This window comes from Prevotella sp. E9-3 (genome assembly GCF_022024015.1).
In the GTDB taxonomy this organism is placed as follows: Bacteria; Bacteroidota; Bacteroidia; order Bacteroidales; family Bacteroidaceae; genus Prevotella.
On record NZ_CP091786.1, the window covers coordinates 2,249,183 to 2,710,555 of the forward strand.

The following is a 461,373-nucleotide window of genomic DNA, read 5'->3' on the forward strand; positions in this document are numbered from 1 at the left end:
CTATCTTGAACGCCAACTGAACGAAGCAGGAAAGGGGTTGAGCATTCTGATGAACGAAGACCTACGTGTGGCACTGGTCACCAACAATCTGGCTGTGAAGGATGTATCAGAGTCTATCACCAAACAGAAGATTGTTGAGAAAGGACTGCTTTTTGCCCAGACACTGAAGCGCGATCTGCGAGTGTCAAGCCCCCGTATTGCCGTTCTGTCACTCAATCCACGCTGTGGAGAGGATGGCGCTTTGGGTGATGAAGAACAAGAAATCATTCTCCCTGCCATCAACGAGCTTGAAGAGAAAGGTGTACAGGCCTTCGGTCCTTATGCTGCCGACAATTTCTTTGGAGAGGGACAATACTATCGCTTCGATGGCGTACTTGCCATGTATCACGATCAGGGAATGACCCCCTTCAAGACGCTCAGCCCCAACAATGGCGTTCGCTTCACGGGCGGACTGAGCATTGTGCGTACAGCACCTGCCTACCCCACCACACTGCGCCACGCCATATGGGCTGCTACCGACGTGTTGAACAACCGAAAAGAATTTGATGCGCCGATGGGCAACCCACTTCCCAAACTCTATCACGAGCGTCGCGATGAGAGCGAGAAAGTGCGCTTCCGTGCTCCCGTTGCAAATAGTCAGCCTACTGAACAAGAGTAAAAAAACGGCGTTACAGAATATTATTTTAGCGATTTTATGCCAAAGTTGCATATTTTACAAAAAAAATATGTAATTTTGTCAGCCGTATGAAGAGTAACGAACTGCAAAACATCAAGCAAAGATACAACATCGTGGGCAACTGCGATGCTCTCAATCATGTCATCGACGTTGCCTTGCAGGTAGCGCCTACCGACCTCAGCGTACTCATCATAGGCGAAAGCGGTGTGGGAAAGGAAATCATTCCACGTGTCATCCACGACAACTCCCCCCGCCGCCGCGAAAAGTATTTCGCCATCAACTGCGGATCCATTCCCGAAGGCACCATCGACAGCGAACTGTTCGGACATGTCAAGGGCTCCTACACAGGTGCCATCAACGACTCGCCTGGATATTTCGGCGTTGCCGACAAGGGCACGCTCTTTCTCGACGAAGTAGGCGAACTGCCATTAGCCACACAGGCGCGACTGCTCCGTGTGCTGGAAAACGGAGAGTACATACCCGTGGGCGCAACCGAAGTGAGAAAAACCAATGTGCGCATTGTGGCTGCCACCAACGTGAACATCCAGAAAGCCATCAGCGAAGGGCGATTCCGTGAAGACCTCTACTACCGCTTAAATGAAGTGGCAGTACAAATGCCTCCACTGCGCGAACGTGGCGAGGATATCGTGCTCCTTTTCCGTCTCTTTGCCATGCAGATGGCCGAGAAATACAAAATGGATCGCATCCAGCTCACCGACGAGGCCAAACAGATGCTGATGCGATATAAGTGGCCGGGAAACGTTCGACAACTGAAGAACATCACCCAGCAGATTTCAGTACTCAGTCCTGAACGCATCATCACCCCACAGGTGTTGGCACAATTCATTCCACAAGACCGCGAGAGCACCCAACTGGCCGTTATCAATCAAGGTAGCGACCATTCATTCGAGAACGAACGGGAAATCCTCTATAAGATACTCTTCGAACTGCGCGGCAACGTAAACGACATGCGCCGTGAAATGAGCCAGCTGAAAAAGCGTATTGAAGAAGTGCAGACGGCTCCGCAGCCCACTATCATCGGCACATCAGGTGCTTCGGCGCCAGCTCCAATACAGGCCATCACCCCATCTACAATCACCTCTGCCCCCATCACCCCACTTCAGCCAGAAGCCGAAGATGCAGTAGCCGAGGAATACGTAGAGCCAGCACCAGAGCAAGAGAATCTGAACCTGAACGACCTGAGCCGACAGATGCTGGAAAAAGCCTTAGAGCGAAACAATGGCAACCGCAAAAAGGCAGCCCAAGAACTGGGCATCAGCGACCGCACCCTCTACCGCCGACTCAAACAGTATGGACTCACATTGCTCCTACCCCTCATCATGCTCACCAGTATGATGTTCACGTCGTGCACTGTCAGCTATAAATTCAATGGCGCCAGCATCGACTATACAAAGACAAAGACCATACAAATCAGCGACTTCCCCATTCGCTCCAACTACGTATGGGGCCCCATGGCCAACATATTCAACAACCAGTTGAAAGACCAGTTTGCCAACCACACCAAACTGATTCAGGTACGCCGCAATGGCGACCTCCGTCTCGATGGCGAGATAACCCGCTACGAGCAACGCAACAAATCAGTCTCTGCCGAAGGATATTCTGCACAGACAGAACTCTCCATCACGGTCAACGTGCGTTTCACCAACACCGTGAACCATTCCGAAGACTTTGAGCGCCAGTTCACCGCCTCAACCACTTACGAGACCACTCAGTCACTGAATTCTGTGCAGGAAGAACTCGTCACCCAAATGGTGAAAGACATCTGCGACCAGATATTCAATGCAACCGTTGCAAACTGGTAGAAGTGAAGAATGAAGAATGAAGAGTGAAGAGTGAAGAATCATTAGAGTGAAAACCGGTTCAGCCGGTTTTAAACAAATAATTTACTTCTGCAAGAAAAATGGAAATAGCCGAACTGATAAAGCAACCAGAACAGATGGACCGCGACACACTCTATGAGTTGCGTTCCACACTGGCCATGTATCCCTATTTCCAGACCGTCCGCCTGCTCATGTTGCAGAACCTTTACCTGCTGCACGATCCCACCTTCGATGAAGAACTGCGCCGCGCCGCTATCTACATCACCGACCGCAAAGTACTCTTCCAACTGGTTGAAGCCGGACACTATCAGCTGCAGCCCAAAAAATCCAAGAGCCAGCAGGCAGACGCTGCCGACTCCAAGGACGGAAGCCGCACCATTTCACTCATCAACGACTTCCTCGACTCTATACCCAAAGAGGGCGACGAAAAAGCCGACGAAGCCACCACAGGCCAGCGACGCAAGCGCAAGCCCACCCCTGCCGATGCAGCCGTTGACTATGTTGCCTACCTGCTGGAAAGTGAAAGCGAAGAAGAACGCGAGCACGATGCCGAACAACCGCAACTGCGAGGCATCAGCCTCATCGACTCGTTCATAGAAAACGACAAGGGCAAGATAGTGCTCAACGAAAATCCTACCCTCAAGCCCGAGATAGACGAACAGCCACTCACGGCCGAAGAAGAAGAGAAAAACGGATATTACACCGAAACACTGGCCCGAATTTACATCAAACAAGGCAGATATTCCAAAGCTTTAGAAATAATTAGCCGATTAAGTTTGCAATATCCAAAAAAAAATGCTTACTTTGCAGACCAAATTCGATTTTTACAAAAATTGATTATAAATAATAACAAAAAATAAAACAAAACAATGTACACACTATTAGTAATTTTCATCGTTATTGCAGCGTTGCTCATGATTGGCATTGTGCTGATTCAGGAGTCGAAGGGTGGCGGTCTTGCCTCTAACTTCGCTTCTTACAACCAGATTGGCGGTGTGCGTAAGACTACCGACTTCATTGAAAAGGCCACCTTCTTCCTGGCAGGCTTCATGGTAGTTGTCAGCATCCTTTGCACCTATGTTGCTCCCACTGGCACTCACACAGAATCAGTAATGGAAGGTATCGAAAATCCCGTTACCAATCCTAACAATCTGCCCGGTTTTGGTGCCAGTCAGACACAGGAAGAAGCTCCTGCTGCTGCTGAAACACCTGCAGAACCTGCAAAATAAAGAAAAAAAGCGCAAAAAGTACGGGAAATATTTTGCAGTTCCAATTTTTTCCCGTACCTTTGCACTCGCTTTTAAGGAACAACATTTCCTTAGTAAGTAAAAAGACATTGATGGTGCCCGTAGTTCAGTTGGTTAGAGCGTCAGATTGTGGTTCTGAATGTCGACGGTTCGAGTCCGTCCGGGCACCCCTCAAACAAAATCCCTGTAAGTCAAGTACTTGCAGGGATTTTCAATTCCAACGCCTTCCAATTTTGATGGAACATTGATGGAACATTTTTAAGTTGTTCTGAGAAAAATATGTGCCAAATAGTCATAAAGGCGTATATGGATTCTAATAAATCCAACACTCACGATTGCATCTATTTAATAAGGTTCGCATATATCGCGCCTCAACCCTGCTATTTTTCTTCATCTACGAATGTATTTCATCGTCTGATGCAGATAAATATCATTTTTGCTTTGTTCTTTCAATAAATCTTCGTACCTTTGCACCCGAAGCATCAAGAGCAGACACTCGCAAGAGTGGACTCGCCAACCGAGCAATAGCATTGAGCCACGGTGGTCAAGGTACGATGCGGAAGCAACATTATTCACTTCAAAAACAAAAACGTTATGCAACAAAGCATTTATTACATCAAGTTCGCTCTGCAATTCGCAGACATGCAAATCACCGAGTTAGTTAACATCTTCAACCGCCAGGTTGGTAATCGTGGCTGGACAAGTATGCGAGCCTATCACGACCAGGCTCTCATTGGTGAGTTTCAACGGCGGGGAATAGACACCACAAATATATATGACGGGCATGTTGTCTGCTTCGCTCACCCCGTCACGTATGATTTGACCATAAACAAATTGGTTCTCGTAAACCAAACCTTATAATATAATAAGGTAATCCCTTGCATCTGCTTTTGCAGGGGATTTTCTTCTGAATTCTTCCAAAACCAATTGATTTTAATACATAAAATGAACGAAATTCATTAAAATCGTCGAATTTTGCAACATTTTTAGGACTTTTGTCTTTGTTCTGCATGGAATTTTGTAATTTTGTGCCATTAATCTAAAATGGCAATATGGCAGCTAACAAAGATCTCAACCGCCTGAAGGTGGTACTCGTAGAAAAGAAAAAGTCCAGTCTCTGGTTATCAAAGCAACTGGGATGTGCGCCAACGACGGTGTCGAAATGGTGTACTAATTCGTCGCAACCTCCATTGGAGATGCTGATGAAGACGGCAAAATTATTAGGTGTTGAGATAATGGACTTAATCAATAAGGAGTCTTTCGAATCCATATAACGTGATAATCATGACGAATAAATATATATTCTCTGGTCACGAGTCTTTTCCCTGTAAAACATTATGGTTGAAGAAGGGTTATGATTTCGTTATTCAGGGAAAGGATTTTAACAGTTCCGAAGCTGTGATTGATTTAGGTGTCGGCAAGAATATGGTTGCTGCCATTCGTTTCTGGCTTCGAGTATTTGGCATTTGTGAAAACGACCAACTTACCTGGCTTGGCAACTATCTATTTAATGACGAGAACGGCAAAGATAAATATTTGGAAGACCTGGCAACGCTTTGGCTTTTGCATTTTCATCTTATATATAGAAATGACGCAACGCTTTACAACTGGTTTTTTACTGATTTTCAGAGAGGCAGAAAGCCGTTCACTCGGGAAAGTCTGATTACTTACGTTAAGCGCAGAATGATTGGCGAAGGAAAAGAAAAGCAATTTAATGCCAATACCGTTAAGAGAGATGTGGGCGTATTATTACAAAATTATTGTATGCCACGCAAGATTCAGTCGCATGAGGACTTCTCTTCTTTGTTATTGGATTTGCATTTGCTTCTCTATAGGGAAGACACAAAGGAATACGTTTTTAATAATGAAGGAAAGGCAACGGTCATTCCAGAAATATTTCTCTATGGGTTATTGATTATTAAAGGAAAAGACAATTCTATATCATTTGATACGCTTCAAGAATTAGGTCTTATCTTCTGTATGACAGATCTTGAGATGCTAGATATGTTGAGACTTCTAACGGAACGTTACCCTGATTTGCTTCATTATAGTGATGTTGCTGGCATACGCCAAGTTCAGATGATCAAACAAGTTGAACCACGTAATATTTTGAGTCATTATTATGAAACAGTTTAGCTTATCAGCCAATATTGAGAATGGTTTCCCTGACGGGATGCAATATATCGTTACGCCTAATGCACGAACGGCTGTTAGTACAATGGTCAACGATTATCATGTAGGAATACATTCTTTTACCATTATTGGCTCATACGGAACGGGAAAGTCAAGTTTCCTATTGGCTTTAGAGGAAGATTTACGTGCAACGACTCGTTTAAAGCATCTGATTAATCCGAAAACACTCTCTGATGCTAAGGATTACGAAGTTCTGAACATTATTGGTGATTATGCAGATTTGTCAAAACTCTTGCGTAATGCTTTGCGGGTGGAAGGTGAGGACAACAGCGTTATAGATGAATTAAAAGCCTATTATCAATATTTGCATACTCACGGCAAATCCCTGGTAATTGTAATTGACGAGTTTGGGAAAGTATTGGAACATGCATCCAAAAACAATCCTGAGCAGGAGCTATACTTCATGCAGAAATTGGCTGAGTTTGTGAATGTCCCCTCTCGCCAGATTCTGCTGCTCACAACCTTGCATCAGAATTTCAGTTCGTATGCCAAAGGGCTTACGGAGTCCCAACGTAACGAATGGACTAAAGTAAAAGGCCGTTTTAAGGAAATCACATTCGTAGAACCCATAGAGCAAATCCTGTATTTGGCCTCTTCACAGTATAAGTCTCAAGGAGAACAAGCCAATACCAAACAGCTCTATCAGCTTGCACTCGAAACTAAGTTTGTCTCCTCAGCTTTCGCATACGAAACGGCTCAGAATTTGTCTCCGCTTGATCCTTTTTCGGCTTTTGCCATAACTTCGGCAATCCAACGATATGGGCAGAACGAACGTTCACTTTTTACTTTCCTTGCTGCAAGAGGGAAGAACTCGCTTCATGACTTTGAGTCAAAGCCTGATTTGACTTTCAACTTAGGATACGTCTATGATTACATCATTTATAACTTCTATTCTTATTTAAAGGATGCCAATGCCGACTCAATGGCATGGAGTTCCATACAACTGTCAATAGAAAGAGCTGAAGGACAAGAATGGGATTCAGAAGAAACACTGATGAGCGCAATCTGGCTTATCAAAGCTATTGGGCTGCTTAATTTGTTCTCTATTGCCACCTTTAAGTTGACAGCAGAGCAAATGGCAAAATATGCAAGCCTTGCTATGGCTATCCCTGATGCGGAATCCATTCTCCACAAATTAGAACAATTCAAGATTATCAGATATGCCGCCTACAAGCAACGGCTCTTACTATTTGAAGGTACGGATGTAGACTTAGAAGCCGAGATTAAGAAAGCGACAGGGATTGTTCCCAAACCGATTTCTTACATCGTAGACTTGGAGAAATACTTCGTGAATAGAATTTCTCCAGTCAAAGCTCACTTTTATCAGCATGGTACTCCCCGCTACTTTGAATATATGATTCGTGAAGAACCAGTAGATATTGTGCCAACAGGTGACACAGATGGCATCATTGAACTGATATTCTCGGACAAGGATTCACTAAAAGATGTAACTGCGTTTAGCACAGATAACGATCACGCTCTCATTTTTGCCTACTTCAACAATGCAGATGATATTATCGAACATCTTCATCGTATCAAAATTTACGAGTATATTACTGAGAAAGTGTTGATTGACAAAAGCGACCGTGTGGCGAATCAGGAAATAGCACGGCTAAAGGCTTACGAAGAGACTCTTTTAGTCAAGGCCATCAGCACGAATTTGTTTGAATACACCGAGAATGTAACTTGGCTTTTCAAAGGGCAACATAAAGACGTACATTCCCTGCTCGACTTCAACAAATTGCTGTCTGAGGTATGTGATGATGTATATTCATTGACACCTGTGATGAACAATGAATTATTTAATCGCCACAAACTGCCTGGTACTATATCTTCGGCCCGTGTAAAATACCTTACGGCACTGTTGAATCATTATAACGAGGCAGAGCTTGGTTTTGAACCAGATAAGTTTCCTCCTGAAAAGACTATATACTACTCACTACTAAAGAATACGGGACTTCATCGAAACGGACAACTAAATGATGCACCAAACAATCCGGATTTCATGTCTGTATGGACGGCTTGTGAGGATTTCTTACATAGTACAATTAGTAAGCCGCGAAAAGTGTCTGCACTCATTAAGTTGCTCTCATCACAGCCATACAAACTCAAACAGGGATTTCTTGATTTTTGGATTCCTACCTATCTATTCTTGCGCCGTCAGGACTTTGCCTTGTATAATGTGTCAAAAGGGGCTTTTATGCCAGAGGTGAATATGGAGTTTTTTGACTTGCTTCCCAAGCACCCTGCTGATTTTGAACTCAAAGCGTATGCCATAGATGGGGTTAAGTTGAGTTTCTTCAACCAATATCGTCAATTTGTACGGTTAGGCGAAGAGGGCAGTATCACTACTGATAAGTTCGTAGAAACGATTAAGCCATTCTTCTTCTTCTATCGCCAGTTGAATGATTACGCTAAGCATACTCACAAGTTTGACCACTCCTCAACACTCCGCTTCCGTGAAGTTTTGGCTATGGCAAAGGACCCGGAGAAGGCTTTTTTTGAAGACTTACCAGAAGCATTGGGCTATAATAGGGATTCTTTGCAACAAGAACAGTTTGTCAATGAATATGGTAACATCATTCAGCGTGCTATTCGTGAACTTCGTTCGTGTTATACAAGACTTATCAATCGTATAGAAGAGCGTTTGATTGATGGACTCAATCTGGAGTCATCGGAATATGAAGAGTATGTTAAAGAGATACGGATGAGATTGAGTAATGTAAGAACATATCTGATGACAGACAAACAACGTGAATTTTATACTCACGCCATCACTGAATACGATAACCGTGCAGAATGGTACCAATCTGTGTGTTATACCGTTTTGGACCAACAGCTTGATTCGCTACGTGACGAACAAGAGGAGAAGTTGCTTGATGATCTCATATATATGTTCCGTACTTGCGAAAAATATGCTGATATTTCTAAGAAAACAGTTAAAGGAAGTGGAGAAGATGCTTATTCCTTTGATATGGTGACGAATCATGGAACAAACATAAGAACCCAGACATACGTTCTGTCAGAGAAAGATAAACAGAAAGCAACTTGTCTTGAAGAACAACTAAGCAAAGTACTTTCTGGAAATTCCAATTTAGATGTTTGTGCTTTGTTGTCTCTGCTAAATAAGAAAGTGACAAAATGAAGATACGACATATATTAGGCATATCAGGTGGTAAGGATAGTGCGGCACTCGCCATCTATTTGAAGCAGAAGTACCCGAATTTGAAAATCGAGTATTACAATTCTGATACCCGTTGTGAATTGGATGAAACAGAAGAATTGATAAAGCGTTTAGGGGCATATCTTGGCAAGATTGTCAGGCTGAAAGCCGCAGAAAATTCTGTCATTGAGAACCCATTTGAACACTACCTAAAAGCAATGGGTGGATTCCTGCCTTCGCCACAAGCTCGATGGTGTACAAAAAAAATGAAGTTGGAGAGGTTTGAAGAATATGTAGGTGATGACTTCGCCGTGTCATATGTGGGTATTCGTGGTGATGAGGACAGAGATGGATATATATCATCTAAGCCTAATATCCAAGCAATTTTCCCGTTCCGCAAGAACATCTGGAGTATTGATGTCATCAACAAGTTCCTGCACAATGAGAACTTGGATCAGATAGTGGAAATCTACGAGCGGCTTTGTCCTGAGGGATTTCTTCATGAAGAGATACTGGAAACGGTGAGGAAGCCCATCACGAAGCAGTTCTACTACTCGAAGAAAATGAATGCGCTGCTGGACTACGACATTAAGCTGTTCAATCATGCTGTGTTCGAGTTCCTGAAAACGACAGACTATCCAGTGGGTAAGCTCGATGACTTCCCGCTGCTTGACAATACAGACATATTGGTTAAGGACGACGTATTCCGTCTGCTGAGGGAAAGTGGCGTGGGTGTGCCAGCCTACTACGAGGAGATTCCTTTCGAGGTGGATGGCGAGACGGGCACCTATTGCCGCAGTCGTTCCGGCTGTTACTTCTGTTTCTTCCAGCAGAAGATAGAATGGATTTGGCTCTACGAGCAGCATCCAGACCTCTTTAAGAAAGCGATGGAGTTTGAAAAAGACGGCTATACGTGGAATCAGAATGAGAGTCTTGCTGACCTCATCAAACCAGAGCGCATACGCCAGATTAAGCTCGACATCATCCGTCGCCAGAAAGAAAGCAAAGCCAATAACAAGGGAACCACCCTTGCGGAGATTCTTGGCGATGATATTATGTGTACGAACTGCTTTATATAATTATGTGTATGAAAGACGTTCTGAGATATCTAATAGATAACTGCATAGAGAATGAATCATGCTTGAAAACTTGTAAAGGAGAAATTTTCCTTTCAATGGATTATTGCCATATCATATTTGCACTAAAAGATGATGATCCATTACTGTTTGAAACCGACGATTCCTTTATTCGCATCGAAGATGTTGATGTAACGCTTATTGGCATTTCTTCTATAAAAAACATCTATATTCAATATGGATCTTATTTATATAGGGAAGATGGCAAAGATAAAATAAGTGAAATGATGCCATACACTTTTGTTGCTTATAAATTAATGGCTGTCATCGAATCAAAATTCCCCCAATCTGTAAATGACTATCATATAGGGGCATATTGCGTTGACGATTCTTGTAGCATGTGCGATGATGTTTGGGAATATGGCTTTACGCTCACCATCAATAAGGATTACTGGTCGAATATTGATTATTTCCAGCATTTAACTCGTGAAATAAAAAAGCTTTCTGGTATCAATTTACCTTCGTATTATTCATCAGATAATTGCATATCTGATGACTATGAAATAGGCATATTACCTTCAAATACTAAATGTAGACGACTTGGATACCTGAAATTGTTGCTTCAGATGCTTGAAGAACGTCCAAAGTCACCTGTTATCTCATTCTATACTACTTTTGAGAAATACGTGCAACCATATGCACGCCTTCTATTATCATACAAGAACAAAAAAGGAATTGTTGTTGAGACAAAAACAGGTAATTCTGCAAAACCATATATAGAATTAGCAGAGAACCTTGGGTTGATACACAAGACGTCTGCTTATTATGAATTGGGGAAAATGGGCAAAGCATATTTAGCCATAAATAAAGCAATTTGCATAAGTAATGAAAACCCATTCCTCTTGTCTAAGTTTGACAAGTCGTTCTTCCTTGAACAAATATTGAAGAATGATTTTCTATATATATATATTATTATGGAACTAATCTGCAGGGAAAGTTCGTCTTCATATAAAATGCTCAAACAGACTTTCCAGGAACATCTGCTACGTCGTATCACTGGATTACTTGACCAAAATGAGATTGTAGACTCATCAAAATTACTAAAACTAAAAGTAATAGAACGAAGAGTAAAAACATGGGATAAGCCAATGACTTATTTAGAGCATATTCTTATGCCTCGTATTAATTGGCTATATGACTTAGGCTTAATTGAGTATGCCAATAATAGTGCATTCTCTTTTACTCATAATGGGTTAAGATGTTTCTTAAATCTTTCCGTTTGGAATGATTTAGATATGCGATTGGTTGTAAATCCTATTAATTACCTTAATTCGTATTATATCAAGATTTTTGACTGTATAGATGATTGTGATGCAAAGCAATATACTTCTGTAATAGAGAAAACTCTTATTGACTATATAAATGACAGTTTTACCTTGTTTGAAACTATTGCTCCAAATAGGACTACCTTTTCATTAGCTTCAAATTATTGCAAGTATATGCTTATATTTCACAATCGAATATTATTAGACATTAGAGATCTCGAATTACTTTTGAATTATCAGTTAAGTAAGTATTATATTTTTAAATATCAAGCACAATATAAAGATGGTTACATCCAAAAGCGTTAACGACATGAATACATTAAAAAGTTACAAGCTAAAGTTAAATCCATTTCGTACTACACCAGCATCTAATCCCGAAGAGATAATTTGGGCAGGTTTTAATGATGTAAGGCAGAAGATGGAAAAACGCATTAAGCGAGCTATTCGAATTCCAAATTCAAGTTTGGTTCTTAACTGGGGCGAATATGGAAGTGGGAAGACTCATGCAGCAAAGTTTTTCCAAAAAACGGAAGTTCTTAATAATCTATCCGATGGGGCTCCGTTGCCATTCTCTTTCTTGTTGAATTTCCCTCAGGGGAAAGACCCTGTTAAAGAATTGTATGTTCAAGTCATAGATAAATTAGATATTGAGGAAATAAGAAGTAAGTTTCAAGATAGAGATTCTTTAGAGATTCTTCAGAATTGCACAGATAATATTTTGATTCGAAACATTCTTCGGCTTTTAGTTGATAATAGTGTTTCAACTACTCAAATGAAAGCATATTTATACGGAAATATCTCTATCAAATCTGATTTCATAAAAGAAAATGTGCAGCGAAAACTTGAATCGGATAATGACTATACAGAATTTCTCGCTGCCTTGTTCTCCTTTATGACCTATAAAAAGGAAGAATACTCTTGTGTCATTTTATGGATTGATGAGTTTGAAAGCATTGCAACATTAAACATTGCCAATGTGACAAAAATGAATAATTGTATTCGTACATTGATGGATAAAGCTCCCAATAATTTGCTCATTTTCCTAAATCTAACACAATCTGCAATGATGGATGTAGATGATTTAAGTGTCTTTCTACAAGAAGCTGTTAGGAGTAGAATTAAGGAAAAAATAGAATTACCGATTCCTGGGAAGTCCGAGGTTAAGAATTATCTTGAAGATTTGCTGAATAATTCTGTTTACAGAATAGGAGAGCCTAAGGGGTTTACACCATTTTCAGAGGAAGTAATTAATAGGATTATTGAAGATTTAGGTGAATCTGTTTCTTTAAGAAAATATAACGAGATTTTTTCCGCCTTACTCGAATATGCCATGTCTGATGGGAAAAGTATGATAGATAACGATTATTATCAGAGTATTAAAAGCGAAATTTTAGGTTAATAATGAATACGCCCATTGTCATAGATGCATGTACCTTGATAAATCTTCTTCGAATAGATGAAGATGACAATTTTCTATATAAACATCTTAAATCATTAGATGTTCATATTTCAGAGACAGTGTATAATGAAACCAAAACAAATATTTTTAAGAATGCCATAAGTGAAGCAGACGCAAAGAGGATAAAAACCATATTGCCGTTCTTCCCTATTGTGTTCAAATTGCATCAAGATGAAGAGATAAAGAAAGACATTGGAATTGAGTTTTATGAGCAAATACTCTCATATTCCGGACATACGAAGAAATTTAACGGTGAATTGATTTCGTCAGTTTTGGCATTGGTTTTAAGTCGTAGTGAGGATTCAAAAGTTAGTTTTATAACTGATGATTTCCCTGCAAAAAAAAGAGTTCTGTCAGTTCTTTGCAATTCAGCAAATAGGATTGATAGAAGATTCTATCGATTTACTTTTAATGCTACATTGGTCAAAGAGCGATTTTTCAAGCAAGAAACTGGAAAATGCATTGATAGATATAAGTGCAGAATATAACAGAATCCAAAATACGTTTGTAAAGAATATAGTAGAACTAAAAGAAAACTTCAAAAAAGGCAATGCAATTAGAAGAATTATTGAAGACATTGAGGATTCTTTCTATTATAGCAAAGATATAGTAAAATATGAAAAAAGTCTGAATGCTATTGAAGGTGTGAACGATAAAGCAATTAAAAAGTGTATATCAACCTTCCCTAATTTGTCAAAACAACCAGAATTAGCAAAAAAAGCGATGCATGTGCTACAAGAATTGAAAAGATTGGATATATATAAACTTGCCTAATATGCTTAAGGATGCTACATTTCCTCCTCATCGCCGATATAGGTCGCGAACAGAATGGGAGCCTATTGGCTTCTTCTCTGAAGCATTGTGTAATGCTACACAATTTGACATCAAGCTGGGATTCTTTTCTTCTTCTGCAATAAATATACTTTCGGATGGCTTTGCAACTTTCTTGTATAATGGCGGTAGAATGCGTATGGTCATTAACGATATTCTTTCCATGGATGACAAGCTGGCAATAATGGCGGGAGAGTCCGATGTGACTATACCTAATTTCGACTTGCAGAATCTTCAGGAAGTAAAGAATACACTGTCAGAGAGGGACAAGCATTTTTTTGAATGCCTTGCTTGGCTAATTAGGAATGAACGATTAGGATTAAGGATAGTCGTACCTAAAGACGGTGAAGGTATAGCTCATTCAAAATGTGGACTATTTGCGGATGGACTTAACCGAATTGCCTTTGATGGTTCATGCAATTTTTCTCGAACAGCATTAATATCGAATATCGAGAGTATTACGGCTTTTTGTGATTGGGACGGAAAGAGTGATGTCTTTAGAATTGATGATATAAGTGAAGATTTTGAACGAACTTTTTCTGGTCAAGACAACTCAGTGAATTATCTTAAAGCGGAAGAGGTAAAAGATTGTATAGTACGCAATTTTGAAGTAAAAGAAATTGGAGACCTATTAAATGAAGAAATAGAACTTATTTCAAAATGCCAAATAGACAATTTACCCCAAAGTGTACAAATTATTTTGGATAGAGCGAAGATAAAAGTAACCAGTCTTATAAAAAAGATAAATGAGCATCCTATCGTCTTGTCAAAAGATGAAGCAGAACCACGGTTCCCGTTTGATGAGCCTCGTGAGTATCAGAAGCAGGCTTATGAGAATTGGAAAGCAAATGGGCAGAAAGGCCTTTTTGCGATGGCAACGGGAACTGGAAAAACGCTTACGTCCCTAAATTGTCTATTGAATATATATAAGAAATTTCATTTCTATAAAGCATTGATATTGGTTCCAACAATTACTTTAGTTGACCAATGGGAGGAAGAATGTAATAGGTTTCATTTTAAGCATATTATTAAAGTTAGCTCCAAGAATCCAAATTGGAAATCAGAAGTTGATGCTATAAAATTGAAAGAAGATTTCAATGTAACAGATGAAGAGCCGTCATTTATAATCATTGCTACTTACGCTTCTTTTGCTCGTGAATCCATCTTCCATGAGTTGGTAAGTTTTAGCAAAAAGACTTGTAGGCAATTGTTGTTGATTGCCGACGAAGCTCATAATATGGGGGCAGGTAGAATATTGGATAGACTGGGAGGGGTGAAGTTCCTTCGCAGAATTGGACTTTCAGCTACTCCAAATCGACAATTTGATGACACTGGAAATCATGCAATCATGGATTTCTTTGGCTGCCATGATGGATATACCTTCGAGTATGACATGCAAGAGGCGATTGATAATGGATTCTTATGTCGTTATCGCTATTATCCTCATCTTGTTAGGCTCGATGATTTTGAAATGGCTGAGTATATGCAAATATCACTTCAATTGGCAAAATTCTTCAATACTGACAGTGAGAGTTTCCCAATGTCTGATGATATTTTGATGAGGCTACTTTTAAAAAGAAAACGCATTATCCATAAGGCAAAAAACAAAGAAGTCATCTTCCGTGAGATTATTCATAATCGTTATGCGGAAAAGGGCAATCTGAAATATACTTTGGTATATGTACCAGAAGGAGCCAAGCCTGATGACAACACATCGGATATGTTCGATACTACGGAAACGATAGTCGATGATGATTATTCAGACAGCCTCATCGATGTTTATACCCAGATTGTTCAAGATGTGAGCAAAACCACAACGGTCAAAAAGTTTACTTCTGCTGTGAAAGGAAGAAATGAAATACTTGACAAATATGCTAATGGAGAAATTGAAGTGCTTACCTCTATGAAATGTTTGGATGAAGGCGTTGATGTACCACGTAGTGAAATGGCTATCTTCTGCGCAAGTACAGGAAATCCACGCCAATTTATTCAAAGGAGAGGTCGTATCTTACGAAAACATCCAGATAAACATTTGGCAGTGATACACGATTTGGTTGTTGCTCCAGAAATCGGATCAGGGCTAGAGAACTATAATATGGAACGGAGTTTATTGAAGGGTGAGTTAAAAAGGGTTCGCGATTTTGCTGTAATGTCTGAAAACGCGGATTATGCATATACTGAATTAGAAGAGATTTTGTCATACTATAATTTACCTTTATTCTAAAAATATGGCTTATATTACAAATAACGAAAAGATGCTTCAAGCGGTGCTGCTTGATGAAAGACTAATGAAGTTTGGCGGGTATTCGCCAGCCGACATAGGTAATATCTATCAGGCATTAGATTCTGACAATTATGTCATAAATGCTGTCGCTCAAATTATAAAGCGCACAAATGAAGGTGCGACGATGCAAGAGTTATGGAAAGAAATAAACACCTATTTATATAATAACGTATGATTATCAAGGAAATAAGAATAAAGAATTTCCGTAGTTATTATGGAGATAACAACCATTTCGAGTTTTCGGATGGTTTGACTTTGATACTGGGTGATAACGGGGATGGCAAAACGACCTTCTTTGAAGCCCTGCAATGGCTGTTTAATACAACCATTGACAGAGGGAGCATAGATAATGTCTCGGAAATGAGGAAATCGAAACTCGAAATCGGAGAATCGGACGAAGTCTCTGTTTACATGTCTTTTGAGCATGATGGCGAGAAAAGCGTGGAGAAGTCTTTCTCTGTTGAAAAAACGGGTAATGATGCTTACAAAGTTGGCAACATCAGTTATAGAGGATATGAAGCGAACGGGACAGAGCGCGAGGCTGTTAACGGGAAAGCCTTAATAGACCGCTGTTATGATGCTTTCATCCAACGATTCAGTATGTTCAAAGGTGAGTCGGAATTGGATGTGTTTGATAATTCTGCGGCACTAAAAGAGTTGGTCGACAAGTTTTCTGACATTCGTAAGTTTGATGTCCTTGTAGAGAATACAGCGAGGTTTGAAGAGAAGTCGAATGCTGCTTATACCAAAGAAATGAAGTCTGATGCAAAAGTTTCCAAAGAGGCCAATGAGTTAGATTTCAAGATAAAACGTGTTGGCGAAGATATTTCCAATATAAAGAGTGACATCAAAGACAAACAAACTTCATACGATGTGTTTTCAAATCGCTTAACTCAATTGGAGCAGAACCAAGAAACTTCTCAGCGTTACCGTGATATTCAGAACAGGTTAAAGACTCAAGAAGAGAAAGCTATACGGTTAAGAGGTCAGATAGGTAGTGTGGATTATAGCCACGCCCTGCTTGACAAAATGTGGATACTCTGTGCCTTTCCTTCTATCTTAAATGAGTTTCAGCAGAAATGTTCTGCACTTAGCAGAGAGAAAAGAAAGCAAGAACGCGATTTTGACAAGCAGCAGGCGGCGGCACTTGCGAAATTGGAGACCATCAAGGAGGTGCAGGGGGCGCTCATCAACGGTGCTACGGAACTTCCTTGGTATTTGCCTGACCAAGAGACGATGGAGGAAATGCTGCGCGACCATATATGTAAGGTATGTGGACGAACGGTGGAAGACAATTCAGAGGCTTATCATTTCATGGTGCATAAGATAGAGGAGTACAAGGCTCATGTGGAGGCAAAGCTAAAGCGGGAACAGGAAAAGCAGTCATTGGAGGAGCAGAGCCTGTTTAAGCATGACTACATTGAGGAATTGCATAGTTTCAGCATATCACTCAGTGGTAGTCAGGAGGCAAAAGTTTCTTCTATTGCCCGCGAGATAAAGGACCGTCTGGAATTGGTTGATCGCTTGAAGGAGGATTTAAAGGTAGTGGAAGGAAAAATTCAGGACATTGTAGATGAAAAGGCACGCCTGCTGATACAAGCCGGAAACGTTTCTGAGTCGCTGCTTGAAAGTCAGTATAACGACATCAAAGGATTGTTTGAACAGAAAAACCGTGCAGAGGTGAGGCTGACGGAACTGAACGGGGAACTGAAACTGAAGACGGAACAGTTGAAAGAATTGCAAGAAAGGCTTGACGCTCTGACCCCTGCCAGTTCGAAGGTGAAGACGCTGCGCGACGTACATCGTGCATTGGAGGAAATAGCTCGTGCTTTCCAGAATGCCAAGAAAGAAAATTTACGGAGATTCCTTGCTGAAATGGAGGAAAGGGCCAACCATTATGTGGCTGCTCTGAGTGCCAACGACTTCCACGGTGAGATAAGGCTGATACAGACGGCAGATGATTCAACGGAGATTCATCTGTTTAGCTCGAATGGCACAGAGATCAAGAAACCTTCTGGGTCTCAACGAACAGTGATGTATATATCGGTGCTCTTCGCCATCTCCGACTTTACGCAGCAGAAACGTGAAGAGGATTATCCGTTGATATTCGATGCGGCCACTTCATCGTTTGGCGACTCAAAGGAAGGCGAGTTCTATAACGTGATTAGCAATGTGAAGAAGCAGTGCATCATCGTGACCAAGGATTTTATCACTAAGGGAGAAGTGCGTAAGAATGATATTCAAAGACTGGAGTGTCCTGTATATCGTATAAAGAAAGCCAAAGGCTTCGACGTAAACAATATGGCAACCATTCGTACAATCGTAGAAAAACTGAAGTAGAGTATGGAATCATTATTTGACTTGTGGGGTAAGAGAGACCCTGAATGGGAAAAGAAATATCAGGACACAGTCCTCATTCCCTTTACTGATTACGGCAAAGGCGTTAACCAGTATCAAGATGTGCGCGGTAAGATTTTCGGACCAGGATATGAGATGTTCATCCTGGCTTTTTTCATCGGTCTGTACTATGACCAAACAAAGCCTTTGGTCGAGGACAAAGCTAAAAGGAAACATTTTGGCTGGCCAATATGCGAATGGGGCAGCAGAGAGGCACGACTTGGGCGTACTAAATATTCCGACCTCCAGCGGTATATCTTCGCTGCCCTTGTTGCAAGAACAGACATAGACTTCATAGCATTTGACAAAGGCGACATCACACCTCGCAAGGCCGTGGATATGCTTGTTGACAAGATGGAGCAATATGCCAACTTCGGTTTCGACTATATGCAAGAGAAACTTGAGGATAATCCTAATTACTTCTTCAAAGAGACCGCATTCCTGAGAGTTTTTCTTGGATTCTTGAATAAAGAGAACGAGGAAGAAGATATTGATGATGTGCCAGAATCGTTGGACTAAGCGGATAACAAAAGCGGTATGCGTGGCATTTATTTCCGCCAAGCCTACCAGATTCATATGGCCGATGACCTGTTGCGCTACACCTCCCTGTCCGTGGCTGATGTTGCCCACCGCAGCGGCCTCGGCTCGCGCACCAACCTCTATTTCGCCTACAAGCGCGACTTCAAGTGTTCCCCAACGGAACTGCGCGAGCAATTGCAAAGGCAGGGGGATGAGGATACGTATAAAATTGAATAATAAATATAGCGATGAGAATATACCAATATACCAATATAGAGGCATTGGCCTATATCTTAAAGAATAGGACAATAAGATTTAACCGTTTGGATAGAGTTGATGATGTTGAAGAAGGTAACGCGGAATCTAAGGGCGTACAATTTTGTAAATATGTTTTCGTGTCCTGCTGGACGGAGAGCGAAGAAGAAAACATTCCTTTATGGAAAATGTATGGCGGTGATGAAGGTGGTGTGAGGATTGGGTTAGAGAAAAAAATGTTTAAAGAATATCCTATATCTAATATGGAACTTGGTTGGGGTAAGGCACAGGGATATATAGTATCAAAAATTCCGCCACAAGACCTAAACAAACCAAATTACTTCTTTTTACCAATTATGGATTACGATAACGATTTGTTTTATCGCCATATAAGGTATGTCGAAGATGTTTATTCTTACACGAAAGATGCATTTAAAATCACTAATGTTAAGGGGGATAGAGGAAACGTACAAATAGATTATAAACCATTTGGATATTACAAGCATAAAAGGTGGGAATTTCAAAATGAGTCAAGATTTGTTTTATATGCCTTTCCATACAATCCTTTAATTGAAGGGGCAAACCCAGAAATCTCGACAATTGCGACACATAGTTATTTGCAAAACAAACCACTTCCTTTCGATGACTATTATATGCATTTGAAAGATGAAGTCATCCATGATATAGAAATAACATTGAGCCCATCGGCTACAGATGCTCAACGAATCATTGTGGAATGTCTGGCAGAGAAGTATGCCACCAAAGCCCATATAAAAGAAAGCAGTTTGGGGAAATTGATAAGGCTTAAGTAAAATAACGGAAATAGGGATGGGCATCACAAGTTTAACGGGGTATGTAATCATGCACAGCGGTTCTCTTTCTATAACAGGGAGGAGAAGAGCATTGGATTTATGAACTATGAGATGATGGATATTGGATATGAATATTAACAGGTCATCAACAGGAAACACAAAGGTGTTAGAAGAGATTACCCTGAAGACAAGGGAACTTCGGGAAATGCTATCTACTATTGACAAGAGAACAGCAATTCCGGCATTCCTCATGTTACAGTATTGCTCACTAATGACTTCTGAATACAAGTTTGACACATTGCTGTCAACAGTGATGCAGACAGGGTATGTTATCCGACTGCTTTTATCCTCAAAAGGAAATTGCGAAATATCTACAAGCGAAATAGAGGATATTAGTTCCCTGTTGAATGAGATTCAGCGTTTATATGGAAAAATTCACGATGGCAATGACCTATTAACAAAGGATATTCTAACGGAGAATCAGAAGAAAGCATTGATAGCACAAGCTTGCTTTGCCAGCAAATTCTATAACACAGAGTTACTCTATCAAGAACAAGAGCTTGACCGCATAGAAAGAGTCTTTGGCCCATTTGAAAAACAAATTATTGAACATGAGGGATTTTCAATAGAACAAGTTATCAACTTTTACATTGACACGAATAGGATTGCATTTGCAAAAGCAGAGATGGGATTCAAACGGATAGTAAATGGGGAGCCTCCATCTGCTCATTCAATTAGTCTTGTAACAGAAAACTATGACGAACAGTTCTTTATGCCACTTTCTCTGCATGAAACTTATCAGTTTTCGAGCTCAGATTACACCTTGATAGACTCGGCATTGGCAGAAGAATTGCTTAACAAGTTCTCTGTTTCCATCAACTCTGACTTTCAAGACCAAGAATTGGTGTATTATTGCCAGTATGATAATCCGTTGATGAAAAAGCCTCTTATTATGTTCCCTAATGGGAAATTCATGTTGTTTTATAATATACAATTGGCTGTCGCTATCTATCACTATTTGGAAGAGTTGACTTACATTAAGGGGGAATCCCTGTCACGTTCTAAATCCAAAGCTATTGAGAGCAAAACTTGTGAATTAGTAAGCATGTTAGACAAAGACGGACTGTTATTTTGCAATTATGCCATTTCTCCACATGGAGATGAAAAAGATGTTTTGTTTATTTCCAAGGACAAGGTTTTCATTATAGAATGTAAATCGAATAAACTACGGAAATACTCACGAGATAAGGAGAAATCTTATCATATCATTAAACAGCAATTTGAGAAATCTATTTTAGAAGGTTATGAGCAAGCAACCGAAGTGCTTAATGTTTTAAAGTCTCAGCATACAGTTTTAATTTACGAAAAAGACTCAGACACGGTAATGTGGAAGGTGGATACCACTCAGTTTAAAGAACTTCACATTGTAATTGTAACCCAAGAGAGATATTCGCTTATACAAAACAATCCTTCACTGCTTTTAGCTCAGGATATTGAAGTTGTTCCCTCCTGTTTCTGCATTGATGACTTAGAAACGATATTGTTGACTTTCAGTAGGATGTGTAATCCCATAAAAGATTTCTGTGAATATCTTTCAGTCAAAGAAAAGTTATCGTCGCGATTAATCTACGAAGATGAACTTGATTTAGCAGGGAAGTTCCTTTTGGAACGGTCTAGTGTGATACAATGTTTACAAGATAACCACCTGTATACAATTGACAATTCGTATAGTAATTTCTTTGATATTATGTACAATCAATTTAGTCTTGGGTTTGAAAAAGAACTAAATATACTTGGGAAACTACATGTTTCGGAACAAGGTATAGAAATGTATAAAGAATGTAAACGTATAGGCTTGAAGTTTTGGCCTGAGATGGAAAAATTCTGCGAAAGCATTTTGAATGAACAGTCTAAGACTAAAGTCGAAGAATTTGATTAATTTTGCAAACGAGATAAGAGATGATGAACATAAAGGAAACATTCAATAATCTGCGCTACCATCACGAGAATGAGGTGGTGGAGTTCAAAAAGGCGGAGAACAGCTTCAGTTTCGACGAACTGGGTAAGTATTTCTCAGCACTGAGCAATGAGGCTAATCTGAGGAATAAGGACTTTGCTTGGTTGGTGTTTGGTGTGCATGACAAGACGCGCGAGATACTGGGTACGTCGTACAAGAACGGCATGAAGAGCCTGCAGAAGTTGAAGTATGACTTGTCGCAGCATACCACAGACGGTAACACCTTCAGGGACATTTTCGAACTGGAGATTGAAGGGAAGCGGGTGCTGATGTTCCAGATACCTGCTGCGCCTCGCGGTATTCCGATGGCTTGGCAGGGACACTTCTATGCCCGACGGGGTGAGAGTTTGGTGGCTCTTGACATGAGCAAGTATGAGGAGATACGCAGGCAGACGGTGAATGAAGATTGGACTGCCGAGGTTGTTGTAGATGCCACAATAGATGACCTTGACAAAGAGGCTATAGCTAAGGCTCGCGAAGGTTACAAACAGCGTTATCCAACGCTTGCAAAAGAATGTGATGGCTGGGAAGACAAGGTGTTTCTTGACAAGGCAGGACTGACAATCGACGGAAAAGTGACACGTACAACACTGTTACTGGTGGGCAAGGAAACGTCTGCTCACAAACTGCATCACATAGCTCAGATTGTATGGAAGTGTTTTCAAGATGGACAGGTGTTTGGCGACATTTATACCATCCCGTTTGTCCTCACGACAACTGAATTGCTCGGCAGAATACGCAACTATCGCTTCAAAATTTATCCTAAAGATTCGCTGATACCAGCAGAGGTGTGGAAGTATGATACGCAGAGTATACTCGAAGGTATGCACAACTCGATAGCCCACCAACAATATGAGAAGAATGCCAGAATTATTGTGACTGAGAATATGGATTCATTGAAGTTTCAGAATGATGGAAACTTCTATGAAGGGGACTACAAAGAGTATATCACTGGTGAGAAGACTCCTAAGAGCTATCGCAATCCTGCACTCGTGAAGGCCATGGTGAACATCAGAATGATAGATACGCAGGGTTATGGTATCCATAAGATGTACCAGAGTCAGAAAGACCGCTATCTGCCAATGCCAGACTATGACCTGTCAACTGCGGATGAGGTCATTCTCAATCTGCCTGGCACCATCATCGATGAGAACTACAGTCTAATGCTGCTTGCCAATCAGGACATGTCGCTGATGGATGCGGTGTTACTGGACCAGGTTCAGAAAGGAAAGCCTATAAATGACAATGCCATAAAGAAACTGAGGAAGGAGGGACTGATAGAAGGTAGGAAACCTCACTTGTATGTTTCAAAGCAGGTCGCAAAGGCGACTAATACCCAGGTGGAATATACTTTGAAAAAGGGGTTCAACGACGCAGAATGTCAGGAATGGATTATGAAAGCCTTGAACGACCACAAGGTTTTAAGCAGGAAACAGATTAACGAATTGCTTTGGAACAAGCTGCCTGTAGATTTCACCGAAGAGCAAAAGATGGCGAAGATAAAGAACCTGCTTTACAAGATGCATAAGAACGATGAAATCTGGCTTGACGAAGACAGAATGTGGCATCGAAAAGAATCTTAGACGAATTTAGACGAATTTAGACGAGCTTAGACGAAAATTTAGACGAGTTTAGACGGGGAATTAAAGCGAGATTTACGTGACTTTTAAGCAAGATTTTAAGCGAGAATCTTCTGAATCCCCTTTATTTAGGGAATTCCTCGATTAGAAAATTTACGTGGCGTTAAGCAAGATTTAGACGAGCATAGACGAGAATTTAGACGGGATTAGACGAAATCTAAGACGAAAAAGAAGTGGAGAAGGAACCTTAGCCTACTCCACCTCTTACGAATCAGGGGGGGGACAGGAACTTTGATTCACGCTAAGGAGTTGTATCAGTTGAGCTGTCCCTGAGATTCATTGGCTGCGTCCAACTATTGTATTTAGCAGATTTCTGAAGATTACGCCTTAAAATACGTGTCACCGTCACGCCTAATGACCAGTCTTACAGAACGTTAAGAGTGACGGTGACACTAAATTTTCTATAATTGCATTTCGAAAGGGAATACGAAGAGCTCTGACTCTTTTCTTTCCGCGATTTTATACAATAATCCCTGGCCTGCAAAGCAAGTCAGGGATTTACTATTTAACAAGATGAACTGTTTACGAGACCTCAATAGCCTTGGTGACTTTCTTCTTCGGTTCGGTCTTCGGTATGGTGATGGTCAGGATGCCGTCCTCCACCTTGGCAGAAATCTGGTCTTTCACCACATCGTCTGGCAGCACGTAGTTCTGTTCGTAGTTTGAGTAGCTGAACTCACGGCGCAGATAGTGATGGTGCTTGTCCTCATGCTTGTGTTCCTGTTTGTCCTCAATGGCGATGGTGAGGTTGCCCTCGTCATTGATGCCTACGCGGCAATATTCTTTCTTGATGCCTGGAGCTGCAAGTTCCATCGTGTAGGCCTTCTCACTCTCCTTGACATTGACTGCGGGTGCTGTACTATTGGCACGAGGCATGAAATCAGTGTTAAAGAAATCATCAAACATTGTTGGGAACCAACCATTGCTTTTCATTAATCCGTTCAACATAATCAATACCTCCTAATTATACTTTTAGTTTAACTTGTTTGTTCTTGACCTTTCGGTCGAGTCTGCTTTCGCTCGGAAGATTCAAAGCGAGCTTTGATCTTCTCTCGCTTAATCGCAGCCTTGATCGCCTCTGCTCATTCCCGAGCAAGCTCGCCTACCCGTGGCCTTTTGCTTCGGCTTTCACTAACAGATAAGCAAAGTACATGCCTATAGAAAGAATCCGTGCAAGAATGACAATCGCTGAAGTCAAACTGGCACGGAATTTAAACTCGCTTAAACTATACTGACAATTTATTAAACTCGTTTAAACATTCTTCCTTACTTTCCTATACTTCGCCTTGACAATTTCGTAGGAGTTTCGTGTAAGCTCCTTCAGCAGTTCATCAGGAGCCGTAGCGGGATTGATGCCTATCCAGTGTTTGGGTGATTCGTTGTACGGGTTCCCGATACACTCATACTGTGCCTTAAGATCTTCAATGCGTTCTGGCTGGCATTTCAGCGAGATAACGGAGAAATCATTGCAATCGAAGAATGAGAACATGTGGCCTGAGACGTAAAACACCAATACGCCCTCTCCGCTCTTAAACTTCTGGAATGGTAGCTTCTCTTCTATGTCATTGCCTAATGACAGGCAATACTCGCGATAGGACGATTGGTGCTCACCATCGTCTTCTATGTTCATTTCGGCTTAGCATTTCGATAATCGGCAATGGGGGCTATCTGTAGCGGATGACGGTCAGTAATCTCGTAAGTCAGCCCCTGCTGATGCAGCTCGTCGAGGAATGTATCAAGATAGACATCGGTCGTAAACCGCTGCATGAAACTGATGCAGAAAACGCCTGCGGCGGCACTGACTTCTACCACTATCATAAAGGCGGAGTCAGTCTCTGTTCGCATCTCCTTGACATATCGTTCGGCAGCCCCTAGATGTGCCTTCCCTACATAGCTGAACACGCACGAAGCGTACTGCAGACACAGTTGGTTGATTGGAGCGGAGGCCTGATAGCGGGCTTGAAGCGTGGGCAGCTGTTCCACCCTTTCCATCCGGTCTTGGGTCTGCCAGAAATAGTCTTGCAGATTGTCTGGATAAGTCTGATCGGCTATTAATCTGCGGAAAGCTGCTACCTGAGTTTCAAAGTCCGCCTGCTGCATATCTTGTCCCAGTGGCAGGAATAGTCCGCCAACTTGTGAATGGTGTGCCGCAGTGGTCCCGAGCGCCTTTCTTAAATCAACTGCTACGATAACGGTTGGCGTCAGAGGCGCACTCTCTGGATGCAGACGGGCGATGGCTCTTGCCAAAAGCAGGGTTAGGAAAGAAGTTGGTGTGGCACCGCAAGCGCGCACACGTTTCATTATCTGCTCCTCAGAGATACGTATCTGAATCACTTCCTTCTTATCAGCAAGGGGTACGATGGCATCGGTAGCCAGATTGATAACCTTAGGAAATTCTGGTAGCTGCTGCGGATGGATGCTCGCAGGTCTTGGCAGCGTGGCAGGATCAGTCCATTCTGCCTCGTCGATGATGTCACCTGTCTTCCAGACTCCTGTAGGGTCTAATTCACTATCGTAGCGTCGCAGGCAGTATTCATAGAGCAATGTCCGGAGGATGCGATAGGCGGCAGTCCCGTCGATGAGCGCATGAAAGAAATCTAATGCCACGCAATCGTCCCACCATGAAAAAGCCATCAGATGTTCGTTGGCTTCTTCACTGCACAAGCATACCGGCTGGCGGCTACCAGTGACTTTCCAAGGCCGTGGATTGTCATGATAGACATAGTGCTCGCTGCCGTCAGCATCGCGTTCGACACCAAGTTTGACACACAAGTAGGGGTATCTCGTCTGTGCTGCAGCAACTGCTTCTTCGAGCAGAAGTCCATCCACATGATCCTTCATCTGAAGAACGATGCGCACTGTCATAGGGTACTCGTCATCAGCCTTATTCAAGTCGACACGCTCAATATATAATCTTTTCATCTGTCGGTTTAGATTTGTCAAAGTCTATTTACTCTGTTTGAACAGCCAGTCGCGAACTGCGGCAATCTTATATCCATAGTCGAAGGATGCCATGTGCTCCATACCCTTGCCCGATTCGGGGAGTACGCTTCCTGCCTCCCAACGGATGAAGTTGATATTGCCGTCACGGGCAATCAGTTTTTCTGCCAACTTCTCTTGTTCCGCAGACGGCAATTTTGCACTCCAAGATGCAGAGTCAACCCTTGCATTATTCTCCTTCAGCACCTTCGCCAGGTCTCTCATGCCGTCGGAAGCCTTTTGGTCGCCACCAGCCACGATGTAGAAGAAATGCTTCTTGCCAAAGTCCTGCATTTTCGAGGTGTCCCACTGACTGCTAACAAACAATGAGGCCGCAAAAAGATCGGGATATGTGATGTTGAAGTAGAACGACATCATGCCACCCATTGACTGTCCTGTGGTGTATAGACGGTTGGTATCTACATTGTATTCCTTGCAGAGGGTCTGAAGCAGTCGAATGGTCATTTCTACCTCGTCAGTGGTGCTCCAATCATCCTGCACAGCCCAGTCCGTGTATTGGGGAACCAATACGAACGATGGATGCTCTTTCTGATCCCTGTCTGAGGCGAACTCCAACGCTCCATAGCCCTGAGTGAGCGGAGCCGTCACCTCCTTACCGGCAGTGCTGGCATCGGCCATGAAGAGTAACAAAGGGAGTTTCTGACCTGCCTCTGCACCTTCGGGAATCAGCAGATTATACTCCATCGTCTTGCCTGTCTTGGCATCCTCGAAGGTGAGCTGTCTGAACTTCTTCAGTGTCTCGTTCTTCAAGGCAACAAACGTGCTGTCAGAATCCTTGTTAACACTCATACCGCCACCCATGTGCGGCCCTCTTTCTCCGCCTTTCTTCTGGGCACAGGCAGTCAGGCACATGAGTCCTACTGCCAGCATAAACATTACTTTCTTCATATTCTTAATCCCTGCATTATAGCCGTCCCTTATCAAGGGACTCTAAACTGCCAAGACCTTGTTACTTAAACAATTTTGCAAAATTAGTCATTTCTGATAAATTTCGGAGATAAATCCGTAACTTTATGCCTGAATTAGGATGATCTATGAATAAACGGGAGCACGAATGGGCAATTGGCATGATCAGCGACAAGGACACCCTGCACACTCACATTGCCAACTATGCTGCCCGCTGGGCAAACGTAATCAAGCTCCACTAAGAAATTTGTCACATAACTATTTGCTCCACGCCTTCGGAGAAAGCCACGTATCGGCTGATGCCTTGTGTAGTCAGCTGGGGATAATCGCGGTTGAAGCGGACAAGCGTGGTGTCTGGAAACTGTGCGGCCATCTGCTCGAAGGGGAAGCGGATGATGACGGGCGTGTTGAAGCCCACGCCAAATTCTAAGAGCAGGAGCCGCCGGTCGGATGCCGTGCGCACGAAATCGCTGTAACGTTGGGCTTGCTGGTGCCAGTGGCTATCCTCCACGAAAGTGTCGTCACAGCGGAGATTCATGCTGACGGGCTGGCCGTCGGGGGTATGGGGAATCAGTTCCGTGGGTATGCGGCAGTCATGGATGGCTGGCAGCGCACGTTCCACCCACTCCTGATTATTATACAGTTCCTTGGGCGCACCTGATGCTGGCTGGAAATAGCAGTAGTCGCCCTGCGTGGCAAAGATGCGATCAGTGTCAAATCCAGCCATTTCGAACTGACCGTCAACATTGGTGGTGATAACGAAATAATCTTTACCGTCCACCATCTTCAGTAGTTTCTTGTATAGCGGCAATGCCCCTGTCCGATAGCGGCTGAACCAGATGTGCTTTGCCCACATGGCCCAGCGTTCTTCTTCTGTTTCAAAAGGAAAGAATGACGAAGAATAGAGGTCGGCTATGCCATAGCGGTCAATCCACTCGCGGAACTCCCTGCGGAAGTCCTCACCAGCATAGTCAAGTCCGGCAGCGGCAGACAAGCCGGAGCCTGCCCCAATCAGGATATAGTCAGCATTGGCAATCTGCTCTTTAAGCCATTGGGCACGCTCCGAGAAGCTGCTCATAGATGTCACGGTCTTTGTCGAGGAAAACATTGAATACAATCGTTTTAAGTGAATGTCGGGGGTATGACTTGATAGTCTCAATGGCAATTTCTGCTGCTCGCTGGTTGGGGAAGTGGAATACGCCCGTGGAGATGCAGCAGAAGGCGATGCTCTCCAGTCCATTTTTCTCTGCAAGGTCAAGACTGCTGCGATAGCAAGCTGCCAACTGATCTTCCTGTTCCTTGGTGGGAATGCCGTCGGGAATAATCGGGCCAACGGTATGGATTACATGCTTGGCAGGCAAGTTGTACCCTTTGGTGATGAAGGCATTGCCAGTAGCCAGAAGCCGCCCCTGCATGGTGTCGTTACATTCCTTGCGAAGTTGAATTCCTGCAGCAGAGTGGATGCAGTTATCTATGCAGTTGTGGAGCGGTGCCCAGCACCCTAAAGCCTGTGCATTGGCCGCATTGACGATGGCATCCACCTTCAGACGAGTGATGTCACCCTGCCAGAGAAGGATGTCTGAGGTCTGAGGTGTGATGTCTGAGATTTCCACAACGCCTTTGTCCTCGCACTGCATCTGAAGTTCGGCATCCTGCATTTTCAGAAAGTCTTCGCTGATAGGTCTTGGCTCCCACACGTTGACTTCGTCTTCGTTTGTCGCGACTCGGCCTTCCAAGCAAGCTTGAATGCTCTCGCTGCTCCAAACGTTGACTTCGTCTTCGTTTGTCGCGACTCGGCCTTCCAAGCAAGCTTGAATGCTCTCGCTGCTCCAAACGTTCATCAATGCCCGCATCATCCTTTGCCGCTCTTCGAGTGTAGAAGGAATCCGATGGCTGACATGCTCGTCAGCCATCAGATACATAATGATGTTCTTTAGATTCTCCAGCCTGTCCATTGCCATTACCTTTTTTGAATATATACTAAGTTATTTGTTTTTGAATCGCTCACCGACAAAGCCGTTACTGACTTCACCCGTCATCAGGTCGAAATGCTTGAATACAGGCGGTGTTGGAGACAGGTCGTAATAGTCCATCTCTGCTATTGGCAAACAGAAATATTCCATCTGGTCATAGCTCGTATAAAGACGGGGCAATACAGGGTTGTTGTCGTATATCCATCGTTTCACATCATCCTCTACATTGAAGTTTACCATGCCAGAGCATCTGACGGATATATTATCTGCGTATGCCAGTATCTCAACATTGGGATTCTGGCGTAACTCCCGATAGACAGCCTTCTGTGCAGAAGTGGCAAAGTAGAGCACATGCCCTTCCTGCTTCATAATCTGGAAGATGCGCAACTTAGGAAGATTGCCCTCGCTGGTGGCAAGGGCGATCTCTTTGTGGTCTTTCAGGAACTGAATTGCTTTGTCGAACATCTCGCTTACCATTTCAGTTCTTCCTGCAGGATTACACCATCAGTCATGGGACTGTCAGCCTCGGTGAAGGCATTGGCTTTGTACTGGATGCAGAGCATCGTCAGGTTCTCGCTGCCGGTGTTCTTCAGTGCACGCTTGCCATCGGGAGCAACGCGGATAATGGTGCCTTCGCTGACTGGAAAAATCTCACCGTCCACTTGATACTGACCTTCACCCTTCAGGATAATGTAAAGTTCCTCGTGAGTCTTGTGAGTGTGCAGGAAACCGCTGTCCTGACCAGGCACCAGCGTCTGGAAACTCAGTTCGCTGCCCGTAGCACCCACGGCCTGCCCGGCAAACACCTTGCCTTGAATCGTCACACCAGGACCCATCGGCAGCACATGCTCGATAATCTCGTCCATCTTACCTACGCTTACTGCGCTGAAATTCTTACCACTCTTAATTGTTTCAATCTGTTTCATAATGCTTATCTGTTTAAATTGTTACTTGTTTCTTGTTTGCGAGTGCAAAGGTACGGTAAGTTTTTCATTCCCACAAGAAGGCACTTTTTGGTGAGATAGTTACCAAAAAGTAGGAATTGTGATGTTATCGGACTTCTGCGAAAGTGAAATTAACTCAGATTAACTAAGTGTAATTTGGTAATTCGGTAACTATTGGTTACCTTTGCGCTCTAATAAGTATATTATGGCAGATATCAAAGCAGAGTATTTAGCCTGTCCTATCAGGCAAGTAGTGAGTCGTTTTGGTGATAAGTGGTCCATGCTGGTGCTCTATATGCTTCACACTAGCGAGACGGGTGTATTGCGCTTCAATGAGATCCGCCGTCTGATGACGGATTGTTCTCAGAAGATGCTCTCGCAGACGCTGAAGAACCTGGAGCAGAGTCACCTTGTTCATCGTGAGGTCTATCCGGAGGTTCCACCCCGAGTGGAGTATTCCCTGACAGACACAGGCAAATCGCTGATGCCTGCACTTACGGCTCTGATAGCCTGGGGAAAGGAGCATTTCTCTGAAGTGGTAACAGATTAACATTGGAACCATTAATGACTTTTGTCATCGATATGGAGATATCTGATTTCAAAAGATTCAAATAAAGATTTTAATGAGATAAATAAATTCGTTTAAATGAAATATGGAAATCCTTCATGATTTTGGATGGACAGACACTTTCGACATGGGCGATATTTCCATGTCTCGCTACACGGAAATGTTAGGCGCATTCTGGGTTCCTGTGTTTGGACAGCTGAATACGATGCACTGGGGATTCAGGCTTGTCAGATAATGTTCATGTCTAAAGGGGATTTCAATCAAGTAAATTCCAATTTTCAGAGTATTACATAACTTAAATAAAGCATGAGGCAATAATAGAAATGAAAATAGAGAAATTCACGAATGATGACTTTGCTAAAGCAGCACCACTGGCTGCTGGTGCATGGGGCGATTTTTATGCCGACGAACGGCAGTGGTTTATCGATGCAGTGGCAGAGTATATCCTTCGCTATAACTATAGCAATCCCTCGCTTGCCTTGAAGGCCGTGGGCGATGATGGCGTGATTCATGGGGTGCTGTTTGCCAACTTCCATGACGACAAGGCAGATGTCAGCCAATGGCGCGAGAACATTGAGTCACAGATGACCGACCATGAGCTTGAACGTTTCCGTCTATTGGCCGACTATATGCTGGAGGTTGACGGAAAAACGGTGCAGTGCATGAGTGACGGCGAAGTGAAACTATCGCTCTTCATCAGCAATCAGAAAGGCTGTGGGAAACTGTTGCTGCAGGAAATGATGGATGAGTTCCTACACAGAGACCTGAGGCATCTATACCTTTGGACCGACACCAGTTGCACCCACGAATACTACCCACAACATGGTTTCACACTGGTAGGTCAGTTCCTCAGCGAGGTCTATGACTCCTACGCTCCTGGCTATACCACGTATATCTATAAGAAGGGCATATCATCAGAGAGCAAATGGAAGAATGGCTGGCGTTATAATAATCAACCTGTTCTCAAAAATGGAGACGCATTAGATAAATCCGAATTTACGGTAAGAATTGATGAAGCACCTGACTAACATAATAGATATAGAGCAGACCATAACGGATAACGGCATATGTCTGTTCTACATCAAGGCTCCAGATTGTGGAGTCTGCAATGTCATGCTTGATAAAGTGATGAGGTTGGCAGACCTGTTCCCGTCCCTGACTTCTTTCTATACAGATATCACCGAAGAACCTTTGATTGCAGGTAGATTCCTAGTCTATTCAGGCCCTACGGTATTGCTTCTGATGGATGGCAAGGAAGTATATCGTGGATCTCAGTTCATTGACTTGGAAGAACTTGAATACAACATTAACCGATTGCTTAAGCTTTCAGAACAATGACTGACTTCGATACTATCTGGCGCACTCAGGACGAAGAAACAGAATCGGTTCTTGCATAAATAGCCGCAAAATAGCCGCAAACAAAAAATCGAAAATGTTTCCGAAGTTCTTTTATATATACTTAAAAAGATTTGTAGCGCACTAAAACAACAGGGCCTTCCTCCACCGAAGAAAGCCCTGTCTGAAATAACCAAAATTTATTTCAGCTTGTTATACACTTCGTCTGTTACTGGTTCCAGCCACTCGTTAGATTCCTCCCCGCCTGTTTTGACGTGGGTGGTGTAGTGCTGGAACCATGAGTCCTTCTGTGCACCATGCCAATGCTTCACACCCTCTGGGATGTCGATAACTACACCAGGATGGAGAGCGATAGGAGCTTTGCCCCATTCCTGATACCAGCCCTTACCTGAAACACAGATCAGGACCTGATGAGCCCCATGATGGATGTGCCAATTGTTGCGGCAACCAGGCTCAAAGGTAACGTTGACAATGGGCATTACGGTTGTCTCTTTTTCGCCAAGGTTTGCGGGGTTTATTGGAGCAACAAAGCTATCGCCAATAAAATACTGAGCGTAGTTCACGTTGGCCACGCCCTTGGGGAATTTGCTATGTAGGGTATACCCCTCATTATCTAACCATGCACAGAGCTCATCTACGAGTTCCTGACTATTTCCCATGTTGACGGCTCCCTGCTTATGGGCAGCCAACTGCGGAGCAACGCCTTCGAGCCCACTCAAAGCGGCAACGGTCACTATCTCGCGGTCGGCATGCGAGAGCTGGTCGCTGGCAAAGATATCACCAAAGAGATGCGACTTCAGATAGTAGTCATCCTGTGGGCAGAAGTCGTAATTGAATGGACGGCCTGAAAGCTGCGTCTGGTTCTTTGTACCCAGTTCGTATGCCTTCTTGGCATCGTCCCACTCGGCAGGGCGCGTCCAAGGCTTGCCTTCCTGCCATGAGGACTGTCTGGAGGCTTTGCCTTCCAACACCTTATTCAGAACGCCTAATGCATTCAGCGAGCGTGGAAAGCCCGTGTAGGCATAGAGCTGCGAGAAGGCCTCTTTCAGTTCGTTGATGGTTACACCATTGTCAAGAGCCATACATACGGCAGGCTCCAAACGTTCCATATTCCCCTGTGCCATTAGGCAGGCACATGCTGCCAATCCCTTTTGACGCTCGGTCAGCCTCTGCGCTTCTAATGTATTCATCATCAGTAATGCAAATAAAAATGTTACTATTCTTTTCATTGTTATTATTTAACTATTTCCTTACCATCTGCAACAAACATCCTGCGTATCGGAGCCTGAATTTACTGAAGTCTCTTGAAAATCTTGGTCATCGTCTCGCGATTGAGCGGTGTGAGGTCTTGTAGCTTCAGCGATTTCACCATGTGGAGCGTTCCCTGCTTGTATTTCTGGAAGTGAGCGGTCTGAATGTGGTGCTGATAAGCCTGCTGAGATGCGTAGATTTCGAGAATTCTTATTTTAGTATTGTCCTCTTTCAGCTTATTGGGGAAGAGACAGAGTACACTAGGCTCTTCAGTCAGGCTCTTCTGCTGAATCTCTGTTGCAGCAGCCAAATAGGCTTCGAGGTGCTCAGGATAGATCTCGATTTCGGCAATGCGAACGAGAAGGTCCCCACTCCCTTGCCCATCCCTGTGATGAAGGGGAGCGGATTGTGGCTGGAGGAGGCTTCTTGCATTCTTCCACAATATCATCTCCTTGTATGGTGCAAGGTCGGGCTCTTCAGTCAGATACTGCTGCATGCGCTTTAGGCTCTGCGTGAGCACCTGCGGGGCGACGTAGGGATAGTCGGAACCGTAAAGCAGATGGTCGGGTGTGGTGATGGTGAGCAGCGTGCGGATAACCTCTGGGCTATGGGCACCAGAGAGGTCGTAATAGAGGGCTGCAAGGTTTGCCTCCCAGTCGATGTTGCCCACAAGACGATTCGCCTGCATCACTGGGGTGAGCGATTTCATGCGTGGAACCATCAGCGGCAAATAGGCTCCGCAATGCGGCACTACCACTTTTATATGATTATAGCGAGCCAGCACATTGCGACTTATCATATTGCTGACGGCACGAGTGGTCTCAGAGAGATATTCCTGCATGGCGAGTGGCGTCTGCTGCATCACCTGACGGTTGACGGGCTCAGGACGATGGGGATGCAGGATGACGACGGCCTTGCGTTCATTGAGGAACGAGAAAAGCGTGTCGAGCTCTGGGTCACCAAGATACTGACCGCCTACATTTGTTGCCAGTTTGATGCCGTCGGCCTTCAGCACATCGAGTGCATATTTCGCCTCTTCAACGGCTTTCTTGACATCAGGCAGTGGCAGGGCTGCACAGAAAAGGAACCGTCCAGGGTGTTCGCGCTTAATACGGGCGGCAGCTTCATTAGTTTGTCTTACCACATCTGCCGATGTTGGCTGCGGGGCTGCCAAAGTCAGAACCGAAGTCTGCACACCAGTCTCGTCCATCCACTTCAGATGATTCTCCACGTTGTATCTAGGCAAGGGGAATCCCTCATCCATCTGTCGCCCCTCACTTTCGAGTGCAGACACAAAATCAGGAGTGATGATGTGCGAGTGCACATCGATCACGCCCTGAGCCATTGTTGCTGTAGCAATCATCGTTGCAAGTATAATTGTTCTAATCCTTTTCATCATAAGTCTATTCGCTCCCCTCTCCAATCGGAGAGGGGCTGGATTCTCTTTTTAGTGAAGGCGGAGCCTTGGCAAAGTGCATCTCTTCGGCAAGCAGAAGGGCCTGCCCCACGAGGGAGGCTCACAAAATGTATAATGCTATGGCGGCACAGGCTTCGGCATCGGCCAGCGCGTGGTGATGGTTCTGCAGGTCGTAGCCACAGGCGGCTGCAACGGTGTGGAGCTGATGGTTGGGCAGCGAACGGCCAAACTGTCGGCGTGAGGCAGCAAGGGTGTCGTAGAAGCGATAATCGGGATAGTCCATCTGATACACCTTGAAAGCCGCCTTCAGGCATCCTTCGTCAAAGCGGGCATTATGGGCCACAAAAGGCAGGGTGGCTATCTGGAATCTTATATCATCGCAAGCCTGTTCAGAGAAAAAAGCATCGGCAATGCGTTGCTCCAGTTGTTCCCAAACCTTTGAAAACACAGGTGCATTATCAGTATCGCATTGGCTCAGTCCGTGCACCTGCTGGCACCAGTAATTGTAGTAGTTCGGCTCAGGCTGAATCAAGCTGTAGAACCTGTCAACCACCTGACCATTACGCACCATGACGACGCCTACAGAGCAGACACTGGAGGGCTGCTGATTGGCCGTCTCAAAATCTATGGCAATGAAGTCGCGGATCATTTCTTCTTTAGAATATCACTCCATTTCAATACGTTATAGCATCTCTTCCAACATCTCGACAGCCTGAGCAATGTCCTCTCCAAACCGGTTGTGGTCAAGGAGGAAATCAGTTCTGCCGCCTGCTATCGATTCATACAATTCAGGACTCATATCATCCACGTACATACCAATGGCATACTCGATATCATCCTTCTGCCAGTCGAGCGAAGAATGGATATATACATTCCGCTTCTGATGCAGAAAACTGTATGCGGTCTCTATGCTGTCTTTCGTTATCATTCGTCGTAGCCAATAGGTCTGAACTGTTTTTGATGCTCGCTCCAAACAAAGCCATATTCAATGAGATAGTTCTTAATATCCTTAGGCTCTCTGCTGAAGGCATAGCATAGCGATTCGAGACTGTCAAACTCTTCGTCTCTCAGAAGCATGTTGATACTCGATACCAGAATAGCAGGGTCTTTGGGCAGGTAATCCATTTCACAAATTCGATATAATCAAAGGCAAAGTTACTTATTTTACCACGAACTCACTCTTTTCGCATTAATAATTAAAATAGTTTAGGAATTTTGACTACACCTTCCTTAATCATATATTTTCTTCACCTCCTCTACCCCATCAATGGCAGAAACGTGCTCAATAATCGTCTGCAACTCATTGAAAGAGTGTACTGAGAATGTGATGGTGCAGTTCACAATACAGTCAACAGTATTCGTGTTGAGTGAAACAATGGAGAGGTTTAGCTCATTCGTAATACTATTGATCATATCACTCAACAGATGGCATCGGTCAACGGCCAGAATCTGTATGGCAACAGGATAGAGTACGGTAGGACTCTCATGGTAGTCAACCGAGACGATGGAGTCACCTTGCTGAGAAGCCAATCCTATGGCTACCGGACAGTTACGTTTGTGAACCGTAATGCTACCATCATTTTCCTTGAAACCAACAACTTCTTCACCAGGTATGGGACGACAGTGATTGCAGAAATGATAGGCAGGCTTTTCCTGTTTGGCAAAGTAGCGTTTCAGAAAACCCTTAGCCTTGTAAGTCAGCACATGTTCCATCCACACCTGCTGAGGATGAATATCAGGATTGGTGGCAATCTCCACTATATCGCCACGATGCAGTACAGTCTTTACGGATGCCAACTGCCCATTGATGCGCGCATAGTGGGCATGTTCGCCAATATCACTATGAATTTCGAAGGCGAAGTCCAAGGCCGTTGCCCGCTTAGGCAGATTGACCGACATGCCATGGGGAGTGAACACCATGATGTCGTCGTTGTAGAACGTTGTCACCACATTTTCTATAAAGCCCCCTTCCTTCTGATGAATCTCCAAGTCCTTCAGCACAGTTCTGAACTTTTCTATCCATCGGCGCACATTGTCCTCACTACGCTCTGCAACCACCCCCAGTTGTGAGGCACGCACCATACGCTCACTACTGATGTGCACCTCCTCCCAACAACCAAAGTCAGAAAGCAGTTGCACGTGGAAGGACTGATATCCGTTCTCCTTCGGAGAGTCAATATAGTTGAGAATCCCACAAGGTTTCTCCTTAAAGGCATTCGTCAGACTAGCGTAGATGCGCAGTGCCATATCCTTTTCCATTTTCATATCTTCACAGAAGAACATAACCTCCACAAAGTGACGGAACGGTATATGGTTAAAGTCATCGCCCGATTTGCGCATTTTTCTCCAGATGCTATAAGGAGCGCGATAGATAGCCGTAACCTTTACCCTGATGCCGTCGGCATCCAGCACCTTACGTATTTTCTCTATAAACGCATCCAGACGCTCCTGCCTAGTCTCCCGATCCTTATCAATTAGCGCTGAAATATATTCATACTCATGCGGACAACGATAGCGGAAGCTCAGATTCTCCAGTTCAATCTTCACATTGTACAACCCGAGACGATTGGCCAACGGAGCATAGAAAAAGTCCGTCTCTCCAGCAATCTTCATCTGCTTATCAGGACGCATACTACTCAGTGTGCGCATATTATGCATACGGTCGGCCAGCTTCACCAGCAGCGCACGAATGTCGTAGTGAATGGAGTTGAGCATCTGCTTGTAGTTGTCCACCTGCTTTGAAATCTCATACTGCCCTGTACTCTTTTTCGTCACCACACTCACCAGGAAGGCCACATCGTCACCGAAACGCTGACGGATATCATCCATTGTATAGGCAGTATCCTCCACCACATCGTGCAGAAAAGCAGCAATCACGGGATTGGCCCCCAACTTCAGTTCCTCTGCCACGATATTAGCCACAGCAATCGGATGAATGATGTAAGGCTCACCCGACTTACGTTTCTGGTCAGCATGAGCTATACGCGCCAACTCGTATGCCTCACGGATTCTCACCATGTCCTCAGCGGACACTCTCTTTTCCATCTCGGAGAACACCTTCAGTACCTTCTCCTCAATCATCTTGTCGTAATTATTCATCATAACCTTACATCTTAAAATCATTAAAACCTTAACCTTTTCTTATATATGCTTACAGAGTGTCCAAAGTAACCATTTTCTATCAGCAAAAATGAAAAATGCCTGACACACATTAAATATACATACAAATAGAAAGAGCCACCGTAGCGACTCTTTCTATCAATACGTCATAAAAAAACATCGGTTGATCTTGAAGCCCAATTTCAAAATCAGCTTTAGGGATTACACTTACTCATATCCTCTCGCAAACCACAATCTATATATCGGGTCAACGAACACCAATTTTCCGCTTTTCATCTCCACAATATCCTTGTTCTGCAATATCTTTTTGTTAGAACTCTACCTCAAAACCAATGCTAAAAGCATCTATATATTACTCGGCAAATATACTTAAAGTTACCCAAAGGTAATTTACCAAAGGGTAACTTTTGTAATAATATAACGCATCGGCTATACCTTTGTTCTTTATTTCTTTCTCCGTGGATTATTCTCACTTTCATCTGCTTCTGCCCATGGCGTATCGTCTACACAGTTTGGCACATGTACCCATTCTTCATTAATCAGATAGGTCCGTCTATCCTGCTCTGTTTGCACGAAACTTTTCTCAGACAGTTTATTCCTTTTCTTAAACCACTTAAATATACCCATAACGTCTCAAATGATAATACGTTCAAGCTATTATATTCTTCCCTTCTCTATCTAGATAGAACCTAATGTCCTCGTACCTGACTCACACCTCTCCACAAAACCGTGAAGAACACTCTTGCTGAAATCTGTTTCATAATCTTACATTTGTTTAGTTGTTATTATTTTACTTTTTGTAATGCATCCTCTGCACGTATTAGATAAGACTTAGCCCTATCTCTGGCATTGCCTGCCTTTTGTTTGCTATCATCAGCCTTCTCTATAGCATTTCTGGCTTTACGTAGTGAACTACGTGCTTGTTCAAATTGTTTTTGACGCTGGTAATACTCCGCATCTCTTAGGTAACTGGCAGCCTCACGCATATTGTTTTCAGTATCCCTGTCATATCCTTGAGCTTGCTTCATATAGTACGCAGCTTCACTTTGATGCGACTTTGCAAGCCGCTCATAATAGTCACTCTGTGCACTCAACTCCATGCAACTCAGTGAAAAAGATAATATCAATACAATCAACTTCATTTTGTTTTCAGTTTTAACACAAGATACTCTGAAGCTATGTAAAGAGTCTTGATGATGTGTTCCACTATTTCATTTACATTCTCACCATTACTTATCCGATGGTCATAGTTTAGTGATATACTGCCATTGTTTAGTACCATGGCCTTTATGAATTTCACCTCTCTGTTGGTTTCATTGACCGCTGCATCAACCATATCTTTATTGTACTCTCTACTGTCTACCACATGTGGGATGGATATTCGAATCATCCCATTCGAGTCATCTGGCATATACAGATAATGCATATGGTGATATACAAAATGGCACCATCCTTTGTTCAACACTCTCACTTTTCCACAATGTCGTTTGATTTCTTCGATTACAAACTCTTTCATACTCTGTTTTCTGTTCGTTTAACTATTAATGAGAACAAAAGACAAAAAGTAACCAAAAGTACAAAAAAAAACCGCGCCAGCTAAATTAGCTAGCGCAGCGATAGCACAGAAGTGTATATTGTCTAATCCAGCATCACAAAACAAGCCCAGTAGAAAGGTTCTGGGTATTTATCACGGATAGTTGATTTCGCCATCTCAAAGGCTTTCCGCTTATCAAAGTGGTTGTCTTTATCGAGCAAGTTCTCATAGAATTGATTCATAAACTCGGAACCGACAACATCACTGACATTCCATAGAGACATAATCATTGTCTTTACACCAGCCTTTTTGAAAGCTCGCTGCAAACCATACAAACCTTCAGGCGTTGCCTGGCCTTTTCCCGATTGACATGCAGACAACACCGTTAGTTCTGTGTTGCTCAAATCCAAGCGGGCGATATTCGAGGCTGTCAAGATACCGCCAAGTACCCCCTGCGGCAGTTCTTTACCGCGCCATGCAACATTGGCACCTGACATAATCAGACCTGTTAACGACATGGCATCCTCATAACCACGTAAATAGTCAATCTTCTTCGCTTCATCAGGTGTATAGAAGAAACCGTGTGTAGCCACATGAAGAATCTGTGGAGATTTTCCACTCATGTTCAGGAAAGATTCTTCCGTGCCTCGTTTTCCTGTGTAGGATTCCACTTTCAGTTGATGAGATTTCATAATCTTCTCTATGGCATCCACCTCTTTCTTTGAACCGGGCAACAGGGGTATGGAATCACCTTGAAGAATATCCCCACGGAATGCAAGCAATGACGACACATCATATTTCTTGGCTTCAACCTCCCAATCATTTGCCTCCAAGTCATACAACAAACCGCCATACAACACTGCATTGGTATTGGCCAATGCCATGTCTATATCAAGTTTTTTGTCTATATTTACTAACTCGCGTGCAGATGACAGTCTTACGAAATGATAATGCTCACCAAGTAGTGTGCCGTCTTCCATCGGCAGCGATTCCAGTGCAAATTGGAAAAGCAGTTGCGATGGAACGTAATAGACTGTTGCTCCTACCGTCACTTTGTCCTTAAATGGCATCCACAAAAGCTGGTACAATGATTCTGCGTATGGACTTTCATAGTATTGGTCCGGATAGGCTACCTGCATAGAGTCTATCTTACTTTCTGTAAACAGTTTCTGAAGCAGAGGATTCTCTTGCTTGTTGTCCACAAGATAAGCTGCATATACCCTTCCTCGGGTTTCTGAAACATAATCAGTAAAGTCAATTAGGACATCATTATCGTTAAGCTTTTCCTTGATTTCCTTATAACCAATGTTCATAAAAGTGGTCATGTCTCCATAACTGCGGCAATGGTCTGACAGTTTTTCTTCCAACTGACGGACTTTTGATGTCAATTCTAGTATGCTATCAGTACGAGAACTACCCTCCTTCTCCCATTCTCTTATTTTCAATTGCATAGCTGCTATCATGGTGAAGTCACGGAGGTTTTCATCAGTGCCTTTATTCTTTATCATGTCAAAGGTTGAGCGCTCCGTCTCTAATAAGAATGCCTTCGACAATACAAGGCCATCATAACAAGCACTCGTAAAAGCAGTCTGGTATTCTTTGGCTTCTAAGGCAAACGGTGTCATATTCTGAAGGAGCTGTGACACTAAGCTCCAATAGCCTTCACGTTCTGCCGTGGTTAGATAAGGTAGTCGATCCTGTATCTGACGTTTCAATTTATTTACCGCAATCACATAGTCATTACAAGCTGACTCAATGTGACCAGCAAATCCCTCTGCATTAGCCAAATAACCTAATGCGTCTATATATTCAGCATGATTGTCTCCATATAGTTGCTTTATGTTTTCAGCATATATCTTATACAGTCTTTCCGTTTCTTCATGATGGTTTAACTTATGTTCAATTCCCCCCATTAGAGGTAATAGTCTGATACGATCACCATCCGTTTCTTCATACTTTGTAGCCAAAATATCATCCGCTTTTCGATAGTCAGCCAATGCCTCATCGTACTTTCTAAAGCTAGACAGACATCTTGCTCTTAAGATAAATAAGTATTCTATTTCCCTTGGCTCATCGAGACGTGGCATAGATAAGAATAAGGTATCAAGACATTGGAAACATCGTATACTATCACCTTTCAATCTATATATGTCGGCAATGGACATATAAGGCATATAATAGTTTTTATCTGATACTTCCGTATTTCCCTGAAACTCATCTTTGCTAAGAATAGCATATCTCAAAGCCTCATCAAAATTTTCGGTCTTTACAAAGAGATTTCGCAGATTAGAGTAATATAGATACTTGTCTGCTCCCTTATAATCATTGCCCAACAGGCTTATATAAGCACTGTTCTTCCGATACCATTTTTCAGACAACTTGTAGTTTCCTTGTTCTTTAGCTATATCACCCAAGTTGTTATAATAGACAAAGCGTACTTGATTATCATTGCTTATAGTTGCTAAAGAGTCCATTCTCTGCTCTATAGCCAATGTTTGTTTGCTGTCACCAAGTTGTTCACTCAACTTACGTTGCTCCCTTAATATTCCCATCAACTTTCTATCATAATGAATAGAAGCAGCAAGGCTACTTGCTTTTTGGTAGGCAGCCATCGCATCTTTGGGGAGATAACAAAAAATCTTAATGTTTCCTATCTGGTACCACGCATCTATCTCATTCTTCGTTTCGCCTATTTCATGGAAGCCATCACGAGCTTTCTCCATACAAACAAGTGCCCTATCATATTTCTGTTCCAGTTGGAACTGAGAGCCTTCAAAATACCACGCCAACGGAATCTTGGGCAAGATACGTTGGCGCATATCTTCATCTGAGTATGATAAAATCCTCCCAAGTATTTCTCGAGCTTCCGCATATCGATGATTCCCCTTAGTCATATACGACAATGCCGTCGAATATTCTTTTATTACAGCGTTTCTCGACATATTTTGTGCATAAGCACTTATGCTGAACAAAAGTATAAACACATAGCTTACAATTCTATCCATTATCACCTTCTAATTAGTTGAAGTAAAGAGTCTGCAGCCATTTGGTAATAACCTTCATCATTGCGCAATTCATCCAAAATACGAAGTGCGGTTTCTTGTTGACTCAGGCCAAGCAAAGCGTGAGCTTTCAACCATTTCAGTTCATCTTGCTTGTCCTTGACAATCTGCATATCATACTCTTTTCGCTCTGCATCTATCGTAGCGTCTTGCACAATATCCAAGGAATCATCCTGCACAGCCAAATACTTTTCTTCAATCAGGTTCAAAGCGTCTTCATATTTCTTTTGACCGAGTAATTTTTCAATCTCAGAATTATCTGTACCAGCACGCAATGTAACATCGTTTATCATTAACGAAGGCGAATACTCACTGGAATTATCAGCCATATAGAGATTCTGAATTACGAAGAATCCTGCTATGAAGATAGCTGCTAAACCTGAAATCCAATAGAATATCCGTCGATTTGCAACTTTCTCATTCTTCCACACATAGTCATCTTTCCATTCCTCCATAGAAGTCAGTTTCTCATTCCTGCTCTTTGCAGCCTGCTGTAAGGTTTCTGTGAACTGTAATTGCTCTTTGAGTTCTGCATCTACGGCTGCATCTAACTCAAAACTTTTACGTTCTTCGTCAGACATTCTGTTCAGCAGATAATCGTCTATTCTATCTTGAAATTCTATCTTCATATCTTCTATATTTCTTAAGTCCTTAAACTCTTGAACCTTAAAACTCTCACCCCTAAACTCTCAACTCTAAACTATGTATTTAGGTATTTATGATAAATTTCCTTGGCAGACTTCCTCAAGTTTTCCATACACTTATATTTCTCTGTTTTCAGTGCATTCTTACTTCTGAATGTTGTCAACTCCGACATAATATTTTCCAGGCTTTTCTCCTCGTAATAGAACATGGTGAGAATTTGGTTGCATCGCGTCGACATGTGACTAATACAATCCGAGATAATCTCAAACATAGTGTTATCATCCTCGTCATAAAGCACCTCCTTGTATATCTCGGCATCTTTAGCTTTCCGTATTTTTTCTTCATCATCTGAGTCTTGACCAATATGATGATCCCTCCCCCACTCCATGAACTTCAATTTGGCAATGCTCATAAAATATGTTGTCAATTTGCCATTGAATGGCGCACCATCTTTACCTTTCAGCACCCCATTCTCAACATAAATCTTCCGTTTTTCAATCTTTTCCCAAAGTGTAACAAATGACTCATGGAAAATCTCCCTCTTATGTTCATCGCCCACGAAGAACACTCCACGGTATTTCTCATCGAAGTATTGCTTACAGTGGTAGTGCAAGGCCCGCTCCATCACAGGATCTCGCCTATACATTCCTTCCACGTATGCTACATCGGAATAGGTCTTTGCATAAAGTCGTACGTCAGCCATTATTTTAGAAAATCTGAAATATTATACTTGCTTGTATCACCTGTCAACATTGGTGTTTGCGGCAATTGAGACCTGTGCCTATTCATTATTGTTTCAATGGAGGTAAAATCCACAGTTCCTTTCTTTGCCGATATATAGAGCGCATATGTCAGTTTACCAACTTTTGGACTCTTGATTTCCTGATTCAGTTGATAGTCCTTGCAAGCACTTAGCGTTATCCACTGTTCAGATGCTTTTACGGTCTTTCCATGTTTCTTAACTGGTATCACAAACTCATCTTTTACCCCTCTAACTGTTTCATCGATGTCATCACCTCGTGAGGAATCCCCACTATGACAAGCATCCACTACCACGAGCAATTTGCCGCTATCACCAATCTTGTTTCGGATTGCGGTCAGTAATTTATTGATTTCGTCATCAATAAGGTGTTTTTCTCCTTTATCCTCCTTACAATACTTCCTATAGGCGTCATACGGAACCCAAGCTTCATCCCATCCATCTTTTTCGTCTCCATTAACGTCCGTCACCAATTGTCCATGTCCAGAAAAGTGTATGTATACCACATCGCCAACCGAGCATTGACTAGTAAGTTTCTTGAATGCCGCAACTATCCCCTTTTTCGTGGCTTTTTGATTAACAAGAGCTTTAACATCTATATAATCAGCATTTTTCAACATCAGTTGAACGTATGGGATATCCTTATCACCATTTATCTTAGCCCAGCTTTCATCCTTTTGTATTCCAATACCTATTATAAGTGCTCTTCTTGTCTGTGCTGTTATTGGCACTGACAAGAAAAGCAATATTGCTGTTATTATTAATGCTACATTATAATAGTCATTCATAATTCGCCAATAATCTTAATTATGCCACTTATGATCGGTCTTGTAATGGTCACATTCACATATTCCATCAGCAGAACGGTCATAGGCTGGGCAATCACAGATCTTGCATTCTCCTGTATAGCCAGTCTGTGCGCCTTGAAATGACACATTATAGTCACTCTCGACATCAGTATTATTCCTATACCTACAATCACAATCGTAATAGGTATAAAATATTAAGAGATCTGTTTTTTTAAAATATCCATCTCCATGACAATAAGAACAATCCGGATCTCAAGGAAGTCCTGTTCTGTCATCCTGAACTGTACATGATGCGAAAAAGAAAAGCGTTGACACCGCAATTGACAATAGTTTCTTCATATTTATTCCCTTAATCCGTGTCGGGCGCAACTTCAGTTTATAAAAAAATTGTTTATGAGATTAGTCTATCTAAAGAAACTTGCCTATGAAAGACTTTAACAATTTCCATTCACATTCTTCACAACAATGACTACTGTTAATTTCCTAAAATCAAATAATCAAAGTAAATAATTTATGTTAAATCACATTCTATTCTAGCATAAGCCAAGAGTGTTATTGTGCATTCCTCAGTTCCGCTTCCAGTTGGCGTATGCGTTCTTTTTGGTCTGCAATCATCCGTGGGTATTGGGCACGAATCACAACACTGGTACAGTTTTCATAATCTTGTTCCATTCCTTCAAGAAGCTCGTATGCCTTATTCAGTTCGTATTCTATCTGATACGCATCACGTCCACTTCCTCCAGAGTTATAACCATCGGCACTTCCTCCACCGCTCATCATCGCATCAATCTGTGCTTGTGCCTGTCTCACTTGTTGAGCGGTATTCGCATCGCACATGCCACTGCCATTACATGCGCCACAGGTCTGTTTCGGTGCCATCATGTCACCAGGCATAAAGTCGAAGATTCCCGTTCCGTTACACATCGGACAAGTTACCATTTGAGCCTCTTGTTCTTCATAACCAGCGTCTTCCGATTCAGAAGAAGAGTATTCTCCAAAGGAATTGTTCTCATAAGAGCCGCTCTTTGAAGAGTTACCACAAGAGATGAGGAATACACTTCCTAACAGAAAAACATAGCTTATAGTTTTCATATTCACCAGTTGTTTATATCATCCATATCATACACTAAACTCTTAATAGAATCCTCCAGATTGGGAAAGAACCGATAGCCAGTAACTCTTTCCACCTGCCGTATAGAATTTACATAGAAGTCCTTCTTCCTATTCCCGTCGGTATTCCTGCAAATGAATCCGATTCCTTTCGGCTTCGAGGAATCTGTGCACAGCACAACCTTAAAGAATGCTTCTGGCACAGGGATTTGATTCAGTCCAATTCTTTCATGTTGTTGACTTTTCAAGAAGATAGGACCACAAACGATATAGATATTACCGTATTGTTTTGCCCACTTTCGACAAGCCATCTCTATTTCTTTCCAATCACCCCTGTTCAGCTTTGGGTGCTGGGGACACATATTTGAAAGCACAAAAGTCTCATCTCTTCCTTCATCATCCCAGTTACAATCACCGCCAGGACACATGTGACCTCTGTCATATCCAGATGAAGCATAGTCTTCCAATGTCGAGCGAATCTCTGAAGGTAGTTCTGTATCTTCTCTGTATTCGTTCCACACACCTTCTTTTCGCTTTATCACGTGCTCTCCCGTAAGCTGCCACATCACCCAATTAGGCTGGCGAGTAAACTTGTTATATGATACAGAGTAACAGTATCTCTCTAACAGCTTTTCATGAATTGTGTCAGGGATGACAGGATAGCCCACTTCAGGCAATGTACTCCATACCTCACGGTTCACGTTAGCCTGTGTTTCCTCTAAAGAATCAGTCACAACAGATGTGTTCACATTTTGTTGTGAACACATAGTGCATGACTGAAGGAAAGTAATAAGCAGTGAACTGAGACAATTCCCCAAGGAACTTTTCATCCATTTTAGACTTCCTTTTTCAAGACGGAAGCAGCCCTACAAGTTGTAGCATTAGGCTTATAGCCCCATATAGCACTACTATTATGCCAACAATATTACAACACAGTTTAATAAACTCGCATACCTTTTTGTCACCATACTCTATCCACCCAGGAACTATTTTCCAAATAAGTAGACCAATAATTATTTGAATAATTGGACCAATAGCCATATTTTTTTACTAATTGTTAATATCACTAATTGTATGAATGTTGTCAAGAAGATTCTTATAATTACGATGTAAACTGATATTTGACACACCTGCATTATCGTTATTCTTATCAACAGAGCTATCTTTTGAGTATTTTACCTGAAGATTGTAGCCCCCGCCTTTTTCAAACACAAAGACTCGTGAATTGTGAGAGTCTCCAGATACTTTCACCAATTCGTTTGTGGAAATACTATCGCCACTTAATGTTATTGTCAGATAATCATAATTTGCCTCAGACGACACATAATAATTAAATGAGAGTTTGTCGCCTTTTGATGCAGTAAAACTGTAATTATTATGCGATTCAGAACTTTTCTCGTGATTTGAAGAATGCCAATTACTAAAAGACGAGTCATCGGAAAGATTACTTGTCATATCAGAAATAGTTGTAAGCGTATTGCTCAGTTCTGTACTCCTGTTAATTGATTCATCTAATCTTCTACTATACCACTTTTTATCTTCATTAATATTATATATATAAACAGCTTCTGCTATACAACACCCTATTACAAATAATATAAGCAACCATACTGTCTTACTGGTTTTTCTTTCTACTTTTGTTACTACCTGTATTTCTTTTGGAGTGTTTTCATCTTTCTTTTCTTGTTTGGACTTAGAAGGAACAAAAAAAGAAAAGTCCACATCCTCATGGTTATTATCATTATTGCTATAGCCTTCTTTCGCTCTAACGATGATGGTGTTCAGAATATAGGAAGATATCCCTAAATCTCGACAACTTTTCAAGAAATCGGGATAATCCTTTTTTATTTTCCCAGACTTGACAGAAGCATCTATTAGTTCTATCAATTCACGGAATGTTAATACTGTCTTACTCATAAATAAACTTAATTTGAGGTTGACTTATAAGTTCCCATTCTTTATAACCTAAATCCGATACGACTCTCTTGGCAACGCCTGCCTTAACAGACTTTATATATTTCAAATTGTCAACACCATTAAAGGCATTCTTCCATTTGCAGCAATCAAAAAGGATTTCCATCAATGTACTTAACATTTTTTCGTCAGTTGGCAATTGAAAAGCTTTATTGATGGCTATTTTTGCTTCAGTCGCATCCTCATTATCTGTTATGATAAAAGCACTTACTTCATCTTGGGCATCTCCTTCTCTCCAACTGAATGTTATTGGTTTCCATTTGTTTGGAATCCAGAAAAAATATTGCTTATCTTTACTTTTATCTACAGCTTTCTTCATTCCTTGACTGGTCTTAATACTTTCATAAGTAAAAGATGACTCAGAATCAAGAATCTCATGCACAACAGAAGGGCTATATTCTTCAATGCTTTGCAACTTTCCCAATCTCAGTATATTTCTTCCATTGGGTTGTTTGTTGTTTCCACGAGTAACTGTAAAATCTACATAATAGCCATTATTCCATGTGGTATCCAAAGCATGCAATTCGTCTCCATATCGAACACCTACTATATCTGATGAGAGAACATAAAAATGGTACTTGTTCGTAACAAGTAATTCAATATAGTGTATCCCTTTTTCTGGATGCAATATATTGATTCTGAAATGTTTCCCAATTTTTAAAGAGGGAACGTCAATGCTATCATATCTCAACTTAATTGCAGGTTTCGTTCTAATGTTTTCTGCAACCTGGGAAATGATATGGCCTATTTGGTTTCTTTTCAATCCATACCTGACCCCTTCATCTTCTATAACAGCGATTATTTCGTCAGAAATGTGAATACGGTTTATTTTATATTCATCCGTTTCTGGATTATAATCAACCGTATTCACTATCTGCTTAACAATAAACTTCTCAAAAAAATCGAAGTTAACGTCCATATTGAATATTGTTTTCGTCAAGTACTTGTCGAATTAATACAGCATCTACTCCGTATGCTATACCTTTAGCCTGTTCCCTAATAACATCATTAAAATCTATAGACTGGTTTACGCCTATCACTTCTCCCTTAAAATTGACAATCGGTCCTCCACTATCACCATGATTAGTTGGTATATTATGTGTAAAATACCCCTCATTGTAGTGGCTCAACGTGCCTGGTTGGAAATCGCACAGAGAAGTTCCTAAAGGACAGCCTATTTTCGCAATTTTCTCACCATCTCTCGCATGCTGCTTAATAAGTGGCATATAGCGAACCTTCTCTCCATTATCAAGTTGTACTTGAAAAACTGTAAAATCTATGCGTTCTTTTTCTCCGGTTCGTACGGTATAAAGGACACGGTTAATCTTACGATAATTGGTCGCATCAAGTTTTCCATCATCTCCAAAGAAACATATTACTGCATTTTGGCTTCCATCATAAACATGGTTATTAGTTAAAGCTAATCCATTGTCATTAATAAAGAATCCTGTTCCAAGTCCTTCATTTTGACAATAAACCATAAATGTTGCTGGCTTCATATAGGTCAGTAATTCCGTCTGAGACATAGGAGGTCGCCCCCCCCCAATATTGGGATAAGCCTTGAAGTGTTCCAATGAATCATGAACAGCAGTCTGCCTTAAATCCGCTGTTCCATTTAGCAGTAGTTTCCCTGAAATACAATATTTCTCGCCTTTTAACTTCACATAAGTCTTTACTTTTGTCTTATACGATTTTATAAATTGCTTCTGCCTTGAATCAGCAATAACGATTACGGTCTCCCCCTTAACTTGTTTTTCAAGATAATCTTTGGTATGCTCCGTTGGCTTGATTCCAAGGATTTGAACTTTCAGACCATTTTTTAGTTCAATTTCATTTCCAGAAAGAACCTTTTGAACTTTACTCTGGATTCCATCGACTTTGATGTTGCCAGTCTTTCCATTACCGCCACAACCGTTGAAAGCAATCAATACGGTTAAGAGATATAATGCTTTTGTTATAGTTTTCATTGTCAACTGATTTCTATTTTTTGTTTGTTTACAATTCGGAGTACATTGTTGTCTTTCACGACTGTTCCTGGTAGAACAACGGAAACACCCGTTGGATTTTGAGGGACAAAGTCGTAAATTGAAGAATCAGAAATAAGAGGATTGAAGGCGGACAGCATCTCCTGTTGGATTTCTCTATCCGCAACAATTTCGTAGGTGCCTTCCAAATCATCCGTAAGTATTATTTTGAATGCACACCCATCTTCTGCACTTTTCAAATTTTCTATCTTAAAGCCCAGAGGATTCATTGAATCCACCATTTTTGCATAGCAGATTGTTATTACGGGGTTGAGCGGTTCAGATTGCACTGCGCTTTCTGATATTGGCAAATCTGACTGGCGTTCTTGTAACAAATCTATAGATTCTTGTATGGCATCTAATCTTCTCAATAAGTTTTCTACACCTTGATTCAGCGAGAATACTGTCTGCTGCATATTTGCCATGTCACGTTCATTTGTTTGCACTTGCTGGCTCACGAACGTCTTCAGGTCTGACACGGCAGAGAGTACTTCCTTATGGATAATAAGACTAAGGTCTTCTTTTTGGCGCACAAAAAGAGACTGTATAGATTCATTGATAAATTGTTTTATCCTGTCAAATATATCCATATCCATTGCCATTTATACAAATCTTACGACCAGTTTATTATTAACATCAACATAGAACTTATTTCCGTCTTTTCTGAGTTTTCCTTCAGTGACAGGTTCTACTCTTTTTGCTACGCCATCTGTGGTCTGATATGTTATACACCCCTCAAACATCTGTAACATTCCTATTAGTTCTTCGCGAACGGCAGAATCGTCTACGATAGTATAATAGTATTCTCCTTTCTTGGAATATATTCTAAAGATTTTTATATCGGTCTGTTCCAAAGAAAAAGAGTTGTCCTCTTGATGATACTTCACATTATCAGTATCAGTTGTCTGCTCCACTTTCTTTACAGAATTTGCGACAGAATCCAAATTAGAATTGGTGGCGATAGTGGGTTGAAGTGTCGATGGAGAAAAATGTGCCTGCGAACTCTTTATCTGTTCTACAATGAACCTCTTGATTTCATCATCTGTCATAGAACTTTTTCCCTTGCTCTTTTGCTGCGTATTCTGATGAGAAACAGCTTGAGTGTTATTTCTCTTTTCCCAGTTGTCCACAACTTTTCTCAAATCAGAGCATTCCTTAGAGAGTTCTTTCAATACTTTTCTATTCTGTCTGTATAAAAAGTAGCCTATTAATAACCCTATCAATAAAGCTGCAAATAAAGGTATAACATTTAATAATTCTTTTTCAGGATTGCTCATATTTCTAAGTTTATCAACATCCTTGTTCAAAGTTTCCAGTGATCCTTTTATTTCATTTATGTCAAGAGTATTATTGACAGTTTGCCCTGATGGTAAAGAGGTTACAGCTCCTGTCACTGCAGCCTCCTCGCCTTTTCCTTCCATTCCACTTTTTTTTATCAAAATTTTGAATGAATCACCAGGAAAGTATCCTGGTTCCTCAGGTTTAGCATGTAACGAGTCCTTATATAGGGCAGAAACTATTACTATTTCTGTTCCTGTTTTTTCTAATTTCTCATATTCTATTTTTAAAACAACCCTATTATTCTCTCGAAGTATATCAATACCTTTTTTATTCATATTAGGGTTTACTTGATGTTTATTGAATAAAGTATTACTAATCCCCCCATAAATTTGAGCTCCAACCTTATCGCCATAAATTTTTTCTTTCCCTTCTGGGGCGATGTTAGCCACTTTTATATTACAATCACCTGAAACTTCTATTTCTGTTCTATCCTTTTCCTGCTGTAGCACCCTAAAGTTATTATTAGGTATCTCAACCGCATAGATAGTATGCAAGCTACAAAGCAGAGCTATTACTGCTAAAACTTTTGTTTTCATATTTACACCAATTTATGGGATGCGCATTTTTTTTCATGCGCACCCCCATTATTAAAACAAACTAGTTATACTTAGCATAATTCTTTGAGAGTTCAACCAAAGAGTTCTTCAACGGCCAGAAGAACAATGTCTCTGCTACATTGAGGTCACGGTATTGAGCTGGTATATTAGCAGACATTGTGACGAAACTCTGCTTGGCAAACTTCCGAAGATCAGCAATTAGCTCCTTAGAGATTGTAAGCTTCTTGAAGTTGGTAAAGATGAAGTTTGAGAAGTCCGGATCTTGCAATGAGTCAATAAACTTATCAAAACTTTGTAGAGCTGCTTCACGTACTTCATCAGTAGCTACTCCAGCATAAGTTAACTCCCCTTCTCTATCAAATCCATAATCTATGATTGGATTTAAAATATCAGCAGGAATTTGGAAATTTTGGTTCAAGCTCAATCCTTCTAAGACTCCTTTTGCGGTAATCTCTTTCACATCAATATTCTCATTTTGGGCATCTTTGGCACTAATAATAGTAAACGCTGGATCAACCTTCTTGCCTGTGTATTTTTCTAAAAGAAGAACTGTGAGACTCTTGATGGTCTTAGGATTGGTGGAAATCAAGTTGATGTATTTACTACCCATACCTGTGAACGACAAATTTAGAGGAATGTCTATGTTCATCTTCTTGATAAGGCGCGACACATTATACATTAATGCAGCATAGTGTATAAAAATAATACTGTATAGGTTACGTTGTCCCTTTATTTTTGCAGACGTTTGGAATACGCTGTCGTATTTGAACAGATACCCCATCACATCTGACGATGACGTTGTCACACCACCTTTAAGCGACTTTAGCGGCGAGAGGATTTCCTGTTTATACGTCTGCTCAGCTTGCTCAATCTGTCCCATCACATAGTCTACAAAGCCATTGTTTAGTTGGGCATTGGAGGAAATTTGTATACCATCACCCCACAGATCATCACCTGCAAACATTGAAGAAGAATAGTGGGCACTGGCAATATGACCATTTGCGTCTTTGTTGACAAAGAGAAGGTCGTTCGTACCTCCACCAATATCAATATTCAAAAAACTGGAGCCACCAATTTGAGTTGCCATGCAATTGTAGGGAGCTATTGATTCACTATATTCTGTTCCATAGAAGAAATTGCAATTGATGTTAAGCTCACTCTTTGCCCAATTCCAAAGACCCATCAGAGTTTCCTGGTCTTTCATTGCCTCTGGGAAGGTGATATAAACATCAAAAGTGTCATCACCATCGTTCATCAGTGATTCATTCTTCAACATCCATAGCGTCTGAAGGAAGTAATACTTTACACGGTTAGTATGATGCTGGTCACCAGGGTGTTCCTCCAAAAGCCACTTCAACCCCGTCTTATATTTAAAGATGTTTAAGGCCTGTGGCTCATGCATCATATTGAAGCCTATGGATATGGTACCAAACAAATCTGGAGTGTTACTTTCAAAATTGTTTGTTTCACAAGTAGCTGTACGGGCAGGATATGATATTTCGAAATCCTTGCCAAGGTGAACTGGTGCAAACTCACGAGCCATGAATGGGCGCATCATTGTTAAGTCACCAAAGTCGTTGGCCTTATTCAAATAAACTGTCTGCTGATCATGGTCATCAATTTCAAGTGTCTCTGGCCTTGGCTGAGCAGTCGTTGTATGTGCTATGTATGTATTTGATGTTCCAAAGTCTACAGCAAACTTATAGTGGTTTGTTACCTGCCCCACCTTTTGCATCTGTGGAACAATTAGGCCCTTTACGCCACCGATGGAAACTTCAACTAAATCGAAAGATGATTTCACAAGATAATACTCTGTCTGACTGACAAGTTTTTGTTGCGGTGTGCGGATTGTTGATGATGCATCCACATTCCGATCAAGATTATCAACACTAACAAAATTAAGCCTTGCTCCAGAACCACAATTCATAATGCTATAACGGTTCAGTCGATTGTCCTCACAACGATAGAATGGGAAGAACCCAAGCAGGAAGTTCCCATTTACAATGTCTGTTCCAGAGTATTCTTTCTTGAACTCTATTACACGATATGTAGTGTCGCGGATAGGCACATTAATAGTTACGACCACAGCATCACCATTAACCTTAATTTCGACCAGTTTCTTGTCTATATTTTGACAGGCATTCTGATCAATGTCATCAATGTTGAAGTACTTGAAGAAAGTACGTTTCAAAGGAAGAATATACTGAGTCTCTCCATCAAATGCTGTGTTGAATGATTTGCTATTCACCTTAAAGGGCAATTTTATGATCTTATCCTCTAAGAAATCGCTCCAAATGAGGAAAGGATATTCCACCCCCATGGAACCTGGTGCCACACGCTTATGCATTTCCGTATTCCTAATGGTCGCTTCGTTAATCTTGCAAGTTTGGGAATCCCACACAGAAGTACCGACATAAGGAACATCAGTCAAGCCATTTTCGTTCAATGCAAGAGGGACATCTAAAGTCACCACACTGCCATCTTTAGCAGTATAGTTCGCATAACGGTTAGATTTCGGAATGATTTCATATCCGCTCGCCGTTGGCTGAACTTGTTTATAGCACAGAGGGAGTGAAGCAGAATGAATATTTGCCCCATTCTTATCTACAATATGCGTAAACGACGCCATAAAACCAGCTTTATTAATAGCTGTAGTCTGCGGACGCCCATTTGCATTCCAAGTAGTTGTAATATACTGATTGAATGAAGGTGCTTGTGAGTTGAGCTCCTGTTGGTAAGCCATTCGCAAAGAATAGAGCATATCCTTAAACGCACTGTCTCTTGTCTCTAAGGGCTCTATATCGTTTGGATTGAACAGAGGACGACCATTTATGCGGTTGAAGGAGAAATTCTCTTTTACACATCGTAGCCAATTTGGAGATGTGAACGCGAGTGTATACGGTGATGTACCACCAATCAAAAATTCTTGTGGCTGCAAATTGGCTGGTGTTGCGTCATTCCAGAAAAAAAGGAAAATATCTTGTAATTGTGGGTAAAGCAATATTTCGTCTTCTATGACTTTTGCCAACTTAGCATGTTCAGGGAAACCATCATTTCTAAGGTTGCGAATCTGCTCTGTGGCATTCCAATGCTTTATAACAAGCTTTGGATCATTGCCATGTTGATAAACAAACTCAATAAGGTCCAGACACTCTGATACGAGTGCCGTGTCTGAGTCTACTTGACGCAATCTATTTATGTCACAGCCTCTTAAAGTCTGAAACGCTCCTTCAAACAAAAAGATACGAGCAAAGAGGGAAGGGATGGATGTTCCCATCTTATTGCTATTCATTCCCAGAGGAATATTCCCCAGAAGATTACCTGCTATATGACCAGTCTCAGTCCATCCTGTCATTGTGTTAGCCGATGCGGGAGCAGGATCACCCACTTTCTTTGGCTCGTGTATTCTAAATGCGTATGCCATATTATGCTATTTTTTTACTTGTTCATATTTTGCTTTCATCACATCTCGCAGTACTTTAAAGAAAGTCTGGTCTGAATAGTTTTGAAGATTCTGAGTATTTTGATTAAGTTCACTTGCCAAAGTAGTGTCACGAATAGGGTTGGTTTGCCAAGCATGTGGTGCTTCAATAGTCTTATGAGCAAGCACTTTTTTCATTTCTTCACTCTTATCCAACACATACGGGATGAGTTTATGAGTATGTTTTTCTAATTCCTTCCACCATGAATAGAACCCCCAATCTTTCGCGGACTCGTAATTTGCATTAAGAAAATCATCTATCAAACTATACACACCTTTCCCTAACCTGTTTGAAAGAGTAAAGCGACTGTAAAATGCGGTGTTGGTTGCAATCTGATTTCTATCACCACATATGACTTCTCGATAATACTTCATAGCGATGACGAATGCTGATAGGTTATTGAGGAAGAGGTTATGTGTACTTTCTTCAAAATCGGGTAATTGAATACTTTGCTCTACTTTTGCGTCCTTAATGCTAAATTCGTAAGAGCGATGTTGATTATTATTCGCTGGTCTCAATAGGAAGTCTATAATGGCACTGGCTGCAACGAATTCTACGACGTGGGCATCGTTCTTCTGGCGGTTCTCTCCCTCGTTGTAGTCATATGCGTCATGATTCTCGTCACCTATATAGTAAAGGGCATTAACGTTGTCGTTGATACCACCATTTGCAGCATAGAAACTAAGAGCTGCACGAGTCTTGGCATTGAAAGAAGAGGCGTCTATAGCACCTGTATCTCCTCTCTCTGGATGGAATTGCTGAAGGTCAAAATAGGGCAAAACTAATGCAGAACCTATTGTGGCAGGACGAAGTGTTGCCAGATTACTTGTGCGAATAGCATTTACGATCTCAGGAAAACCAGATGCACCAGTTCCACCAAATATAGAACTTACGATAAAAACTTTGTCTGTGGCTGCATTGAATGTACTCTGAAACTGTCTGAACTCGGGACTTTCGCGCAAATCATGGAATACCACAGAGCCAATATTGGGATTCCCTTTGAATCCTTTAGCCATATCAAGTTCCAGTTCTGCATTTTTGCTCGTTCCGTCAGAATTGTCATACAGCGCATACAGTAAATCTTCAGTAAGTTTAACATCTTGTCTGGTGTTCAAAGCTTGCATATTCAGATAGTCTGAAAACTTGATAGCACTGCCTGTTGGTCCAAAGTTAAATTCAAAATTCTTAAGATTGGCATTGGCATTAGCCACTCCAGCATGACTTAACGGCGTAAGTGTTGTCATAAAGAAATGGTCTGTATACTGTTTCCCTTGTGCTGTGTCAGGATATAAACTCTGGTGTATTGCCGAATAGTTTTCAAGAGCCTTGATTGCTCTCGTCTTATCACCATTAGACAAATCATAGTCAATGATAATGGGAACGATTTCGGTAGAACTGTCCAAACCATCAATGCCTGAGGCCAACATCATAGTAAGAGAACGAACGACGCGTGCTCCTGTGCCTCCGATTGCAAAAAGAAATAGTCTCATATTTCAATACGGTATTTAGTTTATTTAAAATGGTACTGCTGCGCCATGGGTTGTGTGACGCTTGAAAAGGAATGACAGAACGATAAATAGCAAGATAGCATAAACAGCATTGGTTAATGCCATTTCCAAAGGCAGCGATTCGCGCATCATAACACTATCCTCCTTGGCAAGGAACTGTTCACGAAAATCTGAGGCCGTCTGCTGTAGTTCTTCACGCATGCTGTCATCCTCCGTCCCGTCAAGCTTATCGCTTTCTATGTTATAGGCTACAAAGAAAATGCCCGTTGCATCCTCTGGATTGTCTGCATCGTGACCAACAATCTGAGGAATAGTAGTAAATAGTGTGATTACAAACACCAATGCAAGAACACATAACCATACCCACCGCTTTGCCAATTTAAATACAAAATTGCAAATACCAAAGTAGTAAAGTGCAGCAATGACTGCTGCGATACCCATACCAGTCCAGAAGATTGTGCTACATACCGAAGTGTCGGCAAAGTAGCCTGTGTAATAATCCACGAATTCTTCATTCTCACCACCATTCAGGAACTTTTCTCCCAAAGAGGTACACCAACTGTAGAAGTCTGTAAACATAATTGTATTTTTTAGTTAATATTTTATTTGAAATCAAGACTTTGCTCCTTTATATACTTTCCATTGTGAAGAGTGGTGAAACCAGATATAAAATACTTCAGATTGAAAGTCTTGCCCAGTTTTGCAGGATTTGTTGCAATATCGAGGTCGTTGTCATCCGACTTCGCCTCAATCCATTCTGGAAGTGTATATTTGAGCCTAAATGTTAACTTTGAGTCTCTCAATTGACTGGACTTTACATTTAGACGAAGTATCTTTTTCCCATTAACACTGTTTACTGATACTTCATAATAATCCTTGTCAAGAACTTTCTCGGCTTTCTGACCATGCTGAACGTACAATTCAATGTTAGAGTTCATATAATCGTCAGTCTGCATATAAGCAGGCAGCACTCCTAAATCTGCACTAAGTGCAACATTTTCATTTCTAAAATCTTTTTTAATGATCAACTTACCACCTTTTGGATTGAGTCCTTCTGCTGCTGATAATTTGATTTTCTGATACGAATACGCATCGCCAATCATTACTATATCTTCGTATGGAGTAGTTATTCCATTAGCAGTTTTTGCTTCATTCAGTTTTCCCTCTATATATTTGATACAACCCCATTTTCCAATGGCGATAACAAAGAACGGGCGGTCTTTGTTTACCAGTTTTTTCCCATCATTATTGTAGCAACTATACTTGCCATTAAACTTTGCGTTGTACCTAGCAATCAAAGCACATAATTTACCTTTTTTTTCACTCAGCAAAGAGGATAGGTCTTCAGACATTTTTTGACGCATACGTATATTAAAACTCTTGTCAGGTGAATCGTTGATGTCTGCATCTGACCCGCTCAATATACCATCAGTAAGCAAGAAACAAATATCGTCTCCACCGTCAATATGACCTATCATTGAACGCACCATTGCTTTCAAGTCGGACTCGTTGCTCCATTCAATCTTTCTGTTATTCAGCATACGGTCAAAGTCTGTTCTTTCAATAGGATTCCCCTCTTCTTTGCCGTAGAGTCGAACAACGGTATTGCCAGACATATTCTCGAAATGTGAAATAACACCTATAAAACGTGGATCGCCACTACTATTAAGATAACCATGCATACTTCCTGACGCATCGAATAATAGGGTTGAGGTAGATGGTTTTCTAACAATGGTGTCGACAACAACTGTACGTTGGGGAGTTGTATCAATTGTGTCATTACCTGGCCCAGGTTTTGGGTCAGGTTTAGTTTCTCCTCCGCACGCAATATTAACAAGTGCGGCACCAAATAGCATTGGAATGATAAAATGTTTTGTTTTCATATTTGTATTTTTTTAGTTTATGCAAGCAACCTTAAAAAAGTAACCATCTTATCTGTAAAAAAAGAAAAACGCAGAAAGCCCTACAACGTCAGCCTGTAGACTGAACGTTGAGGACTTTTTTGCATATTCCCTTTAATCCTTTTAGGATTCCTCTGAAATTTTGGTGTAAATAGTAAATCCATATTTATTCTTTGTCTTAGGTTAGTAACTAGTACACATTGGCAATCAAGCACTTACTCGACCTTTCGTCGCTTGCCAAAGAAGAAAACTTTGGACAAAGAAAAGCGCAGACAACTGCCATATCTCCTGACAGGTCCGCTACGACCCCCTATACATTTATGGATGAAGTCTGCGCTTATGCGCAACTCCAACAATGTATAGGTATTGCTCGTAAAATCTCATTCGAGGTAGCGGTTCGTCAGGAGAGTTTGAGCAAATATGTCTTTGTAACTTGCAGAGATATCAACTCCAAGGTTGACATATCACGCAAATCACATCGGCAAAAATACAATATTTTTATTAATCAGCACAATTTTTAGCAAAAAAAATACAAAAACAAACAAAAAAAATCTATTTTCAGAACAGAAAATCTTTCGTTGTTGGCTGCTATACAACTTTCTTGGGATACAAATAAATGATTATATAAGTAGATTTATCTACTACCCTATCCAGTCGAAAAGGTGTCTTGTTTTGCAAGCGTCCTTCGGCCGAACGGGTGAATGTTTCTTTTTAATCCACCTTTATATTCTTACCTTTTACCTTTTTTTTCGTTTTTCAAGACAAAAAAAAGCTCTCAATCTAGAACAAAAACTAGCTATTTTTGTCTCTTCCTTATGTGTTCTCATCAGGCTGTTTTGAGTAAAAACAACCCAATGTTGCAACTTTTATTCTACTATTTCCTAATAGAATGAATGTTATGGCGCAATTCTTTTAATGTTATGGCACAATTACTCTAATGTTATGGTGCAATTGAACGGTGGTTGCGTTACAACTGAATGGTGGTTGAGTTACAACTGAATGGTGGTTGAGTTGCAATTGAATGGTGGTTGATGTATAATAGAACGTCTATTGCAGAGCGATTTCTGAAGGGTTGCCAAGCGTTCCTTATAACACACTAATATTCAGACGGTTAAGTAAAAGCACAAAACTCGCATATTTCCGACCGAGTTTACGTTTGGTGAATTTGGTGCGAGTTTTAGGCCCTTAAATATGAAAAATCACGACAAAACCATATTTACATACAAAGAGAGAGGGAATAAAGCGGGTGAACGAAAATTTTTTTCAATAATAGCAGAGAAAGTTTGGTGGTATGAAAAGTATCGTGTACTTTTGCAGCAGAATTGATTGAATCTACAAGATGACGTAGCAAAGAATCTGCTCTCTGAAGCATAGTGTAACAATCGGGGTGAACGCCCCGCAAACATCAGTCTGAAAAGGCTGATGAATGAGCGTTCTTTATATTTATTGTTACACTAAATTCATTCTAATTATGAGAAGAAGTAATCGACAAGGTAGCTTGGCTCGTCCAAGAATTCCTTATCGTGTATGCCGATGTCTGCCCAATGGTGTTGTATCTCATCTTGAAGCCCGACTGCTCAGGAATCTGGTCAACCGCGAGATTCATCCTATCAGATGCGCAGAGAGTTGTAAAAGGAAATTTCAGAAAGCGATGTATCTTGGTGATCTTTGCGCAGAAACTGGTCATTTCTGGTGGGCTCGGAAAATCTGGACATTTGCCTCAAAACTTATTGAAGACAAGGACTATGACGATTGGCGTTATGTTTGTTTTGATAACGAACGAGTGAGGCTCAGGGATGTTATTTCGGAAACGGAATGCGAATTGTTAGACCGCAGATGCAGTCAACTCTGGCGAGCTCTCGGACACCCTGAATACGACTGGTGGGATGACAGGGTTGAGTACCTTACCAGTACTTACTTTGGGACTACTTACTACGACTTGTTTGCCGACAAATATGATGGTTACTACGACGAACCGATTGGTGAGTGGGAGGCAAAGATAGAAGAAGCGGAGAAAGAGCAGGAAACTCAACAAATATTCCAGGACGGTCAGGGCAATAACCTTCCCCCTTGCTCTCAAAACTTCATGGATTACTGGCACGATGGCCCTCATACAGAGGACTTTTCGTGGCTCACTTACAAGCATGGTCAACAGCAGAAATACTGTTGATCATGTTTGTTTTCAAAGATGCGGATTGGTTCAGATCGTTTTGGGCCAAACTGAAGAAAAACCGTAAAAAACTTTTCTTATTTGAATTCTTTGGCTACTTTTGCACAAAATTTGAGTAAAGATGAAAGTAAAGATTCAAACAATGCTTGGCGACATCGTTGTTCGCCTGTATGACGAGACTCCTATACACCGTGACAACTTTGTGAAACTGGCAAAGGAGGGCTATTATGATGGTACGCTGTTCCATCGTGTGATTAAGGACTTTATGATTCAGGGCGGCGATCCTGACTCAAAGGGCGCACCTGCCGGAAAGATGCTGGGTGTGGGCGGACCTGATTACACACTTGAAGCTGAGATTAAGGACGGTCTGTTCCATAAGCGTGGTACGCTGGCCGCTGCAAGACAGGGCGACGAGGTGAATCCTGAACGCCGCAGTAGTGGCTCTCAGTTCTATATAGTCTGGGGACAGGTGTATAATGAGGGACAGCTCAAACAGTTCTCTAAACAGTTGAGGATGCAGAAAGTTCAGGATGTTTTCAATAACCTTGCTGCAGAACACCGTGCAGAAATTATGCAGATGCGCCGTGATAGGAACCGTGCCGGACTACAGGAACTGCAAGACAAGCTGGTTGCGGAAGCCGAGCAAAAGGTAGGAAAGGACGGATTGACTGACGACCAGTTGAAGATTTATTCTACCATTGGCGGAACTCCTCATCTTGACGGACAATATACCGTATTTGGCGAGGTAGAGGAAGGTCTTGATGTGGTTGAAATGATACAGAACACTGCTACTGGACGCGCCGACAGACCTATTGATGACATTGAAATGAGAATGACGGTCATTGAATAGGGATACTTTATTACACCATTCGCCGAAAGAATTTGACTGTTCGATGAAAAAGTTTTAAGGGATACCACTTTTCTCCTACTTTTGCTGCATCATTTTATTGTTACACTAAATAAAGGCTTGCAAAAGGATATGAGAAAAGTGACTCTTTTTATGATGCTTGTTGTAACCATGACGGTGATGACGTGCTGCTCGGCAGATAGTCCTTATGGTGATTACTTCGGCATGAGGAATGGTGATGGCATGATGAATGCTGGAGGCAACTCATCAACTACGGGTGAACTGACCAGTTTTGATATAACCTTGGACCAATCGGCTACAGAACCTTCGGGAGTGGCTACGGCCTACTTCCCCGATGAGGAAGACAAACTGGAAAACAATGAGTTCTCAACCTTGGTGAATATCGATATGGCTCACCCTGAAACAAAGACAGAGAACGGCGTGGAGGTGACGGTGAACAACGGACACATTACTGCCAATCATAACGACACGAAAGGGGTGTGCTATGTGGTGAGCGGAAATACTGCCAACGGCTCGTTTACCGTATTGGGTGAGAAAAAGTATGCCGTAAAACTGAATGGAGTGAACATTACGAACCCCGACTCGGCAGCGTTAAACCTACTAAGCAGTAAGCGTGCCTTCATCCTACTGGCCGACGGCACTTCCAACTCGCTGACCGATGGCACAGGGGGCAGTCAGAAAGGGGCTCTCTACTGCAAAGGAAAGCTGCTGTTCAATGGCACCGGTAGTCTCAGCATTATTGGGAATACGTACAATGGCATACATTCGGCCGACTATATCGTGTTCAACAAGGGTAATAATATTTATGTGAAATCGACCGCCAATCATGGCGTGAAAGCCAACGACGGGGTGTTTATCAACGGAGGCTTGCTGAACATCGAGGTTTCGGCAGCTGCCGCAAAGGGCATCAACAGCGAAAGTCATATTATGGTGAATGGTGGTCGGACGGCTATTCTTACTACAGGAAATGGCATTTACGACAGCGAAGAGCGAGAAGCGAAAGGGGCTGCATGCATAAAGACTGACTCTATGCTGACCGTCAACGGTGGTGAACTATGGCTGAAGAGCACCGGATCTGGTGGAAAGGGTATAAACAGTGATGCTTCAGCTACGTTCAATGGGGGCAACGTGTATGTGGTAACCACGGGCTCGCAATATAAAAGCAACAGCGACACCTCATCTCCCAAAGGTATCAAGGCCGATGGCAACATCAGTATAACTGGTGGCAGAATATGGGTGCGCACCGAGGGTACAAACGGCGAGGGTATTGAAACAAAGAAAGAACTGACGGTAACTGGCGGAGAGGTGGCAAGCTATGCCTACGATGATGCCATCAACTCGAAAAGCACAATGACCATCAATGGCGGAATGGTCTTTGCTCAAGGAAAGAAAAACGACGGGCTTGATGCCAATGGCAACTGCTACATCAATGGTGGTACTGTCTATGCTGTAAGTGCCGGCACGCCCGAGGTAGCTATTGACGCAAATACTGAAGGAGGATACAAACTCTATATCAATGGCGGCACCATCGTGGCCATAGGTGGAGTAGAGAGGGGTGCCAGCATTGCGCAGCCTTACGATTCGGAGAATTCGTGGAGTAGTAACACCTGGTATGCACTGAGTTGGGGAGGCACCACGTTCACATTCAAGACTCCAACGAGCGGTGGTTCGGGTATAGTGGTTTCGGCCAGCGAACAGCCAAGCCTACAGTCGGGTGTTGATGTGTCGGGAGGCACAACTTATTTCGGCGGACTCGGCGTTTATTAAAGTGTAGAGTGTAGAGTTTAGAGTGTAGAGTTTGCTACCGCTCCGCAGTACTTTCAATTATGCATTATGCATTATGAATTATGAATTGTCCTGCGGAGCGGTAGCCGCTCGACCTTTGGTCGCTTGCATGGCAAGAAACTCTACACTCTAAACTCTACACTTAAAGATTCTTCACTTAAAAAGTTCTCCTTCTACCATTTTGTCTTCGTTCGAAAAGCGGATGGTGGGAACGAATTGGGGAGAAGCGGTTACAGGCTGAACTTTTACAGCGGTGGGCTGGATGGAAATTGGAGCTGTTTCGACAGTAATTACCTGACTAACTGGTGCAGCAGAAGAAGATAAATAAAAAGAAGTCTTGTCCAACACATACTCGGCCAATTGGAACAAACGGGTCATACCGAGATCTACCAACACTTCCATCGAGAAAAGGTTCTTTGCATTCATAATGGTAATAATTTAAGTTTTCGTTATTAATTTGATTGCAAAGTAAAATAAGGGGTGTACCATAAGTCGGTACACCCCTTTTAAATTTAATATCTTTTAAGATTATCGGCTATTATTTTCCTCATTTTTTGCCGCAGACTATCAGGGTGCAGTACTTCGATGCCATCGCCATGCGAGAGAAGTTCGCCTATGAAATCGGCAGTAGGACGAATATCGAACGAGAAATCGGTATAGGAAGGAGTTGACTCCAGTTCACACTGCGAATGGTGCAGCGGCAGCGTACGCAGATAGTCGGACTTGTTGCCATAGGCGCGCACCACCACATGAGCCATCGGCTCGTTGACGGTGAGCACACCATAGTATTCAGAGAAATAGGCCTGGGGCGAGAAATCGGCAGGCATTGAAAATCGCTCGTCGATCATCACCACGCTGTACATACGGTCGAGGGCATAGAGGCGCATCTGATTTTCGGTCGTACAGGCCAACAGATACCATCGACGGCGAAAGAGCTTCAGGGCATAGGGACACACCGTCTTTTTATAGCTCTCGGCTCCAAACTTCTGATAGCCTATGCGCAATTGGCGGTTGCCCTTGATGGCTTCGATGATGGTGGAAAGAAAAGCCTCGCCAGCCGGCACACTCTCCAGTACCAGCCTGTCGTTGATGGCAGTACTATCGGCCAAGACGCCATGAACGGCGAGTGTGGAATACAACCAGCGGCCTACTGAACCATCGCCAAGATTCTCGGGATTGCTGATATAATAGCAATAGGTTTTCGGTTCGCACTCTATGATGATGCCAAACATAGACAGGATGGCATCGCGATGGCGATTGAAGGATGTACGAGACAACGGATTGCCATCGGCCACTTCATCGTGCACCCATTGTCGTTTCAGTTCTTCAAAGGTCATTCGTCCGTGAAGGCTGAGGGTGTTGATAATCCAGATATAGTGCTGAAAAATCTGTGCAGGTTTCATATCTTTCTTTTACAAAGACTTAACAAAAAGGAAACGGGAGGTAACCTCTCCCCCACTACACCATGTTCTGCGGATGCTGCCGGACAAAGGCACGGACATTCTCGATGGCTACTGCAAGCAGGCGCTTGCGTGCCTCGCCAGTGGCCCATGCTATATGGGGAGTAAGGTAGGCGTTAGACTGAGTGAGCAGTGGATTGTCAGCCAATGGAGGCTCGTTGGTCAGTACATCGGCACAATAGGCTGCTAGACGACCTTCAGCAAGGGCTTGAGCCACATCGGCATCATTGATCAGCGGGCCACGGCCGGTATTGATGAGAATGGCCGATGATTTCATCTGAGAAAGGGTCTGAGCATTGATGAGACAGCGGGTGTCGGGCGTGAGCGGACAGTGGAGTGAAAGCACATCGGAGGTGGCAAGGAGTTCGGCAAGTTCTACCTTCTTAACACCCTCGGGCAACGCATTGGCCTGCTTGCTGGTCAGAGCCTGCACCTTCATACCGAAAGCAAGAGCTATCTGAGCCACCCTACGCCCTATATTGCCCAGGCCTACAATACCGAAGGTTTTGCCGTACAGCTCTGGAAGCGGCGTGTCCCAATAACAGAAATCGGGATTGTTGGTCCATCGGCCTTCCCTGTTCTGCCGGGCATAGTGCTCGATACGATTGGTAACGGTGAGCAGATGGGCAAACACCATTTGAGCCACGCTCTCAGTACTGTAGGCTGGCACATTGGTAACGACGATACCACGCTGGTGGGCAGCATCAACATCTACCACATTATAGCCTGTTCCCAGTACACCTATATATTTAAGGTGGGGCAATTGCTCCATCTCCTTCAGGCCAAGAATCACCTTGTTGGTCAGCACTATTTCGGCCTCGGCAGCACGTGCCACAGTTTCCTCTGGCATGGTACGGTCAAAAACTGTGAGTTCGCCTATTTCCTTCAGCGGTTCCCACGACAAATCGCCAGGATTGGCTGTATATGCATCAAGAATAACTATTTTCATGTTAGCTCAAAAAATTAAATGATTCCTATTATAGCAAAAATGTTTCCCAGAAAAGGGGGAAACAACATTTTTAAGAATGCAAAGGTATTTGATTTTAACGAGAAAACGATGGCTATAGGCATAAAAATCGTTAATTAACCATCAAATAATTAGGAACTTATGCAATATTTTTGTAACTTTGCGCACTTTTTAAAAAGAACAGGATAAGAATATATATATTATTTAGGCATGAGACAACTGAAAATTCAAAAGAGTATCACGAACCGCTCGAGTGAAGCACTTGACAAGTACTTGGTTGAAATAGGCCGTGCTCCCTTGATTTCCATCGACGAGGAGATTGAGCTGGCACAGACCATCCGCCGTGGTGGCCCAGAGGCTCAACGCGCCAAGGAGAAACTGGTGAGTGCCAACCTTCGTTTCGTGGTGAGTGTGGCCAAGCAGTATCAGCATCAGGGCCTTACCCTTACCGACCTTATCGACGAGGGTAACATAGGACTTATTAAGGCTGCTGAGAAATTTGATGAGACGCGCGGCTTCAAATTCATCTCTTATGCCGTATGGTGGATTCGCCAGAGCATTCTGCAGGCCATTGCCGAACAGAGCCGTATTGTGCGTCTGCCTCTGAACCAGACTGGTGCGCTGAGCAAAATCAATCAGACCATCAGCACATTCGAACAGGAACACGGACGCCGCCCTTCTAACTTTGAGATTGAGGAACTGACGGGCGTGGAGAGCGAGAAAATTGAACAGGCCATCAAGGCTGATGCCCACCACATGAGTATCGATGCTCCTTTCGGTGACGACGACGACAACGCAATGGTGGATATGCTGTCATCAGGCGAGGATAGCCGTACCGACAAGCATGTTGACTATGAGTCGCTCACTTCTGATTTGGATCACGTACTGGGACGCGTGCTGAAAGAGCGCGAACTGCGTATCGTAAAAGAATGTTTCGGCATTGGCTGTCACGAGAAAGGCCTGGAAGAAATAGGAACCGAAATGGGTCTTACACGTGAACGTGTACGCCAGATTCGCGAAAAGAGTATCACCAAACTGCGTGAAAGCGGCTATGCTAAAGTACTGATGAAGTATCTTGGATAATCGAACTAAGAACGATTGCTATACAACAGTATAAAAAGATGAGGGGCTTGACTGTTTTGTCAAGCCCCTCATCATTTATACCTGGATTCAATTTTATTTCACAATCTTCTTACCATTCACAATGTAAAGGCCACTTGGCAGAGAGTTCAGACTGGAACCTACATAACGGCCATCGATAGTATAGACGCGAACAGGCTTCTCCTGATGCAGGGTTTTGATGCCTGTAGTATTATCATTCTTCACCATTACCTCGTCAAGGAAGAACCTGCCCTTATCGGCAACAAACGTCAGTTGTACATCGCCAGTTGCGGTCAGTTCGGCTGTAAAGTCCGTGAACCCACCCTTCACCATGGTGAATGAGGATTTGCTTGTGGTTCCACCATCTATATAAAGACTTAAATTAGTGCCGTCGGCAGTTGCATTCCATGCGCCAGCCTTAAAGGTGAGCACAGCCTTTCCATTCAGCTGGAAAGAAGGTAACTGGGCGGAACCCGATACAGAAGATTTGCCGAACCTTGCACACTTATCGGCTCCATAAGCATGGGGGGACTCCCACCCTACGTTGTCAGCAAGGAATGTTGTTGAAGCAACACTTCCACTCCACTTTCCATCGTTACCGCCAGTTCCTTTACACTTATCGAACGACTCATAAAACAATACGCCCTCTGGTGTAGGTGTAGGAGTTGGAGTGCCACCAAAAGTAAGTGTGACAGTACCGTCGTTGTTCTTCTTCACATCGGTAATGCCTATTGTCTTACTTGTTCCGCTAAAGGTGGGCAGCGTTGAAATCGTTTTATAGGTACCTCCATAAAGATTGGCAGAACTTGCCGAATAGTACAATTTAGCGCCATTGGCTGTCAGTACACGAGCACGTCTCTTCGCTTTCACATTGTTCAGAATGTCAGATTCCCAATCATGCTTGTTATAGGCAATACGAGTGACCAGCACACCACTACCATAAGCGGTGGGATACCAAGTGCCTGGCTGACGATTTTCAAAAATAAAGGTTTCGGTACCGCTATGGCGAATAATATAGGCAGAATTCTCAGCCTTTCCAAAGGGCGACTGCAGGACAACTTCTTCGGCATCTCCCACCTCTTTCAGATCGAGCCATCCCAGAAAACTCTTCTCATAGGCATTATAGCCAATAGGCTTGCGACAGTATTCGTCAACATAGGAACCGGTGTCCATAATCGACCAGTTGCCAAAGGAATCATCCTGAGAATAGCTATAGTCTGTACAATAGAAATCGGGCAGACCAAGCGCATGTCCGAACTCATGACAGAACACGCCCAAACCCATGAGTGTAGAGCCACCTGTGTTCAGCTCATTGCCTACGAAGAAACTATTGAATTGAAGATTCTGATATTTACCCTGATGAGGATCTTCTTCAGCACCCCATTCGCAAGGCCAGATTAACTTGCTGTTTGCTGTTGACTCAGATTCAGTAGCCTCGCCTTTTCCGGCGTAAAGCATACAAAGCAAGGGTATGCCTTTAGCATGCTTTTCATCGGCAGCATCGACTACATACTGCGAGAAATCGGCCCCCAACTGTTCTATAGCTGCATTAATAGCATCGCTAGGAAGGTCGTCAAGATGCTGATCGATGCCATCATCGTCGTTCTGACCGTAATAGGAGGCGTTTTTCGATAGGGTAACGATACCTACCACATCGAAAGTAGGAATGAACTGTCCTCCACTCTGCGACTTAAAGTAATCGCGAACAGAACCGATACAACCGCCATCGCTATATCCTTCTTCATTGTAATAGCGTTTCATCAGTTCAACAGTGGTAGTAGTCTTGAACTTAGTATCTGCAAACTGTACCATCACCACAGGAATGGTATATTCGCCAATGCTGGGTACAGAGCCGCAACTCATCGTGCCATAAGCTCCAAGACCATCGGCGGTTGATGCATAGATGGCACGACGTTTTCCTTCATTAGCCGCTCTGCGTGCTGCACGAACAGCGATGCGAGCCTCTCTCTTTTCGATAAGTGATTGTTCGTCAACAGGTTCAAAGAAACCATCTTTTTCCACATAGCAGGTTCCATCGGCAGCTTGCAACCAATGGCCATACTCGTCGCCTACTCTTTGAACACGAAGCTCGGTACCGTTTTTCAGTTTCACCGTCTGCCACATTCCTGGCTTCACGGGTACAGCCAAAGCAGTCATAGCAAAGGCAAAAAAAGATAGAGCCAATAAATAAACTCTTTTCATTCTGTAGTCAATAGTTTTAATATTAAATTATTTAAAGTGAATAGTCTTTATGGATTTATTTGTGATAACTCCATTGCCCTTATAATATTTCATGGCTTCGGGCAACCATCCCTGAATATCTTTCATACGCTTGGCGTCAGAAGGGTGATCGGCAAAAAGACTGCTGCTGCCACCTCCAGTCATCTGGGCCATACGCTGCCAGAAGGTTACTGCCACATGTGGGTCATAGCCGGCCATAGCGGCAAAGACAAGTCCCATACGGTCGGCCTCACTCTCCTGTTTGCGAGAAAAACCGGAAGTCCACAATTGAGTGCCTAACGAAGAGCCAATGGCCAGGAGTTGCTGCATGCCCGGTTTGGCACCAGCCGCTTTGGCTGCAACACCCAGAATGGCATTGCCATACTGACTTTTATACTCGTTGCTGATACGTTCGGCAGAGTGTTTGGCAACGGCATGTGCTATCTCATGTCCCAGCACAATAGCCAGAGAGGCTTCATCCTTGGTCACCGGCAACAAGCCTTCAAACACCACGATTTTTCCGCCTGGCATACAGAATGCATTCACCTGTTTATCCTGTACAAGGTTAAACTCCCACGCATACGAACGGGCATCTGCCCCCATACCATTCTGAGTAAGATATTGTACCACAGCATTGGCCAGTTTCTGCCCCACTCGCTTTACCATAGCAGTATTGGCAGTATTGGTAGAAGCCTTTGCCTGTCTGATGTACTGCTGATATTGCTGATTGGAAAGGCTTAGCACCTGTTCGTCGCTCACCAGCAGATTCTGCTTTCTTCCAGTAATGGGAACGGTCGATGAAGTACCACAGCCAACCAGTAGGATGGCTACCACCGACAACAGAAAAACACGAATAGTTTTCATACAAATCATATCGATTAGTTCTTCACAAATATGTTGCAAAGATAACAACATTTTTTCAAACAGCAAATAAATGCATAAAAATAGAATGTTTTTTGACACGAAAAGAGAATGGTTCTGATAAAAAAGCAGATCGATTAAAGACAAGAAGTAGAATGTTTAAAGGCACAAAAAAAAGAGAGGATACTTCACAGCAGCCTCTCCCGATACTATATCAATAGTAAGTAATAATGATCAAAACTTATTTCAATCCGCGGTTCTGCAGAGTTGTGTTCAGAAGCATCAGATACTTGTGGTACTGCTTCTGGTCGAGCACATAACGCATGTAGCGCAGATCCTTCTTGATAGCTTTGTCCATGAGTACGGTACGCTCGTCTTTATTTGCATGAGCAGCCATCATCATTTCAGCACAGAACATACGGTGAATATCACCAACGCTCTCCATCTGATCAGAAGTCATATCGAGTGCAACAGCCAGTTTGCGCAGGTTCACTGTCATGTCATAAACCTCAGTGTTCAGCGTCAGGTCGGCATTCTCGTTCTCAGCAAACGAAGTCATCGTCATACTCAGCATGGCTACAACCATCATAATCATCTTTTTCATCTTTTTACCCTTTCTTTTCTTTACTCGGAACCTTCGCAGCAGTTTATTGTGTTGTTGTTATCCTTTTTAAATTACTAATCTTTTTTCCTTAATGTCTGCTCAGGTCCCTACCTTAATAATTGTTTGTTATCCTTGTCGCGAGGATTTTCACTCACTTTGCAGTGGTTTTTATTTCCTTTTGACGATGCAAAGATAAGGCAATATTTCAAAGTTGCAATACTTTTTAGGCTCTTGTGTGCGCAAACAGTCTCTTTTGTTGACCAAAATCAAAGATATTGCACTTTTATTTGCTTTTTCACTCGCTTATTCATGCCTTTGAGATACTCTCGAAAGTACTACCACTCGGAAAAATGCAAAATTATTTGCTATTTCACTCGCTTATTCGTACCTTTGCAGCGTTAATACATATTTATATAATGGATAATAAACAGAACAATTACATTTCTGTCAGCTATCAGCTTTATTCTATTAGTGCTGACGGACAGAAAAATTTAGAAGAAGAGACTCAACAGGGACGTCCTTTCCAGTTTATCAGCGGATTTGGTGTATCACTCGATGCTTTCGAACAGAAGATTGTAGCCCTCGAACAGGGTGCCAAATTCGATTTTACACTCCAACCTTCAGAAGCTTTCGGCGAATATGATGCAGAAGCTGTACACAAGGTTAATCGCGACATTTTTTCTATTAACGGCCATTTCGATCACGAAAACATCTTTGAAGGTGCAGTGATTACAATGATGGATGCCGACGAGAAACGCTTTATGGCCCGTGTTGCCAAGATTGAAGAAGACGGCGTGACCATCGACACCAATCATCCCTTGGCTGGCAGCACCCTGCAGTTCGTAGGCGAAGTGCTCGAAAACCGTCCTGCTACCAACGAAGAGATTCAGCACATGTTGAACCACCTGAGCGGTGAAGGCTGCGGATGTGGTTGCGATGACTGCGAAGGCGGTTGCGGACACGATCATAAGCATGAGGATGGATGTGGCTGCGGACATGACCACAAGCATGAAGGTGGTTGCGGTTGCGGACATTGCCATTAATAGTGCACCCACCTCTCACCTCTCACCTCTCAACTCTAAACTCCCCCCTCTCCCCCAATGCGCAACACATTCGGAAACATTTTCACCCTGACTACTTTTGGAGAAAGCCACGGTCCAGCCGTAGGTGGCGTGGTTGACGGCATGCCTGCCGGCATCAAAATCGACATGGATTTTATCCAGCACGAACTCGATCGTCGTCGACCCGGCCAAAGCAGTATCACCACAGCACGAAAAGAGTCAGACCGTGTGGAACTGCTTAGTGGTGTATTTGAAGGATATACCACTGGCACCCCAATCGGTTTCATCGTTAGAAACGAGAATCAGCATTCGCACGACTACGAGAATCTGCGCGAACTATTCCGTCCATCACATGCCGACTACACCTATTATAATAAATATGGTGTACGCGACCATCGCGGTGGAGGACGCACATCGGCTCGTATCACCATCAGCCGATGCGTAGCTGGAGCATTGGCTAAACTTGTGCTGCAACAGATGGGCATCAGTATTCAGGCATACACCTCGCAGGTGGGGCCTATTGCATTGGATTTTGACTATAAGAAGTACGATCTTTCAAAAACTGAAGAAAATGCCGTGCGTTGTCCAGATGCTGAGAAAGCCAAGCAGATGGAGCAGCTCATCACCGAGGTGAAAGGTGAAGGCGACACGATAGGCGGGGTGATCTCCTGTGTAGTAAAAGGCTGTCCTGTGGGCATTGGCGAACCGGAATTCGGCAAACTTCACGCACAACTGGGAGCTGCCATGCTCAGCATCAATGCCGTGAAGGGATTCGAATATGGAGAAGGGTTTGAAGGTGCCTCTTGGCGCGGTTCACAGCAGAACGATGTATTCCTGAGCAAAGGAGATTCTGTGACCACTCGCACCAATCACAGCGGTGGCATTCAAGGCGGACTTTCCAACGGTCAAGACATCTATTTCCGTGTGGCCTTTAAGCCTGTGGCAACCTTGCTGCGAGAACAGGAAACTATTGATATTGAGGGCAATGCCACTACTTTTAAGGCACAGGGACGTCACGACCCTTGTGTTTTGCCAAGAGCAGTTCCTGTGGTAGAAGCAATGGCAGCAATGGTCATTTTAGACAATGTTTTGTTAAACAAAACTGTAAAAATAAGCTCTACAGAATCAAAAAAAAAACTAAGCCAGAATGTCTAAAAAAGTGTAACAATTAGACAAAAATAAGATAATTGAATGATTATTTAAAAAAAATCACATTTTTGTTTGGAGAATTCAACAATATTACTTACCTTTGCAATTGCTATAAGGGGTTTGTGATAAATCCTGATAAGCTTTAGTTAAGTCTAGTTTAGTTTTTGTGTTGGTTGAGGGCTGCCTTTTTGCAGCCCTCAAATTTTTATGGTTCGTTCGTCAGAACGGCTGCCTTCTTGCAGCCCTCAAATTTTTTATGGTTCGTTCATCAGAACGGCTGCCTTCTTGCAGCCCTCACCACCAACTTATTCCACCACTCCAATGATTTCCTGTACCGAATTACAGCCATGACGGTCCAACCATTCATTGATACCATCGCGCACCTTAATCGTAACCGTTGGGTCAATGAAGTTAGCTGTTCCTATCTCAATAGCTGTAGCTCCCGCCATCATGAACTCAATAGCATCCTCAGCTGTCATGATGCCTCCCAAGCCCACAACAGGAATCTTCACAGCCTTAGCCACCTGATTCACCATTCGTACAGCCACAGGCTTCACACAAGGGCCGCTCAATCCGCCTGTTCCAATGCTAAGACGCTTTTTCCTCTTCTCAATATCAATAGACATGCCCATCAGCGTGTTAATCAGCGACACAGAGTCGGCACCAGCAGCCTCAACGGCACGTGCTATCTCGGCAATACTCGTCACATTGGGCGACAGCTTCACGATGAGGGTTTTATGATAGCGCTGGCGCACAGCCTTCACCACACTCTCGGCACCGGCACAAGTCACACCAAAGGCCATTCCGCCATCCTTCACGTTCGGACAAGAGATATTCAGTTCAATGGCAGGAATCTTGTCGAGTGCATCAACACGTGCAGCACACTCAGCATAATCTTCAGGAGAAGAGCCGCTCACATTGACAATCATATTGGTGTCGATATCCTTAATCTGCGGATAGATATGCTCACAGAAGTAGTCTACGCCCTTGTTCTGCAGACCAACGCAGTTCAGCATGCCCATGGGAGTTTCTACCATACGCGGATAGTCATTTCCCTGACGAGGATTGAGCGTTGTACCCTTTACTATGATGCCTCCAATACCGTCGAGCGGAATAAAGTCCTGGAACTCGAGGCCATATCCAAAAGTTCCTGAGGCAGTCATCACCGGATTCTTCAACTTCAAGCCTTTTATTTGTACATCTAACTTTGCCATTTTTCTTTTCTTTACAATTTACGATTGTCGTTCAATACCGCTTTGGAATAGTTTTGTGCAATACTGATTTACAAGTCCCACTGCAGACGGTCGATATTGAACACTGGACCATCCTTGCAAACGCAGAGGTTGCCCTCGGTAGTCTTCTCCACACAGCACAGACAGGCACCCAGTCCGCAAGCCATCAAATTCTCGAGCGACACCTCACACCGTGTTTCACTCTTACGGGCATAACGGGCCACAGCCTTCATCATCGGGGTGGGACCGCACACTTGTATCAAACTGAACTGTTCGCTCTGGAGAACAGAGTGATTGGTGACAAATCCATGCTCACCCATCGAACCGTCTTCGGTAGTTACCAGCACACGTCCATATTTTTCAAACTCGTTGAGCATCAGCAGGTCGTTCTTCGTGCGGGCACCCAGAAGAAATGTAGGCTCTACCCCACTCTCCTTCAGTTTTTTGCCCAGATAAAGCAACGGAGCCACACCAACACCGCCACCAACAAGGAGAGGAGCACCGTTCTCCGAGGCATTGGTAAGCGTGAACCCATTACCCAGCGGCAGCATACAGTTCAGCGTGTCGCCAGCCTGCAATCCAGCCATCCAGCGGGTACCATCACCCACGGTAGCCACCAGGAGCCACAACTCGTTCTTATCGTAATCAACAAAATTAATGGAAATAGGACGGCGTAAAAACGTTGAGGGCGAGCCATCCACACGCACCTCTACAAACTGGCCTGGCAGCATTTCTGGCAGTTGTTCGTTGTGAGTCAGTTTAATGAGTACATACCGTTCATGCAAACGCTCCACCGACTGTACTGTCAGGTCAAGAACATACTTTTTCATCTTGGAAAATCCCTTTTTTACAAATTTCCCTGCAAAGGTACGATTAAGCGAGTGAAAAAGCAAATAATTTTGCATTTTTCCGCGCTCGGCGACGAAGGAGACGCTTCGCTTGCGAAAAACGTGAGTACCTTGGAGCGACAGCTCAGAGGTACGATTAAGCGAGGAGAAAATGCAAAATTATTTGCTAATTTCCGAGCGTGTTTAGAGGAACCAATATGATCATAGAGATCAGAACAAGACAATAAACTGCAAACATACCATAAATAATCTTAAATTCTAACCTAAACAGACGTAAATCTGCATTTAATATTGTATATTTGTGAAAATTTTCATTGCAGTTGCAACTGCATGGAATAAGTAAATAAAAACACTTTGAAAAAAGGGCTGAAAAGCCAATTAAAATATATGACAAAACGATTCATAATGACAGTCATCTGCTTCCTGTTCATGATGTTGACCATCATGGCAAAGGGCGTATGCGAGGTGGACTGTGGTTCGCGAATCGCTTCCACCAACGAAATCGGCTTTGAACAGGTTTGCCAAAAGATTGAAGCCGAGATTGCCAAATCGATCAACGACAAGGCCAATCAGCAATATAATAAATGTGGATTCGGCTTTGAAATAACGACAATTTGTGGCTGTAATGCCCCGCCAACACTGGGAAATCACGTATTTTCGCCTACTTCTTTTCACATGGGTCTGTTCTCTTTCAAACGATTCATGCGCAATACGCTATGCGCTGAACCAAACAAAGAAAAACACGCAAAAACAGAGAATGGAAAAGTAGACACCTGGGAGTTATTTCAACTAAAAGCATCCAGAGAGCCTCTACAAGCCTCTGAATTAATTCCGATAGACATATAACTAAACTAAGAGACAAGACAAATTGGAGCGCTTAAAAGCCTCAAACGAGCCAAGAGGAAAGCTTACAGATCTTCATCTTTCCAGCGACAATCTAAATCAACAAAAACTGTAAGCAACTTCTCACTACTACAAACACATCAATCAACAAAAAAACAGAACATTTTCTACACCGCAATAGAACGTCTATTGCATCACAACTGAACTTCTATTACACTACAATAGAATATCTATTGCAATGAAACTGACGTTCTATTGTAATGAAACTGACGTTCTATTGTAATGAAACTGACGTTCTATTGCAATGAAACTGACGTTCTATTGCAATGAAACTGACGTTCTATTGCGATATGATAGAACATCAGTTTCATCTATTTATAAAATAAGGAGTATTCCAATCAAAAAAAAACAGAAAATAGACACTATTTTTTTACTTTTTTGCCGGAATAAAACTTTCCCAGGTCTGATCATCGTAAAAAACACGTATCTCGGTAACTTTTCTGGGTTGTTTGTCAAAATTATTCATATCCGAGAAGCCCATTTCCAATCGTGTCGGTTTCACACCAGTGGAATTTTGTACCGGACGAGCACTTCCCTGTGGGGTAGAGGGAGGTGTAGAAAAGTCAAATAGAGAGCCCTGGAGGGCCGAATCCGACTGAGAAGCATTTGAAGCCGAATTCTCATCGATCTGAGCTGTATGGTCGAGATACATAGGTTCCTTGCCAAACATCAACCAGTCGGTACTCAACGATGGCAATTTTTTCTTAATGGCCTCGACGGTGTTTAAGGTAGGCTTAGTACGCTCAGTGAAAATTCCACTGAGGGTAGCAGGGGCAATTCCAAGGAATTCAGCGAACACCTGTTGAGTCATATGTTGCGACTCCATAATTTGCTTAATTCTGTCCTTCATTTTTTCAATTAAGTGCATTTTAGGGGCAATTTGCCCATTTTTCTTAGATTTTACAAAGGTAAATCATTTTTTCAAAACAAACAAGTTTTGTATATAAAAATTTCGATTTACGAATACGTATTTATAAATTCGTATGTACAAAACAATTGTAATGAAATTTACATTCTGATTACAACATTTGTAAATTTGAATTTACAGACGCTAATACACACTATGCTTTTATGTAACGATTTTGTATAACTTACTGACTATTAAATAGGTATTTACAGAAAGTGCGTTTACTATACAGCGCGATTCGCGGTTTGCTAGTATAAACAGATATTTAAATTAAAGCAAACACATAGATTTGTGACATATATGACTGATTTTCAGTAAAATATGAAGCAAATTAGTGGTATGTATATTTATAAATCTGAATATTTAAACCGTTTTGAATGGGTTTCAATATTCGTATTTCACAATTTAAAATAATACAAATAGTTAAACATTACAATTTTAAATATTCAAATACACGCCGTTTTTATGGTGATATAACTTTACGAATTACACATTGTTAAACGCTAAAAAGTTTTAACGCCGAATTGTTTAAGGAAAAAACAGCTCAAAATCGCCAAAACTTCGATATTCTGAACCGTCGTTCAAATAGCCAAAAATTTGCGAGTTTTGAGGGTACTTATTTTCACCTAACTACCCTATTCTACAATAATTTAGATAAAAAAAAGGCATCCGTCTGGATGCCATTTTTTAGAAATTCTAGAAAAATAAAAGGCCGTTTTTTAGTGAAGAGTGAAGAAAATTAGCTCTTTCATCAGCTCCCCATCAGGGGTACTCGGGTTGTCAAGCCCCTTACTTTTGGCATCAATTTCTCTAATTTTAGAAATTATCTGCATCACTTTCATTCCTGAATAATTTCGCATGCCAGTCAAATAATCTTTAGCTCCCCATGGTGATTTCAATTCCAACCACCCTGCTATCCCCTCTTGAGTTTTTTGAGGTGCATAATAAGCAAGCATCAAATTCTGGAAATAATTAAACATCATTGGAAGGAATGAGTAAACATTTCCAGCCTTCGGATTTTTGTCAAAATAATTCATAATCTGATTTGCCTTGAGAATATTCCTGTTTATGATGGCATCTCTTAGCTCGAAAGTATTGAAGTCTTTACTCACTCCTATCTGATCTTCCACCACCTGGGGTGTCACTCTCCTATCGTTTTCAGGCAATGAAATAAGCACTTTTTCCAGTTCACTGGTCAGTCGGCTCAAATCTGCGCCAATAGCATCGGCAATAATCTGCGTAGATTTGGGGTCTATACTTGCATTTTTCTGTTTTAAATAGTTTTCAATGAAGGCAGGAAGGTCACGATCGCGCAATTTAGCGCTCTCAAAAAGTATTCCGGCCTGCTGTATAGCCTTTACATAACCGCGTTTTTTACCGTCTATCTTGCCGTTTTTATGACACATCACCAGCACGGTAGTCGGCATGGGCTGCTGCATATATTTCTCCAGCGCCTCCGTATTTTTCAGGTTTTGAGCCTCTTTTACAATAACCACCTGGCGTTCGGCCATCATTGGATACCTGCGGCAGGTATCGGCTATCTGCGACGCCGATACATCGCTACCAAACATAATGGTTTGATTGAAGTCACGCTCTTCCGGCTGTAGTGCATTTTCGGCTATATAGTCGGCTATTTTGTCTATGTAGTAGGACTCATCACCATGCAGGTAGTAAACGGGCTTGTATTGCCCTTCTTTCAACTGTCGCATGATGCTTTCAAAAGTCACGGTTTTTGCTTCTGCCATACCTTTATTTATAGTTTACAGTATGCAAAAGTACACAAAATATTTCGTATTATTTTGAAATATCACGGAATTTCAATAATTTTGCAGTGTTTTGAGGGAGGAAAATGCCCCCTCTCAAAACTCGCAAAAAATGGAGCGAGTAGGTATCTGGTCGAAAATTTTAAAATTATGGAGCAGTTAAATCTCCCACCCTATGACATACGACTGAAGGACGTTAACGGCCGTCAACAGATTTTTGACGTGCTACGCCGCCGATATGTGGCCCTCACGCCAGAGGAGTGGGTACGCCAGCACTTCGTTCATTTTCTGATGGAACAGAAAGGCTATCCCAAGGGTCTGCTCTGCAATGAGATTGAATTGAAAATCGGAGAAAAGAAACTGCGTTGCGACACCGTATTATATAATAAGGAGATGCGCCCGCGTATGATCATCGAGTATAAAGCGCCCCACATAGCTTTGACGCAGAAAGTGTTCGACCAAATATCAGTATATAACATGCTGCTGCATGTCGATTATCTTGTGGTGTCGAACGGTCTTCAGCACTATTGCTGTGAAATGAATTACGCGCAGAACCGATATACGTTCCTGCGCGCAATTCCTGATTACTATTCAATTGTATAGTACTTTCTGACGCTACCGTCTCTTAGTCCATATCGTTGGCGTCAGAGGCCTTCTTAGAAGTTGAAGTCTTGCGAACGGTAGAAGTACGCTTGCGAGTTTTCTTTTCCTCAGCAGCAACAGGCTTTTCAACCTTTACGCCAGCCAATTCAGGGTCAATGAGAATACGACCACAGTACTCGCATACAATCACCTTCTTATGCATCTTGATGTCGAGCTGACGCTGGGGTGGAATCTTGTTGAAGCAACCACCGCAGGCATCGCGCTGCACATAAACGATACCCAGACCGTTGCGTGCATTCTTGCGGATACGCTTGAAAGCAGTGAGCAAACGAGGTTCAATCTTTGCTTCCAGTTCCTTGGTCTTCTCCTTCAGTTTCTCTTCTTCAGCACGAGTCTCGTCCATAATTTCATCCAGCTCGTTGCGCTTCACCTCAAGGTCGGCCTGCTTCTCTTTCAGCAATTCCTGAGCTCCGCCAAGGTCCTGACTACGCTCGCTGATACGCTTCTGGGCATCAACAATCTTCTTGTTGCAGAGTTCAATTTCCAACTCCTGGAACTCAATCTCCTTGCTCAGGGTGTCGTACTCACGATTGTTGCGCACCTCTTCAAGCTGCTGCTTGTAGCGGTCAACACTATTCTGAGCCTCAATGATCTCGGCCTTCTTCTGTGAAATGGCACGATTAAACTCGTCCACTTCAGCCTGAATGCGTTCAATACGTGTGTTAAGGCCTTCAATTTCAGCGTCCAGGTCATCTACCTCAAGGGGCAGCTCACCACGCAGAGCCTTTTTCTCATCAATAGCCGAAAGGGCTGTCTGAAGCTGGAAAAGAGTTTTCAGCTTCTCCTCTACTGAGAGGTCTGTAGATTCTTTTTTTGCCATTTTATAAATATATTATTGGATTTGTATTTGTTTCTGCAATTTCCGTTCTCACCTCTGGACAAGCCTTCTGAATAATATCGCGGAATATCTCGGTAGTGAAATGCTCGCTCTCGTAATGACCTATCACACAGATTTGAATTTTCTGCTCATAGCCAAAGTACTGATGATAGTGCATTTCGCCCGTAAGGAAGGCATCTGCACCGGCCTTTACTGCCTCATCGAGCACAAAGTCTCCTGCTCCGCCACAGATAGCCACACGTCGGATTGGGCGCCTCAGCAACTCGTTGCACATAGCACTTTCAGCCTCCATCTGTCGCTTCACGTGCAGCACAAAATCATCGGCAGCCATCGGTTCGGTCAGCTCACCCATCACCCATGCTCCTGAAAGCGGTTCTCCTTCAGCAGAGAAAGTGGTAGGGGCACCAAAAACAATGTTTGAAAGGCCCAAACGTTCAGCTATTTTGAAGTTTACGCCGCCCAAAGTACTGTCTAAATTAGTATGCATGGAGATGACACAGACAGCGTTCTGAATAGCTTTCCATACAGTGCGCTGAACATCGTTCTGGTCGCTAATCTGCTTAAGACCGCGGAACAGCAAGGGATGGTGACTAATCACCAGATTGCACCCTTTCTGCAGCGCCTCGTCGATAACCTTTTCAGTCACGTCCAGACACAATAATGCCCCTGAAACCTCCGCCTCTGTCAATCCGATCTGTAGGCCAGCATTATCCCAGCTTTCCTGCAGCGGCAGGGGCGCGAACTGTTCAAGGGCGCACAAAACTTCCTTAATTTTCACGCTTCTATGTCTATTTAGAACTGCAAAATTACTATTTTTTTCCTAATAGCATGATACCCCCCATTGTTTATTAAGCGTTTTTAACTTATTCTCATCATTGAACAATTGCACTTCTCAGATATTTTCATTACTTTTGCATCCGCTTACAAGCCAATGGTCCCGTAGCTTAGCTGAATAGAGCGTCAGATTCCGGTTCTGAAGGTCTTGGGTTTGAATCCCAACGGGATCACAAAGGGAAAAGGAGAATTAAATATGAAAGCCCGCTTTCAGATATTTAATTCTCCTTTTTCATTTGTAGGATGGCTGGCGCCAGCCTACAGGGATCGACAAAGTCAATTCCAACAGAACCAGCCTACTGGGATAGATAAAATCAATCCCAACGGTCCCCCCTCACACCCTCTGGTAGGCCAGTCTTTCATCGCCTGAGAGCAGGTAGATGATACCGCAATAGGTAAAGCCGTGCTTCAAGAGATTGTGCTGCATGATGGTGTTGTCACGATGGGTATCTATGCGGATATTTCTGTCTAAAGAAGAACAAAAGTCAAGGATACTGCTGAACACGCCGTGAACCTCCGGATAACTGGCAATGCGGTGCACCACATGATAGGCCTGCTCATCGTCAATCCATTTTCCATCATATATTCTATTGTAAGTAGGATCTGGCGATGGCAGAAAAGCGAAATAGCCTACCACCTTGTCTTCTTCCTCCACCACAAAGGCGCCTTTCTTTTCCATATCCGCCTTCACTACATCCTCCGACGGATAGCCTTCTCCCCATTGATGCATATTACCCGACTTGCGCATAATTCCTTTTGCGGCTGAAAACACTTGCATGATAGCATCCATATCCGCCAGTCTTGCTTCTCTAATAATTCTTTTCATCACTTTAAGTTAAGTCATTCATTCGTGATTATTACCAGTTTGGCGGCAACACGATATTCTTCACTCCATGCATAGCCTCGAAGAGATATAGATTCTTTCTTCTCAAGCAATAATCGACATTTCGATATATTTTTTGCGAAAATACAAAAAAAGATTCTTATCTGCTTCATTTTTCCTGAAAAACTTCTTTATAGAGAAACGAGTCTGATAAGTTTTTCGTGCCAATTCTTGTACATATTATAATAATATTGTATTTTTGCTCCAGTTTTTTATCAACAACGTAATCTACATTATTAAGACATGACAATCCTTAAACTTTCTAAGTTCCTTGCAGCGATTCTTTTCCTTAGTCAAATGTGTGTCTTCACCTCATGCTCTACCGCTGGGGAGGACGAGAAGGATGAAGTGATTTCAGCTACCGACCCGTTAAACTTTCCCTATGATGTCAACAAGAATCTGAATGTGAGTCCTGGTGACAGCTTCTATGACTATTGCAATGGCACTTGGCTCAATCAGAACCCCATACCATCCGATCCTGTACAGTCTATTGGCGGACTCTACGATGCCACTGCTTCAATGAACGAGAAGGTTGAGAAACTGAAGACAGACGTACCCGATCTGCGCAACTTCTTCACACTCGTTGATAATATGCACGACCACTCAGAAGCTTCACGCGCCTATATCAATGCTCAGCGCGCTAAGATGCAAAAGCCACAAACCAAAGAAGAAGCCTTCAAAATGATTGGCGAGATGTTTGTCAATGGCCTCAATCCGCTAAACATTTCAGTCTTTGCGGTATGGGACAGAGACAAACTGAAAGTTTACTTTGAGCCTCACCTGAATGAATCTGCCAACCGTGTCACTTTCAATCAGATACAGGAGTTCAACAGTAACTATCTGTCTCTGCCGTCAACGAGGAGCACCTCCTCCACCACTCCTATCAGCCAGTTGGCTCAGGGGTTGGGCATCGATGAGTCGCTGATTATACCAAACACTCTTTTTGACTATATCTGGAGTTCTTATTCTGTTGACGAACTCTATCAGATGATGCAGGACGCATGGCTCGACTACGAAGCCTATGCTGATGCCGAAGGACTTGCCGACTATAACAAAAAATGGCTCCGCAAACCGACAGTGACCCTCAACGATCTGCGCGACGATGCCAGAGCCGAACTCAATTACACCCTCTCCTACCACATCCAGCAGCATTTTCTGCCACAAAGTTTGAAAGACAAATACCTTAACATTACCAAGGAAATCCAAGCATCTCTGCGCCAGCGCATTCAGAAACTTGATTGGATGAGCGAGACCACCAAGCAGAATGCTATCGACAAGTTGGACAACTGCGCACTCAACGTGGCTTTTCCCGACACCTGGCATAAAGACTGCGTCGCTCCCCTTTCCGACTGTCAGACCATGGTTGAAGTCATGCACCGCCTCCGTTCGGCCAATGCCCGTCTGCTCACCAAAATCATCGGCACAAACGATGCGTTCTCTTATCTCCTCACTATTTCCAGTTCCGACAGCAACGGCAATCTCATACCCATGGATCTCACACTTGTCAATGCCGCTTACCAACCCAACTACAACGCCATTTTCATCTATCCGTCAATGCTCCTGTCGCCAGTGATGCCCCAAGAAGGTACAAGCGAAGCATGCTCTTATGCCGTGTTCACCATTATCGGCCACGAGTTCACCCACGGTTTCGATAGTTCGGGAGCCAAGTACGACAAGTATGGTGTGCCCAACAACTGGTGGACTGTCAGCGACAAGATGAACTTCGAGGATCGCAGTCAGAATCTTATTCGCACCTACAACAGTCAGGAACTCGACCCCAAGCGTGCACCACTAACATTCGGCAATGGCAGTCGCACCATCAATGAGAACATTGCCGACTTAGGTGGCTTCCTCGCTGCTCGCGATGCCTACATCGCCCATATCACCGAGCAAGGATTCGCTGGTGAGCAATTCAACAATCAACTCCGCAAGTTCTATGAGTCATACGCCCACTTGTGGTGTGTAGAGTATGGCGATCAAAAATTCGAAATACTGAAAAACAGCGATGTACACTCCCACGCCCGTCTCCGTGTCAATGGAGTTGTGATGAACACCGACCTGTGGTACGATCTCTACCAGGTCAATCTCAATCACAAGCTCTATCTCCCCACCGAGCGCCGCACCTATATCTGGTAGTCATCTCATTGCTCCTTCAGCTTTCTTCATCCACAAGAAATAGAAAATCAGAATATTATGAATTGCGAATCCCAAACACTAAAGGCTATCAAGGATGCCGCCATCAAAATGGCGCTGCATTGCGGTAGAATACAACTCAATGCCTTCCGTTCCAACAACATCGGCATCAACACCAAGAGCAATGTCTATGATGTCGTCACAAAGGTTGACAAAGCTTGCGAGGACTATCTGCTCACAGAAATATCACGCCTCTATCCTACTCATTCCATCATAGGCGAAGAGACTGGCCAGCACCTCCATGCCGACAGCGAATGGGCCTGGATAGTCGATCCGCTCGACGGCACAAACAGCTATTCGCAAGGTCTGCCAGTCTTCTGCGTCAGCATTGGCATAACCTATAAGGGCGAAGGTGTTGTGGGCGTTGTCTTTGCTCCATATCTTGACGAGCTATATACAGCCATTAAGGGCGAAGGTGCATGGTTCGGGAAAGCCAACAGTACAGATGCTGTCCAACTGCACGTCTCCGCCAAACAATCCCTTCAGGAGTGCGTTGTAGCATCCGGTTTCCCTTACGACAAAGCCACCCATCCCGTCAACAACATCCGCGAAGTAAGCAAGATTATCCCCCAAGTGCGCGGTTTCCGCCGAATGGGCAGTGCAGCATACGATCTCTGTTGCACTGCTATGGGAACCATTGATGCCTACTGGGAGTACAATCTCAACCCCTGGGATGTTTGTGCAGGTCAGCTTATTGTCCGTGAGGCAGGAGGCATAGTCATTCCCCTATGCGACAATCGCAAAATCAGCATCATTGCAGGCCCCGAAAAGTTGGTCAAAATATTGCAGGAGGAATTAGCAGTTTGACAAATCAGCTGCGTAGTCATTCATATTGAGGCACTGCGTTCTTGTGATACGGACAGCTCTTGTTTCTTCACTATAATCGGCATAAGGGGCCAACACTAACATAAAGCCTTCCGAGCATCCAGTCAAATCTCTCCCTGAAGGATAAACAAACTGTCCATCCAATCCACGATTCACAATATGTATCATCGGTAGTTTCTCCTCATAACAAGCATCATATACAGCTTTCTCTGCAGGCGATATAAAGGGCGATACCAACACGGTTCCTCGCCGCGCCTCTTTCATGTATTTATTCACCTCCGCTTGTATCTCTTCCTGTGTCAGATTGCGATGACATCTCACTTGAATACGCTCAGGAAAAGTTACCAAGAATGTATTGCCAACAGCAGTATATCTATGTCCCTTTTTTCCTGCCTGAAAATCATACGTCTTGCGCAATCTATTAGGGAAATGCGTCTTCAGCCAGAGCCTGCGCGGATTGTCATTCAGATATGCAATCCAAGTCTGTAATTGTCCTTTCCTAAACAAAATGCGATCATTAAATCCTCGGGAAAAAAGAGGAGTTTTCTCAACACTAAAGTTCTGAGCACTTGACGAAGAGGCATCCCATAAAGCGTGAGAGCAAGAACTTTTCCATGCAGCAATTATTTTTCCCAAAGGGTAATCATTTGGCAAAGTGTCTCGGATATATAATATACCATGGAAATGGTCGGGCATAATTTTGTAATGTAACACTTGAACACGGCATCCTGTCTTCTTCGTTGTCTCTGATGCAGTTTTTCGAAAAGCCTCAGCCACATAAGCGCCTAATTCCGTTGGAACAATCGCTGCCTCACTGGCATTGCCTCCGACAAGTGAACCTAAAATACGTTTGCGTTCAACCGTCGTTACAGTAATAAGATAAATGCACGTCGAAGTATAATCATGATTATCCATGCGGCGCAGTCTATTATGTTTAATAGGCGCTTTTATCTTCTTTTCTTCCATTATTATCTTAGTCTCGTTTATGGTCCTTTGTTTCGTTCAAACTTTTTCGTTCCCTTCGTCGCACTTCAGTGCAGTCATCTCTCCGTCACGTTCATCGCACTTCAGTGCAGTCATCTCTCCGTCACCTTCGTCGCACTTCAGTGCAGTCATCTCTCCGTCACGTTCGTTGCACTTCAGTGCAGCGCAAAAGGCTTAGTCTTTTTCTCCGATATCCGTTATCTCAGAACATTCATATTGCAAAGATACAGACTTATAGCGAAACGGACAAGTTTTCAATATAAATTCCAACGCAATGATGGCATTATGTCTCATGCATTTCCTCTGCTGCCATTGGCAATTGAGGCTCTTCTTCAATCTCTGGATAGGGAGCACTCTTCGCTCCATGGTCCTGCAACCAGATGCGGTTCAATGTGAAGGCTATCGACTCCAATGTCTCTTCCCGCCTACTAGGCTTCAGTTCGCACTCCCACACCGTGATGCAGTGCCAGCCCATTTCGGCAAGTTTCCGTTGTTCCTCCTTGTCTCGCTCCTTGTTTCTGTGAATCTTGTTCACCCAGAACTCACGGTTCGTCTTCGGAATTTTGCAGCACTCCGAACTCTCCAAGCCTATTCTCCCCTCGTCCTTTGGAGAGGGGTCGGGGGTGAGGCTACACTTATGTCCATGCCAGAAGCATCCATTCACAAAGATGCACGTTCTGTATTTCCTCAACACCAAGTCCGGATGTCCAGGCAATCGTTTGTGGTTCAGTCTGAATCGGAATCCTCTACGCCACAGTCCACGACGCACTATCATCTCCGGCTTCGTATCCTTCGACTTGATAGCCGCCATGTTTTTGTGGCGCTGTTGTGGTGAGAGTTTGTCCATGCTGCTTCAAGAACTTACAGTTGACGCAAAGGTACGAGAAAAACACGAATAAGAGTTCTATTCAGCGTAATTTTTTTCTAATTCGCCAAAAGTCGTGTCAAGGAAAGAGTAATCAATTAATACGTGAGGTCTTAATGCTGGATAATCTTTAGATAATTTGTGATGGGGTTTCAGATGGAAAGCCAATCTCAAGTCATCCTTTCTTTCTTCTATAGTTTTTGTTTGCTGTTCGATTGTGGAAGTTTTGAACAGCCAAAAACAAAACGTCAGTAACGCCTTTTCAATATGTAGTGCTCTACCCTATGGCTCAGCACACCTCAATGTGCATCATTGCCGCTGTGGGCAGATAGCATTTGCAAAGGTAGTGCAAAGCAATTGAAAAACCAAAGAAAACAAATCTTTTTTGATTCTAATTGACCAACAGTTCTTATCATTTTGGATGATAAGAGGCATAACGCTGAAATAAATTATAGCTATAATTGCGAAAATTATAGCTAAAATTCAAACGATTATAGCTATAATTTGTTTCAGCTATTCAACTATTGAAGTCAAGAAGCTATTCCGTTTCTTGCCAATAGTTCTCTTTTTGAGAAAAAATACAATAAAGGCTAAAATAGATTTTGGCCATTATTATTTGAATTTTGGCCAAAATTTTGAAAATAATGGCCAAAATTCAAAATACGGGATTACTTACTTTCTTACAATAACGCTTCCGCTGGCCTGATGGGTAGCAAGAATTAGCACTTCAGCTATCTGTACGTGGGCTGGAGCATTGGCAGCATAGACAGCTACATCGGCTATGTCGTCGCCAGTGAGTGGCTTGATACCTTTATATACATTGGCGGCACGGTCAGTATCGCCATGGAAACGGATGTTGCTGAAGTTGGTTTCTACCAGACCTGGTTTCAGATTGGTGACACGGATGCCTGTGTTGGCCACATCAATACGCAGACCGTCGGAAAGGGCTTTTACGGCAGCTTTGGTGGCGCAATATACATTTCCACCGGCATAGGCAGCATCGCCAGCCACAGAACCTATATTAATAATGTGGCCCTGGCCACGCTCTACCATTGCCGGCACCACGAGGCGCGTCATGGTGAGCAGACCTTTGATATTGGTGTCGATCATGGCATCCCAATCGTTCATATCGCCCTCGTACTCCGGTTCCAGGCCGAGTGCCAGTCCGGCATTGTTCACCAGCACATCAATCTGCTTCCACTGTTCTGGCAGTCCCTCAAGAAACTCACGGGCCTTTTCACGGTCTCTGACGTCGAAAGCCACGGTCAGCACTTCAGTTCCATGTGCTTTAAGCTCATCACGGATTTCAGCCAGTCGGCTCTCGTTTCTTCCCGTAAGAATGAGTTTGTCGCCATTCTCTGCAAACTTCCTGGCGCATGCAAGGCCTATTCCGCTTGTGGCGCCTGTTATCAATACTACTTTGTTCATTGTTTTATGTTTACTTATTTTCTATTCGTCAAGCATTGCCGCTCCTCATTCAGGAGGATATGGCTTTGCAAAGGTATAAAAAAATAGATGAAAAGAAAAGTTTTTCTTTTGCATTTCTCTCGACTTTTCGTACCTTTGCAAACGAAAAACGTAAACAGACATTCATGGACAAGCACAATTTTGTAACTATTGCCGACCTTACCCGTGAGAAGATTCTCTACATGATAGAGATGGCACAGGAGTTCGAACGTCACCCCAACCGCGAACTACTGAAAGGTAAGGTCGTTGCCACCCTGTTTTTTGAACCCTCTACACGCACCCGCCTGTCGTTTGAAACGGCAGCCAACCGCCTTGGTGCCCGTGTTATTGGCTTTGCCGACCCGAAGGTGACCAGCGGAACAAAGGGAGAGACGCTGAAAGATACCATATCGATGGTAGCCAACTATGCCGATGTGATTGTGATGCGCCACTTCATTGAGGGTGCCGCTCAGTATGCTTCCGAGGTGAGCCCAGTGCCCATCGTCAACGCCGGCGACGGTGCCCACCAGCATCCCTCACAGTGCATGCTCGACCTGTACAGCATCTACAAGACACAGGGCACGTTGGACAATCTGAATATCTATCTGGTGGGCGACCTGAAATATGGCCGCACCGTTCACTCGCTGCTTATGGCCATGCGCCACTTCAACCCCACGTTCCATTTCGTGGCACCGAAGGAACTGCAGATGCCAAAGGAGTACAAGTTGTACTGCGACGAGCACGGAATCAAGTATCAGGAGCATACGGCCTTCAACGAGAAAATTATTCAGGATGCTGACATCTTATATATGACGCGCGTACAGAAGGAGCGTTTCTCAGACCTGATGGAGTATGAGCGTGTGAAGAATGTGTATGTGCTGAACAACGACCTGCTTCGTCTGGCCAAGCCGAACATGAAGATTCTGCACCCCCTACCCCGTGTCAACGAGATTGCCTACGAAGTAGATGACAATCCACATGCCTACTACATTCAGCAGGCCGGCAACGGTCTCTTTGCCCGCGAAGCCATCTTCTGCGACGTGCTGGGCATCAGTCTCGACGAAGTAAGAAACGACAAAACCATCATTCTATGAACAAGAAAGAACGTCTGGTAGCCGCCATTGAACACGGCACCGTAATAGACCATATACCCTCAGAGAAAACTTATCAGGTGGCCCAGTTGCTGGGACTGTTCACACTGGACACGCCTGTGACCATCGGATTCAACTACCCTTCAAAGAAAGTGGGCAGCAAGGGCATCATCAAGGTGAGCAACAAATTCTTTACCGATCAGGAAATCTCACGTCTGTCGGTAGTGGCCCCCAACGTGATTCTGAGCATCATCCGCGACTATGAGGTGGTAGAAAAGAAAGCGGTGACCACACCCGAAGAGATACGCGGCATAGTGCGCTGTAACAATCCGAAGTGCATCACCAACAATGAACCGATGAAAACCCATTTCCACGTGAATGGCAATATCCTGACCTGCCACTACTGCGAAAAGGAACAGGATATCAATAAAGTGGAACTGGTGTAAGTTCGAGTTCTACCGGACAGTGATCGCTGCCAAGAATATCGGTATGAATCTTGGCATCGCTCACTTGTGGCATCAGACGGTCACTGACCACAAAATAGTCGATGCGCCATCCCACATTCTTCTCACGCGCATGGAAGCGGTAAGACCACCAGGAATAGGTCTGTGCCTCCGGATAGAGGGTTCGGAACGTATCCTTAAAGCCCCGTGAGAGCCACTGCGAGAACTTTGCTCGCTCCTCGTCAGTAAAACCTGGATTCTGATGATTCGTCTTAGGATTCTTCAAGTCTATCTCTTCATGAGCCACGTTCAGGTCGCCACACACGATGACGGGTTTCTTTTTATCCAGCTCTGAGAGATAGGCTTGAAAATCATCCTCCCATCGCATACGATAGTCAAGACGCTTCAAACCGTCCTGGGCATTGGGCACATAGACGGTGACCAGATAGAAATGATCCATCTCGAGGGTGATGACACGCCCCTCATGGTCGTGCTCGTCAATACCAATGCCTCGCGTCACACTGATTGGTTTCAGACGTGTAAAAATGGCTGTGCCCGAATAGCCTTTCTTGTCGGCATAGTTCCAATAACTCTCATAGCCCTCGAAAGCCAGGTCCAACTGTCCCTCCTGCATCTTGGTTTCCTGCAGACAGAAGAAGTCGGCATCAAGACTGCGGAACACATCGCTAAATCCTTTCCCGGCACAAGCACGAAGCCCGTTTACATTCCAACTAATCAGTTTCATATCAATAATTCTTTTCTTTACAGGAGTTAAAAACTCCTGCAAAGATACAAAAAAGTAACTGTAGGAAAGCCAAAGTTATCAAATAAATTTGTAATATCGGGATTTTTGAGTAATTTTGCACATTCTAAACAGTATATACTTTTTTGAAAATGGATAAAGAGACGAACGAACTTTCACAGTGGAAGCTGAGAAGTGTAGGTGCCTGCATTCGCGACGGCTACCGCCTCTACGTAGGTAAGTTCCGTAAGATTTTCCGCACTACATGGCTTGCGGCCGTTGTATATGCCTTATTTTCAGGTATCACCACTTGTCTGGCCACAAGTCTTTCATCATTTTCCTCTCACACATCGCTCATCAGCCAATACCTGCCACTCATCATGGTGGTAATCAACACGTTGGCAATACTAACACTGATGGCAGTGGGAGGATATTTGCTGAAGAAACGGGCTGGCGTCAGCATGAAGCCTTTCGCTTTTCCCATTCGCTATTGGGGTGGAGCCATTCTGGTGCTGCTGATGGTTGCATTCGTAACAATGTCACTGATTCTGATTACTGAGTTGCCAGCCATTGTGCTGCTGGCCGCAGGAATGGTGTCGCAGGCTGGTGCCTTCCAGGGCGATCCTACTGGCATGCCCGACTACATGGTGTGGACAAATCTAGTGGTATTCACACTCGCAGGCTTCATACAGGCCTTTATATTGCTCTCCACACTGTTCCCATTCTACTACCTCTACGGGTCGGCAAGAATACAGGAAAAGGAGCGCACTCAGATCTCGTTCTGACCACCTCTCATCTCTCAACTCTCAACTTTCACCTCCCAATGCAAAAGATTCTCTTTATAGACCGCGATGGAACCATCGTAGATGAACCACAGGACGAGCAGGTTGATGCACTCGAAAAAATACATTTCACTCAGGGCGTGTTCCGCAACCTGTCGTTGCTGCGCCAAAAAACGGACTACCGTTTCGTCATGGTGTCGAATCAAGACGGACTGGGTACTGAATCGTTTCCGGAAGATACATTCTGGCCCGCTCACAACTTTATCCTCGAGGCCCTGAAAGGGGAAGGTGTCACTTTTGACGAAGTGCTCATCGACCCGCATTTTCCTGAAGACAATGCCCACACACGCAAACCACAGACGGGACTGGTAGAGAAGTACATGAACAACCCCGAGGAGTACGACATTGAGAATTCCTACGTGATAGGCGATCGCGACACCGACGCACAGTTTGCCAAGAACATTGGCTGCAAGAGCCTGATTCTGGGCCGTGACGGCATGACATGGGACAAGATAGCCGAAATTATCTATGCTGGCGAACGCACGGCAGAGGTGAAGCGTACCACTAAAGAGACCGACATCGACGTAAGACTGAACTTGGACGGTTCTGGCAAGTGCGATATTCAGACAGGACTGGGATTCTTTGACCACATGCTGGAACAGATAGGAAAGCATGGCGGCATGGACCTGTACATTCGCTGCAACGGCGACTTGAACGTTGACGAGCATCACACCATCGAGGACACGGCCCTTGCACTGGGCGAATGCCTGCAGAAGGCATTGGGATCGAAGCGTGGCATTGAGCGCTATGGCTACTCACTGCCCATGGACGACTGCATGGTTCACACCTGTCTGGACTTTGGCGGACGCCCCTGGCTGGTATGGCAGGCAGAATTTCACCGCGAACATGTGGGCGATATGCCTACGGAGATGTTCCTCCATTTCTTCAAGAGTTTGAGCGATTCCGCTCGCATGAACCTCTATATCCACGCTGAAGGGCAGAACGAACACCACAAGATTGAGGGCATCTTCAAAGCCCTGGCCCGCTCACTGAAAATGGCCGTGAAGCGCGATATCTATCACTACGAGCTGCCCTCAACGAAGGGAATGCTATAAACAAGCAAACAGAAACAATTCACTTTACGCTATACGCTATTCAACAGAATACATGCAAGGAAGACCCAAAGTAGCAATTATAGATCCTAACACGCTGGCCACACTCGGCCTGAAGCAGCTGCTCCAGAATGTTTTGCCCATTCTGACCATCGACACTTACGGTTCGATGGCCGAACTGGAAGCTAATCATCCCGATGAGTATTTCCATTATTTTGTGGCCATGAACATTGTACTGGAGAACCGCGCTTTCTTCACTGCCCGCAGAATGAAGACGATTGTACTGACGCTCTCGCTCGACGGCGGCTCGCAACTGGGCGAGTTCCACAGCATCTGTATCAACGTGCCCGAGCAGGAACTGGTGCGCTCGCTGCTCATGCTGGAACAGCATGCCCACCCTCACGGCAAGAACTTGCCGCCCATGCCAAAGGTGCTACAGCAAAAGGTGCTCTCTGACCGCGAAATAGAAGTGATGTCGCTGATTGTTCAGGGATTCATCAATAAAGAGATTGCCGACCGCCTGAACATCGGTCTGGCCACTGTTATCACCCATCGTAAGAATATCATGGAGAAGTTGGGCATGAAGAGTGTTTCGGCCCTTACCATCTATGCGGTGATGCACGGCTACGTGGACATCAACAAGATATAGAAGTAATCTATTAGATTCCCTAAAGGAATCCATACAATTCCTACTGGCAATCTACCTAAAAGCCACAAGGAATCCATCCGAAAGCCATAGGAAATTCATTCAATACCCACTGGAAATCTACCAGCATTCAATAAGCATTAAAAAAAGCCCAACCTCGAATGAGATTGGGCTTTACTATTGTTTGAACTCTGTCTCTTAGAAGAAGAGGTAGCGGTTGTCAACAACGTTGGCCTGCTCGTACAGCTCGTTCATGAAACGGCCTGCTGCCTGCATGGCCTGCTGCTTCAGCATACGCTCCTGCGACTTAGCATCGAACTGAGCGCCCTCACGCTGCTTCTGTTCAAGAACCTGGAACATGTAAGCACCACCATTACCCTTAACTACCTTCTTAGATACCTCGCCCTGCTTGGTAGCAGCCACAGCACCGCTCAGAGCGGGCTCGCTGGCACCAGTAGCCTGTACGAATACAGGTGCTGAGAAAGTGATCTGAGGAACGGTATCAACACGAGCGCCAGCATTCTTAGCGTCGGCGATGGTCTTAGCATTCTCCAACTTCTTAGCGAGCACGTCAAACTTCTTGTCGCGGATAACCTCCTGCTGGAGAGTTTCCTTCTCGCTCTCCCAGTCGCGATAACCAGCCTTGTGGGTCTTGGTCAGTGCTACAACCAGCAGACGGTCGTTGTTGCCACACTCATAGAGAGGAGAAACCTCACCATCCTCAGCATTGAAGATCCACTTCATGGTCTCACGGGTAGAACGGATGCCGGCTACGTTGTGCTCGTAGTTGGCTACATCCTGACGAACCTGAACATTGTAGCCAAACTTAGGAGCGTTCTCCTCAAGAGCCTCAATGGTCTTGTTCTCGCTCACATACTGGCTGAAGTTATTGTAAGCATCAGAGTAGGTCTGCTTAGAGAAATCGATAGTGTGCTTAACAATAGCTACGTCATACTTCTCGACCATAGCCTTGCGAGCGGTAACCTGCAGAATCATGTTGCCCTGAGCAAACTCAAGATTCTTCAGTTCGTTTACGCCCAGACTGTTCAGGGCATCCAGATAATTCTTAGTATCAACATCCAGCACAGGAGCATTCTGATACATAGCAGAAGTGAGCCACTGTTTTGCACCTGTCTGACCATACTTCACAGCCAGTGAGTCAAACACTGCACCAGCCTTCAGAGCCTGCATTATGCTGTCGGCAGTAGCACGAGCAGCCTCTACAGTAGCACCGCCAACCTGGATAGCGCGATACTCAATTGAGTCGGGCATAGTGGTTTTGGCAATCAGTTTCACTACGTTGAGAGTATTGTCGAAACGGGTCTCGAAAGGAGCAGAGGTCTGTCCAACGCTCATAGAGTCGATACGAGAAGCAATATCGTTGGGCAGTGCAGCACGAGTAACAGCCATGCCTGTATAGGCAACCTGTGACTGAGCCTTACGAACTACATCGGCCACATTAGCGCCTTCCTGCAATTTCTGCTGAGCCTCTGTCATGGTCTCCATCAGAGCCTTACGATCGGCCTCAGAAGCAACTACCTGATAGGTTACGTACTTGATATCGCGAGTCTCAACGCTCTGCTTGAACATTTCTTTCTCCTCGTTGTACTTTGCTTTCAGATCGGCATCGCTTACCTGAACATCATTGTCGTTCACACCTGAGTAAGGCAGTGAAGCCAACAGGATGCTGCTCTCAGTGGTCTGATCCTTGAATGAAGCCTCAGCGGCAACGGGGTTAGAAAGCAGACAGCCAACAAGCAGGTTCTGATACTTCATGGCCAGAGTCTGCTGACGGAGTGACTTCTCAATATACTGCCAGTACTTGTAGAGTGACTGATACTGCTCGGCCACCTGAGTGTTCTGCATCACCTGGGGATCTTTCATATCGGCCAGGAACTTGGTGAGCTGAGTAACATCAAAACGACCGGTCTGCTGATTCACGAAAGGAGTCTGCATCAGCATGGGGTTGGTACCCTCACGCAGAATGTTCTGCATCTCCTCGGTGGTAACAGTAAGACCAAGCTTCTCGCACTCGTCCTCAATCAGTGTGTTCTGAACGAAAGTGTTCCACACCTGATCCTTCAGACGGTTCATTTCGTCCTCTGACAAGTTGTCGCGGCCCTGAGTCATCTTCATGACCTCCTGGAACTCGTCAACGAGAGCCTGAAACTCCTGTACTGAAATTTTCTTACCTAACACTTGGCCTACCTGCTGGCGCTGCTCATTGCTCGTAGCCTGGCACGAGCGGAACAACTCTTCAGCAATGAAGGCAAAAAGGGCCAAGCCAATCACTACTACAAGTGTGGGGCCCCAGCTTCTGATTTTTCCAATTGCTGCCATTTTGTTTTTAGCTTTTAATATTTTAATTTATGTTTTTGCTTGAAAATTTTCGTAATTCAGCCGACAAAATTACTAATTTCAATCGAATTATCGGCATATTTTAATAAAAAAATGCCTTATTCATTGACTTTAAGCCGTACTAATTCTATTTTTGTTGCCGTATTCTTCAGTATTTTGAACTCCCAGTGTCCTATTTTTACAACTTCGTTGAGTTTAGGGAAACTCTGGAATTCATGAAGAATGAGACCGCCAACGGTCATATATTCATCGCTCTCAGGAAGTTCAAGGTTGAACATTTCATTGACTTTCTCAATCTCCAGTCGGGCTGAAAGCAGATACTCACCATTCTCCAATTCCTTCGCCACATAATTGGTTGAATCGTGCTCGTCTTCTATATCGCCAAAGATTTCCTCAACGATATCTTCCAAAGCCACAAGACCACTGGTGCCGCCAAACTCATCGACCACAACACCCAACGATTTCTTTTGAGCAAGGAAAGTCTGCATCATCTTGCTGGCTGCCATCGTTTCGGGCACAAAGGTCATCTTCTGCAAATGCTGGGTCCAGTCCTTTGGATTGCGGAACATCTCGGAAGAGTGGATATAGCCCACAATATGGTCGATATCCTCATGGTAAACGACAATCTTAGAATGGCCACTTTCTATGAATTTCTGCTTCAGTTGCTCAATGCTACAGGTATCCTCAACGGCATCAATCTCTGTACGAGGTACCATACAGTCGCGCACTTTTGTATCGGAAAAGTCAAGAGCATTCTGGAATATCTTCACTTCCTCCTCAATATCGTCATCGTTCTCGGCACTGTCGATGCTGCTCTGAACCAGATAGTCGAGGTCAACTTTCGTAAATTCCTTATCGTCCAGGTTCTTATGAAACTTTATACCAACAAGCCGCAACAGCCCCTTCGACAACAAAGTGGCAAAGCGAGAGATGGGATAGAGCACCACATAACAAATAAAAGCTGGGATGGAGAAGATGGTGAGCATCGTATTGGGATTGCTCTTGAAGATGGTCTTAGGCAGGAACTCACCCGTAAAGAGTACTACTACAGTAGAGAGCAACGTATCGGCCGTCACCCTGGCACCATCAGGAAGACTATAAAAAAGGGTGGCATCGAATATCTGAGCAAACAGGATGCCGTAGATGACAAGTGCAATATTATTGCCTACCAGCATCGTGGAAACGAAATTATTGGGATGCTGATAGAACAGCGCCAAAGCGCGCTGAGCAAGTCCGTTCTTCTCACGATCCATCTCGGCACGAAGGCGGTTGCTCGACACGAAAGCTATTTCCATGCCTGAAAAAAAGGCAGAGAAGAGCATCGACACCAGAAGTCCTATAATTTGTATGGTCATGTAGTTCGTTTAGGTAAAGTTCTTATGGTCAATTCTTTTTATGCTTCTGAGATGCAGGGCGCACAGGAGGTTGCTCGACAACAGTAGTTGTATCTAATCCTTCGCCTTCTGAAGCCTGTTCATCCTTCTGCGAACCGTCCATATCATCTTTGATGAACGAGCCTTTAGAATTGGTCACGGTATAGCGTGTCATTGTTTCATCGCTACGGAAACAGGTGCCCTCAATGGTTCGCTCGGGAGTTACCAGACGAGAGTAAACATTTGAATAGAGCTCATGGGTTACACCGTCCCAATAGAGTTCCTCGCTGGTATAGATCAATCCATCCATATTGCGCACATAGACCCTACCACGGAGCTTCCAAAGACGCTGCTGGTCGAAATACCATGCAGTGTCGGCCTGAATATAGCCCTGTACCTGGAATTTCTCGTCGAACTGTTCAAAGAAAATACCCTTCATAAACTCCCAACGAGTGGGCTGGCGGAGGGTATTCACTTCCCACTGTTCAGAAACAATGCGGTATTTGATAACGCCGGAATCGCTGATCAGGGTGTTCACGCCGTAAGATATCATCATACTCACGGAATCGCGCGGATCAATGGCTGGCGCTGTATGCTCGTGGGCTTCGCTACAGCCCCACGAATGGAGTAAAAGGATGAACAGAAAGCTCACCCCTAACAGCTGTTTTATGTAGTTATGTATCACCAATTGTCCGCTTGAATCTATGTGCTTTGCCCGAGAAGGCGATTAATCAATCTTCCACTTGGCAAACCAACGTTCGTTGAAAGTGAGACCAATATTCAAACGGAACGTATTCTCCGTAATCATATCCTTGGCTGAAGTGCGTACATACTGAGCACTCACGTTCAGGAACGAACGGTTGTTGTAACCATTCTGCAGAGGAATACCGAAGCCTGCACTAACGCTATACTCCTTCGGGCCATTCTTTCCATTAATATTATAATAAGGTGTAGTATAGCCAACACCACAACGATAGTGTACACGGTTCAGGAAGTGACGATCCATTACATTGGGAACGAAGTCGGCACCCAATCGCACCTGATAGCGATTCTTCAGGATATCGCTCTGCAGCGCATACTTTCCATCGTTGCCTATTTCAGGGAAATCAACGTTTGCCCAATTCTCCATGCTTAAATCAGCATCAACCGTCCATTTCTTGTCATGTGTCCATGCTGCGCCCAATGAATAGGTCATTGGAATGGACAGACCGTTGCTCACTACATACGATGTTGTATCGGAATTGCTTACATTGATAATCTGACAAGTGGGATCGGCACCCAATTTATGGCCAATTCCTACAGTAGCACCAATGGTCAATGCATCTTTAGCGTTCAGTTTCTGCTGCCACTGAGCACCGAAATCAAGAGCATAGCTATTAACTTCGACTGTATAGGAACGCTGCAATGTATTGATATACGTTGTACTGCTGGTTGTCATGCCATGATCAAGCTTGCCCCAAAGATAAGAAAGATTGAAGCCCACCGACAATGGTTTCGAAACTTGCCAACCTGCACCCACAACCAGTTTATGAATACCGCCATCACCACTATAAGTCTCGGTGAGCGTACCGTTGTTGCTATCCAGGTATTTAGAGACGGTATATTTATAGCCCATGTTCGAATATGGCAGCAAACCAATGGTCATACCCACCTTTGGAACCAGGCGGAAACTGGCTACTGCATAGTCGAGATTAGCATTCTGGGCATTCACTTTTACTGTGCCTTCTTTAAAATTGGTTACTTGTCCTGAGATTCCCATATCAAAAATCATCGTCAGGGAATCAACAGCAGAATAGGAAGCTGGATTGAGCGTATTGATCACATTACCCATTCTCAGGCCCAAGCCGGCACCATTCATGCCACGACTGAAACCTTGAGATTGATCGGCCAATAGGCCTATTCCATATTGGCTATAAGGGGAATTGGTTCCACTTTGAGCCATCGTTACTGCAGCGAAAGCTATTGCTGCTACGCCACACAAAAGTCTGTTCTTCATTATTTCGTGATATATCAGCGTGCAAAATTACGAAAAACTTAGGAGTTTATATTGAAGCATTAGGAGTTTTTTTGAAACAATGGCAAAAAAAAAGTTAAACACACGGAAAATACATAGGTACTCATTTTAAAACTCCCAACTTTTAAGTACTTTTGCATCGTGAAACAATTCAAGATTTACTATAGGATATTTCTTTTCCTAACGAGCATCATATTTCTTTCTACCACTGTCAGTGCAGCAGAAATTATGGACAGTGTAGAAATTGGACTCATCACCTGTACACCGCACGAGGAAGTTTATAGCCTTTATGGACATACGGCTATTCACTACAAAAATCAGCAAACAGACGAGGATTTGGTGTTCAACTATGGTGTGTTCAATTTCAAGGCTCCTCATTTTGTGGCCCGTTTTGTACTGGGAAAGACTGACTACGAATTGGGAATCATTCCTATTGAACCCTTTTGTAAATACTATAAAGACTGGGGAAGTGAGGTCGTAGAACAGGTGCTCAACCTGACTAATGAGGAGAAAGCACGCATCGTTCATGCTCTTGCCATCAACTATCGCCCCGAGAATCGTGTTTATCGCTATAATTTCTTCTATGATAACTGCTCAACTCGTCCACGCGATATCATTGTACACAATCTTGTAGGCGAAGTAGTCTATGCCCCACGCGAGGACTATGCCCCATCCTACCGCGAGATGATTCACGAACTAGTGGGCCACCATCCATGGGCCTCAATGGGCAACGACCTGCTGCTGGGAGCCAAGGCCGACATGAAAACTGACAGAAAACAGCAGGAGTTTCTTCCCATGAACCTCATGCACGACTTTGAGCATGCCAGAATCTATGCCAACGGCGAGTATCGTCCACTGGTAAAGGAACGTAGAGTATTAGTGAAAGCTGGCATTCAGGTGGTGGAAGAAGAATTTCCGCTTTCACCTACTGCTTGTGCATGGCTGCTGTTTGCGTTGCTGATGGCGGTATTGATAATTGAAAAGAAAAAACATCAGCACTACCTCTGGATAGACCTCATACTGATGCTGACCACTGGTGCGGCCGGTTTGCTGCTATTTGTGATGTTCTTCTCCGAGCATCCTACCACAAGTACCAATCTGCAGATTCTTCTGCTGAATCCTCTCTCTTTACTATTCATTCCCTCCGTATGGCGAGGCAAAGCTTCGTACTACTGGATATTCATGCTCAGCTGTCTCATTTTATTTGCTGTGGGATGGTTTATTCAGGACTATGCTGAAGGAATGGAAATTTTGGCATTGTGTTTGCTGTCACGCTATTGTAGCTATAAAATATGACCAATAAGTATTTCTACCTCACCCTTTTGGCAGTATTAGGCTTCAACATCGAAGCCGAAAGCCAGGAAGTTCGTAACGCTCCACGCATGGTGGTCAGCATTGCTATCGACCAGTTGCGAAGTGACTATCTGGAGGCCTTTATGCCTCTTTACTCCCAAAACGGTTTCAGACTTCTCTTGGGTGAAGGATTGGTTTATCAGAATGCCTCCTACCCTTTTGCGCCTATTGACCGTGCATCGGCCATAGCCGCTATCAGCTCTGGCGTAACACCATATTATAATAAAATTACGGGAGAACGCTGGCTCAACAGAGAAACGCTCCGTCCGGTTTATTGTGTCGATGATACCAATTTCCCCGGCATTCTGACTCAAGAGACAGCTTCACCCAATCAGCTTTGCACATCAACCTTAGGCGACGAACTGAAAGTGGCCACCAACGGAAGAGCCATTGTCTATGCCATTGCGCCCTATCGAGATGCTGCCGTACTGTCAGCCGGTCATGCTGCTGATGGTGCATTCTGGATTGACGACCGAAATGGTGAATGGTGCTCGTCACGCTACTATTTCACTGCATACCCATCGTGGGCAAGAGCTTACAACGACCTTCAGGCACCACGTAAAAAGATACAGTCTGTCACATGGGAGCCCGTAAACGATTTAGTTGGCAACTTCAGCTATTTCATGCAGACGGGACTTCAGAAACCGTTCAAACACACCTTCAAGGGTGAACAATGCTATCGTGAATACAAGGCCAGCGCTATGGTCAACGAGGATGTCACCAATATGGCCATGCAGTGCTCGGCAAGCACAGGTATGGGCACTGACAAGGTGACTGACATGATAGCGATTACTTATTATGCCGGAAGCTACAATCACCACGCAATAGCCGACCATCAGGTAGAACTTCAAGACACCTACGTAAGACTTGACCTGGAGATTGCGCGACTCATCAAGTTCTACGAAGAGCGCTGCGGCAAGGACAATGTACTCTTCGTACTGACCAGTACGGGGTATTGCGATGAAGAGCAGGCCGACTATAAGAAATACCGTATTCCATCAGGCACGTTCTACTTGAGCCGTACGGCCAACCTCTTGAACATGTATCTTGGTGCCATTTGGGGACAGGGACAATACGTGGAGGCTTATTTCCGCAACCAGATATACTTGAACCACAAACTGTTGGAGACCAAGAAAATCAGCATTTCCGAGGCATCAAGCAGAGGCCAGGAACTACTGGCCATGATGTCGGGCGTACGTAATGTATATACATCGCTCCAACTCATCACAGACAACAACGAACATCTTAGAAAGATACGCAATGGTTTTAATGCCGAACACTGCGGCGACTTGGTCATTGAGACTGCTCCCGGTTGGAATCTGCTCAATGAGGATACCCAAGAACAGGAACTGGTGCGAGCATCTTTCACTCCATTCCCAATTATCATCTTTGGTGCCGGTACCAAGGGCGAACGTGTTCAGGCTCCTGTCACCACAGACCGTATAGCACCCACTGTTGCACGTGCCATACGCATCAGGGCTCCGAATGCATGTTCGGCTGCTCCACTTTTTTAAGTTCCAAATAATGAGCGTTTTATGCTTGATTGTGCAAAAAAAATATTAACTTTGCACCCAATTTTATCGTTTTAGCAGAAAATAAAAAAGAAAATATAACAATGAATTTCAACAAAATTCTAAAATCACTGTTCGGCGATAAGTCATCGCGCGACATGAAACTTATACAGCCACTGGTAGAAAAAGTTAAGGCTGTATATCCTGAAATCACAAAGCTTAGTAACGACGAACTGCGCGCCCGTGCTGCTGCTATCAAACAGCAGGTACAGTCGGCTGCCAGTGCTGAGAAAGCTGAGATTGAAAAGTTGAAGGCTACTATCGAGAACACGCCTCTAGACGAACGTGCCGATATCTTTGCCAAAATAGACAAGATTGAGAAGGACGCACTCGAGGTCTATGAGAAAGCCCTGAACGAAGTGATGCCTGAGGTATTTGCTATCGTAAAGGATACAGCCCGTCGTTTTGCTGAAAACGAAGAGACAATTGTCACAGCCAACGATTTCGACCGCGAACTGGCCGGGGATCCACGTAAGGATTTCATTACCATTGATGGCGACAAGGCTATTTACCACAACCACTGGACTGCTGGCGGCAACGACCTGAAATGGGAAATGGTACACTATGATGTACAGTTGTTTGGCGGTACTGTTCTTCACCAAGGCAAGATTGCTGAGATGGCAACGGGTGAAGGTAAGACATTGGTAGCCACACTGCCCGTATTCCTGAATGCGCTGACTGGTAACGGTGTTCACGTAGTTACCGTAAACGACTACTTGGCCAAACGTGACTCAGAATGGATGGGACCGCTCTACATGTTCCACGGTCTGTCTGTTGACTGTATCGACAAGCATCAGCCTAACTCTGAAGCTCGTCGTCGTGCCTATATGGCAGACATCACCTTCGGAACAAACAACGAGTTCGGTTTCGACTACCTACGCGACAATATGGCCATCTCACCAGCCGACTTGGTTCAGCGTGCTCACAACTATGCTATCGTTGATGAGGTTGACTCGGTATTGATTGACGATGCCCGTACACCTCTTATCATTAGTGGTCCAGTACCCAAAGGCGATGTGCAGATGTTTGAGGAATACCAGCCACTGGTAGAACGTCTCGTTGCTGTACAGCGCCAACTGGCCACACAATATTTAGCTGACGCAAAGCAGAAAATTACTGAAGGACAGCGTTTGTTTGACGCAGGTCAGAAGAAAGAAGGTCAGGATCTGCTTGACGAAGGCTTCCTCGCACTCTATCGTTCACATAAAGCTCTGCCTAAGAACAAGCCCCTTATCAAATACCTCTCCGAAGATGGTATCAAGTCGGGCATGTTGAAGACAGAGGAAATTTACATGGAGAACAACAACCGCCGCATGCCAGAGGCTGTAGAGCCACTGTTCTTTGTGGTTGACGAGAAGCTGAATTCATGCGACCTGACCGACAAGGGTACTGCATGGTTGGCTAAACAGGTGAACGATGCCCAGCTGTTCGTATTGCCTGACATCACTTCTCAACTCTCAGCTCTTGAAGGCGAGAAAGGTCTCAGCGATGAAGAGCGTGTAGAGAAGAAGGATGAACTGATGAACCATTACGCCCTGCAGTCAGAGCGTGTTCACACACTCCAGCAATTGTTAAAGGCCTACTGCATGTTCAACAAGGATGATGAATATGTGGTTATCGACGGAGAAGTAAAGATTGTTGACGAGCAGACCGGCCGTATCATGGAAGGTCGTCGTTGGAGTGATGGACTACATCAGGCCGTTGAAGCTAAAGAGCACGTAAAAGTCGAGGCTGCTACTCAGACCTTTGCTACAATTACCCTCCAGAACTATTTCCGCATGTACCACAAATTGGCTGGTATGACAGGTACGGCTTCTACAGAGGCTGGTGAGTTCTGGGATATCTACAAACTCGACGTGGTGGAGATTCCTACCAACAAGCCCATTGCACGTAACGACATGGACGACCGCGTTTACAAAACAGCTCGCGAAAAATACAAGGCTGTTATCGATGAGGTTGTGAAGATGCGTAACTCTGGACGTCCTACTCTGATTGGTACTACATCGGTTGAAATATCTGAGTTACTGAGCCGTATGCTTGATATGTATGTGAACCCTGAAACGGGCAAGCGTGAAGGTATTCCCCATCAGGTATTGAATGCAAAGTTGCACCAGAAGGAAGCCGACATCGTGGCATTGGCAGGTCAGCAGGATTCTAATGGTAAGGGTGCTGTTACCATCGCCACCAACATGGCGGGTCGTGGTACTGATATCAAGCTGTCGCCCGAAGTGAAAGCTGCCGGCGGTTTGGCAATCATTGGTACCGAGCGTCATGAAAGCCGCCGTGTGGACCGTCAGTTGCGTGGTCGTGCCGGACGTCAGGGTGACCCAGGTTCATCTGTATTCTACGTATCACTCGAAGACAAGCTGATGCGTCTGTTCGCTTCTGAACGCATTGCATCCGTAATGGACCGTCTTGGTTTCCAGGAAGGCGAGATGATTGAGCACCCCATGATTTCAAAGAGCATTGAGCGAGCTCAGAAGAAGGTAGAAGAAAATCACTTCGGCATTCGTAAGCGCCTGTTGGAATACGATGATGTAATGAACAAACAGCGCAAAGTGGTGTACGAGAAGCGCCGTCACGCCCTGATGGGTGAGCGCATCGGCATGGACATCGCCAACGTCTTCTGGGATCGTGTATCAAGAATCATTGAGGACAACGACTACGAAGGTTGCAAGGAAGAGTTCATCCGTCTGTTTGCTATGGAGGTGCCCTTCACGGAAGATCAGTTCATAAACACTCGCGACCGCGAAGAGCTTATGGAGAACGCTTTCCAAGCAGCATTGGCTAACTTCAATCGCAAAACGGAGCGTATTCAAGAAGTGGCATGGCCTGTTATCAAACAGGTATATGAAACCCAAGGTCAGATGTTCGAACGTATCATGGTTCCCATCACCGATGGTCGCCACATGTACAATATTGCCTGCAACCTGAAGGAAGCATACGAAACTGAGTGTAAGTCGGTTGTCAAGCAGTTTGAGAAGCAGACTCTTCTACACATTATCGACGAGGCATGGAAAGAAAACCTCCGCGAACTCGACGAACTGCGCCACTCTGTACAGAATGCCAGCTACGAACAGAAAGACCCACTTCTTATCTTCAAACTGGAGAGTGTAAAACTGTTCGACAACATGGTGAACACAATGAACAACCGCACGGTGAGCATTCTGACTCGCGCTGCTATTCCTGAGCTGCAACAGCAACAGGTTCAGGAAGCCGCTCCAGAAGAGCATACTGACCGCCGTCAATATACCGAAAACCGTCAGGAGGGAGAAGTAAGCGAAGAACGGTTGGTTGATGAGAATCAGCGTTCTGCAGCTCAGCACGACACCCGTGCACAGCAACCACATGCACCAATCGTGCGTGACAAGCTGCCCGGCCGTAACGATCCCTGTCCTTGTGGAAGTGGCAAGAAGTTCAAGAACTGCCACGGTAAAGGCTTAGTGTAAGTTAAGAGTTGATAGCTAATCGATGCAATTAAGCTCGACACAAAACATCTTAGTTATGATTACCATCAACAATCTTAAGAAGCAATTTGGTGAAACAATTGCCTGCGACATACCATCCTATGAGGTACGTGAGGGCGAAATACTTGGTCTTGTCGGCAACAACGGAGCCGGCAAGACCACTCTTTTCCGTATGATTCTTGACCTGCTGAAGCCCGATACAGGCACAATAACCATCAAGAACATCAACCCCGCTGAGAGTGAAGAATGGAAAGACATGACAGGAGCCCATATTGATGAGGGATTCCTGATTGACTACCTTACCCCTGAGGAATATTTTGCCTTTATTGGTAAAATCAGTGGCATGACTCCCGATGAGGTAGAAAACCGACAAAAAGAGTTTGAGCGCTTTGCTGGCGGTGAGGTATTCGGACAGAAAAAGCTTATCCGTAATCTCTCGGCAGGAAACAAGCAGAAAGTGGGCATCATTGCAGCCCTGTTACGCCAGCCCCAACTGCTCATACTTGACGAGCCGTTCAACTTTCTGGACCCTTCGAGTCAGAATATCCTTAAACATATAATAAAGGAATATAACCAAAAGACAGGAGCTACCATTATTATTAGCTCTCACAATCTTCAGCACACCATTGAAATTTCCACTCGTATTGCCCTACTGGAAAAAGGTAAGATCATCAAAGATTTGACCAACGAAGCTGAAAGTGCAAAAGCAGAATTAGAAGCATATTTTAAGGAAGATGGGAACGAAAGTTTTTAATTTTTCAAAAAAAACAAACAAAAATTTCCGTATCCCACTGAAAAGCAGTAACTTTGCAATCCAAATTTGAAAACATCACATTAATTTAGCATAGAAATATGACGAAAGCAGAAATAGTGAACAACATTGCCGAGCAAACTGGACTCAACAAAAAGGAAGTTGCTATCACCGTTGAGGCATTTATGGAAGAGATCCGTAACAGCCTTGCCGACAACAAAGAAAATGTATATTTGCGCGGATTCGGTAGCTTTATCGTAAAGCATCGCGCTCAGAAAACAGCTCGTAACATTTCAAAGAACACTACTTTGGTCATTGAGGCACACGATTTGCCAGCATTTAAGCCTGCAAAGAGTTTTATCGAGCGTATGGACGGCGTTGAAGTTGTAAGCGAAGATTAAAAAATATTCAAGAATAATTTACAATAAACATTAAGAATTATGCCTAACGGAAAGAAAAAGAAGGGCCACAAGATGGCTACGCACAAGCGCAAGAAGCGTCTGCGTAAGAACAGACATAAGAGCAAGTAAGCATTTTTGCTCGTCTGGAAAAGAATGAAAGGAGTGTACCACGGCATGGCACGTCTATGCAGGTGCACCCTTTTTTGTACAAGAATACCAATTCAAGAATCCTAAAAAAGAATGACAAGCGAAGTAATTATCGATGTTCAGCCGAAGGAGATATCCATTGCACTGCTTGAAGACAAGCAGTTGGTGGAATATCAGAGCGAGCCTCGCTCAGCCTCTTATTCTGTAGGCAACATCTACATTGGAAAAGTCCGCAAGTTGATGCCTGGACTTAACGCCTGCTTCGTAGATGTCGGCTCTGAGCGCGACGCATTCCTACACTATCTTGACTTGGGACTTCAATATAGCTCTTTTGAGAAATACTTAAAACAAGTAGCAAGCGACCGCAAGAAACTCTACCCTATTCAAAAAGCCACTAAACAGCCCGATCTGCCAAAGGATGGTAGCATCCAGAACACGCTGAAGGTGGGGCAAGAGGTATTGGTGCAAGTAGTAAAAGAACCTATTAACACAAAAGGTCCACGACTCACTTGCGATTTGAGTTTTGCCGGTCGCTACATGGTACTCATCCCCTTTGGCGATAAGGTATCCGTCAGTTCAAAAATTAAGAAAGGAGAAGAGCGCAGTCGTCTGAAACAACTGGTACAAAGCATGAAACCGAAAAACTTCGGCGTCATTGTTCGTACTGTAGCTGAAGGCAAGCGTGCTGCTGAACTCGATCAGGAACTGAAGGTTCTCTTAAAGCGATGGGAAGATGCCATTACGCGCGTTCAGAAAACCACCGAGCGCCCACAACTTGTGTTCGAGGAACAGAGTCGCAGTGTAGCTCTTATTCGCGACCTTTTCAACCCCACTTACGACGGTATTCATATTAACGATTCCGAAATCTACAGTCAGATTCACGATTACGTATCACTCATTGCCCCTGAAAAGGCCGATATCGTGAAACTGTACAATGGTAACGTACCCATTTTTGACAATTTCAATGTTACCAAACAGATTAAATCAGGTTTCGGGCGCACCGTCAACTACAAGCGTGGGGCCTACCTCATCATTGAACACACAGAGGCCATGCATGTGGTTGATGTTAATAGTGGAACGCGCATTAAGAAAGAAAACGGACAGGAAGCTAATGCACTGGAGACCAACCTTGGTGCTGCCGATGAGCTGGCACGCCAGTTGCGTCTGCGCGACATGGGCGGCATTATTGTTGTTGACTTTATCGACATGAATCTTGCCGAGGATCGTCAGTTGTTGTACGAACGCATGTGCGAGAACATGAAAAAAGACCGTGCTCGTCACAATATCCTGCCATTGAGCAAGTTTGGATTAATGCAGATTACCCGTCAGCGTGTTCGTCCTGCTATGGACGTAGCTGTTGAGGAAAGTTGTCCCACCTGCCTTGGCACTGGCAAAATTAAGTCCAGCATCCTGTTTACCGACCAGTTAGAGAGCAAGATTGACCGTCTCGTCAACAAGATAGGCATTCGCCGATTCTCATTGCACGTACACCCCTACGTAGCAGCATTCATCAATCAAGGCGTATTCTCACTGAAACGCCGCTGGCAGTTGAAGTACGGACTGGGTATCCGTATCATCAGTAGTCAGAAACTTGCATTCCTGCAGTATGAGTTCTACGATCAGAACCGTCAGTTCATCGATATGCAAGAAGAGAACGAAGTTAGCAAATAAGAGATTCAATAATCACAAAAACAAAAGCTACAATGAAAAGAGACAACACTGTTTTCGAGTTGATTGAGAAAGAGCATCAGCGCCAGCTGAAAGGCATTGAGCTGATTGCCAGTGAAAACTTTGTAAGCGACCAGGTGATGGAAGCCATGGGCAGCTATCTCACCAACAAGTATGCTGAGGGTTATCCCGGCAAGCGTTACTATGGTGGTTGCCAGGTTGTTGACGAAGTTGAGAAACTGGCTATTGAGCGTGTCTGCAAGCTTTTCGATGCTGAGTATGCCAATGTGCAGCCTCACTCTGGTGCACAGGCCAATGCAGCCGTTCTGCTGGCTGTACTGAAACCTGGCGACACTTTCATGGGTCTGAACCTGGACCACGGAGGCCACCTTTCTCATGGTTCTCATGTCAACACGAGCGGCATTCTCTACAACCCCATTGGTTACAACCTGAACAAGGAAACGGGTCGTGTAGATTATGACGAGATGGAGCGCCTTGCTCTGGAACACAAGCCTAAGCTGATTATCGGTGGCGGTTCAGCCTATAGCCGCGAATGGGACTACAAGCGCATGCGCGAGATTGCCGACAAAGTTGGTGCCCTGCTGATGATTGATATGGCCCACCCCGCTGGACTCATCGCTGCAGGCCTGCTCGAAAACCCTGTAAAATATGCTCACATCGTGACTTCTACCACCCACAAGACCCTTCGCGGTCCTCGTGGCGGTATCATCTTGCTGGGTAAGGATTTCGACAATCCTTGTGGCTATACCACTCCAAAGGGTGAAATCAAGAAGATGTCCGCCCTCCTCAACTCTGCCGTATTCCCCGGTCAGCAGGGCGGTCCTCTGGAGCACGTTATCGCAGCCAAGGCAGTTGCATTCGGTGAGGCACTTCAGCCCGAGTTCAAAGAGTGGGCTAAGCAGGTTCAGAAGAATGCCAAGGTACTGGCCGATGAACTTATCAAGCGTGGCTTTAGCATTGTGAGCGGTGGTACCGACAACCACTCTATGCTGGTTGACCTTCGTTCTAAGTATCCCGATCTGACTGGCAAGGTAGCCGAGAACGCTCTTGTAGCTGCCGACATCACTGTCAACAAGAACATGGTACCCTTTGATAGCCGCAGTGCTTTCCAGACCTCTGGTATCCGTCTGGGTACACCAGCCATCACCACCCGTGGTGCCAAGGAAGACCTGATGATTCAGATTGCCGCTTGGATTGAGGAAGTACTCAACGATCCCACCAACGAAGAGGTTATCGCCAGTGTTCGTGCCCGTGTGAACGAAAAGATGAAGGAGTATCCTCTCTTCGCTTACTAAGCGACTAAGGCCCCTGAGTCATCACAGAGACAATAATAATCAGAGTATTCAGATTATTCAGAGTATTCAGAATATTCAGAGTATTCAGATTATTCAGATTACTCAGATTACTCAGATTACTCAGATTACTCAGAAATACCCCCAAAAAAGAAGCGACCTGCATTTTGCAGGTCGCTTCTTTTCTTATTTATACTCAAGTAGTTTAATCCTCTTCCTTCATCTCGGCCTCGTGCTCCTTGATCAGCTGCTGCTGAATATCGTTGGGCACCAGTTCGTAAGAAGCAAACTTCGTTGTGAACGATGCACGGCCTCCAGTGAGTGATGACAATGCGATTGAATAGTTCGACAGTTCCTTCAAAGGAATCTTTGCAGAAAGCTTCTGATAACCGGCCTCAGAATCCATACCCATAATGATGGCACGACGTCCCTGCAGGTCGCTCATCACGTCGCCCATATAGTCGGCCGGAACATAAACTTCCAGGTCGTAGATAGGCTCCAGCACCTTTGGTCCAGCCTCACGGAAGGCAGCCGAGAAGGCATTACGTGCAGCCAGCATAAACGACAGTTCGTTAGAGTCAACGGGGTGCATCTTACCATCATAAACAATAACACGCACATCACGAGCATACGAACCTGTCAGCGGACCCTGTTCCATACGTTCCATAATACCCTTCAGGATGGCAGGCATAAAGCGCATATCGATGGCACCGCCCACCACAGAGTTGATAAATACCAGTTTACCGCCCCATTCCAAGTCTTTTTCTTCCTTAGACTTGATGTTCATCTTGAACTCCTGTCCGTTGATGGTGAAGCTTGTAGGATCGGGCATTCCGTCAGCGTATGGCTCAACAATCAGGTGTACTTCACCAAACTGGCCTGCACCACCCGACTGCTTCTTATGGCGATAGTCAGCACGGGCCATCTTTGTGATCGTCTCACGATAAGGAATCTTCGGCTCGATATATTCAATATTGATTTTCTCGTTGTTCTCCATGCGCCATTTCAGTGTACGCAGGTGGAACTCACCCTGTCCGTGAACAATAATCTGACGCAACTCCTTCGACTGCTCTACTACCCATGTAGGATCCTCTTGGCGCATCTTAGTCAGTGCAGCCATCATCTTTTCTGTCTCAGCCTCGTTCACAGCCTTAATAGCACGTGAATACTTCGAGTTAGGATACTTAATGAAGTCATAGCGCCACTCGCAGTCTTTGCCGTTCAGGGCATTGCCAGTTTTCACATCCTTCAGTTTCACGGTACAGCCAATATCGCCAGCATTCAACTGATCAACAGGAATACGGTTAGCGCCTGCACAGGCATAGATCGTTCCGATACGCTCTTTAGAGCCACGATCAGCATTGGTCAGGTCGTCACCACTCTTCACCGATCCGCTCATCACCTTGAAGTAGCTCACCTCACCGATATGAGGCTCTACGCCCGTCTTGAAGAAATACAACGATGCAGGACCGTTTGTATCGGGAGTTACCTCTTCACCACGTGTATTGCGAACTTTTGGCATCTCGCTAACGAAAGGAACCACATTGCCCAAGAATTCCATCAGTCGGCGAACGCCCATATCCTTACCGGCACATACACAGAACACGGGGAAGATAGAGCGTGTTACCAAACCTTTACGGATACCCTCACGCATCTCGTCTTCAGTCAGGCTCTCGCTTTCAAAGAATTTCTCCATCAGCGTATCGTCGTTGGCAGCCGCAGCCTCAACCAAAGCAGCATGCAACTCCTTTGCCTTGTCCATTTCCTCTGCAGGGATAGCCTCGATGATAGGAGCACCACCTTCAGGCTTCCATGAGTATTTCTTCATCAGCAGCACGTCGATCACGGCATTAAAGCCAGGACCAGTAGCAATAGGATACTGTACAGGAACGCACTTGTCGCCATAAATCTCCTTCATGTTCGTCAACAATGCGTCAAAGTCACAGTTCTCTTTATCCAGCTGATTCACCAGGAAAATCACAGGTTTCTGCAGTTTGTCAGTATAGCGGAAAGCATTCTGCGTGCCCACTTCCGGTCCGTACTGTCCATTAATCAGGATTACGGCCTGGTCGGTAACGTTCAGTGCCGTAATAGCACCGCCCACGAAGTCATCTGATCCCGGGCAGTCAATAATATTCAGTTTCTTATTGTTCCATTCCACGTGGAAAACAGTTGAGAACACACTGTATCCATATTCCTGTTCCACAGGGAAATAGTCACTCATTGTGTTTTTACCTTCTACGGTACCGCGGCGCTTGATGATGCCTGCTTCGTAGACCATTGCTTCGGCAAGAGTAGTCTTGCCGCTACCCGCACTGCCAAGCAATGCAATGTTTTTAATCTCGTTTGTCTGGTAAACTTTCATTGTTTTATGGTTTTAAGTTAATAGGTTTTCGTTAACGGGCTCTAAAGTACTCATTTTATACTAAAACACCAAAGATAAAATGAAATAATTAAAAAAAATTTGCAATTTCGCTCAATCTCCCCTGTTAAACACGTTTTTCACTTCATTTATTTTGTGTTACACCTATTATTTATTACTTTTGCAACTACTAACTACCTAACTTCTTACATGAACGAAAGCACATATTCTTTCAACCATTGCCGACTGCTGCTTACTGCTGGCAGTCTTTTGGCTGGCCATATAGCAACCGCCCAGGATGCTACTGCTCAGGCCACACCCGAACGTCCTAACATCATTTTCATCCTGGCCGATGATATGGGCTATGGCGATTTGGCTTGCTATGGCAATCAGTATATCCAAACGCCCAATATCGACCGTCTGGCTCAAACGGGTACCACTTTCACGCAGGCTTATGCCGGAAGCGGCATCAGTTCGCCCTCACGTTGTGCCTTGATGACAGGAATGAATACAGGCAAGAGTCGCATTCGCGACAATCAGTGCTATGCAGGCGGCCTTACCGGATTGAAAATCAGTCCTAAGGGCGATACAACCATTGTACGCCGGGCCAACCTTTTGCCCGAAGACGTTACCTTAGGTACCGTTATGCGTGCTGCCGGCTATCGCACCTGCCTTGTCAACAAGTGGCACCTTGACGGTTACGATCCACAGGCAGCCCCCAACCATCGCGGTTTCGACGAGTTCTACGGATGGACCATTGCCACCGTTCATTCCAACGCTCCATACTACTATCCTTACTATCGTTTCTGTGGCGACAGTCTTATAAACATTCACGAGAATGCCAACGATGCCCACGTACGCCACAACACCGAAATCTCCACCGACGATGCCATTGCTTTCATTCATCGCAACAAAGAGAACCCCTTCTTCCTATTCCTTGCCTACGACGCGCCTCACGAGCCTTATACCATTGACGACACCTCTTGGTACGATGAGCATGGTGAATGGTCTATGAACACTAAGCGCTATGCCGCTCTTGTCACCCACATGGACTATAACATAGGCCGTCTCTTGGGTACCCTCGACAACTTAAACCTGCGAAAGAACACCCTCATCATCTTTGCTTCCGACAATGGCGCCGCCGTGATGGCTCCACTAAAAGAACTCAACTGCGGGGCCGGACTGAAAGGTCGCAAGGGGCAGCTATACGAAGGAGGTATCCGTGTACCTCTCATTGTCAACCAACCCGACCGTGTACCCGTTCGTCAGGTCCACGACCTTGTCTATTTCCCCGACTTCATGCCCACGTTGGCCCGCCTCGCAGGCTCTTCCGATGCTGTACCCTCCAATACAGATGGTGTCGATGTTTCGCCCCTTTTCTTTGGAAAAAACATCGACACCAGTCATCGTTATCTCTATTGGGAATTTCCTGGCAAGCAGCGCGCTCTCCGCTATGGGCCATGGAAGTGTGTCACGGTAAAGAGAGAGGCTCCGCTCGAACTCTATCATATCTCCGATGACCCTTACGAGCAGCACAACCTGGCCGATTCCCTTCCCGAGAAGGTCAAGGAGTTCGACCTCATCATGCGCCGCATGCACCATCCGTCACCCCTCTATCCTACTCAGTTCTGACCACCAGTTTGTCACCGCTCAGGTCAACGGGAAAAAGATGGGGGATGCGAACGGTACGTCCGTGAGCGTCAATACCATTTTATTTTCATTGCCGAGACATAGTAAACGCCATCACTCATTCAGCGAATCGGTGATGGCGTTTACTATGCGAAGTCCCCCTCCATGATTGCTCACTCCGTTACGCTCATCATCATGTTGTTCAGCCAATTCTTCAGTTTGTTTATGGATGTGGGCTCATGAGACTCGTTGGCTTCTATTGCCGGTTCATCCATAGCAGGCTCTGATTTAACCATGACAGGCTCTGGCTCTGTTTTGGCAGGTTCTGGTGCAGGTGCAGGCTTCACGTCAAAGTCTATCTCCGTCTGTACGATGGCCTGAGCCATTGTGAGCGTATTTTTTGCCGGCTTATATAGTTTCGGAATCAGTTCCTCGTAGTAGTCATCCTCATTATTATGCACATTCGACGCTACCTCAACTTTCAGGTTATCCTCCATCCCCGTTGCCAGAATGGTCACCTTGGCATCCTCGCCCAGTGAGTTGTCGGTTGCGGTACCCCAAATCACGTCGATGTTTGGATCCAATTGGTCGAAGAAATCATCAATTTCCTGCAGTTCACGAACATATATGGGATATTCGTCGCTCGAGTAGATATTAAAGAGAATTCGCTTAGCTTTGCCGATATCGTTGCCATAGAGCAAGGGCGAATCCAGTGCATCGAGTATAGCCCGTTCCACACGGTGTTCACCACTAGCTCTTCCCATTGCCATGATGGCACCACCGCCATTGCGCATCGTTGTCTCCACATCGCGGAAGTCACTCTTGATACCTCCATCACTGGGCATGGTAATCAGTTCCGAAATGCCCTTCACTGCATCCATCAGGATATTGTCTGCCCTGAAGAACGCTTCTTTCAGGGGGATGTCGGCATTAGCATAGACGTCGCAGAGCCGTTCGTTGTTCACTATCAGCAGAGCATCGACATTCTTGCGTAGTTCGTCCACGCCCTTCAGTGCTTTGATAATCTTCTTTTTCTTCTCAAAGTTAAACGGAATGGTCACCACGCCAATAGTCAGCAGTCCCATTTCCTTGGCCACACTTGCCACCACAGGAGCCGCACCGGTACCAGTACCGCCACCCATACATGCAGTCACAAAAACCATCTTCGTCCCATCGTCAAACAGCCGTCTGATGCTATCGATAGTATTCTCTGCCTCAAAGCGCCCCTTTTCAGGATTACCGCCCGCCCCAAGTCCTTCGCCCAGCTGAATCTTCACCGGCACCGGCAAGCGCGACAATGACTGACTGTCGGTGTTACATACTGCATACGTCACACCCTCTACTCGATCCTTAAACATATTGTTCACGGCATTGCAGCCGCCACCACCAACGCCCACAACCTTGATGATGCCCTGCATCTTGTCCTCTACAAGTCCGAAGTCCAACAGCTCGTCCATATCCTTATTTCCCTTCTATGATGATTAGTTCCCTTGGCAGCGTGATAACCTTCAACCGCTCATACCACACGCGTCCACCAATATGTTTCTGCGTATGTCCACTGATAATATAATAGCTCGCGCGATACTCGTCCATCAAGTCCAAGAACACCTTCTTGATTCTCGAACACTTCTCGTTGATGGCATTATCCAGTGGATCTACCAGTTTCTCTACGCTGTCCTCTATCTTCTCACGGTCCATCCACCGGGCTGTCTTAGCATACAGTTCCATCAGTTCCTGCTTATAATCCCTCAGGCGCTTAAATTCAATCCCCTCTGGATGTCTCAAAAACAGCAGATACACCGCCTTGTGCACCGGTTGCAGTTCCACCTCGGTGTTATTATAGTCAGACAGAATAAATCGGTAGTCGGCCGTAATAACCAGTCTTGACAGTCGTCCTCGGGCAGCCTCGATGCGCAGCTCCTCCACCAGCTGCACCCCAATAGCCTTCAGCAGCAAGTCCTTTCTCCCTGCCGCCACCAGTTGCTCCGTCAGTCGTTTCACCTCCAGCGCCACCTTCTCTATTGTCTGCTGTTCACGTGCCATCAAATCCATTTCGGCAACAAAGGTACAAAAGATAATCTATATACAAAAATCCTCGCAAGCCTTGCGGAATACAAAGCCAGTTCTTGGTTTTGTTGGTCTTACATGAGAATTTTGGTGTCACAATCATAAAAATGGCAGTGCATATTCATCTGTTCCAAGCTCAAAACTGTTGATTAACTTGCCAATTGAAGGGTTGTTTTCCAACATTCCTAACAAAACATACGGATCAAAGACATCTTTAGGAGTATCTTCGACCTTTTCTTTGGGCTCATTTGCAGAATAGTACCATTCCTTTGGCTTAATCATCTCCTCAATCGAAGGATCTGACGGTTTCTTGTATTTTGCATCGAGAGCCAGATAGGCATATTTCCTAGCGATATTTATCATCTGATGAATATACGAAACCTCTTCTATTTCACGAAACGGTATAGCCTTAAACTCTGGACTTCCAAACACTGATTCCATTACCGTTTTGTCCCACTGCTCAAATTTCGATGCTAATGACGAGAACCCCAGTTTCTTTATATAATAAAGTGCCAGGCTCACCTCTTTGAAACTAACAGGACTGATAATGGAGCCTTTACTAACATTCGCATATTCGTCAAGAGAAAAATAATGGCCACAATCCAGACAGACACTATGGACGGTTTCATATAATAGCCTCTCTGCCTCCATTTTCTCAATACTTCTTCCTGTATGATAAAGCACTGCCAGATAATCTGTATTTGACAGTTTACTCTTATCAATTTCAAATGCCATATTCTTTGCCAGTCTTAGGCAAACAAAATAGTAATCCCTTTCCTCAGTAAACTTCTCGATATTCTCAGAAAGGTATTCGACAGGGAAATAACGTATGACCGTCCATGAACATTTTCCTTCGTGAAGACTCTCCCACAGATCTCGTATCTTAGGTTCAAATGACTTATCCCAATAATCAAGTGTCTTTGAATACGCCCATTGTCTATCTTTCTTTCCTGAGTCTAAAAAGGCTAAGATGATTTTCTTCTGGTCTTTCCAGTCCAGATAGTCAAATCGCCTCTGAATCTCTTCTCGTGACTCAGCAACTTTCCCACTCCTTTTGTTGACATAGTTCTTAATCAACGTTGCGATGGGAGTATTTCGTTTCTTAGAATTACATATCATGTCATTATCTGTTTTCAGCGCAAAGACTCGAATTACCTCTCACACTCCTGCATTTTTATTTTCTCTATTTCCAACTCCAACTTCCTTACAGTTATAAAGAAGTTCTCAAGCATCATCCGCAGATAGTCCTCGATGTTAGGAATCTGCTCAATAAACAAGAAGTTCTTCTTGATATGTACAGCCACATCGTCAGAATCTGTATTACCATAAAACACAGATACGATGCCATACGCATTGATACCATTTATAACCTGACGAACCCTTGCGAACTCGTCAATATCGAACTTGGAGAAGCTATAGCACCAAGGCCATATCAGATTAACAAAATCACAGTCGTTGGCAGTTTCCATCAGAAATATCACTCCCTGATACTCAAACTGAATACGCCCCTCCTCATTATATTGGGGTTCGCTACCAATATTCTCAATCGCCTTCAGGGCCAGTTGCCTTGTGCTAATTTTCTCTTCCATAGCCTTTTCACATACTTGATTGGTGCTTGATGTCGTTGTATCCACTGGACAATCTGCATAGTTATCATCCTCATGGTAGTAGCGCCAGATGTTGTATATTACAACAAACGCTAGAATTCCTAAAACATGCCACGTCATATCTCAGATAAATTTAAAATGGACATTCATCTGTCTTCACTAAATCAAAACTATGAATTAGATTTATAAGAGAAGGGGTAAACATCCCTTTTTCTTCCAGCTCATCCTTGGTTCTTCCTAAAGAGTCTATTACCTCCAGCTTTTCCAACAATTCATCCAATTGCCGCGTATCAACGGATACTCCCTTTATCCTAAACGACACTTCCAGATGCTCATAGCAGTATTTTCTCATCAGTATAAGTCCCATTTTTTCAGGAATCATATATGGCAAGTCATAATTCTTTATCAGAAACCATTCGCGAGACTTCATCACAGCCTTTGAAACCCTATCAATCCATTCATTCAACTGCTTATAGATTTCGAACATGTGCAAATCATGTTCAATAGTCCGTAATATAGATTTTACAATCGAGCAATTGAAAATAGAAATCAGAGTTGTTCCACGCTCTGAGTAAAAGGTCAAATCACTGATATGTGTCTTATACTCACCCAGGCATATCTTTCTCAGTTGAGTGAAGAATAATTCCCAAGCCACAAATGGCGATATGTCGTATTTCTTCAGTATGAGCCAACTAAGATAGTCCGACTCATACAAACGCTCTTTGTCTACACGGAACTCGCTATCATTAATCAGTCTCTTGCAGATAAAGAAGTAGTTCCTTCCTGCACTCAGTACATCCATATTGGCCTTTATATATTCTATCGGCAGATAACGGATAACGACCCAAGACAAAGGGATCTCATGGTATTGCTCCCAGACATCCCTAACGACAGGGATAAACGAATCGTCCCAGTGCGTAAACATCTGCCTGCTGGCCCAATTCCTATCCCCCTTGCCCGAGCACAAGAAGTCAGGCAATATCTGTTTCTGATGCCTCCAGTCCAATGCGCTGAATCGCCATTGTATCTCATTCCGCGCAGCAGAAACCTTACCACTCTTCTTGTTCCGATAGTTCTTTATCAGCTGAGCAATCGGTGTGTTACGTCTCGGTTTTACCTCTTCCATCGTCAACTACTTTTTCTCGCCATTCATCTTTTTCCTTTTCCCCTCAGCCCACCGCTGGTTCGCCTTAGTCGTAGCAGACAAGGTCTCGATAATCTTCTTCTTGTCGCTATCATCCAGAGCGTCGAAACGCTCCTTCATCTCAAGGACGATAAACTTCCCATAGCCATTTTCATCCTTCAGATTCTCAATGAGTTCCTCCACACTCATCGCCTTAATTTTTCTGTCCCTCTCCCCTATCCGTTCCTTGAACAGCAGGTTGAAGATAGCATCCTTCATCGTCTTCTCATGCGCCACCCACTTGCTCCGATAGATACTCAGCTGCTGCTCTCTGGTCAGCCCAGGCAACATATCTACACATTTCCTTAACACCTCATCATCCCATTCCGAATAATGAGCCTTCTTCACTTGTTGAACAATGTACTCGTAGTCTGTCATAATCTTACAAAATTATAAATCAGCGCAAAGATACGAACTTGCATCTCTTTAGCCAAACAATTATGCTCCACAAGCCTTGTGAATTTTGATTTGACAGTAGTCACCCATAACACCAAGCACTTTAGCCGTATAGAGGGAATAAAGCTTGAAGATTGGACACATTAAAATCTTACATCTTACTTCTTCCATCATCCATCAGACCTCTTCCATCTTACATCATCCATCAAACATCTCCCTTCTCCCAAACCACCAAGTCGCGAGGCAGGGAGATTTTCTTTGGTTCACCTCCCTTTCCGGTTACAATATACTGTTCCAACAAAGAAAAGTCCACTTCTGATAAAAAAGCAGCCCTGATACGTGAGCACTTCTCATTGATGGAATTGAGGAGTGGGTTCGTCACATCCTCAATGCTTCTAATTGCTCTTTCAGTCAAACCAAATGGCTTTATCTTCTGATACAAGTCTGTCAGTTCTTTCCTGTAGTCTGGTAGATACTTGAACGCAATACCCTCCGGATGTTTCAAGAAAAGCAAATAAACAGCCTTGACAATGGGTTCCATTTTTACCTCTTTCTGGTAGTCAGCAAGAAGAATGGTACCATCTTTGGCTATAGTCAGTCTACTTAGCTTAATGGCATTTTTCGACTTCTCTTCGCGTGTTCCTAAACGCCACATAGTTTTGTCACATGGTTTGCCATCATAATATTTATCCAATATCTGCTTGAAGATGTCATTGGGTGATACCATATCAAATAATGTCATACATGACCTAACTTTCAATACATCAGGGAATCCCAGGATGTCATCTGCAGAAGGGTTGCCACAATCGAGCAAAGCCTGAGATATTTCTCTGAGTCTTGCTCCTAATATTGGGTGATCTAAATAGGCTTTGGCCTCTATTGTCCCACTAATTCCGTAGTACTCGGAGTTATAGCTATGCCCTAAGCCTTTTATTTGCGGGAAAACAAACCATATCCAATGACCACGTTTATGACCATTCTTTATTTCTTGAAGCGCTATGTCATAAACCATATTTTGTGCTTCAACAAATCGTTCCAGGTCATATTCAATCTTTCCATTGCCGAGTGCATCAACAAAACTCTTTGGAAGACAGATGTTTTTCAATTCCAAAGCCCCTTTGAAAAACTGAGCCATCTCCTCATCTCTATATCCACCCATACCGCACCCTATTCGAGTTACAAAGAAAAAGAGTTCTGGGTGTTCTTTTGTGAATGTCAAGAACCTACTTACAGATTCCTTCACCTCATTGTCCTTCCTTACACCTTTGCCAAAATCGACAGGAATGGCATAGCTTTGTCCTTGCAATCCCTCTGGCAGTCCCCAGACAGCACCAAACTTCTTCCTTGCAGTACCTGATGCGCCACCTGTATGATAACCAAGCGAGTTGCTGCCAAACACGAAAATTTGATTTGGCAACAGACTGTCTATATAGTCAGGAGTAAATCCCATATAATCTTTTCCTTCCATATCTTTACATGATTACAAGTGAATAATCGTCGTGACCTATAAATCCCCATCTTTTCAGACTTTCAATATGTAATTTCAATTGTTTGGGATATTTGCAATTCTCCAGTTTCTGTATCACATCCTTTTCAAAGTTTATCTTCCTTTTTCTAATAGCGGACTTTAGGAAATTGCTATTTTTCGTTTGAGCATCTATCGCTCCTATAATTTCTTCGTTATTCAAATCCCTATGCGATACTTTATACATCATTAGAATATAATGAGCCAAAGTATCACTGGCAGCAAACACCATACAATCATCATCAACAATGAACTTTCCTGTCCTGAATCCTTTTTCGTCCAACGTATCTTTACAATTAATCAGATACGGAGGATTGTTGAAATCTACAAGTTGCGTGAATGAATGTTGTAGATTCTTAGTCTTACGATTATAGCAGAATGCTACACTATCCCCATAACTAATCCAAATACCATTTTTCCAGACTGCCACCAAAGTAGCGAACGAACCTTCATCATAGAACTTATTCAGGAATAGGCCACCAATCTTCTTAGCTTCTTCCTCACAATCGTTGTAGAATGGTTCCCATATTCCATCAATCCATTTGTCAAATGCCTTGTAATCCTTGATGGGATTATCTGGCAAGTGATTCACCAAATATTGAGACCAGCGTTCTGCAAAAACGCCTCCACCGCCAGCGCCATCAGATACTGCTATTACACTTTCTGTTGCAATTGCTGCATCCTCATTGACGATGTCCTCTTCAAACTTTGCTAATGATATTGCTCTCATTGATTCTGACTTATATTTGTTGTTGGTGTACCAATATCCATTAACTGTATCAACGTCGACATATCTGTATTTGTGGCCATTGCAACGTGTCGAGTATTCTCAGCGTCTCCACGCAAATCACCTATGGGCACATTGTATCTTGATGGGAGCAGACTCGACATATCAAACATCCACTCAGAGTATTTGTCGTTATTAAGTTCTGTTTTGCTAATGGGGAAGACCAATTGCTCCTTACTGTCTGGCGTAATATGAATATTCCATAGGAGCACATTCCCATCGTTAGTGTATAATGCCTTCAATTCATTGGCCAATTGCGTGTTTACCTCTCTAGGATTCACGATTCCGTTCATTGCTCCATCTGTAATATTGATAATCGTAGGTGGATAACAATCTTTATCATGGTGCTCCTTCATCCACCTATCCAATAAATTCTTTGCCATCATGAAAGCCTTATCCCCTCTCGTATATTTGCCCGCAGCAACGGGATCAATCCATTGCACCTTTTCAATCTCTTTTAATTCTACTCCCTTTCGAGTCCTTTTTTCCTCTTTGACTGTTATCTTCTTAAACGGGTTGTTCTTCAATTCTTCTGGAGATACGAAATCTCTTCCTGCTAATTTGCCCTTCCATGCATAACTTGCATCATCACCATATCCAATAACTGCAATATCGTAATAATGTCGCACTTCGGTAGTCTTAATACAGCGAAGAACAAGTTCGTTGATCTGATTGTTAACAATTCTAGCAACAGCATCGGCAAGAGTAATAAACTCACCATGATAGTTTAATTTTCTACTCATAGAAATAGACTGGTCTATCATAAAGATAAATGCCGTAGGTGTATTTCTTGTAATCTGAGCAGTATATGGATTCTTGATTTGCAGAGCCTTCGGTTTTGAAGGAATGGGTATTCCGAAGTTTCCAATGTTCTTGATGTACTCCAATGGAATGAAGTTCTTCACTAATATCTCTGCTTGGAAATAAGGTTGCTCTTCTTCTGGTAGGTCAAAATGCTTATGCACCTTTACGGATTGGAAATGTATCTGTTTAAAATCAGACAAAGAGCCGCCTATATTTGGTCTTATTCTATGAATGGTGGCATTCATATTTGAATAGCATGTATCCTTCCAGTATATAATCTCTGGATCTATTTCTAAAATAACAGGATTAGATATTCTTCCGTCTCTCATGGCAACATACATCATTGGATGCTGTGTCGTGAAACTAACTCTCACATAATCCTCAAGTTTTCTACTGCTATCCAATTGTCTCGATTCGAGACTGCCACCAGGCTTGTTAATCTTGATACCTTTCCGGTCACAATCCATCCAAGAATACAATCCACCATTCTTAATAATTGATTCTAGGTTATCTCTGTCTGTGAAGTGATACAGTTTGGTTATTCTGTGCTCATCCATCACCACCTTGAACTCTTGCCAATTACTCTTCTTATCCATAGTCGTCATCTTTTAATCATTAAACAAATCCAGTTGCTTATTATTGCCTTTTTTCGTGGACTTTTTCTTTTTTATTGGTGTGGATATCTCCTCTTCACAAGCAGGTTTCTTTTCACCATATGGATAGACACCTTCCACATAAGCCTTTATCAACGAGGCATGTGACAATGGTTTCTTTGCATTCTCCACATCAGCATTGGTGTCGTAATCAAGAAGGACGATAGTCTTTCCATCATTGCTCGCATTCCTCAGCCGTTCAATTATACTTGCGACCTTGTTTTCTAACACCCACTTGTAGGTGGGAATATAAATTTGTTTTCTTGCTTCAATATATCCTAGCAGTTCTGTTCCATGAACTCCTTTCCGATGACCAAGAGGCTTTCCAAAACGTCGAACTGTTCGCTTGATATTCCTCATGGTATCATTCTTGAACATCTCAGTATCGACATCGCAACTTTCAAACACCTTTAGCCCTTGCCATATAGCTTCTACACAAGTGGCTGTAAAGCCTTCACTAAATGGAACAGGAATACCACCATGAGGATAGAAAGGACTCAGTTTAACCAATCCATCCTTGGCACTGCTTGTTACATCTGCCAGTATTGCATCCGGATATTTCTTTAATATCGTAGCAGTTTTTTTTCGTTTAGATTCTATTATAATCATATTACATTCTATCTAAATGGCAAATTATCATTACTCAAAATATCTTTTGTTCTTCAGATTGTTATTCTTGACCATATGTAAATTATGTTTATAATCTCTTTATTATGGTGTTCTATACATCAGAAAGGCAAGTCATCAAAATTGCTATACCTCCTTTGTTTTTCTTTCATTTCTTTTAATTCTTTTTCTCGTCGTTCATCTTCTTTTCGTATTTCACTTCGAATAATTTCTTTCTCTCTTTCTTCCTGTTGAATATTCTTTTCACTTGAAGTCATAAAGATTTTATTTCGTAATTCAAAAGCACCACTTATAATCGCACCTACTATATTAAAAAAACATATCCAAATTGCAATTATAAGTAAGGTATAATACCAAGGTCCTTCATAATATGAAGACATAAGTCCTCTCATTGGTATCAGAAAATCGAAAAGAGTAAATATACATCCCCAACTTGTATAGTCTTCATCTACATAGAGGTGATGCTTTTTATATGGACGAAAAATGTCAAAAATAGCAATTATCAAAAATAATAAAATTGCAGAGATAAGGACAACAATAGAAACACCCATAAGATTCCAATTATTCTCTCGTTCAAAACGTGAATAAAAAAATACGGAAAGAGGAACTAGGAGATTATAGATAACAATTGTAGCATTAATCCTATTTTCTATCCTCTCATTCGCTTTTTTGTTCCTATCTCTTTTTTCTTTTTCTTGTAGAAATGATATGAGATTCTTATCGCAGTTACAGTGAAGTTGAGACTTGAGCATCAATGCTAATTCAGAAACATCTTCATTGCATGTAGAATAAGCTCTCTTATATAACATACTCTTATCAATATTTCTATAATCTTCCTCTGAGAACAATAGTCTGTCCTCTGCACCATACTGAGACAAATAATCCTTGTTTTCAACCAGCAATTCCAGTGACAATAAGATAGACACAATTGGGAAGCTATCAATGTCTTTGTTGAAATCATCCTCTGTCCTTGACGGATTCCTAAAATCAGGACTGCCAATCTCTCTTGCTCTTTGGCCTTGCATAGCTGGTACAAACATTCCATCGTAATCTACCAAGACGAGTGAACCATCATCTTTTACAAGTATATTGTCTGGTTTTAAGTCACCATGTGCAAATGGCTGATTTAATAACCATATGGCAAGTTTTCTAAAATTATCTGCCAATTGGCGCAAGGTCTTTTTGTCATCTATTATCTTGCGAATATACTTATCTAGGGTCATACCATCTACCCAATCCATAAGAAGAACGGGATATTCGTCAGACTCGACAAATAGTTCCTTGTCACAATATCTTATAGGTGACAAATAAGGCGAAGATACCTTTGCTAATTCATCACATATCAATTTATAATTCTTTTCCCTTTCTTGTTGTGCCCTGTGGAAGCACCTTACTGCATATTGTTTTCCATACTCGTCTTTCATTTTAAAGACAACAGCAAAGTTTCCACTACTCATTATTGGCTCACCATTACTATCAAGTACTGGGCGCAGATGCTTTAACTTGTCAAAATATTCATCAGGCGATTTTGTAGATGCCTTGATAACCTCAGCATATTGTCCAACCGTTGGCCATGACAGAATCTCATTTGATTCATTTTCATTAGTATTGCTTAGGACACCATCAGCCGCTTCATCACTCACTGGTCCCTTTTGCAAAGTCAAAACATCAGGATTTTCAACTTTTGAAGACCTGTTGGATGCAAATCTCCATGAAACAGCGATAGTGACTATCAAAGCAACAACTGCTCCAATAATCAAGTATATAAGATACTTTTTGATAGGATTATATTCGTATGTCCATTTTCCCCAATCTTTACTATCCGTTTTCGAATAGCGATTATCTATCTTTTCAGATTTATAAATAGGACTTTCCCATACAAGGCTGTCATTCCTGTTGATGTAAGCTTTCTTCTTTATATCCCCTTGAATATTATATTCAAAGACTTCCTCTAAATATGGATATACGGCACCGCATGAGTCATACTTACATGGTATCTGTTCTTTGATTTTTCTATTGATGAACCCCCATTTTCCGTTCTTCTTTACGGCAGCCAATCCATTGTTGAATGCACGGAAACCATCAAAGATGGATTCTTTTCCATATCCATGGATGAGAAGGTGTTTGTCTATTACAAACCAATGTTCACCATCAGGCGAGATTCCAGCAAAACCATTGCTGAAATAGGTAGCATCAACTATATCTGCATCTTCGGGGAGTACTTGCATGATGTCATCGCACCTTCCTAATGAATCTAATTGATAATCAGATAGTCCTTTTAATGGCTTTAAATAGTTCCCTTTTTCATCTATGAAACTATAAGATTCTTGCATTCCATCATAAACTTGAAGACGCATAACCTGCCTGGTAACACTGATTCCATCTCGGCTAAACCCATAAAACTCGTCCCAAAACCCTAAATCTTTACCAAGGTTACCTTCTTTATCAATAATATAATTATGCTCAGTAAAACTGCCATTATCATCAGATGAAGTCTTAAAAACCTCTTTATAAGAGCCAATGCCACATCTTCCATTAAATGTTGATAATTTTTCAAATTTAAAATCCGTTATAGCATTACCTATTGTATCGATATATGCACAACGAAGTTTACTCGCGGTGACACACCATTCTTTTAAATATAACCGTTCGCCAACATTATCCCTTACAACAGCCTTTCCTTGGCTAAATGGTTCAGAATAATAATATTTAGGCTTTATTACAATATCGCCTTTCGTGTCAATATATCCATTCTTCCAAGTCGCCGTATCGCAGAACATAGCACGTTTATTATGAAAAGAATGTCGATAAAGTGCATTACTGCAAGCGTCCATGTCTTTTACAACAAACCCAATATCAGGCATGTTGACATAACTAACGAACTTGGGCTCTATAACAAAATTCCCAGACTTGTCAATATACCCATACTTGGTATACATTCGATACACATTTAATATTGTATCTCTTTCTCCGACCTCATAAGCCATTGAATCTGGAACAACACGATACAGGGTGTCAACAACAGCCATCGCTAACCCATTATGGAATGTTGACACCCACAGGAATTCTGGTTCAATAATTCTATTGCCTACAGAATCTATATATCCATATAATCCATTCTCCCGAATTGGATACAAGTATCCATCAAATTGCTTCTTCTCATTGCATGATACCATCATTAATGTGGAACACACAATGAAAAACAATCTGAATATATAAAGCCTTAATTCTTTCATAAACGAGAATGTCTTTTCTTAAAGTCCCATTTGTTGCTTAAGCATATTCATCAAAAACTCTTTGCGACGTATCTCGATATCCTTTTCCTGCCGAGTCGCGTTAGGATAACTTCCTATATTCCATTTCGTCGAAGCAAGAAGGAAGTCCATTGCTTCACGAGCTTGTTCTTTCGTTACATATTGCCCACCAATAAGTGAACTCATAAACAGGGCCGCACCATTTGCATGCACAGCCATCTCTGCGTTATGTTTTAATATTTATCTTTCGTCAATCATTGCTCTATAATCTTGATTTACTTATTTTTTCTTTTGAAAGGGCAGAGTATTGAGGGCTCTGCCCCAAAGCTAGTCATCAGAGTAAGGCGAATACCCCGAATGCAACTGTTGCTATTAAAGTTGCAATACCGATAATTGTCTATTTACGTGACTCTGCAAGTTGTAGCTTGCTAATCAGTATAGACTCTTTCTCGTACTCCGTCAGACCTCGCATTTCTGCATTGTCAGATTGACTTGGCTTTGTATTACCAACTACAATCTAAACAGTCAAATTGATGTTGAATAACATAATAATCTTGTTTTATTATACAATGGTGTGCCTGTACCATTTTTCGTCCACACAAGCACTTTGCAGACGCCTTTGGCAGCGACCTACTCTCCCACATTACAATGCAGTACCATTGGCTCTGAGGAATTTAACTTCTCTGTTCGGAATGGGAAGAGGTTATTGTCCTCGATATAACCACCGTGCGGATTATCTGTTTCATTCATACTTCTCAATTTTGTATTCTGGGTGAACATCTGTAAGTTCATCTTCATTTAGCATACTTATTATATGCCTTTTGCATGAAGCAATTTGTTCAGTTTCTTCACCCTTGATGATTTGACCAACTTCGCTTTTGTAAATGATTCCATTTACTTCAGCAGTAACTATAATACGCTTTTCCATTTCAAATCTCCTCCATATATATGATTTTTCTCTTTCCTTCTTTTATTTTCGTTATTCGAAAATCAGTTCCTCTTTTGAATGTTACCTGATTCTCACCACCATGATTTATTAATTTGTGTATAGAACAGGCATTGGTCCCTTTCTCTTTGGGAGTTATAATATATACATTAGTTTTGTATTTCCAATTATCTTTGGTAGTTGTCATATAATGAGGAACGTGGTAAATATCACCTTCTTTGAAATCAGACTTGTCATCTATTGTACAGAAGCGATATAACACATTCCCTTCGTCATAAACAGGACTTTTATCCAAAACACTATCTAGGCCATTACACATTTCAGGAATAGGACTATTACGATTGTCATATGAGTCCCATTTAAATGCATGAGAAACCCCTCCTAAGAAACATTTTAGCATTAATACCTCAAAATCATCTAATCCTTGCTTCTTCAAAGCAGACGTAGTATTCCCGTTTGGATTATAATGTTTTGCAATATAGCCATCGTTCAAGAACCTAATATCCTCATCCATATTATCAGGAATTGATTCACCAACTTGATTAGGTACAAGATGGACAATCTTATGACTTTCTTTATATTGCTTCTCTATCTTCAATAATTCTTCTACTGTCATATTTGTCAGATTTGATTAATCATACAATCCTTTGCCCAATAACACATGTTTTCATCCGCATAACCGATTACAACAGTCCCACAATGCCCTTCATCGTCACCTGCATTCCAGTTATAGCTAACGAAGGCAAGACTTCCTAATACCTGAATATTGAAAGAATTCCACTCGTCTTCTATAAAACTGTCAAAATTAGCAATATAAATTGAATTTAAAAATTTTTCCTTGACTATTTTAATTAGTCGAGTATTCTCTTCTGTAGTTTTCTTACTTATTGCGCTAACCTCTGTTTTAAGACTAGAAACATGTTCCCCTTTCAAATTAATCCGCGTTCCAAATTTCCCGTATTTCCCCCAATGCCATACCCAAATTACATCCTCACTAACCAAATCAAATGTTTCATGATAAACAGAACTCTCTTTGTGGGTAAATTTGGACAACAGAATGTTTTTCCTGAAAACTGATACATCATAATTAGTCCGTGTACATTCAAATCCATATTGCCCTATGTATTTCTCTTCAATTGGAGTCACACCTATCACAGTTTCACCATATTGACTAAGATTGCCTTCAAACTTTATGGGATATTCCGTTCCGTCTATTGACACTAATATGTTTGTGTTATTTCTTCTACATAGAACAAAGGACTTATTTATAATTATCTCTTCATCTTCGGAGACCTTTTGATATATATAAGAATTAATGTAGCATTTCTTCTCAAGATTGAAGAACCTATATTGTTCCTCAGCTATTTCAAAAGTGAGAATTCCTTCTTTATAATCATCTATCCTATTAAAATTATCGGGTAATTTACATTCATTTAAGGTAGTCAAATCCATTGCAAAAGAAGAGCCTTGTTCATTCTTGTATGTAATTAATTTGAGCCTAGAATAATCTTCCAACTCCAATAAAAAGCATGGAACAATAACCTTCAGTTCTTTATTGAGAATTCCATAATACTTCCCTTCTTTGCATATTATATATACTTCTTCTCCTACTTCAAGAGGCTTTATCTCTTGATAGACAAAATTCAATAGAATGTTGTTATGATCATCTATAATTCCATACCTATCAAACGAGTCCTTTGCTATTATATGTGTTCTTGATTTTCCGATGCTCAATAATTGTTTGTACCAATGAAGGTCTAATACATCACGAGGCTGTGAGACAATTGCCGCATTCTTGTATCCAAACATCCCCCATGAACCGTATTCGTTACTTATAATACATGAAGTACTGGTTTTCAATGAGGAATCTACAAAATCAATGTACTTATTCTGTAAAGACAAAAGTTTCTGGTTAACCTTGTCATACAAAGAATAACAATTATTACTAATTCTATAGGGCACCAATAGTAATGGTCTATCTGTTTGAATAAGATCGTACAATAGGGAGGGTAATTGCTCGTCGTAACAAACAGCACTAAAGAGATAAGCATATCTGTCAAGAACTTTATTACCACTTGGAATCTGTCTCCGTAAGAATCCACATTCTTTTATATTACTAAAGTTTCCCACTTGCCATTTTATAGGCTTTTTCAAATGATTGTATCTTGTAATTTACAGATAAACAATTCATTAACATTTTGCAAACGTAAGTTAATGCTCTATATCAATAGTCTGCTACAGCATCTAATGGTGACAAAGCAAGTAGGATTGCTTCAAGCTCATCAACAGTCTGTGTACCTTCCATCAAATTCTCCATGGTATCAGCCACATTGATGCAGAGTTTTACTGCCAACACGTTAAGCAGATTCTTGATGATCTCCAGTGTACGGCGCCATTGAGTGAGCTCAAACAATTCTCGTCTTGTCTCACGGAACAACTCTCCAAGTGCTTCATACTGGTTGAACCGCTGGCCCAATGTCAGCACCATGTGCGTCATAAGACAGAGCGTGCAGTCGGCAATTTGCTCGTCGAAATCTGTACCCTGGTATGAGCCAAGTCCAAGATATTGCCGGCACTCCTTTATCAGCACTTCTATATTCCAGCGTATTTGGTATATCTCAAAGGCTTCCACAAACTTCATGTGGGTGTCCGTCGTGACAATAGCGTCCCAATTCTTATTCCGTCCGACTCTGATGAAGAATATCTTCACACATGTATCCCCCATCATCACCCGTTGCTCGAAATACATGCACTTATACTTGCGGCACACAACAGCCTCACGCTCGTGCAAGGATATAAGCTCATGAACATTGTATCTGCGTGAGCCGACTGCATACTTGTCCTTTCCCATGGCAAGACGGCCTACGACATGTATCGCTCCACCTGCTATCTTCCTTATAGCGCAAACCAATGGAGGCTTCACAAACCACGTGTCCATCAGTGCATAAGCAGCACAAATGCCAAACTTATAAGCCCTCTCTATCATTTTGGCTACGTTGTCATTCTTCTTGGCATCCAGTTCCTTAAAACGCTCATAGTCAGGATTGCTTTCGCTACGCTCTTTGTGGAACTGCATGGAACGTTCTTTCTTTGAGAGGCTGAAGTCTTCTTTCTTTCCTGCTTCCCGATGCATAGATAAGTCTACTGTATATGTACTGCGTCCATCGAAGAACGCGAGCAGGAGCAGCTTGTAACCGAGTACACACTTGCCAAGGACATGGTCAAACACTCGACTAAGCCCCTCGAAGTGTAGCCCGGTTTTGGTCACAGTTGTGTCATCAACAATATAGCATTTTGGCGCTTCGGTCTCCTCTGCATTTTCTTTGCGTACTATGCTTTGAAAACGCCGTGCCATAGATAGCTGCAGAATCTGCCAGTTCATTTCCGAACGAGCCAACAGACGGTAGAAGCAATTTTTGCCGACCTCAAGAACACCATGGAACTTTGTTAGTGACAAGGAGCCTATTGTCTCACCAAGAATACGGAAAACCATCATGGCCAGAATCTGCTCTGCCATATCTCGCCCGCGCATTTTGTCCAAAGAGTGTTTGGAGAGGATTCTGCCTATGCCAAAACACCTCATGAAGTGCATTATTGCGTCACTAGTCTCACTTTTAACACTCAATATCTTGGTCAACTCACCGATTTTGTTTAATTTTGCAAACATATAAGGAATGTTTAATTGTTTATGTATCAATGATTTATTTGCACTACAAAGATACAAAAACTTTTGGACATTCCTTCTTTTTTCCTTGTGTTTTAAGGCCTTAAGTACGATTTATATGCAAGTGGGAAACTTTAGTTATATTATAGTAATCATTAGAAGAAAACAACAATCTATCTTTAGCACCGTATTCTTCTAATAAGAAGGGATTGACAGAGACAGCCTTCAATGACAAGAGTATCACCATCAACGGGAAGTCATCAATATGCTCATCGAAATCATTCTCCGTCCTTAATGGATGACGGAAATCGGAAGAGCCAAGTTCACGAGCTTTCTGTCCTTTCATCGCTGGCACATACATTCCATCATAATCAACCAACACAAGAGTTCCATCCTCACGGACTAAAATATTATCAGGCTTCAAGTCGCCATGAGCAAAGGGCTGAGGAATAAGCCATTGAGCCAACTGGCTGAAACGATATGCCAGCATCTCCAAAGCATATTTGTCATTCAGGTTCTCGCGAAGATACTTATCGAGAGTCTTGCCTTCTACCCAATCCATTAACAATACAGAGAACTCCGTCTCCGATGTCTGCTCTGTATCTACGAACAACTCTTTCTCCAGAAAACGGATAGATGCGAAATAAGGTGAATCCACATCCTTCAGAGCATCAGCGATCTGATGGTAAGCCTCCGTTCTCCCTTCCTGTTCTTTCGTAAAGCATTTTATTGCATAGAGTTTCCCATTTCGCACATCCTTCATTTTGAATACCTGTGCAAAATTTCCACCTGTCATAACAGGAAGGCCGTCATTACCTAAAATCGGTCTCAGATAACTAAGTTTCTCAAAGTTATCTTCTGCCGATTTTATGGCTTCTATATATTCTGATAATAATGGATAGTTCATCTTGCTATTTTATTTACCATATCATCAAACCGCTCACTTACCTCAACCATCCAGTCAGGAAGTTTTTTCAACGCTTGATAAACAAGAGCATCTGGCATCTTTTTATAATATGCATATGCCATCGGTCCAGCAATAGCAGCAAGTGTATCTGCATCACCACCAAGTGAAATGGCAAGTTTGATACAGTCAACATAGTCTTTTGACTCCAGGAAACAGATAATGGCAGGGCCAACAGAGCCAGCACATGTGGAATTAAAGGTATAGGAGTCATGGAAATCTGCGTAATTCTTGTTCGACCAATCCGGATAGTATTTATCAAGGATTTGCTCACGAATAAATTCCTTATCTTTACCATTCTTTAGATGGAAAATTGTAAGGGCCGTGACTTCTGCGCCTTTGAAACCTTCTGGGTGATTATGCGTTGGTGCAGCTGTTTCATGTGCCATACGAATGCACTCTTCTTCCGTCTGTGCTAACCATCCAGCTGAAGAGCATCGCATAGCGGAACCATTACCAAGACTGCGATACGGCTTAGGAGTATGACTAGCCATCCAAAGTTTGAACTTACTACCAAAACCAGCATGGCGGTGTTCGTTTGCACATTTCCAAAGGTTCATTGTCATATCGAGATGATCGATAAAGGCTTCTGCACAAGCAAAGGTAAGCACGGTGTCATCTGTGAAGTGTGCTCTTGAACTGAACAACTTCACTTTGTCATAATCTTTAATGCGGTGTGCCCTACCCTCGTATGCACTCCCAGCAATATCGCCTATAGCCTCACTGATCAGGTAATTCTTCATAAGTCTTCTAGTTATTGTCATTGCAAATATACAACAATAATCAAATATACAAGCAAAACATAGAAAAGAATCTTTTCCACAAGCCTTGTGAACGCCTTATTCTTGCTTTTCAAACGAAGACATCATAAAAGCAGAAAACATTGCTGCTTACAGAAAAAAAAGGATTTTGAAACATTGATATCTCATCAATGTTCATCGTAAGCATTCGGTGAAATATCACGCCAGATGGACAACAGTTTTTTCACCGTCCCTCTCACGTCTGTCCTCACTTTTGCCTAAATTCCATTAAGACATTGTCAACAATATATTGATCGCTCATGAGTTGCAAACCGTATTTGGGGTCAGACAATTGCTGATAGGTTTTAGTGGAATAGAAAAGGTCTAATGCTTGCTCGGCATCAACCTTGAGCGCTTCGGCAAGCATCATGATGATATGGCTCTGTTTTCTCCAAAGTACTGCATCTCTCATGGTTCATCCTCCTCAAATTCTAAAACCGTGCTTTCAGTAAACGTCAGATATTTGTCAATTACATCCTGATTAAGAATGCAAAGCTGATGATTTACTTTCTTATATTTGAGTTGTCCCAAAGCTTGCTCTGCGGTAATAATTCCCTTTTCGTAGTCTTCAACAGTGTCAATTACATTGTCATTGGCAACGCCTCCTTCAACAATGTCATATTCGCTGGAATAATCTTTACCTCGACGACAAGCAACAACATAGTTTAACCACTCTAAATCATAAGTAGGAAACGACTTTATGCGAATGCCATCAATTACAGCCTGAGTTACATTAAACTGAAAGGTGTTTAACACAGCCTCTGCATTTCGTCCCTTTCGACCAGCCATCACGACAGCCCAATCTTCTGCCTGTTTTTTATTTTAGTAAGGTAGAAACCAGGACCGAAGTCCAAGTTCTTTCTTCCTGCCTTCGCATTTGGCTGAGGAACAGATACCTGTGAACCATGGTACAACGTCAACATACTCCATCCTCCTTTTCTTCATGTTCCCAATTATGCAACGTTTCAATGGTATCGTCAACTACCCAATCGAGGCTTTGAGTATGTAATTGCTCATAGTGGCGGAACAGGCGTTTATGGATTAGGTTTTGACGTTTCAGACGGTCGTGCATCTCCTTTCCGGAAAGATTAGCCTTCCGTGCACTAGCTTCAATAGCCATTACCGCAAAATGTATCTTTCGGTAGGTATCTGTCTGAATATTCTCCATAACACCTTAATATTTGTTTACTCTTTTGGTGGCAAAATTAGGAAGAAATCTCGAATAATCCAAATCATTCATGAAGTTTTTATTACCATACCACCAAGTCGCGAGGCAGGGTAATTTTCTTAGGTTCGCCTCTCCATCCAGGAATTTACATCCTTGGCTATAGTGAAATAATCCTTCTGATGAATCATCTCCAGCATGGCATTGATTGAACTTTTTGCTTGCTCCTTCGCTGCCTGGCTATAACGTGGCATTCCATTTTCCAAAATATCATCAAGATATTGCTTCTCATAGGCTTTCATATCGAAAGATATATTCGACGGAAGTGCCTTTATAAGCGTCATCTTGTACAATGTGGGTTGAGCAAATCTGTAGAATCACTTAAAAGTTACCGACAGGTCTTTCTCTATAGCTTGCTTAGGTACTACTCTTTTCACAAAAAACAACTGGAATATTTTGCGTGTTCCAACTCTCTTATATAACTTTGCAGGCCGAAATAATAATAAACGTATGAGAAAAGTTATTCTTGCACTATCTATGTTCTTCGCTGTGCTGACTACTGAGGCACAGGGACTGAAGAAAGTATATAATGAGAGCATCAACCCCATCGAGCAGATGGACCAGGCTATTAGCAAGGCGAAAGCCGAAGGGAAGTTTGTTGTCTGCCAAGTGGGAGGCAACTGGTGCCCTTGGTGCTTGCGCTTTGCCGACTTTATTTCGAACGACAGTACCATCAGCCAAGTCATAAAAGACAACTTTGAGTATATCCATGTGAACTACAATCCCAGGAAGTCGGGAGGAGAGGCTCAACAGCAACAGGCTGCCGAACTGATGAAGCGCTTGAACAATTGCGGTCGTTTCGGATTCCCCGTATTCGTTGTGCTGGACGAGAATGGCAAGGTGCTTCACATTCAGGACTCGAGCTTCCTTGAGGAAGGAAAAGGCTACAATCAGGAAAAGGTATTGCGTTTCTTCAACAATTGGACTCCTAAAGTAGTTAAACAATAGAAGTATTGTTATTCTATTATCAATCAAGAGAAACAACTCAGAAATAAATTATAGCTATAATTGCGATAATTATAGCTAAAATTGAAAGAATTATAGCTATAATTTATTTTACCCTAATAGCAATTGAAGCGGTAGAGTTATTCCGTTACTAAGTACTTGTTAGTCTTTTAAGAGTCAACGGAATGAAAGCTAAAATAAATTTTGGCCATTATTTTTCAAATTTTGGCCAAAATTCAGAAAATAATGGCCAAAATTTAAAATGGAAGAATGAATAATGCTTGGCCAAAGAATGACAATATCTGAAGAATAAAACGACAACTCTAAATCTATTACGCTAAAAAAACTTTCAGATGACAGATGCCCTCTACCAACAAAAAAATCCTGTCAATTTTCTAAGCATCAAGCTGAGACAATTGACAGGAGAGAGATGATTGTATATAGATTAAGAATTGAGCAGATCTATGTAGGCTGCTTTTATTTCTGCAGCTCTTTTCTTCATTCTTCCAGATGAGTTTCCTTCAATTTTAGCAACTATTGACCTTAAAATCACGCCCTCATATCCAGATGATGCTTCGAGTTGCAATAATTTTTCAGAATATGAAAGTGCTTTAAACCAAGACTCCTGGTCAGAGATTTTTTGTGTATTATAGAAATATGCAATTGCAAGATTATAATAAGCCTGGCACAAACGCAATTTAAAAGCATTTGTAAGTTCAAATCCACTATTTTGAAGACTCTCAATATAATTTGCCTGCAATGAAGCTGCTTCAAAAACAGCATCGCCCCATTTTGACTCACCGAACTCAACCTTTTCTAAATTAATAATCATTTGCATATGGCGTGCGTAGGCCAACGACACATTATTCTCAGTACTGTCAACCGTAAGAATCATCATATAAAGCGAGTCTGCTTTATGAAGCATATCTATTTTTTCATTTGCCATCAACTCATCGGAATATATTCGGCACTTTTCAGCAAGATTCCAATAGTCAGAGGCTTCTACGGCTTTCCCGTGTTTCTTCTTATAATCTATATATTCCTCATAAACAAGGATGGCAGAATCTGGATAAATAGCATCGTAACAGCTACTAATATTCTTGATAGCAATTTCATAGTCTTTATCCGACTCGCCCTTCGTAGCCATTTCCTGACGATACATTGAAATAGCTTTGGTGAATTGATTCATACCCTGATATGCGTTGCCACTATAACGATAATCAGCAGGCTCGTATTTCATTGTATCAACGACGCCAAACAACTTTTCAGAGGCAGCAATTGCATCTCCGTAATACAATTTTGCCATATCACTATTTTTTTTCTGTTTCTCTCTTTTACCCAATTCTACATTAAAGCGCAAAGCATATCGGTGTAATTCTCTTGAATTAGGAAACTTCTCTAAACCATAATTAACGAGATCAAGTCCTGGCTCATAGTCGTGAACAAGGTTCAAGATAATCGTATAAAGAACAATATTTCTCAATGTCATTGAGTTCTTGTCCTGTTTTCGCAAATAGGAAAGAGAGCGGTTCAGAACTGTTGTATCGTTTGTTTCAAGGTCATACTGCTGGAAATAGTAGGTTGCAACCTGACTATATACAGGGAAGTTTGGAAATTTCTTATACACAGTTTCAGCTTCATTATCAACCTCTTTGAAATCACGTTTCAGGAACATGCGCACCCACTTCATATACGGCTCTATGCTATCTGGGAGCACCGTCTTGCAGGAGTCAACCACCTGTCGGGCACGGGAGACAGAGGCAAGACTATCATTATGCTGCATTCGTACACTACGCTCTACTAACAACTGCGCATACGTAAGATAGCCATCCATGAACTTAGGATATTTCTTGATGAGCTTCTCCATGCGTGAATAGGCTATATCGTGGCTTTGCAGTTTGCTGCGCGAGAACTGTTCGGCAATATGCATCTCAAGTCGAGGCTCTTTGTCAAATTTCTTAATGACTTTATCACAAAAATCCTCTATGGGCTCATTCAAATCATGACCATCCATGATAGAATCGATTGCTACCATTGTGGCTGCCAACTGGGCCTCATACTCAGGAGTGTTTTTTTTCTTCTTGTCGGCAAAACTTGAAGCGATGCCCACAAACGCTAAGAAAACTATGATAAGGAAACGACGGATATTCATCATAATATACGGGATAATGGAGTCTGAACGTGAAACGAAAAACTTAGAACTTATACTGCACACCCAGGTCGAGTGTTTCAATTACTTGAACACGCGTGGGTAAGATAGCGCTCATATTGAACTTACTGAGATAGAAGATTTGAGGGGTGAGCGTGATACCTATTTTGGGGGTGATGTTGGCCACCAGTTTTGCACCGCCATGAGCAGCGGGCCGGAAGGCTCTGCTCTTATCCTTGGGCAAACTTAGAATATGGCCGTCTCGCAACATCTCCAGTTCGCTCAGCTTTGCCTCCTCGCTCAATCGCCAGAAAAGAGCAGGACCTACAAACAAATCCAGTTCGAAGAGTCGCCCAGGGCGATACCCACGCAGCAGATTGCCCATATTGGCACTATAGGCAAGGGTTGCTATACCCATATTGTAAGTATGGTTCCATTGGCCTTTACGCTTCGTAACATAGTTGGCATAACCGTTTTCATCCAGTATGCCATCGTAGTAAGAGGCAATGTTCGACTTAGAGTGTACAACGAACTCAAAACCTGCACGTACCGATGAGACGTGATCAAAGCTGTACTGGGCAAAAGAGTTCAGGTTGAAGCACTTTCCTTTGTCGCCCAAATATTGCTCGCAAATGTGAATGAGGTTGTAGCCACCGCCCACACCGATACTGACGCGACGGAATTTATCAGCCTCGCTGTCATTGACAGGTAGGCGATATTTCCTGCTTTGACTGGTGGCCGTGAGACCAATGTTCAGTCCGTAACCATTGTCTGAATATCGAGCATTCCAATGTACGTTGCGGTAGGGAATCTTATAAACATTGTGCACGAAACGCGGTTCTACAAACAGATGCAGACCATCGGCAAGCCTCATCCACAGATGCAGACCAGCCACATAGCCCTCGCTACTGCAACTCAGCATCTCGCGCGTCTGGTATTTAAGGTACTTACCATATTCCAGTCCGCCCACGAGGTAGAAACCGAACGAACGATCCCATACATAGTTGTTGGTGAATCCAAGCGGATTGAGCATGGCTTCAACCCTTGCTCCGTAGGAATGAGTGTACATAGCCCGCTCATAGGAAATTCCATCAGTACTCTCATAAACTTTCTGCCACATAGCAGAGCGCACCAAACCAGACACACGCATACCTACAACGGGAGAGAACCATTTGCCTACCGATAGTGCCTCCTCATGGCCCATTGTTTCGGTGAGCGACAACACTGGTGCTTTCATCATAAACGGTCCTGCAGCCAGTTCCACTATCCATGGTGCCTGCCACGACTGCAAGGTAATGCTATCGGCCATAAGTCGATTGTGAGTATTGCGTGCTTTTTCACGCTGTCGCAGACGAGCAGCACGGGTCAGGTGATTGGTGAAATAATGCACAAAGTTGGCATTGACACCATAAAAGACATCCACCTTCCTCCAGTTCTTGTCATGGCTCAGATCATAGTTGTTACCGCCCAGTCCGAAATAGGGTTCAATGTTGAATGATCCGTGTGGACCTGTATTGAAGTGCAACTGCAGTCCGGCATGGCCCTCAAAAGCATCGCCCTTCAATCCGGCAGCGTTGTTGAGCATAGCGTGCTGAAAGCCAGTTCCGATCACAGTCTGTACGCTCAACAGTCGCATGGGGTTATAGCCGCTGAAATAGGATGAAAGGTCAAAGAGATGGTCAACTTTCAATCCATATCGTGCAAACATGCGGTCATAGTCTTTCTGATAGCCAAGAGCAGCATGTCCTACCAATCGCAGTGAGTGATACTTACCCAACTGATATCCTACGCCGACATGGACGGTTGTCAAAGGGTCAAAGTGGTAATTGTTTTTCCCGGGGGGTGGAACCATCTGTTCAGCGCCGGCGCCAGACTGGACGGACAGGTTATCATACCAATGATAGGTAAGTGTATCGCCTTCGGCAATGTATCGGCGGTCCATGATAAAGGTATCTGGATTCACCACTCCTTTCAGCCTCATGCTGTCCACAGGAACGTAGCTGGCATCCATCTTCACAGCAAAAGGATTGTCCTCCACCTCGGCAGTGTCCTTCTTGGCAGAAGTCATTGAACTATCACCAGGTTTTGGCAGCAGCAGTTTTTTCTGTTCCTCCTGTTTTTTCCTCTTTCTCTCAGCTTTAATCTGTTTTTTCTGTTCCTCTTTCGTTAATGTCTTTGACGAAAGAGGTTTCTGGGCATAGGCCGGAGCCCACGCCATCACCAGCAATGCCAGCAAGAAGGTTATCAGTCTATGTTTTTGCATGTCAATTTCCTGTTTGAACTGGTCGGCCTGATTTCTCAGCTTCTACTTCTTTCAGATATTTTGCCCGTTCTATGTCGTCGGCAGCTTTTCTCAGCCGATATATCTTCCGATATGCAGGTATGCGATCATTCTTAAAGGCATGATTCTTTTTCTTGCGCATATCCTCAGTGATATGCCCCTCTGTGAAATAGCTCTTCATCATAGTTCGCTTCTCGTCGTCCATATCGAAGCTCTTCTGAAAGTAGGCCATATAGTAAGGTATGCCTTCAACATCGACATTTGCGTCGGGGTCGGGCTCGGCTTTCTTCTTCGGTTTCGGTTTAGCATCAGGATTCTGGGCAAGAAACTCAGCTTCCCACTTTTTATACTCCATCCACTTTTGGGGATTGTCAACGTTCAAGTCCATTGCTTCATCTTCAGTTAACAGTTCGAACTCATCCTCCTGAGGCGTATTTACATTAACATTGAGAGGATAGTTGTTTTCCTGACCATCGCGTGAAGCCCATAACAGAGCCATCAGATACCATTTGCGGGGATTATCATCATTCATCAAGTGTACCCATTTCCATGCCTGTGCACGCTTGTTGAGCATAGTGAATTCTGTATAGATAACAGCTCTATTGTCGGGACTTGAATTTTCCACGAACGAAAGAGCATTATTAAACAAAATCTGCTCGTTGGGTGTGAGGTCGCCATTCAGCATTTTACGATAGTATTTCTTGAATCGTATGAACGCCAACAACTTTTCACGTTCTGGACTTTTATGCCGTTCCAGATAGTCAAGATATTCCAGTGCACGGTCTTCATTGCCAAGCGTATAGAACATTACCGCCTGATTGAGCACCAGCTCGGGGCGATTATATTTGATACGCAATTCACTGACCCTTTTATCGACCGTTTCCAGATCAAAGCGGAAAGGCTGGAATTTTTCAGTAATCATAGGGGCAAGCGTCAATGTATCAGGCTTTCCACGCTTCATATTGAGCAAGGCCATTCTATTGATGATGTATGGCGCTATGCGCTTGTCATAGTCCATACGACGCTTAATGATGGCATTATACGCAATCTCGGTTAGTGTGTCGAGTTCAACGCTATCTTTAATAAGGCGGAACATATTGTAATAGTCACCATTTGAAAAACCTGTATAGTGCTTATTGGCATAATAATTCTCTACTGCCTCTTTGGGTTCGAGCACTCTCTTTGCAATGAACTTGTATGAGAAACTGATGCGACATTGTTTTACCAGCATAGGTTTTACCACTTGCTCATAGTTAGGACAGTTCTTAGAAATTACCTTCCAAGCCTCTTCGGTTGAAGGCGTTTTTTCGGCCTGTTCACGTATAAAGGCCGCTTCATTGGTATATCCTTCCTGCTCCAGCAAAGCAGCTGTGTTTTCCCATGAATCGATTTTGTGTGAAGCACTGATGGCCTTTCGAGGAAGAATATTACGAATTACACCCAGTGCAGCCTGTGCACGCTGCTGTGTCAAGCGATTGTTGGTTTCCTCTCGACCGTCAGGGGATGCATAAGCAATGAGCGAGGCTTCAATTACCTCTCCACTACTTTCTATATCCTGAATATCATTTCTCAACTTATCGATATCGGCATAGTAGGTGGAATCAACGATAATATTCGCCGTACCAATGTCAAATTGTATTCCGAGGTTTCGTTTATCTTCGATTGTAGAAATTTTTGCCTGGTCGCGAAACTCGTCAGTGAGTTCAAGTTCCTTCATGGCAGTTTTCATTTCCAAGAACTTAAACGGTTTCTCGTGCAGGCACGTTCCCGGGTCGTGATATTCATAGTACTTCCTATGAAGGTCCTCCATAGCTATGAGTGCCCTACAACGATAACTCCGGTTCTTGTCTCTTTTTTTCCATATAATAAGTGTGTCAATAATAATACACTCATTGAGGCTATCGTGTTCCAGTTCACTGATGAAATTCTTAAAACTTACTATCGTGTCTGATTTACTGCCTGAGGAGATATAAAGAGAGTCATTATTTTCTTCAATAGTCTCCATAACAATTTCACCATTTTCGTCCTCAACAGTTTTGCCGTTCACCATTTTAGCCACTTTCCTTACAACAGGTGGCCGGTGAATGGTGTCCACCCTTTGCCAAGTGGTGGTAAGAATAGTTGTTTTTCCGAACGGATCTTTCTGTTCATAGTCAAAATCCTTGCGGCGGTCTTGTAACGTATGATAATTATAGCCTTCGTAAACAGCAGGAACGAGGTAGTCCACGGTATCCTCTGTGTTACAGTCAACAGCATAAGGAATGATAATGACACGTGAGTCGTCCTCATGGTATTTCCATGGAAGCATTACAGTTATTTTCCATCCTTCCTTGTCATCGCCCAAGTCGATTGAGGCACGACGGTTTCGGTCTCGTTTGGCATTACCCAACACATCATCGATAATCAGTTTTTCAGTACCCTGAAAACTAATATTGTAAACATAGGTATCGCCATCTTTGTCACAGTCATAATAGATAGCCTGATCATCGCCCAAATCAATTTTCTTATTCTTTACCAACTGATTATCGAGTCGAAACAAGAATGCAAAAGGTTCGTCAGTAGAAGTTTCAAGCGAATAAATCACGACTCCTGTTCCTTGAGCATTACTGAATTCAGCCACTCTCTGATTCGCATCGATACCATACTTGTCACGATTCTCTGTATTATCGATAGTTCCATTTTCTATCTTTTTTAGAATCTCAGGATATTTGCTCTTAGCCTCTTCGTATTTGAGAAATTGGTTAGCGATATTAAACATTACCGGTTTCTTCTCGCCCCCCGATCTCAAGTTCATCGAGATACGATAGTTAACCAATTGTGCGTTAACATGAGTTGTTGACATTATGAAACAGGATGTCAGCAATACAAGATATATGCAAGAGAGGAATTTCTTCATGAGTTCGGAAGTGGGATTATAAATAGAATGAACGGGCTAACTATTTTAATATATAGGTAAGTGACACGCCGATGCGGGTAGGTAAGAGCGTATATCCGTGAGCATTGGTAGAGATGACTCCATCGGTGGGATATTCAGTATCGTAGTGGTCGCCGACAAAGTATTCTTTCTGCCGATAGAAGATTGCAGCGAAACCAGCATGGAAATCAAGATTGATTCGTTTGGAAAGCGCAAGAACGTATCCGAAAATGAGACCGCCACCTATGGAGGAACCTTCATATATTTTTCCGGCCCAAGTAATGTCGTAATTGGAAGCAAGGGCTCCAAAGCCTATAAACTCATGGTTCATCGGGCGCCCAGAGAAGTAGTATCTCAATTCTGGCTGTAGGGCAATTGCCTTGACATCTTTCCCCCAAGGCTTGTTGGTTCCTAAAACACTAATACCCAGTGTGGTGCGTTCGCCCGTAACCATTTCAAAGCCAAACGATGGCATCATAAGCAGGTCGCTGGACAATTCAGTACTTGCGGCCAGCATCTGTGCTCTTACATCTGTCAGAGTGAGCAGGGTGATGAGTATTGCGAGAAATACTTTTTTCAGCATAGTGTTGTGCATTAGGTTGAGCCTGTATTATTTATGACTATTCTTTTTCCTCCACAATGTCAATAACAGTGGGTTCAGGAATTATATAATCCAGTCCAGGCACCAAGATTTTTACATTGTATCCGTGACCAGCAACAAAGCCTGTTTTGTCGAGCGTGACGTTTACCTCATAAATGGTGCTGTCGTTTCCTTCACTGCTAAACTGCATACCCAATTTGAACCTATCTTCTCCATTGGGTATTGGCAGCATGATGGGCTGTCCAATGGACTGTGGTGTGGTACTTTCTATTTTTATCGGTGTAAATGGCTGGTCGTCAGCATCACACAGGTAGATGTTATTCAGTATGGATGTGTCACCCCAATCAGCCTCAAAATGTCCAGAAACAATGTCCAGTTGTGCCTCAGTAGGAACATTTTTAATCCAAAGTTTCAGGAGTGTCAGTTTCTCAAAGTCGTTGTAAGCAGGATCTCCTGTAGGATTCAAGCCTCCCAACGAGAACCTTAAACGCATCAGTTTGTGCTCGAAGTGAATAACTGGGATGAGTGGATTTTCTCTATTTATCAGATAGTAACGTGCACTATAAGCGTAGTTGGCATATGCATCTGTGGGCATTGTTGAACGTCCCCAAATGATATCCTTAGTGCCGTAAAGGTCTTTAAAGACGACAGTACAATCATTGTCATCTTTTATGATGTCCTCGCTGAAGGGTTGATAAGCGAAGAAGTTATATTTATAGTAGCTATCCAAAGGATAGTAACAGGTAGAATCGGCCGTAAAGTCATGGTTGTAGAAGCAAATATTGCCTACTGCATCTATCTTTGCCCTTTGATTGTCCATCCAAGCGCCATTTGGCTCGAGCCACGAAGGGGATGGGGCGAGCATATTATGCGGCTGTTTGTCGATAGCCAGCATGAAAACTCCCAGGCTGTCGGTCTGGGGAATGGTTCCCTCCAAGCCAGCCTTTGTTTCAAGGGTGGTGTTCCTCCACCCCAGCCGGATGGCTACAGGAGTATTGTCATTGATTTCGACTTGGGATGCAAGCATCTCATCAGCATCCTGTGTACAGGAAGCCAAGACGACAGATCCCAGAAGTAGAAATGCTAACTGTTTGTTCATTTCTTTTGTTTGTTGTTCTTTTATTATATAGTCAGGAGATTTGTGAGAAGTCGGGATACGGGATAATGTTCCCGGCTTCCCACAAGTTTCCTTCTATGAGAGGGTCTCAGCACATTTTCAGGCTGAGATTAGTTCAGTATCAACTCACCTTCTCCATCGTCTTCCCATCCTGCAAGAGTAGCAGTAACCGACACTTTCTGTGGGCTGCCTACCTTAATTTTAATCTTGTAGGTCTTGCCTGACTGGTAAGGATTGTTTGGACGCAGGTCGATACGGTGTACAGTAAACTTATCGCCAGTACTTTGACTCTCGAACTTCATGGCCACCTGATATACTCCAACTTTATCGTATGGAAGCATGATGGGCATTCCTACAGGGAGTTTCTCAGTGTTGTCGGCACCTATGATGACACCACCCTCACGGATTGTCTCAGTGAGCTCACCGTTTACTGCAACCGGACTTAAGCGAGGTTCTTCCTCACCAGGCTGCACAACGGCATTACGGTCGCGAAGATACAAATCGGCCTTAGGTCCACTCCAATCGTAAACGAGTGAAGGTTCGCTGTCATCAAGATTGGCCACTGTCAAATCAGCCTTTGTTGGTACGCTGAGTACACACAGTTCTGTAAGAACCATATCATTGCAGTCGTTGTAGCTGATGGTATAATCCTCTGGATGGTTAACTGGGTCGGTCCATGTGGTATCGCCTTCACCCACGAGATAGAACTGGAGTCGCATCTGCATGTGTTTGAATGCGATGTTAGGCACTTCCTCAGTATGTCCATTCATGTGGAAATACTTTGAGCAGTAAGCCAAATCTGTCAAAGGCTGTGCGTTCAACGTCAACGGTGTTGAACCGCAGATAATGTCCTGTGTACCATCCAAATCGGTATAATGGACAATACGCTGGTCATCATCGCTTACCGTCACCTTGTCGTCGGTGCGGAATGGCTGATAAGCATAGAAACGATAGGCATACCAGTTGTCGATGGGATAGTAATGGTAAGTTATCTCACCATAGTCTTGTCCCTCCTTGTTGCGGAAGAATATTCTTCCGTTGGCCTTGTTGACCAATGCCCATTCGTTGTCCAGTTTTGCCACATCAGCCTGATAAACATCACCTGGTGTCCAAGTCAAGGGATCGGTCTCGGGATTGATTGCTGTCTTTAGTCGAGCCAGCATAAAAACGCCGAGGCTGTCTGACGAGAAGCGACCGTCGTTCTCACTCTCGATAGTGGCTCGGCTAATGCCTACATTATATCCTGAGCCTAGCTGAATGAGTACGGGGCTGTTGTCATCAGGCTCTGCCTGGACGTTGATGGTATCGTCATCCTGCACAGAGCAGGATGACAGTACCAACAGTCCAAGTGAGAGCATCAAAATATTTTTTCTCATTACTATTTCGATTTTCTTGTTAATAAAGAATCACCGTTCAGAATGAGAAGCCTTTAATAATCGAAACCTTCGTCTTCAGGAATAATTGTAAAGCCTTCTCCATCTACCCATGGAACGAGTGTGGTAGTAACGTCAATCTCGCTAAGACCATAGACAGTGATAAGAATGTTGTAAGACTTGCCAGCTTCCAACTCACGGCTGATAGCCTTTGAAACATTGCTATAGGTTTCCTTCTTCACATTCTCGTCGTCTGTGTAAGGAGAACCGGTTTCAGGATTGATATGATCACTTGGATTATAGTACTTTCTTACGTTCTGACTCATGAAGATAGTGATGTTGTACTTGTCGTCCAGAGGATTCTGAGAATCACGGATACCAGGAGCTACGAGAATGGCTTCACCCACTTCAACAGTGTCAACCTCAGTGGTATTCCAATCGTTCTTGTTGGCAACTTTAACAGTGGGCTTTACAGGAACGAGGTCAATCAGATTGGCGTTCTTTGGATTTGAATCAGACAGGTCACGCTGCATCAGTGTCAGCGAATCGGTTGTATCTTCCCATACAATACGTTTTACTTCGTTCTCATCGCCCAGATGAGCTACGATCAACTTACCGGAAACGGGTGAGATAACCTTGATAGAGTCGATGTTAATGTCTTTTGCCTCGAACTGACCAGCCTTTACGTAGAACTTCAGGCGAGAGAGCAAGTGGCGGAACTTCAACTCAGGCTGTACACCAGCACGTGCTGCATAAGCAGAATAGATACGCTTTCCTGCTTCGGTTGCGTCAATGGCACTATTATTTGCTACGCTATAGGTTATAACATCAGTTGTGTCCTGAGAGCTAGGAATAGCTTTAGCTACCATAATGTCTTGAGTACCGTCAATAGTAAAGTCTATTGATGTGGTGTCATTAGTAGCATTGGTAACAGGAGCACTCTGAATAGCATCATCAAGACGATAGCCCCAGAAGTCGAAAGCTCCAGATGCAGGATAGTATCTCACACTGTCGTTAGCAGGAAGTGCAATACCGGTCTCCACGTCCAGAGATGCATCGGGAGCAATGAACTCTTCATGGTTGAAAATCTTTATGCCATTGAATTCAGAAGGCTTGAGGGTGTTTTTGTCTGTCATAAAAATAGTAACACTCTGACCAGCCCAGAAGTTATCTTCAGTGACATTCTTGATATCCTTGAATCCACCACCTACGGTACCGGTACCGCGAGTTACTTTCTGGCCAAAAGAGAGTTTGATGGGCATACGCGCATCATCAGAAATCACATTACCACCTACAGAATCGTTTGTGGCAAAATCATCGTCATGAGACGAACAAGCGCTGAACAGTCCTACTGCTGCGATTGCGATGAAAAAATACTTATTCATACTGCTTAAAAAATTAAGTTAATAAAAAAAATATAGGTAAAAAAAAATAATAATCTAGTGTATCTGTATTCACCATTGGTCGTCAGTAGAGAAGGTATCACCCAGGTCTATGTTTCCTGCCTGTTGCCATCCATCAATACTGGTCCACACTTCTATGGGTTTCAGTCCGAAAACTGCCACACGCACTTTATAGGTTTTACCAGGCATGAATATGAATGTACCATCAGGCCGTTTGTTGCCTTCGTCTTCCTGGTGTGGGGCTTTGATTTCATAATGCGCGGTGAGAACTGTATCCTTCTCAGCCACAACACTCGACCCTGTATATACTTTACGAATGGTTTGCTGGTACTTTATCTCCATTCTATAAGACTCTTGTGGATTCAACATCAAACTGCCACCCAGTTTCGTTGGCTCCTGTTTCGTCCATTCTTTAATAGACTCATCGTACTGTTCTGTTTTTACAGGAGTCATTTCCTTTGGTGTGGTAAGACCATCATGTGGATCGCGCAAAGGAAGGAAGGCTTTTGAATCGTAAGCGGTAAAGCCCACATCTTCTAAATTGCGCGAAGCAACCACCAAGCGTCCTGAAGTGTTGCTCTCTACGCGAATGCCTAAAATAGTGATTTTGTTGGCGGTAGAGTCACCTGGATAAGCCTCAAATTCCAGTTGTGTGAGTTGGTGTCCAACATTGACGTAGGGATGAATGCCCAACTGTGCACTATAGGTACAGTAGCCTCCATAATTGCAGATATTGTTGATTTCAGCACGCGTAAGTTCCTTATATCTGTTTGCATAACGGGATTTCAGCACATCTTCGTTGATTCGGGGAGCATAACCGCAAAGCAGGTCCTGGGTTCCGTTAAGGGTGATGTCGTACCAGATACGGTCGGCATCGCGATGGTGCTGAGCAAGACTGATGTCATCAACGTAGTAGGCAAAGAAGTCGTATGGAACAGTTTGATAATCGCCACTGTAATAGAACACATCCTGATTGTGCAGTTCGTCATCTATGAAGTCGGTACTGGTGCCTTCTTCAAAGTGCATTTCGCCAGTTCCTCCATAAGTAAGTCCTGTGGGTTGTCCCAAATAGTAGTTCTTACCATCAAGCAGACAATGAACGAATTCTTGATCTTGTGTACGCCCTTCGGCATAACGTGTCTGGGTAAAGTCTGTCTCGTTCTGAAATCCAGAGGGTCCGCTATTGTATCGGCCAAAGCGGAAAGCAAAGACATAGAACGTGGCATTGGCAAGCTTATTTTCGAGGGTTGTCGAAGTAAACGGACCAGTACCCTTGGTTGACACAGTAAAGAAGTTCTGCTGGTTGGCAAAAAGCATAATGGGCGTGCGAGTACGCGTTTCGTCTTCATTATGAATGCCTAGTTCTCCATGTGTCATATCGTAGTCAATGCCCGGATATGATTCATTACAGGCAGTGGTCACCGCAGCAACAACCGCTATAATAACGAGTGATTTGATTTTATATAATTGATTCATATTGAATTTGAAAATTCACCTCTTATTTATATATGCACAAGAATAGTGTCAGCCAGGGTGCTCTTCCATATATCCACACCACCATTGTCGTCACTATTTTCAAGTACCATTTTTCCATCAACGTCCATCACTTTTTCGATGTGCAATTCTTTCTTTGCGGCATTTCTCGTCACGTGCTGGCCGTCGTCGCTATATTTATAGAGTTTTGCCTTCTCTAAAGTGTTGTATAGGTTAATGATGCCTTGGAATTTCTTTTCACGCCGTTCCTTCGTAGAGAGAATCGGATAGTCGGGGTTGGCCGTACTACAACAGATGACAACTTGCATAATACCCGGTCCGGTATAGACATTGGAGTTATCGCTCTGCACGATAGTGGGCACTGCGATAGTACCATGACAACGAAGGCTGGTATTGGGATCGGTGTCTTTCTCGAGCGGGACTCCACTGGTATTCTGTAGTTCGCATCTAAACATCATTTTGCAGGTACGCCGTATGTCGATGTAACCGTTAAAGAGATCGATGGTGAAAGGTATTCCACTTATCTCACCAAAAACAGAATCGACCGTAAACTTGGTGTTTTTGGTAATTTTGTTGATATCAAAATAAATATCGATTTGTTGCGTGATAGGATGTAGTTGGAAATTGATGGTACGATGCACGTTGGGCTTCATCTCGGTAGTAGAAATAGTATCGAGACAGATAGCATTGGTGCTGGGTTGCATGAAATACGAATAGGCATTATAGTCGGTCCATTCGCTAATTGGTTTTGCAAGGAGAGTATCGTTCCTACGATAGGTACGATACAACACCTGAAGGTCGCTCAATGCCATGTCGTCCGACTCAGAGAACTGTTCAATGATATCGTAATTGAGTTCGAGATTTGACTGATTGAAAGCCATGAATCGGTATTCTCCTCCAGGAATAGGGAAACTTGACAATCCAGAATAATCAGCCAACTGAGCAGTAGGCGCATTGTAATGGTATATGCCAGTCTGCGTCTGACGGTCAACTATCATGGAAGTCTTCCACATGTTAATGACACGATAAGCAATAACGTAGAGTGAGTCAGGCTGTTGCCCAACAAAATTGTCCCAATTAAAGGTGTAGCTTACTGTTGAGAAGTGAGGATGTTGTTCATCAGTGCACACATCAACCTCAGTACAGGAAGGCGTCAGCAGCAGTATGACGACTGACAATAGCAGCAATATTCTGTTTAGTGTAGTCATTTAGCTTCCTCCTTTCCTTGTTCTTCGGCTTGGGGCTGCTGCTCCTCTGCCTGTGGTTGTTGTTCATCGGTTTTGGGAAGTTGTTCCTCAGAAGGCTTTTCCTCTTTGGCCTGTTTCTTCAGTTTCTTATTATCCTCTTTGATTCGAGCGGCTTCTTGCTTACGCTGCTCTTCAGCCATTTTCTTTGCAGCAGCCTGCTGAGCCTGCTGCTTCTCCTCATTGGCCATACGCTGACGTATCGTAACGAGTGTGTCGGCATAAACCTTATTATATATACGTTCGAAATGAGCATCCATTCCTTCCAGATACTTACGATTAGTTCGCTCGGTTTCAATGCGTTTCAACTCATCATCCATTATACTGTCCATACGTTCACGATAGCGCTGCTCCACATCATAGCGCCAACGGTATTTGTGCATCATAGAACGTGTGCCCAAACGGTAAACAAAAGCAATGCGTGCCTCGTTGAGTACGGGGAAAGGAACGACAGACCAGTCATTGTGCTTTACAAGGGGGTAGCAGTCGCTCTCTCGATCATGAAAATATTCATCATTCTCAGTAAAGCAGACTCCCAAGTTGAGTCCCATGTCAAGATCGATGCTATTTCCGCCAGCAAACTGGTAAAGCGGTTTTACCATGCCAATGGTCAATCCAGCAGTAATAGCATTTCCTTGGTAACCCTTGTTACCGAAAAGAAGAAAAGAGTATTTGCTATACGCAAGGAATGCTCCACGATAATAAGTAGCATTGGGATGGAGAACAGAGTCACGCAGTGTTGATGTCAGCCGCTTAAAAATGTTACGTTTTTTAGTATTTGCAGAATACAACTGACGTTCACTCTTGCTATAATAGGAACGAGTTCGCCAATAATAGCGGACATCTGCTTTTGCCTCAGCTATATTATAAACCTGTGCGGGCTGGTAAGTGTGATTTGTCTGCCAATTATAGCGAAAGTTCATACCAATCGCCCAATGATTCCACTCTACCCCTCTCAGTTCGTATTCAACGCCGATATTGGGAGTGAGTAGTAGCCAATCAACAGTATTGGTCCGAACAGAAAAACGGTCGGCCAATGCTAGCGTATCGGGAACTAATTTAGTACGCTTATCTATTGTTTGTGCCTCTAACATAGCAACTATAAAAAGTTGGAGTACAGTGAAAAGCACAAATGAGAACAGCTTATCAACTTTCACAAAAATTTTAATTTAATTTAATCTACATCGCAAATCGTGTACAAAAATATAGACTATTTTAAACAATAAAAAAAAAATAAACATACATTAACATATTTAACTATCAAACTTGGAGAAGTTATTAATATCAAAAACAATAATATTAGTAATTTTAAAGAGACACTTTACCTAATTGATACAATTTCATCATCTTTCCCAGATTGTATGCAAGATATCATATTGACTGAAATATTATGCAGAAAGCATAAATTTGTAACTAATATATGGTATTTTGATAACAAAAACAAGCTATTTATCATTTTTTAACCACCGTTTATTAACAACGTAAGACACAAAAGCATACCTTTGCACCACGAAAAGACTTAACTCTTTTTCAGGATAGAAGAAAAAAATAATAAAAATTCATTTCATAACCCAAACCTCAAAAAATTAATCACCGTTTATGAGAAAAGCATTACTCATTGGGATGGCGTTGTTGATGCTGACACAAATGACCAACGCTAATGAAATTCCTTACAGTATTGGATCCGGTTTCTACGACTATGGTACAGGCCAAAGTCGAAACGAGACGTATGATGTGGCCCTTCGAATAGCCGACCCTACCCTCGTGGGCAGCAAGGTAAAAGGAGTACGCATCTATTTTACTTCGGCCCAGGGCATCACTAATGCCAAGGCATGGTTGTCAACAGCCCTTGAGGTGAAATCACAGAAGTTTACGGGTGCCGACATCGAGACCGTAGATTTCACTGCGGTCCAGGGATTCAACGAAGTGGCCTTTGCCCAGCCTTATACCATCACGGCTGACGGACTGTATGTGGGCTACTCGCTGACGGCAGAAAAGGATGTGGCCACCGAACCTATCAACGTGTCGTCAGTATTCAACGCCGACGGTTTTTACATTCACTCTTCTGGCAGCTATCGTACTGCGTGGCATTCTTTAGGCGAACAGATGGGCAGTCTGTCGATGGAAGTGATACTGGAGGGCGATTTCAGTGCTGATGCTGCCACAGCCATCAACATTCCGGAAGTAAATTCAAAGACGAATGCAACGAACAAGATTTCGTTCGATGTGCAGAACCAAGGCTTGAACGGTGTTCAGAACATAGACTACACCGTTGAAGTGAACGGTCAGAAGGTTGATTACCATGCCGACCTGAGCTATGCTCTTCCTGGTATCTACGGGCATAAGCAGAGTATTTCGGCCGAACTGCCCGTGATAACGGAGAAAGGAGCCTATGCCATCAACGTGACCATCCAGAAAGTGAACGGTCAGCCCAACGGAAGCAGCAATGCAACAGGAACAGGCAAGGCCAACTTCTACAACGTGCTGCCAGTGAAGCGCCCCGTATGCGAAGAGTACACCGGTCTGTGGTGCCAGTGGTGTCCACGCGGCTTTGTGGGTATGGAACTGATGGGCGAGAAATATGAGGACTTTGTAGGCATCTGCTTTCATAACGGCGACCCGATGGAGATTATACCTTCCAGCCAATATCCTATTGGTATCAGCGGATACCCATCGGCCGATGTGGACCGTATAGAGGTGATTGATCCAAACTTCGAGAGCCTGCAAACCTATTGGCTGTCACAGCGTGAGCAGTTTGCTCCACTGGCCGTTGACGTGGAGACCAGTCTTGAGGGTGACAACTTCAAAGTGAAGGCATTGGTGACTTCGCCATTGGATATAGACAACAACAAATATCTGCTGCAGTTTTTCCTCACTCAGGATGGCATGCAGCACAGCAACTGGCAGCAAACCAACGCCTATGCCGGCCGTAATGACTATAAAGACGGCTATATGGACTGGTTCTGCGAACAGGGTACTTATGTGAAAGGACTGGTGTTCAATGATGTAGCCATTTCATGGTCGGGCAGAACACCTATTGAGGGTTCACTGCCTGCTCACTTCAATGCAGATGTGGCTGAAAGCTATACTTATACCTTCGATTTGAACCAAGCCGTAACCACCTACTCTGCTGCTCCTGGTCAGTCGCTGGTTCAGGACAGAGAGAAACTGAAAGGCGTAGTACTGATTATCGACACCACCACGGGTCAGATCGTGAATGCCAACCAAGCCTTTGCCAACACCAGCACAGCTATTGAGCAACTGACCACGAGTAAGGAAGACGTGGTGGCCCACACTACCTACTATGACCTGCAGGGCCGCCGTGTAGAAAGTCCTCGCAGCGGCATGTTCGTCAAGGTTGAAACCCTTCGCAACGGCAAGCAGAAAGCTCGCAAAGTTGTATTCTAAAGAATACTATAGAGCATATTGATTTTCAACACAAATAAAAAACTTACAAAAAATCATTTCAATCATGAAGAAATTTACCTTATTATCAGTAGCATTACTGTGGGTAGCCAGCCACGCAGCTGGACAGTTTAAATCAACCTCGCTGGTACCACTTTTGCAGAAAGATGCTCTTGGACTGAACATCGCAGCCAAGACACCCGCAAAGGCTAAGGCCAAGGTGCCCAATGCGCCTATTCTCAACCGTCCGGAAGGAACGTATTACGAAGTTTTTGGTAAAATGAATTTGGTACAGAGTAATGGTGGTACGCCAGCTGTTTCCAGCTATTCAAATCTCTCAAGCGAGATCGTGGAAGGAAACGACGGGTTTGTCTATATCAAGAACCTGCCCAACCTACTTGGTGCTCAAAGCTATATCCAGGCTGAACGGGGAGAGAATGACACCATCACTATTAAAAAGCAGATAGCTTATCAGCAAAACGGAGTCGATTATTATACCACTTTGGCTAAGTGGGACAATGCAACAGGCACTGTGGTAGAGAAGCCCGACACAATCCTTAAAATGATTTACAAGGATGGTGTACTGAGGTCTATCGATGACGACCAGAAATATACTGGCGTGCTCATTGCCTACATCTACGGCAATGCCGATATGGGATGGACATTCGGTGGTGGCGAATACAATTTCGACTATCAGCGCAACACCGATACAAAGATTACCCTTCCTGAAGGTCTGACAACAGAGAGCTTTGTGATCAAAACTATTGATGGCAATACAATGGGTGATGCCTACGGACGCATAGACGTAGCCTTTACCGACAAAGAGGTGTACCTGAACGGATATGATGACGGCTATGCCGTGGGAACCATCGAAGGTGACAAGGTGACCTTTGAAAGTGGACAGTTCTTGGGCACCTACTACGGCTATCAGTTGTATTTCGTAGCAGCATACGTGGACAGTATCTATGACGAAAGCGGCAACTTTGTAAAACTGCAGGCTAAAAAATCTGACAAGATTGTGTTCGATTACGACAAAGAGGCACGCACCCTGAAGAGCGACAGCATTTTCCTGGTCAATGCAAGCAAAGAAGAGCTTATTGCTCTATCTCTGTACTGGGCTCCTCAAATCTATCCCTTCGTAGAAGTGGCTGCCGTTCCTGCCGATCCTAGTATCAGCACCTATGGTGAATACCTGGAGACTCCAGGCTACAACTACAACTACGCCATGTTCAGCCTCTATCCTACCGATGTCGATGGCAACTATATTGATGAAAACAAGTTGGCCTATAAGGCATTCATAGATGACGAGCTGTTCGTCTTCTCTCCCGAAGAGTACAGCGGACTGACAGAAGAGCTGGAGGAAGTTCCTGCCGGTTTTCGAAACGAAGGTGGACAGATTACTCCCTCATACTTCATGTTCTATTTCTATCCTGAAAAGAATGTAGGTATTCAGAGTATCTACTATGGTGGTGGCGAGCGCCATGCATCAAACATTGTGTTCAAGGATATCAAGACTGGTGAAGTGACGGTTGTTCCCGACACTGAGGATCCTGCCGGCATTCACTCTTCGATGACCGATCAGACTGTGACAGGCATCAGCTATGCAGACCTCTCAGGTAGAAAGGTCAATGCCAACAGCCGCGGCATGGTACTGATGACTTTGAAGCGTGCCGACGGAACCCAGAAGACTGTAAAAGTGATTAAGAAATAAAGAAAAAGATTCAACCATTTCATTCAGGAGTGCCCCCACAAGGGGCACTTTTTCTTTGCTACTCACTTGCGGAAAATAGTAAACAAATTTGCATTTTCACTCGCTTAATCGTACCTCTGAGCTGTCGCTCGAAGGTACTCACGCTTGGAAAACCGCAAATATTTTTGCATTTTCACTCGCTTAATCGTACCTTTGCAGCAAAATAATATGAGATTATGGCTGGACTGTACATACATATTCCTTTCTGCAAAAGCCGCTGCATATACTGCGGTTTCTATTCTACCACTCACGAAGAGTTGAAACAAAGATATGTAGAGGCAGTATGCAAGGAAATGGAATCTTTCACACCAACCTTCTCTACGCCCAAAGATAACAGGATAGAAACAATCTATCTGGGGGGCGGTACACCCAGTCAGCTGTCTGCCGAACAGTTGAATCAGCTCTTTATATATATTAATAAGGTATATGGACTGGAACATGCGAAAGAGATCACCATGGAGTGCAATCCCGATGACCTTACAGAAGAGTATGTTGAGCGTTTGGTTCAACTCCCCATCAACCGCATTTCCATGGGCGTGCAGACATTCAGCAACGAACGACTCCAATTTCTGCATCGCCGGCATACTGCCGAACAAATACCCGTAGCCGTGGAACGACTGAGAAAAGCAGGTATCAACAATATTAGTATAGACCTGATGTATGGTTTCCCTGGCGAGAGCCTCAACGACTGGCACTACGACATACAGCAGGCATTGGCGCTCGACGTTGAACACCTGTCGGCCTACTGCCTCATGATAGAAGAAGGCACCCCACTCTACAAACAGTATCTGAAGAATACGGAAAAGTTTACTGTTGACGAGGAACTGGAGCGTCAGATGTACAACGACCTCATAGACCGACTGGAAGCCGCCGGCTATGAGCACTACGAAATAAGCAACTTTGCAAAACCGGGCTATCGTTCACGCCACAACAGCAGCTATTGGAACCAGACGCCCTACATAGGACTCGGTGCTGCAGCCCATAGTTACAACGGAAAGGACTGCAGACGGTGGAACATTGATCACATCAAGACTTACATAGAAGGCATAGAAAAAGGAGAACAGGTCTATGAGCAAGAACCCATTGACGATGATACTCGCTACAACGACATCGTGATGACTGCCTTGCGCACCCGTGACGGTATCTGTCTTTCCCAACTTACAACAGCACAACAGTCCTATTGCATGAAAGAAGCCAAGCGATTTCTGGATGACGGCTTGCTGGAACTTGTTGCCGGACATCTGCGGATAACAAGAAAAGGGCTATTTGTGAGCAATATGATCATGAGCGAACTGATGATAGTAAATGAATAACCAAAAAACAGGAAAATCAATAAAAAAGCAATGGCCAGAGTCTTCAGGACTCTGGCCATTGCATATTCTTTAAAGATATTAGCGAATATCGAGTTTGGTTCGGAAATAATCAATAATTTGATCAAGACCCTCGTCGAGTTTTACTTTCGGTTCCCAACCTAACTCTGTCTTTGCCTTCGTAATGTCGGGACGACGCATCTTAGGATCATCACTGGGAAGAGGCTTGAACACCAGCTTACTCTTTCCGCCAACCTTCTTCAGTACCAGTTCTGCCAGTTCGAGCATGGTGAACTCACCTGGATTGCCAAGATTGACAGGACCAGTGAAATCATCGCCAGTAGCCATCACGCGTGTCATACCATCAATAAGGTCGCTGACATACTGGAATGAACGAGTCTGCTGTCCATCACCATAAATGGTAATATCCTCACCCTTCAAGGCCTGAACCACAAAATTGGAAACCACACGACCATCGTTGATAGCCATACGCGGACCATAGGTATTGAAAATACGGATAATCTTGATGCGAACATGATGCAAACGGTGGTAGTCGAAGAACAATGCCTCGGCACAACGCTTACCCTCGTCATAGCAAGAACGCTCACCATGAGGATTCACATTGCCCCAATAGGTTTCGGGCTGTGGATGAACATTGGGATCGCCATATACCTCGCTGGTAGATGCCTGAAGAATCTTACAATGAGTGCGACGAGCCAGACCCAGCATGTGGAAAGCACCGAAGACAGAAGTCTTGGTGGTCTGAATGGGATCGTGCTGATAGTAGATGGGAGATGCCGGACATGCCAGATTATAAATCTCATCAACCTCAGCCCAGTAAGGATTAACTACATCGTGGCGCACCAATTCGAAATTAGGCTTGCCAATGAGATGCCATACGTTCTCTTTAGAGCCACTATAGAAATTGTCCAAACAAATGACATCATGCCCCTCATTGACCAATCTCTCACAAAGATGGGAGCCAATGAAGCCTGCTCCACCCGTAACCAATATTCGTTTCATTGTTTTATGCTTTAGTTTTTTTTTGATTTTGCAAAAGTAAAACATTTTTTCATATTTCACAAAACAAATACTAATAAATCTATTATTGAAATAAAAAAAAAGACTCTCCTAAAACACACTAATATTATTCTATATTCCTATATTTTGTCAAAAATAAAAAAATATGGCATGTTAATACAAAAAATGTGCACAAAAAATTTGCGGATGTGCAGGAAAGAAATTACCTTTGCACAAATTTTTGATTTCTGTGCAATGGAAACCGGTTCAAGTTTTAACGAATATATCAAAACAGCCATCCTTAAGAATTGGGATGCTGACGCATTAACCGACTATCAAGGGCAGACTCTTCAATACCACGATGTGGCAAGAAAGATAGAGAAACTGCACATTCTGTTTGAGAATTGTGGTATGCAGAAAGGCGACAAAATAGCCATCTGCGGACGCAACTCGGCTCATTGGGCTGTAACATTCCTGGCCACACTGACCTATGGTGCTGTGGCAGTACCTATACTTCATGAATTCAACGCTGAGCAGATTCACAATATCGTGAACCACTCGGAGTCTCGATTGTTATTTGTCGGCGATTATGTAGCCAAGGAGATAACGCCCAGCGAAATGCCTCATCTTGAGGGAATCGTAAACATTCCCGATTTTTCACTGATGGAATCGAGGTCGGAATCGCTCACGTACGCACGCGAACATTTAAATTATATGTTCGGTCAGAAATATCCCAAGAACTTCCGCAAGGAGCACATTAACTATCATGAGGATTCACCCCATGAGTTAGCACTTATTAATTACACCAGTGGCACTACCGGTTTCTCGAAAGGTGTAATGCTGCCCTATCGCGGACTATGGGGTAATGTAGATTTCTGTCTGAAGCGCCTGGGAGAGTTTATCCCATCAGGTTCACCCGTGCTTGATATTCTGCCGATGGCTCACATGTACGGTCTTTCTATCGAGTTCCTGTTTGGTTTCTGCAACGGAAGCCACCTGTTCTTCTTGAACCGTTTGCCATCGCCCACCCTTATTGCTAAGGCCTTCACTGATATTCAGCCGGCCATTGTGATTTCGGTTCCGTTGATTATCGAGAAGATTATTCGCAAGAAAGTATTCCCAATCATTCAAAGCAACCGCATGAGACTGCTTCTTTCAATGCCTGTCATTTCGAAAAAGGTGAAAGAGAAAATCTGCGAACAGGTGTATGCAGCATTTGGCGGAAAAGCTTATGAGGTGATTGTGGGTGGAGCTCCATTGTCGAAAGAGGTGGAACAGTTCCTCATGTCTATAGGATTCCCCATCACAGTAGGATATGGTGCCACTGAGTGTTCGCCACTGATAAGCTATCGTGACTATCACGAATTTGTGAGCGGATCGTGCGGAAAAGCTATCGACCACATGGAGGTATGCATAGCCAGCAACGACCCACGCAACATACCTGGTGAGATTCTGGCACGAGGCACTAATGTAATGTTGGGCTACTACAAGAATGAAGAAGCCACCAAAGAGGCTCTTGACGAAGACGGATGGTACCACACAGGCGACCTAGGCACAATGGATTCAGATGGAAACATCTTTATCCGTGGCCGCATCAAGAATATGCTACTGGGTGCCAATGGTCAGAACATATACCCCGAGGAAATCGAGGACAAGCTGAACTCAATGCCTATGATTGCTGAGAGCGTGGTGGTTCAGGATGGTGAGAAACTGGTGGCATTGGTGTACCCCGACCAAGATGAGTTGATGAATTTCACCCATGAGGAGCTGGAAAGCATCATGGAGCAGAATCGTCACGACATCAACGAGCAGTTGCCTGCCTATAGTCGTATCACATCAATAAAGTTGCACAACGAGGAGTTTGCGAAGACTCCAAAGAAGAGCATCAAAAGATACCTTTATCAAGCTTAAACTATGGAAAAGATACCAAGTTTTAATGAGTTGATTGAACAGAGCGTCATCAATAACTGGGACGCTAATGCACTGACCGACTATAAAGGCCAAACTTTACAATACCACGATGTAGCCCGCAAGATAGAGAAGTTGCACATTCTGTTTGAGAATTCAGGCATTCAGAAAGGCGACAAAATTGCTTTATGCGGAAGAAACAGCAGTCAGTGGGCTGCCGCTTTCCTGGCTACTCTGACATACGGCGCCGTTGCTGTGCCTATCCTTCATGAGTTTATGGCCGACCAGATTCACAATATTGTGAACCATTCTGACGCTCGCATCCTTTTTGTAGGTGATCACGTTGGCACTATTATTGACCCACAGCAGATGCCACATTTGGAAGGCATCATCAGTAATACCGACTACTCGCTTATAGTGAGTCGCACAGACAAACTGACTTATGCCCGCGAACATCTAAACGAACTGTACGGAAAGAAATACCCCAAATACTTCCGCAAAGAGCACGTGAGCTATTATCACGAGCAAAGTCCTGACGAGCTTGCCCTTATCAACTACACCAGCGGTACAACAGGTTTTTCAAAGGGCGTAATGATTCCTTATCGCGCTCTGTGGTCGAACTATGACTTTGCCTGTGACGTATTGGGCAAGACTGTGGAGAAGGGCGACAACGTCATTTCTATCCTGCCAATGGCTCACATGTATGGCATGGCCTTTGAGTTTATCTACGAGTTCCTGCACGGATGTCATGTGTACTACCTGAACCGTACGCCATCGCCAGCTATCATTGCACAGGCCTTTGCCGATATCAAGCCGAAGATTATCATTGCCGTACCACTGGTGATTGAGAAAATCATCCGCAAGAAGGTATTCCCCAAAATACAGAACAACCGCATGCGACTCCTGTTGGGCATGCCAGTCATATCCAAGAAGGTGCGCGAGATGATTTGTCAGGAGGTGATAAAAGCCTTCGGTGGCAAGATCTACGAAGTAATTATTGGCGGAGCTGCTTTCAATCAGGAAGTGGAACAATTCCTTCATCGCATGAACTTCCCATACACCGTGGGCTATGGTGCTACGGAATGTGCGCCGATTATCTGTTATTCAGACTGGCACACCTTTGCTCCCGGCTCATGTGGACGCGCTGTGCTGCACATGGAGGTAAAAATAGACTCCAACGATCCTGCTAAAGTTCCCGGGGAGATTCTGGCACGTGGACTGAACGTGATGTTAGGCTACTACAAGAACGACGAGGCAACAAAACAGACCATCGACAAGGATGGATGGTACCACACTGGAGACTTGGGCACCATGGATGCCGAAGGCAACGTATTCATCAACGGCCGTTGCAAGAACATGCTTTTGGGTGCTAATGGCCAGAATATCTATCCTGAAGAGATTGAAGACAAGCTCAATTCCATGCCAATGGTAGTAGAAAGCATTGTAGTACAGCGTGAGAACAAGCTGGTGGCACTGGTTCATCCAGACTTAGATGAAGCTCGCAGCATGAACTTCTCGGAAAAAGACATTGAGAACATCATGGAACAGAATCGCAACACGCTGAATCAGCAGCTGCCTGCCTACGAGAAGATATCGGAAGTTGAGATTTTCCAAGAAGAATTCGAAAAAACGCCAAAGAAGAGCATTAAGAGATACATGTATAATTAGGAGTTAAATATAATTAACCATTTAGAAAAAAAATACAACTCCTCACTCTTAACTCCCAACTCTTTTGTACCTTTGCATCGTGTATAACATTGATGCAAAGGTATATTTTTTGAATGAAAATCGTTAAATGGGGTTTTATAGGCTGTGGTGAGGTGACCGAGAAGAAAAGCGGTCCTGCCTTCGCTGAAGTGGAAGGTTCGAGTGTAGTTGCTGTGATGAGCCGTTCAGAAGAAAAGGCACGTCACTATGCAGAACGCCACAATATACCAAGATGGTACACAGATGCCCAGGAACTCATTGACGATCCAGAAGTGAATGCAATTTACGTGGCTACTCCCCCATCCAGTCATGCAACCTTTGCCATCATGGCCATGAAAGCCGGAAAACCTGTATATGTAGAGAAGCCACTGGCTGCCAGCTATGATGAATGTGCACGTGTGAACCGTATCAGCGAGCAAACGGGTGTTCCTTGTTTCGTGGCATATTACCGCAGATATCTACCCTACTTCCAGAAGGTAAAGGAAATTGTGAACCAAGGCATCATTGGTGAGGTGATAAACGTGCAGGTACGTTTTGCCGTTCCTCCACGCGAACTTGACTATGCTCATGCAGAGAATCTGCCCTGGCGACTCCAGCCCGACATTGCCGGAGGCGGATATTTCTACGACTTAGCTCCCCACCAGCTGGACCTGCTACAGGAAATGTTCGGTATCATTCTCGATGCCAGGGGAATCTGCGCCAACCGCGGTCATATCTATACAGCTGAAGACTCTGTGAGCGCTATTTTCCGTTTTGAGAACGGACTCCCAGGCTCTGGGTCGTGGTGCTTTGTGGCTCATGAATCGGCTCGTGAAGACAGTATCCAACTCATCGGTAATCTTGGATCATTGCGCTTTTCAGTATTTGACTACGAGCCCATTATTCTGCACACCAGCGAAGGTACTCAGACAATCAACGTTCCCAATCCGCCCTATGTGCAGTATCCTCTCATCAAAAACGTTATCGAACATATTCAGGGATTGGCTGTATGCTCTTGTACCAGCGTATCGGCAACACCTGTAAACTGGGCTATGGACCGTATTCTTGGTAAATTCTGAACTGAAAGAAATGAAAGTTGTATTACAAGCATTTATTTCACTCAGTCTGATACTGTTGCCACTTTCGGCCAAGTCGCAAGAACCAGCATACGAGTCTATTGAAGACACAACAGCACTTATACAGGAAGAACAACCAAAGAAAATAGGACTGATAAGACGTATCATCAGAGGATTTGACCGTTTGGACACGGCCTATATAGAACCTCAACACTACCTATTCACAGTAATGCTGCAGGGCACCTATACCTACGACTATTACACACTGAGAAGTGGTATCCGCGATGGCCAGTCAATCAGCTTTGCCAACGACGGCATGGTGAAATTAGGACCATACGTAGGATGGAAATGGTTTTTCGGCGGTTATGCCTTCACACTGGGCCATAGTACTTACGACAAGACGAAGACCGAGATAGACCTGAGTCTGTACAGTTCGCAAATAGGCATTGACCTGTTTTACAGACGAACGGGAAGCGACTACAAACTGCGCAATGTGCACATAAAAGACCAAGACCAGCATCAACGTTTTGAAGACCTACCTTTCGACGGACTGAAAGTGGGTGTTGCAGGAGCCGATCTCTACTACATCTTCAACCATGGGCATTTCTCCTACCCTGCCGCCTTTGCTCAAAGCACTTGCCAGAAAATCAGTTGCGGATCATGGTTGGCGGGAATAGGATTCACTCACAACTCGCTTGATTTCGACTACGATAAGTTGCAGAAGTTGCTTGACGAACATATACCTGAGCAGGAAGTGAAGCTTGACTCCGGATTCATGTTTAAGAAGGCAGAATATTATAACATCGGTATCTCTGGCGGATATGCCTACAACTGGGTGTTTGCAAAGAACTGGTTGCTCAGCGGAAGCGGACAGGTGGCTGTGGCCTACAAGCAGAGTAAGGGAAAGACCGAAGAAAAAGGTGAGGAACAACGGTTCTCACTGACTAAGATAAGTCCCTACTTTATCGGCCGATTCGGTTTGGTGTATAACAACACGAAGTGGTATGCAGGACTCAGTGCCATTGTTCATTCCAATTACTACTTGGAATCGCGTTTTGCCACGAATAACACGTTTGGCAGCATGAATCTGTATGTGGGCTACAACTTCGGACTGAAAAAGAAATATAAAGATAAGAAATGAAACTATTACTACTGATACTGACCTCACTTTTCTGTACTGGAGCTTTCGCACAGGAAGCACCTCAGACATCAATATCTTTACAGCAAAGGTTACAGCAGGTAAAGTACAATTCCTCGGACAGTGCGGAAATAGTTTCATTGCTAAAAGACGGAAAGTCATCGACCCTCTATTTTGCCAACTATTTTATCGGGCGCCCTTATGTGGCTCATACCCTTGAGGGGAACGATCCAGAGCAACTGGTGGTGAACACACGTCAGTTGGACTGCACTACGTTTACAGAAACGGTTGTAGCTCTCACCCTATGTGTTATAAACGGGAAACATACTTTTGCCGATTACTGTGAGGTTCTTCAAAAACTGCGTTACCGTCAGGGCATTATAGACGGATATTCCTCGCGTATTCACTATTTTAGTGATTGGATAGAAGACAACACGAAAATGGGATTTGTCAATGAAAAGCAAAAGTATGTTGCGCCTTTTACAGCTATACAGCAATTAAAGCTCAACTACATGAGTCTTCACCCCAACGCCTACGACGCCTTGAAAGCTCACCCCGAATATATAAAGGAGATTGCAAAACAAGAACATGCCATGACAGGAAAGCACTACCGCTACATTCCCAAAAATCAGGTGAAGAATACCGCCGCACTACGTGCTGTTGTGAAAGACGGTGACATCATAGCCATTACCAGCAAAAAAAAGGGATTGGATATTGCCCATCTTGGCTTTGCAGTATGGAAGAACGATGGACTTCATCTGCTGAACGCTTCACAGATACACAAGAAAGTGGTGCTTGAGCCAATGACCATGGGACAATACCTTTCGAAGCACCCCTCACACACAGGAATTAGAATTATCAGAATCAATCAAAACTAAAAAACAAGAAGAATATGGAATTACCCGATTTTATGAGTTATGCCAACAAATTCTCGCAGAACGACTTTGTTGAGAAAATTTCTCGCGTAGCTAAGCGTGCCGGTAGTAAACTGGTCTATGCAGCTCTCATCCTTTATTATACCTTGCAGAGCGACAAGATAAACGTAAAGGACAAAGCTATCATCATCGGTGCATTAGGATACCTGATCAGTCCGCTCGACGTGATCCCTGATGCCATTCCCATTGTAGGTCTGACAGACGATCTGGCTGTACTCATATACGTATTAAAAAAGGTATGGTCGGACATTGATCCTGAGGTACAGGAACGCGCCAAGACAAAACTCGCAGACTGGTTTGACGAGGACGAGATCAGCGAGATTGGACACTTGTTTGAATAGTGCCAAATTCAGGCGCATCCTGCAATACTTTAAAATTGCTTAAATACTTTTGTTTCTCGCAAAAAAAATATTACTTTTGTATGCTGAAACAAAAGCAGGAAAACGCGTCAGCGGGGCTAAAAATGGCCTTAAACGCAATTTCCTTCTCAAAACAACAAACTAAAATTTATAATGGATCAGACGTTCGACAACGACAGAATTCTTAAAATCAACATTGAGGAAGAAATGAAGTCATCATACATCGACTATTCAATGTCGGTGATTGTGGCTCGTGCCCTTCCTGATGTTCGTGATGGATTTAAGCCTGTACATCGCCGTATTCTATATGGCATGATGGGCATTGGAAATACAAGCGACAAGCCGCACAAGAAGTGCGCACGTGTGGTAGGTGAAGTATTAGGTAAGTATCACCCCCACGGCGACTCATCAGTTTATGGTGCCCTGGTTCGCATGGGACAGGAATGGAACATGCGATACACATTGGTAGATGGACAAGGAAACTTTGGTTCTGTCGACGGTGACTCTCCTGCCGCCATGCGTTATACCGAGTGCCGCCTGTCAAAGATGGGTGAACACATCATGGACGACCTGGAGAAGGATACCGTGGATATGGATCCTAACTTCGACAACACTTTGGTGGAGCCCAGCGTGATGCCTACCAAAGTTCCTAACCTCCTGGTGAATGGCGGTAATGGTATTGCCGTAGGTATGGCAACCAACATGCCAACCCACAATCTGGGTGAGGTGATTGACGGTTGCTGTGCATTCATTGACAACCCCGATATAGACACCGAAGGTCTGATGCAGTATATCCCAGGTCCTGACTTCCCCACAGGTGCTTACATCTATGGTTTGCAGGGCGTGAAAGATGCCTATGAGACAGGTCGTGGCCGAATTGTTATGCGGGCGAAAGCTGAGATTGAAAGTGGCGAGCAGCACGACAAGATCGTAGTAACAGAGATTCCTTACGGTGTAAACAAAGCTGATTTGGTGGCTTATATTGCCGATCTTGCCACACAGCACAAGATTGAGGGAATTTCGAATGTAAACGACGAATCCGGCCGTCAGGGTATGCGTATCGTAGTAGATTGCAAACGCGACGCTAATGCGAACGTAATCCTGAACAAGCTGTTCAAGATGACAGCACTGCAAAGTTCGTTCTCTGTGAACAACATTGCCCTGGTGCCCATTAAGACAGGAGACGGTACTCGTCTGCGCCCACGCTTGTTGAGTCTGCGCGACTGTATCCGCTACTTCATTGACCACCGTCACGAGGTGACCATCCGTCGCACACAATACGACCTGAAGAAAGCCCAGGAGCGTGCCCACATTTTGGAAGGCTTGATCATTGCCGTAAACAATATTGACGAGGTTGTTCACATCATCCGCCAGTCGGCTACTCCTACCGATGCCCAGCGCAACCTGGAGAAACGCTTCGAACTGGATGAGCTTCAGTCAAAGGCTATCGTTGACATGCGTCTGAGCCAGTTGACGGGTCTGCGTGTGGACCAGTTGCATCAGGAGTACGACGACTTGATGAAGCTGATTGCTGATTTGGAAGAGATTCTAAACAATCCCGAGCGTTGCAAACAGGTGATGAAAGATGACCTGAACGAAGTTAAAGAGAAATACGGCGATGAGCGCAAGACAGAGATCATTCCATTTGACCATGAGTTCAACGCTGAAGATTTCTATCCAGACGATCCTGTTGTAATCACCATCAGCCACATGGGCTACATCAAGCGCACGCCGCTTTCTGAATTCCATGAGCAGGCTCGTGGCGGTGTAGGTGCTAAGGCTGCACGCCATCGTGATAACGACTTCACAGAATACATCTATCCTGCCACAATGCATAACACGCTATTGTTCTTCACCCAGAAGGGCCGCTGCTACTGGCAGAAGTGTTATGAAATTCCTGAAGGCGACAAGAACTCGAAGGGCCGTGCTATCCAGAACATGCTGAACATTGAGCCAGACGATGCTATCAATGCCGTACTGCGCATCAAGAACTTCAACGACGAGGAATTCCTGAACAGCCATTACGTAGTATTCGCTACCAAACAGGGTATTGTTAAGAAGACTTGTCTGAATCAGTATAAGAATGTGCGTGCTGCCGGTGTGATTGCCATCAATATCAATGAGGGCGACCAGGTGGTAGGCGTACGTCTGACGAATGGCAGCAACGAGATTGTATTGGCTAACCGAAATGGTCGTGCAGTACGCTTCAACGAAGACCAGATCCGTACTATGGGTCGTGTTTCTACAGGTGTTATCGGCATGCGCGTCGATGAAGGTGACGACGAGGTGGTAGGCATGGTTTGCGTGAACGATCCTCAGACAGAAACAATCATGGTAGTATCAGAAAATGGTTACGGAAAACGTACCGATATTGAAGACTACCGTAAGACGAATCGTGGCACTAAGGGCGTGAAGACCTTGGCCATCACCGAGAAGACCGGCCGTCTGGTAGCCATCAAGGTTGTGACCGACGAGAACGACCTCATGATTATCAACAAGAGTGGTATTCTGATTCGTCTGAAGGTTGCTGACGTACGCGTTATGGGACGTGCAACACAGGGTGTTCGCCTCATCAACCTGACAAAGAAGAACGACACAATTGCTTCTGTGTGCAAGGTGATGAGTTCAACCGATGAGGATATCGAGGCTGAAGAAATTGAAACAGAAGTTTCAGAGGATTCAGAAAACACTGTAGCCCCTGAGACACCCGAGAACAACGAACAATAATTGTTTAACCAAAATGAATACAAACATGAAAAAAATGATGATGATGGCCTTAATGGCAGCAGCTGCCACAACGGCCTTCGGACAGGACATTCTGGTAAAGGATGCTAAGAAATTGATGGGCAAGGGAGAATTTGACCAGGCCGCCCAGACCTTGGCTCCCGCATTGACCTCTAACGAGACTACTGACAAGGAAGCCGCATGGAACCTCCAGAGTGAGATTATGCACGGTAAATACTCAGAAATACAGAAAAAAGAAATGGAAAGCGTAGTAAACAAGGCCGCTTTCGATACACTTGGCATGCACACTGCAGCATTGGCTGCTTGGGATGCCGTTCTGAAATGTGATGAGTTCGACCAGTTGCCTGATGCAAAAGGAAAGGTGAAACTGAAGTACCGCTCAGCCGCCCAGACCAAGTATAAGACTTTTGGTGTAGCACTGGTTCAGGCTGGTCAGTATTTTTATCAGAACCGTAAGGACAATGATAATGCCCTTAAAGCATGGAAGAGTTATCTGGAAATGAAGGAATCTTCTATCTTTAAGGATGTGAAAGACTTCCCCAAAGATCCTTTCTACTATGATATTGCCTACTATGCTGCTATTCTGGCATACCAGATGCATAATTATCCAGAGGCTGTGAAGTTTGCTCAGGTAACTGCTGAGGATCCATCAAAGGCAGGCGAGGCTATGGAGATTCTGCTGTTCTCCAAGAAAGAATCAATGAAAACCAAGGAGGACTCAGTAGCCTACGTTAACATGCTGAAAGACCTGCATAAACAGGAACCTTCAGAGGAGCGCTATTTCAACCTGCTGATGGAATACTATACCCGTGCAAACAATATGCCTGCCATGATGGCTTGGGCTGAAGAGGAAATTGCCATGAACGCTCAGAACAAAATGGCTTGGGCCCTCAAAGGTGAGGTAGAAATGAACCAGAGCAAGTGGGATGCAGCTGTAGAGTCATACAAGAAGGCTATTGAAATTGATCCTGAATTTGTTCAGTGCGTGTTCAATGCTGGCGTTTGTCTGAACTCAAAGGCTATCACCTTGAAAGACGAGCTGGCCGACAAGAACACTGGCGGTTTGAAGAAAGCTGATGCCGACAAGGTGAAAGCTGTGCTGGCCGAGGCATTGACATTCATGGAGCGCGCTCGTGAACTCGACCCAACAGCCGAGAAAGTGAAGTGGGCTTATCCTCTCTATCAGATCTACTATGCTCTTGACAACAAGGCCAAGGCAGACGAGATGGAAAAACTCATCAATCAGTAAAAAAGTAGAATTATTATAGACTTTAAATGACAAAGCAACTAACAACTGCTTTGCTACTCATACTACTGATAACACCGTGTCTGACCAACGCTCAGAAGAAAGAGCTCAGTCAGGCACGGTCTATCATTAAGAGTGGCAACGACTATGGAAGAGCCGAAGAACTGATGAAAGGCCTTCTGAAAGATTCAACCAACAAGGATAACGAAAAGATTTATTTGCTTTGGTTTGAGGCCGTACGTGGTCAATACAATCAGGCAAATGAACGGCTGTACTTGAAACAGAATCAGGATACCGCAGCTTTTTTCAATTTGAACCGTCGAATGTTCACCATCTTAGAGACACTTGACTCTATTGATATGCGCCCAGACAAAAAAGGACGTGTAGATATAGAATACCGACAAAAGCATGCAGAAATTCTGAATGTCTATCGGCCAAACCTGTTTAATGCCGGTACATTCCACCTTCGTAAAGGTGAGTATCAAACGGCATACGAATATTTTGAGCAATACATTGATTGTGACAACCAGCCTCTGTTTACAGGTCGTGACTATCTACACAAAGACAATAAAATGAAGGAGGCCGCATATTGGGCTACCTATGCTGCCTACAAGATGAATGATGCCGTACTCACACTGCGCCATCGCCACATGGCTCTCAACGATTCAGCCAAGGCAAACTTCACCCTGCAGTACATTGCTGAAGCCCGGCGTTGGCTTAACGACAAAGAACTATATGTCAAAGCATTAGAAGAAGGATTCAACCGCTATCCCACATTCAGTTATTTCTTTCCAAGACTCATAGATGCGTATAGCCAAGAAGGTGAACTGGAGAAAGCGCTCCAGGTAACAGATAAGGCTATTGAAGCTTGTGATACGTGTAGTTTGTACTACTTTGCAAAATCGACGATCTTGCTCCGCTTAGGACGTTATCAGGACTGCATTGATGTATGTAAACGACTACTCTCATTCTGCCCAGAATTGGCAGAAGTATATTTTAATGCAGGCACGTCTTACATCAACCTTGCTCTTGAGTTGAACGAACGAAAGGATAAGAAAAAGATTCGCCAATTATATCAGGAGGCTCTCCCTTATATGGAACAATACCGCCGATTGGCACCAAAAGAATTGGAAAAATGGGGATCTCCGCTTTATCGTATCTATTTCAACCTGAATATGGGCAAGCAATTTGACGAGATAGACCGATTGTTGAAACAGTAGGCATGCCTGTTAAAAAACAAAAAAACAGGAATTATGACAACAGTTATTCAGCAATAATTCGTATCTTTGTGTACAATATGAACATATAATATCAAAACATATTTAATTCTATAACAATTATGGAAAATAACGAACTTATTGCCAAATGTGAGGCGATTGCCAAACAATGGCTTACTCCTGCTTTCGACGAGGAGACTCGTAAGGAAGTACAGGCCATGTTAGACAATGAGGACAAGACTGCCCTTATTGATGCTTTCTACCAAAATCTGGAGTTTGGCACAGGCGGTCTGCGCGGCATCATGGGTGCTGGAACCAACCGCATGAACAAATACATTGTAGGTATGGCCACCCAAGGTTTTGCAAACTACATCAACAAAGCTTTCCCTAACATTCAGCCAAGTGTTGTAGTGGGACACGATTGCCGTAATAATGGACGTATGTTTGCCGAGACCGTTGCTGACATTTTCTCTGCTAATGGCATCAAGGTGTACCTTTTTGAGAGTCTGCGCCCTACCCCAGAGATTTCGTTTGCTATTCGTCAGTTAGGTTGTCAGGCCGGCGTAAATGTTACCGCTTCTCACAATCCTCGTGAATACAATGGCTACAAAGCATATTGGGACGACGGTGCCCAGGTATTGGCTCCACACGACAAAGGCATCATTGACGAAGTGAATAAGGTCAAGATCGAAGATGTGAAGTTCGAAGGCAACAAGGAACTTATTGACATCATCGGTGGCGAGATGGACTGGGACTACCTACAGGCTGTTAAAGAAGCAATGGTTGACCAGGAGGTTATTCTGCGCCAGAAGGATCTGAACATCGTTTACTCTCCTATGCATGGAACTGGCCGTGTAATTATTCCTGAGGCTCTCCGCTCATGGGGATTCCAGAATATACATGTTGTGCCTGAACAGATGGTTATAGACGGAAACTTCCCCACTGTGGTAAGCCCTAACCCTGAGAATGCAGAGGCTATGACCCTTGGCATGAAACTGGGTACACGCCTGAATGCCGACCTTGTTATAGCATCTGACCCAGATGCCGACCGCCTGGCTATCGTTTGCCGCAATGCAAAGGGTGAATGGGAAATTCTGAATGGTAACCAAACCTGCATGATGTTCTGCTGGTATATCATTGCCAACAAGAAGAAGCTTGGTCAGTTGAAGGGCAACGAGTTCCTTGTAAAGACTATCGTTACTACCGAGGTTATTGCTGAGATTGCAAAGAAAAACGGTGTAGAACTGCGCGACTGCTATACAGGCTTCAAGTGGATTGCCAATGAGATCCGTATCTCTGAAGGTAAGCAGAAATATATTGGTGGCGGTGAGGAGAGCTTTGGATTCCTGCCATTCGACAAGGTTCGTGACAAGGACTCCCCTGCTTCTATCTGCTTGATTTGTGAGATTGCAGCATGGGCTAAGGACAACGGTATGACTCTTTACGATTTGCTGTTGAACATCTACAAGGAGTACGGTTTCAGCTATGAGCATACCATCAATGTTGTTCGTCCTGGCAAGACTGGCGCTGACGAGATCAAACAGATGATGGTTGATTTCCGTGGTAATAAGGCTCCGAAGACCATTGCTGGTAGCAAGATTATTTGCACCAAGGACTTCCAAGCTCTGACAGCTACTGATGGAGAAGGAAACGTGTCTAAACTTGACATGCCTGACACTTCCAACGTACTTCAGTGGTTCTGTGAAGATGGCACGAAGGTAAGCGTACGTCCTAGCGGTACTGAGCCCAAAATTAAGTTCTATACTGAAGTTAAGGGACTGCTGAAAAATGCTGAAGACTATCCCGCTTGTGTAGCTGAAGCCAAGAAGAAAGTGGAAGCTATCAAACAGAGTCTTGGTCTTGAATAAGATTTGTTTATTCAAGAAAAAGAGATATTATCACAAAAAAGATGCCCCCGAAAGCTAGGAAGCTTTCGGGGGTATATTATTATTGACTAGGCCAAAAGAATCAATTAAACTTGATATCGGTAATTACTTGGGCCCCCACGTATTCGTTGAGTTTTTGGACAAATTCCATTCTACGCATGCTAAGGTCCTGACGAAGAGCAGGTACACTGATTCGCACGAAGAGAGTCTGATTATAAATAGTCACTCCTGTAGTATAGCGAGCAATCACTTCACCTGCTACCTTTGGCCACGATTCTACAAGCCGTTTCTGAAGCAAAGGAGTCTCCAGACCTTGCATACGCAGGTTTTTCATAATCAAGTCCTTAATGGACTGCACATCACGTCTAAACATTATTATTAGTTTTTCTACTCAACAAAAAGTGACTCATCACATAAAAACTATACCTGTAAAGGCTCCTAACTCTTAACCTCTCCATCTTCTACATGAAAGAGCCGATAGTCGAAATGTCCCTGTTGCAAGATTTGGTCAAGGTGATCTCGGTTCGTATCAGTAATAAAAATCTGTCCAAAGCCATCACCAGACACAAGTTGAACTATTTTCTCTACACGAGTAGCATCAAGTTTATCGAAAATATCATCGAGAAGCAGTAATGGCATTGTCTTTGTGCCTGTTTGTTTAAGAAATGCGAACTGTGCCAACTTCAAAGCTATTACAAATGTCTTCTGTTGACCTTGCGAGCCCTCACGCCGCATAGGATGACCATCGAGAAGTATCTCGAGATCGTCGCGATGAACCCCATGCAACGAGTAACCTACTACGCGGTCTTTCATACGGTCACGACGAATCACATCAAGAAGAGGGCCACGCTGACAATGGGACTGATAACTGAGAGAAACTTGTTCTTTATTGCCAGAAATAATAGTATAGTACTGCTGGAACAAAGGAACCAACTGCTCTACTAAATCATTTCGCTGACGATAGATTGCTTCACCTTCCACGGCCATCTGCTCTTCCAGAATTCCCAACACCTCTGGGTCTGGTTCTGCATCTTCCATCTTTAGCATCGTATTACGCTGCTGTAAAGCCTTGTTGTAACGATTCAGCGTATCTATATACGAACGATCGAACTGCGAGATAACCACATCCATCAATCGACGACGCTCTTCACTGCCTCCTTCAATCAACAAAGTGTCGGCAGGCGCAATCATTACAATGGGAATCAATCCTATATGCTCTGATAAACGGCGATAAGCCTTCTTGTCACGTTTGAACTGCTTCTTTGTACCACGCTTCATTCCACAATAAATTGAAATTGCTTGGTCATCAGCATTTTCCACGTAGTCTCCCTCCAACACAAAGAATGGTTCCTCATGCTTTATCACCTGTGAGTCCTGTGCCGTATATGCTGAACGACAAAACGACAAGAAATAAATTGCATCGAGCACATTCGTCTTTCCTGCACCATTATGTCCAATAAAACAATTGAACTTGGCCGACAACTGAAGGGTTGCCTCAGCTATATTCTTATAATTCAGTATAGAGAGTCTGTCGAGTATCATCAAGCGCGATAATTTTTCTGCAAAGGTACGATTATGCAAGAACAAAACAAAGATTTTAAATAGGAAAAACAAAAAAAGTAGACAATAAATTTCATTATATGCGATAAATTAAGTAATTTTGCGGCGCAAAAGTGTGTTTTTTCCACTCTGATAAAGCACATTTAAGTAGCATGAAAAGATAAAACTAAAAACATTAATTAATAATGGCAGAAAAAACTAATAATCAGGCTGCTCCTTCTATGGAGGAGTCATTGAACAAGAGCGAGGCATTGTTCCTCCAGTACAAGAACGCTATCATTGGCTGTGTTGCAGCTATCGTAGTAATCGTAGGTGGCATTATTTGTTACAAAACCTACATTTCTGAACCCAACGAACAAAAGGCAAGCATAGCCCTTGCAAAATGCCAAGAGAATTTCCAGAACGGAAGCTATGAATTGGCTTTGAACGGCGACAGCCTGGGCAATGTAGGTTTCCTTCAGATTGCCAGCGAGTACAGTTCAACAGATGCAGGCAACTTGGCAAACCTCTATGCAGGACTTTGCTATGCCAATCTTGACAACTGGCAGGACGCAGCAACCTTCCTTGAGAAGTTTGACGGTGCTGACGACAAGATGATTTCACCTGCTGCTCTTGGTGCTTTAGGCAATGCTTATGCACACCTTGACCAGTTGGATAAAGCAGTAAGCACACTGGTTAAGGCTGCCGAAAAAGCCGATAACAATTCACTCTCTCCAACCTTCCTCATCCAAGCCGGACAGATTTTGGAGAAACAGGATAAGAAGGCCGAGGCTCTGAAATTGTACAAACAAGTAAAAGAGAAGTACTTCCAGTCAATGCAGTATCAGAACATTGACGAATACATTGAGCGTGTTTCTGAGTAATCGATACTCGAACCAATCGATTAAAAGAAATTCTATAAAGAATGGCTACTAAGAATCTCTCAGAATATAATACGGCTACAGTACCTGATGCTTCAAACATGATCTTCGGTATTGTGGTTGCCGAATGGAATCCTGAAATCACAGGTGCACTGCTTGAGGGGTGTGTAAACACTCTTGAAAAGCACGGTGCATTGCCCGAAAACATTCATGTAAAGACTGTACCCGGTTCATTTGAACTCATCTACGGAGCACGCCAGATGACCTTAAACGATGGCTATGACGCCGTGATTGTGTTGGGTAGTGTGATTCGTGGCGAGACTCCTCATTTCGACTATATCTGTCAGGGAGTTACAGAAGGTATAGCACGTCTGAATGCCACCAATAATATTCCTGTGGTTTACGGTCTTCTGACCACCAATGATTTTCAACAGGCCAAAGACCGCGCAGGCGGCCGTTTAGGAAACAAAGGTGATGAATGTGCCGTAGTAGCCATTAAAATGGCAAAGTTCTAATTACAGAACCATCAAAAAGGACAACTATAATGAAAATGGCGAGGTCTCAATTGAGCACCTCGCCATTTTTATTGTAGTTTCTAATAATATACTTTCTGGATTCTATTTTCCCTCCATAATCGATGCAGTACGCACGCGACTCAGCGTTTCTGGCGTCATTTGCAGATAGCTGGCTATGTAAACCAACGGTGCACGAAGAACGAGCTGTGGAGATGATTTTACCAACTTCTGATAACGATCTTGAGCGCTTTCAAAACGCAACATATCAGCACGCTGCTGACTAATAATGAGCGACTCTTCCAGAATTTTACGGAACAGGATCTGAATGTTTACGCTTTTCATAGCTACAGCCTCCAATTCAGCCTTCGGCAAAGCATAGATAAGCGTGGGTTCAAGTGCCTGAATAATCTGCGTAGAGGGTTTTTCCTTGAACAGACTTTCAATACTCATTACTATTGTATTCTCAACGGCCATATACTCCGTCAGGTCTTTGTTGTTCTTATAATAGTATTGGCGAACCAGACCTTTCACAATCCAATAGATATTCTGACAGGTTTCACCTTCGCTAAGAATTTTCTCTCCTTTAGCAAACTTCTTAGGCACCATCACACTCTCCAGCATATCCAACTCGTCATGGGTCATGGTGCTGTATCTTCTGGCCAGTTCGCGGGCCACGTCTCTTCTCGTTAAACTTAGGTTTGGCATAATTCAGCTACTATAATTAAAAAAATGTGGTTAGAGTTCTGTTGTCAGTATTTGTTTTACCACTCTAGGGGGAATTAATCCAGTTTGAGGACAGCGAGGAAAGCTTTCTGAGGCACTTCCACATTACCTATCTGCTTCATGCGCTTTTTGCCTCGTTTCTGTTTCTCCAGCAATTTACGCTTTCGGCTCACGTCACCGCCATAACACTTGGCCAGCACATCCTTTCTCACCTGTTTCACCGTTTCACGGGCAATAATTTTGGCGCCTATGGCAGCCTGAATGGCGATATCAAACTGCTGTCTTGGAATAAGTTCTTTCAGTTTTTCACACATTCGACGACCAAAGGTCACCGCATTGTCCTGATGGGTCAGCGTAGAGAGTGCATCGACGGGTTCACCATTCAAGAGTATATCAAGCTTGATGAGTTTCGATGGACGAAACGAATCAATATGATAGTCAAACGAAGCATATCCTTTCGAAATACTCTTCAGTTTATCATAAAAGTCAATAACAATCTCACCTAAAGGCAACATAAAGTGCAGTTCCACGCGGTTACCGCTTACATATTGTTGATCTATCAACTCGCCACGCTTATCCAAACAGAGTGTCATAATGGGGCCAATATAGTCGGCCGCGGTAATGATGCTAGCACGAATGTATGGTTCTTCAATATGATCGATCATCACCGTATCGGGCATACCCGATGGGTTGTGCACCTCTTTTACCTCGCCTTGTTTGGTGTAACACATATAGGTTACGTTAGGAACGGTGGTAATTACATCCATATTAAATTCACGATCCAATCGTTCCTGAACAATCTCCATGTGCAACAATCCAAGGAATCCGCAACGGAATCCAAAGCCAAGAGCTATTGAAGTCTCTGGCATGAACGTGAGTGAAGCATCATTCAATTGAAGTTTCTCAAGCGAAGCACGCAAGTTTTCATAGTCTGTAGGATCAATAGGATAGACACCGGCAAATACCATTGGCTTCACTTCCTGAAAACCCTCAATAGCCTTTTCGCAAGGCTGAGCCACATGTGTAATAGTATCGCCAACCTTTACTTCCTTGGCATCCTTAATACCGCTGATAATATAACCTACTTCGCCCGTTCCCAATTCTTTGCGAGGAATCATGTCCATCTTCAGGACACCCACCTCATCGGCCTCATATTCCATACCAGTGTTGAAGAACTTCACTTTATCTCCTTTGGCAATTTTGCCGTTCAACACTTTAAAGTAAGCAATAATACCACGGAATGAATTGAACACCGAGTCGAAAATCAAAGCTTGAAGCGGTTCATCGGGATTGCCAACGGGAGCTGGAATACGATCCACTACTGCATCCAAAATATCCTCCACGCCCTCGCCTGTTTTACCACTGGCTCGCAGAATTTCTTCGCGTTTACAACCTATAAGGTCGATGATTTCATCCTCAACCTCATCAGGCATTGCTGAAGGCATGTCGATTTTATTGATAACGGGTATGATTTCCAGATTGTTGTCGATAGCCATATAAAGGTTAGAGATGGTCTGTGCTTGAACGCCCTGTGTGGCATCAACCACAAGAAGAGCGCCCTCACAGGCAGCAATAGAACGACTCACCTCGTAGCTAAAATCCACGTGGCCTGGAGTATCAATAAGATTCAGGATATATTTCTGTCCGTCCTTCTCATATTCCATTTGTATGGCATGGCTTTTGATTGTTATACCACGTTCACGCTCCAAATCCATATCATCAAGCATCTGTCCTTCAGTAACTTGAATGGTCTTTGTACGTTCCAACAAACGGTCGGCCAAGGTCGATTTACCGTGGTCGATATGGGCAATAATACAGAAATTTCTTATATTGTTCATGAACAATTTTGCGCTATTGTAGTGCAAATTTACAAAAAAAGGTGCAACCTCACTCCCTTTTTAGCTTTTTTTATGTACATTTGCAACAAAAATTCATAAACAATGAAGAAGATTATTCTTTTTGCTGCTACTCTATTCGCATTATCAGCATGCCAGGAGTCACTCGAACAGCGTGCTTTACGCACTCTTCAAGACTATTCCGATAAGAATTGTCCTATGATGCTTAGTGAACAAATCACAATGGATAGTTGCGCTTTTGAGCTTTCTACCCACACGTTGCACTACTACTACACCCTCTCAGGGGAAATGGATAATGACAGTACAATGGATTCTGAAGCGATGCGCCAAATGTTAGTCGATGCATTAAAGAACGAGACCTCTACACGTGTTTACAAGGAGGCTGGATACAGTTTCCAGTACACTTACCATTCTCAGTCTAAGCGAGGGCAGGTTCTGTTTGATGCAACAATGACAAAAGAAGACTACCAGTAACGAAATATATAAAAAAGTGAAGCGTCTGGTTGGAAAAAGAACTCAAACGTTTCACTTTATTTTTTTACTCCAAAGGAGCTGTCTTTAATCTCTCAAGTGCACGGCACAATTGATCAGGGCATGAAGTAGAACGGTTTCCACAACGGATTCCGTTGATTTTCTGAATCACGTCATCAATTTTCTGTCCTTGTACCAATTTGCTTACACCTTGCAAATTACCATTACACCCCCCAAGGAAGAACACTTGCTGAATCACATCATTTTCATCAGCCGTTACGTCAATAAGTTTCGAGCACGTGCCCGTTGTCTCGTATTGAATATGTTTTGTTGCCATTTTAGATAATACTTTTTGCGTTTATTTGAATACGATTCTCAGTACCTTTTAACACGATTCGCAGTACCTTTTAATACGATTCGCAGTACCTTTCTGTTTTTATAGCCTTATGCCGATTGAAGCATTTACGAACCAGTCGTTCAGATAGCCACTGGTCTTATTGTGACTGAAGCGACTATTATGAAACTGTCCATATGCACTCATGAAATAGCGTCCAAAATTGTAGGTAAGTGACAGACGACTATTGATATCAAGTGAAGGATTACTATTTATCGTTTTTTCTTCCTGAGGTGCAATCTTAATGTGATCGTAGAACCAGTTGTCCCAATCCTCATTTTCAATATCATTATTCCAGAATGTTGGGTCCGTCATTAGTTGTTCCATATTAGTGGAATAGGAATAGGTTCTTATTCTATTCACAAAGGTAACCATTGGCACAGCCATTATACTGATTAACAGACCATTTTCTCTGTTTGTGCCCGAAGGAGCAATCGACCAATTATAAGCATACCCCACTCCTACGCTTGCCTGCCAAAGTTTTACTCGTCCCAGTCCATGCATCAGATATATCAGATCACCATTCGTATGATCAGCATAGTCAATATGACTATAGTAGTACATTGCTCCCGCTACGACAGAACCTGCAGAACGTTTCTGAATCACCGACTGGTCATAGGCGGCAGCATAAGAGAAGCGTTTCCCATTAAAAAAATAATATCCATCAGCAGTAACTGTACGCACCTTGATTGGGTCACGCAATTGAACTTGACTCCAGTCCTCCTTGTTTTCCTCACCCACCAAATCACTGGACAGGTCGAAATTTGGAGCATCATTATCAAATGAATGAAAACGAATACTGATACCATAAGCACCACCTGTTGCTCCAAGAGTAAAATAGCTACCTTTATCGCCAGCAACATTGACTGTATATCCTAAGCCATAACCTCTATAACCAGCCCAAACGCCTATATATCTGGATGGCTCAGTCTTCATGTAGGGTGAAGCTTCGTAGTAGGCATCCATAATGGTGCCCTCTGTTTTCATTGATACTACACTCTGGTTTGCATTTCCTTTGACTATGAATTGCCAGGCTTTTTCAGGTGCATCAATGTAGCGACGGTCAACACCTCTGACCGACATCGCATCGATTAGCGTGCCCACTTTTCTTACAAATCGTTCTACGCCCGTCTGTGCGAACAAAGATGTACAGGCTAATGAAACCAGAATAACTGCCAAGGACCTTCTCATTGCATATGATTGATTCATAAAGGGGCACCCCATTCGATGAAGTGCCCCTTTATAGAATTATCAAAGAAGCGTGTCAGTCTTATGCTTCTTCCTCTGGTTTCATATTAGTATAAACAGTCTGAACGTCATCGAAATCTTCAAGTTTCTCAACCATCTTATCGATAGTCTCACGCTCTTCAGCGGTAACGTCTTTCAGATCGTTGGGAATACGAGTAAACTCTGCACCGGTAACTTCGAAGCCATTCTCTTCCAGATGCTTCTGTACTGCACTGAAACTTGAAGGATCAGCGTAGATGGTGATGCTGTTCTCTTCCTCATCCTCATCATACTCGTCTTCAACACCGTAGTCAATCAGATCGAGAATCATCTCGTCCATATCCAGACCATCCTTTTTCTTAAAGGTAAATACCGACTTATGGTCGAAAAGGAACGACAGTGATCCCTGAGTACCCAGGTTACCATTGAACTTATTGAACACCGAACGAACATCACCCACGGTACGAGTAGTATTGTCGGTCAGGGTCTCTATGAAGATAGCGATTCCGTGAGGTCCGTATCCCTCGTATGTAACTTCCTTATAATCGCTCTGGTCTTTACCCATTGCATTTTTGATGGCACGCTCGATATTATCCTTCGGCATGTTCTCACGCTTAGCGTTAGCTATAATAGCACGCAGCGCAGGATTGTTCTCTGGCTCTGGACCACCAGCCTTCACGGCAATGGCAATCTGCTTACCAATCTTAGTAAATGTCTTGGCCATGTGGCCCCATCTCTTCAGCTTTGTAGCTTTACGATATTCAAATGCTCTTCCCATTTTATAATAGATAATTTATAATTAACAATTTGGTTATTAACGAAGTTCTGCATTCAGCTGCTTCTTCAGATTCTGGATCAACTTCTGCATGATAGCATCAATCTGCTTATCGTTCATTGTCTTCTCAGCATCCTGAAGAATAAAGTTTACTGCATACGATTTCTTTCCTGCTGGCAGCTTATCGCCTTCATAAACGTCAAACAACACTACCTGTTTCAGCAATTTTTTCTCAGTCTGACGGGCAATCTGTTCAATCTGAGCGAACTCAACATTATTATCAACCAACAGAGCAAGATCTCGGCTGACTGCAGGATGCTTTGAAATCTCTGTAAAGTTAACAACGTTTTTCTTTGTTGCTTTCATCAACTGTGTCCAATTCAACTGGGCAAAGAATACAGGCTGCGCCAAATCGAACTTCTTCAACAATTTCTTCGACAGGATTCCCATCTCAACAAGTTTCTTGCCGCCACGATTCTCTATCACAAGACCTGCAGAGAAATTGGCATCTTCCAACTTCTTGGTAATGGTAGCGCCCATATTCAGTCCGATACGTTGTAGAATATTCTGGACATGTGCTGAGAGCTCATAGTAAGAACTTTCCTCGTTAGGATGCGCCCATGAACCTTCAACTCGCTTACCAGTAATCCACATACCCAAGAAATTCTCTTCCTTGTAAGCTTGAATAGGATTTTCATCATTCGCCTTTTCTGGATCGAAAAAGTAGCAGTTACCGAACTCAAAGAAACGCAGGTTCTGAGCTTTACGCTTCACGTTGTGTTCTATACTCTCCAAACCGCCATAGAGTAATGTCTGGCGCATCACGCCAAGGTCTGAAGACAACGGATTCATAATCTTCACCAGTTGAGGATTAAGAGTAGGTGACTGAGAATTTTGGCCACCATCTTCCTCAGCATAATATGCTACTTTTGTCAAAGAATTGTTCAGAATTTCGTTGAAACCGGCACCTACAAGCTGCTCACTCACTAGATTCTGCAGTTTGTGCTTGCGATCCTCTTCACCTTTAATCACAAGACTCGATTTCAACTGAGTAGGAATCTCTACATTGTTATATCCATATATACGTAGAATATCCTCAACAACGTCACATGGACGCTGAACATCCACACGATATGCAGGTACCTCAATCAGCAACCCATCAGCACCCTCAGAGAGCACCTTCATTTCAAGAGACTCACAGATACCTTTCACAGTCTCTTGTGGGATATTCTTGCCAATGAGTGAGTTCACATAGCCGTACTGCAAAGACACACGGGCATTCTCGATAGGCTCAGGATATACATCACAGATATCCATCGAAATTTTTCCTCCAGCAAGTTCCTTACAGAGCAGAGCAGCCTGTTGTAGCGCATAAATCACACCATTAGGATCGATACCACGCTCAAAACGGAACGAAGCATCGGTTGAAAGGCCATGACGTCTAGCCGACTTACGAATCCATGTGGGATGGAAATAGGCACTTTCCAACACCACATTCTTTGTAGTCTCATAGGTACCACTGCCCTTACCACCAAACACACCGGCTATACACATCGGTTCTTCCTCATTGCAAATAGCCAAATCGCGGTCACTGAGTTTATGTTCTTCGCCATCAAGTGTCACGAAAGGTGTACCTTCAGGCATCGTTTTCACCACAATCTTGTGGCCTTTCACCATATCAGCATCAAAACAGTGCAAAGGCTGTCCGTATGCCATCATAATGTAGTTGGTGATATCTACAATATTATTAATTGGACGCAGGCCGATTGTCTGTAATTTATTTTTCAGCCATTCAGGACTTTCCTTTACTTCACAACCAGTGATGCTCACACAAGCATAACGTTTGCAAGCCTCTGTATTTTCAATTTTCACTTCAATAGGAAGGTCGTGGTTGTCGGCAACAAATTCTCCAACAACTGGACGATGCATCTTTCCTTCGTAATGAAGAGTTCCTTCAGCGTTGCGCTGACAAAGCCATGCATAAAGGTCGCGAGCCACCCCCCAATGACTGAGTCCATCAGCACGATTGGCAGTAATATCAACCTCAATGAGCCAATCGCTCTCCAGATGGTAGTACTCTGCAGCAGGTGTTCCCACCACAGCATCCTCTGGTAATACGATAATACCATCATGAGAGGTACCTACTCCTATCTCATCTTCAGCACAGATCATGCCACACGACTCAACGCCACGCAGTTTCGATTTCTTAATTACAAATTCCTGGTCACCATCGTAAAGTACACAACCCAAATCGGCCACGATCACCTTCTGTCCGGCAGCCACATTAGGGGCACCACACACTATTTGCGAAGGCTCGCCTTTACCAAGATCAACGGTAGTTACATGCAGATGGTCACTATTGGGATGCATTTCGCAAGTAAGCACTTTGCCCACATAAAGCCCCTTCAGACCGCCACGAATTGTCTGAACTTCTTCCAGAGCATCCACTTCGAGTCCCGTTGAGGTCAATGCGTCGCACACCTGTTGGGGAGTCAGGTCGAAGTCAACATACTCCTTCAGCCATTTATAAGAAATATTCATTCCTAGAAAAACAATTAAAATTTACTCAATCGATTGAATCAAGCCACCCTCATCGGTGGCATCATGAAATTTCGGCGCAAAATTACAAAAAAATCGTGAAATACAAGTCAAATCTCACTTTTTTTATGTAAGTTTGCAACCGATTCGATATCTAATCATTTATATGTACACAAACCTTTTACTTATTGGAGGCATCGGTCTCAACGAAATCATCATTATTGCCTTAGTTGTACTACTGTTGTTTGGAGGAAAGAAAATCCCTGAACTCATGAGCGGACTGGGCAAGGGTGTAAAGAGTTTCAAGGACGGCATGAACGGTCAGGAACAGAAAAACGATACTAACAAGCCATCAGAGACTGAGCCCAAAGCCTGACACATGAATAGTGAGCAAGCAACATTCTGGGACCATTTGGATGAATTGCGCAGTGTTATCATACGCTCTCTAGTAGTTGTAATGATTGCTGCAGTAGTGGCTTTCTGCTTAAAAGAATGGCTATTCGGCGTGGTATTAGCTCCTAGGTCAAGCGATTTTATCACTTATAGGCTATTAGGGATTGACAATCATTTCCAGTTAAGTTTGATGAATACAGGACTTACTGAACAGTTTATGGTTCACATGCGAGTTGCTCTTTATGCTGGATTGTTATTGGCTTCTCCTTATATACTCTATCAGTTATTTGGATTCGTTGCTCCTGGTTTATATCAAAATGAAAGAAAGGCCGCAACGTGGATAGCCGTTTCTGCTTATGCCATGTTCATCTTAGGCACTGTAGTTGACTATTTGCTCATTTTTCCACTCACTGTACGGTTTTTGGGTACCTATCAGGTGAGTCCCGATGTTATGAATATGCTAACTCTTCAGAGTTATATCGATACACTCATCAGTATGAGTTTTGTGATGGGAGTTGTCTTTGAGCTACCTGTAGTCTGTGCCATTTTGGGCAAGATGAGCCTCATTAACAGTAACATGATGTCTCGTTATCGTCGTCATGCAGTAGTGGCAATTCTTGTTGTTTCGGCCATTATCACGCCCACGACCGATGCTTTTACGCTTCTTGTCGTTGCCCTCCCTATCTGGTTGCTCTACGAGGTAAGCATCTTATTGGTACGATTAAACAAATAACTAAACAATGCTAAGGAAAATAAGAATTACATTAGCAACAGTGTTCTTTATCGGACTCACATTGCTATTTTTAGATTTTACGGGCACTGCCCATCACTGGTTATCATGGATGGCCAAAGTTCAGGCACTCGAAGCAGTGCTGGCTATCAACATAGTGGTTATAGCACTGCTCGCCGTACTAACACTCGTATTTGGCCGAATATATTGTTCAGTCATCTGCCCGCTGGGTATTCTCCAAGACATTTTTGGATGGATGGGCAAGAAGTCAAAGAAAAACCGCTATACCTTTTCATCTGAAAAGAGATGGTTACGTTATGGCATGCTGGGCATTTTCATCATCGCCATCTTAGTTGGCGTCAGTTCTTTGATGCAGCTACTTGCACCCTATAGTGCATTCGGTCGCATCATGACCATGTTATTCCAGCCACTATGGAAATTCATCAACAATGTGCTGGCTGGTATCGCTACCCATTACGAGAGTTATGCTTTCTACTCAGTCAATGTTTGGATGAAGTCATTGCCAGTGCTATTCATTGCAACCATTACACTCATTATTTTGGCTATTCTGGCATGGCGAAACGGTCGTACTTATTGTAATACCATCTGCCCAGTAGGCACCGTTCTTTCTTTCTTATCTCGTTTCTCACTTTTTAAGATTCAATTTGATGAAGAAAAGTGCCGCAATTGTTCGCTTTGCACTAAGAACTGCAAAGCATCGTGCATAGATTTCAAGAACCATCATGTAGACTATTCACGTTGTGTGGTGTGTGGTGACTGCATTGATAGCTGTAAGTTCGGTGCTCTGAAATATAAGGTACGATCTGGTTCTTTCCATACAAAGAAATTTAAGACAGATGATTTTCAGAAACCCGGTTCTCGCCGCTCTTTTCTTCTTTCTTCAGCCCTATTGGCCACAGCAGCCATTGCACAGGAGAAAGAGAAAGTTTTCGATGGCGGTTATACTGATTTAGAGGATAAGGTTGCACCTGAACGTCAGACTCCCCTAACCCCTCCTGGTTCTCTTTCTGCACAGAACATGGCCCAGCGTTGCACCGGTTGTCAGTTGTGCATTTCTGAATGTCCCAATGAAGTGCTTCGTCCTTCAACCGATCTGATGCATTTGATGCAGCCAGTAATGAGTTATGAGCGAGGCCATTGTCGCCCTGAGTGCACCCGTTGTTCCAATGTATGCCCTGCTGGTGCTATTCGTCCTATCGACGAGGAAGAAAAGACCAGTATTCAGATTGGTCATGCCGTATGGATCAAGAAAAATTGCATACCGCTTACCGATGGTGTAAGTTGTGGCAACTGTGCTCGTCACTGTCCAGCCGGCGCCATCGAGATGGTACTTTCTGATCCCAATGACGAGTCAAGTCCTCGCATCCCCGCTATCAACGAAAACGCATGCATTGGTTGTGGTGCATGCGAATATGTTTGTCCGTCCCGTCCATTCTCTGCCATTTATGTAGAAGGACATGAAGTACACAGAAAGATTTAAGCATTTTTTGAGCTATGGATAGAAGAGATTTTTTGAAATATATGAGTGCAAGCACTGCAACCGCTCTTGTTGCAGCATGCACCGGAAAAAGACCCGAACAGAAAGCTGCCGAGGAATATAAAAAACAAGTAGAGCCGCCCACAGGTCAGATGACCTACCGTAAGAATTTAAAAGGTGAGGATATATCATTGCTGGGCTATGGCATGATGCGTCTTCCTACTAAGGTTGATAATGGCGATGAGTTCGACCAGGATATGATTAACCGCCAGGTTGACTATGCCATCGAACATGGCGTTAATTACTTCGATACATCTCCTGTCTATTGTCAGGGCAAGTCTGAACGTTGCACCGGCATTGCTCTCAGTCGCCATAAGCGTAGCGAATACTACGTTGCAACAAAGCTTTCCAACTTCAACCCCAAATTCTGGAGTCGCGAGGCCAGCATAGAAATGTATCGCAACTCCATGAAAGAGCTGAAGGTTGACTATCTCGACTACTACCTGTTGCATGCAGTAGGCGGAAGCATGGACGAGTTCAACAACCGCTACGTCAACAACGGTATCATGGACTTTCTGCTCAAGGAACGTGAAGCCGGTCGTATTCGCAATCTCGGTTTTTCGTTCCATGGCTACAAGGAAGTGTTCGACGAGGTTCTGGCCATGCACGAACGTTATCATTGGGATTTCGTACAGATAGAACTGAACTATTTGGACTGGGACTTTGCCAACGAAATAAACTCACGTAATGTCGATGCCAGTTATCTCTATTCCGAACTGCAGAGATTAAATATTCCTGCCGTTATTATGGAACCGTTGTTGGGCGGCCGTCTGGCCAATCTCCCTCAATATCTGGCCAACGAATTGAAACAGCGCAATCCTGAACGCAGCATAGCATCATGGGCTTTCCGCTATGCTGGCACACCCGAGGGAGTGCTCACTGTTCTCAGCGGCATGACCTATATGGAGCATCTGAAAGACAATCTACTCAGTTACTGTCCGCTACAGCCTCTCACTCCTCAAGAGATGACTTATCTGCATGATGAAGTAGCCAGAAAGATTGTTGGTTTGGAGAATATTCCCTGCAACGACTGCAAATACTGCATGCCCTGCCCCTATGGTGTGGATATTCCAGGCATCTTTGTCCATTACAACAAGTGCAAGAATGAAGGTATTCTGCCCGGTGACACAGGTGATAAGTCTTATCGCGAGAACCGCCGCAAGTATCTGATCAGCCTGGATCGTTCAGTACCACGTTCCCGTCAGGCCGACCATTGCATTGGCTGTCGTCAGTGTGTATCGCATTGTCCGCAGAACATTCGTATTCCCCACGAACTGCACAAACTCGACCAGATGATTGAAGAACTGAAGCGGAACAGCTAAAGAATTTGCTTATTGTTCAATCAACACAGTATTATACAAAAGAGTGGCTTAACCTAAACCATTAAGCCACTCTTCGCGTTCCATATCATTAATAATCTGTTCAGATATCTTTATTACCAAATCCATTGGAACCCCAAACCGGGGATCGTCGCTATGCGGATTGATGGCAGCCAGGAAATGCGGCACCTCTTTTTTATATACCTCTTTCATGTGCTTGTTTCCTTCATCGGTTGCTGAACAGGAAAAAGTTATGTTTGCCACACGGTCGCACAGTTTAGTAAACGGAGCATACGGAGTGGTCCGAATACCTTCATAGTATTTCTCACCAGCCCTCTCTTCACGGTTGCGCCCTTTGTCGTTGGTCAATGCATAGACAATCTCTGTTGCCATCAGCGCCTGTTTATCATTCATAAACTGTCGGGCCACTTTCATCACATCATTGTAAGTAAGACGGGCATCTTCAATACTGTCATGATAATAGCCGCCAAAAATCATGGGTACCACATCTTCCTCACTGGCACACACCTCATGCCCAAATTCACGCACTTCATCTACCACTTTGTCCAGATGATAACTATATGGCAGATTCTTTCCATACAACTGGTTCACGCTCCTGTGCAGTTCGTGAGCCGATTGTCGGATTTTCTCTATCGTTGCGGCATACTTAACAAGAGCTGCCTGAAATTCTTCCTTTGTCATAACTGCAGGCAAAGATAGAGAAAAAAATATGAATAATTGTTTTTTAACAAAAAAAATCTATCGTTCCTTGATAATTTCTTTGCTGAATACCAGTGTATCGGCATGGCTCACACTACCTGCAGCAAAGTATCCCTGACACCCTCCAGTAAGGTTTGTTCGTGGATTAGCGCCTCCACCCTGTCCTGCTCTGAGCGATGTAAAATACTCGTAAGTATCCCTATCGATAGTCATTAGTTGAAAGGTAATGGTATCGCCTTCATAGAGTATGCCTTTCCAGTTTTCCTCTTCATCTTCTTCAGCAGCTCGCTCACTCATACACATCACATCACGATAGATTTTTCCTGGCGGACATCCACGATCATCGAAAGCATTCCATCTGTAAGCCTCCTTATGGTTTTCTCCCTCGAAATGGGGGTGATGCCATGTGCGATCCATTCTATACCAATAATAGTTACGCTCCTGCGGATTCGGGTCAACGGCCCATACCTCATAAGCCAATAGTTTCTCTTCCAATACGGGTTGCCACAGAAACTCAGCCGATAGCACAGGGGCTACTGAAGGCATAGTCGAAGTTCCTTCGTAGTGATGTCCCTCAAAATCAACCGCTAACTGATAAGTTGTTCCGGGTGTTCCTATGAGATTTGAAGCATAGCATCCTTTTTGTTCATCGTAAGCCACCACCCTCTCTACTCCATCAGCAGTCACGGTTACAACGGCCCCCGTCAGACAACGAGCTTTCACGCTATCATTCATGGAACGGCTCTTACTAACAAATACCTGTGTTCCTTCATTTGTCACACGGCCTTCTACCACTACAACAGGCTCAATTTCATTGTAGTCAAAGAATATTTCTTTTTTGCAGCCCATCATCATCAGCGCAGCAATAAGGGGGTATAGCCTCAGAACATTTACCAACTTATTCAGATGTCTTCTTATCATCCCGTCCAGCATATATTTGTAAATGGTGTAGTTCAACAAATTGCAATTAATATTTCAATGTAAACGATACCGAAGGTACCAGTCCGAACAGCGAAGTCTGTTCTGCTATTGTGCCTGTTTCCTTCTTATCGTCATTCTTGAAACGTATCATAAAGGGATTATAACGCCAGTATGCGTTATAAACGCCAAACGACCAGATGGCTTCACCCTGTTTTCTGCCAGAGGAAGAGAGATCTACTTTTTTTCTATACGTAGCGCTCAAGTCCAGTCGGTGATAGTCAGGAGCACGATAGCCATTGCGTTCAGCATAATAATAATATGTATTACCATTTATATCATATTTTGCCGATGGTGCTGTCAGAGCCTGTCCGGTATTATAGCGCCATGTGGCAGCCAGTTCCCATGCAGGCGACAGTTGATACATGCCCACAACGGCTACATCGTGTCTGCGATCGTTTGATGCCGTGTACCATTCACCTCCATTGATACCTTCAATTTTATTCTCCGACCACGACAGCGTATAACTCACCCATCCTGTCAAAGGTCCGTTATTCTTATGAGCACACAGTTCAAGTCCGTAGGCACGTCCTTTTCCACCTAACAGCAGTCGTTCTATTTCTATTTCTGAGTAGAAGCCTTTACCGTCACGATAGTCATATACATTGCTGATATTCTTGAAATAAGTCTCTGCCGAAAAGTCGTAATCACCTGTTGAAGTGATGCCCGTCCATCCTAACGACACCTGATCTGCCTGTTCCGGCTTCACCAAGTTACTGGTCATTGTATAACGGTCAAAAGGCATTGACAGCGACGAACCGCTAATGGCATGTATATCCTGCGATGTTCTACTGTATCCCATCTTCAGATTGTGGTGTTTGTTGATGCTCCATTTCAGGCTCAAGCGTGGTTCAATGTCGGCAAAGGTTTTCACAAAGCGTCCACTCTCGGGATTCATTGTTTCCAGTATATTTCCTTCATTATCCAATTGATAATAAGGTGCCCCGCCCAAAGCTGAGAACATGTGCAGTCGCAATCCTGCGGCCAATTCCAGTTTTTTGCTTATTTTCCACTCATCGTTTACCCAAAGGGCATTCATCCATGCATTGCGTTTTTCGCGCTGGTGCAAAAGATTAATGTCCCATTCGGCCGATTGCAACTGTAGATAAGTAGTTTCCAGACCATAATTCACTCTGTGTTTCTTCTTATTCCACACCTGACTGTGTCGCATGGTAGCATGACGTATAAACCCCTTCATCGTGTAGTAGATATTGAGCATATCAATACCCACGTCGCTTATAAAGTTGCTGTATATAAGTTGTGTGTTGGCATAGTGATGGTCATTGAATGTGTGCAACCAGTTCACCGCGCCAAGGATGTTTCCCCATTCCATATTCATCAGTTCCTCCAGCCCCATATTATCACGTCCGCGGAAGAACGACAGTGACAACACATCCTGTGGTGAAATCCGGAACTGCAGTCTAAGGTTTGCGTCATAAAAATGCAGGGTGTTGTCTTTATAGTCATCGGTAGCTTTCAGGAACAGGTCCAAATACGAGCGTCTTCCTGCAAATAGAAACGATGATTTGTTTTCCTGAATAGGCCCTTCAGCATACAACTTTGCCGATAGTAGTCCGATAGTTCCTCCAAAATGATAGTCATTCAAGTCTCCCGTACGAGTACTGATGTCAAACACCGAAGATGTGCCACCTCCCAATTGTGCTGGTACCAGTCCTTTATATAGCGAACCTCCCATCAGCGCATCATCGTTGAAGGTTGAGAACAGTCCCATCACGTGTCCGGCATTGTAAACCGTTGCCCCATCAAGCAGTATAAGGTTCTGCGATGCCGTTCCACCGCGCACCTGATAGCCTCCCGAGCCCTCGCTCTCACTCTTTACACCAGGCAACAACTGCAGACTTTTAATGATATCTTTCTCGCCAAACAATGCAGGAACTTTTGCCAGTGTGGCTATCTCTACTTTCTCTACACCTATTTGTACTTCCTGTACACGTTTCTGAACCGAACGCGATGTCACAGTAACTTCCTGCAGTGTGTCGTTCATCACCACATCATCACTCTGTGCAATACAAACATTGCTTGAAAAAGCTAAAAAAAAGAAAAACAATCTTTTCATCGGCTGCAAAGTTATTATTTATTTATATTTTTGCCAAAACATTAAAATCTTTGCAACATGCTTTCGCTTTTTTTATCTATATTTCTCACATTCGTTGAACTCAACTGTGAGAATCTTTTCGATTGCAGGCACGACTCTCTTAAAAACGACACAGAGTTTATGCCTCAGGGTGAACGCCACTGGACTCGCACACGCTACTGGACGAAGCTCAACCTTATTGGTCAGGAGATTCTTTCGTCTGCCGACGAACTGCCCGACATCGTTGCTCTCTGCGAGGTAGAGAACGATACCGTGATGCACAACCTCACGCGACGATCGCTACTACGCAATGCCGGATATGAATACATCATCACAGAGTCGCCCGACACAAGAGGCATCGACGTGGCACTGCTCTATCAGCCGTTAAGGTTTCTGCCATTGTGCTACGACTACATAACGGTAAAACTGATAAAAGGCATGCGCCCAACGCGCGATATACTATATATAAAAGGTATAACACAGAAACTTGACACACTCCACTTGTTTGTTGTTCATGCACCAAGCCGTTACGGAGGCGAGAAAGCATCACGACCGTTTCGCATGCATGTGGCACAAACTCTGGCAAAAGCCATTGAGCCAATAAAAGACGGCAACATCATCATAACTGGCGATTTCAACGACTATTCTGACAGCAAGTCACTTCTGTATCTTGAGAGTTGTGGCCTAACCAATATTACGCGCCATGCAAAGGGCAAGAACGGAAAAGCCAAAGCCACCTATCGGCATAAGGGCGAATGGAACTCTCTCGACCACTTTCTTGTTTCTTCATCATTGTTGCCAAAAGTCAAGGATGTGTATATCAACGACGATGACTATCTGCTTGAAGAAGAAACCATGTATGGTGGTTATCGTCCGCGACGAAGTTTCTCCGGTTATCGCTTTCACCGTGACGGATTCAGCGATCATCTGCCACTCGTTCTAACGTTATTATAATCTTTTTCTTGCCACACTCACCTTTTTTTATTACCTTTGCAAAACCAAAATAGCCGAAGCCATAGGATATAGAAACCTTGATAGAGGCGACTGGGCAGAGAGAGGAATATAGTATAAATAAATTATGATTAAAATTATGAAGAAAACGAATCTACAATTATGTGCAAATGTATTTAGAAGAGCTCTTATTCTAAGTGCTGCATTATTTATTCTCTGTATGCCATCCTTAAGCAAGGTTATTGAGCTGTCTGATTCCACTCTTAATGATATTGAACTCTTTAAGTCTGCCGTTCAGATTAACGAGCAGAATAATGCTATCTTCCCTGTCTTGATGCAATGTGGGTTTGATAAGGAATACAGCCTGCTGAAAGATTCAATTCTTATAGGAATCTCTACTCATGGCATGCCGGCAGACGAAGCTATAGGCCGATATTTCTATTGGTTCTTCAAAAATTTTGATCGTCATACACGGTGCAATACAGAATTTTTTGGTCAGTTAATGCCGATAGGTTTTGTTAATTACCAAGAGGTTATTCCTCAATATGATCCGCAGCCCATTGGGTGCAAAGTAGATGAAGACACCTATCTACTGCGTCTTCCGTCGTGTTCGGGAGATGCTCCAACAATGGACTGGCTGCAAGGGAAAAAGGACGAATTTCTAAAGTCTGGCTGTAAAGATTTGATTCTCGACCTCCGCGGAAACGTTGGTGGAAGCGACGCATACAGCCTGCTATTTACTGAGATGATGTGCGATTGCTGTGCGATGAAAGATGAGCAGGTTATGTATCTTAACAGTTCTGAGAACAACAAGATGCTCAGAAATATGTATGAAGCGAATCCTGATACCACACTTCTTCGTGTCTTGAATGAGGCTGACTCAACTCCTGCAGGTACTCTTATCAATTGGAATACTATTCTTAAGGGTTCTGATGGTTATTCACCTTTAGTACGCAAAGGTGCCATCATCATCGATAATTTCTGCGCCAGTGCAGGCGAATCGCCTATACGAATGGTTCGCAACTACTCCAAAAACCATGCCATAGTATATGGTCGTGAGCATACTATGGGTGCTGACAAGAGTGGCAATTGCAATATGATTCAGCTGCCGGGTAGCAATATTTGTATTACGTATCCCATGTGTGTAGATATGGCAATAAGAGAAACCTGCAGGAATAAAACTCCAGGACATGCCCCCGATGTCATCATCCCTCTTCCCTATCCCCAACAGCTGACCGACAACATTGACGAATGGGTACTTTGGGTTGCCAAAAAGATGAAAGAGTAAAAGTATTATTACTGCCAGCTAAAAGTTTTTATTAATACTTCGCCACTACTTTTTTACAGCGTACTACACTGCACTCTAATGGCGTACTACACTGTACCATAGTAGCGCACTACACTGCACTCTAATACCGCCTATATTGCAGTGCAATACCGCCTATATTACAACCTAATATAGTACGCTACTACAACCTAGTGTAGTGCGCTACTAAGGTGCAGTGTAGTACGGTGTTAAACCGAGAGGCTCTTATTAATGGAGAACTGAGAGTTGAGAACTGAGAGGTATGATTAGTCTGCACGCGCAAGTATTATGCATAAACAAAACTAATCATACCTCTCAGTTCTCAGTTCTCAATTCTCAACTCTACATATATATATTTAAAGTTTAATTTTTGCCATTTTATCTACTCCCATCCTGATACTCAGACGGTTACATACGGAACAGATGGGTGCAGATAGAATTTATCTGCTCCCATCTGGACTAAAACAATTGCGGATGAAACACAAAAAAAGCCAGTCAATTGACTGGCTAACTAGTTGCGGAGGCAGGACTCGAACATGCGACCTCCAGGTTATGAGCCCGTCAGGACCACCAGCTACTGATGCCTTTTGTCAGCATGCGCGACAAATATATCATTTCGCCCTACATGGACTGGCTCAGTTTCTTCTTCAACCGTCAGTGGTACAAACCCATGAATGGTATGATTAGCCTGATGATCAAGTTGGCCGATGTAGAACAGGGCGATGTGCATCATAATCACATGCAGAAACTGTTGACACCCCTTGACCATCAGCGTCTTCAACAAGGTGTTAACGATTGTCGTGAGTTAGGGGGTTGGGGCCTGAACAATTGCACTCTCAGTATTCTTTCTGATTTTCCATCCGATGGCTGCCACAATGATAGTCATCAACGGACTAAGCAGGTTGAAGAAACAATAAGGCAGATAAGCCATCGTGGGCACGCCCAACACCGTCGATTGAGTCATGCCACAGGTGTTCCATGGCACCAGTACTGAAGTTACTGTGGCTGAGTCTTCACAGGTACGACTCAACAAACGGGGCTCGTAGCCCAACTTCTTATACACATGGCGGAACATATCGGCCGTCAGCACAATACTGATAAACTGGTCGCCTGTAGCAATATTCAGGAACAGACCCGTACTGGCAGTAGAGGCCACGAGGCCCAATCGATTGCGAATCCAACTGATTACTTTACGCGTAATACTCTCTATCATACCGCTGGCCACCATCACGGCGCCGAAGCACATGGCACAGATGATGAGCCAGATGGTGTTCAGCATGCCTGCCATTCCCCCCGTAGCCACCAGATCATTCAACGATTCATAGCCTGTATCTACAGCCGTAGCGCCATAGTAGGTTATGGCCAATCCCCTCACAATGGCAGCCGTCTCCCCCACTTGGGAAAGGTCTGATGGGGTACCAATCTCTTGCAGGATATGTGGTTGAAGAATCAGTGCCGTTGCGCCAGCCATCATAGCCGAGAGAAACAACACAATGAGCGATGGCAACCGGCGGGCTATCAGCACACCCGTAAGCACAGGCACCAAGAGAGTCCACAGCGAGATGTTGAATGTCGAGGCCAGTCCCTCGGTATATTGTGCCACCTGTACCTGTACACTATCGTCCATTCCGATACCTGCCACCAGGAAAATCACAATCGTAATCAGAAAAGCCGGAATGGTGGTGAACATCATATAGCGAATATGTTCAAATATATCCACATGCGTGGTCGATGAAGCCAGAATCGTAGTATCACTCAGGGGCGACATCTTATCGCCGAAATAGGCACCAGAGATAATTGCTCCTGCCGTCCAAGCCTCGGAAATACCTAATGCATCACCAATTCCCAACAGTGCTACGCCAATGGTTGCTATCGTTGTCCATGAGCTTCCTGAGAGTAGCGACACCAATGCACAGATGATGCAGGCACCTATCAGGAAGAACTGAGGCGAGAGTATCTGTACACCATAATATATTAATGTAGGTACTATCCCACTCACCATCCACGAGCCCGACAGCATACCCACCGTAAGCAGTATGAGCAAGGTGACAGAGATACCGCCCAGGGTCTTGTTGATCTGCTGTTCAAAGATTTTCCAAGGTGCTCGGTAAAACACCATCGATATAAACACGCAAGTGGCCATTCCCATGAGCAGCGCTATCTGACTGCCCCCACTGAGCGAGTCGCTACCAAAAAGTGAGATAATCAGTGCCAGCAGTGCCACGAGTACCACCAGTGGAAGAACGGAAATAAGTGGAGAGGGTTTGTGTTGAACGGATTTGTTCATCGGAATAAGTCTAATATTAAATCTTTGCTATGATATTATGTTTTTTGTCATGCAAAGGTACTAATAATCCGTATTTCCTCAAACAAATTCAAAAGATTTTCCTTATCCCATCTGAGTCACCTTGTGCACATAGTCCCGAATCAGATGACGCCAGTCAATAGTTTAGACTAGTTTTTACTAGTATCACTAGTTTTTACTAGTCTTACTAGTTTTTACTAGAATCACTAGTTTTTACTAGTCTTACTAGTTTCACTAGCCCCCACTAGCTCAAATAGCTCCCCTACTCCTTGCTTTCATTAGTTCGGCCTGCAGATGCAGTTTCTCGCGCTCGAGTTCCTCAATGCGCTGCTCCAGTATAGGCACCTGCTGACGCAGGCTCTTATTCTCGTCTGTCAGGCGCTGCAGCTCCTCGTCTATACCTTTTCTGTAGCCTGTGCGGGCGGCATACATGCGCTCCTTGATGCCTCCTTGCGTCACAAATTGCTGATCCAAGCCTCCCAGGTAAGTCTTCATCATCTTGTCGGTCATGTGGAGAAGAGTCAGGGCAATGTTGCATATCTCTTCGTCGCCCCAACGACTGAAAAAAGGCTCATAGTCGCTCACCTTATTGTGTTTACGGCAGAAGTCCAGCATATCGTCGTAGCGTGGGTGCGATGCCTCCCATATTGTCAGATGACGGGTACACAGGTAGTCCTGATAGTCGGCACGCAATTCTTTCAGGGATGCGCGAGCTACGTTCAGCAGCTTCAGTTGCATCTCTGTTGACGTCATGCCGTCGGCAAAACCTTCGATGATGTTCTGCTTGCCCGAGCGAGCTGCCTGTATCATCTGATCAACGGTACGGTCGCCCTTATTCGAAAGGAAACGCTTTGCAAAATGGAAGGTTAGTGAATAGAGCACCTCTGTCTTCTGATAGAAGTAGAGGTCCTGATACTGCACCTCATTCAGCAACACCTTCGGCAACGGCTTAGCACCCATTGCGTTATTATTTATTTCTGGCATGTATTTTCTTTTTGGGGTTGATTAGTTATAGCTATTGCAAAGTTACGAAAAGTCGAGTGAAATACAAAAGAAAAACTCGCTTTTGAAAAGAAATGGATAGAGATTCGAAAAAATAAACGTAACTTTGCAGCCATTATCACACAAAATAAATAAACAGAATGAAAAAAGCAACGCTCATCATGCTGACTACCGGTATCGTTCTATCGGCAGCAGCTCAGACAAAAAATGGCGGCATCTCGGAACAGATGTTACGCGACATTCAGAAAGAACAACATATTGATAATGCCGAGAAAGCGCTGATGAATGCCATTGCCGGCAACAGCATCGACGACCTGACTCGCAGTCATGCCAATCAAGGACAGTTGGATACTTACTTCAGCGTGGAAACAAAAAAGCAGTCCATCACCGACCAGAAACAGAGCGGACGCTGCTGGATGTTCAGCGGCATGAACGTGCTGAGAGCTGATTTCCAGAAACGTACTGACTCGCTCACGGTGGAGTTCTCACAGGCCTACCTTTTCTTCTGGGACCAGTTGGAGAAAGCTAACCTGATGCTGCAGGGCGTGATAGACTGTGCCGACAAACCTATGGACGACCAGCGCGTGCAGTTCTTCTTCCACTACCCCATTGGCGATGGCGGCACCTTCTGCGGTGTGGCCGACCTGGCTGAGAAATACGGACTGGTGCCCAGTGAGGTGATGCCCGAGACTTTCAGCAGCGACAACACCAGTCGTGCACGTGCCCTCATATCATCGAAACTGCGTGAGTACGGACTGGAACTGCGCAGTATGGCCCAGAAAGGCAAAAAGCAGGCTGCACTGGAGAAAGCAAAGACACGCATGCTGAGCCAGATTTACCGTATGCTGCAGTTCACCATCGGCAACCCTGTGGAGAAATTCACATATGCCTTCAAGGACAGCAAAGGCAAGACCGTAGGCAAGACAAAGGAATACACTCCGCTGGAATTCTATAAGGAGGTGGTGGGCCAACAACTGAACGGCACATTCATCATGGCCATGAACGACCCTCGCCGCGAATACTACAAGACCTACGAGGTGGAGTACGACCGCCACACCTATGACGGTCACAACTGGAAATACGTGAACCTGCCCATGGAGGATATTGAGCAGATGGCTATCGCTGCCTTGAAGGACGGAAGAAAACTGTACAGCAGTTACGATGTAGCAAAGTTCCTGGACCGCAAACGCGGCTATGCCGACTTGGAGAATTTCGACTACGGCACACTCTTCGGCACCACATTCTCTATGTCGAAAGCCGACCGCATTGCTACTTTCGACAGCGGTTCTACTCATGCCATGACCCTATCGGCTGTTGATCTGGACGAGAAGGGACAGCCAAAGAAATGGAAGGTAGAAAACTCATGGGGTGCTTCGTGGGGACAGCAAGGCAGTCTTATCATGACTGCCCAGTGGTTCCGCGAGTTCATGTTCCGCCTGGTGGTGCCCAACGAGTATGTACCCGCCAAGGTGATGAAGGCCTACAACACCACTCCTGTCATGGTGATGCCTGAGGACCCATTGTTCCAATTGGACGAATAGTATTCACACTCCACAGGAATTCACATTCAATTCCATAGGAAATCTTCGCCTAAAGGACTTCAACAGTTTATCAGGTGAAATAAATTATAGCTATAATTCTCGCAATTGTAGCTATAATTTTTGTAATTATAGCTATAATTTGTTTCAGCCATTCAACTATTGAAACAGAAAACTTATTCTACTTACTGCCAATATTCATCATTTCAAGATGGAATAGAATTAACACTAAAATAAATAATGGCCAAAACTTAAAATACCGGAGACAGGACTCGCGCTCGGCCCGAAGGGACGCTTCGCTTTGCGAAGAACTACGACCCCATTAAACCCATTAGCCCCATCAAAACCCATCAGCCAAAAGGGACGCTTTGCTTGCAAAGAACTGCGACCAGGAGCATGTGAAGAGCCCTGACGAAGAAAAACGAAAATAGCCAGTCAATTGACTGGCTATTGAGTTGCGGAGGCAGGACTCGAACATGCGACCTCCAGGTTATGAGCCTGGCGAGCTACCAACTGCTCCACTCCGCGATATTAATATTTAGCTTATCTTTTAAGCGGGTGCAAAGGTACGACTATTTTTTCAATTACCCAAATTTTTGCAAAACTTTTTTCAAAAACAGTACTTTTTACCCAACAACTCTTGCGCAATTAAAATAAAAAACATAATTTTGCACACGATACAGATAATGTGCAATCATAAACAGAAAGCATAGGAGGACAAATATGTCGATATCGAAAACTAGACAACTTCTTGTAGATGTGGCTCGCCAGTTATTCGCAAAAAACGGTCTGGAGAACACAACGATGAACGACATTGCCCAAGCCTCGGGCAAAGGCCGTCGCACGCTCTACACCTATTTTAAATCAAAAGACGATATCTACTATGCCGTGATTGAGACTGAATTGGAGCGACTGAGCGACCAATTGGACGAAGTGGCAGCACGGAAAATCAGTCCTCACGAAAAGGTGATTGAACTTATCTACACCCACCTGAATATGATTCGCGAAACGGTGGTGCGCAACGGAAACCTGCGCGCCGAGTTTTTCCGCAACATCTGGATGGTCGAAAAAGTGCGCAAGCATTTCGATCTAGCTGAGGTAGAGCTGTTCCGCAAGGTATTTGCCGAAGGAAAGGAAGACGGCGAGTTCGACATTGAGAACGTGAACCTTGTGGCCGACATCTGCCACTACTGTATCAAGGGTCTGGAAGTGCCCTATATCTATGGACGTATAGCCCATGGCATGAAAGAAGAAGACACCAAGCCCCAGGTAGCCAAATTTGTTTATGGTGCACTGGGCAAACATAAATCAGCCCAATAAATGAAGGGCAACGTAAAATAACACATATTTTAAATATAAAAAGAAAAAGAAAATGGGATTATTAACTGGTAAGACTGCACTGATCACTGGTGCAGCACGTGGTATTGGAAAAGCTATCGCACTGAAATTTGCCGCCGAAGGCGCCAACGTTGCATTCACCGACTTGCAGGTGAACGAAGAAACCGAGCAGGAGATTGCTGCCCTGGGCGTAAAGGCTAAGAGCTATGCTTCGAACGCTGCCGACTTTGCTCAGACTGAAGAAGTGGTGAAGGCTGTAAAGGAAGAGTTCGGAGGTATCGATATTCTGGTGAACAATGCAGGTATCACCAAGGACGGACTGATGCTTCGCATGACCGAACAGCAGTGGGATGCCGTGATTGCCGTAAACCTGAAGTCGGCTTTCAACTTCATCCATGCCTGTGTTCCCGTAATGATGCGTCAGCGCGGTGGTTCTATCATCAATATGGCTTCAGTAGTAGGTGTACACGGCAATGCCGGACAGGCCAACTATGCTGCTTCTAAGGCTGGACTTATTGCTCTGGCAAAGAGCATCGGACAGGAGATGGGCCCCAAGGGCATCCGTGCCAACGCCATTGCTCCTGGATTCATTGAGACTGCTATGACTGCTGCCCTTTCCGACGAGGTGCGCGAGGAATGGAAGAAGAAGATTCCTCTCCGTCGCGGCGGACAGGTAGAAGATATTGCCAACACTGCCCTGTATCTGGCCAGCGACCTCAGTTCGTATGTGAACGGTCAGGTGATTCAGGTAGATGGCGGCATGAACATGTAATAAGCCTCATCATAACCCCTCTCCACGAGAGAGGGGCTTTTATATTTTTCTATATGGAAGTAGTCTACGAAGACAACCATATCATCATTGTCAACAAAGAGAGCGGCGAAATTGTTCAGGGCGACAAAACTGGCGATACTCCGCTCTCTGACATCGTGAAGCAATACATCAAAGAGAAGTACCAGAAACCTGGCGAAGTGTTTCTGGGAGTGGTACACCGACTCGACCGGCCTGTTGCAGGACTGGTGGTCTTTGCCCGTACATCAAAGGCACTGACCAGACTGAACAAGATGTTTGCAGAAAGCGATGTGCACAAAACCTACTGGGCCATTACCAAAAACACGCCCAAGGAGCCGGAAGGACGGCTCACCCACTGGCTGGTGCGCAACGAACAGCAGAACAAGAGCTATGCCTACGATACAGAGAAGCCTCACTCAAAGAAAGCTGTTCTGGACTACAAAGTGATAGGCCATAGCGATAACTACTGCCTGATAGAAGTTAAACTGCTGACTGGCCGCCACCATCAGATTCGCTGTCAGCTGGCGGCTATGGGCTGTCCCATCCGCGGTGACCTGAAATACGGAGCCAAGCGTTCGAACCCCGATGGCAGTATATCGCTGCAATCGCACCATGTAGAATTTATACACCCCGTTTCCAAACAACTCATCAGTCTGGAAGCACCCCTACCCCACGACCCGTTATGGAAAAGTTTCAGTAAACAATGAAAAAAGTATTCATCTGGATAGGACTGATTCTGCTGAGTCCAGTACTATTGTTTCTCATACTGACCTTCCTTCTCTATCTACCACCCATTCAGAACTGGGCAGTAGATAAAGTTGCTGAGATGGCCTCCGACGAGAGCGGCATGACGGTAACAGTAGATGAGGTGAGGCTGAGTTTCCCACTCGACCTGAGCATCAACGGCGTGATGGTGACCCAACAGAACGACACTATTGCCGATATTCACAGAATGGTGGCCGACGTGAAACTACTGCCACTGCTGGGCATGGAGGTGGTGGTGAACGAACTGCAGCTGAACCAAGCCAAGATAAACACGCTGAGTCTGATTCCCGATGTTCAGGTGAAAGGAACAGTGGGACTGCTGGCCATGCATTCGAAAGGCATCCAGCTGGACGAGGGAACAGTGGAACTGAACGGTGCCCGACTCACTGATGCCAACCTGACCATTCTTCTGAATGACACTGCGGCCATAGACACTACCACATCGGAACCTCTGCCATGGCTCATCAATGCCGATAGCATCACCATTCTTCGTTCAAGCATCGACCTGCACATGCCAGGCGACTCGATGCAGGTGACGGTGGGCATTGGACGTGCCAGCGCCAAGCAGGGAGTGATAGACTTATACCATAGTCTATATACGGTGAAGAGTTTTGAATGGAGTGATGGTGCAGTGGCCTATCACCTGCCTTTCGAACCGATGGTGAACGAGGGGATGGACTTCAATCACCTCTCATTTACGGATGTCAATCTGGCCATTGACTCCATCTATTTCTGTGCGCCCAACCTGGCCCTGAAAATAAGACAGGCCGCACTGAACGAACAGAGCGGACTGCAACTGACACAACTGGCAGGAACCATACTCATGGACTCAGTAGGACTACGACTGCCGAGTCTGCTGCTCGCTACACCTTATTCTAATATACACACACGCGCAACTGTCGATTTCAACGTGATGGACTCTATCCAGCCCGGACAGATTCAACTGAACCTCAACGCTCAACTGGGCAAGGAAGACCTGATGCTCTTTATGGCAGACATGCCTGAGAAGTTCCGCAACAGATGGCCGGAATGGCCACTCACCATCACAGCCGACATGCACGGAAATATGGAAAAGGCAGAGATTAACGAACTGGAACTGACACTGCCCACTGCCCTGCATGCAAAGGCATGGGGACAGACGGAACAGCTGATGGACATGGACCGACTGTTTGCTCAGCTCAACGTAGAGGCTCAGAGTTATGACCTGTCGTTCACACAACCACTGGCCGACCTTCCCGATGATATCCGTATTCCGCAAGGCATAGGGCTGAACGCCATTCTGCATGCCAACGGTCCTCGCTATCAGGCAAACATTGTGGCCACACAAGGTAAAGGAAGGGTAAAAGCAGAGGGATGGTTCAACCAGCGCAACATGAGCTATGATGCCAGTATGATGATTGCCGCACTCGACCTGCACAAGTTCCTGCCCAAGCAGTCTCTCTACCAGCTCTCAGCAAAGGCGAAGGTGAAGGGAAAAGGTACCGACTTTATGAAACGTACCTGCTGGATGGAGGCCGATGCCAGTATAGACAGTCTGAAATACGGAAACATGAAGGTGGACAGCATTGCTGCCACTGCCAGACTGAATAATGGACACGGGGTGGTAGCCGTAGAGGGACACAACCAGCTGCTGCAAGGAAAACTGAGCATCGATGCACTCCTCGACACAAAGAATATCAGCGCAACAATCGGGGCCGACCTGCAAAAACTAGACTTCCAAGCACTGCAGGTATCGGAAAACCAACTGACTATTGGCATGTGTGGCCATATTGATGTGGAGAGTAATCTGGCTGAACGTCACCGACTGTCGGGACTGATAGGCGACATCTACATACAAGACTCGCTGAACCTGTATCGCCCTGATGATGTAGGCATTACTATTCGCACTCAGGCCGACACTACGCTATTCCGACTGCAGAGTGGCGACATGATTGTGAAGGCTGACGCCAGCGGAGGCTACGAGCTGTTGATGCAGCAGTTTGAACTACTGTCTGACAGTTTGATGGCCCAGTTCAAGAACAGGACCATCAATCTTGAGAACATCAAGCACGTACTGCCCAACGCCCGACTGTTTGTGACCAGCGGACGAAACAATCCCATCGCCAACATGCTCAGCGCATCGGTGAACACTTACTTCAAGGAACTGAACATCGACTTGCGCACACAACAGAATATTGGTATCAACGGCGATGCATACGTGTACTCGCTCAACGCCGACTCGATACGTATTGATACCATCCGACTCAGATTGCGTGAATCTGAACATGGTCTGACCTATCAGGGACAGGTGACCAACGACCGCCGAAACCCGCAGTTTGTGTTCAACGCCCTGCTCGACGGCTCGTTCAAAGAGAACGGCGCCGTGACGGGCATCCGATTCTACGACGAGAAAGGTTTGTTGGGCCTACGACTGGGAGCAAAAGCCACAATCGAGGAACACGGCATGCGCGTTCACCTGTTGCCCGAGCGCCCCACATTGGGCTATCGGGAGTTTAAACTGAATGCCGACAACTTCCTGTTCCTGGGCAACGACCTGAAACTTCAGGCTAAGGTTGACTTGATTGCTGACGATGGAACTGGTGTGAAGATCTATTCTGAAGATCAGGATTCTACTACGTTGCAGGACCTCACTGTCAGCCTCTACCGCTTCGATCTGGAGAAACTGACATCGGCCATTCCTTATCTGCCTCGTATCTCCGGTACGCTCAACGGCGACTATCACCTGATCATGGATCAGGACGAGCATATCTCTGTGGCCAGCGATATGAACATAGCACACCTGACCTATGAGAGTAGTCCGGTGGGCAATGTCAGCACTGAGTTTGTCTATATGCAACGTGAGGACGACACGCACGCCCTCGAGGCAATCATGATGCTGGAAGAACGTGAGGTACTTACCCTGAAAGGTAGCTATAAGAATCAGGACGAGGGTAGTTTCGATGCCACGCTGAAACTGCTGCACACTCCAATGGATATTGTCAACGGTTTCGTGCCCGACCAGTTAATTGGTTTGGAGGGCTATGCCGATGGCGAGATGGCTGTGAAAGGAACGATGAGCAAGCCACAGGTGGACGGTGAGATTATCCTCGACTCTGCCTTCCTGGTGAGTAAGCCTTACGGTATGCAGTTGCGATTCGACAACGACCCCGTGCGTGTCATCAACTCACAACTATTGCTCGAGAACTTCACCATGTATGCCTACAACGACAACCCGCTTAATATCATGGGCAACATTGACTTCCATGATATGAACCGCATCACAACCGACCTGCGCATACGTGCCCGCAATTTCCAGCTCATCAATGCTAAACAGACCAAAGAATCGATAGCCTACGGTAAGGCATACATGAACTTCTTTGCACGCATGAGCGGACGACTGGATCAGTTGCAGATGCGCGGAAGACTGGACTTGCTGGGTACTACCGACCTGACTTACCTGTTGCTGGACTCGCCTCTTTCAGGCGATAACCGCATGGACGAACTGGTGAAGTTCACCGACTTCTCGGACGAGACACAGGCAAAGGTTGAAAAGCCTGTTCCTGACGGACTGAACGTTGACATCACCATCAGTATCGACCCGGGTGTTCACGTGAGGTGCGGACTCGACGTTGACCAGACAAACTATGTGGACTTGTTTGGCGGAGGCGACCTCAGCATGAAATACAATTCCGATGGTATCAACATGACTGGCCGCTATACCATGTCAAGCGGTTCAATGAAGTACTCACTGCCCGTCATCCCACTGAAAACGTTTACGATTCAGGACGGAAGCTACGTAGAGTTTACCGGCGACCCGATGAACCCACGACTGAACCTTACGGCCACCGAACGCACAAAAGCATCTGTAGGACAGGAAGGCGAACAGAGCAGGAGCGTGGCGTTCGACTGTGGTGTGGTCATCACCAAAACACTCAACGATATGGGTCTGGAGTTCATCATCTCGGCACCTGAAGATATGACGGTAGCCAACGAACTGACTGCGATGACACCTGAACAGCGAGGCAAGCTGGCTGTTACGATGCTCACTACAGGCATGTATCTGGCCGACGGAAACACCAGCGGTTTCTCCATGAACTCGGCTCTCAGCTCGTTCCTACAAAGCGAGATCAACAATATTACCGGCAGCGCACTGAAGACACTCGACTTGAGCGTAGGCCTCGACAACACCACCGATGCTACAGGCGAGACACGTACAGACTATTCATTCAAGTTTGCCAAGCGTTTCTGGAACAATCGCCTGAAAGTGCAGATAGGTGGAAAGATATCGTCGGGCAACGAGATAGAAGGCGAGAAACAGTCGTTCTTTGACAATGTGGCAATGGAATACCGACTGACACCTACCTCGAACCAATATGCCAAACTGTTCTACAACCAGAACGTGTATGACTGGCTCGACGGATATACCAGTGAATACGGAGGCGGCTACATGTGGAAACGCAAACTGAACACCTTTATGGAAATATTCCAAATCTGGGGCAAACAGCAGACACCCATGATGCCACGCACCACAGGACAGTCAACGTTACTGCCTCGCACCACTCTTAACAGACCAAAAGATGAGAAGCTACAGATTAAGACAGATAGCATCAAGACAGACAGCATACGATAGAATGAAAAAGGCTCTACAACGTTCTATAGTGTTCATCAGCCTGACAGGACTGTATGCGTGTTCCACCACAAAGACAGTGCCTGACGACGACCAGTTGTTTACTGGCCTTACCAAGATTGAATACAAAGGGTACGACGAGAAACAACAGAAAGAGCATTTCATCAATACACAGGAAGAGATAGAGGCTGCTCTGGCCACTGCCCCCAACGGTGCACTGTTTGGTTCCCCCTACTATCGCACACCCTTCCCTTATCGCCTGTGGATTTACAACTACAGCTACGGCTCTCACGGAAAGTTCAAACAATGGCTGAACAAATCGTTCGGTAAGGCACCTGTTCTGATGAGCCAGATAAACCCTTCACTCCGTGCCTCGGTGGGACGTTCAGTACTGCGCAACAATGGCTATCTGCATGGAGATGTCAGTTTCACTGAAGTGCCACAGAAAAGCAAGAAGAAAATGAAGATTGGCTATACCGTCAATCTCGACTCGCTGTTTCTGGTTGACAGCATGGCCTACGTAGGATTCCCTGCCGACATGCAACAGCTCATCGACTCAACGCTCGACGATGCATATATAAAAAAAGGTGTACCTTTCACGGTGGCAAACCTTGACGCAGAGCGCCAACGTATCTCACGACTGATGCGCAACAACGGCTATTACTACTATCAGCCCAGTTTTGCATCGTTTCTGGCCGACACGTTCGACATTCCCAATCGTGCAAAACTGCGCCTGCAGATGGCTGACTCGCTGCCACAACAAGCGCTACAGAAATGGTATATAGGAAGTCTGAGGATGACTTTGCAACGCACCGCACGCGAACAACTTACCGACAGTGCCGGCCGACACTTTCTGAAACTATATTATAGCGGAAAGAAACCGCCTATCCGTCCAAGCGTGATTCTTCGCGACCTGAAACTGCGCCCACGACAGTTGTATAGCTACGACAAATATATCGCCTCTATGCAGAACATCAACTCAGTGGGACTGTTCAGTTCGACCGACTTCAAGTTCGTGCCCCGTGAAGGTACTGACTCGCTCGATCTGTTCCTTACTTGTACTTTCGACAAACCCTACGATTTCTATTTTGAGACAAGCTATAAGAACCGTACCATCGGACGCATGGGACCTGAAGCCAAAATTGGTTTCACCCGCAGAAATGCATTCCGTGGGGGCGAAAAGATAGATATCAACCTGCATGGTTCGTATGAATGGCAGACCAGCGGCAACGATTCTGGCAACAATTCATACTCCTATGGTGTGGACGGTTCGATAGAGTTCCCACGCATCATCGCTCCTTTCATAGGCAGCGAGGAATTCAAACGCGACAAGAACGGCCGGCTGAAGCGTGATAAAAACGGAAAGATTATCCGTCCGCGTACGTTCTATTCTACCCCATGGACAGTGGCAAAAGCCTCTACCGACATCATTATGCGCCCTGGCTACTACAAGATGCATATCGTTTCGGGTGAATGGAGCTACCGCTGGCAAACATCGGAACAGCGCCTGCACCAGTTCTCACCACTCACTGTAAAATATCAGTACAAGAACAGCTACACAGACAAATTCCAGTCGCTGCTCGAAAAGCATCCCTATCTGTCGGTCACGATGGGCGACTATTTCATTCCTAAGATGCGATATACCTATACCTATTCCAACAGGTCGGGCAGTCGCTACCCCTATCGCTGGGAGACCACTATCGAGGAATCTGGAAATTTCGTGTCACTCTATTTCATGGCCAAAGGCGAAAAATGGAACACAGAGAACAAGGAACTGTTCAAAACACCGTACTCACAATTTCTTAAACTGGAGACCGACTACACCAAAACTTGGACTCTCGACCACCAGTCTCAACTGGTAGGACATATCAACGCCGGCATCATCTGGATGTTTGGCAACTCACTGAACTATCCATTCAGTGAAGGTTTCTGGGTGGGTGGTGCCAACAGCATCCGTGCCTTTTCAGCCCGTTCTATCGGACCTGGCGACTTCCGTGGAATTCCTGGCGACCGACAATCATCCTACCTGATACAGAACGGTAACTCAAAACTGGTAATGAACTTAGAGTATCGCCGCAGACTGTTTGGCAGCCTGTACGGAGCGATGTTCTTTGATGCAGGCAATATCTGGTCGGAGCGTAGTCTGACAATGGACAAAACGGAGGACATGTCGGCATCCGACATTGCTGAGGCAGATGAATGGAACGATCAGTTCACAGGTACGAAGTTTCAATTCAAGAACCTGTTCAACCAACTGGCTACAGGCACGGGACTCGGTCTGCGCTATGACCTCGAATTCCTTGTAATCCGTGTAGATTGGGGCTTTGGTCTCCATGTGCCTTACAAGACTTCAAAGTCGGGCTATTTCAACATAGAACGTTTCAAGGACATGCACTCACTGCACTTAGCAATCGGATATCCATTCTAAGATGAGAGATGAGAGATGAGAGGCAAAATACTGTGTGCTGCGGTTCCGCCGCAGCATCGGAAAAAGCCAAAAAGTAAAAGATGAGAAGGGGCGTTTATTCTTAATTTTTGTAAAGCAGTAACAAATTATTCACGCTTCACTTTTCACTCTTCACTTTTTTTGCTACTTTTGCATGCAAGATTTTTATAACTCAAATAATTCAAAACAAATGAAACCTACACTTTTTCTACTTGCTGCCGGTATGGGCAGCCGCTACGGTGGACTGAAACAGCTTGACGGACTGGGTCCTAATGGCGAAACAATCATGGACTATAGTATCTATGACGCAATCCAGGCAGGATTCGGCAAAATAGTATGGGTAATCCGTAAGGATTTCGAAGAGCAGTTCCGTACTCAGATTCTCTCAAAGTATGAGGGACAGGTACCCTGTGAACTCTGCTTCCAAGCCCTTGATGCTCTGCCCGAAGGTTTCAAGGTACCCGAAGGACGCGTAAAGCCTTGGGGAACTAACCATGCTGTGCTCATGGGTAAGGACGTGATTAAGGAGCCTTTCTGTGTTATCAACTGTGATGACTTCTACGGCCGTGACGCTTTCATGCAGATTGGTAAGTATCTGAGCAACCTGCCAGAGGGTGCAAAGAACCAGTATGCAATGGTAGGCTTCCGCGTAAGCAACACTCTTTCAGAAAATGGTACTGTAGCTCGTGGCGTTTGCGCCTACAACGAGAAGCGCCATCTGACCGACGTAGTAGAGCGCACAGAGATTGTACGTTGTGCTGAAGACGGTTCTAAGGCAGGCGAGGCTGACCAGCCCATCCGCTTCAAGGACGAGAACGGAAAATGGCAGGCTCTCGGCGAGAACGTACCTGTTTCAATGAACATGTGGGGCTTTACTCCTGACTATTTTGAGCACTCTGAGGCTTATTTCAAGGAGTTCCTCAGTGATCCGAAGAACATGGAGAACCTGAAGGCTGAGTTCTTCATTCCCCTGATGGTCAACAAGCTCATCACCGAAGGCACCGCAACCTGCGAAGTCCTCGACACCACCTCAAAGTGGTTCGGCGTAACCTATGCTGCCGACCGCCAGGCCACCGTAGAGCGCATCCAGAAGCTCGTCGACGAGGGTGTCTATCCCAACAAGCTGTTCTAAGCCGACTATTCTTTTAATAACCAAGCCCGAAAACTCATCCAACAAAAGTTTTCGGGCTTTTTCTTTGTTTTATCAGAAATCTTTTTTTACTCGCAGACCACGCATGACAAGGGTAACGGGACTACACTAAATATATGAAAAGACGTTTCTGACGTTTTATCTGTGGCACATTGAACTCGCAGTATAAAACATCGCTGTCGGGCGTAATGTAACTTCGAGAATCTTGTGAAGAATCGTAAGCAAACATAAAGACAAGACGCAATAGCCCTGTTTTTCTAAAAAGACAGGAATTTACTCGCAATACAGTAAGACAAGACAGGAATTTACTCGCAATACAGTAAGAAAAAAAACATCTGCTCCATCTGCTCCCTTGCTGACTAACAGGCGTTTACGGGGAGCAGATAAGGGAGCAGACGGAGCAGATGTCATTGATGATTCTTGAACAAAGATCCAGGCTTTGGGGCTGAAATTTTTTAAAAAAGGCCAGGCTTTAGGGCTGCAAATTTTAAAAAAAGGGGCCAGGCTTTGGGGCTGCAAAAAAGTCCTGCGCTCCCCTCTTGGGGGAATGCAGGACTTGATCGGTAGTGAATACTTGTTTTTTACTTCACGATGACCTTGGTGGCCTTTCCGTTACGAACGATGATGTTCAGTCCGCGCTGCATCTTGCTGACCTTTGCGCCTGTGAGGGTGAAGATGCCCTCCATCTCAGCCTTGGCGTTCCTGACGCTGTCGATGCCGGTAGTGATAGGACCGTTCCAGTCGGAGTTGTCGCCCTTAGCGACGAGCTTCAGGGTCCAGCCGCCTACAGAGTACCAGTTGCCCGTAAATGCCTTCTCGTTCAGTCCGGCAACGCCGGTCTTTGTTCCGATGGTCAGCACGTGGTTGGTCACTACAGCTGTCATGATCTGATGTTTCCAGCCGCGTCCTTCACCGTTGTTGGCGTTGTAGATAGCTGTATAGAAAGCGTACTGAGGATCAGTCTCTTCCAATCCGCCTTCAATGATGGTTTTAGCGTTTTCCCACAGCGCACCGTATTTGTCGGAGGCAATGACCTGCGTCTCGCCGTCCATGTAGTAGTCGAGAGGAATCTCTACGAATGCCGTGTCGGCCTCGGCCACAGATGTGAAGATATAGGCCCCTTCAGCCGGAGTGCGGGTATAGACGCCCACCTCGTAGGTTCCGTTGGGCAGGTCGGTCACTTCCTGCCATCCCATGAAGCCCACCAGACCGATGTGGTCAATCACCTCTTGTGTATCGGGATCCTTCAGGTCCTCAGAGTTATAAGAGTCGATGTAACGTGTGTTGCTGCCGTCGAACCACTGTCCGCTGGTTGTGTTCTTGTCGCCGTTGCCGAGAACGAAGTGCCATCCGCTCTCCTCTTCGAGGTTGGGGTTCAGTATGAAGGTAGTGAAGTCGGTGGCGTTCTCGTCGTCAATGATGTTCTGCCTTTTCACTTTCAGCATGAGTGAGTCCAGGGCAGCCACGTATTCCTTGACGACAGCCTCGGTCTGCATCTCGGTCACGAGCACATCTTTCTGCTCGTCCATCAATGCCTGCAAGGCAGCCTTTCCGGTGGGAAGAGCTTCGCTGGCCACAGTGTTGGCAGTGTTGTAGGCCGGTATGTAGGTGTACAAATAGTTGAAGGTGTGCTTCACGATGCTGTCGATCTTGGTGTAGGTGGCAGCGTCGCTTCCAATCCAGTTGATTGAGAAGTCGTAGGCGAACTCTGCAATTTCCTCGGCAGCCCCGTAGCCCTCACCGCCGTTCTTGGCCAGTGTCTCTGCGATGGTGGGCAAAGTCTTGCCCTCCTGCATGTACTCCTTGTACTTAGCCTCACTCTCCTGAGCCGTCTGGATGGCAGCTTTGAGGGCAACCATTGCAGGAATGTAGTCGGTCGTAGCACTATACTTGGCGATAGTGTCGTTCAGCGCCTTCTTGTCGGCGGCAAAGTGCATCTTGCCAGCCAGTTCATTGGCAACAGCCACCTTTGCGTCGAACGTAGTCTTTAAGTCATCGGGGGTAGCCTCGCCCAGATAGTTCAGTTTGAAGTTAGTGGCGAGGAACCAGCCAGCTGAGCCCGAACCGGTACCTGTACCCTCGGCACCGATGGTGAGGACTCCGTCCACCACGAGCACCTTCTGTTCAGCCGTCATGCTCAGCGTCTCCCAGTTACTATTGTCATATCCTTCCGTGGTCAGGCTTGACGAGATATTCTTCTCGATTGTGCTCTCGGCATAGACGTGCTGATCGGTCAGGCATTCTGTCTGAGTAATTAAGTCGGCACTTACGGTGTAATATCCGTTGGGCAGTCCTTCGATGGTCTGGCCTACGGCGATGGTTCCGCTGATGTTGCTGCCCCATGCGTTCCAGCAGCTGCGTCCCCGCTGCCAGTTCAGTCGCTGGTCGCCGCCGGTATAGGTACCCGTCACCTTCCAGCCCTCGCTGGTCAGGTCGTCGTTCGAGCTGCCTTCAACATAGTCAGCTGCGTTCGGGAAGGTGTATGTTCCTTCGTTGTATGTGGGTTGTGCGGTCTCCTTGATGAACCAGGGGCTCTTCACTAAGAAGGTGTAGTCGGCAGGATTGTCAACAGTAGCCACCTGAGTGAAGTAGTAGGCGCGGATGGCAGCATTGCCTTCCTCTACAGCGCCCAGAATCCATGCAGCGAAGTCTTCGCCTTCGCCGGTGTACGGGCCTTCCTTGTAGTAGAGAAGCTTCACCATTACGGTCTGGAAGTCGGCCTTGCCAGGATAGTCGGTGGCCTGCATGATCTGGTCCATCTTATTCAACATGGCATCCACGTTCGCTGCCTCGGCAATGGCAGCCCTGAACTTTTCCATGACGGCATCGGCTGCGTCGACGGCTACGGAGAAAGCATCGAGATCCTCTGTGTCAATGCCTTCCAATTCGAAGCTGTAGTCACCAATCTGACCAGCCAAACCATCGTATCCTAATGCGGTGGCCTGTCCTGCAAGGTCGTCGCAATCACTCTTCATGGCTTGAAGGATTTCAGTTGGATTGGCCTCGCCAATCTTGTAGAGCTTGATGCCGTCGAGGGCTACGATAGGCATGCCGCCTGAACCGGCGTTGGCAGCCTGATAGCCGAACTGCATGCTGAAACGGGCCGTGGGGGTGAACTCGAATGAGTGCTTTACCCACTGTTGCGACTGAATGAGTGTAGCATCCTCATCCTTGAACACTTCTTTGCGGCACTTCACCTGCGAGAGGTCAGTAACCGAACTGGTGGTGTTTGAGTTGATGTTGATGGTCCAGTACTCCAGACGATACTTGGCGCAGGGCAGTTTCACCTCCTGCTTGTAGATGGCCATACCTCCCCAGCCGGCGCGCAGATAGACGAATCCGTTGCCTGCTTCGAACTCACCGTTAGCTGGGCGGGCAGGCACTACCAGATAGGTGGTGCCGTCGTCGGAGATAGGCACTGCCGTTGCAGACAGATCGTAAGGAACTGAGCCGAAGTAAGTCCACTCACAAGCAGGGAATGTACCAGACGACTCCATCGTCCATCCCTGAATCTGACCCTTGAATCCGTTCACGGCCTCCATCTTGCGACCGTCGGGACGGTTCTTCGAACTGGTGCTCTTCGGGCGAGCATACACGGTGTTGTCGGCTGCGATGTAGGCCCAGCTTCGGTCAGAAAGCGACGTAGTGGTGCTCACAGCTTCCTTCATCGTACCATCGGCTTGGAACGTGAGGTCCTCGTCGAAACCGGCATTCTTGATGAGAAACGTTTTGTCCTCAACCTGTGCGAACGATGGCATGGCCATCATGGCACCCATTGCGAAAAGTAAAAAATGTTTCATTTGAAAAAATATTAGTTAGTAAAAAAAAACGCCTTCTTTTTTTTTCATGTCTTTCTCGTTTAATTCTTGGCACCCAGTATTTCGCCGTTTGTCTGCTTTTCGTATTTCTTCTGGAGGCTGCGCAGTTGCTCGGCAGTCACTCCTCGCTGCATCAGTTGTTTGACAATATAATGACGCGACACGCCGTTGGCGTGCTGCTCTATCACAAAATCCATGATTTGATCGTCGATCATGACCGACTGTGCCCACCCCATACTGAAAATCAACATAAGGCATGTTATCATTGCGGCTGTTCGTTTCATTTACAAGTCTGCGTTATTTACAATTTAAGTTATTATTGCTGTCCGATAAGACGAGAGCTTAACGACTGCTATTTTTTTGACTGTCCATTAATTTTTATTCACTGATTTACAACCACTTGCCGGCTCGTCCCCTGTTGTGTCGGCTCAGCGCAGTATTTTCATCGGGCACTGATAAAAAAATATAATGATGTATAATATTGTACATCATGACTACAGGTCTCGGAAGCACGTTTCCTTTGCACTGTACCCCATTTTTGGCAGCAAAGTTAAGCAAGTTTCACAACATTTCCAAGTATTTCGCCATTTATATACCAAAATCACCACAAAATAATGATAAATGACACCTTATTAATTATATAAGTCGGGTGATATTGTCGATGCGCAGTTTCAGCATTCCTGCTGGAACTTGCACTTCCACAATATCACCCACTTTTTTGTTTAATAATGCTTGAGCGATTGGTGACTTGATAGAGATTTTCCCTTCACGGAGATTGGCCTCGTGCGGACTGGCAATGGTATATGCCATGTGAGCCTGATTGTTCATATTGGTCATATCAACCTTACAAAGCAGACCAACACTGTCAGAACTCAGTTTTGAAGTATCAATCACACGTGCATTCTCCAACACACGCTGCATAAAACGGATACGTCCCAACAAACGGCCTTGCTCGCGCTTGGCAGCATGATATTCAAAATTCTCACTTAAATCGCCTTTATCACGTGCTTCAGCAATAGCATCACGCACCTGAGGAAGTTCTACTTTTTCCAACTGTTGCAACTCGGCTACCAGCTTATCGTAGCCTTCTTGTGACATATATTCCATTTGCTTTTCTTGTTTTTGGGCTACAAAGGTACAAAGAATCTGAGAAAAAACAAGGAGACTTGCTTCATCTTTGTAAAGACGAAGCAAGCCTCAAAGTAATTATTCGAAAAATATCGTTAGGCTTCGACAAATTCTTCTTTACCAACACCACATAGAGGGCATACCCAATCATCGGGAAGGTCTTCGAAAGCCGTTCCTGCGGGAATGCCGTTTTCAGGATCACCTACTGTAGGATCATACTCATAGCCACAAGTGCCACATACATACTTTTTCATTTTCTTTTTTGTTTTAGGGGTTAATAATTTGTTTTCTCACCAAATTGAGTTCACTTCAAAATGGCAAACTTTAGTTAATTCGCAACTTCTGTCGCAAAGATAAGAAAAAAAACTAAACTTATATCGTTTTCACCAAGAAAATTGATTAAATCAACAAAAAAGCACTACCTTTGCAACCAAAACAAGAAAGGGAGAAACAAAAATGAAAAACTTTTTAGAACTTGTACAGAACCGTTACAGCAGCCGCAACTATCAGGCACGCAGCGTGGAGAAAGATAAATTGGATTATATCATGGAATGTGTTCGCCTGGCTCCATCGGCTGTCAACAAGCAGCCCTGGCGTTTTCATATTGTGACCAGCGATGAGGAAAAGGTGAAGGTACAGCAGTGCTACAAGCGCGATTGGATCAACACTGCTCCAATGTATATCATCGCCTCTATTCTGCACGATGAGGAATGGGTGCGTCGCGACGGCAAGCATCACGGTGATATAGACATTGCCATTGCCGTTGAGCACCTTTGTCTGGCAGCAACCGAACAGGAACTGGCCACCTGCTGGGTGTGCAATTTCGATGCAGCCCTTTTGAAGGAGCAGTTTAATCTGCCCGAAAACGAGGAGCCTGCAGTGATTATTCCATTGGGATATGCTGCCGACGAACTGAGAGAAAAGAACCGCAAGTCCATAGAGGAGATAACGGACTAATCCTATCTACATGCTGAAAGAAATTATTTCACAAGTGGAGTGCGAGCAGTTGCAAGCACTGATAAGCCAAAGCGAAACCATTCTTTGTGTGTGCCACCAGAATCCCGATGGGGATGCCTTGGGTGCGTCATTGGGTTGGGCAGAAGTGTTAAGAACCTTTTTTGGAAAAGCCACTCAGGTCATCGTTCCCGACCAGTATCCCGACTACCTGCATTGGATGCCCAATACCGATAAGATTATTCGTTACGACAAGCATAAAGAAGGATGCGACTGGACATTCCAGCATGCCGACCTTATATTCTGTCTTGATTTCAATACATCCAGTCGTGTAGGCGACATGCAGGCTGCACTTGATGCCTCGCCTGCACCAAGAGTGCTCATTGACCATCATCTGGAGCCTGACATTCCCAGTGTTATCACCATCTCGCACCCTGAAGCCTGCTCAACCTGTGAGCTGGTGTTCCGCCTCACTTGGCAAATGGGCGCATTCGAACAGATGACTAAGCACTTTGCTATTCCCGTCTATTGCGGCATGATGACCGACACAGGCGCATTCACCTACAACTCTGACAATTGCGATGTTTATTTTATCATCAGCCAGTTGCTCACCAAACACATCAACAAAGACAAAATCTACCGCAATGTTTATCACAATTTCTCGGAAGACCGTCTACGCCTGATGGGCTATGTGATGTATCAGCGTCTGGTGGTTGACAGTCAGCGTCATGCCTCCTACTTCACTTTGACACGCCAGGATTTGAAGCGTTTCAACTTCATAAAAGGAGATGCCGAAGGACTCGTGAACATGCCGCTGCAGATAAAAGGACACAAGCTGAGTATCTCGCTGCGTGAAGATACTGAGAAAGAGAACACTATTTGGGTGAGTCTTCGCTCGGTAGATCAGTTCCCTTGCAATGAGGTAGCAGCACGTTTCTTCAATGGAGGTGGACACTTGAATGCCTCTGGCGGCCGACTTTACTGCAGCATGGAAGAGGCTGTAAAAATAGCCCAGCAAGCCATTCTTGCATTCGAGAACCAGTTGAAATAGAGACGAATGGAAGAGTCTTAATTTTTGTCAAGCAGAAGAAAATTCTTCACTCTTCACTTTTCACTCTTCACTAAAAGCATTACCTTTGCACGGAAATACGTATTTTTTATTCGATATATGAAGAAATTATCCCATTTGCTCATAATCTTTGCCGGCTTTAGTTTTCTTACTGCCTGCAACGACTATGAGACCTACGCTGACCAAAAAGCCAAAGAGCGCGATGGCATCAGCGATTTCATCAGCTACAGAAATATCAAGGTTATCGAAGAAGCACAGTTTCATGCTCAGGGCGACAGCACTGGTGCAGACGAATATGTATATATGAACAATAGTGGTGTGTATATGCAAATCGTCAACAAAGGCAGTGGATCGGCTGTGAAAGACAAAGAGAATGTCAATCTCTATGTTCGTTTCATGGAACGCAGTATTTTCGACACCACAACTGTTTATACGAATTTCTACGATGCCTATGATCCTGACGTGATGAACGTTTCAAGAACGGGAAACAACTTTACGGCATCGTTTACCTCTGGTCTGATGCTGAACCGCTACAGTGCTTCGGTACCTTCGGCATGGCTTGTTCCATTAAGCTATATTAAAGTGGGAGCTCCTACTGCCACCGAGAACGTGTCACAGGTTCGCCTCATCGTTCCTCACACTCAGGGACATACCGTAGCTTCAAGCAATGTATATCCATATTTTTACGAAATAACATTTCAAAGACAACCTGGTCTATGACATTAATCAAATCAATTTCTGGTATCCGCGGTACTATAGGCGGACCTACGGGCGATACGCTCAATCCTCTCGACATTGTTAAGTTTACAACCGCATATGCTACCTTCATTGGCGGCAAGAAAATTGTGGTAGGCCGTGACGGCCGTATTTCCGGCCCGATGGTACGCGACGTAGTTTGCGGTACCCTCGTTGGTATGGGCTACGAAGTGATTGACATTGGTCTGGCTACCACACCAACCACCGAGTTGGCTGTACGCTGGCATGAGGCCGATGGCGGTATCATCATCACTGCCTCACACAATCCCACACAATGGAACGCCCTGAAACTGTTGAACCGTGAGGGCGAGTTCCTGACTGCTGCCGATGGTGCTGAGGTATTGCGTCTGGCAGAGGCTGAAGCCTTCAACTATGCCCCTGTAGAGAAGTTGGGTCGCGTGATTAAGGATGACACTATGAACCAGCGCCACATCCAGTCGGTGCTCGACCTGCGACTGGTGGATACTGAAGCTATCAAAGCACGCAAATTCCGCGTATGTGCCGACACCATCAACTCAGTAGGCGGTGTTATTCTGCCCGACCTGTTCAAGGCTTTGGGTGTTGACTTCGAGATTCTGAACGGTGAGTGCACAGGTCAGTTTGCACATAATCCTGAGCCCTTGGAGAAAAACCTGCAGGGCATTATGGACAAGATGCGCCAAGGAGGTTTCGACCTGGGTATCGTTGTCGATCCGGATGTGGACCGCCTGGCATTCATCTGCGAAGACGGCAAGATGTTCGGCGAAGAATACACCCTGGTAAGTGTGGCCGACTATGTATTGGCTCATGACAAGGGCAATACCGTCAGCAACCTCTCTTCTACCCGTGCGCTGCGCGATGTCACCGAGAAGCATGGCGGCAAATACACAGCAGCAGCCGTTGGTGAGGTGAACGTTACTACCAAGATGAAGGAAGTAGGTGCCGTGATTGGTGGTGAAGGCAATGGTGGTGTGATCTATCCCGAGAGCCACTACGGTCGCGATGCCCTTGTTGGTATTGGCTTGTTCCTGAGCAGTCTGGCCCAGAAAGGAATGAAGGCAAGCGAACTGCGCAAAACCTTCCCCGACTATCAGATAGCCAAGAATCGTATCGACCTCACTCCTGAAACAGATGTTGATGCCATTCTGGTAAAGGTAAAAGAAATGTTTGCCAAGGATCCCGAGGCTACTGTCAACGACATTGACGGTGTGAAGATTGATTTCCCCAACAAGTGGGTTCACCTGCGCAAATCGAACACCGAACCCATCATTCGCGTGTATAGCGAGGCACAAACCATGGCCGAAGCCGATGAGATAGGCAAGAAACTCATGCAGGTGGTTTACGACATGCAGTAAAGATTCTACATCATGTTTACTTCTTCAGCGCCAAGAGTCCGAAGAACGTAAGCATTCCATTCAACAGCAGCAGTTCATATCCGAAGTGATAATCGAACTGCTGCTTTGCTATTTGGTCAATAGTATAGCAAAGCAGAGGCGATGCCACACAGACATAAGGCACCCACCGGTCGCTCAACTCATGCCGAGTGAATAGTCCGAAAGCGAACAATCCCAACAGAGGACCGTAGGTATAGCTCACCACTGTATAGATGGCATCAATCAGACTTTTAGAGTTTACAGCATCAAACAACAGGATAAAGGCTGCAAACCATACACACATCACCATGTGGACTCTACGACGCAACCGCTCGTCATTCTCTTTCTGGCGAATATCTACACAGTAGCAGGTGGTCAGTGAAGTGAGTGCCGAATCGGCACTAGAGCAAGAGGCCGCAAGTATGCCGACTAGGAATAGAGTGAAGAGTGATGAGTGAAGAGTGAAGAATTTGCTACCGCCCATCATCATCTCTCCATGATTGGCAATGAACATCGTCAGCAAATCGTCCCCTTTCGTGGGTAAAGCCACGCCCTGCGCCTCAAAATACTGTGCAAGCAAAACGCCCAGGGCCAGAAAGAGGAAGTTGGCAGGCAGAAAGGCCAGTCCATAGGTACACATATCCTTTTGGGCATCTTTCAAAGTCTTGCAGGTCAGGTTCTTCTGCATCATATCCTGATCCAAGCCTGTCATCACAACTACAATGAACAGTCCACTGAGCAATTGCTTCCAGAACAGTGTTGGTGACGCCCAGTCGTCAAAAAAGAACACCCTACTGCGTTCATCGGCCACAATAGAGTGAAGAGCGTCTGTCAAACTGAATTCCATCTGTCCCATCACTTTATATATAATAAGGAGAAGAGCAGTAAACAGACAAAGCGTCTGAAAGGTATCTGTAAACACCAATGTACGAATACCTCCCCTTCGAGTATAAAGCCATATCAAGAAAACCATCGTAATGGTAATCAGTACAAACAGAACTTTTGAACCTCCCAGAAACGTTCCCAATATCATGCACACCACATAGAACTTCAGCGAGGCTCCGCACATTTTCGACAACAGGAAGAACCACGCCCCAGTCTTATAGCTACGCTGTCCAAGTCGTTGACCAAGATAGCTATAAATAGAGGTAAGGTTCAGTTTGTAATAAACAGGCAACAACACGAAGGCAACCACTAAATAGCCCAACACGAAACCCATGCATAGCTGCAGATAAGCCATTCCACTACTGAGCACCATGCCAGGCACGCTCACAAAGGTCACGCCCGAGATACTTGCGCCTACCATACCGAAAGCCACTAACCACCACGGTGAACGTCTCTCACCACGAAAGAATGTTGAATTAGAAGCCCGATGCACCATCAGCCGGCTTATTCCGAAAAGCACTAAGAAATAGAGTGCTATAACAACAATAATGAGCATATACTGCTATTTTATTCCTATTCTTGATAATCGTAAAACGGCTGCAAAGGTAAACAAAAAAAATGCTGTACTCTACAAGAGTTGATAAAAAATCTTGTATATTTGCAAAAATGAAAATATATACATTAAAAACTGCAAGAAAAACCATTTTTACCCAAGAAACTACAAAAAAATTCAATCATTCTTCTTTCGTCTGCAAATAATACTGTAAATTTGCATGCATATTCACAAATCATATTATCCTTTTACAATTATGAGCAAACAAAAGAAATTTATTCTACAAGAAAATGAGATTCCCACACAGTGGTACAACATACAGGCCGATATGCCCAACAAGCCTATGCCTCCTATCCATCCGAAGACCAAGCAGCCATTGGGCGTTGATGATTTGGCACACATTTTCCCACGCGAATGCTGCGTACAGGAACTGGATACCGAGCACCGCTGGATAGACATTCCGGAAGATGTGCTCGAAAAATATAAGTACTACCGCTCTACCCCTCTGGTTCGTGCCTATGCACTCGAAGAAGCATTGGGTACCCCTGCTCATATTTACTTTAAGAACGAATCGACCAACCCGTTGGGGTCGCACAAGATCAATTCTGCCCTGCCCCAGTGCTACTATGCCAAACAGGAAGGCACCACCAATGTGACTACTGAAACAGGCGCTGGACAATGGGGAGCCGCTTTGAGCTATGCAGCAAAAATCTACGGACTGGACTGTGCTGTTTATCAGGTAAAAATTACTATGCAGCAGAAGCCCTACCGTTCAAGCATCATGCGTACTTTTGGTGCTGTGGTAGAAGGCTCTCCCTCTATGTCAACACGTGCAGGAAAAGACATTCTGACACGCGACCCATTGCACACGGGGTCACTGGGCACTGCTATCAGTGAGGCTGTTGAACTGGCCACCACTACCCCCAACTGCAAATACACCTTAGGTTCGGTGCTGAACCACGTAGGTCTGCACCAGACCATCATCGGCCTGGAGGCAGAGAAGCAGATGCAGATGGCCGGTGAGTATCCCGATATCGTGATTGGCTGCTTTGGCGGCGGATCAAACTTCGGCGGTATCTCTTTCCCCTTCATGCGCCATAACCTGAGCGGTGAGCGCCATACCGAGTTCATCGCTGCCGAACCCGACAGTTGTCCAAAGCTCACTCGCGGACAGTTCCGCTATGACTTTGGTGACGAGGCCGGCTATACGCCCCTACTGCCCATGTACACACTGGGCCACAATTTCAAGCCCAGCAACATTCACGCCGGCGGACTGCGCTATCATGGTGCTGGTATGATTATCTCACAACTCATCAAGGACGGCTACATGCATGGCGTTGACATTCCCCAGCTTGAAACCTTCGAGGCCGGTATGCTCTTTGCCCGCACAGAGGGTATCATTCCTGCCCCTGAGAGCACACACGCCATTGCCGCCACCATTCGCGAGGCCAATAAATGCAAAGAGACTGGCGAAGCGAAGGTGATACTTTTCAACCTCTCCGGTCACGGACTGATTGACATGCCTTCATACGAGGCCTTCATCAAGGGCGATCTGCAAAACTATTCACTCTCTGATGAAGAAATAGCCAGCAATGTCGCAGAGTTAGACAATCTTTAAAAAAATACAGGTGAGTATTTTCGTAAATACTCACCTATTGATAATTACTCGCTGTAGTTATGATCAGCGATGATAGAGAAATGATAGTCGGGGAACTGCCTGTGCAGGGCCCCTTTTATTTTTTCTATGAAAGTGGCAGCATTTTTCACACTCTCCTCAGGCACCACATCGAGCGTTATCAGATTGCGGTCCTCATAGTGATAGAAAGCATGTACTTGCATCACCCCCTCCTGACTGGCAACAAAGGCCATCACGTCATGCTGCAGCCTGCCACTATCGCCATGATCGGTGCAAACAGCATAGATGCCCACTGTGAGAATAACATGAAACTGTGAATAGATACGTTGGGCAATGCTACGCGTCAGCCTGTGTATCTCATGAGCTGTCATTGTTTCATCCACACTGACATGCAGCGAACCTATGATGGTGTCTGGTCCATAACTGTTCATAATGATATCGAACACACCATGCACCTCTTTAAAACTCATCACCTCCTTTTTCAGCTGAGACACGAACTCGGGCGAGATACGACTGCCCAACAGTTCGTTGATAGGCGACGAAAGCATTTCATAACCGGCTTTTAAGATAACAATCGAGATAAGCGTACCGAAAATGCCATCAAGGTTGACATTCCATAGCAGCATGATACCCGCAGATACCAAAGTGGCCAGGGTTACTGCAGCATCAAACAAGGCATCGGCACCACTGGCTATGAGTGCATCGCTTTTCAGACGCTCGCCTGTTGCTTTCACATATCGTCCCAATACCAATTTCACGCCAATGGCCACGATAATCACGATGAGTGTCACCGTAGTATATTGCGGTTCAGTAGGCTCAATAATTTTCCTTACCGACTCAATCAGCGATCCCACACCTGCCATCAACACAATGATGGCAATGATAATGGCACTGAAATATTCTATTCGTCCATGACCGAAAGGATGGTCATGGTCAGCAGGTTTGCTGGAAAGTTTGGTACCCACAATGGTGATAACAGACGAGAGCACATCGGTCAGATTGTTCACTGCATCCATCACGATAGCCACTGAACTGGCAGCCAAACCTACTGCCGCCTTGAAAGTGGCCAGCAACACATTGGCAGCTACACCAATATAACTGGTGCGGATAATTTGTTGATTTCTATCCATAGTTTGTTTTCTATTTAGTTCTCATACGGTCCATCATCAGTCGTATCTCGTCATAGGTGACATCGGGCTGACAAAGATTTTTAATAGCAGTGGTGCCGTCGGCAGTCCCTATTTTATGGATGACTGCCATTATATTCTGCTGATGTTCAGGCGCCACAAGCGCATTGAGCGAAACCTCGCCAGAATCCAGATATCGGGCCAGGTGTCCCAGAATAGTGCCAACGGTCAGTTCACGTTCCTGTGCAATCTCCTCCGGTTTCTTTCCCTGCAGATAAAGGCCAAGGCTCACCTCCCAAGTTTTGGGTTTCTTCGGGGCTGGCTGCGCACTTACAGAAGCTTTCTTCGTTCTCTGTTTCCGTTTTTGTCCTTTCTCCGGCATATCAGCATCAATGGCATCGAGCATTGACATTTGCTTTTCCTTCAGATAGCCACTAACAGTAAACCCATATTCGGCAATCTTCTTCAGCAGATAAAGGCGCGAGAGCCATGTCTGTCGCTCATCGCTCAAGGCATTACTCAGTCGGCGCGAAGCCTGTTTGTTTCCTGTTTCCACCTTGCCCGTGAGTTCCAGGGGCTTAGCAAAGATATTATTCAGTTCGTCGGCAAAATAGTCGGCACTACGCTTCACTCGCTCCAGAAAGTCGGCATCACGCAACTGCCCAATGGGCATCGCCTGGATTTTCTGCTGCCACTTCGAGGCAACCATCATCACTTTCTGCTGAACATCCTGCAAGGTCTGGTCATGCAACTGCTTCAGTGAAGCATGACTGTGATAAAAGAACTCTGCGAAAATACGTACCATCGTTTCCTGTAAGAACAACAATTGCCGGAAATCGAAAAGTTGTAGCAACAGATAGCGCTCATATTCCTGTTTCAGCAAAGGCAGTTGGGCAATACTTCGTTCAGCCTGATATTCCTGCTGAGCAATATACTGATCCACCCGCTCATCGTTGATGATGGCATGCGCCTGAAGGGGCGAGGCCAATACAAGACCTTCGAGGGTGCGGCAACGACTCAAGGCCACATACACCTGACCGGGAGCAAACGATTGGTTGGCATCAATGATGGCACGGTCGAAGGTCAATCCCTGACTCTTATGAATAGTAATAGCCCATGCCAGTCGCAAGGGCAACTGCTTGAAAGTTCCCTGCACCTCGGCCTCTATCTCACGCGTTTTCTCGTTCAGGGTATAGCGGGTATTCTCCCATTCCAATGGTTCCACTTCGATCGGTTCAGCATCACCCTCACAATAAACAGAGAGACGGGTATCGCCAATCTCTACCACCCTACCGATACGCCCGTTATAGTATCTGTGTTCGGCCGATGCATCGTTCTTTATAAACATCACCTGCGCTCCCTGCTTCAGTTCCAGCGTCTCCGCTGTTGGATAAGAATAATCAGGAAAAGTGCCTTTCACCTCGGCACGGAAATGATAAGAAGGGCCTGGCAGTCGCCTCAACTCAGACTCATTGTATGAATTGGCCAAGTTGTTGTGAGTGGTCAGTCGGATAGCCCCTAAGCCCCCTAAGTTAGGGGGTTGGGAGTCTGAACGACCATACTTGGCATCCAGAACACGAGAGTTTAAGGATTTCAGCGTCTCTGCCGAGGGATGTCCGTTGCGCACTTCATTAAGCAGCGATACGAACGACTCATCCTGCTGACGATAGACTTTCTCCAACTGAATGGTTACATAGTCTATCTGTTGCAGTGCTTTTGAACCGAAGAAATAGGGAGTATCGTAGTAGGGCTTCAACATCCGCTCGTCCTCGGGCGTCACCACTGGGGTCAGCTGAGCCAGATCGCCAATCATCAGCAACTGTACACCGCCAAAGGGAAGGGCATGGTCGCGAAAACGACGAAGCACACTATCAATAGCATCCAGCAGATCGGCACGTACCATCGAAATCTCGTCGATGATCAACAAGTCGATAGAAGAAATGATTTTGCGTTTCTCACGCCCGAAATCAAACTTGCTCTCCACCTTTGCTCCTGGCACGAACGGTGAGAAGGGCAACTGGAAAAACGAATGGATCGTCACACCGCCGGCATTGATGGCTGCCACGCCTGTAGGAGCCACAACGATAGGACGCTTGCGCGACTGTTCTACCACTTTTTTCAGGAAAGTAGTCTTGCCGGTTCCGGCCTTACCCGTGAGGAAAATACTACGTCCTGTGTTCTCCACAAAATCCCATGCTGTCTGTTTTTCGTCGTTACGCTCCATTTCTGTTTTTGCATTTTGCATACAAAAGTACAACTTTTTAGAGAAATACAATACGAAACAACTCATTTTAGAGAAAAAAGATTATCTTTGCACACAAAGAACAACCAATGACCGCCAAAGAGATATTTGAACTTCGCAAAAGCAAACGGGTGAAAGAAGCTTACGAAGCCGCCCGCCAACTATATGCCTCAGACAAGAGTCCTTATGCCTCATCGGCTATGTTCTGGACTGCTGTCGATAAACTCAAGCAATGCATTGAAGAGGAAAACAACGACGAGGCAGCAAAAATCATGAAAGCCTTGGAACGCCTGTTTCCCAATGTGCCCGACCATGACGGATGGGTGAAAAGTGCCTTTGAACGCTGTGAGCGACTCATCACGAATAGCCACAACAAAAAGAACGGCTACAATGAGATAGCCGAACACTCACAGATGGGCATCTGGGGCGAGGAGGTGGCTGCCGACTACTTGCGCGAAAAGGGATTTATCATTTTGGAACGCGACTGGCATTCAGGCCATCGCGATCTCGACATCATTGCCCGAAAGGATGAATTCATTGTTTTCGTTGAAGTGAAGACACGCCGCAACATCAAATTTTCCACACCCGAGCAAGCTGTTGACTGGCAAAAACGACGCAACCTTCGCTTTGCCATCAACCACTATATTAAATTCCGCAGAATAGCTGATCCCATTCGTTTCGACATTGTCACCGTTGTAGGAGAAATGGGACTTCCCCACCCCATCATCACTCATTTTGAGGATGTTGAAATCATGAGATAATTCGGGTAACTAGCAAATTCCAGTGTTTGCCTTACTTCGCATTATACAAAAACCTTCAAAACCGGGAGAAATAAAAACATGTTTTTTAGATGGCTGAGGTGCATCCAGCTTTTGGCTTAGGCAAGAAAAAGTGCATGAATATGAACCTCACCGCGAGAAAAGATTTTTGAATGATTATCTTTTTTTGATTTTTCGTTCGATTTTGAGGAGTGAAACGACGACCAAGAGTTTTTGGACGCTACGCTTAAAATCTGACGAAAAATCTGTTTTTAAAATCTTTTTTTTCTGTTTTTCTTCTATGTTGCATTCCAAATAATTGGAAAATATTTATTGTTTATTAACTGTTTGTTATCAATCGCTTGCGCGAAATGCATTAGTACGATGACTTTTGAAGAAGCCGTAACTATCACCCCAACGCTTACGTTGGGTACAGAATGACTACCGACAACAGACCTACCAGACAAACTTCTATGAGATGAAACGGCAAAGCAAGACCGCCCATCAATTTACTTCTTCAGAATATATAGTAAGACGCAACAATCTTTTTGAAGAGGATGTAGTCAAAGCTACACCTCAAAAAAACGCAGGAGTCGTCTTGTGAAGTTGTCTGATAATCCGTATGTCAATTACCCGTTTGGTATGGTACATATTCCTTTTCATTCTTCAGGACGGAGAAGATGATGTTGGAAAGCTTACGTGCTATCCTCACTATCGCCTCCTGTGGTTCCATCCTCTGTTTGTACTGAAAATATTGCGTTCCAAGTCCCGCATCCTTGCCGATGGTAATCCATGCAGCCTCGATAATCATGGGGCCAAGTTGCTTGTTCCCCCTGAAAGTCTTCTCGCCATGCACGGTCTTCTCACCACTGCTGTGGCTTGTAGGGATCAGTCCAAGGTAGGCGGCAAACTCTTTCTCGTTGTGGAAACGTTTCACGTCACAGACCTCCGTCAGGATGCACATCGTGACTATGATGCCGATTCCGGGGATTGTCCTGAGCAGGTCATGCCTGTGCTTGTATCGTTCTGTCTGGCTCATCTTGCGCAATTGGCGAGTAGCCTCCAGCAATGTTCCTCTAAGGACCTCTACCTGCCTGATGAGCAGGTCAAGCGAAGTTCGTGTATCTGACATCAGCCGCACATCGTTCATCAGCCAGGTGATAAAAGCCCTTGACCAGTGTGTCTGCTTCCTGGAGAATCGTTCAGGGAATTCTACTCCATGACAATGCAGCAGGTGCTTGACTCTCGACTTGTATCCGCTGAGTTGCTTCTGTATTGTCTTGCGTATGCGGACAACAGAGCGATCGTCAATGTACTGCTTCTCTGGAACATAGTTGCCCTTGAGCAGACCTGCCTTCAGAGATCTCGCCAGTTTTACGGCATCCACCCTGTCTGTCTTCATCACCTCTTCATACTGAGTCGTCGGAACATCGGCTGCATGAATCACCATACAGCCAATACCGACTTCCTTCAATGCATAATAAGTGGAGTATCCACTGAAGCCAGACTCATAGACAGCCTGATAATCACCATCCGGGTAATTCTTCTTCAAAAAGTCAAAGAGATCTTTTGCTGAAGGCTTCTGGGAATACCTCTTTACAATTCCGACTTCGGGGGCTATTGCCACCTCCCAATTCTTAGCATGGACATCAATTCCTACGAAAATCTTTTGTCCTTTGAAAGAAATTTTGTTCCTTTGCATACTGGTACGGTATTTAATTGTGAAAGTATCTTGTTTTTTGCACTTACAAATATACAATCCAATTATTATCGTACCAAATCTTCTGCCTCTTTTTTTCCTCGCGAAGCCTCTTTTCACGCAACGTGAGATGTAGAGGTTCTAGAAGCGTAGCGAAGAGGTTCTCTGCACCTCACGGTGCGGAATATTTCACTGCCTAAGGACTATCCCCTATCGGCTTATTGGTGTTTCCGACTGCAAACATAGTAACTTTTTGTCTGGTTTTGGTGAATAATACACATGTTTCTGCAGGTGACCCGATAATTCCCTCTTATCCAAAATTGTCTTTCTCAAGAATTTGATACTTTTTTCGATAATTTTCTATTATAATATGGTATAACTCGTAAAATAGTATTAAATTTGCAGCAAAATGGAACATATTAAAGACAAAAACTAATAATAATGAAAAAATTACTTATTCTTGCAGCAGTCCTTGCCATCGTTTCTTCGTGCAAGGAAAAAGACCTCTATGAGGGGCCACAAGACATGGCGATGACTTCAAATCCGTTTGATTTCTCGACCATAAAGAGTATTGATCTGACTGTTGACTACTCGGCTTATGAACTTAAAAGCCCGGTATTCTTCAGTATCTACACTGAGTATCCTTTCACTGGTGAAGACGAATCATCAACACTGAGAGAAGATTTGCTTCCCATCTATGAAGGTTTTACCGAACCCGACGGCAAGTTTGCTCAGAACATCAATCTGCCTGCGTATGCCGATTACCTCTATGTGGTGACAGGAAACTTCCGCATTCAGAAAACAATGTCAGGTAAGGTGGTTGACGGCAAGGCTATGTTTGTTGCCTCCAAGACTAATAACACCAAACGCGCTGCGCGTCGTGCTGCCGACGTTGGCGGTCCTCTGACCACAAGCATGCAGACACTCTATCAGTTGTCGAACATGGTAAATGTCAGCACGGGCGATGATACTGGTGTACAGATCTACAAGCCTTGGAAGGTTGCCTTGGGCGAATGGGACAGCCAGAGTGGTCGCCCCGCCTATCTGTTAGACAAAGAGACTGCCGATCCCAGACTTCTGTTTACCGACGAAGAGATGGATGGTCTCTACGAAACAGTTTCAAATGCCCTCGTAGCCAGCAAGACCTGTCATGATGTGTATCGTGCCCAGGCCGATCTCACCTTGGAGAAGGCATCAGACGTAACAGTGACCTTCCTTGGAAGTATGACCTGCTGGAACAACTCATTGGGTTACTATTACTACCATGAGGATGAGGTACCCGTAAAGCCTGAAGATTTGAACATCATCATGCTGTTCCCAAATATTCAGGACGGTTTATGGGATCGTGACTGGTTCAAGAAAGTTCCCAACTTCTATGGCAACATCTCTTTGGAACGCGGCGACGTTGTACAACTGATGTACTATCCCAACATTGCAAATGGCGATATGTCTGGTGCTACTACCGTATTCCCCAAAGGAACAAAGATTGGCTTCATTCTGAAATCAAACGGCTGGGGCATGCAGAAGACTGTTGACGGAAAGAAGTATTTCAACAACTACAACGGCTTTGGTTCAGAGATGCCATTGGCTCGCCAATACAACGTATGGGCTACATCTACCGACGGACTTTCATACTGCAACACCAGTGGTTTGAATCCTGCCGACTGCCAGTATCAGAATCCTGACGGTCTGAGCCGTACAGCTAAGTTCGCTTACAAATCGACAGAATCTGGTCAGGAGTATCCTATCGTGGGCTTTGAGGATGCCTGCAACGACCTCGATTACGACGACGTGATCCTGGCCTTGAAGCCTGCTGATGTGTTTGCTCCACTGCCTGTTGTGGAGGACAAGAAGACTACAACCGTAGGTGTATATGCCTTTGAAGACCTTTGGCCTGCAGCCGGCGACTACGACATGAACGATGTCATGGTTGAGATGGCACGCGAAATCACTTACGAAGTTACCAACGGTACCAGCTATAAGGTAAAGAAAGAAACTCTCAAGTTTACTACCGATCAGAACTACGTTACCCGCACATCTGGACTGGCCGTAACACTCGGCATCAACTGGAAGACCACCAGTATCAACATGAAGAAGGTGGCAGCCAACAGCAACGACACCATCGAAACGACTTTCCAGAAGGATGGTTCTGTTTATCTGCTCACCAACGATGTAAAGGGTGAGTTGGGTACTACCTATATCATCGAGATCAACTATGATGGCGGATTCAACGTGATGAGCAAGACTGCTACTGTGAAGCCATTCATCTTCCGTGACGAGGCTGAAGGCCGCTGGGAAGTACACGTTCCCTTCGAGGCTCCCACTAAGAATATGAACACCAGCCTTTTCGGCACTGTTGACGACCGTTCTGTTCCTGCCGAAGGCAAATACTTTGTTCGCGACAGTGATTATCCCTTCGCTTTCTATATGCATGGTGTTCAGTTGGCCAACTTCAAGGAGACTATTTTGAAAAAGGATAATGAAAGAACAAAAATCAGCGATATCTATCCTACTTTCTTGAACTGGTCACAGTCAAAGGGTAATAATAATGCCGACTGGTATTTGCATCCTGCTGAATAGACAAAGGATTCACATTATAAAAACAAAAAAAACTTCGAGGACTTTCTCCCCGAAGTTTTTTTGTTCATTAGCGCTGACAACAATGCATCTTATGCTCCAAGACTTCTTTAAAGGAAATGGCCCTGTTAAACCCCTATTTTAAATTTTGGCCATTATTTTTCAAATTTTGGCCAAAATTTTGAGAATAATGGCCAAAATTTGTTTTAGCTGAAAAATGAATACGAAATAATCTATTACCTTTGCAACTATAATAGAATAGAAAATGAAAAAGTTATTTTTAGCTTTTATGACACTGCTTGGGCTGACAGCCTGCGGTCAGGAGAATTTTGAGAATGTGGATGTTGCCGGTTTTGACTCACTGAGACAGGAACCCAACGTCATAGTACTGGACGTGCGCACGGCCGAGGAATATGCCGAAGGCCACCTTGCAGGCGCACTGAACATAGATCAGGGAGAGGACGACTTTGAGGCAAAGGCAAAAGCTACTTTGGAAAAAGAAAAGACCATCGCCGTTTATTGTCGCAGTGGTCGCCGCTCGGCATCTGCCTCCAACCGTCTGGCTGCTGAAGGCTACAAGTGCGTAAATCTGAAAGGGGGCATCATCGCTTGGAAAGATGCCGGTAAACCCGTCGTCACCGACAACAATTAATCAGTTTCTGACCAGAAGATCATAGCGAATCTGATCGCTGGACACGGGCCTACCTACCACCGGATGCGTACGGCGCACTGCAGGACTGTGGCGAACACCCTTGCTATCAGCAGGTACTGGTACAGGAGCAACCGTTTGAACGGCAGTATCCTTTACCGTTGGTTTTACCGGCACTTCTATATAAACTGTATCAACAAGGGATGTCAGGGCAGCAGTATCTTTCATATTGGATTGTGTCCATAACCCAAAGAAGAAACCGATGAGTGCTGCAGCCGGGATGGCAACGAGCCACGAAGGCACAGAGAAATGACGGTGATGATGCGGCCAAGGACGTACATGCAATGCACTGTTCTCTTCATCACGCAGTTGGCGAGCCATTTGGGCAATATCTTGATTATCTATTTTCATACGCTTTCAGTTGTAGTTTGATGATGTTCATTGTTTTGTGCAGACGCGACTTCACCGTACCTTCAGGCAGGTCTGTGATCTGCGCTATTTGGGGAACCGTCAGTTCTTCTTCATAATGGAGGGAGAAAAGCATCGCATAGGGCTCGGGCAGATTCTTGAGTACGCCACTTAACGCATCGTGCAGGTTCTGCATGTCCAGTTCGACCTCAATATTACAATCGTCAGGAATATCCTTTTCATCGGAAATAACGACAGGTTGCTGACTGCGAAGATGATTCTTGACAAGGTTATAGGCTATTGTATAAAGCCATGCCCGGAAACTACGTCCATCGCAGTAGGTCTCACGGGCAGCATAGAGTCGAAGGAAAGTGTCGTGTACAAAATCAGAAGCTAAATCAGCATCACTGCCCAGTCGGCGAGTGAAGAATCCCTGCAACCGTCGGGCATGACGGTTGTAGAGTTCTTCAAAGGCACGGTCGCTGCCATGAGCAGCCCGCCGCATCAGTTGTTCATCGGTCAGTGCCGAGAGTCTCAAGGGTATCAACATGGGTAACACACGGATTTATGGTACTTACAGATATCACTTTCATCAAGGATTGACCAGCAGATTTCTGATTTCTTGTTTACGTTCTTCATCCATTGAAGTATTGTCGATACTTGACACCAGCAATCTCATCAGCCAGTCGTAGCGTTTCTGGTCGCGCTGGGCATAATAGGGCAACAGATCGGCCAGCAATACTGCATAGTTGGCAGAGAGTCGCTGTCCAGAGGTCCATTCCGGACGGAACGACACCAGCAGATATTCCAACAGATAGCGTTCCTCAACATTACGGCGCTTTACAGCCAAGTTGTCATAAGGCTTTTCAGAATATTTCAGCAGCAAACCTTCATTGTAAAGGTTATTCTTCCAAGGCTGCATTGTGGTTTGAGGCGTTGTAACTGAGAAATAGACCTTACTCCCATACTTGTCAATGATAGCCTGTAGCAATGCCTGCTCATTCGTATCATAGTCTTCCTCACATGTAGGCTCTTTCAAAACAGGCTGCTCAATATCTAACTTTTTGAATAGCCAATCACGATACTCCTTCACCACAAGGAAAGGTACACAGACAATGGTCTTGTCTTTATGCATGCCCATGCCTTCCTGGATGAGCCACTTAGGAATGATGGCCGCATCGCCACTGCTCAGATAGATACCGTTCTGATCCATACCTGCCAATTCATTATAACTGTAGCGCAACACAGCCTCCGAATAGATTCCACTATCAAAATAGCGCTTTGCCAAAGGCTTCATACGAGTCTCATCGCCCTTCATGGCCAGATAGCACACCCAGCGGTCGTAGTCGAAAAACTGCATCTCAGCAGGCAACTTAGCCAGCGCAGCCTCAGCATATTTGTCACCATCCGTCTCGCCGGTTCCATGACCGCTGACAATGGCGCTATAGGCACAATAATTATAGGTATAAGTGTCGGGGATGGCCTCTCCCATCTCGCGAATAACCTGTTGCGCCGTTGTGTCATTTTGGTTAAACCATAGCATATAGCGGGCTGCATGGTAGTAGTTCATCCATGCCTCTTCGTTGGAAGGGTCTTTCTCGATCACGTTTTTCCAAGCCTCTTTCTGTTCCACATACCATACGAAGTCTTTCTCTGTCACGATGGGACTCTCCACGCGCACGGCCCGCTGCTGAGCCGAGATATGAAGACTGAATGCCACAAAGGCGGCCAACAATATATTTTTTCGTTTCATTGTTATTTCTTTTTTTATTCAACGTTTTTGATGTACTGTTATTGCGCAACACATCTATGCATACACCGAAGAATAAAAAACGTTCAAAGAAATAAACTTTTTTTACAAATATCGAGTAGATTGGCTATCGTTTGTTTTCTTTCAGGGCAGAAGTCCTACTGAAGAAAACATCTTCCTATAACACTCCACCTTCTTATCAAAAGCCAGAGGATAGGCACGGGATGAGGACGGAAGACGATATAGGGAAATATTGGTGAGGGGAGTTGATACAAAAGTGTTGACTTTGGGAATTTCAGGAATGCCAAGCGAAGCACAGATGGTTTCGGTGGCTTTTTCGCCTGTGGTGACGATAGCGCGAAGATGGGGCAGTTTTGCAATAAGTACACGGATGTCTGTAGGCTCTACCACTTCCAGAAACTTATCGGAGGCATTGTCCTTCAGACGGCGTACAGCCGTGGCGGTATCAAAGAATGCGAGACCCTTTTCTTGGCAGAAAGCCACTACCTCTTCTATCTTAAAGCGCTTAGCTTCCATATCAACAAAGTGGTTTTTGTCGCCAAAGAATATCTGTCCTTCGATGCGCCAGTGGTCATTGATAAAGTTAGGATAATAAAAGTCCATACACCACCGTTTGCGCTGGGGTGGAAAACTGCCCAAGAACAGCACCCTCGCATTCTCAGGCAGGAAAGGCCGCAATGGATGGTACTCCACACCATCACCGCTCCGCAAAATATTATCCGTATTTAACCACATATCACATCAATTGTCCGCTCGGCTCGTCCAAGAATTCTCCGCTCGGCTTCGCCGCTTGGCTCGTCCAAGAATTCTCAATTATCAATTGTCAATTATCAATTATCAATTATCAATTATCAATTATCAATTGTCAATTCTCCAACCACTTTCTCCGTTCCTTTTCGCTCATCTTCTCGATAGCATAGCGAAGCATCGTGCGGGGCATCTCATGCACATGCTGTTGCAGAAAGTCGCGAAGCAAATCCATCGAGCATCGCTTCCCCATCTCTCTGAGCATCCACCCCACAGCCTTATGCATCAGATCATGCGGATGGTGCAGATGTATCTCCGCATAGCGCAAACACCACGAGGGGTCTCCCATCTGCGAAGTCTTCCACGTACAAACAATACTCATTCGCTGTTTCCACAGATTATCGCTTGCCGCCAACTCATCAAGCATCTGACGTTTCCAGTCTTCCCCCTTTTGGGGGGATAAGAGGGAGGCGCCCAGTATCTTAGGTGCCGACAGATCCACCAAGTCCCAGTTATTCGCTCGCTCCGCATATTGCAGATACATCGCCAGAATCTCATCCCGCTGTTTGATAGCCTCCGCATCATTCGCCAATCGCTTGGTGGCTAACTTCTCAAATTTCGCCACCAGAATCAGCAATCCGCAAAGCCTCACCTCATGCCATTTCGACATTAGCAGTACAGGAATCTCGCTTAAGGGAAAGTCCTTCCAGATGTTCTTCACCACCTCTCTCGTCTGTGGCACTTTCAGTCCTAAGAACTCATCGCCTTCACCATACTCACCTGGTCCCGTCTTAAAGAACCCCATGAGTACCTTCCGCTGCTCCTCATTCCGCAGCGACTCCATATAGCTTATGATTTCCTTAGCCTTCATTATTTTAATTGTCAATTATCAATTGTCAATTCTCAATTATTTTTTTATCGCCTGTCGCTTTGAGTTTTTTTATTATTGAAGTAAGTAACTTAATGAGTTCAGCACAATCCGAATTGACAGACTCATACTGTGTGTCATCCAAATAATTTGTTGCATGAAGGAGGTCAAGCCAATATTCTGTTTCATCAGCCTCTTTCAATGCGATATTCAGTTTATTCAAGAAGTCCATACGCGATTGAGCATTTTTGCTTTCACGAGTATTCGCTCCTATACTTGTACCACATCGAAGTAATTGCTTCGACATGACATATTCGTTTTTTTGCTCTGTCAGGAATTTATAACATCCTACAATACGAATAGCAAAATCCCTACTTTTAATTTGAATCGCATTCGCCATAATTATCAATTGTCAATTCTCAATTATCAATTCTCAATTCTCAATTATCAATTCTCAATTATCAATTGTCAATTCTCAAAATTTGCTCCGCATGCTCTTTGGTTTTCACTTGCTTGCCAGCGAAGATCCGCTCAATGACACCCTCCTCATTGAGGATAAAGGTGGTGCGAATAGTTCCCATGGTCTTCTTGCCGTACATATTCTTCTCGCCCCAGGCACCCATGGCTTCTAACAGCTCGTGATTGATGTCAGCAATCAGTGGAAACGGCAGTTGGTGCTTCTCCTTGAACTTCACATGCGAAGCAGCAGAGTCCTTACTCACACCAACGACCTCATAGCCTTTGCCCTGCAACTCACTATAATGGTCGCGCAGGCTGCAAGCCTCAGCCGTACACCCGCTCGTATTGTCCTTCGGATAGAAATACAACACCAGTTTCCTACCCTTGTAATCACTCAGACGGATATCCCGTCCCTGTTCGTCCTTGCCCAGAATCTCGGGCGCCTTATCACCTATATTCATATCAATAATAATTTTTCAATTATCAATTATCAATTGTCAATTATCAATTATCAATTGTCAATTATCAATTCCCAAAGGAACCTACTCATATCCACATGCCCATTGGCTTTAAATCGAACGCCCTCTTCCTCCAATAACTCCCGTTGCTTACTCCACCCAGGAGCCGTGCGTCCTTCTTTATTCACCACCCGATGACAGGGCAACTTTTCTGCTTCAGGGGAGTACCTCAGCGTCCGCCCTACCATCCTCGAATGACTTGGCCATCCCGCCAGCGCAGCGATATGCCCATACGTGGTCACCTTACCACGAGGAATCTGACTCACGATGTTCAGCACATCCTCACCAAACATCCTAGCCTCTTGCGCCGTCATCTTATCGGGATAGTCCTTCATTCCTTTTTGAATATATGTTGCTGCAAAAATAACAAGAAATTTGCAAAACTTATCAGAAAACCGACTTTTTCTTCATGAACCTCCATAAACGAGACATCCCCCGACTCAGCTCATGAAAAGCCGAATCGGGGGATGCCCATATATTCCTTATTTACTGATACCTAGCAGCGGTGACCTTCCTGTCAATAATCTGCCAAAGTGCTGCAAGATGATTTCCGAGATGCCGCCAGTCATCGAGCTACGCAACTCGGAGGGGAACCCGCGATAGTAGGTCTGACCTGCGTGGGACTTGCCTTCAAAGCCGAGCTCCTTGAGGACAATACCAAGATGGACCTTCGTGCTGTGATCATTTTTGATAGAGGGATACTCCCGCCTTACGAGGTCTAATATCTCGCTACTTTTCATTCGTATTCCCTTCTCATTTTCTTTGGGCTTGCGGATGCACACTTCGAGCACCTCTGCGATGTCTTTCTGATCCATGTAGTTGAGGTTCAACTGCTGGATGCGCTCCACCTGGGCATTATTATACCAATAAGGTGATTTCAATTCACGAATCTCATAGAGCACCTGAGCATAGAGCTGTTCGTAGTCGATGTCGCCAGTATTGTCGATGTACTTACCCTCTGGAATGGAGAGACAGATATAGCGTCGGCTACCCGTGACATCTGAAAGAGGATGGGGATTATTTGTCGTTGCAACGAACGAGGCATAACGGGGACGGTCGTCCTGCGAGGCTCCAAAGATAGTACGTCCGTTCACTTTACTCTTTGAGAGAGTCTGCTTCAGGGAAGCTTGCTGACTGGGACGGATGGCATCGAACTCATCAAGGTTGACGATGAGATTGTTGGTCAGCGCCATCTCCTTGTCGAACTTGTTGGAGAGGTTCAGATGATCCAGGAAATACTCGCGCAGCTCAGTTGGCAAGAGACGGGCCATGAAAGTAGTTTTCCCACATCCCTGCGCACCTATTAAAGTAGGTACACATTCATTTCCATGCATGGTGTCCATCTGAAGCCAATGAGCAACGGCTGAGCGAAGCCAAACCGAAAGGAACTCCATCTGTTCGGAAGTGGTGCCAGGGATTCGTCCAAAAAGCTGGGCAACATGATTCGTACCGTCCCATTTGGGCAGACGATTAAGATAACTGCTGATGGGGTTGAACGTCTCGATCTCATCAGACTGCACATACTCCGTAATGTCCGTTCTGGGACTTCCTTTCTCGCAGATTTGCTCTCGCTTGGCTCGGATAATGATTGAATTGAGCGCCTTGGTTGTAAGGATGCGCCACCCAGGCATCCCTTCAGCAGGCAGGGTCGCAAACTCTACCTTTCCGCTCAGCACATTGAAACGGAAAAGGTAATTGTCTTTCAGAAACTGCTCAACGGCAAGTGTTCCTTCCAGTGAAGCATTCATCGCCTCACCATGAATAGTAAGATTTTTACTCATGATAAATAAAGATTTTAGTGGGTATTTTTCAGGCGAAGATTAACTTATGGGTGTTTCTCATAGTATCAAGCCTTTATCAATTGCAAAGGTACAAGATTTTTTGCTGCGAAACAAAAGTTTCGTTGAATATGGTACGTTTTTTAAGTTATTATAGAAATTGTTGGGAGGAGCCTCAGGGTAAGTGATGAGGGTAAGAGTGCCACGGGGACAGGTCAGCGACATCCATTTTCCGCAGGGTTTCCCGTCGTCATTATACCGCACTCGCATTCTGTCGAGAGTATTAATGAACTGCCAGCAATCCTCTTCGTCCTCAAAGATATTCTGATGATTAATGCCACGCATCATCACATGAAATATCCCAGTACCAGATTCTATCCTTGCCCTACGTGGCATGATATGACAATCTCAATCTTCGTTATTCTCCTCTTCCGGCAGCGCCTGTACATCCCCTGCTGGTGGCAAGTAGTCCGCCGCCTTAGCAGAAGAAATCACCGAGTGACCTACTCGCTGCTCCAGTTGCTTACGAGCATCACCTGCTATCTTGCTGCCTTCACGAGCCACAGCCGCACTTTGACGGAAACCCTTCGGATTCTTTGATTTGCTAATCTCAGTAACCGAAGCCTCTGCAAGCGTATTCAGCGCCAACTCAATGTTGGTCATGTTATCCCGCAGATTCTCCTTTTTCAATCCCTTATAGTGTTTGTACTGTCTGGTAGTCTTACCACTCCAGCCCTGTGTAATAATGTCGGTAAGCGAAGCATACTGCTGACCTTCCTTCACACCAGCTCTGTCCCATTCATCCGTCAATTCCTTACGAACCTCGATGCTACGCAATCGCTGGTTAATCCATTTGTCACTATATCCCAGCCTTCGGTAATCAGCGTATGCCTGTTCAAAGTTCAGTTCCGGGTCTTGCATCTGGTCGATACGCTGTGCAGCAACTTCTGCCATCCACTGCTTGAACGGCTCAGCCTTCTTCGAAGGGATACTCTGGATAATGCGGAACACGCCCTCCATCGTAGCAGCCTGCGTGTTGTAATACTTGCCATCCGTTGCCTGCATTCGAGTGGGGGTACAAATTGTACCCCACCTGGCATCAAGTTCAGGATCTCGCTTTCGCATCTTCTTGATATACTGCTTGACATCTACACTATCCGTCAGAACCTCAACTACATCTGTCACGCTAAAGAACCATTCCTGTAGTTCATCATTCCACACGGTACGAACCTTCTTCTCTTCAAATAACTGTATCTGATGCTTCTGTGTCATTTTTTAATCAAACTTATGCAAATACAACGATTATTCTTCGCAATTATTGTCCTAAGAAGCAATCATCCTGCAAAGCTTATTCCCTCATCTATACACATTTTTTTCAGGCACATAAAAGCGTGTATAGAAGTACCTGTCCCCCTGATTCCGCTTTGATTATAACTATGTAATTAGTTGAGAATTTGAAGAATTACACCATTTTTGATTTCTGATGCCGCAGACCTGTCCCCTGGCATCTTCAGGGTAAGTGACGTGGGTAATGCTAGAGGAGTGTTGGGGGGAGTGTTGGGAACATCAATCTTTAGATTTTATCGGGGGATTGAAAGAATTTGGGGTGAGTGTTGAGCGTTTTATAACACACATCCCCCAACTCAGTCCACGAAGAGGCCGATCATTAATCGCTTGCCTCAACAAGAACTGATCTGGGGGATGCCCATATATCACTTGTGTTATGAAGCCGTCCATCAACGACTCCACATCTTACTTCAGACATCAGGCTTCATACATCATCCCTCATACCTAACTGCGATAACATTCCAATCGATGATTTGCCATAGCGTGGCGAGATGAGCAGCACGGCGGTTCTGATAATCCAGATAATACGCATGTTCCCAGACATCAAAGGTCAGCAAAGGTTTCAATCCCTTCACCACAGGATTAGAAGCCCCCTGCTCCTGAGTGATAACCAAGTTGCCATCAGCATCTGCCGACAACCACACCCAGCCAGAGCCAAACAGTCCCACACCTTTAGCCTCAAACTCAGCCTTGAAAGCCTCAATGCTTCCCCACTGCTTCTCAATCTGCGCAGCGAGTGCCCCCTCAGGCTTCTGCTGAGCCTCACTGGCAGGTTTAAACTGCGTGAAATACAAGTTATGGTTCAGTATCTGTCCTGCATTATTAAAGACAGCTCCTTCACTATGAAGGACAAGTTCTTTAAGTACCTCGAGTTCTCCAAGACTCCCCTCGCTCTTCGGAGATGGGACAGGGGGAGAGGCTAATTTATTAAGATTATCAACGTAAGCCTGCAGATGCTTCCCATGATGGAACGACAACGTCTGCGCACTGATCACAGGCTCCAGTGCCTCCATCGCATAAGGTAATTCAATTAGTGTAAACATAGACTATTGATTTTAAAATTAGTATTAAGTTTTTTGCAATTCCCTTTATATATCAGATCTCTAACATCTTATATCCCCCTTACATCTTACTTCTTCCATCATCCATCATCCTTCTTCCTTCTACTCATACTGATTTTTCCTCCTATATTGTTCCATCAGCCCCAGAAGTTTTCTGAACTTCTCCACCCTCTCAGGCTTCATAGTTCCAGCATTCATCACCTTCCTGTTTGCCTTCAGCCAATTAAGCATATCATGCTCCTCAATCCGATGCTTCGACGGATTCCGATGGTTCTCCTCCAGAAACTCCATAACCTCATTATATCGTACTATCCAACGTTCGTCTTGCGTCATTGCACTTCACTCATTAATACAAGAAAACATTCTTCCCTTGTAGTTGTAGGGCTGTTTCTACAACAAAAATATAGCAAGCTTTGGCCGTTGCTTCGTCATACCTCTCTTTCATCCCTACATAGTAATCATACTTGCCATCAGGACTGCCCCACCATCTATTCACAACAGGCCCCATCGCAATAAAGTCGCTGTATTTGAAGTAGTTTATTCCTAAACTCATTACCGATATGGCTTCGTTTAGCCCTCGAACTGCCTCTTTAAGTGTTTCTAGATACTTGTCTGTATTGTCTTCAAGATGGGGATTCTTAACACTCTCCAATACTGACGCTGGCCCGGATTTCAAATTGAATCCTCTATCATACTTCTTATGATACTCTACCATAAACACTTTGAAAGCAATCTGGCACTGAGCCTGTGCATCCCCATATTTCCCTTCGTCAAGATATTCATGATACTTCTTCAGATAATCCCTAACCAGGGGATAAGTTATCAGCACTTCGAGTGACACATCCTCTAGTTTACATCCAAAAAATAATGGTGTGTTATGCTCAAAGAAATCTATCACATTCACCCTTGTCATTTCCACGTCAAGAGATGATGGCATCTGCCCGTGATGCTTTAAACTGACCCTTCGTGAGTTTAGGCTATCCATCTGGGGCTTATCCTGCAACTGAGGCAACTTTGTATAGTAATCCATGAACATAGTGTTCCTTGGAATCTGCACGCCCTGTTCGTCAGCACATAGTTTCATAAACATCTCTACGCTATCATGAAAAGGCAGAAGGCATAGTCCATTCATGGGTTCTCCTTCAAAAGACAACGCCTTTCCCTTCTCAAACAGATGGCGTATTACCGCTAATCGCTTTGCTGTCAATTCAGTCATAACCGTTCCTTTTTGTCATATTCTGCATGCATCACAAAGTTACACAGATAGATGATTGCACATCTCACCAATTGCGCTAATCTTATAGTGTTTATTTCCAGTTCTCGCTTCGATATTTGCAATTGATAGTTATCATATGTCATTTCACCATCCCTGATGACTATCACCTTATGCTCAATAAAGTTGCGTATCCGCTGCAAATCCTTAGTCTGTTCGTCTATCACATAATCAAAAGACCTACTTCCATAAACATCAAGTTTAATATTATACAAAGCCAACAATGATAAATTTTGAGGATGGGCCAGAAATTCCTGTCTGATACGATTACTCTTTTTTTCCGTCCATATCGTTGCAAAATCCACTTGATGAACCTGCAGCGGCAGTTCCAGATACGCTTGAAGAAAAACAGCTATCTTATCAAGTATAGAATAGAAGTTTTTGTAGGTCATTTTTATCAGCTCCACATTCAATTCTCCGCTACCATATATCGCTAAGAAAGTAAGCCGTCGCGTTTCTATAAAGGTGTTCTTTATTTCTGAAAAAGAAGTCTCGAAAAGCTCTCGTTTCTCTTGTGTGTCACAAATATGCTGAAGTTTTACATTATCTGCAACTGACAACATTGACGCTGGTTCCAAATCGCAGTATCTATTTATACGCAAAAGATTTTGGTTTACCCAGCACTGATAGTCACCATCTTTCATTTTTGAGAAATCAGCCATAGGTGCATCTAACGATGGAACTGGGCACCCACAGACCTTATTCATAAGCGCTGGTGCAGTCCTTACGAATTCTTTGGGGTGTTTCCACATCAGTATCTGAGCTTTTCTTACTATCCATGGTTCCTCTTCTGTCCAAAAAGCGTGCATATTTGCATACGAATAACCTTGGTTTATCTCAACCATTTTTTTATTCTCTTCATCCATAGCAGCCAACCTGTAATACTGTTGCGCCTCGCAGAAGCGCCCCACATGATCGTATGCATTGGCCAAATTCAAATATGCTTTACACCAATGTTTAAATGCAGTCCAATACAATGCTGCCCATTGCTCCTTCTTAACGCGAGAAACCACACAATGCAAATTGTGATAATAGCTTATCTCTTTGTATATGTACTCGTTGTCGTAGTAAGCCTTAGTGGAGTCTAGATTCTTATACTTTAAGTTTCCGTATGCCGCCCCCAATGCATTATATGCCAGCAACTGGTTGAACATATTCTCTTTCGTCCAATCAATACTCTCAAAACGGGATAGTTCTGACATGAATATATCCTTGTCTGCCCTACCATCGTTATACAAATCCACAAGAGCAGAGAACTTCTCCAGTTGTTCTGACATCTCGTTGATTTCTGATTGTTCTGTTGATAAATTCATATAAGTCCCGCCTTAATAAAAGAAACTCCAGCCTGTTTCAACGCTCTCCATTCGCCTTTAAGATTACCAAATGACAATGCTTCATAACAGAACAACCAGTAGCGATCCATATCTACATCTTTCAACCTTAAAGCCTCTTTCTTTAATGGCTTCAATTGTGTTGCTTTAGCATTCCCCTGGCCCCACAAAGCTCATGTTGCCAATGAGCACATCCCACAAACCAGGAAGTTCATCCAGCTTGTAGTGGCGCAATTTAGCGCCAAACGGAGTTATACGGCTATCCCCGCCACAGACACTGTGCTGCCATTATGCTTCACGGTCATAGTCCTAAATTTGTGGCAATTGAACAACTTCCCGTCCTTTCCCACACGTTTCTGCACAAAGAACGCTGGGCCACCTGGCATTTTTATTTTCACCAGTACCGCCACAATCAGCAATACTGGCCACAGTATCAGCAGTCCAAGCAACGAGACTACTCTATCAAATAAACATTTAACTATCATACTCATTCGTTTATTACGCCATCATTGAGTGCAGCTCTGAAAGCTTGTCCAAAATCCATTTCATACACTCTGTAGATGTTATCAAGGCATCAAGATATACAGCCACAAAGTCATTGACATCTTTTCCTGTAATCTCATCTCTCAGCCACGATACTACCTCTTCCTCGCTATAGATTTCGTGACTTGCTAACACCTTTAAATAATAATATGCTTTCCCACTACTTGAACTATTGTAGTGTTCAAGAATATGCATTCGCTCAAAAGTACGCTCAATACGAGAATATACCTGCTTGTCAACACCATTTCTGTTATCAATATAAAAACTTGCCCTAGGCATGTCTTCTATCATAGCAACGTCACAAAACAGAAACTGTCTATTAGGACTTTCATCCAAATAGTTATTCCACAATGCCCTTTCGTTCGTGTCGGTCTTAAGCAATGTCCTCTTGGGGCCATTACAATCATTACATAGTGGTATCAGATTTCTTGGATGTACACAATATTCAGGATAGTCACCTTCTGGCACAAAATGATCAATGGTATTCGCTGGACCTATGCCGCATATGGGGCAAACGTCATCATAGATTCCAATTTCATTCCTTAATACCTGAAATTTCAGTTTTTGTATAGCCTCACAGTCTGCTTTGTACAGTTTCCCGTATCGGTTAAGTTCACCAGAGCTTAAACCTGACTTATTTACATTCTGCAAGTTGTCATGCAGAAACTTATCATCATAGTCATCGTGCAGATTCTTCAGTTTTCCTTGAATCGCTGTATATACTGGCTGAAGCCGCTCTGCTGTATCTGAGATAATTTCCTTTGCAAACTCTTCGCAACTTGTATCAATAGCCTTAAGCTTCCTCATCCCTTTCTCTTCTTTGTTTTATGAGTGCCTCTCGTATATATAGCTTGGCGTTTAAGCTCAGTGGTATACCATTGTTTTCTATTTTTTCTGCAATCGTCTCAAACGTTGCATTTCTTTCTTTCGCCCACTGGTCGATAAAGTTTGCAAATTTCTTCTGTTGGCTGTAGTTATCAAAAATCCTGTCTATCAGTACAGACACATCTTCTCCAAAACTTTCAATGGGGATTTTTGATATGTCCAGAGTCTTGCCGCTTCTGCGCATAACATACACCCTGTCTCCAACCAGTTCCCTTATAACCAGCGGCGAATGAGTTGTTATAATAGCGTATGAATTAAATTTTCTCACCAAAAAGAACAAACTTCTCATAATGGCTGTTATTCCATTGGGATGCATATGTTGCTCTGGCTCGTCTATCAACAGCAGGCTGTGAGGTCCGATATTCGATATAATGGACGACATAGACAGAAGCATGTTTCGTTGCCCCGAACTGAACTTCATCAGAATGTCAACAGTGAAGTCATTTTTTAGAACAACCTTCATATCGTCATCTACTTCTGAAAGAAGGCATAGTTCTTCATTGTCCATCACTTCTTCCATGGTCTCTTTCCAGTCATTCCCTAATGATTGTTCATTGATACGCGCAAACTGTTCTATCAATGCCTTTCTCAACTCCGAAACACCTTTTACCTTGCCCGTCTCGTCCATCAAGCCACAATATACATAGTTGAACCATGGTGAGGGTTTTAGGTCTGCAAAGATGTCAAAAGGAGAAAAAGATACCGCTATAATCTTACTGTATAAGGGCAGTTGTCCCTCAAAGTCCTCTTGATTTCTCCTTGATAACGCTTTAGGTAACTTTCGCAGAAAAGTAGTCTTACCCACTCCATTCTCACCTATTATACCATATATTTTGAGGTAGTCATTCTTGCGGCCTGGGGTAAAATCAAACGTAATAGGGTAACGTTGCTCAGAATACTCTGGCTTGAATCTATACTGAAAACCGAAGCTATCCTGAAGACTTCGCCCCATAGCATAATAGATGCCATATTCCAACATGTCGCGCCCTTCGTCACGCAATAGTGATGTGTAGTAGATCTCATTGTTCTCAAACTGACTTCTCAACAGCGGGTAGCATGCCACATCCCTCATAGCTTTCAGTATGGGCCATTTCTGCTCGCCCAGACAGTTGTGCATGTTTACATAGTAATCTTTGTCAAACCCTAAAGAACAACTGTCTTGACCTAATGTCGTGAAAGTTTTCTCTATTGCATCAAACGTATCTGAATTTTCACCTTTTAATATTCGGACATCACCAATGAAAGCATAGTCGCCTTGAGCCCTGTAATAATACATCACAAAGCGAGTATAATAACCATAGTCATTCCATCCGTCATCATAAACGAGCTGTACACTGGGAAAAACAGATGGTGAAGTTTGAAAACTACCATATTGTGTATGTCCCCTAGCCTTTACTACAAATATTGGAATGTCATTCTCTTTTATATCAGAGTACGCCTCACTAAGGGTAATAAACTCCAGGAATATTCTCTTCCCATTCTCCTCGACAGTAGAAATATCCAATTTCTGCTCATGCAGGTATGCTAACAACTCATTGATTGCATTCTGAATACTCAGTTCAGCATTACCACATTCGTTCAGTATTCCGATTACGAACTGTTCAAATTTAGCATCATCGTCATATATCTTTAAATCCGATACAAATATCCTGTCTGTATTCCAGTCATTATTATTGATAAAATGCTGCTGTACCTCATCTCCATAATGCACATAACGATGATCCTCTTTCCTTGGTATGGAATAAACATCCCAAATTGAAGAAAGTATATCCATAAAGCGGCCATAGCCAACAACATAATCAATGATTTTCAAATCTTTAAGTTGCTGATATACCTTCTGCTTAATTTCTTTTGTAAGAGATATTTGTCCCATAGTGAACGTATGTTATACTCTTTTACTTACGCCTTATACTTATTATTTCATATGTATGTCTTTGTTTGGGAGCCTATTTTTCAGTCTATCACGGAAGTCCCCATAAAGTTGACTTGTGGAATAAAGGCCCGATGAGCCATAGTTTTCAGCAGTAACAACTCCGTCTAAATCTTTTATTGGTTTTAACAACTCAAAAAAGAAATCGTAAGAAAACTTATGCTCTTGTAATCCTATTGGTACAATATCCTTAAATAAACGCATCATAGCATTATATCCTGTCGTCTTATTCAGTATTGATTCGGAATTAAGCCAGTCAATCTCAAAAATATTTTTTAAAGCTGTAAAATAATTCCATAGGATTTTATAAACAGACGCAGAATCTCTATTCTTGTAAAAACCCCAGAATATGTAGCGATGCTCATCATACATAAAATCATCAAATAAAGGGAAACTCTCTTTGCATGATTGCAGCTCATTCTTGATAAGATACCAATCCTTTTCTGCATATGTTAAATCGAATAACGGTCTTGAAAAAGAGGCCAAAGATATCATTCCATCATTCCTGGCACTTAATAGCTTTATTTGTTTGTGCCATGGTGATTCTGTATCATAATTAAAAGATTGAGCTATCTCCACCACCATCTTTCTTGGTGTAAATAACTTATCATTCAAGACAAGGTTTATGTTTAAGGATGGATCAACTTTAGTTTGTTCTGAATTGATCGTGGAAAAAATTTCTGCTTGTAGAGGGATTTCCAAATCCACAAAAATAGTCAAAATAAGCTCAAACTCGTTCCTATCATAATCTTTAAATCCGGCAAGACGATGTTGGCCGTCAATGATAGTAAACGTATCTTCTGAGGCCCTTAGCACCAGTTCTTCATCATTCCGACTTACAATATGCTTACTTGACACATTTACTATAATAGAATTGGGAAATGTGGCGTATTTTGTCGTCAGATATTTCTGAATCTGCTTAACCTTTTCTGTTTTCAGTTCTCGCTGAATACCCAACACCTCATCGTCATTGGTTATGTGACGTCTATCAACTTTCGACATTGACCATAGATCTGCATAACCTATCTTGGCTATATATAGCGAAGAGATCGGCTGCTTAACTTGAATTACTTTCAATTTGATGGTATTCATATATCTATTTTTTGTCCATTAATACTAGTCTCCGATTTTCGCATTCCACTATTAGCCAGTTCTACACTATTTGCCTTCACCTCATCATATTTACTTATCAGACCAAAGACCAAGGCCAAAGAGAATGTTGCAATAGTTCCATATTGATAAACCGCTAGTGAGAAGATGCTCATATTCTTTGTTATCTCAACCATTGCAATGGCAAACAATACTATTGTAAAAATGTAAGTAAGTATAGTTAAAATGTTCACCACCCGCTTATCTTTTCTCTGGTTATTCACTACCATCAATATAGATGTGTACAGTGATGCATTCGTAACAAGCACAATTTTCATAATCTCAAGCGACCACTCAAAATTATCTTGCTTTATTCCCCAAATAATAAAAATTTGAACAAGTGGAAAAGCATAAGTCATTAAAAACCATATAAATGATTCTTTAATTGTCGCCGGAAGATTCTTTAGAAACAATAAGAACCTTATCCAGTACTCTTTCATTTGTATACCTCTTTCATTCGCCATGAATAACTCTTTTTGATTCTTGTTTCAAATTTATGTTCTACATTACATCCCTCTATCTCACTCTCCACCATCTTCGTCAACTTCGGCATCATCAACTCAATCTTCCTACTCTTGACCTCATTGTACCTCTTAATCCAACGTTCCTCCTACCTCATTCAAATTTTTCTCCAAACTGTTTTGCCTTTTTATCCAACAGTTCATGTATCTTTGAACAATACTTTCGGGTTCCTGATGCCTCTATAGATTTATCAGATAGATAATCACTTAATATGCTCCAAAGATTATCAATAAACTCTCTATCTAAATCAAAACAATCCCTACTATCATATCTCTTATCGAAGAAATTCCAGTAGTCACGTTTGCGATAGTTATGGTATGAAATAAACAATCTAAAGAAACGTTCTGCTTCAATGTTCTTAAACAAATACGTAAGTACATGTTCGTAATTATCCAGACTTTCTGAAGAACTTGTGTTCAATACGATTCTCTCAAATTCTGCAGTGAGATTCTTTTGGTTGTTATGTGCATTAATCGCCCTTACTTTGTTGACTAACAACTCAAATTCTGGGGTGCTCACATCATCACTTTGATAGTAATATGCATCAAGCCCTTCAATAAAATGACTATTCTTACTCTTTGAGATAGCAGAATCAAATAACTCTTGCAACTCTGGCACAGACATCTTCAATTCTATAAAACCTAATTTATGAAGGCGTTGCAAGATTAGAAAAAAAAGAGGATAGTCTTGTAGCAAGAAACTCCCTTCTTTAACCTTTTCCAGAGTTTTTTTCACCGCATTCGCCATCACATCATCATCTGTATCCCAAAACTGTGTCAGATTCTGATACAATTGTTTCTCTTCTGATGTCTCATATCGTTTAATCTCAGCAGCTATACTCAGGATATTTGCTCTCATTGAGCCCTCATCGCAATATCCTGTCAATAGAAAATCAATCATCGGCATACTACTGCCGTAAATATAACTGTTAGTAAAATAGCACTTCCTTATGTTTCGTTGATAGTCGAGAATCTTTTCTTTTTCACTTTTATTTTCCTGTGGTTTCTGTTCGTCAGAATATTTTTCTGATTGTTTTCTCAAACTATCCAAGGTATCTAGCTGATAACTCCAGTTCTTACTTATCTCAGCCAAGCTCTTCAGTTTGATTTCATCATTATCCCTTCTATACTCAATCGAATAAACAATACTCAGTAGCAACATGTAATCTGCAATTGCATTCACTTGTTGTTCCTTGTATGGTCGCATTGTTTCCACAATCATACTATAGACTTGCTCATAGATATCAAGGTTGAACTTCAGTGTACGAAGGTTGCTACAGTTACCCTTTTGAAATACATAGGCAATAAAGTCTTTCTTCTCAATCAGGTATTTGGAATAATCATCATTTCTTTCCTTCGCAAATTCCACTACCATCTTCGCAATATCAGATTTAATGGTATGTGTGAAGCGAACTATCTTCTCTTTGTATTTACGATAGTCTATCTGTTCCAATTCGCTATCATTACAGATAAAGACCACCTTCACTTTGTTTTGCTCTACCAATGTGTTGATATACCCTAACAATTCTAAGAGCAATGAAGGCTTAATTCGTTCAAGATCATCAAAGCATAAAACATAATGATCCAGATTTACAGAAAACACCTCCAACAAGTTCGATAGGTCCTTCGCATTTGTTTCACTGACATTAAATATGCCGGCAACTTTATTAACGAATAGTCCCGTAAGTTTAGCACCTGCCTTAACTTTCTTGTTAGCAAAGAAGCTGTTGGTCTCTTCAAATATCTTTATTCGCAAATCGTCAACAGAACTAATTCCAAACAAAGAAATCTTTGCTACTTTATAATATGATGGTTTTTCTGCAGAATTGTCTTTTGTTGGTAGTTTCTTTATTTGCTCAGTTAGCACATTCTCCCAATACCAAGATTTTCCTGCTCCCCATTCTCCATCTATCATAATGGCATAATCGGTATCTTTGGCAGACAAGTAGTCTGTTATGATCTTATCAATTTGCATATCTGGCCACTCCTTTCGTCCCTTATCCAGCGATTCTATAGCGTTTTCTACTTTCGGTCTTCTTTGCGACCGGAAGAAGGAACTACAGTATTGCCAAATCGCCTTCAACACTTTCTTCATTTCTTTGGAAATTCTAAGATTCCATCTTCTTCGTGCTCCACGAACGGCCCCTCCTTGCACTCAAAGATTACAGAATTCTCCTCAAGGCAATCTATCGTATGCCACACGCCTTTCGGAATATTCACGCCATATCGACCTTCTTCTGCACAGAGTATAACATCCTCAATAATCGTCCCATCACCATTAACAGTGAACCATGAACCATCAGTACGTCTCATCCTTCGTTGGATGACGATGTATCTCAACCTTAGTTGCCATGAACCGTTAATCAATCATGAACCATGAACCTTGAACCATTAACCATAATTGTGGCACTTATCCTCAAGGCTCTGATGACGCTCGAGCTCTGCCGCTTATTCGAACATCGCGAGTCTTAAGAAGGTCTTAAGAAGTTATAATTCTTTGCAAGCAAAGCGGTAAACCGAGCGCATCCTCAGCCTTGGTGACTCCTTCGCTTCTGCAGAAACCTTATCTAACAATGTAGTATCAATTATTTTCATTACTTAGTTATCGTTAAGGTCAAGGTTAACGTGCGGCTTGCCGCCTATTCCCCTTTTACGGCAGATATAATTCCATTGAACATAATCCTTGGGAAGAACCTTAGGGAGTCCAGCGGGAAGATCCTTGCATGATTTATCAAGTCACCAATTCGCCTGCCCATGGAGACACACTTTCTTATGAGATATGGATACTTGCTGAAATGACTCATATCTCGATTGTGCCCCATATTGCCAGACTTCAGTATAAACTCCATTATCCGGTCTGCCTTCTTGTCATACCGTGAATCACAAACCATGAAGTCTGCGATTGAGTCATGAGCAGAGCCAAACTTGTTTGAGCTATGTCGTGACGTAGCAGACTCGACGCCAGTCAACCTTACGCTCGACCTCTGGTCGCTCATTCGAGCTTGCGAGTCTTGAGAACCCAAATCTGGCATACCAAGGTATCTGCTTGCCAGATTATAGAATGCTTTCCATTCGCTCATCAGTCCTGCTCGTCTTATTCGTTTCTTCAATAATCCGTAGTTCAATGAGTCCCTATACGTCCACATCAGTCTGCACCAATCACAAATCTGCCTCAGTCCAACGCCCTCTTTATAAAAATGCTGCAGAATATGAGTAAATACATAGAAAGCATCATTTTCTGCTTTCAGTAAGAATATCTGCGTTTGTCCGTTCGTCCACAAACGCACCTGACCATCATAGAAAGTATCCTCTTGTAATCTAACTAATACTTTGTCTACTCTAGACGACAATCCACTTTTTAGAGTTCCATGAAGTTCCACAGCCCAACCTTCGATGTCCATTGCGAAATGTTTTTTCGCAACTTCTTCTGGTTCTGTTATTTTACCTAATGGAAGCAGAAGTTCTTTCGCTTTTTGGTAATTTTCATCACTCAAGAACAAATCAACATCACCAAAAGATCTCCATAATGTTTTCTCATAACATTGTGCTATTCCTTGCCCTTTTACGAGAATAGCATAGATATCATTCCTTCGCAGTTTTTCTATAAGATTAGTCACAAAGGCATTCATCTTCTTATTCCGCTGCTCTATCATCAGCACCTTACGAATCCACTGCAGTAGCAAAACCCGAGGAGGCTTTACGTCAGAACGCTCTAACCCAGCGAGTACAAGTCCTAGAACTGATTGTTCGGTAGCAAGTCGATATACCTCCTGCCAGTCTGTGGTTCCGTCAATCAGCAAGTCCAGATTTCCGTTCCCCCACAGCCCTACTCGTAATAAAGCAAAGAAAGCCTGTATGTTATGATCGTTAATCATTGCACCAAGGTCAACGTCAAGGTATCACTATCTCAAGATACAGTTCGTTATTCTCCATTTCTTTCTCCACCCAGCAGCAGCAGTATTAGTCTTTACTTGGTAGAAGTCTATATATTGCGGATATTCGTCAGAATCTAAAACCAGAATATCATCTTGATAATCGAATATGACAGTATATGGTTTGCCATCCTCCTCTAATTCAAGGAGGCGCTTTAACCCCCAGTCAAGCTGGTAGGCAAATCAGTTGCCTGCCATCGCGCCAGCGTTTTCACGGGGTTTCTTAGCAACTATACTATCAAATGCATTCATAAATCTGAAATATCCGTTTAATCCGTGCCACTCGAAGTGAGCTCTATCGAACTATCCGTGTTCGAAAAAGAACATCTGCGATCTCCGTGATTTCTGTGTGACCTCTCCGTTAAGGTTATCGTTAAGGTTAAGGTTATCGTCAAGGTTATCGTTAGCGTTTTAGTACGCCTTCCTCCTCATGCGGTACACGCTCGACCTTGTCGCTCATTCGAGCTTGCGAGTCTTGAGAACGGCCCCTCCTTGCACTCAAATATCACGCTATTGGGCTCCAAGGCCTCAATCGTATGCCACACCCCTTTCGGAATATTCACGCCATACCGACCTTCATCCGTACATAGCACCACATCCTCGATAATCGAGCCATCATCCCTACGCGTAGTCACCCGCACCTTCCCTCGTAGAATCACGAATGTCTCATCCTTTGTTGGATGCTTGTGGATAGGCACTTCCGTTCCAGGCTCAACAGCATTCAAAAAGCGATGACATTTATCATCAAGGCTCTGATGAAAATTATAGTTCTTTGCAAGCAAAGCGGTAAACCGAGCGCATTCTTAACCTTGGTGAAGCTTGCGCTTCCACAGAAACTTTATCTAACAATGTAGCATCAATTATCTTCATTATTTAGTTATCGTCTAGGTGCAAAGTTTGCTTTTTCTGCTCAGAGAGCAGGTTTTTTCCATAACAGTATTAAAATACTCTGAAAGAGGATTAAGATATAAGATAGGTATTTTTATCTAAAAGCTTGTTTTTAAGAAAAAATAGATAGATTATATCAATAGTGCTGCATAGCACTTTAATCCTGGCATGGGGTTTTCGATGTTTTTGTTCTTTTCGATGTTTACGGAATAGCTAACTGTCAATTATCAATTGTCAATTGTCATAAATTCGTGTTGATTAGTGAGATTCGTGGTCGTTCTTATACTGGTTCAAAGTACGTATCTGGTTTGTTGGGATCAAATACCTCGTTGCAGTACATCACTGTAACCAGATTTTCTGTTTCCGACAGGTTGATGATATTATGCGTATAACCGGGCAGCATGTGTATGCACTGGATATTGTCACCACTTACCTCAAACTCGATTATTTCGTCTGTACCCAACTTACGCTCCTGAATCAAGCCATGACCAGCCACCACAATGAAGAACTCCCACTTGGTGTTATGCCAGTGCTGACCTTTGGTGATACCGGGCTTGGAGATATTGATGCTCACCTGACCAGCATTGAGGGTATGAACCAACTCTGTAAACGAGCCACGGTCATCCACATTCATTTTTAAGGGGAATGCCACCTTTTCCTTGGGCAGATAGCTCAGGTATGTACTGTACAGTTTCTTAGCAAACGAGCCTGAAGGAATCTCAGGAATCATCAGCGTCTTAGGCTGTTCTGTGAACGACTGAAGCAGATCAACGATTTCACCTAATGTTATCTTATGAGTTACTGGACAGTAACAATAACGCCCTATTTTGACCACGGATTGCTCGGATTGAACGGATGTTTTTTTATCCGGGTTATCAGTTGAATCCGTGGTTGTATTATCATTCGGGGTCGGTATAATTTCGAGACCATCGAATTCGCATCTGTGTTCTTCACCTTTCAGGCAGGCAATCATCTCATCCACCAAATCATCAATATACAGCAATTCCAGTTCTACGCTTGGATCGTTGACTGTATAAGGCAGGTCGTTAGCAAATGCATTGCAGAATGTTGCCACAGCACTATTGTAGTTTGGACGACACCACTTACCAAAGAGGTTGGGGAAGCGGTAGATTAAGACCCTTGGTCTCAAACCTTTATTATCAAGATTTTGAGAATTAGAGAAATCCTTATCCGTTCCATCAGTGTTTTCCGTGGTCTGCGAGTTAATTCTTAAATTCTCTAATTCTTGACCCTTAAGAAAATCGCGTTCATAGTCGAGGAACAAGTCTTCCCCAGCCTTCTTCGAACGTCCATACTCACTATTCCCAAAGCGACCAGTAAGAGAAGCCTGTTGAGAGCTTGACAGCATCACTGGGCAGGTATTCTTATGCTTCTTCAGCGTGTCCAGCAATGTACTGGCAAACCCAAAGTTGCCCTGCATAAACTCCTCCTGGTTCTGTGGACGGTTTACACCAGCCAGATTGAACACAAAATCGGCATTCTTGCAGTACTCATCCAACAACACTGGGTCAGTATCAATGTCGTACTCGAAAATCTCTTCAATCTTCAGTTCAGGAAACCTCCTGTCCTTACCTTCTTGTATATTGCGCAGGTTAGCACAGAGATTTCTCCCCACAAAACCTTTCGCGCCAGTTACTAAAATTTTCATATCATGAAAAGTTTAAAGCGTTTAAGATGTTTAAGAGTTTAAGGGTTTAAGCCGCAAAAGCGGTGGTTTAAAGGTTTAAGATGTTCAAAGGGTTTAAGATGTTTAAGGCTCTTTGCGCTAGTCCTCTTGAACTTTTGAACCATTAAACTCTTTAAACTTAGCACCCGTCAAGTCGCTCGTTTTTATCTCCTTAATAAAGTTCATGATAGAGGCTGAGAGTTTTCTACAATCAGAATAGAGTTCTTCGTACTCTTCTGGAGTCAAATAGCCAATATCATTTGCTCTTATCAGCTGAGAGCGTACTTCACCACAAGAACCTTTAGCGATATATAAGAAGTTCAAGAATTCTTTATTGCCAGTTCTTTCGAACCCTTCAGCAATATTATCCATGATGGAACCTGCCGCTGCTCTAATCTGCTGAACAAAGCGATAATCGGACTTGAACCCTTCCCTATTTGTAACAGGATAAATCTTCTTTGAAAGCTCACGTGCTTTCTGGAAGATTGAAAGTTCTTCAAAGTCTCTTACTGCAGCCATCTTAAACTTCTTAAACCTTTAAACTCCTTAAACTATTACAATTCCTTCCTCCAGACCATTTTGTTTACAATACCCACGTAACTCTGGATAATCTTGACTACTTTGGTAGAGACATTCTCCTCGATATAGTCAGGAACGGGGATTCCGTAGTCACCATTCTGGTTCAATGTCACTGCAGTATCTACAGCTTGAAGCAATGACTTTTCATCGATGCCAGCAATGATGAAGCATGCCTTATCGATAGCCTCAGGACGTTCTGTAGAGGTACGGATGCAGATAGCAGGGAATGGATGACCGACAGAAGTGAAGAATGAACTCTCTTCAGGCAGAGTACCAGAGTCAGAAACCACGGCAAACGCGTTCATCTGAAGGCAGTTGTAATCGTGGAAGCCCAGAGGCTCGTGTTGAATGACACGCTTGTCGAGTTTGAAGCCAGACTGTTCCAAACGTTTGCGAGAACGAGGATGACAACTGTAGAGAATAGGCATATCATACTTCTCTGCCATCTTATTGATAGCGGTGAAGAGACTCATAAAATTCTTCTCAGTATCGATATTCTCTTCACGGTGCGCAGAGAGCAGAATGTACTTGCCCTTCTCCAAACCAAGACGCTTGTGGATGTCACTTGCTTCAATCTCTGCAAGGTTCTGATGAAGCACCTCAGCCATAGGACTACCGGTCACGTAAGTACGCTCCTTAGGAAGGCCAGTATCAGCCAAATACCTGCGGGCGTGCTCGCTGTAAGCCATGTTCACATCAGAAATGATATCCACAATGCGGCGGTTTGTTTCCTCAGGCAGACACTCGTCCTTGCAGCGGTTGCCAGCCTCCATGTGGAAGATAGGAATATGCAGACGCTTAGCACCAATTACGCTCAGGCAGCTATTGGTATCGCCCAATACCAGCACTGCATCAGGCTTGGTCTCAACCATCACCTTATATGATTTGTCAATGATGTTACCCATCGTGCTGCCGAGGTCATCACCCACAGCCTCCATGTAGATATCAGGATCAGCCAACTTCAAATCTTTGAAGAACACCCCATTCAGGTTATAGTCATAATTCTGACCAGTATGTGCCAGCAGACAGTCAAAGTACTGACGGCACTTGTTAATCACTGCGGCAAGGCGGATAATCTCCGGTCTTGTACCCACGATTATCAGCAGCTTCAGTTTTCCGTTATTCTTAAATTCAGCCATTATTTTCTGTTTTTTATTCCTATAATTATTATCTTTTTATTCCGAAAATATCCTAAAACAACTAAATTCCCTAAAATGATTCTTTCTGATGACAGACTATGGTCTGCTTTATTCAGAATAAAGGTTGATATTGTTTTGAATCATCTTGAAAGTGAACTTTCAGAGTGATTCTCAATAATAACAACATATCATCAGTAAGAATCTACATATTTATTTTTGTTATTTTCGTCTTTTCGTGCTTTTTCGGGATCCAAACTACTCTCGAATATTACTATTGAGAACTCGCACAGGTTCCATATACAGTTCGTTAAAGTTACACAATATACCCAACTCATAGTTGGTTATCGAAAGATAATTACGAACCTGAGCCTTGTGAACGTCAGTAAGTTCGCTCACAGCCTTCAGCTCGACAATTATCTTGTCATAGCACACAAAGTCTGCTATGTATTGTGCATCGAGTTTTTGGTCTCTGTAGTAAACATCAAACCTCTTTTCGCGTTCGAAAGGAATGTTTCGGTGTTTTAACTCAATGGCCAGAGCCTCTTGATACACCTTTTCGAGCAGCCCTACACCGAGACGTTTATGAACCTCAAATATAGCTCCAATTATCTTTGCAGACTCTTCTTTGTATATTATAGCCATTTTCGTCTCTTATGCTTTAATTCCGAAAGCGTCCATAAATAGCGAAAGCTTCGAAAACTGATTCTAACTGATGACAATCCTGTTAGAGATTGCTTTGCTGTTGGCAAAGGTTGATATGACAAAAGTGTGATGGGAACTCGCTCACAATAGCACTTAGGTTATAGCAACATATCATCAGTAAGAAACTACCGCTTTTAATTTTCGCATTTTTAGAGTTTTTCAATATTTACGGAATCCCAATTAAACAAGATTAGGAATACCATTCAACTCATTCTGAATGTACTGGAGACTCGCAATCTTCTCCTTCGTCTCCTCCAGATTCAGGATCCTCGTATTATTCGAATTGAACTCATCTATCAATGCACGCTTCACGTCACCCTCCTTGAAGTACTTGTCGTAGTTCAAGTCGCGGTTATCAGCAGGCACTGCATAGAAATTACCCATATCAATAGCCTTGGCTGCCTCCTCCTTGGTGAGCAGTGTCTCATACATCTTCTCACCATGACGGATACCAATCACGCGAATCTCCGGTTCATTAGGAGCCTGATGCTTAAAGAGATCCACCACAGCCTCAGCCTGGGTCTGAATAGTGCAAGCAGGCGCTTTCTGCACGAGGATATCACCATTCTTACCATTCTCAAAAGCGAAGAGCACCAAATCCACAGCCTCTTCAAGCGACATAATGAAGCGCGTCATGCTGGGTTCAGTGATGGTGATAGGATTACCCTTACGAATCTGATCAATCCAGAGAGGAATCACAGAACCACGGCTGCACATCACATTACCGTAACGTGTGCAGCAAATCTTCGTGTCACCACTCAGACGGCTCTTAGCCACAGCTATCTTCTCCTCAATGGCCTTGGTAATACCCATTGCGTTGATGGGATATGCAGCCTTATCTGTGCTCAAGCATATCACGCACTTCACACCAGCATCAATAGCTGCATCCAGCGTGTTGTCCGTACCAATCACATTCGTCTTCACAGCCTCCATCGGGAAGAACTCACAGCTGGGCACCTGCTTCAGGGCTGCAGCATGGAATACATAATCCACACCCTTCATGGCGTATTTCAGTGTGCTCTTGTTACGCACGTCACCAATGTAGAACTTAATCTTGTTTGCCACCTCAGGCATACGTGCCTGGAAGTCATGACGCATATCGTCCTGCTTCTTCTCATCACGCGAAAAGATACGTATCTCCCCGATGTCAGTGCGAAGAAAACGGTTCAACACTGCATTACCAAAACTACCTGTGCCTCCAGTAATCAGGAGGACTTTGTCTTTAAATACTGACATAATATTCTTAATGTTTAAATTGTTATATTCGTTATTTTATATTTCGTACTTCAGCCATCATACAACAGCCATCTTACATCTTTAGGACATCGCAGTCCTGAATCGGTTCATACTTCCCATCTTTCATTTCCAGAATGACTGTGCCGGATTCCAGAGACTGTACCGTGTGCCACTGTCCTGCAGGGATATTCAATGCCATGATAGGACCATTGGGCGAGAGTTCTATGCGTTCAGTGCAAGTTCTCTCTAAGTCATCATAGTATTCTTCCACTAATCTACCTCGCAAACAAACAACAGTTTCCGAAGTTTTCTGGTGTCTGTGAATAGGCAATGGTGAGCCAGGTTCTATTGCATTCAACATCCTCTGAGAAGTATCCTCAGCAGAGTCACGCAAGTCAAGATTCATGCGAAGCCTTGGCGATTCCTTTGCCTTAGCCGTAAGATCATCAAGTATTGCTTGTGAAATATTCATCATCAATACACTCTTAGTACCACTTCAAACGCCTCGGCGTAGTTTACGCCCCACTGACTGCCACGCACAGCAGCAAGGCCAGCGATATATTCTGCTGAACGGGGATGCGGATAAGGTCGCATCACACCACGATACATGCCCAAAGCCTTTATCTTGGCATCTACGCCCTCTTTCCCCACTTCAACAAAGCAGTTGGGATTGAACGTCTGCATGGCATTGTTAATCTTCCACTCCGTGCAACTGGGCACCTCCATATACCAGAACTCCTTCACACGCTTCACCTCCGGCCTGCGCTGGAACAGACGTATTGCCTCCTGGCACGCCATCGACGTCTGCAGGTGGTCGTTATTCGTGTCCGCAGGATGATGCGTGATGATGATGTCCGGCTCACTCTCCTTGATGGCACTTTCGATGAACTGCACCAACTGCAGATGCGGCACAGTGTTCATCTCGATGTTCGGGAAAGTCCCCTCATATTCCTTGTTCACACCGATATACTTCAATGCCGCATGCGTGTCATCATCCAGCTCCTTGTCATCCGGACGGAACGCACGCGCCTTCGCCTCTGTGCACATAATGCACACATCCACCTGGTCACCTTTGTGTGCCCATTTCCAAATTGATGCACCTGCACCCAGCACCTCATCATCCGGGTGCGCCACTACGATTAAGTATTTCATATTCTTTAGTTGTATTTTTCTCGTTTTCGTTAGCTCTACAACCCTTAACTCTTAGCCATTAAACTATTCGATTATCGTTATCGTCAGCGTTATCTTTAGCTCTACAGCCCTTAGTTATCGTCAGCGTTATCGTTATCGTTAAATCATGCCATCTTCGAGTACCCCACCAACTTATCATGCATCCATTGTGGATACTTGCCCACGGCTGTGTAAAGGATGGCTAACACCGTCCAAATAATCAGTTTGATGTCACCGAAAAAGCTCGCGTGCTTTACATAATACACATCCAGCTTCAGGCGGATGGGAAGCACCTTCTCGTTGTATTCTTCTTCATCTGGGAATTGGTCGCCATATATGTAATCCCACAGACTTGATTGACTTGTCAATCCACAAGGCACTGTCGCAGCAATAGCATTTTCTCCACCACGAGTTATCTCAACTTGGTCAACAGCTGCAGGTCTTGGTCCAACAACCGACATGGTTCCATTTAGAATGTTTATCAGCTGGGGTAATTCATCTATCTTAAGCCTACGCATAATCTTACCCCACCAGAAGATACGATCTTGGTCAGGGCGTAGCGATGCCTCATTAGCACCTTTTGCTACTCGCATAGAGCGGAATTTCCACATTTTGAACTCTTTATTGTCTTTACCTACACGTTTTGCAAAGTAAAACAACGGCCCGGGATCACTCAGCTCTGTCAGGATGATTGAAAACAGCCAAATAGGCGAGGTGCCAATAATGCCAGTCATGGCACATATAAAGTCAAAAAATCGTTTTATAAATCTATACATTTTTCTATAAAGTTCAAAATATTCGAGTTGCTCAAGGTATATATTTATGCGCTTACCTTTTCGCTCACTTTAATTTCCTTAATAAAAATCATTATTCCAGCTGAAAGTGAACTCTACTTTGTAGTCCTGAACTCCCGCACAGTTTTTCAGATACTTCATATAGTTTTAGGTTTCAGCAAGTGTCCCCATACTCCACTCCAAAAGGCAGACCATCTGCTTTCGCTATAGCATAATTCTTGCTTCCAAGCATTTCCTTGCCAGCGGCGGTATTTATATACCAACCTGGGAATTAAGGAAGAAGGCTCGCTCGACGAATATTGGGGATACAAAATATCATTCAACACCTTTTCTTTCAGATCTGGATTGAACCGAACTGTCGGAAAAATGCATACCTCAAATCCCAAATCCTCCACACAGATTGCATTGATAGTGTTATAGAAATCCATCATATGGAACTTCTTCAAAATACCCATCAGCCATTCCCAATCCACCTCTTTTCCATGTTTCTCCACAAAAAAGCCCCAGTCTATCAACTGTCTCAAAGACATTGAAAAAGAGGTAAAATCATTCATAATATGCTTCAGAAGGAACAGTGCATGCAGATTGGGGGAAGGTAAATACACTTTTTCATTATTCAATACAACAAAATGGCTGTCATCTTTCCCGAGCTCCTTGAAAATCTTCTCCAACTCCACATTGGCCTTATGATGATAAACATTAATAAAGTCGTAGTGGTTTTCCACCATAAAATCATTCCAGTAGAATACAGTATGATGGTGATGACTATTATCTATCTTAAACTCATGAACATTGGTAATCGGCTTTGCCGATTCGCTAGCTGAAGAACTCTTTAACGAAGAATATAGGGCTGCATCTGCCTCTTTTTGTTGCCCAAATTGCCAAATATCGATATCTCCACAAGGCCTATGATTAGACTTTGACCAGTCAAGGCTACAAGCATACCCTTTCAGCACCATCATCTTTAATCCATGCTGATTGTAGAATTCTGCTAACGAACTAATAGCTTTTTCATACTCTGCATACCTCGCCTCATAGTTTTGCATCATCTCACCGATCCAGTTGAGGAGAAACAATTGATGAGGACGATTTTCTTTAGGAAGGCTCTCTATTCCATCTAAAATAATAGCTGTAAGTCCTTGTCTGTCAGATAGGACTTTTACAGTAATCCAATCAATATCATCTGCTTGCAATTTACTGTAATGGCCTAATCCAAGTCTAGTCAATTTTAGAAGTATTTCCTCTGTTTTCATTGTCAAAGATATACGAGCCATCAAATTGTTCTAAATGGCCAAAGAGCCTTGAACACCAAATACGTTTTATTACTTTTTCCAAAAACTAATCTAATTACATAATAGCCACACTGTACCATCCATCTCGGGAACCACAGGACATGAGTAGCTCTACCCTCTGCCTTTTCTGCCTTAATCAAATTATTAATATCGAGCAGTTCTTGGTCTTTTATCACATGAATAGTATTATCCACATCCTTATCCACCCATTCTACCATAGCAGCCACTGCCCCTGTGACGTTTAGCACTTCAAACTTTTCTCCGTTACCAATCCTATATGCCCAATTGGGGTATTTGAGATAATAGCGTTTTTCAATATCTCTCTTTACTTCGGGCGTGTAAACTGGCGAGAATCGATATATATTCCATACTTTGCAGATATCCTTCAGTCGGCCTTCAGCCAATGCCTTACTCTTACCATAATTGGAGATTGGGTTTAACTCAGTATCAGGAGTAACCAGTCCCCTCACCATTCCAATGGCATCTACTGTGCTGATAAATAACACCGGAACATTATGCTTTGCACAAGCTCCAAATACATTTTCTGCACATTCTACATTAATCTTATAATAAACCTCCCATGTAAGGTTCTTCATTCCTGCCGTATGCGCTAAGGCTGCCAGATGAATACAACGGTCTATTTTGTTCTCTTCAAATACTTTGTTCACATCTTCCTTAGAAGCAAGATCCAGAACAACCTGCGTCAAACTGTTATCGTTAGGGTTAACGTTATCGTTTTCCCTCCGGTCAATCCCAATAACCGTATGACCTTTTTCAATCAGGCCTTTTACCACATAGCTGCCTATCATTCCAGCAGACCCAGTCACAAGTATGTTCATTGTATGATACTTTAATTTGTTTTCATTAACGCTAAGGTTATTGCTAGTCCTACAGTTCTTAACTCAAAGTTTTTAAGACTTGAACTGCTTATACAACTTGAGCTCTTAAACCTCTGAATCTCTACGTGGTATTTCCTTTAACACCTTCGCAGGCCTTCCTGCAGCAATAGTCCATGCTGGTATATCTTTCGTAACAAGCGAACCGGCACCAACAATTGCGCCCTCTCCTATGGTTACTCCAGGCATAACAAAACTCTCCATACCTACTAGGCAACCTTTTTTCAGCACAATCGGTTTCACGATATAACCTAATTTATTATAGTCGCTCCCTACAAAATAGTCTTTAAAATCTCTTTGATGACAGAGTAATCTGGTACCACTAGCCACACTTACACCATCTTCAAGCGTAATCATATCCGCATGCCCCTGATCAATACGAACATGGTCACCAATAAAACAACCTTCACCAACATGACATCCCATTTTGCGCATCAGCCTTGGACGCAACTTTCTCGGAGCAAACGGTTCCAAGATGGCCCAATCCATCATGTTCTGACGATGCTTCTGACGTATGTTATGGAAGAACTGCCAGACGACCCGCCCGAGACTTACATCACCGTATTCCTCCTCTGAGTAGTTGAAACCTAAAGCCCTCAGCAGCTTGAACGTTGTACTTAATTTTTTCTTTTCCATTGCAATTAACATCTAGCACCAATAATCTTCTCAAGATTATCAATGCAGTCATTCAATCTATAATGTTTCATATAAAAATCTCTTCCGTTCTCCCCCATCTTCTTGAAAGATTCCCGGTTTGTCAAGACTTTATTCTTAATGATATCTATCAAAGCCTTTGAGTCACCAGCTGGAACAGCATAACCACACTGACTTTCCTCAATAATGTCTGCTCCACCACAACCTATCATAGCCAACACTGGTCTTCCGGCTGACATATAGGACTGTAAACGGGCTGGAACAACGGCTTCCAAATGAGGGAATCCAGCACGTAGTGTCACCAACATCGCATCTGCTTGTTTATAAAATGCAGGCATGGCTTTAAATGGGTACTGGCCTAAACATACCGCCCTATCCTCGAGCCCATTCTCTTTTATGACATTTTCTAGCCATTCCCTGCGAGAACCACCACCGACAAACACCCACTTCACTTCAGGAACATCTTTCAATCCCAGCATCACTTCCGTCACAGCTTCAAGATTCTGCGATTTTCCAAGATTACCCGCAATCATTATCTTGAAGCCATTTGGCAGTTGGGGTATTTCATAGTTGTCATCCATCTCCATAATATCATCGCTCCAATTTGGGAAATAGATAATCTTATCTGCAAAATCACCTTTTGCAGATATCGCATCACGGAATCGTTCACTCGTTATTAGTATTTTATCCGTATGTCTGTATATTCCCATAACCAACTTATCCACAAAGTGGAGTACTTTCTCATTCTTCACTCCACCACCAGACTTCATGGCATCCGGCCATAAGTCCATTATCCAGTAATAGAATGGAGTCTTACGCAGTTTTCTCAATAGCAGAGCAGGATAAGCCTGGAATATAGGTGATGGTTCGTGTCCGATGATACAATCATATTTCTTTTTCCATGCGAACTTAAACAGTACCCACAGACAACCACTAACTACAAAAGAGAAGTAATTCACCGGCAACCGCCATCCACCCCGCCCTCTTGGAGTCTGAAATACACGATACACATTCACCCCATTCACTACTTCGTGACGTTTTTTGAATATCCCATATCCCTTAAAATACTTTCCTTCTGGATAGTTTGGAATACCCACAAGCGCATCCACCTGATGCCCACGCTTCACCAGTTCAAAAGCAAGATCATTACTCTTGAATACCTCTGGGTAAAAATATTGTGTTACTAATAGTATTTTCATTTTCTAAAACCCTTAAACCTTTTAAACTCTTAAACCAAGTCTATGTACGTAGTCTTTCCATCTAGACCTTTTAATGCTCGTCCACTGAAATACAAGCGTTCCAGCTTCTCAATACCATAATATTGTGGAAACTCAAAGGTACCAAACTGGAATAAAGTTGCAGGTAGCCAATCTTTCTTTGCTTTATACCGTTCCTCCCAATTCAAGCCATCCTTTGTTATCCAAAGATGGGCATATCGATCAGTATTGACCTTTGATGGTTCAACAGTAGTGGATATAAACGCCACATCACCCACCTGACCACCTTTAATCACCGACCCTTGTACTTTCTGAAGTTCTTCTATTTCTAGTGTCTTACGGTCAAATTTTTTGATTACATTCTGCTCATATTGGGTATCCGTACCAAATACAATGAAATCTTTATAAAAGAAAAACTGGCATGTACGATATTCTTGGCCTCCTCGAAACACCTCCACAAATGTCTTGAATTCATCCTCCGTATATCCTATGATGCACTCATTCTCTCTATCGCCAGTCGCTACCCAAATTCTATTTGTATATTTGTCGAAGAATAAGCCGTGAATATGATTGATGTTACCTTCTTGAAAAGAATATGCGATATGCCAACTTTGTCCGTTATCCTTAGAGCAGTAGATATTTACAGCCTGCTTTTCCATGTTTTGGAAATACTCTCCGAAGTAGATATTGCCAGATGGAGCAAGGCATAGGTTTAGAGGCTTTGAACCACGAGGAATCTTAAGACTTTTTTCGAAATCACCTTGTCCATGTTTTTGCAGATAAATCCCCTTCTTGGCAATGGCTAAACGGTCACCATTAGGCAAAGTGTAAAGTCCTGTGATTTCTGCACGAAGGAAACGACGAGTTAAGGTAAAGCGAGAAAAGAAGGCATATTTTGAATCAAGTATCTTGTAATGATCAATCGAATCTTTAAGCCAATATCCTTTACAGATTATTGGGGCAAAAATTGATTCTCTTATTACTTTTCCTCTAATCAGATTCATTTTATTTTATCCATCAAATTATGATAAAAATCATCTCGTCGAGCTTCTAATAGTGATGCTTCATATTTTTTACTACGTTCGAAATTGACTCGACTCGTCTTTTCATATAACGAAACATCTTTGGTCAGTTCCTCAATACGGTCAGCTAAAGTATCAGTATCATAATAAGGCACAAGAAAATGTTCTTCAACTAATTCGGGATTACCGCTAACAGGGGTAGTGATACAAGGTAAGCCCTTTGCCATAGCCTCAATAATCACGCGTGGTAAACCCTCAGCCCAGGTGGGCATTACATAAATATCCGATTTCTCTAGATATTCGCTTAGCTGAGTACGACTAACGCCACCTATGAAATGTATTCTGTCTCCTACACCTAATGTCTGAGCTAGATTTGTCAGCTTACTTATTCCATCATGATAATCGGGGCCTGCAAAATTGACCGATACATCCACTCCTCTTTTCTTTAGCTTTGCAATAGCCTCAATAACTTCATTATACCCTTTTCGTCCTTTAAACTGAACTTGTGTGCATACATGAGCGATAGAGATTTCCTTTCCAATAGGAAAATGACGAGCCCCTGTATAGAATGATTTGTCAAGAGCCAATGAAGAATAATGACCAAAGAATGCATCAAGTTTTTGGCTCGAATAGTGTTTTTGCAGATAATGTTCAGTGACGCATGCAACACCATCAGCATGGTTACAGGCATTGACCATCTGTCGGTGAATATTACTCCAAAGCAAACGCTCTATAGGATTTGTTGCATTATCCATGGCATCATTCGCGTCAAACACCAGTTCTGTGGCGTATGGTATGCCTGATTTCATCACCTTTGTACATACCCTCTGTGCTATCGTTGAAGGTAAACGCAGGATAGCGGCATCGCACCCATCTGTTATGCCCTTTAGCTGCTTATATATTTTATAGTATGCCTTTGCGTATTGCAAAGGACCACTAAAGAAAGGCATTGGTACAAACTCAATCCTTGAATCATCTAAGGACACACGACTTTTCCCCAATTGTTTTTCATCCACACATCGGGTAACTAACCGTAACTTATCAAACACACGCAAGTAGCGTTGATAGAAATCGTATTTTTCCTGAGTCCGGGCATAGTATTTCCCATTGCAACGGAACACATAGTCATCGCAAGATAATAAAAGTTTTGCCATAATATCTATTTCAAGTTCGACATAAAGATACGCAAGGGTTCTACGAATGAGTGACAATCTAATTGTTTTGCAATCTCCTTGACATTACTTTTAATTCTTTTTATATCGTTTTTGCTCAGTGAAAGCACTTTTTCTTTTAGAGTTTGATAGATAGCTTCTTCACTTGGCTTGGGTACGACAAACCCTGTTTCACCATCTTTTAGGTAGTTTCCAAGGTCGCTGGTAATATTGGCAATCACAGGCGTACCACTGATAAAGCTCTCTGAAAACTTGGTAGGGAAGCCAGCATTACTTTTGCGATTTGGCTCCCTTAACAATACCATATAATCAGAAAGTGCATAGTACGAAGGGACTTCATCCTGCGAAACCCGCCCCAAGAATTTAATGGCATCATCCAGTTCTATCCCCTTCAGCATTTTTTTATATCTTTCAACATATTGTTCTTTGGTTATACCGACAATCAAGAATCTTATCTTAGCGCCTTCGTTTGCTAAAGTATTGACCGCTTTAATCACATAATGTACAGCATCCTTACGGGCTGGATTGCCGGCATATATCAGAGTAATACCATCAAAAGAGGCAGATAATTCTTCAAACTTATCTTTCCCTTTTTGCCATTTTCCTTCGGATGCATCACATGTTGCTGGAATTACTACATTATGGGAAGATGAATAATACTTGTTTAGATACTGACTTATAACAATCTTATTCTTAACTCTCTTTTGGTAATAACACATATCCCACGCATAACCAGGCCACATAATAGGTTTCAGTTCGTTGTATTCATACCATTCTGTAATATCTGTTACTAATTTAACTCCATTCTTTTTACAAAAAGGAATGAGCCACCTGATTATGCTACAGTTATAAGCTATGATAGCGTCATATTTACCAAGTCTTTCCTTTAATATCTCTTTTGTCCTTGAACCTTGTTTAATCCAACCTTTAAGTTTACCAAACACACCACCATTGAAATCAATTTCATCAGTAATTACATACGGGAAACCATCATATACATATTCTCCGTTTGTGTTTAAATCTTCGGAACGTTGTTTCCCGCCCCAACTGATAAAACTCACACAATGCCCCCCAGCCCTAAGTGCTCTTGCCACATTTAAGACACGAGACGCTGCAGCATCAAAGCATGGTAGGCGAAAACTCCCTATATATAAAATATTCATTGTTATAATTGACCGATTTTTTACAAATCACTGAATATTGACTGATAATGCCAAAATACAAAATATTTACTTCCCATCCATACAAATACTGTATAATATAGCATAACAGCACTTACAAGAAATAAGAAATTATTTTTAAAGGACTTACTAGTCCATCCATCTTGAATCAGATACGTCAAGGTAATAATATAGAATGGAATATAAAAATAGACCATTCTAGTTCGCCCTAAAACGCCCAAGAAAGGACTAATGAGAAAAAGCATTGCCAATCTCCATATAACATTTTGTGCAGGAGTCAGAATACACCTTTGTTTATAAGCCCACTTAAGGATTACGAACATTGAGATTGCATTAGCGGTACAAACCAATAATGAGCTGTGATTATCAGCATTCATATAGTGAATTCGATAACTTTCAAATAACTCACCTGACATTAATGGTAATGCTAAATTAATAATGCTAGTAACAGACATCAATGAGAATACAACAGATGCGCCAAGCCATAACCATATTTCTTTTTTTGTAATAGAAAAATTCTGACCTGCAAGGATAGCAAGAGGTATAAATATTAACGCACTAGTATGCAATAAAGACAATAAAAAGACTATAGGCAATAAAATATGATACCGACGCTTAACAATCAATGGTGTACACAAAAGAAATCCAGCAATAACAAGTCCATTTCTCATTGCCACAAAACTCAAGAAAAAGCATCGGCCGGGGTCAAACATTGTAAAAAATAATGCCAACATGAGCATTCTTGGCTCCACATATTTATAATATAATAAAGCGAAACCACTTATCACCATGGTTGATACCAACATTACAAGTAATCGCCATGATGGAATCATAACATTCAGCCACTGAAAGCCAATTTCCGCATGATCATCTTCATCAATAAACTGAGCATTACCATGTAATAACTCATAATTGTATTTATATTCTGGATAATCAATTCCAAAATTTTCACGCAAAGCTCCATAAATAAATATTGGCAAAAAGCACCAAATTATCTTTTCTAGATATGCTTTTCGGTCTCCATTTTGCACTTTTATTTGAGAACAAAAAATAAAGGTAAAAATAACTACAAAAATATATACATCCATATATTTTATATCAAATTGTAAAAATCATTTAATATCTTATCATTGCTGATGATACACTCCTTTATCTTTAAGGGATGCTTTATCTGTTCTACTATCTTCATTGGCATTTCTTCTAATGATAGAATAAAACCTTCCTGCCCCACATGTACGGATTCAGATGCACTTGGGAAGGTATTGCATAAAAATGGAATCCTAAGTGCAAGCCCTTCGTGAATTGTATATGAAAAAGTTTCTGAAGATGAAGTACAAACATAAAGGTTAGATTTTACCAAATAAGGGTATGGATTAGACTGCATACCCAAAAGTTTTACCTCACCGCAGACTCCATATTTTTCGATTTCATTTTCAATATTTATTTTCACTCTATCATTTCCGCCACCTATTATCAACCATTGAAACTTATGCGTTCCATTAAGAAGGCGTTTTACTTCGAATGCAAGAGCAGGTATCTTTTCAAACTGTTTTACAGGATCCAACCTTCCTATTGAGATTAGCGTAAACTTCTTGTCATCTTCGAACAACTTGTCAACATCCGGGTTAGAAAGCATACTTTTTGCTGTAATGTTCTCAATATTGATAGCATTGTGTATGACTACTGTTTTATTATTGTATTGAGGACAGACTTCAAGGAGCGTATCCTCTGCAAATTTTGAGACACATACTATCTTATCTATTTTATTGAGATATGCTGTTTCATCACCTCCATTTATATGCCTTCTATAATCGCAGTGGAGCCATGTAATACGTTTCTTTGCTGGTATAGAGCTAACAAATCTCGGAAGTGTTTCATCAAATCCTATTACGGCATCGTATTTATCGGAATCAATTATTTTACCACCAACCCAGTTGTAGAGTCTAAATAAATCTATACCTATTATCTGTAGTATTCCTCTGAGAAGATACAATAATTTACAAATACACTTACTTGCTATATTTCCTTCGATGATACGATGACTCAACCAAATGCTTTCAGGCAATAATCTACAATTTTGCATATTATCTTTCAATGGTCCAACATGTTCTCTTGCAAAAACATCGACCTCAACCGTCTTTGGATCTAATACAGAGAGTAAGGAACAAAGACTGGTGCGAGAACCACCAATCTCAAAAGTCCCTGTTATTATGAGTATTCTTTTCATCAAATAACTATGCACTAAATTATATTTTCGATAATATCCATTGAGAGACCACATGTAAGCCCCAGGCCCACAACAAGCCACCAATAATAACTATACTATAACCTAAATAATTGCCATAATTCAAATTGAACGATAACATGCACCATGGTATCATTGCCACATAATGAGGAAGTGCACCATTTGTTAAATAAGACTCTAATGATATTCTTCCTAACCATCTTAATATTTTTGTATTCATATTATTATGTTCTAAACACCATAAAAGAAGTGGCAGTACTATCAAACAACAAGAAAGATAAAAATTAGCAAAATCTCTATTAATTGTAAAAAAGGATATCATAAGAACTATCCCGTAACTCAACAAAATGGGAGCTTTTATTCTGCCCCCCCCAATGGAGTAATAAGCGAAAGCCATTCCGAGAAAAAAAGCTTCAAAATGTGGCATTGCTCTTAGGACATGCTCAAAAAAAGGATTACTACAATGGAAGAAACTTGCTATAGTTAAAACGCAAGATACCATAATTACATTGCGCCCAACCATATCTTGGAAAGTAAGCAACTTTTTAATCCATGGTGATAAAGCATACAGTGGTATCAGAACAGAGAGGAACCATGCACCACCACCATAGAACCAAAATTTAATTAAGGAAAAGCCAAATAAAAACTGAACCCAATCAGTATTAGGAGTATTACATGCCCGTATGAAATGAACTACATACCACAGAATATAAGGAATTAGGATTCTCGCATACCTCCTTTTATACCAAGCCAATATACTTGTTTTATTAGATTCTGCCTTGCTTAAAGAATAATACAATCCGAATCCAGACAATAGCATAAATAACGAGTTCCCAATCTGGCCAATAGAAAAAGCATAACTTACTGGATATGGAAAGGAGACATGGTTTCCTACAGCATGACACATAAGGATACCTATAGTTGCTACACCCATCAGTTCCATACGGTATTTGCTTATCAGAAATGTTTCCATATTCTTAGAATCACTTTTGATACATCTTGAAAAACATCTCCAATTGTTCCCTAGTGTATCTTTCTTCTTCTGGATACAACATGGACTCATGCTCCAAAATCTGATCAATATTCCAATAGAATTTTAAATGTTTAGCGGGAATTCCACCATATACACTATATGGAGCAGTTGGTTTGGTTACCACTGCACCTGCTGCTACAGTTGTTCCTCTACGTACAATAACTCCTGGCAGCAAAGTAACATTAACCCCCAACTGACAATCTTCTTCAACAATCACATCCTGATCTTTAGTTTTTTTCTCAGACTGTTTTATAGTTCTATAGAAACGTCCTATAAATCTATCGTGGTTTCCTGTAAGCACGACAAGTCCCTCTGCCGCACCAGAATAACGTTTCATAATAAACTTAGCTTCAGGTGTCATTATTATAGCTCTCCTAACTATTGTATGATCATAGACATACATGTTTTTGGGGTTTTTGAAAACGATAGGATTCACTATTGATGCAGTCTCATCACAATACCCCATCTCTTTTCTATAATTAAAAGAGATGCTAATATACCACTGTTTAAATCCCGAAAATAAATTTCCCAAATACGATGACCTAATTGTTTTTTTTAAACTCATAACGATATAACTTTAAAAGATTTATATAACTAAAAACACTACATTCTTTTAAAAAAACGAGCAACTTGTGATAAAAGACATCTTAGCTCATACTTATATAGAGCACCTCTATACACAATCGGATTTTCATACCTTAAACTAAGAATTTCTTTCATATAAGTATTTGTATTCCTACTTATACCAGAATTTGTTGCATCGTATCTTGCCACTACTACATGATTGTACTTAAATTTTATACCCTCTTTTCGCATACGAACAAATGATTCACAATCAGCACATACTTTAAAGTCCAAATTAAATGGCGTTTTCTTTAGGACATCAGCCCTGACAAATATTGACTGATGACATGCTGGCATGATTTTATGTTTCCAAAAGTTTGGATTGTAAATACGGATAGATTCTCCATTCGTACAGACAGATATTGTATCTCCAAACAGCACACCAACTCCTTCAAGATCTATATCAAATAGTTTCCGGATGGTATCGCAATCCACGAAAGTATCGCCAGCATTCATATAATTCACCCACTCACCAGTAGCGAGTTTAGCAGCCTTATTCATGGCATCATATACTCCACGGTCTGGTTCGGACACAATCGTTGTAATGCGATCTTTATATTTGTTCACCACATCAAGAGTACCATCCTTGCTGGCACCGTCCACTATAATGTATTCAATATCAGGATAAGTCTGAGAAAGCACACTCTGTATAGTCTTCTCTACCTCTTTCTCACAGTTATATGTTACTGTTACTACGGTTATCTTCATTATTATTCATTTGTTTTATGACTTTACATGGATTGCCACCAGAAAAATCAGAAGGGAATAAATCCTGTCTAATATTTTCATCTATAATTTATTTCCCTATTTCAGAATCTATAGTATCAAAGACATTTTCATCAACACTCATATCAAATTTTCTCGCAATATATTCAGGACGATTCTTCAACCACTTCCAGTCATCTGCAGTTATGATGTAAGGATGCCCACAAAATTTCTTTGTCGGTGTCTCAAAATTAGCATAAGTCAGACAATTCTGTTTACGTTCAGTTATACTGTTTATCTCTACAAGATTGCTAATCCGTGTACGCATAACGTAGGTCTGAAAGAATGTTTCCTCCGGAGTGTAAGTACTAAGTGACAACTCGAAAGCACGCTTATCGTTTTCTATATCTCTTAAAATATCGCCAACTGCCACATCCGGTAAAGCCCACCATGCACTACCACCATATAACTTCATCCCATAGCGTATGCTATGCTTATATAAAGAAAAATAGTGATTCCCAAAATGACGTTTGTGTAACACCCTCTCTACTTTCTTTAGAAAAGGGCATCCTGAATTACTGAAAGAATGAAGTATTTTATTATAAAGAGCACTATTCTTATATTTATAGTACATCCAGTTGCTGACATCATAAGGTGTGCAGTCGATATAAGGCTTCGGGTAGTTTTTGACGAATAGTGACCTTAAATCTGAAATTGGCTTGATTGGATAATCTTGTGCAGACATAAGTATATAATAGCCCTTCTCCCCTTTTGTATAGGCAGCCTTCAGTAAGCTAAGTGACGCTAGCACCAGAGAACAATCATCCAAAAAAGTTGATATACGCTCGTTAATGACATGTAGTCCATCGGTAGCATTGCGAATGATTTCAATATCTGAAGGAGAGATATTCCATTTCTTGTCGAGATGGATATAGACAGACGAATCATCTGACTGCAATGCTTTTACCAGACGCACAATCTGTTGAACATTCTTATGGGCAAGAATCAAATAGTTGATATGCATAATCAAGATAACTTGTGTTTTAATTTTCTTACTATATATATCGCTCTTGCATACAAATACGCTAAGAAAAGTTGATTTGATTCTATGAAACGATAAAAAGTCAAAGTTCTATTATCAAGACAATCAAGCTTTGATGAGTCAACAGTTGAAAACTTCTTGAGTATTTTTATTGCTTCCCACCCTTTTCCTATAGAGCACTGCTTATAATAGTAGTCAAGGTACGTTGCTGCAGGATTAGAAGCCAAAATACTCAAATAATCTTCGAACGAGTATAACGGATGATACCTTCTGAATAGTTGATAGCAATCCTCAAACGTATGGTTTTCTAACAAATCTGGCACCGCCCTTATTCTTCCTACTGCAATATTAGTGGTGTCTATCTGGCATTTAAAAACCTCTTCTAGTTTATGTATGGAAGCAAACATTACATCACACATATATTCCACTTCTTCCCAGGAAAGAACATATTTACCGCCCCCCCCCCAGATTCCATCATATACATAAAGCTGATTAGGAATTTGACGTAAACTCGTACAATACGATAAATATTCAAGATTAAAGATGGTATCCTCTGTAAGTTTAAGTTTTTGATTAAAACGAATATGGAACTTGTCAATTATCTCTTTCTTGAATAGTTTTGCCCAAGGGGCTGGCGCAGAATAGGAATTAAAGAATTTAGGTATATAAACGCCCATAGTCTCACCAGAAACATCAATATCGTCAGGGGTTATTTGCAAGCCCTGTAGACTACGAAAACCACACACCACCAAATCATGACTGAATACCAACATCTTTGACAAGAAGTTGGACTCAAGACAATCGTCAGCATCAACAAAACAAATCCTATCCCCATTAGCTTCATCAAGTCCCTTGTTGCGTGCACTGGATACACCACCATTGGGTGTGTGAAAAACTCTAATACGTGAGTCTTTTTGTGCATACTCGTCACATATCCCCCCAGAGATGTCCGGAGATCCGTCATCTACGAGAACAAGTTCCCAATCCTTATATGTCTGAGCTAGAACAGAATCAATACATCTACGAATAGATTTCTCTGCTTTATATATAGGAATAATAATAGAAACCATGTTTTTAAACTATATTCTTTGTGAGAAAGGTTAAGCTGTGAGATTTCCAGTTTGCTCTAATCTTGTCAATCTTTTTCCAGTCTATCCGCTCTTTAACATTACATTCGCCAACATCAGTTATCATGCGATTCTCTAAACCAAATATTTTCAGCAAAGATGCAATTCTAGACACACCTCTATAACTATTTGCCAACACATAGAAGGGTTTATGAAAGATAATGCAGAAGACACACGCATGAAAACTGTCTGTGATGACAAAGTCTGCATAACATAAGCCAGCTAGCCAAGATTCAACTGGTGGTTGTATACGCTCCTCTATAGTTGCGGTAGCATCCTCCACTTTCGAATTTAAGCGCAAAACCTTTAATTCTAATTCCTTGGACAATTTTTCAATAGCACTCACTTTGTTATCATCATAATCAAGCACATATGTGGCAAGTGTTTTATTAATTGAGTCCGCATTATTTACAGAGAATAACCTGCTATAATCATCTTTGTCCAACAGCATTGTCGGATCTAACACATGACTTGCAGATATTCCAAGATGTTCACGACATAGTTTAACACCACTTTCCTCACGGACAGAAACCGCTTTGAATTTTTTTATAAGTTTGGAGCAGTTATCTGTCTGTGTTACAGAATACTCCCAACTGTCTGTACCAAAGGATGCTGCGTAAGCTAACTTAGGAACATCCCAAGTTGCAGCAAACCCGAAGAACATATCTTCTATATTCCGGGTATAAGCAGGTCTCCATACTTGGTCAGACCCAACAATCAACAAGTCAAAAGAGTCTCTTTTTACATCATTACTCAAAGACCTATAGAGATATTGATGTATGTATCTGTTTATAAAGGTATATGTGTTTTCATTAATTATAGAATAACTTTTCTTAATTTCAATCTCCTCTTTCTGAATATTGAAATATTTAGACATTTTTCTGCGCAAAATAGCCCACACTATTCTTTTTATAAATGATAGACATATCTTCGTTGCAGGATAGTGTATGGGATCTTGATTCTGATTTAGAACAGCTACCTCATGCCCCATGCGCTCCAATACCGTTTGGAGTGCATAAGCTTGAAGGATTCCTCCATAATTGGTATGGAGAGGAAGGGTCAGTATTCCTATGTTCATTATATTCAACTTTGAATAACCACGTTGCTGGGGCTATTTTATTAGATGCCTATTATTTGCTTCAAAAGTTTTTTCAGAAAAAAACATCTCACCTTCCATGGATTACCTCCATATTTCTTGTAGTCAGAAAGATATTTTTCAATATCACTATAGTTCCTTGTTTCAAAGGCCAATACTGCTATTGATTTAGCTCTCAGCTGCAGATAAGAAGTACGATAGTCATCCTTTTCTTTCTGTGGCATTGATTCGATTGAACCTAAAATAGAGTCTATGTATTCAGGGGCTTTTTTATACAGAAGTGCTTTTGTGGAATATTTACTATACTCCCCGTGACTAATTGATGATTTTCTCACTAAATAACATACTAATGGTTCAGGAATTGTCCATGCCTTATATTTATAGTAAAGAGGCAGACAAATCTGTCGCTGTTGCCCTGTGTTGTAAGCATTATATATTTTTAATCCCGTCATCTCACGGAGAGCTGACACCCTTACCATATAGTCTATCGGAGCAAAATTATACCCATTTCTACCATATAAACAATCTTCAAACAATGTGCCCGGGTCGTCCTCCGGAAAATTTTCATATGCCATGCCTATCGGTTGCATGTTCTCTTCATTAATAAAAAGGAGTTGACTCCGGATAATAGCATATTCGTCTGGTAGACTCTCAAACTTGTTAACGAACGTTTCTATAGATGTTGGACCAGAATAATAGTCATCACTATCTGGCATAATCAAATATTTTCCCTTTATGTACTTAAATCCCGTTTGCATTGCAGCAGAAGGACCTAAGTCGTCCTGATGGATATATTTTGTATAATATCCTTTTTTTTCAAGTTTAATAAAATAATCTTTTACGATGTCTGCCGTATTATCTTTGGAGTCATTATCAACAACAATTATTTCCATATTTGTATATGTTTGACTCAACAAAGAATCTATTAGCCTATAAATATATGCTGCAGAATTATGACATGGTATTATGACTGAGACCAGCGGTTTATTATCCATATTTCTTTAACTTTTATATGTTTTGTTAGATTATCTTCTGAATATTTCCTCAATTGTAGAAATTGGCAAATAATCTAGTGCTTTTTTTAACTTTTCTCCATTTAAACAGAGACTTCTAATATCACCATCTCTACGCACTGATTGGCCAAAATATTCCTCTTTACAAGGAACATCGTAAATCTTGAAAAGTCGCTCAATTAGGTTGCGAATGCTCAAAAACTCTCCACCTCCAACACAATACAGACCACTTGGTATATGAGCCATAATAGACTTGTCAACCGTTTGTATCATCTCCTCCAAAGTGATGAACTGACGTGTCTGGGTACCTGCACTAAACTTAGGTGCTTCAGGCTTCTTACCTGCACAATAATCTTGCAAATACTGGAGTGTATAAGGAACAAGTCTTGTTCCAGGTTTCAAATCATCTTCTGAGAACATATTTGGAAGAATGAAATGATAAGTAGTAAAATCTGCCTTAAAATCTCGCATATAGCGACCATACAAGCGCTTCGATAAAGCATAGTCATTGGTCACAGGCAATGTAGAGCATACGACCTCGTCTTCATTAAAGGCTTTTCCTTCCTCTTCATTCACACCAATCTCCATATAAGATCCAAAAGACACATAAATGCCTTTGAATCCTGCTTTTTTCAAGCCCAAAGTAATAGCAATGGGAGCAGAAACATTAAGTTGATACATTAAGAGTGAAGGTGTACTTAATGCAGCTTGTACTCCTGCACCAGAGGAATAGATTACGACATCTGCTATGGCAACATCTTCATAATTCAAGGTCTGAGTTACCAGATTAACCTTTGTAAAACTATCACAAGTGTAACCCTGCGGTTCATCCAACCCATATACAACTACAGTCGTATCAGGTCGACCATAGAAGTACTTTGTAAGTGCAACGGAAAGCATTCCATTAGCACCTATAATTGCTATTTTCATTAACTTAAAAATTTATCTATTTCTTCAATACAGATACTATATACATCCTCTTTCTGGTATCGCTTGTACCAATCAGAAGTCAGAATAGCTGTCTGCTTTGCATCCAATCTTGGTTTCCAACCCAAGCGTGTCTTTGCCTTGGTAATGTCAAGCATCAATAGGTTGGCTTCGTGTAAGGCACCAGGATTTGAAACATCTTTCAGTTCTCCCCTTCCAAAACACTTAACCAGCTTTGCAGCAACTTCCCAAACAGTGGATACTGAATCAGCCTCCGGTCCAAAGTTCCAACCTTCGCAGTATCCGGTGGGATTCTCCCACATCTTCTGGGCAAGAAGCAAATAACCACTCAGCGGTTCCAACACATGCTCCCAAGGGCGTACAGCTTTAGGCGAACGTATCTCGATAGGTTTTCCTGCTTCTAAAGCACGGATGCAGTCAGGAATGATACGGTCTTTAGCCCAATCGCCACCACCTATCACATTACCGGCACGAACGCTGGCCAGGCTCACATGATGTTTCTTTCCATAATCTTCAGGATTGAAGAAACTTCTGCGCCAGCTTTGGATGGCTATTTCACAAGCACCTTTGCTGGAGCTATAGGGGTCGTAACCACCAAACGGATCATCCTCTTTATAGCCTCTCATCTGCTCTTTGTTATCGTAGCACTTGTCGGTGGTAATCATCACGCCTACCTTTACGCTATCAGTCGCTCGAATAGCTTCCATGATGTTAATGGTACCCATCACGTTGGTCTGGTAGGTCTCAACAGGTATCTCATAGCTGAGACGCACCAAGGGCTGAGCGGCAAGGTGGAATACAATCTCCGGTTGGTACTGAGCGAAGATTTCCTTCATCTTCTCCCCATCACGGATGTCAGCACGGATGTCTGCTTTAATCTTCTTACCAATACCGGAGAGAACAAAGTTGTCTTTCTCGCTATAGGGGTCAAGTCCAACGCCAACCACCTCTGCTCCCAGTTCGTGAAGCCAGATGGAGAGCCAAGAGCCTTTGAAACCGGTGTGACCGGTTACAAGGACTTTCTTGCCTTTATAAAATCCGTTATATTTGTCTATCATATACTTATTTGATTGAATATGCAATTGTATCAGCAGGGTCATAAAGTTTGTCCGTATAAGCCAAGAGGATAAAGTTCTTATCACTATTATTTACGACGATATGGGCCACATTATTGGGAATAAAGACTGTGATAGCTTTTTCCAATGACATCTCTATATCACGTCTTTCATGTGTTACCATATCCTCCAGTTTAAGGACGGCACTTCCTTCAATTAGAGTAAACCACTCAACTGCTTTAGGATGATAGTGCCCACCTTTACCCTGTCCAGGCTTTCCCATTGTTAGATACACTTCACCTGTATGGGAAGGGATGCCCTCTTCAGTTCCTGTTATTGCTTTTAAGAACCATCCGCGATCGTCTGCTATTAAACGACGCTGAATTATATGAACTTTATCTATTTGACTCATTAAATTTGTCCGTTACGTTTACGCGCCTCAATACTAGGAACTTGTCTATCCCATCTTTTCCACGGTGCTTTGTCTTGTGCCAGAAGATCCTCTAACATATTCTTTTCACGAATGTTATCCATGCATTGCCAGAAACCTTCATGGATGTAAGACATCAGTTCGCCCTCGCTGGCAAGTTTAACCAATGCTGTTTTTTCAAAAATACATGAGTCACCATCAAGCAAATCAAATACTTTAGGCTCTAAAACCATATAGCCAGCATTAATTGGTGCACCATCACTTGCGTTTTTCTCGCGGAATGAACGAACCGAATTACTCTCGTCAATATCTAGAACGCCTTTATCTTGTGCCATCTTAACTGCTGTCAAAGTAGCTAACTTCCCATGAGACTTATGGAATTCTACGAGTTTATTTATCTCCACATCACAAACTCCATCACCATATGTAAGCATAAATGGTTCGTCTCCGATATACTTTTGAATGCGCTTGATACGTCCACCTGTCATAGTGTTATAGCCAGTATCTACTACTGTCACCTCCCACGGTTCCATATTAGTCTGATGCACAGTCATTTCATTCTTACCATCGCGATAATCGAAGGTGACATCTGAGTTATGGAGGAAGTAGTTAGCAAACCAATCCTTAATATACTCTTGCTTATAACCAGCACAAATGATAAACTCGGTATGACCATAATAGGCATACTCTTTCATGATATGCCACAAAATAGGCATTCCACCTATTTCTATCATTGGTTTTGGCTTAAATTGGCTTTCTTCACTTATACGCGAACCAAAACCACCGGCTAATAATACAACTTTCATATTATTTTTTAGAGTTAAGTAAATATTTTACTTCATCAAGTTCTTCGAACCTAAGCAAATAACTAATTCCACAATAAAATAATATTCCAAACACTCCACCAAAAAGAACCTGTAAATATAAGCTAACAATATAATTGTTTATAATAATAATTAGAACAAACATCAACAGGGACAAGATAAAAAAAGGCAATATGTCTTTCATTTGCATAAAAAAACCAACTTTAATTAACTTTCCCGTATAGTATGTATTCATTGTAAGGGCTATAATTTGCATCAAAATTTCTGCTGCACAAAACCAGATAATTCCCCCAAATATTAAAGTCGGGATTGTAATCATCACACCAATTGGTTTAATAATCATCCTAAGTTTCAAAGCCAAATCTGTTCGTCCTTTAACATATAAAAGATTCACATTCAATATTTGTATAGGTTGCCAAATATAAGTAAAGCATAATAATTGAAGAAGTATGACACAGGCCTCCCATTTCGCTGTAATCATAATTAAAACAAGTGGTCTAGCCAATGCTGCTAAAAGAAGCATGATAGGGAATAGTAGAAATGCAGATACTCTAATCATTTTTCTATAATTAAGTCCCAATTTCTCATCATCATCTTGAATCTTGCTCAATACAGGGAATGTTACTGTACTTAAAACGCTGACTACATTAGAAGAAGGCAATGCTGCATAACCTTTTGCACGATTATAATTACCTAAATCAACCGTCCCTCCTCCAAATTTTCCAATCAAAAATGGTGCAAGATTTGAGACAAAAGTATCTAAGAGTTGTGATGCGACAACTTTATTTCCATACCCCCAAAGATATTTAAAAGAATCTCTGGACCATCTTTCACGAGGAAACCATTTCACAACCAACCATGTTTGTATGAGTCCGAGGATACTTGAAGACAGGTTTGCTATAACTAACGCCCATAGACCATAACCCATATATGCTGCTGAAATACCTAAAATTGCTGATACAATCTTATTGACTATAGAAATTCGAGCAGGTGTTTTAAAATCAAGTTTCCGCTGTAAAATAACATTCTGAGGAGTAATTAGCGGTGCCCATAAGAAGGTTAGTGCAGTTATTCGAATTAACTTCTTAAGTATAGGCGTGTCATAAAAATCTGCAATCCAAGGGGCACAGATGAACAAACATAAATAACAGAAAACACCAACGCCAAAACTATATAAAAAAGAGGTTGTAAGATCTTTCTCTGACAACTCCTGCTTGCGTACTAAAGCTGAACTAAATCCACTTTCAATGAAAACATTAGCAATCGCCATAAATATGACAGGAATAGCAGTTATTCCATAATCAGACGGAGTCAATAATCGTGCCATAACAATGCCAACGATAAACTGCATGGCATAGTTGGCGAACTGATTAAAGAACGACCAGTATAACCCCTTCTTCGTTTTCTGTCTTAAAGAAGTATCTTCCATTACTTTGTCAACGATTCAATGTTCTTTTTACTAGGCGAATCCATTTTACTATCAAACTTTCTTTATAGAATTCTAAATAGTATAGTATCCTATCTTGAAATGTTGCGTTGCCTAAATAATCCACGAAATTAAGGTTGTACTGCTTATATTCTATTTGATTATTCTTACACCATTTCTTGATTATACGATCAGTATCAGCATCAAATCTCCAATCAATACCATGTTGATAACCTTGCTCTTGATAAGCTTTTAAGGTCATGGCTACACCTTCTCTTAACGAGATGGAGTGTTTGAATGAAGGAACTGTATTCTTAATTTTCTGATTACTATTTGTAGCATCAATTGATCTGCCTCCAAGAATTTCTTCACTCTTGTTTGGCATTTCCTTAGCATAAAAATCCGAAGTTACATCAATTATTTTGGCTTTACATTTCAAAGTTATCTCGATAGCTTCGATTACTTCATTGAATGAAGGCATTTCATCACCACAGATATTAAAATCTTCATCGTATGCTTTAGGATTACCTATAAGTCCCACCATTCCCACTGCATAGTCTTCAACACGCATCATATTTGTACGTGTAGTCCCGCCATTCCAACGAATAATCGGCTTATTAGCTAATATACGTGCACATAATGTCCAATGATAGCCGTAATCTGGCATTATTCCATAAGGAATACGAGTATCTCCATAAGTAACACACGGACGAACAATCGTATAATGACAATTACTATCTTTGGCTAATGATTTTAGATGTTCTTCGCTCTTGTATTTGTTGACACTATAACTCCATATTTTAAGCGGTTTTGGTGAGTTTTCTGTCTTAATTCCCGGTTTTGTCTTGTCAAACACCGCACAGGAGGAAACAAAAAAATACTGTTCTGTATATTGAGAGTAAAAATAAAAACTATCGGTAGTCTGCTCATCAGTATAGCAAAGGAAATCCATTACTGAAGTAAAGTGTCTTCCCTTTAAATGCAAAGCTATCGTAGAATAATCATTTTTATCACATTTAATCAATTCTGCCCATGAAGGAAGATTACGTTTTCCACGATTTATCATCGTCACAGCGATACCTTGACGATGAGCTTCTGCAGCAACAGCAGTACTAATAACTCCTGTACCTCCGACAATAAGTATAGTAAGAGATTTTGTTTCTTCCATAACAAATTACAATTTCCAAGCAATATTTTTCATTACCACTTTTGCTGGGTTTCCGCTAACCAATGAATGTGCAGGCACATTCTGAATTACATAAGAATTTGCTCCAACAACTGCTCCTGCTTTAATCTTTACGCCGGGACAAATTGTAGCACCCGAGCATAACCATACGTGATCCTCTATAATTACTGGTCGTAATATCTTATAACCTTCAATGGCTATCAAATGAGCATTTGTGTCACGGATACTGACATCACGACCTAAAGATACTCGTCCCTTCATCTCAATGCGCTTGCCGCAAATAATTGTGCAATTATAGTTTGTACCACAGTGCCCCATGATTAATTCTGCATTAGAGAAAACCTCAACATCACTACCATAGTCAAAATGACTATCTTCATTAACAATCATGCGAGCATCACGCTCTAATAAAAGACGAGTCTCCTCATGCGATCTTTTTATCTTTTTACTACCAACGACCAAGGGACCATGAAGTTCCAAAAGAGAACCCTTCTGTAATTCTATGACAGTATAAGGTGTTGGATAAATGACACCTTCGTTCAGCCAATCAGTTTTTACATTCTTACTAAACACATTCAGACTAATAAACTGAAGAAACACAGATGGCTTATATTGGCTGTGTTTTAAAGCGGTACGCCATACTCTCAAATATAATCTCAACTTATGTTTGAAACCATGTCCAGTCGTCTGACCAAAATAAGTAAGGTGTTTTTCAACAGCTTCCTCTATTGACTTCTCATTAAGATCATTAAAGAAATCCGCTCGATTGGCTGTCGGGTATTTCTCCGAGTGAAGTAATGCAGGATTTCCTGGAATCATATCGTTGATATCGGCAGACACGCAACGTATATGTTTCTCTACCTTCTTAAAGAAGTCAAGTCCTCGACTATTGTTCACAATAACCGCAGAGGTTCCTGCATTATCATCCAGTTCTTTATACTCCGCTTTTTTTTCACATCCCCAAAAATCTGCAATTGTAATGTCAGCTATACGAGGGAATCCCTTAAATTTACAATCATAGCAAGAGGGACGACTGACGATATGACCATGGTAGGCAGTACTATATAGATCGTTGTCTTGAGCACGACTATACATTGTTTTACCATTTTTAAAGTCGAACCTCTTTACAAGATTGCGCCAACCAAGTTCCTTATCCTTGAACTTAAAGGAAATTAATTTACTGCCAGCTTTACGTTCCCAAAAGTCGAGATACTTTTTATAGAATAAAGGTGAAGTGATACTCTTGCAAATGTAATCAACTATTATCAGGGACGGATAATCTTTTCCCAAAAATCTGCGCAAAGCCGCCATTTGACAAGGTGAACCACAAACGAGAACCTTCTCTCCTGTCACCAACAAACGTTTTACTTCTTTATAGAAGCCACGAGTGTCACTCTGTGAATATTTGCTCTGGCGCAGTCGTTTCAAGTCCTCGGGATTATTACTGATAAAATGAGCTACACTCCAATCCTCCTGATATATTGCGCCTCCTACATAGCCGCCTTCACGGTACATTTGTTCTGCTAAAGCAGAAAACATACCACCCGTTGTACTGGCAAAACGTGTTTCTACGTTTTTATGGATGGCGGCGAAACATACAGGTTTCTCAAACTCATTACGTTTGAGCTCGACAAAATGCAGTTGAGGACATACTTTTTCACACAAACCACAATTTATGCATTTGTCTTTATCCACCTCAGGATACCAAAATCCCTCGTTATCGGTATTTAGATGGATTGCATCTTTCGGGCATGCATCATAACAGGCGTTACAGCCGCAGCAATCTTTTTTATCTTTAATATCAATCATGATTTATTGAATTGTGTAACCACCGTCAACAACAATATTCTGGCCGGTAATCCAACGCGATGCATCACTCAATAAATAAATACAAGCGTTTGAAATATCACTAGTTTGACCTAAACCAAGTGGATGTTTAGCTTCGAGTAGGGCCCTTTTGTCTGGATCAGAAATATATGGTTGTCCTGCATTAATAGGAGTTACAACCACACCAGGAGAAATGCAATTGACACGAATCTTTTTCTTTGCATATTCTACGGCCAAAGAATGTGAAGCAGAAATTAGAGCTCCCTTCGTCATACTATAAAGTGACTTAGCATTCTCACCAACCACCCCCATAATAGAAGAAAAGAAAATGACACTAGCACCATCCTTACTTACATTTTTTATGCTAAGTACCTGTCGAGTTAACTCTATGGTAGAAAACACATTGGTACGAAAGAAATGTTCCTGTTGTTCGACACTCATTAATTTTAATGGAAGAATATTAGAGATGCCTGCACAACACACAAGACCATTTATTTGACCTAATTTTGAGACGATATCTGTAACAATAGTTTTTATACTATCAGTACTTGTCAAATCAAAGATTACTTTTAGATGTTTTTCACCTTCCATTTGATTTAATGTCTCATTTAGGCGTTCCTCATTTCTGCCAATAATAGCTACCTTTGCCCCCATTCGACTACAATCGATGGCACACTGCCGTCCTATGCCACTACTGGCACCTGTTACGATAATCGTCTTGCCTTCAAGTGAGAATGGATTAAACATTAGTCTTTCTGTGGTTTTGTTTCTGACTCTTCTGATTCTTTTTCAATAGGAGTATAGTCACGACGGAGAAATTCATCAACAGGCTGACCTTTTTCAACTTCTACGATATCGGATATCTTTGTATCAACAAATGGAACAATTCCTGTAGCCCACGTCATACCTACTCCAAAAGCACTTAACAAAAGTGTTTTCTGACCATTTAGTTTCCCTTTCAACTCACTAACGATAGTCAAAGGAACTGATACAGAGGATGTATTTCCAAACTTCTCAATAGTGTGAGGAATCTTTGTGGTATCAAGTTTCATCTTCTTCGCAATATACGAATTGATGAAATTGTTAGCTTGATGAAAAACAATATAATCTAACTCTTCCGTTTTAGTATTAGCGAACTCAAGAGTTTGCTTGATATCACGAGGGATTTCACGAATTACAAAGTTAAACACATCGCCACCCTTCATATACCCCTGTTCGTCACTACGCATATTTCCATACTCGTCAACTACCTTTTCCTTTAAAGTTTCTGGTGTGGACATATGACGGTAACCACCTGCCTTAATCATTATCAAGTCTGCACGAGAGCCATCAGAATTCATTGAAAGAGTAGTTGTTCCAAATTTAGAATCTCGCTCCACCAAAGCAGCTACACCTCCGTCTCCAAATATAAATGCACTACGACGATCACGAGGGCCATATACCTTACTACGAGTTTCACCATCCAAGATAAGAGCTTTCCTAATATTTCCAGTCTGCATCATACTAAAGACTACAGACATGCCATAGAGAAATGCCGAGCATCCGAGGTTCACATCAAATGCAATACAACTATTTTTTAGTCCAAGACGATGTTGCAATGTGATGCTTGTTGCTGGCATACGATAATCTTGAGTTTGTGAGATAAATACTAGCAGGTCAATCTCTTCCCTATCGATTTCGTTGTCTGCAAATAATTTCTGTGCAGCTGCAAAACATAAGTCAGATGAGCAAGTCTCGCTGTCTGCAAACCTGCGTTCAAATACACCAACTTTGTCTACTACTTCCTTTACTTGGTCAGCAGGGAAGAACTCGGTATATTCGTAATTGTTTATCACCTGTTTTGGAACTGCACCAGCCATTGCTGTTATACCAATTCCCTTAAAACTTAATATTGCCATTTTTAAGCAATTGCAATGTTATACAAATCTTGAAGAGTGTTTGCGCTCTCTATTTGAGCCTGTGTTAGTTCTTTACCGAACTCTTCGTCATAGAATGCAATAAGAAGCATTACAGACAATGACGACCACTCATCTAATTCACGAAACTCGGTTTCTGCTGTTAAAGCCTCTACGTTATCAACTTCAATTGCTTCTGCAAACTTCTCAATAAATTCTTTAATTTCCATAACTAATGATTCTATAAGTTAATAATTATTTTGCTTAAATAAATCGACGTAGGCATTACAGCCACAGCAATCTACTTTATTTTGGATATTTATCATATATGTAACTGTTTAACGGATAGGTCCACTATTTTTGAACTTTTAATTTTTTGAGAGAAATAAACACCTTTCCTCCACATAATGATTTTTTATATACCTGCTTTACGGCAGTATTTCATTTCTTCTTTACAATAGTGGCATTATCTGCAGCCTTTCTCAAAACATCTGCTTCTTGACGCGAAAACACCACTGCCTTAATTACATGATGTTGACCACCATAGGAAATCTTAATAGAACCACCGGACCTAGCCCTGGTGGTAGGTTGTGCCTTAATTACTACTACTTTCATTAGTCATTAATTTACTCATTTCATCAATAATTGGGCATAGTTCAGCAGCCATCCCCCTCAATATATCCTTATCAACAGGAATATTGAAAGTATGTATATTCTTACTGTCTATGCACAAGAATCCCCGTAAGTTTATCTGACTCTGGGAATTACTGTTTAGAGGAATGATTGGTACCACAATCGTAGACTTATATTTTAATGGCCATGAAAACCACCTAACAATGTAATCAGGGATAAGGGGTATCTTCTTTACTTTCCAATTATTGAGTCTGCTATTTCTGTAATCAGATTCCTTAATCAGATTAGCAGAATGGAAAAATGATGTATCTTCTAAATCACTATCTATATTGTTATAAATGAAACTAAAATCTGAATTGGCTTCCATTGTATGCTCAGTTTTATCAGCAGAGCCTGTCTTTCTATTATGAGCATTTGAATACAAATCTCTTGCCTGTGTAATAAGAATGGCATTACCCGAGCCATTGTCGCTTAACAGTTTTACACTTGCGCCAATTCTATGCCCCTTAAGCAGGGTAAATATAGTAGATATTGACTCACAATATGTCACTAAATAATTGGTGCCCATTTGCACATCAGAGATGGTTAAATTTCTAATTTGAGCATTCGCTGTATTTAACTCAGCATAAAGATTTGCGTACTTCTCTTTTATTCTAAACTTGTGAGCATACCACCAATCATGCAATAACGATATAAGCAATAATACGCCTAAGACAATAATGGCCACAATTGCCTCAACAGTCTTCTGATAAAAACAAAGACTAATAATAGAGGCAACGCTTCCTAATATCGATAGTAGAAGTACAACATAATCTGTTATGAACTTAAGTATCCTATTCATAGATAATGGATAAGCAGATTTATAAATTGTTTACTCTTCTATATATTGACTTTGAGATGTCGGTTGTTTTGAAGTTGACTAATAATCCGAGCTTCTTTCCCGTAAGTTTCAAATAGGTCATTAACTGTGAGAAGAATACCTCTGGAATATTCGCAACTGCCTTGAGTTCTACAATTACTTTATCATCAACCAGCATATCGATACGATATGCATTTGGTATTGTCACACCTTCATAAACCAGAGGTAAAGTAACCTGCGTTTTGACATCACATCCCATCTTCTCCAATTCTATTCGCAATGCAATCTCATAAGCTCAGTATAAGAAACCAAAATCAACCTTCTTAAAGACGGTATCCTGTAAAGCCTTCCTAAAAACATCTTTATCAACCTTCTCCAATATATCCCTACTGTAATATGAATCCTTATTAAAAAAACGATTAAAATCGGCATCATCATATGCGTTATTTACTATACAGCCTTCCACTTCAGATGACAAAAGGGAAACTAAACGACGCGTATAATCTTCCTTACGATCCAATAAAGATTCTAAATAATTTGCAATAGGAGTAGTATTATCTATGAAATACCCAATATTTGTTACATATACATTAAAATCGCCATCTTTAGGAAACTCAACTTGTGAATTTCTCTTCTGAATAAACATTCTTGAGCTATAATAGGATCTGGAGTTAGAAATCATTATCATATGCCAATTGTTCACATCTCTCTTCCAATGCATAGAAACACTCTTACCGATACTTGCAAGTTCAATTTTATCTACCTGGTACATGTCAAGAAACAAATCGTCAACATGATTCCTAAAGTGATAGTCTGCATAAATAGTCTTTTTCTCACGAGCAGCTTCTTTATTTAAAGATTCTATCACTTTTTGGGGGGATATATTACTACTTGACAATTCCGCAGCCAAATTAACCGCAGAAGAATATATTTGACTGTTTTCAGTCCAAATTTCATCAGGTAAACTATCCAAATCTGTAATATTACAGTTCTCACCGTTATCCACATAAATACATGGACTCTTCCGTAACATCTCATCAAATAATTCAGTATTCGCTAATTCTACAGAAGAGTTCTTATGCCACAATCTATCAATTGAAAGTGAAGCTCTTCTCAATATAGAGAATGAGGACTCCGTGAATTTAGATTTCTTACCTTCTTCAACACACTCTTTTAAATATGAAGAATATATGAATCTATACATATCACTTAGTTGATGACCTTCTTCAAGTCTGTCTCGTGCGACATTTGTTGAAGGAGAATTCCAACCAACACAGTCAATCATAGCAATAAGACCTCTATTGTCAAAACCTGGGGTTTCATCTATCACCTTAATGCCTTCCACACAACAACCGATTAGCGCATTTTCATCTGAAGAGATATTGGAATCTTCATAGAAACTACTATTCCCCAAATAGGTATTCTTCTTCATCAAAATACGAAAACTCAATCCTTCCTGTTCATATTTTGCAAGATGATACAAATTATCATTGACATTGATTCCCATTTTTTTTAGAGAAGAACTCATTGCTTCGTCAATATCCCTATATCCTATAGAGACCTCTCGTCCATCTATTGATAGGGTAACCTTACATCGAGGGATAATTATCCACTTTCTTAGATATTGTTCTATGTCTTCTTCTTTTACCGAAACATCGTCACGTAGTTTTAAACTGAATGTTGTACCATGTTTTCCATCAACAATATCAGAGGAAGGACCATCATGCCTTAATATATACTCCCCTTCAAGTTGTCTTATCTTGACAAGATGGACTCTATTTTCTTTATGATGGCATGTTGTTATATTAATTTCATCACTTACCATAAAACAAGTGAGGATACCTATGCCAAATCGACTAATGGGATGGAAATCAGGATGCTCTTTCTTGAATTTTTCTGAATGATAATTTGAAACTCCAACACGAAACAAATAATTTCTTATCACCTCCTCATTCATACCAACTCCATTATCGGCAACTATCAACTCACGTTTATTACTATCCCAAGAGATACTAACCTTGGGTTCATAAACTTTACTTGATTCTTTAGTCCCCGTGGTCATTAATCGAACAGCATCTATTGCATTCTGAGTGAGTTCTCTAAATACTACACTTGCATTGCTGTATAATGTATGACCTATAAGCAGTTTTAGGATATTATCCTTATCCAATTCGAACCTGAGTTTTTCCGCACTGAAGTGTATAGTCCGAATCTTATCCCTATCAATCCCATCCCATGGAAAAGTATACTTGTCGTTATTTCTTTTTGACGAATCACGACATATCTTATTCGTTTCTATCAATTCTTTCTGAGCATAATCCAAATACTGGTTGAAATGTAAATATGCGTCATCATCACTAAACTCGGCTCTTACCTCAAACAGATGAGCCTCTTTGTTTGGATCTACGTTATTATCTTTGTCACGTTCTTGTTTAGGTAAAATACAATTGACCGCCCGTTGCTTCACCCACTCCCTTCTACTATACGCATTTTTGGGTGATATTAAAAGAAAGTCAACATTGGGAGTCCGTTCGGATGTAACATGCAAAAGATCTGCTGTTCGTAGAACCGCTGCACAATAGATTAGGTTTACCTTCGTACTCTCATCTTGATTATACTGAATGTCAGCATCCTCTGTATTGAATACATCCAGAATTTTTTCTTGATGTGATTTACATAAACGAGCTAAATCCATTCGAAATTTTGGATCAACTTTTGATAAGATGCCTGATAGTAATTTTCCTATAGGATTATTATCTTCATTAGAATTTTCTACAGAAGATATCCAATTAAAGACTCTGTCACCATGATGTTTTCTAACGTAATCCTGATATATTGCTTTATCACGATTCTCATTTTTAATGGGTATGTAATGGGAAATCTAAATGTGATTTTCTTGTTTTGTCGGGAGATAAATGGCGAGAAAAAAAATTTTTGCTTAGTGACAAATCCGCGTAAAAAGCTGAAAAACAGAATGTTTACGGAAGTCGAATCCTAAAATGATAAATGCAGACGTAAATGTCATCCCGGAGAAAGGGCTCAAATGAAAGTAAAGACATGTGGTTAAAAGTAAACCAAAAAAGTCTGATGAAATTTGAAGGGGTTTTTACCCGGTTTTCTGGTCATTTTGGCATGTTTTACCTCGAAGTTGGGCGTTAAAAAACATTAACGGCAAAAACTCCGACAGGGAATGCTCTGCGCCATAGCGAAAATGGCCGTTTTAGGGGCATTTGGGACAGAAAAAGTAATCTTTCCTTACAGAATTGTGGGATTGGTGCGTTTTTACTTGTTCCCATATATGGTTACTTGTAAAATGGTCGATTTTCGCCAAAATTCGGCTCTCAGGCCCTGAAAAGGTAAATTTGCAGAAAATTAAAAAAATCAGCGGGTAAATCCGCTATAAAATTGACTTATATGGCTACAATAAAGTATGAGGTGCTGAAGCACAACATGAGAAAGGACAAGACGTGGAACGTCGTCATCAGGGTCACGCACAAAAGGGTGATGAAATACATCCCTACTACGGTGTTTGTCACCCGTGACGAACTGACCTCGTCTTTCAAGATCAAGAACTTTCAGAAGAAGGAGAAATGTGAGGACATCCTCCGCATCTACCGTAAACGTATCGAGGAGGAGAACCTGGAGTTCAACGACATGACTGCCGATGAACTTGTAAGGAGAATCACACGCAAAGACATTGTCAAGCCAACCTTTGTTGACTTCGTGGACTATTACCAGAAGTGGATAAAGACTCATGAGGATGAAATCAAGGGTATGGGTAACTACAAGACTGCCCTCAACTCGTTCATCAAGTTCATGGGACGTAAGGTTATCGACTGCAATGAGATTACGGTAAGACTGATGGAGTCCTATGTACGCTGGCTTGGTGACAGGCATCGTGCGGCCAACCTCTACTGTATATGTATCAAGCGCGTATTCAATGAGGCCCGCGAGACCTACAATGACAACCTCGACGGTGAGGAGATCATCAAACGCTCACTAGAGTTCTTCGACCCTCCTGTTCATGTATGTACGGAGAAACGTGCCATTTCCCTGGAGCATCTGAGGGCTTTGGCTGCCATCCCTGATGAGGAGCGCTCGAATTCAAGCCGCAATGTGGCTCGTGACGTATTCCTTATCTCATTCATGATGATGGGGGCCAACAGCATTGATATCTTCTCATGCAAATGGGATGGCGAGGGAAACATTACCTATGACCGTGCCAAGACAAAGGACAGGCGACCTGACCATGCCCGCATCGTCATCAAGCCGCATCCGCTGCTCATGCCTCTTATCAAGAAATATGCGTCTGTATTGGACAAAAAGGAAAGGTATGTGTTCCGTTTCAACCGGATGTACAGAAATCCTGCCGATTTCAGCTATAACCTGAACCGAGGCATGAAGGAGGTTGGAAAGGAGATTGACGAGGAAGGTCTCACTTTTTATGCCGCAAGACATACGATGGCGACCATTGCCTTCAATGAAACCGATATTGACAAGATGACCATACACGACATGCTGAACCATCAGCTGCCTGTGTACAAGATAACGGATATCTATATCAAGAAGGACTTCCGCAAAATTAATGAGGCAAACTTCAAGCTCATTGACTTTGTCTTCAATGACATGGAAAAGGAAAAGTCTGGCACTCATCAGGACAAGCATCAAGGTGGTGCCTTGTTGACTGGCGACTTCCTGACGAATGTTGTTGATACGGTTGTGGACATCACTTGGCAGTTGACTCCACAGGACATCAACACCAGAAAGTCATGGAATGTGGAGATCAAGGTAGCATACAAGGGGCAGAGCAAGCTTATCGGAACATCGATATTCGTTTCGGAGAATGATGTTTCTGAGGATGGCCAGCTCACCAACGAATATCTTGTAAAACGTTGCGAGGCTCTTGTCAATTCCTGTAAGGAGCGTATCAGCAGGCTTGACTTGAAAGCTGCCCAGTATGACATCAATGACTTGGTCAACAAGCTATTGTCATAGACAGTATATAATATATGTACGCGCGAAAGTAATAGTTAATATCATAACAACGATTATGGCTACACTAAAAGTTGAAGTTTCAAAGACTGCCATCAGCAGGAAGGGAACCTGTGAGGTTGGCATACGCCTGTATCACCACCACGAGAAAAGGCTGATAGAGACAGGTATCTATGTTTCCAAGACGGAAATGACCAAGAAGTGGACTATCCGCAATGAACTTGTGAAGCGAAAGGTCAAGGCTCTTCTGAAGGACTTCAATGCCAAGTTGAAGCAGCTGGAGTTGGACCAGTATGACATGAACATCGATGCGGTAGTCAATTACATTGTCGGTGTCGGTGATGTCAGCATTGACATTATCCAGTATGGACGTGAATGGATCAAGGAGCATGAAGACCAGAAATGCAGCCGAAACCATCTTGTTGCCTTGAACGCTTTCATCAAGTTCGTCGGTCGTGACAGCTACATGTGTAATGACATCAGCAAGGTCTTTATGAGAAGCTTCGAGAAGTGGCTTGGTGACAAGAAGACGGCTCGCAGTGTCTATCCGCAGGTCATCAAGCGTATGTTCAACTCGGCAAAGCAGCGTTATAACGAGGGTCGTGAGGAGAACAAGGTTATCAAGAGGACTTTGGAGTTCTATCATCCGCCTCATGTGGAAATCCAGACGGAGAAACGTGCTCTGCCTGTGGATATTATCCGGGCTATAGCAAATCTTCCCGACGATACCGAAGGAAGGGCTGTCGCCGACCTCGCCCGTGACGTGTTCACCATCTCCTTTATGCTGATGGGTACAAACACGATAGACCTGCTTAGTTGTAAGTGGGACGAACGGGGCAACATCACTTATGACCGTGCCAAGACGAAAGACAGACGGCCTGACCATGCCCGCATTGTCATCAGTCCGCATCCTCTGTTATTGCCTCTCATCAAGAAATATCGGTGTACCAGGCACAAAAAGAAGAACTATGTGTTTTGCTTCAACTACATGTACAAGGATCCGACGACTTTCAACCAGACAGTCAACAGGGGATTGAAAATCGTAGGCGAGAAGGTTGGTGTGCCCAACCTGCAGTTCTATGCCGCAAGGCACTCAATGGCCACTATTGCCTATAATGAAGCTGGCATTGACAAGTTCACGATACATGAGATGCTGAACCACAAAGTGCAGGTGTTCACTGTCACGAACATGTATATCCGTCAGGACTTCTCGCGTATCAACGATGCGAACTTCCGTCTGATCAACTATGTGTTCGAGTATCATCTGATGTCGAACAGTCGTCTGAAGGAGCTGGGTGGAACGGAAGGTGACTTCCTTACTTCGGTACATGAGGACACGGTCACGTTCAGATACTATGTCGATCCTCTGCTGAAGCATGAGGACGGCAAGCTGGGCATCTGCTTCAACGTAGCTTTCCGTGGCCAAAGCAGGGATATAGCCACACCGCTTACAGTAGCCAACAATGAGGTAAACTCACGGTATCAGATAGTGTCAAAGAGAGCCGTCGATGAATGCGAAGCCTTAATTGACCGATGTAACAGTAGGCTTAAAAGGACGGACTTGTCTGCTACTAACGTGACCATCCTTGATGTAATGCGTCTGTTGGCATGAGAGTAAGCAAGAGAAATTCAATCAATACAATATCAACATTTAAAATCAAATCGTATGAAGAAGTTAGTTGCATGGCAGGAAGAGCCTGTAATGGAGGCTCCTGTTGAGAAGGAAGAAATGGGTGTTACCATCAACATGGACAATGGTGAGAACAATTTTGTGGGGGAACTGGTCGATGAACCCATTGAGACACTGGTCAGGAAGCCTTCAAAAAAAGAGCTTGACAGGGAAGAGGGACGCAGGGGTAATGAGCGAAAGCCAAGCAACAAGGTGACTTATCACCCTGTTTCTGGACGGTCTGACTCTTCTCCTAGTGTTCCATATAGACCAGGAGTCGCACGTGGCAGTTATCGTCCCACCGGTGTATTAGGCTATGTGAATCCTGAGAAAGAGGATAAATCCAGAAGACGCAGTCGTTCAAGAGACGAATTCCGTCCAAAGGATGGCAGGGAATCATTTCGTCATTTTGAGGATAGGGAGGAAAGCAGACGGCCAAGGAGAAGCAGAGATTTCGAAGAAAGAGACAGCAGAAGACTTGAGGAACATGAGAAAAGGATGTCCATGCTGGAGGCCTCTCTTCATGAGCTGTACCCTACTTCGGCTATCACCGTTCAGAAGAATCAGGAAGAGGATCCTATTCCGTCAATCAAGAAATGGACTAATGATGACATCCCAATGGAGAAATTCCAAACGGATGGTGTCAGCCAGCTCAGCGAGAGTGAGCTTTTGGCCATCATCATTGGCAACGGCCCGAAGGAGTTTCCAACTGTAGATCTCATGAATCAGATGTTGGATGACTGCGGCAATGATCTTTCCAAACTGGGTAAGAAGACAATGGAAGAACTGATGTGCTACCGTGGCATCGGTAAGAACCGGGCCATCGCTATAGTCGCTGCCTGTGAGTTTGGGAAGCGCTTTAGGAAGACTGCTCCAGAAGAGAAGCCCATTCTGAAGAATGCGTTGGCCATAGGTGACTACATGATGCCACAACTTGAAGACCTGGATGTGGAGGAGTTCTGGGCATTGTTCCTCAATCCGAAACATGAATTGCTCAGAAGAGTCAGAATCTGCCGGGGAGAGGTTTCAGAAAACGCTGCCGACCCGAGAAACATCATGCGATTCGGGGTGCTCTACAATGCGACCTACATAGTTACGGTACATAACCATGTCAGTGGGAATCCCTCTCCCACAAAATTCGACAGCACAATTGCAGCTAAACTTACTCAGGCTGCAGAGTCTGTACGGATGACCTTGCGCGACCATATCATCCTCGCGGATGAACAATACTACTCCTTCAAGGACAACAAGAAACTATAGAAACAACCTTTAAAAGAGTTAATTTATAATAGAAATTTTCAAATTTAAGCGTTCATAAACTAATTTTTAATCGAAATATTTGGCTCTTAGGGAAAGTTTATGTACCTTTGCAGCCATATGGAAGAGATAATGGATATAAAATCAATGCCTACAGTGCAAATAATACAGGCATTAGGCAAGAGATTTAGGGAGTATCGGATTGCAGCAAGAATGACGCAAAAAGAAGTCGCTGGACAATCTGGAGTGAGCCTTCTGACTATCAGACGGTTTGAACAGGGTTATTCATATGACATCAAACTTGGCAATCTCATTGCACTTTTGAAGGCTATAGACTTTGCTGATGGAATCGCTGATATTCTCCCTGAATTTCCTGTCTCGCCGTATGCACTGGCCAGACAAGAGGCAAACAAGCCAAAAAGAGTAAGACATGGACAACAACATTAAAGTAACAATATGGGGCAAAGAGGTTGGCCGCCTCACATGGGATGCTAGCAGAAAGCGTTCCATCTTTGAGTATGCTCCGAACTTTCTCAAAGGAGAACTCGACATTGCCCCTTTGACTGCATCAATTTATGACCGCAGAAACAGACTCCCCTTTTACGGTGAAGCAAACAACGGGGTGTTTTACGGTCTTCCTGCTTTCATCAGCGACAGTCTTCCCGGGAAATGGGGAGATACCGTTTTCTCCGCCTGGGCCTCTGCAAACAATCTCGACGAAGATCATCTGACTGCCGTCGACAAGCTATCCTTCATTGGTAAACGAGGGATGGGAGCCTTAGAATTTGAACCCTCTCAGGAAATTGGAACAGGCGAAATGAGTCTTGAACTCGATCAACTGTATCGTAAGGCGCAAGAGATTCTGGAGCAAAGAGAGGAAACTGTTATTGCTGGCAAAGACATCACACTTGAAAGCTTATATGAAGTAGGAACATCAGCAGGAGGCCAGCATACCAAAGCCGTCATTGCGCGGAACAACAAAACCGGCGAAATTCGTTCCGGCCAAATCATGCTGCCTTCTGATTATACCTATTACCTGCTTAAATTCGCCGAGAAAGACTATTACCCTCTCACAAAGGTCGAGATGGTTTATTATAAACTCGCGACAATGGCTGGCATTACTATGATGCCATCCGAACTAATTTCGATTGATGGTGACGAGCATTTCCTTACGCAGCGATATGACAGGAGGAATGGCAAGAAGATTCACACGCAAACACTAGCTGCCATGAATCCTAATGCTAGGAACTATGAGGATCTGATGACCGTCATAGACAAACTCAATATTCCATACAAAGAAAAAGAAGAAACTTTCAGACGCACTGTATTCAACATCCTTGCTACTAATGTTGATGCACACATCCGCAACTTCTCCTTCATGATGGAGGAAGGTGGAACGTGGCATATAACACCGGCATATGACCTGACATTCTCGTGTTTCAATCCTGGAAACAAGTTCGATCCAGCCCACTATCTTAGAATCGGAGGAAAGACTGTTGACATCGGATACGAAGACTTGGTTGAATTTGGACGGAAGTTTAGCATTTCCAATCCGAATGAGATTATCCAGAGTACTGCCGAATGTGTTGCACAATTCCGCCCTGTAGCTCAGGAGGTTGGAGTGGATCGCTATTGGATTGACAAAATTGAAGAGCACTTTGCTAAAATGTCACCAAAGATGCTCCCGATGCTCAATGGCTATAAGCCACTCTCTTTCGACTACATCATCGAAGAAAAGGGCATTACCGTCAAGAACCTTCATTGGACAGAGATGGGAAATGGTGCCATGCGTCTTGAAGCCGAGTTGAACGGAAATCCTTTCAGAGCCACTTTCGCAAAGAAGTCCAAGGAATACCCATCCATTATGGAAAATGGCGGCATCAAGATGCCCTTTGAGAAGCAGAAGGAATATGTTGAGAGATTATTCCTGCCAAGAATGACCTCTTAAAACAAAATGCGAATCCGGACATCTGACAACAAGGAACAACAAATAGAAGAATTGACTTATGGCAAAGAATATAAAGAAAACAACGCCAAGCGAATTTCGCGGCATAACATTGAGAGAGCTAATAACCGAGTTGGAAAACCTTTCCAACAATGGAAAGAATGATACTCTGGAAGTACAGATGTGTCGCATCCAAAAATTTCGTAAGCATGATGGCACGATTGCTTGCTTCGACACAGATGACGAAAGGAATATCACAAGTACAGGTATCTACCATGACGAACTCTTTGATAAAGACTTCATCGGTATCGGATTCAATTAAAACATAAACATTAACGTGGAACACAATTATGGCTCGATACTTCCTAACTAGTACCGAGCCATATTTGTGTTTATTATTTCCCCTGAAGAATTTGAAGCAATTCGTTCTGGCTTTTCGCTATTTCTTCTGGCGTAGGGATAGGTCTATATGCCAACTGCCCTAACTCCTCAACATAATGCTCACTCAAATCTGTCCAAAGCCGTGAGAAGTCCTTAATCAACGGTGCTTCATCAATATGTGTCATACGATTCTGAAATTATTAGTCGATAAAACCTTCTTGGTCAAGCCAACTTTATATATAGTAATTGGATTAAGGGTATCTCTCAGTACCTGTGCTTTCTCTTCTCCATAAAGATCTTCAACGATAGCGCCAGTCACGGCCCTCGTCATTGGATTATACTTCAAGGCAAGCTTGATTATCAATTCCACACTTCTTACATCAAGTGATTGTACGATAGCCCTTATCCTATTGTAAGATTTGTCAGGTGTCGTATCCGGAATTGACTTAATATTTTTGATAGCGTCAAGTACTTGAAGTAGAGGAATGTTATTCCTTGTTATCACATTGGGCTGCTGTACAAAACGTATAGTAAAAGAACCTCTGCGAGTATTATTTTTCTTCCCATTAACCCCAATCTCAATGATATTGGAGATTTGTGTGGTAAGACCCAATTGTCCGAAAATGGAATTACCAGTCAGATAGCCAATTATCTGGCCATCTTTTTCCAATAAATCCTTAACAACCTCTTCCTGACTAGGCTTTAAGCTACCGAACATCGTCTGCTTCGGCTTATAGAAACGTCCTTTAGAAAGACGCTGGATCACACCGCTATCTGCCATACGGTTTAGCTTACGTATAACATTGGCACTGGATTCAGGAGGCAATCCCAAATCCCGATACGTGAAAACATAGTCTGAACGGAATGAATTCACGGTCTGCTCTATAGCCTTTGACTGTAACATAATTGCTATTGCATTACGAGTTTGGTGCAAAGATACATATTTTTGTCTCGTTTTTAAGCCACAAAACAAGACAAAAATTCAAAAAGAAGCTATTTTTTAACAATTCATGTGCTTAAATCATACAAAAAAGACAATTTGTCTCGTTTTTAAGCCACAAAACAAGACAGAACAACTTTAATACAAATTGTATTGCAACTCACTTTTTTGAGGGGTTACCGTAGTGCTATCCGCATATCCGTTGTCTAATATATCTATATAAAGTCGTTTTGCTTATCCCTGTTGCTTCGAGAATCTGCGATATAGAGCAGACCTTGGAATCATACATTTTCAAAGCAAGTTTTATCTTAGATTCATCTTTGGGTGGGCGACCACCATTGCGACCTCTTGCACGGGCTGCCTGTAATCCCTCCATAGTTCTTTGACGGATTAAGTCGCGTTCGAACTGGCTTATTCCTGCAAAAATGGTGAAGAGAAGTTTTCCCTGTGGAGTTGTTGTATCAATCCACGATTCCTTCAAGGACTTAATGTCAGCTCCGATATTATGGATTCTATCCACAATTTCAAACAAGTCCTTAACAGATCTGCTTAATCGGGACAATTCTGTGATAATGACAACATCTCCTTCTCGAAGAGCATCCATCATTCGAACCAGCTCAACTCTGTCACGCTTGGTTCCTGATGCTTTCTCTTCATATATCCTTTCACAACCAAATTCTTTCAGTTGGTCAATTTGCCTAAGCGTCTGCTGATCTTGCGTACTTACACGTGCATAACCAATTATCATAAGTCTGTGCCAAAATTAATATAGTTCCACATTTATGATACTTAGATTAAAGTACCAATTTTGGCACAAAAATACAAATAATTATTTAGATTTTCAAGAGTTTATTGAAAAAGTAACAAAAACGGCGGTTTTTGGCATCAACATAATAACATTTTGTGGTGGGGTTTGTGGTGGGGTTTGTGGATGACTCAACCCCACCACAAACTACTTTGTTCAAACTTTCTGGCATGTTCACGAATTTGTGAACAGCATCGATTTCTTGAACATTTCCTTGTGGTTCCTTGGCAGGGAGTGACTACCCTTTTAGTGGTGCAAGCCCCATGTGCTTGGTCGTCCGAACCGTGAACCTTCGCTGTGTATTTCCATTACGCCCGTTAGATACGTTCCTGTGGCAAAGGTAAACCCGCAGTTTGGAATGTCAAGTTCTGGCCCAAGGGTTTCCGGGAAAATCTCCACACCTCTTCAAGGGTAGTATTTTGCCTGAAAAACTTGCCTTATCCGCACTTGCGACCTTCTTGAAAGCCACAGGAACGAAACAAACGGCGATAGAAATACGCAAAAAAAACGAAGGGTTCACGGAGTTCGGACTTGATTCAATAGGAACTCACTTCACAGCTCCTGAATCCGCATAAAAAAGCAAAATCGCAGAATATGGACAACCAAGGCATTTTCAAATACGCACTGATGAGTTACCTGCCGCAGAAATACCTCAGACACGCATCATTTGAGGCGCAGGAGGCAGACCGACTAATCATAGACTTCAAGAGCGGACGCAAGTATGCCACTGAGAGAGTTTCACGGCTCTTTGCAAAGTCTCTCGCACTCATGGACTTGAAAGACACCATCATCGTGTGCATCCCTGCTAGTTGTCAACAGACCTATACACGTCGTTTCCGTAAGTTCTCAGAGAATGTATGTGCCATGACCGGTGCCATTAACGGCTTCGACCACATCAAGGTTATCGGCAAACGTGAAAAGGTTCATATCTGCGGAGAGTATGCAGCCGAGGATAATGTATGGATTGACACGGACTTCTTCCATGGCAAGCGCATCCTCATCATCGATGACATCTGCACCACGGGCAGAACTTCCGATGATTTCCGTGAGAAGATGGAGCAGGCAGGAGCACACGTCAGAATGGCCATGTTCCTCGCAAAGACCAAGCAGTTCAAGAAGAAACAACTCAATTAAAATTCAAGATTATGAATACAGCAACAGCATTAAAGGCAGACACGGCAAATACCGTGAAGATGACTATCAGACAGTGGGCTATCGAAGACCGCCCAAGTGAAAAACTTCAGATATATGGAGTGGAAGCGCTCTCTGATGCGGAACTCCTTTCCATCCTCATTGGCAGCGGAACAAGCAAACTCACCGCAGTAGATGTCGCTCAGAACATTCTGGACAAGTTCGACCGCAACCTCAACACCCTCGGCAAGGCTCGTTTCGATGAAATCAACGATGTGGAAGGTGTGGGCACCTGCACCACCTGCAAAGTCCTTGCAGCCGTAGAACTCGGCAAGCGCAGACAAAAGGCTATGGCAGCACTTAAACCCGACATGGCCACCGCCACCCGCATCTACAACTACATGCTACCGAAGATGATGGACTTAGAAACAGAGCATTTCTATATCCTGCTGATGAACAACAACTACAGACTCATTAAAGCAGAGTGCATCAGTCAGGGAGGTCTTACGGAAGTCAGTGTTGACATTCGAATCATCATGCGCGAAGCTGTCCTTAATAATGCATGCATCTTGGCTATATGCCACAACCACCCATCAGGAAGCCTTCATCCCAGCAAGTACGATGACATGCTGACCCAAAGCGTGAAGAAGGCCGCTGAAATCAAGCGCATTCACTTTACCGACCATGTGATTGTAACGGACGGATGCTACTATAGCTATGCGGAATGCGGTAAGCTCTGAACTATTACCATATAGGTGGCCAGGTGATGCAAATTCGCCTGGCTTCCTTTTCTTTGGTAATGCACCAAGAAAAGAGAAGCTAAAAGAAAGTGCAGAAGTAAATACTTAAAAGAAAGACTCTTTCATCGTCTTAACACCCAAATGCAATCTTGAACAATTCATACCTATCCCTTAACTCCAGATTCGTATACCTGAATACCGAATCCGATCCAGCTCGATGCAAACCTGCGACATAGTAATTGATCTGTACCTTGCTGAGCATATCAATATGTGTCTTACGGGCTAGTTTCGAACTCGCTACCTCACATAGAGGTTTGTAGATATTGTCACCTGTTTCCTGACAGAAGACACTTACTTTCCGTGTGATACCACAATACGACAAAAGCTTTCGTAGTGCTATATTATACCGTTGTTTGCCGTAGTGAGGATTATAGTCTAACAACTTCAACTGCGTTCTGTTCACAATCTCTAGAGCAGGTTCAATCAACGGTGTGACTACCTCAACATTGGTAGTCTGCAACTTTGAGGTCTTCGAAGGTATGTAATGTACATAGGGAATGCCCTCATCTGACACCGCCACCTTTTCCATGGTCAGGCGAAGAAGGTCGCTGATGCGACAACCGATAGCACAGTTCAGCACAAACAGGTCCTTAGCCCATTGTAATTCTACTGGCACAGAGGTTTCTAATACCGATTTGAACTCCTCTGCTCGTAAACAAACTGGCGTATCATACATCACATGCATGATGACACGGCGCCGCTCACCAGATATGTTATGGAATGGTGAGCGGCGGATTTCGTCAGCATTCTTAAGCTCCTCATAAAAGGCCTGTAGGATCTTCAAATCATGTACAACGGTCGTGTCTTTCATTCGCTTCGTAGGAGGACGATGGCCATTGCCACGAGGATATAACTCTGGGAACTGGGGGACATACATGTACTCATCATATACGAAGTGCCGGAATTTCAGCACCAATTCAGTCGAGAACTCACGTACAGTAATCGCACTTCGACCAATGATGTAAAGAAACCTATGTAGTTTCTTGGCTTTGCCAAGAGCAACAGCATATCGGCCATCGCCCATTATACCGTCACGGTGAGCCTCTTCAATATATCGTATCAGACGTGGATATAACGGTTTGGAACGTGTTTTAGTGGGGAGGTCGTAGTTGTCTGTTAATATACGGGACACTTCCATCTCGAAAACACGACTGGTCATGTCCATCCTACGAACCTGCATGATGGTATAGGCCTTACACATGGCCAAACGATGTCGGTCCAGTTCACTACGCAAGCTTGAATTAGTTCCGGCATCATCAGGATCTGCCTGAATGCCGGTAGAATGATATAAAACTTGCTCTCCATCCTCAAGTTGAAAAAGAATGCCAGGATTTGTTCCTGGCACATAATCGTGACATAATGTTATTTTCTCCATTGCTTTTTTAATTTAAAAACGGAAAAATGAAGCTTTTATTTGATACCCAGTATGGTGTACTACGTCACAAGCCATGCCCGTATAGCCGATGGCACAGGCTAATCCTTGGTTTCTGCCTCCCTGTCATCTTTCAAGAATCTCCATTAGCTCCTAATTGATTTCTGTTGTTTCGCTCCTCACTACCCTCTTCCTTTGTGTCTATGTATAATCGGTGTTGCAGCCAGCCATCCCTTTAGGTCGGCCCATGCTTCTGCTGTTTGGCTTGGTCTTTCTTGTCTCAACATTGGGAGCATGGTTGGTGTCCCATCATTCTTGTTCTCCGGCTTACTCTCTGCAGATACGGTATGCTCTTCTCTTTTTATCCCTATCCGTCACTGTGCTGATGCGCTCTGTAAACTCTACTTTTTCATTTCCATTTTAATCTTGGCGTTATACTCATTTATTCTCCGCGAAGTTACGAAGCGGGAGCCTGTTTTAAATTCCGGCTCTTCCGTGGACTGCCTCCCGGCCTTGGACAATGATTTTTCCATGAATCTTCCTTTTTCTTTAACGACAGGTCTTTGCCTATGGGCAATAAACAAAACGTGTATTCACAGATAAATCCATGTCGCACCACTTTTCCGCGTCGTTTGGTTGCCTCGAATAAATTGAATATAAACCAATTAAAATTTAGAAATTATGAAAAAGTTTAATGAGTTTTCAATCAGCGCATTCGTCGCTACAGTACCTGAAGTTAAGGAATTTGAGAAGAGCTCAGTTGCTCGTTTCTGCCTTTCAGTGAGCCACACAGAGAACAAGGGTGATGAGAAGTCTACCAAGACTGCACTGCTTCCTGTTGAGAAGTGGATCTCCAACGACAAGAAGGATGAGCTGAAGGACCTGAAAGGTAAGTACGTTGGCTGCCACGGATTCTTCAAGCCCGACACATGGGAAGAGGATGGCAAGAAGCGCAGCAAGATCATCTTCGCTGTCACCAAGCTGGAAATTCTAACTATGAAAGATAACGAGGACGGCAAAGAATAGCCGTCTATAAGCTGTGCTACCGGCTATACGGGCATTTTTCTTTTTATGATTAACCTTCAAAGTATCGGTTATGACACAGTACATCATACAGAATGACAACGAGGAATACATGGCTGCTTTCAGTAAAAAGCGTATTACCTGGACTAAAGCCCCTGAGTGCGCAAAGACCTTTGACTCTCGCGAAGCGGCAAATACCATGTTACGGAAGATAAACTTCTTCCATAACGTGCCTTGCTGGTTAGCAAGGGTGGTTCGTGACTGAAATCACAGGATTATGATAGTTCCGGGTTCATAGTTTACTGACTGTGAACCCGTTTTTGATGTGATAGCCGGCCCTTTGGCTCATGTCTGACACCCAGACATGGAAAGCCTTATTGTTTCCCTTCTGCCAGCGTAAGGTACGGCTGTCACTGTGCCTTACTGTTCCGCTTGCCGACAGTCCTCACATAGAACGGATGCAGGATGCCTGGATCTGGTCATACACGTCAGGAGTGCGGGTATCCTGTTCAGACACGCACACTTCTGACAAGTATTCCCCTTGCTGCTCAGACCATATCCTGCTCTCGGGATTCGGTATGTTGGGCAAGCCTAATATACCGAAACGCTCTGCAGGACAAGGTCTGTCATCGACAACGATGAACCGCAGCACCATTCATCCTCTGCATTCATTCCCGTGAGGCCTTTGCCGGCACACGGAACTGGCATGTCGGGAGAGTCGGCATAGCAGGTCTGCTGTGCCATCACTTTCCAAAACTTTGTGGCTTCACGTGCGAGAAGACCTTACGCTTTTCTCCGTCTGTCTCTTCTGGAGTGCTCGCCACTTTTCCCTCATCTTGTTATCCCCGCTTCGCCTTGGTTTCCTGATTTTGCGGTGCAAAGGTAGTGAAAGGAGCTGATGGCCAAATACCACGTTGCTATTTCGCTTGCTTTCTTCCGGCAGGCTTCCCGTTTTGTCTGATACTCGGACAAAGCCGGGTATTCCAGAAGAACGCACGAAATTATCTGGTCATGAGCTCTTGATCTTTCACTCTTAACGGCACCGGAAAAATCGAAAACCCTGACGGCGATGCTTCAGCCGATGAAGGAAATAAAAAAAAGCTTGCACTCCAGGAGACGGAGAAAAAGGAAAAATCTCATCCCCCTCGGGACTCAGGCTTAGTCGATAAAATCAAAATTCACAGTTATGACTCAAACAACAGTTTATCCCAGACACCGCTTTTACTTCAATGTAGAGACTGGAAGCAACGGGCAGCAGATTGCCAATGAACTGCCCTCGTATCGAATCGCCTGCCAGCATATCAAGCATTATGCGAAGGAGACGGGTAATCAGCAGGAGGTCTATTACATCAGACTCTACAGGCGTAAGAACCACCGATGCTGGTCTGTACTCCAGTGCAGGGTCAAGTTCCGGGATGACCAGGTACTCATAACGGGAGCCAAGTACATCGAGCATAAGAAAGCGGCATAATGACCGCCATCATTGATAACAAAGGTAACGGCGGGTCTAACCAGCCCGCCACAATTATTCAAACGACATGCAAGAACTAAGAGTTGCAACAGTTAACAGGGTCAGCTACGAACAGGGCGACCTGCAGCAGTGGATTAGGAACTATGACGATGTGAGCAAGGACTATTTCCTCCGTCTCTTCAACATCGTATTCGAGTGCAACGTGGATTTTCTCACAGACGGACAGGGCGAGGCAATCCCCGACGAGTTCCAGGTTGACAGGGAGGACTTGGAGCGCGTCGTAGAACAGGTAGCCGCCTGGCATTTGGAGGACGGGGATGACATTGACTGCATCTGCACGAACTTCGGCATCAGCCATGATGAGCTGGTATCTCTGCTCCGTGAGGCTCTAAGTAAGTGCGACAAGGAGAGCAAGTGGGTAAGGTTTTGCTGGGCATGGCCATCATACAGGCAGGATGGCAGGACTCTCTTCTGAGTCTTGCCTATCCTGCTACCTTTGCACAAACGTACAACTGCACGAATGTATGCGTGAGTGCAAGCACGAGAGCATACGAGCACAAGAGCACGAAAGAATAACTGCATCATTGTGTGCAGTTGTGCAGGCACAAGGGCACAATCGAACAAGATTGTGCAATCATGCTTGCACAAACGTACAAGGACACGACTGCATGAAATGATGACTGCGTAAGTGTGTGCAGTTGTGCAAGCACAAGGGTACAAGGGTACAACCGCATGAATGCACAAGTGAATAAACTTTTTAAAACGACATCATAGACAAATGAAAATGAGTACTTTTGCAACGACTTCGGCGATGGATTTCCATCGGCTTCAATTTTGGCAGGCCTCCGCCAACGGCTCTGACCGACCTTTATTCCGGGGAGTGTCCAACAGGACAGACGGCTCCATCGTTGATGGGATTGCAAGTTGTGCGTTTGTGACCACAAAACGCCACTTGCCAGACCTTCGGCTGGGAGGACAAGTCTGTTCGCAACTCACAGACTTTTTCAGTGACCATGAAAGATTCCGGAAACAAAGACCAGATAGTAAAGCTCCGAGTAAGCGGTGCGGAAAGGGATATGTTCGAGGCAAAGGCGGCAAACTATGGCTCCATCAGTGCCATGATACGTGATGCTGTAGCCCACTATGATGACACGCTAATGAAGCGTCGCATCGAGTCGATGAACATGCTTTATCCGCTCATATCGAAGCACGAATCTGATCTGAACCGCATCGGGAACAACCTCAATCAGATAGCGCATTACTGCAACCTACTTGCTGCAAACGGTGAGTATAATATGCAGGTAATCACTTCTTCTGTTGAGCCATTACTGCACCAGCTATTCTCTCTGAACAGTGATATTGCAGCTACGGAACATAAGATTTTTACACGTATTTTTAGCGAGAAACCAGTATGATAGCAACGATTCTAAAGTCAAGCAGTTCCTTCTCTGCAGTCCGCTACAACGAGCGGAAGGTGGAGAATGGTGTAGCTGAATTAGTGGCCATTCGTAACTTCGGGTATCTGCAGGATGCTCCCGATATGAGAGGTATCACGTCTCTTCGTAACTATCTCATGGACTATTCTGCCAGGAATGACCGTACACGGATGACTCAGTTTCATGCTGCCATTTCCTGTAAGGGTTCTGAGTATTCCAAGGAAGAGATGATTAGTATAGCATGGAAGTATCTGGACAAGATGGGCTACAACAATGAGGGGCAGCCTGTGCTGATGTACTTTCACCACGACACGGACAACAACCATCTGCATATTGTGACAAGCCGTATCAGTCCTGACGGGAAGAAGATTGCCGACTCTTTGGAGAACATCCGTTCACTGAAGGCCATCGAGTCGATTATGAGCATTGACCAGAAGCACCAGAACTCTGAAATGATGAAACTGGCCAAGTCCTATCACTTCGAGTCTGTCTCTCAGTTCATGGCTGTCTTCGAGACTTCGGGCTACGAGGCTTACATCCAGGACAAGGACATATATATTAAAAGAGGTGGACAGGTACAGGATGAGATTGCTGTCAAGGAAATAGAAAAACTATGCCGTAAGAACGGTGAGGATGAGAAGAAGCGCATCCGTCAGTTACGGGCTATTCTCAAAAAGTACCGTGACCAGAGTACCAGCCGTGAGGAACTGGAATCGATGGTAAAGAAGAAATTCGGCATCAGTATCAAGTTCCTAGGCAACGAGTTTTCGCCTTATGGCTATATGGTAGTGGACAATGCTACTAAGTCTGTATTCAAAGGTGGTGACATACTCGGCATCAAGAATCTGCTCCAATTCCAGAGCCGTGAGGAGAAGCTTCAGAAGGTGGACTTCTTCATCGAGGACAAGCTTCGTGAGAATCCGCTGGCAACGACCTTCGACCTCAATCATGACCTTCATCGTTTCTATGGCTGCTATATCAAACACGGCAATATCATCATGGGAAAGGACAAAGTGGGGCTGGCCGACTATCTCGTACAAAAGATCAAGTATAACGATAAGGTGGCTTGGGTACAGGGCTTTTCGCCAGTCAACGACCAACAGGTTCGTTTGCTCTCCAAAATGTTCAATGTATCTTCTGAGCATCTGCATGTTTCAGAGAATGGCAATAACATTTATTCCACCCTTTACACCATCAACGAGCAGTTGGAGCTGGGAAAGGATAAGGGTTGCAACGAGAGTATCTTTGACCGTCTGAATGACGAGGGTATCTGGACGTACCGCTTTGAAGACAAGTTCTTCTGCGTGAATCCGTCGAAGAGGGAGGTCGTTGACCTTGAAGCCAGTGGCATAGACATGAGCAAGTTCAAAACTTCACGTTCTGCAGACATCGAGGCCTCGGAGTATAAGCATCATGTTACTTCTGGCAAGTCCCGTCCTATATCGAATGAGATTGGCAGCAGTGACCGCATCAACTACAATCCGGATGCAAACCGCAACAGCTATGGTGAGGTGGATGATGAAAGGGCGATGATACGTCGGTCTTAACAGAGTATGATAAGTAGTATCGAATTTGTAATAACTAAATATGTATCGCAATGAAAAAGAACATTACCATTACTTGGGCGAATGAGAAAGGTGGTGTAGGTAAGACCACCCTGTGTACGCTCTTCGCCAACTATCTGTCTGAGAAAAAAGTGTCTGATGTCTGTGTCCTGGACTGTGACCGGCAGCACTCCATCGTTGACAAGCGCAAGTTTGACAGCCAGAGCCTGCAAACGGATAAGGTGCCTTACGAGGTCAAGCAGATTGAGATTGACCGCCTGCAGCAGTCGGCACAGCTCTTAAAGTCTGTAAAGACTGCCAACGGCATCTATCTATTTGACTCTCCCGGCAATATCTATCTGGAGGGTATGGTGCCTTTGCTGGGCTTCAGCGATGTGATTGTCTGTCCGTATCAGTATGAGTTCAACTGTCTGAGTGCAACTCAGAAGTTTCTCAATCTGGTGGGAAAGATCTGGATAACCTACCTCAAAGGACGGCAGAAGCCGAAACTGATATTTGTACCGAACCTCGTCATCCGTACCCGGGGTACGGCAGCGGAGCTTCAGACATGGAAGAAGACGGACGAGGCACTGGCACAGGCAGGTGGCATCGTCACACCGATGGTAGCTGACAGGGCTGACATTGCCCGTTACAACACCTTCGGGAACACGAAGATTCAGGCTGAGTGCGTAGCACCTGCCTTCGACATGATTTACAATGAACTTCAAAAACTGGAATAAGTATGGCAGCAAACAAGTTAATTCAGCAGCCCGACATCCTCAATCTGGATTCTCTGGGCGCATTCATGGATGCACAGAATGATCCGATTCCTACTGTATCGGAAGAGAAGGCGGTTACAAAAGCAGAAGAAACCGCTTCTGATACTGAGGGTGAAGAGATTGTTCAGAATGAAAGTCCTGCGGTTGCACCTGTAGATACGACACCACAAAGACCAAAAGTAGCAAGAGCACGTCGAGGAAAGCAGACGAATGTGCAGCCAGTCATCGAGGCTGGTTCTGGTGAGTGGGATATGATGGTCAGGTATGCGGAGTTCTACAACGACAATCCCGACGAGAACAGGATTACCGTAGTCTTGAACCCAGAAATCAAGCGGGCTCTCGACATCATCCGCATCAACTGCAGGCAGTTCAACTTCGGCAATATTCTCAATGCGGTATGTCGGACTTTCATTGAACGGAACAAGGAACAGATCCAGCGGATGCAGAAAGACAAGGGAGGTATTCTTTGACAGGCAGTTTCTTCCATCGGGTGACAAGCCTGGCACATTACATGCCCAGTCCACGGGAGGCACGCTAATGAGTCTTGGCTGCACCCTGATGGAGATAGATGCTCCACAAAAGGGATATGGCTCAATTCACATTTATCAACTTTAAAGACAGTACGACTATGATGACAACAACAAACACGACAGTATTCAAGAGAATGGGACGGATTCTTTCTTTGGTATTCAGCAACTATAACGAGGCAAGGGCTTTCCGTGAGGCTTTCCTGCGTCTGGTGACTTACGCTGTACTCTTCATCATCGGCTACAGGCTCAACCTCGTATTCGACAATGTCCCTGATGGACGTATCTTTGATGGCTATGCTATGGCAGCTCTTTTCTGTGGCTTTTCAGTGCTATCTGGCTTCATGAACAACATGATTTGCATCGGCGGTTGCCTGACGATGCTAATCTTCATAGCCATCAAACTTGCAATATCTATGGTCATCGGCATCATAGCCCTGCCTATCAGTGTTGCGTACAATTTGTACAACATCGCGAAAGCGGGTGCAGCTCTCGGAAAGAGTAGTTTTTTCTATCAAAATGGGGGGTTATAAATCACTATATATACAGAAAGACGATAAAACAACCCAACTTTTGGAGATAATAATTGAAAAGTATACCATCTATACATAAATAAAGGCAGAGAATCACAATCGACTCCCTGCCTTTTTAATATCAAACGGACTCTTACTCATAACTGAGGTTAACTATAGGTCTCCTCTATTCGCCATTTTTATCCTTCTCATCTCCTGGATGATTTCCTTCTCCATACCATTCGCCCGTCATCACCCAAACCTCATAAAAGTATAGCCATTCAGAAGCCCATGGAACAATTGTTGTCGCAAGTGACATAGTAGGATTCCATTCTTTATTACGCCAATCATATAAGCAAATCTTCTGAGACTCGTTACAATAAACATGTGGCAATTTCGTTTTTCCTTCTGCTAAAGTGAGACGCTTCGGGAACAACACATAGGTGTCCGGCGTCATAACCCCTTTTGAATTTGGATGATACTTTATTTTCACTGTGTAGCAACGACTCATCGCAGTAGGCTGAATATCATAGCACCATACAAGTTTCCGCCTCCCGACTTCCAACTTGCAGCCTGGAAAGTGAGACCTTAGCTGCTGTGCCTGTGCCATTGTGGACATTTCCTTATTCATCGTCCTCACCTCCAAAGAAATTGTGACCAGCTGCTACGGCTGTGCTTCCGACAGAAGATAAAATGCCAGTTGCCCCCATACGCAAGTTGCCTGATTTACGCTCTTCGAGTTTACGCTTGGCTAAGGCAGCAAATGTCTTCTGAGACATATCTTTTCCAAACGAATCACTAAAGTGTCGCTCAAGTAACAAACGATCACTAGAAGATACCATGTTTTGTACATTTGCCTCTAGCTTGTCAAGCCATTCGTAAAAAAGACGCTGTTTTCGAGGAGTCTCAGGCCATTTGTCAGCGAAATTCTCTTGACTATTGACTGGGTTTGGCACCCATTTGACTTCCTTTCCATCCTCTATACGAGTCTCAATATAATTTCTCATTTTTGCAACGACATTGCGGAAAGCTAAAACAAGGTCCTTTTCTCCATCATAAGCTTTTGCTGCAAGAGTCGTTATTATTATAGATATAGGTTTATCATCATCCCCACCATAGTGAATGTCACGGTGTCGTTTAAGTAGCTGCACTACTCTTTGAAGTATTGTCTTACTCTTTCGTTTATCTGGCAATGGATTCACATCATCTCTAGTAAAGAAACGCACATCACCGGTTTCGCCTTTCTGTTGCTGCAATTCAAACCAGCGGGCATATCCAAAAGGGTTGCTCTTCAGCCATGTTAATGGCAAAGGGCTGGTTTTATAATCAGGACTTTCATTGTCCGTGATTCTAATAGCTGCTTTATCATAGTCGGATTCTGACAGTTCTCTGGCAGAAAACATCTCTCGGACAATAGTTTTATAGTTCTTGTCGACTATACTTGGTAATATATCCATATGATACTTCTGGGTAGTCGTTGTGGCATTATCACGATAAAGTAATGTCCAGCATCGACGGCCTTCTTCATCTAGCAGCTCTCTATAGCGCTTACTTTCCTTTAGACGATCTCCTACTTGCTGCTTGACATCGTACTGTGTCCACTCTGGCTTCTTAGACTTTAGTTCACATACTAAATCAATATCCAAATCATCACCTTCAATAATTGGGCGAATAATTGTACCAAGATTGAATGATCCTTGGGGAAAGATTTCCACATCATATTCACTAAGTGAGGAGCCCTCCTGAGCTAGATATTCACCTACAGCCTGATAGCTCAAACGAATAGCAGCGTCTTCAGTATCCGTAATATCAAGATTCTTTGCTAACTCTTCCAGAACCTCATTTAATTCTTTGTCTCTCTCGTTCATTTTATATCTCCTATATTTAAATTGTCATTACTTTTATATCCTGATCATTATTTCTGTCAAATAGGTTGAATGCCCTATCAGCCTTTGTATTGCGAACCATACCCAATGTGACTGCACAAGACACTGACATAGCCATATGAACATCTATACTTTCGCCGGTAGGCGCATGATGATTGATGTCTTCAAGGATGGCTCTAACTTTCACGCGAAAATCACTCAGTTGTTCTTTTGAGCGTAAATAGTCATTGTTGGGTTCTGGTACCGTCATTTCCCAAATGCTTACACCTTTTTCTGGGTATAATTTTTCAACTCTCTCTCGAATAGCTGCAGAACTAAGGGAGAATACCAATACTGGGTGACCACCCTTATCACTCGGTTCATTAACCATGAATGGCTGCTCCTTATCAGCTTGCCACATCCAAGAGCGGGGCTCCTTGTGAAGTTGATAGACCTGTGCATCAAACTTATCTGACATCAGAGTTCCAAGTAACACCAACAGTGGCATGGGAGCTATAGCAAACACGGAAAAACGGCTCATTCTGTTGGCTTGCATATATTGTTCGACCTTCAATTGAAATTGTCGTTCAAGATTTTGCTGCTCTGTTGCCCAATACTCTGGGGATTTATCCTTAACAGAAGAATTTACAAGTCCTAATTCAACAGGTCTTGATTCAGATGGATACCACCCGTCAAGAAGTAGCGTCTCATTAGCTTCGTCAGGACTGATAACACAATTATGACAACCCACATTGGCAGCATAAGTAATCACCGTGGAAAATCTATCCTTACCAATGCTTAGAATGCGACGCACACGCTCTTCATGACGTTTCTTCATCGCAAAGAGATCTTCAGTAGAATACTTCTCCAAGAGTGTATCTATCATTTTGTGATGCTTTGGACATAGCAACATAATATTTTTTCTGTTAGTGCAGTACTCATCTGATAAGACAACATCTCCACGTGGGCCATCCTTCGAATCACCAATAATATGTGCATATTCACCAAAATTGAATTCTTGCTTCGTCAGCATATCCTCATAGATAAATTCTGGACATCCATCTAATTCACATTGACCACCTGCTTCGGCAAGTAATACTCTCTGATCCTGTGGACTTAATGTTCTTTTTGACATAAATATGATTTCCTTTCATTTAAAAAATACTTATCGGCGGCAAAGGTAAAGAGAAAATTTGATTCCTCCAAATATTTTTCCATGTTTTTGCGTATTTTTTCTACGCATATATAATATAAAAGTCCAAACTAATTGTGTGTAAAAACAAAAAGCGTAGCAATGCTACGCTTTTATATATCATTCTGTTCTTATGTCAATTAAGAGCTGACTTAACCTCAGTAATGAATGTGTCAAAATCGAAATCGTCCTCTATGAAAGGAAGACCATCCAATTCGTTATCCATATATACCTTAAACAAATTATTATTCTTGTGAATTTTGGACTGGTTTACTTTGAGAATCTGTGTTTCTCCATCTTCATTTTTTTTGCAGATTCTGATAATATCGCGACGTAGTCTTTTATTCATTAACAGAGCTATGGTCTGGGTCGTTAATATCAATTGACTTCTAGACGTAAGTGCTATATACATCCGTAATAACAGGTTCATTGCTATTTGGTGGATTGAATAACTAAATTCATCAATCAGTGTACAGCGTCTGTTTTTAATCATATCTAGAATAAGTACAACCATTCTAATCATACTTATTGTCCCTCTCGATTCCATCTCAACATCAATAGGATATGTGCCATGGGATGTTTGGTGATAGAAATTCATATCCCATTTATGAATCTTGCCATCAGAACTATTTTTACGAATCTGTTCTATCAGAGATTTTGGCGCATCATCAAGAAATTCTTTGGGAATATCAAATACATGTTCCGTGAGCACATAATCGTTTATCTTAGCGTCAACACCATGCAACAAATCAATGATTACCTTCTTAATTGTCGGCTGATTTAGCGCATCCTTATCTTCCACCAATTCCATGGGATCAAAATCAGAACCTGTAACCATTCGAATTTCTCTACGGAAATAAAGATAGTGTTTCTTCAAAACCTCACTAGCAAGATTTTTTGAGCCAAAAGAAGCCAATACCGTTGTATTATTTAGCGTGCTTACCACAAGTGCTTTTCTGTCCTCACTATTTAAGTCGCAATTATTTCCAAAATTAATCACTGTCCGACCATCGGTATATAACCGCTTATAGACAGAAGCAGTACTACGTCCATTATGGAGAATTAATGATTCCTCTACTATATAATCTGCATTCAGTACAACCCGATACGAAAATCTCTCTTCACCTATATAATAATACATAGTAATCTCTGTGGGTTGATTACGTGAATCTTCATCCAGCAAGAAAGGCTTATAGGTTGGTTTTTCCTCCTTATCACTATAACTGCTAACGGCAAGATGACGTAGATAACTAATAGCACTTAAAGCATTGGTTTTACCTGCACCATTGTTTCCTATAAATATAAGCATCTTTAGTAACCTTGTACCACCTATCTCTGTGAACCAAGACTCTTGTTCGCTTTGGCTCGCACTTATTTCACGAGATGCCACAAAAGATATTTCCTGTTCATCTTTGAACGAGAGAAAATTCTTGATCTTAATACACTCTATCATTTCTTTTCTGCCATAAATTGCTGCAAAAATACAACTTTTATATTAAATCTACAAACAATTTACAATTATTTATGTATTTTGCGTATATTTCCTACGCAAACAATCGATAAGAAAAACAACATTCAATCCTTACTCGGAAACTCCTCATCATATGCCATAATATATAATGTTGTTTATCAACCCTATATTCGTAACATTTCAGCTCTCATTCACTCAAAACATCAAGAATTTGTTATAAAAACGTAAATAATCGATTAAAAATTTGGATTTTATATTTGAAATACCTATTTTTGCAGAAAATTTTCAAAAATTTCATTTTCAGCTTATGATTCTACAGTTCAAAGCTAAGAATATCCTTTCAATAAGGGATGAGCAGATACTGGATTTCACGGCATCTGCCGACAACACATACGAGGATTATGCTGTTGTGAAGATCAAAAATGTAAGGATTTCCAAGTTAGGTGTCATCTATGGTCCAAACGCATCAGGAAAGAGTAACATACTAAAGGCTCTTTTCTGGCTGTTCCAGTTTATGACCAACGAGGAACCGCGCAAACAGTCAATCGGCACTGGTCTGGTTCCCTTCAAGATGGATAAGGACAGTAGAAACGAACATTCCTTCATGTCGATAATCTTCTATATTGAAGATTCGCGCTACGAATATTCCATAGAACTGGATGCTGAAAGAGTGTACCATGAGGAGATGTACTACTATCCAAATTCACGAAAGGCTTTGGTATATGAACGTACATGGAATCCCGAAAAGAAGTCATCGGCAGTTACCTTTGGCCCTCTGCTGAAGCTTACGGCAACTCAGAAACTCTTCATTGAGTCAAACTGTGTGGCCAATGCAACCGTGCTCTCTACCTATCAGAACTCCAATGTGGACAGGAACGATATGCTAGACACTATTCTTCAATATATGAAGTTGCAGATTTTGGCATCCCTTGATTCCAATACAGATATTGTTTCCTTCGCAAACGAGATTGTCAAGGATATAGAGGCAAGTAAGCCTTTTATCCGTGAAATGCTAGTTCAGGCAGATTTCAACATCACAGACTTGTACCTAAAGGAAAAAGAGGAGAGTGAGCGAACTTTCATAATGTCTAATAAGGCGGATAGTGATGACATGGTTCTCGAAGCTGGTCCATTAGACAACTTGTTTTTCACTCACCAGACGCCATTCTATAGGGGTGACATGAAAGATGCAGAGGAATCCGAAGGTACATTGAGAATGTATGGACTGGCAGCAATTTTATTCTTGCTCATCAAACAGAACCAGATTCTTCTCTGTGATGAATTGGAGAACTCTCTCCACTATGATCTGTTCACACATATCATCAAGTCTTTCTTGGTGAACTCAGAACGGGGGCAGCTGATATTCTCCACTCACAACCTGATGCTGCTCGACGAAGATTTCATTCGCCGCGACATGGTTTATTTCACGAACAAGAACGAGGCTGGAGCCACGGAAATTTACCGTGCCAAGGACTTCGGATTACATAAGGACGTCTCTATCCTCAATGCTTATCGCGGAGGTAAACTTGGAGCAAAACCCAATCTCGGCAGTATCTTCACTAATATTCCAGAGTAAGATGGGAAGGCTTGAACTACGATATACAGTAAAGATCTTCAGTGAGGGTATCACTGAATGGCATTACTTCGACACGCTACGCGCCATTAAGCGGTTCAACTTCACAATGGAGCCAGCAATACCACAGAACGGAAAGAGCTCTTACAAGCAGAACCTCAAACTGATCGACTGTGAGTTAAAGAAGAACCCACAGGAAAGAGCCGACGCTATATTCCTGGTCATAGACACGGACACCATCACAAAGGACAACAAGCAATATGCTCAATACCTACAGACCAAGGCTAAGTATGAGAAGATGGGGGTAACCTTTATTGAGAGCCATCCTTGTATTGAGATATGGTTTCTGTACCATCTGATGGAAAAATTCGGTCATACCAGTTATCAGGTGTACGAGGACGTTCTCACTCCACTCAGGAAGGTACTTATAGGGTATGAAAAGACGGAACGATATTATCGTTCAAACAGGACTTTCGCCAAGGAAATCATGTTGAGTCAGGATAATCGTAACCGTGCTATTGCCAACTCTATCAAAGCCTGTAAATATGAGCCCGTTGAGGGAGAGGTACACAACTACACCAAAGTTCATGAGGTAGTACGTTTATTCAGAATGCTCCAGAGTGTAAATAATCTCCGAGTTGCAATCTCAGAGTTTACGCGAATACCGGTCTCATTGAAGCCCACACTGGATGCCAACGGCACAATGCATGTTACCACCAATGTTAATGGGGAGCAACAGCCATTGTGCTTACTTAAATACGATGGCTTGCAGTTAAGGTGCATAGTCACCTCCACAGGAGAGGCCTACGATTTAGACGATTCGACTATGATTGACTATCGTCATCGTCTAATTGAGGTTTTATCAACGACAATAAATAGTACCAACGAATAATGTTAAAAGGCAGATAATCACTTACGACTCCCTGCCTTTTTCTGTCCCGGTTTACCGGCTAACTACAAAAACTCTATGAGACCCTGCTGTTCCTTCTTCTCGATACGACGAGAACGATGGAACGACATCGTAGCATTCAGTATTAATACAATTTCAAGATTCCCTGGTTCCATTATATCCTCATCGAGGAACTGGTCCTCCATGATATAATCGAGAATCGACCCGTCCAACACGTCACTAATGGGAATAACCGTTTCGATTACGAAGAACTCACGATTGTCATCATCGAGATCAAGGAAACTGATATGCATGGTACACATATCAACCCTGCCGTCAACCATCTTTCTCAGATAAACGTTCATTCTGATGTTCTTATAGACATCACAGTCCGACTGACAGTTGAACTGAAGCATGAAAACCGTCTGGTCATTGAGATTATGCCACCACCCTATCAGATGTGACTGCGTCAATTCTGGAATATCCTTTCCTTTCATGAAATGGCCAGACTTTATCACATTGTTTGCAGTGGCTAAGTCGCGTAACGCATGACGCTTTAAGTCCATATCTGAGATAAAACTGCCTTGATCTGTACCTGCATCAACACGATGTTGCTCATGCAGCGACTGGAAAAACTCCTTGTCCAACCAATTCTGTACTTGAATGGTATACTTCTCCTTACTTAGGAAATACAGCAGATAGATTCCGACTTCATCCACATAGTCCGTGTCATACTTTGTCACCTCTGTCTTTTTGGGTGAGACAGTATGCAGGTGGCCATCAAGTTTCTCTATCACTTCTTTTTTGGACAGATTCAGAATGTCACATAGGTCGTCAAGGCAGGCAAATCCTTCACCATCTTCGGTCTTGACGACTTTTACCGTACCGAACTTCTCATTATTGAGCTGTTTGAGTACTACTTTTTTAACCACCATTTTGTTTGCTACTGTCTTTGTTGATTTTGTCTGTTTCATATTATTCTTTATTACTTTGGTTTGATACACTTTTCACTTTAACGATGAAATGATCTGCGAGGGGTTTCCTCCTGTCTGTCGTTCATCTTTACCTTCTTCGCCACCTTATTGTCAGACTTCTGTTTATCCAAGAGTTTTGATGATTCAGGCAGACGATTCCGTGCTGCATCCCTTGTCATTGGCATAGCAAGCAACGGGCTTTCCGTGAGAAGTTCCCGAATAATGTTACGGTCTGCATCGGAATTAACAGGAAGTCCCTGATCACGAAGCTGCCGTCGACGTTCTTTGACGGCATTCACGAAACGCACGGCATCGTCACCATCATTTTGCACAAGGATATGGTTGACAACTGCATGCACATCAGCAATACGGCTGATATTGACAAGGTCATTGAACAGGTCAAGCTTTAACGTATCCGGCAGAATAGCGGCAATTTCACGAAGTTCCTCAGATGAGAAGATACGCCGTTCATTGCTAATCACCTGCTTGACATAATGCTCCCACTCATCATCAGAAGTATGCTGTGGACGTTCGCCTTTCTTATTCTCAGGAACGGAGAAGTCATACTTGCTCACACGTCTAAGGTAGTCCGGATTAAGTCCCTTATTGTCAATAGCCCACTTAAGCGTATTAAAAAGGTCATCCCATGGGTTTGGCATGACAGTCTTGTCACCCATACCGGTAATGGAAAAACGCTCATAGCCAAGCAGCTGGAAGGCAGCTTCCTCCAGAACAGGCTGAGCAATGCCAAAACGTATGTCACAAGTAAAGAACTTGTAATTCCTAAAATTCTTATCAGGATTACCGAAACCAAGCTCATAAACGCGGCGCTCGTCATACTTCACAGAGAGACCGCGCTGTTTTTTCTCAATGTTAGACATCGTTTTTATCATGTTAGTTATTACTTTTCTTCTGACTAAATACGAAAGCTATGCCTCCCTTATCATCTCTCTTCAGCTTTGCCTTGAATGGCTTGCCATCCTTACACTTGAAGCCTGACAGTTCACGGGTCTGACCTTTGATGATGAGGTCTGTCAGCTCACTATTGGTCAGCTTCTTTCCCAAGATTGTACGGAAGATATGGAAGTTACAGCCTTCGTTCCCACAGTTAGCGACCTTATCAAAGAAACGGATATGCCCATGATGGCATAGCGGACATTCTATCTCTGTCTGCTTACCAGTAAGGATAGGCTTCAGGTCTGAATGCAAGAACTCATCAGTCACATGTTTGGTGTACTCCACAATGTCACTGTTGAACTGGTTGACATTCATCTGACCTCGCTCGATGGCAGCAAGTTTTGCCTCCCACAGTCCCGTCAGACTGGCATTGGCAATATCCATGTCCTTAACGATCTTGTAGATTTCCATACCTTTGGGCGTAGGAACCAACGATTTCTTTTCCCTGACTACATAGTTCCTGGCAATAAGGGTTTCGATGATGCCCGCTCTGGTGGCTGGTGTTCCTATACCTCTATCCTTGATGGCTTCTCTTTGCGCTTCGTCATCGATGTCCTTACCACAGGTTTCCATAGCGGCCAGCAGCGTACCCTCTGTATGCAGCGGCTTGGGTTTGGTCTGCCCCTGCTGCAGCTCTGCACCAATAAAACAGATAGTCTCTCCCTGATACCATGAAGGAACAGCTGTACGTTCTTTGTCATCAGCGCCATAGACAGCCCTCCAGCCTTTCTGAAGGATGATGGTGTTCGACACTGTAAAGAGATAGCCTCCGGCATCAACGGTGTAGTTATCAATCTCCTTTTCACAAGGTCTTGAAAAGGCTTCCACCATCCTGCCGAGTATCATATCATAGATAACCTGCTCATCGGGCTTGATGTCCTTGGTCTTAGGATTAACTCCCGTTACAAGAAGAGCATGGTGGTCTTCTATCTTAGAGGCATCGACACTACGCTTGGAAGGCTTTACGATGGTATCAACACTTGCTCTGAACTTATCAAAGACTGGATTCTTCAGTAGTTCAGGAATGGTATCATACACATCATCGGGAATATACGATGAGCCAGTTCTTGGATAGGATATGAGCTGCTTCTCATAGAGACTCTGGGCAATGTTCAGGGTCTTGTCTGCGGAATAGCCATGCTTCGAGTTAGCAGCCTTTTGCAGGTCTGTCAGACTGAACAGCAACGGTGGCTGTTCTGTCTTCATCTTCTTCTCGGCTTTGATAACCTTTCCGTTTCTTGTTTTACTTGCTGTGTTATAGGCTCGCTCTGCTTGGCATTTCTCATCCCATCTGCCTGCACTGGTCAGCTTCACGCCATCAGTGGTATTCAGGGCCACCTGCCAGAAAGGGACAGACTTAAAATCCTTGTTCTGCAGGTATCGCTCGACAATCATCACAAAGGTTGGTGTCTGCACTCTGCCGATGGAATAAAGCGACTTTCCCATGATGCTGCAGGCCTGTGTCGCATTCATGCCAACCAGCCAGTCTGCCTCACTACGCGCCTTAGCAGCAATAAAAAGGTTGTCGTAGTTGCTATCGGGTTGGAGGTTATTAAGTCCATCCTTGATAGCGGCATCGGTCAGACTGTTAATCCACAGACGCATGATGGGCTTCCTAATATTGAGATAGTCCACAATATAACGCAGGATAGCTTCACCCTCCCTGGCACTATCGGTTGCTCCTATGATGGTGTCTGCATCCTCAAAGAGTTTTTTGATGATTCTGAGCTGCTTCATCACGCCTGGATCATTCTTATAGGTCTTACCTTCCTTCTTCTGTCTGGGAATCATCAGAAACTCCTTGGGCAGCATGGGAAGGTTGCCTTTCGACCAACTGTTATAGCCGTAGTTCTCCGGCAAGGCCAACTGTATCAGATGACCAAAGGCGTATGTCACCTGCCAGCCGTTACCCTCGTAGAAGCCATCCTTCTTTTGGGTGGCTCCTACGATTCGAGCAATGCTCTGGGCTACGCTGGGTTTCTCTGCTAATACTACCTTCATGTTATTCAATCAAGTGGGAATACATCAAGGATGGCAGTTTCAGAGATACTGCTGATGGTGGTATTGTTGTCATTCAGGAATGACTTCACATCACTCTCTGCAGACTCCAGCGTATCTGACTGTACCAGATACAGCTCAGAGGTCTTCTTTTCTTTACCAGTGGTTTCATCCAAGGTAATGAATGACACCTTGGCCTTGAAGAACTTGTCTGCATCCTGATTGTCATTGATAATCTGTCCATAACCGGCAATCTTGATGTCCGTGACTTCAAACTCGCCCTCGATATAGGGTTTCAGGCACTCTGCTATACGACGCTCTGCCTCACCGAAGGTAGCAGCTTCGACAACATACTGCTCACTGACCTTCTTTTGCTGGCCATCCTCCATGGTCTTCTGGAGTTTGACCTTCACCTCAAAATACTTGTTAATCGTGTTTTTCATTTCTTTTCGTTTTTATTGATTGATTACTTTATTTCTGACAGGACGATTCTACTGACTCCACCCTGTCCTTTCTTCTTGCTTTTCGGTTTCTGATTGGTTGCCTTTTCTGTCTTACCTGTACTAACAATGGGCAGGTCAAAATGACGGATAACAGTCTGGCAGTCCTTATCGAGGAAATACCAACGCTGTGCCTTGTACATGCAGCCGTACTTGCTCTTGCAAGTATAGGTCACTCTGACTTTCCATCCCGACCAGGCACCTTTCTTTGCTTCACCAAGCATCCCAGAAAAGAGTCCTGATGACATGCGCATTTCCAAGTCGGCTAATGTCATGGTATAGGCATCATCCAGATTGGGATTGGTCATATAATCCGTACGCTCCATCAATACCTTGGTGACATCAGTAATGGTATTCATCATGTAGGCCTGCTCCTGCTTGGTAAAGTAGTTCAGGCCAAAGGCAGAGTCTGGCTGTGCTATCTCCAGCACCTTCAAATTCTGGGGATTCTCCAGCGACTGCTCCAGATGGCTGGTCACCAGCTTTTCGATTTTACTCTCCCTGCTCTGACAGGATGCCAGCAGCATGACTGAGAACATGATTAATGGAATAAACTTCAATTTCTTCATCTTTGTTACTTATTTTCTATTGTTCGTTTGTTATGCTAATATTACCTTACCGTCCTCCAGCTTCAGCTTCTTATCAAACTGGCTGCCATCCTTACGATAGAAGTGTATCACCTCATCGGTCTCGCCCTTATCGCAGAGTTGTTTTACTTCGTCGGGTGTCACCTCATGGCCGTCGATGGTTCGCCAGACTGAGAACTGACATTTTACGTCTTCATTGCTGTAGTTACTGCAGTTGTAGGCTCGTGCGCCTACTCGTATCTCACCACCGCATTGCGGGCACTGGCAGATGGTGGAGTTCAGCATGACCTTTCCCTCTATTGTGGTGGATAGCAGTGAAGAAAAGTGCTTTCCGGCTTTGGAACAAAAGCCGTCCAGTATCTGCTTCTTTCCTGCCAGGAAGTTCTCGGCTTCCTCTTCCGTGATAACCCTGTTACAGATGGTGCTGCCAATAAAGAAGTTGCAGTGACCGTCATCTTTCTTAAAGAAGTTCTCACAGGCATAGCCTTTTCCTGTTACCTTGATACGTCCACCGCATACTGGGCAGCGGCCTTGCAGGTAACGGGGAGGAAATGCCAGCTGTACCTTTCCATCCTTGATAACGAGCTTACCCGTAAACGGCTTACCTTCCTTGTTGCACATCTGAAGTTCGCCAGTCTCACCGGTTTCAAGCAACGTCTTTACATCATCCTCGGTAATCAGTGCTCCGTGATACTGTCGGAACACCACGAACTTACAGTTGTACCATGTCCCATCAGGGTTCTTACTTGAATTGTCACAGGCCCATCCGAAGGGGTGTTCTGTAATGTGGCCCTTTCCGCATATCGGACAGATGCCAATTGATTTAGTGTTTTCCATTCTCTTTTGTTTTTTAAAGTGTTATCCTAATTCTTGTAATCTTGTATTCTTGGCTTCTTGTTTTCTTGAATGTCTTACCTCAGCAGGTCATCCCAGTCACTGATGATACTCTCGGCAATCCACTTTCCCTGCATATAGTTGCACCAGGTATCGGGATCAAGTCCCCGCCAGAGGTCTTCCCATGACAGGTATTGTATCTGCCAGGAGAGGATGTAGAGGGCATTGTTGATATCTTCCAAACTACTCACAATCTTCTCACACAGCCAGTATCTTTCTGCAGCATTCAGGAGGTTCACCTTATTACCGTCAACGGTCTTTGTCTTCACCAGTGAGGTACAGAGGGCTGAGAGACTACCTATCTCAGTATAGACACTCTTCACTTCATCAGAAACGGCCAAGGCGATAGCCGTACCTTTTAGATGTCCCTTGCAGGCACTCGTCGCGGCTCTGATATTCCTCGGGATCTCAATGGTGACAAGCTCCGTTGTACGCTTCACCTGATAGAGGTTCTGCATCAGTCCTGAGACGTTGGCCATATAGTCGAGCACTTTTTCTTCTATGGCATGTAACTGCTGAAGTTGTACTTCCTCGATACCTGTAGCAGCAAGAATCTTTTGCTGCGTGCTATGTCTAGTATCAAAAAGCGACTTCAAAGTAAAAGTCTGACCTGTCACCGCTGCTGTCAGAGCCGGGTCAGTCTGCTGGGCAGAAGTCGTCTGTGTGATAGTCAGTAGCATGATGACTGCTATTGCCCGTACTGTATCTCTTATTCGCATTCCTGTTTTCATGGTTCTCATAGTGTTCCCTTTCTTCTCTTTTCTTTCAGATTCTCATTACGCTGGTACTTGCTCTTCACGGGCAAGTCCTTCATGGGCTTGTTCATCGTCACATCATTCCAGTCCTTATAGGCTTTCGGTGCTTTCCAGACATACACATGTCTGTCCATGCCAAGTTTTTCACGTACCTTAGGAAGAGTGACATCATCTTTCTTCAAACGGAGTTCGTCCGCTCCTTTCTGGAAGATGATGATATCATCAGTGGTGACGATGTTGATGAACTGACCGCAGAGCTGTGACTCCATCCTGATACCGTAGAGGATGCCGGGGGTGTCATTGTCGAAACAGTCCCAATATCTGGCTTGTGAGTAATAATCGGTAATACCCTTAATCTGCTGACCCGAAAAGGTGCCGCCAGTAGAGACAAACACGGAGGTTTCGAGATTGAGTCTGGATCTGTTCACCTGATAGAACGCCATAGCATCATAGCCGCTCTCGAAGAAATAGATATTCCGTGCATTGTCGGGCTGCTCCTTCGTAAAGTCGGCTATCCATGCGGCACTACTACTGTTTGTACCTGGTGCCTTCTGACGGAAGTTGTTATAGCCTCTTAGCTCAAAACCCTCTATCTTCTCTGAACCTGGCTGGGTATAAGGAAAAGCCAAGTCTTTGTACTTATACTGGGCCTCGGTATCTGTCACGCGCATGATAAACGGCAGGAATGTCCTGACTGTCTCTTCATCAATGCTTCGTCCCCTGAAGAACGACATCACAGCCTCGAAATGCTCAGCGGCATTCTCCATCTGGAACCTTCCAATATCAAAGGTCTGTGGCTTCATCTCCTTGTATCTGTCCTCGCTCTTAGTGATAAAGCTGTCGTCACTGGTGAGCTTCGACATGACGGCTCGCAGCAATTCCTGTTCACTGTTCCCCGTCACACCGAAACTGTTAATGTTTTCCTTGATCAGACTGATGGCATCGCCGCCACTGGCTCCGTTTCTATGAAAGTAGGTCTGGCTGGACTTGTCGTTGGGGTGACTGATAACGATAGAGTCTATCTTATGCCCACGACCATCGCGGATATTATACTCGACATACTTTCCAACACCGGCTTTTCTGTCGAGCTTATAGCCGAGATAGGCAGCGACATCATCCACGCCGACCTTTTCCTTAAACGCTTTGTATTCTTCAAACATATCGTTCACTGTTTATTATACGGCTCTGGCCTTGGAACGCTGTTCCTGCTTTGGTTGGGAGAGTTCCTTACCGTAGTACTTCTGTACCAAAGCGGCCTTGGTGGTGGTATGCTCGAAGAAAGCATTCCTGTCTTCCTTATCCAGAGCCTTGACACTCATCTGCTGACCGTCCACCATTGCCCTCACTCCGTAGTTACCACTCTTCATCTTGAACACGGCAAAGTGGTCTATCTTCTTACCATCCTCGGTTTCGAGTTTATTGAACTGCTCCAAGGGAATGGTTTTAGCTTTCTGCTCAGTGGGTTGCTGCAGCTCATTCGCTTTCGTCTGAGTTTCCTTTCTCTCAGAGATACGCTGCTTGGCAATATCCTCCAGACTATCGCAGATAGCCACACGATGTCCGTCACGGACGAGTTTGGGCAGGTACTTATCAAGACTGGTGTTCTTGAAATTGACATACGAGATGCCTTTTTCATCGCCCTTACCTTCCTTGGGCTCAAAACCTTCCTTGATAATATGCTGTTCCTTCAAGCCTGTGGACTTGGCTACTTTCTTAGCATCTTCATCAAAGGCTTCATAGAAGTCACCCTTGCGCATTAGAAGCAGGGCATCAGGATGCTTTTCCTTCAAGTCCTTAAAGACAGCAGCGGTTTCCTTGGCAAGTTCTGCCTTTTCTTCGGTCTTAGTCATGGGCTTGGCAATGGGTTCTGCGGCTATGTCCATCTTGGTTTCAGAAGCAACCTTAGTTTCCGTTGTTTTTCCGTTGTTTGCTTCCTCCTTAGGCTGCAACGTCTTCATACCCATCTCCAGACGCTGGGCATCAACATGGTCGAGGATCATCTTGGATGCCTTGTTGACATCGGCCATCACACTGAGGATGAATCGTGGTTCCTTCTTCAAAGTGTCCATCCATCCGTCCACATACTTGGCATTATTATCGAGGATGCGCTTGTCGAAGCCCATGGTGTTGCCGACCATGGCAGCAGTCAGTTCCGCAACGAGTTCTTCCTTGGCGTACTTCGGATCACCGAAATGGCCTTCCATGTCTCGGCCAAGGCGCTTTTCAACTCCTGTCGAATGAGCCATCTCGTGAGCGATGGAGCTGTAGTATTCCATACCGTCCTTATAGACTTCCTCGGGAGTATCGTGAATCTTAAACTGGGCCTTCATCGGAACGGTAATCTCATCCTTCGAAGGACTATAGGATGCACCAGCGCCCTCAACGTTCTTGATCTTGCAGACCCATGCCTGCTTGTCAATCATCGCATCGAACTCCTTTGACTCATACATGCCCTTAGTATCTGCAACATGTGGTGCCTTGAACTGTCCCGTCAGCTTGGCATACTGCTCTGGCTTCACCTCGGCAAAGTTGGTCTGCTGCAAGTTCCAGACATAGTAGCCCATCATAATAGGAATGGTCTTGACTTTCGCCTGCTCTGCCTTTGTCATGGCATCGAAGGCTTCATCAGATATCTTCTGGCCGTTCTCATCCTTATGGCTGATATTCCAGTAGATGACGGGCATGGCTTTCTCGCCCTTATTGACGGTGGCTCCTGCATCCCGGATCTGCTTATAGGTAGCATAGACAGGTGCATCATAACCGTTGATAGCGGTATGCAGCTGAAGGAAGAAGTCATTATGTCCTGAGTAGCGACGACCGGAGAGGTTCTGGGGCAGGCCCTGCGTCCTGCCGCCTCCGTCAATCCAGCCTTTTTCCCACTGCTGGCCTTTCATCTCCTCCAGACGCGTGACCATCATCTGAGCGAAGCGGTCGATGGCTTTCTCGGCCATCGTTTTCCCGCCAGTCTTGCCCTCAGTCCGTTCCTGGGGCTTCTGCTCAGTCTCTTTTACACTGTTATCCTTGTTGTCTTCCATAGTGTAGTCTTTACTTTGTTGTCTTTAATTTGGGGCTGCTCCTATGCCAGTACGTGTTCCTCGGTAAGGGTGATAAACGCCTCTGCCGTTTCCTCGTTCATGTCGAGGTCGTTATCCACGCACCAGTGATAGTAGCCATCCTCCATTTCCGGCTGTCTGCGTATAAACTCGCGCCAACCGATCTCTCCCGATTCTTTGAGCTGAACAAGCTCTTCATAAGTGTTGTTTGTATTCTCCATTGTTTTACAGTTTAAAAGCGTGTTTTCACAGTATAGATTATAAGGTCTTGTGTTCTCATAGTATTCTTCTGAAATGGCAAGAATTTTTCTCCTTGTTGAAGTGTTATCCTGTTTCCTCTTAACCTTTTGGTTTACCTATGTTTCTTACTACATTCCGAAGTGGATGGTCTGCTTGACCTCTTCCTTGATGGTCTTAGACTTTTCTTCTTTCTTTTCCGTCGTAGCCTCGGGCTGCTTGTACTTCTCCTGTACCTGTTTGTACTCCCAACGGTTCTCGTCGGTCTGCCAGTAGCCCATCGCACCGGGATTGGCCATGTCCCACTTAATCTCCTGCTGACGTTTCCACTCGCCCATGTCACCGTCGATGGCCTTGAAGCCGGAGTTCTGTCGGAGGTCAACACCCACAGTCACTTTGGTATCACCGACCTCCAGTTCTACGGGTTTTCCTTCTCTGATGGCTTGACGCTGATTTTGGCCGAGGGTGATGTTTCTCACATGCTCCAGCTCATCCATACGTTTGTCGATCTCTGCCTGCTTTACGTCTCGCTTCAAGAGCGACTTAGTTTCCTGGTCTGCCTGCAGGTACATAGTACGTGTCTTGTTCCCCTCGCGGACATCCTTTGTGATTACCTCTCCAGCCTGTAACTGTTTCTGCTCCTTGTCGGTCAGCTTCAAGTCACTGACAATATCCTTGCTGACTGGATAGGCTTTCAGCACAGCCTTACCGTCCTCACTACGCTGCAAGCGGAGCTTCACGGGCATGGTAACGATGATACCGTTATCCAGCTGGTCACGGATCTCCACCAAGGGAGTGGCCTCGCCGTTCAGCAGTTTTTCCTTGATTTCCTTGGGCATCGACCTCACATCAATGTCGATACGCTCAAAATCCTTTTTGCTCAGTTCTCTTTCGTTGAATAGCATACTTTTCTTGTTTACTTGTTACACCTTTTTATTATATATGTGGCAGGTTTCACCTTCGAGGATAAAAACTTTTTATTCCTTCGTTTTCCTCATCAGTTTGCCGTACCTTTGCACTCGTATTCAGGAGTGACACGGTTCTTAAAACCGAGTGCAAAATTAAAACAAATAATATCATGAAAAGCAGAAAAAAATTATTCTTATACTTCTTATTCCTGCCGATAATCCCGACATCTTGTCCGGCACAGTTCAACACCATCCAAAAGCAGCCACAGGTGGTTAAAAGTAAGCCAATTTCGGAGGTTCAAGCTGATAGTGAGTCTGATTCTTTGTTATCTGCGAGTAACAAGCAATCAGAGAGTCTGGAGTTCTTTGACTTACCAAATCATCGAGAGATAGCAATCGAGTACGACATTCCCTTGTTTGTCTCTGTCAAGGACAGTATGATGATGGAGTTGCTCAACCGCCGTACATCAGTGGCACTACCATTGGATTTCATCCATGTCACTTCTGACTATGGCTATCGACGTGATCCAATTACTAGAGTGAAGGAAAGATTCCATAATGGCATTGACCTCCGCTGTGCGAAAGGCTCACTGGTTTATGCGATGATGCCAGGAGTAATCGAAAAGGTAGTCTATAGCGAAACGGGGTATGGCCATCACGTCATCATCAACCATGTAGGACTGCGCATCTTATACGGTCATCTGGGAATCATTGCAGTCAAGGAGGGTGATATAGTGTCGCCTGGAACCATCGTTGCACTGTCATCAGATACAGGCCGTTCAACAGGCCCACATCTGCATATCCGTGCAGAGAGACTGGTAAATAATGAATGGAAGTCTGTCGATCCAGAGCCGTTCATCAATCATCTGAACAATTATATTGCAGGGCTGCAGGAGGAGATGGAGAACCTGCGTTTTGCTTCCAGACCGGACAAACCGCTGAACCTCCACAACCTCTTTAAGGTCATGGAAGAGTGTGGTGTGCTTTATCCGAAAATCGTAGCAGCTCAGTATTGTCTGGAAACAGGCTATGGAAGTAGTGACGTTTGCCGAAACTACAACAACCTCTTCGGCCTCTATAACTCAGCACGCCGTGACTACTACCGTTTCCGCTCCTGGGAAGAATCAGTTGCAGGCTATGTCCGTATGATACAACGACGATATAACCCCAAGAAAGATAGAGACTACTATGCATTCTTGAAACGTATCGGTTATGCGGAAAACATGGACTCCTACAACGCCAAAGTCCGGGCCATCGCGATCACACTCTAAAAAAAGCCTGTCACTCATCGTTGGTGGCAGGCTTCTTTCTTATTCTTTCCCAAGCAGACTGGCAGTGAGCTGCGTCACTTCCTCATTGATGCGTCGGAAGTTTCGTGATAGCATCACTTCCTTTTCATGCTCATTCTCGAAGCAGTACTTCTTTGGCAAGGGCGTATAGTGCTTCTTTTCCTCCTCTATATGCCGCATATCGAAGTTGGTTTTACAGAAGAACTTGGTGGTCTTGAACTCGTCGGTCTCTTCGAGGTTCACACGCTGCATAGCGGCAGCTTCCGTTGGTGTGAAGTCTCTGGCTGTCTGACCGCAGATCCAACCAGTAGCCATGTCGGCAATCTTAGCGGCTGGCACCAGACAATCCATCTTTTCGTTATACGAAGTCGAGACTCGCTCATCATTGATGCTGATGCTCTGCGTGGTCTGTTTCACCTTTCCGAAAATGTCGTTCTGCAACCATTCCAGCGTTTCCTTGTTTCTTGCCGAGCCAGCAAAGACATTACCACAAGTAGTAATCACCTTCTGCATACCATTCTTTCCATAGTCGGCTTCCAACTGGGGTAGTTCCTGAAAGGCCATCGTCACACTGACTTTGTTACTACGTGCTGTTCCAATCAGACGGTCAATCTTATGGAAATACAAGGTAGGCAACTCATCGATGATGATGCTCACTGGCACGTTCTTACCCTGGCCGCTGTTGACACGGGTAGTCAGACGGTTAAGAATCAAGGCATTCAGTGAACCAATCACCTGTTCCTTTTCTGGGTCATTGGCGATAATCAAATAACTTGGATTCTTCGGATCTGAGACTTTCAAATCAAAGTCATCACCAGAAAACACCCAATAGGCTTCCTGAGATACGAGTCTGGCAGCGTTTACACGTAGTGTTCCAACCATACCTTCCAACTGATCCATAGCCTTGTTATCATACGCTGACTTAAACGGGGCCATCAATGACATGATAGTTTCGTCCTGCATCAGGATATTAAAGACATCCTCGTAAGACAACTGCAAAAAGCTGAGCACATGGGGCATATCGCTGTACTCGCCTGTAAAGGTATCGGGCTGGGTGATTCGTCCCTCGTCATCCTCATAAAACTCATCCTCGATGAAGACCACTCTTCCCTCCCTATCCACATACGAGAAGCCCTTCAAGGTCACTGGCATACCGTCGGCATCGGTACTGACATTATTGCCGTCATTATCGGTGAAGTCCAATATTACTGTGCCATCTTGATCCACGGCCACATAGTCACTCCACATGCGTATCTTGATTTCGAGCTTCTGACCGTTAGAGATAATCATGTGATGTAACTTTCTGCCATTCTTCCATGCAACGGGCCGAAAAGTAACAAAGAAATAGATGATAGCTGCCAGGAAGTTCTCGGCAGAATTGGTAAAGAACTTGTCGCTTCCACCGCCTCCTGCCTGTCCCGCGCCCTTATTCAAGGCTGCAAGCAAGGTAGCAGCAGTCTCAGAGGCAGCACTCAAATCTGGAATATACTTCCTTTGGATGGGGTTCACGCGGTTCGAGTACTCTACATCGGTAAAGTTGATGATGTTAAACTGCATCTTTTGAGGAATGTTCCCCTGCATCTTATTTTTGTTGAAGTGGTAAAATGTCATCTCTGCTAAGGCAGGAAACTTGTAGTCATAGACAACGAGCGAAAAGCCTTTGGCTGAATGCTGTCTGATAAAAGGCTCTACGACGGAAAAGGACTTACCACTGCCTGGTGTGCCTACGACCCAAGTGCCTCGGAAGGGGTTCACCACATTGCACCAGCCTTTTCTCATTCTGCCCTTATAATAGAAGATCATCGGGATATTGACGCTGTACCTATTCTCAACAAGTTCCTCACACTGCTGGAAGCTCTCGTTCTCGAAGTTGAATCTGTCTTCACCCAGCTTACAGTTAAAGTACTGCGCAATGGCATCAAGGCTTCTGTGAATACACATCACACCCGTTATCGAACAGACGAGATATAGCAGTCTGTTTACGGAATAGCCTGCAATGACCGTTCCCCAATGCCCTTGCTGCAGGAAGATGCAAAGCACGGTCAAAGTGATACCTGCCACACACGGATAGACAACCATCGTCCTGACATCAAACTTCAAGCTCCGTCGGGCCGTGGTTCCTGCACAGGTTATCAGAATCGTGACCAGCTCAATGACCTTACACGAGATAACGGAGTTAAAGAAGCCCAGACGGGCTATCATCTGCAAAAAGGAGTTGGCGATGCTACTCCCTGTATGGACGGGCATGTGCATCACCAGCTCTACAATCAAGAAGATATAGATGAACGAACGAAACAGATTATACATCTGCTGCTGTTCCTTGGATTCCTGAATCATTCTTTCTCCTTATGTTTAATCATCAAAGCAATCGGCATTCAGCACATCATCGTACTTGATGTTCAGCTCAATGGTTCTGCCTGATATCTGGTTCTCACTGACCTCAATCTTCAACACCTTTGCCTCGGGGAAGGTAAGTTTCTTGATGACTATCACATTACGATAATGTTTCTTGAAATGGTTCACGCGGTACAGCATGTACTCTGGTGTCATCTCTATACTCTGGTAGTTGGTGGCCTTCTTCTGCTTCTTATCCTCCAGCTTGACTCGGATATCCGAAATGTCATACGGAATCTTAGTCTTGTTCTCCATCGAGAAGTCAATGAAGAAGTAGTCACCAGCCGAACAGATATGGTTCACCCAGGCCTTCATCTTATCCTTCTTGCTATGGATGTTCGTGACTGTCCGTTTGGCATTGAACATACGGAAGGCATATCTGCTCATCTCTCCCATTGACATCTGCACGTCAGGATTGGTATATTCCTGCAGGCCCCAACCCGGAATGGTATAGCGGGTGTCTGCCAGCAGCATACAGTCTCTATAGACCAAGCGGTACTGGGCAATATGGCGCTCACCGATGACAGTCACGACACCAGCCTGCTCATGGTCATTCATCGCTCCCGTAGGTTTCAGGCGCACGATATTGTCATTAACCTGATTACCGGCAATGGTATCGGTAGAGATATCCACAAGTCTGATGGTCTCAGGCATAATCAGATGGGTGGTGACATGCTCATTGACAAAAATGGTGCCCATGGGCGATTCCTTGGTCTGTGCATCAGCACTACCTGCATGCATTGTTAATACAGCCGTCATAGCGGCAAACAAAAGCTTTTTCATATTCTTCATGGTGTTTTCTTATTTGTTAATCTTTTATTATGTCTTTTTACTGTTCGTTTATCAGATAGACGATGGTGTTATACTTGATCTTCGCCCGATTCTTCTTGATGGCCTGTGAGATGGCACTCGACGTACTCTGATAGGCATTCTGTATGGCCTGTAGTGCCAGTGCCTGTGTTGAGATACCACTACCACCGCCTGAGTCAAAGCTGATGTTACTCTGCATGGCGGCACTACCGGCATCCTTCATCATATCCCTAAAGGCTGACTCTGGCACATAGAATCCCTGCATACCGTCAAGGTCATAGACCGACAGGTGGATCTTCAGGAACTTATCCTTCACCAGAATACTCGTAATGTCGGCCATCACGCGCTGCTGACCAAAGCCGACAACTGTACCATAGAAGTAGGTGCCTTTCTTCAGCTTCACACCCTTGACAATGACATCATCCAACAGCTTAAAGCGGAGTCGTGTTCCCTCATGGGCTTTGGTGGTCTTGTCAATCATGGCCTTGATAAGCGGGTCATCCAGCTTCTCTTCGTCAGCGACGGTATTGAAGTTATCGGCATTCTGGGTGTCTGCCTTGGTGACGACTTCCACAGTGTCTTTCTTCGTCTGCTGGGCAAAAATAGGATTACCGTAGATGTCATAGCCGGTAATCTGGCCTTGTGGATATACCGGTTGCTGTGGCTGGGATGTGCTTCCGTAATCCTCTCCAGTAATATCCTTGGCCATCTTTCTGCTTCGCTCCTGGATCTGGCGCATCTCCTGCTCAAACTGCTCCATCTCTCGCTGCTGACTGCTATTGCCACTACTATGGCCGGTGAAGCGGTCATCATACTGGTTGATGTGCATTCGTGACTCACGAAGCTGCTGCTGGAGGGCGTTCATCTCCTCTTCCTCGCGTTTCTTCTGGGCTTTCTCCTTGTCTATCCTGTCCATCTCACTCTCGGAATAGACGTTTTCATCATCTGCCTCTCCCGTTTCTTCCTCGCCAAGGGCATTGATGGCGGTATAGCCGTCACCTCTCAGGAGGTTATCCTCCATCTCCGCGAACTTACCATGCAGTCCGTCACCAGCAGGCTCTGGCATCATGGTATTAATACTGTCAGTGACCATTCCCTCCTGAACTGTTGGTCCCTTGAACATCTCACAGGAGAAATAGGCGATGGCCACCAAGGGGACAAAAAGTACCAGCGGGAACCAGTACTTTCCCTGGCGCAAATCGATTTTCTTGAAATCTATCTTCATAGCTCTTATTACTATTTGTTATTATGTTATTTTGTCTTTCTCAATTACTCAGTCTTACCCATAATGGTTTGCAGCTCTTCATACTTTGCCAATGCCAGCACGGAATCCGCATGAGTTTTATCGGGCTTGTTCATCAGTGAGTCCACCTCATGTTTCAGGCTTACGACCCTATTGCCGAGCTGGGCAAAGGTATTCTTCTGTACGGTCTTCATGTCCTCAATGCGGTGCAACTGTGTAAACATGGGCTGTATCTGTGCAAAGTCCTGCATCGGGTCGTTGATGCTGTTATTGTCGTTACCTGACATGCACAGCAGGAAACCGATGACATAGATAGTGGCATTCACGCTAAAGAGGATGCCTGCGGTCTTGCGTCTATGAACGTCTGCCCAGGCATTGGCCTTGGCAATTTTTTCGCTTATGCCGTATTTCTTACCCAGCTTATAGCCCCAGATTCGGGCTCTTCTCAGTCGGTAGCGTTCTTTTTCCTTGTATTCGGGTGTCTGTTTATTCTTGAATATCTTCATGGTATTTCATTATTCACTTTTCACTATTCACTCTTCACTTTAGTATGATTTAAGGTCTTTATTCTCCAATGTTCTCCAATTGGTGATTAGCAGTCCGTGTGGATTATTCTGTGTACGTGGTACATTCTGCAGCCTGCCTACGGTGATGATACTACGCTTCACGCTATTGGTACGTCGCTTAATCATCTGCGTGCCATAATACCTGAAGCTTCTCTGTTCCTTGTCCACCTCGATACTGTCACAGACAATGGTCTCTACGGCTGAGCTTGACAACAACTGCGAGTAAAATCCCGTTTCCTCAATGGCCTGTTTCTGTCTCAAAGCACTCTCATCAGCCAGATACATAGCTTTCTCAAACGTCCATTTCAGATACTCGTCATCGGGCGAGAGATTGAAAAAGTACTGATGGAAGAGCTGGATATGGGCCTTGGCCTCTATATCGAAGGTCACCTCGTTCTTACTGCGTTCTGCCATAAACGGGATGCTCCCGTCCAGCACATACACCTGCTGCTGTTGGTCTCTGACCAGCTGCATCGTAAAATAGAAGCATAAGCCGCAGGTCACGGCGCTGGCACTGACTGCCAGCAAGACCGTGAACATAGCCAACTTCGTTTTCTTCTCTAAACTTTCTATCAACATTCTTTTTGCTTTTTATTATTATCAAACTTCTGAATATCACATCAGCTTCTATTTACTTCCTGACATATTGTAGTGCGCAATGCTTCCCATAGCTTCTCTGGTCACGGCGATACTGCTACCGGCAGCACCTCCGACTGCTCCTCCGACAGCAGCGGCAGCTGTGGTGGTCATTCCTGTAACGGCATTGCCGATACTGCTGCTGGCTCCTCCAGGTACGATCCAAGATGCCAATTCTGGCACGAACTTAATGAGCATGGCTCCTACAAGGAGTCCTACGACATACATACAGGTACTTCCGATGCCCTGCATACCCAGACCGCCAATCTCTCCCCACGAGTAGCTGGCACTACCCAACAGTGTGGTATAGGCGGTAGTGTCCTGTAGAATGGTATATTTCAATATCATGTCGGCATAGATACTACACATATAGATCAAAGGTGCCCACAGCGACAGGCTCACATACTTCGATATCCACTGGCTCCACGCACTGGCCCAGGGCGGTACGATACTGAGGGCAAAGGCTACAGGACAGAAGATTTTCAGCACGTTCATCATAAAGGCCTGACCAAGCAACATACCGAAATAGATGACCTGATAGATAATCTCGCCGATATATCTGATAAGCATGTTAAGCATTTCTGCGGTCTTAGTCTCTGTGATGACGGCGGCTTCCTTGGCCCATTCCGACACGGCATTATCCATGTTCTTCACAGCGTAGGCCACCTCCTCCCACCAATGGGAATCTTCTGAGAGTTTGGCTTCTGCCCTACGTTTCCTATCCAGCGAGTCGTTATGCGCCCTGAGTTTATCAAGGTACTGGCTTTGCAACTTCGCCTCGTGTTTCTCCAAGGCATCGATACGCTGATGACTGATCTTAGCCTGGGCTTTCATCACACGTCCCATGCTCTCACCTGGTGCTGCCACGGCATCGGCAATGGCATTGGCAGAGACGATACACAATGAGATACCCACGATACGCAGCAGTTTCATCACGTCAATGCCGCGTCTACCGAGCATCATCATCCAGCACTCATAGCTGGTCACACACATGGCCAACATCAGTCCCAACGACTTGGCAAAGCCTCCCCATGACCCCAAAAACAATGCATGCTGATGGATATAGTCCAGCACACTGGTCATCACAGGATCCAGCGTCGGCAGTCCCATCGTCAGGAACAGTCCACCAATATTACAGTTCAATAACAATTCGTTCATCATCTTATATCTTCTTTTATCTCCTTCTATCTTCCTTTAACTACTTCGAAACCTCGACGTATCTCATTAAGTCGATAGTCGATTGTGTTACCTTCTCCATATCGGCCTTCAGCTTGATATAGCACTCTTCTCGCTTGGCATTCTCCAGTTCATAGCCGTTTCCGCTCCTATGCACATAGCTGACCTGCTCCGTAATAAAGCGGTTCTGGTTCGAGAGACTGTTTACCAACGCTATCACATTGGCATCGCCCTTGCTGTTAGCAAGGCAATAGGTCAGCCCAGAAGAAATCTTGTTCTGCATATGATTAAAGTCATCCTTAAAGAGCAGATAGGCAGCATCCACTCTACGGTCTGCCGCAGCCAGTGTTTCTTGTTCCAGCTGATGTTTAAAACTCTCTTCCTGTGCATCGGTTGATTCCTTCGTCCATACATCAGTAGCTGCTCCAACGGTTCGCTTCGGAACAACAGGCTTCGCATCAGAATCGTTAGGCTTAAAGTTCAGATAGAATCCACTATGAAACAATCCATGCCACTCCCATTCCCACTTATGATGGGCATAGCTGTTATGAAATAGCCAGTAGTATTCCTTCGGTGCGAATCCCAATGGTCCGGTCTCCATCGACCGCCATTGCAGGTACTTCTCATCATCAAACACCTGCGCTGTCATTGTTTGTGTCAGCATCAGGCCCATTGTTATTACAATCAGTGTCTTTCTCATATCGGCCATTCTTTTTTGACTTTTTCACCTATTTCCTGTAGTGTCTCCGATTTCAGTATATCCCAGATATGCTCTTCTTGAACGTAACCGCCTACCATCAGGTCGCACCACATATAGGCTTGTTGGATGACATCACGCATATTACTGATACTCTGGTTCAGCGTCCAGATGATATTCATGCGTTCCTTGTTGGTAGCTCGAAAGAAGCCTGTCTCTGTGGCAGCTACAGCCAGGTACAGCTTATTGATGTTCTTCAACTCCTTATACACCTTGTAATTAGCTTCAAAGGTGTACCAGGCTATCATGGGCTTTCCCTTGGTATGCTTAGCCGCAAAGTTACTGAACTCCCGATATTCTCTGGTCAGCCTGACAGTATTTGTCACGCACTGGCTCATCTCACCAGCCAAGGCAATATACGACAAGGCATCATTGCTTTTCTTGTCAAGGATGGTCTTCACCTCATCATATTTCTTGGCGACCTCCTTCACCATCGCCTTGATACTGGCATTGGCAGCCAACTGCTGATTGCTAGCATCCTCGGCACTCATATTCTTCTTATGCTGGGAGATAAGCGCCTCAATGGTAGGCAAGTCATGTGGTATGATTCCAGCCCGTCCTGTTTGTGGGCATGTCATACCCACCCCTACCACCACTATTATCATTAATACCTTCTTCATTCTTCACTATTCACTTTTCACTTAACTAAAGTCTTCCCATCCTCTGACAATATCATCCACCGACCATTTCATCTGCATGGCAGTACACCAAGCATCCGGGTCGAGTTCCATCAACAGGTCTTCCAGTCCGTTATTGGTCTGACAGAGGACAATGAGCGTGTCGAGGTTATTCCTCACTATCACCAAGTCCTCCAGGATGTCATTGGCCATACCCATTCTGTCTTCCCTGCTCATGAAGTTATAACCGTCACTCTGACCGATATTGGCTGTGCCACCGTTCTGTGGTATCAGACTGTTGGACTTCAACGGTGAACCGACATGGCCGTTATTCACGATATTCACAAAGCCTGCAATACACTGCTCAGTCTTCAACGTCAGGTTACTGATCTCGTTTAAGCACAGAGGTAGGTTAATATGCGGTTTCTTCGTGAGCCAGCTCACAGCAACAGGGATATTGGTCACAATATAGAGGGCATTCTCGCCGATAAGCTTGTAGTACATGCTCTCCTCACCAAAGCCTTTCGTGTTCTGCATCGACTGCTTATACAGCTGTTTGATGACGTTGATAGCGGTGGTATACTCAGCAATGCGCTCCTGCTTTTTCCTCTGTTTGTCAAGGGTGGCATTATGCGTTTCCTCTACTGCTGAAACGGCAGCGGTGTTTTGACCGACCTGTTGTGTCGTCCTCCAATCATAATTCAAGTGCCAGGCATAGGTAGGTGTTGTGACGAGCAACGCCACCAACAACAGAGCTACAACTCTTGTCCCTGTCTCAGCGCGTATCTGCGCACTTGTGTTTTTTACGTTTCCTTCTTCCATAGTTCCATTACGTTTTGTTGTTTGTTAACCTCATTGGCGAACTTCAGGTACTTACCCGTCAGTCCAGCCTTTTCCATATCCTTACAAAAGTGTCGGATGCCCTCAACAGTGTCATCGCCATAGTGCTTGATATATATCTTCAGAGCTTCCTTCTCTGCACGTTCAGTAGTATAGGCCATATAGCACTCCGGCGGTTCTTCCACACCATAGACATCTGAGCTTTGACCACGGCATATCCAGACTTCTTTAAAGTAGTTGCGTCCCTCATGGTTATCGAGCGAATTGATAGTAAAAATCTGCTGTCGCTGTACGTCGGTGATACCGAGGATGGCAGCAATCTCATCATACCTGTCTTTGAACTTACTCTGATCCAGGAGTATCTTGATGTCGGAGTTGTTGATGATGGCCTCTTTGACAATGGGTGAATCAATCACATCACCGAGTTCCTGCGTCACCACGCCTGCGATGCCGTGGAACTTTCGCACGGTCTTATACAGATACTTGATATACTCTGCCATCGTCGGTGAAGAGATGGCTTTCCAAGCTTCTTCGATAATCAGGGCCTTGCGTCCTTTCTTGATACGCATCTTCTGCAGGAACACATCCATGATAATCAGTACCACGATGGGAAAGAGTACTGGGTCATCCTTGATCTTATCTATCTCAAACACGATGAACTTCTCATCGAAGAGGTTCAAATCCATGTCATTATTGAGAATGGTGTCCATCTTACCACCCTTATGGAAGGGTTCCAAGATAGCGGCAAAATCATTGATGGGAAAAGCGATACTTTTTTCCTGCATCATCTGAGGGATGCGCTCACAGGCAAACTCATAGAAGGTATCAAAACTCAGATGAGTCACCTTCAAGTCTCGCTTCTGTCGCTCCATGCGGGCAATCCTCTGGTCTATCTTCATCAGATAGTGTCCCTCTATCAGCTCTGGCATCAGGCGCATCAGCTGGTTATTGGCATGTGCACGCTCGCCTGCGCTGGCTCCTTCGTCATTAGCCAAGTTATGCAGCTTCTCCACGATACGCTCCACCTTGGCATGGTGTGCCTTCTCGTCTTCGGTGTAGGTATCACTATTTCCCTTGCCCTGTGAGAGGTCGGGGGTGAGGTCTGAATCCGCGTCATTCTCGATGGCCTCAATATACTCTCCGTACTTACCGTTACGCTTGTCAGCCAACAGCAGTTGCTTCCTCAGTTCTTCCTTCTCTTCATTGCTATAACCACTAAAGGGATGGAAGTACGCATCATAATACTCGTTCAACACGGTATCAATGATGGTGTCCTCCAACTTCTCTGGTGCCTTGTTACCCTTAAAGATTTGGAAGATAAGTGACTTCAAAAAATTCTTCTTCTCTCCGAAGTTCTGCTGGTACTCCACATCACTGACCTTAAATGGATTCATGGAAATAGGATGCTCCTTGCTGTAGGAGATGTAAGTACCATGGAAATAGCCGCAGATTCCCTCATACGAGTCACCCGTATCAACCATCACGACATCGGTACACTGCTCGATCAACTGGCGCACCACGGTATTGGTCGAAAAGCTCTTACCGCTACCCGATGGCCCAAGACAGAAGAAGTTACTGTTGTTGGTGAGCTTTAGCTCTCCTTCCTTACCGGTAAAGTCAATGGCGATGGGTACGCCCTGCCTGTCGGTATAATAGACCTTCAGAGGTGTCACCTCGTCATGCTTCATCCTCTCCTTATAAAAGAGGCACAAGGCAGAATCCTGCAAAGTCAGAAAGAGATCGTAATCCTTATTGAAACTATAGGCATTACCAGGGAAGGAACAACAAAAGAGCTCCAATTGGTTATAGGCACTCTTCGATGGGGCAATGCCCACCTCAAAGAGCCGCGTTTCCAGATAGGAGGTCACTTTTGTTAAGTGTTCCGGCTTACAGGACACGAGGACGTTGAAGTTTGTCCAGACGAGTGTCTTCTGCTCCGTGGCAATCACCTCCAGTACTTCATCGATGTCTGCCTTGGCAAGTTTGTTGCTGGGGTCAGGCATCGAGGCATGGCGTTTGCTTTTACCAATGAGTCGCTGACGTTCCTTTCTCTGGGCTGGTATTTGGATGACCTGGTTATAGACCACACAGTCCGTCAGGGGTACTGTAGAGAGGAACGACAGCAAATCGGTGCTGACCGGGTAGCCATTGACAGGCTTGGTCTGCACAGGATGGATGACATTCGGCAGGTCTATCACGTCGATGTCAACGAGTGAGAAGTTCTTGACGACTTTATCGCCCATCTTCAGACAGTCATCGGTACACTTCAAATTTGTCATACCGAATGGTCCCTTTTTAAAGTCAAAGGCCATAAAGCGGTGCAGATACTCGTCTATCTCATGTCTGTCTAACAGATGATGTCTCAGTCCCTTCTCCTCAAAAATGTCCTTCACCTTCTGCACCTTGTTAGTAAACTCGGCCCATTTCTTTGGGTCGTAGGCAACAAAGGTGCTCTTTCTGGTCTCTTGGGTGATAATGATAAAGGTACGGATCTCTGTATAGGGTCTGCCCTCGTAATAGCGGAAGTAGCTCTCCGTCAAGAACTCCATACCAGGAGTAATGTCATGATGGAATGCCTGTCTGCAAAAAATGTCCTGCTTCTGCAGGGCATAGCCCTCACCGAGTGTCTGGAGCATATGATCCAGCACGTTCATAAAGGCGTAGTACTGGTCTGCATCGGTACAGTACTGCTGCACTGGGTTCTCTATCTCAAAGATAGATGAGTAGTTGCCTGCCTTGCTATACAGCACGGTATTCACAACTTTTCCCCGTGCATCGGTAATGTCCTCGATGCCCGAAAAGAGTCCGTCCAGTGTGTTTTTCCTAACGCTCATACAGATGGTGATAATGTTGTACGCCTTTGTCCCGTCTCTTGGAGTGCAGGCCCTTCTTCTGTTTCATGTAGATGGTCAGCAGACCGCCTCCGGCACTCACCCCCAGAATCAGCAGGGATATGCCCAGTCCGAAGAGGACATACCCTGCAATGAAACCGAGGAATGAGACGCCAAAGGTGGCTGCGGCAATGAGGATAAACCTTCCCCGAATGCCCATGAACTCCAATGGGAGCTGCAGCCCCTTGTAGACGGGATAGCCGGCATAGTTCGTTTCCATACGCTTAATAGCCGAAGAACTTAGGCAGTGCAACAGCCATAGCTACCAGAGCGGCACAACCACCAATGGTCATCATGATGGTCTTCTTCACATCCTGGTCGCCGTTGTTCATCTTGTAGAAGACGTTGAAGGCTCCGATGATGCTGACCACTGCGGCAATCACATAGAGGAGGTTACGCACAGGCTGGATGTAACCCTTGAAGGTGCCTACGGCTCCAGTGATGGCACTCGATCCGGCATCGGCCAGACAGTAACCGGTGCTCATCACAAACAGCACGGCTAATGCGGTCAGTCTCAGACCTTGGTTAGACATCTTTGGCTTACAACTCTTGACAATAGAACATAGCTTGTTCCAATTCTTTTGCATAATGTGTTTTTCATTTTTTCTTTTGTTTTTGAAATTCTTAAAGTGGGGATTGCGTGTTTTTCAAAGTGTGTTATCCCGTATGGTATAGGTATTATTCGTAAAGTTTCATCACATCTTTCAGTGCGGTACTACCTGAATTCTCCTGCTCCAGACAGAGTGCATCATGCAACTCATCAATGGTATAGCCTCCGCACATCTGGGTCAATCCGTCATCCTCTGCCGTATCTGGCTTGGTGTTAGTTCTGGTCAGAGGGATGTCCTCCCTGCTGACTTTCACAGGCTGGTACTTTTCCACTTCGCCTGTAATGTCCACCTCTTCCTCTATATGCAGCTCATCAGACAGCACACCCTTGGTAAAGAACAGGTCGTGAATGATCTGATAGGCATAGTAGATGACGTAGCCCACAATGATAATCGTTAACAGTGTTGTGAATTTCATAGTATTTTCTTTTTCGTGTTATCCTGTTTTTCGTTTTCGGCTGCGAAGGTACTGCGATTATTTCAATCACAATGCCTTTTTATCTGCTTTATATACTTTTCATTCCTTCCTTAGCATCTGGGCACAAAAAAACGCTGACCCTCACGAGCCAGCGTCCTTTCCTTTTTATTAATAAACAAATCGTATGATTATCACTTCTAATAGTTGCTTCTATCACAACGAGGTCTGACAGAGCAATTCTTGGTGAGCAACGTCCAGATATAGTATTGACCTTTATAAGTCCATTGCTTTTCTGGCATTCCGTCCGTTCCGCTCTTCTCTCTAATCAGCTCCGAATCTTTTAGCGCCTCTGCCAACTCCCAACCTACATCATCCTCGTTCTCTTTAATGATGCCGTTCTGGTTCAAGATACACAGTAGCCCTTCTTCCGGAATACCATAGGATGCGGCGACAGCTGATGTACTCTGCGTAAATCCCGACTCCTGCAGGAATTTGTCAAAGCAGGTCTTGGCGTACAAGTCACCACAGCAGGACATGAATCCATCGTTGCGGGCATCTGGACTCTTGGGTAGATGATCCTTGATGGGAATCTGCACAATTCCCATCTTACCATTTGCCATCTTTTCACATCTGGTTGTAAAGCGCACGGGAATGTCAAAGATAGCCATCTGCTGCCGATAGGTAGTGTCACAGAACAAGGCAAGCAGTTGCAGTGTCTTATCCTGCAACACAACATGCCGGGTGAATCCACACATGCTGAGAAGGTAGTCTTCGGCATCAGGGCTCACCATATAGGAATAACCCTCAACACCATACTCATTAATCTCATTCACTGCCTCGTCCCACGAATCAAACACAAGGTGGTATGTTTCGCGTAAGCTATAGGGAAACATCTCACCATGAAGCATGGTCTTAAAAGTACGAAGACAGTAGTCTTCAAAGCCCTCACCAGAGGACATTACATACATAGTCATAATATTATTGTTGAAATTAAATTGTTTTCGTTAGTACTGCGACCACAATGGTCTGCAGTAGCTTGGTTATTATCTCTCATTTATGCTGCTTCCGAATGAGATAGCGTCAGACCGTTGGCGGTCACATGGATACTCACCATTCTGGCAATCTCATCAAGATACTCTCTTTTTACATGGAAATCATTGGGTATGAAGCCGTCGATATAGCCTTTAGGCCAAGACTTCAGCGACAGTCGCTTACAAGCAAAAGCCTCGTTGAACGGTAACTTACAGCGCTTGCTCTGAATATATCCGATGAGTATGTTTATAAGCACGCCCTCGAAATCCTTGCTTTCTACTCTCACTGGTTTGCGTTCGTTCTCCACTTGGCGGACTATCATCGTCCGTCTGCTGTCGCTCAACTCACCTAACAGAAAGGCAGAATTAAGCATCGTTCCTTTCACCTTTCGTACTCTGTGGGTATTGCCCACTTCAACATCATAGGTTAATAGCTCCAGTTTTTCCAATCGGAGCTTCTTTTCTGGACTAAGTTCTTTCATAATATAGTTTTATTTGTTATTTTCTCTTAGTTGTACACCTTATTCATCATTCATTTTTCATTCGCCGCTTTTTCACACTTAGTTTTTCGCTTCTGGATGGTGACTGTACCACGCCATCTTACGGAAGTCCTCATTCTCGAAATGGATATAGAAAGCCATCTCGTTCATTCTGGACACGATTCTCAGTCCAAGATGCTCTCTCAGCTGGTCACTGTCGAGATTGGTACTCACCACCATGGGAAGGCGTAATTTATAACGCTCTGTGATAAGTTCCCGCACTGGATAGAGGGGATTGCCCCATCTGAGGATTTCTGCAGGCTCACATCCCAGGTCTTCAATACCAAGATATGACGGCCAGCTTAACAGTTCGTTCCAATCTCTGCTGGAGTCCATCAGGGTGCAGATTTTGGTAGCATCAAGAATCCTCAAACCAACATCATCTGATACCAGTCTATGGTCTGTCAGCCAATGCAAGGCTTGTCGCATAGCTGTCATCAGTGTGGTCTTACCTGTAGCAGTACTGCCATCCAGCACGATCATAAAGCGGTTATCACCACCATCTGTCAGGAAATGGGCTAGTTTTTTAATGGCTCCCGTGGTTAGGTTATTGGGAACATAAGCAACTCTGCGCATGGCAACCTGCTTTCGGTATGCCATCTCCAACAGAGCCGTTAGTCCCTGTTCATCTACACCTAACTTAGAGTGGTCTGTCATACCCGGAAGCATAAGAGCTCGTCCTTGACGCTTCAACACCTCTACGAGGGTCTTGATATCCATCGGTTGTCCCATACTGTACTTGTTGTGTTACTGGTTTATTGCGGTAGTTGTTCTCCAACACCTTTTGAAAGTTCTGCGGCATCATCATCCAGTCAAAGCTGGCGACCCATCCCTTTGGTCCTTTGCCATTCAAGAAGTCACTCTCAGCAGCATTCTTGATGGCTTGCTTCAGCGTGTCCTTGTTCACGCCCGTCTGCGACATCAGACGTTCAAAGGCTTGTCTGCGCTCTGACGTGATAATAGCTACTTGCTGAATGCCCTTACCTTTCATCTGCTGATTGAAAAAAGAGATAATCTCATCAAAATCATGATTAGCCACCTCCTCCTCGCGCGCACGCGCTCCTCCACTGGCTATAATATTTTTCTCTTTATTATTAATAATAGGTGGTAAAGGTTGGCGGTAAGTTTGGTGGTCAACATCTTGGTCAACTTTTACCGCTGGTGTTACCTCTGGTTTTACCTCTGAATCAGCCCATCCCAATGGGGTGATGGTGATGATTGTCTTACGGCTATCGGCCTGTCGCTCAATGAGTTTTTCGCTTTCCAATCGCTGCAGGAAGTGTATCACGGTTGGCTTGCTTACATGCCACTGCTTTACCAGCGAATTGACCGTTACGATGACCTGTCTTGCTTGGAGGTAAACCTGTTGGCGGTTATACCAGACGGTTTTGTCCGTCCAAGAGGCTTCACGCCTGAGCTGAGTCCACCATTTCAGGTACTGGGCATTCTGCCCAACCCAGCCATCCAGCACTGCTAATGGCAAAGTGATGTACCCAGCCGTTCGTTGTTCTGTTTCTTCGTTCATAGCAGGTCTTTGCATCTTACGGCAGCAAACGCCGCCTCTATCTGACACTTGGAATAATAAAAAGGTGAGTTTTGGCTGGTTCCTTTCTTGAAGCCCTTGATCATTCCTTTCCTAACCATGGCATCAAACTTCCGACTCATCTTACTGTCGTTTCCCAACCAAGTTCTCACCTCTGACGCTTTCAGCTCATCCTTGACCGGATCGAGCCGCTTCACCGCTGACATCGCACCAAGCGTAGCAGCATTCGTTAGCATCGCTTGCAATGTTGTTACCGGAATCTCCATCTTATTACACTTATTTATCTTTTATATTATGTTAAATTATAAATTCATTATAAAATATCTCTGCGTTTTCTTGCATATTTCGGAGATAATGCTTATCTTTGCACCCGAATAGCAGTTTAAACGGCTGCAAAATTACAGATATTTATAACATTAAGCAAGATATTTATAATTTTCATTCCTGATAAACGTCAGATTTTAGCAAAATTTAAACATTATGACTCAAATCAATGAACAAGAAGTCATGCAAGGTGTAGCAGAGAGATTTGCAAAGGCTGCTGAAGAACTACGCCTCTCAGGAGCACAACTCTACCGTGAAGGTATCGTCACAAACGACCAGGTACTGAGCAAAATCAAGAAAGGCTGGCAGAAGCCTACCCAAAAGGCCATTGATCTCTTTTGTCAGAAATATGACGTGAGTGCTGCATGGCTATATACTGGTGACGGAAATATGTTTCTTGGAAGAAACAAGCCTTTTGGACCTCGCGTAGAGTCAGCTGATGAAAAGCTACTGTACAACACGGATTTTGATTCGTGTCTGGACAGCAAAGGACAACCTATATCTACTGGCAAAGAAACACCTGTATCTTTTCCAATGGCAGGAGATTTCGATTTCATGTGCATCAATACCGACAAGTCCCTTGCACCATTCATCATGCCTGCTGACATCATAGCGCTGAAGCGTCTGAGTTCATGGAAGGAATATATTCCTGGTGATTTCATCTGCGTCGTCGTTACCAGCGAATATAAAGTACTCCGTAAGGTGTCTGTCACTCAGCCAGACGAGCAAAGCATCAACTTCACACAGATGGTCGATGGCACTCCTGTAGAGTCCAGCATCCCCAAGGACATCATCGTAGAGATATACAAAGTCGTCGGCAACTACCGCCGCCAGTGAATAGCCCCGACCAAACGCGACATCCCCCGACCCAGCTCACGAAAAGCCGAATCGGGGGATGCCCATATATATACCGCTAGTGCTCAACGGTTTACCCGTTGAGATATCCACTACTCCCTGCGTTTCTCCGCAGGGCCTATCGTCCTAATAATACCTCATGCTTATATTCAGCTCTTCCATCACCAATCCTACAGGCATACCTTTCCCGTACCCAATGAATCCTCCAAATCCGAAGTCCATCAGGTACCCAGCCATCCCGCTATGATATGTATTGAGCTGCCTCATTCCTTTTTTCACAGTGCTCGATGGTTCTTCCATCGATTTCTACTTGTCCTGTTTGCTGCCATACCATGGCAGCTTATTTAGTCCCGTATGTTGCGATATTATCGCGACCACTATTCATACTGGTTCTTCCTCCTATACTGTTCCGTCATTTCCAGAAGTTTTCTAAACTTCTCTACCCTCTCAGGTTTCATCTTCCCAGCATTCATCGCCTTACGATTCGCCTTCAGCCAATTTAGCATATCATGCTCCTCAATCCGGTACTTCGACGGATTCTGATGATTGGCTTCAATAAATTCAACCACCTCTTCATATCGTTTTAGCCAACGTTCTTCTTGTGTCATCGTCACACATTATCATTTACCATAAACTTCAACTCTGACTGTTGCTTTATAGTTTCTCTCTGATATATAGTTCGAAATATCGTCAGCGTCCTTCTGAGCCCCACCTTTAGTATCTAGCGAACAAACAACCGTAATACCTGTCAAATACTTTTTATCTAGATAATACTCAATATATGGTTTCTTATTACAATAGAGAATTTTAGCCTTATCATTAAGCGGCAAAACTCTTCTCCACTCTCTCTCTTCACTCCATTGCTGTTCTTTCAAACCAAACACCTTTGTCATGATGTCATTTTCCATCATAAAAAAGTCTCCCAAATGAGCAAAAACGAGTGGAGAGTACTTTCCATATTTTTCTTGCAAAGTTGGAATAGAGTTAAACTTGTGGCTAATCATCTCACAGTATTCATCTGCAAACTCCTCCAACTCGCTTTCAGGAACATATTCACAATCTATGAGCCCTCTTGCAAGCAAACCAACTCCAATACCCCTAAGATTGAACTCTAAACGACAGCTACCATATTCTTTAAGCATATGCTGATTAACCTCACCTTCCATAAACGATATGGATGCAGAATCCTCATAGCCACCAAATTGGTTTAGCAAAGAAGCACTCGTTGGCAGTACTTCTCTTACCCGTTTGAGCATATACTCACCCATTCTGATCTCTTGGTCATCATTCTTACACCTATTAGAAAAAGCCCTAAAGCAAATTCCCTTCCCCTCTTGATCAGAAAGAATGCTTTTTAAAGCTGCCAAATCCGTATAATGAGACAACCGCTTTGGTATCGGTCTTTGTATTCTTGATTGAAGCATTTTCTTGTCGTAAACTATCGGCCGTAATATTTATCCTAAAATATCCCTCGTCATCTTCTCGAAGCACCGTCCTTCTTCCTTCATATATTTCAAATGAAAGATGTCCTCTTTCACTATATCTGGCTTATAGTGTAACAACTTTGCAATACTCCTTATCTTCACATCCGGATACCTCTTCTGCAAGCGGTTCAGCCGAAGCGCCTCTACCTTGTGAAACTCGTACCTCTCTTCCAAGTGAAAGAAGTTCACATACTTCTCGTACGGCTTTACAGTCTTAAAATGTATATACCTCCCGTTTACCCCTCCATTGTCCGTCCCGAAGCGCAGTCTGACTGTAATATTCCTATCATAATCCGCTGCTTTCGAAGATGGTGAAAACAAAACATATTCAGAAGAGTCTTGCCCCGGAATTTCCTCTTGCTTAATTCTAGAATTACATACCTGACAAGACGGAACAAAGTTAAAAAGTGAAAGTCCTATACACGGACACTTCCCTTTAGGCAGGAAATGATCCAAATCAAATTGTCTACGTAGGGTTCTTTTTCCTTGATCCCAATATTCATAGTTATTAACGTATGCCATCTCACAATAATAACAGGTTCTAATCCCAAGTTTTTCAGCACGCTCAATAAAAAAATCTGCTATCATACTATCAAAACCATGCGAATATTTAAATATTTCATCAAGTTCACATAGTTCATCACTTCGAATCTGTTTTCCGTTTTGTCCTACCTTTGTTTTTGGAATAGGAAGATTTATAAACTCCTCGTAATATTTGACAAGTTTATTAAATGGTGCTACAATCAGAGTCTTTACATTTTTAGGTAGTATGCTCGCTGGGGCATAATTATTAAGCCACTCCTCCCATCTTGTCTGTAACCCTTTCTTTACTACACTGCCATTTTTATCAGTTTTATCTTCTATTACACCATTGAAGATAGCAAGATAATCCTTTATCAATTGTCCTCTGTCAGCAGGGGATAACTCCCAATATCTAATCTTCTTCATTCCATCAGCCCCTTCTCATAGTAAAATTTATACAACTCACCTATCATATCATTCAGTTCCCTCCGCAGATAATTATCTCCGATAATCTCTCCAAGATAACGATAGAAATATAAACTCTGCCCAAATTCCAGGCATGCCTCTTCATCTACCCTACGTTCAATCCCCAACATATCATCTTTTTTCCACTCCCTTAACTGCTTGTTATAGTTCATCACAAACTGTTCTATCCGCTTTTTGGCAAGTTCTCCGATACTCTCATCCATAAAGAATGTATTATCAAGCAGGTCGTATATGTTTGCACCAAATGTTCTCCTCCGTACATAATCTCTCCCCAAATACATAATATTGGTATCAGGAAGGTCACTGATTACAAATGGCGAATGGGTTACTAATGTAATGTTTAGCCCATATATTTCTGGTAACTCAACAGAACGGATAGCACTCAATACCATATCAATAAATCGTCGCTGTAGGTCTGGATGGAAATACAGCTCAACCTCGTCAAGCATCATGTTTACATAATGATATTTCACATCATGGCTACTTCCCCGATCGTTCCAGGCAGAATTAATATTCACCAAGTGATACATCATATTGCTGATAACGTATGTCGCCTGCCTCTCTCCTGTACTTAATCCCGTAAACGGTACAACCTGGCCTTTATCGTCTTCTATACCAAGATTGAAATCAAAAAATGGTGGTGGCAGTAAGTCATCGTATCTCAGCGTACAGTTTTCCTTTTCATCATCGTGATTATGAATCTTATCGTCCATCCACTCCTGAATATCAGTTACGGATAATCCTACGGCTTTAACATCCTGATATTGATAGTATTTATAACGCAACTGATAGCAGGCTCTGCGAAGTTTTGAGGTGATATGTGTTCGGTCTGCTCCTAATACTTTCAGCCGGTCTTTAATCGTATCACAACTAGCATCCGCTTTCATCATCTCATTTATGATGTCAGTATAGCTAATATAATGGCTGCAAATCTTCAATGTCTTATAGACTATATAGTTCTTGGCATCCTCTTCAATTGGCGAGTAACCTATCTCTCCAATGTAAAAAAACTCACGCCATGTATCAATTATCAACTGGTACAGCCACTCATCAATATTAATCCTAAGCTGGTCATACTTATCATCATCACCAAAAAGCTTATTCACGATAGAATTCTTACCAACAGGAATTTTGCTACGCCTTGGTAATTTTATATACTTGATAGTTAGCTTGTCTAGTATCTTCCTAAACGGATATTGCTGACTCACATAGTCGTCATAAAACAGTAGCGAAATAATTCGTTCCATGGCCAAGCCGTTCTCCTTGTCAACATCAAGATTGCCCTCTTTGCGCCAAGGATTCAACACAATAGGTGTCTGATAACCGTCGTTTTTATGGAACACTCCACTTACCCAATATTTTTCTTCCTCCTTCTCTACACCTACATTATTCGTTATTTTTTTGATGCGCTCATCATTCGTCTGCTCATACACATAGTCACGATAGTTGTATGCATAGAAAGAATAGTTACATACAACTGTATAAAAGAAGTGATTCTTCAGTATTTCCGCTGTTCCCGATGGTCCAAGTGGTTGTATTACGTCTCCCTCTCCTCCATTCAGGATAATAATCGGTCTCTCCTTCTTAAGAAAAATACAATAATCTCCTTCAGAGCTTGCTTCTGTATATCTATGCAATTGGATTTGTCTGTTTCGTATCTCCAAGCGATATACAGTTCCATCCATCAGATATATCAATTCTCCAAACACATAGTCTATAAAATGGAGGTGCTCTGCTGCTGCAAAATGGGGATATTCTCCAAATACCGATGCTGCCACATTATTCATCATTCTAATGGCTAAATCCACTAAAGTACTCTTGCCGGAACCGTTTTTCCCAACAATTGCACCAATATGTACATCCATTTTCTGACCTTTAAAAATCAGTTGATCATCCAAAGAATGATAGTGAATTCCCACTGTTCCCTGCTTTTCGTCAATGATGCAGCCATTACAAAAGTAATGCCAATCTTCCTTTCCCGACATCGATTTCTGCATGCTCTGCACTATCGTTGTCTTGATGGTTTGGTTACACTCCTGCGCAGTCGGTTCCAAAGGCCTGATGGCAATCATCTTAAAGCCCCTGCCTATTCTTTCTGAAAAATATTCTGGCATATTATTTAGTCGTTCTTTATTCATCCTCTTCATGATGCCAGATATTCCGCAATAAGCCGCCTTGCATATGTCTTATTATTCCTGCACCATTGAAAAAACAGGCAAAGCCATAGCACAACGCTAGCAAACCACAGCCATCCAAACTCTGAAAAAGCCAGACTCTTACGAAACACCATTATTACACCATATATCCAGCCGATACTGTATGCAGACAAGATATTTCGAGCCATCACCGACTGATAGTAAAACTCATCCACATCGTGACTTCTCTTTAGTATCTCCTTTACCTTCTTAAAAATGAGCCCAGCCTGTTTCCTACAGATATTATATTCATCCTTATGGTTTATCAGAGCGATCAACCTTTGACGTTGCTCTTTGGTATACATCGACTCTATCTTCAGCAACTTATGTGATGGTCGATCAATAATATTAAACTTATAAGAATACCTCTCACAAAAACTGGCTACCATATTAACCAGATAACCTATGATAAAAGCCACAAATGGCAATACTATAACCAATAAGGCATTGGAGATAGGTTTGACACGTTTTACCAATTTACCAACCTCACCATAAAACTCTACCTCGTAGGCACTGTTAAACACCACAATGATAATAATCAGGAGAAATCCTGGCACAACCATTTTCATTATTTCTTGAAATCTATAGTTCATATCTTCTCAATCGTCATAACCTGGCGGTGGGTTCTTAAATAGTTTCTTAGTATCATTTCCTTTTTGAGCTTCATCAAATGCTGCCACAGGCAGTTTAACCACCTGCGTAGTAAATAGTTCTTTGCCTTCATGCTTATACACATAACGGTCATAGTCGTGCCTATAGGGAGAAAAGCATACAGACCCACCATAATGTCCAGTATTGCATATCACCACATTGCAATATACCAGTCGCGAAATGGCTTCAGCCAAGAAGTAGAATGACTTCACATCTTGGTTATAAGCCAAAATAAACAGATGGTGTATCTTGTGCTTATAGACAGCAAAGCGCTCTATATCGTAAAAGTCGGCACAAATCGAAACTCCAATCTTGCCATAGTCACCTGCATTCAACAAATAAAACTTATCACACGACTGGTGTACCATTCCAGCATTTTTGATAGCTTCTAATTCTCTTCTCGCAAAAAAACGTTTTCCAAAATAGAAACACTTACGCGGCGATCTGCCCTTTCCTAAAGGCCAGTTCTTCGGAATATATACACCAGCATTGTTCTCAATCTTGTTATCGCTATTCATGTAGTAGTCCAAACCAGAAATGATAATCGCTCCAAGCCCGTCAGCTAATCCAGGCAACAGGCTTTGATGAATATCTGCGACACATAATTCCGGTAGCACTATGATATGAGGTTTGCGACTTTCTTCTAGATGGATAAGCTCGCTACATGCTGCGCATATTTCGTTCCACACGCGCTTAGCCTCGGCTTGGTCCATCTTGTAGGCTCCTTTTCGGCCTCCTGTCAGATTCCATGCCAATTCAGAATCAAGCGTAGTTTGTATCAATGCTACTTTAAGAAACTCTTCCATCTTTATTCTAAATCTATAACAATTACTTGCCTCTGCTGGCTATTTGCCACTGACACCAAATTGGTCTTTAATAACTCCAAGTCTTTTTTTAATTGTTCCAACAAATCATCAACATCCCATATTTTGGGGTTATCCACCCAATAAAGGTCATTAAGATCTGCTCCTGTGTCTTGTCTCAATATTCTGTTCTCCCTGTTTCTAACAGAAAGGCACGATGTTACGATTCGGCTTGTTAAAGAAGAAACACTGCCTTTGTGTATCAAATCATCCAACACACTCATCCATTCAAACCCATATTCTGGCCTATTCATAATCCATGGTAAAGATTTCTCTTTCACAAGCAACTGCAGGAAAAACAAGCCCAAAGCATAAACCATATTATAATCAGGGCCATTCATTGTCATCATGGCTGGTAGTTGATAGACTATTGATTTTTCTACGAGATAATCTATTTTTACCGTTATCGAGTTCTCATCATTTATCCAATAATTCCAGTCATTATAACTCTTTTTCCATTCTTTTTGGCTGAACTTGATATTAGCAGGATGAATGGCCTTCAGTTTGAACAACTGTTCTGTATCACTATGGAGATAATTAATCAGTGCTATCATAATTTTCACACTAACAAATTCTGACCACACCGGGAGCAGTCTGTAATTAGGATCATCTCTTTGTATCTGCCTTGCAAAATCTATCCACTGACCAAACCTCCAGTAGGTCGAACCTTTCTTGTTTAAATCCCTATGCAACTTGTCTGCTTGACAGATTCTACCTAAATAGTCGGAATAACCATCCATACTAGCAACAAAGTATTTCAGATCTTCATGATTCAAAACCAAACCTTCAGGGTTATCAAACTCAAAATCGTCTAATTCTAAAGGCTCACTGATAAATACTCCAAGAAAGTATGGGAAATAGGGCGAGTTAACAGATACTTTGTTAAGATCAGAAGGGAATAGCTCCTTGATTACATTTTTCACCTTCATTCTCCTACCATTTAAAGTTTCATGAATTAACAACATCCAGTAAGTGGGATCATACTTACCCACCCTCTCCAAATAGTCAATGCCAGCTGAACCAAACGGAATTATTTTATCCTCTTTATTTACGAGATAACAAAAAGCGATAGCTTTATGCACCTGGAGCAATGAGTCCGCAACAAAATAATGGTTCGATAAAGAATCACTGATTGCACAGGCATTAACTATGAAGTCCATCATCATTGCTTTCTCATGCTCAGTTTTGCCTCTACCCTTCAATGTAAGTTCAGCCATCACCATCAACAGCATCTCAGCCCGATGTATATTGAGTGTTGCCTCAATATAATCACACCCCAATGGGTGCATTTTCTTTTCCTGGGCGAAGGAACGAACAAGACTGTATAGCTCCCTTATCTTCTTTGGACAATGATGAGCGCAGAACTCAAAAGCCCGTAACCACACTCTGGGTTTGTCTGGCACTTCATTAACCGCCCTGATTAACAGGTTGTATATTTCATCAACCATGTTTTTACGATGCTGTTCCGCCCTTGCTAATTCTTTGTTAATCTCTTGAATGTAAGTCCAGTCAGCATCGCCTTCCATTTTCATGATGAGCTGAGCATCATTATATATATAGTCTTTGTAAGTATTCTTCAGATTCTTAAACTTATCTTCAGTCAGACCATCTACATAACCGACCCACAATTTTCTCAAACGATATATCTCATTATAATCCACCATGTCACTTAGCATCATTCTTGTCAACATCGTGGTAGCAAATGATATACGTGTATTATGTTTGATTTCCTGTTCGGGTAGGTCTGATACGAGCAGCATCTGCAAATCTTTAAACATCATGCCCCGCTCGCTTTCTGTCATAAGGCTCAAATCCTGTTTGGCTATCTGCGATACTTTCTTCATAGCCATAGTCAGCAGAGGTGCAGGGTAGTTTGGACTTATTGCGCCAAACTGTTTTATAAGGGCCACTGCTTCATCCTCGCTCTTACTTTCATCATAGACTGAGCCTAATTCCTGGGGTTCAACTTTATCTTCGTTTACTTGAAGTCCAAATGGCGCACTCGTAATCAGTTTTTTATACCACATCACCCATTTATATAGGGTTTCTGGTTCTCGCGCTATAAAGACATGGTCATCCACATACCTAAAATGTATCAGATTCTTAAATTCTTTTGTAGCGAGTTTTCTTTTCACAGCCAAGTCGATATCCAACATATACACATTGGCTATAAAACCAGCAACTTCAAGTCCTGTTGGTAGGCCATGGAAGTTCTCATAGTCTTCCAGTTGCATATCCTTCAGTGCGTCATAATTCTTTTTTTCATCAAAGGTATAGAGGCTTACCTTGAAGTTTGTCACACAGTCAATAAGCCTATGTAACTTTATAGTGGTCTCTTCATCCTCCTCTTTGACTTTATCCTTAATCACAGATGCTACCCTACGCATATCTACCTTTTCGTAGAATTTACTTAGGTCTAACCCAGTCCAAAACAACACCTGTTTAGAATTAGCATTGTTGAAATATTCTTTCGTCAGATAAGGCAACTTAAAATAGTCATCAGAAATCTGGTTATTATCCTCAACTATGCTATTATCATCTTCATTCAGGTTTACCTTGGCCAATTGCTTGATACTTACCGAAATATGTTTTCGCATCAGTGGCCAGCTATTTGACCATTTCTTGTATATACGTGGATTTGAACTACGGTAATATCCTACCTTCAATTGTTTTGTCTCAGGATCTTTCCAAATCGGTACATACAATCTGTTACCATAGCTCCAGGCGGGCATTAATCTCTCAAACACCTCTCCTATTACATTTGTAATAGCCATCCATACCAGTTGATCCCTGATGTCAATTTGGAAACTTTGCCTGATTCGCATTTTTCCAAGTTTCTCTCCATCTTTCGGTTTCTCGTTAGCTTTCGGATATGGTGCAGGGACTATTGCCTCCATCTCGTATGTACCACCCTCTATCTCATTCTTTATCCGAATGAGATTTTCTGTCAACCTGAACTTGAATGCGGTAAGGTCCAATTCATCATACCAAACCTCGCCGTGATGGAAGCTTCTTTCCAGTTTCTTCCACGCCAGCATCAAGTTCTCTATCGAGGTTATTCTATCAAAATAGCTCATAGCTTAGCAATTTTGTCTGCGTAATATTCTGAATAGTCACCATACCCTTTAGGTAGTGACAATTTATGTAAACTACATCCAACTTTATTCAAAGCCTCCTTCATTTTTTCATATAAACCTGCTCCAGCATCGTCTTGGTCGGGATACATAAATAGCAACCTGTTCATCAGATATTTCAAGTCAGAATCCTTGAAGAGCGAGGTACTCGGAATGCCAATAGCCTTTTTTCCAGCCGACAACATCCCGAAACAATCAGTGATTCCTTCTGATATATAAAGAGGCTCATCCATTTCCATATCTTTTAAAATTGGAAGGTTATAGAGTGGCACTGCAAGTCCTGGAACAAAATTAAACCTATAGTTTCGCTCTTTTGTCAATCGTCTGCTTTGAAGATTTACTATCCTTCCATTTATGTCATAATATGGTATAATAAGACAAGGAACTATACAGAATGGCTCTAATCCATATTGTCTTTTCACTATCACACCGCTATCCATACAACGTTCCAACCCAAATTGAGCTGTTAGCTTAGCCACAAGTTTCTGTCCATTATCTACCGATCCTATATGTAGTTCCTCTATTACCTCATGTTTATATTTTCTTTCCTCAAAAAGGAAATCCTCGGCTTTTTTCGTTAATCCGACATTTTCTACTATCCAGTTAAGTATCTCTACATCTGGTTCTTTCTTTGGTTCCTCAGTTCTTACAACCTTTTTCTTCGGCGGTGTCTTTTTTACAAATTTAGGTTTCTCATTGTTGGGCAAAGGAATTGAAAACTCTCTTGCTAATATCTGACAGGCCTCTTGAAAACCGCAATTTTCCACTTGCATTGTCAAGGTAATAGGATTACCACCCTTACCACAAACAAAGCAATGACAAAAATTCTCTTTAGAGTTGGTACTAAATCTCAAGCTGGGATTATGATCACTATGCCACGGACATAAGGCCCAATGCTTCTTAACCGTCAGCCCCAGCTTAACAGCAACTGATTCAATAGAAAGTTCATTTAACTTCTCCAAGAATTGCTTGTCGTAATATGGCATAAAACTATATTATTACTTATCCTTGAGTTTCTCCGCAGAGTTTCACATTTCTTCACCTGCCGATTCTCCGTTGAAAAAAGATTTCACTCCCGCCTATCTTTCATCCTTCCACCTTTATACAAACGCTCAACTGCTGATGCGCGCCCATTTCTTTTAGCACACCCATCAGCAGCTTGGTATTTATTCTCACATCCTTGCTGGCAACATTGGCGAACAACGGTTTGCGTTCCTCATTCTCCGATTCATCCAAAGCCTTACCCTCATCTATCCTGATGAACAAGGTCGCACCATTATTAACCGCAAAATCTATCAGGCTCAATACGCTAGCAACAAACTTCTTCAAAGTTCGTAATGTACTCAGCTTCTTAAAATCCTTTATAGAAAACCAATTGCCAAACTCATTTCTGTCATCAATGTCCATCAATAATTCCAATTCCATCAGCCTGTTTAGCCTTCTATTCAGTCTAACAATCAACCTGACGTCATTCACATCCACCATCACCCTCACATGATAGTTCGCATCATACTTGTATTCTACATTCTCTATCGGCAGTTTCAACACCGCAGGATTGCTAAAAAATTCATCCGTCGACATCATTATCTCTTTTATTTTGAGGAAATAGTTCAGCAATCACCTCAACCCTTGAATGGTAACATTCTGTCACCAGTAAAAGAGTCTTGTTGTTGCGAGTAAAATCACCGATGATACTGCTATCAAACACCGGATGCCAATGCCATGGATTGCAGTTCACAAACCCACACTCATAAAATCCATCCGACCTGTCTGCCATCTTTTTGGGAAAGCACCTGGCGCTACCATGGTGAGGCACCTGCATCATCCAAACCTTAGTTCCCTTCGAATAAATACCAAGTATATCAGTCACCCTTTGCTTCACCACATCATATCCATTACCCTTCAGGTTCGAATCCCCAGTGTAGAAACAAGTAGGTGCAACATTTCCTCTCAAGTTTAGTTGATGCCAGATATTTGTATTGTAAGCGACATTTACAGCAGGAAACGATAGCATAAACAGCGTATTCACATTAATCTTCGTCACACCGCCTTTCGTCTTACCTATGGTCTTGTATATATTCCTAAGTTCTTTCCGCTTCGTCAGTATCTCATTGGGGTCATCCAAATTAACTATACCTTTCACCTTCCCTTCAAACACCTTTTGTAGCGAACTCTGGTCAGGCAGCATAAACGGATAGTAGTACCATAGCACATTATCCAACCTTATCACTTTTTTCCCACCAAGGGTTTTATTTCCGCCAAGCCCGCCTATATCTATCGGTTCGCCAAGCCTGTTATCATCGGCATTTTCATCAATACCTACTACCTGAGCCCCGATATTAAACATCTGCATCACGAAGCTTGCCAACATAGGATAATCCTCATCCATCACCATAAGCAGATAAGGATACCTAAAGGGTATTATCACTTTTGTATCCTTATCTATCTTTGTTTGGCTTTGTAACTTCATCAGCCCGTTCACATGATCATTGTCAAAGTGAGAGATAAATAACAAGTCTATATGAGCATTCTTCTCAAAGGTATTCCTTATCTCATACTCAACGAGGTTGGGCTGGCTGGTAAAGCTCCCGCAGTCATACACTACGTTATTTACCACCTTACCACTCTCATCATAAAACTGTTCCGTAAAGAAAGCCCCTTGCCCTACTGGATGTAATACCCTTTTAAAAACCATAATCTTTTCTTATTGTTTTCGTATGTTGCGACACTGTCGCAACCATACCACCGCTCCCTACGGTTTTCCGTAGTGCCTTTATTTCATCCCCTTCATCTCCCCCTCCACCATCTTCATCAGCTTCGGCAGCATCCCTTCTATCTTCCTACACTTCACCTTATTGTAGTGGAAGTCCATATCGTCCAAAAGTTCATTATACAACTCCTCATCCATGTCACCACCATACCCTGCGGCTACGACGGCGATGGCGGCAAGTTTGCGAGCATCCTTGTCCGCTCTCAATCCTGTACTCATCAATATCGTAGGCAGCGTCTCAAATAGGATATTGCAATAACGTAATAGCTCAGAGAAATAATCGTCCTCTGTGAGAAAGGCATCAAGCATCTCTTCTTCATACTGTCGAAGCAAGAGGAAGAACCTTTCCTTCCTAATCTTACCCTTCAGACACTGAGGCTGTGTCATTACCCAAAACAGCGCATGCGACAAAACTATACGATCCTCAGAGGAATGATAATAAAACAGCCTATCTTCTTCCTTTGGATGCATTTCCTGCAGCCTCTGCTCCATCTGAGCAAACATCTGCTTACGCGCCTCCCTCAACCCTTCTATATTTTCGTTTGGAACCATTGTTTTCTAAATACACTATTCAACAACGCATCGGAATCATATTATACCCAACTCTTTCAATATCGTGTATGAATGCGCCTTGAATCTATCTCTATACGTGTTCGTGGGGTGAGAAAGATTCCATTGCCAACATTCTTGAAGAAGGGGAATGGATTTAGAAATCAGCGAATCGTTGTGATGTAGCTTACCGTCATAGTAATAGGCTGTGCCTAAAAGTTGCAGAGCCTCGTAATAATTCTGTTCTGAATTAATACTCTCCTTGTTCAAGTGCTTCTTGTAAATCGATAGTGCCTCATTGGCAAAATCAACGGGATTGTACTGAGGCCGTGGAAATCTTGTTACCCCCCGTCCGGCCAGTTGACAGGCTATATCTAACAAACTCACCTCCACAGCTCCTAGGTTTACCAATGTCTGGGCGTAGCTACGCTCATGTTTGAAGGATTCGCCTTCGCTCATCAGTTCTATTTTGCAGTTGAGTGAGTCCATATAACAATTCTCTGCCAGTTTCCAGTTATTAATATCTGTATTGTAATAGAAGAACCCCATCTGATGCATAATCTCCCCTCGATGGAACAGGCCATCCTTCCGGCTTACCTGCATTAGTCGTTTAGCATGATACAAGGCTCTTTCAAGATGGTATAAAGCTGTTTGGCCATACTTCTCATGATCTATAAGATAGCCAGCTATCTGGTTGGGCAAGAAGCAATAGATGTCAGCAAACCACTGGTCTGTAGGTTCTAAGACAAGTCTCTTTTCCACCAACTCGAATACTCTGACTGCCTCCTGCAAAACCTTGTCATCGCCATTAAACCTCCCTTCACCGCACAGCAATGCACCCATGTACATCGCCTTATCGGCCAAGAACATCAACTCATTCCTGCTCAGACAATCATCTACATGCGCCTTCATCTTAGGCAGTATGCGGTTCATCCCTTCTATATTACCCATTTCCCGGTACGTATGGAATATCATGGCGTAGATGGTAGTCCTGTATCTCCTCAGTAGCCAGCCATCCCCCTTCATGCGTTCGATGTTCTCTTCTGCTTTCCGGTAGTGCTTCAACGCATCCCCATATTTCTCCTGACGGTTAAAACTGTTGCCATAGTTCATACGCATCATCTCTACGTTGGCATCGTTCAACTCGAAGCGATCGGCATCATTAATGACTCTCAAATACAGTTCGTCCTCTTCTTTTGGTTGCTGATGTCGGTAAATGAACGTATCGTACAACCCCACTAAATAAAGTTGAGTACTCATCAATTGTAGAGGTTCTGCTGCACCAGCTTGAACCAAATTCCTCAGTATGGCCTCTTTCTGTTCCAACAGATTCTTAAGCTGCACTGCATTCTCACCGCCCATTGCCGCTTCTATCTGTGTAATTTGAGCATCCAATATCGAAAGCAATTTCCGCCAGTTGTCGATAGCAGACTTCCTCTGTTCCTCAGCTGCCAAATATTGTTCCTCTATAACTGCTGATGCTCTCTTGATGCCATCCATATCACCCTGCTCCAGTTCGCTCTGCACTTTATCAGTCATCTCGTTGAGAATCCACTTATTCACGCAGTTTGTAACGTGCAGCCAAAGTATAGCCTCCATTTCATGCAGTTCTGCCTGTAATCTTTTTCTTTGTACGTGGTCAAGTCCATGATTTCCAACAAGCTGTCTTGAAATGGCATTTCTTTGCACCGATAAGGCGAAAGCTTTGCCAGTGGAATCCAATGTTTTCATTGAAACAACTGGAGAACCGTTCCATAATAAATAATTATTTTGTAGTGACACTCCCGAAGTAGTCATGTTCAACATAATATTCCTTTCACCCATCAGCCAGGAGAACAGTTTCCATCTGATCGTGTCCGCATCCTTCACCTTACAAGTAAACAATTCCCTTGGTTCTAACAGGCTCTTGATTGCAGCATTGCTTTCATGTATTTTAGAATCCTTTGTGACAAAGAATGTTACGTCTTTCAGTCTTTTCCCCTTGTCATCAAGTAATTCCAAACCCCTGCGAATCTCTTTAAGATCATTTTCAGAGACATCCCTTTTACAGTATGCAACATAGTGGTCGGTATCCTCCAACAGGTGTATTTGATTCATCTCATGCAACTTACAACGAATGCCAAGAAACAATTCACTTTGGTCATCGACATTTCTAACGATAGTTCCGAACTCATCCCGCCTATCTTTGTTGTCATCGGGAATCGTTGTGTATAACCACCTCTCTGTCAAATGGGAAATCGGTGTGTTATTTGCAAGATGAAGATTGTTAATGTAACTTTCTATCTTAGCAATAACATCATCTGCGAAAACCTCAAGTGTACTACAGTCTATAGGAGTGATGCCTTTAGTCTTCAATTTAGAACAAATCTCAGCTCGCCAAGTTCCATCTTTAGCAGGTACACGATAGCAATGGATCGTTTTCTTTGCAGTCAAGCAAGCATCAAGTTCACGTTCTGTAAACTTTCCAATTCTTTCGCCAAAGAAAAAAATACAGATATCACTCGGTAGTACCAATTCGTCAATATACTCTTGCTGCTTCGACTTACCCTTATATTGCACCCTAAAATCTTCCCATTGCTTTAGGTATATCCGCACACCTTTCTGCTCCCACACATCATTCAGTTGACGTATACGGTTACCTATACGTTTTCTATAGGACATCTCTCTGAATGAAGATCCTATAAATACAGAGATTGACATATTGATGTTTCTTGTATCATAATATAAAACCAACAATCGACCATATCCCTATTAGAAGTGCTCTTTCCACCAACAGTTCAATGACTTATTTATTCTTTCACCTTTTCTCTCCCTGGATATAACATAATACCAAAGCCTTCAACTGGTTTCATATGAAAAAACTTCACCATCACATCAAAATCAGCATTAGTTTTCAAAGACTCATCAAAATAAAAATGAGGCCACAAAGGCGACAGACTATTTGCCTTCATCTTTTTCAGTATTTCCCAATTTATTTCATTCTCCAGTGTTCTCAAAAGAGGCTTCATTTCTTCATCACTAACATTTTTAGCGCGAAAAATACTTTCTATCTTAAAACACACTTTTTCTTTAGTTGGTAATTCTATCGGTGTCTCGCTATATCTTACGACACAACCGTTTTCACTCTTTACTTCCATACATTCCATTTTTCTGTAATTCTACATCTAAACCATTCAAATAAGTAACTCCAAAGTTCTACAATTTATTCTTTTTCAAATTTTGTCTATGCTCAGCGGTCTTCCCACTGAATAGGTCATTTTTTGCTACATTTCTTCACCCCCTCGTGCATCTGCATTTTCCAATCGAACTCCTGCCAGAAGTCGAAGGTTCCCATCACTGGTGTCCGATGGGCATCAATCATGTCATATAATTCATCAAGATTGTTTGCGAGACCCACCATGAAGAACATCTGCTCCAAATTGAAGAAGAAAGAATTGAAGAAAGGACTCCATGTCTTTGCTGGATCGTGTTGCTGTTTCTGTTCGGTAAGATAGGCAATCATATCGTCTTGTTTCTCTGACAATGTCTTATACCCTTTAATGATCAGTTCCTGTTTCTTTTCGTCAGTTTCAAATTCTCTGACCTCCTTTTCATCTATAGTGAAACGGTACTTCAACATCTCATCAAGCACATTCCTCAATACAGCCCTGTCTTGCAAAGTTCCGTAGTCTGACAGTGTCAGAGTTACCTTGTCCGATTCTCTATCCTGCCATTCCAAGGTATCTATCACCTTCTTCTTTTTGAGCAAATCGATACGGCCCTTCCTCCTTAACAAAGTATCTGTCCTTATACACTGCTCCTGTGAATAGAGCAGACTGCCAGCAAAGTCAAGCACAATCTGATAGATATGTCCCTGCCTGGCAGCTCTTGTAATGGTTTTCTTCTTCATTTCAACCAGAAGAATCTTATCCGGGGTTTCTATAACCACGTCAGCCTCCCCTTCAATCTTATCCACGACATATCTGCCCGTCTTTGTTGCGATGCCCTTCTGGTGCAGTTTATTGTGCATCAGCTCCTCCAACATCAGTCCTACCTTATTGTCAATCTGACTGTCAGATAGTCTCAGTAGCGACATCAACATCTCATACCATCCCCAAACGCCAATAGTTGTTGGGTATAGTATCACGTCACCGTTCTTCAGCATGATAAATGGCCTGTCGTTATAGTTCACCTTGTTATAGTCAAGCGGCTTCTCATAATTGATATTAACAGTACCCATCTCAAGACATAACATCTTCAGGATCTCAGCCTGACGCTTTTTGTCTTGCAACGCACCGATCTCCGTCTGCTTTAGCCGTATAAACTTTTTGATTTCCGTTTTTCCTGCCAGCACGTTCATCACTTGCCGGTATTCTTCAAATGTGCAGTCAGCACTTAGACTCATTCCTGATTGGATCATTTGGTCTATTAGGAAGTTGCACATCTCCAACACAAAGTCTTTCCCGCTTTGTTGCATATAGTAGAGACAGTCCATCAGTGTTAGCCGTTGAAAATACTCCAGAACCATCTCGTTACGATGGAACACCTTCTCCCAGATGGAATAACTCTGGTACGGATATACTGCCAAACAGAAATCTCGACTGAGATTCATGACATGTCCAAAGTGCTTTTTCAGTGCCTCTTCACTGCCAATGCTACTAGTATGCCGTAATCCAAGATTCAGCAAATATCCAAAAGGATACTCTGGAACAAAAGCACCTGGATTCGGCAGGTTGCCCTGCCTTACCAACATGAGCCGTCCCTTCCTTTGGTCGTATGGCAGCAAACTTAATAAAGTCTCTACAAATCTCACCCCACCAATCTGGGAAATCCAGTTCGATAGTTGAGAGGTAACCATGTACTCCTTGTCGAATTTCAAATCATTGTTCTCAATTTCGACTCTCAATCCAATTTTGGATAGTCTCACAGCAGCCCTCGCCCGGTCAAGTTCTTTCTGACGGAAGTCATCCCTAAATGGATCGTTCTGCGGGTGGAGCTCCATATATCCCTTCAGATAGCTCAATGCCTCCGTCCATTGCTGTTCTTCAGAAAGTGGCACATAGTCCTTTATATTATTACCTCCAAGAGAGAAAATGCAATTTAGTGCAATGTAATACGATTCATACTTATCCGTATGCTCCAATATCTTACAATAGGTAAAGACATCCTTCAACTTCTCTATCTCCTTCCGGGGAACTTTAGGCTCTCCCTTTGCAGTGATAGGATCTAGTATTCTGCCTTTCAAGACATCTTCCACCCTGCTCGAAGTATGCGACATTTTATCCTCGATACCAAGCGCTTGGTATTGTTCAAAAATGTTCATCCCTTTCAGGGAGAAGATTGGTGCTTTATCGTATAATGCTATGAATTGCTTCATCAAATGATTGTGAACGATTTCTTCCAAAACCGACAATCGGCCATATCCCCATTGGTGTTTGCTCTAACCAATAGTTCCATGACCGACTTATCAGTAATACCGTTTATGCGAACATTGGTTCGCCCTTATCGTTCTTACATTTTTCGTCAAACATTGCGACGGTAGTAGTTCTTATACCACTCCGCAAATTTCCTCAGTCCCTCTCTCAACGTGATCTTGGGTGTAAACCCGAAGTCACGTTCAAGGGCGGTGGCATCAGCATAGGTGGTGGGTACATCACCAGGCTGCATGGGAACAAGCTGCTTGTGTGCCTCGAAGTCGAAGTCTGCGTGAAGGACACCAGCACGAACAAGCTCTTCTTGTAGGATATTCACAAAGTCAAGTAAGTTCTCTGGCTGACCACCACCGATATTATATACTGCGTAGGGAGGGATAGGCAGTCCGTCCTCACCCTTCTTACGCTCCGGAGCACCCTGCATCACACGATACACACCCTCTACGATGTCATCGACGTAAGTGAAGTCACGACGGCAGTTGCCGTAGTTAAATATCTGAATGGTCTCGCCTTTCAGCAGTTTGTTGGTAAAACCAAAGTATGCCATATCAGGACGACCAGCAGGGCCATAAACAGTGAAGAAGCGCAAGCCCGTGGTTGGAATGTCGTACAACTTTGAATAACAGTGAGCAAACAGTTCATTGCTCTTCTTTGTAGCTGCATACAGCGACACAGGATTATCTACACGGTCATCTGTAGAGAATGGCACTTTCTTGTTGCCACCATATACAGAGCTGGACGAAGCATATACCAGATGCTCCACAGGATTATGCCTGCATGCCTCCAGTATATTATAGAAGCCAATCATGTTGCTCATGATATACGCATCAGGATTGGTAATGCTGTAGCGTACACCTGCCTGCGCTGCGAGATTCACAACGACTTGGGGCTTATACTCCTCAAAGATTCCGTCAATGGTCTGCTTGTCCGCAATATCATCTTTGACAAACTTCCATGTGATGTCTTCAGAAACGGTAGTGTTAAGCTCATTCAGCCTGTATTCCTTCAGTGCCACATCATAGTAGTCGTTCATATTGTCGATACCGATGATGGTAGCACCTTTCACGTCTTTGAACAGACGCTTCACCAAGTTCGATCCAATGAAACCAGCAGCACCTGTAACAAATATCGTCTTATTATCTAATGTAATCTTTTCCATAGTCTTCTTATTTTCCATATTTCTCTACTGCCTCGTAGTAAGTATCGAGGCTACCTATATCGAATCGTCCAGCACTCATGGGCCAAGCATGCATAGTGGTGTGCTCCACCATATAATGCGCCAAATTACCTGGCGCATCCTTGCCGCAACCATTCTCTACAGAGTGACGTACCAAGTCGAGGTCTTTCTTCAGATAGATATAGAATGGAGGCACAGCCCAATGACTCTTGGGCACCTGAGGTTTCTCTTCCATATTCAGCACCTTCATATTCTCATCTACCACAATCACACCTGTCCTTTGGAGCTTCTCAATTGATGGCTGCTCATGGCACATGATACACGATGTGCCTTTGGCACGAGCGAAGTCCACAAACTCCTGGAACGAGAAGAACAGCAGGTTGTCCGCTGCCACGACCAACAAATCATCATCGATGTGGAGCTTATCCATTGCAAACAACAAATCGCACACAGCTCCAAGACGAGTCTCGTTTGTCTCTGTACCATCATCAACGATGGAAATAGGCTTGCTATAGTGCAAATCCTTCTTCCAGTCTTCGAAGATACCAGCGAACTTATGATTCGTAATAATGATATGTTCATCAACCTCAGGAATCCTGTCGATATCATCCAACATCCTTCCCAAGATAGTATTCTCACCAATCTTCAACAATGGCTTTGGGAAGTTCTTCGTCAACTCTCCAAGCCTTGTCGCATATCCAGCAGCAATAACAATGTCTTTCATACTTCACAATTTTCAATTATCCAAGAATCTTGCCCCATCATTCGGCTTCACCCAGAACACCTGGAATGTCTTTTCGTATTCAGGGAACTGTTCCAGATATTTCTCTGTGAGCACCTTCTGAATTTCCTCCTTATAGGCTGGATCTACGAGGGCAATACAAGCTCCTTTGAAGCCAGCTCCAGAGAAGCGACCACCATACACTCCAGGTAACTGGCGCATTATCTCATAGATGGCTATGAGCTCAGGACTACCACACTCATAGTTGTGGATACTACTTTCACAAGAGTCAAAGCTCAACTTACCAAACAGTTTCAGGTTCCCCGTTTCCCAAGCCGTCACACCCTGACGCACACGGCGGTACTCACTGTAAAAATGCTCCGCTCGACGGGCAAAGCGCTGTGGCATAGCAATCCGCGTTTTCTCAAACGTCGCCTTGGGAATATCTCGCAGAAACGTCTTATCAAACGTCTTCAGCGGCTGATCCGTATAGGCCAGCATATTCCAAGCCGCCGTCTTACACTCATAGACACGCAGGTTATAGTCCGAGTTCACTAACGAACGAGTAAGTCCAGAAAAGAAGATGCCAATCTCAAACTCCGGCATATCCGCATTCCGCTTGATGATACGCCAGTCGTTGCTGTCACAATCTAGGAACAGCAGTCCATCCTTCTTGCCCAAGGCAATACAAGCCTGATCCAGCAAACCATTGTTCAGTCCGATATACTCCCGTTCTGCCTCCGATGCTATCTTCACCACCTCAAACGGCTGTAGCGTAATATCATTCGCCTTGGCAAACGCCATCACATAAGCAATCAGCACGGCAGCACTCGATGACAATCCACCTACAGGCAAAGAACCCTGAATGACTCCCTCGATACCTCGCTTCAGTTCAAATCGCTTCCGCAGCGCATACTTAGCACCCCGAGCATAGTCACCCCAATGGTGCTCACGCACTTGAGACGGCGTGTCGATGTCAAAGTCCACCACCCCTTCAAACGTCTTAGACTCCAGATGCACATGACCAATAGACCTTTGACCTTCGTCCTTTGACCTTTGACCGTCATTGACATTGAACCACAGGTCAACACCCTTGTCAATCGCAAATCCCGTTACCAGACCATGCTGGTGATCAACGTGTGCCCCCAATGGGCAAACCCTATACGGGCTAAAAATATGATATTGATACTTTTCCATAAATATTATTGCCTATGTTTTCCACATTGAGGCACAAAAAGGTATGAACAATACGCCCATACCCCTTTAACAATCTTCTTTATCCAACCATAAATCCTTGATTTCTCAACTCAATCAACCCGTTCTCAATATCTTCCATCGGGATTGCGCCTCCCCACATCCTATAAATGTAAAGAGGCGTTATGCAACCGAAATCCATAGAACCAGACCGTACCTCGTTCTCTATAAATTCTCGCAAACTGGATAAAACATCTTCCTTCATACCTCTCCTTTCTCACATCGAGGCGTACATCTCACTCCCATCCTCACCATACTTACCATCCTTACCTTCGAAGATAACCGATGGTTCAATCACCTCCACCGTATGCCACACACCTTTTGGTACTTGGCAGCCGTAGGCACCAGTCTCAGGGCAAAGATGTATACGCTCAGTCTCTTTCAGCGACACCTTGCCATCCTCAGAAGTCACCTCCTCATACAGCACCTCATCCAATCGGCCCTTAATGAGTATCACGTCCTCATTGCTCATTGGATGCCTGTGTATTGCCACCTCTGTTCCTGGCAACATTGCATTCAGCATACGTTGCGAGCCATCCTCTGCAGATGTTCTCAGGTCAAGGTTCGTCCTTAAACGAGGGTTCCCCTTCGCCTCTTCAAACAGTTTATCCAGTAATTCTTGGGTTATCGTCATATTTCTGTTATTTATTTAGAGATGCCAAATACTCTTCGTGAAGGTGGTAGTACTTCATCTTAAACAATACATACGCCACAGCCAGCACAGCCGCAGCCCCTACCAAATATATCCAGTGCGCCAGCACCGTATTCGGGCATAGATAGATAAATCCAAGCGATACCACCAGCTGCATAGCCATATACAGCAGGCTCACTACCACATGGCTCATCTTCAACTCATTCGCCATCAGCTGATACGCATGCTTACGATGCGCCTGCCCCAGATTTTCATGCAGCATAATGCGATGGAATATCGTCATACTACCATCGATACCATATACCAGGAAGAACACAATCCATGTCACATCCTGCGTAGCCAGCATCAGCTTACCCAATGCAAACAGAATGATAAACGCAATACCTATCGAACCTACATCCCCCGCAAAGCACTTCGCCTTACCCTTCGGTCTGAAATTAAAGATGCTAAACACTATCAAGCCGATGATGGCTACAATAAGGTACGATTCATCTATGAATCCCATATTGTGGTTCAGCAATGCAATTGGCAAAAGCATTGCAAATCCGTATGCGGCAGTAATGCCGTTAATACCATCCATAAAATTGATGATATTGGTCGCCCCCACACAGAAGAACAAAGCCACCAAGACAGCCACAATTGTCCATACCCAACTGTCAAAGGCACCAAACAGCCCGATTGACCAGAACATCAGCAGTATCGAAACAATCTGCACCACCATGCGCAGACTGTCGGGCAACGAGTGAATATCATCCACAAAGCTGATTCCTGCCACCATCAACAAGCCCACAAGGAACGGCAAATACTCAACCGTGCCCCCTGCACCATTAACCATGAACCAGAAGTACCATACGAGCATCGATATTGCGAAGATGATTCCACCGCCACGCAACACGATTGTTGAATGCGACGACCGTTCATTCGGTTTATCGATAATGTTGCATTTATCCGCAATCTTAAAGTATATCAGCTCCGCCACGATCAGCAGAACCGCAATAACCAAATACGTTCCCATCATAGTTTTTATTTTAGGCTAACGACTGCCTGTACCACTCAAAGAGCTTAGCAACTCCATCCTCAATCTCGACTTTATGCGTCCAGCCAAGAGAGTGCAGCTTGCTTACATCAATGAGTTTTCTCATTGTTCCATCAGGCTTCGAAGCATCAAACTCTACTTCACCTTCAAAACCGACTGCCTTAACCACCAGTTCCGAAAGTTCGCGGATGGTCAATTCCTTACCTGTTCCCACATTGATATGACAATTGCGGATTTCACCCAGCGAGGGAATATATCCACCACGGCCTGTAGAATGATTACGGTCAACCACTCCGTCAGCAGCTACGCCATAGTGTACACTTGAGTATTTCTCTATGCCTATGATGTCTTTGAAATCTACATTCAAAAGCACATGAACACTAGCATCAGCCATATCCTCTGACCATAAGAACTCACGAAGCGGCTTTCCCGTACCCCAAAGAGTAACCTTATTATCCTCAATACCATACCAAGCAAGTATCTTGCGAATGAGTGCTTCATCGCTATTACCATCAATCACATAGCGCACCTGCTCACCATTCTCCTTGATGTTTGCACCAACGGGACGGATGGCCAAGTCACGACGAATCTTATCCCACTCACCATCATGTATCAGCTTTGCCAGATACACCTTACGCATCATGGCAGGCATCACATGACTGTTCTCCAAATGGAAATTATCATTCGGGCCATAAAGATTGGTTGGCATCACTGCTATATAATTGGTGCCATACTGCAGATTATAGCTCTCGCACATCTTCAGTCCCGCTATCTTGGCGATAGCATATTCCTCATTCGTATATTCCAATGGTGAAGTCAGCAGGCAATCCTCCTTCATGGGTTGTGGCGCGTTCTTAGGATAAATACACGTCGAACCCAAGAACAGCAGTTTCTTCACACCATGCGCATACGCCTCTGAAATCACATTGCACTGTATCTTCATGTTCATCATGATGAAGTCAGCGCGATACAGCATATTTGCCATAATGCCACCAACAAATGCTGCTGCCAAAACCACTGCATCTGGCTGTTCCTCATCAAAGAACTTCTTCACAGCATTCTGATCTGTCAAATCCAATTCTTTATGAGAACGACCTATAAGGTTATTATAACCTCTTTGCTTCAGATTGTTCCAGATTGCTGAACCAACTAGGCCGTTGTGGCCAGCAACATATATTTTCGATGATTTGTCCAACATATAAATATTAATTTGAAAATAAATGGAAGAAGTCTTTCACTGTTTTTCCAATAGACTTCTTGTTGTTAATAAACGCCTCCATGACCTTTGCAGAGCCATGAACAGGAATAAGTTCATAATCAGCAATTGCAGCAGGTATAAGACAGGATGAATCAGCAGGCACAAGCACTTCATCTCCTGTGGCACGCACCCGGATAGTAAACGGTTCCCCAATATTCATAATGATAATGAAAGAGTCGTATTTTATCATATTCCTATGAAAAGGCTCATTGGTCTCCACTATCTTGATGCTGAAAAATGGGGTGTTCAAAACTTCATTGGCTTCGCCTATATTCTCTGCATGGGGAGTCTTATATTCCGGATAGACAGTGTAGTCGATAGCCTTTGCCGCCTGTTCTGTATGCAACTCACGAGGCTTACCATCCAGCCCTGGGCGATTATAGTCAAAGATGCGATAGGTGACATCCGACGACTGCTGTATCTCAGCAAGTTTGATGCCTCCACAGATGGCATGAACACGACCGGACGGAAGATAGAACACATCACCCTTGTGTACCTCATGTTTTGCGAGCACTTCTGTGATGGTGCCATTGGCTACTCGTTCCTTGTACTGCTCAGGAGTAATCTTTTCCTTAAAGCCTGCATAGAGGTATGCTCCTGGTTCAGCATCAAGAATATACCACATCTCAGATTTTCCAAACTTATTATGCTCACGCTTGGCCATCTCGTCATTGGGATGTACTTGTATGGAGAGATCCTGATGAGCATCAATGATTTTTGCGAGAAGCGGAAGTTGGTTATTGTACTTGAGTGCAGTCTGTCGCCCGAGGATTTCTTCCGGTCTGCGAGCTATGACCTCTGTAAGGTTGTATCGCGCCCACGTACCATTCTCCACCTCTGACTCAGAATTAGGCACACCAGATACCGTCCAATCCTCTGTTCCCCATACCAGTGTCTTGCGGTTCTGCTTGAAGAGCATCGGATAGAGTTTGTTGCGACTGGCTTCGATAACGCATCCGATAGTCATGATACGACTATCCTTAAGCGCATGCATCTCGTGACTAGTGCATTTCTCTACATATACAAAGGTATCCTTAGTGCAAGTGGTCTTCTTTCCATCAAGCTCAACCTCCAACTCACCATCGAGTACATAGAAGCCCTCCTGCATATCGGGATGCACATGGGCAGCCGCAATCTCACCTGCTTTGAGTTCAGTTACTGCTATCTGTGTAAGCGAGCAACCGGACTCATTGCTGGAGAGAAGAACACGCTTCAGCCCTACACCATGCGAAGTAGTGACGGGAGCTATATCTGTTAGTCGACGGAACATAAAGGAAGTGGATATTACTTAACGATTCCCTTTTCGAGGTATTCAGCAAGGTTTGTTCTTACCTTAGCTGCAGCACCCTCAGCAGCTACCTTGGCAATATCGCTCTCAACCATTATCTTAACAAGTTCTTCAAAAGAAGTCTTGTTAGGATTCCAGCCCAGCTTAGCTTTAGCCTTAGTAGGATCACCCCAGAGGTTAACTACATCCGTTGGACGATAGAAGTCCTCTGAAACGGCCACTACAGTCTTTCCTACCAAAGCCTCAGGACCTTTCACTACAACACCCTTCTCGTTGATGCCTTCGCCCTCAAACTTCAGTTCAATACCAGCGTGTTTGAATGCAAGTTCAGTAAACTCACGAACACTATGCTGCACGCCTGTAGCAATAACGAAATCCTCAGGAGTGTCATTCTGGAGGATTAACCACATACATTCCACATAGTCCTTGGCATAACCCCAATCACGGAGACTATCCATATTACCCAGATACAAGCAATCCTGTAAGCCCTGAGATATGCGAGCAGCTGCTAATGTTATCTTACGGGTTACAAAAGTCTCACCTCTACGTTCCGATTCATGATTAAACAGAATACCAGAGCAGCAATACATATCGTAAGCCTCACGATACTCCTTCACAATCCAGAATCCATACTGCTTAGCCACAGCATAAGGGCTATATGGATGGAATGGCGTATTCTCATTCTGAGGCACCTCCTCCACCTTACCGTACAGCTCCGATGTCGAAGCCTGATAGATACGACAAGTATCCTTCATACCCAACTGTCGCACAGCCTCCAGGATACGGAGCACACCCACAGCATCCACATCAGCCGTAAACTCAGGGCTGTCGAACGAAACCTGCACATGGCTCTGTGCAGCCAGGTTATATATCTCGTCGGGACGCACCTTACCTATCACACCCAGCACGCTCATCGAGTCACCAAGGTCTGCATAATGCAGATGGAAATGAGGTGTGCCTTCCAAGTGAGCAATTCTTTCACGAAAATCTACTGAGCTACGACGAATCGTTCCATGTACGTCATAACCCTTTTCCAACAAAAACTCGGCCAGATAACTTCCATCTTGACCAGTAATACCAGTAATAAGCGCTGTTTTCATATTATACTTGTTTTTATAATCAAATTCAATTTCAAATTTATTCGGCTGAAAAATCTCGAATACGTTGCTCTTCGCTTCTTTTACATAGGAGAATCTGGCCGTTTTTTTCACTGAAGATATAGCCATCTAACCCCTGCAGGACTACCTTCTTAGCATCCTCTGCATGAACCACACAATTGCTACATTCATAGAGTTTGATATTGCCTACCGCACCATTGTCATTCTCATCTTTCAGCAACTTGTCATGCAAAGAAGCCCAGTTGCCAAGGTCGCTCCAACCGAAATCCGCAGGATGAGTATAAACCAGATTATCAGCACTTGCAGGTTCCATCACAGCAAAGTCGATGGAAATCTTTTCGCACTGCGGAAAAATTTCTTCAACATTTCCTGTAGCAGCAATTTTATTCATATCAGCAGCAATGTTTGGTTTGTACTTAGTAATGCACTCTGTAATGGTATCTATGTTCCACACAAAGATTCCAGCATTCCAAAGGTAGTTTCCAGCCTTAAGATACTGCTCTGCAGTCTCTAAATTGGGTTTCTCCTTGAATGCCTCAACTCCGCAGATTTCTCCTTCAACAGCACTCTTGGCCTCAACATAGCCATAGCCTGTCTCTGGACGTGAAGGCTTGATGCCAATGGTTACAATGGCATTATTCTTCTTCGTAAATGCAAGCGCATTACCGATAACCCTACGGAACTCCTCAGGGTTCATCACCACGGCATCAGCTGGTGTAACCACCACATTGGCATTAGCATCTTCTTTCTTAATGCTCCAGCAAGCCCATGCAATACATGGTGCTGTATTCCTCGCGGCAGGTTCAGCAAGGATATGTTCTACTGGAATATCAGGTAGCTGCAACTTAACTATATCAACATACTTAGCATTGGTCACTACCCAAAAGTTGCTTATAGGGCAAATGCCCTTAAAGCGATCAACAGTAAGTTGTATCAACGTCCTTCCACATCCCAGAATGTCGATGAACTGCTTAGGATATTCTGGTGTACTTAGCGGCCAGAAACGGCTCCCAACACCACCAGCCATAATAACTATGTGATTATTTCTCATCTTAATTATTTATTTTGATGTTATTACTTGTATTCCATCCCATAGGAAGTAGAAAAAGAACTTAGTGCTATCCAATGGGAATATGCGACCGTGTCTTGCAAAGTCCTTTAGTTTATTCCATGCTGAATTGAACTTACCACTTGCAGCCTTTCGATTATGACCGAAATTGCCTGACTCCAGCACAAACTCCAAGATATGCTCTGCCTTCTTTTTCCATCTTACATCATCCTTCTGACATCTTACATCGTAACAGGGCATCGCTAAAACTGGCATACCCAGATGCTCTACAGCAAATGCAGCAAAAGCCTTCCATTCTGTCATCAACCCCATTTTCTGGATTCGTTTTTCCAATAGACCGCGATCCAAAGAATCTCTGTATGTCCATAGCAGTCGGCACCAGTCGCAGATTTGCCTCAGACCTATTCCGTCTATAAAGAAATGATGCAAAATATGCGTAAACACAAAGATGACATCATCATCTACACCAGGTAAAAACACCGATGTCGAGCCATTCATCCATGAACGGACATTGCCTCCGAAGAATACGTCATTTTGTGCTTCATCAATGCCCCTATCTATACGATTAGACAAGCGACTATGCATCGTTCCATGCAATTCTACGGTAAAATCACCCTTCATGGTCATGCCGATATGCTTGAAGGTCTTATATTCCTGCTCTACATTATCAGCCAAAGGAATCAGCACTTTCTTAGCTTTCTCATAATTTGTGTCACTCAGTAGCAAATCCACATCACCAGATGCTCTCCACAAAGGCCTTTCATAGCATCGGGCTATTCCTTGCCCTTTCACCAAAAGCGTATAGACATCTTTTTTACGTAACGTTTCTATCAACAAAACTATGAAGTCGTTTAAAGCTTTATTCTGCTGTTCTAATTGCAAAGACATACCAATAAACTGCAATACAACATCTTGTGGAATCTTCACATCTTGCACATGCTCGATTCCTGCAGTAACAAGACCTATGACGCTCTGCTCGTCTGCAATGCGAAGAACTTCATCGTAATCAACCTTCTTATACTGATCAAGCAAAGCCTCTTTTTCCCAAAGACCTGCTCTCATCAGTTCGAAGAAAGCCTGCTGATTTATATCCAGTTTCATCAGTTACTTGAACGATTCTAACGTCTTTTGAAGACCTACTCTCGCATCAACAGGCATTTTCTCAACGCCAAGTGCTTTCTTAATCTTGTCGTTAGAAGATATATAGTTTTCCGTAAGTTTACGCAAACGCTCCGAATCCAAAGGCAAATGCAAAGCACCTCCGATCTTTGCTACACCGTTCATCAATCCCTTGGGCAATTTCCAAATATGAGCATTCTTGCCTAATGACTTACATATCTCTTCTATCAACTCATTGGTACTCAACGCCTCGTCATCACCCATGTTATAGATGCCTGTAGGCACATCCTTGGTAAGCAATCCTTCGATAACGAAATTAAGATTCTCTATCGATGTGAATGTTCTGCGATTTTCAAAGGCACCAAGCGGCCAGGGTATCCCCTTCTTCACTACACCATATAGCAGGTTCAAGTTACCCTTATTGCCAGGACCATGTATCATGCAAGGTCTTAGTATGTACACTTGCTTGTCATCTCTAAGATGATCTTGAATATACTTTTCCGCAGCTATCTTCGACTCTCCATAGGGGCCAACTGGGGATGGCGTTACATCTTCAGTCAACACACCATCTACCTTATCTGCTGCAGCCTTAGCAGTACTGAAGAAAATGAACTTCTTTGCCCTATTAGACTTCAAGAAGTAATCATATATCTTCTTCGTCAAATCTGTATTCACTTTGAAATACACATCCGCAGCTGCTTCATTTTTGGTATCGTGAGCCTTGCCGGCAAGATGTATAATAGCATCTACTTCCGGTATTTCGCCAGGCTTATCCAGATAATCCCAAGAGAAAGTAAACCTTACACCTTCTTTAATTGGTGAGATAATATCCATCCCATAGATCAAATGCTCCTTCGAAAGAGCCTTAACAAGATTAGTGCCCACGAACCCATGGACACCAGTTATAAGTATTTTCATAATCGTGTAATTCGAGTAATTCGTGTTCGAAAAAAATTGTTTATTTCGTGTTTTTAGATGTTTGCTTCGCTTTACGTTTTTCTTCGAAGTACATTTTCGGAACCATCATCAGATACCCTCCAACTCGTTTTAATTGCTTTTTGGGTTCCTTAAATATACGCTCTAGCCAAATTAATCGCAAGCCTCCAAACTCCTTTTTGTTATTATGAAGGTCGCCTGTATAGAAGTTAAAAGCAGCACCTATCCCGAAAAACACGCTCTGGTTTACATATGGGAATATATTCGATATAAATGTTTCCTGTTTCGGAGCCCCCAAACTTACCCAAACAATATCAGGTTTTATCTCATTAATCTGTTTTGCTATACCCTCATAGTCAAACTGCTCAACAGGAACAAAAGGCACATCGAGATGCTGCATATCCAATTCTATGCCCTTCTCTTTTACCTTCGCCTTAATTTGATCAACCTTCGATGCCTTATTACCCAAGAGAAGATGCTTGTATGGTCTTTCAATGTAATACTCAAACAACTCTGGGCCATTGTATGCATGATAGTGGGTGCCATAAATCTTATTAACCATCTTTGCGATTGAACTACCATCACATGTATTGATGGTTGCATTCTTCACTATCTCGCGATACTTCAGGTCTTTCTGCGCAATAGTGATTACATTCGCATCCACTACACATACGTATGCTTTTTTCTTCTCTTTAATATATTTCTCTACAGTGTTCTTAAACACTTCTGAGTCAAATTCTATGTTAATATTAAAAACTTCCATTTATAAGAATCCCTCAAAAAAAACATTTATGTTCAAAACACAACCCTCTGACTACACTTTACAAACAAGCAATCTTTTTGGACTCATTAGAACTATAATATATCGAATTATATCTCAATTGTAAAAATACACCAGAAATCAAATATTAGGTTCTATATAGCCTCTTAACTCCTTCGCCTTTCTAAGTGCTTCATAATCATCTTCCGTAAGTTCTGTTTGAACTCCAAAAACCTTCTTACCCTCATAATAATCTGAGAATAATTTCTCAAGTTCATCACGACTCATTCGTTCTGAAGCCGGATAAAGAGCCTTTTCATGTTCCAAAATCTGGTCTATACTAAATTTTACGCCCACTATCTTAGCTGGTGCTCCTGTTACCAGAGCATAAGGAGGCACCGGTTTTGTGACCAAGCTACATGCTCCGACAATACAACCACGTCCAAGGTTGGAGCCTGCTAAAATAGTCACGTTTGCGCCAATCCAAACATCCTCAGCAATATAAATATTTTGCGATTTGTCGTTAATGTGAGATGCACCAAGTAAAACATGGGGTATTCCAACAGTGCTTGTGTGCCCATTGGTAACGATAACACAATTAACACCTACAACGGTATACTTCCCGATGTAAACATGTTCGTCCTTGTTATTAAGTATTTTTGTCCCAAGGCGAATAACTGAGTTCTCCTCCATATGCACAGCTTTAGGATAGGTAATATACACTGGAAAACCTATAATGGAATTATCTCCAGTTGATCCCAAATTACTCCGCCCAGGCATCATGCAGCTCTTGAATAATTTCAATTTTGTTATAAGACCCATATACATTATTATTTAAATATTAATACTTTTAATAAAGATACTATTTTCCCATATATACGGTATGGAATGGAATTATATCTTATTGCATTCTTAATAATTGACATATTGGGTTCCAAATCTAACGGAACGAAAAAATCACCTTCGTGAGCGGGTTCAAAATCTATTTTAAAACGATTGTATCCACTACAGTGAGTTGCATTGGTCCCAAATCCGTCATTTCTCACAAGTGATCTTACGGGTTGAATAGAATACTTTGATTGTTTATGCATGGAATAATCAAAGCGTATATACCATGAATTATTTGTATGATCAAAATATCCTTTTAACATTCCAAACAAATCACTTCCTCCTTTATTAAATTCACATTGTAGTTTTTTTGATTTTTTAATTTGATTATAGTCTTTAACATCCCAATCTACAGTGTCCCATCTATTTTTCCATGTTGCCCAACTCCAACTACGTGCTCTGAGGTTCAAGTAAGCATGATATTTATATGACCCGATATGAGTTAGAAGAGTACCATACCCTGATATTTGCATTACTTTATCCACACATTCAAACTTTTCTAACATCTCATTCATAAATCTAAGAAAACTTTGAGATACGTACAAATCATCCTCAAGAACAATCACTCTTCCATATTTATTAATCACCTCCGTTGTTCCAGAAATAATACTACCAGCTAACCCCTTATTCCTATCGGAGAAATAATAAGTTAAGCTCTTAAAACCAGAAATTGTTTTTACAAAACCTTGTACTGATTGTACCTTATCTTTTTCTCCTTCTTTATTAGGTCTAGGGCCATCAACAAAAATAAAGAGGTCACTTTCCGATGCTTCAGGATTACTTAAGACTGAAGAGACAGTTGCTTTTAAAGGCTCTAACCTATTAAAGGCGAATATTATAATTGGAGCATATTTTGAATCTTTCATAGTGTTTTATTTAATTTCTAATTTCCCAAGTTTCACCCATATCATCGGGAACAAACAACGTAGGTGGATTGTAATATAAGCTATTATTGCAGAACGAAGTCCATAATGTCTCCTATTTAAATGAAAAGTTTCTTTAGGTGGCATTCCATTAGGCCGCCTTAAAGACTTTATACGAGTACTTAATGGGAGTCTTGGATCACACCACTTATCCGTGGTAGGATGGACATCACACCATCCTAGGACAATTCCGCATTGTACAAGCCTAATACCCGCTTTATGTGCTCTTAACCCATAATCAAAGTCACCTTTCGAATGAGTAAAATAATAATCTAAATTCCCAATTACCTTATATACTGAATCTGGAACCAGAACTATATTACCATTAAAGTGATGAACATCGCTGTCTTCTCCTTGACATAGGGGGATTGTGCCATCCTGTAGCCTACCACCGTATGTTAATACTTGATGTGTGGCAGTGTCTGTCGTTGCACCTACAATAATAGACCTATGACTATATTTTTCTGATGTATTTATTAAAGCAAGGAGGGCACCCTTTTCCAAGTTCGTATCATCATTCAGCCATAGGAAAAAAGAATAGTTTCCATCACTAGCCGCTTTATTCCATGCTTTCCACATTCCCCGGTTCCAATAAAGATTCCCATCTCCTTGAATTATACACACAGATTCCCTATACTGCTCTAAAACTGCCTGTGCAGTTCCATCTGTACAACCATCATCTGTTAGATAAACCCTTATAACATAACCATTGGGGAGTTCTTGCTTAAAAAGGTTCTCCAGACACTGTAAAGTTTGTTTCTTTCGATTATGGACTGTTATAAGAACAGCAATATGCTTCATCATAACTCTTTGTTTACACTGAGTTTCTTAATAAATTTTGCAGGATTTCCCGCCCATATCTCATTATCGGGAATATCTTTTGTAACTAAAGAGCCTGCTCCAATTATTGAATTATTGCCTATAGTAACACCTTTTAAAATCAAACATCTTGCGCCAATAAATACATTATCCTTGATTATAACCGGTTTTTTGATAGCATTTGCAGCATCAACACCATTTGCACTTTGAGTTCGTAATTTAGGATCCATAGAATGGTGGTCTGTGTCGTGGATTACACAACCGCTTCCAATCCTCACGTTATTACCGACGTGAATAACACCTTTGCATGCGAAAGAAGTTGCGGATATACCAACATTATCACCAATAATTAATTCACCGCCAGGCCAGACAACCAGCTTGCATGGATCGTTGCTACTAACACAATACTCTCTTCCACTTAATGCTCTAAAATTATTACCAATTTTAACTTTTGCACCTTTGAATATTGTAATTCTAGTATAACCAAAGAATTTGCATGAGCCATGTTCTACATTATAATAATCTAATTTTAAATTTGTGAATATACTCAACCACTTAATGTGCAGAATATGTAAAATAGACTCACCTTTAACTAGAGGATAAGCTAATATTTTTTTAAATTTCATATGGATTATTTTTTATCAATCAACTTCTGTTTTTCAATGACTAGCTCAGCTTGCTTTACAATAGGGGGCCCTATATACGTCCCGTCCATTATTGCCACACCGCTACCATTTTTCTCAGCTTCTTGGTATAAATGAAGTATTCGTTTGGCATCCGATACTTCCTTTTCAGATGGTGAATAATATTTGTGAACTAAAGGCAACTCAATTGGATTCAGAACCAACATACCTTCATATCCCAAATCTTTTCCTATGTTTAATTGTTTCTCTAAATCAACAAGATCATGTACGTCAAAAGGATGAATGGTATCTATTGGCACAACCCCACACGCTCTAGCACCAGCAGCGATCATAGCCCTAGCCATACTTATACTCCGTCCTTCCTTATCATGTCGTCCTCTTAGTTCAGTTACATAATCAAGATGACCAAATGCAATAGCCACTACTCTATTGGGGCAAGCGGTACATATATCAGTTATTTTTAGCAAGGCTCCTGGAGTTTCTATGAGAGGAATAATTTGGAATGTCCCTATAGGAAAGCCCTTCTCACACTCAAAAGTTTCCAGTAGTTTTCCGAAGAAATATATATCCTCGCCGCATGTAGCCTTTGGATACATAAAACCCTTCACACCATCTACAGTAAGAGCTGATATATCTTTCAGCATTTCTCCACTCATTCGTTCGTTTACCCTTGGAAAAAGAATCCTCCCGTTAAATTTCCCTGCATTGATATAACGAACAATATTATCTCGGGCTTTCACTTTATTCTCAGAAGGTTGACAAGAATCTTCCAAGTCTAATAACAACACATCAGCATCTGTGCCAATAGCTTTGTCTAGAAGATGTTCCCTATGTGCAGGAACAAACATTAAACTGCGAGTTAAATAATTGACATTCATATTCTTATACTTATTTATTCTTTAAAATCTCACTATAACAATTCATAATATCCATTAATATTTTATTCTTATCATGCCTTAATAACGCTGCTTTCGAAGCATTTTTCCCAATTATTGAGGTAAATTCTAAATCGGATTGCAACAATATTATTTTTGCAGCAACGGCATAAGGATCATTTACTGCAACTAACATACCATCTTGATTATCTTCTATAAGTGAGGGGATTCCACCCACATAGCTTGCTATAACGGGTAATCCCAACATTTGAGCCTCACAGAGTGAATTTGGACTGTTATCTGTATACGACGGGTGTATATATACGCTAGAATTCATCAATTCAGCCACCAACGATTGAGCATCCAAAACACCTAGATATCTAATATTCAAATCCTTACACTTGACCCCCAACTCCCTTTCAAACAATTTAACAACTTTAGCTTTATCATTCAAGCCAGCCACTACCCATTCAAAATCAAAAGAAGCATGTTTTTTTAGTAACATGGCAGATTTCATTATTACATCAAAACCTTTGTATAATGTATCACTAATAGTTGAAATTATTCGGCATTTGTGCTTTGACGGAATGACCCACCTCCCCGCATTTTCATAAAAAATTGGGCGCAACAACTCATCTACATGAAAATAAACAAGTTTCTCTGAGAACAAGGAAGACATCTCTTTATCCCAAACTGTTCTTCCCATTGCGTACTTTAGCAACTTGTATTGTTTTTCTTCTATAATGGCCTTCTTGCACATGGAATCATACAAATATCCAAACCCATTTTTAATGATAGTTTCAGATTTCGATAAAGGCCACATAAGAGTACGCCTATTTATTTGAGAAGGCCAAAACGAATTAGCGATAGGACCTACAACACCTTGGATATGAACTACAACCGGCACTTCAGTCTTTCCTATTATCTGTGACAAAACATTTTCCATGCCAAAGACATGAATGATATCAGGCTTAAAACTGTAGATAATCTGCTGTATTCTATCCAAATAATCTGGTTGAACATTGCGGGATGGATTATAGTAGTTTAGCCACTTTTGTATAGTATTTTTTGGTGGCTTGTATATAGGATAGTATAATACTCCATCCTCTTCTATGTCAAGTTCATTTTTTGAGGTCAAATATGTTAATGCCAACTTCACGTCAGGAACTTTCATAAAAAGTTCTTGCAAAGAATCAACCCATCCTCCGCCATTATATCTATTTACATTTTTCTTCAAAAGGCCTGGTCGCTTTGTTAGCCACAGAATTTTCATAATTCAAAATAATTTATTAGCACGATTTATACATAATTTCGGATATTTCACAAAAAGCAAGCTCCAGAAAGGAGGATAATTCAGAAAGAATTCTCCAATGAGCATTAAAATGACAACTATAGTAAAAACAACTTTTTCATAATCTGAATGAGTCGGCGCTCTCTTAAATAGTGAAAGTAAATATATAAAAATGATGGGAACACCAAAGATATTAATTGCTCCAGTTAAACCATTACCAGTTCCCCCCATGTATTCAGCCAAAATACCATATCTCTCCTTCATAAGGAAACCATTACCAGTTAATGGATTTTTTTTAATATTATCGATATCAATGATGGTTGCACCAAAACGAGACCACGAAACCTCTCCTTGGCCTAATTCTTGCGCCTCTACATATTGCATTTCTATTTTTTCACCTAAGAAATCAAATGTGTTATATGCAAATATTCCACCAGTAAACATCAATACAATTATTATTGTTCTCACCACAAGATTATTTATTTTTTTTAGGACTATCAAGAACAAAAAAGCCGCAAAAGTTAAATAACCAGTAGTGCTTATAGTACTTAACAATGCCCCCATTAATATTAAACACTCATGCCTATATGTCGCCCAGAACTGCTTAATTTGTCCAATATACAACAAAGGGACAAGCATAATGTATCCTTGAAACGCACCTGGCTCCCAAAACATCCCACAGTTTCGGTAAGTCCCCAAACTTGACATATCAGGATAATAATTAAATACAATTAAAGATCTGCTTCGCTCAAAATCTATACCTGGAATATTTCCATGAGTTAATAATACAAACAAGGACATTAATAAAGATATCAATGCTATCCATGTCATTGTTTTAAAAAAAGTATATCTAAACTTTTCACCGAAAACAGAAACGCCCAAATATGCGCAAATGAACTTTGCTAAAAAATTTATATCTGCAGGGATTGATTTTGTCTCAAGGAAAAAGAACTGAAAAACAAATAACAAAAAAAAGAAGAACAACCATTTATAGCAATCGGAAGAAAAAGCCATTTTCTTCTTACGAAAGAAAATATAAAATACAACAACAAGAATTATCGCATAATAATCCGTTGTTCCTATTAGAATTTTATTTCCTCCCATACATAGAAACAAGAACATTAAAAAGTATTCTTTTTTAGATATGGTTAGAAATGGATAAGATAATGTCATATTCATTTATTACGCAAATATAATAATTAAATTATCATTAATATCTCTCTTATTTTCGATTATCGAAAGGATACATTTTGCTCATAGATAGAAACGACTATATACTATTTGCCCAAGTCTCAACATGATACTTACTCAAAATATTAGATGAAACATTTTTCATATCTAAATTCAAGAATGCAAACACAGACTGCTCAGAAGTATCTTCATTCATAATTAAAATATTTCGTTCGTTATAAAAATCATATTGTTTTATATTCTCATTATTGGTAATGAGCTTCTTTTCCAGAAACATCGCTTCAATAGCCCTTTGAGTTAAACCGCTTTGATTATCCTGTGTTATATCACAAAGCACTTTCGTACTATAAATATGTTCCAAATACTGATTATATGGCAAGGGATCATTAAAACCTTTACCGACAATTATAAAATCACATAACCCAAATTTAGATAATACTCTTTGGAACATATCAATTTTTGCTTTACGCCCTTTTTCAGTACCACAAAAAAAGAAATCAGATGTTAGATCGTTTCCAACAACAGAATTTTTAAGTCGATAAAATTGGGGATAATAACCTATTTTATAATCAATGGAGTCTTGTATATCAAATGTTGAAATACGAAAACCTAAAGATTTGCAAAACTCCAAATATCTTTCACAAGGATCAAGCTTCTGATAATTATACCTTCCAACACTAATATTTGTTTTTGCGATAGGATTCCACAAATACAAGGATTTATTATTCACATGCTTACACAGGCGGCTGACCAAATTCAGCAAGTACGAATATTCTTCTATAACAATAAGTTTGTCTGTTGTCTTTATACTACGAAGTTTCCTAGTAACATCCCCAGGTAAGGGGTTTGTATAGATTTTATTGCAGAAATGATTATAAAAGAATATACCGCCCCTATCAACTACACTATAATTTATTCTTTGGGGATAAAATATAGGCGTTAATCCATCTATATCAGTAAATAGATATTCTGTAAGAGGGGTTTGAGGTGTAAATATATATATCATTTATTGGCCTCCTTAATAGCTTGCTTTGTTGCTTCCAAGTAACCGCGACCCCATTTTTGATCTGGCTCAAGATGATTACCTTCAGCCCATTCATTCCATGCATTAATAAACACTAAATTCTCTTCTTTTGAATAGGGTAAAAATTTATTTAGCACATGTAACAGCCATTTTTTATACAAATCTGGCGTGGAGCCTCTAAAAGCCATAAATGACTTATTCACTCTACGCGGTGCATTATCAAATCCAGGAGATACGCAAGGGTACCATTTGTAATCAGGATAATCTATCTCTGTCATTTTTTTTACATACTCTGCATAATCAAAGAAAAACGGCCATTTCATAACCCATTTTTTTACCAATGGGACGTGAATAAAGAAGCTTTTCAATTGTCTAAAAATATTGACCTGTTTTATAAATTTCGACATATTTACAGGCTGGAAATCAAAAGAAGCATCTAATCCTGTTGATAAGGCATCTAGCCCTATTGGGGAGGATCGACATTCTGCATTGATAAGATATAGTTCCATTCCATATTCTTCTTTTGCAATTTTTCTCCATGTATGTACTGTATGGCTAAAATCTGGAAATTGTTCAATTTTATATATTGCAAAGACGGGTTTTCCATCAATCCGAATATATCTTTTATCAGGAAAAACATTTTTACACAACCAGCGCATGTGTTCAATATCATCTTCATCACAGTAATTTTGTTTTATCAGGACATCTTTAAAACCGCCATCCCAATTTCTTGCCCAATTCTCATTAGCCCAGCAAAGCATAAAAGGGAAATCAGGTTCTCCAGACGATAAGATTTCATTAACAGGCCGTTCCATCAACTGATGACCATTAAACCAATAGTGATAATAACAAAAACCATATATGCCATATTCTCTCGCCAAATCAGCTTGCAACTTCCGAGCTTCTGGCAGTCTTAGGTCGTAAAAACCTGTATCAGAAGGAAGATGTGGCTGATAATGACCGGGATATCTTGGTTTTGCCTTTGTCACATTCGTCCATTCTGTAAACCCTTTACCCCACCATTCATCATTTTCTTTAAAAGGATGAAACTGTGGTAAATTTATTGCTATTATTCGATGAGTTGTATTCATATTATTCAATTGTTTGAAACTCCGATATAACTTTTCTGGTTTCATTCAAATAGGCTCTGCCCCATTTCTGATCAGGTTCCAGATGGTTACCTTCAGCCCATTCATTCCAGGCATTGATAAAAATAAGGTTTTCTTCCCTGCTATATGGTACAAAGGACTTTAATATATGCTTTAGCCATTGACCATATAATTCAGGGGTATTTTCGATTATTGCCCAAAATGGCTTATTAATTCTTCTTGGAGAATTATCCCATGATGGAGTTATACCAGGAAACTCCTTATACGGTTTAGGTTCTCTTGATATCTCAATATCAATGTATTCCTTATATCTTATTAAGTTTGTTTCTATTGGACTTTTTCGACCCAAAATATTCAGTATTTTTGTTCTGATACGATAGAAGAACCAATTAATGGGATTCAAACGGGCTTTAGGGAAGCCAGTGTGAAGTCGTGGTTGAAAATCAATTGCAGAATCAAAACCAGCCTCAATAAACTTTTCGCGATTTGGTTCTGGCCAATTAAGCATAAACGCCAAATATAGATCATAGCCATAGTCTTTTGCAACTGTTCTCCAAGTAAGAATCGTATCCTGTATATCAGGGAAAAGAGCGGGTCGATAAACAACAAAAACTGGCTTACCATCAACTTTAATATACCTTTTGTCTGGAAATACCTTTTCACACAACCATCGCATATGATTAATATCATCTTCCTTGCTATACTTCTGCTCAATAAGAACATTTTTAAATCCACCATCCCAATTTCTTGCCCAATTCTCATTAGCCCAGCAAAGCATAAAAGGGAAATCAGGTTCTCCAGACGATAAGATTTCATTAACAGGTCGTTCCATCAACTGATGACCATTAAACCAATAATGATAGTAACAGAAACCATATATCCCCGCATCTTTGGCCAAATCAGCTTGCATTTGTCTTGCTTCAGGAAGCCGTAGGTCATAAAATCCCGTATCAGCAGGAAGATGCGGCTCATAATGACCCTTAAAACGAGGTCTTGCCTTTGTCACATTCGTCCATTCTGTAAACCCTTTACCCCACCATTCATCATTTTCTTTAAAGGGGTGATATTGAGGAAGATTTATTGCAATTACTCTAAATTTGTCCATTTCTTTTTAAATTAGGATTTATAACAAAATCATATCTATCAACTTGTTAAGATCTTTATCCTGTCTTTCTTGCACCTTTAAATATTGTAATCTAGATTTTAAACAAAAACTATCATAATTTTTATCATTCAATTCCATCAATCCTTTAAATATATTGCTAATATAAAATGGAGAGAAATAAATTGGAGCATCACCAAGTACTTCTGGTATTGAAGTGGTGTTAGACGCAATTACCGGCTTTGAATAATGCATAGCTTCGATAGGAGGGTAACCAAAACCTTCAAAAAAAGATGGATATATTAAAGCATAGCAATGCTTATAAGCATGCAACAAATCTGAATCATTCAAATAGTCAACTCCTATTACATTTGAATTATTATCCCCCTTATGATTTAATGCAAGGAGATATATATTTGGACAATAATGACTATATCTTCTAAAAGCATCTATTGTTTTCTGTGGATTTTTTGTATCGCGATTTGCACTTACAAAAAGGAAATACTTCTGATTACTTTGAATCAGTTTTTTTAATACAGAATTTTCAATTTCTTTCTTCTCTTTGGAATAAAGCCTCTCTGGGCTGTATAATACTTCTACTTTTTCAGATGGAATATCATAGTTGTACATAAGCGAATACTTTGTACTTTCCGACACTGTAATAATCGTACTTTTAGGATTATTTTTGACAAGCGAAATAATATTTACAAAATCTCCAACCTCTTTCTTGTGTATCGGATAATTTATATTTTTATAAAACCACAAACCAAATTTATATGCATATCGTTTAAATTTCAATTTTTCAACGATACTATTTTTAGATTTCTTTGCAGAATCGAAATTAGATTGTAATAAATGCATATAACCATAAATGTGATTTGAAGTTAGTTCTTGGTATAGCAAGTCATGAACCACACATATAACTTCACATTTGATATCCATCAAGGTTTCATAAGACTGCAAATACTGGGCACAAGCAATGAAGAACTTATCAATTTTAAAACTACTAACTATCTCGGATATTCTATTATCTGAAACATCCAAAAATGAAACATTATACAATTTTGTCAAGCATTCCTCTTGCATATCTGAATATGCAATACCTTTTTGGGAGTCATATAACACATACACATTTCTCTCGTGAAGATTCTTTTGTGTTATATGACTAATCATCTCAAAAAAAACTCTCCTATGATATTCACCTGCACCTGTTTTAAGGGACAGTGTAATAAAATCAAACAATATATTCATGATTTCAAAGAATTAATAATAAACTGAAGAGATTTATTTCTCAACTTACAGAGCCTTTCATCTACATCATCCCAATCTATTTCCATAAGAATATATTCTTCAACATTTTGTTCTCCCTTCCATATTAAATTCTCTAATCCAACAAGTTTAATAAGATTAAGAGGTCGTTCATTACTAGCCCCATAAGCCCCCTTCAATGGGGTGTATATAAAACGCTTATGATGGAGTATACAAAACACTATACCATGAAAAGAAGCAGTTATAACCAGTTTGGCTTGAATAATTAAAGAAAGCCATCTGCCGATAGTTGCATATTCGTAATTAACATCATTAAATATTTCTCTACATGGAAAATAACCACTACCTGGGGTCACAACTATATCAATATTCTTCTCTTTCGCAAAACTTTTTAAACCACACCAAGGCAAATTACTAGTCGAACTATAATTCAAACTATAAATAAAAAAGAATGATTTATCATATTCTTTTTCTGTAATATCATTAATCAACTCTTCGTAGCTTGATTTACTTAGCAACAATGTCGGGTCAAGAACTAAATTTGCATCAAAACCTACATTTTTACATATTTCAATGCCTGAAGGTTCTCTTACGGAAATCGCATCAAATAGAGATAAGAACCAACGTAGTTTACCCATCAATCTATCAGGATAAAAATTATGCCCTATACTTGGAGCATAAGAAATTCTCTTAACTTTTTTATCCCCAAATTGTAAAAAGAATGCTGCCAATTCATCTTCTGTCAAGTCATAATTCCAAACTTGATCACTACCTGTTATGTATGCATCAGCATCAGGAGGATTCTTTCTTAGATCATCAAGTGTATAATATTCACAAGACGATGAAACAATTTTTTCGGATCTAAATCTCTCAAAACATCTCATTGGATTTTTGAATTCAATAATCCTTCTGTCACTATCCCGTTGAATGTCATTCGCTTTACGTCTTCTCCTTTCTGATATTTCAGGAACAACCAACAAGATTTTAACAAGGCGTTTTATAAAACCAGACAACTTTTTTTTATATGACCTTCTCTTTTTGACTATAGGAAATTCCGCTCTCCTAAAACGTATAAGAAAAGGGGTATGTCCCATGTTTATAAGGCACCGTTGTAATGCCCAGCATTGTAACAATTGCCCATAATTATCATTTGACTGCCAATATGTGATTATACCTATTTTCATTATATATTTTATTTCTTTCTACTTAGCATATATTTTACATCTTCAATCTCCTTGAATTTTAATATATATGCTACAATAATGTAAAATGAGAAACCAACTATTCCACCGATGACAAGCTGCAAAATCATATTATCAATCATTCTTATAAGTGCTAAGACAACAAAAAACATGACAGCAGACAAAATGTATGAGGCTGCGACATCTTTGGTCTGACGCCAAAAACCAACGCCCAACAATTTATTTGTATAATATGTATTAAAAAGCATTCCAACAAACGTACCTAATATCTGATAATAACAGAAGGCTACTATACCGAAATTCAGAGCGAAACACATCAACATAAAGTTTGTTGTTCTCTTAGCAACTTCCATTTTCAAATAAAGGTCAGTACGCCCTTGTACCTGCAGTGCGCTTCTATTTAATGACTGTAAAGGCCACCACATAATTGCAAAACAAATAATTTGCAACAAATATATGCACGCTTCCCACTTCTCAGTTATAAGCGAAATAATTAAAGGGCGTGCCAAAGCACAAAGAAGAAAAAAAACAGGAAAAGATATAAAACAAGTCATCTTCATCATTCTACGATAAGTTTGTGCAAGATGCTGCGGATCTGACTGTAATCTACTTAGTACAGGGAAAGTTACTCCCTGTATAATTCCTGTTATCTGCGCAGAAGGCAATTTTGCATAACCTTCAGCCCTATTAAATACGCCCAAAGTTTCTGGCGTATAGAATTTACCTATAAAAATAGGCGCAACATTAATATATAAAATCTCCAAAACGTTTGCCCCCATAAGTTTATTACCATAATTCCAGAGATAACTAAAGGAATTCTTACAAAACTTCTCTCTTGGAATCCACTTTACAGCAAACCACGTCTGTACAAGCCCCATGAGACTAGACGTAAGATTTGCTATAATAAGAGACCAAAGGCCCAAACCAGAATATGCAGAAGAAATACCTACAATTGCACCAAATATATGATTCACTATTGCTATTCGCGCTGGGGTTTTGAAATCAAGTTTTCTCTGAAGTATAATTACTTGAGGTGTTCGTAAAGGGCCCCACAAAAAAGCAAGAGCTGTTATGCGAATAAGCGATGTCAATACCGGAGTATCATAAAAAACGGCAATCCAAGGAGCAGCTAAAAACATTATTAGATACATGACCGCACCAACTCCTAAGCTGTAATAAAACGACGTTGACAAATCTTTCTCCGTTACCTCCTGCTTTCTCACTAACGCCTGAGCAAAACCACTATCAATAAAAACGCCAGCAATGGACATAAATACCGCGGGCAATGCTGTGATACCATAGTCTGTTGGTGAAAGTAATCGAGCCATCACCACACCTACTGCGAAATTCATAATATGAACTGCAGCTTGATTTAGGAATGTCCAATACATTCCTATTTTCGTTTTATATTTTAAATTATCCATTATCTTCTATAACCTGTTAACAAAGGAAAATACCTATCACATATTTTCGCTACCACATAACAGCATGATAAAATAAAAGAGGAAATAAATAAAGCTACCCATACACTATTTGTTTCTATATATTCTTTCAAGATTATATAAAATATTTTATGAAATCCCAGAACTATTATAGTTCCATTTGATATTCCCAGAATTACTTTACTCTTATAATTAACGAACAAGGAAGATAATATCATTACAAATATTGTTCCTGATATCCCGCTCATAATAAATAATAATGGATAGTGGCCAAAATACATTGTATTAATTGACAAACCGCGAGAGCTATTAAAGTCTATATTTATATTAGTGCAAAAAAGAAGGACAAGGAAACTTACCCCCCCCAGAATGCAAAGGATAATTTTATTACTATGTTTATACTCTTCAATTCTCAAGAAAAAATTCTTAAAATAAAAACCAATATAAAAAAATAGAAATCCAACCATCGTCGAATCAAACCTAAACGGTAATAAATTGTCCATTAATAAAAATAAAAACGATAAAAACAAGCAAAACTTGGCGAATTTATGGTGCATATATAAATAAGACATTAGAATCTTTATTATTGCCAACGAATAGCAAAACCACATTGCACCAGAAAAAGCAATCGATGTATTACGAAAATCCCCGCCACTCATTATACCGAGTAGATAACTTCTAAAAAAAGAGAACGTAATTCTTTCTTCATGGCCGTAACAAAAACTCAAGAAAACGCCTATAACCAAACATATTAGGCAGATAAAAATATAGGGAAGGACAAGCTGACGACTGACTTTATTTAATGTTTCCTTGAAGTTCGAGTATTTATATAGAATTCCTGAAACCACATAGAATAAAGGCATATGAAATAGAGTAATAATATGCTCACTATTCCACAATACATTATTTTCAAAGGGAATTCCCATATAATATACATAGTGTCCAAAAACAACAAGTAAAATCCCTATGACTTTTGAATAATCTAAAAAATTGGGACGTTTCTTAATTTTTAAATCTGATTCACTCAAATTCATTAAATCTCAATATTTACAGGATTGAAAAATCACAGTTGTCAGGATCATATCTCAAACGACTATTTATATTAAAACCGTCAATTTGCTTCATTTCATCCATACTTAACTCGAAATCAAAAATATTCAAGTTTTCTCGCTGATTATTTTTATTAAAGGATTTTATTATCGGAATCAATCCATTCTGGATATGCCATCTTAATATCACTTGAACCTTATTCTTTTTATGGTTCGCAGCAATCTCATTTAGTTTTGGAAGTCTTATTAATCGATCATCAAATCTGGCAATAGGTGTATAAGCTTGTACCTGTATATCATTTGCCTTACAAAAAGACACCAAAGATTTTTGCGAAAATAGTGGGTGTACTTCAAATTGATCAATCTCCGGCATTACTCCAGTTGCATCAAATAAACATTCTATATGGTGCTGATGACAATTCGCAACTCCAATCACTCGGATATAGCCTTCTTCCTTTAATTTTATCAGCTCCTTCCAAGTATTTACATAATAATCTTTTACAGGCCAATGGAATTGATACAAATCAAGATAATCTGTATCGAGTTTCTTTAACGTACTAAAGAAGTTATCACGAATATTTCCTTTTACCTGTGCTCGATTATCAACTCTAGACGTTATAAAAAGATCCTCTCTACTAACACCAGCTTTTTCCCATGCCTTTTTTATTTGAGGAAAATTATTATATGTATCAGAGCTGTCAATAAGAGTATAACCTAAAGATATTGCATGACTAACACCATCAATATAATGCTTAGTATAAGTCTTTCTACCAAAATAATCACAAAGGCCATTTATACATGGAAATCTATTATTGGTAGACGGAAAACGAAAGCCACCAGGTCCATATCCAAGGCAAGGTATTTTTACCCCCCCCACTAATTCAATTTTAGGTATTATCATATTTAAAAATGTATTAGTACCACTCTATGTTCTCTTTTACTACTTTTGCTGGTGTCCCTGCTACAAGGCTATGCGGAGGTACATCTTTTGTAACTGTTGCATTTGCTGCAACAACACTTCCCTCTCCTATAGTAACGCCATTCAAAATAGTACATCCCGTACAGAGCCAAACATGATTTTCTATCGTAACATCCGCTTGATTTTTGTATCCAGAATCAAGAATTACATGAATGCCGTTCCAGTCTCTGATAGAGACATTTCTACCTATTCGCACACCATTACCTATAGTCATCTTTCCTGCACACATAATAGTTAAACCAACATTCGCTGCACCATCCCCGATAGTCAACGTTCCACCGTTAACTATTTCAATATATGCACCATAGCGAAGGTTGTACCAATGAGATTGATATCTAGTCAAAGGACCATCTTTTATCACTAATTTTGTGTTTGCCTCCATCCTCAGCCCAGAAGGAATATGCATTCCCTTTATCATTTCATATCCATAAGTTAATTTATTACATATAGTGATTGAAGCTGTAGGGTCAATATCAAAAGATGAACTCTTGGTTGGATATATCAGATGACGCTTGCGCCAATCTGATTGAGTATTTTTTCTAAAATTTATAAAGAAGAACTTCTTATAAAGACTGATATTCCATCCATAGAGTGATCTTATTTCCTTTGCAAATCTCCAATATGGGCGTATTGTGCGTAGAATTCTGGCAGCAATTCCTTTTAATCCATTATAACTTGGCGCCGTTGGCGACGGTTGGGGGAAATATTTATCGGCAATATTTTCAAATGGTTCATTATCCAAATCCTCAAAAAAGGATTTACGATCTATGGTTTCTTTGGGTATTGGTTTTATCAATGCAGGGTTCCCCCAAAAAATCGAGTCTAAAAGAGTTTCCCTAACTATCATTTTGGAAGATGCCTCATTAAAATAACTCTCACCTTTTTTTGAGTTGAGAAGTATCATTGAGGTACCCACATTATTATCCATGTTTTTATCTACTTTCTCAATTCCCCAATAATCGGCTATTGTAATATCGGCTATACGGGGAAATTGCTTGAATTTACATGAATAACACGAAGGTCGACAAAAAACATTGGTGTGATAACCTCTTCGGAAATCATCATCCATATAAACGCCATAGTAAGACTCACCATTAGCAAATGTCACCTTGCGCGTTAGATTACGCCATCCCAATTCTTTATTTTTAGCTTTTACATATACTACTTTACTATTATACTTTCGTTCAAGGGAGTCAAGATATGCCCTATATACTTTAGGTGAATTAACACCTCGACAGATAAAATCAACAATGATTAGGTTCTCATACTCTTTCCCTAAAAATGCTCTAAGCCCAGCCATTTGACAAGGAGTTCCACATGCTAAGACTCTATTTCCATTACGCAAAATTTTCTTAATTTCAGCATAAAGACCTGCTGCATTACTTTGAACGTATTTTGAACTTCTTAATTTTTCAAGATCGTCAGGATTGTTACTTATATAATTGCGAACTGAAAAATCATCATTAAATAATGCGCCACTAACATATCCCCCTTTTTCATACATTGTATCAGCTAGTGCAGAAAAAGCCCCCCCAGATGTACTATCCCATCTGATTTTCATATCACTATTATAAGCTGCGAATACATGACTCGGATAGTCATAATCGTTCTTTTTCAATGAGTCAATATTAATAATGGGGCATACTTTCTCACAAAGTCCACACTCAACACATAAGGACTTATCTACTTCAGGATACCAAAACCCTTCTTGATCGATTTTAAAAGATATAGCTTTATGTGGGCAGATATCTCCACAGGCATTACATCCGCAACAATTATCTTTATTAACAATATCTATCATAGAGTCTATATCAAGATTATTTTCTATTTCTGTCAATTATATAATACAACAATCCTCTATCTATTCTTGTACATGTTATCGTAATATTTCTGATAGTCGCCACTGGTCACATTGTCCAGCCACTCCTGATTGTCCAGATACCAGCGCACGGTCTTCTCGATACCCTCCTCAAACTGGAGAGATGGCTCCCAGCCCAATTCACGCTGCAACTTTGAGCTGTCAATAGCATAGCGAAGGTCATGTCCAGCACGGTCTGTCACGAATGTTATCAGGTCCATATCCTCGCCTTCCTTACGACCCAACAGACGGTCAACAGTCTTGATAACCACCTTGATGATGTCGATGTTCTTCCACTCGTTGAATCCACCGATATTATAAGTATCAGCAATCTTACCCTCATGGAAAATCACGTCGATGGCACGAGCGTGATCCTCTACATACAGCCAGTCGCGTACGTTCTCACCCTTACCATATACAGGCAGAGGCTTGCGATGGCGGATATTGTTGATGAACAATGGGATCAGCTTCTCGGGGAACTGATAAGGACCATAGTTGTTTGAGCAGTTTGTTACTACTACTGGCATGCCATATGTATCGTGAAATGCGCGAACAAAGTGGTCGCTCGATGCCTTTGAAGCAGAATATGGTGAGTGAGGATTATACTTTGTTGTCTCCAGGAAGAACTTATCGCCATAAGCCAGATGATGCTCTGAGCTTGAAGCGGTAGTTGTGAATGGAGGCTCGATACCCTCTGGGTGTGTCAGTTCGAGTGCGCCATACACCTCATCGGTACTGATATGATAGAATCGCTTGCCCTCGTATTTCTCGGGAAGACTCTCCCAATACAGCTTTGCAGCCTGCAACAGGCTCAAGGTTCCCATCACGTTGGTCTTTGCGAATGTGAATGGATCCTTGATCGAACGGTCTACGTGGCTCTCAGCAGCCAGATGGATGATACCATCCACCTTCTTGTCCTGCATCAGCTTGTAGAAAGCGTCGAAATCGCAGATGTCCATCTTTACAAACTCATAGTTTGGTTTGTTCTCGATGTCCTTCAGGTTAGCCAGGTTTCCTGCATAGGTCAGCTTGTCCAGGTTAATGATGTGATACTCGGGATACTTGTTCACAAACAGGCGCACTACATGACTTCCAATAAAGCCTGCGCCACCAGTAATGACGATATTGCGTTTCATTATCTTACTTTTTGCTTAGATTATTTATACATTTTTTTAAAGAGTCCGTCCAATAAGGCACATCAATTCCAAATGTTTCTTTAACTTTTGTCTTATCCAACACAGAATAAGCAGGACGCTTTACAGGGCTGGGGAATTCATCACTATGGCATGGCTGAATGTCACAACCTTTGTTACCGGCATACTCAGCAATCATCTTAGTAAAATCATACCAGGAGCATACCCCCTCGTTACTATAGTGATAAACACCCTCCACGGGATTCCTTAATGCGGCAACGATGGCCGTTGCAAGGTCCCAAGCATAGGTAGGAGTCCCCGTTTGGTCAAAGACCACTTTAAGCTGAGATTTTGTTGAAGTAAGATTCAGCATAGTCTTCACAAAATTCTTGCCGAATTCACTATAAAGCCATGCTGTACGCAGAATCATATATTTACAACCTGTAGCAATGATTTTTTGTTCACCTAAAAGCTTAGTTGCACCATATACGCCAGTAGGCGTACCTTGTTGATCTTCTTTGCAGGGAGTATTATAAGGCTCTTTACCAAAGACATAATCCGTAGATATCTGAACAAGCCAGCCATCAACCTCCGTCATTGCCTTTGCAAGGTTCTCGGGTGCTGTAGCGTTCAATTTCTCTACCAGAGCGTACTTCTCTGGATCTTCAGCTCCATCCACATTTGTCCACGCAGCACAATTGACAATTGCATCGACGTCATATTCTGCAACTATCTTGCGAATAGCTTCTATATCGGTTATATCCAAATATGTTGTTTCCAAGCCCTCTACTTGGTTTACGTCCGTGAAAATATACTTATCTGAAGAAGCTTTTGAGATAATTCGCATCTCATTGCCAAGCTGTCCATTGGCACCTGTTACAAGTATTGTCATATATTAATAGAGACTTACGTTAATATCAAATGGGCTATCAAAGTCTTTTAATAATGCGTGTTTAGTGTCCTTATCACTTAAATTTGCCAGGTCTGTTGGTATCTTCCAATCAATTCCAAGGGAATCATCAATGATACTGATACCACCATCTGCTTCTGGATGGTAGAACTCATCGCACTTATACTGGAACACTGCCGTTTCGCTTAATACAGCGAAGCCGTGAGCAAAGCCTCGAGGTACAAAGAACTGGCGGTGGTTATCTTCGGTCAGTTCTACGGCTACATGCTGGCCATAAGTAGGACTACCCTTGCGGATATCAACTGCTACATCCAACACAGCACCTTTCACGCAACGAACCAATTTACTTTGGGTGTATGGTGGGCGCTGGAAATGTAGTCCACGCATCACGCCATAGCTTGACATGCTCTCATTATCCTGAACAAAGTTAATTGTATGACCTAGTATAGGAGCTACCTTCTCGTCAAATTCTCGCTGAGAAAAACTTTCAAAGAAGTAACCTCTTTTATCTCCAAATACTTTTGGTTCAATAATTAAAACGCCATCTATAGCAGTTTTTATAATCTCCATGTTATTTATTCTGTTTTATTATACATGTTCCAGCGTACCGCTGTTGACATCTTCTTTCATTTCATCAATCACCTTCAGCAAGTATTGTCCATACTGGTTCTTGAGCATGGGTTTTGCCAACTCACGCATCTTTTCTTCAGAAATCCAGCCATTACGATAGGCGATACCTTCCAGGCAAGCCACCTTCAAACCTTGACGCTTTTCAATGACCTCAACAAAGGTTGAAGCCTCTGCTAAAGAGTCATGCGTACCCGTATCAAGCCATGCAAATCCTCTTCCAAAGACTTGGACTTTCAGTTCACCATCTTTCAAAAATTCCTGATTCACAGTAGTTATCTCCAGTTCACCTCTTGCAGATGGTTTAATATGTTTGGCAACATCTACGACCTTATTTGGATAGAAGTAGAGTCCAACCACAGCATAGTTGGATTTGGGTTCCTTGGGTTTTTCTTCAATGCTCAAGCAGTTACCCTCTTTATCAAATTCAGCAACGCCATAACGTTCTGGATCTGACACCCAGTAACCAAAGACCGTTGCCTTACCGTTTTGGTCTGCATCGTTTACAGCATTACGCAACAACTTGGTGAAGCCTGCACCATAGAAGATGTTATCGCCCAACACAAGGCAGGCACTATCATCTCCAATGAACTTCTCACCGATAATAAAAGCCTGTGCAAGACCATCAGGGCTGGGTTGCTCTGCATATTCAAAATGTACCCCATAATCAGAACCATCACCCAAGAGGCGCTTGAAGCCAGGCAAATCGTAAGGAGTAGAGATAATCAGAATATCTCTGATGCCTGCCAGCATCAGTGCACTGATAGGATAATAAACCATCGGTTTATCATAAATCGGAAGCAATTGTTTGCTCACACCCTTTGTGATTGGGTAAAGTCTTGTGCCGGAGCCCCCGGCAAGAACGATTCCTTTCATATCGTAAGTATTAAAAATTATTGCAATACTCTATATAATAAAGAGCCTAACGAAATAGTTATACTTGCACCACGAAGCCACAATTGACGCGTTTGGCCTATCTTAGAATTTTGTGCCATAGCTTCATTAGGTTCAACATAAACCACATCTCTTTGCTGAAGATAGTAATATGGCGAATTAAGAATATTAGCATCACGCATATCAAGTTCATGTACTTCATACGTTCCATCTGCTAATTCTCGCAATATCTTCACATTATTTCGTTTACCATAAATCGTCATATCTCCTGCCATTGCCAATGCTTCAAGTACATTAATCTCTGGGCGTGAAATAGTGAATGTATTAGGGTTGTTAACCTCCCCCATCACTGTGATTTCATAGTTATCAATATATGTATTCACAACACAATCAGCATCAGGCTGCAAATATGGCATAATAAGACTCCTTATATGACTATTAATAGAGTCTATTGTCATATAACCAACATTAACCTTCCCTAGTATTGGAAAATCTATATTACCATTATTATCTACCAAGTAATGATGGATTTGACCTATTCTGCTTGAGCTCACCCTAGGGATTCCTTGAGAAAAATCAGCCACTCTAGAATCTAACATATTGAAGGGGGCTACAGCCTTCACATCATTTCCAGAAAATACGTATATAGTTAATATATCTTTAGGTTTAATTTTCAGGTCATACTGCATTGCGCCCTTACTCCCATCAAACTCCGCAGAATTCTGGAAATACGGCACATCCTTATAATGAGCACATGAACAAATGCAAAATATTGGCACGATAAATACACAATATTTCATAAGCGCTTTATTTATCTTCATTATATTGATATTTGTATTTTAAATATTAGGAAAGGGGCAAGATCATCAGGATTATTGAACCTTAATTATTTATGAGAGACCCTGATGAGAGCCTGCCCCATACATAACGATTTTTTATATAGTGTCTCGCGACATTCTATATTGAATACTTTGTAATTAGTCGCGCTTAAAAATATCGCGAGTATAAACCTTATCAATCACATCATTCAAGCAAGCATCATAGCGGTTGGCAATGATGGCCTTGCTTTGGGCCTTGAACTTATCGAGATCGTTGATGACCTGTGAGCCGAAGAAAGACTCGCCATCAGGGATAGTGGGCTCATAGATGATGACCTCGGCACCTTTGGCCTTGATGCGCTTCATAATGCCTTGGATGGCGCTCTGGCGGAAATTATCAGAGTTGCTCTTCATCGTAAGGCGGTAGACACCGATGACACACTTCTGCTCTCGATGAGCATCCCACTGGCTGTTGTCACCGTAATAACCTGCTTTACGTAACACTTCATCAGCAATAAAGTCCTTACGGGTGCGATTACTCTCAACAATGGCTGTCATCATGTTCTGAGGTACGTCCGCATAGTTGGCCAACAACTGCTTGGTGTCCTTAGGCAGACAGTATCCGCCATAGCCGAAGCTTGGATTATTGTAATGAGTACCAATACGTGGGTCAAGACCGACACCAGAAATGATGGCCTGAGAATCGAGGCCTTTGACCTCGGCATAGGTGTCGAGCTCGTTGAAGTAGCTGACACGGAGTGCCAAATATGTATTCGCAAACAACTTCACGGCTTCAGCCTCTGTCATTCCCATAAAGAGGGTGTCAATATCTTCCTTTATTGCTCCCTCTTGCAACAGAGCAGCAAAAGTCTTGGCCTTGCTTTCTGCCTCAGGGTTGCCAATAGCAGTAATAGCAGCATTCTCCTCATCCCACTTCTTGTTGCGGTCAGCAGGCAGTATCTTTGGATAGCCTACAATGATGCGCGAGGGGTAGAGATTATCATAGAGAGCCTTTGACTCGCGCAGGAACTCTGGCGAGAAGAGCAGGTTGAACTTCTTGCCTTTGAGTTCTGGGTCTGTCAAGAACTTCAAGGCGTACTTAACATACAGTGAACGGCAATAACCTACAGGGATGGTAGATTTAATCACCATTACTGCATCAGGATTCACGCTCAGTACCAAGTCGATGACATCCTCGATATGATGTGTATCGAAGAAGTTTTTCTGTGGGTCGTAGTTCGTAGGGGCAGCAATCACGACATAGTCAGCATCTTTATAGGCTGCTGCTCCGTCCAATGTTGCTGACAGTTCCAATTCCTTTTCAGCCAAATATTTCTCGATGTAATCATCCTGAATAGGAGAAATCTTCTTGTTAATCTTCTCCACCTTCTCAGGGATTACATCTACTGCTGTAACATGGTTGTGTTGTGCCAACAAAGTGGCGATACTCATACCGACATAACCGGTTCCTGCTACTGCTATATTCATACCATTTAATATTATTTTCTTATCAACAAATTTATCGTTCTAATTCATATTTGTGCTAAGAGCACAGCTCCTGTCATTAGTATTCTATCATGAAAATGGGGCAGGATGAACAGTACTTGTAGGAACATACTAATCAGTGCCCGCCCACTGCCTCACGGCAGTATATCGTTATTTGCTTTTATAAATGCACTTGGTGAACCTATAAGATTACGATGATGGTACAATCCCATGATAATGACTGGTTCTATATCCTCCTTCGTGACTTCCAGTTGCGGACGAAGAAGTTCTACTATCATATCCATATTGCTCATTTCATCACAAGAGACTTTGCTCATCACGAACTCGCGCAGGATAAAATTGATTGCTGCATCATTGATAGCATCACTATATCCAAAAGACTTCAGCCATGCCCTCATCTCCTCTATCGTATGAACATTACCCTTCAGGATCTCCTCCTTCAACGGCTCCGTCACTTCCTTGATATTCTTGATTGGGGGTGTTATGAGTGGCATAATTTGTATACGTTCGTATATTTCATCAGTTCCACAACTCATTCAATCCGTCTTTCCATGCTGGGAAGGGAGGATTGTGAGACAATTCGTTGCAAATATCTATCATCATATTAACAAAATCCTTGTTGATGTCAAGAACCTCCTTAGTTATGGAAAGCAGAGGTATGACCCCAGTCATTGGTACCAACCGACAGACTGAGTAATCGCTATCGCCATTTTTCTTGGCAAGTATGATATTCTCAATGGAATTTGTCAATAGTCTATATAACGTAGGACATGAGATTTTACAGCGAGGTATTTGCACCTCAGGATTCTGGATCAGGTCGAAGAAGCGTCCCCAATTAGCAATAATCTGCATCTGGCCATTGCCAGCAGATTTCAGGTTTGTGATAGCGTACACACCACTATCAACCTTGCTGATCAACTCAATACAATCCTTGCGGACATTGATGGTTGTGGTGGGCAGATTCTCGTTGAACGTCGCTCCTGGTTTATTCGAAAACAGTCTTCTCATCGACTTGACTTGATATATTTGGTTCTGACTGGCAGTATCGAACTGCATCACTATTGCGACCACCTGTGCAATCAGATATTTGGTTTGAGTCTTTTGTCAAGAGCCGTGCTCCTGTCAATATGTTGCCATTTTGGTTAAACAGTGTTTTCAAATGTTTATTTTCGTTTTCGGCCAAATTCCTACCTCTTTCGCCTCGCCTCAAATTTTATCTTGACACCTTCCGCCCCGATTCTTCCGATTTTCGCTCCGAACAGTGAACCACCATTCTCAAAGTCCCCTTCAAAAACCGTCTCTTTCTTAACACTTGTTTACACTCTCGTATAAAACTTTCTTAAAGCTATTGCCCATTCGGGTAAAAAGTACTACCTTTGTATAGAAATGAGCAGGAAAGGCTTAATTTCCCGGATGTCTGATGAATGTCTGATAACTCTGGAAACGGTATTTTCGTATTGCTATGACTGTCAGGCCGTTATGCGGAAGTTCACATTAGCTGGGAAATCTCTAGTCCATTCAAATACTTTACGAAATCATCATCATTCATTCGATGTTCGTATTCATCATCAGTAATTATCATTCCTAAATCATGGAAATAGACTCCTAAAACTATCATCATCCAATCGGACGGGGTCATAATATCATTAGCCTCTTGAACAATAATAAAATTCAACAACTTAAGCATACCATCAACATGAGAGATATCATGTTTTGTGTATTCACTGAAAAGTCCATTTCTACCGATATGATTCAACATATCAGCTAAGGTGTTTTTGGCATATAAAAGATTAAAGCCTTGAAAAAAAGGTAAAGAAAGAGCTTCCTGCGCTTTCTTTTCTGCTCGGGAATTTAAATTATCAGTATTCATTTTTTAGCAAATCTATAGAATGAGTATCATAGTCACTTACCATTGGTTGAACAATTGAAATTTTTTCAATTATCTTATTAAAATAGAGAATTATCGTCTCTACCATAGCAGAGTGATAAGACGAATATTCTGCTATTGTTAACAATGCATTTTTTCGTCCCAAAATTCCCAAAATAAGACTCCCATTCTCCTTTATATATGGGTGTAACCATGCTTTATTTACAAGTTCTGCATTTGTTAACGTGAAATCACCATCTTCATCATAACTCCAACTTGCTATGACTCCTTCGTCGATTTCTTTTTTAAAAACCTCCAGAAACTCTTTTGGTTGAGAAATGTTTATAATAATAGCCATCAAAAAAAATATATATACATGATGAAAATATCTAAACGGGGGCGACAGGAGAACGGGCTGTGTCACCACAATTCTTATCGCTCAGCACGCATAGGATTATTCAAGAAGTCGTCATACGCCATTCGGATGCCGTCTTCGAGTTCGGTCTTGTAGGTCCAGCCCAACTTAGTGGCTTTGCTCACATCCAGGAGCTTGCGGGGAGTGCCGTTGGGACGGGTGGTGTCCCACAGGATCTCGCCTTCAAAGCCTACCACCTTGGCCACCAGTTCGGTGAGGGCCTTAATGGTGAGTTCCTTACCGGTGCAGACGTTGACCGTTTCGTTACCCGAGTAGTTGTTCATCAGGAAGACACAGAGGTTGGCGAGGTCATCGACATAGAGGAACTCTCTGAGCGGGGAGCCGTCGCCCCAGCAGGTGACGCTCTGGGCACCAGAGACCTTGGCCTTAGGAAATCATGTAACTCATACTTGGGAAATAATATATTACAATATCACTAGTGTCCAAGAGTTGAGAGTATCTAGATTATTATTCACCCAATTTTGCCTGTCAGTATCTCTGTTTCTAAGATACTATATACATAAGGTGTGCTCTGCGAGTACAATCCAACGCGCTCGTCTGACAGCTTGGTATATGTCTCAGAGTTGTATATGGTATCGAGGGCCTGTTTCATTGTCAGTCCACGTTCTTCCATCAAACGGAGAGCCAACTCTTTCACCAGTTCCTCTATCATAAAAGTCACTTCAGCCTGGCTCATAATTTTCTTAAATATTTTAGCGAGCGCTCCGTACCAAAGAAATACTGATACGTCTCTCCACCTTTATGTTCTATTTCCTTCACGAATTGCTCCCAATCAATAAGTTTTGCATCAATACGACGCATTTGGAAACCAATGTCATCATCTGCTATAGGACCATAAACAATGTCATAGGAATGCAGTGATGTGCAAGTCTTGTTATTACGATTCTTATGAACGAACAGTCCCCACTCCAATGAGTATTTCTCATATTGAAGGTAAGCCACACCATCAGCTTCTGCAGCAACCTCATCGAATTCATAGCGAGTTACGATAGGATTGCCTCCCAACAATCGAGCTTTCTTCTCGGCCATCTTAATCGCCTGTTCCTCGTCTGGCGACAGATAGAATCCTACTCCGAAATCCTTGCCTGGTTTCGACTTACTAAAGTCTATTTCCTCGATTTCTATGTTAGAACCATGATATAAGGTAATCATATCAATGCGCCTCCATTCTTATGGCAATATATAGCCAAATCATCTACCACATCCTCAAAAGATTGGGTATGCTCCACGCCATAAAATTCATCGACAAAGTCTATCCCCTTGAAGCGATCCAAATAACGGTATGCTTGTTGTGGGCTTAATGAAAACCGAGTGGAGAATTCATTCACCACAGCAATGATATATGCTATTTTATTCTTAACATCAGGCATAAGCTACACGTACATTTTTTATTGGTTTCAAAAAAGATGCAGAATCGATATATAGCCCTTTGAGAATAGGCTTAAGGTCTATATATTCTTCCTCGGGCTCAGTATTATGGCTATATTTTGCTAAGACTACCAAATAACCGTCATCCCAAGTAACGACACTAATATATCGCTCAAGGCTATATGGAGCCTTGAAACGGATATGATATCCTCCAAAGCTGAAAGCGGTAAAACCGTCTTTGCTGCTAAGGATTGCTTCATGAGCTTTATCTATAAGCGTTTTCTCCATATATTAATATCGTTATTGAGTGATACCCAGCGAGGTTGGTGCGTACTTTTGCAGCGGCATCTTCAGCAGCTACCTTGACAATATCGTGCTGAAGATGGAAGATGTTACTTCACAATTCCTTTTTCAAGATACTCGGCGAGGTTGGTGCGGACTTTGGCGGCAGCGCCTTCGGCAGCTACCTTGGCGATATCGGATTCGACCATAATCTTAACCAATTCCTCAAAAGAGGTCTTTGAGGGGTTCCAACTTAACTTGGCCTTGGCCTTGGTGGGGTCACCCCAGAGGTTGACAACATCCGTGGGACGATAGAAGTCGGGGGAAACGCGAACAACGATGTCACCAATTGACAATTGACAATTCTTGGACGAGCCAAGCGGCGAAGCCGAGCGGACAGTTGACAATTTTTCATTAATGCTCTTGACTACGCCTACTTCGTTAAGACCTTCGCCTTTGAATTCGAGTTCAATGCCGGCATGTTTAAATGCCAAATCAGTAAATTCTCGGACAGAGTGCTGAACACCAGTGGCAATCACAAAGTCTTCGGGCTGTTCCTGCTGAAGAATGAGCCACATGCACTCTACGTAATCTTTAGCATAACCCCAGTCACGAAGGGAATCCATATTGCCAAGGTAAAGGCAGTCCTGAAGGCCCTGACTGATACGGGCGGCGGCAAGTGTTATCTTACGAGTTACGAAGGTCTCACCTCGGCGCTCTGACTCATGATTGAAAAGAATACCTGAGCAAGCATACATATTGTAGGCCTCACGATATTCCTTCACAATCCAGAAGCCATACTGTTTAGCAACAGCGTATGGCGAATACGGATGGAAAGGAGTGTTTTCGTTCTGAGGAACTTCCTCAACTTTACCATACAACTCTGAGGTAGATGCCTGATAAATACGGCAAGTATCTGTCATACCCAACTGGCGCACTGCCTCAAGGATACGGAGCACACCTACGGCATCAACGTCGGCTGTAAACTCTGGTGAGTCGAAGCTGACCTGAACGTGGCTCTGTGCAGCCAGGTTGTATATCTCGTCGGGGCGCACTTTGCCAATAACACCGAGTACGCTCATTGAGTCGCCCAGATCGGCATAGTGTAGGTGGAAATGAGGGGTACCTTCTAGATGAGCGATGCGCTCACGGAAATCAACTGAGGAACGACGAATCGTTCCATGTACTTCGTAACCCTTTTCAAGTAAGAATTCACTGAGGTATGAACCATCTTGTCCGGTCACACCTGTTATCAAAGCTACTTTTGCCATATTCTTATTACTAAATTATTTTCTTGTTTATTGCGAAAACATCTAAAATCGCGAAATACGCGAAAATTTATTCCTTCACATTGCTGTTCAGTACCCTTACGGGTTCCATATACAGTTCATTGAAGTTGACCAGCAATCCCAGCTTATAGCCTGTGATTGTTAGATAATTGCGAACCTGAGCCTTGTGAACGTCTGAAAGTTCGCTCACAGCCTTCAGTTCCACTATTATCTTGTCATAGCATACAAAATCTGCTATGTATTGTGCGTCCAACTTCTGTTCTCTGTAATATACATCAAATCGCTTTTCGCGTTCGAAAGGGATGTTTCGGTGTTTTAGTTCTATTTCAAGAGCCTGTTGGTAAACCTTTTCGAGAAGCCCCACACCAAGGCGCTTGTGCACCTCGAATATAGCCCCAACTATCTTGTGCGACTCCTCGCTATAAATAATCATTTTACTATTTTATTGCGAAAACATCTAAAATCGCGAATACGCGAAAATTTATTCTTACTGATGACAGACCGCCTGTCTGCATTTAATCACGATTAAAGGTTATATTTTGTTTGAAGAACTTCTAAGAGCTAGCTCTTTAGATTCTTTCAATTAAAAATAAACTATCATCAGTTAGAATATACCTTATTAATTATTTTTGCTCTTTTCGTTTTTTCGCATATTTTAGCAATCCAAACTTGACTTATACCAATTGAAGAGCTGCTGTACGCCAGCTTCGATTTCGACCTTATGAGACCAGCCAAGAGAGTGTAGCTTTGATACGTCAATGAGCTTACGCATGGTACCATCGGGCTTGCTGGCATCAAACTCAACTGTTCCTTCAAAGCCTACAGCCTTGACAACGAGCTCAGAGAGCTGACGAATGGTGAGTTCTTTGCCTGTACCGACATTAATATGGCAGTTACGGATTTCACCCAATGAAGGGATAGCACCACCACGACCGGCACTGTGGTTACGGTCAACGGCGCCATCGGTGCTGGCACCGAAGTGCACACTTGAATATTTCTCTATGCCAATGACATCCTTGAAGTCCACATTTAAAAGCACATGTACTGAAGCGTCAGCAATGTCCTCAGACCACAGGAATTCGCGGAGAGGTGTGCCTGTACCCCACAAAACGACTCGGTTATCGTAGATGCCGTACTTGGCGAGAACATCAAGAACCTTCTTTCTATTATCAAGAATTTGAGAATTCTTGGACGAGCCAAGCGGCAAAGCCGAGCGTGAGAATTCTTTTTTAGACGAACACGAATTGCTCGAATCACACAAATTTATTTCATTCGTGTCATTAGTGAGATTTGTGTTCGTTAATCCTTCACCAGTGACGCCTTCTACGGGGCGCTTATTGAGGTCAATGGCTATCTTGTCCCAGTCTCCATCATGAATCAGCTTGGCCAGATACACCTTGCGCATCATGGCTGGCATGACATGACTGTTCTCCAGATGGAAGTTGTCGTTCGGGCCATACAGGTTGGTGGGCATTACGGCGATATAGTTCGTACCATACTGGAGATTATAGCTCTCGCACATCTTCAAGCCCGCAATCTTGGCAATGGCATACTCCTCATTGGTGTACTCCAAAGGCGAGGTGAGCAGGCAATCCTCCTTCATGGGTTGTGGTGCATTCTTGGGGTAGATACAGGTACTGCCCAAGAAGAGGAGTTTCTTCACGCCGTGGGCGTATGCCTCGCTAATTACGTTGCACTGAATCTTCATGTTCATCATAATGAAGTCAGCGCGATACAGCGAGTTGGCCATGATGCCACCCACAAAGGCAGCTGCCAATACCACAGCATCAGGCTGTTCCTCGTCGAAGAACTTCTTCACGGCCACCTGGTCGGTCAGGTCCAACTCCTTGTGGCTACGACCAACAAGATTGGTGTAACCACGCTGAAGCAGGTTGTTCCAAATAGCAGAACCCACAAGGCCGTTGTGGCCTGCTACATATATTTTACTTTGTTTACTTAACATTATTCTTTTGTTTTGAACACGAATTACTCGAATCTCACGAATTATAAAACAATTCTGTCTTTTTCCAAGCCATCCGAACAGCCAAAGTTCAGAAGGATGCCGAGTCTAAAACCTGTGGCATGAAGATAGTTATACACTTGAGCGTGGTGTGCGTCATCTAACGCTGACACCGCCTTGAGTTCAACAATAATCTTATCATAGCAAACAAAGTCTGCTCTGTAAGATTGTGTTAGCTCAATGCCATCGTAAAAAATTTTTATATTTTTTTCGCGCTCATAGGGTATACCTCTTTTCTTAAACTCAATCTCTAAACACTCTTGGTATACTGCTTCCAAAAATCCATGACCTAGCTTGTTGTAAACTTCAAAAGCTGCTCCTACTATGTCATAGCTCTCCTGTTTATAGTAGATCATGATTTATTCTTTTCTTTTGAACACGAATTGCTTGTGCTCAGCTCTGCCGCTTTGCTTGCAAAGAATTTCACGAATACTTTAATGTAGATGTCAGTTCTGCTAGAACTGCTTTACTATATAACAAAGGTGGATACTTCATAAAGCATCTCGAAAACTCGTTTTCAGGAGTGCTTCTTGAAAATATCAACTAATCACCTACATTATTATATTATTCGTGTTATTTGTGAGATTCGTGTTCGTTTAACTACTTATATTCTTTTGATTACAAATTCTTGGTGGTATCAACAGGTTTCTTCGCTTTTATCTTTTTTGCGATGGACAAGAAACGGCGAATAGACAGTGGACAGTCGGGATGACTCTGGCAATAGGCCTTTGCCTTTTGGCGAAGGGTGCAATCGTGAGTGGCAATGAAAAGGGCTATCTGGAGATAACAGATAAGTGAAGAGTGAAGAGTGAAGAGTGAAGAATTTCTTGCCGTGCAAGCGTCCAAAGGCCGAGCGGCTACCGCAGCGGATTCTTCGCTATCATTCTCAAGGGTTTCGAGGATCTGAGTGACTCCTTTGGTGCGGCGAGCAATCTCTTCTTTATCATTCATCAGATAAGAGCAGATAAGCATCAAGGCACTGAACTTCGCTGCCTCGACAGGGTCTTCAAACTGGATATTGGCATAACGATACAGGAAAGAGAGTTTCTTCTGATCGGCCTTATTCTGTTCGATGGTGCCATGCTCACCGTGACGGTGGCAGAGGAGTTCAATCAGTTCGTTCTCGAAATTGGACAGCACCGGGTCCACCAACATCCGTTCAGCCTCCTTGTTGCGCAAGCGCACATCGACTATCTCAATACCCGGAACAGCAATCTTCATCAGATTGCCAAACATATCGAAAGCCACAGTGAGGGAGATATGTCCCTGACGCTCACGGATCTCGGTAATCACACCTTCAGAGCCTACCATCGGGCCACCGATAACTACGACCTTGTCGCCTTCGCGCACTTCATCGCCCACAGGAACGCCCTCGCACACTTGAAAGTCCATCTGTCGGATGGCGTTGCGGAAGGTATTCATCTGCTGCTGAGACACCTGTATGCGGCATCCCCGCTCATTGAGCAATGCCCGAATAGGCACTTTCAGTCCTCGATTCCACGAACGTTTCAACAGTTCATCAACCATTGACTCGTCGCCATAGACGAATATAAAGCTGTGCAGGTCGCTGCGCAGCGCATTGCCGTCAAACTTTGGCTGATACTTCCCATCACGTTCGGTGATAGACTCAGCCTGAGCCATAGAGGGCCGGAACTGTATCTCGCAAAATGGGATGAAATATTCGAAATCGGGTAGTGGATGCGCACGCTCCTCGACTGTGAGCGATACTTGCTTCTTCTTGGAGAAGATATCATCGATCATGGTTGGGTTTGGATGGCGAAGGATGTGCCAACGCTTCTCTATATTTATCATCAGGTCAGAACGATTCATTTATGCACACTATTATTTTTCCCCTACAGTTGTGACTGTTAGGAGTTTATTTGATTTGTTTGGATGCAACTTAATGCATCCTTTTTCCCATTGGTCCATCTATCCATTGCGTTTTCCCTTGTAAACCCTATTTGCACAGGGCCTTCAGAACGGCGGAAGATATTCCTGTTTTTTGTTCATGCTTAAAAAGCCTAAACGTGTGCAAAGATACAATTTATTTTTGATAATAGATGTTTATTTATTATAAAAAAGCTACTAACTCACAAAAAAAAGCAGATTCCTCGTCATTTTAGACAAAGAATCTGCTATTAGCGTGCTTAGATGCTATACGGAAGGAAACGAATGACTATCCGATTTCAATCTGACGGCTTACCTTTACCTTCTCTTCGACCACCTTTGGCAATTCAACGGTCAGCACGCCGTTTTCCACCTTGGCCGAAATAGTATCTTTCTTCACATCGTCGGGCAGAATAAGCGTCTGCTCATACTTAGTATAGCTGAACTCACGACGCAGGTAGCGCACGCTCTTATCTTCCTCCTTTTTCTCGTTTTTCTGTTCCATTTTGATGATGAGGTTGCCTTCATCGTTGATATGCACATTGAAGTCGTCCTTCGTCATACCTGGAGCAGCCAGTTCTACGGTATATCCCTTATCGCTCTCCTTCACATTGATAGCCGGAGCCGTGGCATTAGCACGTGGCATGAAGTCGGTGTCAAAGAAATCATTGAATACACTGGGCAGCCAAGCTGCGTTACGTCTCATCATTGGTGTCATAATTTTGTCCTCCTAATGTTTATTTTAGTTGTTGTTAATGTTCGTTTTGCGCATCCTTGATTGGCTGCGCTCACACTACTTGATGCAACATTGGTGCCAGCGCTGAATGATAAGACAAAATGACATAAATAACAGACAGAATGACAGAAATCCGATAATCATGGGCATGGTTTCAGGTCACTAGCAAATTCCATTGTTTGCCTTACTTCGCATTATACAAAAACCTTCAAAACCCTGAACTGTACTGCTTTGCTCTGCGAGCAATCGTTCTAAGATATCGTTCAAGGACTGCGCAAGCCAGCTTGCCAGTCCTTGCCTGATACCTCAGAACAGCCTGCGGCTTAGCAGTACAGCTCAGAAAAACAGAGAAAAACGAGAGACATTTTTAGATGGCTGAGGTGCATCCAGCTTTCACAGGAACTGTAAAAAAGACAACAACAAATTACACAATAATCCGTACAAAAAATACGTTTCTACGCAAAAAGCTACATCCCTGACAGCAGAGACGTAGTCTCAACCAGACAAAAAGGGTTTTGAAGGTTTTGGTTAATAGTACACAGGGGTCTGCAGGTAACCCAAAATATTATTTATTTCTCAAATCTATCTATGTAATTGAAAACAAGAAACGATTTTTGGAAAAGATTTTCTTATTAGATTTTTCGTTCGATTTTAAGGAGTGAAACGACGACCAAAGATTTTGGGGCATTACACTTAATTTTTAACGAATAATCTGGTTTCAAAAACTTTGCTACTACTCAGCTGCTGTTTTAAATTTTGGCCATTATTTTTTTAATTTTGGCCAAAATTCAGAAAATAATGGCCAAAATTTATTTTAGCTTTCATTCCGTTGACTCTTCAAAAACCAACAATTACCAACTAACGGAACAGCTTTACAATTTCAATCGCTAAACGGATGAAATAAATTATAGCTAAAATTCAAAAAATTATAGCTATAATCGCGAAAATTATAGCTATAATTGTTTTCAATAGCATTGCAACTGCCAGCTAAGACTTTAAGAACTGAGGTGAAACAGAACGGCTGTTGCGTTACAATGGAGGAGAGTTTTCTATTAGATGGAAGCCAAGACGTGGACGGCCTCTTCGACGGTGGGCACGTCGGTGATGACCATGGAGCGTTTGCCTTGTTGCTCACGGAGGTTACAACGACGGACATTGCGACCTACAAATTCAAGGATGCGACCGAAGGCTTCACTCTGATAGAAAGGACTGCGGGGACTGCTCACAAAGAACATGAACATACGGCCTTGCTTCAACAACACTTTCTCACAACCAAGTGCCATGCCCAAACGACGGAGGCGAACCACCTGCAACAGTTCCTCAGCCACAGCAGGTACTGGGCCGAAGCGGTCTTTCAACCGCTCACGATAGGCATCCAGTTCTTTGTCGTCGCGCACATTGTCCAGTTCACGATAGAGCAACATTCGCTCGGAATCACTGGGCACGTACTGATCGGGGAAGTACATCTCAAGATCAGACTCAAGGGTGCAGTCGGAGACGAAAGCGAGGTGAGAGGGAGCTTCTAACTGAGAATTTAGAGATGAGAGATGAGAGGGAGCTTCTAACTGAGAGGTGAGAGGTGAGAGATGAGAGGTGTCGGACATTTCGGGTTCTTCATTTCGCAGTTCTGCCATGGCCTCGTTGAGAATTTTCTGATAGGTTTCATACCCCAGGTCACTGATGAAGCCGCTCTGCTCGGCACCCAAGAGATTGCCGGCGCCACGGATATCAAGGTCCTGCATGGCGATATTAATGCCTGAACCCAGTCCGCTGAAGTTCTCCAAAGCCTCCAGTCGGCGGCGCGAATCCTGAGGCAGTGCAGCCAATGGCGGAGCCAACAGATAACAGAATGCTTTCCTGTTGCCACGCCCTACTCTGCCACGCATCTGGTGCAGGTCAGAGAGTCCGAAGTTATGGGCGCCATTGATGATGATGGTATTGGCATTGGGAATATCGATACCATTCTCAACAATGGTAGTAGAGAGCAGCACATCATAGTCATAATCAGAGAATCCCAGCACTATCTCCTCCAGTTCCTCGGGCTTCATCTGTCCGTGACCAATGGCAATGCGACAGTCGGGAATGTACTTATGAATCATCTCGGCCAAATGAGGCAGGTCGCTGATACGATTGTTCACGATATATACCTGTCCGTTGCGCGACATCTCGAAGTTCACCGCATCGACCACGATTTCAGGCGAGAAGGTATGTATCTCGGTCTGAATGGGATAGCGGTTGGGCGGTGGTGTCTGAATCACGCTCAGGTCACGTGCCCCCAACAGCGAGAACTGTAGCGTACGGGGAATAGGCGTAGCGCTCATAGTGAGCGTATCAACGTTGGTCTTCATCTGGCGTAGTTTCTCTTTTGCCGACACGCCAAACTTCTGTTCCTCATCGATGATCAAAAGTCCCAGATCTTTGAATTTCACTGATTTGCCAATCAGTTTCTGCGTACCGATCAGAATATCGATTTTACCTTCTTCCAGATCTTTCAACAGCGCAGTGGTATGTTTCGTAGTACGGGCCCGAGTCAGGTAGTCAACCCTCACAGGCATGTCTTTCAGTCGTCCGAGGAAAGTACGATAATGCTGATAGGCCAGCACCGTGGTAGGCACCAGTACGGCCACCTGTTTGCCATCAACAGCAGCCTTGAAGGCAGCACGCACAGCCACCTCTGTTTTTCCGAATCCCACATCGCCACACACCAGTCGGTCCATGGGGCGCGCCTTTTCCATATCGGCCTTCACCTCTTGTGTAGCCTTCAACTGGTCGGGCGTATCTTCATAGAGGAACGATGCCTCCAGTTCATGCTGCAGATAGCTGTCGTGACTGAAGGCGAAGCCCCGTTGGGTGCGCCGTTTAGAGTAGAGACGAATCAGGTCGCGTGCTATATCCTTGATATGTTTCTTGGTACGTTCCTTCAGTCGTTCCCACTGTCCGGTGCCCAAGGTTGACATGCGGGGCGGTTGTCCCGTGTCCTGTGCCTTGTATTTCGACACCTTATAGAGTGAGTGAATAGACACATAGATACTGTCGCCATGCTGGTACTGAATCTTGATCATCTCCTGATAGGCAGTGCCGCCTGTGGGGGTGGTGATCGGCATACGAACCAGTCCGCTGAACTTACCTATTCCGTGGTCCACATGCACCACATAGTCGCCTATCTCAAACTGCTGAATCTCCTTCAGTGTCAGGGCCACCTTGCCACTGCGGGCCTTATCGCTCTTCAGGTTGTACTTATGGAAGCGGTCGAATATCTGGTGGTCGGTGAAGAAGCACGCTTTCAGGTCGTCGTCCACAAAGCCCTCGTGGAGAGTCTTATCTACAGGGGTGAACACATTCTCCGAGTGCAGCGCAGCGAGAATCTCCTTCAGTCGGTCCTGCTGCTTTGCGCTGTCGGCAAGTATATAGATGGTATAGCCTCGAAGTTGGTAGTTCTCGAAGGTCTGTGTGAGAAGTTCGAAATTCTTGTGGAACAGCGGCTGGGGCGACACATTGAAACTGACCACAGAGCTTTCAGTGCCCTTTCTACCCTCAAGAGTATCGCTTGAGGGGCGTCCCAACTCTATCCGAGAGAAGGGGGCGGCATCGGATGCAAACTTAGAGGCCGTCATCAGTTGTAGTTCACGCCTCATCTCGCGCTCTATTTCCTGTTGTTCCATCTCCGTAGCAGCCGCCATGCGCTCGGTGAGTGCCTGATGGGAAAAGCCCTCCTGATAGGTACGATCCACCACCTGGCACACATAACTGAAATTGCGGCATACCAACACAGTATCTTTGGGCAGGAAACTCAGCAGCGACTCTTTTTCCTCAACGGTAGATAGTTCAGGCACGATGGTCACCTGCTGACAGCGCTCACGCGACAGCTGGTCATCGACCTCGAACGTGCGAATAGAATCGATATCGTCGCCAAAGAAATCTATACGGAACGGATATTCATGACTATAGGAAAACACGTCGAGGATACTGCCTCTGAGCGCAAACTGTCCGGGTTCATAGACATAGTCAACCTCACGGAACCCCAGTTCGCGCAACTGTTTTACGACGCCATCCACTTCCACCGTCTGGTTCTGCTCGAGCGTGAGCGTACGGGCATCAAGACTCTTTCGTGTCACCACCAGTTCGGCCAGTGCCTCGGGATGAGTCACGATGCATAATTGAGAATTGAGAATTGACAATTGACAATTATCTTCCGAACGAGAGGTGGCTTCTAACTGTAATTGAGAATTGACAATTGACAATTGACAATTATCTTCCGAACGAGAGGCGGCTTCTAACTGTAATTGAGAATTGAGAATTGAGAATTGACAATTATCTTCCGAATGAGAGGCGGCTTCTAACTGTAATTGAGAATTGACAATTGACAATTGACAATTATCTTCCGAACGAGAGGCGGCTTCTAACTGTAATTGAGAATTGAGAATTGACAATTGACAATTATCTTCCGAACGAGAGGGATTCCCTAGCTGAGAGGGGAGAGGGGAGAGATGAGAGGTATGATTACCACTCAATGATGGTCCGCTTTGTTCGGTCAATCGCGTCAGGACCTCAGTGCGGAGTATCTCGCTGGCCGGATCTTTCTGAGCATACTTGATGGCACGGCGGTAACTGGAGGGGAAGAACAGTACCTTCTCCTGCCCCATCACCTGCGTCAGGTCGTGATAGAAATAGCCTGCATCCTCAGCATCGTTCAAGATGAAGAGCATGGTGCGCCCAGTCTTCTTTGCCAAGGCCATCATGGCCATAGGAGCAGAAGAAGCCTGCAGGCCCTCAACATAAAGGGTCTGCAGGCTTTTCTGTTTCAACATCTTAGCCAATGCTGCCACTTGGGGCAACTGCACGTAGAGCGATGCCAGTTCCTGAATCTTCATCTGTTCAGAGTTGTTGCATGCGGGCAATGTACTTGCCTATGATGTCGAACTCGATGTTCACTACCGAACCGAGGCGAATATCGCAGAAGTTGGTATGTTCGAAGGTATAGGGAATGATGGCCACCTGGAATGTATCTCGGGTAGGATTGCACACCGTCAGCGACACGCCGTTGACAGTCACTGAACCCTTGTCAACGGTGAAATAGCCGTGACGAGCCATCTCTTTGTCAAAATCGTATTGGAAAGTGAAATAGGTAGAACCATCGGCATCGTCAATCTTGATGCAGCGTGCCGTCTGGTCAACATGGCCCTGCACAATATGTCCGTCCAAACGGCCGTTCATCAGCATTGAGCGCTCCACATTCACCTTGTCGCCCACTGCGAGAAGTCCGAGGTTTGAGCGGTCGAGCGTTTCCTTCATGGCCGTCACCACATAGGACTTTTTCTCCACGTCGATAGCCACCACCGTGAGGCACACGCCATTGTGGGCCACGCTTTGGTCTATTTTCAGTTGGTCAACAAACGAGCAGGTGAGTGTAAAATCGATATTCTCCCTATCTTTCTTTATGGCCACAACGGTGGCAAACTCTTCAATAATACCGGAAAACATTGTTTACAAGATATTCTTTGGGTGAATAATAGAAAAAACGGGGACGCACAAGTGATGTGATGAAAACTCCTTTATCACAGGTTGTGGGCGCTCTCTACCTTTGTAATCCATCGGCATCAGGATGCTTGGTTAATGGCCCGCCATTAGCAAGAGAAGACTACCCGGTTTTCACAAGTTAATTGATGAGTATCCCTATCGAACCTGTACGCCCCCAATAAGATTATTTTCTGCGTGCAAAGTTAGTCATTTAAATTGAAGCACGCAAGAATTTAAAGATAAAAGAAGTAAAAGGCCCTCCCCCAGCCTACTTAGAACACATAGCCCAGGTTGATGTAGAAATAGGGTTCCTTGGTCTTGTTGGAATAGCCCACCGAACCGCCTACGGGGCCAAACACTGTGTTGTAGTAATAGGACAGTGACGAACCGATGAGTGTGCTACTATCAAGCAGGTGGCGCATCTTCTCTGCCTGTTGGGCGGCAGCACCACGCAACAGCAGATAGCCATTGGCACCCACACGCTGCTGGGCCTGCAACTGGATGGCCACAAAGAAGGGGTCGGCATATTCCAAGTAGCCTACTCCCGCAAAGGGCAACTGCTGAGCAATGCGATGACCGAACCACTCGCCTCCTATCAGGTTGCTGAGCATGGCCGGACGATTCTTGCCGTAGAGCAGTCGGCCGTAGAACATAGGCTGCAGTGCAAACCTACTGCCAAAGAGGAACGACTTACGCCACATGGCCATCACCTCTGTGACGGTCTGCTTCATATCCACCTTGGTTATATTGTCGGTATAGTAGGCATACTGTGCGTTCAGTTTCGAACCGCGCGTAGGGAAGTATCCGTTGTTCTCGGAATTATAGTACACCCGGGCGAAATAACTGTAGTAGTGACTGTCTTCCAGAAGTCCGATGGTGTTCATATTTTCCTGATTGGCCAGCACATGCGGGAAATGATAGTAATCCCAGCGCACACCGCCTGTGAAGTTTAAGTTGCGGAAATTAAAACTGAGCACCGACAATTCCACGGCATGCTGCATGTAGTCAATATTATTGTTTTTCTCGCCCTTTTCATATATGTTCACCTCGTCACGGTGGAAGATATAGGACAGTGTGGGATTCAGCACCTTTCCCGGAGAAAACAGCAGATCGATGCGTCCCATCTGACGTGCACCCAGTCGGAGGGTCAGATCGACATCGGGCAGCAGTGGTTTGCGTATGGGCACATTGGCATTCACCTGCAGGGCCACCATCTCCTCGGTATCGAAACGTACACCCAGATTCACCTGCGTACTCTTCTTCGGTCCGGCCGTGAACACCGCCTTCATGCCATTTTCGGTGGCCATCAGGCGGTAGGATGGTTTCTTGTAGAACAGGTCTATGCGCATGGTGGTCACTATCAGTTCAGCCTTTTTCGTGTCAATGCATTTTCCATCCTTCAGCGTGAACTTTGAGCGCAGGTATTTCTCGTCGGCCGCATCCATATCCACAAATTCCACTTTCGAAATCTGCATAGAGTCCAGCTGTTGCAATGGGCGCGGCTCTCGCCGTATGCCACGGTCATGCTCACCAATAGTTCCTATACGTTTTTTCAGCGCCATCAGCTCGTCCCAATGTCTCATGGCTTCTTCCTCACCCCTTCTCAGCAGGGTATCGATGGCCGAGGGGTTGAAACTGGCTGCCGAGTAGTTCTTGGTGTCCACCTTCATCACCAAGTCGGTGATGTCCAGGTTCTCCTGATATTTATTCTTGGTATTCTGATCAATGATACATCTGATAATATCGCTGGGCGTATTCAATTGAGCAGCCGTCATCGGTTCGTCGGGCACGGTCACGCCGATGATGATGTCGGCGCCCATAGCCTTGGCCAAGTCGGCCGGGTAGTTATTCTTCATACCGCCGTCCACCAGCACCTCATTGCCCATTCTCACTGGAGCGAACACCGCAGGAATGGCCATTGAGGCGCGCATGGCCTGCGCCAGATAACCGCTATGGAAGTCGTGTTCGCTGAAATCCACCACATTCGTGGCCACACAGGCAAAGGGGATAGGCAGGGTGTTGAAGTCGAGCGAGTCGCTATAGCCCACCAGCAGTTTTTCGAACAGGTTGTGCAGGTTATTGCCCGTTATGATGCCTCCGCCGGCCACTATGCGCTTACGGTCCTTGCCCATCTGAAGTCCGGAAGAAATGATATAAGTGTTCTGTTTCTCGCGTTCGCGCACCGACTGCATGCGGAGGTCCTCACGGTCAAAGATAATCGAGTTCCAGTCCTGCTGTCTTACTATAGAATCCAGTTGACTGGCGTTATAGCCCACGGCATAGAATCCGCCCACTATGCTTCCCATCGACGTACCCGTTACGATGTCGATGGGTATGCCAGCACGCTCTATCACTTTCAGAGCGCCCACATGCGCCACGCCCTTAGCACCGCCGCCGCTGAGCACCACGGCCACTTTTTTCCTTGCCGATAACGGCGCAGTGGCACACAGCAGCGACATTGCCACTAATGCCCATCTGACCGTCTGTCGTCTTATAGTTTCTATCATACAAACCTTAGTTTCTTTTGTTTTAGCCGGTGCAAAGATACAACAACTCTTTGCAATTTTTGCAGAATAAGAGAAAAAAGTTAGGATGCGCGGAACGTAAATCCGTTCACGCCGTCCCAGTCGGGATTGGCAGTGAGACGGAAGGTGCCGTCGGAAGTCTGGTCAGTGCCGCCACTACTGAAGAAGTTGCCGGTATAGCGGGTGATCTGATTGCGGGTGACGGGGACGTCCACGAAGTCCATCTCTTTGATGATGTTGTCGTTGGCATCGAGGGCGGTGACAGTGAGTTTCGTCAACACGTCGTCCTCGGTGTGCGGCAAGGTATATATGTCGAAGGTTGTTCCTTCGGAAGATCTGCTGGGCACGGGGAGAAATTCCGTCTGTTTTGAGTTCACACAACCGTAGCCGTTTTTCGGATTGAAGGTAGAAGAGCCGCCGAGGTAGTAGAACTTGAACTTCGCCACGGACGACGGGATTTCCTCGTCGGTAAGCACCAGGCGGAACATGGCAACGGCACGGGTCAGCGTGAGGTCATAACTCTGCTTGGCATCCGTCACCACCAGATCACCATAATAATAGAATGTGTCGGTCACTTTGTTGCTGGGGAACGTCACCTTTTCCGTTGAAGAAATCGTGGCCGAGCCTTCACCGTTGTGGGCGATGACAACCAGCTGGTAAGTGCCGGCAGCGAGAGAAAGGGCGACAGTGCCAAACGAGGCATCACCATCTTTTTGCGCCACGGTCTTTACCTTTGTGCCGTCAGCATCAAAGATGGCAATGTTCAGGCGCGAGCACAGTTCAGTGATGTCGGTAGCAGAACGGGTGACGCTCTCAGTCTCTTTTCTGTATGAGAGAGAGATCACCCTGTCGTCAAACGGGATTTGCTCGTACTGTGTGAAACGCAGGATGACGTTGGCATCAGCATCCATTACAGCATCCTCGCTGTCAAGGATGGGCTTCTCACATGCCGTCAGTCCCAGCAGGATGAGGACTGACGCAATCAATGATAATCGTTTCGTTGGTGTCATTCTTTTTAATGGTTAAATGGGTTTATCTTTTCAAAATGACTACAAAACAGGAACACAACTTGACGTTGCATTCCTGTTCGTTGGTTAAGTATTCCGATAAAAAACGGGATTCTTATTTCACCAGGTTGGCACGTGCAGCGGCAATATCCTTGGCTGCGCTCTCCAGCTGACCCTTCAGCTCGTCAACAGTAACGGCATTGAGCACCTCGAGAGTAGCCAGTGACTCTGCCACAGGTTTGATTTCCTCGTCGTACTCAGACAGGCGGTTCACTGCATCGAGAATCACCACAATACGGAAAGTGATGTTGGAAGCAGCCTCATCGTCAACTACAGAGAGGAACTTCTCGGTGTTCTGGCTCACCACGTAGAGCTGCTCGATCAGCGCAGCAGAAGCCAACTGCCAGAAATAGTTGATACGGCCATTCTCGTTCATAGCCTCGTAGAGAGGTTTGGGAGTTTCGAAGATGGCAGCAGGATCCTCAACAGCCGAGAATGAAGGATCGTTGATATCGGCAGCCAGTTTGGCGATAGCCTTGTCGTAATCCTCGGTGGGCAGACCGTAAAGAGTAGCCACCTTCTTGTCTATATTCAGAGCGCTCAGCACACGATACTTCTCGCTGAGAGTGGCAGCATCGTCGGCCACAGCAGCATCGAGCAGATAGTCGGGCTTCACCTGCTTCTCTTCGTCGGTGAGAACCAGCTTGTCCTGACCCTCTACAAGGAAGGGCAGGGGCTTCAGACGGCTCACCTCAGAGGCGATGCTGTCGAGGTGCATCTTGATGCTGGCCTCAATCTGTTCCTGTTCGAAACTCTTTTCTTCCTGAGCCTCTTCGGCATTCTGCGCATTTTTGTTGCCTCCACAAGCCACAAATGTCATTGCTGCGAAAGCAAGTGCAATCATTGAAAACTTTTTCATTGCTTTTTTGTTGTTTTGATTGTTAATAATGAATATTTGTTATTTAATAATAGAATCGTAAGTACTACAGCCATCATCATCATCACAGCCAGGTTGAACCAGAAGGTTTTTACGTGCCACGAGCCTATAATCTTTTCGCTGCTATAGAAGGGAGCACGCCCCAATTGGCTATGAGGAGTGAGATAAACGGCACCGGCACGGGCCACGATATGACCATCGATGACATCGAGCATGCGCTGTTGGTCGGCACCAATGAGCATATCCTCCAACTTAGCGTTGTGGTTGTTGCGCTTCAGCTGCAGCAGTTGTTCCTTACCCATGGTGCGCACTAGGCTACTCATCAACTTATCGGCCCGAAGAGTGGAACGATTGCAACGCTGGGCCATCACATTCTTTGCCTCGTCCAGATAAGCATTGAGCGAAGCAACGGAATAATCACCTGCATAGGGTTGCATACCACAATAGGCCGACAGTTCGGGCAGATTGATGCGGATGATATTCAGATGGTCTGGATTCTCGTCCTTACCATGCTTTTGTTCATGTTTCAGTGTGGCCAATTGCGAGCTCAACTCATAAAGGAAGCCCTGGTTATAATAGAAATCCTCGTATTTCTGCTTATCAGCCTCAAAGAGCGGAGCCTCATAGGCATTATCTGTATAAGTAGTCACGGCCAGTGCCTCGTAGGCCCAGCGCGAAGGTATCACATCGCCAATGAATGGCACATTGCCCGTAGTACTCTTCGGGGTGAGGTCGGAGAAACTGACCACCAGTCCGCAGAGCAGTATCTGAGGAATGAGCAGTATGGGAATGGTGATATAGATGGCAATGATAGAGCTCAGCCACTTAGACAGCAGCAGACCAGTGAGATTAGCCAACAGAGCCGTCACAAAGAGGATGGGCCACCAAGTGAACAGCATGCCGTGAAGCCCCATGATACTGTTGCCCACCACGATGAACAGGAAGGTCTGTACAAGCGACACAAAGCCCATGAGTACTATCTTAGACCATATATAACTGGCATAGGAAAGATTGAGGAAGTGCTCACGTTTCAACAGCGCACGGTCCTTGATAATTTCCTCGGCGCTGCCACTCATTCCGATAAACGTGGCCACGATAACGGCCATGAACAGATAGCTTACCAAATTCTTATTGGCCATCACGCTATAGCCCTCGGGAGGTGCATAGCGGGTGAGCAGGGCACAGCCAACTGCCAGCAACGGGGCTTCGAGCAGCGTGATGAGCAGGTACTGCAGATTGGTAATCTTCGACTTCACATTACGGCGCAAGAAGATAGAGAACTGCTTGAGCACACCAGGCTTCTTCTGGTCGGACTGCGGAACACTGCTCACTTCAGGAACAGCCAACTGAGGTCTGCGCTCCAAATAAAGCTCGTGCCACTCCTGAGGCGATACTTTACGCTCATCAGTAGGTTCGCCCGAGTTGTTAAGGCGCTTCTCGTCGATGATGTTCAGCACTATCTCCGGGTTCACATTACCACACGTAGGACAGGCACTGGTAGAAGCATCGGCATAATGGGCCTCTTCCTTGAAATAGGTGATGGCATCGATAGGATTGCCGTCAAACACAGGATAGCCGCCACGGTCCAACAGCCACAGGCGGTCGAAGAGTTTATAGACATCGCTGGAAGGCTGGTGAATGTTCACCACAATGAGCTTGCCTTTGAAGGTCTGTTCCTTCAACAGGTTGATGACTTTCTCGGTATCGGCTGACGACAGTCCTGATGTGGGTTCATCGAGGAACAGCACTGCCGGTTCTCGAATCAGTTCGAGGGCAATATTCAGACGCTTACGCTGTCCGCCAGAGATATATTTATTAATGGCCGAGCCCACCTTCAGATTTTTCGCGGCATCAAGGCCTAAATCTTTGAGGGTCTTCATCACACGATTGTCTATCTCGTCGTCGGGCATGCCTTCAAAACAAAGTTTAGCTGTGTACCAAAGGTTCTGATAGACAGTAAGCTCCTCGATGAGCAAATCGTCCTGAGGCACAAAACCGATTAGATTTTTGGCCGATGGTTCGGAGATGTCGTGTCCATTGATAGTGATGGTACCCTGCTGCGGCTGCAACGTACCGTTCAGAAGCGAGAGCAATGTTGTTTTTCCGGTTCCCGATCCGCCCATAATAGCCAACAGTTCACCACTACGAAGGGTGAAACTGAGATTGTGCATACCATTATCACTATTGGGGAAGCGGAAATTGATGTCGCGCCCGCAGAACTCAACCTCATGGTGCTTATCCTCCTCTACCCCATTAGCCTTATTATAGGCATCGATAATAGTAGAATAATAAAGTTGCTTTCCGCTATAGCTGCTTTTCAAAACACTGCTCTGTTGCCATACCTGATAAACGCCTGAAAGAATAGGCACATCGTTCAGCAACACGGTATCTGTACCGGTATAGGTGAAGATGAGCGTTTTAGAAGTAGGATCGAGCAATGTTTTCAACTGTCCCTCAAAACCTTCCGGATGGAATAACTGAATTACATCAGAAGGCTTATTGGAGAGATAGTCAACGAAATACTGGAAATAGACATCAGAGATATTGAACTGTCGGGCAATGACGGTAAAGATATCATGAGGAGCCTCATTGTCTCCCCCCGCAGAGATCGTACTTTCAGTGTTGGCAGGACGGGTAGCAAGGCTTTTCTGATAACCACAGAACTCCATGAGTCGCAACAGGAGCATGGCCTTGGCATCGTGCTTGATACGAGCGTTCAACTGATCGCAGATAGCCTTCACCGTTTGCAGACTATCAAGATGGTCGCTCATCTCATAGGCTGTGCGCATGTCGCTATAAAGATCGACATAGAGCTCAGTGTTTCGAATGCCATAATGGTGATGAAGAAAACTTACGAGCATTTTCTTTGCCCGCACGTCATCAACATTACTCTCCTTACCAAAAAGAGCAAACAAGCTAATAAAACTTGACAGAACAATATCGGTCATACCTTAATTCAAAGGCAATAAAGATCAGTATTTAAATATGGTGCAAAGATAATCATTTTATATTAAACAAACAAGCATTAAGGAAATTTTACTCGTTTTGTATGCAAAAAACAGAAAATAAAAACAAACGAACTGCTGAATAGACACTTTCAACAGTCCGTTTGTTTATCGTAGAGAGGAAGTATTGCTTACTTTACCTCCTCAATGATTTTTCCGCCTTCTTCCAGAGCCTGCATATTCAAAGGAATCAAATTGTGATGACGCTCGGGAAGAGTTTTGTAGAGTGCTTTCTCAACGCCACCAGAGCCTACAACGGGAGCTACTTTCAGCAATCCGCCCAACACAATCATGTTGAACACCTTGCCATTCTTCATCTCGGCCGCCTTGTCCATGGCATCGATTTTGTAAATGGTGATGTCTTTACGCTGTGGAGGGTTAATGATTCCGTAGCTGTCGTAAATAAGAATGCCACCAGGTTTGAGTTTAGGTTCAAACTTCTCCAGCGAGGGCTGGTTCAGTACGATGGCAATATCATACTTACTAAGGATGGGCGAAGAGATGCGGGTATCGCTCACTATCACCGTAACATTGGCTGTACCGCCACGCTGTTCAGGTCCGTAGGCTGGCATCCAAGTTACTTCCTTGTCCTCCATCAATCCTGAGTAGGCCAGAATCTTACCCATAGAGAGCACACCCTGACCACCGAATCCTGCAATTATTATCTCTTTTTTCATAACTATTCACTTTTCACTATTCACTATTCACTTCTCACCTGTAGTGTCTTTGAGGTCGCCTTTAGGATAGAAGGGGAACATGTTCTCCTTCATCCATTCGTTGGCCTTAACAGGTGTCAGTTTCCATCCACTGTTACAGGTTGACACGAACTCGACCAATGAAGAGCCCTTACCGTCCATCGAAGCCTGGAAAGCTTTCTTCAGGGCTTTCTTGGCCTTGAGAATAGAAGCAACCGACTCTACCGACTGACGGGTAACATAGCATGTACCCTCCAACTGGGCAGCGATATCAGCCATTTTCAGAGGATAGCCATGAATCTGTGGATCACGACCGTAAGGACAAGTAGAAGTTTTCTGCCCAATCAGTGTAGTAGGAGCCATCTGTCCGCCCGTCATACCGTAGATGGCATTGTTGACGAAAATGATGACAATATTCTCACCACGGTTCAAGGCATGAATGGTCTCGCAGGTACCGATACAAGCCAAGTCACCATCACCCTGATAGGTGAACACCAGTCGGTCAGGCCACATACGCTTGATACCAGTTGCAATGGCTGGTGCGCGACCATGGGCAGCCTCTTGCCAGTCAATATCAATATAGTTGTAGGCAAACACGGCACAACCTACCGGGCTCACACCAATTGATTTTTCCTCGAGTCCCATTTCCTCAATCACTTCGGCCACGAGCTTGTGTACCACGCCATGGCTACAGCCCGGACAATAGTGCATATTGTTGTCGTTCATCAACGCCGGCTTCTTGCAGACGATGTTCTCTGGACTAATTATTTGATTTTTATCCATCGTTCTTCAACTCTTCAATTCTTCAACTTATTCAACGCATTAACGATTTCTTCCGGTTCAGGAACGATACCGCCCAAACGACCGAACTGCTCAACGGGCACAGCACCATTGACAGAAAGTCGGACATCTTGTACCATCTGACCGGCATTGATCTCGACCACAAGAACGCCCTTCTTGCCCTTTGCCATTTCTGCAATTTCCTTTTCAGGGAAAGGCCACAGAGTGATAGGACGGAAAAGACCAACCTTCAGTCCTTCTTCGCGAGCAATCTCAATGGCTTTCTCAGCAATACGAGCTGCTGAACCGAAGGCAACAATCAGATATTCGGCATCATCACACAGCTGGGTGTCGAAGCGAACCTCGTTTTCCTTGATTTTCCTATATTTTTCCTGCAAAGCCAGATTGCGTTTCTCCATTTCCTCGGGTTTCAGTTCCAATGAAGTGATGACGCGGCGGGTCTGTCCTTTCTTCTTACCAGTAGAAGCCCAAGGGCACTCACGGATAATCTCTTCGTCAGTACGACGGGGCTTATAAGGAGGCAATACCACTTTCTCCATCATCTGACCAATCACGCCATCGCTAAGAATCATAGCCGGGTTGCGATACTTAAAGGCCAGATTGAAAGCCAAATCAACGAAATCGGCCATTTCCTGTACAGAGGCAGGAGCCAGCACAATCACATTGTAGTCGCCATTACCACCGCCACGGGTAGCCTGGAAATAGTCGCCCTGTGAAGGCTGAATGGTACCCAATCCAGGACCACCACGCTGAACATTCACGAACACGCCGGGAATCTCAGCGCCAGCCATATAGGTAATTCCCTCCTGCATCAGGGCAATACCGGGTGATGAAGAAGAGGTCATGGCACGCTTGCCGGCACCGGCAGCACCATAAACCATATAAATAGACGCCAGCTCGCTCTCTGCCTGAACTACCTGCATACCGGTAGTTTCCCAAGGCTTCAGCTCAGCCAACGTCTCAATCACTTCACTCTGCGGAGTGATAGGATAACCAAAGTATCCATCAACGCCACAACGAATAGCAGCACGGGCAATAGCCTCGTTGCCTTTCATCAAAACCACTTCTTGCGTCTCTTTAGCAGCAGACGCATTCGCAATTACTTTCTCTTCTGCCATAGCGTTTACTCCTCCACTCGTTTACGATAAACCGTTATACACCCATCGGGGCAAACAATACCACACGATGCACAGCCGATGCAAGCTTCAGGCTTGACGGCCTCAACATAGGGATAGCCATGTACATTCACTTTACCGGCAAGGGCAATAACTTTCTGCGGACAAGCCTCCACACAAAGTACGCATCCTTTACACCGAGTCGTGTCAATGACGATAGCACCTTTCATTTTTGCCATAAACAGTATTTGTTTAATATCAAATTGTCTTAATTTAAGGCGCAAAGGTAACAATTATTCGGGAACTAACAAAAGAAAAACTGAAAAAACTATAATGACGGAACCGTAAAACGCCCTTCAATATAATCGGCAAGTGGAACATCGAAAAAACTATCCTGGCTACGCACATACTCCATCAGTTGACGGAACACGACATTCTCGTCCAGAATTACCGGATTACCGAATAACAGAAGATGCTTTCTGGCACGGGTCATGGCTACGTTCAGTTTGCGATCGATGACACATCCTTCTTCTTCAAAGACATTGCTGGTGAGAAAAGCCAACTGGTAGTGTTTCTGAACGGTAAAACCGTATAGAATATAGTCGCACTGACTGCCCTGATAGCGTTCAACAGTATCAATGGTGATATCGTGCAGCACCGGAATACCATATGCGTCAATACATCTTCTGATTTCAGATATCTGATTACGGTATGGAACAATGATGCCCACCGTCTGCAGTGTCGAAAAATTCTCTTTACATTGGTGATAAATATGTATAACGGTAGCAGCTATGGCCTGTGCCTCATTGGCATTCACCTTGTCGGAAGTGCGCTGACTGGTGGGAGAAACAGCCACGAACGATAACCTTCTTGTAGTCAGCATATCGTCTATACCATTCTTTCCTTTCCCTCTTTTCGGCAATTGCGTTTGCTGGTGGTGGAGAGGCACTTCCTGCAGTCGGTTCTGATAGAAAACATCATTGGGAAACTGAGCTATATCGTGGTGCATACGCCCTTGACGAGTAAGCATATAGGTGAACTGAGGATTCTTACCGTAACACCTTAGAAGCCGTTCGAAAAGTGAATACCGACAGTTGTCGAGGTGGATTGACTTCAGCAAAGGATTGTCCACCGCCGACTCTTCCTCTTTCTGCTGAACCACAGCTGGCAGTTGTTTATGATCGCCGATGAGCACAATCTTCTTGATGGCACAGGCACCATGACTGTCTGTAGCACTCAACAATCCGACGAGGTGGGGCTCAAGAATCTGTGAAGCCTCATCAATGATAGCCAGTGAGAACTGCTTCAGTCGGAACAGGTTCAGTTGGGCATTGAAAGCCGTAGTGGTGCCAACAAAAACGCGGGTGGAACAGACGATTGCTTTTAAGTCGCTGATGCGCTCGCACTGTTCAGCTTTTGAATCAAGGAGATAGGGTTTGCAGTTCTCTTCGCACGAGAAGCGGCCTCCTATTCTGATAAAATCGATATCACTCTCTATCAGTTTTGAGCATATCTCATCGACGGCTCTGTTGGTATAGGAGAGCAGGAGCACGGAATCCTGAGAAGAGAGCAATGCCTCCTTCAGGGTGTAGAGTAGTCCGTAGGATGTCTTTCCGGTTCCCGGCGGTCCAATAATCAGATAGAGGTCCTGTGCCTGCTTTACCCTGAGCGCCAATTCGTTGAACGAACCATAGTCGCCCACTAACGTCTGAGAATTGTCTATCTCCGGCTCACGTTGCAGTAGGAGCAGATCGCGCCGCTGTTTCGGTGCTGAGAGGAAAGCGTGCATTCCGCGATAGAGCGAACTGAACGAAGAGTCGAAGAAGTCGTGTTCTACCGCCCATTTCCTGTCGCCATTGTACCAGAATACATGGGCATCGGTTTGAGCCGAACGCAAGTTCAGCAGTATTTTCTCAGTGCCGATGTCTTCTATCGTAGCACGAAATACCATCGTTCGGCGTGCATCAGGTTCTTCACCTTCTTTATAAGGATAGAAGATGACAATATCGCCTGTCCGGAAATTAGATACTTCAAGGTCGGGACGTTCCGTAAAGCCCATTTCCACCTGAGCTACCCTACCCGTCTCACCCTTTGCCGGCGATAATAATTGCAGGTCGCAGTAGATATTGCCAGCCAACAGTTTATCCTCCAGCGAGCTGTACCACTTATCGGCAAACCCGGAGTTCTCCTTGCTCTGGTTGCCTACCTTTGCCATTAGATGTTCTGTAGCCAAAAATTGCAAAAAGCGCAGGTAGTAGGCACGTTCCAGTTCCGATGCCTCATGAATAGGCGACAGCAACTGGTTGATTTGAGGCTTCTGATAGCGTTCCCATAAAGGGCTGTGCACATTCTGTTCATTCAGACTATCGGCCGTCAGCATGGAGAGTACATCCAGTGAGCCACGCGTATAGTCATATTCAGCGGCAGCTATCTCATTGCGCAACTTGATGGCAGCAAACACCAGTTCAGGCGCAAAGCCCAAAGGGAGCAGTCCGTTGGGATAACGGGAATAGAGCAGAAAGGCAAAGAGTTTATGATGATTTTCTTCGTATTTCTGTCGATAATTATAGCGCAGAAGAAGCATGTAGAGCAATAGCTGGACATAGTGTTTCTGCTGCATACGAGGCGGATCGCTCTCGGGGTAGCCACCCTTGCCCGATTTCTGTTCAATGACAATTTTCTGATCCAGTTGCAGGAAGTCCATACGTCCCTGCAAGCCCAGCATCTCTGAGAAGAACGAGGGTTCAACCATCACCTCTGTCGAATCAAAGCGACTGTCGGGTAACAGTTCGGGCAATTTTTCCCGGAGAATATGATGGATATTTTTTTTCTGCTGTTGCGCCTGCAGATGGAAATCGGCAGACAGTTCGGTGGTCAGTAATGGGATGGCATTATCCTTAAAGAATCGTTGTACACTCTCCTTGTATGAGCAATCGTTGGGATATAAATAGAGACCTTCATCCAGGAACTGTCCTGCCAGATTACCTAACACGATCGGTTGGGTTGAGGGAGCTGGCTTAAGTTTATTCAGTAGGTGGTTCAAGGGCGAGACGCCATAATCCTCAAAACAGGCGGCAATGGCTGAGATATCTACCAGATAATCGGGTTCCCATATAATGAGTTCCGGATAGAGCACCCCTTCTTTCTCGCGAGGGCGTACAACATTCAACTGGCACCCTTCTTTCAGCAGTGTCTGCAAGTAACTCCAGTCCCAATCCTTATAGACCGCTGTCTCACTTTTTCCACCATAGAAAATTTTCAGTTCGTCGGTTCCTTCCACATCAGCAAAGGCATAGAGAAAGGTGTCGTCCCAACGGTTGACAATGACACGAAGGCTATCGGCCTTTAGTTCACCTCGTTTCTCAGTACGCTCTTTGGGAAATACCGCTTCCAGTACACCAGGGACAGGCGTACTATACACGAGAGCTACGAACTGGCATACAGCCTTCAGATCGTAAAGAAAATTCTCTTGAAGTTCATGGTTCGCCAACGAACTGAGTTGTCGTAAACGAACACGAGCATCATTGACACTTCGCAGCAAATGGCGCGAAGCCTGATGTTCTTTCAGCAGATAGTCGGCCTTTGCAAAGGCGCCTCCAAACCGAATACCCGAGAAATTAGTGTTCTCAGAAAGACACAGTTGGAAGGTACGGTTTAGGGCCGAATATGCTCGCCTATAGTCAGGGAGCATTCTATAAGCCTCTTGCAAGTCGGCATAGAGACCGTTAGCTGTCTCTGGCTGATAGACATTCATGGATTATATACGTCCAGCAATATCAGGGATTATACATATCCTTGCAATAGAAAGCCATGATATCATCCAACATGCGCTTGGCCTCGACAGCCGGACTGTCGGGGTCAAGCGCAATGGCTTCTATATAGCAATTGATTGCTTCAGAGAAATTGCCCGTCTTTCGGAAGGCATTGCCCTTTTCATACCATTCTTGAGCAGAAGCAAAATCTACACTTTTCACTTGTAGTATTCCTTTTTTCCTGCTGCTAACGTATTCTTCATCAGTGAGCAGATGGTCATGGGGCCCACACCACCAGGAACGGGAGTGATAAACGAGCATTTTGGAGCCACCTCGTCAAACTTCACGTCGCCAGAAAGACGGAAGCCGCTTTTGCGGGTTGCATCGGGAACACGGGTAGTACCTACGTCAACGATGACAGCACCTTCCTTCACCATATCGGCAGTAACAAACTCAGGACTACCGATAGCAGCGATGATGATGTCGGCCGCGCGGCACTCTTCCTTCAAGGTTTTTGAGCGTGAGTGGCACACTGTGACGGTTGAATCGCCATACTGTTTCTGCATCATCAACTGGGCCATAGGCTTTCCTACAATATTAGAGCGGCCTAAGATGACACACTTCTTACCAGAGGTTTCAATATTGTAGCGTTTCAGCAGAGTGATAATACCGAGCGGAGTGGCTGAGATAAAGCAAGGCAGACCAATTGCCATGCGGCCTACGTTGATGGGATGAAATCCGTCCACATCCTTGCGATAGTCGATGGCTTCAATAATTTTCTGTTCATCGATATGCTTGGGAAGGGGCAACTGAACAATAAAGCCGTCAACATCGTTGTCCTTGTTCAGTTTGTCCACACATGCCAGCAGTTCTGCTTCCGTCACATCAGCCTCATAACGAATGAGGGTAGATTTGAATCCGCAAGCCTCACAAGCCAACACCTTATTCTTCACATAGGTTTCAGAACCTCCATCGTGGCCTACCAGTACGGCTGCCAAATGAGGCTGTTTGCCACCCTTTGCTATAATCTCTTTTACTTCTTCGGCTATTTCGGCCTTGATGGCCGCAGCCGTAGCTTTTCCGTCAATCAGTTGCATATTTTTGTGTTATCGTTTCATGTTCTTCATTGCGGCAGCCATCTGTGCCATCTTACTTCTGTCCATGCCGCTCACCATCTTCATCATCTTACGAGTCTGGTCGAACTGTTTCAGCAGACGGTTCACATCGTCAATCTTCGTGCCCGAACCCTTGGCGATACGCATACGACGGCTCTGGTTGATGATATCAGGATTCTGACGTTCCTTCGGTGTCATAGACTGAATGATAGCCTCAATACCCTTGAAGGCATTATCGTCAATATCAACATCTTTGATGGCCTTTCCTACTCCAGGAATCATGGCAGCCAGATCTTTGATGTTACCCATCTTCTTAATCTGCTGAATCTGATTCATGAAGTCGTCAAAGTCGAACTTGTTCTTACGGATTTTCTTCTCCAGTCGTTTTGCCTCTTCTTCGTCGAACTGCATCTGAGCACGCTCTACCAAAGAAACGACATCGCCCATGCCAAGAATACGGTCGGCCATACGTTCGGGATGGAACACATCAATGGCTTCCATCTTCTCACCAGTACCCACAAACTTGATAGGCTTAGTAACTACGGTGCGAATAGAAAGGGCTGCACCGCCACGGGTATCGCCATCGAGTTTGGTCAGTACCACACCGTCGAAATCCAGACGGTCATTGAACTCCTTGGCGGTGTTCACGGCATCCTGACCCGTCATCGAGTCAACTACGAACAGGGTCTCATCGGGATTGACAGCATCCTTCAGGTTCTTGATTTCCTGCATCATCTGCTCATCAATAGCCAGACGACCGGCAGTATCGATGATGACCACATTATAGTTTTCCTGTTTTGCCTTACGGATAGCATTCTGGGCTATCTCAACAACATTTTTGTTGCCTTCCTCGGTATATACGTCAACGCCTACGGTCTGCCCTACCACTTTCAACTGGTCGATAGCAGCAGGACGATACACGTCGCAAGCCACCAACAACGGAGTCTTGTGCTGACGGTTTTTCAGCATGTTTGCTAATTTTCCTGAGAAAGTAGTCTTACCAGAACCCTGCAAGCCCGACATCAGAATAATTGCGGGACGGCCTTCCAGTTTGAGTTCGGTAGCCTTACCACCCATCAGCTCTGTCAGTTCATCGTGCACAATCTTCACCATCAACTGACTAGGTTTGATGGCTGTGAGCACGTTCATGCCCATTGCCTTCTGCTTCACCGTATCAGTAAAGTTCTTGGCTACTTTATAGTTCACGTCGGCATCGAGCAGTGCTCTGCGAACGTCTTTCAGCGTCTCGGCTACATTGATTTCGGTGATTTTCCCTTCACCTTTCAGTATTTTGAACGACCGTTCCAGGCGTTCACTTAAATTCTCAAACATACCTATTTAAATTAAAATTGCGTGCAAAGTTACTAATAAGTGAGCGAAAATCAAAAGGAAAAGTCAATTTTCTTGTTATCAGCAATATATCAGCTTACCACTTCGTCCATCATGATGTCATGTTCTTCTGAAGGAACCTCGGCTACTCTTTGGAAAGGAAAACAAACACCAATTTTATGAATACCAGGATGAGCAGCAAGAAAACGATCATAATAGCCTTTTCCGCGTCCCAACCGATGACCGGCAGCATCGAAGGCCATACCAGGAACGAGCGCAACACTTATCTGATCAAAGTCGGCAAATGGTTCTCCCACGGGTTCTTGAATATGAAAAGCACCTTCTGCCATATCATCTCTTGAGGTATAGCGACGCAGTTCCATTGTTCCTTCGCCTGTAACCTTTGGCAAAAGAATTGTATGTCCCTGAGCCACCAGACGGTCTATCAGCGGAGTAATATCCACCTCATCGGGCAAAGGCCAGTAGGCTAAGATAATTGATAATTGACAATTGATAATTGACAATTGACAATTGAGAGATGACAATTGAGAGATGAGAGGTGAGAGGTGTTCTACCACTTGGGTGGACAAGGTGGGGAGTTGAGCATGGTGTTGCTTTTTTGCCTCTCGCATCTGTTCACGCAACAGGGGCTTGGTGGGAGCTGCATGACGGGCCGAGAATTCACAGCCACAGTATTGCTGATTATAGAAATTGTTCTCGCGAAGCAACTGATTGCGACGCTCTTGGAGTCCACCCTTTCGCCAGTTCTGAGCCCAGAAAGAAACGGGAGGAAGTGGGAATTGAGAGGTGTTGACGGTTTGTTCGGCTAAATGGCCAGCACGTTCTATCTGCTCAAGATTCTTCCAACGACTGGAGGCCAGTGTAGTAGCAAAATAGCGGAATCCCAGTTCACGGGCTTTTTCAGCTGTTTTGGTCAGTCGGATGGTGAAGCACTGCTGACAGCGGCTTCCACGTTCGGGTTCACCTTCCAATCCCTGTACATCACAGCGCCACTGCCCGTGGTCATAGTCTCCGTCTATCCATTTGATTCCCAACGACGCGGCGTGTCGTTTACTCTCGTTCTTACGAATTTCATATTCTTCACGCGGCCATATATTCGGATTAAAATAGAAAATGGTGGGGCGCACGCCATTATTCATCAGCCACTCTACGATGGCTGATGAGCAAGGAGCACAGCACGCATGCAGCAACACTTCCGTGCACCCCTCCGGAATTATAATAGACGGCTCTTTCAATTATGAATTATAAATTGTGAATTATAAATTATAAACTATGAATTAAGAACTACCCCATTCCTCTTGCCTTCCAGATACGCTCTTTTGCGGCATTGATTTCCTGGAATTTCTTTTCAGCAGCCTTGCGCACATCATCGCCAAGTGCTGCCACACGGTCGGGATGATGTTCAAGCGCCAGTTTGCGATAGGCTTTCTTCAGCACATCGTCGGTAACATCAGGACTTACTCCCAGGACTTTATAGGCCGATTCCAAATCATCCTGTCCGAGATTCAGCATCGAGTCAACTGCATCAGTAGGCAGGTCTATCCAACGTGCCACATCCTTCAAGGCATTCACCTCGGTAGTGTCCACGTAGCCATCGGCCTGAGCAATCATCAGCAGGAAGTTCAGCAGTTGCAGACGGCCACTATAGTCCACGTTCTGAGCTATTTGCTGACACTCCTCGCGAATGTTCCGACGATACTGTTGTTCACCCTGTCTGTTGGCTTCTTCAAACAGGCGGCGCAATATCTGATCGCCCTGTTGGGCAGCTACCTCGCCAAAATTCTGACGAAGCCACAGGCGAGCCAGTTCCATCTCAGAGTGCATGATGCGTCCATCGGCACGGATAATATATGACATCAACACCAGCATCGACATGAGGAAGCTGTTGCGATTTCCTATATTCTCGCTGCCGTTGTTGCCACCAAAGAGGGTTTGGCCTTCCCCCTCGCTACCATTGAGCATCGAACCAAGAAAGCCACCTATAATAGCGCCGAACGGACCGGCTACGAACCAGCCTAATAAGGCACCTATCCATGTACTTGCTGCCATAAGCTTTCTATTTTCCTTTTCTGTCTATCGTTTAATCTCAATATCTCTGCGCACATTATCACGTATCTTCTTCAGATACTTCTTCATACCGTCAGCATCCTTGTGGTCGATAATTTCAAGGAGTTCTTTGAGTTCGGTACGAATCTGCGACACCTGGTCGTGGGTATAGGGGTTGAACAGGATTTCCTGCAACAGGTAATCGTCTTCGTTCAGCACGCCCTTGGCTATGCGCATGTGGCGCTTGAAGGTGGTGCCTGGTGCATCCTGATGCTTCATCACTGCTGCAAACACGAAAGTAGAAACGAACGGAATACTGAGCGAGTAGGCCACGGTCTTGTCGTGCTCTTCAAACGAATATTCATAGATGTTCAGTCCTAACTTCTGATAGATATCCTTGAAGAACAGCCGGCCGATGAAGTCGCCTTCGTTGATGATGATGGCATTCTCCTCGCTCAGCTGGTTCAGGTTGGCAAAGGTTGGACCAAACATGGGGTGACTGCTGGCATAGTGCATACCAGTGCTCTCGTAGAACTCTTTCAGTCCGGTCTTTACCGACGAGATATCGGTGATGATGCAGTCCTTCGGCAGATAAGGAATAATCTCCTTGAATGCAGGAATGGTATATTTTACTGTCACGGCGTTAACCACCAGTTCGGGGCGGAACTCGCGCACCTCTTCCAACTGGGTGAAGCGCTGACAGTTGTATGTAAAGCGCATGCGCAGCGGATCTTTCTCATATACCGCCACCTCATGGTCAAAACTCAGCAGGTCGATGAAGAAACTTCCCATCTTTCCTGCGCCCATTACTAATATCTTCATATAAAACGGGGAGCCTTCTATTTATTTATAATTTCAATCTGTTGTCTCACACTCTCCTCGTGAATGCTCTCGAACACGCGAGCCACGAACTCAGCTCCCATACCACAGAGAGCGCCCTGGGCTCCACGCTTAGAGAGAATCTCATTGTAGCGGTTGGCCTGCAGAACCGTCATGTTGTGTTCCTTTTTGTACTGGCCTATCTCACGGCAAACGCGCATACGCTTGGCCAACAGGTCCATCAGTTGGTTGTCCAGTTCGTCAATCTGCTTACGCAACTGCTGGATACCCTCGGTAGTAGTGTGCTCGTCACGAATCACGAGCAGTGAGAGGATATAGTCGAGCACATCGGGAGTCACCTGCTGAGCGGCATCACTCCAAGCCTTATCTGGATCACAATGGCTCTCAACAATCAGTCCGTCGAAGCCGAGGTCCATGGCCTGCTGACAGAGTGGTGCAATCAACTCCCTACGGCCACCAATGTGTGAGGGGTCGCTGATGATAGGCAAATCGGGAATACGGCGACGCAGCTCTATGGGAATCTGCCACATAGGAAGGTTGCGGTATATTTTCTTGTCGTACGACGAGAAACCACGATGGATAGCGCCCAGACGTTTCACGCCGGCCTGATTGATACGTTCCAACGCACCAATCCACAGTTCCAAATCGGGGTTTACGGGATTCTTTACAAACACGGGCACGTCAACGCCTTTCAGCGAGTCGGCCAATGCCTGCATGGCAAAGGGATTGGCTGATGTACGTGCTCCAACCCAAAGAATGTCAACATCATATTTCAGAGCCAGTTCAACATGCTCGGGGGTAGCCACCTCGGTAGATACCAGCATACCGGTTTCTTTCTTCACCTGTTGCAGCCATGGCAGAGCTTTCTCGCCATTACCCTCAAAACCTCCTGGTTTGGTGCGAGGTTTCCATACACCGGCACGGAAGTTATGACAGCCTTTCATGGCCAACTGGCGGGCAGTTGTCATTACCTGTTCCTCCGTCTCGGCCGAACAAGGGCCAGCAATCACGAAGGGACGTTCATTGTCACTTGGCAAATTCAGTGGTGCTAATTCTAGTTCCATATCTTCTATTTTTCAATTCTTAAATTCTTCATTATTTCAATTTTTCAATTCTCCTCAGCGCAGCTTCGAGCTTCTCTTCCTTGGCACAGAGCGATATGCGGATATATCGTTCGCCATTCGAACCGAAAATGAATCCGGGGGTGATGAACACACGGGCTTCGTGAAGCACACGTTCCGTCAAATCCTCCACGTTTTGAATCTCAGCAGGGATTCTTCCCCAAAGGAACATTCCCACCTGATTTTTATCATAGGTGCACCCCAGCACATCCATAATTTTCTCTGCCCATTGACGACGACGCGCATAGGTATCAATATTGAACTCTCTATGCCATGCCTCATCGTTCTTATATGCCTCGGCAGCAGCCAACTGGATACCACGGAAGGTTCCGCTCTCAATGTTGGACTGTACTTTCAGAATCCATTGAATGAACTGTGGATTCGAAGCACAGAGACCTATACGCCAGCCTGGCATGTTATGACTCTTCGACATTGAGTTGAACTCAATGCAGCAGTCTTTAGCGCCCGGCACCTGAAGAATGCTGAGATGTTCCTCGCTCAGTATGAACGAATAGGGATTGTCGTTGACCACCACGATATCATGGTCTTTAGCAAAGCGCACCAACCGCTCGTAAGTTTCACGACGGGCACGTCCACCTGTTGGCATATTAGGATAGTTGGTCCACATCAGCTTCACATGGCTCAGGTCCATTTTCTCCAATTCATCGAAATCAGGTTGCCAACCGTTATCTTCTTTCAGATTGTAGTTTACGATTTTCGCACCCAGTATTTTCGAGAGCGAAGTATAGGTAGGATAACCTGGATTGGGCACCAGCACCTCATCGCCGGGGTTCACGAAAGCCAGCGTAACGTGAAGGATTCCTTCTTTCGAACCGATGAGCGGTAGTACTTCACTCTTGGCATCAAGTTCAACATCATACCAACGCTTGTAGAAGGCGGTCATGGCCTCACGAAGTTCAGGTGTTCCCTGAGTGGGTTGATAGCCATGGGCATTAGGCTGATGGGCCACCTCGCACAGTTTTGCGATGGTTTGTTCAGAAGGCGGCATGTCGGGACTGCCGATAGCCAGACTGATAATGTCCTTTCCTTCGGCGTTTAGTTGGGCTACTTCTTTCAGTTTTCTACTGAAATAGTATTCGCTCACGAGCGATAGTCTTTCTGCTGGTTGTATCATATTTCAACTCTCAATTCTCAATTTTCAATTATCAATTATCAATTCTCAGCTTCCCCTGTATTCTCCTAAGATTTTCAGATCACGGGTAAGCGGAATGATGGCATCGACAGCCTGCCGATAGCGAGGCAGATTGTTGTAGGTCACGTCAACATAGAACAGGTACTCCCATTCGCGGCCGATGATGGGAAGCGACTGGATCTTCGTCAGGTTGATCTTATAGAACGACAGAATAGCGAGTACGGCCGACAGGCTTCCCTCTTCGTGAGGCAGGGAGAACACGATGCTCGATTTGTTGACCTCGGTGATTGGGCGCAACAGGTCGGCTTTCTGCTGAGCTGAACAAACAAGGAAACGGGTGAAATTGTGCTTGTTGTCCTCGATACCATCCTCCAACACCTTCAGTCCGTAGAGCCGAGCAGCCTCCGCATGACAGATGGCTGCCCATCCGCGATGTTTTCCTTCGGCTATCATTTTGGCCGATCCGGCAGTATCTTCACCTTCCACGATACGCAGTTCGGGATGTTTTTCCAGGTAATGGCGTGTCTGCATCAAGGCCACGGGGTGTGAATGCACCTCGGTAATTGTGTTCCAATCATCCTCGGGCAAACAGCATATACAATGGGTGATGTGCAGTTTGTGTTCGCCTACCACCGTTGTACCACTGTCGCGCAACAGTTCATAGTTGTGAAGCAAACTTCCGGCTATGGTGTTTTCAATGGCTGCGATGGCGATGACCGTTGGATCTTCGTTCACAGCCTGGAAGGTTTTTTCGAACGTGGGACAGCAGATCAGCTGTATCTGCTCACCCTTGAAATACTCATGGGCAGCAATATCGTGGAACGACCCCACCTGACCTTGTATTGCTATTCGTTTCATATTCTCGTATATTATTAAAAAAACTCCGCTTTCACCTGTTAGTGAAGCGGAGCTGTATTATTTCTTGTTTTACCATACTCGTTTTTACATACGGCCATCCGCTTCACAACTTGTTGCAAAGTAAAAATAAAAGCCGTAATAAAATGAATTATGGTTCAACATACTTCTCATCTTTTTGTTAAATTCGCTGCAAAAGTAACACTTTTCTGCTAACCACACAAATAAAATGAAACTTTTTTCGCCATTTTCCTTACTTTTTTACAATCCGTGAGGGTTCAGACTCGAGAAAATCTTCTTTGCCCGATGCTCTACACCTTCGGCCGTGAAATTGCCGGTCAGGTCGCCCATGTGCTCCATGAGCCAGGTGCAGTCTTCCTGTGCACCTTTCACATTGCCCATCTTCAGCAGTATCTCTGCGCGCAACACGCGAGCCTCGGCCAGCGCCTGATCTTCTACAATGGCCTGGGTCAGTTGGGCCAGTCCGTTTATCAAATCACCATGCTGCAAGGCCTCTTTGGCCTGCTCCAGCCTATTCTTTGCCTGTTCTGTATCCATAAACTTTCCTTATACCTTATTTTTTAAAATAATCGTTATACACCTTTATCGAAAACACAATGATGCTGCACAGGGTTGTCACCAGATTGGTGAGGAATAGCGACCAGATGATTTCCGGTTTGTGCAACAGTCCCTGCAGCATAAAGCAGAAACTGCCTATGCCCATCATCAAAAATGTAGGCAAAGCTATGCCATCTGTGTTTCGTGTACGAATGGTCTGTACTGCCTGAGGCAGATAGCCCAGTACCATTCCGATACTGGCAATGATGCCACACATTTCATAAATCACTCCTTGTTCCATTATGTATTATTTTGTGCAAAAATACACATTTAATTTCATATTCGCCTCATTTCAACAAAAAACAATCACTATTTCATGCATATCTTTGTTGAAAGATAGAAAAAACACTATCTTTGCATCAAAGTATAAAATCACAAAAACAAGACGAATATGAAAGCAATTGTGATAGGTGCATCATCAGGCATTGGTATGGAGGTGGCTCGCCTCATGGTAAAAGAAGGGTGGACGGTAGGTGTTGCTGCCCGAAGGATTGAACTGCTTGGCGAGACAGGTGCTGCTGCAACAGCCCAGATTGACGTGACACAGGAGGATGCCCCTCAGCGCCTTCAGCAACTCATTCAGCAGTTGGGCGGTATGGACTTGTTTTTCTATGCCTCGGGCATTGGCAAGCAGAACCGTGAACTGACGGCCGACATAGAACTGGCTACTGTACAGACCAATGGTTTGGGATTCACCCGTATGATTGGCGAGGCCTATCGTTATTTCGCCCAACAGGGTTATGGCCATATTGCTGCTATCTCTTCGATAGCTGGAACGAAAGGCCTGGGCCCTGCCCCATCCTATTCGGCTTCGAAAGCTTATCAGGCTGTCTATCTGCAGGCATTGGAGCAGCAGATATACAAGCGTGGCCTAGATATCAAGATTACCGATATTCGTCCTGGTTTTGTTGATACCGCCTTGCTCAGCGGCGATGTGCGCTATCCTATGATGCTGAAGCCGGAGACTGTGGCAAAGGAAATTATCTGTGCCATCAAAAAACGCCGCCATATCCGTATTATCGATTGGAAATACCGTATTATGACCGCCATGTGGCGTCGGATTCCAAGATGGATATGGCGACGTCTTCCGCTATAAACGCTTATTTACCAGTGTTCAAGAACTGGATTGCACGTTCTAACTGCGTGTCACGTCCGTCGTCTTCCAACAGATCGGCATCAAGGTCAACATCTATATCGGGTGTCACACCGACTCCCTCCAAGAACTTTCCTTCATGATCGGCAAAGGCCAACGAGGGAAGATAGAGGTAGATAGGAGTGTCGTACTCCACTCCGACAATTCCTGAGTAGTTATAAGGATAGGTTTCGGGATCAGGATTCAGCCCACAAAGTCCGCCATGAGTAGTTTTGCCTATCAGTGTACCATTGGGCATCACCTTTGCAGCCAGCGAAGTTATTTCTGCCATGCTCACTGAGTTACAGTTGGCCAAGACTACCACCGGTTCGGTGATGGTTTCATGTGTCTTTTCAAGTGTAAGGAAGCGGAAAGGAGACAGAGGCGAGTAGTCGTATCGGCCTATTCCACGCTTGTAGCGGGTGGAACCAACATTGAAACCGCCGCTGGGCATCATACTGCCCAACACATACTGGAAGTCATTGAGGAAACCGCCGTCATTGCCTCGTATGTCAACAATAACGCCTTTCAGTTGTCCCTTCTTGTGCAGATCCTGAACGGTGTTGAACCATTTTTCCCAAACAGAGCGCACCTTCTGAATTTTCTTCTCCGTATTGGTATCTGGATTTGGGAACAGATTGGCACACTCTTTTTCGTCTAAGTATGCAGTTAGCGAGAAAGAATCAAATGTCAGATAGACTATGCTGTTGCGGAAAAGGGCATACTCAATTTTGATACCACCATTTATGAAACCGGAATTGATTTCATTAAACCCAGGGACTTCCAATATAGCGTATTTCACAGCAAGCTCATTAAACATCCGTATAGCAGTTTGAATAGTGATACTATTCTGGCTGACAAGACTAAAGAAATCATCTAATTCACTATTTAGCTGCTTTAAGTTTTTCAGTTTGAACTGCTCCAGTTCATTAGGGGTTTCCAAGTCTTCAAGCCTATAAATCTCCTTCGTTATCCACAGTTTTCCTTGGTTATTGGTGAGCAAGAACTCTCTAAACATGCTACCTAATTGTGTGCTGGCAGACAGATGCTCAACAATTTCGCCATTGCCATCCTCATCTTCCGGATAGTAATATTCCAAATCAGGCTGAAATCCCTCGGAGACAGCATAGTCGGGACGTTGTTTGACGCGCAGCGTGCTTGGTGAAGCTGATACGAAAGATCCTGTCTGATGGTTTTGCATTTGAGCCATGAAGTGTCCGTCGTGAAGTGGAGCCACGGTTTTTGAAAGCAAATCTAACAATTCTTTATCAGTAACATCATCGCGCTGGTCGAGTGCTTCATATTGGGGCAGAAACTCATCGTACACATTGTCCCAGTCCAATCCGAAATCCCGTTCATAATCCCAAAGGGCATAGTTCTGGTCAAGTGCTCTCCAGAGCGCTTTGAACTTGACTGCAAAACTACTGTCAGCGCCTACATAGCCCAATCCGTCGTTAGCGGCATAATTCTGTAGCACATCACTCTCTTCACGACAGCTTGTAGCCATAACCATCAGGAGCAAAGTGCTCCAAAGAAATATCTTATGTTTCATATTATCTTGTCTTAATAATCTAAATGATAAAACAAAAAAAATATAACTATACCAATTAGAAGAAATACATCACTCCTGCCTGAATGCCAAAGGTTGAATGGTAGCGTTTGTCATTAAAGTGCGGCATTTCTTTGCGGAAACTGGTAGTGCTGTGGTAGTAGCGTGCTTCAATCTGAGCGCCCCACCGGTTACAGAACCGGTATTCCAGTCCAAGTCCGCCCACAAAACCACAGTCCCATCGCTGGTCCTGATCCTTGTCAAAATCCATGCTCTCCGAGAACGTGAAATAGGTTTGGGAAAAAGAGTTATAGTCTTCACCCTTGCGTGAAGCGTTCAGCCAATAGCCACCGTAAACGCCGACATTGCAGAAACCACGAATTTTTTCACTGCCAAAGCCGAAGGAAGCCATAACGGGCATCAACAGATAGTTGTTCAGATACTTATAGTCCTGTCCTTGGATGACCGTACGTGTTTGACGATAGTTTTTCTGCGTCAGATTGAGTTCGGCACGCACGCCTAACCATTCGTTAAAGTCATACTGTCCCATCAGTCCTGCGGTGACACCCCATCGGTCTTTATACTGCAAGTCAGTCATATACTGCCTGTCAATAGTAGGATGATTAAATGAGGCACCCACATTGGCACCCACACGCCATTGAGCGTTTGCCGCAAACGGAAGCATTAGCATCAATAGAAATAAAAGTTTTTTCATTTTTAGAAAAAGATTAGTTTTACAAATTGTACAAATTTATTTATATGTGATTTGTTTGTTGCAAAGGTAATTCTTTTTTTGAAAAGCGTCATATTCTAGCTAAGCATTTTTTTCTGTCATATAACTCCAATAGCGGCGGGGCATGTCGCTAAGTTGCTTTTTGGGATTCATGCGTTCTTTAATGCAGATGGCTTTAAAATAGGTACGCCAAAGGTCTTGAAACAGGCTGTCGTTGTCGCTCAGCACATCGTCGTTTAGTTTTCCATTGGACAAATCGAAAGGCACCTCGGCCTCATTTTCAAAGGTCACCCGAACTGCTTTTCCTCTTTGCTTATTCTCAATTGGTGGTATTGCTCCATTGTCAGGGGCAGGGGAATCTCCAGTGGAGGTTCCTTTATAGTACCCATAGTGTCGTTTGGCATCATAGATGAGCCACGACTGGTCGCGGAAACGGTCCTCAAAGTGATTGGTGATAAGCGGAAGAACATTATGGTCGGGCGATACAACAGCCAGGTAGGTGCCATCCTTTGCTTTCTGAAAACGGATAAACTGTTTCATTCGCAACTGTTCGTGAAGCACTCTTCTGCAGGTGTTCCTGACAGCCAGCACATCTGGATCGCTGGCATTCTGTTCAAGAGAGAGCTTCTTTGCTCCACCTATTTCGGAGTTTCTGGGGGGCCGGTTTCTGAACACCTTACAGATAAAATTAAACAACGGTTGATTGAGAGCCCGTTCTTCCGACATCCAACTAACGGTTATCATGTGCAGGGCATCGCTCGAGAGATTTTTCTCGAGTCCTTTCCACACCCTACTGGCTTTCTCTTCATCGGTTACTACCACATGAGGCTCGTTGGCAAACAACGGTAGCTGTTCGCCCTCAGCCAGCAACGTCACCTCTTGCTGGTGTAGAAAGAAACTGTCAAATACAGCTGTAAGCAGTCCGTCGAGCGTCTGATCGAAAGTATATACCGTCATCTGTTTTCTACCGAATCATCTATTATATATAGAATTCCGAAAATTACTCCTCTTGGAAATCCAACGACAACTGCTGTTCCTCAGCAGCTCTTTTCTGTTGAGCCTTTGAAAGCAACATGGGGCGCAGGCGTTCGGGATGCAGTTCGTTGATGCCAATGATAGGCTGTGAAAACGACGAGGTGAGCTCGCCACAGGTAATGAAGTACTTGGCTTTCTTCATCACAACTCCCATTTTCTTGAGGTGGAAGGAAGTGATACGGTTGAAACGGCGCGATTTGACTATCAGCACTGCACTCTTCACGCCAATGCCCGGCACTCTGAGAATATGCTCATAGGGGGCACTGTTTATATCAACAGGAAAGAACTCCGGATGGCGCAATGCCCATCCAAGTTTCGGATCCACCTCAAGGTCGAGGTGGGTATGCTGGTCGTCCACGATCTCATCGACATTAAAATGGTAGAAGCGCATCAGCCAATCGGCCTGGTACAGTCGGTTCTCGCGCACCAAAGGCGGTTGTTTAAGCACCGGCAGGCGCGGGTCGTAGGTATTCACGCTCACATAGCCACTGTAATACACACGCCGTATCGTGGGCTGCTGATACATCATGTTCGACATTCTCAGAATATCCAGGTCACTCTCTTTGGTGGCACCAACAATCATCTGTGTGGACTGACCAGCCGGTACAAAACGGGGCGCATGTCGGAACTTCTTCCTGTCTTCCTTATTCTCCAGCACACCCTGCTGGATCTGCTGCATGGGAAGGAATACGCTCTGATGGTCTTTTTCAGGAGCCAGCAGTTTGAGTGATTCCTCCTTGGGAATCTCAATATTGATACTCATACGGTCAGCATAGCGTCCTGCCTCCTGCAACATCTCACGCGAAGCCCCGGGAATTGTCTTCAGATGGATATAGCCGTTGAAGCGGTGCACCGTTCTCAGGTCGCGAACAATGGCCACCAGGCGTTCCATCGTATAGTCGGGATTGCGCACCACCCCACTACTCAAAAACAGTCCTTCGATATAGTTACGCCGATAAAACTCCATCACAATCTCCTCCAGTTCCGACACTGAGAGGGTTGCACGTGGAATATCGTTCGACCTACGGTTGATGCAGTACGCACAGTCGTACTTACAGTAGTTGGTCAGCATCACTTTCAACAATGAGATGCAACGCCCGTCATCGGCAAACGAGTGACAAATGCCCATGCCGCCAACAGTATTGCCCACCATGCCGTCTTTGCCTTTACGCACGGTGCCGCTGGAAGAGCACGACACATCGTATTTCGCTGACTCTGCAAGAATACGTAGTCGTTCCATTGTCTTTTCTGTCAACATGAGCAATATTTTTTTGCCTACAAATTTAAGCATTTTTCGGCGCACGTGCAACACTCTGCGTCCATTTTTTGTAAACCAGAAACTATATAAGAAATTCATTTGTAATAATCCTCGCAAGACTTTTATTACGTTCATGAATCTTATTCAATCAAGTGCAGATTTTCCGTCATACTTTTCTTTTCAGACTTTCGGCAGTTTTTTTTTGAGGAGAGAAATCTTATTATTAAAACGGGTTGTATAACTTGTCCAAACCAATCTATTTAAGATTGAAATGCAAAATGAATGTAATTACATGCGAGTTCTCATCTTTTTACAATTAAGGAGAAACAAGACAAAAAGGAATTATAGCTATAATTGCGAAAATTATAGCTAAAATCAAAAGAATTATAGCTATAATTTATTACCCCCGCTTAACTATTAGAATCAAATAGTTAAACTGCATATTGATAATAGAAATAGGTTCAAAGTGCAATACAAATTAAAAGTCTTGGCCATTATTTATTTAGATAATGGCCAAGACTAAAATAATCATGAAAGCTTCAGGTGTACCTACAAGCGAATTACACGTTTCATCTCGAGATTCTCATACCCCTCAGGACAGTGAGTAGAAAGATAAACGGTAGGATGAGTGCCAACAAACTCACGAACTCGCTCAAGTGTCTCACGAGATGCTTTTATATCCTCAAAAACGATGCTTAACTTGTTGGCTTTTAGAGCAGCATCGGTATAAGTAACATCTCCTTGGAACATATAGAACAATTCGTCTTGCTCAAGAATCACGATACTGTTGCCATGGGTATGTCCCTTTGCCTCGATAATCCGAAGGCCCGGGATAACTAACTGAGACTTTGGGAAGTTATAATAGGCACCATCGGCATAATTGAGACGCACAATATTTTCACCTTCCAATTTCAAAGCATCAGCATCCTCAGGGGCAATATAAATCTTGGCATTGGGAAAATATTCCAAAGCACCAGAATGATCTGGATGCTTATGGGTAACAAGAATCTTTGTCACCTGTTCGGGCTTATAACCTAAAGATGCAAACGAATCCATGTAATCGGCCACTTTCTCGCCCATATACATCGGTGCTCCCAGCTTCTTAGATGGTGCAGGGAAACCGTTCTTGAAGCCTGTATCTATCAGAATGACCTCTGAACCTGTATCAATAAGGAAATTCTGCAAACTGGCACGATAAAGAATCTGTTCGTCACCATCTTCCTTGTTCTCGCCACCAAAAGCGAAGGCCTGGTTCATGAACCCGACATCGAACATCTTAATAACCTTGATTTCCATAACTTTAGTTTAAAGTAAGATAATTACAAACAATCTTTTGCTCGCAGTCTGTGTCGGTATGACAGTGAATTCAGACATTTCACTTTAATGCTGAAACACATCAAATGGTACAACTGGGCTTTTCGCTATTTTACAGAATACTGAAGCGTAGCAATTGATTTGTTTTTATCCATTAGTTTTGTTTAGTATTAAGTTAATAATAGATCACGTCGCAAAAATATAAATAATATTTAATTACACAAAACTTTTTTCAAACAAAGTCAAAGAGAAGCTATCAATTTCTTAAAAAGAAATCCAACAAAACCGTAGTTATCTGCTAATTAAGGAGTGTCGTCAGATTCTTCAAGTATAGGAAGTATTGTTTAATTCTTCTTGTATAGGTCGGCATGAGGCTTTTCCCTTGATACGTACTGGTGCAAACCTTGCTGTCATTACGTTTTTCTGAAGTATTACCATCATTTTAGTGATGTTTTGAACTAAGGGCGACCATTAATGGGGAGTTCTCTGCTGATGACTCCGTTTCTTGATTGTCTGAGTTGTTTCTATACAGCCTTTGCCCATTTTTGTTTTGCCCGCCACTCTGCCAGGAGGACATCGATCGCTGTATGGATACCAAAGAAAAAAATAACAGAAGAAAAACGGTTTAACAACGGAAAGCGTCTTAAAAACTCATTAGAAAAAAAAGGAGCATCCCTACCTAACACCGGAAAGCTCCTTAAAATCTCAGCATAAATATAGAGTATTGGTTACTTAAGAACAACCTTCGTATAACGTATTACTTCTACTTCTTTACGATTTTCTTCTTCATCTATTTCAGTAATTACAAGTATGCCGTTATCAAAATTGAATGAGCCAACCTCTTCCCAATCATCGGTATCAGCTTGATCTTGTTCCAACATGAAAAGTTCATTACCTTCAGTCTTATATTGAAACTTCTCTTCGATTTCATAACTGCCATCTTGATTAATATCAATAATAGCAGCAGTATGATCTTCATTAAACAAATAGCCAGAAACAAATTTCCTATCAGAGTAATTTGATATACGGGGATCTCCTAATTGCTCCCAATTACCATTAACTTTTTCATATTTAGTTTCAATCTTCTCAATTCTTTTCCAGGCACCAACAAGTCCACTACTTTCACCATCTCCATCATCATCTTTACTACAAGATGAAAAATTGAAACTAAACTTTGCAACCATCTTCATGGTGTACATACTCAATAAATACTATTTCATATTCAACAAGTTTTTAAAATAATAATTTGTTTAAAACTATAAGCAATACTAGCAATTTCAATGAACATTTCAAAGGTCACTGCAAATTAAATAAGTATTTATCAAAAAAACAAGAATCAAAACACTAAATTGCCCAAGAAATGATAATAATACTAATTACTAATGACCAAAGTTAAGCAAACACTTATGTAAAATTTAGGAGCAAAGTTAATAAAAGTCGATGAAAGGAACAAATAAAAGGAACAAATAAAATAACCAACAACAGAAAAGCCCTGTCTCATTGCTGAAACAGGGCTTTCCCCAAAAAAGACGGCGGCCTCCTACTCTCCCGCATTGCATTGCAGTACCATCGGCGCAGGCGGGCTTAACTTCTCTGTTCGGAATGGGAAGAGGTGGGACCCCGCTGCAATAACCACCTTAATATAGGTTATGACATATCAACACAAAGACTGAAGATACAGTTGAAAGTAAGCGCCAATCGGTGAAACCATTCGGGCAATTAGTAGTGCTCGGCTTTGACGTCACCGTCTTTACACCTGCACCCTATCAACGTCGTAGTCTGCGACGACCCTATATGGAGCCCTAATCTTGTGGCCGGCTTCGCACTTAGATGCTTTCAGCGCTTATCCGAACCCGACGCGGATACCCGGCGGTGCACCTGGCGGTACAACCGGCAGACCGGAGGTCGGTCAATCACGGTCCTCTCGTACTAGTGACCGGTCCACTCAAGACTCCCACGCCCACGATAGATAGAGACCGAACTGTCTCACGACGTTCTGAACCCAGCTCGCGTGCCACTTTAATGGGCGAACAGCCCAACCCTTGGGACCTTCTCCAGCCCCAGGATGTGACGAGCCGACATCGAGGTGCCAAACCACCCCGTCGATATGAGCTCTTGGGGGGGATCAGCCTGTTATCCCCGGAGTACCTTTTATCCTTTGAGCGACGGACCTTCCATACGGATCCGCCGGATCACTATGCCCCAGTTTCCTGCCTGCTCGGCATGTCTGCCTCCCAGTCAAGCGCCCTTATGCCATTGCACTCTGTAAGGCCGGTTACCAATCGGCCCGAGGGCACCTTTGGAAGCCTCCGTTACGCTTTTGGAGGCGACCACCCCAGTCAAACTACCCACCAAGCAGTGTCCGGATTATCACCCGTTAGACCTCAGGCAGCAGAAGGGCCGTATTTCAAGGATGGCTCCACAACGCCTGGCGACGCCGCTTCATAGCCTCCGGCCTATCCTACACATCCGATGACCAAGGTCAGTGCTAAGCTGTAGTAAAGGTTCACGGGGTCTTTTCGTCCCATCGCGGGTAATCGGCATCTTCACCGATACTACAATTTCACTGAGATCGTGGCCGAGACAGCGTCCGGATCATTACACCATTCGTGCAGGTCGGAACTTACCCGACAAGGAATTTCGCTACCTTAGGACCGTTATAGTTACGGCCGCCGTTTACTGGGGCTTCAATTCAATGCTGCAACTTGCGTATGACATCTCCTCTTAACCTTCCAGCACCGGGCAGGTGTCAGGCTGTATACATCATCTTTCGAGTTTGCACAGCCCTGTGTTTTTGTTAAACAGTTGCCTGGACCTATTCTCTGCGCCTCCCCCGGAGGGGAGGACCCTTTATCCCGAAGTTACAGGGTCAGTTTGCCTAGTTCCTTAGCCACGACTCTCTCAACGCCTTAGTATGTTCTACCCGACTACGTGTGTCCGTTTCCGGTACGGGTTCCCTAACGGTTAAGCTTAGCGGATTTTCTCGGGAGTATGATTACCTGCACTATCGGCTCTCCCCGAAGGGAGTGCCGTACTATGGGGTATCAGCTCGAATGGTGGATTTGCCTGCCATCCTCATAGCCTAGACCCGTCAACGCACACATCCGTCAGTGCGCGGCAGTGTCACTGCTCCGTCTCCACAATCGCCCGTAAGGGAAGTCACGGAATATTAACCGTGTCTGCCATCGCCCTCGCCGTTCGGCTGAGACTTAGGACCCGACTAACCCCGGGCTGAATGACATCGCCCGGGAAACCTTAGTCTTATGGCGGGAGGGAATCTCACCCTCCTTATCGTTACTTATACCTACATTTGCTTTTCCTGAAACTCCACCACAGGTCGTCCCGTGGCTTCGGCGTCGCAGGAATGCTCCCCTACCGATACTTTTATTATTGCTATCCCGCGCCTTCGGTACCTGTCTTATACCCGATTATTATCCATGCACGGCCTCTCGACTAGTGAGCTGTTACGCACTCTTTGAATGAATGGCTGCTTCCAAGCCAACATCCTAGCTGTCATCGAGGCCACACTTCGTTAGACTAACTCAGACAGGATTCCGGGACCTTAGACGGCGGTCTGGATTCTTCTCCTCTCGGGGACGGACCTTAGCACCCGCCCCCTTACTGCCGGACTGCAGACCGTGAGCATTCGGAGTTCGTCAGGTCTCGATAGGCGGTGAAGCCCTCTTGACCTATCGGTCGCTCTACCTCTCACGGTGAATATCCGACGCGGCACCTAAATGCCTTTCGGGGAGTACGAGCTATCTCCGAGTTTGATTGGCCTTTCACTCCTACACACACCTCATCCGGAAGCTTTTCAACGCTTATCGGTGCGGACCTCCATCCCGTGTTACCGGGACTTCATCCTGGACATGTGTAGATCACTCGGTTTCGCGTCTACCCCCACCAACTCAACGCCCTGTTCAGGCTCGCTTTCACTGCGGTTGCGCTCCAAAGAAGCTTAACCTCGCTGGTGATGGTAACTCGTAGGTTCATTATGCAAAAGGCACGCCGTCACTGCAAAATGCAGCTCCGACCGCTTGTAGGCGCCTGGTTTCAGGGACTATTTCACTCCCCTCATCGGGGTGCTTTTCACCTTTCCCTCACGGTACTCGTTCACTATCGGTCTCCCGGGAGTATTTAGCCTTACCGGATGGGCCCGGCAGATTCGCGCAGAATTACTCGTGTTCCGCGTTACTCAGGATACCACTAGGCTGAATCTGTGTTCGTGTACGGGATTATCACCCTCTATGATGCATCTTTCCAGATGCTTCCACTCCACATCAACATGCCACGGCGTGGTCCTACAACCCCGACGGTGCATTGCTACACCGGCGGTTTAGGCTCTTCCCCGTTCGCTCGCCACTACTGGGGGAATCATTGTTATTTTCTCTTCCTCGAGGTACTAAGATGTTTCAGTTCCCTCGGTTAGCCTCCCTACGTAAGCAGGGATAGTCACACTTCATATGACTGGGTTGTCCCATTCGGAAATCCTCGGATCAAGGGTCATTTGCACCTACCCGAGGCTTATCGCAGCTTATCACGTCCTTCATCGCCTCCGGGAGCCAAGGCATCCACCAGACGCCCTAACTCGATTTCGCCTACATTCCAACTCGTGCCGGTAACAGCGCTATCATATAGCGTAATACCTGGCAAAAGCAAGAATTGCTCATACTTTCAGCTGTATTGAGATTATTTCTAATCTTGTGACTTCTAAAAAGTCTTTACTTACAGTCTTGTGTCTCAATATGTCAAAGATCTCTTCCTCGTAAAGAGGATAGTGGAGAATATCGGGGTCGAACCGATGACCTCTTGCATGCCATGCAAGCGCTCTAGCCAACTGAGCTAATCCCCCAAAGGGGTAGAGAAAAAAGTAGTCCCAGGCAGACTTGAACTGCCGACCTCCACATTATCAGTGTGGCGCTCTAACCAACTGAGCTATAGGACTAGGTAGTCAAGCTACTGGATATATAAACAGTTGTGTAGTAAAGAAGCACTGGGCTTGCCAAACCAACTGTCAATCAGAAATTGACAGCTAAGATAGTGTCCTCTCCAGAAAGGAGGTGTTCCAGCCGCACCTTCCGGTACGGCTACCTTGTTACGACTTAGCCCCAATTACCAGTTTCGCTCTAGGCCGATCCTTGCGGTCACGGACTTCAAGCGCCCCCGGCTTTCATGGCTTGACGGGCGGTGTGTACAAGGCCCGGGAACGTATTCACCGCGCCATGGCTGATGCGCGATTACTAGCGAATCCAGCTTCATGGGGTCGGGTTGCAGACCCCAATCCGAACTGAGGATGACTTTAAGGATTGGATCGTCCTTGCGGACGACCGGCTCTCTGTATCACCCATTGTAACACGTGTGTAGCCCCGGACGTAAGGGCCGTGCTGATTTGACGTCATCCCCACCTTCCTCACACCTTACGGTGGCAGTATCACCAGAGTGCCCAGCATCACCTGATGGCAACTAATGAAAAGGGTTGCGCTCGTTATGGCACTTAAGCCGACACCTCACGGCACGAGCTGACGACAACCATGCAGCACCTCCACAGGAGCCCCGAAGGGCCTCATCATCTCTGAATCGTTCTCCTGCAGTTCAAGCCCGGGTAAGGTTCCTCGCGTATCATCGAATTAAACCACATGTTCCTCCGCTTGTGCGGGCCCCCGTCAATTCCTTTGAGTTTCACCGTTGCCGGCGTACTCCCCAGGTGGGATGCTTAACGCTTTCGCTTGGCCGCTTACTGTATATCGCAAACAGCGGGCATCCATCGTTTACCGTGCGGACTACCAGGGTATCTAATCCTGTTCGATACCCGCACTTTCGAGCTTTAGCGTCAGTTAAGGACTCGGAGGCTGCCTTCGCAATCGGGGTTCTTCGTGATATCTAAGCATTTCACCGCTACACCACAAATTCCGCCTCCGTCGTACTCACTCAAGAAAACCAGTTCGCGACGCACTTCCACGGTTGAGCCGCGGCATTTCACGTCACGCTTAATCTCCGGCCTGCGCTCCCTTTAAACCCAATAAATCCGGATAACGCCCGGACCTTCCGTATTACCGCGGCTGCTGGCACGGAATTAGCCGGTCCTTATTCTTCAGGTACATACAAAAAGGCACACGTGCCTCACTTTATTCCCTGACAAAAGCAGTTTACAACCCATAGGGCCGTCATCCTGCACGCTACTTGGCTGGTTCAGACTTCCGTCCATTGACCAATATTCCTCACTGCTGCCTCCCGTAGGAGTTTGGACCGTGTCTCAGTTCCAATGTGGGGGACCTTCCTCTCAGAACCCCTACTGATCGTCGGCTTGGTGGGCCGTTACCCCGCCAACAACCTAATCAGACGCATCCCCATCCCTTAGCGGAAAACCTTTGGTTCAAATCAGATGCCTTCAATGAACAACATAGGGTATTAATCCGACTTTCGCCGGGCTATTCCCTACTAGGGGGAAGGTTGGATACGCGTTACTCACCCGTGCGCCGGTCGCCATCATCGGTTGCAAGCAACCAACATGCTGCCCCTCGACTTGCATGTGTTAAGCCTGTAGCTAGCGTTCATCCTGAGCCAGGATCAAACTCTTCATTGTAAAATCTGTATCTCTAGAACTAGTACCACTAGTGTAACTAGTAGAACTAGTATCTCTTACTCTGTCTCAGAACAACTATCCAGTAATTCATTCAAGAATTTAACGGTTTGACTTTTGTTACCCAAGTACTAATAAAAGTACTCGCTTCTTGTACTACTTCACTGTCTATGTAAATCTTTCAAAGAACTCTTTCTTAGTCGCTTACCACCCGTTTTATGAGCGAAAGCGGATGCAAAGGTACGGATTTTTCTTAAACCTGCAAATATAATGCAAACTTTTTTTGAGAAAAATGCAAAATAAATCATTCAATAGATATTTAAATGTAAAACACACATTATTATATATATAAAAAAACTTCCGCCTTTGAAAAAGCGGAAGCTCATTTGATGTTGTTAACGTCAACAATATACTTTTCTTCTATCGTTACTTAATTTCTTCTATCACCAAGTATAGAAAGAAGGTGAAGGAAGAGATTAATAAAATCCAAATAGAGAGTTAAAGCGCTCATCAATGCCAATTTCTGCATTGACTCACTTGCATCAGGAGCTTGAAGCATCAATAGCTTAATTTTCTGAGAATCGTAAGCAGTAAGCCCAACGAAAACAATAACCCCAGCATAACTAATCAATAGATGCAAGCCAGAGCTTCCCACAAAAATGTTTACAATAGAGGCAATAATTATACCCAAAAGAGCCATAAACAGCATTCTTCCCCAAGAAGTAAGATCTTTATTTGTAAAATATCCATATGCAGCCATCGCTCCAAAGGTTGCAGCAGTTATAAAGAACACAGAACCGATGGACTCAGCAGTGTAAACAAGGAATATACTCGACAGTGTAACACCATTAATGATGGAATACAAGATATACATCAGCGTAGCCGAGACAAGGGACAATCTATTGATTGCTGCTGAAAGCCAAAAAACTAAAGCTAGTTCGGCAATAATGAGTCCCATCAACACTGCACTGTTGGCAAAGATCATTGAAAGAAGTGCTGGCGTAGTGGCAACATAAAAGGCTGAGAGGCCTGTAATAATCAGTGCCAATGCCATCCATACATATACTTTCCTCATCAATATTGGAAATGCTAATGATGAGTTCAACTGTTGCTCACGCGAAAGTGAGCCATAATTCATTTCTTCGTAATCCATAGAAAACTATCGTAATTAATTAATAACAGCGACAAAGATAGTAAGTTTTCTATAGCGAGACAAATAATAAGACTTTTTTTTAGTTAAAATAGCAATGACGATACCATCACCTTTCATGAGGAAAGACCTCATTTGATAGATCTTTGAAAAAATCATAGTCTAAAATAGCAGACAACTGTTTCAACAGATTCACATTGATATCAGAACGTTTAAAGATATCGTAAACATTTGTACGTTCACAAGGAATCTGTTCAGCCAACCATTTTGCTGTATGATTCTGAGCGAATAACACGCTTTTAATCTTTTCTCCTATCTTTTCCATTAATAGTCTTTATTTTTCTGCAAAGATACGAAAAACATATCTATCTTCAAAACGCAGATTTCCACGGATGTGGACAATCGGACTATTACACAGATTAAGAAACTATTTTTGTAAACAAAAAGGATATTTTTTAATGATCGAAACGATTCAAGAGAGTAACAATCTGTTCTACTTCTTTATTTTTCATAGCCTGATAACATGGAATGCTGAGTTCTTGAGCATGAATACGCTCAGTAACAGGAAGAGTCAGATCATTCCACTGACGATAGCATGCCTGACGGTGGGGAGGTATGGGATAATGGATGACCGTCCCTACCCCATTCTGCTGCAGAAAAGTTTGCAGTTTATCACGCTGTTCGCACAATACCGGGAAAATATGATACACACTTTCAGATGGATGTGGAAGGTGTATAATTGAATTATCTACTTGAGAAATATAAATACTTGCTATCTCCTGACGACGCGCATTATCGGCATCCAGATATTTCAACTTTACATCAAGAACAGCAGCCTGCAATTCATCGATACGCGAATTGCGACCAACATAATCAAACACATATTTCCGACTAGAACCATAATTCGCTATAGCACGAATAGTTGCAGCCAAGGCATCATCATTGGTTGTAACTGCTCCAGCATCGCCCAATGCACCAAGATTTTTTCCCGGATAAAAACTATGTGCTGCAGCATCACCAAGAGCCCCGGTTTTCTTCGATGGACTATTATTTACCGATTGATAATTACAACCATGAGCCTGAGCATTATCTTCTATGAGAAGGAGTTGATGTTTTTTGCATATTGTAGCAATTCGCTCTGTATAAGCACAACGGCCATAAAGATGGACTATCATGACGGCACGAGTGCGAGAAGTAATTTGCTTTTCTATAAGGGAATCATCAATAAGGAACGTATCTATACGTGGCTCCACGAGCACTGGCACAAGATTATTTTCAGTGATAGACAGAATTGAGGCCACATAAGTATTGGCTGGTACAATCACCTCATCTCCGTCATATAGAATTCCCAATTCCTTGTAAGCCCGAAGAATTAATGTGAGAGCATCAAGTCCGTTAGCTACTCCTATGCAGTATTGTGTTCCTATATACTGTGCATAATGTTGTTCGAAACGTTCGGTTGCCTCACCTTTCAGATACCATCCACAATCGACTACTTGGTCAATAGCCTCGTGAATCTCTTTGGCATGCATAGCCGTAATACGTTTCAGGTCTAAATAATCAATCATAGAGTCCATTCGTAAGTATCATAGCAAACTGCACGAGCGCCGAAGCCCTCTTTTTGGAATATGAGTTGTTCATTCAGTTCCGCACTGTCGCTGGCAGTCGATTTACCGAAATCGATGTAGGGATAGTCTGCGTACGCCTTATTAATAATGTGGTCAAATAGCAAATCAATGGCACCAATTGTCTTGCCCTCAGGAGTAGCCGAAATATACTGGGTATGCAGCACTTGCGGCGTCAGGAACAGGAGCGTTCCACCCACGGGTGTCTGACCGCGGTATGCCATCCAGAGACGGATACGATCAGGAAAGCGGGAATGCAACAGACACAATTCATCTGCACTATGAACAGGATGTACATCGTACCTCGCTGTAAGATTATCGTTCAGAATCTTCCAGAAAGCATCTATGTCATCAGACTCTGCAATAGTCAGCCCTGTATGCTGGGCTTTACGCAATCCAGAACGGCGCGATTCTGTGAACTTCATACGATGATTAGCTACAATTACCGAGGAAATATCACGAATTTTCAAGCGAGCGCTGCAAACAGAAGTCAAAGCAAAAAGGTCTTCCTCAGCAGGCAACTGATGATATATCCAAGGGATAGCCTTATAAACAACGCGATGGAACCTATGTTGTTGCAGATAGCTGTTCATCGTTGTGAAGACATCGAGCACGCCTTTGGCCGAGCACTGACGACTCATTATCAATCCGCCATATGTCAGTCCTCCATGAGAAACTAGTACGTCATTCTTCTCATTGGCAGGTAACAAGGCATAAAGTCGAGAGTCACGATAGACCATCAGAGAGTGGTCACGAAAACGGTCAGAATGATAGTCCATAAAACGGCGGTCGAAAAGGAACGTGCCGTTCTTCGACTGAGCCACGAACTGATTCCATTCGTCAGCTTTCGCAGCAGAGTATCTCACTATTTCGTACATCCCACGTATTTCAGAAACTCGTCGTAATCATAAATATAGTCATCCTCATCATAATGCTCGGAAGCCAACACCAAACAGACGGCACCCGACGAGAAATCGTCAAGCGTTCGCCAGGTGTTTATGTCGATGAGTAATCCCTGCCAAGGATGGTTCAGTAGTACAGTCTGTTTTTCGAATCCATTGTCGAGCATGACATGAAACGAGCCGCTAAGCGCTATGACCAACTGTTTAAGTCGTTTATGGGCATGACCGCCTCGGCTCTCGCCACCAGGTACATCATATACCCAATATGCTCGTTTGATATCAAAAGGAACAGTATCCAATTCCTCGGCCACTGTCAAGTTTCCACGAGGATCGGTTATTCTTGGAAGGTCGATAAGAGTTGTCTTCATTTATTCATATAAGGATCGGTACCAAGCACAGTTGCTGCCAATCGCTTTGCTTTGTCACGGAGGACCGTAATATCATCGTTAACATCGCCATAGCAAAGAGTTACACCCATGCGACGACCGAAATATGCTTCAGGCTTTCCAAAGATGCGAATACGAGTACATGGTTCTTTCAGGGCATCAAGGAAATTGTACTGCAGGTTCTGTGAAACAGTTCCGAATGGAGCTTCTTTTGGAGAAAGAATTACGGCAGAAGCGCCAGCATGCTCAAGACGGATATCGGCAATAGGAAGTCCCATGACAGCGCGGAAATGAAGTTCAAACTCTGAAAGGTTTGTAGTATGTCCGAGTGTCACCATACCTGTGTCATGGGGACGAGGAGACAACTCACTAAAAATCACCTCGCCTTGTTTGGTGAGGAAGAACTCTACTCCCCAAATACCAGCACCAGTTAGAGACTTTGTCACTTGCTCTGCCATGTACTCTGCCTGTTTCAAAGCCTCATCAGATATCTTATAGGGTTGCCAAGACTCACGATAGTCGCCACCTTTCTGTACATGTCCTATTGGGGGACAGAACAGCGTGGGCCAACCATTCTGCTGAGTAACTGTGAGCAAGGTGAATTCTGAATCGAAGTCGATGAACTCTTCAATGATTACTTCTTTCACATCACCACGCGAGCCTTCCATAGCCTCACGGAATGCCTGCTCAAGTTCATCATCATTGTGAACATAGCTCTGACCATGACCAGAAGATGACATAAGAGGCTTTACCACACATGGGAAGCCTATCTCATCGGCAGCTTTCTTGAACTCATCAAAAGTCTTAGCATAGAAATACTTTGCTGTACGAAGACCGAGTTCTTTAGAAGCGAGGTCTCGAATGGCGCGACGATTCATGGTGTAGTTCACAGCACGGGCACTGGGCACCACCTGAATACCCTCTTCCTCGAACTTAAACAACCGCTCGGTGCGGATGGCCTCAATCTCCGGCACGATGATGTCGGGCTGGTGCTTACGTACTACGGCCTCAAGGGCGTCGCCGTCGAGCATAGAAAAGACCTCGCGCTCGTCGGCCACCTGCATAGCAGGAGCATCGTCATAGCGGTCACATGCAATAACATACTGACCTGCACGCTTGGCAGCAATCACAAACTCTTTGCCCAGTTCGCCTGAGCCTAATAACAATATCTTTTTCATAGCTTTTCGTTAATCATTTGCCACTCTGGAGTGACAGCAAGTTTTCTTATACATTTGTCTATAGCCTCCATGGTCTGTTCAGGCGTTTCCTTTCGCTTTTCGGCAATTTCATCTAGTGAAAGACGTGGCTCACCAAAGATACCATAATAGCTGATGAGCGCCTGCTCGTCCTCCGGGAAAAGAAGGGCAAGCAGGTGCTCCATCTTATGTTCTTGCTCATGAGGGGCTCCCTCATAAGCCATTTTCACCAAATAGGAATGAAGAGTTTTACTTAGCTCATCCATTTTGACTATATTCTACAAATAACGTGAGAACGCCAGCTCTCCAGAAAGAGCTCGCCATACTCTATCGATTCTGATACATATTGTCGTAATACTTCTGATAGTCGCCGGAGGTGACATTGTCAAGCCATTCCTGATTGTCGAGATACCAGCGCACAGTCTTTTCTATGCCTTCTTCAAACTGGAGAGACGGCTCCCAACCAAGCTCACGCTGCAACTTCGACGAATCAATAGCATATCGCAGGTCGTGACCAGCACGATCGGTAACATAAGTAATGAGATCCATATCCTCACCTTCCTTACGTCCAAGGAGACGGTCAACGGTATTGATAACAACCTTGATGATATCAATATTCTTCCATTCATTGAAACCACCAATATTATATGTATCTGCAATCTTTCCTTTATGGAATATCAAATCAATAGCACGGGCATGATCCTCAACAAACAACCAGTCACGCACATTCTCACCCTTACCATAGACAGGCAATGGTTTGCGATGGCGTATATTATTAATAAAAAGAGGTATCAGTTTTTCGGGGAACTGATAAGGTCCGTAGTTATTCGAGCAGTTAGTCACCACAACAGGCATGCCATAAGTATCGTGGAAAGCACGTACAAAATGGTCGCTTGAAGCCTTTGAGGCGCTATAGGGAGAATGAGGATTATACTTTGTTGTTTCCAGGAAGAACTTATCGCCATAGGCCAGATGATGTTCTGCCGAAGAAGCCGTAGTAGTGAAAGGAGGTTCAATTCCCTCGGGATGTGTGAGCTCAAGAGCGCCATACACCTCATCGGTAGATATATGATAGAAACGCTTTCCCTCATATTTCTCAGGCAAAGACTCCCAATAGAGCTTTGCTGCCTGAAGGAGAGACAATGTGCCCATAACATTTGTCTTGGCAAAGGTAAAAGGATCCTTTATAGAACGGTCAACATGGCTCTCTGCTGCAAGATGAATAATACCGTCAACCTTTTTCTCCTGCATAAGTTTATAGAAAGCATCAAAGTCGCATATATCCATCTTAACAAACTCATAATTTGGCTTATTTTCAACATCTTTGAGGTTAGCCAGATTTCCTGCGTAGGTTAGTTTGTCAAGGTTAATAATATGATAGTCTGGATACTTGTTTACAAACAGACGTACCACATGGCTTCCTATAAAGCCAGCACCACCAGTAATTACAATGTTCTTCATACTAAAAACTCTTGATTATATTTTCCCTTATTTATATTTACTAATCAATCTCCTAAAGTAATAACTTCACAATCAGTGAATTTATTGCCTTCAATAGTCAATCTTATTAATGTTCGCTCTTTATGCCATCCCTGCATGCCAGCAGCTCCGGGATTAATGTGAAGCAAGTTCAATGTCTTATCGTATTTCACTTTGAGAATATGGGAATGACCTGCAACAAACAATTGAGGAGGCGAAGAGTAGAGCAATCCCCTTACAGAAGGATCGTAATTGCCTGGATATCCGCCTATATGCTTGATAAGCACATCGACATCCTCACACTTAAAACGGTTCAGCTCACGATACATAAGGCGCAGATCGCCACCATCACAATTACCGCACACAGCCCTGAAAGGCCGGAATTCTGCCAATCGTTCAGCCACTTCAACCGAGCCGATATCTCCTGCATGCCATATCTCATCACAGGGTTCGAAGTAATGCAAATATTTCGGATCCCAGTACGAATGAGTATCACTAATGATGCCAATCCTTTTCATTATCTTTAGACAATTAATCCGTTAATTGAAGTTTCTTTCTTACGAAATCAGCAATGATTCGTTCGGTTGCCTCAAAGCCTAAGAGTGAAGCATCGATACAGAGATCGTAACTAGCGGCATATCCCCATTGCTTTCCCGTATAATAGTTATAATATTCGGCACGATTCTTTTCTTTTTGCTCTATTATCTTTTTAGCCTCATCAGCAGAGATCCCCTTTGTCTCGGCCACAACATGAATACGTGTATCTAGGGATGCAGTGATAAACACATTAACAACGTTTGGATAATCACGCAACACATAGTCGGCACAACGCCCCAAAAACACACAAGAACCTTCATCAGCAGCCTTTCTTATAGCATCGCTCTGAAACTTAAACAGGCTTTCCTGGGAGAAGTTGTTCTGATAGAAATTGGTAGAGCCCACTCCATTGCCATAAGGAAGACTGAGGAAAGAACGGAGGAATCCCTTTCGTTCATCATTGCGCTTAAAGAATTCAGCTGAGAAGCCGCTCTCTTCAGCAGCCAGGTTTAGTAGTTCACGGTCGTAATACTTTGCATGGAACTCTTGAGCCAGCATTCGGCCAATTTCCAGTCCCCCAGCACCAAGCTGTCGACCAATGTTAATGATTATCTTTCTGTCCATAGACTTTAAATTTATTCAGATGCCACATCAAAACAGGTATGGTGATGACAAATGCTGCGAAATCGCTTGAAGGCATGGCGTACCACACTCCGTCAAGGCCCCATATTAATGGGAAGGAATAGGCCATCGGCAGTAGCATAAACAACTGACGCGAAAGCGACAGAAATATACTGATGCGTACTTTTCCGATACATTGAAAGAAATTAGTGATTACCGCCTGAGAGCCTACAACAAAGAACACCAACATATCAAGTTTGATGCCACGTGCGGCCAAGGCTATGAGAGTCTGATCGGTGGTAAAGATGCGAGCTATCTGCCAAGAGCAGAATACAGAGAGTGCCCATCCTACAAGAAGAATACTCGTAGCAACGGCAATAGCTATCCACAGACAGCGCAACATACGGTCGAACTTTTTGGCTCCATAGTTATAACCTACGATAGGCTGCATGCCTTGGGTCACACCAATCACGAACATAAAGAACATCATGACCACCGAATTAGCTATGGAATAAGCGCCAACCGCCATATCACCTCCGTAATGAACGAACTGATTGTTCATAAAGATAACAATCACACACGATGTGGCATTCATCAAAAAAGGAGAAACACCAATAGAGATAATATTACGTACTAAATCGGCTTTCAATTTATAGATACCCTTACGCAGATGAAGCAGTTCATTCTTATTGCTCAGAATAAACATCTGCCAGCACAAAGCCAATGTCTGCGAAAGTACAGTTGCTAATGCTGCACCACGAATCCCCCATCTGAACCACCACACGAAAGTGCATACCAGAATGACGTTGCACCCAACGGTAAACAGCGTGGCATACATAGCATGACGAGGTTTGCCAGCAGCTCGCAACACAGCATTCATTCCGAAATACATATGGGTAATCACATTACCAGCCAGAATCACCTGCATAAATTCACGGGCATAGGGCAAGGTCACCTCAGAAGCTCCAAAAAAATGAAGAATCGGATCAAGGAACACCAGGCACACCACCATAAATGCCAGTCCGATAATCAAGTTCAATGTAACTGTATTTCCTAATAGGTGCTGAGCCGTTTTGTAATCGCGCTGCCCCAATTTCACGCTAATACAAGTAGAAGATCCTACTCCTATAGCAGCGCCAAAGGCTGCGCTCAAGTTCATGAAAGGAAAAGTGATGCCAAGACCTGCGATTGCTTCAGGCCCTACCACCTGACCAATTACAGAACGGTCAATAATATTATATAGACTGGAAGCCACCATGGCCACCATAGCCGGCAGGGCATATTGCAAAAGCAGAATCCCCACAGGCTTTGTACCTAGTTCCAGTGCTGCTTGTTTACTATCATGCATAATCGCTGCAAAGTTACATCTTTTTTCCGATTCTGCAAAAATTCAATCCTTCATTTCATTCATGCTTTACTCACCCATTGCAAAATTTGGCTATATCAGAAAATAATCGTACCTTTGCCAACACTATCAAATACACAAAAAGCGTAAGTAATATGCGACAATCTATTCTTTGTTTGCTGGTTATCCTTTTCACTGTTGCATCCGTTGAAGCAAAAGTGAAATATCCAGGTTCCAAGACATATGCCTACCGATATTACCTCAACAACAAACAAGGCGGGAAATACACTCTTGACAAGCCAAGTCGTTTTCTCTCTATCAAGAGTCTGGAAAGAAGAAAACGACAAGGTCTCCAGATAGATTCTACCGATCTTCCCATTCCTGAGAGCATCATTTCCAGATTCCGTGTTAAAGGTGCTCATGTGTTAGGTACAAGCCGATGGAATAACACCATTCTTGTTAGTTCCACTGACTCTACTCTATTGAAACTTTTGGCTCAGTTACCTTGTGTCAAAGAAGCACGCATGGTATTTCAGTCACCCGACAGTTTGGACGAGCCCTATTCGGCTATTCGTCCTCGATTTCACGATCAGTTCAACCGTTGGGACACTCTTCGTGGCGATCCTATGGGCATGTCACGAACACAAATTGAAATGCTGGGAGGTGATCGTTTACACGACCTGAATCTCCGTGGAAAAGATATTACTATCGCTATTCTTGACGGTGGTTTCCAAAATGCAGACCGTCTCCAATGTTTTGCCAACACCCGGATTGTCGGCGAACACGATTTTGTAAATCCTGCTACCGAAGGACGTCTTTACGGAGGTATCGATCATGGCACGAAAGTATTGTCTGTTCTTGCAGCCGAAGCCCCTGAAGTAATGATTGGAACCGCCCCCGATGCCAACTACTGGCTTTTACGCTGCGAAGACTGTTGCACAGAGATGCCTATCGAAGAAGACTATTGGACGATGGCGGCTGAGTTTGCCGATTCCGTAGGTGTAGACATCATCAATTCGTCACTCGGTTATAATGAATACGACAATCGCATGGGCAGTTATCACATAAAAGACCTTGACGGACAAACTGCCATGATTTCACACTCTGCCTCCTTGCTAGCCCAGAAAGGCATCATTCTTTGCAACTCTGCCGGTAATTCCGGTATGGGCTCATGGAAAAAGATTACCGTTCCTGCCGATGCTTTTGACATCATCACCGTCGGAGCCATCAACCAAGAAGGCATGAACGCCCCATTCTCAAGTATTGGTCCTACCCAAGACGGTCGTGTAAAGCCTGATGTTGTGGCCTTAGGCAGTGGTACCACCCTTATTTCAGGAAGAGGAACATTGATTCACGATATGGGAACTTCTTTCTCCACCCCTATCGTATGTGGCCTGGTTGCCTGCTTGTGGCAAAGTCTTCGCGAAAAGACCGCACTGGAAATTATCAAGTTGGTGAGAGAGAGCAGTTCTCAATATGAAACGCCCGACAACATCTTCGGTTATGGTCTTCCCGACTTTTGGAAAGCCTACACAACTGGAAAAGGAGATGGTAAGAGGAAAAAGTAAAAGCGAAAATTAAGAATGGAAACGCTTTCATTATACGAACTGAACTCATTAGTACGCGAGGTACTGGAGGCAGAACTGACTC

415 protein-coding genes, 5 tRNA genes, 4 rRNA genes, 6 pseudogenes and 1 riboswitch (2 of these 431 only partly in view) are annotated in these 461,373 nt (G+C 43.5%); of the genes and pseudogenes, 112 read left to right on the forward strand and 318 right to left on the reverse strand.

Going from position 1 to position 461,373, the window contains the following annotated elements; all coding sequences use genetic code 11:
* The 22 genes and pseudogenes from L6475_RS08510 to L6475_RS08615 all read left to right on the forward strand — a co-directional run.
* On the forward strand, window positions 1-658 hold the 3' portion of the coding sequence (locus tag L6475_RS08510; protein ID WP_237819021.1) for a PdxA family protein. It extends 413 nt beyond the left edge of the window; only the last 658 of its 1,071 coding nucleotides appear in the window; its start codon lies beyond the left edge, outside the window; its stop codon occupies window positions 656-658.
* Window positions 659-744: 86 nt separating this feature from the next.
* Window positions 745-1,995: pseudogene (locus L6475_RS08515) on the forward strand (sigma-54 interaction domain-containing protein); the annotation flags it as partial.
* A gap of 36 nt (window positions 1,996-2,031) precedes the next feature.
* Entirely contained in the window at window positions 2,032-2,499 is a 468-nt protein-coding gene (locus tag L6475_RS08520; RefSeq protein ID WP_255777752.1) for an LptE family protein, read from the forward strand.
* Between the two features lie 98 nt (window positions 2,500-2,597).
* Window positions 2,598-3,377, forward strand: coding sequence for a tetratricopeptide repeat protein (locus L6475_RS08525; RefSeq protein ID WP_237819023.1), 780 nt, complete (start codon window positions 2,598-2,600; stop codon window positions 3,375-3,377).
* A 9-nt stretch (window positions 3,378-3,386) separates the two neighbouring features.
* Window positions 3,387-3,746, forward strand: coding sequence for a preprotein translocase subunit SecG (secG, locus tag L6475_RS08530; protein ID WP_237819025.1), 360 nt, complete (start codon window positions 3,387-3,389; stop codon window positions 3,744-3,746).
* A 113-nt stretch (window positions 3,747-3,859) separates the two neighbouring features.
* Window positions 3,860-3,933: transfer RNA gene (locus L6475_RS08535), tRNA-His, on the forward strand.
* A 305-nt stretch (window positions 3,934-4,238) separates the two neighbouring features.
* Window positions 4,239-4,359, forward strand: a riboswitch (SAM-I-IV-variant riboswitch).
* Window positions 4,359-4,625, forward strand: a complete 267-nt coding sequence (locus L6475_RS08540) for a hypothetical protein (protein ID WP_237819027.1) — start codon at window positions 4,359-4,361, stop codon at window positions 4,623-4,625. (Overlaps the previous riboswitch by 1 nt.)
* Before the next feature lie 191 nt (window positions 4,626-4,816).
* Entirely contained in the window at window positions 4,817-5,038 is a 222-nt protein-coding gene (locus L6475_RS08545) for a helix-turn-helix transcriptional regulator (RefSeq protein WP_237819029.1), read from the forward strand.
* Window positions 5,039-5,048: 10 nt separating this feature from the next.
* Window positions 5,049-5,900, forward strand: a complete 852-nt coding sequence (locus L6475_RS08550) for a DUF4007 family protein (protein ID WP_237819032.1) — start codon at window positions 5,049-5,051, stop codon at window positions 5,898-5,900.
* Complete coding sequence (locus tag L6475_RS08555) at window positions 5,887-9,102, forward strand: ATP-binding protein (RefSeq protein ID WP_237819034.1); 3,216 nt, start codon at window positions 5,887-5,889, stop codon at window positions 9,100-9,102. The genes L6475_RS08550 and L6475_RS08555 overlap by 14 nt, the downstream gene beginning before the upstream one ends.
* Complete coding sequence (locus tag L6475_RS08560; protein ID WP_237819035.1) at window positions 9,099-10,199, forward strand: phosphoadenosine phosphosulfate reductase; 1,101 nt, start codon at window positions 9,099-9,101, stop codon at window positions 10,197-10,199. Before L6475_RS08555 ends, L6475_RS08560 begins: the two co-directional genes overlap by 4 nt.
* Before the next feature lie 8 nt (window positions 10,200-10,207).
* Complete coding sequence (locus tag L6475_RS08565; protein WP_237819038.1) at window positions 10,208-11,827, forward strand: hypothetical protein; 1,620 nt, start codon at window positions 10,208-10,210, stop codon at window positions 11,825-11,827.
* 4 nt (window positions 11,828-11,831) lie between these two features.
* Window positions 11,832-12,920, forward strand: coding sequence for a hypothetical protein (locus L6475_RS08570; protein WP_237819040.1), 1,089 nt, complete (start codon window positions 11,832-11,834; stop codon window positions 12,918-12,920).
* Between the two features lie 384 nt (window positions 12,921-13,304).
* Window positions 13,305-13,754, forward strand: coding sequence for a hypothetical protein (locus L6475_RS08575; RefSeq protein ID WP_237819042.1), 450 nt, complete (start codon window positions 13,305-13,307; stop codon window positions 13,752-13,754).
* A 1-nt stretch (window position 13,755) separates the two neighbouring features.
* Window positions 13,756-16,035, forward strand: coding sequence for a DEAD/DEAH box helicase family protein (locus L6475_RS08580; protein WP_237819044.1), 2,280 nt, complete (start codon window positions 13,756-13,758; stop codon window positions 16,033-16,035).
* Window positions 16,036-16,039: 4 nt separating this feature from the next.
* Window positions 16,040-16,270, forward strand: a complete 231-nt coding sequence (locus L6475_RS08585; protein ID WP_237819046.1) for a hypothetical protein — start codon at window positions 16,040-16,042, stop codon at window positions 16,268-16,270.
* Window positions 16,267-18,435, forward strand: a complete 2,169-nt coding sequence (locus tag L6475_RS08590) for an AAA family ATPase (protein ID WP_237819048.1) — start codon at window positions 16,267-16,269, stop codon at window positions 18,433-18,435. Before L6475_RS08585 ends, L6475_RS08590 begins: the two co-directional genes overlap by 4 nt.
* 3 nt (window positions 18,436-18,438) lie before the next feature.
* The gene (locus L6475_RS08595; RefSeq protein ID WP_237819050.1) at window positions 18,439-19,011 is read left to right on the forward strand and encodes a glycoside hydrolase family 15; all 573 of its coding nucleotides are present in this window, start codon (window positions 18,439-18,441) and stop codon (window positions 19,009-19,011) included.
* A gap of 18 nt (window positions 19,012-19,029) precedes the next feature.
* The gene (locus L6475_RS08600) at window positions 19,030-19,248 is read left to right on the forward strand and encodes a helix-turn-helix domain-containing protein (protein ID WP_237819052.1); all 219 of its coding nucleotides are present in this window, start codon (window positions 19,030-19,032) and stop codon (window positions 19,246-19,248) included.
* A gap of 11 nt (window positions 19,249-19,259) precedes the next feature.
* Entirely contained in the window at window positions 19,260-20,078 is an 819-nt protein-coding gene (locus L6475_RS08605) for a DUF2971 domain-containing protein (protein ID WP_237819055.1), read from the forward strand.
* 127 nt (window positions 20,079-20,205) lie between these two features.
* Window positions 20,206-22,017: a nuclease-related domain-containing protein gene (locus tag L6475_RS08610; protein ID WP_237819057.1), complete on the forward strand. Its 1,812-nt coding sequence runs from the start codon at window positions 20,206-20,208 to the stop codon at window positions 22,015-22,017.
* A gap of 20 nt (window positions 22,018-22,037) precedes the next feature.
* Window positions 22,038-23,678, forward strand: a complete 1,641-nt coding sequence (locus tag L6475_RS08615) for an RNA-binding domain-containing protein (RefSeq protein ID WP_237819059.1) — start codon at window positions 22,038-22,040, stop codon at window positions 23,676-23,678.
* A gap of 579 nt (window positions 23,679-24,257) precedes the next feature.
* Here the strand turns inward: L6475_RS08615 and L6475_RS08620 are convergent.
* From L6475_RS08620 to L6475_RS08655, 8 genes are all read right to left on the reverse strand, one after another.
* A complete protein-coding gene (locus L6475_RS08620) occupies window positions 24,258-24,683 on the reverse strand; it encodes an Hsp20/alpha crystallin family protein (protein ID WP_237819061.1) in 426 nt (141 codons plus the stop codon).
* Between the two features lie 304 nt (window positions 24,684-24,987).
* Window positions 24,988-25,365: an MmcQ/YjbR family DNA-binding protein gene (locus L6475_RS08625; protein WP_237819063.1), complete on the reverse strand. Its 378-nt coding sequence runs from the start codon at window positions 25,363-25,365 to the stop codon at window positions 24,988-24,990.
* Window positions 25,362-26,657, reverse strand: a complete 1,296-nt coding sequence (locus tag L6475_RS08630) for a hypothetical protein (RefSeq protein ID WP_237819064.1) — start codon at window positions 26,655-26,657, stop codon at window positions 25,362-25,364. Before L6475_RS08630 ends, L6475_RS08625 begins: the two co-directional genes overlap by 4 nt.
* Window positions 26,658-26,681: 24 nt before the next feature.
* Window positions 26,682-27,623, reverse strand: coding sequence for an alpha/beta hydrolase-fold protein (locus L6475_RS08635; RefSeq protein WP_237819066.1), 942 nt, complete (start codon window positions 27,621-27,623; stop codon window positions 26,682-26,684).
* A 268-nt stretch (window positions 27,624-27,891) separates the two neighbouring features.
* Window positions 27,892-28,719, reverse strand: coding sequence for a Sir2 silent information regulator family NAD-dependent deacetylase (locus L6475_RS08640; RefSeq protein ID WP_237819068.1), 828 nt, complete (start codon window positions 28,717-28,719; stop codon window positions 27,892-27,894).
* Window positions 28,685-29,602 carry a protein-ADP-ribose hydrolase gene (locus L6475_RS08645; protein ID WP_237819070.1) on the reverse strand — a complete coding sequence of 306 codons (918 nt, stop codon included), beginning with the start codon at window positions 29,600-29,602 and terminating at the stop codon, window positions 28,685-28,687. Before L6475_RS08645 ends, L6475_RS08640 begins: the two co-directional genes overlap by 35 nt.
* A 24-nt stretch (window positions 29,603-29,626) precedes the next feature.
* The gene (locus L6475_RS08650) at window positions 29,627-30,091 is read right to left on the reverse strand and encodes a pyridoxamine 5'-phosphate oxidase family protein (RefSeq protein WP_237819072.1); all 465 of its coding nucleotides are present in this window, start codon (window positions 30,089-30,091) and stop codon (window positions 29,627-29,629) included.
* Window positions 30,085-30,540, reverse strand: coding sequence for a cupin domain-containing protein (locus L6475_RS08655; RefSeq protein ID WP_237819074.1), 456 nt, complete (start codon window positions 30,538-30,540; stop codon window positions 30,085-30,087). The genes L6475_RS08650 and L6475_RS08655 overlap by 7 nt, the downstream gene beginning before the upstream one ends.
* Window positions 30,541-30,763: 223 nt before the next feature.
* On the opposite strand from L6475_RS08655, the gene L6475_RS08660 reads away from it, so the two are divergent.
* From L6475_RS08660 to L6475_RS08675, 4 genes are all read left to right on the forward strand, one after another.
* Window positions 30,764-31,108, forward strand: a complete 345-nt coding sequence (locus tag L6475_RS08660) for a helix-turn-helix domain-containing protein (RefSeq protein WP_237819076.1) — start codon at window positions 30,764-30,766, stop codon at window positions 31,106-31,108.
* A 103-nt stretch (window positions 31,109-31,211) separates the two neighbouring features.
* Window positions 31,212-31,361 (forward strand): hypothetical protein, encoded by a 150-nt coding sequence (locus tag L6475_RS08665; RefSeq protein WP_237819078.1) that lies wholly within the window; start codon window positions 31,212-31,214, stop codon window positions 31,359-31,361.
* Window positions 31,362-31,449: 88 nt separating this feature from the next.
* A complete protein-coding gene (locus tag L6475_RS08670) occupies window positions 31,450-32,154 on the forward strand; it encodes a hypothetical protein (RefSeq protein WP_237819080.1) in 705 nt (234 codons plus the stop codon).
* The gene (locus L6475_RS08675) at window positions 32,138-32,464 is read left to right on the forward strand and encodes a co-chaperone YbbN (RefSeq protein ID WP_237819081.1); all 327 of its coding nucleotides are present in this window, start codon (window positions 32,138-32,140) and stop codon (window positions 32,462-32,464) included. Before L6475_RS08670 ends, L6475_RS08675 begins: the two co-directional genes overlap by 17 nt.
* A 197-nt stretch (window positions 32,465-32,661) precedes the next feature.
* Here the strand turns inward: L6475_RS08675 and L6475_RS08680 are convergent, their stop codons facing one another.
* The 24 genes from L6475_RS08680 to L6475_RS08795 form a co-directional block, all read right to left on the reverse strand.
* Window positions 32,662-33,711: a carboxymuconolactone decarboxylase family protein gene (locus L6475_RS08680; RefSeq protein WP_237819084.1), complete on the reverse strand. Its 1,050-nt coding sequence runs from the start codon at window positions 33,709-33,711 to the stop codon at window positions 32,662-32,664.
* A 62-nt stretch (window positions 33,712-33,773) separates the two neighbouring features.
* Window positions 33,774-35,132, reverse strand: a complete 1,359-nt coding sequence (locus tag L6475_RS08685; protein ID WP_237819086.1) for an amidohydrolase family protein — start codon at window positions 35,130-35,132, stop codon at window positions 33,774-33,776.
* 118 nt (window positions 35,133-35,250) lie between these two features.
* Window positions 35,251-35,796, reverse strand: a complete 546-nt coding sequence (locus tag L6475_RS08690) for a 3'-5' exoribonuclease domain-containing protein (RefSeq protein WP_237824110.1) — start codon at window positions 35,794-35,796, stop codon at window positions 35,251-35,253.
* Between the two features lie 36 nt (window positions 35,797-35,832).
* Window positions 35,833-36,078, reverse strand: coding sequence for a hypothetical protein (locus L6475_RS08695; protein ID WP_237819088.1), 246 nt, complete (start codon window positions 36,076-36,078; stop codon window positions 35,833-35,835).
* Entirely contained in the window at window positions 36,075-36,275 is a 201-nt protein-coding gene (locus tag L6475_RS08700) for a DUF4250 domain-containing protein (RefSeq protein WP_237819090.1), read from the reverse strand. Before L6475_RS08700 ends, L6475_RS08695 begins: the two co-directional genes overlap by 4 nt.
* 105 nt (window positions 36,276-36,380) lie before the next feature.
* A complete protein-coding gene (locus L6475_RS08705) occupies window positions 36,381-38,252 on the reverse strand; it encodes a bifunctional (p)ppGpp synthetase/guanosine-3',5'-bis(diphosphate) 3'-pyrophosphohydrolase (RefSeq protein WP_237819093.1) in 1,872 nt (623 codons plus the stop codon).
* 803 nt (window positions 38,253-39,055) lie between these two features.
* The gene (locus tag L6475_RS08710; protein ID WP_237819095.1) at window positions 39,056-39,412 is read right to left on the reverse strand and encodes a hypothetical protein; all 357 of its coding nucleotides are present in this window, start codon (window positions 39,410-39,412) and stop codon (window positions 39,056-39,058) included.
* Window positions 39,409-39,786 carry a hypothetical protein gene (locus L6475_RS08715; protein ID WP_237819097.1) on the reverse strand — a complete coding sequence of 126 codons (378 nt, stop codon included), beginning with the start codon at window positions 39,784-39,786 and terminating at the stop codon, window positions 39,409-39,411. The genes L6475_RS08710 and L6475_RS08715 overlap by 4 nt, the downstream gene beginning before the upstream one ends.
* A 122-nt stretch (window positions 39,787-39,908) precedes the next feature.
* Window positions 39,909-42,623 carry a CHAT domain-containing protein gene (locus L6475_RS08720; RefSeq protein ID WP_237819099.1) on the reverse strand — a complete coding sequence of 905 codons (2,715 nt, stop codon included), beginning with the start codon at window positions 42,621-42,623 and terminating at the stop codon, window positions 39,909-39,911.
* Window positions 42,624-42,811: 188 nt separating this feature from the next.
* A complete protein-coding gene (locus L6475_RS08725; protein WP_237819101.1) occupies window positions 42,812-43,495 on the reverse strand; it encodes a hypothetical protein in 684 nt (227 codons plus the stop codon).
* Window positions 43,496-43,566: 71 nt separating this feature from the next.
* The gene (locus L6475_RS08730) at window positions 43,567-44,214 is read right to left on the reverse strand and encodes a sigma-70 family RNA polymerase sigma factor (RefSeq protein ID WP_237819103.1); all 648 of its coding nucleotides are present in this window, start codon (window positions 44,212-44,214) and stop codon (window positions 43,567-43,569) included.
* Window positions 44,214-45,059, reverse strand: coding sequence for a caspase family protein (locus L6475_RS08735; protein ID WP_237819106.1), 846 nt, complete (start codon window positions 45,057-45,059; stop codon window positions 44,214-44,216). The genes L6475_RS08730 and L6475_RS08735 overlap by 1 nt, the downstream gene beginning before the upstream one ends.
* A complete protein-coding gene (locus tag L6475_RS08740) occupies window positions 45,056-45,253 on the reverse strand; it encodes a hypothetical protein (protein ID WP_237819108.1) in 198 nt (65 codons plus the stop codon). Before L6475_RS08740 ends, L6475_RS08735 begins: the two co-directional genes overlap by 4 nt.
* A gap of 379 nt (window positions 45,254-45,632) precedes the next feature.
* On the reverse strand, window positions 45,633-46,172 hold the full coding sequence (locus tag L6475_RS08745) for a zinc finger-like domain-containing protein (RefSeq protein WP_237819110.1): 540 nt from the start codon (window positions 46,170-46,172) through the stop codon (window positions 45,633-45,635).
* 2 nt (window positions 46,173-46,174) lie between these two features.
* Complete coding sequence (locus L6475_RS08750; protein ID WP_237819113.1) at window positions 46,175-46,939, reverse strand: DNA/RNA non-specific endonuclease; 765 nt, start codon at window positions 46,937-46,939, stop codon at window positions 46,175-46,177.
* Window positions 46,940-47,240: 301 nt separating this feature from the next.
* A complete protein-coding gene (locus L6475_RS08755; protein ID WP_237819115.1) occupies window positions 47,241-48,107 on the reverse strand; it encodes a hypothetical protein in 867 nt (288 codons plus the stop codon).
* Entirely contained in the window at window positions 48,100-49,083 is a 984-nt protein-coding gene (locus L6475_RS08760) for a hypothetical protein (protein WP_237819117.1), read from the reverse strand. The genes L6475_RS08755 and L6475_RS08760 overlap by 8 nt, the downstream gene beginning before the upstream one ends.
* The gene (locus L6475_RS08765) at window positions 49,073-50,131 is read right to left on the reverse strand and encodes a serine protease (protein WP_237819119.1); all 1,059 of its coding nucleotides are present in this window, start codon (window positions 50,129-50,131) and stop codon (window positions 49,073-49,075) included. The genes L6475_RS08760 and L6475_RS08765 overlap by 11 nt, the downstream gene beginning before the upstream one ends.
* Window positions 50,132-50,133: 2 nt before the next feature.
* Window positions 50,134-50,778, reverse strand: a complete 645-nt coding sequence (locus L6475_RS08770; RefSeq protein WP_237819121.1) for a hypothetical protein — start codon at window positions 50,776-50,778, stop codon at window positions 50,134-50,136.
* A gap of 12 nt (window positions 50,779-50,790) precedes the next feature.
* On the reverse strand, window positions 50,791-52,065 hold the full coding sequence (locus L6475_RS08775) for a hypothetical protein (RefSeq protein ID WP_237819122.1): 1,275 nt from the start codon (window positions 52,063-52,065) through the stop codon (window positions 50,791-50,793).
* Between the two features lie 61 nt (window positions 52,066-52,126).
* Complete coding sequence (locus L6475_RS08780; protein ID WP_237819124.1) at window positions 52,127-55,276, reverse strand: hypothetical protein; 3,150 nt, start codon at window positions 55,274-55,276, stop codon at window positions 52,127-52,129.
* A gap of 240 nt (window positions 55,277-55,516) precedes the next feature.
* The gene (locus L6475_RS08785; protein WP_237819126.1) at window positions 55,517-57,058 is read right to left on the reverse strand and encodes a hypothetical protein; all 1,542 of its coding nucleotides are present in this window, start codon (window positions 57,056-57,058) and stop codon (window positions 55,517-55,519) included.
* A gap of 24 nt (window positions 57,059-57,082) precedes the next feature.
* Complete coding sequence (locus tag L6475_RS08790) at window positions 57,083-57,655, reverse strand: hypothetical protein (RefSeq protein WP_237819128.1); 573 nt, start codon at window positions 57,653-57,655, stop codon at window positions 57,083-57,085.
* 23 nt (window positions 57,656-57,678) lie between these two features.
* On the reverse strand, window positions 57,679-58,959 hold the full coding sequence (locus L6475_RS08795; protein ID WP_237819130.1) for a hypothetical protein: 1,281 nt from the start codon (window positions 58,957-58,959) through the stop codon (window positions 57,679-57,681).
* Window positions 58,960-60,448: 1,489 nt separating this feature from the next.
* Here L6475_RS08795 and L6475_RS08800 point away from each other — a divergent pair.
* The 3 genes from L6475_RS08800 (at window position 60,449) to L6475_RS08810 (ending at window position 63,782) form a co-directional block, all read left to right on the forward strand.
* Complete coding sequence (locus L6475_RS08800; RefSeq protein WP_237819132.1) at window positions 60,449-61,147, forward strand: hypothetical protein; 699 nt, start codon at window positions 60,449-60,451, stop codon at window positions 61,145-61,147.
* Window positions 61,148-61,268: 121 nt separating this feature from the next.
* Entirely contained in the window at window positions 61,269-61,997 is a 729-nt protein-coding gene (locus L6475_RS08805) for a peptidylprolyl isomerase (RefSeq protein ID WP_237819134.1), read from the forward strand.
* A 129-nt stretch (window positions 61,998-62,126) separates the two neighbouring features.
* Window positions 62,127-63,782, forward strand: coding sequence for a carbohydrate-binding domain-containing protein (locus tag L6475_RS08810; protein WP_237819136.1), 1,656 nt, complete (start codon window positions 62,127-62,129; stop codon window positions 63,780-63,782).
* A 171-nt stretch (window positions 63,783-63,953) separates the two neighbouring features.
* Here L6475_RS08810 and L6475_RS08815 read toward each other — a convergent pair whose 3' ends face one another.
* The 3 genes from L6475_RS08815 to L6475_RS08825 all read right to left on the reverse strand — a co-directional run bounded on the left by L6475_RS08815 (window position 63,954) and on the right by L6475_RS08825 (window position 66,209).
* The gene (locus L6475_RS08815; RefSeq protein ID WP_237819138.1) at window positions 63,954-64,226 is read right to left on the reverse strand and encodes a hypothetical protein; all 273 of its coding nucleotides are present in this window, start codon (window positions 64,224-64,226) and stop codon (window positions 63,954-63,956) included.
* 86 nt (window positions 64,227-64,312) lie between these two features.
* On the reverse strand, window positions 64,313-65,203 hold the full coding sequence (locus L6475_RS08820; RefSeq protein ID WP_237819140.1) for a YafY family protein: 891 nt from the start codon (window positions 65,201-65,203) through the stop codon (window positions 64,313-64,315).
* A 55-nt stretch (window positions 65,204-65,258) separates the two neighbouring features.
* Window positions 65,259-66,209, reverse strand: a complete 951-nt coding sequence (locus L6475_RS08825) for a D-2-hydroxyacid dehydrogenase (protein ID WP_237819142.1) — start codon at window positions 66,207-66,209, stop codon at window positions 65,259-65,261.
* A 228-nt stretch (window positions 66,210-66,437) separates the two neighbouring features.
* Here L6475_RS08825 and L6475_RS08830 point away from each other — a divergent pair, with 228 nt between their 5' ends.
* The gene (locus L6475_RS08830; RefSeq protein ID WP_237819144.1) at window positions 66,438-67,310 is read left to right on the forward strand and encodes an RNA polymerase sigma factor RpoD/SigA; all 873 of its coding nucleotides are present in this window, start codon (window positions 66,438-66,440) and stop codon (window positions 67,308-67,310) included.
* Between the two features lie 93 nt (window positions 67,311-67,403).
* Here the strand turns inward: L6475_RS08830 and L6475_RS08835 are convergent, their stop codons facing one another.
* From L6475_RS08835 to L6475_RS08845, 3 genes are all read right to left on the reverse strand, one after another.
* Entirely contained in the window at window positions 67,404-69,530 is a 2,127-nt protein-coding gene (locus L6475_RS08835) for a M6 family metalloprotease domain-containing protein (RefSeq protein WP_237819146.1), read from the reverse strand.
* A gap of 27 nt (window positions 69,531-69,557) precedes the next feature.
* A complete protein-coding gene (locus tag L6475_RS08840) occupies window positions 69,558-70,412 on the reverse strand; it encodes a M48 family metallopeptidase (protein WP_237819148.1) in 855 nt (284 codons plus the stop codon).
* Window positions 70,413-70,650: 238 nt separating this feature from the next.
* Complete coding sequence (locus L6475_RS08845) at window positions 70,651-71,013, reverse strand: hypothetical protein (RefSeq protein WP_237819150.1); 363 nt, start codon at window positions 71,011-71,013, stop codon at window positions 70,651-70,653.
* A gap of 416 nt (window positions 71,014-71,429) precedes the next feature.
* Between L6475_RS08845 and L6475_RS08850 the strand changes: the two genes are divergently transcribed.
* On the forward strand, window positions 71,430-72,056 hold the full coding sequence (locus tag L6475_RS08850; RefSeq protein ID WP_237819152.1) for a peptidylprolyl isomerase: 627 nt from the start codon (window positions 71,430-71,432) through the stop codon (window positions 72,054-72,056).
* 57 nt (window positions 72,057-72,113) lie between these two features.
* Entirely contained in the window at window positions 72,114-73,229 is a 1,116-nt protein-coding gene (gene aroC / locus L6475_RS08855) for a chorismate synthase (RefSeq protein ID WP_237819154.1), read from the forward strand.
* Between the two features lie 299 nt (window positions 73,230-73,528).
* Here the strand turns inward: aroC and L6475_RS08860 are convergent, their stop codons facing one another.
* On the reverse strand, window positions 73,529-74,437 hold the full coding sequence (locus L6475_RS08860) for a dihydroorotate dehydrogenase (protein ID WP_237819155.1): 909 nt from the start codon (window positions 74,435-74,437) through the stop codon (window positions 73,529-73,531).
* Between the two features lie 68 nt (window positions 74,438-74,505).
* A complete protein-coding gene (locus L6475_RS08865) occupies window positions 74,506-75,285 on the reverse strand; it encodes a dihydroorotate dehydrogenase electron transfer subunit (RefSeq protein ID WP_237819158.1) in 780 nt (259 codons plus the stop codon).
* Between the two features lie 372 nt (window positions 75,286-75,657).
* On the opposite strand from L6475_RS08865, the gene L6475_RS08870 reads away from it, so the two are divergent.
* Window positions 75,658-76,149: a hypothetical protein gene (locus tag L6475_RS08870; RefSeq protein ID WP_237819160.1), complete on the forward strand. Its 492-nt coding sequence runs from the start codon at window positions 75,658-75,660 to the stop codon at window positions 76,147-76,149.
* A gap of 427 nt (window positions 76,150-76,576) precedes the next feature.
* On the opposite strand, the gene L6475_RS08875 is transcribed toward L6475_RS08870, so the two are convergent.
* Together L6475_RS08875 and holA are read right to left on the reverse strand one after the other, a co-directional pair.
* A complete protein-coding gene (locus tag L6475_RS08875) occupies window positions 76,577-77,056 on the reverse strand; it encodes a helix-turn-helix domain-containing protein (RefSeq protein ID WP_237819162.1) in 480 nt (159 codons plus the stop codon).
* Between the two features lie 776 nt (window positions 77,057-77,832).
* On the reverse strand, window positions 77,833-78,858 hold the full coding sequence (gene holA / locus L6475_RS08880) for a DNA polymerase III subunit delta (protein WP_237819164.1): 1,026 nt from the start codon (window positions 78,856-78,858) through the stop codon (window positions 77,833-77,835).
* 168 nt (window positions 78,859-79,026) lie between these two features.
* Between holA and L6475_RS08885 the strand changes: the two genes are divergently transcribed.
* On the forward strand, window positions 79,027-79,479 hold the full coding sequence (locus tag L6475_RS08885) for a type I restriction enzyme HsdR N-terminal domain-containing protein (RefSeq protein WP_237819166.1): 453 nt from the start codon (window positions 79,027-79,029) through the stop codon (window positions 79,477-79,479).
* A gap of 22 nt (window positions 79,480-79,501) precedes the next feature.
* Here L6475_RS08885 and L6475_RS08890 read toward each other — a convergent pair whose 3' ends face one another.
* A complete protein-coding gene (locus L6475_RS08890) occupies window positions 79,502-80,359 on the reverse strand; it encodes a zinc ribbon domain-containing protein (RefSeq protein ID WP_237819168.1) in 858 nt (285 codons plus the stop codon).
* 1 nt (window position 80,360) lies between these two features.
* Window positions 80,361-81,155, reverse strand: a complete 795-nt coding sequence (locus tag L6475_RS08895) for a Nif3-like dinuclear metal center hexameric protein (protein WP_237819169.1) — start codon at window positions 81,153-81,155, stop codon at window positions 80,361-80,363.
* Between the two features lie 155 nt (window positions 81,156-81,310).
* Here L6475_RS08895 and L6475_RS08900 point away from each other — a divergent pair.
* A tRNA-Arg gene (locus L6475_RS08900) sits at window positions 81,311-81,384 on the forward strand.
* Between the two features lie 161 nt (window positions 81,385-81,545).
* Here L6475_RS08900 and L6475_RS08905 read toward each other — a convergent pair.
* Window positions 81,546-82,037: an N-acetyltransferase gene (locus L6475_RS08905; protein WP_237819171.1), complete on the reverse strand. Its 492-nt coding sequence runs from the start codon at window positions 82,035-82,037 to the stop codon at window positions 81,546-81,548.
* 300 nt (window positions 82,038-82,337) lie between these two features.
* Here L6475_RS08905 and L6475_RS08910 point away from each other — a divergent pair, with 300 nt between their 5' ends.
* The gene (locus tag L6475_RS08910; protein ID WP_237819173.1) at window positions 82,338-84,230 is read left to right on the forward strand and encodes a M13-type metalloendopeptidase; all 1,893 of its coding nucleotides are present in this window, start codon (window positions 82,338-82,340) and stop codon (window positions 84,228-84,230) included.
* 57 nt (window positions 84,231-84,287) lie between these two features.
* Complete coding sequence (locus L6475_RS08915) at window positions 84,288-85,094, forward strand: inositol monophosphatase family protein (RefSeq protein WP_237819174.1); 807 nt, start codon at window positions 84,288-84,290, stop codon at window positions 85,092-85,094.
* On the opposite strand, the gene L6475_RS08920 is transcribed toward L6475_RS08915, so the two are convergent.
* The 3 genes from L6475_RS08920 to L6475_RS08930 form a co-directional block, all read right to left on the reverse strand.
* Window positions 85,083-86,078, reverse strand: a complete 996-nt coding sequence (locus tag L6475_RS08920; protein WP_237819176.1) for a transposase — start codon at window positions 86,076-86,078, stop codon at window positions 85,083-85,085. The two genes, L6475_RS08915 and L6475_RS08920, sit on opposite strands and share 12 nt — an antisense overlap.
* Before the next feature lie 301 nt (window positions 86,079-86,379).
* Window positions 86,380-86,943 carry a very short patch repair endonuclease gene (locus L6475_RS08925; RefSeq protein ID WP_237819178.1) on the reverse strand — a complete coding sequence of 188 codons (564 nt, stop codon included), beginning with the start codon at window positions 86,941-86,943 and terminating at the stop codon, window positions 86,380-86,382.
* Between the two features lie 690 nt (window positions 86,944-87,633).
* Window positions 87,634-88,389 (reverse strand): SDR family oxidoreductase, encoded by a 756-nt coding sequence (locus tag L6475_RS08930; protein ID WP_237819180.1) that lies wholly within the window; start codon window positions 88,387-88,389, stop codon window positions 87,634-87,636.
* Between the two features lie 164 nt (window positions 88,390-88,553).
* On the opposite strand from L6475_RS08930, the gene pyrB reads away from it, so the two are divergent.
* Both pyrB and L6475_RS08940 read left to right on the forward strand, forming a co-directional pair.
* Window positions 88,554-89,501, forward strand: a complete 948-nt coding sequence (gene pyrB, locus L6475_RS08935) for an aspartate carbamoyltransferase (protein ID WP_237819182.1) — start codon at window positions 88,554-88,556, stop codon at window positions 89,499-89,501.
* Complete coding sequence (locus tag L6475_RS08940; protein ID WP_237819184.1) at window positions 89,498-89,944, forward strand: aspartate carbamoyltransferase regulatory subunit; 447 nt, start codon at window positions 89,498-89,500, stop codon at window positions 89,942-89,944. The genes pyrB and L6475_RS08940 overlap by 4 nt, the downstream gene beginning before the upstream one ends.
* Here the strand turns inward: L6475_RS08940 and L6475_RS08945 are convergent.
* The gene (locus tag L6475_RS08945; RefSeq protein WP_237819186.1) at window positions 89,922-90,686 is read right to left on the reverse strand and encodes an exodeoxyribonuclease III; all 765 of its coding nucleotides are present in this window, start codon (window positions 90,684-90,686) and stop codon (window positions 89,922-89,924) included. The genes L6475_RS08940 and L6475_RS08945 overlap by 23 nt on opposite strands.
* Window positions 90,687-90,835: 149 nt before the next feature.
* Between L6475_RS08945 and L6475_RS08950 the strand changes: the two genes are divergently transcribed.
* Genes L6475_RS08950 through L6475_RS08960 form a run of 3 tightly spaced genes read left to right on the forward strand, consistent with a single transcriptional unit; the run spans window position 90,836 to window position 93,226 of the window.
* A complete protein-coding gene (locus L6475_RS08950; RefSeq protein ID WP_237819188.1) occupies window positions 90,836-91,468 on the forward strand; it encodes a hypothetical protein in 633 nt (210 codons plus the stop codon).
* A gap of 38 nt (window positions 91,469-91,506) precedes the next feature.
* Complete coding sequence (hisB, locus tag L6475_RS08955; RefSeq protein ID WP_237819190.1) at window positions 91,507-92,580, forward strand: bifunctional histidinol-phosphatase/imidazoleglycerol-phosphate dehydratase HisB; 1,074 nt, start codon at window positions 91,507-91,509, stop codon at window positions 92,578-92,580.
* A 52-nt stretch (window positions 92,581-92,632) separates the two neighbouring features.
* Complete coding sequence (locus tag L6475_RS08960; RefSeq protein WP_237819192.1) at window positions 92,633-93,226, forward strand: response regulator transcription factor; 594 nt, start codon at window positions 92,633-92,635, stop codon at window positions 93,224-93,226.
* Window positions 93,227-93,421: 195 nt separating this feature from the next.
* Here L6475_RS08960 and L6475_RS08965 read toward each other — a convergent pair whose 3' ends face one another.
* From L6475_RS08965 to L6475_RS08980, 4 genes are all read right to left on the reverse strand, one after another.
* Complete coding sequence (locus L6475_RS08965; protein WP_237819194.1) at window positions 93,422-95,563, reverse strand: peptidylprolyl isomerase; 2,142 nt, start codon at window positions 95,561-95,563, stop codon at window positions 93,422-93,424.
* A gap of 116 nt (window positions 95,564-95,679) precedes the next feature.
* A complete protein-coding gene (locus L6475_RS08970; RefSeq protein WP_237819196.1) occupies window positions 95,680-96,936 on the reverse strand; it encodes a hemolysin family protein in 1,257 nt (418 codons plus the stop codon).
* A gap of 28 nt (window positions 96,937-96,964) precedes the next feature.
* Window positions 96,965-97,591 carry an LPS export ABC transporter periplasmic protein LptC gene (gene lptC / locus L6475_RS08975; RefSeq protein ID WP_237824112.1) on the reverse strand — a complete coding sequence of 209 codons (627 nt, stop codon included), beginning with the start codon at window positions 97,589-97,591 and terminating at the stop codon, window positions 96,965-96,967.
* A 90-nt stretch (window positions 97,592-97,681) separates the two neighbouring features.
* Window positions 97,682-98,950 (reverse strand): hypothetical protein, encoded by a 1,269-nt coding sequence (locus tag L6475_RS08980; protein ID WP_237819198.1) that lies wholly within the window; start codon window positions 98,948-98,950, stop codon window positions 97,682-97,684.
* Window positions 98,951-99,196: 246 nt separating this feature from the next.
* Between L6475_RS08980 and L6475_RS08985 the strand changes: the two genes are divergently transcribed.
* The 7 genes from L6475_RS08985 to glyA all read left to right on the forward strand — a co-directional run bounded on the left by L6475_RS08985 (window position 99,197) and on the right by glyA (window position 109,642).
* Window positions 99,197-100,264 carry a DUF4105 domain-containing protein gene (locus L6475_RS08985; RefSeq protein WP_237819200.1) on the forward strand — a complete coding sequence of 356 codons (1,068 nt, stop codon included), beginning with the start codon at window positions 99,197-99,199 and terminating at the stop codon, window positions 100,262-100,264.
* A complete protein-coding gene (locus L6475_RS08990; protein WP_237819201.1) occupies window positions 100,261-101,835 on the forward strand; it encodes an alkaline phosphatase family protein in 1,575 nt (524 codons plus the stop codon). The genes L6475_RS08985 and L6475_RS08990 overlap by 4 nt, the downstream gene beginning before the upstream one ends.
* A gap of 101 nt (window positions 101,836-101,936) precedes the next feature.
* Window positions 101,937-105,341: a preprotein translocase subunit SecA gene (secA, locus tag L6475_RS08995; protein WP_237819203.1), complete on the forward strand. Its 3,405-nt coding sequence runs from the start codon at window positions 101,937-101,939 to the stop codon at window positions 105,339-105,341.
* Window positions 105,342-105,396: 55 nt separating this feature from the next.
* A complete protein-coding gene (locus L6475_RS09000; RefSeq protein WP_237819206.1) occupies window positions 105,397-106,113 on the forward strand; it encodes an ABC transporter ATP-binding protein in 717 nt (238 codons plus the stop codon).
* A gap of 98 nt (window positions 106,114-106,211) precedes the next feature.
* Window positions 106,212-106,511, forward strand: coding sequence for an HU family DNA-binding protein (locus tag L6475_RS09005; RefSeq protein ID WP_237819208.1), 300 nt, complete (start codon window positions 106,212-106,214; stop codon window positions 106,509-106,511).
* A 240-nt stretch (window positions 106,512-106,751) separates the two neighbouring features.
* Window positions 106,752-108,329 (forward strand): Rne/Rng family ribonuclease, encoded by a 1,578-nt coding sequence (locus L6475_RS09010; RefSeq protein WP_237819210.1) that lies wholly within the window; start codon window positions 106,752-106,754, stop codon window positions 108,327-108,329.
* 32 nt (window positions 108,330-108,361) lie between these two features.
* Entirely contained in the window at window positions 108,362-109,642 is a 1,281-nt protein-coding gene (glyA, locus tag L6475_RS09015; RefSeq protein ID WP_237819212.1) for a serine hydroxymethyltransferase, read from the forward strand.
* Window positions 109,643-109,844: 202 nt separating this feature from the next.
* On the opposite strand, the gene L6475_RS09020 is transcribed toward glyA, so the two are convergent.
* On the reverse strand, window positions 109,845-112,004 hold the full coding sequence (locus L6475_RS09020) for a translation factor GTPase family protein (protein ID WP_237819214.1): 2,160 nt from the start codon (window positions 112,002-112,004) through the stop codon (window positions 109,845-109,847).
* 207 nt (window positions 112,005-112,211) lie between these two features.
* Between L6475_RS09020 and L6475_RS09025 the strand changes: the two genes are divergently transcribed.
* Window positions 112,212-113,633, forward strand: a complete 1,422-nt coding sequence (locus L6475_RS09025) for a sulfatase-like hydrolase/transferase (RefSeq protein ID WP_237819216.1) — start codon at window positions 112,212-112,214, stop codon at window positions 113,631-113,633.
* A 170-nt stretch (window positions 113,634-113,803) separates the two neighbouring features.
* Here the strand turns inward: L6475_RS09025 and ftsZ are convergent, their stop codons facing one another.
* The 23 genes and pseudogenes from ftsZ to L6475_RS09140 form a co-directional block, all read right to left on the reverse strand.
* Window positions 113,804-115,087 carry a cell division protein FtsZ gene (ftsZ, locus tag L6475_RS09030; RefSeq protein WP_237819218.1) on the reverse strand — a complete coding sequence of 428 codons (1,284 nt, stop codon included), beginning with the start codon at window positions 115,085-115,087 and terminating at the stop codon, window positions 113,804-113,806.
* A 4-nt stretch (window positions 115,088-115,091) separates the two neighbouring features.
* The gene (locus L6475_RS09035) at window positions 115,092-115,673 is read right to left on the reverse strand and encodes a hypothetical protein (protein WP_237819220.1); all 582 of its coding nucleotides are present in this window, start codon (window positions 115,671-115,673) and stop codon (window positions 115,092-115,094) included.
* Between the two features lie 123 nt (window positions 115,674-115,796).
* Window positions 115,797-116,774, reverse strand: coding sequence for a hypothetical protein (locus L6475_RS09040; protein WP_237819222.1), 978 nt, complete (start codon window positions 116,772-116,774; stop codon window positions 115,797-115,799).
* Between the two features lie 74 nt (window positions 116,775-116,848).
* The gene (locus L6475_RS09045) at window positions 116,849-117,286 is read right to left on the reverse strand and encodes a hypothetical protein (RefSeq protein WP_237819224.1); all 438 of its coding nucleotides are present in this window, start codon (window positions 117,284-117,286) and stop codon (window positions 116,849-116,851) included.
* Between the two features lie 151 nt (window positions 117,287-117,437).
* The gene (locus tag L6475_RS09050; RefSeq protein ID WP_237819226.1) at window positions 117,438-118,430 is read right to left on the reverse strand and encodes a hypothetical protein; all 993 of its coding nucleotides are present in this window, start codon (window positions 118,428-118,430) and stop codon (window positions 117,438-117,440) included.
* Between the two features lie 6 nt (window positions 118,431-118,436).
* Window positions 118,437-118,865: a hypothetical protein gene (locus tag L6475_RS09055; RefSeq protein WP_237819228.1), complete on the reverse strand. Its 429-nt coding sequence runs from the start codon at window positions 118,863-118,865 to the stop codon at window positions 118,437-118,439.
* Between the two features lie 223 nt (window positions 118,866-119,088).
* The gene (locus tag L6475_RS14590) at window positions 119,089-120,351 is read right to left on the reverse strand and encodes a DUF1810 family protein (RefSeq protein ID WP_370641592.1); all 1,263 of its coding nucleotides are present in this window, start codon (window positions 120,349-120,351) and stop codon (window positions 119,089-119,091) included.
* Between the two features lie 4 nt (window positions 120,352-120,355).
* Window positions 120,356-121,138, reverse strand: a complete 783-nt coding sequence (locus tag L6475_RS09065; RefSeq protein ID WP_237819230.1) for a hypothetical protein — start codon at window positions 121,136-121,138, stop codon at window positions 120,356-120,358.
* Complete coding sequence (locus L6475_RS09070) at window positions 121,135-122,595, reverse strand: DUF4433 domain-containing protein (protein WP_237819232.1); 1,461 nt, start codon at window positions 122,593-122,595, stop codon at window positions 121,135-121,137. The genes L6475_RS09065 and L6475_RS09070 overlap by 4 nt, the downstream gene beginning before the upstream one ends.
* A gap of 12 nt (window positions 122,596-122,607) precedes the next feature.
* A complete protein-coding gene (locus L6475_RS09075) occupies window positions 122,608-123,261 on the reverse strand; it encodes a hypothetical protein (RefSeq protein WP_237819234.1) in 654 nt (217 codons plus the stop codon).
* A 119-nt stretch (window positions 123,262-123,380) separates the two neighbouring features.
* Window positions 123,381-126,515: a WG repeat-containing protein gene (locus L6475_RS09080; RefSeq protein ID WP_237819236.1), complete on the reverse strand. Its 3,135-nt coding sequence runs from the start codon at window positions 126,513-126,515 to the stop codon at window positions 123,381-123,383.
* A gap of 18 nt (window positions 126,516-126,533) precedes the next feature.
* Entirely contained in the window at window positions 126,534-126,752 is a 219-nt protein-coding gene (locus L6475_RS09085; protein ID WP_237819238.1) for a hypothetical protein, read from the reverse strand.
* 398 nt (window positions 126,753-127,150) lie between these two features.
* Window positions 127,151-127,262 (reverse strand): 5S ribosomal RNA (gene rrf / locus L6475_RS09090).
* 13 nt (window positions 127,263-127,275) lie between these two features.
* Window positions 127,276-127,461 carry a hypothetical protein gene (locus L6475_RS09095; RefSeq protein ID WP_237819240.1) on the reverse strand — a complete coding sequence of 62 codons (186 nt, stop codon included), beginning with the start codon at window positions 127,459-127,461 and terminating at the stop codon, window positions 127,276-127,278.
* 1 nt (window position 127,462) lies between these two features.
* On the reverse strand, window positions 127,463-128,095 hold the full coding sequence (locus L6475_RS09100) for an ADP-ribosyltransferase (RefSeq protein ID WP_237819242.1): 633 nt from the start codon (window positions 128,093-128,095) through the stop codon (window positions 127,463-127,465).
* 5 nt (window positions 128,096-128,100) lie between these two features.
* Window positions 128,101-129,408, reverse strand: coding sequence for a WG repeat-containing protein (locus L6475_RS09105; protein ID WP_237819244.1), 1,308 nt, complete (start codon window positions 129,406-129,408; stop codon window positions 128,101-128,103).
* A 295-nt stretch (window positions 129,409-129,703) separates the two neighbouring features.
* On the reverse strand, window positions 129,704-130,996 hold the full coding sequence (locus tag L6475_RS09110) for a transposase (RefSeq protein WP_237818676.1): 1,293 nt from the start codon (window positions 130,994-130,996) through the stop codon (window positions 129,704-129,706).
* Window positions 130,997-131,246: 250 nt separating this feature from the next.
* Window positions 131,247-132,050, reverse strand: a complete 804-nt coding sequence (locus L6475_RS09115) for an AarF/UbiB family protein (protein WP_237819246.1) — start codon at window positions 132,048-132,050, stop codon at window positions 131,247-131,249.
* Entirely contained in the window at window positions 132,047-132,850 is an 804-nt protein-coding gene (locus L6475_RS09120; protein ID WP_237819249.1) for an ADP-ribosylglycohydrolase family protein, read from the reverse strand. Before L6475_RS09120 ends, L6475_RS09115 begins: the two co-directional genes overlap by 4 nt.
* Before the next feature lie 265 nt (window positions 132,851-133,115).
* A complete protein-coding gene (locus tag L6475_RS09125) occupies window positions 133,116-133,319 on the reverse strand; it encodes a DUF3791 domain-containing protein (RefSeq protein WP_237819251.1) in 204 nt (67 codons plus the stop codon).
* A pseudogene (locus L6475_RS09130) lies at window positions 133,316-133,830 on the reverse strand (DUF3990 domain-containing protein). Before L6475_RS09130 ends, L6475_RS09125 begins: the two are co-directional and overlap by 4 nt.
* On the reverse strand, window positions 133,824-134,075 hold the full coding sequence (locus L6475_RS09135; RefSeq protein ID WP_237819255.1) for a DUF3791 domain-containing protein: 252 nt from the start codon (window positions 134,073-134,075) through the stop codon (window positions 133,824-133,826). The pseudogene L6475_RS09130 and the gene L6475_RS09135 overlap by 7 nt, the downstream one beginning before the upstream one ends.
* A gap of 119 nt (window positions 134,076-134,194) precedes the next feature.
* Entirely contained in the window at window positions 134,195-134,416 is a 222-nt protein-coding gene (locus L6475_RS09140; protein WP_237819257.1) for a hypothetical protein, read from the reverse strand.
* 166 nt (window positions 134,417-134,582) lie between these two features.
* Here L6475_RS09140 and L6475_RS09145 point away from each other — a divergent pair, with 166 nt between their 5' ends.
* On the forward strand, window positions 134,583-135,080 hold the full coding sequence (locus tag L6475_RS09145) for a thioredoxin family protein (RefSeq protein ID WP_237819259.1): 498 nt from the start codon (window positions 134,583-134,585) through the stop codon (window positions 135,078-135,080).
* Between the two features lie 442 nt (window positions 135,081-135,522).
* Here L6475_RS09145 and L6475_RS09150 read toward each other — a convergent pair whose 3' ends face one another.
* The 10 genes from L6475_RS09150 to L6475_RS09195 all read right to left on the reverse strand — a co-directional run bounded on the left by L6475_RS09150 (window position 135,523) and on the right by L6475_RS09195 (window position 150,747).
* Window positions 135,523-137,232 carry a hypothetical protein gene (locus L6475_RS09150; RefSeq protein ID WP_237819261.1) on the reverse strand — a complete coding sequence of 570 codons (1,710 nt, stop codon included), beginning with the start codon at window positions 137,230-137,232 and terminating at the stop codon, window positions 135,523-135,525.
* Between the two features lie 40 nt (window positions 137,233-137,272).
* Window positions 137,273-139,489 carry a hypothetical protein gene (locus tag L6475_RS09155; RefSeq protein WP_237819263.1) on the reverse strand — a complete coding sequence of 739 codons (2,217 nt, stop codon included), beginning with the start codon at window positions 139,487-139,489 and terminating at the stop codon, window positions 137,273-137,275.
* A gap of 1 nt (window position 139,490) precedes the next feature.
* Complete coding sequence (locus tag L6475_RS09160) at window positions 139,491-142,349, reverse strand: hypothetical protein (protein WP_237819264.1); 2,859 nt, start codon at window positions 142,347-142,349, stop codon at window positions 139,491-139,493.
* A 94-nt stretch (window positions 142,350-142,443) separates the two neighbouring features.
* On the reverse strand, window positions 142,444-143,004 hold the full coding sequence (locus L6475_RS09165; protein ID WP_237819266.1) for a DUF3575 domain-containing protein: 561 nt from the start codon (window positions 143,002-143,004) through the stop codon (window positions 142,444-142,446).
* A 37-nt stretch (window positions 143,005-143,041) separates the two neighbouring features.
* Window positions 143,042-144,121, reverse strand: a complete 1,080-nt coding sequence (locus tag L6475_RS09170) for a fimbrillin family protein (RefSeq protein WP_237819268.1) — start codon at window positions 144,119-144,121, stop codon at window positions 143,042-143,044.
* Window positions 144,122-144,249: 128 nt separating this feature from the next.
* Entirely contained in the window at window positions 144,250-145,515 is a 1,266-nt protein-coding gene (locus L6475_RS09175) for a fimbrillin family protein (RefSeq protein ID WP_237819270.1), read from the reverse strand.
* A 53-nt stretch (window positions 145,516-145,568) separates the two neighbouring features.
* Window positions 145,569-146,897, reverse strand: coding sequence for a fimbrillin family protein (locus tag L6475_RS09180; RefSeq protein ID WP_237819272.1), 1,329 nt, complete (start codon window positions 146,895-146,897; stop codon window positions 145,569-145,571).
* Window positions 146,898-146,966: 69 nt separating this feature from the next.
* Entirely contained in the window at window positions 146,967-148,391 is a 1,425-nt protein-coding gene (locus L6475_RS09185; protein ID WP_237819274.1) for a hypothetical protein, read from the reverse strand.
* 26 nt (window positions 148,392-148,417) lie between these two features.
* Complete coding sequence (locus L6475_RS09190) at window positions 148,418-149,617, reverse strand: hypothetical protein (RefSeq protein ID WP_237819276.1); 1,200 nt, start codon at window positions 149,615-149,617, stop codon at window positions 148,418-148,420.
* On the reverse strand, window positions 149,614-150,747 hold the full coding sequence (locus L6475_RS09195; protein WP_237819278.1) for a DUF3575 domain-containing protein: 1,134 nt from the start codon (window positions 150,745-150,747) through the stop codon (window positions 149,614-149,616). Before L6475_RS09195 ends, L6475_RS09190 begins: the two co-directional genes overlap by 4 nt.
* 505 nt (window positions 150,748-151,252) lie before the next feature.
* Here L6475_RS09195 and L6475_RS09200 point away from each other — a divergent pair.
* The 3 genes from L6475_RS09200 to hemW all read left to right on the forward strand — a co-directional run bounded on the left by L6475_RS09200 (window position 151,253) and on the right by hemW (window position 156,121).
* Window positions 151,253-153,061 carry a hypothetical protein gene (locus tag L6475_RS09200; RefSeq protein ID WP_237819280.1) on the forward strand — a complete coding sequence of 603 codons (1,809 nt, stop codon included), beginning with the start codon at window positions 151,253-151,255 and terminating at the stop codon, window positions 153,059-153,061.
* A gap of 64 nt (window positions 153,062-153,125) precedes the next feature.
* Complete coding sequence (locus L6475_RS09205) at window positions 153,126-154,769, forward strand: hypothetical protein (RefSeq protein WP_237819282.1); 1,644 nt, start codon at window positions 153,126-153,128, stop codon at window positions 154,767-154,769.
* A gap of 215 nt (window positions 154,770-154,984) precedes the next feature.
* Window positions 154,985-156,121 (forward strand): radical SAM family heme chaperone HemW, encoded by a 1,137-nt coding sequence (hemW, locus tag L6475_RS09210; protein ID WP_237819283.1) that lies wholly within the window; start codon window positions 154,985-154,987, stop codon window positions 156,119-156,121.
* A gap of 78 nt (window positions 156,122-156,199) precedes the next feature.
* On the opposite strand, the gene L6475_RS09215 is transcribed toward hemW, so the two are convergent.
* Complete coding sequence (locus tag L6475_RS09215; protein ID WP_237819285.1) at window positions 156,200-157,141, reverse strand: UDP-glucuronic acid decarboxylase family protein; 942 nt, start codon at window positions 157,139-157,141, stop codon at window positions 156,200-156,202.
* Window positions 157,142-157,393: 252 nt separating this feature from the next.
* Here L6475_RS09215 and L6475_RS09220 point away from each other — a divergent pair, with 252 nt between their 5' ends.
* From L6475_RS09220 to L6475_RS09265, 10 genes are all read left to right on the forward strand, one after another.
* Window positions 157,394-159,049, forward strand: a complete 1,656-nt coding sequence (locus L6475_RS09220; RefSeq protein WP_237819287.1) for an AMP-binding protein — start codon at window positions 157,394-157,396, stop codon at window positions 159,047-159,049.
* Between the two features lie 3 nt (window positions 159,050-159,052).
* Window positions 159,053-160,714, forward strand: coding sequence for an AMP-binding protein (locus L6475_RS09225; protein WP_237819289.1), 1,662 nt, complete (start codon window positions 159,053-159,055; stop codon window positions 160,712-160,714).
* 113 nt (window positions 160,715-160,827) lie between these two features.
* Window positions 160,828-161,811: a Gfo/Idh/MocA family protein gene (locus tag L6475_RS09230; RefSeq protein ID WP_237819291.1), complete on the forward strand. Its 984-nt coding sequence runs from the start codon at window positions 160,828-160,830 to the stop codon at window positions 161,809-161,811.
* Window positions 161,812-161,821: 10 nt separating this feature from the next.
* The gene (locus L6475_RS09235; protein ID WP_237819293.1) at window positions 161,822-162,949 is read left to right on the forward strand and encodes a DUF4421 domain-containing protein; all 1,128 of its coding nucleotides are present in this window, start codon (window positions 161,822-161,824) and stop codon (window positions 162,947-162,949) included.
* Window positions 162,946-163,824, forward strand: coding sequence for an N-acetylmuramoyl-L-alanine amidase-like domain-containing protein (locus tag L6475_RS09240; RefSeq protein ID WP_237819295.1), 879 nt, complete (start codon window positions 162,946-162,948; stop codon window positions 163,822-163,824). The genes L6475_RS09235 and L6475_RS09240 overlap by 4 nt, the downstream gene beginning before the upstream one ends.
* A 14-nt stretch (window positions 163,825-163,838) precedes the next feature.
* On the forward strand, window positions 163,839-164,222 hold the full coding sequence (locus tag L6475_RS09245; protein WP_237819298.1) for a YkvA family protein: 384 nt from the start codon (window positions 163,839-163,841) through the stop codon (window positions 164,220-164,222).
* A 171-nt stretch (window positions 164,223-164,393) separates the two neighbouring features.
* Window positions 164,394-166,967 carry a DNA gyrase subunit A gene (gene gyrA, locus L6475_RS09250; RefSeq protein WP_237819300.1) on the forward strand — a complete coding sequence of 858 codons (2,574 nt, stop codon included), beginning with the start codon at window positions 164,394-164,396 and terminating at the stop codon, window positions 166,965-166,967.
* A 25-nt stretch (window positions 166,968-166,992) separates the two neighbouring features.
* The gene (locus L6475_RS09255) at window positions 166,993-168,234 is read left to right on the forward strand and encodes a hypothetical protein (RefSeq protein ID WP_237819302.1); all 1,242 of its coding nucleotides are present in this window, start codon (window positions 166,993-166,995) and stop codon (window positions 168,232-168,234) included.
* Window positions 168,235-168,260: 26 nt separating this feature from the next.
* On the forward strand, window positions 168,261-169,451 hold the full coding sequence (locus L6475_RS09260; protein ID WP_237819303.1) for a hypothetical protein: 1,191 nt from the start codon (window positions 168,261-168,263) through the stop codon (window positions 169,449-169,451).
* A gap of 119 nt (window positions 169,452-169,570) precedes the next feature.
* Entirely contained in the window at window positions 169,571-171,316 is a 1,746-nt protein-coding gene (locus tag L6475_RS09265; protein WP_237819305.1) for a phospho-sugar mutase, read from the forward strand.
* A gap of 100 nt (window positions 171,317-171,416) precedes the next feature.
* Here L6475_RS09265 and L6475_RS09270 read toward each other — a convergent pair whose 3' ends face one another.
* Together L6475_RS09270 and L6475_RS09275 are read right to left on the reverse strand one after the other, a co-directional pair.
* Window positions 171,417-171,707 (reverse strand): DciA family protein, encoded by a 291-nt coding sequence (locus tag L6475_RS09270; protein ID WP_237819307.1) that lies wholly within the window; start codon window positions 171,705-171,707, stop codon window positions 171,417-171,419.
* Window positions 171,708-171,772: 65 nt separating this feature from the next.
* Window positions 171,773-172,876, reverse strand: a complete 1,104-nt coding sequence (locus tag L6475_RS09275) for a DNA replication/repair protein RecF (protein ID WP_237819309.1) — start codon at window positions 172,874-172,876, stop codon at window positions 171,773-171,775.
* A gap of 203 nt (window positions 172,877-173,079) precedes the next feature.
* Between L6475_RS09275 and L6475_RS09280 the strand changes: the two genes are divergently transcribed.
* Both L6475_RS09280 and ribH read left to right on the forward strand, forming a co-directional pair.
* On the forward strand, window positions 173,080-173,757 hold the full coding sequence (locus L6475_RS09280; protein ID WP_237819311.1) for a tetratricopeptide repeat protein: 678 nt from the start codon (window positions 173,080-173,082) through the stop codon (window positions 173,755-173,757).
* A 41-nt stretch (window positions 173,758-173,798) separates the two neighbouring features.
* The gene (gene ribH, locus L6475_RS09285) at window positions 173,799-174,269 is read left to right on the forward strand and encodes a 6,7-dimethyl-8-ribityllumazine synthase (RefSeq protein ID WP_237819313.1); all 471 of its coding nucleotides are present in this window, start codon (window positions 173,799-173,801) and stop codon (window positions 174,267-174,269) included.
* Between the two features lie 102 nt (window positions 174,270-174,371).
* Here the strand turns inward: ribH and L6475_RS09290 are convergent, their stop codons facing one another.
* Window positions 174,372-174,974, reverse strand: coding sequence for a Crp/Fnr family transcriptional regulator (locus L6475_RS09290; RefSeq protein WP_237819314.1), 603 nt, complete (start codon window positions 174,972-174,974; stop codon window positions 174,372-174,374).
* Window positions 174,975-175,048: 74 nt separating this feature from the next.
* A complete protein-coding gene (gene lepA / locus L6475_RS09295; protein WP_237819316.1) occupies window positions 175,049-176,830 on the reverse strand; it encodes a translation elongation factor 4 in 1,782 nt (593 codons plus the stop codon).
* A 102-nt stretch (window positions 176,831-176,932) separates the two neighbouring features.
* Between lepA and L6475_RS09300 the strand changes: the two genes are divergently transcribed.
* Complete coding sequence (locus L6475_RS09300; RefSeq protein WP_237819318.1) at window positions 176,933-177,322, forward strand: lipoprotein; 390 nt, start codon at window positions 176,933-176,935, stop codon at window positions 177,320-177,322.
* A 64-nt stretch (window positions 177,323-177,386) separates the two neighbouring features.
* On the opposite strand, the gene L6475_RS09305 is transcribed toward L6475_RS09300, so the two are convergent.
* The 4 genes from L6475_RS09305 to pheT form a co-directional block, all read right to left on the reverse strand.
* Window positions 177,387-177,656 carry a TIGR03905 family TSCPD domain-containing protein gene (locus tag L6475_RS09305; protein ID WP_237819320.1) on the reverse strand — a complete coding sequence of 90 codons (270 nt, stop codon included), beginning with the start codon at window positions 177,654-177,656 and terminating at the stop codon, window positions 177,387-177,389.
* Between the two features lie 99 nt (window positions 177,657-177,755).
* The gene (locus L6475_RS09310; RefSeq protein ID WP_237819322.1) at window positions 177,756-178,904 is read right to left on the reverse strand and encodes a DUF4421 family protein; all 1,149 of its coding nucleotides are present in this window, start codon (window positions 178,902-178,904) and stop codon (window positions 177,756-177,758) included.
* A 79-nt stretch (window positions 178,905-178,983) separates the two neighbouring features.
* Complete coding sequence (locus L6475_RS09315; RefSeq protein WP_237819324.1) at window positions 178,984-179,718, reverse strand: YebC/PmpR family DNA-binding transcriptional regulator; 735 nt, start codon at window positions 179,716-179,718, stop codon at window positions 178,984-178,986.
* 36 nt (window positions 179,719-179,754) lie between these two features.
* Window positions 179,755-182,256 carry a phenylalanine--tRNA ligase subunit beta gene (gene pheT, locus L6475_RS09320; protein ID WP_237819326.1) on the reverse strand — a complete coding sequence of 834 codons (2,502 nt, stop codon included), beginning with the start codon at window positions 182,254-182,256 and terminating at the stop codon, window positions 179,755-179,757.
* Window positions 182,257-182,419: 163 nt separating this feature from the next.
* Here pheT and L6475_RS09325 point away from each other — a divergent pair, with 163 nt between their 5' ends.
* Genes L6475_RS09325 through L6475_RS09340 form a run of 4 tightly spaced genes read left to right on the forward strand, consistent with a single transcriptional unit; the run spans window position 182,420 to window position 186,256 of the window.
* Window positions 182,420-182,629 carry a twin-arginine translocase TatA/TatE family subunit gene (locus L6475_RS09325; RefSeq protein WP_237819328.1) on the forward strand — a complete coding sequence of 70 codons (210 nt, stop codon included), beginning with the start codon at window positions 182,420-182,422 and terminating at the stop codon, window positions 182,627-182,629.
* Between the two features lie 3 nt (window positions 182,630-182,632).
* Window positions 182,633-183,379 carry a twin-arginine translocase subunit TatC gene (gene tatC, locus L6475_RS09330; protein ID WP_237819330.1) on the forward strand — a complete coding sequence of 249 codons (747 nt, stop codon included), beginning with the start codon at window positions 182,633-182,635 and terminating at the stop codon, window positions 183,377-183,379.
* 7 nt (window positions 183,380-183,386) lie between these two features.
* Complete coding sequence (locus L6475_RS09335; protein ID WP_237819332.1) at window positions 183,387-184,877, forward strand: 4Fe-4S binding protein; 1,491 nt, start codon at window positions 183,387-183,389, stop codon at window positions 184,875-184,877.
* Between the two features lie 41 nt (window positions 184,878-184,918).
* On the forward strand, window positions 184,919-186,256 hold the full coding sequence (locus L6475_RS09340; RefSeq protein WP_237819333.1) for an aldo/keto reductase: 1,338 nt from the start codon (window positions 184,919-184,921) through the stop codon (window positions 186,254-186,256).
* A gap of 48 nt (window positions 186,257-186,304) precedes the next feature.
* Here the strand turns inward: L6475_RS09340 and L6475_RS09345 are convergent, their stop codons facing one another.
* From L6475_RS09345 to L6475_RS09355, 3 genes are read right to left on the reverse strand one after another with little or no spacing between them, the layout of a single operon-like run.
* Window positions 186,305-186,955: a hypothetical protein gene (locus tag L6475_RS09345; protein WP_237819335.1), complete on the reverse strand. Its 651-nt coding sequence runs from the start codon at window positions 186,953-186,955 to the stop codon at window positions 186,305-186,307.
* Between the two features lie 57 nt (window positions 186,956-187,012).
* On the reverse strand, window positions 187,013-187,894 hold the full coding sequence (locus L6475_RS09350; RefSeq protein ID WP_237819337.1) for a DUF4249 family protein: 882 nt from the start codon (window positions 187,892-187,894) through the stop codon (window positions 187,013-187,015).
* Between the two features lie 46 nt (window positions 187,895-187,940).
* Complete coding sequence (locus tag L6475_RS09355) at window positions 187,941-190,028, reverse strand: TonB-dependent siderophore receptor (RefSeq protein ID WP_237819339.1); 2,088 nt, start codon at window positions 190,026-190,028, stop codon at window positions 187,941-187,943.
* A gap of 57 nt (window positions 190,029-190,085) precedes the next feature.
* On the opposite strand from L6475_RS09355, the gene L6475_RS09360 reads away from it, so the two are divergent.
* Together L6475_RS09360 and L6475_RS09365 are read left to right on the forward strand one after the other, a co-directional pair.
* The gene (locus tag L6475_RS09360; RefSeq protein ID WP_237819341.1) at window positions 190,086-191,000 is read left to right on the forward strand and encodes an endonuclease/exonuclease/phosphatase family protein; all 915 of its coding nucleotides are present in this window, start codon (window positions 190,086-190,088) and stop codon (window positions 190,998-191,000) included.
* Between the two features lie 136 nt (window positions 191,001-191,136).
* Window positions 191,137-192,285 (forward strand): S41 family peptidase, encoded by a 1,149-nt coding sequence (locus L6475_RS09365; protein ID WP_237819344.1) that lies wholly within the window; start codon window positions 191,137-191,139, stop codon window positions 192,283-192,285.
* Between the two features lie 823 nt (window positions 192,286-193,108).
* Here the strand turns inward: L6475_RS09365 and L6475_RS09370 are convergent.
* Together L6475_RS09370 and L6475_RS09375 are read right to left on the reverse strand one after the other, a co-directional pair.
* Entirely contained in the window at window positions 193,109-194,590 is a 1,482-nt protein-coding gene (locus L6475_RS09370) for a Na+/H+ antiporter NhaC family protein (RefSeq protein ID WP_237819346.1), read from the reverse strand.
* A gap of 267 nt (window positions 194,591-194,857) precedes the next feature.
* On the reverse strand, window positions 194,858-195,592 hold the full coding sequence (locus tag L6475_RS09375; RefSeq protein ID WP_370641593.1) for a four helix bundle suffix domain-containing protein: 735 nt from the start codon (window positions 195,590-195,592) through the stop codon (window positions 194,858-194,860).
* Window positions 195,593-195,750: 158 nt separating this feature from the next.
* Between L6475_RS09375 and L6475_RS09380 the strand changes: the two genes are divergently transcribed.
* The gene (locus tag L6475_RS09380) at window positions 195,751-197,151 is read left to right on the forward strand and encodes an aminopeptidase C (protein ID WP_237819348.1); all 1,401 of its coding nucleotides are present in this window, start codon (window positions 195,751-195,753) and stop codon (window positions 197,149-197,151) included.
* A gap of 452 nt (window positions 197,152-197,603) precedes the next feature.
* Here L6475_RS09380 and L6475_RS09385 read toward each other — a convergent pair.
* Window positions 197,604-197,676: transfer RNA gene (locus L6475_RS09385), tRNA-Met, on the reverse strand.
* Between the two features lie 195 nt (window positions 197,677-197,871).
* Between L6475_RS09385 and L6475_RS09390 the strand changes: the two genes are divergently transcribed.
* The 6 genes from L6475_RS09390 (at window position 197,872) to L6475_RS09415 (ending at window position 208,225) form a co-directional block, all read left to right on the forward strand.
* Window positions 197,872-198,468: a TetR/AcrR family transcriptional regulator gene (locus L6475_RS09390; protein WP_237819350.1), complete on the forward strand. Its 597-nt coding sequence runs from the start codon at window positions 197,872-197,874 to the stop codon at window positions 198,466-198,468.
* Between the two features lie 52 nt (window positions 198,469-198,520).
* Entirely contained in the window at window positions 198,521-199,258 is a 738-nt protein-coding gene (gene fabG / locus L6475_RS09395; protein ID WP_237819352.1) for a 3-oxoacyl-[acyl-carrier-protein] reductase, read from the forward strand.
* A 53-nt stretch (window positions 199,259-199,311) separates the two neighbouring features.
* Window positions 199,312-199,983, forward strand: coding sequence for an RluA family pseudouridine synthase (locus tag L6475_RS09400; protein ID WP_237819354.1), 672 nt, complete (start codon window positions 199,312-199,314; stop codon window positions 199,981-199,983).
* Window positions 199,980-204,650: a translocation/assembly module TamB domain-containing protein gene (locus L6475_RS09405; protein WP_237819356.1), complete on the forward strand. Its 4,671-nt coding sequence runs from the start codon at window positions 199,980-199,982 to the stop codon at window positions 204,648-204,650. Before L6475_RS09400 ends, L6475_RS09405 begins: the two co-directional genes overlap by 4 nt.
* Window positions 204,598-207,075: a BamA/TamA family outer membrane protein gene (locus L6475_RS09410; protein ID WP_237819358.1), complete on the forward strand. Its 2,478-nt coding sequence runs from the start codon at window positions 204,598-204,600 to the stop codon at window positions 207,073-207,075. The genes L6475_RS09405 and L6475_RS09410 overlap by 53 nt, the downstream gene beginning before the upstream one ends.
* Window positions 207,076-207,283: 208 nt before the next feature.
* On the forward strand, window positions 207,284-208,225 hold the full coding sequence (locus L6475_RS09415) for a nucleotidyltransferase (protein WP_237819359.1): 942 nt from the start codon (window positions 207,284-207,286) through the stop codon (window positions 208,223-208,225).
* Window positions 208,226-208,824: 599 nt separating this feature from the next.
* On the opposite strand, the gene L6475_RS09420 is transcribed toward L6475_RS09415, so the two are convergent.
* The 4 genes from L6475_RS09420 to rd form a co-directional block, all read right to left on the reverse strand.
* Window positions 208,825-212,043 carry a hypothetical protein gene (locus L6475_RS09420; protein ID WP_237819361.1) on the reverse strand — a complete coding sequence of 1,073 codons (3,219 nt, stop codon included), beginning with the start codon at window positions 212,041-212,043 and terminating at the stop codon, window positions 208,825-208,827.
* A 59-nt stretch (window positions 212,044-212,102) separates the two neighbouring features.
* Window positions 212,103-212,345, reverse strand: a complete 243-nt coding sequence (locus L6475_RS09425) for a hypothetical protein (RefSeq protein ID WP_237819363.1) — start codon at window positions 212,343-212,345, stop codon at window positions 212,103-212,105.
* Window positions 212,346-212,697: 352 nt separating this feature from the next.
* Window positions 212,698-213,168, reverse strand: coding sequence for a transcription elongation factor GreA (gene greA, locus L6475_RS09430; protein ID WP_237819365.1), 471 nt, complete (start codon window positions 213,166-213,168; stop codon window positions 212,698-212,700).
* A gap of 116 nt (window positions 213,169-213,284) precedes the next feature.
* Window positions 213,285-213,443, reverse strand: coding sequence for a rubredoxin (gene rd / locus L6475_RS09435; protein WP_237819367.1), 159 nt, complete (start codon window positions 213,441-213,443; stop codon window positions 213,285-213,287).
* 202 nt (window positions 213,444-213,645) lie between these two features.
* Between rd and L6475_RS09440 the strand changes: the two genes are divergently transcribed.
* The 4 genes from L6475_RS09440 (at window position 213,646) to glmM (ending at window position 217,302) form a co-directional block, all read left to right on the forward strand.
* On the forward strand, window positions 213,646-214,146 hold the full coding sequence (locus tag L6475_RS09440; RefSeq protein ID WP_237819369.1) for a nitroreductase family protein: 501 nt from the start codon (window positions 213,646-213,648) through the stop codon (window positions 214,144-214,146).
* A gap of 10 nt (window positions 214,147-214,156) precedes the next feature.
* Window positions 214,157-215,194, forward strand: coding sequence for a bifunctional oligoribonuclease/PAP phosphatase NrnA (locus L6475_RS09445; protein ID WP_237819371.1), 1,038 nt, complete (start codon window positions 214,157-214,159; stop codon window positions 215,192-215,194).
* 117 nt (window positions 215,195-215,311) lie between these two features.
* Entirely contained in the window at window positions 215,312-215,932 is a 621-nt protein-coding gene (locus tag L6475_RS09450; protein ID WP_237819373.1) for a DUF4827 domain-containing protein, read from the forward strand.
* Complete coding sequence (gene glmM / locus L6475_RS09455) at window positions 215,929-217,302, forward strand: phosphoglucosamine mutase (RefSeq protein WP_237819374.1); 1,374 nt, start codon at window positions 215,929-215,931, stop codon at window positions 217,300-217,302. The genes L6475_RS09450 and glmM overlap by 4 nt, the downstream gene beginning before the upstream one ends.
* 16 nt (window positions 217,303-217,318) lie before the next feature.
* Here the strand turns inward: glmM and L6475_RS09460 are convergent, their stop codons facing one another.
* Entirely contained in the window at window positions 217,319-218,761 is a 1,443-nt protein-coding gene (locus L6475_RS09460) for a sodium:solute symporter (protein ID WP_237819375.1), read from the reverse strand.
* A gap of 253 nt (window positions 218,762-219,014) precedes the next feature.
* Between L6475_RS09460 and L6475_RS09465 the strand changes: the two genes are divergently transcribed.
* Window positions 219,015-220,376, forward strand: a complete 1,362-nt coding sequence (locus L6475_RS09465) for a TrpB-like pyridoxal phosphate-dependent enzyme (protein WP_237819376.1) — start codon at window positions 219,015-219,017, stop codon at window positions 220,374-220,376.
* A 44-nt stretch (window positions 220,377-220,420) separates the two neighbouring features.
* Here L6475_RS09465 and L6475_RS09470 read toward each other — a convergent pair whose 3' ends face one another.
* Both L6475_RS09470 and L6475_RS09475 read right to left on the reverse strand, forming a co-directional pair.
* Window positions 220,421-221,524 carry a cation diffusion facilitator family transporter gene (locus L6475_RS09470; RefSeq protein ID WP_237819377.1) on the reverse strand — a complete coding sequence of 368 codons (1,104 nt, stop codon included), beginning with the start codon at window positions 221,522-221,524 and terminating at the stop codon, window positions 220,421-220,423.
* Window positions 221,525-221,534: 10 nt separating this feature from the next.
* Window positions 221,535-223,745, reverse strand: coding sequence for a helix-turn-helix domain-containing protein (locus L6475_RS09475; RefSeq protein ID WP_237819378.1), 2,211 nt, complete (start codon window positions 223,743-223,745; stop codon window positions 221,535-221,537).
* 107 nt (window positions 223,746-223,852) lie between these two features.
* Here L6475_RS09475 and L6475_RS09480 point away from each other — a divergent pair, with 107 nt between their 5' ends.
* A complete protein-coding gene (locus L6475_RS09480) occupies window positions 223,853-224,524 on the forward strand; it encodes a YraN family protein (RefSeq protein WP_237819380.1) in 672 nt (223 codons plus the stop codon).
* 622 nt (window positions 224,525-225,146) lie between these two features.
* Here L6475_RS09480 and L6475_RS09485 read toward each other — a convergent pair.
* Window positions 225,147-226,223, reverse strand: coding sequence for an IS110 family transposase (locus tag L6475_RS09485; RefSeq protein ID WP_237819382.1), 1,077 nt, complete (start codon window positions 226,221-226,223; stop codon window positions 225,147-225,149).
* A gap of 438 nt (window positions 226,224-226,661) precedes the next feature.
* On the opposite strand from L6475_RS09485, the gene L6475_RS09490 reads away from it, so the two are divergent.
* Both L6475_RS09490 and L6475_RS09495 read left to right on the forward strand, forming a co-directional pair.
* A complete protein-coding gene (locus L6475_RS09490) occupies window positions 226,662-228,800 on the forward strand; it encodes an LruC domain-containing protein (protein WP_237819384.1) in 2,139 nt (712 codons plus the stop codon).
* Between the two features lie 262 nt (window positions 228,801-229,062).
* Window positions 229,063-229,449 carry a rhodanese-like domain-containing protein gene (locus L6475_RS09495; RefSeq protein ID WP_237819387.1) on the forward strand — a complete coding sequence of 129 codons (387 nt, stop codon included), beginning with the start codon at window positions 229,063-229,065 and terminating at the stop codon, window positions 229,447-229,449.
* Here L6475_RS09495 and L6475_RS09500 read toward each other — a convergent pair whose 3' ends face one another.
* The 62 genes and pseudogenes from L6475_RS09500 to L6475_RS09800 all read right to left on the reverse strand — a co-directional run bounded on the left by L6475_RS09500 (window position 229,450) and on the right by L6475_RS09800 (window position 288,259).
* Window positions 229,450-229,857, reverse strand: coding sequence for a hypothetical protein (locus L6475_RS09500; protein WP_237819388.1), 408 nt, complete (start codon window positions 229,855-229,857; stop codon window positions 229,450-229,452).
* Window positions 229,844-230,404, reverse strand: a complete 561-nt coding sequence (locus L6475_RS09505; RefSeq protein ID WP_237819390.1) for an RNA polymerase sigma factor — start codon at window positions 230,402-230,404, stop codon at window positions 229,844-229,846. Before L6475_RS09505 ends, L6475_RS09500 begins: the two co-directional genes overlap by 14 nt.
* A 42-nt stretch (window positions 230,405-230,446) precedes the next feature.
* Window positions 230,447-231,607, reverse strand: a complete 1,161-nt coding sequence (locus L6475_RS09510; RefSeq protein ID WP_237819393.1) for a hypothetical protein — start codon at window positions 231,605-231,607, stop codon at window positions 230,447-230,449.
* A 141-nt stretch (window positions 231,608-231,748) separates the two neighbouring features.
* Entirely contained in the window at window positions 231,749-232,360 is a 612-nt protein-coding gene (locus tag L6475_RS09515) for a uracil-DNA glycosylase family protein (protein WP_237819395.1), read from the reverse strand.
* 130 nt (window positions 232,361-232,490) lie between these two features.
* Window positions 232,491-233,243, reverse strand: coding sequence for a DNA alkylation repair protein (locus L6475_RS09520; RefSeq protein WP_237819397.1), 753 nt, complete (start codon window positions 233,241-233,243; stop codon window positions 232,491-232,493).
* Between the two features lie 25 nt (window positions 233,244-233,268).
* On the reverse strand, window positions 233,269-233,640 hold the full coding sequence (locus L6475_RS09525) for a four helix bundle protein (protein WP_237819399.1): 372 nt from the start codon (window positions 233,638-233,640) through the stop codon (window positions 233,269-233,271).
* Window positions 233,641-233,701: 61 nt separating this feature from the next.
* Window positions 233,702-234,160, reverse strand: coding sequence for a thioredoxin-dependent thiol peroxidase (bcp, locus tag L6475_RS09530; protein ID WP_237819401.1), 459 nt, complete (start codon window positions 234,158-234,160; stop codon window positions 233,702-233,704).
* Window positions 234,161-234,210: 50 nt separating this feature from the next.
* Window positions 234,211-234,552 carry an MGMT family protein gene (locus L6475_RS09535; protein ID WP_237819403.1) on the reverse strand — a complete coding sequence of 114 codons (342 nt, stop codon included), beginning with the start codon at window positions 234,550-234,552 and terminating at the stop codon, window positions 234,211-234,213.
* Between the two features lie 147 nt (window positions 234,553-234,699).
* A complete protein-coding gene (locus tag L6475_RS09540; protein WP_237819405.1) occupies window positions 234,700-235,998 on the reverse strand; it encodes a VapE domain-containing protein in 1,299 nt (432 codons plus the stop codon).
* A 57-nt stretch (window positions 235,999-236,055) separates the two neighbouring features.
* Complete coding sequence (locus tag L6475_RS09545) at window positions 236,056-236,391, reverse strand: hypothetical protein (protein ID WP_237819408.1); 336 nt, start codon at window positions 236,389-236,391, stop codon at window positions 236,056-236,058.
* 12 nt (window positions 236,392-236,403) lie between these two features.
* Window positions 236,404-237,267 carry a Bro-N domain-containing protein gene (locus L6475_RS09550; protein ID WP_237819410.1) on the reverse strand — a complete coding sequence of 288 codons (864 nt, stop codon included), beginning with the start codon at window positions 237,265-237,267 and terminating at the stop codon, window positions 236,404-236,406.
* Between the two features lie 506 nt (window positions 237,268-237,773).
* Window positions 237,774-238,385, reverse strand: a complete 612-nt coding sequence (locus tag L6475_RS09555; protein ID WP_237819412.1) for a superoxide dismutase — start codon at window positions 238,383-238,385, stop codon at window positions 237,774-237,776.
* Between the two features lie 120 nt (window positions 238,386-238,505).
* The gene (locus L6475_RS09560) at window positions 238,506-238,736 is read right to left on the reverse strand and encodes a hypothetical protein (RefSeq protein ID WP_237819414.1); all 231 of its coding nucleotides are present in this window, start codon (window positions 238,734-238,736) and stop codon (window positions 238,506-238,508) included.
* Between the two features lie 13 nt (window positions 238,737-238,749).
* Window positions 238,750-239,619, reverse strand: coding sequence for a hypothetical protein (locus tag L6475_RS09565; protein WP_237819416.1), 870 nt, complete (start codon window positions 239,617-239,619; stop codon window positions 238,750-238,752).
* A complete protein-coding gene (locus tag L6475_RS09570; RefSeq protein ID WP_237819418.1) occupies window positions 239,616-240,989 on the reverse strand; it encodes an LA2681 family HEPN domain-containing protein in 1,374 nt (457 codons plus the stop codon). The genes L6475_RS09565 and L6475_RS09570 overlap by 4 nt, the downstream gene beginning before the upstream one ends.
* 177 nt (window positions 240,990-241,166) lie before the next feature.
* Window positions 241,167-241,492, reverse strand: a pseudogene (locus L6475_RS09575) (sugar transferase); the annotation flags it as partial.
* Between the two features lie 13 nt (window positions 241,493-241,505).
* Window positions 241,506-242,357 (reverse strand): HNH endonuclease, encoded by an 852-nt coding sequence (locus tag L6475_RS09580; protein WP_237819420.1) that lies wholly within the window; start codon window positions 242,355-242,357, stop codon window positions 241,506-241,508.
* Entirely contained in the window at window positions 242,344-244,308 is a 1,965-nt protein-coding gene (locus L6475_RS09585) for an AAA family ATPase (RefSeq protein WP_237819422.1), read from the reverse strand. The genes L6475_RS09580 and L6475_RS09585 overlap by 14 nt, the downstream gene beginning before the upstream one ends.
* Before the next feature lie 42 nt (window positions 244,309-244,350).
* Complete coding sequence (locus L6475_RS09590) at window positions 244,351-245,457, reverse strand: DGQHR domain-containing protein (protein ID WP_237819423.1); 1,107 nt, start codon at window positions 245,455-245,457, stop codon at window positions 244,351-244,353.
* Window positions 245,454-245,978, reverse strand: a complete 525-nt coding sequence (locus L6475_RS09595) for a hypothetical protein (protein ID WP_237819425.1) — start codon at window positions 245,976-245,978, stop codon at window positions 245,454-245,456. The genes L6475_RS09590 and L6475_RS09595 overlap by 4 nt, the downstream gene beginning before the upstream one ends.
* Before the next feature lie 151 nt (window positions 245,979-246,129).
* Window positions 246,130-248,130 carry a P-loop NTPase fold protein gene (locus tag L6475_RS09600; protein ID WP_237819427.1) on the reverse strand — a complete coding sequence of 667 codons (2,001 nt, stop codon included), beginning with the start codon at window positions 248,128-248,130 and terminating at the stop codon, window positions 246,130-246,132.
* Complete coding sequence (locus L6475_RS09605) at window positions 248,127-248,348, reverse strand: WbuC family cupin fold metalloprotein (protein ID WP_237819429.1); 222 nt, start codon at window positions 248,346-248,348, stop codon at window positions 248,127-248,129. The genes L6475_RS09600 and L6475_RS09605 overlap by 4 nt, the downstream gene beginning before the upstream one ends.
* Before the next feature lie 326 nt (window positions 248,349-248,674).
* Window positions 248,675-249,910, reverse strand: coding sequence for a nucleotidyltransferase family protein (locus L6475_RS09610; RefSeq protein ID WP_237819431.1), 1,236 nt, complete (start codon window positions 249,908-249,910; stop codon window positions 248,675-248,677).
* A 27-nt stretch (window positions 249,911-249,937) separates the two neighbouring features.
* Window positions 249,938-250,138 (reverse strand): annotated as a pseudogene (locus tag L6475_RS14595) (dsDNA nuclease domain-containing protein); the annotation flags it as partial.
* A gap of 257 nt (window positions 250,139-250,395) precedes the next feature.
* The gene (locus tag L6475_RS09615; RefSeq protein WP_370641594.1) at window positions 250,396-250,749 is read right to left on the reverse strand and encodes a WbuC family cupin fold metalloprotein; all 354 of its coding nucleotides are present in this window, start codon (window positions 250,747-250,749) and stop codon (window positions 250,396-250,398) included.
* 386 nt (window positions 250,750-251,135) lie between these two features.
* Window positions 251,136-252,524, reverse strand: a complete 1,389-nt coding sequence (locus tag L6475_RS09620; RefSeq protein WP_237819433.1) for an NAD-dependent epimerase/dehydratase family protein — start codon at window positions 252,522-252,524, stop codon at window positions 251,136-251,138.
* Window positions 252,525-252,641: 117 nt separating this feature from the next.
* Window positions 252,642-253,061, reverse strand: a complete 420-nt coding sequence (locus L6475_RS09625) for a four helix bundle protein (protein ID WP_237819434.1) — start codon at window positions 253,059-253,061, stop codon at window positions 252,642-252,644.
* A gap of 35 nt (window positions 253,062-253,096) precedes the next feature.
* Entirely contained in the window at window positions 253,097-254,260 is a 1,164-nt protein-coding gene (gene wecB, locus L6475_RS09630) for a non-hydrolyzing UDP-N-acetylglucosamine 2-epimerase (RefSeq protein WP_237819436.1), read from the reverse strand.
* Between the two features lie 255 nt (window positions 254,261-254,515).
* The gene (locus L6475_RS09635; protein ID WP_237819438.1) at window positions 254,516-254,902 is read right to left on the reverse strand and encodes a GxxExxY protein; all 387 of its coding nucleotides are present in this window, start codon (window positions 254,900-254,902) and stop codon (window positions 254,516-254,518) included.
* Window positions 254,903-255,142: 240 nt separating this feature from the next.
* On the reverse strand, window positions 255,143-256,198 hold the full coding sequence (locus L6475_RS09640; protein ID WP_237819440.1) for a polysaccharide biosynthesis protein: 1,056 nt from the start codon (window positions 256,196-256,198) through the stop codon (window positions 255,143-255,145).
* 73 nt (window positions 256,199-256,271) lie between these two features.
* The gene (locus tag L6475_RS09645) at window positions 256,272-256,673 is read right to left on the reverse strand and encodes a WbuC family cupin fold metalloprotein (protein WP_237819442.1); all 402 of its coding nucleotides are present in this window, start codon (window positions 256,671-256,673) and stop codon (window positions 256,272-256,274) included.
* Window positions 256,673-257,350 (reverse strand): PIG-L deacetylase family protein, encoded by a 678-nt coding sequence (locus L6475_RS09650; RefSeq protein ID WP_237819444.1) that lies wholly within the window; start codon window positions 257,348-257,350, stop codon window positions 256,673-256,675. The genes L6475_RS09645 and L6475_RS09650 overlap by 1 nt, the downstream gene beginning before the upstream one ends.
* 143 nt (window positions 257,351-257,493) lie before the next feature.
* A complete protein-coding gene (locus tag L6475_RS09655) occupies window positions 257,494-258,144 on the reverse strand; it encodes a sugar transferase (protein ID WP_237819446.1) in 651 nt (216 codons plus the stop codon).
* 155 nt (window positions 258,145-258,299) lie between these two features.
* Window positions 258,300-259,415: a nucleotidyltransferase family protein gene (locus L6475_RS09660; RefSeq protein ID WP_237819448.1), complete on the reverse strand. Its 1,116-nt coding sequence runs from the start codon at window positions 259,413-259,415 to the stop codon at window positions 258,300-258,302.
* Between the two features lie 20 nt (window positions 259,416-259,435).
* Window positions 259,436-260,293, reverse strand: a complete 858-nt coding sequence (locus L6475_RS09665; protein ID WP_237819450.1) for an NAD(P)-dependent oxidoreductase — start codon at window positions 260,291-260,293, stop codon at window positions 259,436-259,438.
* A 105-nt stretch (window positions 260,294-260,398) separates the two neighbouring features.
* The gene (locus tag L6475_RS09670; RefSeq protein WP_237819452.1) at window positions 260,399-260,986 is read right to left on the reverse strand and encodes a DapH/DapD/GlmU-related protein; all 588 of its coding nucleotides are present in this window, start codon (window positions 260,984-260,986) and stop codon (window positions 260,399-260,401) included.
* A 5-nt stretch (window positions 260,987-260,991) separates the two neighbouring features.
* The gene (locus L6475_RS09675) at window positions 260,992-262,203 is read right to left on the reverse strand and encodes a glycosyltransferase family 4 protein (protein WP_237819454.1); all 1,212 of its coding nucleotides are present in this window, start codon (window positions 262,201-262,203) and stop codon (window positions 260,992-260,994) included.
* Between the two features lie 29 nt (window positions 262,204-262,232).
* On the reverse strand, window positions 262,233-263,225 hold the full coding sequence (locus L6475_RS09680) for a hypothetical protein (RefSeq protein WP_237819456.1): 993 nt from the start codon (window positions 263,223-263,225) through the stop codon (window positions 262,233-262,235).
* Entirely contained in the window at window positions 263,222-264,397 is a 1,176-nt protein-coding gene (locus tag L6475_RS09685) for a glycosyltransferase family 4 protein (protein ID WP_237819458.1), read from the reverse strand. The genes L6475_RS09680 and L6475_RS09685 overlap by 4 nt, the downstream gene beginning before the upstream one ends.
* Window positions 264,398-264,402: 5 nt before the next feature.
* A complete protein-coding gene (locus L6475_RS09690) occupies window positions 264,403-265,578 on the reverse strand; it encodes a glycosyltransferase (RefSeq protein ID WP_237819460.1) in 1,176 nt (391 codons plus the stop codon).
* Window positions 265,579-265,598: 20 nt separating this feature from the next.
* The gene (locus L6475_RS09695; protein WP_237819462.1) at window positions 265,599-266,684 is read right to left on the reverse strand and encodes an EpsG family protein; all 1,086 of its coding nucleotides are present in this window, start codon (window positions 266,682-266,684) and stop codon (window positions 265,599-265,601) included.
* Between the two features lie 5 nt (window positions 266,685-266,689).
* Entirely contained in the window at window positions 266,690-267,823 is a 1,134-nt protein-coding gene (locus tag L6475_RS09700; RefSeq protein ID WP_237819464.1) for a glycosyltransferase, read from the reverse strand.
* Between the two features lie 19 nt (window positions 267,824-267,842).
* Window positions 267,843-268,814: an acyltransferase gene (locus L6475_RS09705; protein WP_237819465.1), complete on the reverse strand. Its 972-nt coding sequence runs from the start codon at window positions 268,812-268,814 to the stop codon at window positions 267,843-267,845.
* 10 nt (window positions 268,815-268,824) lie between these two features.
* On the reverse strand, window positions 268,825-269,439 hold the full coding sequence (locus L6475_RS09710) for an acyltransferase (protein ID WP_237819467.1): 615 nt from the start codon (window positions 269,437-269,439) through the stop codon (window positions 268,825-268,827).
* Between the two features lie 38 nt (window positions 269,440-269,477).
* Window positions 269,478-270,206, reverse strand: a complete 729-nt coding sequence (locus L6475_RS09715; protein WP_237819469.1) for a glycosyltransferase family 2 protein — start codon at window positions 270,204-270,206, stop codon at window positions 269,478-269,480.
* A gap of 88 nt (window positions 270,207-270,294) precedes the next feature.
* Complete coding sequence (locus L6475_RS09720; protein WP_237819472.1) at window positions 270,295-271,227, reverse strand: beta-1,6-N-acetylglucosaminyltransferase; 933 nt, start codon at window positions 271,225-271,227, stop codon at window positions 270,295-270,297.
* A 2-nt stretch (window positions 271,228-271,229) separates the two neighbouring features.
* Complete coding sequence (locus L6475_RS09725) at window positions 271,230-272,315, reverse strand: glycosyltransferase family 2 protein (protein WP_237819474.1); 1,086 nt, start codon at window positions 272,313-272,315, stop codon at window positions 271,230-271,232.
* Window positions 272,316-272,319: 4 nt separating this feature from the next.
* Window positions 272,320-273,450, reverse strand: a complete 1,131-nt coding sequence (locus L6475_RS09730; protein WP_237819476.1) for a polysaccharide pyruvyl transferase family protein — start codon at window positions 273,448-273,450, stop codon at window positions 272,320-272,322.
* A 41-nt stretch (window positions 273,451-273,491) separates the two neighbouring features.
* On the reverse strand, window positions 273,492-274,463 hold the full coding sequence (locus L6475_RS09735) for a glycosyltransferase family A protein (protein WP_237819478.1): 972 nt from the start codon (window positions 274,461-274,463) through the stop codon (window positions 273,492-273,494).
* A gap of 30 nt (window positions 274,464-274,493) precedes the next feature.
* The gene (locus tag L6475_RS09740; protein ID WP_237819479.1) at window positions 274,494-275,411 is read right to left on the reverse strand and encodes an NAD(P)-dependent oxidoreductase; all 918 of its coding nucleotides are present in this window, start codon (window positions 275,409-275,411) and stop codon (window positions 274,494-274,496) included.
* Window positions 275,411-276,487, reverse strand: a complete 1,077-nt coding sequence (rfbG, locus tag L6475_RS09745) for a CDP-glucose 4,6-dehydratase (protein WP_237819481.1) — start codon at window positions 276,485-276,487, stop codon at window positions 275,411-275,413. The genes L6475_RS09740 and rfbG overlap by 1 nt, the downstream gene beginning before the upstream one ends.
* 4 nt (window positions 276,488-276,491) lie before the next feature.
* Complete coding sequence (locus tag L6475_RS09750; protein WP_237819484.1) at window positions 276,492-276,896, reverse strand: WxcM-like domain-containing protein; 405 nt, start codon at window positions 276,894-276,896, stop codon at window positions 276,492-276,494.
* The gene (gene rfbF, locus L6475_RS09755) at window positions 276,896-277,720 is read right to left on the reverse strand and encodes a glucose-1-phosphate cytidylyltransferase (RefSeq protein WP_237819486.1); all 825 of its coding nucleotides are present in this window, start codon (window positions 277,718-277,720) and stop codon (window positions 276,896-276,898) included. The genes L6475_RS09750 and rfbF overlap by 1 nt, the downstream gene beginning before the upstream one ends.
* 1 nt (window position 277,721) lies before the next feature.
* Complete coding sequence (locus tag L6475_RS09760; RefSeq protein WP_237819488.1) at window positions 277,722-279,167, reverse strand: lipopolysaccharide biosynthesis protein; 1,446 nt, start codon at window positions 279,165-279,167, stop codon at window positions 277,722-277,724.
* A 7-nt stretch (window positions 279,168-279,174) separates the two neighbouring features.
* On the reverse strand, window positions 279,175-280,332 hold the full coding sequence (locus L6475_RS09765; protein WP_237819490.1) for an NAD-dependent epimerase/dehydratase family protein: 1,158 nt from the start codon (window positions 280,330-280,332) through the stop codon (window positions 279,175-279,177).
* Window positions 280,333-280,338: 6 nt separating this feature from the next.
* A complete protein-coding gene (locus L6475_RS09770) occupies window positions 280,339-282,159 on the reverse strand; it encodes a Coenzyme F420 hydrogenase/dehydrogenase, beta subunit C-terminal domain (protein WP_237819492.1) in 1,821 nt (606 codons plus the stop codon).
* A gap of 3 nt (window positions 282,160-282,162) precedes the next feature.
* On the reverse strand, window positions 282,163-282,924 hold the full coding sequence (locus L6475_RS09775) for an SDR family NAD(P)-dependent oxidoreductase (RefSeq protein WP_237819494.1): 762 nt from the start codon (window positions 282,922-282,924) through the stop codon (window positions 282,163-282,165).
* A complete protein-coding gene (locus L6475_RS09780; protein ID WP_237819496.1) occupies window positions 282,924-284,075 on the reverse strand; it encodes a 3-oxoacyl-ACP synthase III family protein in 1,152 nt (383 codons plus the stop codon). Before L6475_RS09780 ends, L6475_RS09775 begins: the two co-directional genes overlap by 1 nt.
* A 2-nt stretch (window positions 284,076-284,077) precedes the next feature.
* Window positions 284,078-284,302, reverse strand: a complete 225-nt coding sequence (locus tag L6475_RS09785) for a phosphopantetheine-binding protein (RefSeq protein ID WP_237819498.1) — start codon at window positions 284,300-284,302, stop codon at window positions 284,078-284,080.
* Between the two features lie 365 nt (window positions 284,303-284,667).
* A complete protein-coding gene (locus L6475_RS09790) occupies window positions 284,668-285,546 on the reverse strand; it encodes a hypothetical protein (protein ID WP_237819500.1) in 879 nt (292 codons plus the stop codon).
* Window positions 285,547-285,565: 19 nt separating this feature from the next.
* Complete coding sequence (locus L6475_RS09795) at window positions 285,566-285,850, reverse strand: GxxExxY protein (protein ID WP_305079897.1); 285 nt, start codon at window positions 285,848-285,850, stop codon at window positions 285,566-285,568.
* 9 nt (window positions 285,851-285,859) lie between these two features.
* The gene (locus L6475_RS09800; RefSeq protein ID WP_237819502.1) at window positions 285,860-288,259 is read right to left on the reverse strand and encodes an ATP-binding protein; all 2,400 of its coding nucleotides are present in this window, start codon (window positions 288,257-288,259) and stop codon (window positions 285,860-285,862) included.
* Between the two features lie 719 nt (window positions 288,260-288,978).
* Between L6475_RS09800 and L6475_RS09805 the strand changes: the two genes are divergently transcribed.
* The 6 genes from L6475_RS09805 to L6475_RS09830 all read left to right on the forward strand — a co-directional run bounded on the left by L6475_RS09805 (window position 288,979) and on the right by L6475_RS09830 (window position 295,749).
* Entirely contained in the window at window positions 288,979-290,559 is a 1,581-nt protein-coding gene (locus tag L6475_RS09805; protein WP_237819504.1) for a phage integrase SAM-like domain-containing protein, read from the forward strand.
* A 55-nt stretch (window positions 290,560-290,614) separates the two neighbouring features.
* The gene (locus L6475_RS09810; RefSeq protein ID WP_237819506.1) at window positions 290,615-292,168 is read left to right on the forward strand and encodes a phage integrase SAM-like domain-containing protein; all 1,554 of its coding nucleotides are present in this window, start codon (window positions 290,615-290,617) and stop codon (window positions 292,166-292,168) included.
* 54 nt (window positions 292,169-292,222) lie between these two features.
* A complete protein-coding gene (locus L6475_RS09815) occupies window positions 292,223-293,485 on the forward strand; it encodes a RadC family protein (protein ID WP_237819508.1) in 1,263 nt (420 codons plus the stop codon).
* Window positions 293,486-293,602: 117 nt separating this feature from the next.
* Window positions 293,603-293,929 carry a helix-turn-helix domain-containing protein gene (locus L6475_RS09820; RefSeq protein WP_237819510.1) on the forward strand — a complete coding sequence of 109 codons (327 nt, stop codon included), beginning with the start codon at window positions 293,603-293,605 and terminating at the stop codon, window positions 293,927-293,929.
* On the forward strand, window positions 293,913-295,430 hold the full coding sequence (locus L6475_RS09825) for a type II toxin-antitoxin system HipA family toxin (protein ID WP_237819512.1): 1,518 nt from the start codon (window positions 293,913-293,915) through the stop codon (window positions 295,428-295,430). The genes L6475_RS09820 and L6475_RS09825 overlap by 17 nt, the downstream gene beginning before the upstream one ends.
* A gap of 58 nt (window positions 295,431-295,488) precedes the next feature.
* Window positions 295,489-295,749 carry a hypothetical protein gene (locus L6475_RS09830; RefSeq protein ID WP_237819514.1) on the forward strand — a complete coding sequence of 87 codons (261 nt, stop codon included), beginning with the start codon at window positions 295,489-295,491 and terminating at the stop codon, window positions 295,747-295,749.
* 73 nt (window positions 295,750-295,822) lie between these two features.
* Here the strand turns inward: L6475_RS09830 and L6475_RS09835 are convergent, their stop codons facing one another.
* The 3 genes from L6475_RS09835 to L6475_RS09845 form a co-directional block, all read right to left on the reverse strand.
* Window positions 295,823-295,993, reverse strand: a complete 171-nt coding sequence (locus L6475_RS09835) for a hypothetical protein (RefSeq protein ID WP_237819516.1) — start codon at window positions 295,991-295,993, stop codon at window positions 295,823-295,825.
* The gene (locus tag L6475_RS09840) at window positions 295,990-296,712 is read right to left on the reverse strand and encodes a DUF6088 family protein (protein ID WP_073203518.1); all 723 of its coding nucleotides are present in this window, start codon (window positions 296,710-296,712) and stop codon (window positions 295,990-295,992) included. Before L6475_RS09840 ends, L6475_RS09835 begins: the two co-directional genes overlap by 4 nt.
* A 223-nt stretch (window positions 296,713-296,935) precedes the next feature.
* A complete protein-coding gene (locus tag L6475_RS09845; protein WP_073043723.1) occupies window positions 296,936-297,496 on the reverse strand; it encodes a recombinase family protein in 561 nt (186 codons plus the stop codon).
* A gap of 651 nt (window positions 297,497-298,147) precedes the next feature.
* Here L6475_RS09845 and L6475_RS09850 point away from each other — a divergent pair.
* Together L6475_RS09850 and radC are read left to right on the forward strand one after the other, a co-directional pair.
* A complete protein-coding gene (locus tag L6475_RS09850) occupies window positions 298,148-298,687 on the forward strand; it encodes a phosphoribosyltransferase (protein ID WP_237819518.1) in 540 nt (179 codons plus the stop codon).
* Between the two features lie 11 nt (window positions 298,688-298,698).
* On the forward strand, window positions 298,699-299,424 hold the full coding sequence (gene radC, locus L6475_RS09855; protein WP_237819520.1) for a DNA repair protein RadC: 726 nt from the start codon (window positions 298,699-298,701) through the stop codon (window positions 299,422-299,424).
* 130 nt (window positions 299,425-299,554) lie between these two features.
* Here radC and L6475_RS09860 read toward each other — a convergent pair whose 3' ends face one another.
* Window positions 299,555-300,859 (reverse strand): hypothetical protein, encoded by a 1,305-nt coding sequence (locus tag L6475_RS09860; protein ID WP_237819522.1) that lies wholly within the window; start codon window positions 300,857-300,859, stop codon window positions 299,555-299,557.
* 678 nt (window positions 300,860-301,537) lie between these two features.
* Between L6475_RS09860 and L6475_RS09865 the strand changes: the two genes are divergently transcribed.
* Both L6475_RS09865 and L6475_RS09870 read left to right on the forward strand, forming a co-directional pair.
* A complete protein-coding gene (locus L6475_RS09865; RefSeq protein WP_073203527.1) occupies window positions 301,538-301,882 on the forward strand; it encodes a hypothetical protein in 345 nt (114 codons plus the stop codon).
* A gap of 70 nt (window positions 301,883-301,952) precedes the next feature.
* Window positions 301,953-302,144: a hypothetical protein gene (locus tag L6475_RS09870; RefSeq protein WP_073203531.1), complete on the forward strand. Its 192-nt coding sequence runs from the start codon at window positions 301,953-301,955 to the stop codon at window positions 302,142-302,144.
* Between the two features lie 326 nt (window positions 302,145-302,470).
* Here the strand turns inward: L6475_RS09870 and L6475_RS09875 are convergent, their stop codons facing one another.
* Entirely contained in the window at window positions 302,471-302,623 is a 153-nt protein-coding gene (locus tag L6475_RS09875; RefSeq protein ID WP_237819523.1) for a hypothetical protein, read from the reverse strand.
* A 442-nt stretch (window positions 302,624-303,065) separates the two neighbouring features.
* Between L6475_RS09875 and L6475_RS09880 the strand changes: the two genes are divergently transcribed.
* From L6475_RS09880 to L6475_RS09910, 7 genes are all read left to right on the forward strand, one after another.
* Window positions 303,066-303,350 (forward strand): hypothetical protein, encoded by a 285-nt coding sequence (locus L6475_RS09880; RefSeq protein ID WP_237819526.1) that lies wholly within the window; start codon window positions 303,066-303,068, stop codon window positions 303,348-303,350.
* A gap of 67 nt (window positions 303,351-303,417) precedes the next feature.
* Window positions 303,418-303,825: a hypothetical protein gene (locus tag L6475_RS09885; RefSeq protein ID WP_237819528.1), complete on the forward strand. Its 408-nt coding sequence runs from the start codon at window positions 303,418-303,420 to the stop codon at window positions 303,823-303,825.
* 538 nt (window positions 303,826-304,363) lie between these two features.
* Entirely contained in the window at window positions 304,364-304,765 is a 402-nt protein-coding gene (gene mobC / locus L6475_RS09890; protein WP_237819529.1) for a plasmid mobilization relaxosome protein MobC, read from the forward strand.
* A complete protein-coding gene (locus L6475_RS09895; protein ID WP_237819531.1) occupies window positions 304,762-306,333 on the forward strand; it encodes a relaxase/mobilization nuclease domain-containing protein in 1,572 nt (523 codons plus the stop codon). The genes mobC and L6475_RS09895 overlap by 4 nt, the downstream gene beginning before the upstream one ends.
* Before the next feature lie 50 nt (window positions 306,334-306,383).
* Window positions 306,384-307,070 (forward strand): ParA family protein, encoded by a 687-nt coding sequence (locus tag L6475_RS09900; protein WP_237819533.1) that lies wholly within the window; start codon window positions 306,384-306,386, stop codon window positions 307,068-307,070.
* Window positions 307,071-307,072: 2 nt separating this feature from the next.
* Complete coding sequence (locus tag L6475_RS09905) at window positions 307,073-307,579, forward strand: hypothetical protein (protein ID WP_237819535.1); 507 nt, start codon at window positions 307,073-307,075, stop codon at window positions 307,577-307,579.
* 158 nt (window positions 307,580-307,737) lie between these two features.
* Window positions 307,738-308,169: a hypothetical protein gene (locus L6475_RS09910; RefSeq protein WP_237819537.1), complete on the forward strand. Its 432-nt coding sequence runs from the start codon at window positions 307,738-307,740 to the stop codon at window positions 308,167-308,169.
* 166 nt (window positions 308,170-308,335) lie between these two features.
* Here L6475_RS09910 and L6475_RS09915 read toward each other — a convergent pair whose 3' ends face one another.
* From L6475_RS09915 to L6475_RS09930, 4 genes are all read right to left on the reverse strand, one after another.
* A complete protein-coding gene (locus L6475_RS09915; RefSeq protein ID WP_237819539.1) occupies window positions 308,336-308,641 on the reverse strand; it encodes a hypothetical protein in 306 nt (101 codons plus the stop codon).
* A gap of 130 nt (window positions 308,642-308,771) precedes the next feature.
* The gene (locus L6475_RS09920; protein ID WP_237819541.1) at window positions 308,772-310,016 is read right to left on the reverse strand and encodes a nucleotidyltransferase; all 1,245 of its coding nucleotides are present in this window, start codon (window positions 310,014-310,016) and stop codon (window positions 308,772-308,774) included.
* A gap of 16 nt (window positions 310,017-310,032) precedes the next feature.
* Window positions 310,033-311,148, reverse strand: coding sequence for an SAVED domain-containing protein (locus L6475_RS09925; protein ID WP_237819543.1), 1,116 nt, complete (start codon window positions 311,146-311,148; stop codon window positions 310,033-310,035).
* A gap of 193 nt (window positions 311,149-311,341) precedes the next feature.
* Entirely contained in the window at window positions 311,342-312,658 is a 1,317-nt protein-coding gene (locus L6475_RS09930; protein ID WP_237819545.1) for an ATP/GTP-binding protein, read from the reverse strand.
* 325 nt (window positions 312,659-312,983) lie between these two features.
* Between L6475_RS09930 and L6475_RS09935 the strand changes: the two genes are divergently transcribed.
* Both L6475_RS09935 and L6475_RS09940 read left to right on the forward strand, forming a co-directional pair.
* Window positions 312,984-314,252, forward strand: a complete 1,269-nt coding sequence (locus tag L6475_RS09935; RefSeq protein ID WP_237819548.1) for an ATP/GTP-binding protein — start codon at window positions 312,984-312,986, stop codon at window positions 314,250-314,252.
* A 1-nt stretch (window position 314,253) separates the two neighbouring features.
* Window positions 314,254-315,141 carry an RloB family protein gene (locus L6475_RS09940; protein ID WP_237819550.1) on the forward strand — a complete coding sequence of 296 codons (888 nt, stop codon included), beginning with the start codon at window positions 314,254-314,256 and terminating at the stop codon, window positions 315,139-315,141.
* Between the two features lie 62 nt (window positions 315,142-315,203).
* Here the strand turns inward: L6475_RS09940 and L6475_RS09945 are convergent, their stop codons facing one another.
* From L6475_RS09945 to L6475_RS09995, 11 genes are all read right to left on the reverse strand, one after another.
* Window positions 315,204-316,112, reverse strand: coding sequence for a BRO family protein (locus L6475_RS09945; protein WP_237819552.1), 909 nt, complete (start codon window positions 316,110-316,112; stop codon window positions 315,204-315,206).
* Window positions 316,113-316,150: 38 nt separating this feature from the next.
* The gene (locus tag L6475_RS09950; RefSeq protein WP_237819555.1) at window positions 316,151-317,005 is read right to left on the reverse strand and encodes a hypothetical protein; all 855 of its coding nucleotides are present in this window, start codon (window positions 317,003-317,005) and stop codon (window positions 316,151-316,153) included.
* Between the two features lies 1 nt (window position 317,006).
* On the reverse strand, window positions 317,007-319,070 hold the full coding sequence (locus L6475_RS09955; protein WP_237819557.1) for a type IA DNA topoisomerase: 2,064 nt from the start codon (window positions 319,068-319,070) through the stop codon (window positions 317,007-317,009).
* Window positions 319,071-319,075: 5 nt separating this feature from the next.
* Window positions 319,076-319,510 (reverse strand): DUF4494 domain-containing protein, encoded by a 435-nt coding sequence (locus L6475_RS09960; protein ID WP_237819559.1) that lies wholly within the window; start codon window positions 319,508-319,510, stop codon window positions 319,076-319,078.
* 23 nt (window positions 319,511-319,533) lie between these two features.
* On the reverse strand, window positions 319,534-320,136 hold the full coding sequence (locus L6475_RS09965; protein WP_237819561.1) for a hypothetical protein: 603 nt from the start codon (window positions 320,134-320,136) through the stop codon (window positions 319,534-319,536).
* A gap of 30 nt (window positions 320,137-320,166) precedes the next feature.
* Window positions 320,167-320,991 carry a topoisomerase C-terminal repeat-containing protein gene (locus tag L6475_RS09970; RefSeq protein ID WP_237819563.1) on the reverse strand — a complete coding sequence of 275 codons (825 nt, stop codon included), beginning with the start codon at window positions 320,989-320,991 and terminating at the stop codon, window positions 320,167-320,169.
* Window positions 320,992-321,065: 74 nt separating this feature from the next.
* Window positions 321,066-321,788 (reverse strand): hypothetical protein, encoded by a 723-nt coding sequence (locus L6475_RS09975; RefSeq protein ID WP_237819565.1) that lies wholly within the window; start codon window positions 321,786-321,788, stop codon window positions 321,066-321,068.
* A complete protein-coding gene (locus L6475_RS09980; protein WP_237824122.1) occupies window positions 321,785-322,963 on the reverse strand; it encodes a toprim domain-containing protein in 1,179 nt (392 codons plus the stop codon). Before L6475_RS09980 ends, L6475_RS09975 begins: the two co-directional genes overlap by 4 nt.
* Before the next feature lie 15 nt (window positions 322,964-322,978).
* On the reverse strand, window positions 322,979-324,838 hold the full coding sequence (locus L6475_RS09985; protein ID WP_237819567.1) for a zincin-like metallopeptidase domain-containing protein: 1,860 nt from the start codon (window positions 324,836-324,838) through the stop codon (window positions 322,979-322,981).
* A 41-nt stretch (window positions 324,839-324,879) separates the two neighbouring features.
* Window positions 324,880-325,077, reverse strand: a complete 198-nt coding sequence (locus tag L6475_RS09990; protein WP_237819569.1) for a hypothetical protein — start codon at window positions 325,075-325,077, stop codon at window positions 324,880-324,882.
* Window positions 325,078-325,224: 147 nt separating this feature from the next.
* A complete protein-coding gene (locus L6475_RS09995) occupies window positions 325,225-325,998 on the reverse strand; it encodes a DUF4099 domain-containing protein (RefSeq protein WP_237819571.1) in 774 nt (257 codons plus the stop codon).
* Window positions 325,999-326,171: 173 nt separating this feature from the next.
* On the opposite strand from L6475_RS09995, the gene L6475_RS10000 reads away from it, so the two are divergent.
* Complete coding sequence (locus tag L6475_RS10000) at window positions 326,172-327,272, forward strand: peptidoglycan DD-metalloendopeptidase family protein (RefSeq protein WP_237819573.1); 1,101 nt, start codon at window positions 326,172-326,174, stop codon at window positions 327,270-327,272.
* Between the two features lie 39 nt (window positions 327,273-327,311).
* Here L6475_RS10000 and L6475_RS10005 read toward each other — a convergent pair whose 3' ends face one another.
* The 18 genes from L6475_RS10005 to L6475_RS10090 form a co-directional block, all read right to left on the reverse strand.
* Window positions 327,312-329,627 carry a type IV secretory system conjugative DNA transfer family protein gene (locus tag L6475_RS10005; RefSeq protein ID WP_237819575.1) on the reverse strand — a complete coding sequence of 772 codons (2,316 nt, stop codon included), beginning with the start codon at window positions 329,625-329,627 and terminating at the stop codon, window positions 327,312-327,314.
* Between the two features lie 15 nt (window positions 329,628-329,642).
* Window positions 329,643-330,467, reverse strand: coding sequence for a conjugative transposon protein TraN (gene traN, locus L6475_RS10010; protein WP_237819577.1), 825 nt, complete (start codon window positions 330,465-330,467; stop codon window positions 329,643-329,645).
* A gap of 46 nt (window positions 330,468-330,513) precedes the next feature.
* Complete coding sequence (locus L6475_RS10015) at window positions 330,514-331,719, reverse strand: conjugative transposon protein TraM (protein ID WP_237819579.1); 1,206 nt, start codon at window positions 331,717-331,719, stop codon at window positions 330,514-330,516.
* A gap of 44 nt (window positions 331,720-331,763) precedes the next feature.
* On the reverse strand, window positions 331,764-332,243 hold the full coding sequence (locus L6475_RS10020; RefSeq protein ID WP_237819581.1) for a hypothetical protein: 480 nt from the start codon (window positions 332,241-332,243) through the stop codon (window positions 331,764-331,766).
* 39 nt (window positions 332,244-332,282) lie between these two features.
* Window positions 332,283-332,882, reverse strand: a complete 600-nt coding sequence (traK, locus tag L6475_RS10025; RefSeq protein WP_237819583.1) for a conjugative transposon protein TraK — start codon at window positions 332,880-332,882, stop codon at window positions 332,283-332,285.
* Between the two features lie 48 nt (window positions 332,883-332,930).
* Complete coding sequence (locus tag L6475_RS10030) at window positions 332,931-334,100, reverse strand: hypothetical protein (RefSeq protein WP_237819585.1); 1,170 nt, start codon at window positions 334,098-334,100, stop codon at window positions 332,931-332,933.
* Between the two features lie 37 nt (window positions 334,101-334,137).
* Entirely contained in the window at window positions 334,138-334,815 is a 678-nt protein-coding gene (locus L6475_RS10035; protein ID WP_237819587.1) for a DUF5045 domain-containing protein, read from the reverse strand.
* Complete coding sequence (locus L6475_RS10040) at window positions 334,812-335,492, reverse strand: hypothetical protein (protein WP_237819588.1); 681 nt, start codon at window positions 335,490-335,492, stop codon at window positions 334,812-334,814. Before L6475_RS10040 ends, L6475_RS10035 begins: the two co-directional genes overlap by 4 nt.
* A gap of 21 nt (window positions 335,493-335,513) precedes the next feature.
* Window positions 335,514-336,311 carry a hypothetical protein gene (locus tag L6475_RS10045; protein WP_237819590.1) on the reverse strand — a complete coding sequence of 266 codons (798 nt, stop codon included), beginning with the start codon at window positions 336,309-336,311 and terminating at the stop codon, window positions 335,514-335,516.
* Window positions 336,293-339,163 carry a TraG family conjugative transposon ATPase gene (locus tag L6475_RS10050; protein ID WP_237819592.1) on the reverse strand — a complete coding sequence of 957 codons (2,871 nt, stop codon included), beginning with the start codon at window positions 339,161-339,163 and terminating at the stop codon, window positions 336,293-336,295. The genes L6475_RS10045 and L6475_RS10050 overlap by 19 nt, the downstream gene beginning before the upstream one ends.
* Window positions 339,153-339,440, reverse strand: coding sequence for a DUF4133 domain-containing protein (locus tag L6475_RS10055; protein ID WP_237824123.1), 288 nt, complete (start codon window positions 339,438-339,440; stop codon window positions 339,153-339,155). Before L6475_RS10055 ends, L6475_RS10050 begins: the two co-directional genes overlap by 11 nt.
* Window positions 339,441-339,444: 4 nt before the next feature.
* Complete coding sequence (locus L6475_RS10060; protein ID WP_237819594.1) at window positions 339,445-339,807, reverse strand: DUF4134 domain-containing protein; 363 nt, start codon at window positions 339,805-339,807, stop codon at window positions 339,445-339,447.
* A 91-nt stretch (window positions 339,808-339,898) separates the two neighbouring features.
* Window positions 339,899-340,246, reverse strand: a complete 348-nt coding sequence (locus L6475_RS10065) for a hypothetical protein (protein ID WP_237819596.1) — start codon at window positions 340,244-340,246, stop codon at window positions 339,899-339,901.
* A gap of 197 nt (window positions 340,247-340,443) precedes the next feature.
* Window positions 340,444-341,214: a hypothetical protein gene (locus L6475_RS10070; RefSeq protein WP_237819598.1), complete on the reverse strand. Its 771-nt coding sequence runs from the start codon at window positions 341,212-341,214 to the stop codon at window positions 340,444-340,446.
* Between the two features lie 86 nt (window positions 341,215-341,300).
* Window positions 341,301-341,759 (reverse strand): hypothetical protein, encoded by a 459-nt coding sequence (locus L6475_RS10075; RefSeq protein WP_237819599.1) that lies wholly within the window; start codon window positions 341,757-341,759, stop codon window positions 341,301-341,303.
* 78 nt (window positions 341,760-341,837) lie between these two features.
* Complete coding sequence (locus tag L6475_RS10080; RefSeq protein WP_237819601.1) at window positions 341,838-342,536, reverse strand: hypothetical protein; 699 nt, start codon at window positions 342,534-342,536, stop codon at window positions 341,838-341,840.
* Complete coding sequence (locus tag L6475_RS10085; protein ID WP_237819603.1) at window positions 342,457-343,341, reverse strand: hypothetical protein; 885 nt, start codon at window positions 343,339-343,341, stop codon at window positions 342,457-342,459. The genes L6475_RS10080 and L6475_RS10085 overlap by 80 nt, the downstream gene beginning before the upstream one ends.
* A complete protein-coding gene (locus L6475_RS10090) occupies window positions 343,338-343,604 on the reverse strand; it encodes a hypothetical protein (RefSeq protein ID WP_237819605.1) in 267 nt (88 codons plus the stop codon). Before L6475_RS10090 ends, L6475_RS10085 begins: the two co-directional genes overlap by 4 nt.
* 235 nt (window positions 343,605-343,839) lie before the next feature.
* On the opposite strand from L6475_RS10090, the gene L6475_RS10095 reads away from it, so the two are divergent.
* Complete coding sequence (locus L6475_RS10095) at window positions 343,840-344,520, forward strand: hypothetical protein (RefSeq protein ID WP_237819607.1); 681 nt, start codon at window positions 343,840-343,842, stop codon at window positions 344,518-344,520.
* A 395-nt stretch (window positions 344,521-344,915) separates the two neighbouring features.
* On the opposite strand, the gene L6475_RS10100 is transcribed toward L6475_RS10095, so the two are convergent.
* From L6475_RS10100 to L6475_RS10525, 86 genes and pseudogenes are all read right to left on the reverse strand, one after another.
* A complete protein-coding gene (locus L6475_RS10100) occupies window positions 344,916-345,146 on the reverse strand; it encodes a helicase associated domain-containing protein (RefSeq protein ID WP_237819609.1) in 231 nt (76 codons plus the stop codon).
* A 12-nt stretch (window positions 345,147-345,158) separates the two neighbouring features.
* A complete protein-coding gene (locus tag L6475_RS10105) occupies window positions 345,159-345,905 on the reverse strand; it encodes a hypothetical protein (RefSeq protein WP_237819611.1) in 747 nt (248 codons plus the stop codon).
* Between the two features lie 87 nt (window positions 345,906-345,992).
* On the reverse strand, window positions 345,993-346,970 hold the full coding sequence (locus L6475_RS10110) for a hypothetical protein (RefSeq protein ID WP_237819613.1): 978 nt from the start codon (window positions 346,968-346,970) through the stop codon (window positions 345,993-345,995).
* Window positions 346,967-349,168, reverse strand: coding sequence for a hypothetical protein (locus tag L6475_RS10115; protein ID WP_237819614.1), 2,202 nt, complete (start codon window positions 349,166-349,168; stop codon window positions 346,967-346,969). The genes L6475_RS10110 and L6475_RS10115 overlap by 4 nt, the downstream gene beginning before the upstream one ends.
* 5 nt (window positions 349,169-349,173) lie before the next feature.
* On the reverse strand, window positions 349,174-349,818 hold the full coding sequence (locus tag L6475_RS10120; RefSeq protein ID WP_237819616.1) for a hypothetical protein: 645 nt from the start codon (window positions 349,816-349,818) through the stop codon (window positions 349,174-349,176).
* A 6-nt stretch (window positions 349,819-349,824) separates the two neighbouring features.
* Window positions 349,825-350,682, reverse strand: coding sequence for a hypothetical protein (locus tag L6475_RS10125; protein WP_237819618.1), 858 nt, complete (start codon window positions 350,680-350,682; stop codon window positions 349,825-349,827).
* 2 nt (window positions 350,683-350,684) lie between these two features.
* Window positions 350,685-353,816, reverse strand: coding sequence for an RNA-directed DNA polymerase (locus tag L6475_RS10130; protein ID WP_237819620.1), 3,132 nt, complete (start codon window positions 353,814-353,816; stop codon window positions 350,685-350,687).
* The gene (locus L6475_RS10135; protein WP_237819622.1) at window positions 353,813-354,859 is read right to left on the reverse strand and encodes a CHC2 zinc finger domain-containing protein; all 1,047 of its coding nucleotides are present in this window, start codon (window positions 354,857-354,859) and stop codon (window positions 353,813-353,815) included. The genes L6475_RS10130 and L6475_RS10135 overlap by 4 nt, the downstream gene beginning before the upstream one ends.
* 100 nt (window positions 354,860-354,959) lie before the next feature.
* Window positions 354,960-355,457, reverse strand: a complete 498-nt coding sequence (locus tag L6475_RS10140; protein WP_237819624.1) for a hypothetical protein — start codon at window positions 355,455-355,457, stop codon at window positions 354,960-354,962.
* Window positions 355,441-356,568, reverse strand: coding sequence for an MBL fold metallo-hydrolase (locus tag L6475_RS10145; RefSeq protein ID WP_237819626.1), 1,128 nt, complete (start codon window positions 356,566-356,568; stop codon window positions 355,441-355,443). The genes L6475_RS10140 and L6475_RS10145 overlap by 17 nt, the downstream gene beginning before the upstream one ends.
* 78 nt (window positions 356,569-356,646) lie before the next feature.
* Window positions 356,647-357,195 (reverse strand): hypothetical protein, encoded by a 549-nt coding sequence (locus tag L6475_RS10150; protein ID WP_237819628.1) that lies wholly within the window; start codon window positions 357,193-357,195, stop codon window positions 356,647-356,649.
* Window positions 357,196-357,231: 36 nt separating this feature from the next.
* Window positions 357,232-359,853 carry a hypothetical protein gene (locus L6475_RS10155; protein WP_237819630.1) on the reverse strand — a complete coding sequence of 874 codons (2,622 nt, stop codon included), beginning with the start codon at window positions 359,851-359,853 and terminating at the stop codon, window positions 357,232-357,234.
* A 128-nt stretch (window positions 359,854-359,981) separates the two neighbouring features.
* Window positions 359,982-360,329: a hypothetical protein gene (locus L6475_RS10160; protein WP_237819632.1), complete on the reverse strand. Its 348-nt coding sequence runs from the start codon at window positions 360,327-360,329 to the stop codon at window positions 359,982-359,984.
* 116 nt (window positions 360,330-360,445) lie between these two features.
* The gene (locus L6475_RS10165; protein WP_237819634.1) at window positions 360,446-362,494 is read right to left on the reverse strand and encodes a hypothetical protein; all 2,049 of its coding nucleotides are present in this window, start codon (window positions 362,492-362,494) and stop codon (window positions 360,446-360,448) included.
* A gap of 200 nt (window positions 362,495-362,694) precedes the next feature.
* Complete coding sequence (locus L6475_RS10170; RefSeq protein ID WP_370641596.1) at window positions 362,695-363,780, reverse strand: NAD-dependent epimerase/dehydratase family protein; 1,086 nt, start codon at window positions 363,778-363,780, stop codon at window positions 362,695-362,697.
* Entirely contained in the window at window positions 363,770-364,504 is a 735-nt protein-coding gene (locus L6475_RS10175; RefSeq protein WP_237819636.1) for a nucleotidyltransferase family protein, read from the reverse strand. The genes L6475_RS10170 and L6475_RS10175 overlap by 11 nt, the downstream gene beginning before the upstream one ends.
* A 12-nt stretch (window positions 364,505-364,516) precedes the next feature.
* The gene (locus L6475_RS10180) at window positions 364,517-365,698 is read right to left on the reverse strand and encodes a galactokinase family protein (protein ID WP_237819638.1); all 1,182 of its coding nucleotides are present in this window, start codon (window positions 365,696-365,698) and stop codon (window positions 364,517-364,519) included.
* Between the two features lie 274 nt (window positions 365,699-365,972).
* Complete coding sequence (locus L6475_RS10185; RefSeq protein WP_237819640.1) at window positions 365,973-366,389, reverse strand: WbuC family cupin fold metalloprotein; 417 nt, start codon at window positions 366,387-366,389, stop codon at window positions 365,973-365,975.
* Between the two features lie 7 nt (window positions 366,390-366,396).
* Window positions 366,397-367,422: a glycosyltransferase family 4 protein gene (locus L6475_RS10190; protein ID WP_237824129.1), complete on the reverse strand. Its 1,026-nt coding sequence runs from the start codon at window positions 367,420-367,422 to the stop codon at window positions 366,397-366,399.
* Between the two features lie 13 nt (window positions 367,423-367,435).
* Window positions 367,436-368,641 carry a GDP-L-fucose synthase gene (locus L6475_RS10195; protein ID WP_237819642.1) on the reverse strand — a complete coding sequence of 402 codons (1,206 nt, stop codon included), beginning with the start codon at window positions 368,639-368,641 and terminating at the stop codon, window positions 367,436-367,438.
* Between the two features lie 7 nt (window positions 368,642-368,648).
* Complete coding sequence (locus L6475_RS10200) at window positions 368,649-369,971, reverse strand: type I phosphomannose isomerase catalytic subunit (RefSeq protein ID WP_237819644.1); 1,323 nt, start codon at window positions 369,969-369,971, stop codon at window positions 368,649-368,651.
* A 14-nt stretch (window positions 369,972-369,985) separates the two neighbouring features.
* Window positions 369,986-371,089: a GDP-mannose 4,6-dehydratase gene (gene gmd / locus L6475_RS10205; RefSeq protein WP_237819646.1), complete on the reverse strand. Its 1,104-nt coding sequence runs from the start codon at window positions 371,087-371,089 to the stop codon at window positions 369,986-369,988.
* A gap of 37 nt (window positions 371,090-371,126) precedes the next feature.
* Entirely contained in the window at window positions 371,127-372,158 is a 1,032-nt protein-coding gene (locus tag L6475_RS10210; protein ID WP_237819648.1) for a mannose-1-phosphate guanylyltransferase, read from the reverse strand.
* A 9-nt stretch (window positions 372,159-372,167) separates the two neighbouring features.
* Window positions 372,168-373,277 carry a nucleotidyltransferase family protein gene (locus L6475_RS10215; RefSeq protein ID WP_237819650.1) on the reverse strand — a complete coding sequence of 370 codons (1,110 nt, stop codon included), beginning with the start codon at window positions 373,275-373,277 and terminating at the stop codon, window positions 372,168-372,170.
* Window positions 373,278-373,280: 3 nt separating this feature from the next.
* The gene (locus tag L6475_RS10220; protein WP_237819652.1) at window positions 373,281-374,213 is read right to left on the reverse strand and encodes an NAD-dependent epimerase/dehydratase family protein; all 933 of its coding nucleotides are present in this window, start codon (window positions 374,211-374,213) and stop codon (window positions 373,281-373,283) included.
* A 40-nt stretch (window positions 374,214-374,253) separates the two neighbouring features.
* Window positions 374,254-374,994, reverse strand: coding sequence for a WecB/TagA/CpsF family glycosyltransferase (locus L6475_RS10225; RefSeq protein WP_237819654.1), 741 nt, complete (start codon window positions 374,992-374,994; stop codon window positions 374,254-374,256).
* A 138-nt stretch (window positions 374,995-375,132) separates the two neighbouring features.
* On the reverse strand, window positions 375,133-375,795 hold the full coding sequence (locus L6475_RS10230; RefSeq protein WP_237819656.1) for an acyltransferase: 663 nt from the start codon (window positions 375,793-375,795) through the stop codon (window positions 375,133-375,135).
* A gap of 26 nt (window positions 375,796-375,821) precedes the next feature.
* Window positions 375,822-376,745 (reverse strand): glycosyltransferase, encoded by a 924-nt coding sequence (locus L6475_RS10235; protein WP_237819658.1) that lies wholly within the window; start codon window positions 376,743-376,745, stop codon window positions 375,822-375,824.
* Between the two features lie 6 nt (window positions 376,746-376,751).
* A complete protein-coding gene (locus tag L6475_RS10240; protein ID WP_237819660.1) occupies window positions 376,752-377,606 on the reverse strand; it encodes a glycosyltransferase family 2 protein in 855 nt (284 codons plus the stop codon).
* Window positions 377,603-378,247: a DapH/DapD/GlmU-related protein gene (locus L6475_RS10245; RefSeq protein ID WP_237819661.1), complete on the reverse strand. Its 645-nt coding sequence runs from the start codon at window positions 378,245-378,247 to the stop codon at window positions 377,603-377,605. Before L6475_RS10245 ends, L6475_RS10240 begins: the two co-directional genes overlap by 4 nt.
* Before the next feature lie 5 nt (window positions 378,248-378,252).
* Complete coding sequence (locus L6475_RS10250; protein ID WP_237819663.1) at window positions 378,253-379,143, reverse strand: CoA ester lyase; 891 nt, start codon at window positions 379,141-379,143, stop codon at window positions 378,253-378,255.
* 10 nt (window positions 379,144-379,153) lie between these two features.
* Window positions 379,154-380,413, reverse strand: a complete 1,260-nt coding sequence (locus tag L6475_RS10255; protein WP_237819664.1) for a glycosyltransferase family 4 protein — start codon at window positions 380,411-380,413, stop codon at window positions 379,154-379,156.
* 3 nt (window positions 380,414-380,416) lie between these two features.
* Window positions 380,417-381,604 carry a hypothetical protein gene (locus tag L6475_RS10260; protein ID WP_237819666.1) on the reverse strand — a complete coding sequence of 396 codons (1,188 nt, stop codon included), beginning with the start codon at window positions 381,602-381,604 and terminating at the stop codon, window positions 380,417-380,419.
* Between the two features lie 97 nt (window positions 381,605-381,701).
* Window positions 381,702-382,628: a hypothetical protein gene (locus tag L6475_RS10265; protein ID WP_237819668.1), complete on the reverse strand. Its 927-nt coding sequence runs from the start codon at window positions 382,626-382,628 to the stop codon at window positions 381,702-381,704.
* Window positions 382,625-383,737 (reverse strand): glycoside hydrolase family 99-like domain-containing protein, encoded by a 1,113-nt coding sequence (locus L6475_RS10270; RefSeq protein WP_237819670.1) that lies wholly within the window; start codon window positions 383,735-383,737, stop codon window positions 382,625-382,627. The genes L6475_RS10265 and L6475_RS10270 overlap by 4 nt, the downstream gene beginning before the upstream one ends.
* 1 nt (window position 383,738) lies before the next feature.
* Entirely contained in the window at window positions 383,739-384,860 is a 1,122-nt protein-coding gene (locus L6475_RS10275; protein ID WP_237819672.1) for a glycoside hydrolase family 99-like domain-containing protein, read from the reverse strand.
* Between the two features lie 18 nt (window positions 384,861-384,878).
* Window positions 384,879-386,108: a glycosyltransferase gene (locus L6475_RS10280; protein WP_237819674.1), complete on the reverse strand. Its 1,230-nt coding sequence runs from the start codon at window positions 386,106-386,108 to the stop codon at window positions 384,879-384,881.
* Window positions 386,105-387,310: a polysaccharide pyruvyl transferase family protein gene (locus L6475_RS10285; RefSeq protein ID WP_237819676.1), complete on the reverse strand. Its 1,206-nt coding sequence runs from the start codon at window positions 387,308-387,310 to the stop codon at window positions 386,105-386,107. The genes L6475_RS10280 and L6475_RS10285 overlap by 4 nt, the downstream gene beginning before the upstream one ends.
* Before the next feature lie 8 nt (window positions 387,311-387,318).
* A complete protein-coding gene (locus L6475_RS10290; protein ID WP_237819678.1) occupies window positions 387,319-388,752 on the reverse strand; it encodes a lipopolysaccharide biosynthesis protein in 1,434 nt (477 codons plus the stop codon).
* The gene (locus L6475_RS10295; protein WP_237819680.1) at window positions 388,752-389,798 is read right to left on the reverse strand and encodes an acyltransferase family protein; all 1,047 of its coding nucleotides are present in this window, start codon (window positions 389,796-389,798) and stop codon (window positions 388,752-388,754) included. The genes L6475_RS10290 and L6475_RS10295 overlap by 1 nt, the downstream gene beginning before the upstream one ends.
* Before the next feature lie 19 nt (window positions 389,799-389,817).
* Window positions 389,818-390,720 (reverse strand): aldo/keto reductase, encoded by a 903-nt coding sequence (locus L6475_RS10300; RefSeq protein WP_237819682.1) that lies wholly within the window; start codon window positions 390,718-390,720, stop codon window positions 389,818-389,820.
* Between the two features lie 13 nt (window positions 390,721-390,733).
* Window positions 390,734-392,599, reverse strand: coding sequence for a Coenzyme F420 hydrogenase/dehydrogenase, beta subunit C-terminal domain (locus tag L6475_RS10305; RefSeq protein ID WP_237819684.1), 1,866 nt, complete (start codon window positions 392,597-392,599; stop codon window positions 390,734-390,736).
* Window positions 392,600-392,655: 56 nt separating this feature from the next.
* Window positions 392,656-393,792 (reverse strand): dTDP-glucose 4,6-dehydratase, encoded by a 1,137-nt coding sequence (locus tag L6475_RS10310; RefSeq protein WP_237819686.1) that lies wholly within the window; start codon window positions 393,790-393,792, stop codon window positions 392,656-392,658.
* Window positions 393,793-393,796: 4 nt separating this feature from the next.
* The gene (rfbD, locus tag L6475_RS10315) at window positions 393,797-394,681 is read right to left on the reverse strand and encodes a dTDP-4-dehydrorhamnose reductase (RefSeq protein ID WP_237819688.1); all 885 of its coding nucleotides are present in this window, start codon (window positions 394,679-394,681) and stop codon (window positions 393,797-393,799) included.
* 3 nt (window positions 394,682-394,684) lie between these two features.
* Window positions 394,685-395,269, reverse strand: a complete 585-nt coding sequence (gene rfbC, locus L6475_RS10320) for a dTDP-4-dehydrorhamnose 3,5-epimerase (RefSeq protein WP_237819690.1) — start codon at window positions 395,267-395,269, stop codon at window positions 394,685-394,687.
* A gap of 18 nt (window positions 395,270-395,287) precedes the next feature.
* Window positions 395,288-396,202 (reverse strand): glucose-1-phosphate thymidylyltransferase RfbA, encoded by a 915-nt coding sequence (rfbA, locus tag L6475_RS10325; protein ID WP_237819691.1) that lies wholly within the window; start codon window positions 396,200-396,202, stop codon window positions 395,288-395,290.
* Between the two features lie 17 nt (window positions 396,203-396,219).
* Complete coding sequence (locus L6475_RS10330) at window positions 396,220-397,041, reverse strand: polysaccharide biosynthesis/export family protein (protein ID WP_237819693.1); 822 nt, start codon at window positions 397,039-397,041, stop codon at window positions 396,220-396,222.
* Between the two features lie 156 nt (window positions 397,042-397,197).
* Complete coding sequence (locus L6475_RS10335) at window positions 397,198-398,526, reverse strand: UDP binding domain-containing protein (RefSeq protein ID WP_237819695.1); 1,329 nt, start codon at window positions 398,524-398,526, stop codon at window positions 397,198-397,200.
* Window positions 398,527-398,678: 152 nt separating this feature from the next.
* On the reverse strand, window positions 398,679-399,038 hold the full coding sequence (locus L6475_RS10340; RefSeq protein ID WP_237819697.1) for a hypothetical protein: 360 nt from the start codon (window positions 399,036-399,038) through the stop codon (window positions 398,679-398,681).
* A 25-nt stretch (window positions 399,039-399,063) separates the two neighbouring features.
* Window positions 399,064-399,552 (reverse strand): hypothetical protein, encoded by a 489-nt coding sequence (locus L6475_RS10345; RefSeq protein WP_237819699.1) that lies wholly within the window; start codon window positions 399,550-399,552, stop codon window positions 399,064-399,066.
* A 481-nt stretch (window positions 399,553-400,033) separates the two neighbouring features.
* Window positions 400,034-400,414 carry a hypothetical protein gene (locus tag L6475_RS10350; protein WP_237819701.1) on the reverse strand — a complete coding sequence of 127 codons (381 nt, stop codon included), beginning with the start codon at window positions 400,412-400,414 and terminating at the stop codon, window positions 400,034-400,036.
* Window positions 400,404-400,769, reverse strand: coding sequence for a hypothetical protein (locus L6475_RS10355; RefSeq protein ID WP_237819702.1), 366 nt, complete (start codon window positions 400,767-400,769; stop codon window positions 400,404-400,406). The genes L6475_RS10350 and L6475_RS10355 overlap by 11 nt, the downstream gene beginning before the upstream one ends.
* A gap of 74 nt (window positions 400,770-400,843) precedes the next feature.
* Window positions 400,844-401,221: pseudogene (locus L6475_RS10360) on the reverse strand (NAD-dependent epimerase/dehydratase family protein); the annotation flags it as partial.
* Between the two features lie 77 nt (window positions 401,222-401,298).
* Window positions 401,299-401,523: a hypothetical protein gene (locus L6475_RS10365; protein WP_237819704.1), complete on the reverse strand. Its 225-nt coding sequence runs from the start codon at window positions 401,521-401,523 to the stop codon at window positions 401,299-401,301.
* Window positions 401,520-401,999, reverse strand: a complete 480-nt coding sequence (locus tag L6475_RS10370) for a DUF3990 domain-containing protein (RefSeq protein WP_370641598.1) — start codon at window positions 401,997-401,999, stop codon at window positions 401,520-401,522. The genes L6475_RS10365 and L6475_RS10370 overlap by 4 nt, the downstream gene beginning before the upstream one ends.
* Entirely contained in the window at window positions 401,996-402,217 is a 222-nt protein-coding gene (locus L6475_RS10375; RefSeq protein ID WP_237819706.1) for a DUF3791 domain-containing protein, read from the reverse strand. Before L6475_RS10375 ends, L6475_RS10370 begins: the two co-directional genes overlap by 4 nt.
* A complete protein-coding gene (locus tag L6475_RS10380) occupies window positions 402,210-402,503 on the reverse strand; it encodes a hypothetical protein (RefSeq protein ID WP_237819708.1) in 294 nt (97 codons plus the stop codon). The genes L6475_RS10375 and L6475_RS10380 overlap by 8 nt, the downstream gene beginning before the upstream one ends.
* Window positions 402,504-402,607: 104 nt before the next feature.
* The gene (gmd, locus tag L6475_RS10385; RefSeq protein ID WP_237819710.1) at window positions 402,608-403,768 is read right to left on the reverse strand and encodes a GDP-mannose 4,6-dehydratase; all 1,161 of its coding nucleotides are present in this window, start codon (window positions 403,766-403,768) and stop codon (window positions 402,608-402,610) included.
* Window positions 403,769-403,835: 67 nt separating this feature from the next.
* A complete protein-coding gene (locus tag L6475_RS10390; RefSeq protein WP_237819712.1) occupies window positions 403,836-404,219 on the reverse strand; it encodes a GxxExxY protein in 384 nt (127 codons plus the stop codon).
* 222 nt (window positions 404,220-404,441) lie between these two features.
* A complete protein-coding gene (locus L6475_RS10395; RefSeq protein ID WP_237819713.1) occupies window positions 404,442-405,749 on the reverse strand; it encodes a GDP-L-fucose synthase in 1,308 nt (435 codons plus the stop codon).
* 41 nt (window positions 405,750-405,790) lie between these two features.
* The gene (locus L6475_RS10400) at window positions 405,791-406,162 is read right to left on the reverse strand and encodes a GxxExxY protein (protein WP_237819714.1); all 372 of its coding nucleotides are present in this window, start codon (window positions 406,160-406,162) and stop codon (window positions 405,791-405,793) included.
* Between the two features lie 262 nt (window positions 406,163-406,424).
* Window positions 406,425-407,636 carry a hypothetical protein gene (locus L6475_RS10405; protein ID WP_237819716.1) on the reverse strand — a complete coding sequence of 404 codons (1,212 nt, stop codon included), beginning with the start codon at window positions 407,634-407,636 and terminating at the stop codon, window positions 406,425-406,427.
* A gap of 346 nt (window positions 407,637-407,982) precedes the next feature.
* A complete protein-coding gene (locus L6475_RS10410) occupies window positions 407,983-408,411 on the reverse strand; it encodes an Hsp20/alpha crystallin family protein (RefSeq protein ID WP_237819717.1) in 429 nt (142 codons plus the stop codon).
* A gap of 1,070 nt (window positions 408,412-409,481) precedes the next feature.
* A complete protein-coding gene (gene mfd, locus L6475_RS10415; protein WP_370641681.1) occupies window positions 409,482-413,072 on the reverse strand; it encodes a transcription-repair coupling factor in 3,591 nt (1,196 codons plus the stop codon).
* Between the two features lie 232 nt (window positions 413,073-413,304).
* Window positions 413,305-413,910, reverse strand: coding sequence for a riboflavin synthase (locus tag L6475_RS10420; RefSeq protein ID WP_237819722.1), 606 nt, complete (start codon window positions 413,908-413,910; stop codon window positions 413,305-413,307).
* Window positions 413,911-414,218: 308 nt separating this feature from the next.
* On the reverse strand, window positions 414,219-416,453 hold the full coding sequence (locus L6475_RS10425) for a patatin-like phospholipase family protein (protein WP_237819725.1): 2,235 nt from the start codon (window positions 416,451-416,453) through the stop codon (window positions 414,219-414,221).
* Between the two features lie 80 nt (window positions 416,454-416,533).
* Entirely contained in the window at window positions 416,534-417,481 is a 948-nt protein-coding gene (locus L6475_RS10430) for a FimB/Mfa2 family fimbrial subunit (protein WP_237819727.1), read from the reverse strand.
* 112 nt (window positions 417,482-417,593) lie between these two features.
* Window positions 417,594-418,397, reverse strand: coding sequence for a hypothetical protein (locus L6475_RS10435; RefSeq protein ID WP_237819730.1), 804 nt, complete (start codon window positions 418,395-418,397; stop codon window positions 417,594-417,596).
* Entirely contained in the window at window positions 418,394-421,363 is a 2,970-nt protein-coding gene (locus L6475_RS10440) for an ATP-binding cassette domain-containing protein (RefSeq protein ID WP_237819733.1), read from the reverse strand. Before L6475_RS10440 ends, L6475_RS10435 begins: the two co-directional genes overlap by 4 nt.
* A 188-nt stretch (window positions 421,364-421,551) precedes the next feature.
* Window positions 421,552-422,097: a 2-oxoacid:acceptor oxidoreductase family protein gene (locus L6475_RS10445; RefSeq protein WP_237819734.1), complete on the reverse strand. Its 546-nt coding sequence runs from the start codon at window positions 422,095-422,097 to the stop codon at window positions 421,552-421,554.
* Between the two features lie 27 nt (window positions 422,098-422,124).
* Window positions 422,125-422,898, reverse strand: a complete 774-nt coding sequence (locus L6475_RS10450) for a thiamine pyrophosphate-dependent enzyme (protein WP_237819737.1) — start codon at window positions 422,896-422,898, stop codon at window positions 422,125-422,127.
* A 14-nt stretch (window positions 422,899-422,912) separates the two neighbouring features.
* A complete protein-coding gene (locus L6475_RS10455; RefSeq protein ID WP_237819740.1) occupies window positions 422,913-424,034 on the reverse strand; it encodes a 3-methyl-2-oxobutanoate dehydrogenase subunit VorB in 1,122 nt (373 codons plus the stop codon).
* A gap of 5 nt (window positions 424,035-424,039) precedes the next feature.
* Window positions 424,040-424,270 carry a 4Fe-4S dicluster domain-containing protein gene (locus L6475_RS10460; protein WP_237819742.1) on the reverse strand — a complete coding sequence of 77 codons (231 nt, stop codon included), beginning with the start codon at window positions 424,268-424,270 and terminating at the stop codon, window positions 424,040-424,042.
* An 89-nt stretch (window positions 424,271-424,359) separates the two neighbouring features.
* A complete protein-coding gene (locus L6475_RS10465; protein WP_237819745.1) occupies window positions 424,360-427,785 on the reverse strand; it encodes a DEAD/DEAH box helicase in 3,426 nt (1,141 codons plus the stop codon).
* A 22-nt stretch (window positions 427,786-427,807) separates the two neighbouring features.
* Window positions 427,808-428,005 carry a tetratricopeptide repeat protein gene (locus L6475_RS10470; protein ID WP_237819748.1) on the reverse strand — a complete coding sequence of 66 codons (198 nt, stop codon included), beginning with the start codon at window positions 428,003-428,005 and terminating at the stop codon, window positions 427,808-427,810.
* Window positions 428,002-428,880 carry a bifunctional methylenetetrahydrofolate dehydrogenase/methenyltetrahydrofolate cyclohydrolase FolD gene (gene folD / locus L6475_RS10475; protein WP_237819751.1) on the reverse strand — a complete coding sequence of 293 codons (879 nt, stop codon included), beginning with the start codon at window positions 428,878-428,880 and terminating at the stop codon, window positions 428,002-428,004. The genes L6475_RS10470 and folD overlap by 4 nt, the downstream gene beginning before the upstream one ends.
* Window positions 428,881-428,889: 9 nt before the next feature.
* Entirely contained in the window at window positions 428,890-430,230 is a 1,341-nt protein-coding gene (gene ffh / locus L6475_RS10480) for a signal recognition particle protein (RefSeq protein ID WP_237819753.1), read from the reverse strand.
* An 89-nt stretch (window positions 430,231-430,319) separates the two neighbouring features.
* Window positions 430,320-430,871: a 5-formyltetrahydrofolate cyclo-ligase gene (locus L6475_RS10485; protein ID WP_255777753.1), complete on the reverse strand. Its 552-nt coding sequence runs from the start codon at window positions 430,869-430,871 to the stop codon at window positions 430,320-430,322.
* Between the two features lie 24 nt (window positions 430,872-430,895).
* Window positions 430,896-431,483: pseudogene (locus L6475_RS10490) on the reverse strand (epoxyqueuosine reductase QueH); the annotation flags it as partial.
* Window positions 431,484-431,532: 49 nt separating this feature from the next.
* Window positions 431,533-432,297: a DnaJ domain-containing protein gene (locus L6475_RS10495; RefSeq protein ID WP_237819756.1), complete on the reverse strand. Its 765-nt coding sequence runs from the start codon at window positions 432,295-432,297 to the stop codon at window positions 431,533-431,535.
* A gap of 24 nt (window positions 432,298-432,321) precedes the next feature.
* Window positions 432,322-433,116 carry a prephenate dehydrogenase/arogenate dehydrogenase family protein gene (locus L6475_RS10500; RefSeq protein WP_237819759.1) on the reverse strand — a complete coding sequence of 265 codons (795 nt, stop codon included), beginning with the start codon at window positions 433,114-433,116 and terminating at the stop codon, window positions 432,322-432,324.
* 17 nt (window positions 433,117-433,133) lie between these two features.
* Window positions 433,134-434,198 (reverse strand): bifunctional 3-deoxy-7-phosphoheptulonate synthase/chorismate mutase type II, encoded by a 1,065-nt coding sequence (locus L6475_RS10505; protein ID WP_237819761.1) that lies wholly within the window; start codon window positions 434,196-434,198, stop codon window positions 433,134-433,136.
* Between the two features lie 31 nt (window positions 434,199-434,229).
* Window positions 434,230-435,390 (reverse strand): pyridoxal phosphate-dependent aminotransferase, encoded by a 1,161-nt coding sequence (locus L6475_RS10510; RefSeq protein ID WP_237819763.1) that lies wholly within the window; start codon window positions 435,388-435,390, stop codon window positions 434,230-434,232.
* Between the two features lie 45 nt (window positions 435,391-435,435).
* Window positions 435,436-436,266, reverse strand: a complete 831-nt coding sequence (locus L6475_RS10515) for a prephenate dehydratase domain-containing protein (protein ID WP_237819765.1) — start codon at window positions 436,264-436,266, stop codon at window positions 435,436-435,438.
* A 258-nt stretch (window positions 436,267-436,524) separates the two neighbouring features.
* Entirely contained in the window at window positions 436,525-436,821 is a 297-nt protein-coding gene (locus L6475_RS10520; protein ID WP_237819768.1) for a hypothetical protein, read from the reverse strand.
* Window positions 436,822-436,837: 16 nt separating this feature from the next.
* Entirely contained in the window at window positions 436,838-437,122 is a 285-nt protein-coding gene (locus L6475_RS10525) for a SemiSWEET family sugar transporter (RefSeq protein ID WP_237819770.1), read from the reverse strand.
* Between the two features lie 150 nt (window positions 437,123-437,272).
* Here L6475_RS10525 and L6475_RS10530 point away from each other — a divergent pair, with 150 nt between their 5' ends.
* Window positions 437,273-437,977, forward strand: a complete 705-nt coding sequence (locus tag L6475_RS10530) for an SDR family oxidoreductase (protein ID WP_237819773.1) — start codon at window positions 437,273-437,275, stop codon at window positions 437,975-437,977.
* Window positions 437,978-437,981: 4 nt separating this feature from the next.
* Here L6475_RS10530 and L6475_RS10535 read toward each other — a convergent pair whose 3' ends face one another.
* The 22 genes from L6475_RS10535 to L6475_RS10640 form a co-directional block, all read right to left on the reverse strand.
* Window positions 437,982-439,565, reverse strand: a complete 1,584-nt coding sequence (locus L6475_RS10535) for a S41 family peptidase (RefSeq protein WP_237819775.1) — start codon at window positions 439,563-439,565, stop codon at window positions 437,982-437,984.
* 55 nt (window positions 439,566-439,620) lie between these two features.
* Window positions 439,621-440,277 carry a porin family protein gene (locus tag L6475_RS10540; RefSeq protein ID WP_237819777.1) on the reverse strand — a complete coding sequence of 219 codons (657 nt, stop codon included), beginning with the start codon at window positions 440,275-440,277 and terminating at the stop codon, window positions 439,621-439,623.
* A gap of 99 nt (window positions 440,278-440,376) precedes the next feature.
* Complete coding sequence (locus L6475_RS10545; RefSeq protein WP_237819780.1) at window positions 440,377-441,252, reverse strand: TIGR03915 family putative DNA repair protein; 876 nt, start codon at window positions 441,250-441,252, stop codon at window positions 440,377-440,379.
* Window positions 441,253-441,295: 43 nt separating this feature from the next.
* Window positions 441,296-442,570, reverse strand: a complete 1,275-nt coding sequence (locus L6475_RS10550) for a putative DNA modification/repair radical SAM protein (protein ID WP_370641600.1) — start codon at window positions 442,568-442,570, stop codon at window positions 441,296-441,298.
* Window positions 442,571-443,137: 567 nt separating this feature from the next.
* Window positions 443,138-443,884 carry an MBL fold metallo-hydrolase gene (locus L6475_RS10555; RefSeq protein ID WP_237819785.1) on the reverse strand — a complete coding sequence of 249 codons (747 nt, stop codon included), beginning with the start codon at window positions 443,882-443,884 and terminating at the stop codon, window positions 443,138-443,140.
* 746 nt (window positions 443,885-444,630) lie between these two features.
* Complete coding sequence (locus L6475_RS10560) at window positions 444,631-445,092, reverse strand: hypothetical protein (RefSeq protein WP_237819788.1); 462 nt, start codon at window positions 445,090-445,092, stop codon at window positions 444,631-444,633.
* A 337-nt stretch (window positions 445,093-445,429) separates the two neighbouring features.
* Window positions 445,430-445,542, reverse strand: a 5S ribosomal RNA gene (gene rrf / locus L6475_RS10565).
* Between the two features lie 58 nt (window positions 445,543-445,600).
* Window positions 445,601-448,501, reverse strand: a 23S ribosomal RNA gene (locus L6475_RS10570).
* 179 nt (window positions 448,502-448,680) lie between these two features.
* Window positions 448,681-448,754, reverse strand: a tRNA-Ala gene (locus L6475_RS10575).
* A 19-nt stretch (window positions 448,755-448,773) separates the two neighbouring features.
* Window positions 448,774-448,847 (reverse strand) — tRNA-Ile (locus tag L6475_RS10580).
* Window positions 448,848-448,955: 108 nt separating this feature from the next.
* Window positions 448,956-450,485 (reverse strand): 16S ribosomal RNA (locus tag L6475_RS10585).
* The 16S, 23S and 5S rRNA genes sit together here with 2 tRNA genes alongside, the layout of an rRNA operon.
* A 427-nt stretch (window positions 450,486-450,912) precedes the next feature.
* Complete coding sequence (locus tag L6475_RS10590; RefSeq protein WP_237819792.1) at window positions 450,913-451,635, reverse strand: Bax inhibitor-1/YccA family protein; 723 nt, start codon at window positions 451,633-451,635, stop codon at window positions 450,913-450,915.
* 106 nt (window positions 451,636-451,741) lie between these two features.
* Window positions 451,742-451,957, reverse strand: a complete 216-nt coding sequence (locus L6475_RS10595; protein WP_237819795.1) for an XRE family transcriptional regulator — start codon at window positions 451,955-451,957, stop codon at window positions 451,742-451,744.
* 130 nt (window positions 451,958-452,087) lie between these two features.
* Complete coding sequence (locus tag L6475_RS10600) at window positions 452,088-453,200, reverse strand: DegT/DnrJ/EryC1/StrS aminotransferase family protein (RefSeq protein ID WP_237819799.1); 1,113 nt, start codon at window positions 453,198-453,200, stop codon at window positions 452,088-452,090.
* On the reverse strand, window positions 453,197-454,135 hold the full coding sequence (locus L6475_RS10605) for a GNAT family N-acetyltransferase (RefSeq protein ID WP_237819803.1): 939 nt from the start codon (window positions 454,133-454,135) through the stop codon (window positions 453,197-453,199). Before L6475_RS10605 ends, L6475_RS10600 begins: the two co-directional genes overlap by 4 nt.
* Window positions 454,123-454,527 (reverse strand): FdtA/QdtA family cupin domain-containing protein, encoded by a 405-nt coding sequence (locus L6475_RS10610; protein ID WP_237819806.1) that lies wholly within the window; start codon window positions 454,525-454,527, stop codon window positions 454,123-454,125. The genes L6475_RS10605 and L6475_RS10610 overlap by 13 nt, the downstream gene beginning before the upstream one ends.
* Window positions 454,524-455,723: a formate-dependent phosphoribosylglycinamide formyltransferase gene (gene purT / locus L6475_RS10615; protein WP_237819810.1), complete on the reverse strand. Its 1,200-nt coding sequence runs from the start codon at window positions 455,721-455,723 to the stop codon at window positions 454,524-454,526. Before purT ends, L6475_RS10610 begins: the two co-directional genes overlap by 4 nt.
* Window positions 455,720-456,007: a histidinol dehydrogenase gene (locus L6475_RS10620; RefSeq protein WP_237819813.1), complete on the reverse strand. Its 288-nt coding sequence runs from the start codon at window positions 456,005-456,007 to the stop codon at window positions 455,720-455,722. The genes purT and L6475_RS10620 overlap by 4 nt, the downstream gene beginning before the upstream one ends.
* A 61-nt stretch (window positions 456,008-456,068) precedes the next feature.
* Window positions 456,069-457,202, reverse strand: a complete 1,134-nt coding sequence (rfbB, locus tag L6475_RS10625; protein ID WP_237819815.1) for a dTDP-glucose 4,6-dehydratase — start codon at window positions 457,200-457,202, stop codon at window positions 456,069-456,071.
* A gap of 44 nt (window positions 457,203-457,246) precedes the next feature.
* Complete coding sequence (locus L6475_RS10630) at window positions 457,247-457,738, reverse strand: metallophosphoesterase (protein WP_237819818.1); 492 nt, start codon at window positions 457,736-457,738, stop codon at window positions 457,247-457,249.
* 13 nt (window positions 457,739-457,751) lie between these two features.
* Window positions 457,752-458,381, reverse strand: a complete 630-nt coding sequence (locus L6475_RS10635; RefSeq protein WP_237819821.1) for an AAA family ATPase — start codon at window positions 458,379-458,381, stop codon at window positions 457,752-457,754.
* The gene (locus tag L6475_RS10640) at window positions 458,359-459,726 is read right to left on the reverse strand and encodes an MATE family efflux transporter (protein WP_237819823.1); all 1,368 of its coding nucleotides are present in this window, start codon (window positions 459,724-459,726) and stop codon (window positions 458,359-458,361) included. Before L6475_RS10640 ends, L6475_RS10635 begins: the two co-directional genes overlap by 23 nt.
* A gap of 152 nt (window positions 459,727-459,878) precedes the next feature.
* Between L6475_RS10640 and L6475_RS10645 the strand changes: the two genes are divergently transcribed.
* The gene (locus L6475_RS10645; RefSeq protein WP_237819825.1) at window positions 459,879-461,291 is read left to right on the forward strand and encodes a S8 family serine peptidase; all 1,413 of its coding nucleotides are present in this window, start codon (window positions 459,879-459,881) and stop codon (window positions 461,289-461,291) included.
* 15 nt (window positions 461,292-461,306) lie between these two features.
* On the forward strand, window positions 461,307-461,373 hold the 5' portion of the coding sequence (gene xseA / locus L6475_RS10650; protein ID WP_237819828.1) for an exodeoxyribonuclease VII large subunit. The gene runs 1,235 nt beyond the window's last position; only the first 67 of its 1,302 coding nucleotides appear in the window; its start codon is at window positions 461,307-461,309; the stop codon falls past the right edge of the window.

Bases quoted from the DNA above. Each gene is read 5' to 3' on its own strand.
- L6475_RS08520 (WP_255777752.1), top strand. From the start codon at position 2,032: ATGTTCACGTCGTGCACTGTCAGCTATAAATTCAATGGCGCCAGCATC.
- L6475_RS08525 (WP_237819023.1), top strand. From the start codon at position 2,598: ATGGAAATAGCCGAACTGATAAAGCAACCAGAACAGATGGACCGCGAC.
- secG (WP_237819025.1), top strand. From the start codon at position 3,387: ATGTACACACTATTAGTAATTTTCATCGTTATTGCAGCGTTGCTCATG.
- L6475_RS08540 (WP_237819027.1), top strand. From the start codon at position 4,359: ATGCAACAAAGCATTTATTACATCAAGTTCGCTCTGCAATTCGCAGAC.
- L6475_RS08545 (WP_237819029.1), top strand. From the start codon at position 4,817: ATGGCAGCTAACAAAGATCTCAACCGCCTGAAGGTGGTACTCGTAGAA.
- L6475_RS08550 (WP_237819032.1), top strand. From the start codon at position 5,049: ATGACGAATAAATATATATTCTCTGGTCACGAGTCTTTTCCCTGTAAA.
- L6475_RS08555 (WP_237819034.1), top strand. From the start codon at position 5,887: ATGAAACAGTTTAGCTTATCAGCCAATATTGAGAATGGTTTCCCTGAC.
- L6475_RS08560 (WP_237819035.1), top strand. From the start codon at position 9,099: ATGAAGATACGACATATATTAGGCATATCAGGTGGTAAGGATAGTGCG.
- L6475_RS08565 (WP_237819038.1), top strand. From the start codon at position 10,208: ATGAAAGACGTTCTGAGATATCTAATAGATAACTGCATAGAGAATGAA.
- L6475_RS08570 (WP_237819040.1), top strand. From the start codon at position 11,832: ATGAATACATTAAAAAGTTACAAGCTAAAGTTAAATCCATTTCGTACT.
- L6475_RS08575 (WP_237819042.1), top strand. From the start codon at position 13,305: ATGATTTCCCTGCAAAAAAAAGAGTTCTGTCAGTTCTTTGCAATTCAG.
- L6475_RS08580 (WP_237819044.1), top strand. From the start codon at position 13,756: ATGCTTAAGGATGCTACATTTCCTCCTCATCGCCGATATAGGTCGCGA.
- L6475_RS08585 (WP_237819046.1), top strand. From the start codon at position 16,040: ATGGCTTATATTACAAATAACGAAAAGATGCTTCAAGCGGTGCTGCTT.
- L6475_RS08590 (WP_237819048.1), top strand. From the start codon at position 16,267: ATGATTATCAAGGAAATAAGAATAAAGAATTTCCGTAGTTATTATGGA.
- L6475_RS08595 (WP_237819050.1), top strand. From the start codon at position 18,439: ATGGAATCATTATTTGACTTGTGGGGTAAGAGAGACCCTGAATGGGAA.
- L6475_RS08600 (WP_237819052.1), top strand. From the start codon at position 19,030: ATGCGTGGCATTTATTTCCGCCAAGCCTACCAGATTCATATGGCCGAT.
- L6475_RS08605 (WP_237819055.1), top strand. From the start codon at position 19,260: ATGAGAATATACCAATATACCAATATAGAGGCATTGGCCTATATCTTA.
- L6475_RS08610 (WP_237819057.1), top strand. From the start codon at position 20,206: ATGAATATTAACAGGTCATCAACAGGAAACACAAAGGTGTTAGAAGAG.
- L6475_RS08615 (WP_237819059.1), top strand. From the start codon at position 22,038: ATGATGAACATAAAGGAAACATTCAATAATCTGCGCTACCATCACGAG.
- L6475_RS08620 (WP_237819061.1), bottom strand. From the start codon at position 24,683: ATGTTGAACGGATTAATGAAAAGCAATGGTTGGTTCCCAACAATGTTT.
- L6475_RS08625 (WP_237819063.1), bottom strand. From the start codon at position 25,365: ATGAACATAGAAGACGATGGTGAGCACCAATCGTCCTATCGCGAGTAT.
- L6475_RS08630 (WP_237819064.1), bottom strand. From the start codon at position 26,657: ATGAAAAGATTATATATTGAGCGTGTCGACTTGAATAAGGCTGATGAC.
- L6475_RS08635 (WP_237819066.1), bottom strand. From the start codon at position 27,623: ATGAAGAAAGTAATGTTTATGCTGGCAGTAGGACTCATGTGCCTGACT.
- L6475_RS08640 (WP_237819068.1), bottom strand. From the start codon at position 28,719: ATGAGCAGCTTCTCGGAGCGTGCCCAATGGCTTAAAGAGCAGATTGCC.
- L6475_RS08645 (WP_237819070.1), bottom strand. From the start codon at position 29,602: ATGGCAATGGACAGGCTGGAGAATCTAAAGAACATCATTATGTATCTG.
- L6475_RS08650 (WP_237819072.1), bottom strand. From the start codon at position 30,091: ATGGTAAGCGAGATGTTCGACAAAGCAATTCAGTTCCTGAAAGACCAC.
- L6475_RS08655 (WP_237819074.1), bottom strand. From the start codon at position 30,540: ATGAAACAGATTGAAACAATTAAGAGTGGTAAGAATTTCAGCGCAGTA.
- L6475_RS08660 (WP_237819076.1), top strand. From the start codon at position 30,764: ATGGCAGATATCAAAGCAGAGTATTTAGCCTGTCCTATCAGGCAAGTA.
- L6475_RS08665 (WP_237819078.1), top strand. From the start codon at position 31,212: ATGGAAATCCTTCATGATTTTGGATGGACAGACACTTTCGACATGGGC.
- L6475_RS08670 (WP_237819080.1), top strand. From the start codon at position 31,450: ATGAAAATAGAGAAATTCACGAATGATGACTTTGCTAAAGCAGCACCA.
- L6475_RS08675 (WP_237819081.1), top strand. From the start codon at position 32,138: ATGAAGCACCTGACTAACATAATAGATATAGAGCAGACCATAACGGAT.
- L6475_RS08680 (WP_237819084.1), bottom strand. From the start codon at position 33,711: ATGAAAAGAATAGTAACATTTTTATTTGCATTACTGATGATGAATACA.
- L6475_RS08685 (WP_237819086.1), bottom strand. From the start codon at position 35,132: ATGATGAAAAGGATTAGAACAATTATACTTGCAACGATGATTGCTACA.
- L6475_RS08695 (WP_237819088.1), bottom strand. From the start codon at position 36,078: ATGATAACGAAAGACAGCATAGAGACCGCATACAGTTTTCTGCATCAG.
- L6475_RS08700 (WP_237819090.1), bottom strand. From the start codon at position 36,275: ATGGATTACCTGCCCAAAGACCCTGCTATTCTGGTATCGAGTATCAAC.
- L6475_RS08705 (WP_237819093.1), bottom strand. From the start codon at position 38,252: ATGATGAATAATTACGACAAGATGATTGAGGAGAAGGTACTGAAGGTG.
- L6475_RS08710 (WP_237819095.1), bottom strand. From the start codon at position 39,412: ATGAAGTTGATTGTATTGATATTATCTTTTTCACTGAGTTGCATGGAG.
- L6475_RS08715 (WP_237819097.1), bottom strand. From the start codon at position 39,786: ATGAAAGAGTTTGTAATCGAAGAAATCAAACGACATTGTGGAAAAGTG.
- L6475_RS08720 (WP_237819099.1), bottom strand. From the start codon at position 42,623: ATGCGCCAACGTATCTTGCCCAAGATTCCGTTGGCGTGGTATTTTGAA.
- L6475_RS08725 (WP_237819101.1), bottom strand. From the start codon at position 43,495: ATGAAGATAGAATTTCAAGATAGAATAGACGATTATCTGCTGAACAGA.
- L6475_RS08730 (WP_237819103.1), bottom strand. From the start codon at position 44,214: ATGGCTGACGTACGACTTTATGCAAAGACCTATTCCGATGTAGCATAC.
- L6475_RS08735 (WP_237819106.1), bottom strand. From the start codon at position 45,059: ATGAATGACTATTATAATGTAGCATTAATAATAACAGCAATATTGCTT.
- L6475_RS08745 (WP_237819110.1), bottom strand. From the start codon at position 46,172: ATGAAAACTATAAGCTATGTTTTTCTGTTAGGAAGTGTATTCCTCATC.
- L6475_RS08755 (WP_237819115.1), bottom strand. From the start codon at position 48,107: ATGAGTAAGACAGTATTAACATTCCGTGAATTGATAGAACTAATAGAT.
- L6475_RS08760 (WP_237819117.1), bottom strand. From the start codon at position 49,083: ATGGACGTTAACTTCGATTTTTTTGAGAAGTTTATTGTTAAGCAGATA.
- L6475_RS08765 (WP_237819119.1), bottom strand. From the start codon at position 50,131: ATGAAAACTATAACAAAAGCATTATATCTCTTAACCGTATTGATTGCT.
- L6475_RS08770 (WP_237819121.1), bottom strand. From the start codon at position 50,778: ATGGATATATTTGACAGGATAAAACAATTTATCAATGAATCTATACAG.
- L6475_RS08775 (WP_237819122.1), bottom strand. From the start codon at position 52,065: ATGAAAACAAAAGTTTTAGCAGTAATAGCTCTGCTTTGTAGCTTGCAT.
- L6475_RS08785 (WP_237819126.1), bottom strand. From the start codon at position 57,058: ATGAGACTATTTCTTTTTGCAATCGGAGGCACAGGAGCACGCGTCGTT.
- L6475_RS08790 (WP_237819128.1), bottom strand. From the start codon at position 57,655: ATGTTTACAGACTTCTACAGTTGGTGTACCTCTTTGGGAGAAAAGTTC.
- L6475_RS08795 (WP_237819130.1), bottom strand. From the start codon at position 58,959: ATGAAAACAAAACATTTTATCATTCCAATGCTATTTGGTGCCGCACTT.
- L6475_RS08800 (WP_237819132.1), top strand. From the start codon at position 60,449: ATGAGAAGAAGTAATCGACAAGGTAGCTTGGCTCGTCCAAGAATTCCT.
- L6475_RS08805 (WP_237819134.1), top strand. From the start codon at position 61,269: ATGAAAGTAAAGATTCAAACAATGCTTGGCGACATCGTTGTTCGCCTG.
- L6475_RS08810 (WP_237819136.1), top strand. From the start codon at position 62,127: ATGAGAAAAGTGACTCTTTTTATGATGCTTGTTGTAACCATGACGGTG.
- L6475_RS08815 (WP_237819138.1), bottom strand. From the start codon at position 64,226: ATGAATGCAAAGAACCTTTTCTCGATGGAAGTGTTGGTAGATCTCGGT.
- L6475_RS08820 (WP_237819140.1), bottom strand. From the start codon at position 65,203: ATGAAACCTGCACAGATTTTTCAGCACTATATCTGGATTATCAACACC.
- L6475_RS08825 (WP_237819142.1), bottom strand. From the start codon at position 66,209: ATGAAAATAGTTATTCTTGATGCATATACAGCCAATCCTGGCGATTTG.
- L6475_RS08830 (WP_237819144.1), top strand. From the start codon at position 66,438: ATGAGACAACTGAAAATTCAAAAGAGTATCACGAACCGCTCGAGTGAA.
- L6475_RS08835 (WP_237819146.1), bottom strand. From the start codon at position 69,530: ATGAAAAGAGTTTATTTATTGGCTCTATCTTTTTTTGCCTTTGCTATG.
- L6475_RS08840 (WP_237819148.1), bottom strand. From the start codon at position 70,412: ATGAAAACTATTCGTGTTTTTCTGTTGTCGGTGGTAGCCATCCTACTG.
- L6475_RS08845 (WP_237819150.1), bottom strand. From the start codon at position 71,013: ATGAAAAAGATGATTATGATGGTTGTAGCCATGCTGAGTATGACGATG.
- L6475_RS08850 (WP_237819152.1), top strand. From the start codon at position 71,430: ATGGATAATAAACAGAACAATTACATTTCTGTCAGCTATCAGCTTTAT.
- aroC (WP_237819154.1), top strand. From the start codon at position 72,114: ATGCGCAACACATTCGGAAACATTTTCACCCTGACTACTTTTGGAGAA.
- L6475_RS08860 (WP_237819155.1), bottom strand. From the start codon at position 74,437: ATGGCAAAGTTAGATGTACAAATAAAAGGCTTGAAGTTGAAGAATCCG.
- L6475_RS08865 (WP_237819158.1), bottom strand. From the start codon at position 75,285: ATGAAAAAGTATGTTCTTGACCTGACAGTACAGTCGGTGGAGCGTTTG.
- L6475_RS08875 (WP_237819162.1), bottom strand. From the start codon at position 77,056: ATGAAGGACAGAATTAAGCAAATTATGGAGTCGCAACATATGACTCAA.
- holA (WP_237819164.1), bottom strand. From the start codon at position 78,858: ATGGCAGAAGCAAAAACCGTGACTTTTGAAAGCATCATGCGACAGTTG.
- L6475_RS08885 (WP_237819166.1), top strand. From the start codon at position 79,027: ATGGAGCAGTTAAATCTCCCACCCTATGACATACGACTGAAGGACGTT.
- L6475_RS08890 (WP_237819168.1), bottom strand. From the start codon at position 80,359: ATGGCAAAAAAAGAATCTACAGACCTCTCAGTAGAGGAGAAGCTGAAA.
- L6475_RS08905 (WP_237819171.1), bottom strand. From the start codon at position 82,037: ATGAAAAGAATTATTAGAGAAGCAAGACTGGCGGATATGGATGCTATC.
- L6475_RS08910 (WP_237819173.1), top strand. From the start codon at position 82,338: ATGACAATCCTTAAACTTTCTAAGTTCCTTGCAGCGATTCTTTTCCTT.
- L6475_RS08915 (WP_237819174.1), top strand. From the start codon at position 84,288: ATGAATTGCGAATCCCAAACACTAAAGGCTATCAAGGATGCCGCCATC.
- L6475_RS08920 (WP_237819176.1), bottom strand. From the start codon at position 86,078: ATGGAAGAAAAGAAGATAAAAGCGCCTATTAAACATAATAGACTGCGC.
- L6475_RS08925 (WP_237819178.1), bottom strand. From the start codon at position 86,943: ATGGACAAACTCTCACCACAACAGCGCCACAAAAACATGGCGGCTATC.
- L6475_RS08930 (WP_237819180.1), bottom strand. From the start codon at position 88,389: ATGAACAAAGTAGTATTGATAACAGGCGCCACAAGCGGAATAGGCCTT.
- pyrB (WP_237819182.1), top strand. From the start codon at position 88,554: ATGGACAAGCACAATTTTGTAACTATTGCCGACCTTACCCGTGAGAAG.
- L6475_RS08940 (WP_237819184.1), top strand. From the start codon at position 89,498: ATGAACAAGAAAGAACGTCTGGTAGCCGCCATTGAACACGGCACCGTA.
- L6475_RS08945 (WP_237819186.1), bottom strand. From the start codon at position 90,686: ATGAAACTGATTAGTTGGAATGTAAACGGGCTTCGTGCTTGTGCCGGG.
- L6475_RS08950 (WP_237819188.1), top strand. From the start codon at position 90,836: ATGGATAAAGAGACGAACGAACTTTCACAGTGGAAGCTGAGAAGTGTA.
- hisB (WP_237819190.1), top strand. From the start codon at position 91,507: ATGCAAAAGATTCTCTTTATAGACCGCGATGGAACCATCGTAGATGAA.
- L6475_RS08960 (WP_237819192.1), top strand. From the start codon at position 92,633: ATGCAAGGAAGACCCAAAGTAGCAATTATAGATCCTAACACGCTGGCC.
- L6475_RS08965 (WP_237819194.1), bottom strand. From the start codon at position 95,563: ATGGCAGCAATTGGAAAAATCAGAAGCTGGGGCCCCACACTTGTAGTA.
- L6475_RS08970 (WP_237819196.1), bottom strand. From the start codon at position 96,936: ATGACCATACAAATTATAGGACTTCTGGTGTCGATGCTCTTCTCTGCC.
- L6475_RS08980 (WP_237819198.1), bottom strand. From the start codon at position 98,950: ATGAAGAACAGACTTTTGTGTGGCGTAGCAGCAATAGCTTTCGCTGCA.
- L6475_RS08985 (WP_237819200.1), top strand. From the start codon at position 99,197: ATGGACAGTGTAGAAATTGGACTCATCACCTGTACACCGCACGAGGAA.
- L6475_RS08990 (WP_237819201.1), top strand. From the start codon at position 100,261: ATGACCAATAAGTATTTCTACCTCACCCTTTTGGCAGTATTAGGCTTC.
- secA (WP_237819203.1), top strand. From the start codon at position 101,937: ATGAATTTCAACAAAATTCTAAAATCACTGTTCGGCGATAAGTCATCG.
- L6475_RS09000 (WP_237819206.1), top strand. From the start codon at position 105,397: ATGATTACCATCAACAATCTTAAGAAGCAATTTGGTGAAACAATTGCC.
- L6475_RS09005 (WP_237819208.1), top strand. From the start codon at position 106,212: ATGACGAAAGCAGAAATAGTGAACAACATTGCCGAGCAAACTGGACTC.
- L6475_RS09010 (WP_237819210.1), top strand. From the start codon at position 106,752: ATGACAAGCGAAGTAATTATCGATGTTCAGCCGAAGGAGATATCCATT.
- glyA (WP_237819212.1), top strand. From the start codon at position 108,362: ATGAAAAGAGACAACACTGTTTTCGAGTTGATTGAGAAAGAGCATCAG.
- L6475_RS09020 (WP_237819214.1), bottom strand. From the start codon at position 112,004: ATGAAAGTTTACCAGACAAACGAGATTAAAAACATTGCATTGCTTGGC.
- L6475_RS09025 (WP_237819216.1), top strand. From the start codon at position 112,212: ATGAACGAAAGCACATATTCTTTCAACCATTGCCGACTGCTGCTTACT.
- ftsZ (WP_237819218.1), bottom strand. From the start codon at position 115,087: ATGGACGAGCTGTTGGACTTCGGACTTGTAGAGGACAAGATGCAGGGC.
- L6475_RS09035 (WP_237819220.1), bottom strand. From the start codon at position 115,673: ATGGCACGTGAACAGCAGACAATAGAGAAGGTGGCGCTGGAGGTGAAA.
- L6475_RS09045 (WP_237819224.1), bottom strand. From the start codon at position 117,286: ATGGAAGAGAAAATTAGCACAAGGCAACTGGCCCTGAAGGCGATTGAG.
- L6475_RS09050 (WP_237819226.1), bottom strand. From the start codon at position 118,430: ATGGAAGAGGTAAAACCGAGACGTAACACACCGATTGCTCAGCTGATA.
- L6475_RS09055 (WP_237819228.1), bottom strand. From the start codon at position 118,865: ATGACAGACTACGAGTACATTGTTCAACAAGTGAAGAAGGCTCATTAT.
- L6475_RS14590 (WP_370641592.1), bottom strand. From the start codon at position 120,351: ATGGAAGGAAAAGATTATATGGGATTTACTCCTGACTATATAGACAGT.
- L6475_RS09065 (WP_237819230.1), bottom strand. From the start codon at position 121,138: ATGAGAGCAATATCATTAGCAAAGTTTGAAGAGGACATCGTCAATGAG.
- L6475_RS09070 (WP_237819232.1), bottom strand. From the start codon at position 122,595: ATGGATAAGAAGAGTAATTGGCAAGAGTTCAAGGTGGTGATGGATGAG.
- L6475_RS09075 (WP_237819234.1), bottom strand. From the start codon at position 123,261: ATGATTATAATAGAATCTAAACGAAAAAAAACTGCTACGATATTAAAG.
- L6475_RS09080 (WP_237819236.1), bottom strand. From the start codon at position 126,515: ATGAAAGAATTAAGGCTTTATATATTCAGATTGTTTTTCATTGTGTGT.
- L6475_RS09085 (WP_237819238.1), bottom strand. From the start codon at position 126,752: ATGGCTGTGCATGCAAATGGTGCGGCCCTGTTTATGAGTTCACTTATT.
- L6475_RS09095 (WP_237819240.1), bottom strand. From the start codon at position 127,461: ATGGAAAAGCGTATTATAGTTACTGCTGAAGTAAATGGAATCATTTAC.
- L6475_RS09100 (WP_237819242.1), bottom strand. From the start codon at position 128,095: ATGACAGTAGAAGAATTATTGAAGATAGAGAAGCAATATAAAGAAAGT.
- L6475_RS09110 (WP_237818676.1), bottom strand. From the start codon at position 130,996: ATGGCAGAGCAGATTCTGGCCATGATGGTTTTCCGTATTCTTGGTGAG.
- L6475_RS09115 (WP_237819246.1), bottom strand. From the start codon at position 132,050: ATGAACTATCCATTATTATCAGAATATATAGAAGCCATAAAATCGGCA.
- L6475_RS09120 (WP_237819249.1), bottom strand. From the start codon at position 132,850: ATGAAGAATTACCTGATCAGTGAGGCTATAGGCGATATTGCTGGGAGT.
- L6475_RS09125 (WP_237819251.1), bottom strand. From the start codon at position 133,319: ATGAGAGATGCAGTACTTTGGAGAAAACAGAGCCATATCATCATGATG.
- L6475_RS09135 (WP_237819255.1), bottom strand. From the start codon at position 134,075: ATGGAGAATATTCAGACAGATACCTACCGAAAGATACATTTTGCGGTA.
- L6475_RS09140 (WP_237819257.1), bottom strand. From the start codon at position 134,416: ATGACGCTTATAAAGGCACTTCCGTCGAATATATCTTTCGATATGAAA.
- L6475_RS09145 (WP_237819259.1), top strand. From the start codon at position 134,583: ATGAGAAAAGTTATTCTTGCACTATCTATGTTCTTCGCTGTGCTGACT.
- L6475_RS09150 (WP_237819261.1), bottom strand. From the start codon at position 137,232: ATGATGAATATCCGTCGTTTCCTTATCATAGTTTTCTTAGCGTTTGTG.
- L6475_RS09155 (WP_237819263.1), bottom strand. From the start codon at position 139,489: ATGCAAAAACATAGACTGATAACCTTCTTGCTGGCATTGCTGGTGATG.
- L6475_RS09160 (WP_237819264.1), bottom strand. From the start codon at position 142,349: ATGTCAACAACTCATGTTAACGCACAATTGGTTAACTATCGTATCTCG.
- L6475_RS09165 (WP_237819266.1), bottom strand. From the start codon at position 143,004: ATGCTGAAAAAAGTATTTCTCGCAATACTCATCACCCTGCTCACTCTG.
- L6475_RS09170 (WP_237819268.1), bottom strand. From the start codon at position 144,121: ATGAACAAACAGTTAGCATTTCTACTTCTGGGATCTGTCGTCTTGGCT.
- L6475_RS09175 (WP_237819270.1), bottom strand. From the start codon at position 145,515: ATGAGAAAAAATATTTTGATGCTCTCACTTGGACTGTTGGTACTGTCA.
- L6475_RS09180 (WP_237819272.1), bottom strand. From the start codon at position 146,897: ATGAATAAGTATTTTTTCATCGCAATCGCAGCAGTAGGACTGTTCAGC.
- L6475_RS09185 (WP_237819274.1), bottom strand. From the start codon at position 148,391: ATGAATCAATTATATAAAATCAAATCACTCGTTATTATAGCGGTTGTT.
- L6475_RS09190 (WP_237819276.1), bottom strand. From the start codon at position 149,617: ATGACTACACTAAACAGAATATTGCTGCTATTGTCAGTCGTCATACTG.
- L6475_RS09195 (WP_237819278.1), bottom strand. From the start codon at position 150,747: ATGTTAGAGGCACAAACAATAGATAAGCGTACTAAATTAGTTCCCGAT.
- L6475_RS09200 (WP_237819280.1), top strand. From the start codon at position 151,253: ATGAGAAAAGCATTACTCATTGGGATGGCGTTGTTGATGCTGACACAA.
- L6475_RS09205 (WP_237819282.1), top strand. From the start codon at position 153,126: ATGAAGAAATTTACCTTATTATCAGTAGCATTACTGTGGGTAGCCAGC.
- hemW (WP_237819283.1), top strand. From the start codon at position 154,985: ATGGCTGGACTGTACATACATATTCCTTTCTGCAAAAGCCGCTGCATA.
- L6475_RS09215 (WP_237819285.1), bottom strand. From the start codon at position 157,141: ATGAAACGAATATTGGTTACGGGTGGAGCAGGCTTCATTGGCTCCCAT.
- L6475_RS09220 (WP_237819287.1), top strand. From the start codon at position 157,394: ATGGAAACCGGTTCAAGTTTTAACGAATATATCAAAACAGCCATCCTT.
- L6475_RS09225 (WP_237819289.1), top strand. From the start codon at position 159,053: ATGGAAAAGATACCAAGTTTTAATGAGTTGATTGAACAGAGCGTCATC.
- L6475_RS09230 (WP_237819291.1), top strand. From the start codon at position 160,828: ATGAAAATCGTTAAATGGGGTTTTATAGGCTGTGGTGAGGTGACCGAG.
- L6475_RS09235 (WP_237819293.1), top strand. From the start codon at position 161,822: ATGAAAGTTGTATTACAAGCATTTATTTCACTCAGTCTGATACTGTTG.
- L6475_RS09240 (WP_237819295.1), top strand. From the start codon at position 162,946: ATGAAACTATTACTACTGATACTGACCTCACTTTTCTGTACTGGAGCT.
- L6475_RS09245 (WP_237819298.1), top strand. From the start codon at position 163,839: ATGGAATTACCCGATTTTATGAGTTATGCCAACAAATTCTCGCAGAAC.
- gyrA (WP_237819300.1), top strand. From the start codon at position 164,394: ATGGATCAGACGTTCGACAACGACAGAATTCTTAAAATCAACATTGAG.
- L6475_RS09255 (WP_237819302.1), top strand. From the start codon at position 166,993: ATGAAAAAAATGATGATGATGGCCTTAATGGCAGCAGCTGCCACAACG.
- L6475_RS09260 (WP_237819303.1), top strand. From the start codon at position 168,261: ATGACAAAGCAACTAACAACTGCTTTGCTACTCATACTACTGATAACA.
- L6475_RS09265 (WP_237819305.1), top strand. From the start codon at position 169,571: ATGGAAAATAACGAACTTATTGCCAAATGTGAGGCGATTGCCAAACAA.
- L6475_RS09270 (WP_237819307.1), bottom strand. From the start codon at position 171,707: ATGTTTAGACGTGATGTGCAGTCCATTAAGGACTTGATTATGAAAAAC.
- L6475_RS09275 (WP_237819309.1), bottom strand. From the start codon at position 172,876: ATGATACTCGACAGACTCTCTATACTGAATTATAAGAATATAGCTGAG.
- L6475_RS09280 (WP_237819311.1), top strand. From the start codon at position 173,080: ATGGCAGAAAAAACTAATAATCAGGCTGCTCCTTCTATGGAGGAGTCA.
- ribH (WP_237819313.1), top strand. From the start codon at position 173,799: ATGGCTACTAAGAATCTCTCAGAATATAATACGGCTACAGTACCTGAT.
- L6475_RS09290 (WP_237819314.1), bottom strand. From the start codon at position 174,974: ATGCCAAACCTAAGTTTAACGAGAAGAGACGTGGCCCGCGAACTGGCC.
- lepA (WP_237819316.1), bottom strand. From the start codon at position 176,830: ATGAACAATATAAGAAATTTCTGTATTATTGCCCATATCGACCACGGT.
- L6475_RS09300 (WP_237819318.1), top strand. From the start codon at position 176,933: ATGAAGAAGATTATTCTTTTTGCTGCTACTCTATTCGCATTATCAGCA.
- L6475_RS09305 (WP_237819320.1), bottom strand. From the start codon at position 177,656: ATGGCAACAAAACATATTCAATACGAGACAACGGGCACGTGCTCGAAA.
- L6475_RS09310 (WP_237819322.1), bottom strand. From the start codon at position 178,904: ATGAGAAGGTCCTTGGCAGTTATTCTGGTTTCATTAGCCTGTACATCT.
- L6475_RS09315 (WP_237819324.1), bottom strand. From the start codon at position 179,718: ATGGGAAGAGCATTTGAATATCGTAAAGCTACAAAGCTGAAGAGATGG.
- pheT (WP_237819326.1), bottom strand. From the start codon at position 182,256: ATGAATATTTCTTATAAATGGCTGAAGGAGTATGTTGACTTCGACCTG.
- L6475_RS09325 (WP_237819328.1), top strand. From the start codon at position 182,420: ATGTACACAAACCTTTTACTTATTGGAGGCATCGGTCTCAACGAAATC.
- tatC (WP_237819330.1), top strand. From the start codon at position 182,633: ATGAATAGTGAGCAAGCAACATTCTGGGACCATTTGGATGAATTGCGC.
- L6475_RS09335 (WP_237819332.1), top strand. From the start codon at position 183,387: ATGCTAAGGAAAATAAGAATTACATTAGCAACAGTGTTCTTTATCGGA.
- L6475_RS09340 (WP_237819333.1), top strand. From the start codon at position 184,919: ATGAGTGCAAGCACTGCAACCGCTCTTGTTGCAGCATGCACCGGAAAA.
- L6475_RS09345 (WP_237819335.1), bottom strand. From the start codon at position 186,955: ATGACAAAGGAAGAATTTCAGGCAGCTCTTGTTAAGTATGCCGCAACG.
- L6475_RS09350 (WP_237819337.1), bottom strand. From the start codon at position 187,894: ATGATAAGAAGACATCTGAATAAGTTGGTAAATGTTCTGAGGCTATAC.
- L6475_RS09355 (WP_237819339.1), bottom strand. From the start codon at position 190,028: ATGAAAAGATTGTTTTTCTTTTTTTTAGCTTTTTCAAGCAATGTTTGT.
- L6475_RS09360 (WP_237819341.1), top strand. From the start codon at position 190,086: ATGCTTTCGCTTTTTTTATCTATATTTCTCACATTCGTTGAACTCAAC.
- L6475_RS09365 (WP_237819344.1), top strand. From the start codon at position 191,137: ATGAAGAAAACGAATCTACAATTATGTGCAAATGTATTTAGAAGAGCT.
- L6475_RS09370 (WP_237819346.1), bottom strand. From the start codon at position 194,590: ATGAACAAATCCGTTCAACACAAACCCTCTCCACTTATTTCCGTTCTT.
- L6475_RS09375 (WP_370641593.1), bottom strand. From the start codon at position 195,592: ATGCCAGAAATAAATAATAACGCAATGGGTGCTAAGCCGTTGCCGAAG.
- L6475_RS09380 (WP_237819348.1), top strand. From the start codon at position 195,751: ATGAAAAAAGCAACGCTCATCATGCTGACTACCGGTATCGTTCTATCG.
- L6475_RS09390 (WP_237819350.1), top strand. From the start codon at position 197,872: ATGTCGATATCGAAAACTAGACAACTTCTTGTAGATGTGGCTCGCCAG.
- fabG (WP_237819352.1), top strand. From the start codon at position 198,521: ATGGGATTATTAACTGGTAAGACTGCACTGATCACTGGTGCAGCACGT.
- L6475_RS09400 (WP_237819354.1), top strand. From the start codon at position 199,312: ATGGAAGTAGTCTACGAAGACAACCATATCATCATTGTCAACAAAGAG.
- L6475_RS09405 (WP_237819356.1), top strand. From the start codon at position 199,980: ATGAAAAAAGTATTCATCTGGATAGGACTGATTCTGCTGAGTCCAGTA.
- L6475_RS09410 (WP_237819358.1), top strand. From the start codon at position 204,598: ATGAGAAGCTACAGATTAAGACAGATAGCATCAAGACAGACAGCATAC.
- L6475_RS09415 (WP_237819359.1), top strand. From the start codon at position 207,284: ATGAAACCTACACTTTTTCTACTTGCTGCCGGTATGGGCAGCCGCTAC.
- L6475_RS09420 (WP_237819361.1), bottom strand. From the start codon at position 212,043: ATGAAACATTTTTTACTTTTCGCAATGGGTGCCATGATGGCCATGCCA.
- L6475_RS09425 (WP_237819363.1), bottom strand. From the start codon at position 212,345: ATGAAACGAACAGCCGCAATGATAACATGCCTTATGTTGATTTTCAGT.
- greA (WP_237819365.1), bottom strand. From the start codon at position 213,168: ATGGAATATATGTCACAAGAAGGCTACGATAAGCTGGTAGCCGAGTTG.
- rd (WP_237819367.1), bottom strand. From the start codon at position 213,443: ATGAAAAAGTATGTATGTGGCACTTGTGGCTATGAGTATGATCCTACA.
- L6475_RS09440 (WP_237819369.1), top strand. From the start codon at position 213,646: ATGAAAAACTTTTTAGAACTTGTACAGAACCGTTACAGCAGCCGCAAC.
- L6475_RS09445 (WP_237819371.1), top strand. From the start codon at position 214,157: ATGCTGAAAGAAATTATTTCACAAGTGGAGTGCGAGCAGTTGCAAGCA.
- L6475_RS09450 (WP_237819373.1), top strand. From the start codon at position 215,312: ATGAAGAAATTATCCCATTTGCTCATAATCTTTGCCGGCTTTAGTTTT.
- glmM (WP_237819374.1), top strand. From the start codon at position 215,929: ATGACATTAATCAAATCAATTTCTGGTATCCGCGGTACTATAGGCGGA.
- L6475_RS09460 (WP_237819375.1), bottom strand. From the start codon at position 218,761: ATGCTCATTATTGTTGTTATAGCACTCTATTTCTTAGTGCTTTTCGGA.
- L6475_RS09465 (WP_237819376.1), top strand. From the start codon at position 219,015: ATGAGCAAACAAAAGAAATTTATTCTACAAGAAAATGAGATTCCCACA.
- L6475_RS09470 (WP_237819377.1), bottom strand. From the start codon at position 221,524: ATGGATAGAAATCAACAAATTATCCGCACCAGTTATATTGGTGTAGCT.
- L6475_RS09475 (WP_237819378.1), bottom strand. From the start codon at position 223,745: ATGGAGCGTAACGACGAAAAACAGACAGCATGGGATTTTGTGGAGAAC.
- L6475_RS09480 (WP_237819380.1), top strand. From the start codon at position 223,853: ATGACCGCCAAAGAGATATTTGAACTTCGCAAAAGCAAACGGGTGAAA.
- L6475_RS09485 (WP_237819382.1), bottom strand. From the start codon at position 226,223: ATGCAAAGGAACAAAATTTCTTTCAAAGGACAAAAGATTTTCGTAGGA.
- L6475_RS09490 (WP_237819384.1), top strand. From the start codon at position 226,662: ATGAAAAAATTACTTATTCTTGCAGCAGTCCTTGCCATCGTTTCTTCG.
- L6475_RS09495 (WP_237819387.1), top strand. From the start codon at position 229,063: ATGAAAAAGTTATTTTTAGCTTTTATGACACTGCTTGGGCTGACAGCC.
- L6475_RS09500 (WP_237819388.1), bottom strand. From the start codon at position 229,857: ATGAAAATAGATAATCAAGATATTGCCCAAATGGCTCGCCAACTGCGT.
- L6475_RS09505 (WP_237819390.1), bottom strand. From the start codon at position 230,404: ATGTTGATACCCTTGAGACTCTCGGCACTGACCGATGAACAACTGATG.
- L6475_RS09510 (WP_237819393.1), bottom strand. From the start codon at position 231,607: ATGAAACGAAAAAATATATTGTTGGCCGCCTTTGTGGCATTCAGTCTT.
- L6475_RS09515 (WP_237819395.1), bottom strand. From the start codon at position 232,360: ATGTGGTTAAATACGGATAATATTTTGCGGAGCGGTGATGGTGTGGAG.
- L6475_RS09520 (WP_237819397.1), bottom strand. From the start codon at position 233,243: ATGAAGGCTAAGGAAATCATAAGCTATATGGAGTCGCTGCGGAATGAG.
- L6475_RS09525 (WP_237819399.1), bottom strand. From the start codon at position 233,640: ATGGCGAATGCGATTCAAATTAAAAGTAGGGATTTTGCTATTCGTATT.
- bcp (WP_237819401.1), bottom strand. From the start codon at position 234,160: ATGAATATAGGTGATAAGGCGCCCGAGATTCTGGGCAAGGACGAACAG.
- L6475_RS09535 (WP_237819403.1), bottom strand. From the start codon at position 234,552: ATGAAGGACTATCCCGATAAGATGACGGCGCAAGAGGCTAGGATGTTT.
- L6475_RS09540 (WP_237819405.1), bottom strand. From the start codon at position 235,998: ATGAGTAAAAATCTTACTATTCATGGTGAGGCGATGAATGCTTCACTG.
- L6475_RS09545 (WP_237819408.1), bottom strand. From the start codon at position 236,391: ATGCCACGTAGGGCAAGGATAGAATCTGGTACTGGGATATTTCATGTG.
- L6475_RS09550 (WP_237819410.1), bottom strand. From the start codon at position 237,267: ATGACACAGAAGCATCAGATACAGTTATTTGAAGAGAAGAAGGTTCGT.
- L6475_RS09555 (WP_237819412.1), bottom strand. From the start codon at position 238,385: ATGTTTACACTAATTGAATTACCTTATGCGATGGAGGCACTGGAGCCT.
- L6475_RS09560 (WP_237819414.1), bottom strand. From the start codon at position 238,736: ATGACGCAAGACGAACGTTGGATAGTACGATATAATGAGGTTATGGAG.
- L6475_RS09565 (WP_237819416.1), bottom strand. From the start codon at position 239,619: ATGACTGAATTGACAGCAAAGCGATTAGCGGTAATACGCCATCTGTTT.
- L6475_RS09570 (WP_237819418.1), bottom strand. From the start codon at position 240,989: ATGAATTTATCAACAGAACAATCAGAAATCAACGAGATGTCAGAACAA.
- L6475_RS09580 (WP_237819420.1), bottom strand. From the start codon at position 242,357: ATGAGGAAGCTTAAGGCTATTGATACAAGTTGCGAAGAGTTTGCAAAG.
- L6475_RS09585 (WP_237819422.1), bottom strand. From the start codon at position 244,308: ATGGGACAAATATCTCTTACAAAAGAAATTAAGCAGAAGGTATATCAG.
- L6475_RS09590 (WP_237819423.1), bottom strand. From the start codon at position 245,457: ATGAATACCATCAAATTGAAAGTAATTCAAGTTAAGCAGCCGATCTCT.
- L6475_RS09595 (WP_237819425.1), bottom strand. From the start codon at position 245,978: ATGGCGAATGAAAGAGGTATACAAATGAAAGAGTACTGGATAAGGTTC.
- L6475_RS09600 (WP_237819427.1), bottom strand. From the start codon at position 248,130: ATGAAGAAAGTGTTGAAGGCGATTTGGCAATACTGTAGTTCCTTCTTC.
- L6475_RS09605 (WP_237819429.1), bottom strand. From the start codon at position 248,348: ATGAGACGTACTGATGGTTCATGGTTCACTGTTAATGGTGATGGGACG.
- L6475_RS09610 (WP_237819431.1), bottom strand. From the start codon at position 249,910: ATGATTAACGATCATAACATACAGGCTTTCTTTGCTTTATTACGAGTA.
- L6475_RS09620 (WP_237819433.1), bottom strand. From the start codon at position 252,524: ATGAAAATTTTAGTAACTGGCGCGAAAGGTTTTGTGGGGAGAAATCTC.
- L6475_RS09625 (WP_237819434.1), bottom strand. From the start codon at position 253,061: ATGGCTGCAGTAAGAGACTTTGAAGAACTTTCAATCTTCCAGAAAGCA.
- wecB (WP_237819436.1), bottom strand. From the start codon at position 254,260: ATGGCTGAATTTAAGAATAACGGAAAACTGAAGCTGCTGATAATCGTG.
- L6475_RS09635 (WP_237819438.1), bottom strand. From the start codon at position 254,902: ATGGCTATAATATACAAAGAAGAGTCTGCAAAGATAATTGGAGCTATA.
- L6475_RS09640 (WP_237819440.1), bottom strand. From the start codon at position 256,198: ATGTCAGTATTTAAAGACAAAGTCCTCCTGATTACTGGAGGCACAGGT.
- L6475_RS09645 (WP_237819442.1), bottom strand. From the start codon at position 256,673: ATGATGAATATTTCACAAGCAATACTTGATGATCTTACGGCTAAGGCA.
- L6475_RS09650 (WP_237819444.1), bottom strand. From the start codon at position 257,350: ATGAAATACTTAATCGTAGTGGCGCACCCGGATGATGAGGTGCTGGGT.
- L6475_RS09655 (WP_237819446.1), bottom strand. From the start codon at position 258,144: ATGTATAGATTTATAAAACGATTTTTTGACTTTATATGTGCCATGACT.
- L6475_RS09660 (WP_237819448.1), bottom strand. From the start codon at position 259,415: ATGAAAACAGAGGAAATACTTCTAAAATTGACTAGACTTGGATTAGGC.
- L6475_RS09665 (WP_237819450.1), bottom strand. From the start codon at position 260,293: ATGAACATACTTGTGACTGGGTCTGCTGGAATGATAGGCAGCTATGTG.
- L6475_RS09670 (WP_237819452.1), bottom strand. From the start codon at position 260,986: ATGGAAAAGAAAAAATTAAGTACAACGTTCAAGCTGCTGAGGGCTTTA.
- L6475_RS09675 (WP_237819454.1), bottom strand. From the start codon at position 262,203: ATGAAAATACTATTAGTAACACAATATTTTTACCCAGAGGTATTCAAG.
- L6475_RS09680 (WP_237819456.1), bottom strand. From the start codon at position 263,225: ATGAATCTGATTAGAGGAAAAGTAATAAGAGAATCAATTTTTGCCCCA.
- L6475_RS09685 (WP_237819458.1), bottom strand. From the start codon at position 264,397: ATGGCAAAACTTTTATTATCTTGCGATGACTATGTGTTCCGTTGCAAT.
- L6475_RS09690 (WP_237819460.1), bottom strand. From the start codon at position 265,578: ATGAATATTTTATATATAGGGAGTTTTCGCCTACCATGCTTTGATGCT.
- L6475_RS09695 (WP_237819462.1), bottom strand. From the start codon at position 266,684: ATGGATGTATATATTTTTGTAGTTATTTTTACCTTTATTTTTTGTTCT.
- L6475_RS09700 (WP_237819464.1), bottom strand. From the start codon at position 267,823: ATGAAAAGAATACTCATAATAACAGGGACTTTTGAGATTGGTGGTTCT.
- L6475_RS09705 (WP_237819465.1), bottom strand. From the start codon at position 268,814: ATGGAAACATTTCTGATAAGCAAATACCGTATGGAACTGATGGGTGTA.
- L6475_RS09710 (WP_237819467.1), bottom strand. From the start codon at position 269,439: ATGAGTTTAAAAAAAACAATTAGGTCATCGTATTTGGGAAATTTATTT.
- L6475_RS09715 (WP_237819469.1), bottom strand. From the start codon at position 270,206: ATGAAGATAACCGTAGTAACAGTAACATATAACTGTGAGAAAGAGGTA.
- L6475_RS09720 (WP_237819472.1), bottom strand. From the start codon at position 271,227: ATGCATATCAACTATTTGATTCTTGCCCATAAGAATGTTCAACAGATT.
- L6475_RS09725 (WP_237819474.1), bottom strand. From the start codon at position 272,315: ATGGTTTCTATTATTATTCCTATATATAAAGCAGAGAAATCTATTCGT.
- L6475_RS09730 (WP_237819476.1), bottom strand. From the start codon at position 273,450: ATGAACATAGGAATACTGACCCTTCCTCTCCATACCAATTATGGAGGA.
- L6475_RS09735 (WP_237819478.1), bottom strand. From the start codon at position 274,463: ATGGATAATAAACCGCTGGTCTCAGTCATAATACCATGTCATAATTCT.
- L6475_RS09740 (WP_237819479.1), bottom strand. From the start codon at position 275,411: ATGAAAATAGCAATTATAGGTGCTAATGGAATGCTTTCCGTTGCACTT.
- rfbG (WP_237819481.1), bottom strand. From the start codon at position 276,487: ATGATAGACAAATATAACGGATTTTATAAAGGCAAGAAAGTCCTTGTA.
- L6475_RS09750 (WP_237819484.1), bottom strand. From the start codon at position 276,896: ATGAGTCAAATAGATAAAGTTCATATAATTCAGCGTCGTTTAATAGCA.
- rfbF (WP_237819486.1), bottom strand. From the start codon at position 277,720: ATGAAAGTTGTATTATTAGCCGGTGGTTTTGGTTCGCGTATAAGTGAA.
- L6475_RS09760 (WP_237819488.1), bottom strand. From the start codon at position 279,167: ATGGAAGATACTTCTTTAAGACAGAAAACGAAGAAGGGGTTATACTGG.
- L6475_RS09765 (WP_237819490.1), bottom strand. From the start codon at position 280,332: ATGGAAGAAACAAAATCTCTTACTATACTTATTGTCGGAGGTACAGGA.
- L6475_RS09770 (WP_237819492.1), bottom strand. From the start codon at position 282,159: ATGATTGATATTAAAGATAAAAAAGATTGCTGCGGCTGTAACGCCTGT.
- L6475_RS09775 (WP_237819494.1), bottom strand. From the start codon at position 282,924: ATGTTTAATCCATTCTCACTTGAAGGCAAGACGATTATCGTAACAGGT.
- L6475_RS09780 (WP_237819496.1), bottom strand. From the start codon at position 284,075: ATGGCAATATTAAGTTTTAAGGGAATTGGTATAACAGCAATGGCTGGT.
- L6475_RS09785 (WP_237819498.1), bottom strand. From the start codon at position 284,302: ATGGAAATTAAAGAATTTATTGAGAAGTTTGCAGAAGCAATTGAAGTT.
- L6475_RS09790 (WP_237819500.1), bottom strand. From the start codon at position 285,546: ATGAATAGGATACTTAAGTTCATAACAGATTATGTTGTACTTCTACTA.
- L6475_RS09800 (WP_237819502.1), bottom strand. From the start codon at position 288,259: ATGGATTTAGCTCGTTTATGTAAATCACATCAAGAAAAAATTCTGGAT.
- L6475_RS09805 (WP_237819504.1), top strand. From the start codon at position 288,979: ATGGCTACAATAAAGTATGAGGTGCTGAAGCACAACATGAGAAAGGAC.
- L6475_RS09810 (WP_237819506.1), top strand. From the start codon at position 290,615: ATGGCTACACTAAAAGTTGAAGTTTCAAAGACTGCCATCAGCAGGAAG.
- L6475_RS09815 (WP_237819508.1), top strand. From the start codon at position 292,223: ATGAAGAAGTTAGTTGCATGGCAGGAAGAGCCTGTAATGGAGGCTCCT.
- L6475_RS09820 (WP_237819510.1), top strand. From the start codon at position 293,603: ATGGAAGAGATAATGGATATAAAATCAATGCCTACAGTGCAAATAATA.
- L6475_RS09825 (WP_237819512.1), top strand. From the start codon at position 293,913: ATGGACAACAACATTAAAGTAACAATATGGGGCAAAGAGGTTGGCCGC.
- L6475_RS09830 (WP_237819514.1), top strand. From the start codon at position 295,489: ATGGCAAAGAATATAAAGAAAACAACGCCAAGCGAATTTCGCGGCATA.
- L6475_RS09835 (WP_237819516.1), bottom strand. From the start codon at position 295,993: ATGACACATATTGATGAAGCACCGTTGATTAAGGACTTCTCACGGCTT.
- L6475_RS09840 (WP_073203518.1), bottom strand. From the start codon at position 296,712: ATGTTACAGTCAAAGGCTATAGAGCAGACCGTGAATTCATTCCGTTCA.
- L6475_RS09845 (WP_073043723.1), bottom strand. From the start codon at position 297,496: ATGATAATTGGTTATGCACGTGTAAGTACGCAAGATCAGCAGACGCTT.
- L6475_RS09850 (WP_237819518.1), top strand. From the start codon at position 298,148: ATGGACAACCAAGGCATTTTCAAATACGCACTGATGAGTTACCTGCCG.
- radC (WP_237819520.1), top strand. From the start codon at position 298,699: ATGAATACAGCAACAGCATTAAAGGCAGACACGGCAAATACCGTGAAG.
- L6475_RS09860 (WP_237819522.1), bottom strand. From the start codon at position 300,859: ATGGAGAAAATAACATTATGTCACGATTATGTGCCAGGAACAAATCCT.
- L6475_RS09865 (WP_073203527.1), top strand. From the start codon at position 301,538: ATGAAAAAGTTTAATGAGTTTTCAATCAGCGCATTCGTCGCTACAGTA.
- L6475_RS09870 (WP_073203531.1), top strand. From the start codon at position 301,953: ATGACACAGTACATCATACAGAATGACAACGAGGAATACATGGCTGCT.
- L6475_RS09875 (WP_237819523.1), bottom strand. From the start codon at position 302,623: ATGGCACAGCAGACCTGCTATGCCGACTCTCCCGACATGCCAGTTCCG.
- L6475_RS09880 (WP_237819526.1), top strand. From the start codon at position 303,066: ATGACTCAAACAACAGTTTATCCCAGACACCGCTTTTACTTCAATGTA.
- L6475_RS09885 (WP_237819528.1), top strand. From the start codon at position 303,418: ATGCAAGAACTAAGAGTTGCAACAGTTAACAGGGTCAGCTACGAACAG.
- mobC (WP_237819529.1), top strand. From the start codon at position 304,364: ATGAAAGATTCCGGAAACAAAGACCAGATAGTAAAGCTCCGAGTAAGC.
- L6475_RS09895 (WP_237819531.1), top strand. From the start codon at position 304,762: ATGATAGCAACGATTCTAAAGTCAAGCAGTTCCTTCTCTGCAGTCCGC.
- L6475_RS09900 (WP_237819533.1), top strand. From the start codon at position 306,384: ATGAAAAAGAACATTACCATTACTTGGGCGAATGAGAAAGGTGGTGTA.
- L6475_RS09905 (WP_237819535.1), top strand. From the start codon at position 307,073: ATGGCAGCAAACAAGTTAATTCAGCAGCCCGACATCCTCAATCTGGAT.
- L6475_RS09910 (WP_237819537.1), top strand. From the start codon at position 307,738: ATGATGACAACAACAAACACGACAGTATTCAAGAGAATGGGACGGATT.
- L6475_RS09920 (WP_237819541.1), bottom strand. From the start codon at position 310,016: ATGAACGAGAGAGACAAAGAATTAAATGAGGTTCTGGAAGAGTTAGCA.
- L6475_RS09925 (WP_237819543.1), bottom strand. From the start codon at position 311,148: ATGTCAAAAAGAACATTAAGTCCACAGGATCAGAGAGTATTACTTGCC.
- L6475_RS09930 (WP_237819545.1), bottom strand. From the start codon at position 312,658: ATGATAGAGTGTATTAAGATCAAGAATTTTCTCTCGTTCAAAGATGAA.
- L6475_RS09935 (WP_237819548.1), top strand. From the start codon at position 312,984: ATGATTCTACAGTTCAAAGCTAAGAATATCCTTTCAATAAGGGATGAG.
- L6475_RS09940 (WP_237819550.1), top strand. From the start codon at position 314,254: ATGGGAAGGCTTGAACTACGATATACAGTAAAGATCTTCAGTGAGGGT.
- L6475_RS09945 (WP_237819552.1), bottom strand. From the start codon at position 316,112: ATGAAACAGACAAAATCAACAAAGACAGTAGCAAACAAAATGGTGGTT.
- L6475_RS09950 (WP_237819555.1), bottom strand. From the start codon at position 317,005: ATGATAAAAACGATGTCTAACATTGAGAAAAAACAGCGCGGTCTCTCT.
- L6475_RS09955 (WP_237819557.1), bottom strand. From the start codon at position 319,070: ATGAAGGTAGTATTAGCAGAGAAACCCAGCGTAGCCCAGAGCATTGCT.
- L6475_RS09960 (WP_237819559.1), bottom strand. From the start codon at position 319,510: ATGAAAAACACGATTAACAAGTATTTTGAGGTGAAGGTCAAACTCCAG.
- L6475_RS09965 (WP_237819561.1), bottom strand. From the start codon at position 320,136: ATGAAGAAATTGAAGTTTATTCCATTAATCATGTTCTCAGTCATGCTG.
- L6475_RS09970 (WP_237819563.1), bottom strand. From the start codon at position 320,991: ATGGAAAACACTAAATCAATTGGCATCTGTCCGATATGCGGAAAGGGC.
- L6475_RS09975 (WP_237819565.1), bottom strand. From the start codon at position 321,788: ATGAGAACCATGAAAACAGGAATGCGAATAAGAGATACAGTACGGGCA.
- L6475_RS09980 (WP_237824122.1), bottom strand. From the start codon at position 322,963: ATGTTTGAAGAATACAAAGCGTTTAAGGAAAAGGTCGGCGTGGATGAT.
- L6475_RS09985 (WP_237819567.1), bottom strand. From the start codon at position 324,838: ATGGAAGACAACAAGGATAACAGTGTAAAAGAGACTGAGCAGAAGCCC.
- L6475_RS09990 (WP_237819569.1), bottom strand. From the start codon at position 325,077: ATGGAGAATACAAACAACACTTATGAAGAGCTTGTTCAGCTCAAAGAA.
- L6475_RS09995 (WP_237819571.1), bottom strand. From the start codon at position 325,998: ATGCTATTCAACGAAAGAGAACTGAGCAAAAAGGATTTTGAGCGTATC.
- L6475_RS10000 (WP_237819573.1), top strand. From the start codon at position 326,172: ATGAAAAGCAGAAAAAAATTATTCTTATACTTCTTATTCCTGCCGATA.
- L6475_RS10005 (WP_237819575.1), bottom strand. From the start codon at position 329,627: ATGATTCAGGAATCCAAGGAACAGCAGCAGATGTATAATCTGTTTCGT.
- traN (WP_237819577.1), bottom strand. From the start codon at position 330,467: ATGAAAAAGCTTTTGTTTGCCGCTATGACGGCTGTATTAACAATGCAT.
- L6475_RS10015 (WP_237819579.1), bottom strand. From the start codon at position 331,719: ATGAAGATAGATTTCAAGAAAATCGATTTGCGCCAGGGAAAGTACTGG.
- L6475_RS10020 (WP_237819581.1), bottom strand. From the start codon at position 332,243: ATGAAGATATTCAAGAATAAACAGACACCCGAATACAAGGAAAAAGAA.
- traK (WP_237819583.1), bottom strand. From the start codon at position 332,882: ATGTTGATAGAAAGTTTAGAGAAGAAAACGAAGTTGGCTATGTTCACG.
- L6475_RS10030 (WP_237819585.1), bottom strand. From the start codon at position 334,100: ATGATGAACGAATTGTTATTGAACTGTAATATTGGTGGACTGTTCCTG.
- L6475_RS10035 (WP_237819587.1), bottom strand. From the start codon at position 334,815: ATGAGAAAGACACTGATTGTAATAACAATGGGCCTGATGCTGACACAA.
- L6475_RS10040 (WP_237819588.1), bottom strand. From the start codon at position 335,492: ATGAAGAAGGTATTAATGATAATAGTGGTGGTAGGGGTGGGTATGACA.
- L6475_RS10045 (WP_237819590.1), bottom strand. From the start codon at position 336,311: ATGGAAGAAGGAAACGTAAAAAACACAAGTGCGCAGATACGCGCTGAG.
- L6475_RS10050 (WP_237819592.1), bottom strand. From the start codon at position 339,163: ATGAGCGTTAGGAAAAACACACTGGACGGACTCTTTTCGGGCATCGAG.
- L6475_RS10055 (WP_237824123.1), bottom strand. From the start codon at position 339,440: ATGGAAACGAACTATGCCGGCTATCCCGTCTACAAGGGGCTGCAGCTC.
- L6475_RS10060 (WP_237819594.1), bottom strand. From the start codon at position 339,807: ATGCAAAAGAATTGGAACAAGCTATGTTCTATTGTCAAGAGTTGTAAG.
- L6475_RS10065 (WP_237819596.1), bottom strand. From the start codon at position 340,246: ATGAAATTCACAACACTGTTAACGATTATCATTGTGGGCTACGTCATC.
- L6475_RS10070 (WP_237819598.1), bottom strand. From the start codon at position 341,214: ATGTATGTAATGTCCTCTGGTGAGGGCTTTGAAGACTACTGTCTTCGT.
- L6475_RS10075 (WP_237819599.1), bottom strand. From the start codon at position 341,759: ATGAAAGAACTTAGTCCAGAAAAGAAGCTCCGATTGGAAAAACTGGAG.
- L6475_RS10080 (WP_237819601.1), bottom strand. From the start codon at position 342,536: ATGGATATCAAGACCCTCGTAGAGGTGTTGAAGCGTCAAGGACGAGCT.
- L6475_RS10085 (WP_237819603.1), bottom strand. From the start codon at position 343,341: ATGAACGAAGAAACAGAACAACGAACGGCTGGGTACATCACTTTGCCA.
- L6475_RS10095 (WP_237819607.1), top strand. From the start codon at position 343,840: ATGACTCAAATCAATGAACAAGAAGTCATGCAAGGTGTAGCAGAGAGA.
- L6475_RS10100 (WP_237819609.1), bottom strand. From the start codon at position 345,146: ATGACACAAGAAGAACGTTGGCTAAAACGATATGAAGAGGTGGTTGAA.
- L6475_RS10110 (WP_237819613.1), bottom strand. From the start codon at position 346,970: ATGAAGAAGATTAGATATTGGGAGTTATCCCCTGCTGACAGAGGACAA.
- L6475_RS10115 (WP_237819614.1), bottom strand. From the start codon at position 349,168: ATGAATAAAGAACGACTAAATAATATGCCAGAATATTTTTCAGAAAGA.
- L6475_RS10120 (WP_237819616.1), bottom strand. From the start codon at position 349,818: ATGAACTATAGATTTCAAGAAATAATGAAAATGGTTGTGCCAGGATTT.
- L6475_RS10125 (WP_237819618.1), bottom strand. From the start codon at position 350,682: ATGGAAGAGTTTCTTAAAGTAGCATTGATACAAACTACGCTTGATTCT.
- L6475_RS10130 (WP_237819620.1), bottom strand. From the start codon at position 353,816: ATGAGCTATTTTGATAGAATAACCTCGATAGAGAACTTGATGCTGGCG.
- L6475_RS10135 (WP_237819622.1), bottom strand. From the start codon at position 354,859: ATGCCATATTACGACAAGCAATTCTTGGAGAAGTTAAATGAACTTTCT.
- L6475_RS10140 (WP_237819624.1), bottom strand. From the start codon at position 355,457: ATGATGTCGACGGATGAATTTTTTAGCAATCCTGCGGTGTTGAAACTG.
- L6475_RS10145 (WP_237819626.1), bottom strand. From the start codon at position 356,568: ATGGTTTTTAAAAGGGTATTACATCCAGTAGGGCAAGGGGCTTTCTTT.
- L6475_RS10150 (WP_237819628.1), bottom strand. From the start codon at position 357,195: ATGGTTCCAAACGAAAATATAGAAGGGTTGAGGGAGGCGCGTAAGCAG.
- L6475_RS10155 (WP_237819630.1), bottom strand. From the start codon at position 359,853: ATGTCCTATAGAAAACGTATAGGTAACCGTATACGTCAACTGAATGAT.
- L6475_RS10160 (WP_237819632.1), bottom strand. From the start codon at position 360,329: ATGGAAGTAAAGAGTGAAAACGGTTGTGTCGTAAGATATAGCGAGACA.
- L6475_RS10165 (WP_237819634.1), bottom strand. From the start codon at position 362,494: ATGAACATTTTTGAACAATACCAAGCGCTTGGTATCGAGGATAAAATG.
- L6475_RS10170 (WP_370641596.1), bottom strand. From the start codon at position 363,780: ATGGAAAATAAGAAGACTATGGAAAAGATTACATTAGATAATAAGACG.
- L6475_RS10175 (WP_237819636.1), bottom strand. From the start codon at position 364,504: ATGAAAGACATTGTTATTGCTGCTGGATATGCGACAAGGCTTGGAGAG.
- L6475_RS10180 (WP_237819638.1), bottom strand. From the start codon at position 365,698: ATGGAAAAGTATCAATATCATATTTTTAGCCCGTATAGGGTTTGCCCA.
- L6475_RS10185 (WP_237819640.1), bottom strand. From the start codon at position 366,389: ATGACGATAACCCAAGAATTACTGGATAAACTGTTTGAAGAGGCGAAG.
- L6475_RS10190 (WP_237824129.1), bottom strand. From the start codon at position 367,422: ATGGGAACGTATTTGGTTATTGCGGTTCTGCTGATCGTGGCGGAGCTG.
- L6475_RS10195 (WP_237819642.1), bottom strand. From the start codon at position 368,641: ATGTTGGACAAATCATCGAAAATATATGTTGCTGGCCACAACGGCCTA.
- L6475_RS10200 (WP_237819644.1), bottom strand. From the start codon at position 369,971: ATGTTCCGTCGACTAACAGATATAGCTCCCGTCACTACTTCGCATGGT.
- gmd (WP_237819646.1), bottom strand. From the start codon at position 371,089: ATGAAAACAGCGCTTATTACTGGTATTACTGGTCAAGATGGAAGTTAT.
- L6475_RS10210 (WP_237819648.1), bottom strand. From the start codon at position 372,158: ATGAGAAATAATCACATAGTTATTATGGCTGGTGGTGTTGGGAGCCGT.
- L6475_RS10215 (WP_237819650.1), bottom strand. From the start codon at position 373,277: ATGAAACTGGATATAAATCAGCAGGCTTTCTTCGAACTGATGAGAGCA.
- L6475_RS10220 (WP_237819652.1), bottom strand. From the start codon at position 374,213: ATGAAAATACTTATAACTGGTGTCCATGGGTTCGTGGGCACTAATCTT.
- L6475_RS10225 (WP_237819654.1), bottom strand. From the start codon at position 374,994: ATGGAAGTTTTTAATATTAACATAGAATTTGACTCAGAAGTGTTTAAG.
- L6475_RS10235 (WP_237819658.1), bottom strand. From the start codon at position 376,745: ATGAAAGATTCAAAATATGCTCCAATTATAATATTCGCCTTTAATAGG.
- L6475_RS10240 (WP_237819660.1), bottom strand. From the start codon at position 377,606: ATGATGAAGCATATTGCTGTTCTTATAACAGTCCATAATCGAAAGAAA.
- L6475_RS10245 (WP_237819661.1), bottom strand. From the start codon at position 378,247: ATGAAATTTAAAAAAATATTAGCTTATCCTCTAGTTAAAGGTGAGTCT.
- L6475_RS10250 (WP_237819663.1), bottom strand. From the start codon at position 379,143: ATGAATGTCAATTATTTAACTCGCAGTTTAATGTTTGTTCCTGCACAT.
- L6475_RS10255 (WP_237819664.1), bottom strand. From the start codon at position 380,413: ATGAAAATTCTGTGGCTAACAAAGCGACCAGGCCTTTTGAAGAAAAAT.
- L6475_RS10260 (WP_237819666.1), bottom strand. From the start codon at position 381,604: ATGACATTATCTTATCCATTTCTAACCATATCTAAAAAAGAATACTTT.
- L6475_RS10265 (WP_237819668.1), bottom strand. From the start codon at position 382,628: ATGATATATATATTTACACCTCAAACCCCTCTTACAGAATATCTATTT.
- L6475_RS10270 (WP_237819670.1), bottom strand. From the start codon at position 383,737: ATGAATACAACTCATCGAATAATAGCAATAAATTTACCACAGTTTCAT.
- L6475_RS10275 (WP_237819672.1), bottom strand. From the start codon at position 384,860: ATGGACAAATTTAGAGTAATTGCAATAAATCTTCCTCAATATCACCCC.
- L6475_RS10280 (WP_237819674.1), bottom strand. From the start codon at position 386,108: ATGAATATATTGTTTGATTTTATTACACTGTCCCTTAAAACAGGTGCA.
- L6475_RS10285 (WP_237819676.1), bottom strand. From the start codon at position 387,310: ATGAAAATAGGTATAATCACATATTGGCAGTCAAATGATAATTATGGG.
- L6475_RS10290 (WP_237819678.1), bottom strand. From the start codon at position 388,752: ATGGATAATTTAAAATATAAAACGAAAATAGGAATGTATTGGACATTC.
- L6475_RS10300 (WP_237819682.1), bottom strand. From the start codon at position 390,720: ATGATAATACCTAAAATTGAATTAGTGGGGGGGGTAAAAATACCTTGC.
- L6475_RS10305 (WP_237819684.1), bottom strand. From the start codon at position 392,599: ATGATAGATATTGTTAATAAAGATAATTGTTGCGGATGTAATGCCTGT.
- L6475_RS10310 (WP_237819686.1), bottom strand. From the start codon at position 393,792: ATGAAACGCAATATCGTCATTACTGGTGGCGCAGGCTTTATTGGAAGT.
- rfbD (WP_237819688.1), bottom strand. From the start codon at position 394,681: ATGACAATACTTGTAACAGGTGCCAATGGACAGCTTGGCAATGAGATG.
- rfbC (WP_237819690.1), bottom strand. From the start codon at position 395,269: ATGGAGATTATAAAAACTGCTATAGATGGCGTTTTAATTATTGAACCA.
- rfbA (WP_237819691.1), bottom strand. From the start codon at position 396,202: ATGAAAGGAATCGTTCTTGCCGGGGGCTCCGGCACAAGACTTTACCCA.
- L6475_RS10330 (WP_237819693.1), bottom strand. From the start codon at position 397,041: ATGAAGATAAATAAAGCGCTTATGAAATATTGTGTATTTATCGTGCCA.
- L6475_RS10335 (WP_237819695.1), bottom strand. From the start codon at position 398,526: ATGAATATAGCAGTAGCAGGAACCGGTTATGTCGGTATGAGTATCGCC.
- L6475_RS10340 (WP_237819697.1), bottom strand. From the start codon at position 399,038: ATGCCACTCATAACACCCCCAATCAAGAATATCAAGGAAGTGACGGAG.
- L6475_RS10345 (WP_237819699.1), bottom strand. From the start codon at position 399,552: ATGAGAAGACTGTTTTCGAATAAACCAGGAGCGACGTTCAACGAGAAT.
- L6475_RS10350 (WP_237819701.1), bottom strand. From the start codon at position 400,414: ATGAATACTGATAATTTAAATTCCCGAGCAGAAAAGAAAGCGCAGGAA.
- L6475_RS10355 (WP_237819702.1), bottom strand. From the start codon at position 400,769: ATGGCTATTATTATAAACATTTCTCAACCAAAAGAGTTTCTGGAGGTT.
- L6475_RS10365 (WP_237819704.1), bottom strand. From the start codon at position 401,523: ATGAGCCAGGCTGAAGTGACTTTTATGATAGAGGAACTGGTGAAAGAG.
- L6475_RS10370 (WP_370641598.1), bottom strand. From the start codon at position 401,999: ATGATTACCTTATATCATGGTTCTAACATAGAAATCGAGGAAATAGAC.
- L6475_RS10375 (WP_237819706.1), bottom strand. From the start codon at position 402,217: ATGCCTGATGTTAAGAATAAAATAGCATATATCATTGCTGTGGTGAAT.
- L6475_RS10380 (WP_237819708.1), bottom strand. From the start codon at position 402,503: ATGGAGAAAACGCTTATAGATAAAGCTCATGAAGCAATCCTTAGCAGC.
- gmd (WP_237819710.1), bottom strand. From the start codon at position 403,768: ATGGCAAAAGTAGCTTTGATAACAGGTGTGACCGGACAAGATGGTTCA.
- L6475_RS10390 (WP_237819712.1), bottom strand. From the start codon at position 404,219: ATGATTATTTATAGCGAGGAGTCGCACAAGATAGTTGGGGCTATATTC.
- L6475_RS10395 (WP_237819713.1), bottom strand. From the start codon at position 405,749: ATGTTAAGTAAACAAAGTAAAATATATGTAGCAGGCCACAACGGCCTT.
- L6475_RS10400 (WP_237819714.1), bottom strand. From the start codon at position 406,162: ATGATCTACTATAAACAGGAGAGCTATGACATAGTAGGAGCAGCTTTT.
- L6475_RS10405 (WP_237819716.1), bottom strand. From the start codon at position 407,636: ATGAATCGTTCTGACCTGATGATAAATATAGAGAAGCGTTGGCACATC.
- L6475_RS10410 (WP_237819717.1), bottom strand. From the start codon at position 408,411: ATGACACCAATGATGAGACGTAACGCAGCTTGGCTGCCCAGTGTATTC.
- mfd (WP_370641681.1), bottom strand. From the start codon at position 413,072: ATGGGGCAGGAGAAGGTACTGTTCTTCCCCTCCAGTTACCGCCGTGCC.
- L6475_RS10420 (WP_237819722.1), bottom strand. From the start codon at position 413,910: ATGTTTTCCGGTATTATTGAAGAGTTTGCCACCGTTGTGGCCATAAAG.
- L6475_RS10425 (WP_237819725.1), bottom strand. From the start codon at position 416,453: ATGATAGAAACTATAAGACGACAGACGGTCAGATGGGCATTAGTGGCA.
- L6475_RS10430 (WP_237819727.1), bottom strand. From the start codon at position 417,481: ATGACACCAACGAAACGATTATCATTGATTGCGTCAGTCCTCATCCTG.
- L6475_RS10435 (WP_237819730.1), bottom strand. From the start codon at position 418,397: ATGAAAAAGTTTTCAATGATTGCACTTGCTTTCGCAGCAATGACATTT.
- L6475_RS10440 (WP_237819733.1), bottom strand. From the start codon at position 421,363: ATGACCGATATTGTTCTGTCAAGTTTTATTAGCTTGTTTGCTCTTTTT.
- L6475_RS10445 (WP_237819734.1), bottom strand. From the start codon at position 422,097: ATGAAAAAAGAGATAATAATTGCAGGATTCGGTGGTCAGGGTGTGCTC.
- L6475_RS10450 (WP_237819737.1), bottom strand. From the start codon at position 422,898: ATGGATAAAAATCAAATAATTAGTCCAGAGAACATCGTCTGCAAGAAG.
- L6475_RS10455 (WP_237819740.1), bottom strand. From the start codon at position 424,034: ATGGCAGAAGAGAAAGTAATTGCGAATGCGTCTGCTGCTAAAGAGACG.
- L6475_RS10460 (WP_237819742.1), bottom strand. From the start codon at position 424,270: ATGGCAAAAATGAAAGGTGCTATCGTCATTGACACGACTCGGTGTAAA.
- L6475_RS10465 (WP_237819745.1), bottom strand. From the start codon at position 427,785: ATGAATGTCTATCAGCCAGAGACAGCTAACGGTCTCTATGCCGACTTG.
- folD (WP_237819751.1), bottom strand. From the start codon at position 428,880: ATGCAACTGATTGACGGAAAAGCTACGGCTGCGGCCATCAAGGCCGAA.
- ffh (WP_237819753.1), bottom strand. From the start codon at position 430,230: ATGTTTGAGAATTTAAGTGAACGCCTGGAACGGTCGTTCAAAATACTG.
- L6475_RS10495 (WP_237819756.1), bottom strand. From the start codon at position 432,297: ATGGCAGCAAGTACATGGATAGGTGCCTTATTAGGCTGGTTCGTAGCC.
- L6475_RS10500 (WP_237819759.1), bottom strand. From the start codon at position 433,116: ATGAAGATATTAGTAATGGGCGCAGGAAAGATGGGAAGTTTCTTCATC.
- L6475_RS10505 (WP_237819761.1), bottom strand. From the start codon at position 434,198: ATGGAACTAGAATTAGCACCACTGAATTTGCCAAGTGACAATGAACGT.
- L6475_RS10510 (WP_237819763.1), bottom strand. From the start codon at position 435,390: ATGATACAACCAGCAGAAAGACTATCGCTCGTGAGCGAATACTATTTC.
- L6475_RS10515 (WP_237819765.1), bottom strand. From the start codon at position 436,266: ATGAAACGAATAGCAATACAAGGTCAGGTGGGGTCGTTCCACGATATT.
- L6475_RS10520 (WP_237819768.1), bottom strand. From the start codon at position 436,821: ATGGATACAGAACAGGCAAAGAATAGGCTGGAGCAGGCCAAAGAGGCC.
- L6475_RS10525 (WP_237819770.1), bottom strand. From the start codon at position 437,122: ATGGAACAAGGAGTGATTTATGAAATGTGTGGCATCATTGCCAGTATC.
- L6475_RS10530 (WP_237819773.1), top strand. From the start codon at position 437,273: ATGAAAGCAATTGTGATAGGTGCATCATCAGGCATTGGTATGGAGGTG.
- L6475_RS10535 (WP_237819775.1), bottom strand. From the start codon at position 439,565: ATGAAACATAAGATATTTCTTTGGAGCACTTTGCTCCTGATGGTTATG.
- L6475_RS10540 (WP_237819777.1), bottom strand. From the start codon at position 440,277: ATGAAAAAACTTTTATTTCTATTGATGCTAATGCTTCCGTTTGCGGCA.
- L6475_RS10545 (WP_237819780.1), bottom strand. From the start codon at position 441,252: ATGACGGTATATACTTTCGATCAGACGCTCGACGGACTGCTTACAGCT.
- L6475_RS10550 (WP_370641600.1), bottom strand. From the start codon at position 442,570: ATGGAACGACTACGTATTCTTGCAGAGTCAGCGAAATACGATGTGTCG.
- L6475_RS10555 (WP_237819785.1), bottom strand. From the start codon at position 443,884: ATGGAAATCAAGGTTATTAAGATGTTCGATGTCGGGTTCATGAACCAG.
- L6475_RS10560 (WP_237819788.1), bottom strand. From the start codon at position 445,092: ATGAAGATGGTTGCAAAGTTTAGTTTCAATTTTTCATCTTGTAGTAAA.
- L6475_RS10590 (WP_237819792.1), bottom strand. From the start codon at position 451,635: ATGGATTACGAAGAAATGAATTATGGCTCACTTTCGCGTGAGCAACAG.
- L6475_RS10595 (WP_237819795.1), bottom strand. From the start codon at position 451,957: ATGGAAAAGATAGGAGAAAAGATTAAAAGCGTGTTATTCGCTCAGAAT.
- L6475_RS10600 (WP_237819799.1), bottom strand. From the start codon at position 453,200: ATGATTGATTATTTAGACCTGAAACGTATTACGGCTATGCATGCCAAA.
- L6475_RS10605 (WP_237819803.1), bottom strand. From the start codon at position 454,135: ATGTACGAAATAGTGAGATACTCTGCTGCGAAAGCTGACGAATGGAAT.
- L6475_RS10610 (WP_237819806.1), bottom strand. From the start codon at position 454,527: ATGAAGACAACTCTTATCGACCTTCCAAGAATAACCGATCCTCGTGGA.
- purT (WP_237819810.1), bottom strand. From the start codon at position 455,723: ATGAAAAAGATATTGTTATTAGGCTCAGGCGAACTGGGCAAAGAGTTT.
- L6475_RS10620 (WP_237819813.1), bottom strand. From the start codon at position 456,007: ATGGATGAGCTAAGTAAAACTCTTCATTCCTATTTGGTGAAAATGGCT.
- rfbB (WP_237819815.1), bottom strand. From the start codon at position 457,202: ATGAAGAACATTGTAATTACTGGTGGTGCTGGCTTTATAGGAAGCCAT.
- L6475_RS10630 (WP_237819818.1), bottom strand. From the start codon at position 457,738: ATGAAAAGGATTGGCATCATTAGTGATACTCATTCGTACTGGGATCCG.
- L6475_RS10635 (WP_237819821.1), bottom strand. From the start codon at position 458,381: ATGGACAGAAAGATAATCATTAACATTGGTCGACAGCTTGGTGCTGGG.
- L6475_RS10640 (WP_237819823.1), bottom strand. From the start codon at position 459,726: ATGCATGATAGTAAACAAGCAGCACTGGAACTAGGTACAAAGCCTGTG.
- L6475_RS10645 (WP_237819825.1), top strand. From the start codon at position 459,879: ATGCGACAATCTATTCTTTGTTTGCTGGTTATCCTTTTCACTGTTGCA.